The sequence below is a fragment of the Gordonia sp. 34D genome, from assembly GCF_056682775.1.
In genome coordinates this window covers 2,987,380-3,448,752 of record NZ_CM155293.1, presented here as the reverse complement: position 1 = coordinate 3,448,752, position 461,373 = coordinate 2,987,380, and the positions used below count along the sequence as shown (strand labels likewise).

Below are 461,373 nucleotides of genomic sequence, written 5' to 3'. Positions count from 1 at the left end.
GAGCACGCGCGCCACTGACCGCCGCCGTGGTCGTCGACCGAATCAAGCGCGATCTTGCCGGTACACAGCCAGCCATCACCGCCCACGACACCTTCGCCGCCGAGGTCGGACGTCTGGAAGGAATCGATGCGCTTAACATCGCCAACTTCAACCTCACCGGCGAAAGCGAATACGACACACTGGTAGCCCAGATTGACGAAGGATGCACCGTACCGGTGGCCGCGACAGCGGCCCTGGCGCAGTGGGGAACGACCGACACCGATCGGTGGTGGCTGCCCCTCATCGAGCAATGGGCACACGTCACCCGGGCGAGCGGCCACACCATCGCGCTCGAATTGCCAACACTCGTCGCCACTCGTCTGGTCTACGCTGCCGGGCTCGGCGCGGTCGCCTCAAACCGTTACGACACCCTTGTGCAGATCTTCACCGTGCCAACCGTCGACGACCGACCTGACAGGGCATTGCTCGCAATCACGGACTGGGCGCGGCAGAACGGCAATGCAAGCGACAGTCTGCGCCAGCCGATGCGAGACCGCTTCGCCGGGACAGTACGTGAAGCGCTCGGTCTCAGCCAGGCACGGTGCGACGCAGTGTGGCAGGAATTCGAAGTGCTCCGTATGACCGCACAAATCTTGACAGCACCCGATTTTCACAAATACCACACTCAGGCCGAGGAATCCCTGAAGGCTGAGCATGATGCACGTCTCCGCGAGGCGGACAGCGATCTTCACCGGCAACGGATCAACGAACTCGACGATGCGCTGCGCCCTCTGGCCGCTATGGCCACCAGCTACCGTCCGCACATCGAAATGCTCGACACCATGACACGTTCGGGTGGAAGGGAACGCTGGATCAGTCCGGTCGCTCAACGCCTCATTGAGCGCACCGACCGCAGCCTCATCGGAGCCTTTGGCAACCTCGTGGAACTTGCGGGCCTCGACGAGCTAGCCTCAATCACATCGGCGGACAGCAGCGGGTCAGCAGTCAACAGATCAGCTGCCTCGGACGTATCTCAACATATCCGCAGATCGGCAGTCGCAGTCGCGCTGCGCGCAACGGTGCGGCATCTGGACCAGCTCGCCGATCAGGCGAGCCACCGCCTACTCTACGGATCACCTGGCGGCGTTATGTTCCTCCCGAACGAGATATGGCTGGACGATGAGGCCCGAACATAATCGTCTCCGCACCCAACCTCACCGGTTGGTCCAACAAGCATGCAAGTTTGGTCGGCGCCGACAACGCGGCTCCGTTGTCCCAAGTGGTGCAGGCACCCACCCTATCTGGCAGATCCCCTTCGTCAGTTCAGCTACGGGTCCCGCTACGTTGCCATCCGATACTTGCCTCCGCGCTAACGAACTTCCCGGTGAATCACGAAGGGCCGCAACGGTGCCATACCGTTGCGGCCCACCACCGTTAGTGCGATGAACTAGCAGACCTGACACCTCGTCCAGAAGACGCACGACCTCGCCGTCGAGCTCGCAAACCACCGCTCGTCGCCTCGCACATTCTCTGCGAACCGGAATACCCAGTGGGCCGCTGATGTTGACTCAGCTGGATCGGTCGCGTTCCGTGTCCCCCGGGCTCAACCCATTGCCTTCGCGGAGTTCCGTTCGGCTGGAGCCGCGTTGCGCCTTTCGCCGTGAGGCGACCGAACGCGGCCGGTCCCCTACTTCCCCCCTACCCCAAGCACCGCCCGCAACACCCCAGCGAACTCCTCCGCATCCCGACCACCAAGTCGCGAGTAGTTCAGCACCAACCCCGGCACCGGATACCGTTCCGACTGGCTACTCAGGGACCGCGTACGCCAACCGGCTTCCTCAAGAGCGGTAACCACAGTGGCGTCGTCGTATCCCGGCAGCAACACGCACAAGTGCAGGCCGGCCTCAACGCCGGTCACCGCGAGGTTGGGGCATTCGCGTTTGAGCGCGGCCACCAACCGGCTCCGACGATCGCTATAGACGCGGGCGGCGCGAGCCAAATGACGGTCCATCGCCCCCGAACCAATGAAGTGGCCCAACGCATCCGCCGGCAACGACGACGGCCCGCGACGATGCACCGCCAACCACCGCTCCACCGACCGCCGCATCGCCTTCGGCGGCACACACCACGCAACCCGGAGGTCCGGTGCCAACGACTTCGACGACGTCCCGACATACGCCACCGACTCGGCGGCACCCGGCAACGTCACCAACGCGGGCAGCGGCGCGACGCCGTAGCGGAACTCACCGTCGTAGTCGTCCTCGATCACCAACGACCCCGTACGACGCGCCCACTCCACCAGCGCAACCCGCCGATCAACGCTCATTCGATGGCCCAGCGGATACTGGTGCGCCGGGGTCGTGAACACGATCGCGGGCTGGTCACCGAGATTGGCCACATCGATACCGTCGGGATGAACATGGTGGAACCGCACCTGCAGCCCCTGCTCACGAGCCATCAGCACTGCGCCGCGATACCCCGGATCTTCGGTATGAAATACGACGTCCCCCACCTCTGCGACGAACGCCGCACACAGCGCCGCAATGGCCGAACGCGAACTGTCGAACAGCATCGGGTCGGCAGCCCCCATACCGCGGTGCCGTCGTAGGTGTCCGGACAACTCGGTACGCAACCGCGGACTGGGCTCCTCCCAAGGGTTCAGCCCGGCCAGCCCTTCCGCCGCCGCTTTCCGCACGGCACTGCGCCACGCGCGTTCGTCCACCAACGTCGCATCGGGGATGCCGGGGCGTAGGTCGCGCAACGGTCGGCCCTGCCGCGGCACAAACGCGGTCGCCGACGCCGGGTCTTGAACTTCGCGAGTCCGTGCCCCGGCTCGCGCAGCTTGGCCGGCCCCGTCGCTTATCCGTGTCGCCGAACCGTGCACGGCGACAATGAAACCCGCGGCCGCGAGCTCATCGAACGCCCGCACGACTGTCCCCCGAGACACCCCCAACTGTTCGGCAAGCGCACGACTCGACGGCAACCGGTCACCGTCGGAGAGTGCTCCGTCGGCAATTCGGTCGACGATGGCCCCCACCAGATCGGCAGCCCCCGAGACGTCCCCGAGGACGAGGGAACCCGGACCAACAGTGCGCGCCATACGACCACCCTAAGTGGTCCCCCAAAATTGTGGGAAATGGACCTTCCAGCGCCGCCACTTTCCGGGTGGAATGACGACATGAAGGTTTTCCGCCAGTCCGACCGTCTCCGCAACGTCCGCTACGACGTCCGCGGTCCCATCCTCACCGAGGCCATGCGCCTGGAAGCCGAGGGCCACGACGTACTCCGACTCAACCTGGGCAACATGCGCCCGTTTGGGCTCGACGCGCGACCGGAAATCGTCGACGCCGTTGCCGCGAGTCTCGGTTCGGCTCAGGCATACTCCGATTCCCGCGGAATCCTGCCCGCCCGCGAGGCCGTCGCCAATCACTACCAGCGGTGCAACGTACCCAACGTGTCGCCCGACGACGTGTTCCTCGGCAACGGCGTCAGCGAACTCATCACCCTGACCTTGCAAGCGCTCGTGAACCCCGGCGACGAGATCTTGGTGCCCGCCCCCGACTACCCCACGTGGACAGGTGCGGTGAACCTCACCGGCGGCGTGCCCGTGCACTATTTGGCCGACGAGGAGAACGGTTGGAATCCGTCGCTCGCCGACATCGAGTCGAAGGTGACCCCGCGGACCACAGCGTTGGTGATGATCAATCCGAACAATCCCACCGGCGCCGTCTACAGCGCGGAGACTGTTCGCGGCATGGCCGACATCGCCCGCAGACACGGCCTGGTGCTGCTCAGCGACGAGATCTACGAGGACCTCGTCTTCGGCGATGCACGCCATCACCATGCCGCGCTCGCCGCTGGCGACGATGTTCTTTGTCTGACGTTCGGCGGTCTGTCGAAATCGTTCCGCGTCTGCGGCTACCGCGCCGGTTGGGTTGTCGCGACCGGTCCGGTGGAGAACGCCCGCGACCTCCTCGAGGGCATCACCCTGCTCTCCAACATGCGCGTCTGCCCCAATGTGGTTGGCCAGCACGCGATTCCAGTGGCTCTGAACGCCGGAACCGCCAATTCGACGATGCCTGCGGGGATCATCGATCCGGGCGGCCGCCTGGAGCAGCAGCTTGCCCTAACGTCCGACGCCCTCAACGCCATCCCCGGGGTGAGCTGCGTTCCGCCGCGCGGCGCCCTCTACTGCTTCCCGAAGGTCGACAGGGAACTGTTCGGCATCGACAGCGACGAAGAATTTGTCCTCGACCTCCTCCGCTCCGAACACATCCTGGTAACCCACGGCACCGGATTCAACTGGCCCGAGCCCGACCACTTCCGCATCGTCTGCCTACCCGAAGGCGCGGTGCTGGAGCGAGCAGTGTCGTCGATCGCCGGATACCTGGAACGTCGCAGCCAGCGAGGCTGACGTTCGCGTAGTTCGTTGGTCTTCGCTCCGTCCCAGACGGAGCGGAAGCCGAGGAAGTACGCGAACGCGTCGGTAGATCCACCTCGACATCCCTCCACTGCCGTCGAGCGGAAGGGAGAGGCAAATCTCAAACCGCAGGTGATTCCCAGGCCCCGGGTGAGAAAGAACTCGAGAACCGTGTCTCCCAGCGGTGCCGCCGCGCTGACGACATTGATCGCCTCATCGAGTCCCCGGCTCGCGCGCAACCCAGCAAAGGCGACGCGTCGGCCAGTGCGTCGGCTTAATGCAGGAATCCAACGCGACGAAGACTGTGGTTAACGACATCGAGGAGTTCGTCGACACGCTGGGGAAGCTAACCGAACTCACCCGTTAAGGCGTTGCCGCGGTCCGTTCGGGGATGCGATAAACCACCGCCGTGATGCCGGAACTCCTGCGATCCCCGCGTCCGTGGTGTGTGATGAGTTCACCCGCCGAGCACGTCTGAAAGGACTACCAATGTCCAGATCACAGCGTCTCCAGAACTTCCGTGAGCGGCGTGGCGTGCGTTCCGCCCAACGCCTCGCATTCCTGGCCTTGCTAACAGTCGGCATACTCTCCCTCACTGGACTCCCGGCCGCGCATGCGGCACCGTCATCGACCACCGGTTTCGCGCTCCCATTCTCCGGTGCCCCGGCTTTCGAATACGTCGCGCCGACCAAGCTGACCAGGCCCGGGCAGCTCAATCAGCCGCTCGGCCAGAAGGCCGCGGACGCAATCGCCGCCAGGATCGGCCTGCACCGCAACGATGCACTGTCGGAGAAACAGTCCCGCGACCTGGTGAGCGGTCGCGGGGTTGGCGGCAACCGTCAGGCCGCCAAGACCATCGACGCCTCCATCCTCATCCTCACCAACACCGTCGGACGCCCCATGCTGTCCAAGATCGACGGCCAGATCACGAAGTCAGTGCTCGGCAGCTACGGCGTCTACGTGAACACGCGGGGACAGTTGCAGAGCCCCGCCAACGCCGACGCGCCAACTCGCCAGGTCAATACGCTGATCGCACCCGGCGGGTATGTGGGCCAGTGGTTGCGTGCCAATGGCGCCACGCACACCCTGGCCGCGCTTTACCGATCGGCGTACACGGTAGAAGTGCCGTTTGGCTTTGTCGCGCAGCAGATCTCGGGCACAGCACAGTTGGTGACCAACACCAAGGGCGGCGTCAAGTCGACGGTCGGCATGTCGATGGCTCCCCCGCTGTGGATCGTGAACTTTGCGCTCATCTACATCGTCAGTCCCCGGCTCGCTGCGGCGATGCCTGCCTACTGGACGCCGATCCCGCCGGTCGTCGCGCGGGCTATCGAAGCCAGCCCCACGGGCCAGGTACCCTACGCCCGCTACCAGAAGTACTTCCGTTGACGGGACAATCGCTCAATACTGCGAGTGATCGGGCGGATCGAGGTTGACCATCATCTGCCGGTAAGTGGCAAGATCTGCGGGCCGTGGGTCGCGCAGTTCTACCGAACTACGGAACGACGAGTAGGTGTCCGGGTCGAGGCGCACCGCGATTTTCGGTGTTGGTGCCGAGATTGCCGTCAGCGTCGGTCTGCCGCCGCTCCGACCCCCTACGCCCCAGTGCTCGGGAATGCCTGGCTCCCGGACCGGCAAACCTGATCGATGCGGCGGAACGGCTGGTCGGAGCCTACCCGGTCGCTGTTAGGTGCGATCTGGCCCAGCACTTCTTCATCACCGGCGAGAGTCACGTCGCCAACGCGAAACTACCCACCGTTACCCAGCCGAACTACGCGAATGCCCCACGCGACTATCCTTGGTGCCAAGTGCCACCGGCCCGTGGCACCAGAAACACAAGACTGTGGAAACACCATCGTCGACAACCGGAGGACGGCAATCATGCGCGAGAAGACCCGACTGAACTGCCCGTGCGGCGTGGCACTCAAGGGCGAGAACGAGGACGACATCGTCAAGAAGGCCCAGGAGCACCTTGCCGAAGACCACCCCGGTAAGGACTACTCCCGCAACGAGATCCTCTTCATGGCTCACTAGGGATCTTGTCGCCGCCGACCGCATCGCGCGCGGCCTTCATCAGCCGCATGCCGTGGTAGACGAGCAGCGCGGCCACGGAGCCGAGTGAGATCCCGGTGAACGTGAGATCGCCGATCTGCCAGGTGAAGTCGGCGATGCCGATGATCAGCGGGATGGCTGCGGTCATTTGATTAATCGGCTGGGAGAAGTCGACGTGATTGGTAAGCCAGATCCGGACACCAAGGATGCCGACGAGCCCGTACAGCACGACCGTCGCGCCGCCCAGCACACCCGGTGGGGTGGCCGAGATAATCGCGCCGACTTTCGGGCACAGTGACAGCACAATCGCGACCGCCGCCGCGACCCAATATGCGGCGGTGGAGTAAACGCGCGTGGCCGCCATGACGCCAATGTTCTCGGCGTAGGTGGTGGTCGCGGTACCGCCGCCAGCACCGGCAATCATCGTGGCGAGGCCATCGCCGATCAGGGCGCGGCCGGTCACCGGATCAAGATCGTGACCGGTCATCTGCGCAACCGACTTGACGTGTCCAATATTCTCCGCGACCAGCGCGATCACAGCGGGAAGGAACAGCGGCAGAACGGCCAGGTGAAACGTCGGGGTCTCGAAATCTGGCAGGCCAATCCACGGGGCAGCTGCAATCGCGGACGTATCAACATCGCCCATCGCCAATGCCAGCAGATAGCCCGCAATCACCGCAACAAAAATCGCCAGCCGGCCGATCAGGCCACGGAAGAACGCCAGAATCGCCACCATCAGCACCAAGGTGACGATGCCGACGATGGGCCCTTTCTCGAAGTTATCCTTGGCGGCCGGAGCGAGGTTGAACCCAATGAGCGCCACAACGGCACCGGTGACGATCGGCGGAAGCACCACGTCGATCCAGTGCGTGCCGACCAAATGAACCACGACGCCGATAGCCACCAGCACCGCACCTAAGACGACGAGCCCGCCCAGCGCGCTTCCGGTGCCGTGCGATCCGACCGCCGCGAGCACCGGGGCAATCACCGCGAAGCTCGACCCCAGATAGCTGGGCACCCGATTCCCGGTGATGAGCAGGAAAACGACGGTGCCGATGCCGGAGAACAGCAGGGTTGTCGCTGGCGGGAATCCGGTCAGAACCGGGACCAGGAACGTCGCGCCGAACATCGCGACAACGTGCTGCGCGCCAATGCCGATGGTTCGCGGCCACGACAGTCGTTCATCAGGTGCAACGACGTCAGCATCCGACGGCACCGGCTTCCACGTGAGCATGCGTCGCAGATTATCCGGAAGTGTCGCTTCCAGAAGGGGTGTCCGCGTAATGCGCACTCACATGCCCGACCCTCGACGACGCGTCCGCGTAGTTAAACGGCGTTCGCGTTGTCGGTCACGACGCGAACGCCGTTTAAGTACGCGAACATGGCTTGATTGAGCCGCCGGCTACCGCCCATCCATAACCACGCCGCGGTGCAACGCAACCAGTCGATCCACCCAGTCATCGGCAATAGCGCCCGTGCGCCCATATTCGGCGAGGAGGGCGCCGACGATGGAATCGACCATCGTCTCAATGTCGCCGTGCAGGCGGAGGGAACCATCTGCGACGCCAGCCTCGAGTTCTTCGGCCAACGCTCGACGGTGCACCTGAAGCACGGTCCGGAAAGTGGCCGAGAAGGCCGGATCGGCATTCGAGAGCAGCGCCGCGAAACCGCCGAAGCCGATGCCGTCGAGGATCATTGCCGAAGCATGCTCAACCACCCACCGGAGCCGCCCCTCCCCGGAAATGTCGTGCTCCTCGGGCCCCGGCGGATCAGCGAGTTCCTTCAGGGCGTCGGTCAGCATCTCGTCACGGTCGGCAAATCGTCGATACACGGTGGTCCGTGCGACGCCCGCCTGCGCGGCAACCCGCTCGATCGTCACCGCCGACGGCCCCTTGGTCCTCAGGAGCTCACGCGCAGCATCGGCAATCTTGGCCGAGCCAGCGGAGCGCGGTGTCGCCATTGGAACCCCCACCGTCGAGTGATCAGAAACATACGATTCGACGCTACACCAACTGTATCGCTACGCTACATGTAGCGTTTCAACCGGAGCGTCTGACATTCTTTCACCCAGGAGGCCTCCACATGTCTTCGACCCAACGCGACGCGAAGGTCATCCCGCTATTCATCGGCTACGTGCTGATGCTGGCGCAGTTCATCTTGCTCTGCCTGTTCCTCATGAGCCTGGCCTTCGACATGTCCACCTCCATGAAGGTGGGAACTGCCATCGCCTGGGCCGTTCTCCTCGTCGCATCGCTCATCGCCATGGCAAACCAGGCAACGGTGAACCGCCGCCTCGAAGCCAAAGGCGCATACCCAAGCCCGCACCTACTGGTGCCAACCGAGCGACCAGCCCGCGTCTCGGAGTACATGAACCTGTACCGCAACGACAACCCCGCTCGCGAACTCATCGACAAGTAGGTACGCGGAGGCGCGATTGGTCGGATTGAGGTAACCTTCGTTACTGACGGGTAATTTAGTGACGGGTTCGCTACCTTTACCCCGATATTCCCGAAGCTTCGGGCCGCCGCAAACTTGACGACCCAAAGTCCCGAGAACGCCTGGCGCGCTCCGATGCCTGATTTCCCGGAGCAGCCCATGTCAACCGTGCAGCCACCGAGCACCGCGCAACCACTGCCAAAGATGCAAAGGTCGCGGCTCGTCCGCTTGATCATTGCCCTTCTGGTCACCATCCCCCTGGTCCTAGCGGCCGTCTATATGTGGGTTCTGTGGGATCCGACCAAGAAGGTCGACCAGATGCCCGTCGCGATCGTCAACAGCGACACCGGCTTCGTCAAAGACGGCGAGAAGATTGAAGCGGGCGATAGCGTCACCGCGAGCTTGATGAAGTCGAAGCCGCTCGGCTTCGAGATCGTCAGCCCGCAGAAGGCCTCCCAGGGCTTGCGCGACGGCAGCTTCTATTTTGTCCTCCAAATCCCGGAGAACTTCAGCGAAACGCTCGGCACTATCGCGACCGTCGCTGATGCACCCGCACTGATCACGGTCACGTTCAACGACTACAACACGTTGAAGGCTTCCCAGATCGGTGGCGCCGCAATGGAGAAGATCCAGCAGTCGGTCCTCAAGGGTGTCGCAACCACCACGGTTGGCGGGCTCGTAGACGGCGTGCAGTCGCTCGGCGACGGTCTCCGGACTGCGGCAGACGGATCGGTTCAGCTCTCTGACGGAACCAAGACCCTGTCCGACGGCATCAACAACGAACTGCAGCCGGGTGCAGCCGCGGCCGCGGCCGGCGGAGCCAAGCTCGCCGCTGGCGCAGGCACGCTGTCCGCAGGTCTCGTGACCCTGCAGGCTGGAACTGACAAGCTCGGCGACGGCGCAACCCAGATCGCCGACGGCATCGAACGCCTTGCTGGCAACATCCCGCTCGCCGAGGTTGAGGCGCTCCTCAAGCAGGCGCAGGCCGCAGTCCCGAACTCTGCACAGTTGTCGAAGGTCACCGAACTGATCGAAGGCCTCAAGGCGCTGCAGGCCGGTAGCCGCCAGGTCGCGAACGAACTCACCGATCCGAACGCTCAGTACCGCGGTGGCGTCAACAAGCTCGTCGACGGTGGAGCACAGTTGGCCTCCGGCTCGGCTGAACTCTCCGCTGGTCTGACGAAGCTCGAGGCCGGTGTCGCGAAGGTCGGCGACGGCGCCAACAAGCTCAACGCCGGTGCCACCAAGCTCAGCACCGGATTGGTCGCGGGCTCGGAGAAGGCACCCGACTTCGGCGACGAAGCTGCCCGCGTTTCGCTGGCCCAGCTGATCTCGACGCCGGTCGCCAAGGAAACAAAGCACATTGCCCAGGCACAGTTCTTCGGTCCGGGCGGCGCGACGATCATCCTGATCATCGCGACGATGCTAATCCCGATCATCGCGTTCATGAGCTTCCGCGGATGGCGCTTCGTTAACGAGGACGAGACGCCCCGCAACTTCCGCGCCACAGCCCGCCGAGGCCTGCTCGTTAGCGCGATCAGCTTGGCTGGTGTTTTGGTTGTCGGCATCGGTGCGTGGTTGGCACTGAGCCCGGCGCCCGATCCGGTGCACCTGTGGCAAGTGATCCTAATTTCCATCGCGGCGACGCTAATGAACGTGGCTCTGATCTCAGTGCTGTTTACCCTGTTCGGCTATGTGGTTGGAGCCTTGAGTTCATTGTCGTGGATGATGCTGCAACTGTTCTCGTACGGCGGTATCTGGATGGTCCAAACCGTCCCGGCGCCGTTCCAGTGGCTGCATTGGATCTCCCCGATGACGCTGGTCCAGCACGGATACATCGCAGCCTTCAACGGCGTGTCCGGCTTCTGGCCGACCTTCGTGAGCTTGCTGTTGATCGCCGTAGTTGGTGCCGTCGCAACCTTCGCGGCAACCCGCTACCAGCGGCGGAAGTTCGTGGAGTCAACCGACGGTCAGACCACCGACGACAGCCCGACGCAGGTCTTGGCCCCGGCCTAGCACTCTTGCCTCACAGCTGCGCCCCGTCTCCAACTCGGAGACGGGGCGCAGTTGCGTTTGCGGCAAGCGTCACCCGGATGGGCGCACGACGAATCCCCCGACCGGCCGGGGTGTCCGGCTGGTCGGGCGGGTTACGCCCCCAACAGGTGCTCGAGGTGGGCCTCGAGCCGAGAATCCTCCGGAGCCGGCGGCCCGTGCGGGCCGTTCACCGGCAACAACTCCGCGTGGTGGGTCGGGTTGACCCGCCACGCGGCACGCCTGCCGGGGGTGCGGGGCCGCCAAGCGACCCGGCCCCGGGCGGGGCCGTCCACAACAAGTTTGGTTTCCCACGCCCCGACGTTCTTGCCCACGCTGCGGTTGTGCCGCCCGCACGCGGCACCCAAATGGTCCACATCGGTGGGACCACCATCGACCCAATCCGGGAAATGGTGCGCCTCGGTCCGGGCGAACGGGGCATTGCACCGGTGTGCGGTGCACCCGCGGTCGCGGGCGAAAAGCATCAGCCGTTGGGGCTTGTTGGCCAACCGCGACCCCCGACCCAAGTACAGGGGCTGGCCCGTGGCGTCGGCGAAGACCGCCAAATGCGGGATGGCATCCGCGGCCAGCTCGACGAGCTCGCCCACCGGAACGCGGGTGCCGGTCGCGGTCAGCGCGACTCCGGCCTGCTCGGCCAACTCCCGGTCAGTCACCGTGACGACCAACTCGCTGGAGAGCGCCCGGCCGGCGCCGGGCCGCAGGGCTTGCTCGGCCTCCAGCAGCGCCAGCAGGGCGTCGTGCTGGCGTTGGCCGATCGAACGGTCATCGCGTTCGGCCGCCGCAGCCAGGGCGGCCGGATCAGCAGCCTCAGCAGCCCCGCGTGGGGAGGCTGGGTCGGCCGGGTTGTTCATCCCGGGCTTGGCCCAGGAGTCGAACATGACCTCGAACCGGGCCCGAAGTTCGGGGGTGAGGTAGCCCCGAACTTTGCTCATCAGGCGTTGGTCTTGCCCGCCGAGCCCGAACTGGCGGAGCCGTTTGCGGTCCCGCTCGTCGGTGAGCGCCCCGTCCGGGTCGAGGTGGGCCAACAATCGGTGCCCGGCCGTGCGGACCCCCGCCGGAGTGAGGTCCCGGGCGACCTCGGCCAACTGGGCCTCAGCCCCGGCCTGCACCTGCGGGTCGACCGCACTGGGGATCTTGCGCATCACCTCGTCGATCACCACCACGTGGTCGGCGCCGATAGCGCCGTCGGCGACCGCCTGCGCGGTGGCCGGAAACACCGGCGGAAGAGTCTCACCCTGCAAATTGGCCAGGCGGGCGATGCCTGCACCGGTGATCCGGCGGCGCTTGGCCTCCCCATCACCGAGACGCAAACCCCCAGCAAGATAAGCATGCAAGGACAGGAACCCGGCCTTGCGGTAGGCACTGCGATCGGAGATCTCGGCCAGCAAAGCCGAGGTGGCGCCGTCGAACTGGCGGTTGGCCCGCTCGAGGATCTCGGCGGTTTCGAGGAGTTGGCCCTCGGTGGAGGCGGTGAACACCGAGCCCGCCAGGTGGGTGGCGACCGTGCTGGCCAGGGTGGCAAGCTCAGCCGGGGCGAGCTCGGCAACTGCTTGGGTTAGGTCCATCGGGGTCACCTCCTCGCACTGTTCGTAAACTAGTTGGTGGACTAGTTCACTCTTTATTCGCTTGTATGTGTGAAGACTATCGCGAGGGTCTGACAATTTTCGTCGACCGATTGCAGCGAGGGAGAGCATCGAGGAGCCGCTGACCCCCCAACCCCAACAACTGCGCCCCGCCCCCAGGTTGGGGACGAGGCGCAGTCGCACTTAGAGCCGCTATCCGAGGCCGACGTCACCGCCTGAACTGGTGTCGCCAGCTCCCGCACTGACAAGGTCTCCACCACCGACGTCCGCGGTACTGACCGGATCGCTGGGTGCCTCACTGACGGATGGCAGTTCAGCAGGAGGTGCCGGAACCTCCGGGACTTCGACTGCGGCCGGGGCATCGTCGACGATGGCTTCCGGAGCGGCCGTTGCAGCAGGAACATCCGGAGCGTCCACAACGGGTGCTGCATCAGGAAGCGTCACGGCCACCGTGTTCGCGGCGGACTCCCCGGTGTCCAGGGAGAACGCACCGGCGGTCACAGCCGACCGGCCTGCGGGAGCGCCGAGAACGCCAGCAATCAAGTCCCGCGCGCCGATGATCGCCTTGATAATGCCACCGTCGGTGAGCAGGCCAGGAATACCTTCTTCGAGCGACCCGTTCAGCATTCCGTTGGCAAATACTGCTGGCGCAACAACAAGTGCTTGGAGGGCGGCCATTGGGTCGGCCGCCTTGAGTGCGTCAATGATCGGCTGCACTGAATTGCCCGTGCTGTACACGGTGCCGATACCCATGGAGATTGCTCCCAAGCCCATCGTGACCCCCAACATGGTGGCCGACTTGCTGAGGCCCAGGAGGTTGGTCAACGGCTGCTGAACGGCGTTGCCCAGCGGCCCGATCAGGCCGATCATCGGGAACAGGCCGGTCATAACCACACCGTTGAAGACCTTAACAAGCGCCTCATCGACCTGACCGGCAGCAAGGGCTTCCGCCGCCTCGATAAGGTTGGGGATCGCGAAGTTGGTCAGCATCTGGGTCATGGTGGCTGCCACCTGAGTACCACCGCTAGCCAGAGCCGTGATGGTCTCGATCTGGTTGGCGACCAATTGCTCAAGGATCGGCATCCCCGGGCCGATAGCGTCGCCGATCAGCGGCCCCAAGTTCGTGAACACACCTTGCAGGAGTCCGGTGTACTCACCGAGTGGGCTCAACAGGACACCGAGCCCAGCAGAGATCGGGCTTTCGGGTTCTGCGGCAAAGGCTGGCGCGGTGTTGGCCAGCGGAGTGAGTGCGATTGCGCCTGCGCCAATGAGCGCGACGCCCGTCGTCACGCATTTGCGTGTGGGTGTGGTTGTGACTCGCAACGAACGGTCCCTTCGTGAGGTTTGCCCCGTCGTCAGCCAGGTGGATGGCTGTCGCCGACAGGTTATCGACCAAACGATCACCCAGTGTGATGCGTCACGTTTATTGCCAGTGGTGATGTTTGTCACTCCTTATTGCGGTCATTTCGGTCATGCGATTCGCACGAACCCGGTATATCACCCGCGCGCGATACGCCAAGGCTGAACCTCCCGGCCGCTTTCGCAGTTAACGACCGAGCAAGCCGCCATTAAGTGCGCTCACCCAACCACTCGGAAATGGGCGTACCTCCCGCGAGGTGCTGATCTACGACCGCCGCGACGCGGTCGGCCGTGAGCCCCGAATACCAGGCGTTATCCGGATACACGACGACCACCGGAGCCTGCGCGCACGGGAAAAGGCAACCCGTCACAGTGACGAGAACGTCGTCGTCGCCCAGGCCGCGCGCCTCGAGTTCGGCGTCGAGAACACGCGCTGACTCGCCCGACCCCTGCGCCGAACAGCGCGGCCCCCGGCACACCAGGACGTGCCGACCGAACCCAGGCACCTTCTCCCACGCAGGCGAAACCAGCGGCGCGACAGTCGTTTTCGCAGGCTCACCACCGTCGTCGAGCGCCGACTCCAGCACGTCAGCGTAGGCGTCACCGTCACAGAGCGACCGCCCGATACGAACGTCGGGCACATGCTGGGACTCGGTTCGCGTCCGGAGCCAATGCCCAATCACCCGGCGGAACCAGGCATCCATCTTGCGGTCGACGACCGTCTGCCCGGACACCACCAGCACCCGTCGCGCACAGGCGGCAGCGGCGCGATCGAGTTCCTCGGTGATCGTCGACGCGGTGCCGCCAAGAACCGCGACGCGAAACTCCACACCCGGCCGACGCTCGCGCAGCACGCGTAGCCCCGACTGAACCTCGGCGGCCGGATCGTTGCCGCGATCGGTGGGTGCGGTGACGATCACCCAATCAACGCCAGTCATACGCCCGCCCTTCGCGCATGCTGTTCGGCGGCACCGCACACCACCACCAGCGGAGCGCCCGTGCGCGGATGCTCAATCACCTCGGCATCAATCCCGTAAACCTGCGCTAACAGTGTGGGAGTGAGGACCTCCGTCGGTGTGCCGATCGCCTGCACCACCCCCTGATCGAGGACCACCAGTCGGTCGCAGAACATCGCTGCCAGATGCAAGTCGTGGATCGCTGCGACCACCGTCAGTTCTAATTCTCGTACCGCACTGAGCAACTGGACGCCCGCAGAAACATCGAGATGATTGGTGGGTTCGTCGAGCACCAACACTTCGGGACGCTGAGCAAGCGCACGCGCCACCTGAACTTTCTGCCGCTCACCGCCCGAAAGGGTGTGCCACGCCCGCCGACGCAGTGGTCGAAGGCCCAGGGCATCGAGGGCCCGCTCCACATCCTGCGACGCCTCCCCCAGCGGACGCCCCCAACCCGCACCGTGCGGGATGGTGCCAAGTTCGACGATCTGCTCCACCGACAAATCCAGCACCGTCGCCGAATGCTGTTCCACCTCGGCGACGGTCCGGGCAAACTCGCGGCGTCGAATAGTCTGCACGTCGCGGCCACCCAGAAAGACGCGGCCAGTGTCGGGCTTCTGCCACCGCATCAGCAACGACAGCAGCGTGGACTTACCCGAACCATTGGGCCCGATGATCCCGGTGAACTCCCCGGCGCGCGCACTGCACGTCACGTCGCTCAAGATCGGGTTGCCGTCCCGGATCACGCTGGCGCTGTACACGTCGAAGTTCATTCGGTGCCCTTCTGTCGTAGCAGCCAGATAAAGGCGGGCACCCCGATCGCCGAGGTGACGAGGCCGAGCGGCAGTTCGCGGGCGGGCAGCAGACTGCGTGCCACGATGTCCGACCACACCACGATCAACGCCCCCATCACGATCGCGAGCGGCAGCACCCGCGCGTGCAACGGGCCGACGAGGAAACGCACAGCGTGTGGAATCACCAGGCCGACAAAGCCGATGATCCCGGACATCGCCACCAGCACTGCGGTGCATAGCGACACCAGCGCATACAGAATCCATCGCGTCCGAGAAATGTCCGTACCGAGACCGGCGGCAGCCCGCTCACCGAAGGCGAAGGTGTCGAGCGGCCGGGCATGAAACAGCACCACAACCACCGTCACACCCGTCACCGCCGCACTCAGCGCGAGCGTGTTCCACCGAACCCCCGCGACCGACCCCAGCGACCAAAACATCACCCGCTCGGCCGTCCCGTGCGGACCAAAATAGATCAGCCCCGAACTGAGGGCGGCCGCCAACTGTCCCACAGCCACGCCCGCCAGGATCAGTCGGCCGGGCAGTAGGGCCCCGCCGCGGGTCACCGCGATCGCGAACACCAACAGCAGCGCCGCCATGGCCCCGATAAACGCCGCAACAGAAACAACCGGCCCGCCGGACATGATCCCCAAGCCAAGACCGGTGCTAAGCACCACCGATGCACCCAAGGCCGCGCCGCCCGACATCCCGAGAATGTACGGATCAGCCAACTGATTGCCCGTCAACGACTGCAACACTGCACCGCACACCGCCAAACCCGCACCCACCACCGCTGCCCCAACCACCCGCGGCAGTCGTAGGTCGACGACGATGTGCTCGTCGAGCACGTTGACCCCCGAGCCGCTTCCGAGGCGACCGAGGATGGCGTCGAACACCGTCCTCAGCGATAGATCTGCCGACCCGATCACCACGCCAAAAGCCATGCTGACCAGGAGCGCAGCCAACAGTCCCCCGGTCCAGAGCATAAAGCTCGGGGCCGGATGGACTCGTTCGCGCAACATCGCTTACCCCGCGAGCGCGCCCGACAGTCGGACCGCCCCGTCGATCAGACGAGCACCCGGTGTGCTTTCGGAGAACGGAACCACCACGTACGAGGCCCTCTTTACCGCGGAAAGATCCCGCAGCGCGGGGTCGGATTCGAGGTAGGCGCGTTTGGCAGCGGCCGGGTCCCAGCTGGCGTCGATAAGAACAATGACGTCGGGATCCGCCTTCAGCACGGCCTCCCAACTGGTGTCGGCCCAGTTGCCCGAAAGCTGACCGAACACATTGGTCGCGCCGACCGCATCCATCACCAGCTGTGGTCCGCCGCCCCGCCCGCCTACGGATGGGCTGTCGGTTTTGGCGTCCCACCACATGATCGTTTTTCCTGCCCCGGCATGCTTCGCCTTAAGCTCAGCGAGGGTGGCGCGCATCGCGTCGTTGACTTTGTCGGCTTGCTCAGTTCGGCCGAAGAGCGTGCCGTAATCGCTGGTCTCGCCGGCGACAGCCGCCCACGACGGCGCCGGCCGCGCGGACTTGTCGGCACACCCAAACGGCGAGACGTAGGCCGCAATTCCCAGGTCGGCCAACGACTGTTCGCTACCGAGCGCCTTATCGGTGAAGGCCGACGCGTACGACGCCGCCACCAGATCGGGCCGCTTCTCCAGCAGCGCCTCACGTTCGGGGTACTTGTCCGAGAGCACGTCGATCCGACCGTAGGCATCCGCCCATTTCGGCGAGATGGCGTCGTCAAGATAGGCCGTCGCAACAAGCTGTTGCGCTGCGCCGATGGCGAGCGCGGATTCCGTCGCGCCCTGATTGACGGTGATGGCCGACGTTGCAGGCTTGGCCAGCGTTACCGTCCGACCACAGTTCGCCAGCCGGATGGCCGCACCTGCATCGGTGGAACTCTCCGCTGTGGTGCAGGCACTCAGCGCCAGCACCACCGACAGACCAACAGCGGCGCTCGGGCCGAACTTCCAAAGGGTACGCAAAGCGACCCCCTTTCCAATACTCGTGGAACTACGGGGTACGCCGCGGCCGGTCTCCTGGCTTAGCAGGGCTCCCGACGTCGTACCTTCCCGGATGCGCAAACACCCAGTGGCCGGAGATTTTCACTCCAAACGACTGTCGGACCTGCTCACAGTGGCGAGTCCGCGCCGGATTTTCACCGGACTTCCCGAACACCGTGACGTATGCGATGAGTGTATCGGCAGCCGATTTGAGTAGGATTCCGGATCTGCGAGCACTTGACCCGATACGGTCAGAGCACGATCGGCCGAGGACCGCGGGCCGAGACAACGGGGGAGTTTCATGGGCCGCACCACCACCACGCGCACCGCGCTATCCGCCGTTCTCGCCTCCACCTTTCTTGCGGCCGGTATCGGTTTGGGTTCGGCAGAGGTATCGGCACGACCATCGCCCCAACCGCTGGGTTGCGTTCCGTTCATCAGCACCTTCCAGCTGGTTCCCCCGCTGCCCGGGTTGTTTACGCCGCTACCCAGCATCAAGGGCCCGTCTGAGTTCGACGGTCTTCCGCCCGCACCGCGGCAGGAGAAGCTGCCAGCGAAGGTCGAATTCCGCGACAACACGCAGGGTTTCAACTCGAGGACCGAAGCCGTCCTGCACAACGGTCACCTGTATGCGCGGGCCCGGCATTCGTCGAAGCCGTGGCGCAAGGTCGCCACCCCCGGTTGCCTTGACGGCGAAATAGTCGCAATTTCAGTCAACAACAACATGCTGGTGGCCCTGGACAAGAACGGTTTCATCTACTCCCTCGATAACCTCCTGTCCGGACCGATGCTGTGGAATTGGACGCGCATGTTCGGCGGCCCAATCTGGTTGTGGCCAGGCATGCAGGTGCCCAACAAAGCCGCGAAGCAACCCGTCGCCAACAAGTGGTCGATCAGTCACCGGATCTCGACGAGCTTCAAAGACCCCAAGGGCGTCACCCATCCCACCACTGCCGGACTGGTTGAGTTGGTGAGCTTGGCCGACGACGGTTCGCGGATCATCTATCAGGACCCGTGGCTGCCCGCCGACTTCAGCTACGAGATCGGCGGTCCCGAGCAGGGCCGATTCCAGGCGAATGCGATCTCCACATCCGGGTCGGTGACGCTGGTGCAAAACAAGTACGGCGACATGTTTACCCGTCTCTACGACCTCGACACCGCAGGTGCCAACCACATTCCGGGCCGCTATTCTTGGCAGCCGCAACCCAAGAAGCCTTCTGCGCCAAACCAATTGGCTGAACGATTCAACCCCGGCTATGCGGCGATCGACCTGCCCGGCGAGGATTGGAAGCCTCAACCGAAGATCCCGGGGACGGTTACCTCCCGGATCACTATCCACGATTCTGGCGCTACCGCCGAAGACCGCGAACTTCGAGTGGAGGGTATGAGCGGCGGCACCACCGGCTACTGGCACAAGCCAATCACGGCGTCGACGTGGGCGTTTACCCCGACGGGCCAGCCACTGCGGGGGCAGGTGTTGCACGGCGACCCGAGCACCAACCAGACGGCCCTGACCCTCGCCCCGAAGAACAAGGTGAACTTCCGTGGCAAGCTGCCCGACGGCTGGACCATGACCACCGAAAACTTCGAGTGGGCCCAAACGAAGCATCCCGTCACCCTGACGTTGCCGACCGGCCGCACGTTCAACGTCGAGCTGTACACCACCGACGGCCTGCGCCTTCTCCCCCGCGGTCCCGGCCTCGACAACAATCCCCGCACCCTGGAGGGTGCCATCGACTTCCGCAGCGCCGCGCCCTGGCGGCCCGAGAATGCGGAACTCAATCGCCTAATCCGCAAACAGTTCAACGGTGCCCACGTCTACGAAACGAACATCCAGGCAACTAAGAACTCCCTGGCCTTCGACCGCCCCGGAGTGGTGCTTGTAAGGAAGTAGCGGACCGGCCCCGAGGCCGAAGCGGGCGAACTCGTGACCTCCATCCCAATCAGCACTATCGTCAGAGCATGGCTACCGACTCCACCGGCAACAATCCCGACATCAAGCCCCGTAGCCGCGATGTGACCGACGGTCTGGAGCGAACTGCCGCGCGCGGCATGCTCCGGGCGGTCGGCATGGGCGACGACGACTGGGGGAAACCACAGATCGGGGTCGGCTCGTCGTGGAACGAGATCACACCCTGCAACCTCTCGCTCGACCGCCTCGCTAAGGCCGTTAAAGAGGGAGTCCACGAGGGCGGCGGGTTTCCGATGGAGTTCGGAACCATCTCCGTTTCCGACGGCATCTCCATGGGCCACGAGGGAATGCACTTCTCGCTGGTGTCACGCGAGGTGATTGCCGACAGCGTCGAAACTGTGATGAGCGCTGAACGCCTCGACGGGTCCGTTCTGTTGGCTGGCTGCGACAAGTCGCTGCCCGGAATGCTCATGGCCGCGGCGCGACTCGATCTCGCGTCGGTCTTTCTCTATGCCGGTTCAACCCTGCCCGGATACGCGAAACTCTCGGACGGATCCGAGCATCAAGTCACCATTATCGATGCCTTCGAAGCCGTCGGTGCCTGTGCGCGCGGACTCATGAAACGCGAAGACGTCGACACTATCGAACGCGCCATTTGCCCCGGCGAAGGCGCGTGCGGCGGCATGTACACCGCCAACACCATGGCCAGCGCCGCCGAAGCACTCGGCATGTCTCTGCCCGGAAGCGCCGCACCGCCGGCCCCCGACCGGCGCCGCGATGGCTTTGCCCGCGAATCGGGGAAGGCGGTCGTCGAAATGCTGCGCCGCGGAATCACCGCGCGCGACATCATGACGAAGGAAGCATTCGAGAACGCGATCGCCGTGGTGATGGCATTCGGCGGGTCCACCAACGCCGTGCTGCATCTGCTGGCGATCGCCTACGAAGCCCATGTTGAACTCTCGCTCGACGACTTCAAACGCGTCGGCGCCCGGGTTCCACATCTGGCTGACGTCAAGCCCTTCGGCCAGCACGTCATGACCGACGTCGACCGCATCGGCGGCGTCCCTGTGATTATGAAAGCACTGTTCGACGCTGGTCTCCTCCACGGCGACTGCCTCACCGTGACGGGCAAGACCGTCGCTGAGAATCTCGCCGACATCGCCCCACCCGACCCCGACGGCCTCGTTCTGCACGCGATGAAGAACCCCATCCACCCAACCGGCGGCATCACCATTTTGAACGGAACACTGGCCCCGGGCGGCGCGGTCGTGAAGTCAGCGGGCTTCGATTCCGACGTCTTTGAGGGCGTCGCCAGAGTCTTCGACCGGGAACGCGCAGCCATGGATGCCCTCGAGGACGGCACCATCACGGCGGGCGACGTCGTTGTGATCCGCTACGAAGGCCCCAAGGGCGGGCCTGGCATGCGCGAAATGTTGGCGATCACCGGCGCCATCAAGGGCGCGGGCCTCGGCAAAGATGTATTGCTGCTGACCGACGGGCGCTTTTCCGGCGGAACCACCGGACTGTGCGTGGGCCACGTGGCTCCGGAAGCCGTCGATCGCGGGCCGATTTCAGTGGTCGAAGATGGCGACCGAATCCGGCTCGACGTGGCGCAGGGAACGCTCGACATCCTGGTCGACGAGGCGGTACTGGCTGAGCGAGCGAAGAGCTTTGTTCCGCTTCCGCCCCGCTACACGCGCGGGGTCCTTGCGAAGTACTCAAAGCTGGTGACGTCGGCGTCTAATGGTGCAATCTGCGAGTAATAGTTTGGCCTTGCGCCGGTGGCGGATGCTCCCCCCAGGATTTCACCCGCCACCAGCAGACAAGCCGCATGTGATGGCGCAATGCGTTCAGTCACCCGAACACTCCAGTTACCTTATAGCAATCTCGCCAATGACCCCAAGGTAAGTTGCGTCACACCCCAGCATAACTATGTTTATGCAGGCCAATTGCGCCATGGCGAATTTACATCATCGCGGTGAAAATCAAATTCTGCGAGCTGAGGTGATCGCCGGGATACTTAACGGCTATCGAAGGTTGCTAGAATTGCCGATGAGTTAACCGACCCAGCGAAGTCATGCCAACTTCGTCATCCGCGTCACAGTAAAGGCGCTGGCTTCAGGGCTTCGGGATAGGCTCAATGGGTTAAAACCGACTAATCCCCGACCGAGACGGCAAATAGACACGAGAAGGCACGATGGACGAAGGTTTTGCAGGGCGGCTCAATAAGCTGTTCGAAACGGTGCACCCGCCTGGCCGCAGGCCGCATACCAATGCGGAAGTCGCGGCCACCTTGTCGTCGGAAGGCCACCGGATCTCCAAGCCGTACCTCTCCCAGTTGCGCAACGGCCACCGTACAAATCCGTCGCCGGACACCATCGCCGCGCTCGCCCGTTTCTTCAAGGTGAAGCCCGACTACTTCTACGACGACGTCTACGCCGCCCGCATCGACCACGACCTCGAATTGCTTTCGCAATTGCGCGGGCACGGCCTGCGTCGACTTTCGAGCCGCGCGTTCGATCTGTCCGCCGAGTCTCAGGAAATGCTCGCGACCATGGCCGAAAAGCTGCGCCGCGGCGAAGGACTCCCGGAAAGCCCCGAGTAGTTGCCACGTAGACCCCTGCGTGGTGCACCTTCGCGTACCGCGCGCACCCTCGGTGCGGCCGCCATTGCGCTCGGCACCCTCTCTGCGTCGTTGGTGTTGACCTCGACGGTGTCCGCCGCACCGGCATGCGGCTTGGCGTGTGCAGACGACGGCGGCGACACCGCACGCCACCACCCCACGCATACGACACACCCGACCCATCCAACTCATCCGACGCACACCCACACCACACGTCCGGAAACAACCGCAACCGATCCCACTACAACGGATCCCACGGCGACGGACACCACGACCGACACGACCGACACCACGCCGACGGACACTTCACCGACGGACTCCACCCCGACCGACACCACACCAACCGATCCCACAACGACGGATCCCACAGTGCCGGACACGACGTCAACCACCACTAGCCCCACAGGCCCAACCACGCAGCCCAGCACAGGCGGAGGCATCACCGGCGGTGGCGCTATCGGGGGTGGCACTACCGGGGGTTCCCAACCCAACCTCGGCGGCGGTGGAGGTGGCAGCGGATCGCCCTATCCGACCATCGAAGTTCCGGTGGCCCCCAACCTGCCCCAGGCACCAACTTCGCCCGGATCCCCCAATGCTCCCGGCACCCCAAACGCTCCCGGCAACCCGAGTTCTCCGGGGTCGCCAGCGCAGAACCAGGCCCCGAAACAAGCGCAGCGACCAAACTCCGCTGCGAACCCTGTACCGGCCAATCCCGCTAACCCCGCAAATCCGGCCCCGAACTCCGCCAACGCTGTTCGCGATAGCGCCCAAGAGTCGTCGAACACCGAGACACAGCAGGCCGTCGCAGCCGCCGCGTCTAACGGCCCCACCGCCGGTCAGCTCGGCGCCGCCGCGGGTGGCGTCGCCGGGATGCTGTTGGTCGGAACCGCTTCTGGCGCAGTAACTCTCCGCAGCGCCAGGGCAGCTCGAGTCCGCGTCAATGCCGCGCGTGCCGAGTTCCTGAGCCCGACGGAGCGTTAATCCCAATGGCCACACAGAATCGCTCGAACACGCCACGTCGCTCACATCGACGAGTCCACGCCGCAGTCGATGCCGTTCTCGACGTGGCCTCGCAGAAACACGCGAACTCCCTCGAAGAGATCGTCTACGCGGTCGGCGAAAGTCGGCGCCGAGACATCAAGGTGACAGTCGACGACCTCGCCCCCGGCGTGTGGGGGCAACGCCGCGAATACGACAGTTACGACGAGATAATTCTTGCCAAGTCACTACCCAGCGAAGCCCGAACGCTGGCCCACGAGTTGGGGCACATCGTCTTTCGTCACCCTGGCAACAGCACCGACTCGGCGACAGAGGCCGCCGAAGACGATCTGATCGCCTACATGCTCGGCCTCACGTCCAGTGACTCCGACACCGAACCACTATCGGCTTCCGAGTTAGCCCTGCAGGAGTGGGAAGCCGAAGCGTTCGCCGCGCAACTCCTCCAACGACTCAGCCACCTGGACCGAAGCAACACTTGGCGGCCAATGCTGCGGTACGACGAGGCCCTCGGTTGACCGGCCTCACCTGGGTAATCGCCGCCCTGTGCGCCGCGGCAGTCGGGGCCCGGCTCGGCCGACTGACGATCCGACCGCCGTCGTTGGCCCGCAGTTCCGTCGCGGTAGCCGCAATCGCCATGACCGCTGCAGCCGCAGTCCGTACGCCCACCGTCGCCGTCGTGATTTCGCCGAACGACGGCAGCCTGGCGACCCGCGTTTTCATCGGCTGTTGGGTGGTGGTGTCCGCAGCAACCGCGCTCATTGCCGCCGCCGCGTGGCCGCGCGTGAGCCGTCGCACGCTCACGATCGCCACCGTGCTCATTCCGCTGGCAGCAGTCGCCGATCTGATCGCGATCACCGTGACCGACAACATCGCCGTCGGATCGTGGTTTATCGTGGCGGTCGGCGTCTTTGCCCTGGTGGTAGGCCTGCGCTATATCGCCTGGAATCCACTGGGCCGCGCCATCGCCGGCTACCTGGCTGGCCTATTGGTGGTGGTCGCGATCCTCCTGGCAAACCCGTCCAGCACCGATCCGACAAACCCGTGGTGGGCCATCGCAATCATCATCTTGAGCCTCGCTTGCTGCTCGGTGATGATCGAATCCTGGTTCAGCGCGTCCGCAGTACTCCGCCAAACCAGTGCACTGTGGAACACACTCCTCGCCTCACACCCGGAGTTGGTCGAAGCCGATTATCAGTCGACAGTCACCGTGTTGAAGGCCGACGATCGCGTCTCACAGATCCTCGACGGCCTGTATCTGCACGCCGGAGCGGGACTGGTCCCCATGGGAAACATTGATACCGAGCTCAGCCCCCAGGCCCGCGCCCAGACGATTGCCGGCTGGCTACGCGGACCCGAAGGAACGCCGGTGGAGAGTGATCTACTGACGACGCCGCCCGGCCTCTCCGATCGTCGCTGGGTGCGAATGATCGCGAGCGAATACGACCGAGCGGCGTCGACGACGACCTAGGTGGTAGCGCTTGCCGGTACTGCTGCGCGACGCTCTGCCGAGGCGACTCCACGCCGCGGCGGCCGCTCGGTGACGAGCCCGTACATGGGACGGCCTTCCCACTCCCTGGTGTCGAAGACCATCGCGCCCCAACCGCGCACAAACCAGTCCCGCACGTGCGACGACCCCGTCCAGCAGTAGAACGGGCGATCGTTCTCGTGGCAGAAGTCCTCGACCTTTACGGTCATGTCGTAAAGCATCGGGCCGCCGCGATACTTAGGTTCGACGACGCTGAGAACGCAGCAAACCGCGTCTTCTACCGGAAGCGGGAGCGGCTGGGTGGTCCACAGGTTGGCCAGGCGCTCGCGGAGCCCCGGAGTTTGCGCGGCGACAGCTACATCGGCCGGGGTGATCGGCGGTTGCCCATCTGGCGACAAGTTGACGTCGTGGGGCTGCCACACGAGGACGCCAACCAGGCGCCCTTCCTCGCGGGCCCCGACTACACAGCCGACGCGCTGCAATGGACGCAGGAGTAGTTCCGCCAACCACTCGCACTTTTCCTCGTCGTCGACGTGTTCGCCGAGCAACCACTGGTAGAGGGGAATTTCAGCGACGCCTCTGGCGATGAGCTTCACCGCGGCATCCACGTTTGCGTCGTCGAGGGTAAAGATTTCAGGCATGGAAAGCCTCCTAAGGGGAGGTGGGAGGGTTTGCAACACAAATGAGTTTGGGCCGCCTCCGAAGTACGGAGACGGCCCAACTCAGTCTTTAACGACTGCGACTAATCGCTCGAGCCGCCGGTCAGTGCGTCGATGATCGGTCCGAGGAAGTCGATTTCCAAGCGGATGGGACCGTCAGCCATGATGTGCTTCTTTCTCTAAGGGGAGGGTACTGCGAACAAGTAGTAGAGATTTTGTTCGCACGAACAAACGAACCTTGTCGCTTGAACGCACTACTCATATTGCTCGAAGATGTAGCCCGGGTCACACCTGGGCGTTACCTAACCGTTATGTTCTAAACGTCCGATTCTGACTGTTTTGCAATGTGTCCTGTCGCTCGAAAATTACCGACACACAGGACATTTCGACCCGGAGTGGCCCGTTTGGTGTCACCCAAACTGGGGCCCTGTCGAATGAGCCGCAACCCGCGTTATCGGGACATGGGACATATCGGACAGCATGATTTAGATGTTTGCAGAGCTCGCACCAACCAGACCACCGAGGCCGGGCGCACTGTGAGTACCAGACGAGAAGCACGTCACACGACAGACGACTACTAAACTTCAGCCATGGCTTCTGAACTACCCATCGGCACGCATCTCGATTCCGACAGTCCCGCCAATCTGCGCGCGGAAAAACTCAACCGCCATACCTTCTGGTGCGGCCAGAGTGGTTCCGGCAAGACCTATTCACTAGGCGTGATGCTGGAACAGATCCTCCTCAACACGAAACTGCCGATCGTGGTTTTCGACCCCAACTCCGACTTTGTGCGTCTCGGCGAGATCCGGGACGACGCGACGCCGGCGGCGGCCGCCGAGCTCGCCCAACGGTCCGTTCACGTACTGCACTCCAAGCCCGGCGATGGCCAGCAATTGCGGGTGAGGTTCGTCGACATGGACATCCGGTCGCGGGCCGCAGTGCTCAAACTCGACCCGATCCACGACGCCGCCGAATACAACACCATGCTTCGCGTCCGCGACATTGAACTACCCGCCCGGGGGGAACCCCTGGTCGACCTCCTACGGAACAGCGACGATCCGGCCTTCCATTCCATCGCCCGTCGAATTGAGAACCTCGGCGTCGTCGAGTGGGATATGTGGGCGTACGACGACCAGGACGTCACGGCCGTGGTGCATTCCCGACCGGATGCGACGATCGTCGACCTCGGCTCGTTTGAAGTGAAAGAACAGATGCAGACCGCGGCCCTGGCCGTGCTGGACGACCTGTGGGCGCATCGGCACGACCGCATCGGACGGCTCATCGTGATCGATGAGGCCCACAATCTGTGTTCCCCCAGCCCGGGCACACCGTTGGAGCACTTGCTGACCGACCGGATCGTCCAGATTGCCGCCGAGGGCCGCAAGTACGGGCTGTGGTTGCTGCTTTCGACGCAACGACCGTCAAAGGTGCATCCGAATGCCCTTTCACAGTGCGACAACCTCGCCCTGATGCGGATGAGTTCGGCGCACGACCTCGAAGACCTCGCCCGGACCTTCGGCTACGCCCCCAGTGAACTCCTCGACCGGGCGATGACGTTTGGCCAAGGGCAGGCGTTGTTCGCTGGCGGTTTCACGGCAGAACCACAGTTAGTGCAGGTTGGCACCCGCCTGACGCACGAGGGCGGCTCGGACGTCGCGGTGCCGCTGCGCTAACGGGAGTACGGTCGACGCCATGGCTGACATCATTATTTTTGGCGGTCACGGCAAGGTCGCTCTACTGCTGGCACCGCTCATGATTGAGCGAGGCGACACCGTCACGTCCGTGATCCGAAACCCCGCCCACGCTGATGAGGTCGCCGCCACGGGCGCGACCCCGCTTGTCCTCGACGTCGAAACGGCCACCCAGCAGCAACTGGCGGCAGCCATCGCGGGCTTCGATGCCGTGGTCTTTAGTGCGGGGGCCGGGGGCGGCAATCCCGCACGCACCTATGCCGTCGACCGAGATGCGGCCATCAGGTCGATGCGGGCGACGCTCGACGCTGGCGTCCGCCGGTACCTCATGGTGTCGTACCTGGGCGCTGGACCAGATCACGGAGTCCCCGACGACAATTCGTTCTTCGCCTATGCCGAAGCCAAGGCCGCAGCCGATACCGCGCTGCGGGCGACCGACCTCGACTGGACCATCCTGATGCCGGGGGCGCTGACCCTAGACGAGCCGTCGGGACTCATCGATCCGACAGCTCAACGCGCCCCGGGCAATGCTGGCACGTCCCGAGCCAACGTCGCCTTGGTTGCCGCGGCGGCACTCCATGCCCCCGCGACAATCCACACCGATATCCCCTTTACCGACGGGTCGGTCCCGATCGCCGACGTTGTGAAGTAGAGAATGTGGTGAGGCAAAAACAACGCTCGACCCGCGGCGCGGGTCGAGCGTTGTTTTTTCGTTGCGCTGCTACGCAGCGCGCCAGGTCGAGACCGCCCAGATGATGATGACGTCGATAGCGATGATCAGGATCGACCACCACGGGTAGTACGGCAGCCAGAGGAAGTTCGCGATGATCGAAATCGATGCGATGACGATCGCCGCGACCCGTGCCCAAGTTGCCCCGGCAATCATTCCGCATGCAATCGCGATGGCGATGGCACCGATGATGATGTGAATCCAGCCCCAGCCGGTTAGGTCCACCGAGAACACGTAGTTCAGTGTGGGAACAAACAACTCGTCTTTGGCTACGGCCGAGATGCCCTGGAGTACTCCAAGGATGCCGCCGACAAACAGCAGCATTGCCGCCGCGAAGGTGGCGCCGCCAGCGATTCCCTGCTTGACAGGGCTTAGCTCACGGTTGTCGGGAGAGGACATGACGTGCTCCGATCAGTGAGATGAACATGGTCGCCTACTATCTTCCCCTTGTGTCACTCCAGTATCGCCCGCTTCGAGTGATTTGCTCCCAAAATCTTCACTCCACCGCGGCAGCTAAGCCGACAACATTAGCCGAGGAGCTTAGCTTTTGCCGCCGCGAATTCTTCAGCGGTCAGCAGCCCCTGCGTGTGCAGTTCGCCGAGCTTCGACAATTCCGCAATCAGGTCCGACGAGCCGCCAGCCGCCGACTGCGGTGCCGGCTGCTGCTGTGCGAACTGTTGTTGCTGGGCTTGCTGTTGCGCGTACTGCTGCTCGGCAATGTACTGCTGCTGCGCTTGTTGCTGAGCCTGCTCTTGCCGACGGTTCATCTGTCGGTTTTGCACAGCCCCGGCGGTGCCGGTGACAACAGCGGTCCGGGCCGCTAGTCCAATAAGGCCAGGTCGACCATTTCTTCTAATCACGATCATTTCCCTTCAGCGACGACAATTGTCGTCGACGGCTCTTTCAGAACGGTGAGCGGTACAACCGCAGTTATTCTCCGGTCTGAAGCTCGGCTTCGTCCATCGCCACAATTTCATTCACGATGGTGGCTGGAATACGTTCGACGGCAACAACTTCCGCACCGCTTGCGGCAAGCCGATGAGCGAGGTCGCGGGCCCACACCAATTCGAACGCCACGATAGCGGCAGCGGCACCGGGTTCCAGATCCGCCGCCAGGAGGTCGATGTCCTCGTTGCTGGTGAGGCCCGGAACCACGAGTTCCACGTTGAGATCTTCAAGACCGCCCGCGTCGAGTTCGAGTTCTTGAATCTCAACAACACCGGAGTCGGTCTTCTTGACCGTCACGAAGTCGACCACCCGGATTACGCCAGCGCGCACTTGCTGCACCAATGCCGCGATCACGTCGGGTGCTGCCGCCCCGTCTGGCAGCGTGACGAGATTCAACTCGACCGGCCCCAACGTGCCCGAACCGGCAACAGACTTCTCGACCATGCTGCGTTCCCCTCGTCGTACAGAGTTTCTGTGCCACTTACACTATGACACCGAACTCCGACATTTCTGTGTCGGCGCGGAATCAACTATGAGTCCGCAGCAGAGCGCTGGCCACTAGGATTGGCCCGATGGCTTCCACCACTGCACCGCGACAGCGCGCCGAGCATCTCGGCCCGGAACGTCGTCGACCCCAAATTCTCGACGCCGCACTGGATATCGCTGTGTCAGAAGGGGTTTCGGCAGTTACTGTCGCCTCCGTCGCCGAGCGGCTGAACGTTACCAGGCCCGTCATCTATACGTGCTTCGCAAACCGTGTCGAGATGATCGCCGAGTTAGTGAAGCGCGAGGAGAACCGACTCAAATTATCGGTGATGGCCGTCTTGCATAACCGCGCCGCCGACGCCGACGCCTCGGTCTTCATCGACGGATTCCGCGCACTGTTGGAGACCGTCGCCGATCAGCCAAACACGTGGCGGCTGGTGTACGGCTCCCCAGATTCGGAGGTCGCCGAATTCTTTGGCCGCGGCCGCGCCGCCGCTTTTGAACGCTGCATGAAGCTACTGCGCCCGACCCTCGTCGCCTGGGGAATGTCCGACGAAGACGTCAACAAGAAGCTGTATCCCCTCGTGGAATTGTGGGTTTCGGCCAGCGAGGCCGCCGTCCGCACCCTTCTGTCCGGCCCCGAGTGGACGCCAGACGACCTCGCCGAATTCCTCGGCAACAGCGTGTACCAGGCGTTGCGGACGGCGATTTAGCGCCGCAGGGCTTTTGTGGCGTCGAACTGCTCTTCGCGCTGGCCCATGTGCCAGGCGTGCCAACGACGCCAGCGCCGCATGGACCCGCGCTGCCACCACTCGTCGACGGCGGGGCTGACGCGGCGTGCAAGTTCGACGCCCACAATAAACGGGGTGCGCAGGAACAGAATGGCCAGTCCCGGAAGTCCGCTCGGGAGGCGGTAGTCGCGGCGATTCCACGGGAGCATAAAGAGTCGCGTGTACCCGGCCTGCAGGTGCAGATGAAACTTGGCGCGCAGGCGCGCGACGCCGCGAACGCTCGGCGCTGGCTCAAACGAGGGCACAAACGATTCGACGAGTTCGGCACCGAGCGAGCCGGAATCGTGCTTGCGGGTCGCGTCGAAGTAGTAGAGCAACCGCAAGCCGTCGCGGTAGGTGGTCGGATACATGTCGTCGACGCTGCAGCCCACCAGGTGTCCGAGGTAGCGGTTGTAGTGCAGAACGGCGCGGACCTCGGCGGGGCTGGTGAGGAAACCCAGTCCCATCAGCCCGAATGCCGGTCCCACACTGCCGCCGAGGAGGGTCAGCATCATTTCGCTTTGGCTGATCGGCAGTCCGTGCGCTTTCGCATCCCATTCCGGATGGGAGGCCACCCGCGCGCGAACCGACACGTGCATCACGCGGACCTTCAGCGACAGTTCACGCGCCTTGGACCCCGGTGTTAGGACGGCGCCGGGCTGGCACACTTCCAGCCACCACTTGCTGGTCTCGAGGTAGCGGTTCAGTGCACTGCTTCCGGCGTAACCGCCAGCCAACGACAGCGGGACGGCAAGGGACCCTTCGGTGTAGGTGTCCATGGTTCCGGCGTTGCCGACCGCGCCCATGTTGTAGCCCCACCGGCGCCAGACTGCCGCCCCCTGCTCAATGAGGTCGGGATCGAGCCAGTCGGGGATGGTTTCAAATTCGTTGAACAGGGCGCGCATGGATTCGGGGGCGTCGGGCACCTTGTCGATCCCGACGCGGAGCGCTTCGTCGAGCATTGCCGCTGCTGCCGCACCCCCCATCTCGCCGTGGTAGGTCTCGGCGACAAACGCTTCGGCGGTCGGATCACCGGCGGTCTGTCCCGCCTGGAACGCTGCGCGGACGTCGTCCGTCGGAAACAATTCGACGCGCGTGGCCCGCTTAACTCGATCCCGCAGCCGCTGATGCCCCGGCGATACCGTCAGTTCCATTGCCCGCTCCCCTCATCTCCCCTGAGACTACTTGACAAGATCGTCTCACTCCGCCCTTCCACGAAACCCGTCCCGGCTGTTCTCGCATGATGCGTCGATTCCCGCACTATGTCGGACATAGTGCGGGAATCGACGCATCATGCGAGAACGGGAGGAGCGGAGCGACGAACCCGGGGTTAGTCGCGGGCGGCGAAGCGGGCGAGGGCGCGACGACGGCCCGCGACGATCAGGGTGTCGCTCGCGCGAATCACGTGATCAAGGCCGACGAAAGTGAACTCGTCGTCGCCGTGTTTCGCGGCAACAATCGTGACCTCGTGATCGGTGCGCACATTGCTATCCCGAAGGTTGACGCCAACGAGGTTCTGCGGCGCAGGGACCTTGGCCATCGCGAAGTGCTCGTCGAACTCCACATAGTCGAGCATGTGGCGGTCCATCACCAAGTGCGCGACGCGCTCACCCATCTCGTGTTCGGGAAGCACCACATGGTGGGCGCCAAGCCGCTCCAAGATCCGCGCATGCTGTCGAGACGTGGCCTTGACCCACACGTCGGTGCACCCGGCGTCGAGCAGAGCCGACGTTGTCAGGACACTGGCCTCCAGATAGGTGCCAATTCCGACGACGACGTGATCGAAGGTTTCCACACTGAGTTGCGCCAACGCACGCGCATCTGTGGAGTCAACCACCGCCGCGCTCGACAAATCGTCGGCATAGCGCTGGACAAGCGCAGGGTCGGAATCCATACCCAACACCTCGACGCCTTGCTTCACCAACTCGGCCGCCAGGGAAGCCCCAAACCGCCCCAGTCCAATCACAGCAACCCGCTGTTCGTCGCGGCGTGCGCCTTTTCTAGTCAACCGACTTCTCCTAACCAACGATCGGCCGCTCTTCTGGTCGTTCAAAACGTCGGACGCGCTCGCGCAGTGCCAGCGCTGACGCCAGCGTAATTGGCCCTAATCGACCAAGAAGCATCAATGCCACCAACAACAGTTGCCCCGATGCCGGGATGCTGGCAGTAATGCCCGTCGACAGTCCGACCGTCGCGAACGCGGAGACCGTTTCAACGAGGATCTGGTCGAGGCTAAAAGGCGTGAGGGCCTGCAGCAGCAAGGTCACCGACATGACGGCTCCGACGCCAAGCAGTGCGACGGTGACCGCCTGCCGTTGCACGTCGGGGGCAATCCGCCGCTTCATCGCGTGCACGCTGGGTTCACCGCGAATCTCGCTGAGAATCACGTAGCCGAGGATCGCGAAAGTCGTGACCTTGATGCCACCGGCGGTGCCGCCGCTGCCGCCACCGATAAACATGAGGATGTCGGTCACCAAGAGCGATCCCGGCGTCATGGCACCCACGTCAATACTGTTGAAGCCTGCGGTCCTGGGTGAGAGTCCGGCGAACATTCCGCCGAGCAGTTTGTCCGAGATCGACAGCGGACCAAGGGTTCCCGCGTTGTTCCACTCCGACGCCGTGAGCACCACAATTCCGATGACGGCGAGGGCCGCGTACACGATGAGCGTCATCCGGACGTGCAGCGAAAACCACGGTCTGGCGGGTGCGGCGGAGGTCCGATCGGTCACCCTCAGTCGGGCACGACGCCAGGCCCGACGAAGTTCGTAGAGGACGGGGAAACCGAGACCGCCGATCACTAATCCGGCAGCGAGCGGCACGATAATCCACGGGTCACCGACGAAACCCATCACGTTGTCGCTGAAGAGCGCGAAACCGGCATTGTTGAACGCCGAAACGGCATGGAACACCCCGAGATACGCCGCACGACCGGGACTGTCGGAGTAGCCAACCCAGAATCGGATCGCGAGCACCACGGCAATCACTGCCTCCACGACGAGGCTCGTGCCGATCACCCGCAAGATGACTTTGCGGCCGTCACCGAACTCGACGGACTTTGTTTCGACCTGCGCTGCCATCTGCATCCGCAACCCCACCTTGCGTACCACCAGCAAGCCGAGCAGGGTCGCCAGCGTCATTACGCCGAGACCGCCGATCTGAATCAGTAGCAGGATCACCACTTCGCCGAACGTTGACCAGTGTGTTGCCGTGTCGACCACGGTCAAGCCGGTCACGCAGGTCGCCGAGGTAGCGGTGAAAAGTGCCGCCACGAATTCGGTTCGGGTGCCGTCGGCCGAGGCGACCGGCAACGACAGCAGCACCGTCCCGACCAGGATGACGACGATGAATCCCATCGCGATGAGCCGTGGCGGTCGTAGCGCCGGACGGCGGCCTCTGGCTCGCAACATTCCTAGACACTACGACAGCTATTGTCGCTACATGCGATTCGGCGTTTGTCTTCTTCCCGACATGTCTTGGCCGACCGCGCGCCCCCTGTGGCAACGTGCGGAGGAGATGGGGTTCCACCACGCCTGGACCTACGACCACCTCGTGTGGGGCGGCCTCCCTAACTCGCGGTGGTTCTCGTGTATTCCGACGTTGACGGCGGCGGCATGTGCGACGTCGACGATTGCCCTTGGCACCTACGTGATTTCGCCGAACTTCCGGTCGCCGGTCGCGTTCTCGCGGGAGGTCCAGACGCTCGTCGACATTTCCAATGGCCGGCTGATTCTGGGGTTGGGGGTGGGCGGCAGTCCCGACGACCGGATTCTCGGCAGCCCGCAATTGTCTGCCGGGCAGCGCGTCGACCGGTTCCAGGAGTTCACCACCTTGCTCGACCTCACGCTGCGTGCGGATCACGTCGACGCCGACGGCCCCTTTTTCGCCGCGAACGACATGCGCTTGGTCGGCGGCGAGGTCCGCTCACGCGTCCCATTTGTGTTGGCGGGCAACGGCCCTCGCTCTGTGCGGTTTGCCGCACGCCACGGCGACGGGTGGCTCACCATGGGCCCGCAAACCGATTCGCTCGACGAGTGGTTCGACGTGATCGGACGCAATCATGCGCTGCTGGCGGCGACTGCGGAGTCCGCTGGTCGCCCAACCCCGGACTCGTATCTGAACTTGAACTCCTCGCCCGTCAACCCGCTCGAGTCAGTCGGCCGGTACGACGACATGTGCGGCCGCGCTGAACAATTGGGCTTCACCGATGCGATCGTGCACTGGCCGCGCGACACCGAACCGTATCGGGGCGACGTCACCGTCTTGGATCAGATCGCCGAACGCCGGTGAGTACTCACTGATTCTCACGGCACGACGATGTTGAACGCCGGGTCGCCAGCCACAACCAAGCCCATGAGACGCGGCAACGTGGCGGTATCACCGGCCACGTCGATTCCCGGTGAGGTCCCATCGCCTGCCAGCCTCGCGAGCAGCCTCGCCTTGGTGGTGGTGACGGTGGCGTCAGCCGGTCCGTCCTTTTCAATCCGCACCCGATGCACCAGCACACCGTTGCGCAAGACCAGGCGATAAGTCTCGTCTAATTCGGTGAACACCACGTCGATCGCGAGTCGTTCATCCCAGGCGCGGGGCCCGTCGATCGAGATGGCGATTGAGTCGAAGATCTGTGCGGGCGTCAACTGGGCCATCACCTCGGGGGAACTGGTAGCCGTCGGAGTTCCGAAGTTTCGGCCCCGCAGTTCCGTCGCGCCCGACAGGAAGAAGTTGCGCCAGGTGCCGTTCTCAATGCCGTACGCCATCTGGTCTAGCGTGTTCGCGTAGAGAACTCGAGCAGCCTCGTGGTTGGCGTCGACAAAGACCGCGTGGTCGAGCAGCGTTGCCGCCCAACGGTAGTCCCCGTCGTCGTACGCTTGCTGCGCCAAGTCGACGACGCGATCGAGTCCGCCCATCGCCGCCACGTAGCGCGTCGCCTCGTTCGCTGGCGTATGCGGCCACAGTCGGGCCGGGTTGCCGTCGAACCAACCCATGTACCGCTGGTAGATGGCCTTCACGTTGTGGCTGACCGAGCCGTAGTAGCCGCGGACGTACCAAGCATTCTCAAGTTCGGGCGGCAGTTGAATTTGCTCGGCGATCTCCGTCCCCGTGTAGCCAGCGTTGATCATCCGCACTGTCTGATCGTGCAGGTAGGCGTACATGTCGCGCTGCACGTTGAGGAACTCGGTGATGTTGTCACCTCCCCATGTGGGCCAATGGTGCGGGGAAAAGATGACGTCGGTGCGGTCGGCAAAAGTGTCGATGGCCTCGGTCAAGTAGCCAGCCCACGCGTGCGGGTCGCGGACCACTGCGCCGCGCAGGGTCAGCAGATTGTGCAGGGTGTGGCAGGCGTTCTCGGCGATGCAGAGTGCTTTGTATCGGGGGAAGTAGATGTGCATTTCGGCCGGAGCCTCGGTGCCCGGGGCCATCTGGAATTCCATCTCCACGCCGTCGACGGTCACCGTCTGGCCGGTGGTGGTGATGTCGATGGTCGGAGGGATGAGCCCCGCCACGCCGAGTGAAGGAGATTGGCCGAGACCGGCACCTACGTGCCCGGTCTCACCTGGCTCGAGGGCGGCACCGTACATGTAGCCAGCGCGCCGGGCCATTGCCGTTCCGGCATAAACGTTTTCGGCAATGGCGTGCTCCAGAAAGCCCTCCGGCGCAATGACCGGGACATCTCCCGCATCCACGGCGGCCTGATCCACCACACCGAGCACGCCACCGAAATGGTCGACGTGGCAGTGCGTGTAGATGACGGCCTTCACCGGACGGTCGCCGCGGTGCTCGCGGTACAGGTTCAACGCCGCTGCTGCCGGTTCACGCGTGGTGAGCGTGTCGAGAATGATGACGCCCTGGTCCCCCTCAATGAAGGTCATATTTGACAGGTCCAGACCGCGTACCTGGTACAGACCCGGAACTACCTCATACAGGCCCTGCATCGATGCCAGCCGCGATTGACGCCACAGGCTTGGATGAACGGTCTCCGGCGCGGCCTCCTTGTCGAGGAACGCGTAGGCGTCGATATTCCAAACAACTTTGCCGTCGGCGTTGCGCACCACGCCAGGTTCCAGCTTCGCAATCAGCCCGCGCGCGGCATCGTCGAAGTCCCGAGTGTCGTCGAACGGCATCGACTCGAGCGCACTCCGATGAGCAGCCTGGACGTATTCGCTTGCCTCAGGTTGGTTCATGTCTCACTCCTCTGGCCTGTGACAGTGTTACAGGGGACTTTTCACTATCTCCCCTTCACGGCAAACGTTTTTCGAACAATTCACGGACGCTTTTGGTAACCCGACTAGGCTGAGCAACAACCAATTCCGAAAGGCCGGACCATGTTTGACGCAAACGGGCTCGTGATTCTCGCCGTCGGCGCGTTCCTCTGTTTTTACGGGGTGCGGTCGGTGAATCTTGGCGTCATCGCCGCCGGCTTCGGGCTCGGGTGGATGATCACCAGCCTGTTCAATGCGAGCGCACTAACCATGTTGTTGTTCGGCCTCGTCGGTGCCGTCGTTTCGTGGGTGGTGTGCTCGCTGATTTTCCGGTCGGCGGCATTCGTCGTTGGCGGCCTAACCGGTGCCGTCGCGGGCGCTCGCCTCGCCGACCTGGTGCAACCCGGCCAAAGTTCGTGGGCGGCCAGTGCCATCATCATCGTCGCCATTGCCGTGGCCACCGCGTTTATCGCCGACAAGTACCGGGCCCGCGCCCTGCTGTGGCTCACCTCCATCGGCGGCGCCAGCATGATGTTGGTCGGCATCGGGCGGACGTTCGAAGCTCTCAACTGGATCGACAACCCCGATTCGACGCCAGCCACCATTACCTCCAACGCGATCTGGGTGGCTCTAGCCGTAGCCGGATGGATTCTGCAGCGACGCCTGTTTGCCGATCGTCTCGGCATCAAGCCACGCGAGCGCGCAGCGGCCTAGTATCAGAAACTGCGGGGATCAACCGCCAGCCTCAAGCACAGGAGCATTCCCATGCAGATCAGTGTCGTCTGGACCATCAACGCCCGCACCGCCTCCGTCGATCGAGCCATCGAAAATCTGGCGGAGATCGCCGAAGAAGGCTTCACCCGCGTGTGGTGCACACAGATGCCGAATGAGCCCGACGCCCTGACCATGCTGACCGTGGCAGGTTGGGAGGTGCCGGAGATCGAGTTCGGCACCAGCGTTCTCCCCATGCAGGTGCAGCACCCAATGCTGTTGGCCCAGCGCGCGTTAACCACCAACGCAGTGATCGGCCCGCGCCTGCATCTGGGGTTGGGCCTCAGTCACCAGGTGGTCACCGAGGGCATGTGGGGCGTCTCGTACAAAAAGCCCATCCAGCGCACCAACGAATACCTCGACGGCCTGCTCCCCCTACTGCGCGGCGAAAAGGTCAACAGCGGCGGTGACCTCATCACCACTCGCGGATCACTCACCATGGACGATATCGATGTCCCACCCGTCTATCTGGCAGCGCTCGGGCCAAAAATGCTGGGGATCGCAGGCAGCCGGACGTCGGGCACTGTCACCTGGATGACCGGCCCAAAGACGTTGCGCGACCACATTGTTCCGACGTTGCGGGCGGCGGCGGTCGGTGCTGGGCGCGCCGAGTCCGACGTTCGGACCGTCGCCATGCTGCCGGTTTCCGTGACCGACAACGTCGACGGTGCCCGCGCCGCCGCGGGCGAGCAATTCGCGATGTACGACAACTTGCCGTCGTACAAGGCGATGCTCGACCGCGAAGGCTTCACCGGTCCCGCCGACGCCGCCATCATCGGCGACGAGGCGACGGTGGCCGAGCAGATTCGTCAGCTTGGCGAGTTCGGTGTGGACGAGTTTGTCGGCATCCTCTTCGACCGCGACGCCGAGGTCCGCGCCCGCACGCGCGCACTGCTGCGCACCCTACATCCCTAACCAAGCCTCCTCTTACCTTGGTTAGGTAAGGCTACGTTATGCTTCACGGATGAAGTTGCCGATGAAGTCTCTGCTATCCCTTCTCGCCGGGCTGATGGTCGTAGTGTTTGCCGCTACCGCGTGCAGTCCGCCCGCCGAGGAAGAAGCCTCCGGCGGACCGATCCAGGTCAACACCGCGAACGGGCCGGTGACCATCGATGGAACACCAAAACGGATCGTCACCTTGGGTGCACAATGGATCGACACCGCCCTCGCGTTCGGCGTGAAGCCCGTCGCCTACCTCGACAACATTGCGATCCTCACCGGCAAGCCATCACCGTGGGTCGACAATCAACTCGACGGTTCGACGGCCCTCGACCCCGAGAACTTGGTCGCCGAAATCGCCAAGGCCGACCCGGACCTCATCTTGGCAGAGGGCTACATGCCGACGTCACAGCCGGAGAATTTCGAAAAGATCCGCAAGATCGCCCCGACCATCCCCGGCGTCACCGGCAAGCAAGTAGATCCGTGGCAAGACCTGTCACTTTGATGGGCACCCTGGTGCGCCAACCAGAGAAGGCCACTGAAATCACCGACGGCGTGAACGCCAAGATCGCCAAGGTCAAGAAGGATCTCCCGGGACTCGCGGGCAAGACCTACGCGATGGCCTACCTGTACTCGTCCGACCAGATTCAGGTGATGGCCGATCCCAACGATGGTGCCGCCTACCTGTTCAACGAGCTCGGCATGAAGGTGGCGCCGAAACTGCTCGCGCAGTTTGAGAAGACGAAGAACCCGCGGTTCCCGATCTCCACCGAGAACGTTCCGATGCTCGAGAGCAACCTCCTCATCGTCACCGCAACCACGCCCGCACTCTCGAAAGCGCTACCCAAACTGCCTGGCTACAGCGACTTGTCGGCGGTCAAGAGTGGTGCGGTCGCGCAACTGTCCGTCGCCGACATCAGCGGACTCAATCAACCGTCCGCGCTGGCGATTCCGTACTTGCTCGACGAGTTGGCACCGCAATTCGAGAAGGCGGCAAAATAATCCGCACCCGCTACTCGTGGACGCCGGGGGCCAACGCCATTCTGGGTGCCCCCGGCCACGCGACCATCCTCCCCGGCAAGCAGCAACTGACCGGCCTGGTACCGATGCAGGGCGGACTCCTGAAGGCACTCAACGCCGGGCCGGTTACGGTGGACGCTTCCGCACCCCCACCTGCGACTGAACTGCTTTCCCGATTGCTAACCTCCGGCGCCTTGCAACTGACGGTGATGCGCGACGACGTCGAACTGTATTCGTTGCGTCCCTTCCGGGCCGCGTCGTCACCTCAACCCGACGCTGGTCCCGGCACCGGCGTGCTGTCCCGGTTCACGATCCTGCGCCGCGATGGCGATGACTTCGTCGCCGAGAATCCGCTCTCTTGGTGCGATGTGGTGGTGCACGATCCGCGGGTCGCCGCCGCCATCTCCGGGCATGAGGCCAGCTCAGACTTTGCCTCCCACTTGTGGTCGGACCTGTTGTGGACCGGTCACGCGGTGGCCGACGCCCGTAGCGAATCCGACGAGTTCACCACGGCCTCATGGAGTCCGCACGAGCTGTGGTTCCATCGTCGGAGCACCGTTGGTGATCGCGGCACCAGCTGGGCGCACTTCGGCCCAACACGGTGGGCCGACGGTAAGTTCCCACCTATCCCGGCGGTACCCGAACTGTTCCCCGCAGCGGCGGTCGAACTGCCGTCTCCCGATCTTGACCGCCTCTCATTGTCGGATGTCCCGCTGAGCCAGGTAATGGAGTCGCGGGTGTCGACGCGTCATTTCGACGACGCCTCGCCGATCACCGCCACCGAACTTGGCGAGCTTCTCTACCGTTGCGCGCGCACGCGCGAAGTCCGGACCATTGAAAAGCCCGGGACCGCCCTCACCGAACTGCCCTCGCGTCCCTACCCTTCGGGCGGCTCGATCTATGAGCTCGAGGTGTATCCGGTGATCCGGAATGCCGACGGCATCCCGGCGGGGATGTACCACTACGACTCCATCGAGCATGCCTTGCGGTTGGTGGCCGATCGCGATGATCCCGCCGTACAACGACTCTTGGCCCCCGCCGCCCTGACGTTGGCCGACGGCGAACTGCCGCAAGTGATGCTGGTTCTCGCGGCCCGCGTCGGACGGATTATGTGGACGTACGAGCAGATGCCGTTCGCCGTTATTTTGAAGCATGTCGGCGTACTCACCCAGTCGCTGTACCTGACCGCGACGGCAATGGGCCTCGGAGGTGTGGCACAGGGCTACGGCGACACCGCCGCCTTCGCCGCCGCCACCGGCCGGAACGAACTCACCGAATGCAATGTCGGAACGTTTGTGGTGGGTCGGCCGCGCGCTACCGCGTAAACACGTAAGTGTCATTCACGAACCCGCTGGCAGAGCCGGAGAATGCGACGCCGGAAGCTGTTCGGCTCCCCAGCACCTGGTGCAGGAGCGTTCCCTTTTCGACGGTGAGCACACCGGTACCGGCCGCTGGCGTACCAATTCGCAGGTTCGAGTTGGTGGTGACGACATACTTACCGTCGGAGTTCTTGGCCCACAGCTGGTAGACGACACCGGGATTCGGGACATCGACCCCCGGCGGCAGCAAGAACGGCGTGGTCTCGGCGCGCACCGATGTGGGCGCGAGGTTGCCACTTGCTGACGCCCACATCACGCGCGGTACCGCAGACGACTTACCCCGGTCGAGGCTGATGTCGGTCAGTTCGGTCGGGTATCCGGCGCCAGCTTTCAGCTCCGACAGCACGCGGCTGGTGTCGAGTTGCGACAGCATGAAGATGTTCTCGGTGACGATGTTCGGCAGTTGCCGCGACTGCGCCTTGCGCGGCGGCACAATCGACAACGCAGCCTCCGACAACTTGAATCGTCCGATGTTGCGGCCGTTGACCTTTGCCCCCGCGCATTGCGCTGTCTCCACCAGCAGCGTCGGGCTGTCGGTTAGTCGGAATCCGCTGGGCAGGACCGCCTGCGCGCGAGCCTTCTGCGCTGGCGTCAGGGTAATCGTGAGCCCAAGATTCTCGCAGTGGTGCGAGGCGACGGTCGCGATCTTCTTCGCGGCTGGCGCGGCCTCGGCCACCGCGGCGCCGCTCGTCGAGATTGCTACGGCGGCAATGGCAGCGCCGATCGCCATGGTTGTGCGTCGCACTGCGTCCCCTGACCGATTGAAGATGTTTAACCGAGTTGGCCTGGCGAGATCGTATCCCGGGCGGGGTGCGGCGCTGCCACGGGGTTGACCGCCAACGTTGTCGACATCATGCCCGGAAAATCAGCTAAATGTAGGCAACGTTGTGGGCCGGCTACCCCTGGTTCAGGGCAACTGCGGCCTGGATCAGCGACGTGAACGCATCCGCGTCGAGGCGATCGTTTTCCTCGGTGTCGATAGCGCGGCGCACGCCCTTACCGCCGGTGTCGATAAACAGGCCTTGCGGGTCGGGCAGGGCCCCGCCCTTCGCGAACGTGACCTTGACCTTCGCCTTGTAGGTCTCGACCGTGCAGATCAGGCCGTCGAGTGAAAACGTCGGAACCCCATCGGGATTCGACGCCTTCTTCCACTTCGCTTCTTCGACGACGCCGGGCGCGGCCTGGTTGATCAGCGACCGGATCTCGTCGACGCGTGCCACGCGCCAATCAGTACTCATGGGGTCATGCTAGTCGTCTGCCACCATCGTGTTCTGGCCTAGCGACGACCGAGGGCCGAGACCGCCCGGGACCACAATTGCGACAGGCGCGCGATGTCGGCAGGCGACAAGACCGTGGAGCAGTAGCGCCAGTTCGTGACCAACTGGGGGCCAGCCGGCGTTGCCCGCACCACCGCGACAATGTCGAGGGCGTAACGAAGGGGGAGGTCCGGTTCCGGATCGGTCGGCAGAAATTCGTTGAGTTCCAAATCCACCACCGGCCGCCACGGCTCGGGATCGTCGTTGGCGACACCGAGGTCAAAACGGCCGAGGTAGTTGAACTCGATCTGCGGTTCGATCCCGGCAACCAGGTCCGGGTCTTGCACGCCATAGCGCAGGAGCCCGTAGTCGAGACCCCGGTTGGGAATCGAATCCAGCTCCGCCGCAACCACTTCCAAAAGCTGGCGACCGGAGTCGGGTTCGGCCTCCAAGTGATCCACTGTCACCGCTTTACCGGCGGCCAGTCGGACGGGGAAGACCGTGGTGAACCAGCCGAGTGTGCGCGAAGTATCAATCCCCTCTCCGACGGTCGCGTCCTCGCGACCATGCCCTTCAAGCGCGATCAACGCCCCAGCGGTCGCATCCTGACCGCGCTCAGCCCGCCACGACGCCAAGGTCGCGGCCACCGCCGTCAGCAAAAACTCCCGCATCCCCACCCGCTGGTCGATACCCGCCAGAATCTGCGCCGTCACGTCTACAGCGGTCAACACCGGAGCCGACCGCAACGACGCCCACGTGTCCCGGCCGATCGCGGTGACCCGCTCCCCAACTACCGGATCCTCGGCGGCAACCTGACTGCGCCAGTAGTCCCGCTGCGAACGGGCAGCGTCGGAGTCGACGCGGGCCAGCAGCGCGGTACTCCACGCCCGGTAGTCGGTGAACTCCGGCTGAATCTGCCATGCCGCACCACTGGCGATCGCGGCACCCGCCTCGGCGAAATCACCGAACAGGATCTGCCAGCTCACCGCATCAACGGCCAAGTGATGGACCGCGAACAACAGCAGGTCCTGCTCGTCACTCACGATTCGGACTGCGGCCAGCATGTTGCCGCGATCAGGGTCGACGGCGTCGTTGGCCTCCCGCGCGGCGACGGCCACCAGATCTCCAAGCGACTTATCGTGCTCCGGGCCAACGGCCCAGAAACGGCTTGCCGCGTCGACCACGCCAGGTTCCCGCGTCACCAGGACGCCGCCCTCGCGCGTCGACCGCAGCATGTCGTGACCGTCGATCACCGCCTGCAGCACCGAAACAACCTCGGTGTCGGCAACACCCGCCGGAAGGCGGAACAAAACTGTTTGGGTGAAGCGTCGCCAGTGGCCGCCCTCGTACATCCACTCCACCACCGGCAGCGCCGGGACGTCCCCGTACTCGCGGTCGGCGACGGCCCGGGCCAGCGTCTCACCTCGTCGTACGGCGGCAGCGAGGTCGCGAATGTTGGGAAACGCCATCACGTCTCGGGCCGCGATCTGGTCGCCTCCGGTCCGCAACGCGGTCACCAAGGCCATTGCGACAATGCTGTCCATCCCGAGATCAAAGAAGTCATCGTCGAGCGCGGGCCGGCTACCGAGCACCCCGGTCACCGCGGCGGCGACGCGTTCCTCCACGTCGTCGAACACCTCATCAGCAGTCCCGCCACCAGCTAGCGCGGCCTTGGCCGACGCCGCGAGGACCCCGCTGTCGAGTTTGCCGTTCGCGTTGACCGGGAACATCTCGAGCACGACAACCCGCGTCGGAATCATGTGCGACGGCAGGCGCAGCGCCAACGTACCGCGCACCTCGCCCGCGTCGAGCCCGGAGCCCGCGACAAACCCCACGAGCGCTGCTCCGATCGGCCGGTCGACGACGATCACCGCCGCGTCACGGACACCGGGCACGTGACGCAAGGCCGCCTCAACCTCGCCGACCTCAATCCGGTAGCCCCGAATCTTCACCTGAGCATCGCCACGTCCCACGAAGACAATGTCGCCAGCAGCGTTGCGGCGCACCAGATCTCCCGTCCGATACAGGCGGGCACCGGGCACTTCGGGATCGGCCACAAACGTTGCCGCCGTCTGCCCGGGTCGGCCAATGTATCCGCGCGTCACCTGGCTGCCGGTCAGGTACAACTCCCCGATCACGCCGTCGGCGACGGGCCGCAACCGCGAGTCGAGGACACGCGCCGTCATGCGGTCGGTGGGCCCGGCGATCGTCGGGACGGGCGACGACGACACGCGCGCCACCATCGCTTCGACCGTCGTCTCCGTGGGTCCGTAGCAGTTGAAGACGGCCGTCCGCGGCAGGCTACCGAGCCGCTCCCACAGGGCGGGACCGATCGCTTCACCACCCAGGGCGAGGACGGTCAGCGTGGGATGTCCCGGTTCTCCGGACACGAGGCCTGCCGCATCGAGTTGACCAAACATCGACGGCGTGGTGTCGATCATGTCGATATCTCGGTCGCCAAGAGCGGCGACGAGCCGTGCCGCATCACGCGTTTCGGCTTCGGAGAAGAGATGAACTTCGTGGCCGTCGAGCAGCGCGGCAAGCGGCTGCCACGAGGCGTCGAAGGAGAAGGTCCACGCATGCGCCACCCGCAACGGCCGTTTTAGTTGCTCGCGGCCAACGTTCAGTACCCGGTCGCGGTGATCGCGCGCGTAGCTGGCGAGTGCGCCCTGGGTGCCGACGACTCCCTTCGGTTCGCCGGTGGAGCCGGAGGTGAAGATCACGTAGGCGGCATCGGTCGGGGAAACCTGCGGCGGCGCGAAGGCATCCGATTGGCGCACAGTCCAATCGGTCAACACTGTGCGATCGTCGAAGGCCTCGTGCGGCCGGTCGGCCAGCACGACCGTCACGCCCGATTGGTCGAGGAGGTTGCGGATGCGGGTCTCGGGTTGGGCCACGTCGATCGGCACGTATGCCGCACCGGCCAGCATGGTCGCGAGAATGCCTGCGACGCTGCGCCCCGAGCGGACGGGCGCGAGCCCGACGACCGAACCGCGCCCCACCCCCGCGGCACGCAGATCCGTCGCGATGCTGACCGCCCAGTTGTGCAGGTCGCGGTACGTCCAGCGGCCGTCATCGGCGACCAGGGCAATCGCCTCGGGAGTGGCCCGCACTTGCTCGACAAACAGTCCGACCGCCGTCGTCCCAGCGGGGAGCGACGGACCACCGGCGGTTTTCGCCACCCACTCCTTCTCGTGTTCCAGCAGGACATCGAGGGTGGCTACCGGTTTGTCGGCAGCCGCGGGCAGCTGCTGCAGCACGGAGATGATCCGGTCGATGACCCGGCCGGGGTCAATCGGGCCGAGGGCGTCGTCGACCGACTCGGTCATGATCACCAGTTCGCCGTCGAGTTCGTAGGCAACCACCGTCAGCGGGTAGTGCGACAGCGATTCCATCGCCAGCGGCAAGAAGCGGGTGCCGTCGGCGGCGGTGACGGCGTCGGTGGCCGACCCGATGGGGGCGTTCTCGTAGACAAAGAGCGTGTCGAAGAGGTTGGCCGTTCCCGCTGCCCTGGCGATGTCGGCGAGCCCGAGGAAACCGCGATCGCGCATCTGCGCCGAGGTTCGCTGCGCAGCGACGCATGCCTCGAGAATCGTTGCCCGCGTTCCCAAGTCGATGCGGACCGGCACCGTGTTGATGAACAATCCCACCATGTCGGACGCGCCGGGCAGGCTCTGCGGTCGCCCCGAAATCGTGGTGCCGAAGACGACGTCGTCGCGGTCGCTGAGGCGCCCCAGCACCACCGACCACGCGAACTGGGTGACGGTGGCGGGCGTGAGTCCGTGCTTGCGTGCCCACCCCAGGATGCGGGCCGTCGCGTCGGCATCGACAGTGCGCCGCCGCCGCTGCGGTTCGGTGGCGGGGGTCCCGGGCGCGCCGATCAGGAGCGGCAGGCAATCACGCAGGTAGGCGGCCCACGCCTCAAGGGTGGTCGCGGAGTCCTGCTGCGCTAGCCAGGCGATGTAGTTGCGGTAGGGCTTCACCGGCGGCAATGCGGCCGCGCTCCCGCCCGCACCGTAGATGGCGAGGAGTTCGCGGAAGAATAGCGCGACGGCCCACCCGTCCATCAGGATGTGGTGGGCGGTGACGATGAGCCGGTACCGATCAGTGGTCCCGTCTGGCCGAAGTAGGCCCGCCAGCACCACCCGCATCGCCGGCCCCTGGCGAAGGTCGAAGGGGCGGGTGCGTTCGGTGCGCGCGAGGTCGTCGAATGCTGTGGCGTCGATGGCGACTTCGCGCCATGGCACCACCACTTCCGTCGGCACAATCTGGACCGGATGCGGAACCCCTTGATCCCACAGGCTGACCCGCAGATTGGGATGCCGAGCCAAGATGGCCGCAACACTGGCCCGCAGGGTCTCCGCGTTGAGCGGCCCACTGATCTCGACCACAAACTGCATCGAGTAGACGTCGAGCCCGTCGCCCGCCATCTCCGACAGCGAGAACAATCCGGCTTGCAGCGGCGAGAGGGCGAGGACGTCGTCGATCCCGGTTGGTGCCGTCATTTCTGGGTCCCCCATGCTGATCCGAGCGCCGACAGCATGTCGGCGGACAGTCCCGATGCCGACATTGGTGCCGCCTCCACCATCGGTTCCGGTTCTTCGACGACGGCCGCCGTCTGGGCGGCGTCGATGGCTTCGGCGAGTTCGGCGATGGAGTAGTAGTCGAAGATCTGTTGCGGGTCGAGCGCGATGCCCGATGCCGCGGCGCCCGCCGACCACTGGATCGAGATCACGCTGTCGCCACCGACCGCGAAGAAGTTGTCATCGCGTCCAATTCCCTTGACCGACAACAGTTCTTCGAGCATCGCGACCAGTGCGCGTTCGGTGGCGGTCTGCGTCCCACCGCCCGCGGTGTAAACCTCTGCGGCTGGCGTCGAGGCGGGAGCGGTGGCGTAATTGTCGATGACCACCGACCCCGGCGACAATGCGCGCAATGTCTCGGGCAAGGCAACGGCTGCGCCGGGCCCGTCGACGATCCAGGTCGCGACCGACGCGCAATGGGTCAGGCCCGCGTGCGGCAGGCCCGCCAAAGTCGACGGTCGGGCCTGGACCCGACGAGGCGAGCCCGCGGCGATCAGTTCGGCCAACGCGGCGGGGTCCTCAGCGTGGACGGACCGGTCGAGGGTCGCCGCAAGCGAGGGCCCGGCGATGTCGGCGAGGGGACGCTGCGGGTCGTCGGCGAGCGCCGTGCATAGCGACACAAATCGTTCGGCAATTCCGTGGGCGGTGTCCTCGTCGTACAGGTCGGCGCTGACGACCAGGCGACCGGTCAGCGAACCGGAATCGGTGGTCGAGACGATGAGATTGAGGTCGAGATACGAGGTGTCCATTTCCATCGGGAGCAAGCGCATGCGGGTGCCGTCGACCAGCGGGATCGGCGCATCGCCTGCCCCATCGCGGAAGTGAATCATGGTTTGGAACAGTGGATTTCGGGCTCGCGTGCGCCGGGGATTGAGGGCTTCGACGAGTCGCTCGATCGGCACGTCCTGATGGGCGAAGCCGTCGAGGACCGCGTCACGCGAGCGATGCAACACCTCGCTCAGCGTCGGTGTGCCGGACAGATCGTTACGGAGCACCACCATGTTGGCGAGTAGTCCGACGATGCCCTCGGTTTCCGGCGTGCGCCCGGCCGCGGGAGTGCCGACTGCGATGTCGGGTCCAGCACCGAGCGAAGCGAGGGTGGCCGCCCAAAGTCCGTTGACTGCCATGAAATCGCTAACGCCGCTGGCGGCAAACACCGTCTTGAGAGTCCGATAACAAGCAGCCGGAACCGTGAAATCGACGAGGTGCCCGCGCTGGCTCAAGCCGTCCGGACGCGGGCGGTCGGCGGCCACCAGGATCTCGTCGGGCAGACCGTCCAGACGTTCGCGCCAGAAGTCGACCTGTTTGCGGCCAAATCGGGCGGCTTCACCGTCGGCCTCGAGACCAAACACCCGATGTTGCCACGCGACGACGTCGCTGTACTCGGCGCCCGAGGGTGGAGGCGGTGGCACCTGCCCTCGCAAGCGGAAGCGATAGGCGTCCGCCAGGTCGCCGAGGATCAACTGCGTGCTCGCGTGGTCGACCACCATGTGATGAATGGCCAAAACCAAGCGCACACCGTCGATCAGGGTGGCGCGGAGGAGTGGCGCCGACGCCAAATCGAATGCCGCCGTTGCTGATTCGTCAGTGCCATCAACGTCGAGAGGCACCTCAACCTGATCGGCGACGACGGCCGTCGGCAACCCGTCGACCTCCGCAAACGAGGTCCGCAGCGACGCATGCCTTGCCACCACGTCGTCGAGCGCCGACTGCAGGGCGTCGTGGTCGACGGGTCCATCAATTGCCAAGGTCAGCACGATGTTGTCGGCCGCGCTGCCGCCACTGAACCGGTGGTTGAACCACATCGCCAACTGCGAGAACGACAGCTGGGACCGCACCGACGGCTCACCGACCACCAGCGGTGGTCGTGCCGCGGTGGGCTCGCTGGCCCAGTCGGTACTCGCCCAATCGTCGTTCGCCCAATCGTCGTTCGCCCAATCATCCTGCGCACCATCGGCATCGAGGTCGACGCCCAGTTCGGCGCGAGCGCGTTCCACCAGGAGCGCGGCGAGGCCGGAGACAGTCGGATTCTCGAACGGATCGCGCACATCCACGTCCAGACCGAACTCCGACGACAGCGCCGTCACCAGGCGGGCCGCCAGCAGCGAATGGCCGCCGAGGTCGAAGAAGGAGTCGTGTGCACCAACCGCGCGATCGGCAAACAGTTCCGAGAACACCGCTGCCACACGGCGCTGCGTGCGCGTCTCCGGTTCCACAAACACCGCGTGCGTCAGGTCCGGGATGGGCAGCGCGTCGCGATCGAGCTTGCCGTGCACCGTGATTGGCACGTCGTCGATCACCACCACTGCGTCCGGAACCATATGCGAGGGGACGCTTTTCGCGACAAGGTCACGCAGCGACTCGGGACTGCACACCGCGCCATCAGCGGCAATCACGTACGCGAGGAGACGATCGTCGACGACGGTCACCAACGCCCGCTGAACCACGTCATCGGCGGCGAGGATTGCTTCAATCTCCCCCGGTTCGATGCGGAAACCGCGGACCTTCAGTTGATCGTCGGATCGGCCAACAAAGTGCAGTTCACCGACTTCATCACGACGTGCGAGATCGCCGGTGCGGTACAAACGCTCGCCCACCCCGCAATCTTCCCGCCCAAACGGATTGGCAATAAACCGGCTGGCCGTGAGGCCGCTGCGGCGCAGGTAGCCGCGCGCCAACTGCCGCCCACCGAGATAGAGTTCGCCGACCATTCCGACCGGCACCGGCTGCAATCCCGCATCTAACAGGTGCGCGGTAACACCCGGGTTTGGCCGACCGATCGGCACCACTGCCCCACCGCGCGGTCCGTCGATTCGATGATGCGTTGCGGCCACCACCCCTTCGGTGGGCCCGTAGTTGTTGCTGAGGTTGGCGGTGAACGCCGTGGTGAAGGCATCGGCGACCTCACCGGGCAGCGCCTCGCCGCCAACCGGGACGGTGCGCAGCGTGGTCCACTGCTTAACTTCCGGAATCAACAACAGCGTCGACAACATGCTCGGCACCATGTGCATCACCGTTACCTGCTCACGAACCAGCAGCTCAGCGAGATACGGGATATCCGTGAGGGCCCCACGCTTACCGATCACTAGCGTCGCGCCCGCTGTCAGCGTCGCGAAAATCTCGAAGATCGAAGCATCGAAGCTGACCGACGAAGTCTGGAGCAAACGGTCATCGGGACCAACGATCCGCGCGCCGTCGAAGGCCCGTAAATGCTCGGCGATCGCGCGGTGCTCCACCGCCACACCCTTGGGAGTGCCCGTGGAACCCGAGGTGTAAATCAGGTAGGCAAGCGACGACGGTCGTGCCCGACCCGGGATCGCGAAACCATCGGTGGGTGCCGCACGGAGGCGCGCGACGTCGGCGGCATCGAGGGTCACCGCGGGGCGCGCATCCTCAAGTAGAAACTTGACGCGGTCGGCCGGATAGTCCGGATCCACCGGAACATACGCGGCACCCGCCTTTCCGACGGCCAATGCCGCGACCACAAAGTCGGCACTCGCCGCCATACGGAGTGCGACGACCGGGTCGCTCGTGCCATCGGCTTCCGCAATCGCCTCGGCGAGATGGCAGCTCAGATGATCTGCCGCAGCATCAAGTTCAGCGTAGGTGAGCGTGCGATCGTCGGTCACGATCGCCGGATGGTCGGGTCGGACGGCCGCGACGGCCTCAAACATTCCAACCAGGGTGTCCGGAACGTCGTCCATCGCAGGCCCCGTCGCAGTCGACAGAACGGCGTCGCGGGTGGCCGCATCGAGCAGTCGTGCATCACGGATCGGGGCGTCAGGCCGAGCCACCGCATTAGCCAGGAAGGTCGAATAGGCCGACAAGATGGCATGCGCATGCGCGTCGCCGAATCGGCTGGCCTGGTACTGAAGTTCAAGCACCGGCCGCACCCCCAAGACGACCGCGAACTCCAGTGGCAGCTGCGCCTTCGGCGCGTGAAACTCGTCGAGGTGCGCTATCGCCACCCCCTCCAGGTCCAGACCCGCGAGGTCGTGCCGCAGGGAGAGACTCGTCGACACCAGCCCCGCCAAGCCGGCGCGGCGGTCGTCGGAGACTTCAGCGACCACCAGGTCGATCGGCGTACGGCACGCGTTAAGAGCCGCCGCCAGCGAATCACTAGCTGCGCCAACGAGTTCGGTGAAAGTTGACGACGCCGAGATAGGCCCGCGCAATAGGATCGTGTTGCCGAAATAGCCGATGAGATCGTCGGCACCGGCCGGTCGCACGGTAGTGGGGACAGCGAGCGCGGCGTCGCTCATCACGCCACCCCCGTAGGCACGATGCAGAAAGGCTCTGGTGGCCGCAATGAATACGGCGAACGGCGTGGTGTTGAGCGACCGTGCGAGGTCGGTGACGGCGGCTTCCAGCGACGCATCCAGCGGGAGGTGGACGCGTCCACTGCCTGCTTCCAAGCGAGCGGGCGGCAAGTCGAGCATCTCGGGTGCGGGCCGCAGGGTGCTGTGCCAATACGCCAGATCCGCCGCCATCTGCTGCTCGGAAGGATCCGGGATGTCGGCATACGCCCGACGTGGCACGTCGACCGCTTCGCCACGGTAGGCGCGGGCCAGATCGCGGAACAGGACTGCCCAACTGTCGTCGTCCCACGCGATGTGGTGAACGGTCAAAAGGAGGATGTAACGGTCGGAGGCGAGGGTCGCGAGGGTGACTCGCAGCGGCGCCTCCTCGGCGAGCCGGAAAGGCGTCCGGGCTTCCCGCGCGGCAAGCACTTGCACTCGTCGTTGCGCCGCGGTGTCGCTGAGGTCGGAGAGATCGATTTGGGTCCAGGCAATTTCGTCGCCGATGCGATGCTCCATCACTGGCTCGCCCGCATCGTCGGCGAGATATCGCGCGCGCAGTGGCTCGTGTTGCGCCACTACGCTGCGGAAAGCCGTCCCGAACCTGGTCTCGTCGAGCACCCCGTGGAGACCGAACGCCACCGAAACGTTGAGCGAGGTGTCGGCGGCGTCGCGGTGACCGACGAACCACAGGCGGCGCGCCGCAAGTGGCAGGTTGGTGCGATCGCGGTGGGCCCGCGGCGGATCGTCGTTTGTCGATGCATCGTCTGACTGATGCGCCAGCCCGCTGGCCTCCAACCGCTTGCGAAGGAGCTCTCGTCGCCGTCCAGCCAGATCAACCGTCATTCATCTATCTTAGCGTAGCCTTACCTAACCGCCGCACCCGGACCCTTCTCGCATGATGCGTCGATTCCCGCACTACGTCAGACATAGTGCGGGAATCGACGCATCATGCGAGAACGGGAGGAGCGGAGCGACGACGACTAGAGATTGCAGGGAATGGAGGCGTAGGAGCCGAGGTCGCAGACGGAGGCGTTGGTGAGCTTCCAACGGCCGTCTTGCCACACCCACTTGAGGGTCATGTAAGTCGGGTCGTAGCCGGGAGACGCGAGCTTCATGCGCGCCGACGCCGTATTGCCGTTCACGGTAACCGGGTCGACGATCCGGTACGTCAGACCCATCGCCTTGAACCGTTTAGCGAGACCAAGAATGCCCTGCGCCTGATTCACCGCGCGAGACCCACCCTCAAGCCGCTGCGCCTTCTGTGCGCCCGAGGCACCCGAACCGAGAAAATCCAGATCCGCCTGCAACTGCGCAGCGGTCGGCGTAGTGGGGCCACTCGCCTGCGCGGCAGTCGGCTGCGCGGCAGTGGTGGCCTCAGGGACCGGCGCGGGGGCCGGGACATCGGCCGGAACCTCCGCAACCGGAGCAGGTGCCACATCCGACGACGGCGCTGCCGCGGGTGCCGCGGGCGCACCCGGCGCTTGCTGCTGCGCCCCCAGATTCACGACAGTCGCTGGTGCCTCCGCCACGGCCGCCTTGGTAGTCACACCGCTAACCATGAGCCCGGCCATACCGATCGCCAGCACAATCGCCGAAATCATCGCGGCAATACCCGCGGACATCATCACCGTCGGCCAGTTGACCTTCGAGCCGGATTCGTTGGCCGCAGCCTTCGATTGTTCCTCGACCACGTATCGCTCGTCCTCATACATGCGGCAATTCAACCAAACATAAGGAAGGTAAGTCTAGCCTTAGTAAGGTTGCCCTGGTCACGGTCATGCGGCGTCCAGAATTTCGACGACATCGGCCAAGCTCGCGCCGCCGAGGATTGCTTCCACCGGCAGGTCGCGTGATAGCCGACCCTGGACGCGTTTGCGGAAGTCCAACGCCTGCAAGGAATCCACCCCCAACGCCACCAACGGGGTCGTCAGGTCAATATCACTCGCCGCCAGCCCCATCGCCACGGCTAGCTCCTCAACCAGGCCTGCGGTCAAATCCTCCGACGGGACATCTGAAGACGGAATGCCCGCCAGCGGGATGTCAGTCGACAGCGTCATCGGAATCGCTTCAGCGGCAACACTCTCCGGGGATGGCTCAGGCTGGCCAACTTCGGGCACCGACACCCGCAGGTCCGGAACTTCGGCGATCAACGACGACATTCCCAGCACCGAGAGCAGATCCCGCAGATCCGGCCAGGTGGCGGCAAGAACCTGCGCATCCTCGGTGACGCGGAGTCCAACGTCAAGGGCGGCAGTCGGCGCCATCGGCACCACCCCCGTTGAGGTGACCCGCTCCACGCCGTCAGCGTCGAGTGGCCCTTGCACCGCCCACAGGCCCCACCCGATCGCGACGGCGTCGATCCCGTTGGCTCGGAGGTGCGCCGCCTCAACTTCCAAGAGTCGGTTGGCCGCGGCATACAGCGCTTGGTCGCGTCCGCCGATCGTCGCCGCCAGCGACGAGCAGATCAGCACCCGCCCACCGCCATCTTTCCCAAATCCGTTCAGTGCCGCCATGATTCGCGACAGCCCATCAACTTTCGCGCCGAAAGCTCGGGCCACATCGGCCGGGGTGAACGACGTCAGCGGTCCGGCCACGTAGTCGAGTGCGGCGTGCACCAGCAGATCTACCTTGCCAAGGTCACCGACGGCCGCGACCACAGACGTCTCGTCGGTGAGGTCGCAGCGCCGCAGGTCGACGACGACGCCGAATCGATGAGCAATCCGCCGCGCCGTTCGCCGCGCCTCCTTGTTGCCACCAGACCGGCTGAGCAGGATGATACGCCGGGCACCGTCGTGCGCGATCCGCTCGGCCATCGCCAATCCGACCCGACCGGTACCGCCGGTGATGACGGCGTGCGTCACCGCTGGCACCTGTTGATCCGAAACATCAACTGGGACAAGTCGTTTGACCAACGTCGCACCGTCACGAAGCACCACGGCCGACTCCCCACCGACGTGGATCGCCGACAAAATGTCGTCTGCCGATGCCCCGCCGATGGGCAGATCGAGCTGAGCGATACGCAATCCTGGCCGTTCGGCCGCCAAGCACCGAAGCCCAGCCATCACGGCCGCATGCCCGGCATCGGCAATCTCCGTCGGCGCCACCGTTTCGGCGCCGGTCGTCGCAACCCACAGCATCGCCGGGAGTTCGACGAGGTCGAGTTCGGTGAGGACGTCGCTCAGCAAGCCGACGCCCCGCCCGACAGGAAGCAACAGGAGCGCGGCATCGGCTCCCGCGCCGGATCCCTGCCACGCGCGAGCTCCGTGATCCGGGGCGCGCAGACAGATCTCCTCGGCCGCACGATGATCAGCATCGTCCATCGTCAGGAGTGCAATCTTTTGGGGTGCAACGAGCTTACGACTGGCCGGACGCTCCCACGCCGTTCGCAATGCGCGCACGTCATGGTCCACCCCCGGTGATGCCCAACCGGGCTGGTTCGCTGCATCGTCGATCCCGTCGATGAACGGTGCCCAGTGGTGGACGCGGCGCATCGGCGAGTTGGGAAATCCCTCGAGTGGGAGCGCGCGGGCCGGTGACGCACCGGAGTCCTCGGTGGCCCATGCGGTCCAGTGAAACCGTTGATCGCTGACGGCCACGGTCAGCACGTTTCGGGTGAAGAGTTCCAGGTCGGTGCATTCTCGACGGCGCGTTGCGATGATCTCGGTGTTCGGGTGATCGGCGAGGGTTTCCGACATTGCCAATACCAGCGTCGGATGCTCGGCAATCTCAATGAATCGGTCGGCACCGGAGTCGACGGCGGTGGTGATGGCGCGGTCGAATCGCACTCGATTGCGCAGGTTCCAGAACCAGTAGTCGCGGATCGGCATCGTCTCGGCGATGGCCTCACCCAAGGTGGCACCGACGCACGGGATCTTGGCCGGGCCGAACAGTTCGCCCAGCCCGTACCGGTCAAAGTTGGGTGCCAGTTCATCGCGGAACTTACTGACAATGCTGGTGTGTGCGGGATAGGCGACGCGAATCTCCTTGGCGAACTTGCCTTCTGCCGTCAACGACTCCACCAGCGAGACGACGGCATCGCGTTCACCCGACACGCACAGGATGTGCGCGGAGTTCACCACCGACAGTTCCATCCACCCGGAGTTTCGCGCCAGGAGGGCCTCGGCCTCGTCGATATCAATACCGAGGACGGCCATCGTGTAGCCACGCGGGGCCACCGCATCGACAGCCCGCGCACGCACCGTGACCACGACTAACCCGTCGCGGAGGGTGGCGATTCCACTGCGTACCGCGGCGGCGATCTCGCCCTGCGAGTGTCCGACGGTCATCTCCGGGCGCACGCCGGCGTCGTCCCACATGGCGGTGAGACCCAACATGTGCATGAATAGCGCCGGTTGCACCACGCGCACGTCGTCGGTTTGAGTGGTGCCGCGGCGACCCAAAACGTAGTCGATTGGCGAGGTACCGAACAGCGCCATGGACTCGGCATGGCATTCGTCGACGGCCGCGCGATAGGCCGCCGAGTGCGCATAGTCGACGGCACCCATTCCGGGGCGCTGGCCACCCTGGCCGGGGTAGACGTAGGCAAACCTGTGCGACGACGCGGTGCCCCGAACCACGCACGGGTACGACCGTCCGTCGGTCAGGGCGTCGAGTGCTTCCAAAAGTTCCGTGCGATCGGACACCGCAGCGATCGCCCGATGACGACGCACCGGCCGGGCATCGAGGAGGTAGTCGGCGACGCGCTGAGCGTCGAGGCCCGGATTCGCGCGCAGGAAGGTGGCGATTGCGGCGGCGAAACGCCCCACGCCCGCTTCTGCATCGGCGGAGATGACGACGGGGATACGACCGTCGGGCAGCACATACTTGTGCGCAGAATGGTGGTTCAAGGTGGGCTCAGGCACGGTTGGCCTCCGGCATGTCGACGATCAGGTGGGTGTTGGTTCCGGAGACACCGAAACTGGAGACGGCCGCCAGTCGGTGACCGTGACGCGCAGGCCACTCCTGTGTTACTGACGGGATGCGCAATCCAGCTGTGTCCCAGTCAATGTCGGTGGTGGGTTCGTCGGCGAACCGACTGGCGACGATCTGTCCGTTGCGTCCGCACTGCAGCACTTTGATGAGGCCGAGGACGCCCGACGCGGCCTGGGCGTGCCCCGCGTTCGACTTCACCGACCCGACCGCGGCCGGAGTCGCCGCACCGCTGGCCGCGCCGTAGGTGGCGGCGAGGGCTTCCAGTTCGAACGCATCCCCGAGGGTTCCGGTCCCGTGCCCTTCAATCAGGTCGACGTCGGCGGCGTCGACCCGCGAGATCCGCAAGGTGGCTTCGATGACCTGACGCTGCGCTTGCGCGCTCGGCACCACGATCGGGGCACCCGCTCCGTTGTGATTGACCCGCGATCCGGCGATGGCACCGTAGATGCGATGCCCGGCGGCGCGTGCTGTGGCCGCCGTTTCGAGGATCACCGCACCCGCACCTTCGCCCCACGCGGTGCCGTCGGCTTTCGCCGAATACGACCGGCAGCGTCCATCTGCGGCGAGTGCATTGTTTCGGGAGAACTCGAAGAACGCCCCGGGTGAACCCATCACGCACACACCACCGGCGATCGCGCTGTCGCATTCACCCGCGCGGATGGCGGCGGCAGCCTGGTGGATGGCCGTCAGTGAGGAGGCGCATGCGGTGTCGATCGTCATCGATGGACCGGCGATGCCGAGGGTGTGCGAGATGCGGCCGGATACCGATCCCATTGCGGCACCGGCGATCCGGTGCCCCGAGTAGCTGTTGACGCTTGCCGCCCGGGGCCCATACTCCATTGCCGATGCCCCGAAGTAGACGCCCATCTCGGCGCCGGTGAGGCTGTCGGGCCGTACCCCGGCGTTTTCCAAGGCCCGCCACGCCACACGCATCGCGACTCGCTGCTGCGGATCCATTGCCGTCGCCTCGCGGGGGCTCAGTCCAAAGAACTGCGGGTCGAATTCCGCGGCCCCGTCCAGGAAACCGCCAGCATCGGGGACCGCGCCCCACCCGGGGAGCGCTCCCAGCGCCAGGATCTGGTCGATGGGCCAGTCACGATCGCGGGGCAGCGGCCCGATCAGGTCAGCACCGGCGGCGAGAGCGTCGAAGAAGTCCTCGGGTGTCTCAATCCCACCCGGTGCTTCCACGCCCATCCCGACGATAACGATGGCATCGTCCGGGATCATCGCGCTGCCCCGGCCAGGAGAAGGTCGACCAACGTTTCGGGATGCTCGTTGAGATAGAAGTGCCCGCCGTCGACGATCCGGACATCGACATCGTCGGCATGGCGGGTCCACGAATGCAGCCGAAACGGTGCGATCACCGGGTCGTCGGCGCCGCCAATCACCTGGATCGGCACCGACACCCGAGCATCAGTGGGACAGTCGTAGGCGTCGAACGCCCGGTAGTCGGCGCGTAGCGCGGGCAACGCCATCCGCATAACGGCATCGTTGGACATCACTTGGCCCCCGGTGCCCTGTAGCCCCGACAGATGCGCCAGAAGTTCCTCATCGGAATCGGGGTGTTTAGGCAGATCCGCCACTTGGCTGGGTGCTGTCGCGGCCGAAACCACCAACCGCGCCGGCGGCCCTCCGGCGGACTCAAGCAGCCTGGTGAATTCGAAAGCGACGATGGCGCCCATGCTGTGACCAAACACCACCGTTGGGCGGCCAGCGAGGTTGTCGTCGGCGGCCACCGACGCAAAGGCCTCGGCGGCGAGTTCGGTCAGCGAGGTGGCTGCGGCTTCGCGGGCACGGTCTTGCCTGCCCGGGTACTGCATTACCCGGACCTCGTACTGTGCCGAAAGTTGTTGCGACAGTTCCCGGTACGAAGACGCTCCGCCACCGGCGTGGGGAAACACGAGCAGAAGTGGCGAGTTCTCGTGAACCGGTTTGTGGAAGGCGCGGAGAGCGGGGGCGGTGCGGGCTTGTGTCATCAGTCAACATCCAAACTCGTGGGGGCGGTCAGGGTGGGTGCAACGGGGCGGTCCAGCAGGTGCAGCGCAACGCGACGGTCCGGGCGGACTTGAAACTCTCCGACGTCGCTCCACCCACGCTTCGTGAGGGCACGCCGGATGGGGGCATTCGACGACGCCGGTTCCGCGACGATGCGACGGCAAGCGGGGTCTGCCGCAAGCAGCGCGTCGGCCAGCTCGCGCAGCATCCCGGAAATCAGGCCGCGGCCGAGGAGCGCACGATCGGCAGTCGCGATGTGAAAGCCGAGGTCGTGTGGGTCCACCGGGTAGAGCCTGGCGATCTCGTCGCGTGCCACCCGATAGATCTCCAGGTATCCGACGTCCACACCGTTGCGGGCAAAGATCACCGGGCGCGAATAGTCACCCGACAGCCGATAGCGGGCGTCGGCGCTCCAGCGTTCGCTGGACCATTCCTGCTCCCAAGTACTCGCCAGATGTTCGCGCGCGAACCATTCCTGCAGCATGGCCGCATCGGCGTCCGGATCTACCGGGCGCAGGGCAAACTCCCCCGCTGCGGTCGGCACCGGCGGTGGTCCAGCCGCCCGCACGTCGTCATCAACGCCGATGATTTCCCGGGCGATTCGGTAGTCGTTGGTCATCGGCCCAACCCACTTCGGGTAGCCGCGCGGTCGACGGCACTTCTCAGCACCCGGTTCGAGAGTTCGCCCAGGCAACTGAGATTGGGGAAGCCGGGGCCTTGTGCAAAGCCCGCGAGATTCGGAAGATACAGCGGTTGGCTCAGGCCGGTGACGGCGAGGTCGTGCCCGATCGCCGCTTCCACAACCCCCAGCTCCGGCCGGTTGCCGAGCGCCAGTTCAAGCTCGTCGAGCGTCTCGTCGTCGAACAGATCGAGGAACCACAACGGGCGGCCACCTGTCGCGTCGACGACCAGATCGAAGGAGTGATCGGTCGCCATGGCCCCCGGGTTGTCGAGCGTCAGGGTCACCGAATCGCCCACCCGTCTCGCGCCGGTAACGCGGCCCCGCAGGTGGTGGATGCGGTCGTCAGTCAGCAGGTTTTCTTGGACGCTGACGGAGAACACTCCGCGGTCGGTCCGGCGAATCACGTCGCGCCGCTCCGTTGCGGGCAGCGCCGACCAACCGGTGGGGTCGGAAAACACCGAGTTCTCGAAATAGCTTTCGCCGCGCGTATAGATGGTCGGTGCCGGTGAGATCACCGAGATCGACATCATCTCGTGGCGCACCAATTCGTCGAGGGCCGACGCCGCCGTCTCCCCGCCGCCGACCACCGCGGCGCGTGACGCCACCGGAATATCTTTGCGTGAGATGGCATTCCAAAACTTCGACACCGAGTAGACGCGCGGATCGTCAAGGAGCGGCTCATCACTCGACCCCGGGCCGGTCACCAGGAGTCCGTCGCCGCTGACCGTTTCGACAGCGCCATCCGCGGTCACATAGTCGAGTCGCCAGCCGTCGTCTTCCAGATGCACTCGGTTTACCGTTCCGAGGCGTAAGTCGGTCCCCGACCGCCTGGCCACCCAATCGAGGTAGCGCGCCCAAACGTGATGGTGCGGGTTTGGTCGGCCGCGGTCGACCCATTCGGTGTAGGTCTGATGCGCCACCAGGAACGCCATCCAACTGAACTCGAGCATTCCCGCGTTAATCTCCGCGGCGTGCATGCGATGCGGTGCGCCGCGATACGGGAATCCGACGTCTTTCTCCGGACTGGTTCCCAGCCGATGCCGACCGTCCGTCCAGCCGCCCATCGGCAACCAGTTGCCGCCGACCCCGTACCGGTCGACGATCACCACGCGCGGTGCGGGCAAGCCAAGATCGGCGAGGACCTTGGCTTTCGCTGCCACAGCAAGTGATTTCGGGCCCGCGCCGATGCACAGGAGGGTGGTGGTTTGGCTCATTGGGCAATCAACTCTTCGTCATCCATGGCGGCGATCTCCAGATAGAAGCCCGCGATTTGTTCCAGTCGGCCGGGCACCTGATCGGTCTCGGCGAGCCGGGTTGCCAGCTGCGCGATACTTCGGGCCGCAAAAATATCGGCGACCCCCGCTTGCGGCGCGTCGAGCAGGTCGCGGACGCGAGCAATCACCGTCGTGGCCAGCACGGAGTCGCCGCCGGCCGCAAAAAAGTCGTCGTCGACGCCAAGCCGCTGACCGTGCATCACATCGGAGACAATGGCCAGGAGCGCCCGTTCCAGATCGGTGGCGGGTTCGCGGCTGGTACTCACTGAGCCGCTCGCAGCACCGAGGAGTGCGGTGAGCGCGACTCGATCAAACTTGCCGTTGCCGGTCAGCGGGAGCTCGTCGCGCACGTCCAACACCGCGGGCACCATGTACGACGGCAGATGATTCGCGAGCTGCGCCAGCACGTCGTCGCCTTCCAGCGTCACGCCCGGCTCCGGTGTCACCGCCGACGCCAGAACAGCCGGGCCGTCGCCGGTCAGGAGGATGGCGACCGCGTGACGTACGCCGGGCAGGCTCCGCAGCACACCTTCGATCTCGCCGAGTTCCACCCGGTAGCCGCGGATCTTGACCTGATTGTCGGCGCGACCAACAAACTCAACGGTGCCGTCGGGCCAGTAGCGAGCGAGGTCGCCGGTGCGGTACCAGCGGCTACCGGCGTATTCGACAAACCGTTCCGCCGTGCGTTGCGGCTCGTTGCGGTAGCCGCAAGCCACCCCGTCACCGCCGACCCACAGCTCGCCGGTCACCCAATCGGGGCAGTCGGTGCCGAGTTCGCTAACTACGCGGCACACCACATTGTTCAGCGGCGTACCGAACGGCACCGCCGTCCAATCGGCGGGCGGCTGCGAGGTTTCGCAGACCGTGCCGTGAATGGCGATCTCGGTGGCACCGCCGAGGCCCGCGAACCGGGTACTCGGCGAAAGTGCAGCCAGGCGCACCGGTAGGTCGACGCCCACCCAGTCGCCGCCAATGAGGACCGCCCGCAGGCTGTTCCCCAGATCTTTGGTGGTGGTCTCAGCATCGGTCAGTAACATATCGAGTGCGCTCGGGACGCAGGTCAGGATGCTGGCCCCGTGCGCGACGAGTTGCTGCCGCCACGCCGCCGGATCTTTCGCGTCGTCGGCACCGATGGCGATGACCGCACCGCCCGCACTGTAGAGGCCGAAGATGTCGTAGACGGAGATATCGAATTCCAAAGCTGCGACAGTGATTGACCGGTCCGCCGGGCCAACAGCAAAGCGGCCGTTGATGTCGTCGATGGTGTTCATGGCCGCACGATGCGGTACCTCGACCCCCTTCGGGGTGCCCGTGGATCCGGAGGTAAACAGCACGTAGGCAACGTCTTCCGGATCGGGCAGGTGTGGTCCCGACAGTGGTGGCGCCGTCAGCGCATCGGATAGTTCCACAACCGGCAGGTCGAGCGTGTCCGCCGCGACAGCGTCGTCGGTCAGCAGTACCCGCGCTTCGCCAGTTCGCAGAATGGCGGCTCGACGCGAAGTGGGTTGGTCGTAGGAGACGGGCACCCACACCGCACCGGCGGCGTACACACCGAGTGTCGCGATCACCTGCCGATAGCCCTTGCGGAGCGCAACGCCAACGGCGTCGCCCGGCCGCACCCCGACCGCACGGAGGCCCGAGGCCACCGCCAGGGCTTGCTGCGCGAGTTCACCGTAGGTGAGTTCAGAGCTGCCAGATTCACTGTCATCAGCCCAGATCAGCGCGGAGCGCCCCGGGTCGGTGGCCGCGACGTCGAAGAATCCCTGGTGCAGCACTCGACCACTGGCCGGCGCATTCGTTGCGTTAACGGCGCCGCGAACCGTCCGCTGGTCAACGGGCAATTGCGGGAGTGCCTCCGCCAGCCAACCGGCTTCGCCCGGAGCGGCCAGCCGATCGAGAGCCGCAGCAAAGTGCGCGAACATCGCCTCGACCACCCCATCCGGGAACTGGTCGATCCGCACGTCCCAGTTCACCAGGAGACCGCCGCCGAACTCGGTGACCTGGGCATCGAGTAGGACCTGTGGGCCTTGCGAGACCAGATGCACCGGTTTGCCGAAACGACCGAGAACCTCGTCGGCAAACAGTTCGCCAAGACCCAGCGCACTGGTGAAAACCACTGGGGCCAAGATTGTTTCGCCGCGACGACGGCTGAGGTCGCGAAGCACATCCAGAGCACCGTAGGCGCTGTGGGCACCGGCCTCGTGCATGCGACGCTGCAGATCGCGAGCAAGATCAACAACGCAGTCGCGGCCGGGCTCGGTCAGGACGGTGAGATCGACGTCGACCAGAATTGACGAACTGAAGTCGCCCGACACCAACTCGATTTCCGGGTGCATCGGTGCGCGATTGAAGAGCGGAACGTTCAGCAGAAAACGTGGGCTGGCCGACCACGCGCCAACACTGGCGGCATAGACGGCACCGACAACCGCTGCTGGCGTCAGACTGCGGGCGCGGGCTGCGGCGAACAGGGTGTCGCGGGCCTCACCGCTGAGCCAGTGATTCATCCGAAGCACCTGCGGCCGAGCGTGCGCGCTCTGACCCGCTGGACGCGACGGGAGTTCCGGTCCGCCGGGAAGGTCGTCGAGCCGCTCGGCCCACCATTGCCGATCGGCATCGCGCGCCGAATCTGGATGTTGCGCACGGTCTTTCAGGTAGTCCCGATAGGAAACGGCGATCGGAGCGGGAGTTCTGCCGTCGTAGAGGGCGACGAGATCGCTCAGCAGCATCCGATAGCTCATGGCGTCCGCCGCGAGCATGTCGATGTCGAAGTGCAGCCGATGCTGGCCGCCGGGGAGCAAGGTCAGGGTGAGATCAAAGACCTCGCCGCTCGCGACGTCGAGCACCTGGTGACTTTTGCCGGATCGGCGATCCGCGAGCAGCGTGGCCAACTCATCGGCGGCTGCACCGCGTTGATCGTCAACCACCAGTGCCGGGCGACGCAGGCTCGGATCGATGATCTGCCTACCGTCTGCGGTGAAGCGAGCGCGCAGCATGTGATGGCGTTGAGCCAGTGTCTCGGCGGCCGCAGCGAGGCGCTCAGCATCCAGGTTCGCACCATCGAACTCCACGTACAGGTGCGCGGCCACCCCGCCAAGTTCCGTGCTGCCGGTTCGACCAACCCAGTACGCGTGCTGCATCGGGGCGAGCGGGAAATCGTCTCCCTGCCAGTCGGTTTCGTCCCAGGTGATGGGCGCGGGTGCGTCGGGAGTGCTTGTCGGCGCCAGGAGCGCGGCCCACGCGGCGACCGTCGGGGTAGCTGCCAGATCGGCGAAGCTGATGTCGTGCCCGCGCTTGCGCCACCCACCGGCGAGCCGCATCATTCGGATGGAATCGAGCCCGACGCCGATCAGATCGTCGGCATCGTCGATCGTCGCGGCGTCGATCCCGAGAAGCGCCGCGATATCGTCACGGATCGCTTTGGGGTTGATTGCTTCGGGTTTGATTGCTGTTGGATTCATCGAGCGGCCCGCACGACAAACGGGGCCACACTGGCGAGCTTCTCACAGGTTTCTTCAAACTCCCGGTCGGGGCGCGACTGCCCCACGATGCCAGCGCCAGCGCGAATCCAGGCGCGGTCGCCCTCGGCGAAGATGCTCCGCAGGGCGAGGGCAGCCTCTAGAGCGCCACCGGAATCGGCCATCAGGACCGCACCGGAATAGAGTTCGCGACGCTGCGGCTCCAATCGATAGATCGCTTCCAACGCAGGCGCTTTCGGAATCCCGGACGCTGTGATTGACGGAAATAGCACGCCGAGCGCGCGCCACGGCCCCGCTTCCGGATCCAACCGTCCGGACACCGTGGAAGCGAGATGCTGAACGCTACCGCGTTCACGGACCACCATGAACTCGTCGACGGCGGTGGTCCCCGGGAGCGCCACCGACTCGATCTCCGTGAAGCATGCACGTACCGACATGGCGTGCTCGGCGATCTCCTTCTCGTCCGACAGCAGATCCTCGCGGGCCGCCAAGTCGATATCCGGTGACCGCCCAAAGGCTCGAGTACCCGCCAGCGGTTCGGTCACAACTGTCCCGAAACCGTCTGCCGCCACCACCAGTTCGGGGCTAAAGCCCGCCGCCGCCAAACCCCCGAGTCGCAGCAGGTACGACCGCGCCGGGTTGTTTCCCGCGCGGCCGCGGACATAAGTCGCCGGGATGTCGACGTCGTAGTCGATATCGACGGCGCGCGAGAGAATCACCTTCTGGTAGCGGCCGTCGTTGATTTCCCGGACCGCGGTCGCGACGCGCCCGCGGTAATTGTCATGATCGACGGTCACATTGATCTCGTCCCCGCTGCCGGGCACCATCGGGTGTTCGGCCAACTCCCGCAGGCGAGCGAGTGTTTCTTCGTCGGCATTTTCCATGCCGATGCCCGCTTCATCAATGAAGGCTTCAAGCCCCGGAACAATAAATTGAGCGAGAACCACGTCGTCGGGAACGTGATCTAACAGTCCGTGATGCGGTGCGCAGTAGTCGAATCCGACCCAACCGTAGAGCCGCCAGTTCGGCTGGCTCAATCCGGCGAAAGCTTCTCGAAGGGCATCGGCGGGTTGGCCCTGCCAGCCGAAGTCGAGATGCTGGCCGTCGTGCTGGTCGACGATCACCCGATTCTTCGTGAGGACGATTCGGGCCTGCGGGCGAGCGGCAAAAACCCAACGCCCGTCACGTTCGTAGACGACATAATCACCGAACTCTCCCGACGCCGCCCAGGTGCCGCAGACTGCCGCGGCATGGGCGGCGAAGTCGTCATTCGGGTGGGTGTCCACTGCTTCGGAAGCTGGTGCCAGCGCCATTCGTATGTCCCATCATCGACTGCTAAGAAATTAGGTGAGGCTAATCTACATCAGCCACCGGAGTAGGTTAGGCTGCCCTAGCCTCACCTAGTCAAGGACTCGCGTATGACCTCCACCCCCAACACCCTCGCCACCGGCTTCGTCGCACACCGCACAGAACTCGCCGACTGCTACCGAGAAGCAAAGCTTTTCGCAGGCCAGCCACTCTGGCAGCCACTCGCCGACCAAACCGCCACCACGCCCGACGCCCCCGCCGTCACAGACGCCGCCACCGGCACCACACTCACCTACGCCGAACTACTCCACGCAGCCGACAGTCGTGCCGCCGGATTCATCGCGGCCGGACTCGCGACCGGCGATCGGATTGTGCTGCAGCTCAACAACTCTGCCGAGTTCGCCATCACCTTCTACGGCTTGCTGCGCGCCGGGCTGGTCCCGGTAATGACCTTGCCCGCCCACCGCATCAGCGAGATCTCGCACCTTGCCGTCGGGTCGGGAGCCCGCGGCTACGTGTGCGACGCCGTCGCCGACGGGTACGACTACCGAATCCTGGCCAGCGAACTCCGCAAGCAAGTACCCGCCATCCACCACGTTTTCGTCGCCGGGGAGGCTGGCGAATTTGCGACACTCCCCGAATCCGAACTTCCGTGGACGCCGCCGATCATCGACCCCGACTTGCCCGCCCTATTCCTCGTTTCCGGCGGCACCACCGGGCTACCGAAACTGATCCCGCGAACCCACAACGACTACGCGTTCAACGCGGCAAGCTCCGCAGACATCGCCCACCTCACCGCCGACGACGTCTACCTGGCGGCGCTGCCCGCCGCCCACAACTTTCCGCTGTGCTGCCCGGGACTACTCGGCACCGTCGCCGTCGGCGGACACACCGTCTTCACCGGCAACCCCAGTCCAGAGTCCGCGTTCGACGCAATCGAAAAGTATCGCGTCACCGTCACGGCACTGGTTCCGGCATTGGCCCAACTCTGGTGTGCGGCAACCGAATGGGAGCCCGCAAACATTTCGACCCTGCGACTGCTGCAAGTCGGCGGGTCCAAGTTGGCCGAACCCGACGCCGCCGCAATCGACGCCGCAATGGGCCCCGTGGTGCAGCAGGTATTCGGCATGGCCGAGGGGCTCATTTGCTACACCCGCATCGACGATCCGCGTGAACTCGTCCACGCCAGCCAAGGATCACCGATGAGCCCCCACGACGAGATTCGGGTCGTCGACACCGACGGACACGAAGTCCCCGCAGGCACCGAAGGTGAACTCCTGGTCCGCGGCCCCTACACGTTGCGCGGCTACTACCGGGCACCCGAACACAACGCCCGAGCCTTCACCCCCGACGGTTTCTACCGGTCCGGCGACCTCGTCCGCCAAACCCGGTCCGGACACCTCGCGGTGACCGGCCGGATCAAAGACACCATCGTGCGCGCCGGAGAAAACGTCGCCGCCGACGACGTCGAAGAACACCTCCTGGCACACCCGGCGATCGCACACACCGCGGTGGTCGGACTAGCTGACGATGCCCTCGGCGAGCTGATCTGCGCGGTCGTCGTGCCTGTGCGCGAAGCTGCGGCCCCGACGTTGCGGGAAGTTCGAGCCTTCCTCACCGCACGGGGCCTCGCCGCTTTCAAACTCCCCGACCAGATCCATGCGGCCACATCGCTGCCGGTGACGTCGGTTGGCAAGATCGACAAGGCCGTGCTGCGCGGGTCTATTCGCTCGCAGGTTGGGCCCTGACACTCAGCACCGGCTTGCTCGCATTGTCCTCGCCCCCGAGCTGCTCCCACATCGAGTCGACCAGTGGCTGCAGAAAGAGTTCGCCCACCTGTCGGACCATCAGCGCGACCGTCTGCTCGGCAACGCTGCTGCGGGTAGACGCGATGCCAGCTTCGCGAAGGCCCACGACCTCCGTGCGTGACAGTTCCGTAAGGCGAGCAAGCATGGTTCCACCGCCGGAGGCTGGCTCCAACAAAACCCGGCGCATGTAGTTCACCACCGAGGGATGGTCGGCCAGCATTTGTCGCACAGCTTCGTCACGGGCTGCGGCGATCTCGCCCGGGGTGCCCTCGGCTGCGGCCGAGGCAATGGCCGCCTTGTGATAGTCGATGATCAGCTGCTCCACGGCGCTGCGCAGGCCATCTTTGGTGGTGAAGTGATGCTGCACCAGGCTCACCGTTACCCCTGCCGCAGCTGCGACGGCCCGCATCGAAGCGCCATCCTCGCCCCGCTCGGCATACAAGTCGAGTGCGGCGTTCCGAATCTTGGCCTTGGCCGTGAGATCAGCGTTGCGCGGATCGTCCATGGTTCTCTCCAACCTCCCGGAAAGCACTCTATCGATCCCCGACGCCCGCAACGTCGTCAACGCGTCGGCTTCGGCGTCGGCCAACCTCACCGACAATCACGTCACTTACTCCCCCAACGGCAACGAAAATCCGATCCTCGCTCCGCCCGCCTCGGCGTCAGCGACGATCATGGTGCCGTCGTGGGCGCGAACAATCTCGGAAACAATCGCCAAGCCCAACCCGGCACCGCCGACGGTGCGGGTACGCGCGGAATCGAGGCGGACGAAGCGCTGCAAGATACGGTCTTTGTCGTCGTCGGAGACGCCGGGGCCGTCGTCGGACACCGTGATCTGGACATGCTCGTCGTCGGTGGCCATGTCGATGGAAATGTGGCTGGCCGCATGGCGCATCGCATTGTCGGTGAGGTTGCGGAGGGCGCGGCCGAGCTTCTCACCGTCGCCGTCCACCTGGATTGGCAGAATGGTGGCGCTGATCTGAAAGTCGCTGAGGGCGGTGAGTCGCCGAACTTCGGACTCCACCAGGTCGTCGAGGTCCACTGAGCCGAACCGCAACGCTACGCCGCTCTCGTCGGCGCGTGCCAGGAGCAGCATGTCGGCCACCATGTATTGCAGGCGACGCGCCTCCGGTGCCATCACGTCGCGGGCCGTCTCCCGGTCAATGCCTTCACCTTTCAGTTCGGCGAGATCGAACAGGCCGACGAGCGTCGTCAGCGGGCTATTGAGTTCGTGAGAGGCATCGCCGACAAACCGCAGTTCGCGGCTGCGGGCCTCCTCGAGGCGGTCGAGCATCTGGTTCATCGTGACAGCCAAAGTGCCGATCTCGTCTCGGGTCGCGGGCACGGGCACCCGCTGGTTGAGGTCGCCGACGGAAATCTCGTCGACCTGGCGTCGAATGGCTTCGACGGGTTCCAGCGCGCGGCCAACAAAGTAGTAGGTCAGAACCCCGATCAATACCACTATCAGCGGGAACGTCAGGCCGCATAGCAGCGCGATGACCGCGATCAGCCAGTGCAGCGGCTTCTCTGACGTCCCGACGACGACCGTCACCTTCCCGTGGTCGGGGGAGATGACGCCGACAAAGCTGGCCCGGAATTCGGGGGCGTCGGCGGCGGGGGTGACGTCGTCGTTGACGGTTTCCGAGCCGGGGGCAAGCGACGGTCCGAGAGGTTTTGTGCTCCCGTGAAAGGTGGAGATGAGGAGTGTGCCCGCGGGGTCGTAGATCTGGATGATGTCGACGTACTGGTTCAGGTTGAGCAGCGCTTTGTCGAGGCCGTCGACGCCATCGAGGGCAACTTCGGTCGCGATTTCGTTGGCACGCGTCGACGTCGCCTGATCCGCCGCGCCGTACAGCAGGTTCCGCGCGACGAGAACCATCACGCCCCCAGCGACCAGCAGCGCCACCAACACCAGTGCTGTAGCGATCAACGTCAGCCGCATCCGCACCGGCCCAATCAGGCGCTGCACCCTAGAAACCATAAGTCGACGGTAGTTGAGCGCGGGTCTCGCCCACCGCCCGAACGCGTTCTCGCATGATGCGTCGATTCCCGCACTATGTCTGACATAGTGCGGGAATCGACGCATCATGCGAGAACGGGAGGAGCGGAGCGACGGAGCGCTACTCGCCGCCGTCGGGGTCTAGGCGGTAGCCGACGCCGCGGACGGTTTGGATGGACTGGCAGCCGAAAGGGGTGTCGATTCGTTTGCGGAGGTAGCTGATGTACACCTCGACGACGTTTTCGTCGCCGGAATAGTTGACGTCCCACACCGAGTCGACGATCTGAGTCTTCGACATCGCCTGGCCCTTGTGTCGCATCAAAAATTCCAACAACGCGAACTCGCGGCGCGTCAAGGTCAGTACGGTGTCGCCGCGCTTAGCGATGTGCGCCGACGGGTCGAGAGACAGGGAACCGGCCGTCATGACCGTTGGACGCTCGGGCGCGCCACGTCGAACCAAGGCCCGCAGACGCGCCACCAGCACGACCGCCGAATACGGTTTCGTCAGGTAATCGTCGGCACCGAAATCGAAGGCGTCAGCTTGGTCGTATTCACCATCTTTCGCGGTCAACATCAGGACCGGCGTCCACACGTCAGCCTTGCGGAGGTCGCGCACCGCTTCGTAGCCGTTGCGGCCCGGCATCATGATGTCGAGGACAATCACATCGAACGGCTCGGTCAACGCCCGTTCCAGGCCGACGACGCCATCGGCGGCCGTGTCGACCACCCAGCCCTCTGCGACCAGCGTCCGTCGGACGGTCTCGGTAATGCCGGGATCGTCGTCGACCACCAGCACCCGCACTAGCCGACCTCCACCGGGCGGTCGACGTCGTTGGACCACTGCGAGTACGACCCCGGAAACAGCGTTGCCGGGATCCCGGCGGCGGCGAGGGCTGCGACGTCGTGAGCTGCGGTGACGCCCGACCCGCAGTAGACCACCACTTCGCGGGCGGTGGCACCCAATGACTCATAGTGTTCGCGCAGCTCGGCGACGGGGCGGAACATACCGTCGCCGGTCACATTGGCTCCCGTCGGTGCGTTCACGGCGCCGGGAATGCGGCCTGGCCGGGGGTCAACGGGTTCGGACTCGCCGGAGAACCGTTCCGGCGCACGCGCATCCAGCAGCAATGTTGCGGAGGTGTCGAGGCGTGCCACAGCATCAATGTCGATCGTCGGCATGTGCCCGGCAGTCAGGGTTACGTTCCCGACGCGCGGCGTGGCATTGCCGGTCGAGACGCGCATGCCCGCAGCCTTCCACGCTCCGAGGCCACCGTCGAGGATCCGGACGTCGGCCACGCCAGCCCACTTCAGCAGCCACCAGGCGCGGGCCGCAGCTTTGCCTTCCCAATCGTCGTAGACCACCACGGGCGCACCAAAGTAGACGCCCCACTTGCGGGCCGCGGCCTGCAAGTCTTCGATCGCGGGCAGCGGATGACGCCCCGCTTCCGGCGACGCAGGTGCGGCCAGTTCGGTGTCGAGGTCGACGTACACCGACCCGGGCAGATGCCCTTCGCGGTAGTGCACGAGCCCGTCCGGATCGCCAAGTTGCCACCGCACGTCGAGCAACACCGGCGGGTGCGACGACAGCATCGCCTCAACTAACTCATCGACGCTGGTAAACACCGTTGATTCCGAAGCCATCTGAGCCTTACCCCTTCATTTCATGAAGCCGAACGCACCGCAATCTTCCCACTCGCACGGCTCTCACCCATTCGCTCCCCCGCCACAACTGTCCACCGTACGAACGAACACCTCAGGTTTCACAAGGACGCACGTGGGACAATCAACACATGTCTGTGCCGCCTGCACCCTCACCGACCGTTGATCCGTTGCGCGCGAGATTCCTCGATGCGGGCTTGCGAGTCCTCGCCAACGACGGATTCGGCGGATTCAAACAGTCAACGGTCTGCGCCGAAACAGGGCTCACGACTGGCGGGTTCTATCACTCGTTCAAGAATTGGAAAGACTTCGAAACCGCGCTGATCGAACACTGGCAGACGGAAGCGACCGCCAACGTCGTCGCCCAATTGCGCACCATTGGCAGTCCGATCGAGCGGCTTCGCGCCCTCCACGATGCCACCCTGAACCTCAACCACGAGACCGAACGTGCCATCCGCACCTGGTCAGCGACGGACGCCATGATCGCGGAAGCTGTCGTCCACGTCGACGAAACCCGACGCGATGCCGTCACCGAGTTCGTGACGGACGTGATCGGCGACGCCCAAATGGCCTCACTGATCGCCGCGCAATCGTTGATGGTGCTGATCGGCTACCAATGCTCGGGTGTCTCCAACGAGGAACTTTCGTGGTCCATCGACCAGATTTTCAACTACACGGTGTCGCTGCCAACGGCTCAGGCGTCGGAGTAGTCCGCGACCTGCCCCTTGCCCTTGGCCTGACGCAGTCCATTCAGCATTTTCGGGACGCGCTTGAGAGGCATCGGTGACGGCCAGTCTTTAGTCCGCAGCAGCGCTTCGGTACCACCGTCGACGGTCACGACCGATCCCACCATGAAATCGGCGGCGGGCGACAGCATCACCATCACCCACTGAGCGAGCTGTTCCGGGGTGCCATGTTCACGGACCGGTACCGGGAGCGAACGCACCTGATTGCCAGAGGCCCCTTCGAGTTGCGCCTTGAGGAGCGGAGTCAAGACAGGTCCGGGGGCGATGATGTTGACGCGGACGCCCGCACCCGCGAATTCAGGCGATGCTGCCGCCCGCCGCACCCACCGACTCAAGGCCAGCTTCGACGCCGCATAGGCCGCCGGCCCCGACAGCGGTCCGCGGCGACGCAGGATCTTGGTGGCCCGCTCTGTATTGCCGTCGTCGAGGAGGCTAATCGCGCGGCGCGGCACAAACGGGGTCGACGTCGTCGAATTGGAGCCGAAAACAACGACCTTCGCGTTGCCTGCGGCCGCCAGCTTGGGTCGCAGCGCGGTGAGGAGCTCGGTGGTTCCGAGAACATTCACTTCGACGGTGGTGCGTTCGTTGCCGCGGCGTGGGCCAACGCCCGCCGCAAACACGGCCCCGTCGAGGACACCGTCGAGGGCGGCCAGAAGTTCTCGGATCGCCCGTGCACGACCATCCGCTGTCGATAGATCGGCCGTGACGTCGGCGTCCTTGAGGTCGACGCCGATGACGTCGTGCCCTTCTGCGCGGAGTTTGTCGGCCACTGCCAGTCCCATGCCTGATGCGGAACCGGTCACCACGTATTTACCCATCCTGCAATTCTAGAACACGTTCTAGAATTGGGTGGGTTTACCCCAATCGATAGACGCGTTGCGCGTTGCCAGCGAAGAGTTGCCGCAGCAAATAGTCACCACGACCACCGAGGACGTCAAGGATGGCACCGACCGTCATGTCGATCGACGAGTTGGGGCGGTCGACGGGCGAATCCGACCCGAAGATCACCCGGTCGGGCCCAAAGTGCTCGACGACGTGCACCAGCAGCGGCCCAATCATGTCGGCGAGCACCGCGCGTGAGCCGATACTGCCCGCGGTCCCTATTCCGTAGCCGAGGACCGACAGTCCCACTCCGGACACTTTCACCACCACGTTGGGGCGCAGCGCAATCATCGCCATCCGCTCCCGCCACAGGTTCAAGATTTCCGCCCGCGCCGACGCCGTCATCCCGGTTTCGACTCCGGCCGGACCAAAGACGCCGACGGGGACCCCAAGGTGCTCGATGGCGATGGTGGTCTCGGGGAATTCCCGCGCCAGCGCGTCGAGGTAGCCCAGTTGGTGCGAATACGAGAATGAAACAAAGGCAAGGTTGTGCCGCGCGATCTGCTCGAAGCCGCGCAGGAAATCTCTTGAGGCGACGGTGTCGGATTGGTGCCGCCAGTCGAAGATTGCGGGATCGGGATGGTGTGCCCACTTGAAGCGGATGCCTCGCAGATGCTCGGCGGTGGCGACAAGCCGGTCGAGGTGCGCACCGAAGCCTTCCACTCGGGGATCGGCGGCGGCGACGATGGCCCCGTTCGATGGTGCGGCGGCACCGTCGGGCAGCGACTCCAAGTAAGCCACTTCGGTCAGCGACGATTCCATCAGTTCGGCGGGACTCTTCGCCGGACGCCAATGCGATTCCACCGCAACAATATTCGTGATGCCCACGCCAGCGACCCTGGCGAGTGTGGCGGTATCTGCGGTGTACTGGGCGGGCTCGTAGGGCTTGGCCATGATGCTCGGATCGATGCGGTAGCGACGGTCTTCGACGGCCCCCACCTTCGCGGCCAACCGCAGCACCGGAGCGGGCGCAAAGCGCGCAGGGCCCTGAGCTAACCGCGCGAACCGCTGCAGCGCCCACGCCGATCGTGTCGGATGAAAGTAGTGGACGTGCGCGTCGACGATCCCCGGCAGGATTCCCTCCAACGTCACCACATGGCCAGCGTGCCATATTTTCGGTTCGACGCGCCGCACATTTCTGGCGACGTCGGCCACTCCGACTAGAGTGGGGTTGCCTGAATGACCGTTGCGTCCGCTGCCGTCGCCGACGCGGAAAGTGAGCGAATCGCGTGCCTGTGCCCGAGCAGCCGATCCTGGCCTACGCCCGAGCCTTGGTGACGAGCGATCCGGACCGCTTTGGGCGCAGCGTCTTTGCCCGCATGTTTGCCATGGAGCCGGCCGTGCGCGAATTGTTTCCCGCTGAGATGGCCGGGCTGCGAACGTCTTTCACCGATGTGCTGGTGCACGTGCTCGACGCGATTCCGGCTCCCGACGGGCACGACGAACTCATTGAGTTTCTGGCCCAGTTGGGCCGCGACCACCGCAAGTACGGGGTCACCAGCGAGCACTACTGGCTGATCTACGAGGCGCTGCTGTCGGAGTTCGCGTTTGCGTTTGGGCCGCGCTGGACCACCGCCGCCCAAGAAGCGGTCAGCCAGGCCATGATGCTGACGACGGGCGTGATGCGCGGGGCGGCCGAGAGCGCCCACGACCCCGCGCTCTGGCAGGCCAGCGTGGTCGAAAAGTTCAGGATTACCCGTGAACGCGCGGTCGTCCGGCTCATTGTTACCGGGCCGCGCCCCAATTTCGCGGCGGGCCAGTATTTGGAGACGCAGATCCCGCAGTGGCCGCGGACGTGGCGCAATTTGTCGCCATCGATCCCGCCTAACGAGCGCGGGGAGCTGGAGTTCCACGTGCGTGCCGTCCCGGGCGGCCGCGTGAGTCGGTCGATCGTGAACGACACCGAGGTCGGCGACGTGTGGACCTTTGCGCAGCGGCACGGTGCGATGCGGATTGATCCGACCCGACCGGCCCTCCTGGTGGCTGGCGGTACCGGATTGGCACCGCTGCGCGCCTTGCTGATCGACTTGTCGCGGTACGTGGACGCCAAACCAGTCCATCTGTTCTACGGTGCCCAATACCCCGGCGAGCTGTACGAACTCGGGGTGCTGAAACAGCTTTCGGCCACGAACCCGTGGCTGCGCGTCACGGCTGTCGTCGAGAGAACCGAAGACCCCTGGTGGCTTACCGGTGCCACCGACCCCCGACAGTGGGGCCTGGAAGTACGCACGGGCAAGGTGGGTGAAGTGGCTGCCGCTTACGCCGACTGGTCCGACCGCCAGGTGCTCCTGTCGGGCCCGGCCCCGATGGTGTTCCACACCTCGTTGCGACTCCGCGCTGCGGGCGTGGATCCGGACGCGATCATCCACGACCCGCTGAATTAGCACCGCGAAGAAACGCAAGCGTCCCCGTGAGAGGTCACCGCGGGCTATTTGTCCGCGGTGAGTGCTGTCGGGGACGCTTGCGACAATGCTCCGGAGCGGAGCGACCACCACAGACAAAACGGGCCCTTGCACTAGGCAAGGACCCGTTGTTGCTTAAAGGAGTCAGCGCTTCCCGGCACCTGCGGCGATGATCAGCAACCCGCCGAGGAGAGAGACATTCTTCAGGAACTGGACCTTCTGCATTTTGCGCTGCATGGGGTCGTCAATTTTCCAGAAGGGGTGGCCGGCTGCGGTGGTGGGGACCAGCGATGCGGCGATGAGACCGGCTCCGGCACGTGCACCCACACCCGAGGCAATCATGGCGCCGCCGACCGCCATCGCGGCACCGTTAGCGCGGACAATGGTCTCGTTGTCGAGGGGGATCGGCACCACGGCGCGCGCCTGATCAAGGAGCGGTGCCGCCTGGCCAACACGACCACCCGGCTCCGTCGCTGCGTCGTACCCCAGCATGATGTACGGGACGCCCGTCATGGCGCGGGTGGCGGCACGGAACAAACTCATAGAAACGATCCTTTCGGTATGTCTTGCGACCCTCAGCGTAATCACGTTTCCTGAGCGTTGCCGTCAGCGCGAACGCTTACTCCGCGGCTGCCACACCACCAGCGCGCTGGTCCTAGGGACCTGAACGAGTTCCCCGTGTCGGCGCGGGGCAGACTCGGCTTGGCGGGTCAGGTCGGCGACCCGTTGACGCAGTGCGTCCACTTCGTCGCTCAGCTCGATGATCCGTTTAATGCCCGCGAGGTTGACGCCTTCGTTTTGTGAGAGGCGTTGGATTTCGCGGAGCATCTCCACGTCCCGATTCGAGTACCGACGACCGCCGCCGCGCGTGCGCTGCGGGGTCACGAGGCCGAGACGGTCGTAGGTGCGGAGCGTCTGGGCGTGCATGCCGGCCAGTTCTGCCGCCACGGAAATCATGAATGTGGCGGCGTCACTGAACTCGTCACGCGCAGGCTTGTCGTTTCGTGGGTTGTTGTCGCCTGCCATGGGTCATCACCTTCCCCAACCGGCGCGGGGGTCAAAGCCGCTGGCCTTTTCGGCCTCCGCGTACTGTTTCATCGCTTCGACGGCAGCGTCGTCGAGCTTGGTCGGCACCGACACCTTCACGGTGACGAGCAGATCGCCCGAGCCACCCGACCGCTTCGGGACGCCGCGGCCCTTGAGCCGCAATGTCCGACCGTCCGAGGTGCCCGACGGGATCTTGACTCCGACGCTACCGTCGAGCGTCGGAACAGACACGGTGGCACCGAGGACAAGTTCGGAGATCGAGACCGGCAACTGCACTTTGAGGTCGTTGCCGTTGCGGGTGAAGACCTTGTCGGCGCTCACGTGCACGGTCACGTATAGATCGCCGGACGGCGCACCGCGCATCCCGGCTTCGCCTTGTCCGGCGAGTCGGATCCGTTGGCCGTCTTCCACACCTTGCGGGACGCGAACGTTGATGGTTCGCGGTCGCACGGTGATGCCGGAGCCTTGGCAGTCGGGGCACGGGTCGTCGATCTTGGTACCGGTGCCCTGGCAGTCGGGGCACGGTTCGGAGAAGCCGAAGTGTCCCTGGTTCCGCGTGACGAACGCCGACCCGTTGCAGGTGGGGCAGGTGCGCGGGCTGGTGCCCGGCTTGGCTCCACTGCCGTGGCACTTGGTACACGGCGACGGGCTGGTGACCCGCAGCGTGACCGTGGTGCCTTGGACGGCGTCGCGGAAGGCGAGCGTCGTTTCGGTTTCGAGGTCGTTGCCACGACGTTGGCGTGCTCCGCCAGTGCTGCCGCCCGCACGACCTCCGCGGTTCCCGAGAAGGTCACCGAAGATATCGCCGAAGCCGCCTCCGCCGCCGCTGCCGCCACCGCCGAAGAGGTCGCCGATGTCGAAGCCGCCAGCACCGCCGCCACTGAATCCGCCGCCGTTGCCGCCGCGGAAGCGACCGGACGACATCAGGGTGCGGGCTTCGTCGTATTCCTTGCGTTTGGTGTCGTCGGACAGCACGCTGTGCGCCTCGGAGACCTTTTTGAATCGTTCCTCGGCCGCTTTGTCGCCCGGATTGGCATCCGGGTGCAACTCTCGAGCGAGTTTCCGGTAGGCCTTCTTAATCTGGTCGGCAGTGGCGTCGGAAGAAACGCCGAGGTCTGCATAGAAGTCCCGTTCGAGCCATTCACGCTGTGGTGCCATCAGGCGTCACCTCCTAAAAGTCTGTGTGTGCAAAGTATGTGTGTGCAGCGGGTCGCGGGGGCGGCGCCGGGAGAACCCGTTGCGTCGCCCCCGCGCCCACATGCTGCGTTATTCGCTCGGTGCCGGATCAGTGACCGTCACCATTGCGTGGCGAATCACCTTGTCGCCCAGACGGTATCCCGTCCGGAAGACGTTGCCGATCACCTGTGCGTCGCCGCTGCTGTCGTCCTGGATTGCTTCGTGCAGTTCCGGGTCGAAGGCTTCGCCGGGCGCGGCGAAGGGGGCGAGCTTTTCGCTGGTCAGGATGTCGCCGAGTTTGTCGGCGAAGGCCCGCAGCGGTCCTTCTTCGAGGTCGCCGTGCTCGCGGGCACGGTCGAAGTCGTCGAGGATGGGCAGCAGTTTCTCGACGAGCAACTGCTTGCCGCGGTCGACGGACAGCAGGGCCTCTTCGGCACTGCGGCGACGGAAGTTGGCGAATTGTGCCCGCTCCCGCTGCAGTGCTTCGGTAAGTTCGGCAACCTGCGGGTCGGCCGGGGCCGCCTCGTCGCCGGTCGGCTGGGCCGCTGCTTCTTCGGCAGCGGCACCAGCCTGATCGGTGTCCGTATCGGTCACCGTGACCGGTTCGTCGGCGTTGTTACCGGCCGTCACTTGTTCTCGCCGTCGGCTGGGTCGTCCACAACCTCAGCGTCGACAACATCGTCGGCACCGGCGTCGCCTGCAGCGCCAGCGGCTTCACCTTCGGCCTGGGCGCTCGCGTAGATTGCCTGGCCCATGGCCTGCGACTCCTCCGAGAGCTTCTCGATGGCCGCACGGATCGCTGCCGTGTCGGTGCCCTTGAGCGCTTCGTTGGCTTCGCTGATGGCCGCGGTGACCTTGTCCTTGACGTCGGCGGGGACCTTGTCCTCGTTGTCCTTCAGGAACTTGTCGGTCTGGTGGACCAGCGACTCGGCCTGGTTGCGGGTCTCGGCCTCTTCACGACGGACACGGTCTTCCTCAGCGTGAGCTTCGGCGTCCTTGACCATGCGGTCGATCTCTTCCTTCGACAGACCCGATCCGTCCTGGATGCGGATGCTGTTTTCGGTGCCGGTGCCCTTGTCCTTGGCGGTGACGTGCACGATGCCGTTGGCGTCGATGTCGAAGGTCACCTCGATCTGCGGGACACCCTGCGGGGCCGGGGCGATGCCGCCGAGCTCGAACGAGCCGAGCAGCTTGTTGTGCGAGGCGATCTCGCGCTCACCCTGGTACACCTGGATCTGCACGGACGGCTGGCTATCTTCGGCCGTCGTGTAGGTCTCCGAGCGCTTGGTCGGGATGGTGGTGTTGCGCTCGATCAGCTTGTGCATGACGCCACCCTTGGTTTCGATACCGAGGGACAGCGGGGTCACGTCGAGCAGCAGCACGTCCTTGACCTCGCCGCGCAGCACGCCAGCCTGGAGTGCGGCACCAACGGCGACAACCTCATCAGGGTTGACGCCCTTGTTGGGCTCCTGGCCACCGGTGAGTTCCTTGACCAGTTCGGTCACGGAAGGCATACGGGTGGAGCCACCGACGAGCACCACATGGTCGATGTCGCCGACGGGGATTCCGGCGTCCTTGATGACGGCCTGGAACGGTGCGCGGGTGCGCTCGAGCAGGTCGTTGGTGATCTTCTGGAATTCGCTACGTGAGAGCTGCTCGTCCAGGAAGAGCGGGTTCTTGTCGGCGTCCACCGTGATGTACGGCAGGTTGATGGACGTGCTCTGCGAAGCGGAAAGCTCAATCTTGGCCTTCTCGGCAGCTTCGCGGAGACGCTGCATCGCCATCTTGTCCTTGGTCAGGTCGATACCGGCGCTGGCCTTGAACTTGTCGACGAGCCATTCGACGATGCGCTCGTCCCAGTCGTCGCCACCGAGGTTGTTGTCGCCCGACGTGGCGCGGACCTCGACGACGCCGTCGCCGATTTCCAGCAGCGAGACGTCGAACGTGCCGCCACCGAGGTCGAAGACCAGGATGGTCTGCTCTTTTTCGCCCTTGTCGAGGCCGTATGCGAGTGCGGCTGCGGTGGGCTCGTTGACGATGCGCAGGACTTCGAGGCCGGCGATCTGGCCGGCTTCCTTGGTGGCCTGACGCTGTGCGTCGTTGAAGTAGGCGGGGACGGTGATGACCGCTTCGGTGACGTCCTCACCCAGGTAGGCCTCGGCGTCGCGCTTGAGCTTCATGAGCGTGCGGGCGCTGATTTCCTGCGGGGTGTACTTCTTGCCGTCGATTTCGACGGACCAGTTCGGGTCGCCCATGTGGCGCTTCACCGAACGGATGGTGCGGTCGACGTTGGTGACGGCCTGGTTCTTGGCGGGCTGGCCGACCAATACTTCACCGTTGCGCGCAAAGGCGACGACAGACGGGGTGGTACGCGAACCTTCTGCGTTGGCGATGACGGCAGCTTCGCCGCCTTCGAGCACCGACACAACGGAGTTGGTGGTGCCGAGGTCGATTCCGACAGCACGTGACATGTGTGTTCCTCCTAGATCCGGCAGTTGGTTGAGCGCCGGTTAGTTCTTGGGGCCGCTTAGGCCTGTTTGGTCTCGCTGATCTTGAAACCTCAGCGCCTGCGACTCAGGTTTAATCGACTTTTCGGTCGCCGTCAACCTTGTTGAGTCTTAGTCACTCAAGTTTCTCGATCGGTTCAACTGCGGTAGGCCCGAGAACATTCCGGAAAATTGCGTTTATGCCGCTCAAAGCCATGTGAGCCTGCTCACGAAACCCTTTTACGGCGTGTTTTAGGCCAACGGCACGCGCTTGCGCACGGATTCGGCGCTAATCATGTGACCTGTCACGTTCACCCGAACGATTGGTGGCGGCTGTCACGTATGTCCAATTTCAGACTATCGAGATTGTCAGTTTGTGCTGGCAGCCCTACAAAAACGATGGCGTTACAGGTTTCTAGTCCGCAGGCCGGGTACGGCACAAAACCCAACTTTGGGCATCAAAGTGCGTTCTGGGCGTATACCTCACAACTGACCGGCCACCCATCATTTGGGCATGGCTAATACCGCACGAATGATTTCCACTGCACGACGCGCAGCCGTCGTCGCTGCCGCCGGCGCTGCTGCGGTTGCGATGGCCGGCATCGGTACCGGAGCTGCTAACGCGGCTGTGGGCGACGACCTCAACGATTCCTGCATGAGCTTCTCGCAGGACGGTGGCGCAACCTGGGGCGACCAGGATTCCCTCCGGTACGACAACACCATCAACCCGATCCCGGGCAAGTTCGCACTCAACTCCGAGTTCCAGGTGAAGAACACCTGCGACGCCCCGGCCAAGTTCCGCGTGCTGACCGCATTCTGGAAGGTGACTGGCAACGGCACAGCGCAGTTGCGCGCAGACATCGATGGCAAGACCGGCTCGCCCGTCTCCATCACTGGAACCTCGTTGTCAGTCGATGACGCCAAGCTGGTCGCCGAGTCGGGCCGCCTCACCAAGGGCAAGCCCGTGTCGGTGAAGCTCCTGATCGGGTTGCCCTCGAACGAGACCAATCAGGGCTTCGACATCAACCCCGGTTGGGGCATGTTCCTCCAGGAAGTCGCTGGCACCGGCGGTGGCGGAAACGGCGGCGGTACCGGAGGCGGCAGCCTGGACGGTGTCTTCGGCAGCCTCGGCGGATCGGGCAGCCTCGGCGGTCTGATTCCGAGCAGCTTCAACACGTCGGCAACTGTCGTCGCAAACCAGTAGCGCTCAGGCATCTCAACCCGGCCGGCGCGTCGCGTCAGCCAACCACAAACTTCGGTCACCTTGGATTATCGGCCGCAGAAGGTCATTACGACCACCCGCGCAATTCCGCGCGACCCCTCCCTTTGAGCCGGAACACTTCCGGCACCTTCCCTGAACAGGAAACAGGAACACATGAACAAGGCAACCAAGGGCGCTCTCGCCGCAGCCGCAGCCGCAGCCATCCTCGCCGGTGGCGCAGGCACCATGGCCGCGTGGAACTCGACCGCACCCGGAACCGGCGGCGGCACCATCACCGCAGGTTCGATGACGGTTACCCAGCAGCCGGACACCGGCGGCTGGGCTTGGGCTGACGGCACTCCGATCGCCGACATCACCACCATCAAGATCGTTCCGGGCCAGTCAGTCAAGTACACCGCGATCTACAACGTCGAACTCATCGGTACCAATCTGAAGGCAGACCTGGTGCCGACCCTCGGCGGCGTCACCGGCGAACTCGCAGCCCTGCTCACCGTGACCAACACCGGTGGCGGCTCTACAGAAGTCACTGCGAGCGGCCCTCACACCGTCAGCACCACCATCCTTTTCGATCCGGCCAAGGCTGGCGACGACCTCGGCATGAATAAGACCGCAACCCTCGCCGGTGCCACGGTCACGTTGACCCAGAAGTAATCCACCTCCACTAAAGGTCTTCATGAAGCCCCAAATCAAGTGGGCGCTCGCAGCCGCGGCGGTTCTGTTGGTGGGATTCTTTTCCCTCCAGCAGACCGGCGCACTGTGGAGCTCCAACGCATCCAGTAATGGTGGTGGCACCATCACCGCAGGCAAACTCGATATCTCTGCAGGTCAGGGTGGCGTCAAGCAGTTCACCCTTGATGGCATGGAAAAATCCAATGCCGGCCGCGGCGACAGCGTGCAGAAGGCACTGCCAGTCATTAACTCCGGCAACGTGACGATGCAGTACAAGCTAAACGGCATCCAGGTCAATGGCACCGCGCCGCTCACCTTCAGGATCGCCAAGGTTGCAAACGAAGCGGCCTGTACTCCCACCGGCGATGTCGGCACTGAGCTCTACAACGGTGCAGGCAACTCCGCGAGCTTCGCCGCTCAAAAGGTCGCTGCTGGCACCACTGAGGTGCTTTGCTTGCGGGTCACCATCGCCAGTAACGCACAGACGTCGCAGAGCTCGAATGCAACGTTCACGTTCGGTGCAAATTCGGTAGCGGGCGCATGATTTCCAGTCGCGGGACACACCACACCGACGAGACCCAGGTTCTACCGGGTCCCGGCGAGGCAACGACGGTAGCCGCCGACGTGGACGATGAGAAGACTCCACCAATCTGGTGGATCAAGACCATCGCCTCGTACACGCTGCTTGCTGTCGCTGTAGCACTGCTTGCAGTGCTTGTGGTGATCCCGCGACTTACCGGTTCCACCGCTTACACGGTGCTGACCGGTTCCATGCAACCCACATACCCGCCGGGAACGCTGATCGTCGTCAAACCGACTCCGGGAGAAAATCTCGAAGCCGGCGACGTCATCACGTTCCAGCCGAAGTCGGGCGATCCGTCCGTCGTCACTCACCGCATCGTCAGCATCGTCTACGACGCAAAGGGCGTTCAAAAGTTCATCACCAAGGGTGACGCCAACAACGTCACCGATGAGACTCAACTCGTCGCGGAACAAATTCGCGGCAGGCTCATCTACTCGGTGCCATACCTCGGTCGCCTCAACTCGGTCCTTTCAGGATCGACGCGAAGCGTTCTGCTCTTCCTCGCCGCCGGCGCACTCGGTGTTTATGCCCTGTGGATGTGGATCAGCAGTCTCCGTGACCGCAAGAACGGCACAGGTTCCGGCGATCAACCTGATTCCGACGACGAACCGGATGGCGATCCCTCGCCACCGACCGTCGACCCGATGATGGAGGCGATTCAGAACCTCGCCGTACCCGAACAGTTCGTTCCCGCCCAACCGACGTGCCACGCCTGCGGGACACCGCAAGTCGGCAGTAGTCAGTTGGCATATTCGGCTGTTCCCGAACTGCCAAGGCAATACCAATCACCACCGGTCCACGACGGCCCCAGCCAAGTGACCACCCGGCCGATACCGGTCGTCCGCTAAATGTCCCTCACCGACATCTTCCCAACTGACAAGGCAGCAATTATGTCTTCACCCCACGAATCCGGCGACACCGCACGGTCGGGACTGCGTCGACGTCTCGGCGAAACCGGCTGGACGCGCGCTCGCGCCATCGCTTCGCTCGGTATGGTCCTCGGCCTCGGTGCCGTCGGCACCATGGCCGCGTGGTCGGATACCGCATCGGCCACCACCGGGCAGTTCTCCACCGCGTCGGTCGACGTCAAGATCGCACTCGACAGCAAGCGCCCGACCCTCGGCTTCACGTCGCTGAATAAGATCAACCTTGGCAAGGGCGACAGCACCGCCGCGATGTTGCCTGTCAACAACCTCGGCGCGAGCAACTTCACGTACACGATGAAGGCTGTCGCAGCCGACGCCGGAACGTTTGTTCCGCCAGCCAACGTGATGCCCGCAGGTACCGTTCCGTCGGCCAGCGACTTCGCCTCGAACCTCACGGTGACGGTGTACGCCGGAGGGTCCGCAAGTGGCGGCAGCTGCACCGGCGGCACTCAGATCGGCACCGGCACAATGGCTCTCGGCTCACCGGTTAACCTTGTGACCACTGCGCGCCCTGTCAACGTGGCGGCCACCGAGAACCTCTGCATCCAGGCCACACTGAGCTCGGGCGCACCAGTAACGGCACGCATGTCAGCGGTTTCGATCGACTTCCAGTTCGTGGCCACTCAGGCGTGATGCAGCGATGAGTCAGCAAAACGATCAGCCGCAGCGCCGCTCCCGACATGAGCTCGCGCTCAACGTCGGCGCGGTGCTGGGACTGACCTGCATCGTCGTAGCCATCGCTTCCATGCTGTTTGGTATCACACCGCTGGTGTTCCGATCCGGTTCTATGTCCCCGGACATTCCGACCGGTTCGCTCGCCATCGCGCACAGCGTCGACGCGCAAGATCTCAAGGTCGGCGATGTCGTGAGTGTTTACAACGACGCAGGCACCCGCATCAGCCACCGCATCGTGGGCATCAACCCCGGTGTGGATGGCGGTGTCTCGCTGACTCTGAAGGGCGACGCGAACCGCGTTGTCGACCCCGAGCCCTACAACGTGACGGCAGCCGACCACATCATCGCCAGCGTTCCGCTGCTCGGCTATGTCGCGGCGTGGCTGTCGAGCAAGACTGCGATTTTCCTCGGCGGCATCGTCGCCGGAGCCCTGTTGATGCTGGCGTTTGGCCCCATCCGCCGACCCGGCAGCACCACCGCGTCCGACGACGCACCCCAGACCGAATCATCCGCCGAGCCCGCAGACAGTAGCGAGCCCGAGCTTCAGGAGGCCAACTGTGGCTAACATTCTTCAAACTATCCGCGGCAAGGTCCCGTCCAAGCGGGCCTTGTTCGCTATCGGAGGCACCGCCGCCATCGCACTCGGTGTGATGCAGACTGCCGACACCATGGCCGCCGGTACTGATGCTGCGAACGCCGATGCTTCGCAGATCGCGAGCCAGAACTTTGCGCCGGTTCCAATTATCAGTGGCCTGGCATGTAGTGGCCAGACTGGTACCAACAAGGTCGAACTGCGGTGGAACAACCTAGGGCCAGATTTCAAGTACGTCGTCGAAGTGTCGTCTAGCAGCGGCGGCTCCGCATACAAATCCAGCACTGTGACGAGCCCTAACTCCGGGAATCTGCAGATCAACGGAGGAACCTTTAAGGGCAAGGTTTACTCGTACGCGCGCGTACGAACACAGAACATCTCGACTGGCGAAATCTCCGAAGGCTTCAGTGAGTGGTTTGTCCTGAATTGGGAAGCAACTACCTATTGCACCGGCCAAAGCACAGGTTTCAACGGCAACAAGGATATTGCGGATTGGCAGCAACAAGCGGATTGGAATCCCGGCACTCCCGCCCATCGGACTAGCAACGGCGCCTCCCGTACCGCACCTCCTGGTTCAAGCGATGCAGCGAGCCCATCGACTCCGTCCCCTAGTTCCTCGACACCTTCGGCCGCACCGTCTGAGACTCCGTCGTCAACGCCGCCCTCAGCACCAAGCACGCCGTCGTCCGCCCCGAGCACCCCGTCGTCTGAGGCACCGGCAACCACCGAGCCCTCCACTCCGGCACCCGAGCCGAAGATCACCGTCAGCGTCGGTGTTGCTGGCGAAGCTGCAGGCTTCACCATTTACAAGGACGGCGTTGAGTCGTGTTCCGCTGACAAGGCTCCGAGCGACAAGGTCAATGTCGGAGGCAACGAAGTCACCATCACCACTGCTGACGGCGCAGTGAAGAAGGTCAACCCGGACACCTGCGCAGTCTCGTAGCGCGCGTCAAACAAAACTAGCGATGGACGTTTGGCCGATTACCGGCCGAGCGTCCATCGCTATTTTGTTTGCGGAAGCGGATGACTCAGCCCTCGCAGCCCGCTTCCCTATCGCCCCACCGCTTCTCGGGACCAGCCGCCAATTAAGCGTGTACCTTTCCGCCATATAGCGCCAAAAAGGTACACGCCTAAGCTTCGTCGGCCGGGCGGCTACTTGGGCGTCGCGCCCAGCGCTTGGCTGACCGTTTGGTTGGGGTCCGTCGAGCACATCAGCTTGGCGAGCGTTCCGGCGATGCCCTGATTGTTCGGATGAATCTTCGTCTTACCGCCAGCGATGATCGCACCGCCAACAGCCGTTTGGGTTGCCTCGTCGAGCGTCATGAACTCGGCGCACGTCATAGTCAACGCATTCGCGGGAGCGTTCGCTGGCGGCGGGATCGGCGTGAACGTCGGATCCGGAACAGTGGTCGACGACGACGTCGAAGACGAAGTCGTGGTCGACGTGGTGGAAGCACTCCCATCGGCCTTCACCGGCGAACCGTCATTCGACGAGCAGCCAGTCAACGACACAGCCCCCAAGACCACCGCGCAAGCAGCTACCGCAAAACGTTGCTTTGCCATGTCGAGGAGCTTAGATGAGGCGGCAGCGGGTACTTGAGTTTTGCCATTCGGATGGATGGGTGCGCTGTCGGCCTGTGGCACGGCGGGTAGCGGTCGAGACTCGGTATCCACCGTGGGTGGCAAAGCCCGACAGAGCGCCATCCGGCGAGACAGAAGGGGCACAGCTTCGCTCGCCGCCAGATCCCCCGGCGTCTCTCAACTAGATCCCTCCGGACCGGACCCGGCGATTGAAGCGCTCACCGAAACGCTCCCCGACTCCCATCCCGACAGCGCCCGTAGTCGGCTTTTAGGGCGATCGCGGGCGCACGCACCCTTCCGCAATGTCCGAATTGCGGCGTGTATTTATCCGGACCGGATAAATCTTTCACACCCCTGACCTGCACAGACGATACAGTTTCACGACCTTAATGTTGCTAGGAGTTTGCTGTGGGTATCGAATGGGGCACGAGAGCAACTCGCTCTCAAACAGTCCGATCCGCAACAGGCATGCGTGGTCGGGGGGAACTGTTACAAAACGCCACCAACAGCACTGTGTGGCAACACAAACAAGACAGGGGGGATCGTCGTGCCACGACACATCACCAAAGGATTGCTACTCGCGATAGTCACGATCTGCGGGTTAGCTACAGCGTTGCTAGCTGGACCAGCCGATGCCAAGACCAACCACACCCGCGAGGGTGTGGACATCACCTTGACCGCATCGAAACTGCACGCGCAGAAGATCCCGGCGTTGGATTCCTCGCCCATGTCAGGGGAAGCGCTGCTGTCCTCGGATGTGCATGCCGCGGTCGCCAACATCGACGGCAAGACCGTGCGGGCCACCGTCGAGGTCGGCTATCAGATCGGGTACCCGGTCTCGGTGGCCCCGAGCGGGGTCAAGGTCACCGCGCACACACCGGAACTAAAGCTCTCCGGAGGCGTCAACGCCAAGGTCGCCCCCGAGGTCACCATCTCCGGCTCCGGCGGTGGCGGCAAGCTCGGTGAGGTCGGCGGCGAACTCGGTGCCGACGCGACCGTGATCCCGTCCGCAGACCTGGAGTTCGAGGTCGGCGCCGGCAAAATCACGACCGTCACCCTCGCCGAGATTGCGTTGACTAAGCCCACGGCCGACATTGTGCTGTCTGGGATTGAACTCAATACCACCAACGCTCTCGGCCCGATCAGCGTACGGCCCTTCGCCAAGATCTCCGTCACCACCGAGACCGGCGTCTACGTCTACTACGACCACGGCCCCACCAGCCGCATCTGAAAAGGGCCGAGAAAATGTTGAACACAAATTCCATTCGGGCCGACAACGAGCGCGGTTCTCTAAGAGTTGCCTTCGCCGGCTTCCTTGCGATCGTCGTCGCCTTGGTCTTGGCGTTGTCGCTGGCCCCGGCAGCATCAGCGGAGACCCCGGCTCAACGCTGCCAACGCGAAACCAACGCCTACAACAACGCTTGGAAGGCTGTCGGCCAGAAGCCTCCGGCTCCATACCGCTGCGGAAGCAACAACGCACCGCCACCGACCCTCTCGCCATCAACACCGGAATCGATTCCTGATGAGGCACTAGAGCCCACGGCTTCTGCACAGGAAGACTCTGGTGACGGGCCAAATATCAATGCGCCCACTGAACGTCGCCAGATCGAGCATCCAGGGGCAGGGCAGAAGCCGATTGGCGAAAACCCCTCGCGATCGACCACTACGACCACGTCGCATCCAGAGTTGCAAACCACGTCTGTCGCGCGTCCCGATCCTGTGCGCCCGACCGCGGCAAACAAACCACGGAGTCCGGACTTCACTTCCAGTACTCTGCGTTCGGTCCTTGATATCAACGACTACAAGAAGGATGTGTCGGGAACTGGTTGCATCCCGGGTGAAGATGCCGGTTGCGATGGAGGACCAGGTCGAGGCCGCAGCATGTGCCTAGGCAAGGTTGGCTTCGGATGTCATGACTACCGATTCGAGACCGAGTACATCAAGACCGACCGGACGGTCGACTACTCGAAGGTGGTCGCGTCCTGCGGATCTAATGTAGCGATGCAGTCGTTCTGCGACCCCACCCTCACTAAGGAATACTCCGTTACTGTCGAAACTAAGTGGGAAATGGGCGAAGGCCCAATCAAGGCCGAGGTTGGACTGTCGGCCTCATCGACGACGACCGTTCAGATCAACTGCGGAAATCCACTAAATCCCGAACTCTATTCTCGCGTCGACGTCTACCCCTCGAAGGTAGTCCCGGAATATTCCCTCGCCATGTTCAACAGAGACAACAACGACCTCATCGAAAGGTCCGGCCCCCACCACGGCTCCGAAACCGTCTCACACATGTGCAACTACGTGCTCAAGTAGAGGATCGAGAAACTGATGAAAATCGCTGCCAGAAACGACATCCGAGATTTAATGGCTATCGCCCTTGGCCCTATTGCAATGGTTCTCCTCCTCACGTCCTGCTCAGAGGATGCGTCCGCGAATGACGCTAAATCGCCGTCGTCCTCCTCAACCGCTTCCACCATGACTGATCGCAAGGTCATCGATTGGAAGGAAGTTCCCGCGCAAGCTCTCATTGGGGGAGACGCAAGGGAAGTAGCCGGATCGCTAACACCGTTTGACGCCAAGTACGACGGCGAGAAGGGACAGTCGATCGGTGGCGGTGTCCCCTATCAACTGGGTGGCCGGACCATCGCAACGACGTTCATGAACGCCACCGAAGCTGCGATCGGAAAGACGTCGGAGGTGGCAGGAGACAGCGTGATCATCGGGGCCTGCGTACACGCTGAAAAGTCGAGGTACAACATCGTCCTCAACGTTGTCTCACGCGAGAACGCGACAACCGACGTGGTCATGAGAGGCAAGCAGGGAAAGTTCCCTCCTGAAAAGAACGACTGCAACCCTCACGCCGAAGTCCCTTTCCCTGTCCTGGAGAAACCCGCTGAGTAAGGAAATCAGTATCATATGAGGATTGCATTCGCCATCCTGGAACGGCGACGGACCACCGGGCAAACCTGACAAGGGCCAGAGAAACCTCTGAGCACAGCTATATCGAAGCCGACCACAGTTCTAGTTCGATTAGCCTCGATCTGTCATTGGTTAGGGTTCATGTCCGGTGTGGTCTCCACCAAGATTCAGTCAGAGGACTCCGACTCATCCGCTTCCTTAGCCTTGCGTCGCTGCGACTCGGCGCGTTCGCGGGCCTGGCGTTGGAACTCTTCGACGTCGCGTCGTACCTGTTCCGGAGTCTGATTTGGCCGTTCGTATTCCGGGAATCCGGCTGTCGGACGCGATCCGCGAGGCGACGCCACAGACCCCGGCCCCTCGGGGCGTCCCACCAGAAACCAGATCACCGAACCGACCAACGGCAAGAAGATCACGATCAGCACCCACGCGACCTTCGGCAGATGTCGCACCCGATATTCCTCGGCCACAATCACGTCGATGAGCGCGATCACCCACATCGCCAACACCAGCAAGCTCACTAACGGCATGGTTCCCCCACTGTCGCCGACAACGAATACCCGAGCATAGTGCCCACAACCCGAACTACCCGGCATTGCCGATAGCCTCCTACCCATGAGCAACATCAGCTACGAAGTCCGCGACAACGTCGCCCACGTCCGACTCGACCGCCCCGAAAAGCACAACGGACTCACCCTCGACATGCTCGACGACCTCACCGCGGCCGCCGACCGCGTCGCCAAAGACAGGTCCGTGCGGGCCGTTGTCTTGGCGGGCGAAGGTGAATCCTTTTCTTCCGGACTCGATTTCGCGTCGGCCGGTAAGGAACAGAAGCGCATCATGCGGAACCTGATTCCCAAGCGCGCCTCGGCCGCCAATAATTTCCAGGCCGCCGGTTGGGCATGGCGCAGCGTGCCCGTCCCAGTCATCGCCGTCGTCACCGGGCACTGCTTCGGCGGCGGCCTGCAGATCGCGCTCGGCGCCGACTTCCGCTACTCCACCCCGGACGCCGACTACTCGATCATGGAAGCCAAGTGGGGCCTCATCCCCGACATGTCCCTGTCGGCGAGCATCGCCCAACTCACCAGCATCGACGTCGCCAAGCGTCTTACCATGACGGGCGAAAAGTTCAGCGCCCAGCAGGCGCTCGACTGGGGTTTGGTCAGCGAGATCCACGACGACCCGTTCGCCGCGGCCGACGCCTTCATTGACGTCATCAAAGACCGTTCACCCGACGCCGTCGCCTCGTCGAAATCGTTGTTTGAGAACACTTGGTACAACGGGTCGCGACTGTCGTTCCCCGTGGAACAAGCGCTGCAGGTCCGGCTCCTGCGCGGAAAGAACGCGGCGATCGCCCGCAAGGCAGGCATCGCCAAGGAGAAGCCCGAGTTCGTCGAACGACAGGTATGACCCAGTAAATAAGGCCCAGCGGGGCCGTCAGCCGACCGCCCGCTCCAGCCTCTGCAGTTCTCGGGAGAGACCCTGCGCGCCCTGGTCCAGCAGCCGCCGGACGGCAATCTTGAGCACCGGCTCGGCGATCGCGAGGACACCCTTGAAGTCGAAGGCCACCGCGTAGGTGACGGCGGTGCGCGCGGTCCCCTCAACAATCGTGATGGTGTCGACGGCGGTGATCGACTTCTTCTGGCCGCGCAGCCGAATCAAGTTGTGCGGTTCCAGGTCGGTGACCCGATAGTCGAGCTCGGTACTGCGGCCAGCGAACATGCTCTCAACGCGGTACTCGGTGCCCACTCCGCCGTCGCCGGAGAGCCGATGCACCGAGACTGCGTTGGGGTCCCAGTCCTCGGCGTTGCCGAAGTCGGCGAGGTAGGTAAAGACGGCCTCGGCCGGTGCCTCGGTATACACGGTGCGCTGCAACTCGATCATGCGATGCCTTTCTAGGAGTGATCATCTGGCGTGGCCGCGGCCTCGCCGGTAATGTTGCGGGCCATCCCGCTGAAGATGGCGTTGTGAAAGGGAACGATCGATGCCCAGTAGAGGTGCCCGGCCAGACCGTTCGGCCGGAACAGCGCCCGTTGACGGTAGGTGGTGCCGCCGTCGTCGTTCGGAATCACCGAAAGCTCCAGCCAGGCATCGCCCGGCACCTTCATCTCGGCGCGCAGGCGCAGTAGTCGCGGACGGTCGAGTTCCTCCACCCGCCACCAGTCCAGGGCCTCCCCGACCCGCAGCCGTCGCGGGTCGCGCCGTCCGCGCCGCAGGCCGACTCCGCCGGTGACGCGATCGATCCAGCCGCGCACCGACCACGCCAGCGGGAACGAGTACCAGCCGGTCTCGCCGCCAATCGCCTCGATCACGTCCCACAGCGCCTCCGGGCTGGCCGACGTCGTGGTCTCCCGCTCGTCCTTGTAGAGGGTGCCGCCGGACCACGAGGGATCGGACGGCAGGGGGTCGGACGGCGCGGGCGAGGAATCAGCGTCCGACCATCGAGTCGGCACATCGAGGTCCTTGATTCGGGTGAGGGCCAACTCCACCGCGCGCTCGTACCCGATGGCACCTTCGGGCGGATCCGGGATGTACTCCGCGATGTCGTGCTCGCGGCACACCACCTCGTGGATCAGCGATTCCATCAGCGGCACGGCGATCGACCGCGGCACCGGCGTCACCAGGTTCACCCATTGAGCCGAGAGCCACGGCGTCAGCACCGGGACCGGTACGACGACGCGTCGCGGCAGCCCGGCGATCACCGCATACTTGCGCATCATGGTCAGGTAGGTGAAGACGTCCGGTCCGCCGATGTCGAAGCTGCGGTTCACCTCGGCGGGCAGGCTCGCGGCACCGACCAAGTAGTAGAGGACGTCACGGACGGCGATCGGCTGAATGCGGTTCTTGACCCACCGCGGCGTGATCATCGCTGGCAGTCGTTCGGACAGGTAGCGCAGCATCTCGAAGCTCGCCGATCCCGACCCCAGGATCACCGCGGCCCGGAGTTCGGCCGTAGGCACGCCACTGGCGCGCAGCGTCTCCCCGACCTCGGCGCGCGACGCCAGATGCGGCGAGAGCTCCTCCGACTCCGGCACCAGCCCGCCCAGATAGACGATCCGTTGCAGGCCGGCAGCGTGGGCCGCTTCGCCGACCAGGTGGGCGGCGCGACGGTCGACGTCGACGAAGTCTCTCTGCACCAGCGAATGCACCAGGTAGGAGAGCACCTGTCGGCCGGCCAGCGCCGCGGCGACCGACTGGAGGTCGGTCACGTCGCCGGGCACCACCTCGACGTCGTCGCGCCACGGGACGTCGTCGAGCTTGCTGGGCGTGCGCGCCATCACCCGCACCTGGTGGCCGGCGCGCAACAGTTCGGGCACCAGACGTCCGCCGATGTATCCGGTGGCGCCGAAGACCACCACCTTCATCGTTCCGCACCATTCGCGTCGAGGGCGGCAGCCTTGCGCACCTGCTCCCAGATCAGCCGACGGTCGTGCTCGCTGAACCGCGTCCTCGGCAGATAGTGCTCCGGGCGAGGTTCGCGGTCGTGCCAGAAGAGACCGGTGTTCGGACGGGGCCGGGTGGCGGCCAGCCACACCGCGGTGTCGGCACCCTGGTCGGCGCTGCGCAGCAGCGGTGCCGCGACCTTCTTGAAGCCCGGCAGCGAATCGGCGACGCCGGGCGTGTCGACCCATCCCGGATGCATCCCCGCCACCAGCACCCCGGCCGCCTGCCAGCGGTCGGCCAGGATCGGCAGCAGCGCGGTCTGCACGCGCTTGCTCCGTGCATAGGCGCGAGCGCCGCGATAGTCGCCGGCGCGGTACTCGAGATCGTCCACCGGGAGTTCTGCGGTGTACATCCCGCCCGACGACATGAAGATCACCCGCGCGTCCGGACTGTCGGTCAGCGTGGGCTCCAGCAGTTCGGTGAGCAGGATCGGTCCCAGCACATGCGCGGCCAGCGAGAGCTCGTGGCCTTGCGCAGACTCGGTCCGCTGCGGCGGCATCACGCCTGCGTTGTGGATGATGATGTCGACCCCGGCGGCGGCGAGCCGCGTCGCCAGACCACGCACCTGATCGAGGTCCGAGATGTCGCACAGTTCCACACGCACGGTCGCACTCGGGTGACGGTGGATGATCTCCGCGCGGACGGCGTCGGCCTTGTCCTGACTGCGGCCGATCAAGATCGGGTGTCCGCCCAGCGCGGCGATGCGACCGGCCGTGGCGGCGCCGATGCCGGACGTGCCGCCGGTGACCGCCACGGTGCGATTGGCCAGCGAACCCACCGCGGGATCGTCGGCGTCCCAGCCACGTGCACGCAGCCCGAATCCCAGTCGCGAATAGCCGCCGATCACCGATCGGTCGAGCGCGTTATCTACCAGGCCTATCATCGCTCCTCCTTCGTCGATCTGACTTGGACAGCGGATCTCAACTCCCAACATTACACAGATCAAAGCATTTGTCGAAGGTTATGATTTGGCATGATCAACCGGAAGTACCGAACGTGAGATCGGAGGACGCCATGAGCGAGGGGCTGCGGATTGGCGATGTGGCTCGTCTGGTGGGAATCTCCACCACCACGCTCCGCGCCTGGGAGCAGCGCTACCAGGTGGTGACGCCCACCCGATCGGCGCAGTCGGGCTATCGGCACTACGCGGAGGCCGATGTGGAACGTCTGCGGCACATGCGCGCGCTGGTGCAGTCGGGGATCGCCCCCAGCCGCGCCGCGACCATCGCCCGAAGCACCCTCCGACCGCCGTCGGACTCGCTCCCGGGCACTGCCCCCTCACTTCTCGACGATCGCAGCGCGCTGGTGCACGCGGGCGTCTACTACGACGGCCCGCAACTGCAGGCGTTGCTCGACGCTGTCTTCGACGCCGCTGATCCCGAGGAGGCCATCGAGCGATGGTTGCTGCCTAATCTCGTCGAGGTCGGGACGGCGTGGGAGCACGGGCGGCTGAGCGAGGTGGCCGAGCACTTCGTGGCCGCCGCGGTGATGCGCAAGCTTGGCTCCCTCTTCGACTCGCTCACCGCGACCGGCCGACGCGTCGTGGTGGGACTGCCGCCTCACGGCCGTCACGAGATCTCCGCGCTAGCCTTCTCCATATGTTTGCGGCGGCGCGGCCTGGACGTCCTCTACGCGGGTGCCGACGTGCCGCTGACCAGTTGGCGGCACTTCGCGGCCGATTGGGCACCGCAGACTGTGGTGCTGACCGCGACCATGGCCGAGGACGTCCCGCCCGCCGAGGAGACTGCGGCGGCACTGACGGAGCAAGGGGTCCCGAAGGTGTTCGTCGGCGGCCAGCACGCCGAGAGCGTGCGGGGGGCCATCGCCCTTCCGGAATCGCTGCCGCTGGCCGCCGATGTGGTGGCCCGAGCGACGGAGAAACGATGAGGGGATGGCTGTGAGCCGCCCGCCGCGCAGCACCGGAATTGCCGCCGACCCCGCCGCCATGTGGCGCGGGCTCGACGACGACGATCCCGTCGGCCCCATGTGGCGGGCGGCCCAAATCTTCCGGGCCGTCAGCTTTATCTACGCGCTCGGATTCATGGTCGCCATCAACGGCGACCTGCAACGTCCCACCATCGCGTGGGTGCTGTTCGGGGTGTTGACGGCCGCCAATGTTTGGTGGACCGTCGGCTACCTCACCGGCTTTGGGCGACGCTGGTGGTTCGTCGGCGTTGAGGTCGCGCTGTCGATGGCGATGATGCTGTCGACCGAGTTCGTCGCCACCCGCGACTGGATTGCCGACAATCAGACCTGGCCCACCACGTTGTGGATGGCGAACGCCGCCCTGTCTGCGGCGATGATCGGCGGCGCGCGCTGGGGACTCGTCGGAGCCGTCGCGATCAGCGCGGCCAACTATTACGTCAAGGGCGAGGTGATGCTGAACTTTGGTCGCAACGCCACCGCCATCCTCCTGATCGCCGCTGCCATGGCCGTGGGGATGGCCGCCTCCCGTGCACGACTGTCACACGCGCGCCTCGTCGCCGCCATCAGCTTTGCCGCGCAGTCGGCCGAACGGGAACGCCTGGCCCGCGAGGTGCACGACGGCGTCTTGCAGGTGCTGGCCCTGATCTCTCGACGTGGCCGCGAAATCGGCGGTCCCACAGCCGAACTCGCGACCCTCGCCGCCGAGCAGGAACGCGTGTTGCGGCAACTGATCTCCGACGGTGCCCCGCCCCCGACCGACACCGACGACCGCGACCTCGGCCCCGCCCTCCGCGCCCTCGCCGGCGACCGAGTGCACGTCAGCACCCCCGCCGAACCGGTAACGCTTGATGCGACCGTCGTCGCCGAAGTGATGTCGGCGGTGACCAACATTCTCGACAACGTCGAACGCCATGCGGGCACCGACGCCCAAGCGTTTGTGCTGTTGGAAGACCTCGACGACGAGATCGTGGTCAGTGTCCGCGACGACGGCGTCGGCATTGAGCCGGGGCGTCTCACGCAGGCCGCCAACGAAGGTCGTATGGGGATTACGCGCTCGGTGATTGGGCGCATTGAAGGGCTTGGCGGCACGGCGCGGTTGGAGTCCGCGCCCGATGCCGGAACAGAATGGGAGCTGACCGTTCCGGTCGGCGAGCGAAAGGCAGACCTGCAGTGACGCAAACACCCACCGATCGGCCGTTGCGCATCATGGTGGTCGACGACCATCCGATTTGGCGCGAAGGCGTGGCCCGCGACCTCGCCGAAGAGGGCTTCGACGTGGTCGCCACCGCCGACGGTTGTGCCAGTGCCGCCGCCCGCGCCGCCGCGGTCCTCCCCGACGTGGTCCTGATGGACATGCAGATGCAAGACGGCACCGGCGCCGACGCGACCGCCGCCGTATTGGAAGTCCACCCCGGCGCGCACGTGCTGGTGCTGTCGGCGTCGGACGAACGCGACGACGTCCTCGAGGCCATCAAAGCGGGTGCGCTGGGATATTTGGTGAAGAGCGCGCAACGGTCGGAGTTGGTGGCGGCCGTCCGCGCGACGGGCGACGGTCAGGCCGTCTTCACTCCCGGCCTCGCAGGTTTGGTGCTGGGCGAGTACCGCCGCATCGCCCGCTCCCCCGAACCCAACACCCCTACGCTGACCCAACGCGAAACCGAGGTGCTGCGTCATGTGGCGAAGGGACTGTCGTCCCGGCAGATCGCGACCCGCCTGAGCATCAGCCCGAGGACCGTCGAAAACCACGTCGGCGCCGCCCTCCGGAAACTGCAGTTGGGAAACCGAGTTGAGTTGGCGCGCTACGCGATTGAGCACGGGTTGGACGCGGAGTAGCGGAGTTCCCGGCTTCCCCAGCCCCCGATCAACCTTTCCCTCCCGCTCTTTCCCGGTCTCCATTGCCCCGCTGCTCCGCCTTCCGATCTCCGAGTAAGGGTGCGAGCGCAGCGAGCATCCGCATCGAGGAGCACGTACTCAAGGCTTCCCCAGCCCCAGCACAATCTCACGGACTCTTCGATGCGCTCCCTCGCTACGCTCAGTCGCTTACTCAGAGATCGGGAAGCGGGCCGGAAGGCCATGGGGAGTTCATTTCCTCAGAGATCGGGAGGCGCGGCGAAAGGTAACCAGAACTTCTGTCGAACCAGGGGCCTTCGAGGGCAATTTTTGCCGTCGGAGGCCTCTGGTTTTACAGAAGTTCTGGGTCATTCTCCGAGACGGGTCTCCGCCGCTGAAACGCGGGTTAGCTCGAGGACGAGATCGGCAGCCAACTGGGCCACCACGGCGGTCGCCCGCTCGGGCAATCCGGGGTATGACCTGGGACGTCCATGTAAAGCACGGCCAGGTAAATCACGAGGGCAGTCACCAGGAGGCTGAACACCATCGGCACCCATGGTCGACGACGCCCCAACGCGAACGCGGTGATTGCATAAGCCGCCGGGATCACCAGGAATGAAACAACGGTGAGGCCCGGCCCCAACAAGAAGAGGATGTACCACCCCTCGCCTGGACCACTGTCTGCTCCGGGGAACGGTTCGCACGCGGCAATCAGTTTCGTCCGGAGCCCAAGGCTCACGAAGACCGCGACAAGACTCAGGATTGGGCAGATAACTAGCCCCACCAGGATCAGCCATTCCCGTTTGGGCTTTTCTCGCGCTGCCGCCTCCGTCACGTAGGTGAGTATGCCGGTGCGGGTAGCTCGCCCCCGCCGCCTGAATGACGAGGGGCCGAAAAGGGCGGTGTTCTACTCGCCCTTCGCCACGAAGATCAGCGTGTTCTGCTCCGGCAGCATGAAGACTTTTGTCCACCAGCCTGCGCCAGCAAAGTCGCGGTCCAAGGCGTCAGACGCCAAGAACGGACCAGCCGGGACCTGATCTCGCAGTTCCGCAACAACGTCCGGCACCCGATTTTGAGTGACCGGCGAATAGGTCTTCATAATCTGTTCGACGTCGGCCGGCGAGAGCTTCACGACACCGTCGATCCAATACGTTGACGGTCCCGGCGCGCGATCACTATCGCCAATAGTTCCCGAGCTCCACTTTGCCGATAGCGCCGACCCAAGAAGCAGGAACCTGGACTGCAATGGGGCTAGATCAGTCCGCACCTCATGCGAGCCGGTCTTCACCGGATCTTGCGATGTTTGCAATTCGTTGCCACGTTCCTGTGTAGACGGCGTCGAGCAGGCCGTTGCGGATAGAACTATCAAGAAAGACAATGCGCCGACAATTGTCCGGCGAATCATTTGACATTGCATTTTAACGATCCTCACCGCCGCGGTTTTCTTCAGGACTGCCTTCGTCGCTGATGGTTAGCGAATCCGGGTCGCCAATCTTCCAGCTGACGGTTCGAGTGATTTCCCCGCTGGAGTCAAAGGGCTTTGCCCAGCCAATTTCAGTGAACCTGCCGTTATCATCATCAGGGGCTCCCGACGCGATGTCGTGCTGTCCCGGGCTGAAATCGTAGCGGTCGACCGCATGGACCGTCACTGTCATTGTGACAGTGTCCCCGTCAACCACCACATCACCACTACTCCACTGCTGGTAGCAGCCGATTGCTTTCTGCCAGTTCTCAGTTGTCGGATATTCGCTGTTGCCCCGAGCTTCGGTGCTCGTGAACGAAAATTCAGTCTGGCCCTGTTGAATCATCTCTTCGACGCCACGTTGAGTGTTGCGAATTTCGTCGTCGACAGACTTCTTAACGCCCTCGTCTTCGCGGTAAGCTTCTTCATAATCGAATTCCACCGGCTCGCCATTGTTGTCCCAATAGTGCGCGTACATCGCAGTCGCGTCATCCATATCGGGCTTACCAAGTTGCGCAGCTTTAAGTATCCCCAACCACTTGGCCTTTTTAGCAAAGTCAGCGAGATTACTGTCTTTACTGTTGTACTCATAGGTTTCATCCCACACGATGGGCGGAGCACTCTTATCCCCGAACTTATAACCCACAACGGAGACCGAATCCCCGGACGGAGCCCCCGCATCGATATCCGGTTCCGGCGAGTTTAATTCCGAGTCCCTGCCCGCCAGCTTAACCATAAGAGCCGGAGGCAAGTCCCTGGCCGCAATGTTCCTCGAATACCGCGATGGCGACTTACCCTGAGCGAGAGCCGTCGGTGCCCCTTTGCCAGCTTTCGGAGCGGCCGCATTTCCAACGGGTGCAATATCCGAGCTAGCGAAATTTGTTTGCGTGACGGTAGGGGCCTGCTTCGTTTGTGGGGCCGATCCCGCCGAAATTACTCCGCCGTTTGCCAAGTGAGTTTCTCCAAGAGTCTTCAACACATGGGCACGCAAGTTCCGAAAACTTAGCAGCCAATACACAAGGCCAACAAACCGGGCATCTCACCCAGGGTTGGCGGTCCCGCGATCAAGCGCGCACGCGCAAGTCCCCACGCCTTCTGCGTAGTTCTACTCGTGTCTGCCGCACCCTGTTCCACCAGGCTTAATGGCATGAACAACAACAGTGATCCAGCAGTCGCGGCCGCCCGCCTCGGCGACCAGCTGTCGAGTATTGCGGGCAGGATGTCGACCCTCTCGTCCGACTTCGCCGAACTCTCCGCCAGCCTCGGCAAGCCGGTCACCGTGACGGCACCCCAGCCCCAACCTCGGCCAAATCCGCAACCCCAACTCCAGTACGCGACGGCGACCCCGTTCGGTCGGCCTCCGGTGCAGCCCTACAACCCGCAGACCGTCTACCCCCAGACCGCCGCCCCACAGCAGCACGTCGGCTACCCGCAGCATCCAGGTGCTCGCCAGTTTGTGCCGCCGCAGCCGCCGGCCCCGAAGCGCAGTTTCAGCGAGCGGATCTCGGACGCTGCCGAGCGCGGTCTCGTCGGTCGCATCCTCGCAGCTGTCGGCGTTGGCATCACTCTGATCGGCGTCATTCTGCTGCTGGTTCTGGCCGCGCAGGCCGGACTCTTGCGCCCCGAAGTCCGCGTTGCGGGCGGCGCTCTGTTTGCCGCGGCCCTCGTCGGTATCGGCGTGCGGATCGGTCGTCGGGAGGAAAAGCGTTCCGGCGCAGTCGCACTCGTCGCTACCGGCGTCGCGGCCGCCCTGTTCGACGTCCTCGCCGCGACCACCATCTACCACTGGCTTCCCGAGATCGCCGCGATCGTGCTCGGCGCTGCCATCGGCGCTGCCGGGCTCGCGGTGGCGCATCGCTGGAACAGTCAGACCCTCGGTCTCATGGTCTCCATCCCGCTCCTGACCTTTGCTCCCGTCGCTGCGGGCGGCGTCGACGAAGTCCTCGTTAGCTTCATGCTCGCCTACGCCGCGTCGACCCTGTGGTTGCAAATGGGCCGCGACTGGACCGCACTGTTTGTGGTCAACACCGTCGCCGCAACGCTTCCGCTGTTCGCCTACCTCAACTCCAGCGAGCCGTTGGCTTGGTTCGCTGCCGTAGCCGCGCTCATCAACCTGGCGATGGCACTCGGTTCGACGATGCTGCTGGCACCGTCGAGCAGCCGCAGCACCCTGCTCGGCGTCACCGCCGTGTTTGCTGGACTCCCCGTGGCGATGCTCGGCAGCCTCGACTCGATCAGCCGCCACACGGGTGCCGCCATCGTTGCCATCGCCGCCGTCGCATTCATTGCGGCAGCACTCATTTCCCGCGGTCAGACCAAGATTTCGTATGGCTGCCGCGTTCTGTGGCTGAGCGCCGGCGCCCTGTTCCTGGCGCTCGCGATGGGTGCCGCGCTGGATGCGTCGATGATGCCGCTCGGCCTCCTGGTTGCTGCCATGGTGGTGCTCATCGCGGCTCGCTGGTCCGACGATCTTGAACTCCCCGTCCGCATTATCGGTACCGTGTTTGTCAGTATCGGGCTGCTGGCGTTGCTCGCGGTCGGCGGCGTTAACCAACTGCTGATCCCCGGCTCGCTCAACACCAGCCAGCAGGCCACGCTCCTCATCGGTGCGCTGGTGGGCCTGGCGACCGTCACCCTCGCGACCCGCGATTGGGGTGAGACGGCGTCGTCGAAGCAGCAGCTCTGGCTGGTTGGCGGCCTGATCGACCTGTGGCTGATCACCGAATTGTGCGTCAGCGTCGGCAATCTCGTCACCGGCGGCAGCGACGGCGGCTTCCGTGGCGGCCACCTCGCAGCCACCCTGGTGTGGTTCGGTTCAGCGGCAGCCGCCCTCCTGTGGGCACGCACTCTGGCCGGGAGCGCACGGTCGTTGACGCTCGCAACCGGGCTCGCCATCATCACCGCAGCGGTCGCGAAGCTCTTCCTCTTCGATCTCGCCGCCCTCTCCGGCATCTACCGCGTCATCGCGTTCATCGTCGCCGGCCTGGTGCTGCTGTCGCTGGGTGTGGCGTACGCGCAGCGTCTGACGTCCGACGAGCCCGCAGCCCAGTAGAAACAAGGCAGTAGAAACAAGACAGTGGCGGCCCTCCCCGAGTTGGGGAGGGCCGCCACTGTTTGATGTTGAGCCGCTACTTTCTGGCTTCGACAACCAGGAGCACTGCCACCACCGTGGTCACCGACCCGACGAGCGCGACAGCGCTGCCAACATGGGCACTGAACCCGTCGTTCGGGAAGAAGACGCACATCACGGCGGCGAGCGTCCCAAAGACGGCGAAGGCCTCCGCCGCATTCGCGCGCTTCCAGTCGAGGATGCCCATCAGCCGGAAGATCATCAGGATCAGGACGCCGATCGCACTGCCACCGGCGTACCAATGCCACGAGCTCCCCTGCGCGTCGAAGCCGTTCAGAGTGGTCGCCGGGTCGCCGGACACTTGGTACCAGGGCATCACGTACGAGACCAGTGTCAACACAGCCCCCGCCATAGCGACAACGGCGGCAGGCGAGAACCCGGTGTAGGTCTCGCGGTTTCGTGCCATCTCTTCTCCGACCGTCGTGCAGGCCCGTCGCTCCCCGATTGAGGTTGCGCTGTAATCGTTTTGGACCATACTCACGCAAAAGTGGCCGGTCGGTCATCAGAACGACAACCGACCGGCCACCCTAGTTTTACGCTGCCGCGTGCGCTTCGACAGCCTCCTCCAAAGCCTGCGCGACGATCACCGCAACGTCGGTCATCGGGCGCACGTCGAGCTTGTCGAGGACTTCGGCTGGCACGTCGTCGAGGTCGGCCTCGTTGCGCTGCGGGATGAAGATGGTCTTCAGCCCGTTGCGTTGCGCGGCCAGCAACTTCTGCTTGACGCCGCCGATCGGGAGGACCCGACCGTTCAGCGTGACCTCGCCGGTCATGCCGACATCGCTGCGGACGCGACGACCGGTCAGCATCGACACCAGCGCCGTCACCATCGTGACACCCGCCGACGGACCGTCCTTCGGGACCGCGCCCGCCGGGAAGTGGATGTGCACCGTCCCGTTCAGCGCGGCCGGATCGATCCCGAAGTCGGCAGCGTGGGCCTGAACGTAGCTCAGCGCAATCTGCGCCGACTCCTTCATCACGTCACCCAACTGTCCAGTCAGCTTCAGTTGCGGGCCGGTCGGCGCATCCTTGTCCGACGTTCCGGCAGCCTTGAGCGCCTCGATGAACAGCACGTCGCCGCCCATGCCCGTCACAGCCAAGCCGGTCGCGACGCCAGGCACCTCGGTGCGTTCGGCAGTCTCCGGCATGAACCGCGGACGGCCCAGGTAGTCGTTGAGATCGGCGACGTCGACGACGATGCGTTCGCCGTCGGCCTTCACCGCCACCTTGCGGGCCACCTTCGCGAGCATCCGCTCGAACTGTCGCACGCCCGGTTCGCGGGTGTAGTTGGCGGCAATTTCGCGGAGTGCAGCGTCGGTGACTTCAACGTCGTCGGACGTCAGTGCGGCACGTTCCATCTGACGCGGGACCAGGTAGTCCCGGGCGATGGCGACCTTGTCGTCCTCGGTGTAGCCGTCGATCGTGACCAATTCCATGCGGTCGATCAGGGCCGACGGAATGTTCTCGACAACGTTGGCGGTCGCGAGGAACACCACGTCCGACAAGTCGAGGTCCAGGTCCAGGTAGTGGTCGCGGAACGTGTGGTTCTGCGCTGGATCGAGCACCTCGAGCAAGGCAGCGGCGGGGTCGCCGCGGTAGTCGGAACCAACCTTGTCGATCTCGTCGAGCAGCACGACCGGGTTCATCGATCCCGCTTCACCGATAGCTCGCACAATACGGCCAGGCAAGGCACCGACGTAGGTGCGACGGTGACCGCGGATCTCGGCCTCATCGCGCACGCCACCAAGAGCAACGCGCACAAAGTTGCGGCCCAACGCCCGAGCCACCGACTCGCCGAGCGACGTCTTACCGACGCCGGGAGGTCCAGCCAGAAGCATCACGGCACCTGACCCACGACCGCCAACAACGGACAGTCCGCGCTCAGCACGCCGCGACCGGACAGCCAGGTATTCGACGATCCGGTCTTTCACATCGTCGAGGCCGTGATGGTCGGCGTCGAGGATTTCCCGAGCGCCAGCCAAGTCCGTTGCGTCGTCCGTCGTGACCGACCACGGCAGATCGAGGACAGTATCGAGCCAGGTGCGGATCCAACCCGTTTCCGGACTCTGGTCGCTGGCACGTTCCAGCTTCCCGACCTCCCGCAACGCCGCCTCGCGGACATTGTCGGGCAAGTCGGCCGCTTCCACCCGACCGCGGTAATCTTCGGCGCCGTCGGGCTCGTCTTCGCCGAGTTCCTTGCGGATGGCGTTGAGTTGCTGGCGCAGCAGGAATTCCTTCTGCGTCTTCTCCATGCCGTCGCGGACGTCGTTGGCGATCTTGTCGCTGACTTCCGTTTCGGCCAGATTGTCGCTGGTCCAAGAGATCAGTAGGCGCAGTCGTTCATCGACGTCCGGGGTTTCGAGGAGTTCACGCTTTTGGTTGTCGTTCATCCACGAGGCGTAGCCGGCGGTGTCGGCGAGGGCCGACGGTTCGGTGATCTTGTTGACGGCGTCGATCACCTGCCAGGCCTCACGACGCTGGAGCATCGCGAGGATCACCTTGCGGTACTCGGCGGCTAATGCCGCCGTGGCGTCGGTGGTGGCCGATTCGTCGACCGTCTCCACCTCCACCCAGAGCGCTGCGCCCGGCCCGGTGGTGCCGGTACCGATGTGGGCGCGTTGTTCGCCGCGGACCACCGCGACCGAGTTGTCCCGTCCGGGCATACGCCCGACCTGCATGATTGACGCGATGACGCCGTACGTCGGGTAGCGGTCGTCGAGGCGCGGAGCAATCAGCAGTTTGCCGTCGTCGCTGGCGCGGGCGGCGTCGACGGCCGCCTGCGCGGTGTCGTCGAGCGGGACCGGGACCACCATTCCGGGCAGCACCACCAGGTCGGGGACAAAGAGGACGGGAACTGAATAAGTGTCAGACATCAAACCTCCAAAGTTAAGCCTGTCCGACTCAACCCATGGGGGTTGCGGTTTGTTCCGGGGTGGTGTTCGCCGTCAGCGATCAGGCCCAAACAAACCCGTCCGGGTCGACGAAGCCCGGTCCGGCACCGCCGATCACCAGCCGATGCGATCCGCTTCCTTCCGGTGAAACGCCGGCGTCCTTCGCTGCAGCCTTGCGTCCGTAGAGCGCCAAGGTGACTGCGCCGTCGCCGCCGAACTCGACGTACTTGCGGCCGAAACTCTTCTCGACCGGCAGGCCTTGCTCTTCGTAGAACGACTTGCTGACGGAAATATCGCCGGTGCCGAGAAGGAGAACCATCGAGTCGATGGTCCGCGGTGGTGCTCCGGTGGGCTTCTTCGACGACGCCGCGACCTTCCAGATGGCGCCATCGGGCGCCTGCAGCACGCCGCCGTAACCCCAGAACGACTTTTTCGCCGGCTTGATCTCTCGGGCACCGGCAGCCAGAGCCGGTTCGATGAAGGAGTCGACGACCGTCGGATCAGCCACGACGAGCGAGGTGACGAAACCGCGGAAGCCGGACGAGGGTTCCGCACCTTCGACGAGTTGGAGACGGTCGGAGATTCCGAACGCGCTGTCGTAGAACTTTTGCGCCGACGCCACGTCGTTGACCTGAAGGGTGATTGCGTTGATTTTTGTCATGCCTTCGACGCTACGACCTGGCACGAGCGTGCGCTTCTTGAAAACTGATCGATGTCAGCACCCCCCACAACCACTTACTCCGTCGATTAGGCCCAAATACTGGGCCTAATCAACGGAGTAAGTGATCTGGTCAACCTAGAAGCGTGGGCCTACCAGTCGGACTCGTCGAAGACGACCATGCCGCGGATGTTGTTGCCTTCGAGCATGTCGTCGTAGGCGCGGTTGATGTCTTCCAGCTTGTAGGTCTGGGTCACGAGGTCCGAGAGGTTGAGCTGCCCTGCGCGGTACTCGTTAAGGAGCTTCGGAACCTGGGTGCGGGGGCCTGCGCCACCGAAAATGGCGCCCTGAAGGCGCTTCTGCAGCAGCGTCATCTCGAACAGGTTGAGGCTCACGTCCATGGCGGCGTAATCACCCATGCCGACAACAACCGCCTGGCCACCCTTGCCGGTCAACGCCATGGCGGGCGCAATGTATTCGCCCTTCATCTCGCCAATGGTGAGGACAACGGTGTTGGCCATGGTGCCCCACGTCATTTCGCCGACCGCCGGAATGGCGGCCTCCATGCTCTCGAACGTGTGGGTCGCGCCGAGCTTCTCGGCCATGTCGCGTTTGAACTTCACCGGGTCAACAGCCACGACGTGCCGTGCGCCAGCAGCCTTCGCACCCTGGATCGCGTTAATACCGACCCCGCCGATACCGACAACGACGACGGTGTCGCCGACGCGCGTGCCGCCAATCTCGGTGACCGAACCCCAACCGGTCGCGATACCGCAACCAAGGAGCGCCGCCTGCTGCAGCGGAATGTCGTCCTCGATCTTCACCAGCGACGCCTGGTTGACGGTGATGTACGGCGAGAACGTGCCAAGCAAGCACATCTGAGTAAGACCGACGTCGCCTTGGGTGACGCGGTGCGTCTTGTCCGAAATCGAAAGGCCAGTCAGCAGGCCGGCACCCTCGTCACAGATGTTCTGCGCGCCTCGCGAACACGGGCCACAAACGCCGCAAGCGGGGATGAACGCGGTGACGACGTGGTCGCCCTCGGCGAACCGGGTGACGCCTTCGCCCACCTTGACGACAACGCCCGCACCCTCGTGACCGCCGACCACCGGGAACGGTGCCGGACTCTGTCCGGTCCGGAGGTGGTGGTCGGAGTGGCACAAGCCGGTACTAGCCAGGCGCACCTGAACCTCGCCGGCAACCGGGTCGCCGAGCTCGACCTCCTCAATTTGCCACTCCTCGTTAACCCCATGCAGGACTGCGGCTTTCGTCTTCATCGCGATCACGCCTACTTTCCACTTGTGTGTCTGCCATCACAGATGACGGTCGTATCTCATCCTGGCCGTGAATCGGCAGTCGCGCAGGACTTAAGGGAAACGCAAGGAGCCGTCGGAACAATGGAGACGTGAAACCCGCGCGCAGGCACCCGCTACTCACCAGCGCCGCATCGACCTTTTTGGCGGCACTGGCAGTTGTGGCGCTTCTGATCCCGCAGGCCTCGGCTCGGCCAACCAATCGGGTCGTGAAGCCGACCGCGCAGCACTCCGTGACGTACGCGCCGACCGCCCGGATCCCGTACCGGGCCGTCAACGCCGATCCCACTCAGAATTACGCCGACCTCTTCCTTCCCGCCGACTACTCCAGTCGCACCAACATCCCGATCGCGGTGCTGATCCATGGCGGATCATGGGCTCGCGGGGTCACCGCCCGGAGCTTCAACCACCTCGCGCACGACCTCACCACCCGCGGAATCGCCGTCTACAACGTCGAATACCGTCGCGTCGGGACCGGCGGCGGCTGGCCGACCACCTTCACCGACGTCGGGACCGCACTCGATAATCTTCCACTCGTCGCGCAGAGATACCCGCAGATTGGCCTCGCAAACTCGGTCCTGGTCGGCCACAGTGCGGGTGCCCAACTGGCGGCGTGGGCTGGGCTTCGGACTGCCGCCGAACCGGCGCTGTCGCTGGGTGCCCCGCGTTGGATACCGTCGAGGATCGTCAGCATCTCCGGCCCACTCGACATGCGGATGGCTGCCCGGCACGGCGACAGCCGCATCGTTCGAGTACTCGGCGGCTCGCCGACCGCAGTCGCCAGCAGGTACCGCACTGTTGACCCGATGCAGGTCGCCAACCGCGCCGATGCCAGCGCCCCCACCTTCATCGCCATCCACGGCACTTCCGACCACGTGGTGTCTGACCTGAACTCTGTCCTCTTTATGTCCGAGTACCTGGCGCACGGAGGCCACGGGGAACTCCGACTACTCCCCGGCATCACCCACACCTCCATGTTTCGGGGAAAGTCGCCAACCTATGCATCGCTCGTCGAACTGATTGCGACCGCCGCCACCACAAACCCCGGCCCATCGGTCGGACGTCGCTCGGACGACGGACAACGCGCCGAACCGGCAGAATGGCAATTGACTACGCCACCCCAGTAGCATCCGCATGGTGATGTCTGTACGGAACGGTTCGGCGAAGCTCTCACCGCCTCGTCCCAATGAGGACGCCGCGACAGGCAACACATCCGGTTACCGTCTCGATCTGGACGGCCTTCGCGGTATCGCAATTTTCCTTGTCGCCGTCTTCCACGTGTGGTTTGGCCGCGTTTCGGGCGGCGTCGACGTCTTCCTCACGCTGTCCGGTTACTTCTTCGTCGCCTCACTGCTTAAGCATGTGGTGAAGACGCAGCCCACGAATGTGTCGTGGCGCGAAGCCGTGAATCCGTGGCCGCGGTTGTCGCGCCTGCTGCGCCGCCTGATTCCGGCGATGTTCTTGCTCCTGGCGCTCATCGCGGCGGGCGTGTGGTGGCTGATGCCGACCACCCGTTGGGGCCCGCTCGGCAAAGAGATCATCGCGTCGGCGCTCTATTACCAGAACTATCACCTGGCGTTTCTGTCGCAGGATTACGGCGCAGCCAACTCGGCCGTCAGTCCCATGCAGCACCTGTGGTCAATGTCGATGCAGGGGCAGTTCTTTGTCCTCACCCTGCTGACGGCCCTTGCCCTCGGCGGCCTCCTCAAGTGGGGCGGCAAGCGCTGGGAAGTCCTGACCAGGTACAACGTAATCCGCGGGATCGTTGGCGGGGCCCTTCTCGCCGTCACCGTCGTATCGTTCGCATGGGCCAACTACCGCCACGGCATCAACCAACCGTTCAACTACTACGACACCGTCGCCCGCATGTGGGAACCAATGGCTGGCGGACTGCTCGCCATCTGGATGCCGCGCCTGGCGATAGCGAACTGGCTCCGGAACCTGCTGACCGTCTTCGCGGTCACAATGATCGCCACGTCGGGCATTTGGATCGCAGGCGTCCAGGAGTACCCGGGTCTGCTCGCCTTGGTGCCGGTCGGTTCCACCCTCTTGCTGATTTGGATCGGCTCGTCGGCCACCGCGCCCCGCCCGGTTCCCGGCAACGACCTCAGCTTCGCCGGCCGCGTGTTAGCCCATCCGTGGATCGTGTGGCTCGGTTCCATCGCATACTCGCTGTACCTCATCCACTGGCCGCTGCTGGTGTTCTACCTGAGTTGGCGGGGCATCGACCACGCCACCTTCGTCGAAGGCACCGCGATTTTGCTGATCTCGGTGCTCGCCGCGTGGGTGATGACGCGATACCTCGAGGCTCCGCTCCGAGCAGGTCGCGGCGGCGGCTTCTCGCAGCGGTACCGGCGGATCCTCACAATCGGCTTGGTCATCGCGTCGCTGTTCGCGTTCACCAGCGCCGGATATTGGCAGTATCGGCAGAGCAAACTGATCATCGATACCGCCAACCTCGACGCCCGCCAGTACCCCGGTGCCCGCGCCCTACTCGATGGCGCGCCTGTGCCCGCAGTCCCCGTCGCACCATCGCCGGAAGCGGCCGCCAACGATTGGCCGCTCAGCCACGGCCCCAACTTCTCCAACTTCGGCGACCCAGCCATCAAGGTCGGCGTGTACGGCGATCCCGCCGGTACCCACACCATGGCGGTCGTCGGCGGATCGCACTCCGAACATTGGATGACGGCCCTCGACGAGATCGGCAAAGAGCGCGGCTTCCGTGTCACCACTTACATGAAGGCCGGTTGCGCACTGTCGACCGAGGCCGAAGTCGAAATCGACGGTCGTACGTTGACCGAGTGCAACGACTGGACGCGCCGCGTGATGGATAAGCTCGCCGTCGACAAGCCCGATGTGGTGTTCACGACGGCCACGCGGCCAGCGGACGACCGAGCGAAAGGCGACGTGGTCCCCAAGGGGTATATCGACATCTTCGACGAGTTCCGCGAACGCGGGCAGAAGGTCGTTGCCGTCCGCGACACCCCGTGGCCGCGGGGCGCAAAGTCGCCGCCGGACTGCCTGGCGTCGGGCAACCTGCCGCGTGTGTGCGGCGTGTCACGAGCCCGCGCACTGTCGCCGGTGAATCCGGCGGATGCGTTGATCCCCGACTACCCGAACATGTCGTTCCTCGACTACAGCGATGGTTTCTGCACGGCCGACTACTGTTCGGCGGTTGTCGGCAACATCCTCGTCTGGCACGACCGTCACCACGTCTCGACGGCGTTTATGCGGAGCCTGGTGCCATTCCTGGATCGCGACCTGCAGAAGGCCACCGGTTGGTGGTAGTCGGGCGAAATATCCGACCCTCCAAGTAAAATCGGCATGCCCGATGCGACTTTTCGCCGGGCTAGCGAATCGAGAGGGAAACACATGACTGACACCTGGCTCACCAGCCTCACCACGAAGACTCCGCAAGAGGGTTTCGAACTCGCGATCACGCTGAGCCGACGTGGCGTTAAGTACACCCAGCCAGACGGCGAAGTGCTCCACAAGCTTCGCCCCAACTATGCAGAAGATGCCGACTCGCTGATCGCTGGCTCGCAGGTGGTGGCACTTAATTTCCAGACAGTCGCCGCCGCCAACAACTACTGGCGCTAACGAACGCCCGCTAATGGGTGCCCGCTAATGGACGGGAGAGCGGCCGCCGAAGTGACACACCACGGCGGCGGCCCGCCCCCGCGCAGCAGCCGTCACCAGCACCACTTCCCGAAACCCGTCGGTCCTGGCTTTCAGTAGCCCGCCGATCGCCGTGGCCGCAGGTTGCAGACTGCGCCCCTCGGGAAGCACGGCGACAATCGGAGCAGCACTGTCGACGGTGGCCAGGACATGTTCCACGGCGACCCGCGATGCACCCGTCGATGCTTCAGTTCCAGCTAGCACCAGTGCCGCACCATCTGCGACGACGAGAACCACCCCGCCGCGCTGTGCCAGCACCGATGAGCCAACCGCGATCGAGGACGGCACCCCACAGCCGTCCTCGACCACGTCCAATGCGGTGACGGATTGCCCCCGTACGCGCAAACCTGCGCACACTCCGGCCGCAGATTGCGATGGCCTGTCACCCCAGTGCGACGGTGCCACGTAGATGACACACGACAGTTCTTCGACGTCACGTCCGGCGTCGTCAAACGCGTCACGGGCAGACTGGAGTTCGTCGTGCTCGTGAACCGCAATCCCGGTCACCACGACAGCACGGTTCATCCGGTCGCGGGGGTCGTCAGCCATTCCCCCACGCTACGGCCGCAGGCACCCCTAATCAGCCGTCCGAATGACCGGCGCGCAGCGCGTCGATGACGGCGCGCGGCCGGGACAGCAGCGCCTCACGAAATTGGTTGCGAATCAGGCTGAGGGTTGAGCATTGATTGCACGGCGCGATCACACCGGTGGCATCGATTCCCCACGCCTGGCACAGCGTCACCGCTCTCGCGATGTGGAAGTTCTGGGTCACGATCGTGGCCGAGTCGATGCCGTAGATCGCGGCCGCACGACGACATGTCGCATTGGTGTTGAGACCGAGACGGTCGTCGGTGATGGCCGTCGACGGTACGCCAGCGGCCTCGAGATAGTTCCGCATCACCGTAACTTCGTTACCTGCGGAGTCGGAATCGTTGCCGGAGTTTAGGATTCGATCGATACGACCATCCCGATAGGCCGCAATGGCAACGTCGAGGCGGGCTCCGACGTAGTCGCCGACCTGGCCGTCGCGGACCTTGGCGCCAAGCACAATCATGGTGCGCGGCGCATCCTCAGCGATTGCCGCGGCGTCGACCACGCGTCCGCGCGACCCGAGCCACACCCACAGCGACGCAATCGTCACGAGGACTTCCACCGCGAGCACTGCGGCGGTCAGGAATCGAATGCGCACGCGATCACGGTAGAGGACGCGACGTCAGCCCTCCAACGGCAGTTCTGTCCACGTCACTTCGGCGGTGTCGAGGGACACGAGGACCTTCTCGTAGAAGCAATCGACGACGTAACCCAGCGACTCAGCCACATCCTGGCCGCCGGAAGAGAAGACCATATCGGCACCCCCATCTCCGGCGGCCAGAAGTTCGACGCTGCACCCACCGCCAGAGAAGACATTGCTGCCCTCTTCTCGCGAGAGGCTAGCCAACCAGTCGTTCAGCAATGCATCCAACTGCGCGGGATCCGCGCCGCGCAGCATCATCGCGAGGCTGGCCTTCTTCCTGAGGCCCGGATTATCTGGGCCCCAGATCCAGTCCATGTTCATGGTGTAGCGCAGGTTCGCCTCGCTCATGAGTTCTCAACTTTCCGGCGTTTAGAAAGCCCGCCCCGTGCGAGTGCTCGGGGCGGGCTTTGGAGAATCTTCAGGCTAGGCCATGCCGCTTGTCATCAAGGCCACCGTTGCACCCACAGCGAAGTAGCTCGTCACCTGTTTGCGAATTCGAGCCCAAACGGTCATCGTCGGTCCTCTCTGAATCACTTGGTCAGCTTTTGCTTGACCCCAACATAAGCTCAAGTGACACGTATCACATACAGATTCCCCAATTCCGATTATTCGGTCACGAGACTGCTGTCGTCAGCGGCCGGTGCGGCAGCTTCCTCAACAACCGGCTCGACGACGGGTGCGTCAACAACCGGGTCAGCAACCGACTCCACGACGGGCTCTACGACAGTCGGCTCCGGGGCAGGCTCCACGACGGGCTCGACGACGGTCGGCTCCGGGGCAGGCGCTGCGGCAATCTCCGGCGCCAAGACGGTCGATTCGGCAACGGGAGTCACGTCGGCCGGTGCGGGCACTTGTTGCTGGGCTTGGGTCTGCCCGAAGAGGTCAGTACCCAACTTCGGGCCGTCGTCGGTCATCGTCACGCGCAGAAGGTCGCTCGTGAAGGACGGAATTACCTTTCCGGTCAGAATGTCGGTGACCGACGCCGGGAAAGGTGCCGCGATGCCCAGGGCAGCGACAGTATCGAGCAGGTCGTTCAGCGGCGCCAACGGCGCGGCGAAGGTCAGCGAGAACGGATTCTTGATCGCATATACGACGGGCCCGTCCCCCTGCTGCGACTTCTGGAAGATGAATGCCACGCTGGTGCACGAGGAGAAATTCTCGCCGGTCACACCGTCCGACACTTGCGCCGATCCGTAGGCCGCAGTACAGATGGCCGACGACAGCTTGGGGTCGGACGCGCCGGATGCGGCATCGAGGACGCCGACCGCCGAGGCAAAACCACCGAGCGCGGTGGCCGAAGCATTCTCGCCCATACCCAGCGCAATCGCGATGCCAGCAGGCAGTGCCAGCACTGAAGTCTTAGACATGCCCGTTGCGATCGAGAGTCCAAGTCCTCCGATTGCACGCGAGTCGGCCACTCCGCCGAGTGACCCCACCGAGATCGCGGCCGAGGCGATCGCGTGGGCGTTCGCGTTTGCGGTACCCGCGACGGAGATTGCCGATGCGAGGCCCGAACCAGTGATGGTCGCCGACCCTGCATCGACGAAATCGCCGAGGATCGGCTTCAGGCTGATTGCCGTTGCCGAGTTGAGGTCGGACAGATTGATTCCGGCGTCCGGCAGGATCAGCCCGAGGAGACCGTCACCCAGTTTGGCAATGATGGCCGGTGCCGCTTTGCGGCAGTTCGCGGTGTCGCCGAACTCGGTCGCTGCCGCGTCGCCCGGTTGGCAGACCACAACGGGGAGGTCCGGTGCTGCCTGGGCTGGCGCCGGGGCGATACCGGTTGCCAAGAGTGCGGAGGAGGCGGCCAGCGCCGTCACCCCCGCGAGCATTCTGGGGGTGCGACGCCTGGTGCGCGGCCGGTCGTTAAGCAAGGTCACGTGGGACTTCTTTCGGTAGTGATGGAGAGAAAAGCCAAAGTTTGCGCGCGCCCCCGAAAGTCCAAATAGACCCGCTTGCGAACTTCTACTGAAGAGTAACTTTGGTGTGACGTGCCACACCTTCAATCGTTCAGCTGACACAAATCGGCGGCACAAAATTGACGTTGCGCGTCAGATGAACGTGACGCAGCATGCACCCAACCAACTAGACCCACTTATTACTCGTGGGTAACATGAGTCCACGCAGACCGTGAACAGGAATCTCCCCGCCAACTTAGGTAATCCTTTGCAGCGCTGAGCAGGGTTGACCAATTACGGTTACCAGGAATAAAGGTTCGGTACGACCTGGAAAGAAAGGCCGGTACTTCCAGTGACAACCACTACCGCTGTGATCGGAACCATCGCAGCGCTGATCAGTCTCGTCTGTTGGGCGCTCTTTTTACGCGGTGTCTTCACGATGGTGCGCTCGATCGCACAAGGACAGAAGGTCGAATCCGAGCGATTCGCCTACCCGCTTAAACGCCTCGGGACGATGCTCAAAGAGTTCGTCGCCCACACCCGTATGACCAAGTTCCGCACCGTCGGATGGGCTCACTGGCTGGTGATGTTCGGCTTCCTGCTGGGCGCGATCTTCTGGTTTGAGGCGTACGGCCAGATCTACGATCCCGCCTTCCACTGGCCGATCATCGGCAGCTGGAACATCTACATCTTTGCTGACGAAATCCTCGGCCTCGGAACGGTAATCGGCATCGTTACGCTGATCATCCTTCGCCAGCTGAACCACCCCCGCCTGCCCAAGCGCCTCTCGCGCTTCTCCGGTTCGCGTTTCGGTGCCGCCTACTTTGTTGAGCTGGTTGTGCTCATCGAAGGCCTCGGCATGATCTTCGTGAAGACCTTCAAGATTTCCTCGGGCCTCGAAGATCCGCCAATGTGGACCTCATTCTTCACCAAGAACTTTGCGCAGCTGTTCGACGGAAGCTCTGTCTACTGGGTTACCGCCGCTGCCGTCGTGAAGCTGATGAGCGGCATGATCTGGCTGGCCGTGGTTGGTCTCAACATCGACTGGGGTGTCGCTTGGCACCGCTTCTCGGCATTCCCCAACATCCTGTTCAAGCGCGAATCTGACGGCGGCGTCGCACTGGGTGCAGCCAAGCCGATGATGAGCCAGGGCAAGGTCCTCGACATGGAGACCGCCGACCCCGACGTCGACGCGTTCGGCGCAGGCAAGATCGAAGACTTCAGCTGGAAGGGCTGGCTCGACTTCACCACCTGTACCGAGTGTGGTCGTTGCCAGAGCCAGTGCCCCGCATGGAACACCGGTAAGCCGCTGTCGCCGAAGCTGATGATGATGTCGCTGCGCGACCATGGTCAGGCCAAGGCCCCGTACCTGTTCGCCGGTGGCCGCAAGGACATGGGTGGCGACGAAGTCGGCATCGTCGACAAGGACGGAAACGTCGACGAAGCACGTCTAGCGAAGGTCCCCGAGGCTGCCCGCCTCGAAGCCGGGCGCAAGCTGGTCGGCGAATCCGAAGGCACCACCGGCGCCGTCATCGACGCCGAAGCGCTGTGGAGCTGCACCATGTGTGGCGCCTGCGTGGAACAGTGCCCCGTCGACATCGAGCACGTCGACCACTTCATCGACATGCGCCGCTACCAGGTGCTGATCGAGTCGGACTTCCCGTCCGAGCTGGCTGGCATGTTCAAGAATCTCGAGAACAAGGGCAACCCGTGGGGCCAGAACGCCTCACAGCGCACCGCCTGGATCGACGAGATGGACATCAACATTCCGGTGTACGGCAAGGACACCGACTCATTTGAGGGCTACGAGTACCTCTTCTGGGTTGGTTGTGCCGGCGCCTACGAGGACCGCGCCAAGCGCACCACAAAGGCCGTCGCCGAACTGCTCGATATCGCGGCCGTCGACTTCATGGTGCTGGGTGAGGGCGAAACCTGTAACGGTGACTCCGCTCGTCGTGCAGGTAACGAGTTCCTGTTCCAGATGCTGGCGCAGCAGAACATCGAAACCTTCAACGAACTGTTTGCGACCGCTCCCGAGCAGCGCAAGAAGATCGTCGTGACCTGTGCCCACTGCTTCAATGCCATCGGCAACGAATACCCGCAGCTGGGCGGCAAGTACGAGGTTGTCCACCACACGCAGCTGCTGAACCGCTTGGTCCGCGAGAAGCGTTTGGTTCCGGTGGCTCCGCCGGCCGGTGAGCAGATCACCTACCACGACCCGTGCTACCTGGGCCGTCACAACCAGATCTACGATGCGCCTCGCGAACTCGTGGAGTCGTCCGGATCGACCCTCACCGAGATGCCTCGCCACGGCGAGCGTTCCATGTGCTGTGGTGCCGGTGGTGCCCGCATGTGGATGGAGGAGCAGACCGGTAAGCGCATCAACATCGACCGTGCCGATGAGGCGCTGAACACGCTGAATTCGCGTCCCAAGGCTGCCGACGGCAGCAAGTCGGTCCGCAAGGTGGCGACGGGTTGCCCGTTCTGCCGCGTGATGCTGACCGACGGTGTCACAGCGCAGACCGCTGGCACCGAGGACGAGGGTCAGGTCGAGGTTGTTGACGTCGCGCAGATCATCCTGGACGGCGTGCTTCGCGGTCGTCAGCAGGTTGAGCGTGGCGGAAAGTTCCTGGGACCAATCCAGACCGAGCGGGCCCCCGAACCCGAACCGGTTGCGGCTGCACCGAAGGCTGCCGCGGCTGCCCCGGCTGCTGCGCCCGCCGCGGCAAAGCCCGCAGTTGGTTTGGCACCGAAGAGTGGCGGACTGAAAAAGCCGGGCGGCTTGAAGAAGCCCGGTGGCGCAGCACCTGCCGCTGCAGCTCCGGCGGCTCCCGCAGCCGAGGCCGCACCCGCAAAGGGTCTGGCCATGGGCGGCGGACTCAAGAAGCCCGGCGGCTTGAAGAAGCCGGGCGGCGCAAAGCCCGCAGCAGCACCGGCAGCTGAGGTCCCGGCAACCGAAGCTCCGGCAACCGAGGCAACCACTGCCAGCACCACCGGCGCAGCCAAGGGCTTCGGCATGGCAGGAGGCTTGAAGAAGCCCGGTGCCAAGAAGCCCGGTGCGGCTAAGCCTGCCGCAGCAGCTCCCGCCGCTGAGGCAACCCCGGTTGCTGAAGCTCCGGCCGCTGAGACTGCTCCGGTTGCTGAAGCACCCGCAGTCACCGAGGGCACCAAAGGTGCAGCGAAGGGCTTCGGCATGGCAGGAGGCTTGAAGAAGCCGGGTGCCAAGAAGCCCGGTGCAGCTAAGCCTGCTGCAGCAGCTCCCGCCGCTGAGGCAACTCCGGTTGCTGAGGCTGCTCCGGCTGCCGAGCCCGAAGCTCCCACCACCGAGGCCGGTCCGGCCAAGGCCAAGGGATTCGGCATGGCTCCCGGCAAGAAGCGCCCCGGAGGCAAGTAAGCACTAAGCAAAAATGCCCGGCTGCACATAGGTGCAGCCGGGCTTTTTTGTTGGCGTTCAACGTTGCCTACATTTTCCTGATTTTCCGGGCACGATGTCGACAACGTTTGCGGGAGCTACTGCCGTCGGGCATTCACCGCATCGGCAACCTCCCGCATGGTTGCGTGCGTGTGGCGCGTCATCATTTCCCACGTGTAGATCAGCGGTAGCCAGCCAGCACCGCCGATCACATTGGTTTTGTGCTGGTCCCGCTGCCACTGCCTGTTGTCGCGGTGAAACTTCCAGCCATGGATCTCGATAGCGATGCGCTCGGAAACCCACGCGAAATCGAGGCGCATACCGCAGAACGGGAATTGCTGGGTCCATCCGGTGATCCCGTATTCGCGTAGGAGCTTCGCGAATAGTCGTTCGGCCGCCGACTCAGAAACATCTTCAGCTGCGGCGAGGAGTCTGCGCGCCTGCCGCATGCCGTGCGCTCCCGAGTTACGACTGAGGCTGGCGCGAAGCTCGGTCAGACCCACTAGATGAATTTGCAGCGCGCGATCCATCATGGAGATGCCTTCCTCAAGCTCGGCCGAAGCGGCGAGAACTGTCAGCGGAAGCCCGGTCACGGAAATCCCCCGAACCACGGCGACGTCCTCCGCTGGGAAGGTTCGGCTTTTCATCTCGACCTCGACCGAACACACCACCTGCTTTCTCGCGGTCCTCGGTATCGAAACGGTGATGGGACTTGGCAACTCCGGAATGAGTCCGTGCCACCACGCTGCCGCCGTCCTGTCGAGCACTCCCCTGTGTGCAGCCACTGCGATCCGGACTCTCGCCGCTGGCGAAAGCTGATGCTCAGCAGAAAGATAAACACCGCTCGCCTCTGCGGTCCACAGTCCCGAATCAAGACGACCTTGGATCCGGTTTCGCGACATTCCCAGGGCAGCTGCCTGCGCCTTCGTAATCACGCCGTCGTGGTCGGCAAGGTGCTGCGCAACAGCCAACGCCGACTGGTTCAGGACCGATGTTTTCTCCCCCATGCGTCTTTAGACGCATTTGCCGCGCGTTCGGTTCCCTCGACACGCAACGTTGCCCACATTTTTCCTGGTTTTCCGGGCACGATGTCGACAACGTTCGCGACTCAACTGCGCTCGTACCCCACGACCACCGGCGCGTGGTCCGACAGCCGCTCGTCCGGGCTGGTCTCCTTGTCCACTTGCACCCATCGGGCGCGTTTGGCGAGGCCCGGCGTGGCGAGTTGGTGATCGATACGCCAGCCGACGTCTTTGGTGAACGACTCGCCCGCCCAACTCCACCAGCTCAGTGGCCCGGGGCGATCGCCGTGTAACTGTCGGACCACATCGACGAGTTTCCGCGGCGAAAGTTGGTCACCGAGCCAGGCGCGCTCTTCGGGGAGGAAGCCTTCCATCTTGTGGGCGGGCCGCCAGTTGGTGACATCGTGTTGGAGGTGCGCGATGTTGAGGTCGCCGATAAGGAGGAACTCGCGACCGGCCCGTTTGGCCGCCAGTCGGTTTCGGTCGAGTTCGCGGGCAAAGCCGTCGAGGAAGGTCATCTTGCGCTGGTGCTTGGCACCTCCGTCGGGCTTCTCTCGAATATTTCCCGGGCGTTGCAGGTTGGCGGGGAGCCCGCCTTTCGGTAGGTAAAGGCAAGCCACCGTGAGGGGTTCCTCACCCAAATCCACTTCGATGTACCGACCGTGATGGGCGTACGGCGCCAGCCCCCGCGCTTTGGGCGGATGCGTCACCCAGGTGCGGTGCGCCAGCGGCGGCACGCGCGTGGCAATCGCGACGCCATTGCGCCCGGGAATCGAGCCGGAATCAAAACACACGGTGTATCCAGGGAATTCGCCGACCAACTCGGCGGGGCTGCGTAGTTCTTGGATGCCAATCACGTCGGGTTGCCTGCGGGCGAGCCACTCGTCGAATCCGCGCCTGCGAGCGGCGCGAATACCGTTGACGTTAAATGAAGCGATCTTCAGCTCGCGGGTTGTCACGCTCACAACTATGCCCGTGCGATGCAATTCGGTTGCGCCGGGCTGACAGAATAAGTCCATGAGCCGACCTCGCGTATCGCACCCCAACGTTCATCTGCGGCCACTCGAGCAGTCTGAGAAGCTGCAGAATGTCTGCTACGAGATCCGCGGCCCCGTGCACGAGCATGCGGCGCGACTCGAATCCGAGGGTCATCGGATCATGAAGCTGAACATCGGCAACCCCGCGTTGTTCGGGTTTGAAGCACCCGACGTGATCATGCGCGACATGATCCACGCGCTCCCCTTCTCTCAGGGTTATTCGGAGTCGGCCGGCGTGCTATCGGCCCGTCGGGCAGTGGTCACGCGCTACGAACTGATCCCCGACTTTCCGTACTTCGACGTCGACGACGTGCTGTTGGGCAACGGTGTTTCCGAGCTCATCACCATGACGATGCAGGCCCTGCTGAACACCGGCGACGAGGTGCTCATCCCGTCACCGGACTACCCGCTGTGGACTGCGATGACGGCGCTTTCGGGCGGCACCCCTGTGCACTATCAGTGCGACGAGAACAACGGCTGGAATCCCAGCATCGAGGACATCGAAGCCAAGATCACGCCGAACACCAAGGCGATCGTGGTGATCAACCCGAATAACCCGACGGGCGCGGTGTATTCGCGCGAGGTGCTGCAGCGCTTGGTAGACCTCGCCCGCAAGCATTCGCTGCTGATTTTGGCCGACGAGATTTACGACAAGATCCTCTACGACGATGCCGAGCACATCAACATCGCGTCGTTGGCTCCGGACTTGTTGGTGTTGACGTTCAACGGATTGTCGAAGGCGTATCGCGTGTGCGGTTACCGCGCGGGCTGGGTGGTTCGGACGGGTCCGAAAGATCACGCCAAGGGCTTTATCGAGGGTATGGGCGTGCTGGCGTCGACGCGACTGTGTGCCAATGTGCCCGCACAGCACGCGATTCAGGTGGCGTTGGGCGGCTACCAGTCCATCGATGCACTAACCGCACCGGGCGGACGGCTGTACGAACAGCGCAATGTGACTTGGCAGAAGCTGAACGAGATTCCCGGAGTGAGCTGTGTGAAACCCATGGGCGCGCTGTACGCCTTCCCTCGGCTCGATCCCGATGTCTACGACATCCGCGACGACGAGCAGCTGGTGCAGGATTTGCTGTTGCAGGAGAAAATTCTGGTTGTGCAGGGGTCCGGTTTCAACCTGTCTGATACCCACCATTTCCGGATTGTGACGCTGCCGTGGGCACAGGATTTGTCAGAGGCCATTGAGCGGATCGGCAACTTCCTGGTGTCGTACCGCCAGTAACTTCGCCCAAACTTAGCCCCGCATCTGCGTATACTCGCAGGTGCGGGGCTTTTTTCTGGTTGTGCTAACAAGTGCTAGCAGTTGTTTGTAACTGGTGGTAACGTCTAACGAAATCCATGATTGAGGGAGACACGGCATGGCCGACTGGCACAGCTTTAACGTCACCGGAGACGGTTTCGACCTGGCAGCATTCTCATACGGCAGCGCTGGCAAAGACACCGCCGACAAGCCCGTGGTCCTACTCATTCACGGATGGCCCGACACCCACCACCTCTGGGACAACGTGGCACCGCAGCTCGCCGAAAAGTACCGCGTCTACGCCTACGACACACGCGGATTCGGCGAAAGCGACCGGCCGACCGCCGTCGCCGACTACCGGCTCGACACCCTCGCGCAAGACATGCTGGCCGTGGCCCGCGCCGTCAATCCCGATGGCAAGACGCACATCGTCGCGCACGATTGGGGTTCTGTGCAGGCCTGGGAAACGGTGACGACCCCGGGCGCCGAGGATCTGATCGCGTCGTTCACCTCGGTGTCTGGCCCCAACCTCGACTTCCTCGGCAAGTGGGCGCACGACAAGGTCTCGAACCCCACGCCGCGCAATATTCGTCAGGCGCTCTCGCAGGTTGCCTCGTCCGCCTACACCGGATTCTTCCAGGTGCCCGGTGCCTCGGACCTGTTCTTCCGCACCTTCGGCTCCGACAAGGTCTGGACCGAGTTCTTGCATTTCGTCGAAGGCACGCCCCGAGAGAACGCCACGTTTGCGCCGACTCTGCGCGAGGACATGATTAGCGGCCTCAAGCTGTACCGCGCCAACATTCGCGGCAAGTTGGCGAAGCCGAACCCGCGCACGACCGCTATCCCGGTTTTGGAGATCGTCAACGACCGCGACGTCGCCCTGCGCCCCGCCATCTACGACGGCACGTCCGACTACGCGGGCAAGCTCTGGCGCAAGCGCAGCACCACCGGGCACTGGTTGCCGTACACCAATCCCGACTACTTGGCGGCGTCTGCCAGCGAGTTCATTGACCTCGTGGAGCGTGGCGCTTCTGCGGCGCCGAACACGATCGTCCGCGCTCATGTGGTCGGCAAGGCACCGGAACTGATCGGCAAGCTCGCCGTCGTTACCGGCGCAGGCAGCGGCATCGGCCGCGAAACCGCGTTCGCGCTCGCCGACCTCGGTGCCGAGTTGGTGCTCGCCGACATCGACGTTGACTCCGCAGAAGAAACAGCGACGCAGTGCAAGGCCAAGGGTGTCTTGACCACCGTCTACCGACTCGACGTCTCCGATTCGGCAGCCGTCACCGTGTTCGCCGACACCGTTCGCGAAGCCCACGGTGTCGCCGACATCGTGATCAACAATGCTGGCATCGCCCTCGCCGGTTCGGCATTGGCCGCCAGCGACGAGCAGGTGGATCGTCTCCTCGCGATCAACCTTCGCGGCGTCATCAGCGGCAGTCGTGCCTTCGGCAAGCAGATGGTGGAACGCGGCACGGGCGGGCATATCGTGAACCTCGCCTCGGCTGCCGCGTTCACTCCGTCGCGCGACCTCGGCCTGTACGCCGCCAGCAAGGCCGGTGTTTTGATGTTCTCCGAGTCGCTGCGTGCTGAGCTGGCCGAGCACCGCATTGGGGTGTCGGCAATTTGCCCGGGCATCGTGCACACCAACATCACGTCGAAAACTGAGTTTGCCGGGGCCGACGACGAAGATGCCCTCCGCAAGAAGGTCGACGGCTTCTACGAGAAGCGCAACTTCACTCCCGACCGTGTCGCCAGCCAGATTGTTGCGTCCATCCGCAGCAACAAGGCCGTTGTACCGGTGACGCCGGAGGCCGAGGTTGGCTACCGCATTTACCGATTCTTCCCGTGGGCTTCGCGTATCGGTGCCCGCCAGCAAGTCGCCAAGTAAGCACCCCTGGAGGCCCAGATGACTACCGCACCAACGCATTCCGATACCGCTACCGACCCCGGCAAGGTGGAGTTGCACGCCCGCAACGTGGTTTTTGACCTTTCGGGTGCACCGCTGCATTGGATTCCCAATCATCCGATGTCGTCGAACATGATCTCGGTGTTGAACCTGCTGCTCCCCGAGGGCGAGCGCTGGTTTGTCGAGACATTTAACGAAGCGCTGCCGATGATCAAGGACGACGCCCTCGCCGCCGACATTCGTGGTTTTGTGGGCCAGGAGGCCATGCACGCCGAGGTTCACGATCGTGCCGTGAAGGACTGGATGCTCGATCAGGGTGTCGATCCGACCGCGTACTTGCAACAGATGGAGTGGATTTTCCGCCGTGTGCTGGGACCACGCGAGAACCGGTCGGCCAAACAGAAGCAGAAGGACCTCATCGAGCGGTTGTGGCTCATCGCCGCCATCGAGCACTACACGGCACTGCTCGGCGATTTTGCACTGAACTGTTCGTGGGCTGAGAAGGGCGGCCATCCGGGGATGGTCGACATGTTCACCTGGCACGGTGCCGAGGAAGTTGAGCACCGGGCGGTGGCGCACGAGGCGGCAGCCTATTTCGCCGACAGCCCTCTGCGTCGCGCTCGATCGATGAGCTTGGCCCTGCCGTTCTTGGCGTGGCTGCTGCTCCGCGGTTTCCGGTTCATCAACAGCCAGGATCCGTCGGTGTCGCATTTGAGCCCGTTGGCGAAGTCGAAGCTGGCGGTAACGAGCTACTTCCGGGATTCGCGCCAGGGCGTGTTCCCAAAAATCTCGGGTCTCGCGGTCGCGACGCTCAGCTATTTCAAGCCGGGTTTCACGCCGACCGACATCGGCGATACTGCGCAGGCTGTGGCCTTCCTCGCCACGTCACCGGGAGCTCGACGGGCGGCGTGATCGTGGTTCCAAACGAAGAGCGGGCACCGCGCCAGATCGACTTGTCGGCGGAGCCCCCACATTTGTACGGCAGGTTCCGGCGGGACCCGCTGATGCGGCTCATCACGGGTATCGGCAAGGTGTGGTTCCCCCTGTGGGCACCGATGTCGCCGCTGCGGGATCGGGCTGCCATCGATCACATTCAGACGCTCGACATTGTTGACCGTGAAGTGGTGGCGGTCGACGACAACGTGATCGCGTTGACCTTTGCCGCACCCGACCGGTCGATTCTTCCGCAGTGGCATCCGGGTGCCCATCTGGATTTGTTGTTGCCGTCGGGCAAGATGCGCGAGTATTCGCTGTGTGGCGATCCGGGCGACCGCACCACCTACCGGATTGCGGTGCGCCGCATCCCGGACGGCGGCGGCGGTTCCATCGAGGTACACGACAGCCTGCGGGTGGGCGATTCGGTGCAGATCAAGGGTCCGCGGAATGCGTTCCCCTTGGTGTTGCCCGGTCACGGTTCGCCGACGACGAAGCTGCGGTTTGTGGCTGCGGGTATTGGTATCACCCCGATCATGCCGATGCTGGCGATGGCTGACCGGTATGGCTTGGACTGGTCGATGGTGTACGCGGGACGGTCGGCGGATTCGATTCCGTTCCTTGACGAACTTGCCCGCTACGGCAGCAAGGTGACCGTCCGGACCGACGACGTAGACGGGTTGCCATCGATGGCCGACCTTGTTGGGCCCGTTCCTGATTCAGATGCTGGTCTGTCGGTGTATTGCTGCGGTCCGGTGCCGATGCTGGAGGGGTTGCGGGTGTTCCTGGCCGAGCGGAGTGACATTGAACTGCACTTTGAGCGGTTCTCGCCGCCCCCAATTCTCGACGGTACCGAGTTCGATGTGGTCATCGGTTCGACGGGCCACACCGAGACGGTCGCAGCGGATGAGTCGGTCTTGACGGCGTTGCGCCGGGTAAATCCGGCTCAGCCGTACTCCTGCCAGCAGGGGTTCTGCGGGACCTGCCGGATGAAGACAATTTCGGGCGACGTCGACCACCGCGACGGCTTGCTGACGCAGTCAGAACGCGACGAAGGTTGGTTCCTCCCCTGCGTGTCCCGGTGCAACGACGACACGTTGAAGGTCGACATGTGAGTGGCAGCCGACGTCTGTTTGGGACAATGGTTGCCATGACCGAGTACCGAATCGACGATCTGGCTCGCGCGGCGGGCACTACGACGCGGAACGTGCGTGGTTATCAGGACCGGGGATTAATTCCTCGACCGCTGCGGCGGGGGCGGATCGCGATCTACGGCGACGAGCATTTGGCGAAATTGCGGGTGATCAACGACCTGCTGTCGCGGGGTTTCACGATGACCCACATCGGCGACTTCTTTAAGCGCGTCCAGACCGGCGACGACATTGCCGAGTCGCTGGGCTTGCGGGAGACAGTGTCGCAGCCGTGGTCGCAGACGCCGACGGAAGTGGTTTCGCCCGAAGCCTTGCACGTGAAGCTCAATACGAGCGATCCGTTGCTGCTGGCCCAGCTCCAAGATTTTGGGCTCATTGAGCCAGTCGGCGACGACGACCCGCCGAAGCAGTACCGCATCAACGACGTCGACACGATCGAGGCCTACCAGCGACTGATGCAGATCGGTATTCCGCTCACCTATATTTTGGGGATGCAGCGGCAGCTCGACGAGGACATGGATCGGGCAGCGAAAACGCTGATCAGCGCGGGCCGTCGCGCTATCACCGAGGGCCGCTTTGACGGGTGGATCCCGTCGCGCGGTGTCGAAGCTGATTGGGCGTCGAAGTTCCTCGGCGAGCTCCGCACCACCGGACGGGTCGCGGCCCACAACACCCTGTATCGGGCACTCGATCGCGAGTTGGCACGCCAGCTCGACGATTACCTCGCGGTCGCCCGAGAGCGACGCGAGCACCTATCCGACGACGATGGGCGGTAGTCCCGGGATCGGATTCGGGATGGTTCGCTTCGGGCGGTTTTGCGGCGGTCCCGGCGGCAGTGGCCCCGGTGCCGGTCGCGCTTGGGTCGACCGCGGCTGACTCGTCGACTTGGGCGGCGGTGGCGGCGTGGTGTACTTCAGCACGGGTACCCGGGCGGCCGACATGTCTGCCGGGTCGACGGAATTGTTGACCCGTTCGGGTTCCGGCGTTGACGGTCTACTGCCCGACGGTGTCGACGTCGTCGAACTGTGGGTGGCCCCGATTCCCGGGTTCGACTGTTCGTCGGCGTTCATGGCAATGGCGACTCCGCCTCCGCCGACGGCAAGGAGCACCACGCCACCGAGTGCCACCAACCGCCCGCGCATGCCGGCCTCACGTTCGGGTTCGGCGCCCGCGTAAGTCTCATTGCTGTCGGCGTAGACGTCGGGGACGGCATTGCCGAAGCGGTCGAGCCCGTAATCCGCGGGATCGACGAGCACCAAGTTCTGGTCACTGTGTTCCCAGGCACGAACCTCTTGGGGTGCCTGTACGGCTTCGAGGAGAGCGGTGGCCTCGTTGTCACCGCCGAAGGTCGCCGGGAACGGATCGCCGGGGGAGATGGGCGTGAAGCCACGTTCGGTGAGGGCCCGCGGAAGTCCTGGCCAATCGTCAAGCCCCGGCCCGAGGAGGATGGCGTCGACCGGGCTAAGTCCGGCGAGTTCCATGACCATGCCGTGCGCCCGATTGGTTTCGGGGACGGTCGCTTCGATCGCGTCGTCGATGGAAAAGCTGATCGGGGCCAAGGCGGCACCGCCCATCACGACGGTCGTATCGCGGTCGATCAACGACCGTCGTGCCCGGCGCGCCAGGGAAATCAGTTCGTCGAAGAGTTCATCGGTGGGGGCTGAAGCTTTTCCGGTGTCGCGCAGGTAGGTGGCGATTCGGGCGTCGAGGACTTCCGGGTGGATGCGGGTTTCGGTGGTGCTTTCGACCGCGGCAAAGGTTCCCGCCTCACCGCGTTCCATGCGGGCGGCCCACAGTCCGTCCGGGCTGAAGTCGAGGGCAATAACGGCGCCGGTGGGTAACGCAGGCAAGTCGAAGCCGGTCAACCACGATGGCTGCCGACTAAATGGACCCGTCATTTCGACCCCCTCCCCTAGTGGTCTTGTGTGCGGCCGATGCCTCTTATTTGAATTTGCTCTTGAGTGATTGGCCCGTCACTTCTGGAAGTTCAGGTATGCCTTCGATGGTGTCGGCCCCCGCTGACCCTGGTACTTCGATCCCACTGCCGCACTGCCGTACGGGTTCTCTGCCGGGCTGGTGAGGCGGAACAGGCAAAGCTGCCCGATCTTCATGCCGGGCCACAGCGTGATGGGCAGGTTCGCGACATTCGACAGTTCCAGCGTGATGTGGCCGGAGAATCCGGGGTCAATAAAACCGGCCGTCGAATGGGTGAGGAGGCCGAGGCGCCCCAGCGAGGACTTGCCTTCGAGCCGACCGGCGAGATCGTCGGGCAGCGAGCACACTTCGAGAGTAGAGCCGAGCACAAATTCGCCCGGGTGCAGCACAAATGGCTCGTCTGCGGCGGGTTCCACCAGGGTGGTCAGTTCGTCTTGCCGCTTGGCGGGATCGATGTGCGTGTACTTGGTGTTATTGAAAACCCGGAATAGCGAGTCGAGTCGAACGTCGACGCTGGACGGTTGCACCAAGGCCGGATCGTACGGATCGATGCCGAGCCTGCCGGATTCAATCTCGGCACGAATGTCGCGGTCTGATAGCAGCACGTGGCTAAGAGTAGTCGACTCGTGCTAGCGGACCTTAATTCTCGTTCCGGTACCGGTGCAGCTTTTCTACACTTGGGATGCGGTTTTGGATGACGACATTGACGAAGCGCAGCCCGAGTCCGACGAGGGCGAGAGTGCTCGCCATTTGAATCGAGACGGCGATCCGTGCGGGCTGCGAGACTGCGGCAATGTCGCCAAACCCGGTCGTGGTGAAAACGGTCAGGCAGAAGTACAGGGCGTCGACCCTGGTGAGCGGCTGCGTAAACGACGCGAGGTGATGGTCGCCGAGGAGAAAGTACGCGGACGAGAACGTGACAATGTAAAAGCACATCACCGCCGCAAGCATTTCGATCGCGGTCGCGACGGGCCGATCTGAGCGGAGGAAGTGTCGGACTTCCCACGCGCAGAATGCGGCCAGCAGGACTACACCCACAATGAGTCCAACGAACTGCCATTTGCTGTCGCCGCCGATCGGCAGCAAGAAGTAGCCGGCCAGCAAAATGATCGTCGCTCCGAGCGGTCTTAGCAGGGCATACCGCACGGAGACGCCGCGCTGGTCACTATGGTCGTCCATCTGTTCCGTCATAACGCCACGAAGAAGATGTAGATGATGGCCGCGACGAACACTCGAAAGTGGTACTGCCCCGGCAGAGATTGCAAGGTGCGGGTGATTGCCACCCCCTCCCTCAGGTGCGGGCGACCGCCCAGCGTTCCGAGGTAGATCGACGTGGGCGGTACGGAGTGCATGGCACCTCCATGATGGTCGAGCAATCGTTTTATCCCACTGCGTGGCACATACCAGGTATTTCTGCCGCAATAAAGATTAACGTCTTGAGACGTGGCCCGAACTAAAACTTACGATCACCTTCTCGCTCCCGGCCGGATCGGCCCGATGAAGCTCAGCAACCGCGTCATCTTGTCCGCGATGGACATGAACGTGTGCAACGACGGCGAGATAGAGACCGGCGACCTCGTGCACTATGGGGCGCGCGCCGCGGGCGGCACCGGGCTGGTGATTACCGGTGCGTCGGCCATTGCCTATCCGATCGGCGCTACCAGCAATAAGGAGCCGGGACTGTCGGACGACCGGTTCATCCCCGGTCTGAAGGCGTTGGCCGATACTGTGCACGCCGCGGGCAGCAAGCTGTGTGTGCAGAGCACGCATCACGGGAAAGTCGCCCGCATCGACACCCTGAACGACCGGCCCATGCTGGTGCCGTCGACGCCGGACTTCAAGTACGACATGAGTGCGCTCGCCGATAGCACCATGGATGAGCTGATGAAGATGGGGGCGGTGACCGGCGGAAAGCAGGGCAGCTTCCACGAGGCCACCAAGGAAGACTTGGTCTGGCTGGTCGAATCGTGGACTTCGGCAGCACGCCGCTGCCAGGAGGCTGGCGTCGACGCCATCGAAATCCACTGCGCGCATGGCTACGTCTTGGGCGGTTTCCTGGCGAGCGCCGACAACAAGCGCACCGACGAATACGGCGGCAGCTTGGAGAACCGGGCCCGGCTGGCGTGCGAGGTGATCGCCTCGGTGAAGGCTGCGGTTGGCGCCACCATGGCCGTGCTGGTTCGCGTCGCGGGCGCGGAATTCGGCCAGGAAGGTGGCCTCACCAACGAGGAAGCGTGCGAAGCTGCGGTCCTGTTCGAGAAGGCTGGGGCCGATGCCATCGACGTGACGGGCTGGGGCCGGAATCCCTTCTCCAACTTCACCGACGGGCCCCTGCCGAACAAGGTTGGCGCGTACGTCGACCTTGCGACGGAGGTCAAGAAGCGCGTCAGCATCCCGGTGATCGCTGTCGGACGTATGCTGCCCGACCTCGCCGAAGAAGCCATTGCGGAGGGCCGCATCGATTTCGCCGCAATGGGACGGCAACTACTTGCCGATCCGGAGTTGGTCAACAAACTGAAGGCTGGCACGCCGGAACAGGTGCGCCCGTGCATCAACTGCTACGTGTGCGTGCAGGAAAATTTCTGGGACGACACCCCGATCTGCGCGGTCAACCCGGCTCTCGGTCACGAAGACCTGTTGCCGTTGACCCCGACCGATACCCGCAAGCACGTGCTGATTGTTGGCGCGGGACCGTCGGGCTTGGAGACCGCTCGCCTGTTGACGCTGCGCGGGCATCGCGTGACAGTGGTCGATAAGTCGGACCGACTGGGCGGAACGCTGTGGTTCTCGACGCTCACCACTCCCGACAACGAACGTCTCCTGAATTGGCTGTCTAACGAGATGAAACGTCTCGACATCGACGTCCGGTTGAATACCGAGGCGACGCCGGAGGTGGTGCGACTGTTTGCCCCGGATCATGTGGTGGTGGCGACCGGCGCGGTGCGCCCGCGGCCGAGCATCCCGGGCGGCGACCTCCCGCACGTTCACACCGGCGACAGCCTGCGTAACCTTCTGCTCGGCAGCGCCGAGGCCGAAGACGGATCGGCATTCCTGCGGACCATCGGCAAGCTGGGCAAGCTCTCCGGCATCACTAAGAGCCCCAATGCGATTCGCAAACTGACGCACGCCTTCCTGCCGATGGGCAAGGACGTGGTGGTAATCGGCGGTTCGCTGGTGGGGTTGGAGTTGGCGGAGTGGCTGGCCGACCGCGGTCGTCGCGTCACGCTGCTTGAAGAAGGCAAGCCACTAGGGTTGCCAATGGCGATGCCGCGTCGATGGACCGCGGTCCGCACGGCAAAGGAACTGGGCGTCAAGATCCACCGGGAGGCGACCGTCTCGCGTATTACGCCTACCGAAGTTGTGTACTCGGTGAACGGCGAGGAGCAGTCCGCGCCCGCGTCGATGGTGATTTACGCGGCCGATACCGCAGCGGATGCCCCGTTGGCGCAGGCACTCGAGTCCTCCGGCGTGAGCGTCGAAGTGGTTGGTGACGCAGGCAAGGTCGACTACATCGAGGGCGCCATCCATTCGGCGTGGAAGTTCGCAACCGCGTACTAGCCGCGCCACCGATCAGAATGGCGGCGGCTCAGCGGAGTCGTACTGCGCCGTAGCAGCAGCCTTGGCGCAGGCCATCGCATAGCGACGCTGCGAGCGGATTTGCATCCGCTGCGCATGCTTGGCCTGCGTCCGGGTCCGCTTTCGTTCCGGCTCGGTGGCGGCATCGATAACCCCTGGCGCAACTGGCCGCCCATGCTTGCACGGTATGAGGCCAAGTTGCGGCAGGAGCCACTGGTTGCGGGCCCGCGAGCGCACGGTATGCCCGCTCGGGGTGGTGAGCTCGGTCCAGATCACCCCGTTGGCGTCGACGACCTGGTCGTCGATCCAGCCTTCGCCGTAGGTCTTGAGCAGGTGATGGAAGCGGCACTTCGGGTTCAGATTGCACTGGCAGGTGGCGCCTCCGGCGGCGGGGTCCTCGTGGTTGTACTCGCAAACGTGGTCGAGGTCGCAACCCCACGCCGGGCGCTTGCATCCGGGAAATACGCAGGTGCCGTGTACGCCGCGCATCGCGACGTCGGTCCCGGCTGTTGGACGGTAGTGATTACCGAGCTGAAACGGGCAGTCGGCAACGGCGTCAAGATCGAGCGGCCGGATTAGCGTGCCCGGGCGGGAAGCGATTTCGCGAGCGTGATGGGCATCGATGACGCCGAAACCGTCGAACCAGGCGGCCTTGCTGCTATCGCCGTTGAGGGTGGACTCGTGGGCGATGACGTGCACGACGATCTTGGCAAACTCTTCGGCGATCTCGCTGTCAGTGGCGCGTACTGCGCAGTTGTCGCTGCCGCAGTCGCAGCCGAACTTGTTGCCAGTGAGGGCTGCGAGCGCAGCATCGGCGCGACGAGCACCACAGCTACGACTGTCGTTTTTGCAGACGCGGGCGGCACGAGCGTCGATTGCCTTGGAGGCGAGGGCAATTTCCTCAACGCTTGCGGCGATGGTGAGCGTAGCGTCATCGACGTCGTTGCTGACGGTGACACCCTTGCTGTGTGCACGACGACGCTCACGGAGGGCGTCGGCGTCGAATTCAGCGACCATGCGGCGGGCGACGTTGCTGGCGTCGCCGTAGCTAACGCCACCAATCTCACGGAGTTCCTGTGCGATGGCTGCATCGACGGCAGCAATCGCGTCACCGTCGGTGACGCCAGTGGTCTGCAGAACAATCTCGCGGAAGCACGGCAGCGAGATGACCCCATCACGCAGCAAACGCGCGCTCTGCGGCAAACGATCGCGTGCTTCGACCGCCAGCGCGACGTGACGTTCCGCAGTGGAGCGGGCAACTCGCATGCCGACGGCCACTTCGCTGGCAATGTTTGCCTCGAGGTCGATCATGCGGCGGGCGCAGTCGCCAGCGTCGGCCCCGAGTGCGGCCATGCCAGCCGCGAGCATCTCGATGATGACGACCAGCCGACGCCACGCGAGGAAACTCTCGCCCGAGGCGAGAGCTTCAATCACTGCCGCACCTGCCGGGCCGGTGGCACCAACCTCGTCGAGGTTGACCTCGTTCCACCTGGTGTTCGTCATCTGAAACCTCCTCGAATCGAACTGTTGTTCTAATCATAGATAGCGTCAGTGTGTTATGCAACACATTTCTCGAACCTATTCTCGATTTTGTTTTCCGGTTCGCATCGCACGATCACCGCCACGTTTCCGGACGTAAACACCGTGTACCAGCTTGCTCACCTGCTGATATTGGTGTGCCGTAAGGACTTTGGTGCGTGCATGATCATTGCCATCAACGCCCACGTTTGAGGAGTTCGCCTTGTCCACGACCCCTGCCCGCGAAATGACACTTCGCTTCCTTGCCGCCCCCACCGATGCGACGACCCTCGGCGGTGATGTGCGCGGCGGGCGCCTGCTGTCGTGGATCGATAAGGCCGCGTACGCCTGCGCTGCGGCGTGGTCGGGCGGCTACACGGTGACTGCCTACTTCGGGAACATCACGTTCACGCGCGGTATCGAGCCGGGCGACATCGTCGAAGTGACTGCCACCCTGATTCACACGGGCACGTCAAGCATGCATATTCGGTGCACGGTCTCGTCGGCCGCGCCACACAGCGGCGTCTTCACCGTCGCGAGCGAATGCCTGGTCATCTTTGTCGCCGTCGGAGAGGACCGTCGTCCCCGGCCCGTGCGGCAATGGGTACCGGACACCGAGACCGACGTCGCCGCCGAGCGCTTTGCGACCGCCCGCATTCCAGTCCGGCGGAAAATCGAGGACGCGATGGCCTCCGTCACCTACTCCGACGCCGGTTCCGCGCCGCGGTCGGCGACCCGCTTCCTCGCCGCCCCGACCGACGTGAACTGGGGCGGCAACGCGCACGGCGGTCGGGTGATGGAATGGATGGACGAGTCCGCCTACCTCAACGCCGCGCGCTGGAGCGGCGGTCGGTGCGTATCCGCGTACGTGGGCGGCATTCGGTTCTACGCCCCGATACACATCGGTGACGTCGTCGAACTGGATGCGCGACTGATCCATACCGGCAAGCAGACGATGCACGTCTCGGTGCATGTTCGGGCAGGCGATCCTCGTTCCGGAGAGTTGAAGCACTGTGCGCACAGCTTGACGATCGTCGCGGCGGTCGACGCCGATGGCGATGCCACGACCGTCCGCCGGTGGACGCCCGTAACCGCCGAAGATATCGAGCTCGACAACCACGCCCGCGAGTTGATGGCGATTCGGGCATCTCTCCCATCCTGGTCGGATGCCGGACCGGTGCCAACATTGTTGTAAACACTTGTGGAAATGTGTCTACCGGCTTACGTTCAGCTGTGGCGGGGATCACTCGCTCACAGCTACGACGGAGGACGCATGGGATTCCTGCAACCGGTGGAACCGAAAGTCGACACCGATGAACTGGGCCGCAGCACCCGGCCCGTTCAGATGCGCCTGCTTTCCGAGAACTTCCTGTCTCAGGGCTTCGGGACACCCGACGTGATCTACGTCGGCTACCTCCTCAAGATCGCGCTGTTCATCCTCGGCGGCGCACTGTTCGCGATCACCACCCCCGGCGTCAGCGGCCTGTTCGACGTCGCCGACTGGTGGGCACTGCCAGTGGTCTGGGAAAAAGTCGTGCTGTGGTGCATCCTGTTCGAGGTCACCGGATTCGGCTGCGGCTTTGGTCCGCTGAATCTGCGGTTCCTGCCCCCGCTGGGGTCGTTCCTGTACTGGCTCCGCCCCGGAACCATCCGGCTGCCCCCGTTCTCGGGGAAGATTCCGCTGACCCGCGGCACCCACCGAAGCTTGGTCGACGTGGTGCTCTATGCCGCGCTGCTCGTTTCACTGGTCGTGGCGCTACTGTCGTCGACCGCCCCCGACAGTGAGCAATTGCCGTGGCAGCGAGTGGCTGCGGTACTGGTGATCTTGGTTTTGATCGGCCTGCGCGACCAGACAATCTTCCTGGCCGCCCGCGCCGAGGTGTACGGGGCAATCGCGTTGACCTTCCTGGTCCCGTTCCCCGATTCGATGTCGGTCGCGAAGCTGGTGCTGTTGTGCATCTGGTTGGGCGCGGCGGTTTCGAAGATCAACCAGCACTTCCCGTCGGTGGTGCAGGTGATGGAAACCAACAGTCCCATCTGGCGGGGTGCGCGACTCAAGCACATGTTCACGAAGTCGTACCCGGAGGACCTGCGTCCGTCGGCGTTGTCGAAACTGCTCGCACATGGCGGCACGGTGATCGAGTTCGCGGTTCCGATGGTGCTGTTCTTCTCAAACGGCGGCCCCGTCACCTATGTGGCGGCCACCGTGATGATCTTGTTCCACCTGCACATCATCGTGACGATCCCGATGGGGACCCCGCTCGAGTGGAACGTCTTCATGATTTTTGCGGTCCTGGTGTTGTTCGTAAACCACGCAGACCTGGGCGTCAGCAACCTCACGTATCCCGTTGCCCTGCTGATTCCGGCGATGAGTCTCGTGCTGATTGTTTTGGGAAATCTGTTCCCGCGGAAGATTTCGTTCCTGCCCGGCATGCGCTATTACGCGGGCAACTGGGACACCACGGTGTGGATGTTGTCGCCGAGCGGTGAAGAGAAGCTGACCAGCAACACGCTGCGCTCGGCGATGCTGCCGCACCGACAGTTGGAAAAGATTTATGGCGGCGAGGACGAAGCCCGCGTCACCCGGCTCACCGGTTTCGCGTTCCGCGCCATCCACACCCACGGTCGGGCTCAGGCTGCGCTGATCCCACGGCTCGTCGGCGACCAGCCCGACGTCGACTATGTGGAACTCGACGGTGAGACGGTCGCTGGCGTGGTGCTCGGCTGGAACTTCGGCGACGGCCACCTGCACTCGGAACAGCTCGTCAACGCGCTGCAAGAACGCTGCCACTTCGAGCCCGGCGAGCTGCGAGTGCTGGTCCTCGATGGGCAGCCGATCCAACGACAGACGCAGGACTACCGACTACTCGACGCCGCAACCGGCGAGTTTGAGCACGGCCACGTGCGGGTGTCGGACATGGTGAACCGCCAGCCGTGGGATGCGGACATGCCGGTGTATGTCGCGAACGACAATCAGGTGTAACTACTTTCCAGTATCGTGCCGATCGGCCCATCCGTGTGGATCGATCGGAGTACAGATGAATCGACGGATCGCAGTGTGCGCGACAATCGTCAGCCTGCTGGTGGCGTCGGTGGGATTCGTTTGTCCCGCCCACGCCGCACCGGCCAACAGCGCTGGCACCCGGCAGTACCAGGTCTATTCGCCTAAGGGGCTGCGCGCTGGCAGTCCGATGATTGTGTGGCTTCATGGCGCAAGCAAGGTGAAGGGTGGCGACCGACAGGAACTCTCACCGTCGAGCACGCTGTTGTCGGAGGCAAATCGGCGCGGGTATTCGGTGGTGGCACCGATGCAGTCGTTGAAGGTCGACCCGACCGGGACGTGGCAGTTATTCAATCCCGCCAATGTTGTTCGCGGCCAAGGCGAGACGTCGATTATCGCTGACATCATCAAGCGGTCAACTCGCGATCTGCGGGCCGACCCGAAGCGCGTCTACCTCACTGGCCACTCGGCTGGTGGGGGCATCGTCAGTGATGTCTCGGCCCTGTATCCGGAGCTGTTTGCGGCGATCTCGGTGAGCGCCGGATTCCCGTACCTCGCCGATCCGACCGGCACCGCACTCCGGGCTGCCCGACGCGGACGCCCGGTGCCGACGTACGTGATCCACGGCGACGCCGACAGCGTCGCGCCCTTCCTCCTGGGCCAGTCGTCGGCCAGCGCGGCCCGAATCGCCAACGGTTTACCGATCACCGCGCCAGCCCGCACGACGATCGTGCCCGCGTCGGCCACCGATCGGTACCGGACAGTGGTGCGGTCGTACGGGTCCGGGCAACGCGAGGTCCGATTTGCCGAAGTCAACGGCGCTGATCATCCATCGGGCCCGGGCGGACTCACTGTGAATGGGCCGAACCTGGATCGTCAGGTGATCGACTTCCTACTATCTAAGCGGCGGGGCTAGCTACTCATCCGAATGCGATCCGCTCCAGGGCCTCGGCCACAAAGTCGGTGAATTCGGTGGCACTCCAATGGGATTGGATCACCAACTCATCGTAGAAGCCGGGTGCCGCGTAGGCGCGGAACACCGTCTGGAGACGCTCGACGGGGATGGTCGAATCGCCATCGGCGCCGTCGCGCAGCGACGCGATCATCATGTCCATCACCTGATTGCGTCCGGCGAGTTTGGCGCGCAGCAATTCGCGAGTCTCGGCATCGGAGTCCATCGCCGCATCAAGGATCAGTACGACGTCGAACCCGGCGCTGTACAGGTTGGTGAGCCAGCCTGCGGCGGCGCGGAGCCGCTGTCGGGGAATGGGTTCGGCAAGCACGGCACCGGCGAGTTCGCGGGCCCCGGCATCAGCAAGCCAGCGTTCGCAGATCGCCGAAATGATCTCCCGCTTAGTGCCGTACGCAGCGTAAACAGTACGGACTGCCACGCCCGCCTCGGACGCGATCGCGGCGATGCTTGTCGCGTTGTAGCCGTCGGTGCCGAACAGTCTGCGGGCCGCGTCCGCGATGCGGGCACGGGTCTGCGCCGCTTGCTGCTGCCGGTAACTTTCGGTCTTGACATCTGCATCCATCAAGGATCACACTAACAGTGCATTGATTGCAGTACCACTGCATCGACTGCACAATCACTGTATAGGAGGCAATGATGTCCTCAATAGAGACGGGCCGCGACGGTAGCCACTCTCCTATCTCGAGTGAGCCAACTGCGTCGGGCGCGCATGTCACCAAAATTCCGCCACCCTTGTACTTCGTTGTCGCATTCCTCGTTGGCATCGGACTGGACGCCGTCGCCGAGTGGAACAAGGATTCCGGCGGCTGGTATCGATGGGTCGGCATCGCCCTGATCGTCGCCGGTGCGGCCATGGTTCTCGCTGCGGTCGCCGCGTTCAGGAGCCACCACACGACGATCATCCCGCACCGCCCAGTCAGCCAGATGGTGACGACCGGTGTGTATCGACTCTCGCGCAATCCGATGTACACGGGCATTGCGATCATCTATCTCGGGATCGTCGGCGTCACCCCCAGTTGGTGGCCGCTGGTCACCTTGCCGTTTGCGTTGCTCGCTGTGCGGTTCCTGGTGATCCGCCCGGAGGAGACGTACCTGAGTCTGCGCGCGCCCGCCGAGTTCGAGGCCTATTCCAGTCGTGTGCGCCGCTGGTTGTGAGCCGTTCCGTGCCAAATCCCTTCTCGACCTGGCTGGTTACGCGAGAATTCCGACTTTCTCGGTCACACTGAACGCGATATGTCAGCGGCCGGATTCCCGGCGAATTTTCTCAGGAGCGCCTTCGTGCAAGATTCGGCACTGATCACCGTCGGTTTACCGATCGCGCTGGCGATCATCATGTTTGGCCTCGGCCTCTCACTCACGACGGGCGACTTCGCCCGCGTGGCTCGCTCGCCCAAAGCTGTTGTCGGTGCCTTGATCTTGCAGATCCTGGTGCTGCCTGCGGTGGCATTCGGCCTGATCGTCCTCTTCGATCTTCCACCCCTGCTGGCCGTGGGCGTCATGCTGCTGGCGGCGTCGCCCGGCGGCACGACCGCGAACCTGTTCAGCCACCTATTCCGCGGCGACGTGGCCCTCAACATTTCGCTGACCGCCATCAACTCGGTCTTCGCGGCGTTCAGCATTCCGTTGATCACCAACCTCGCGATCAACTACTTCGACCTCGGCGACACCCTGGGCCTGCAGTTCGGGAAGATCGCCCAAGTTGTGACGCTGGTGCTGGTGCCGGTTCTGTTGGGCATGCTCGTCCGGGCCCGCAACCCTCAGTTCGCCCGCAAGGCCGACCGCCCGGTGCGAATCTTCTCCATCGTCGTTCTCGTGGCCATCACCATCGGCGCCATCATCGGCGAGCGCGAGAACGTGCTCACCTACCTGAAGCAGGTCGGTCTGGTGACCGCACTGTTCTGCCTGATCAGCCTCTCTGCCGGGTATGCCCTGGCACGCATGCTGCGCCTGAACAAGCCGCAGGCGATCGCGACCTCCATGGAGGTCGGCATCCACAACACCACCATCGCCCTGACCATCGCGCTCAGTGTTCTCAACAGCACCGAGATCGCCATCCCCGCCGCCGTCTACTCGATCCTGATGTACATCATCGCGCCGGCCTTCGGCTTCCTGCTGAGCCGCGGGTTGTCGGACGACGAGGCGGTCGAAGACGACGACTTGGCGTCGGAGACGACGAGTGCGACCGCTTAGACGTCTCGCCGAGACCCATTTGTAGCCACACGACCAGGTATAGAAGATCGACCGTCGGGGATTAACTCACAGTCGGACGCTCGATGCACAGATGGATTCTTTGATTAAGGCACCTACACGGCCACTCACCAACGGCCCGCGCGGGCTGCCGCGAAAGTCGGTCCGCTAGAACACGGCCCCGCGGCGCCCGGGGCTGACGACGAATCCCCCGACCAATAACACTCTGGCCAGGGGGTTTCGTGGAGCCGGTGACGAGAATCGAACTCGCAATTTCACCTTGGGAAGGTGACGTGTTGCCACTACACCACACCGGCATTGCGAGCCTTGGCTCGCGGAACCAACACTAGCAAAAGGCGGGTTAGCCCACGGTCATCAGGGCCGCGCCGGGCTTCCCAAAGGTAAGCGGATAGCCGTTCACACCCTTAGCGATCGGTGTTCCCGGTTGGACGGCGAAGCTACCCTGCGGGGTTACCGTCGAGCCGGCAAAGCGGGTGCCGGTGGTTGCGTAGATCGACGGTGCGGTCAACTGTTGAACGCTGGCCGACGAACTGTCCACGCCAACCACCTTGACGGTGACCTTGCCGCGGAAGTTCTTGTCGAGGTTGGTGACGATGACCTTGACCTGGCCGTCGCTCATGCGGACGGCGTGCGCAGTGACGCCTGCCCTGCCCGTGGTGGCGGTCGGCAGCACACGACCGCCGGCCATCTTCGAAACCATCAGCGTCGCATAGTAGTTCGGGTTAACGATCGCCATGTCGGACTGTTTGGCCGCGGCGTTCGGGAAGCAGAACAGCGGATAGCTCTGGCAGTCGTCGACCTGATTATGCAGGTTAAACCCGGCAACCCCGGCGCGCGCCGCAGTCATCAAATAGTCGACGGTCCACAGGGCCGCGCCGAACGAGTTTGTGACACCTTCTCGACCCTCCTTGGCGACAGAGTTCGTCTCCGTCAGGTGTGCCTTCAGGCCCGCCTTGTGCGCGGTGGACGCGAACGTCCGCAGAAACTTATCCTGCTTGGCGCGGGTCGCGGGATCGAGCAGTCGGTCAATCGTCGGCAACGCTCCGACCGGATCGGCGACGCCCGCGGGCACACCGACGCGTGTCACGTTCAGTACGGGTAATAGTGCTGGGTCAAGAACCGACTTTCCGAGGCGAAGGCCGCCGTATAAGCGTCGAGCCACGGCTGCACGATCGTCGGCCACATCCCGGGATCAACCGCCGCCACACCAATCGACGCGCCGATCGTGTCCGGACCTTCGATCCGAACTCCCGGTGCCTGCGCCCGTATCGCATTCCGGTACACCTTGGAATCGTGCACATACGACCGCGGGTTGTAGATCTTCCGGTCGCCGGAGGCGATATTCAACGCGTAGGCGTTGGGTTCGTTGCCGATCTGGATCGACCGTAGGCTGCTACCAATCCGCGCCTGCGCGGCCGCAGCCTGATTCGCGGCTGCGGCCGGATCAAAGTGCCCAAAGTTCACGCCGAGGTCGACGCTCCAACCGATCGCGCGCGCCAAATCGCCGACTCGCGAAAGGTCGGCGGGTTCGACCCGTTGTCCATCCTTGGCCCACGACGGCGTCGGCTTCGACGGGTCGGGCATCCAGGCCGTGTTGTCGACCTGGTTGGCGCTGAACCGCAGATTGCCCGGCCCGAGGTTCGCCAGGAGCGCCGCCACGTTCCCCCGGTTCGGGTCGGTCCACGTGCGGTGCATCTGGTTGGCCTCGAACGACAGCCCCACAAAATCGGCGGGGATCTGAAAGCCCGGCTTCGACGCGTCGACGGTCACGGTAAGACCTGCGGGGGCCGCCCCGGCCGGACCGATGCCCACCATTCCGAAGGGAACCGCAACGCTAAGGGCAATAGTCACTACCCGTTTTCCAGCAGTGCGGATGCTTTGGCTCAGCGGGAAGGGGTTCACAACTGCGACGGTAACAATCGCATTCACGCAGGCTATGGCATTTTGTGAATCCTCGGCCCGCATTTGTCCCCACGGTGAGCTCAGACGTTCAGCGACCCTTAACTTCAGAAGTCCCGCCCCTCTCACCGATAGGCGTTAGCGTGAGCGCTATGCACGGATTGATTGCTCGCACGGCAGTCTCTTTGCTTTCTGCCGCGTTCGCGCTCCCCCTCATGGCCGGAACCGCCAGCGCACAACCAAGCACCGGCCTCCCATCGAACTTCCTTTGGGGCGTCGCATCGTCGGGCTTCCAGGCCGAAGGCGGTTCACCGGACAGCAACTGGACCCGATACATCGAACAAGGCAAGACCGACGATCACGTCGGCACGTCTGTCGATTTCCGCAACCGCTACCTGTCCGACATTGCCCTCGCCAAACATCTCGGTGCCAAGGTCTATCGAGTCGGCATCGAGTGGGCCCGCGTGGAACCCGCCCCGGGACAACTCGCCGCGAAAGAACTCAATTACTACGACGCGATGATCAAAGCAATCGTCGACTCGGGGATGCGGCCGATGATCACGCTCGACCACTGGGTATACCCGGGTTGGATTGCCGAGCGCGGCGGCTGGGCCGATGCCAAAACGCTGCCCGCATGGCTTCGGCACAACCGGATCATGGTCGACCGTTACGCCAGGTATCACCCGCTGTGGATCACCGTTAACGAACCAACGACGTACGTTATGAAGGAAGTTCAGTTCGGCGGGCTCCCCGCGCAGTCCACCACGTTGATGTTCGACCGTCTGGTCCAGGCCCACCGCACCATCTACAAGTACATCCACCGCAAGGATCCCGGCGCGCAAGTCAGCTCCAACGTCGCCTACATCCCGACCGTCGAACCGGGACTCGACGCACTGTTCCTCGACCGGGTCCGCGACTCCCTGGACTACGTGGGCCTCGACTATTACTACTCGGTGTCGCCAACCGATACGACGGCGTCGTTCGCCGCGAACGGTGAGTTCTGGAAGGCCACGGTCGCCGCCGACGGCATCTATTACGCCCTCCGCGACATGGGTCGCCGCTTCCCGGGCAAACCGCTCTACGTGGTGGAGGCGGGCATGGCCACCAAGAACGGCCAGCGCCGCCCCGACCACTATCGCCGCGCCGACCATCTCCGCGACCTCGTCTACTGGGTACAACGGGCGCGCAGCGACGGTCTACCGGTGATGGGCCTGAACTACTGGAGTCTCACCGACAACTACGAATGGGGCAGCTATACCCCGCGATTCGGCCTGTACACGGTGAACGTAAAAACCGATCCGACGCTGCGACGCATCCCGACCGACGGCGTTGGCGCCTACCGGAAGATCACGGCGAACAACGGCGTGGGCCGCGGATACCGGCCGACGCGGCCGGCGACACTGTGCTCACTGGTCGCCGCACCCGGCAGTTGCCTGGAGTCCGCCGCTATTTCGGTTCTCGGCCGACCTGTCTCAGCGCCAGCCGCAACGCGAACTCCAACTGGCCGTTGACGCTACGAAGGTCGTCAGCTGCCCACTTGGCGATTGCCTCGTGGACGTCCGGGTCCAGGCGAAGCAACACCTTTTTGGGTTCACGCTTGGCACGGGTCACGCGTACAGGCTGCCCGCGTTTACGACCGGCTGGGTAGCGCGATCACCACACAGCACCACCAACAGGTTCGACACCATGGCGGCGCGGCGTTCGTCGTTCAGTTCCACGACGCCTTCCTCGGCGAGACGGTCGAGCGCGAGCCGGACCATCCCGACGGCACCTTCGACGATCTGCTGTCGTGCGGCAACCACCTGCGCGGCCTGCTGGCGCACCAGCATGGCTTGGGCGATTTCCGGCGCGTAGGCCAGGTGGGTGATGCGGGCTTCGATGATCTCGATGCCTGCCAGCTTGGTGCGTTCGCGCAGCTCGACGGTCATTTCTTCGGCGACGGTCGCGCCGTCGCGCAGGCTCACCACGTCGGTGATGTGCGAGTCGTAGGGATGCGTTGTCGCCAGGTGCCGGACCGCAGCCTCAGACTGGATCGCGACGTACTCTTCGTAGTCGTCGACCGCGAAGGCCGCCTTGAAGCTGTCGACGACCCGGTAGACCACGACGGCCGCGATCTCGACGGGGTTACCGTCTGCGTCGTTGACCTTGAGCTTTTGGGTCTCAAAGTTTCGGATACGAAGCGAGATGGCGCGACGCTCGCTGAGCGGGGTGACGAGATAGAAGCCCGCGTCGCTGACCGAGCCGATGTACCGGCCGAAGAACTGCACGACGCGTGCCTCGTTGGGGTTCACCGTCGTGAGGCCAGTCAGGGTGAGGAGCGCGGCGATTCCGACGATCACCGCGAGCACGGTAATGACCGCTAGCGCCGGGGACGATCCGCCGGAGATCGCCGCAATGGTGCCGATCACCGCCGCCGCACAAACAAGCAGCACGACGAGCGCGCCGATCAGTCCGAGGAATCCGTTGGTACGCCACGCCTGCCTGAAGTTCATAGCCTAATGATATCACTCTGATAGCGTCCGGCGACGTTCAGAAAGTTCGCCTGCGCGGCTACGACCGTGGACCGGCAGCCTTGCTTAACCGGCGCGTGCCCGAGCGAACCTTCCACGATTGCGAGTAGTACTCGCCGGTGTTGCGGTCGGCGCGGTCGCGGACGGAGTACCAATCCATTTGAGCGGCAGCGGAATCGACGGTCAGGACGGCATAGCCGTGCGCGTCGGTGTCGATCCACTGGGTGTGCCGGTTGGCGGCCTTGATGGCGTCGCCAGCAACACTGCCGATCGTGTGCTCGGGCGCTCCGACCATGTCGTCGAGGTTATTACTGGTCACCGACGTCACCACAAACTCGGTACCGAAGGTGCCCGCGCCCGGATAGTTGGCTGGCTCGCGCGGAATGTCGTTGGCCCACGACATGTGGATGTCGCCGGTAAGGAAGACGACGTTCTTTTTCCCGGCCTTGTCGACCGCATTGAGCAGTCGTGCCCGGTCTTTGGTGTAGCCGTCCCACACGTCGGCGTTGAACGGAATGCCGTTCTCCGGAATGCCGGTCAGTTCGGTCAGCGGGCCAGTGGTCTTGGGATCGAGCGGCGGCAACAGGAACGGTGAAATCAACACCGGATTGCCGACGAGCTGCCACTTGGTGGTCGACGTGGTGATGCCACCGGTCACCCACTTCATCTGGGCCTTGCCGGTGATGGTGGCGGTGTTGCTGTCGGTCTTGTTGCTGAACTGCGAGACTTCCTGGTCACGGTAGGTACGCAGGTCGAGCATCGACAGCTCCAGCAGATTGCCGTAGCGCAGCCGACGGTAAATCTGGCGGTTGTTGGCCGAGACGACCGGGCGGATCGGCATCCACTCGAAGTACGCCTTGTCGGCGTTCGCCTTGCGTGCTGCCCAACTGCCCTGCGTGCGTGGGTTGTGGTTCTCAGCACCGGCCCGCCAGGAGTTGTCGGCGGTCTCGTGATCGTCCCACGTTGTGATGAACGGATACTCGGCGTGGAGCTTCATCAGATCGGGGTCAGTCTTGTACTGGGCGTGCCGGATCCGGTAGTCGGCGAGCGAGACGATGTCATGTGCAGGTTCGTGCTTGCGGACCGTCCCATATTTGCCGCCGTAGCCACCAACGCCGTACTCGTAGATGTAGTCGCCGAGGTGAATGATCGCGTCAAGGTTCGACTTGTTCGCCAGGTGACGGTAGGCCGAGAAATAGCCGGCTTCCCAGTTGGCGCAGCTGACAACACCGAATCGGACCTTGCTGACATCAGCATCGGTCGCGGGCGCAGTCTTGGTTCGACCGGTCGGCGACACAGCGCCAGCGGCAGGACCACCGGTGACACGGAAGCGGTACCAGTAGTGCGTCGCGGGAGCGAGGCCGCTCACGTCGACCTTCACCGTGTGGTCGCGTGAGGCATCAGTCGAGACCGAACCCGAGGCCGCAATGGAACCAAATCCCTGGTTAGAGGATATTTCCCAGGTCAGGGTCGAGCCCGCGCCGCGGCCCGATCCCGGCTTGGCATCGGCCGACGGAGTTACGCGCGTCCAGAGAATGATGCCGCCGGGAAGCGGGTCACCGGAGGCGACACCGTGCCGGAATGCGCCACTGGAAGCGGGCTTCGCGGAAGCAATTCCCGCAGGCATCGCGACGGCGAGGGCACCCGCGCCCGCGGCACCCATAAAGGTGCGGCGCGATACACGGGACTGAGTAACTGGGAGGGAGTCATCTTCTGCATACATCGCGTGTCAGTCTGACAGATGCCGGCTACTAAAACGTGAACTTGAAACTGCGCCAAGTTGGCTGACGAAGCTTCCCCGAGCCCTGCGCCGTTAACCTCGGCATGGCAGCATCGATGCCCATGACCATCGATCGTCGTTCCTTCCTTGCCGGTGCCGCAGCCACCGGCGTCGCAGCCGCAGGCCTTGGCACTCTCGGGACCGGTGTCGCGTCGGCCGTCAACCGGTACCCGCTCCCCACTGGAAGCAGCGCACTCCGTGTCCTCGTGACCGGAGACGCAGGCACCGGCGAGAAGCCGCAGTATGCCGTCACCGATGCGGCGCGGAAGCTGCACGCGGCCAAGCCCTTCGACGTCGCGCTCGGTCTAGGCGACAACATCTACGAGACCGGACCCGACGGCCCCGACGACAAGCAGTTCCAGAACAAGTTCGAGAAGCCGAATGCCGGGCTGGATTTCCCGTGGTTGATGACGCTTGGCAACCACGACAACACGGCGATCTTCCCCGGCGACGGCGGCTGGCTGCTCCGCGGAAACACCGAGGTGGAGTACCACAAGCGATCGCGTCGCTGGTACATGCCGGAGCGCTACTACTCGGTGTCGCTCGGTGTTGTTGACTTTTTCATCGTCGACTTGAACCCGCTCGCCGCCTACATCCCGCCGTTCCTGTCCCCGGAGTGGAATCCCGACGGCCACTACATGACCGCGCAGGGCAAGTGGCTCGACAAGTCGTTGGCTGCCTCAAAGGCACCGTGGAAGATTGTCTGCACCCACCACGCCTACGTCAGTAATGGCTCGCACGGCCCAGCCGGCGACTACGACGGCCTGCCCGCCCCGATGAACGGCATTGAAGCGAAGCGCTTCATCGAGAAGCACATTGCCGGGCGCGCCAACTTCCTGTTCTCCGGCCACGACCACAGCCAGCAGGTCTTCGAGAACGTTGCGGGCCTCAAAGGCACGCGACAGATCGTCTCGGGTGCCGCCGCAAAGTCGACGAGCAAGCCGTCGACCAAGCGATTCCGCTCCAAGTATGAGAACCACCAAGACCGCGGGTTCATGACCCTCGACGTCGACAGTTCGTCGCTGAAGCTGTCCGCTTACGAAGTGAAGGCGAACGCACCGGGCGCGCGCGAGGCGTTTACGACGACGTTCCGCCGCTGACCTGGCTGGGGCGCGGCCGCCATCGCGTGATCGACGCGCCCCAGAAGATCAGCCAGATACTCATGCCGCCGACCTGAATCCGCTGCGCCAACCCCAACCGGTAGTCGCCGCTAAGCCGGTCGGCGGCCAGCATCCACACGGTAGCCAGCACGACGACCGCGAACACCAGTCCGCCGCCATATCGCAGGGTGTCCCAGTCGCGGGTGCGCCAGGCGGCCAGGGATGCGGCAATCATCGCAACGAAGATGGCGATCACTGCCAACGACGATGTCAGGGCATGAATGTGCTCCAGTTGCGGCAGCAGACCTCGCGACTGGTCCGGGCAACCTACGTCGCGGCCAGCCAGGCAGTCGATCGGCATGAGCGCATCGGCGATGGTCGAGGCACCGAACGCGGCAATGGCGATGGCTGCCGTGACGGAGAACTTATTGCGCACCAGGCTCGGCGGAAACAGGAGACCGATGGCGGCCAGAATCGAGAAGATCCCCGTTAGAACGTCGCCCACCGTGTAGACGTGCCGGTGCGGCATGTGCCGGCTATCGAGTTCCGACAGGAACGACCGCAGGGGGTCGAGTCCGGAGTGGAAAAAGTAGTCGAGAACCCACGACGAATAGCAGATTCCGGCCAATGCCAGCATCAGCCCGATGACGATGTATCGGGCTCGTGAGTCGCGCACAAAACCTGACTCTACCGACATGGCGAGGCCTCAGTCGTCGAGATTCTCTTCACCTGCGACGTAGCCAGAGCCCCCAAGACTCTCTATAATTGAAGGAATTCGTCTTTAGTAGGGAGAGTGACATGTCCACAGGTACAAATTCGTCCAATCCCATCGTGATCGTCGGGGGTGGGCTCGCGGGCGCGAAGACCGCCGAAGGCCTGCGCGAGAAGGGGTTCACCGGACCGGTCACCTTCATCGCCGCCGAGAGCGTTGCACCCTACGAACGCCCACCACTGTCGAAAGAGTTCCTCGCCTCCACCAAGGCGCTGCCGGACTTCACCGTGCACGACGAAGCCTGGTACCGCGACAACAACATCGACCTTCGCCTCGGCGTCCGCGCCACCACCCTCGACACCGCCGCCCACTCCGTCGAGCTCGACGACGGGTCATCGGTTCGGTACTCCTCACTCGTTTTGGCGACCGGATCTACCTCCGCGCGCCCACCCATCCCCGGGTCGGACGCCGACGGCGTCTACTACCTGCGGACTGTCGCCGAAGCCGACGCCCTGCTGCAGACTTTCGGTGAGGGCAAGCGCCTGGCCATCATCGGCGGCGGCTGGATCGGTCTCGAAGTGGCCGCCGGGGCACGCAATGCGGGCACCGAGGTGACCGTTGTCGAAGCCGCCGACCAGCCCTTACAAGCGGCGCTGGGCACCGAAATCGGGGCAGCATTCGCCGAACTGCATCGCGCCCACGGCGTCGACCTGAAAACTAATTGCAAGGTCGCCGCCATCACCGTCGCGGACGAGAAGGCCACCGGAATCAAACTCGAGAACGGTGAGACGATCGCCGCCGATGCCGTCCTCGTGGCGGTGGGGGCCCGGCCGGAAACTGCGGTCGCGGAGAACGGTGGCCTCGAAATTGTCGACGGTGGCGTCGCTACCGATGCGGGTCTGCGGACCAGCGCACCCGACGTGTATGCGGTCGGCGACATTGCCGCCGCAGAACACCCTGTCCTCGGTATGCGTGTCCGAACCGAGCATTGGGCAAACGCGCTCAACCAGCCAGCGACCGCGGTCGCCAACATTCTCGGCGGCAACGACGAGTACTCGCGGATGCCGTACTTCTTCACCGACCAGTACGACCTCGGCATGGAATACCGTGGCCACACCGCGGGCGAGACCAGCGTCGTTACCCGCGGTGATGTGCCAGGCCGGGAGTTCCTCGCCTTCTGGGTCACCAGCGACGGTATTGTCCAGGCGGGAATGAACGTCAATATTTGGGATGCTGGCGATGACATCGCCGCCCTCCTTGCGGCGCGAAATCCCGTCGATCCGGCGAAACTCGCCGACTCGAGCGTGCCGCTCGCCGATCTCGTTTAGCCAGTAAAGAAGGGCCATCCGTGGACGCCACGATCTACTACAACCCCAGCTGCAGCAAGTCCCGCACCGCCCTCGACGCGCTGCGGCAAGCTGGGGCCGACGTCACCGTCGTCGAGTACCTCACCGACACCCCCGACCGTGCCGAACTTAAACAGTTGATCGCCTCGGCCGGGCTGTCGGTCCGCGACGCGATCCGGTCGGGCGAACCCGTGTACGCGACCCTAGATCTCGACGACGCCGACGATGACGCCCTGCTTGATGCGATGGTCGCGAATCCGTCGCTGATCCAGCGCCCACTGGTGGTCGCCGAGGGCGAGACCGTGATGGCCCGGTCGCCACAGAGTTTGCAGCAAATCATCGACCGCCTGGCCGCCGCGCAATCGTGACCGAGCGTCAACTCATCACGACCGCGTCCGACACCGCCATCGCGGCAACGCGCATCGGCGACGGCCCCACCGTGCTGCTCAGCGGCGGACTCGGGATGCCTTCTGGCGTATGGCAATTCACTGGAATCCCCAACGACCTCGTTAAAGCCGGGTTCTCAGTGATCACCTATTCCGCGCGGGGCGTGACCCCGTCTTCGGCACCGCCAGCACCATACTCGGTGCCCGAAATGGCCGACGACGCCGCTGCCGTGCTGAACCATTTCGAAGTCGACGACGCGATTCTCGCTGGATATTCCATGGGCTGCTACGTGACGCAGGCCTTGGCATCGGCATGGCCCGGCCACGTGAGGGGTGTTGCCATGTTGGCGGGTCTACGCTCATCGGCCATCGGGGAAATCGTCAACGACATGGAGTTGGGACTCCTCGATCGACTCGGCGAAATCCCCGAGCACGTCGCCATCTTTGAACAGTTAATGACCACCCTCAGCCCGACCACCCTGTCGAACGACGCGGCCGTCCGCTCATGGCGGGAGATCTTGAGTTCCGGCGATCCGGTGTGGTCGGCGCCCGATGGTCTGAAGGGGCAACTGTCGGCGTCGCGGAGTTGGATGCTCGCCAAGGAGCCCACCGATGACCGTCTCGCCGGGATCACCGCGCCGGCGTTGGTCATCGCCTTCGAGAACGACCTCTTTTTCCCGCCCGCGGGCGGTCGGGAGGCCGCAAGTCACCTGCCGAACGCCGAATTCCATGAAATCGGTGGCCAAGCCCACGGCGGCGTGATGCTCGACCCCGAACGCCGCGCCGCAGGCCTGCTGGTCGACTTCTGTTCGCGACTGCGCACCAGCCCCTAGGAGTTTAATCCAACCCTTGGATTTGGTGGCCGTCCCACTCGTGGTCGTGCATGAACGCCTCGGCAAGGCCGACTTTGTACTTGTAACCGTGGGTCAGAATCGCGGCGTAGGCGGGGATCAGCATCACCGCGGGCATCTTGTCTTGCGGGTCGTAGATGACGTCACTCGCCGCGCGGAAGTCGCGCAAGAAGGTGCGGAACTTATTGTTCGGCAACGACGATTTCCGCCAGCCGTACAGCGCCATGCCAACCCCGATCATCCGGACGTTCCCGGTCGGAGGGCTGAGGACCTCGGTGTTTTGTCCAAAGAAGGCGCGGTCGAGACCGCATTCCCGGGTAAACATCATGATGCCGCTGGTTCCCCGCGGATTGCATTCGATCGTGTAGAGGCCGCGGTCCGGATGGTCGATAAAGTCCAGACCCATGTGCCCGGTGAAATTGACCGACTTCGCGAACCGCTGCACCCATTCGAGGATCCCCGGATGGTCGACCTGCTCAAAGGTCAGGCACGAACTCCCGTCGATCGCATACCGAACCGGGTACGTGGCGTGAGCGAAGACTTCGCCATCGCGGCACACCGAGTACGTGCAGTAGCGGTCGCCCTCCAACCATTCCTGGGCAATCCAGGGATTGTCGGGATCGTAGGTCAAGAAGTCGAGAGACTGCCCCGGTTGCACCTTGTAAACCTGCTGCGAGCCTCGCGAATAGGTCTGCTTCACGGCGAAGGGCGTAGTGAAGTCAAGATCCTTGACGTCGTCGGGCGACGCCAGCTTCGCAAACTTCAACGTCGGAAAACCCCGCTCGACAAGAGCCTCCTGGTACGACAACTTATTGTGCAGCATCTCTTCGACCTCGAAGGGCGACAGGAACAGATCGCACGTCGGAGGGAAGAGGCCCTGCATCATCGCCAGAATGTCGGTCTCTTCGTGAATGGGGATCACCATGTCGATGCCCTCGGACCGCACAATCTCGGCAACATCGCGGCAGTATTCCTGCGGCTTGAACTTCGGCGGGCTCACCCGATGAAACTTCGACACCGCGTTTGAATACCTGCTCACCGCAATCGGCAAACTGTCGCAGGTCGAGACCTTGTATCCGCCCGCAGCGAGGAGCCTCGCCAGGTTCAAGGTCAGAAATGACCTGCCGAAGGTAATCAATATATGTTTGCGCGCACCAGAGTCCACGGGTACAGCCTAGACAAGAACCAAACAATGAGAACGCCCGGGAACATGCTGGCCGTGTAGCGTGTTCTTACCAAGTACTCAGAATCGCCTCAGTACTCAATAAGATCAGTACTCCAGAAGACCAGCTCGACCACATCAACGCAGGGGATTGTCTACTTGTTTGTCATCGGGATCATTGCGGCGTCGATGGCCGCGGTGGCCTATGGCGTCTCGACCGTGCTCCGTGCACTGGGCGCCCGACGGGTCGCCGTAGAGCAACGCGAAGACGGCAAAGCCGGAATCGATGGTAGCTCTTCGCCATCCGTCGAATCGACGTTCTCGACAATCGCCGACCCCGCATTCATTTTCGGCACCGTGATGGTGGTGGTCGGATTTGCTGGCGGAGCCGTAGCCGCCCGCTTTCTTCCGCTCTTCCTCGCGCAATCGATCGTGTCGGCAAACCTGGTGGTCACAGCCCTGCTCGGTACGTTGCTGCTCGGCATTACGCTGCACACCCGCGACTGGGTCGCGATCTGGCTGGTGGTGCTTTCGCTGTTTATGCTCGGCGTTTCGTCATCGCCCGGCGCCAACGACAACGCCTCGATGGCATTCCACTGGGGATTGTTCATCGCGACCCTCGCGCTGTGCACCATCTCGCTGGTGGGCGTCTACCGCGGCGGCAAGTTCGCGGCACCCATCGGCGGCGCGTGCGCCGGTCTGCTGTTCGGCGTCATTGCATGCGCCGTCCGCGTTCTGCACGGGCTCGAACCGTTCCACCTGGTAACCCTGCTGACTGATCCGGCCGCGTGGTCGATCGCGATCGCGGGGGCGATCGGCTTCTATGTCCAAACCGTTGCCCTGCAGGTGGGTGCGGTCAGTGGCGTCACCGCCATGCTGGTGGTTGGCGAAACGGCTGGCCCCAGCATCATTGGCGTCGCATTCCTCGGCGACTCAGCGCGCGTCGGCCTCGGCTGGCTAGCCGTCGTCGGTTTCATCGGCGCGGTGGTCGGTGCGGTCCTTGTGGCTTGGTATGGCACCGGCGAACCCGACCACTTCGGTGAAGCACCGCCGGAGAAGGGCGGTTGGCACCGCGGACGCGAAGACGCCGAAGCCTAAGCCACCGTTCCTACCCTCGGGCCGGGGACGACGCCTGCGCCCAGAAGCGTTTCGGAATACGCCCGGCCCTGGCCGCCAAATAGCCGCCGATCACCGCATGCTTCATCGCTGCGCCCATCACTTCCGGATCGTCGGCGCGCGTCACGGCAGAGGCGAGAAGCACTGCGTCGCAACCGAGTTCCATCGCGAGGGCGGCGTCGCTCGCCGTCCCAATGCCTGCGTCCAAAACGACGGGCACCCCGGCGCGCGCCACGATCATCTCAATGTTGTGCGGATTTGAAATGCCCAGTCCGGTACCGATCGGGGACCCGAGCGGCATCACCGCCGCAACCCCGGCGTCCTCGAGCCGGAGCGCCAGGACGGGGTCGTCGTTGGTGTATGCCAGCACATCGAATCCGTCGGCGACCAGCGCCAGCGCGGCGTCGACCAGCTCGAGCGGATCCGGGAGCAGCGTGCGGTCGTCGGCGACCACCTCCAGTTTCACCAGGTTGGTTTCGCACGCCTCGCGCCCCAGTTGCGCGGTCAAAACGGCCTCGGCTGTCGTATGGCATCCCGCCGTGTTCGGCAGCAGCGCGATCCCCAGGCGGCGGAGGAGGTCGAGCAAGCCGGTCCCCGACTCCGGGCTGATCCGGCGCATCGCGACGGTCGTCAACTCGGTTCCGGACGCCACCAGCGCGCGTTCCAGAATCGCCAGGTTGCTGGCTCCGCCGGTTCCGGTGATGAGCCGCGACCCGAACTCACGCTCGGCAATGCGGAGCGGTTCGATTCCCGGGCTAGCCACCTTGCACAGCCGTCAGAATGTCGAGTTCGGCGAACGGCAGCAAGACCTGGTCCCACTCGCTCTTAGGTCGCACAATCCCGTTGACGGCCACCGCGACCCCCGTTTCGGGCAGGTCGAGGTGGGTCAACAACTGCGCGACGGTCGGCGCTTCATCGAGGGTGACGGTGTCACCGTTCACGGTCAATTCCATGGTGGACTCCCCTATCTTCGGTCGAGGTGTGTGTTGAGTGTTGTGCCAGTACCGCGAGGACCTGCTGCGCCGTCCAGGGTGCCAGCGCGATCCCGTTACGGCCATGTCCGGCGGCTACCGTCACCCGCTCATCGACGCGTTCGATGAGCGGTACGCCGTCCGCCGACGACGGTCGGATGCCTGCGCTGACCTCGGTGAGTTCGTAAGTTCGCAGGCCCGGCATCAATTCATCGGCGTCGCCCAGCAGGTCCGCGACGCCCCCGGCCAGTGGGGCGCGGTCGGTGTCGTCGTAGGCCTCGTATTGGGTGGCACCCAGAACAATGCCGTCTTCGCGTGGCACGAGATACACCGGCCGGCCGTGCCAGCGCGCGCGAATCACATTGCGCGGCGGAGCAACTGACCATCGAGTGCGGCGCAGTCGGAGGATTTCCCCCTTCTCACCGCGGAGGTCGACGTCGGGGAGAAGTCGTCGAGTGTCGAGTCCGGCGGCCACCAGAATCTGCTCGCCGGGCACGTCGGCGAGGTTGTCGATCTCGGCACGCACCTGCATTACGCCCGCCGCGTCGAGCGCCGCACGCAAAGCGGCGAGGAGCTTACGGTTGTCGACCGCGCCCTCCCCGACCGCTTGGAATCCGCCCGCCACATTTCGGGCAAGGGCCGGTTCCAGGGTTCGTAGTTCGCGGGCCGACGCCGACGGGATCCGGTGTGTGTCGTCGGGCAGTTCCGACCGCAGAAACCGCATCTGCGTTTCCAGCGCGGCAACATCCGACGGTGTGGCCCCGACCAGGAGACTGTCGGTCGCGGTCAGAATGTCAGGGCAACTGAGACGATTCAGCAACCCCGGCCACAGGGACGTCGACTCGCGGGAAATGGCCAGGAGCCGGTCTTCACCGGGGTGCCCTTCGGCGAGGCAACCGAGCATGCCACCCGCCACATCGGAGGCTCGGCGGTCGGGTCCGGCGTCGAATACCGTGACGCGCCAACCGCTATCGACGGCGGCGAGAGCGCACGTCAAGCCGACGACGCCACCACCGACGACCGCTAGTTCACCGAGCATGAGAGCCTTCCTACGCCGGCATTATCCGGATCAGGTGTGACGGTCAGCGTCGGCGCGACGCCCTCTCAGCCCGACGAACCTCCGAGCTCCCGTGTGAGGAATACGCCCCGAGTTTACCGCGCCGGGCACACCACTAAGGTGGCGGTCATGAACGCGCGCACCCGCCTCGAAGATGCCAGCTTGTACCTGTGTACCGACGCACGACGCGAACGCGGTGACCTCGTCGACTTTGTCCGCGCGGCCCTCGACGGTGGCGTCGACATAGTTCAGTTGCGCGATAAGGGGTCCCCCGGCGAGCGCGAGTTCGGTGAGCTGACGACCCTGCAGCAGATCGACCTGTTGGGGCAGATCGCTGAACTCACGAAGGCCTATCGGGCGCTGCTTGCCGTGAACGACCGCGCCGACCTGGCGGCGGCCGTCGGTGCCGACGTGCTGCACCTCGGCCAGGACGACCTGCCACCGGCGGCGGCACGGGAAATTGTGGGGCCGGACATGGTGATTGGCCGTTCCACCCACCGCATTGACGAGGCCATCGACGCCATCACCGATCCCGATATCGACTACTTCTGCACCGGCCCCTGCTGGACCACGCCAACCAAGCCGGGCCGCGCAGCGACGGGCCTGGACTTCGTCTCCGACGTCGCCGCACGCCACCCCAATAAGCCGTGGTTCGCGATCGGCGGGATCGACCTCGAACGTCTCGATGAGGTGAAAGCTGCTGGCGCACAGCGGATTGTGGTGGTCCGCGCGATTACCGGCGCCACTGATCCGACGACAGCTGCGCGAGCCCTCAAAATCGGGTAGGCTGCCCGACATCATGTTGTGGAACCTTCTCGTAACCCGCCGCAGCGGGGTCTGATCTCGACCGACCCCCCGCTGCGGGTTTGTCGTCTCCACACCCTGGAGCTAGTCGGTCATCAAAGATTCGACCGAAATGAAGTTTCCAGATGCCTTACATTCAATTCCCCCAGCCATCCTCTGCAGACATGAGCGCGGCAGCTTTCATCACCTTGCAAACTCTGTCCATTGAGCCCGCGCGGGCCGACACGGTCGTCGCGCGCGCCCACATCACTCTCGGCAGGGACGCCCACGACATTTCGGCGACCGCCACCGGCACCATCGCCGCCATGACCGAAATCCTGTACGCCCTCGGCGCGGGCATCGAAATCGTCCGGCTGTCGCAGCAGCGCGACGGCGACGAAACCGTCACCTACCTTCTGTGCGAACGCGACTCTCGACAGGGATGGTCGTCGGGCCGTGGCCGGGACGGCGACGAAGCGACAGTCAATGCGCTGATCGCCGGGGCAAACCAGCTTGCCGCTTAGCGTTTCTGAAGTCCGGAGTCACCGACAGCTAAACCAGCAGTTTCGGTAGCAGGTCGGCCCAGGAGGCGGCCAGACCCGGGTGAAGGGGCAGGTTGGCGACTTCGTCGGCCGGGACCCAGCGCAGTTCGGCGGACTCGCCGTTGCCGACGGTCACCACCGGCTTCTCGGCCTCGGCGAGGACCGTCGTGTACGTCCAGCCACCGGATGCGGTGTGGGTGACAATCGATTCGACCACGGTGAGGTCAGCTTCGATGATCCCGGCTTCTTCGTTGGCCTCACGGACGGCGGCCTGCTCAACAGTCTCGTGGGAATCGCGGGCACCGCCCGGCAGCCCCCAAGTTCCGCCCTGGTGCGACCAAATCGCCCGGTGCTGCAACAGCACGACCACCGTTCCTTCGGCGTCGGGCGCAAACAGCAGCAGACCGGCCGCACCGTGCCGCCCCCAGTACCGCCCGCCTGCGCCGTCGAACACCCAGCCGTCACCGTCTCCACGCACTGCGTTGCCTCCAGCAAAGGGATTTTCCGATATCTGAAGAATCACCGTACCGGCCTGGCAGCGCGAGCGCAGTCGCGCCGACTAGGGTTGGACACAGTTCATTCGAAGGGAACAACGTGGCCGGCCAGGTTTACCGAGTGCGCTCTGCACTCACCCACGCGGGCCGAAGCGTGCTGCCCGAGCGCGGGTCGGCGAACCCCACCCTTCGGCAGGTTATCGCCGACCGCCGCGAGATCTCGGCGATTACCCGCGAACGCGTCTCGTCTCCGCTGCTCACACTGCGGTTTTATGCCACGACGACGCCCGGCAAGTTGCTGATGATCATGATCACGATGACGCTCGCGTGCGGCCTCACCGGCTTCTACTCGTCGGCTTCGCTGAACAATCGCAGTCAGACCCTCGAAGCGCTGGTCAGCCGGGCCGAACCGCAAGCCGAGGCGGCCGAAGTCCTGTACAGCTCACTGTCGGTTGCTGACGCCGCCGCCAACTCCGCCTTCATTTCCGGGGGGCGCGAATCCCCCGAATTGCGGTCGGAGTACACCGATTCCATCGCCACGGCGGCCACAGCGCTCGTCGCCGCTGCCGACGGTGTGGCGAACGGCGACGACCTGACCGACAGTCAGCGGGCCGCCCGCAACGACCTCAACACGCTCTCGACCAGCATCCCGGTGTACACCGGGCTGATCGAAACTGCCCGCACCAACAATCGGCTCGCCAACCCGGTCGGCTCGGCCTACTTGAGCGAAGCGTCGACCCTGATGCTTGGCACGATTCTGCCTGCGGCACAGCGCCTTTACGAGGACCGGTCGGCGGCAATCTCCGATCCTCAGCGCACTCTGACCGTGCCCCCGTGGGGGGTGTACGTGGCCTTGCTGATCATTATTTTGATGCTGCTCGCGACCGGCCGATACTTGGCCAGACGCACGCGCAGGCACTTCAATCTCGGGTTGATCGGGGCGCTGGCCGCCCTCGGGATCGGCACGGTTTGGCTGTTGGTGTCGGGACTATTGTCGGTGGCTGCGGCCAACACGGCTAAGACCGCGGGTGCCGAACCACTCCACACGCTGACGACGATGCGCATCCTGACCCAGCAAGCCCGGTCAGCGGAAACTCTGTCGCTGGTGCGCCGCACCGATCCCGGCGAACTCGACGTCGGCTTTGTGCAAGACCTGGAACAGATCAGCGCAGACGCCGACCGACTCGCGAACGATCCATCTCACGCCGAGAACCCCGGGCTCACCCAGCCGATCAGCGATGCCCAAGCCGCGCTCGAAAGGTGGCGTGGCGCCCACGAAGAAGTGGGTCGACGGCTCGCCGGAGGCGACTTCACCGCCGCGCGTGCCCTGACTATCGGTAACGGCAAAATCAGTACGGCCACCGGCTACAACGAAGTCAATGACGCCCTGGTGAAGGCGATCGCGGACGCCCGCACCACCTTCCGGGACAACATCAGTACCGCTCAGACGCTTCTCGGGTATACCGGCACCGGCATCGGCCTGGTGTGCGTGTTGGCCGCCTTCGCGGTGATTTTCGGCCTCATCCCACGCATTCGGGAGTACCGATGACGAGATCCCGCTCAGCCCGCCTCGCTGTCGCAGCGGCAGCCATCATGATCGCGATGACCGGTTGCACCACCGAAGCCGACAGTGCCAATCCGCCTCCCTCGGCCACCGCGCAGGCCCCGTGGCCGCCGGAGGTGACCGTTGGTGCCCCACCCGACGCACCGGCGTCGAACGACACCTGCGATGCCACCGTCGGACTCCGCCCGACTCCGCTGCCGGAACCCCGGAGCATGCCCGCCAAGTCGACGATGGAACGGATCTTCCAGCGTGGTCGCCTCATTGTCGGCACCGACCTCGGCAGCAACCCGTTGAGCTTCCGCGATCCCATCAGCGGTGACGTCCAAGGCTTCGACATCGACGTCGCGCATTGGATTGCCGACGCGATTTTCGGCGACCCCAACCTGATCGAATACCGAATGCTGTCGAACGAGAACCGCATGAAAGCCCTCGAGGACGGCACCGTCGACATCGTGGTGAAAACCATGTCGATCACGTGCGATCGGCTCAAGTCGGTGAGTTTCTCTGTCCCCTACTACGCCGCCTCGCAGCAGATCCTGGTGTATCGAAATTCGGGAATCTCGACCGTGTCGGACCTCGCGGGGAAGAACGTGTGCGCCACGCGCGCATCCACCTCGATCGCACGGGTGCAAGAACGGGTGCCCGACGTCAAGTTCATCACCACGTCGAGTTGGGCCGACTGCCTGGTGCTGATGCAGCAGGGACAGGTTGATGCCGTCACCTCCGACGACCCCATCCTCGCCGGTCTCGCCAGCCAGGATCCGTGGGTGCACGTGACCGGTGCCAGCCTCGGTACCGAAAATTACGGTGTCGGCATCCCCAAAAACCAGAACGACATGGTTCGCTTCGTCAACGCGGTCCTTGCCGCACGCAGCGCCGACGGCAGCTGGCAACGGTCGTACAACCAGTACCTCGCCATTTTGGGGCCGGGTTCGCCACCGCCGACCAGATATCGAGATTGACCCACCATGAGTGACGAAAAAAAGGTTGAGCCCGTCGAAACGCAGGCGGGCACCATGCCAGCCGGCACCGTAGAGACTGTCGGGACGGCCGGGACAGTGGGGACAGTCGGGGCTGGTGGCGCATTCGCCACCCCGATTACGCAGTCGACCCAGGTCCGACGCATTCTCGACGACATCGCCGCCTCCCGCCGCAAGAGTCGCAAGGCCGCCCACATTCACGACCGCCGCCTCGGCAGCGAACTGGTGCCGCTCCCCGAGATCACCGATATCGACCCGGCCGACGCCGTGCTGTCCGATCCGGTGATCGTGGAAAGCAAACGCAAGTGCTGGAAGTGCGGGGAACCCGTCGGGCGTTCGTCTGGTCGCGGCGAGGGGCCGCTCTCCGGCGACTGTTGGAATTGCGGTTCGCGCTACTCATTTGTGCCCGGGCTTAAGCGCGGCACCATCGTCGCCGATCAGTACGAGATCGCCGGCGCTATCGCCCACGGCGGTATGGGTTGGATTTACCTGGCCGTGGACCACAACGTGTCCGATCGCCCGGTCGTTCTCAAGGGCCTGCTGAACTCGTCCGACTCCCAAGCTCAGGCTGTCGCAATCTCGGAGCGACAGTTCTTGGCGTCGGTCAATGACCCCGGCATCGTCAAGATTTTCAACTTTGTCGAGTGGGTCACCGACGATGGTCGCCCGGTCGGCTACATCGTGATGGAGTACGTCGGCGGTCACACGCTGAAGCAACTCACCACATCGGATCGTGGCGAGCCGACATTGATGCCGATCGAACACGCCATGGCGTACATCTTGGAAGTGCTTTCGGCCGTCGGGTATCTGCATTCGGTCGGTTTGGTTTACAACGACGTGAAGCCCGACAACATCATGATCACCAGCGATGAGGTGAAACTCATTGATATGGGTGCGGTTTCGGCGATTAACGGCACCGGCCACCTGTACGGAACGCCCGGTTTTCAGGCACCGGAGATTGTTCAAACCGGACCGCAGATCGTCACCGATATTTACAGCATCGGGCGCACTCTGGCCGTATTGACTGTCGATATGCCCATGGTCGACGGCCGCTACCTGGATGGTCTGCCCGATCCGGAAACCACCCCGCTGTTCAGGGAAAACCCGTCGTTCTACTTCTTGCTACACCGCGCGACATCGGAGGATCCGAACGAGCGTTTTTCCTCGGCTGAGGAAATGACGACGCAGGTCCTCAACGTGCTCCGCGAGACGGTGGCGTTGCACACCGGTGTGCCACGCCCGTCGATGTCGACGGTGTTTACCCCGCAGCGGTCGACCTTCGGGACCGACTTGCTGCTGGCACCGGTCGACGGGTTCTTCGACCCCAAGGATGCCGCGCTCCACGACCCGGCAGACATTGCCCGCGCCCTTCCGGTTCCCCTCGTCGACCCGGCGGATCCGGCTGCCGGAATCTTGACCTCGGCGGCGCTGTCGTATCCGAGGCAGACGTTGGACACGATCCGCGCGGCCCGCGCCGAGGGATTCAAGGCGATGCTGGCGAACGTTGATGCCAGCGACAATATCGATCCGCTGCACCCGTCGTTGGAACTCGATCTTGCCGAGGCCCGCGCCCATCTGGAGTTGGGAAACCTCGATACGGCACTGCAGTTGCTGCGTGAAGTGGCCGTGCACCACGGGGATTCGTGGCGACTGCACTGGTATCTCGGAATTTGTTCACTCCTGAATGCGGAACCGGAGTTGGCGTTCGAACGCTTCCACGAGGTCCTCGAGGCGATGCCCGGTGAGGTTGCGCCGAAGCTTGCGGTCGCGGGTACGGCCGAGTTGATCGGGTATTGGTTGTCGGCGCAGGATTCGACCTCCAATAACCAACTGTCCCAGGTGGAGCGCTGGTACGACATTGCTCGCCAGAACTATCACGACCTATGGCTCACCGACCACGGCATCGTCTCCGCGGCGTTTGGTTTGGCCCGGATGATTCTGGCCGAGGGGAGTTTTGACGAGGCGATTGAACCCCTTGACGAAGTCCCCACCACGTCGCGGCACTACGGCACCGCCCAGCTATCGGCGATCGTCACCCTGGTGCACGGCCGCAATCCGAGCGAAGTGGCTCGGTGGGAATTGTTCGAGGCGGCTGAACGGTTTGAGGAGATCAGCTGGGACGACCCCCGCCGCGGCCGACTACAGCTCATCATTCTGGGGACGGCCCTCGGCTGGATCGACAGCCATCTCGACGAGGATTTCCCGGCCGATGACTTCCTCGGTTTCCCGTTCAACGAGCATGGCCTGCGCGCCGGTACCGAACGCTCCCTCCGCGAACTGGCACGAGCCACCCGCGATAACCGCGCCCACCGCTTCCTCCTCGTGGACCTCGCGAACCTGATTCGTCCGGCGACCCTCCTCTAAGACGACGCTGCGGTAGTCACGAGCGTCAGCTCAGCAAGTCCTCGTAGCGGTATTCGGTCGGAATCATTTCGCCCGCCGTCGAGGCCGACGACTCACGTTGCTGCAGTTCCACGCGACGGATCTTGCCCGAGATTGTCTTCGGCAACTCAAAGAACTCCACCCGGCGCACCTTCAGGTACGGCGCGAGATGGTCGCGGGCGTACTCCATGATCGCCTTCGCGGTGTCGGCAGTCGGTTCCCACCCCTCGGCAAGGGTCACGTAGGCCTTCGGAACGGCCAACCGCGTCTCGTCGGGCTGCGGCACCACGGCCGCTTCGACGACCGCTGGATGCTCGATGAGCACGCTCTCCAGCTCGAATGGCGACACCTTGTAGTCAGAGGATTTGAAAACGTCGTCGGTGCGCCCCACGTAGGTGATGTAGCCGTCCTCGTCACGGGAGGCGACGTCACCGGTGTGGTAGTAGCCGCCAGCCATGACCGCCTGATTTCGCTCCGGATCCCCGAGATAGCCGGTCATCAGGTTCACGGGCCGCACACTCAAGTCGAGACAAATTTCGCCTTCATCGGCGAGCTCACCGGTCAACGGGTCCACCAACACCACGGGGACGCCCGGCATGGGACGGCCCATGGAGCCAGCCTTCAGCGGCTGCCCCGGAGTGTTGCCGACCTGCAGGGTAGTTTCCGTCTGACCAAAACCATCTCGGATGGTCAGGCCCCACGACTGCTCGACGCGACGGATCACGTCCGGGTTTAGCGGCTCGCCCGCACCGAGAAGTTCACGCAGCCCGGCGGGCTTGTCGCCGAGGTCGGCTTGGATCAGCATCCGCCACACGGTCGGCGGCGCACAGAAGGTATTCACACCCGCGCGCTGCAGTTGTCCCATCAGGGCTGCGGCGTCGAAGCGGGAGTAGTTGTAAACGAAGATCGTCGCCTCGGCGATCCACGGCGCAAAGAACAGGCTCCACGCATGTTTGGCCCAGCCGGGCGAGCTGATCGTCAGGTGCACGTCGCCGGGTTTAACACCAATCCACGCCATCGTGGTGAAGTGGCCGACGGCATAGCTGACCTGCGAATGCTCCACCAACTTCGGCTTGCTGGTGGTGCCGGAAGTGAAGTAGATGAGCATCGGGTCGTCGACCAGGGTGTCGGTCTCGAACGGTCCGGCCGACTCCGTCTCGGCGCTGGCCGAGTACGAGGTCCACCCGTCCGCGTCACCGCCGACCACGATGCGGCGGTAGTCGCCGGGAACGTCGTCGAACTTGCCCGTGTCGCCGACATTGGCGATGACGGTGCCCGCGCCGCCACGCTCAATGCGGTCGGTGAGGTCGGCGGAACCGAGCGCCGACGTCGTCGGCATCACGATGGCACCGAGCTTCATAATGCCCAGCATGAGCTCCCACAACTCCACCTGGTTGCCGAGCATCAGAATCACGCGGTCACCCTTACCGAGGCCCAGGTCCTTCAGCCAGGTGGCAACGCGATCGGAGTTCTCGGCCATCTCGTCGAACGTCACCTTGACCTCGGATCCGTCCTCCTCGGTAATCCAGAGGGCGACGCGATCGTTGCCGCGGGCAAAGGCGTCGAACCAGTCGATTGCCCAGTTGAACTTTCCGGTGATGTGGGGCCAGCGGAACTGCTCAACAGCCCGGCCGTAGTCGCCCATCAGGTCGATCATCTGGTCACGGCTGCGTCGGTAGAGCTCTGTATTCGTGGTCATGATCACATGATCCACGTCACATGAGGGTTGGGCTACCCCCGAAAGGGGGTACCGAAACCTACTCCGTTGCGGCGACGACCTCGATCGCCTGGCGGGCAATGGCCAGTTCTTCGTTAGTCGGCACCACCATGATGGTGACGGCGGAAGTGTCGGTGGAAATGACGCGCGGGCCCTTGCCGCGGACGGCATTGCGCTCCGCATCGACCTCGATGCCGAAATTCTCCAGCCCGGCCAGCGAGTCGGCACGAACGGGGCTGGCATTCTCGCCGACGCCGGCGGTGAACACGATGACGTCGACCCGACCCAACTCAATCAAGTACGCGCCGATGTAGCGCCGCAGGCGATGTAAGTAGACGTCGTACGCCAGACGCGCAGAATCATCGCCAGCATCGACGCGTTCGAGGACTGCACGGAAGTCGTTCTCCCCGCACAAGCCTTTGAGGCCGGAATTCTTGTTGAACAGGACGTCGATGTCGTCGATTGACATTCCGGCCACCCGAGCGAGCTGGAAGACGATGCCCGCATCGATATCACCGGTGCGGGTACCCATGACGAGACCTTCCAGCGGCGTCATGCCCATCGTCGTATCGATGGCCTTGCCCCCGGCCACCGCCGACATGGAAGCGCCGTTCCCGAGGTGCAGGACGATCTGATTAATGTCGCCGTAGTCGCGCCCGAGCGTCTCCGCGACCTTGCGTGAGACGTACTCGTGGCTGGTCCCGTGAAACCCGTAGCGGCGGATCGCGTACTGCTTGGCGACCTCCGCGTCGAGCGCATAGGTGGCCGCGGCGTCGGGGAGGTCATGGAAAAAGGCAGTGTCGAAGACGGCGACGGCCGGCACATCGGGCAGCAGGGCCGACACCGCGTCGATACCGACGAGATTGGCCGGATTGTGTAGCGGTGCCAGCGGAGAGATCCGCTCGATCTCCGAGCGCACCGTCGCGTCGATCAAGGTGGGCGCAAAGAAGCTGCGGCCGCCGTGCACCACGCGATGCCCCACGGCGGCGAGTCCGGAACCAGCCAGGTCGACACCGTCGGCCTCGAAGAGTTCCATCACCTTCGCGATCGCCGCATTATGGTCCACCAGAGTTCCCTCAACGAGAACCTCATTGCCGCGGTAGTCGTGCCTGATGCGTGAACTCGACTCGCCGATCTGCTCGGCCAGCCCGTCCGCGATCACCGCTTCGGTTGCCGGATTAAGCACCTGATACTTCAACGACGACGAACCCGCATTCACTACGAGAACCAGGTCGTCGCTCACGCTGTCGCTCATGCCTGTGCTTTCCCTGCGTTCTGGGCCTTCTTGTTGTTCTGCGCCTGGATCGCGGTAATCGCCACCGTGTTGACGATGTCGGTGACAAGTGCCCCGCGCGACAGGTCGTTCATCGGCTTGTTCAAGCCCTGCAGCACCGGGCCAATCGCGATGGCTCCGGCACTGCGTTGCACCGCCTTGTACGTGTTGTTCCCGGTGTTGAGATCCGGGAAAATGAGGACCGTGGCACGGCCAGCCACCGGCGAGTCCGGCATCTTTGCCGTCGCCACCGACGGTTCGACGGCGGCGTCGTACTGAATTGGGCCCTCTACCAACAGTTCCGGCGCGCGTTCCCGAACCAACTCGGTCGCCTGGATTACCTTGTCGACGTCGGCCCCCGCCCCCGAGGCACCCGTCGAATACGACAGCATCGCCACCCGCTGCTCAATGCCGAAGGCCGCGGCCGTCTGTGCCGAAGAGATCGCAATGTCGGCCAGTTCGGTGGCGGTCGGATCGGGAACGATGGCGCAGTCACCGTAGGTGAGGACTTTGTCGGCCAGCAGCATAAAGAAGACGCTGGACACCGTGGAGACCCCGGGCACTGTCTTAATGATCTCGAATGCGGGCCGGATGGTCTGCGCCGTGGTGTGCACCGCCCCCGACACCATGCCGTCGACGCGGCCGGTGTGCAGCAGCATGGTCCCGAAGTACGACTCGTCGCGGACCACTTCCGCAGCCCGCTCCAAAGTCATGCCCTTATGCTTGCGCAGTTCCATGTAGATGGGTGCGAACTCCTCGGCCAGCGGCGATGTCGCCGGATCGATGATCTCGACGTGCGCGAGATCAATACCGAGTTCGTTGCCGCGTCGACGCACCGCATCGGGGTCGCCGAGCAGGGTAATCCGCACCATGCCGCGTCGCAGCAAACGGTCGGTGGCCCGCAAGATACGGTCGTCGTTGCCCTCCGGCAGCACGATGTGTTGCGGGTCGGCTTTCGCCTGCGAAATCAGTTGGTACTCAAACATCTGCGGCGTCACCACATCGGGTTCGTGCAGGTCGAGTTCGGCGATTAACTCATTTGGTGCCACATACCGTTCCATTACGCTCATCGCGGCGTCGATCTTGCGGACCGAATCGGTGAGCATGCGTCCGCGAGTGTGGGCGGCAATGCGCGCCGTCTCGTAGGTGCCGTGCTCGCACGCGACAATGGGAAGGGTTGGACGCAACCCCTTCACGAGGGCGTCGATCATCGGATGCGGATGCAGGCCACCGTTAATGACGATGCCCGCCAAACGCGGAAACCCTTCGGCCGCATTGGCATTGACCAATGCCAGCAGCACGTCAGAGCGATCGGCCGGGGCAATCACCACCATCGATTCACTGAGGCGTTCCAGGATATGTTCGACGGTCATGCCACCGACCATCATGTCCATCGCCTCGTGGTCGAGGAGATCAGCGTCGCCCGAGTACAGGGTGCCACCGAGCGCATCGCGCAACTCACCCATGGTGGGGGCCACCAGGATTGGCTCCTCCGGCAACGCCCACGACCGGATGCCGATCGGTTGCAATGCCTCGGCCACCGCCTTGCGTTGGTCGGGATCGCAGCGATTGGCGACAATCGCGACCGCCGTCGCGTGCTCGGAACGAATCTCGGCCAGCAGCAGATCGGTGATCGCCTTGACTTCGCTCGGCTCCTGCTCAAAGGCCTTGACCACCAAGATGATTGGTGCCGAAAGGTTAGCCGCGATCCGCGCATTGAAACTCAGCTCCGACGGAGCCGCGACGTCGGTGTAGTCGGAGCCGATCACCAACACGTTGTCGCACTGTTTAGCGACCGTGTGATAGCGGTCGACGATGTCGGCGATCGCCGCATCGGGGTCGGCGTGCACATCGTCGTAGGTGACGCCAATGCACTGCTCGTAAGGGATATCGACCGACGCATACGAGTGCATGAGGTCGAGCACGTAATCACGCTCGCCCGCGGCAGCGCGAGAGATTGGCCGGAACACCCCCACGCGACCCCCAGCGGCAGTCAACACCGCAAGCACACCGAGCGCGATGGTCGATTTTCCGGTATCGCCTTCCGCCGATGCGATGAAAATACTGCGTGCTCCCGTGCCGTTTTTGGCGGTGCCAGTCATAGAAACGAGCGTACTGGGTGGAACCCGATCACCGAACGACGGCGCGCACCACCAGGTCGGCGATCTCGTCGTCGGTCATCGACGACTCCGGAACCAGCATGCAGGAGTAGACGATTCGGACCATGAACTCGCTACCGCCGCGCACGCTCGGGTACAGCACGGCCGCTTCGTCATCGCGGACATCCGGGACCGCCGTATCCGTGATCATCCCAATCAACGACCGGTGCGAGGCCTTATCCGAGGCTTCCGGTGCCGGGCTGATCAGCGCCCGCACCACTTCCTCGGGCTCGTTACGCAGTACGTACTGCAACGCTTCGTGTTCACGGATGTAGGCGAGCGATCCCTTGACACGTTCGCGGATCCGCATTGCCGGGTCGGGCTGGTCGGCCCCCCACTGCAGCATCTGCTGGCGCAGTTGTTCCATTTCGCGGGACATGATGGCGTCGACCAGCGCATCGCGGCCACCAAACATCCGGTAGGCGGTGGCCCGCGCTACCCCGGCCTGCCGTGCCACCGAGGTCAAGCTCAGTGCCTTCGCACCGAAACGCGAGACCAACGCGACACCCACATCAACTAAACGATCGCGATCCATATTTGCTAGTTACTCATCTCCGATGACGTGCATGGCCGCTTCTTCGGCAGACGCGCCCGCACCGTCGATTCCCGCGTCCGTCGCCAACAGTTGATTGTCGACGTCGGGACCAAATCCTTCATCCGGCGCAACCAGGCGCCCCGCGCGAACGCGACCGACCTCGTCACTCTCGGGAAAGTCGGGGTCTTCGTCGTCGTCGACCGCCACGTCGGGAATCTCACCCGCAAGTCGCTGATCGAGGTCCTCGTGCTCGGGATGCGCTGCGGGCTCGTAATCGGGCGGCGAGAAGCCGCGGTCGAGCACGTCGCCCAGTTCTGTGTCGTCCAGGGTGTCTTCCGGCTGCAGTTGGTCGGAGTCGTCCTGCTCGTACTCGCTCATGACTTCAAGGCTAATACGTGCGAGCGTCAGGATGTCGCAAAGGCGACGGGTCCCGCTAGCGTCGCCACGATTCGTAACTCCGCGGATCCTCAATCGGTTCCAGATGAATGGTGGGAACCACATCTTCGATCTGCGCGTGCAATTGGCCCTCGACCTTCTCGAGGAGGTCGTGGCCTTCCTGCACACTCCACGCGCCCGGAACCAGCATGTGAAGTTGGACGAATCGGATGTGGCCAGCCTCGCGGGTCCGAACATCGTGGAAGTCGACGCCATCGGTCCGGAAGCTATCGAGGACAGCGTCGACCTTGGCACGCTCTTCCTCGGGGATGGCCGCATCCATCAAGCCCATCGTCGACCGTTTAATCAGCCGGTAGCCGACAAACACGATGTTGATGGCAACGACGATGGCAATCACCGGGTCGAGGACGATCCATCCGGTCAACGCCACCAGTGCCACCCCGGCGATGACCCCCGCCGTGGTCCACACATCGGTCATCAGGTGCTTGCCGTCAGCTTCCAACGTGAGGGAACGGAAACGGCGACCAACCCGAATCAACTGCCAGGCAACCGCCGCGTTGACGATGGAGGCAACAACCGAGACGGCCAAACCGATCCCCACCGATTCCAGCTCCCGCGGGTTGATGAGTCGTTCCACCGCAACGGCAATGATGACGATGGCAGCGACCACAATCATGACGCCCTCAATGACCGCCGAGAAGTACTCGCTCTTGACGTGCCCGAAGTTGTGATCGTCGTCGGCCGGTTTCGCCGCAATTCGCAAAGCAAAGAAGGCCACCACGGCAGCCACCAGGTTCACGACTGACTCGGCGGCGTCGGAGAGCAAACCCACCGAACCGGTCAACTGCCAGGCCGCCACCTTGAGCGCGATCACCACGATCGACGCGACAATACTCAGCAGCGCCCACTTGCTTAGGTCCCGAGTCTGTTGTGCCACAACAGCAATCATAACGAAAGCCCCATTACGCTGCGGAAATCGACTAATCCGGGGACCATTGGGGCATGCTCGACGAGTTGAACGACCAAGCCCACGCCGACTACGACGCCGGCGATTTCACGAGCGCACTCGCCAGCTTCTCGGTCTTGCGCGAAATCCGGTCGCGCCGCGAAGGTCCCTACTCGGTGAAATACCTCGACGCCGTTCACAACAGCGTCCGATGCATGTCGAAGTTGGAACTGTGGAGCGACTCCACCCTGCTGTGCAGTGAACTCCACAGCAAGTACGTCCGCACCCTGGGTCGCGGTCAGGCCACCACCGTCGATGTCGCCAAGCATTGGGCGTGGGCAATGATGCACCTGCGCGACCTGAGTTCGGCTATCAACCTGTATCTCACCACCGCCGACGCCATGTGGGACTCCGATGCTGCCGGTGCACGTCGACTGATTGGTGCGGCCGCTGCCGTTCCCGCCGTCCGGCCCGCCGCCCTCGTGTGGAAGGGCATCGTCGACGGCGTCACCCTCCGCCACACCGATGAACTGTTGAACGTTCTCGGGTCGTGGACGGACCGACTGTCGGACAAGCAGAATTCCGAACCGACCATCACCCTCGACGGCTTGGCGATGACCGCCTAGGTCGCACCGGGCGAGCTATCGGCCCTCGGCCAACTTCGTCACTTTCTTCGGGACGGTGACGAGGGTAATGACGCTGACGACGATCAGTAGAACCGCCAGGATCCACAGGATGGTTCCCAGAGTTGCCACCGCGGGTAGAACGATCATCGCGATACCGGCGAGAATCCACAGCACGCCAGCCGCAATCACCATCCAGCGTGGGGTCACGGTCACCGTCAACGGGGCCCCGAACAGATCCTGAAAACCAGTGACGATCCAGCCGATGCCGATAAACACACCGAGCAGAACCAGCGACCCCGACGGATTGATGGTGGCGAGGACACCGGCCGCCAAGATGACGGCACCGAAGACACCCAGCAGGAGCCGCAGCGACGACGGTGCCCGCGTCAACGCGAACGCGGCAAACAAGCGCATCACCCCGGCCACAATCAGCGCGATTCCGAACAGCACGCCCACCACCATCAGCGACGCCTTCGGCCACACCAGGGCCGCGATTCCCAGGGCGATGCCGACGAGAGCACTGAAGATAATGAACGTGCGAACCGCGTCGACCGCGTCATTCGGCAATCGAGACGGCGATGCGGGTGATGTCGTGGCGTCTGAGGTCATGCTCGCAGCGTAGCGTGAGCCGGTATGTCAGATAAGAGCTTCTTCACGGTAGGTGACGACGGTCGATATGACCCAACGCCCTACGCTCTCGGCCTGTGGGGCCCCGACACCCTGAACGGCCCCGCTATTTGCGCCATCGCCGCCTATGCGGCCGAGAACTTTGGCAGCCGTGAGGGATTCGCCCCGGCTCGATTCACCATCGAATTGTTCAAGAGCGCACATCGTCTCCCCACGGCAACCACCACCACGATGCTGCGCGACGGTAATCGCATCCGCGTGGTCCAAGTTTCGGTGCTGCAATACGACGTCGACGACAACGAGATTCTGGTCGCGCAAGGCAATGTCGTTTTCCTGAAGCAAGGGACCAATCCGCCCGGCGGCCGATGGGTTCGACCCGAGGGAACCGATGTGTTCACTCCCCCGGATGAGGATGAGGACGACAGGGAAAGCTACCGCGCGTGGTTCCAGTCGGGCGATCGCGAGTGGTCGCGCTCGATGTCCGACTCGCAGAACACCGATCGGCTGCGGATCTTCAATCGCCCGTTCAATCCGGTCGAGGACGTCGCCCCCACCCCGTTCCAGCGGGCAGTCATACTTGCCGAATCGACCAGCCTCGTCACCAACAGCGGCGACGGCGGGATCGGCTTCATCAACTGCGATCTGACGGTCGCCATCGCCCGTCTCCCGGAAGGTCTTCGCCTCGGTCTCGAAGCCGATTCGCACATCGAAGATTCGGGCCTGTCGGTCGGGACCGCGAACCTGTACGACGAGCACGGCAAGTTTGGCATCGGCCTCGTGACCGCTATCGACAACACGGCCGCGATGATCGACTTCACGAAGGTGAACCCGCACTCGCTGCGGACCACAGAGATGAGCTAAGAGCCGGAGAATTTCCCCCTTTTCTGTCACAGAACCGGGGATCGAATCTGCACAACCGTCACCAAAAGGGACGATTGGTGTCAGTTTGGTCGTTTCGTGACAGAAATGCGGGACGGGCGGAGGCCCCGAATTAGCGGTGCGGCGGGCCGTCGCACAGTAGTGTTCGGGCTGATGGGGGTTACTTTCCGGAGGCAGCCGTGACGAACAGATATCTCAGGTACGGGGACCGACGTTTCATCATCACCCGAGAAACACAGGCGCGCTTAGATCGCGCCCTGACGAATGTTTACGCCAGTGGTAGCAGCGGCCATGAATGGTTAAGCCTGTACCCGGGCAGCGAGGCGGAAACTCGCCTGCTGATCGCCGCGGGCGTGCCGATCACGATTGAGACTGAGCCTCAGTTCGACCGGTTGGGTTAGCGGCCAGTTCGCGCTCGGCGGCCTTCCGCGCGTTCCGCGGCAATACGATGCGGGCGTCGATCAGCCGGTATGCGGTGTACACCGCGCCAGCCAACGCCCAACCCAAAATGATGTCGAAAACGTAGTGCTCGGCGGTATAGACGAGAGCGAACGCCATCGCGAACGCGTAGCCGGTGAAGATGGTCTTGCCCAGCCATCTGCTGCGCGGCCACATGAACAGGGCCAACAGCATCGTCAAACCGGCATGCAACGAGGGGATGGCGGCGACGAGATTCGATTTTGACTGCCCCAAGGTCACGGCCCGCAGCACCAGGTCGAGGCCGATCACCCGCCAACCGCGGTCGGAGATTCGTTCCACATACGGCGCGGCACCCGGGTGGTGCGGTTCCACTTCCCCGAGCAGGTTCCCCTCGACGGGGCCGGCTGGCTGGTACATGCACGGCGGGTCGTGCGGACCGTCGGCCACCTGGGCCACCGTGCATTTTGCGGCAGCCCACGGCGGCGCAGCGGGCACCAGCGTGTACCCGATCAACCCTAAAAACGACACCGCGATAAAGCAGACGGCGAAGCGTCGCCACACCGCTCGGTCGCGGACCCACAGGACGGCCGCGGTGGCGTACGGGACGATGAAATACGACATGTAGACGACGCTGACGATCACTTCCCACCACGGCGGGGACGCTTCCTTCAGGTGCGACTGCAGCCAGACTGTCGGATTGACGCCGAACATCCATTTATCGACGTCGGGGGCCAACAGCCAGTGGGTCCGCATTCCCAACCAAACCGCCACATTGCGAGTCCAGTCGTACAGCATCAGGATCAGCACAAACGGCAACCAGTCGATCAGAATGGTGCTGACGCGGCGTCGCCCCACCGTGGCTGCGGCCATACCGAAGGCGAGGAAGAAGATCAGGCTGGTGCGGTCAGCGGCAATTCCCGCCACCCAAAAGTAAATGACCAGGGCCGTTGCCCACAGGGTCAGCAAAACTCGGCGGATCAGTGCGTAGTTCCGGACACGCTCCTCGATGACCGGAATCGGCTGCTGCTCCACAATGCCGCACTCTATAGAACGTTTGTCAGACATTCATCCACCTGACATCCGCCTTCATCAACCTGACACAAGTAGGCTGGATCCATGCGTGTCGGAGCCCATCTTCGCCAGGACGAGAATCCCGTCGCCACCGCCGAGGCCCTCGGTATCGACATCTTTCAGATGTTCGTCACCGATCCGCAGGGGTGGAAGAAGCCCGTCCCCCATCCACATGCGGAAGAGATCAAAGCCTCACCGATCGACGTGGTCGTGCATTCCAGCTACATGATTAACGTCGCGAGCCTCAATAACCGGTTGCGCATGCCTTCCCGGAAGGCCGTTGAGCAGCAGGCAGCGGCGGCGGTGGAACTCGGTGCGATTGGACTCGTGGTGCACGGCGGACACCTCAAAGACGGCGAAGATGCGGCTGAGGGATTTGCGAACTGGCGCAAGCTCTTTGAGCGTCAAGCAGACAAGGGCGGTTTCGGTCTTCCGATCCTCATCGAGAACACTGCTGGCGGCGATCACGCCATGGCGCGAACACTCGAGTCGATTGAGCGGCTGTGGGATGCGGTGGGCGATTTTGCCGAGGCCGGATTCTGCCTCGACACCTGCCACGCCTGGGCCGGCGGCGAAGACCTCGTCGGACTCACCGAGCGGATCAAGGCCATTACCGGCCGCATTGACCTCATTCACCTGAATAATTCGCGCGACGAATTCGATTCCGGACGGGATCGTCACGCCAACCTGGAGTCCGGCCAGATCGACACGGAGGTACTCGCCGAACTAATGAAGACGGCTGGAGCACCGGGGGTGTTGGAGACACCAGCCGAGGGGATCGCCGCCGACCTGGAGTACCTGCGGTCACACTGACATTGCGCTTGCAGTTGTTAGCGGAACCACATTCTCCGATGTTGTACCCACGAGTTGACGACGGTATCGTGTCAAGGGTTACCGGCAAGTAACTTAGCCGGACGACCACTTAGAACTGCGAGTTAGGAAAATCATGGGCCATTACAAGTCCAACCTGCGCGACCTGCACTTCAACCTCTTCGAGATGTACGAGCTCGACAAGGTGCTCGCGTCCGGCGAGTTCGGCGACCTCGATCACGACACCGCCGTCGACATGCTGCGCGAAGTGAAGAACCTCTCCGAAGGCGTGATCGCGGATTCGTTCGCGGACGCCGACCGCAATCCGCCGGTCTTCGACGCCGACGCTCACACCGTCACCATCCCCGAGTCGTTCGCGAAGAGCTACCACGCCTTCATCGACGGCGGCTGGGACAAGGTTGGCATCGACGAAGAACTCGGTGGCCTCCCCGCACCGCGCTCGCTGTACTGGGCAATGGGCGAAATGGTCCTCGGCGCCAACCCGCCCGTCTTCATGTACGCCGCGGGCTCTGGCTTCGCGAACATCTTCTACGACAACGGCACCGACGAGCAGAAGAAGTGGGCTGCCATCTGCGCCGAGCGCGGCTGGGGCGCCACCATGGTGCTGACCGAACCCGACGCCGGTTCGGACGTTGGCGCAGGCACCACCAAGGCCGTCAAGCAGGAAGACGGCACCTGGCACATCGAGGGTGTGAAGCGCTTCATCACCTCGGCCGACCAGGACATGACCGAGAACATCTTCCACCTCGTTCTCGCTCGCCCCGAAGGTGCTGGCCCCGGCACCAAGGGACTGTCGTTGTTCTTCGTCCCGAAGTTCCACTTCGATCACGAGACCGGCGAACTCGGCGACCGCAACGGCGCATTCGTCACCAACGTCGAGCACAAGATGGGCATCAAGGCGTCGTCGACCTGCGAAGTCAGCTTCGGCATCCACGGCACCCCGGCCGTCGGCTGGCTCGTCGGCGAGGTCCACTCGGGCATCGGCCAGATGTTTGACGTCATCGAGCACGCTCGCATGATGGTTGGCACCAAAGCCATCTCGACGCTGTCGACCGGCTACCTGAACGCCCTTGAGTACGCCAAGGAGCGTGTCCAGGGTGCTGATATGACCCAGATGACGGACAAGGCCGCCCCGCGCGTCACCATCACGCACCACCCGGACGTTCGTCGCGCACTGATGACCCAGAAGGTGTATGCAGAAGGTCTGCGTGCGGTGTACCTGTACACCGCGTCGCACCAGGACCCGGTGTCCGCGAACATCGTTTCGGGCGCCGACGCCGAGATGGCACACAAGGTCAACGACCTGCTGCTCCCGATCGTCAAGGGTGTTGGTTCCGAGCGCGCCTACGAGAAGCTGACCGAGTCGCTCCAGACCTTCGGTGGGTCGGGATTCCTGCAGGATTACCCGATCGAGCAGTACATCCGCGACTCGAAGATCGACTCGCTGTACGAGGGCACCACTGCCATCCAGGCGCAGGACTTCTTCTTCCGCAAGATCATTCGCGACAAGGGCGCTGCGCTGGGTCACATCGCCGGCCAGATCCAGGACTTCATCGACAACGGCCAGGGCTTTGACGCTGAGCGCGCGCTGCTGAAGACCGCCAACGAGGATGTTCAGGCAATGGCCGCCAAGCTGACCGGCTGGCTAATGTCCGCGCAGGAAGACCCGAAGAAGCTCTACCTCATCGGAACCGCCTCGGTGCGCTTCCTGATGGCCGTCGGCGACCTCCTGATCGGCTGGCTGCTGCTTCGCCAGGCTTCCGTCGCCCAGGCTGCGCTGAACGCTGGCGCTTCCGGTGACGACAAGGCCTTCTACGAGGGCAAGGTTGCCTCGGGCGTCTTCTTCGCGAAGAACATGCTCCCGCTGCTGACCTCGGTTCGCCAGGTCATCGACCACAACGTCGACAACGACATCATGGAACTCGACGTCGCCGCATTCTGATCGAAGTGATTCAGCGCCCCACCGCATCGCGGTGGGGCGCTGTACCGTTTGAAGGGTGCGACCTCGCCGCCTTGCGCACGCTTCATCCTGTCTCGCTGTTTCGACGGCGAGCTGATTATCTCGGAAGCTGACATGGCACACCCCCTCCAGGGCGGCAGGACCAACTCCAACTATGAGATCCGCGGCAGAAGTCGGCCCGGGTGATCGACGTCACCCAGACAGTTAGCACTCGTCGTGCTAACTTGTTAACGTAAGCGCGGATCACCCGAACCGCACCTTCCAACCAAGGAGAACACCATGGCCGCACAGAGCGCCGCAAACAAGGTCACCGACGCCATCGACACCTCCACCAAGCAGGTCGAAGAAGTTCAGGCCGCACTTCTGACCACTGCCAAGCAGAGCGCACTCGCATCGATCGACATCTACGAGAAGTCGGTCGGCACCGTTCTCGAGTTCCAGAACAAGTTCGTGGGCAGCACCGGCTTCGCCGCCATCGACGATTTCGTCGCCGCGCAGACCAAGCTGATCGGCGACCTCAACGCCACCGGCGTCACCGCCGCCCGCTCGGTCCTCGCGTAACAGCACCGAGCTTCGACGTCGCGACGTCGCACACACCGAACGGCGCGCACCCACCACGGGTGCGCGCCGTTCGCGTTCAGATCGACGTCAGTCGTCGACCTTCGCCGACCCGCGTCGCCGATTGGCGATGGTGAGTTCGGCGAAGGTCTCGTACATCTCTTCCAAGGCGTCACGCTGAGCACGCGTGAGATCCGGATCCCGCCGAATCGCGGAGACCACCTCCGACCGCCCCTCTTGATCCGACTTCCGGGTCGACGCCGCCACCGAATCCGCCGATAGGTGCAGCTTATCGGCGATGGCTTCGAGCACCCGGTCGCTGGGCTCGCGAAGGTTCCGCTCGATCTGGGACAGGTACGGATTCGAGATCCCGACCATCTCGGCGAGCTTGCGCATAGGCATCGCCGTCAGCTCGCGCTGAGTCCTGATGAGCTCACCCAGCGACAGCGGCTGGAAGTCCCTGTCGTTCATGGGCCAATGATATCGAGGCGCGGCAACCCGTGGCCTAACGCACCACAGACAGTCGGACTTCAGTCGTCCGCGATACCCAGATCCACCAGCAGCTCCTCGGCGATGCGCTCGAGGTCCGCACGGATCGCCGCGGCGTCGACATCCGGCGGAATCAGCACCTCCATCTGTGCCTCGAAGAGCATCCCTCCGGCCATCGGGGCCTCGCGCGTCCCGGTGGTCATCTTCTCGATCGAGACACCGCTCGCACTGAGCGCAGCGGACAGCTCGTGAACGATGCCCGGCCGATCGTTGCCCAACACCCCGATCGCGAGCGAGGTCCACTCGCCCGCACGGACCGCCGCATTGCCGGCGGAATGCACATCGACTTCGAGGAGTCCCTCGAGATTGGTGACGGCGGCGATGAGCGCCCCGGATCGATCCTGCGGCACAGTGACCACCACGATCCCGGCGAACTTTCCGGCGAGCTGGGCCAGCTGACTACGTTCCCAGTTACCCCCGTTCGCCGCGATGGCGTCGGCCAACGCCGAGACCAGTCCGGGACGATCGTCACCGATCACCGACATCACTAGGTTTCGCATGGATGAAGCGTATCCCGACCGACCGATGATCCGCATCGGTCGGCGAATTCGTGCGTCGCACAGCACTTTTCGCGACTCTCCCTAATCGCAATTGAAAGCGCTCGATTAAAAGGAAAGAAATTACGAGACTTTCTCTAGAGAACCCTACTTGCGAGTACCTATAGATCTACTCGCGAGTAGGACGCTAGGTGTGCCGCAATTGGCGCACACGCCCCACATATCTGACCCGTGAGCAGCGCAGATGACGATCTGATTTCATCAGTCAGATACCTCACATAACCTGGCGCCCGGCATTTAAATCACCTAGATTGAATTCATCAGGTCGAGTATTCGTCGAATATTCCAAGCCCCCCGGAAGGGCAGTCGGAAGCATATTTTCGCCGACCTGAATTCCATTCGCGCACATATGCGAATAGTCGATATCTGTCGGATCTTTAATGTTAGGACAATGTGACCAACTCAGGCGACAACCTCACTCCCACCGCGAATCGGAAGCTCCGTATCGACGAACTCCCGTCACTGACAGGTCAGGAACTCGGTACGTCGAAGCGCATCCGCATCACTCAGGAGCAGGTGAATGCATTCGCCGACGCCACCGGCGATCACCAGTGGATTCATGTCGACCCAGAGCGGGCAAAGGACGGCCCGTTCGGGACCACCATCGCGCACGGATACCTCACGCTGTCGCTGACCGTCCCGCTGTTCTGGGACCTCCTCGACGTCGGCGACGCCGCTCAGGTCATCAACTACGGGCTCAACAAGGTGCGCTTCCCCGCCCCCGTTCCAGTCGGTTCTGAAGTGAGCGCCTCGGCGCGAGTCCTCAGCGTCGACGAGGTGCCCGGAGGGTGGCAGCTCACCGCCGCGCTGACGTTCACCGCCGAGGGTGTGGAACGACCGGTGTGCGTTGCCGAGATGATCATGCGCTACCTCGGCGACATCGGCTGACCACACGCCTCCGACGCCCTCCCCGTACATCCGCGAACCACTACCAGCGAAGCAGGAAATGAAGAACTCTCTCGTTAACCGACTCAGCGCCGAGATCGATCCCGTCGGATTTCTGGAGGCGACTATCCGCACCGTCGGCGCGTCGGCCAAGAACCCGCAAGGCATCGCCCGTGTCACCGGCGAGTTCGCCTCACGTGTGAGCCGGATCCCCGGCGCCGCGACGCGCGTGACTTTCGGACTCGGCGACGCTCCCCGATGCCCGGAATCGGCGCGCGACCGACGATTCTCCGATGCCGTATGGCACGAGAACCCCGCGTATTACACGATCGTCGAGAGCTACTTCGCCGCCCGCAGCTATGCTCTCGATCTCATCGACCTCGCTGGCGACGACGCCGCGACTACCGCCAAGGCCCGGGCGTTCGTCGAGATGGTGTGGGATGCGTGGTCTCCCTACAACTCACCCTTCACGAATCCGAATGTCCTGATCAAGGCCATCACTACCGGCGGCAAGTCGCTGGTCCGCGGCGCACAGCACGCACTGTCCGATGTGGCTACCCGCAACGGAAAGCCGCTCCGCGTCGACATGGACGCCTTCACCGTGGGCGAGAACATGGCCTGCACCCCGGGCCAGGTGGTCTACCGGAACGAGTTGATGGAGCTCATCCAGTACGCGCCGCAGACCGACGAGGTTCACGCGGTGCCGATGCTGGCCAGCCCACCCTGGATCAACAAGTACTACGTGATGGATCTGGCTCCGGGGCGGAGCCTCATCGAGTGGGCCGTCCAGCACGGACGCACGGTGTTCGCGATCTCGTACCGCAACCCCGACGCGAGCATGAGTTCGGTGAGCTTCGACGACTACCTCGAGCTCGGCATCCGATCTGCCCTCGACGTGATTCAAGAGATCACCGGAGCCCCCAAAGTAGATCTGACGGCGGTCTGCCTCGGTGGCGCGATGTCGGCGATCGCAGCCGGCACCGGCGACGAGCGCATTGGTGACCTGACGTTGATCAACACCCTCCTTGACTACTCCGATCCCGGTCAGCTCGGCCTGATGACTGATCCGGACACCCTCGACAAACTCGAGACGCTGATGGCCAAACGCGGTTATCTGCCCGGGTCGTCGATGGCCGACACCTTCGACATCCTGCGCGCCAACGACCTGATCTTCGACTATTGGGTGTCACGCTGGATGCTCGGCGAGGAGCCACCGGCATTCGATCTGCTCGCGTGGAACGAAGATGCGACCAACATGCCCGCAACGATGCACATCCAATACCTGCGCCAGCTGTACGCGGAGAATCTGCTCGCCAAGGGCGAGTTCGAGATCTGTGGCGAGCCCGTCGATCTCCGCGCGTTCTCGGGCGAGGTCTACGTGGTCGGCGCGATCAACGATCATGTGGTCCCGTGGACATCGTCGTATGCTGGCGCCCGATTGTTCGGTGACGGCGTCCGCTATGTTCAGTCGAACGGCGGGCACATCGCCGGGATCGTGAACCCACCCAACAAGCGGAGCTGGACGGCAGCCGTGGGCGATCCCGAGTCGCCGAAGCAGGAGGTCATGCCTGCCGATCCCAACGCGTGGCGCGAGGCCGCGACCGTCCAGGAGAACTCCTGGTGGGAGGACTGGGTCCGCTGGTACACCCCGCGCGCCGGTGAGCTGCAGGCGCCGCCGACGATGGGCAGCGCGGCCAATCCGCCGCTGACAGCCGCTCCCGGCACCTACGTTCTGAGCTGAGCGAGAACTGCCCCACCGCAGACGAAACGGCGCGAACCTCCGAGAGGTTCGCGCCGTTCGATTCTGTCTGCGGTTCCGATCCGCTACTTCGGTGGCATCCGGATGCCGCCGTCGACGCGGACGACCTCGGCGTTCATGTAAGAGTTCGTGATGAGCTCCTCGACCATCGATGCCAGCTCGTCCGGCACGCCGAGGCGCTTCGGGAACAGGACCGACTCGCCCAGCTTGGCCTTGAAGGCCTCCGACTCGGGGCCCGAACCGTAGATCGGGGTGTCGATGAGTCCGGGTGCGATGCAGTTGACGCGAATGCCGGAAGCTGACAGGTCACGTGCGACGGGCAGGGTCATGCCGACAACGCCGCCCTTCGACGACGAGTACGCAGCCTGGCCGATCTGGCCGTCGAAGGCCGCGACCGAAGCGAGGTTGACGATCGCACCGCGTTCGCCGTTCTCGTTGGGCTCATTGCGGCTCATGGCGGTGGCCGACAGGCGAACGCTATCGAAGGTGCCGATCAGGTTGATCGCGATGACCTTCTTGTACAGGTCCAGGTTGTGCGCCGAAGCGAACTCGCCATCCTTGCCGATGGTGCGCTGTGCCCAGCCGATACCGGCCGAGTTGACGACGGCCTTCAGCGGGCCAAGCTCGACAGCCTTGGCGATGGCTGCCTCAATCTGGGCGGTGTCGGTGACGTCGACGGCAACGAAAGCGCCACCGATCTCCTTGGCCAGGGCTTCGCCGTCTTCGGCCTTGAGGTCGGCGATGACGACCTTGGCACCGCGGGCTGCGAGCCGGCGTGCCGAAGCCGCACCGATACCCGACGCACCGCCGGTCACAATTGCACTTGCTCCATTAATATCCATGACCGCGAGCTTATCGCGGGGTGACAGCGAGCACAGCAGGGGGTTCCCTACCGGCAGCGGACAATCGGCTCAGCCGCATACTTCACCGTGCGGGTATGCCGGTACGTCTCTCGACCGGTCTTAATACTGCGGATAATTCGCGTATCCGACGCGGTAAATCCGCCCTGTCCGCTGCTGGGAACGCAGTTGTCAGAAGCGGCGACGTCGACTGTCGTTGGTGATGTGGGATCGGTCCGCGCCCCGGTCACGGACTCGACTTCCACCGTCTTGGTGCTCCACATGCGGACGGTCACCTCCGACGGACTCCACGACGTATCAATGACGATCCCGTACGGGGTGTTGTTCTTGAACTGCAGGTCAATCAGTCCTTCAAAGACCGTCGCCTCTCGAGCCTCCGGATACCGGGAGATGTAGTAGGCGTGCTCGGTGTGCGCCACGTCTTCCAAGCCCGCGAAGTACGCCGCGTTGTAGAGGGTCGTGGCGAACTGCGAGATACCGCCGCCAACGGCCTTCGAGGGCCGCCCGTGGTCGATAATCCCGGACTCCACGTAACCCTGAGCAGATCCCCGCGGGCCGGTGTACCCGTTGAGCGAGAACGTCTGACCTGGCAATACCAGCGCCCCGTTGACCTGTTGGGCGACAAGGCGAATGTTCTCGCCAGACGGACCGCTGAAGCCGCCGGTGGTGAATTCGGAAACAACCTCGTTGACGCCCAACTTCTTCGCCCGCTTGGTGTCGACCTTCGGTTTGGTGACGGTGTATGCCACCTCGCCCGACCGCTTGTCGGGTGCCACGGAAAGTGCGGCAATTGAGTCGGCCGTCGCCGCCCAGTTCACTGACGCACCTTCGGTGGATCCAATAACCGTGGGCTTTCCGCCGGTCAGCCTGAACGAGGCATTAACCGGCGCCGATTCGGTTTTTGCGGCGCGATCCCCCAGCAGGGCCTTGGCATTCTTCGGATCGACATGCGGTTTCAGCCCGCCCTTGCCGTCCGGAACAAAGCTGACCAGGGCGCCAGCCTCGCGGGCCGAAACGATGACTCGAGAACCGCGCCCGGCGAGCGGAATCGGCGATGCGGTGACGTGCTGCGCCGGTCCGTCGAGCACCGCTTGAACCGTCTCCGCGGAAACAGTGGGCGAGAACGGTTCCATCTCCAGGGTGATGGGGTGCCCACTGAGCCAGCTGTCGGCGATGGTCTGCTTCGCGGCCTCACGCTGAATCCGCAAGCCCTTCGACGGGAAGTCGCCGACTGCTGTGAGACCGTCGTAATGGACGCCTCCTTCGACGGCCGCCTTCTCCAGTTCTGACCGGTTGGCGTCGAGAGCGGCGTTGAACTTGGCGTCGTCGAGGACAACAACCGGAGCCACCGCGCGTTTGATCCCGACCATCCCGAGGAGCCTGTCCCACGGATTACGCGGCTGATCCAACAGCCGCTCAAGCGTCCCGTCGACATCAAAAGCCGCACCGAGTTGATCCGGGTCGATACGTACGGAGCCGGAATTCGTCTGCACCAGCACAGGTGCGTGCGAGGCGACGGTGAGGGCTTGGAGCTTCGCGCGCGCTTGATCCTTGTCGAGGTTTCCGAGATCGAACTCGGCGATCTGCGCGCCGCGCGCGGTATGACCGTTGGTCATGATCGCGTCGATTCCGAAGACGACACCGACGAATAAGACAGCGCCGAGGAGACCGCGAACGATCCACCTGCGCACGTCGGAACGATCGTCGGGAGGGGTCACAACTATTTAATCCTAGCGGGAATGAATCGCTCCAGCTGTACCGCCGGGTCGGGGGTCTGGCGGTTCAGCTGGAGCTACTCGGTATATAGGTGAGACCGTAACTGGCGTTACACATCTTGTGAAATCTTTTTGAGAATTCTCGCCAGATCCACAAAAGCCCCGGTCAGCGCTATTAATCAGCAGCATTGACCGGGGCTTTTGGATGCGGTGAGCTAGCCTTCGACGATCGCGGTGACGCCCTGGCCGCCCGCGGCACAAATCGAAACAAGGGCACGACCGCCACCGTTAGCCTGAATTTGCTTAGCGGCCTGCGCAATGATGCGGCCACCGGTCGCAGCGAACGGGTGACCTGCCGCCAGCGACGAGCCGTTGACGTTGAGCTTCGCGCGGTCGATGGAACCCAGCGCCCCCTTCAAGCCGAGACGCTCGGTGCAGTACTCTTCCGACTCCCACGCCTGCAGCGTGCAGAGCACCACCGAAGCGAAGGCCTCGTGGATCTCGTAGAAGTCGAAGTCCTGCAGGGTCAGGCCGTTGCGCTCGAGCAGTCGGGGCACCGCGTAGGTGGGAGCCATCAGCAGGCCATCGGGCCCGTTCACGTAGTCGACGGCTGCGGTCTCGGTGTCGCGGAGGTAGGCCAGGACAGGCAGTTTATGCTCGGCGGCCCACTCGTCGGTCGACAGCAGAACGGTCGACGCACCGTCGGTCAGCGGCGTTGAGTTGCCCGCGGTCATGGTGGCGTCGCCAAGCCCAACGCCGAAGACCGGCTTGAGGGTGGCGAGCTTTTCGACCGAGGAGTTGGGGCGCAGGTTCTCGTCGCGGGTGAGGCCCATGAACGGGGTGATGAGGTCGTCGAAGAAGCCGCGCTCGTAGGCAGCACCCATTTTCTGGTGGCTGGCGGCAGCCAGTTCGTCCTGGTCGGCGCGGGCGATGCCAAATTCCTTGGCGGTAATGGCGGCGTGATCGCCCATCGACATGCCGGTGCGTGGCTCACCGTTGCGGGGGATCTCGATACCCAGCTTCGACACCAGGCCGAGGGCGGCCTTGATGCGCTCGGGTGTCGACTTCGCGCGGTTCACTTCGAGCATCTGGCGACGCATGGCCTCGGAGACACCGATCGGTGCATCGGATGTGGTGTCGACGCCGCCGCCGACTGCCGAGTCGTAGCGACCGTTGGCAATGCCATCGGCAACGATCTGGATGGCCTGCAGGCCGGTACCGCACGCCTGCTGCACGTCCATGGCGGGCGTGTAATGCGACAGCGATGAGCCGAGCACCGACTCGCGGATCAGGTTGAAGTCACGCGAGTGCTTCAGGACGGCACCGCCGGCGACCATGCCGAGCTGCTCACCCTGAAGGTTGAAACGACTCACCAGGCCCTGCAGGGCTGCGGTGAACATGTCCTGATTGCTGGCGCTGGCGTATGCGCGGTCCTGGCGAGCAAACGGGATGCGGTTGCCACCGAGGATGGCGACCGGACGCTGCTGGCGGGTTTCCGGCTTGCGGGGCGTGTACGAGGCCACGAGCTACTCCTGGAATTTGATTATGTCGAGTGACCGACATTTCTTACATGTCGACAGGATCGACCTTGAGAGTATTCTTACTCACGAGTAAGTTCATTGTCGACCCCTGAGGCCTGCGGCACTTGTCACAGTCGCGCGGACTACAAAACCGCAGCGGCTCGCGCTTAAGGTCTCAGGCAGGACCGGTAGCTTCGCGGCACCGGAAGCACGTTTTCAATCGACCACACAAGGAGACTGTCGTGGCAGGCAACACCGATCTGTATTCGTCCATCGTCAACAGCGGCCCCGGCGCGTTCATCGCCTCGCGCGTTGGCCTCCCGCAGCCCCCGACCCTGCGGCGCTACTCGGCTAGCCAGCCCGCCCTGGGCGGCCCGGTAATCCTCGGCGGCAGCGGCCGCCTCGTCGAACCGATCCGCGAAATCCTCACTGCCGGTGACGATTACACACTTGTCGAGAACAACGCTGGCAGTCGCGGCGCGGACAAGCTGGGTGCCGTGGTCTTCGACGCGACGGGCATCACCTCGCCCGCCGAACTCGAACAGCTCTTCGAGTTCTTCGGTCCGCAGATGCGTTCGGCAGGCAACTCGGCACGCTTTGTGGTGCTGGGCACCACGCCCGAATTGACCAAAGACCCCAACGAGCACGTCGCCCAGCGCGCCCTCGAAGGTTTCACTCGCTCGCTCGGCAAGGAACTCCGCAACGGAGCAACCGCGCAGCTGGTCTACGTTTCCCCCAAGGCCAAGGCTGGCCTGTCCGGCCTGGAGTCGACCCTGCGTTTCCTACTCTCGGCGAAGTCGACGTATGTCGACGCCCAGGTGATTCGCGTCGGCGACGCCGAGGCTGCCGCCGTGGAGAGCTGGGACAAGCCCCTCGCGGGCAAGGTTGCCCTCGTCACCGGTGCCGCTCGCGGCATCGGTGCCACCATTGCTGAGGTTTTGGCACGCGATGGTGCCCACGTCATCGTCGCCGACATCCCGGCCGCCGGCGAAGCCCTCAGCGAGACCGCAAACAAGGTCGGGGGTACCGCGCTTCCCCTCGACGTGACCGCTGAAGACGCAGGCACCAAGGTTGCCGACCACGTTCTGGAACGCCACGGCGGCCTCGACATCATCGTCAACAACGCAGGCATTACGCGCGACAAGCTGCTCGCCAACATGGACGACGCCCGCTGGAACTCGGTCATCGCCGTGAACTTGATCGCACCGCAGACGCTGGTCAACGTGCTCATCGAGCGCAAGGCACTCCGCAAGGGCGGCTCGGTTATCGACGTCTCGTCGATCGCCGGTATCGCCGGTAACCGCGGCCAAACCAACTACGGCACCTCGAAGGCTGGCGTCATCGGCCTCGTTGATACGTACGCCCCGATCCTCGCCAAGTCGGGCATCACCATTAACGCCGTCGCCCCCGGTTTCATTGAGACCGCAATGACCGCTGCAATCCCTCTCGCCACCCGCGAGGTTGGTCGCCGGATGAACTCGCTGCAGCAGGGTGGCCAGACCATCGACGTTGCCGAGACCGTTGCGTACTTTGCGAGCCCGGCGAGCAACGCGGTGACCGGCAACGTTGTCCGCGTCTGCGGTCAGAGCCTCCTGGGTGCGTGATGAGTAAGACCATCACCCTGAAGTCGCTGCCGTCGTCGGGCCAGCTGTATCCGAAGATCGTGAGCGCCATGCTCCCGGTCATCGGTAAGCCCGCCACCATCAGCGCCGACGCCAAGATTCCAGACACGGTTTTCCGGATCGAGAACTTGCGCGTGGACCCGGCACAGTTGAAGGACTACTGCCGGGCCACCGGCATGCAGTTCGGGACGCAAGTACCGTTGACGTACCTGTTTGTGTTGCAGTTCCCACTGGTGATGAGCGTGTTGGCTGCGTCGGACTTCCCGATGGGTGCCATCGGCTCGGTGCACGTCGAGAACAAGATCGAGCGGTTCCGCGAGATCGGCGTCGACGAGCCGTTGACGATCTCAACGCACGCGGAAAACCTGCGCGAGCACCGCAAGGGCATGTTTGTCGACCTGATTTCGGAGTTTCACGTTGGCCGCGAGCTCGTCGCTCGTCAAACGTGCACGTTCCTTAAGCAGCAGCGCACCAGCCTGTCGGGCGGCGAACGCGGCCCAGCCCCGAAGGACGTGACGCCTCCACCCCCCGACCGGGTGGTTCGCGTCGACTTGGGTTTGATTCGCCAGTACGCTGCGGCGTCCGGCGACCGCAATCCGATCCACATGGCCGATCTGACCGCGAAGGCCTTTGGCTTCAACGCGGCTATCGCCCACGGCATGTGGAGTGCCGCGGCAGTCTTGGCAAACGTGGAAGCCCAGCTTCCCGCCGCCGTCGACTACTCGGTCCGGTTCGGCAAGCCCATCCTGCTGCCCGCCACGTTGAACATGTACACCACGAAGGTCGACGGTGGTTCGGGTGACTTCAGCGGATTCGACCTGTCGATCCTCAACCGCCGCAAGGGCTACCCGCACCTGACGGCAACGCTGCGCCCCATCAAGTAGGCGTCGCGAACGCAAGCGCGCTGTCCCGCAAGGGGCAGCGCGCTTTTGTTATTCGTACGCGGCATTCGGCCATTCCAGATCGCCTCTACACTCTCTCCATGACCGAAACGCCGCACACGTCGTTCCAGCAGCTGTTGCACGATCAGATCAGCAACGAATTCTCCGCCTCCCAGCAGTACATTGCCGTCGCCGTCTACTACGACAGCCACGACATGCCGCAGCTCGCGAAGCATTTCTACCGTCAGTCAGTGGAAGAGCGTAACCACGCGATGATGATTACCCAGTACTTTTTGGACCGCGATCTGGCAGTTGAAATCTCGGCGGCGAGCGCCCCCACAACCACGTTCGCCGATTTCCGGGAGCCCATCAAACTGGCCCTCGCCCAGGAAAAGCAGGTCACCGAGCAGATCGTCGCATTGGCGAAGGCGGCCCGCGACAGCGGCGATTACTTGGGTGAGCAGTTTATGCAGTGGTTCCTGAAAGAGCAGGTTGAGGAAGTCGCAACCATCACCACGTTGCAGACCATTGCCGAACGCTCCAACGGCAACATTTTCGACCTCGAAGCGTTCGTCGAACGCGAGGTCAATTCGGCAGCGGGCAACGTCGATCCCAACGAACCAGCTGCGGCGGGCGGCAACCTGTAGCGATCGCCGCCAGCCGCAACTGTAGAACGCAAAGCTCGATTCGCTAACGCAGCGTGACTTGCCGCCCGGTGATACCGGCGCGCGAGCCACGCTGCGTTGCTGTCAGATCCGAGGTATCGGCCAGCGCTTCGGCTAGGTGCCCATCTAGCGTCTCGACGGCGGCGTGCCACTCTTCATGGTGTGCTTCCGGGTCGACGTCGAACACGGGAACGATGAGTCCGTGTGTCCGGAACGACCCGGCAAATTTCGACCCCTCCCCCAACGTCAGGTGGCCTGCGGCATGGACGCGGGCCAGGGCGTTCATCAGATCGTCCTCGTCCTCCGGGCGCACCCAACGCAGGTGGGCACGATCGCCGGCGTTGACCCACCACGGGGCGCCGACACCGCTGGAGGGGAACAGTCGTGCCGTCGGCATGATGGAGTCGTTGGCGCGCTCCAACATCTCCGCCAGTTCATTCCGCGCCGCATTGTCGTCGGCGAACCACCAGTCAAAATTCTCGTAGACGACGATCTCGAGATCAGCATCCGGGTCGATGATCTGTCCGAGACTGAATTCGGCGGGCTCCCCGGTGTACTTGTCGCCTTCCTTCGCTGCGGCTGCCCAGGTGAGCGCTGCGGTGAGGGATCCAACGAGATCGCTCGGCTCGGGGTTGGTCTGCAGGGCCACCAGGCCCTGCGTCACCATCCCGTCGGAATCGCCTGCGACGGCACCCTTTTCACCCATGACGGCGGCCTTGCGACGGCGGACATCCGCTGGCACAGCGCCCGGCAGAATGGTTACCAGGTCGGCTTCGTGCGCGGCGTCGAAGCCCTTCGCAAAGGGCACCTGGGCGGTCGCCGAAGCAATGAACGAACGCATCGCCACTAGATCGCATTCGGATTTCAGTCCCCGGAAGGGGCGAACAGGTGCCGCCAACGAGGTGGCTTGGCGAATCTTGCGTGCCGCTACTCGCTCAGCACGGTTGCTTCCCGGACGCGGGCCGCTGCCCCGCTTGCTCTTCTTTGCCATGGGACTAGCTTCTCATCTGAGAGCCCCACAACGTCAGTCAACGGTCACGAGCCAGTCGCGAACTTTGGCCGGATAGTTGGTCGCCAACCAACGGACTCCCAGGTCGGCGCACAGTTGGACGTCTTCCTGACTGTCGACTGTCCAGACGTATGTGACACGCCCGGCGGCGGCCGCTCGATCTACCAAATCGGGGTGCAGCCGCAGCGTCTCGATCGACGGTCCGACGCCGGTGGCACCGACGGCGGTCGCCGCCGTGCCGCCAATGAGGCGGGCCGTATCACCGAGCAGAATGGTCGGCAGCATCGGCGCCGTGCGTCGTACGCGCCACACTCCGGCGGCCGAGAACGAGATTACGACGGCCCGCGAATGATCGGCAGACGGCGGCGATCCGACCCCGAACTCCCGCAGGAGTTCCATCAACTTCAATTCGACGAGGCTGCCGACGCGCACCGGGTGCTTGGTCTCAATGAACAGTCGGACCGGCCGATGCCAGTCCAGAGTCATCGTCAATAGCTCGCGCAGCGTCAGGACAGATGCCGGCTTGCCGCTGGAATGCCACGACCCGAAGTCGTGTTCCTGCAACTGCGACAGCGTCATCTCGCTGACCACACCAACCCCGTCCGAGGTTCGGTCGATGGTGCGATCGTGGACACACACGAGTTCTTCGTCGGCGGTCAGACGAACATCGCATTCCAGACCGTCGGCCCCCTGCGAGAGCGCAAGGTCGTAGGCGGCCAGGGTGTGCTCGGCGAGTTCACCCGACGCGCCACGGTGGGCGACGACGGCTGGCTTGCCGGAACGGGAAATTCCACTCGGGCTCACGCGATCACCATTCGTCGTTCGGGGCGGCTATTGCGGGTGGAGCCGTCGAAGATCGTCACCAGGCGTGGTGCCACCCAGTGCGCGAAGACGGCAGAGACAGCGAGCGACAAGGTGGTGATGGCGAGGCCGTCCGCGCTCACCTGTACGGAGTCACTGAACAACGAGCCGATCCGGTAGGCGAGTGCGAGGAGCGCCAAGAAATTCACAACCGCCCAAGCGAGGGCGATCCGCTTGATCCGTTCAACCGACTTCAGCGTTTCACCGGCACCCGCGGATTCGCCATCACACATCGCTGCTTCGGTTAGCAGCAGCGGCGCGCCAACGACGTTCACCAGCGGGATTGCCGACAGCAGCACTTGCCCGCGCGTCGAGCGTGGATCGAGGCGGTTGGCGGTCGCGAAAGTCTGCGCCCGCTCAGCCAGCAGCCAGCGAACAAAGGCGTAGAGCGCAAACAGCATGCCGACGACGGCGCACACTCCGAAGACGAGCACTGCGGCCCCGGTTAAGAGGTCGAGCCACATCGGAATCGGCGTCGAGCGGTTGACGACGGCAACGATGTACCGGATCAGATGCGCTACGGCCGCCCCACCCAGCATGTACGTCGTGAGCGCGAAAGCCCGCGTTAAGGCCGCCTTAGGCTCGGTCGTCGGACTTTGTGGGCCTTCTGCCGCGGCGGGAACCGAATCGGACAGCCCCCAGCGGGGCACCGTCCGGTACGACGGCGTCGGTAATGCCGCCGTCTTGCGCGCTGGGCGCGGCGACGGTCGTGCTTCGGCGGGCCGGTCGGCGATCCATCGGAGGTTGGGGCGGGGCGCGAGTCGGCGCGCTTGCTGCTGGTGCGACTGGCCACGTTGTGGCGGTACCGCTGTGGGAGCGAGAGCCCGGCCCGCCTGATCAACAACCTGCAGCGGTCCGCCGCAGCGCGGGCAGGCGGCCCGGCCGGGGCGGTGCGGTGCCTGGATTCGGCAGGACGGACACACGTCGAGCATCAGGCGCCGTCGCTCCCGTACATGCCTTCGGTTCCGGTATCGAACGGCTTGTCGGCCAACTGCCACGACACCATTCCACCGCGAACCACCGTGACTGCGATACCGCGCATGGCGAGGTACTGGGCGAGGCGGAACGACCGACCGCTGGTGCGGCAAATGACGAGGAGTTCGGCGTCCAGATCAATTTCGTCGATCCGCGCTGGTACGTCGTCGAGCGGAATGTGGAGGGCACCGCGAACGTGGGCTTCCTGCCATTCGTCATTCTCTCGAACGTCCAGAAGCACCTGGTCGACGATTCCCTTGAAGTCGTCGGGAAGGTCGGCAACATCTACCGTTTCGATTCCGTCCATGCTCATCGGTTCCATAGTCCCACAACCCCCGAATCGGCACAGGATTCCCATCTCGGGTTTCCGGGTTGCGTGAGGTTTGCTCGGAGCGGTTTGCGCTACCACAGCGGCGGTCGCCACAACACCCGGTACTCACTATGTAAGTATGCATACTTTTATGCACAGCTGGTGAGATGACATTCAATCCACAGTTACCCACAGCTCGAGCAAGCCCTGTGGACAGTCCTGTGGATTTGTGGATAAGCAGAGGAAAACGCGCAAATTTGTGTGTCGGGCGTCTCAATTGGGGTTCCCGTTGTCCTGATTTTTACCCTTAGTCCGCACTACCGAAGGGTAAATGTCAGGAAATCTATCCCCATCCCATCTGTGGACAACCTGGGGACAACACGCCTATAAAACTCTCAAGTACTACTTGCGAGTTGGTTCTCGGCGGCTCACAACGCTCTAGTATCGATGGAGTGCACGTGCGCTGGATCACCGCCTATTTCGACCTGCCCGCCGCCAGTTTTGGTGAGGAGGTCACGTTCTGGCGTGCGATCTCCGGAAGCACGGTCTCCCCGCCCCGCGGTGAGCACCTGGAGTTCGCGACTCTCGAACCCTTCCATGGCGACCCCTACCTGCGAGTGCAACGGGTCAACGATGGCCCCGGCGGTATGCACCTGGACTTGCACGTCGATTCCCCGGAGGATGCCGCACTCGAAGCGCAGACACTGGGTGCGACTCTTCTCCGCCGTGCACCCGAAGGCTTCGTGACCCTACAGTCGCCAGCAGGCGGTGTCTTTTGCTTGGTTCCTTGGGCTGGCGAATCAGAACGTGCGCGGCCTATCCGTTGGCCGGACGGCGGCATCAGCATCGTTGATCAACTGCGATTCGAGGTTCCGCACGAAGTCTTCGAAGCGGAGGTGACCTTCTGGGCCAAGCTCACGGCCCGGACTCTCGACGATTTGGGCGGCGCTGACGAACTCGCCATCAATCACAGTCCGCGACTGTCGCTGCAGGTGGTGATCGGGCGGAGCGACAGCGACACCACCCGCGCCCTGCCATCGATTGCCGCAACTGATGTCGCTCACGAACTTTCGCGCCACAAAGACTGGGGTGCCGTGGCCACCCACGGCAGCGAGGGCAACGACGACATCCATGTCGGCTTCGGTGAAGACGAGGTACCGGACACGGTCGAAATGACGGACCCGGCGGGCCGCCCCTATTCGATTACCGCACGTAATCCGCGCACCGGCGTCTAGTACTTACGCGCCGAAGAGTTACGCGCCGAAGGCTGCCATTAAGTTGGCTTCACGTTCGCATTCGCGGCGCTGCGCCGGTTGCAGGTCGACCAGTTCAGTGAGTTCGATGCCGCCCCCGGCACCGTCGGCTTTTCCGCTTATCCGCCACGTGCCCGCCAGCCGCCCGTCGACCAGAATGAATCCGGGCGACTTCCCATTCGGAGTCAGCGTCTTCGAGTAGACGTCGGCGTCGGCGACGCGGATGCGGTCCGCTTGCGAGAAGACGACGTTGTCGAACGGCGCGATAAACCTCACCGGAACTGTCGCCTCGGGCTCCGACAGCCCGAGGCCGTCGAGATCGTACAGTTTTTCCTCGTTGGGCCCGACAAAAGATTCGACTTCCCAGTCGACTTCCATAGCCTCGAGAATCGGGCGCAGGCCACGCAGCCCCGACCATGCTTGAATGCCCGCGACAGTCGATGGCCCAAAGCCGCGCAGGTACATCCGGATCAGGTCGCGGACCGATTCGGTGTCGGCGCTGGCTCTATCGGCAGCATCGGCGTCCGGACGGTTTGGCGCTGACCGGTCTGCGCTGACGCCGAGCCACTCGTCGAGCATCGCAAAGGCGGGGGCCCCCGATTGCCGCCACAGCCCGCGCGGCGGTGTCTGAACCAATGGAAGACACCCTCTCACCACGGCCATCATCGCGTCGCCGGGTTCGTTGGGCCAGCGATCGAGCAATCCCTGCCGGAGTGCGGCACCCGATACCGGTGCCTCCGCGGAACTGACCAATTCGGTTGCCGCCGAAGCCAACTCATTTGCGGTCACCCGCACAAATCGACGCACGTGACTGCGCGTTCCGGCGTCGAGTACCGGTTGCAGTACCTCGCGCATCCACCTCGAATCCAGCCCATCCATCAGAAAGACGGTCCCGCGTTGCAGCGGTAGTCGTACTACTTCGCGTTCGACGAGCAGGTCGTCGAGTTCGGCCGGGTCGAAACCTTCGATGCGGGAGGCGAGGGCGTAGAAAGCTGCCTGTGGATCCTGCGACTGCAGTCCGACGCATCGATCGATCACATCGATCGCGTCCTCGTCGGCGCGCTCGTCCAAGTACTGGCGATGCAGGAGCGTGCGGTTCCACTGCTGCATGCTGATGCGTGCCACCACGGTGGGCGGCCTACTGCTCGGCTGGAGAGGTGGACTCCGTTGGGAATTTCAGGTCAGTCGTTGCGTGGCACCGGTACCCGTTCGGGTTCGTGAACAAGTACTGCTGGTGGTAGTCCTCGGCGTAATAGAAGGTGCCGTCGCCCGCCTCCGACATGAGCGAGATCTCACTGGTTACCGGTCCGTAGCCTGCCTCGGCGAGCACTGGCTCAAAGCGGCGGGCGAGTTCGGCCGCGCGGTCAGCTTCGGCTTCGTCGAAGGTGAAGACGGCCGACCGGTACTGGGTACCAATGTCGTTGCCCTGGCGCATTTCTTGCGTCGGATCGTGGGCGGTGTAGAAGATTTCGAGAAGCTTGTCGAAGGGCAGTACTTCCGGGTCGTAGACCACGAGGACGGCTTCGGTGTGCCCGGTCTGCGCGGTGCACACTTCTTCATACGTGGGGTTGGGCGTGTAGCCGCCCGCATAGCCGACGGCAGTCGTGTAGACGCCGGGCTCCTGCCAGAAGATCTCTTCAAACCCCCAGAAGCATCCGCCGGCCAGAATCACTGCGCGCAGACCAGCGTCAAAGGCTCCGATTCCCGCTGGCCGGTATTGGCCAGAACTGTCGGCAGTTCCGCGCAGCGGATGACCGAGAACTCGGTGCTCGTCGCGTACCGGCAGTGGCGTAGCGCGGCCGGGCAGGGCGTGGCCGGGTTCGACCATGACCCGCTTGACGTCGGCAGCAGCAATAATCCGATCGAAGAGGCTCATGCTTCCACAGTACGTCGCTCCGTAAGTTTGCCGCGGCGGTCGTGATCGTAAAGTCCGCCATTGTTGCAAACGGCGCTGGTCTACGGAAATGTAGAAAGTGGACCCGGGTACGGATCTTTCAACTTCTTTGACATGAGAGGACCATCGTGGCTGACTACACTTTGCCCGAGCTGGACTATGACTATGGCGCTCTGGAGCCGCACATCTCCGGCAAGATCATGGAGCTCCACCACAGCAAGCACCATCAGGCGTATGTGAATGGCGCGAACACCGCGTTGGAGAAGCTCGCTGAGGCACGCGAAGACGGCACCATCGCAGGCAAGGTCTTCGGACTGTCGGCGAACCTGTCGTTCCACCTCGGTGGACACACCAACCACTCCATCTTCTGGAAGAACCTGTCGCCCAACGGTGGCGACAAGCCGGTGGGCGACCTCGCTGACGCGATCGCCAACGACTTCGGCAGCTTCGACAAGTTCCAGGCTCACTTCACCGCCGCGGCTACCACGTTGCAGGGCAGCGGCTGGGCCATCCTCGGCTGGGACACCATCGGCCAGCGCCTCGTGATCGAGCAGCTGACCGACCAGAGCGGCAACACTTCCGCCGCCCTGATCCCCGTCGTCATGCTCGACATGTGGGAGCACGCCTTCTACCTCGACTACCAGAACGTGAAGCCCGAGTACGTCAAGGCATGGTGGAACATCGTGAACTGGGCTGACGCTGGCGAGCGTTTCGACCGCGCACGCACCCAGGGTGCAGGCCTGATCGTTCCGGCCTAATCTTCCTGACGGCCTGATCTTCCAGGCCTGATCCGTACGACGCGACGGCGGCTACCTCTTCGAGGTGGTCGCCGTTTGCGTTGTCGCGGGTTACCCGGAAGTCGGACACCAACCGGCAGCAGAACTGCATATTTATACACCCAGTCGTTTCATGTGAAACCATATAGCCCCGGCATCACACCAGGTGTCACCTAACCTGGTGACACCTGCAACGGATTTACTCCCTTTGGGCGATAGAAGATTATGCAGATTGCAGAATAATATCAGCAACGTCACATTCCCGACTTCCATTGGAGACGTTGAACTGATGAAATCTCTTCCCACTCGTTTAGCCATCGGACTGGCAGTCGCCGGAGGTGCCGCGGGCATGCTCCTCGCACCCGCCGTCGCAAATGCTGACGGCACCAAGGACCCCAAGTACCAGCAGCCGCCGACAGCACAGAAGCAACAGCCCAAGCAGAAGCAACAGCCCAAGAGCAACGACGACGACGGTGCCGCACCGCTCAACAACAAGCGCGCGCCGTTGGAACGATGCCCAGGCGGCGTCGCCTCGGGTGGCTATAACGTCCAACCGTCGTACTACCCGTTCGAACTCGGCAAGTCCGGGTCGTCGTTCCTCTTCGAGTACAACGCGTATCAGGTTCCCGACAAGTTCGACATCCTGTATCAGGGCAAAGTCATCGCCTCTACCGGGTGGCGCGGATTGCAGAATGAGAACAAGAACAACCACCCGCTCACGGGAATCGGCCAAGATTCGATGATGGTTTCCGTCCCCAAGGGCAAGTCCACTCAAATCGAGGTCCGTGTCACCACCGACATTGACGGCACCGAGTGGAATTTCAAGGTCAACTGCCCCCGCTAGGGGAGCCTTTAGTGCCCCGCTAACGGCTACCCTCGCGCTCGGACTACCCGATACCGGCCAATCAGAAATGCCCTATTCTGTGCGGTTTCGAGGAGTTCGAAGTCGAAGGCACCGTCGAAGAGGGGGCGTCCGGCACCCAAGGTAACCGGCGCATACGAGACGACCATCTCGTCGAGCATCCCGTCGGCGGCGAAAGCCGCGGCCAATCCGCCTCCACCGACAACCCACACACCGAGGTCTCCCGCGGCTTTTTCCAGGAGCTCTCGGTTGGCGGCGGGTTGGCCTGACACCACTGTGATTGACGGATGCACCTTCTCGAATTTGCGGTGGGAGAAGACAAAGGTCTGCTGCTCCGGATACGGCCACGGTTCGCCGGGCGTGTGGTCAAGCACCCACTGGTAGGTAGTCGCTCCCATGACAATGGCACCGGTCTTCGCCATGAGGTCAGAGATCGGGAACGGCCCTGACTCATCGATCGGTTGAGTGAGTAGCCAATCAAGGGAGTCGTTGGAATCGGCGAGGAACCCGTCCATCGTCGAAGCCGTGTAGTAGACGTATTGGGTATGTGCTGGTGAGGTCATTGTGGGGCTCCTCCGGTGTGGCGTCGATGCCACATGATGGGATCGGGGTCGAGGGCTGGTGAAGTGATGTCGACGCCGGCGTCTTGCAGCATCCAGCGGGCCAGCAGTCGACGGTGGGCAGAGAAGGGCCCACGCGCCGCGGCGCTCGATGTCACGCAACATTGCCAACCACCGTGCCGCTGTCGCGACGTGACGCTCCCGCAGTCCGTGCGAATCGGCTTGCGGTGTGAGGTCGGGCATCTGCTCGCCAGAAATTGTCGCCAGCCAGGGCTCTTTACTGACGACCAGATGCCACATCACGTCGGCAATCGACTCGTCGGGGCCATCCCAGGCACGCGGTTGGCTTCTCGGCAATCGCGTCTTCCCGAACTCCGCAGACGACATTCCGTCAACCGCGCTCAGCAGGACGTCAATATCGGCCAGGTCGTGGCGCGACATCAGGGTCATCACGTCACCGGCCGACTCGACCTGCTGGTCGGCCGTTCCGTCGACGTACAGCGCGGTCGGCGAGTGGAAATGGATGCCGTTCGGCGCGGGCAGCCAGTGGCCTGCTCTGTCCGGTGCGGGGAGTGCAGACGGCGAATGCCCATACGCTCGAGAAAAGGCCCGACTGAAACCTTCGACCGAGTCGTACCCGGCTGCGAAGGCGGCATCAGTGACCGATGTACCACGCTGGATCTGCCACGCCGCACGTTCCAGGAGAACCCTGCGGCGCAACATCATTGGCGATTCCCGGCTACCCGCACGGACCTGTCGCGAAAAGTGAAACGGCGAGGTGAAGGCCCCATCGGCCATCTCGCCAACACTGTTGTTGGCATCGTCGAGGACGGCGTCGAGAAGTCGTCGAAGTGGATCTGATGGAGCCATGCAACGAGTATTCCCCGCGGCGGCAGCCTCGCGCTTGATCGTTATTGCTAAAGATCTGTTGGGCGCGAACCGCTAGTCCTGCCCCCGGGAATCTGACCTACAGATACATGACACTCACGGTGATGGCGCCCGCGCACGCGATGGCGAACACCGTCAAAACGATTGCGTCAATGCGGCCCGGCCGCGACGGGTACGCCGCGAGACGGCCGGTGCCACCGCGAGCGGTAATGGCTTCGGCCATCTCCGAACTGCGCCGCATGGCCGACGACATCGCCGCGACAATAATGTCGAGAATCGACATCTCTGCCGAAGGATGCCCGGAATCGGCACGCGACTTGGGACGCATCCGATGCGCTGCCCACAGCAGACGCATCTCTTCAACCAGCAGCGGAAGGCCGCGCAGAGCCAGCGCAATGGTGACCGCCCATTCGTCAACCGGGAGTCGGAGGATCCGCAGCGGCGCCATCAGTCTCGCCAGTGCAGGCGCCAATTCCGCCATCGGCGTCGTCCAAATCACCAGCACCGACATCGCCAACACAAGCAAGCCCAGCAGCACGCCGCGTAACGCGGTGATGCCGCCGTCGCTGCCTCGCGCCACCCACGACCACGCCACCGTCACGGCCATCAGCAGCCAGAACCACCACGGCGGACGAGGCAGCGCCCCCAGCGGAATCTTTGCGACCACGACAAAAATGATCAGGCAGATTGCGACGAATCCCAGGCCCGGCCACGACGGCAACACCCACGTCATGAGGCCGAGCGCCAGGATGATGAGCAATTTGCTACCAGCCCACAGGCGGTGCACGGGTGAGTCACCGGGAATCTCGCGAAGCATCGGAATCTGCATCACAGGCCGCCTTCCAGCACGCCGTCGACCAGTTCCAGTCGACGGTTACACACCCGATCGAGAGCTTCGAGATCGTGAGAAATGATGATGATGGTCGCGCCCTGCTCGCGTAGTCCGGCAAGTACGCCGATCACTTCTTCACGGGCCTGCGGATCGAGTCCGGCGAGCGGTTCGTCGAGGACCAGCAGATCCGGGTCGGAGGCAATCAACGAGGCTAGGACCACGCGTCGCATCTGACCGCCGGAGAGTGCGTCGACCCGGCGGGCCGCAATCTCGCGAGGCAATGCCACCAGGTCCAACACTCGGCCCACCTCGGTGGTCCCGACTTCGATGCCGCCGACCGCCATGATCTCGTCGGCGACGGTCGCCTTCTGTAGTTGGAGTCGTGCGTGCTGGAAACCGAGGCCCACGTCGCCGACGTGATCGTAAGTGGGTTCGCCCTTCAGCAGGACACTGCCGCTGGTGGGTTTCGTCAGGCCCGCAAGAATCCAGGCGAGCGTCGACTTGCCCGATCCGTTGCCGCCGACGATGAGCAAACCATCACCCTCGTTGACCTGCATGTTCACCGATTTGAGGCCGGTGACTTCCCACGGCGACCCTTCCAAGTACACGTGGTGCAGGTCGCGCACCACCAGCAATGCTCGACCGTCTTCGTCGTGTAGTTGCCGGAGCGGTGCACTGCCCGCTTCGGGGCGCATCCATTCTGGGTGGTGTTCCACCACGCGCCCAGCCTCAAGGTGAATCACCCGGTCGGCGGCACGTGCTTCCGAATCGCGATGCGTAATGAGCACCACGGTGATGGCCCGACGGCGCGGGAGTTCGGCCAGAATGCTGATGAGTTCGGCGCGCCCCACTGGGTCGACCATCGAGGTCACTTCGTCGGCGATCAGCAGTTGTGGGTCGCGCGCCAGTGCGGCGGCCACGGCCAGTCGTTGCTGCTGTCCGCCGGACAGGTCGGTGGTTTCGCGGTCGCCGAGGCCCGCGAGTCCAACCTCCTCGAGGAGCCCGTCTACGTCTACTTCGGTACCGACGGGGAGGCCCCACACGAGGTCGTCGGCGACGCGCGCACCAAGCATCTGCGCTTCCGGACGCTGCAGGACCAGCGCCGTACCGCCTTGCTTGCCGAGACCTGGGGCACCGGGACGGTCGACGATGCCGATGGTCGGTTCCACGCCAGAGAGAAGCTTCGACAACGTCGACTTGCCGGATCCGTTAGCACCAACGATCGCGACAAACTCGCCCGACGACAGTGTCAGGTCGATGCCGAACAGCACCTGCCGGTCGATCCCCGGATAGGTGTAGCCAACACCAGCCATCCGCAGTGGAAGCGGAGCGACGGGCAGATCACCATCGACAATGCCCGCTACTTCGAGAGTGTCTTCGAGGGGAACTTCGTCGAGGCGGTCGAGCACCTTGCTCAGCAGCCACGCGGCTATCCACAACGCGATCAACGAGCCGACGATGCCGGGAATCCACATCCACAGCCACCAGTTTTCGACCACATTGCGCGCGAGCGCGTCCATCGCGTCGCCGACCGCGTCGAGCTTCACCGCGCGGGCCGTCTTCGCAATGCCGGTCAGGACGTTGTCGAGGATCTCCAACGCCAGTTTCCGCAGCGGCACCAGCACCCACATGAGGACCACCGAGAGGCCCGCGAGGATGGGTGCGGCAATCAGCGACATGACGAACATCGCGACCCCACGACCGCCGCGGCGATGCACTTCGCCAACCAGGCCACCCATGACGACCGACGCCAGCACGCCGAACGCGGCACCGAGGCCCGCGATGACGAAGGTGACGCTGACCGTCGTGACGATCGCGGCGGTGACCGCGCGCAGTCGGGTTCTCGCGGCGAGTAGGGCGACGGGAACCGGCGTCATGAAGCCCAGCGCCGCCGCGAGCGGGACCACGGTGACGATGACGGCCGGGACCACCGTCAGACCGCTGAGAATCGCGATTGCGGCGATTTCACGGGCGCGCAGTTTTCCTGTCGGCACCGTCGGGGCGTCGATTGCTTTGCTGACCACTTGTCCATTGTGCCCGGTCGGCATTCCGCACTCCGATTCACCGGCCACCCGCGCGAGATAGTTGAGGGTCCCCGAATCCCCTGATTTGGCCCACCTACCTGCAGTTTTCCGAACTTCGGAGGTGTTGCATGTGGCTTGCGCCTCGTCCTAGCGTGGAGCAATGTTCTCTGCACTGATGCTCAGCATGGGCATCATTTTCGTCGCTGAGTTGGGCGATAAGTCCCAGCTAATGGCGATGACCTATGCCCTCCGGTACCGCTGGTGGGTGGTCTTGAGCGCCATCTTGGCCGCGACCACCCTGGTTCACGCGATCTCGGTGTTCTTCGGGCATTTCTTGGGCTTGTCGATTCCGACGGACTTAATGTCGGTGCTCGCCGGCTTGTCGATGCTGGTCTTTGGGCTCTGGACGCTACGCGGCGACGAACTCGACGACGAGGAAGCCGGTCGTGCCGCGCGAGTCGGCAGGTCGGTGTTCTTGGCGGTGATGAGTTCGTTCATGCTCGCCGAGCTTGGCGACAAGACAATGCTCGCCACCATTACCCTCGCGACCGACCACGACTGGGTCGGTGTGTGGATTGGCTCCACCATCGGCATGGTGGCCGCCGATGCTCTGGCAATCGTGGTTGGCCGTGTCTTGGGTAAGCACCTCCCCGAACGCACAATTGCGATCGGTGCCGCATGCTTGTTCTTCGCATTCGCCGTGTGGCTACTGGTGGAGGGACTCTCCGGTGCGTCCGCCACGCTGGTCGCGGTCACTGTTCCGGTCGCCGCCCTCATCACGGCCGCAGGCGTGGTGTGGATCAACACGACGCACCGCCGTCGACGGCGCGAACTCGCCGCACGCAAGGCTTGTGCGCCGGACGTCCACCAGGTCGGCTAGCCGGGCAGGTTTTCGGCCAGCAAGTCGGGCGCAAACGGCAGTGCGAGCACATCGTCGGACGCCATCCATTCGCGCAGCACCTTGGTGGCCTGCACGTCGTCCTCGTTGTACATGAGGAGACGATCGCGCTGGGTTTCGTCCCGCGCGGCACCGTCGAGCGCGACGGCCGCCGCGTACCACTCCATCGATGCCTCGCCGCTTGCCTCGCTGTCCCGCCAGCCGAACCCGGCGACCGGCGCAATCCGCTTGAGGCCCTTACCCTTCGGGCAGATGAAGTTAGAGCCGACGGCCTCGAAGATGTCGACCCACTCGCGCGAAGCGATGAAAGTGTCGATCGTCTGACGTGAGGGAATGCCCGGCATCCCCGCGAATCGATCAGCGCTCCCACGCAGCCAACGGTTCTCTGCGTGTTGCGAGTAGCAGTAGGCGGCGAAAGTTTTGCCCGCAGCGTGCGCCGCGGCGCGCTCGTCCATCAGCCACGACCAGAACTCCGCAAACGAACGACCTTCGTCGGTGGTCGGCAAAGGTTCCCAGGTCACGAAGGGACGGTAAACCACCGGTCGCGCCGCATCCGTGTTGTCGGTCAGGAGGGTGCCCCACATGTACGCACCGCGCTCGGAATAGCTCTCCATGTCGACGTCGACCTCGATGTCGGCGCGCTGCACACGCGGACGCTCCAGGCGGCGAACCAGTGGAATGTCACGAACCCAACATTTGGCGGAGACGATGGTGTCGTTGAACGCGATGGCACCGGTCCAATCGACCGGTGCCAGGCCCCGGTAGTTGGCGAGTTGATCAACGGTCGTGATCCCCGCATCTCGGAGGACCGCCCCCTGGTTACCACCGACCACGAGTGAGACGTCGCGGCGCTCAATGAGTTCGGCTTCGCAGCGCGGCCACCAGTGGCAGCTGCGACATTCGCTGACCTTGCGCGACTGCGTGGGAATTTGCCCCTTCGCGATAGCGAGGCGGCGGGCGAAACTTTCGTCGTAGTCTTCGGTGCCCTCACCCAACGGCACCACCACCATGCAGTCGGCGTCGAGGCCGATGAGACCGCCCACACATTCCTCGCGTGGCACGTTGAGTTGGCCGAGGTCGTCGAGCATCGCCGCCAGGTGCGCCAACCGCATGACGTCGCGACGTTGACTGCGAAACGCCCTGGTGGCGTCCGGTTCGGGATGCCAGCCGAACATCGGGCTGGTTTGCAGCGTCGGAATTTCACCTTCGCGCGGTTGGGCGACGGTGGTGGTGACGCGATGGTTCACGACGATGATCGGCAGGTAGCCGTCGCCGACGCGCAGGAGCACCTCGGAGTGACCCCGACGACCGCGGTCGTAGTCGGTGGGCAGCGTCGCGTTCAAAATCCATTCCACACCGGCGGACATCGCTTCTTGAGTCGCGGCGACTCGTCCGCGATGGTCTGGCGCTTCAATCACGACGGCCGCGCCGGCGCGGCCACTCTGAAATCCGCGGAGGCGGTCGATGACGGCCCGGCGGTGTGCCTGCGCCGCTTCGATGCGACGATTCGCCTCCGCCGTCTCCGCGGCGTCACGTTCTTGCTCGACCGTGAAGTCGAGAGCCAACCGGTGTTCACAGCCGGTGAGGTTCCGCGCTCCCAAAATCGCAGATCTCACGTGATCGGCCTCCGCTCATACTTCTCGGCTACACCCGCCACCCGTTGATTCCTCTTGGGGGCCGAGTTGTTCATTACCCATTGAGACTATGCAAAGCTTGTGACATCTGATCGAAGCAGTCGATTTATCCGACGGAAAGGTCGTCATGGGGTTGCTCTCATCAAAGGGTTCCACGCGGGCTACGCGCAAGGCCGACAAAAAGGTTCGCAAAGCTGAAGCCAAGGCGATTCATGCTCGCGCCAAAGTGCAGGCCAAGGCCGAATCGAGCGCTGATCGCGCCGTCAAGAAGCAGCAACTCAAGGACGAGCACAAGTTCCACAAGCGGTCGCAGAAGCAAGAACGGAAAACGGCCAAGAGCAGCGGCAAGGCTCAGCAAAAGGTTGCCAAGGCCGAGGCCAAAACGATTGCCGAGCAGGCGAAGGCCGACGCGGCAGCCGCCATGTTTACCCCCGCCAAACTGAAGCGGTACCTGACGGTGGCGCGCATGGTCGCGCCGATCGTGGTGCCGATTGCGTACCGCGCCGCCATTGGTGCGCGCGGTCAGGTGACGGCCCTGCAGGCCCGTCGCGCTGGCGTTCCGGCGTCCTTGCTCACGCAATACGGTGGACCGAGCGCACCATTGCGCGCCCGCATTGCCTCGAGCCGAGCCACCGCCGACGAGGTCGCGGCTCTGCAAAAGTCGGCCGAGGGGCAGACTTTCGTCGCCGCAATGGCCGACCGGTTAGACAACTTGCAGGTTGCCGTCGACGCCGCCGACACGATGCCTTCGGCGCAGCGTCGCAATGCGCAACGTGCCATCGACAACGAACTGACTGCCATCGACAACGATCTCCTGGCGCGCCTCCACGTCAACACGTCAGATGTAGGCTGACCGGATGATGCGTCGCATTCTGGTTGTCCTGTCGTGCCTCTTCGTTGCTGTTGCGGGCCTCATCGCCGGCAGTTCGACGACGGGAGGCACCCCCGCGGGCGCTGCACCGGGGAAGTGCGCCGACGTACACGTCCTGTTTGCGCGTGGCACCGCCGAGACCGCCCCGCCGCTCGGCGTCACCGGAATCGCCTTCGGTAATTCGCTGGAGAAGCGCCTGCCGGGCAAGTCGGTCCGCGTCGAAGCGGTGAACTACGCGGCGAGTGCTGACTTCAGCGAGAAGCTGAAGTTTGCCGAGTCGTTTGTGGAAGGCATGAGGACCGCACAGCGCCGCATCAAGGCAATCGCGGCCGCGTGCCCGGACACCAAGATCGTCCTCGGCGGCTACTCGCAGGGCGCCGCCCTGATCGGTTACACGATCAGTTCGGAGTTCAAGATCCCCGCGAAGTACAAGCAGTACGACCGTTACGTGCCCGCACCGCTGCCAGCCGAGCTGGCGTCGCACATTGCGGCTGTCGTTCAGTTCGGCACGCCGTCGGCCCGCTTTATCCGCGATGCCGGCGCCCCACCGATCGAGCCGCAGTCGGTGTACCGCAACCGGACAGTCCGTTACTGCATCGCTGGTGACACCATCTGCAACGGCGCTCCCCTCGGCGGCCCCAACGGCCTCCACCTGCTGTACCCGGTCAACGGCATGACCGACCAGGCCGCGAACTTCGTCGCCCGGCACCTGTAAGCACCTTCAGCATTAACCCGGCTAGCTCAACGCGATCAACGACAGCGGGTCCGACAGCACGTCGGCGACGGTGGCGAGGAAGCGGGAGCCCTCTTCGCCATCGACGAGGCGGTGGTCGAACGACAGGCTCAGTGTTGTGACCTGACGCAAAGCAATCTCGCCTTCCCATTCCCACGGGCGGCGTCGAACGGCACCGAAGCACAGGATCGCTGCCTCTCCGGGGTTGAGGATCGGGGTACCCGAATCGATCCCGAAGACGCCAATGTTGGTGATCGTGATGGTGCCGCCAACCAAATCCGACGGCGGCGTGGTGCCTTCCTTCGCGACCGCCGTCAACTCCGACAGCGCGCTCGCCAACTGCCGCAAGCTCAGTCGATCGGCATCCTTAATGTTCGGGACCATAAGTCCGCGCGGGGTCGCGGCGGCAATCCCCAAGTTCACGTAATGCTTGGTGACGATTTCCTGGGCTTGCTCATCCCACGTGGAATTCAGCGACTCATTTGTCCTCAGCGCGACGAGGAGCGCTTTCGCGACCATCGTCAACGGCGTCAGACGGACCCCGGCAAAGCGTGGATGCGAAGCGAGTTTGTCGAGCAGATCCATCATCGGGGTCACGTCGACGTCGACAAACTCGGTGACATGCGGCGCGGTAAACGCACTCTGCACCATCGCCTCGGCCGTGTGCTTGCGGACCCCGCGAATCGGCGTGCGTTCCTCGGCGCCATTATCGAGCTCAGCGGGAGCAGTCGGTTCTTCAACGCGGCCCAGATGCGCATCGAGATCGTCACGCGTCACCTGCCCCGACGAGCCAGTCGCGACCACCGCCGCGAGATCCACCCCTGCCTCACGGGCGAGCTTGCGCACCGGCGGCGACGCCAACGCGGATCGCTTCTTCCGCCGACTCCCCTCCTCCTGCGCCACCCCATACCCAACGAGGACCGGAGTGCGCTCAGCGGCAGGTTCAGGTTCCGATACCGGCTCGACGGCCGCGGCCTCCCCCTCCATCTCAACGTCGATAAACGGGCTTCCAACTTCGACGGTGTCACCCGGTTCGGCATGCAGTTTCACGACGGTGCCCGCATACGGGGACGGCAATTCGACTGCGGCCTTGGCCGTTTCAACTTCGGCTATCACCTGGTTGAGTTCAATGGTGTCGCCGACGGCGACCTCCCATCGCACCAGGTCGGCATCGGTGAGACCCTCCCCGAGATCCGGCAGATTGAACGTGGAGATGACAGACATGCCGCCTCCTCAGGCGTCTAGCGAGCGGTCGACGGCGTCGAGGATGCGATCGACGTCGGGTAGAAAATGCTTCTCCAACTTGGCCGGCGGGTACGGCATCGCGAAGCCACCAACCCGTTCGACGGGGGCTTCCAGCGAGTAGAAGCACTCGGTCATGATGCGCGACGCGAGTTCGGCGCCTACCCCCATAAAGACAGGTGCCTCATGTGCGATGACCAAGCGTCCGGTCTTGCGAACCGACTCGGCCACGGTGTCGGTGTCGAGCGGCGAAATCGATCGCAGGTCGATCACCTCAATGGACCTGCCTTCCTCTTCGGCGACGGTCGCCGCCTGCAAGCCGGTCGTCACGAGCGGGCCGTAGACCACCAGCGTCAGATCTGTCCCTGGCCGAACCACGCGCGCCTTGTGGAGCGGGAATCCGTCGGCAGCCTTCGCCGCCAGATCGACGTCGCCCTTCTCCCAGTAGCGGCGCTTCGGTTCAAAAAACAGGACGGGATCGTCGGAGGCGATCGCCTGCTGAATCATCGTGTGCGCATCGGCCGCATTACTGCAGGTCACCACCCGTAATCCGGCGGTCGCCGCGAAGTAGCCTTCGGGCGATTCGGAGTGATGCTCGACGGCCCCGATCCCGCCGCCGTACGGAACGCGGATGGTGATCGGCATCGACACATGGCCTGCCGTCCGATAGTGAAGCTTGGCCACCTGGGCGACGATCTGGTCGAAAGCCGGGTAGATGAAGCCATCGAACTGGATCTCACAGACGGGTCGATAGCCGCGGAATGCGAGGCCCACCGCCGAGCCAATGATTCCCGACTCAGCGAGCGGGGTGTCGATGACGCGGTTGGTGCCGAACTCGGCTTGCAGCCCGTCGGTGATACGGAAGACGCCGCCGAGTTTGCCGATGTCCTCGCCCATCAGTACCACTTTGGGGTCGTCGGTGAGGGCTTGTCGCAGGCCCGCCGTGATGGCTTTCCCCAGTGGCATCTGGACGGGTCCGGCCGTGGCCGGGGCAGTCATCACGCCTCCAAAGTCTGCAGGTAGGCCTCGTAGTCGCGTCGTTCGGCGTCGACTAGCGGATGCGGGGCGGAGTACACGTTGTCGAACATCGACAGGGCTGGCGGATCGGCCAAGGCCAGGCAGCCGCGCCGCAGCTCAGCGGCCGCTTGGTCGGCGTGCTCGGAGATCGCCGCGATGTCGGCCTCCGACAAGGACCCGGCCGCTTCCAGGAACAATCGAATCCGCTCAATGGGGTCGCGGCGGATCCACTCGGCATCGTCGTCAGCGGTGCGATAGCGGGTGGGATCGTCGGACGTGGTGTGCGGTCCACGGCGGTACGTGACGGCCTCAATCAACGTGGGGCCACCGCCTTCACGCGCGAGTTCGAGTGCCGCGCGGGTGACGGCGAGGACGGCGAGGACGTCGTTGCCGTCGACCCGGACGGTCGGCATCCCGTAGCCGTGGCCGCGGCGCGCGATCGGCACCTTGGTCTGCACTCCGACCGGCTCGGAGATGGCCCACTGGTTGTTCTGGCAGAAGAAGACGACGGGCGCGGCGAAGCTAGCGGCGAAACCCATCGCCTCGGCGACGTCGCCCTGGCTGGTGGCGCCGTCACCGAAGTAAGTGATCACGGCAGTGTTCGCAGCGTCGGGTTCGTTGGCGGCATCAAGATTGATGCCCATTCCGTATCCCGCAGCGTGCAGCGTTTGCGCGCCGATGATGATGGCGGGCGTCGCCATGTTGTAGCGGTAAGGATCCCAGCCGGACAGCGACGTCCCCCGCCAGAACGGCATCAGTTCTTTCAGTTCCACGCCACGGCAGTAGGCGACGCCGTGTTCGCGGTAGCTGGGAAACACGAAGTCGTCGGCTTCGAGCGCGCGGGCCGAACCGATCTGCGCGGCTTCTTGCCCGAGCAGCGGGGCCCACAGACCGAGTTGGCCCTGCCGTTGCAGGGCGGTCGCTTCGGCGTCGATGCGCCGCACAACCACCATGTCCTCGTACAGTTTGCGCAGTTCACCGGTGCCGATATCTTCGACGTAGGTGGAGAAGTCGGGATGGATGTGGCGTTCGCCAGCGATCGTGATGAGTTGGACGGTGTCGTCTAGGTCAGACATATCAGCCTCCTGATGAGAACATCCGCGTGGATCGCACTCGGACTGCCTCGAATACCTGTGGCAAGCGTCTCAATTCACCGCAGCTTGCACAAGGACGCTTTCTTAGATTGATCAAAGTGCCCAATATTTGCCACGCTGGACGGGCCATACTGTGCTGTATGGCCACCATCGATCGGACCGACGCGCGCATCCTCCGAGCCCTCTGTGAGTTCCCGCGAGCTTCCGGCGTACAACTCGCCGGGCTCGTTGCCATGGCCCGCAATACCGTCCAGGCACGGCTGGGCAGGTGGGAAACCGAGGGGCTGCTGGCCCCGTTCGATCGCCGGGTGCGACCCCGCGACCTGGGCTTCCCGCTGCGCGCCTACATTGCGGTGGTCGTCGATCAGCATCGCCTTGAGGAAGTCGTCGATCAACTCGATGGGATTCCCGAAGTCCTGGAGGCTGTCGGCATTTCTGGTATTGCCGATCTGCAATTGCTCGTCGCCGCCGCCGACGCCGACGACCTCTATCGAATCGCCGGCTACATCCTGGCCGTGCCCGGCGTGGAGCGCACCACGGTCTCGGTCGTGATGCACGAGGCTATCCCCTATCGGATGTTGCCGCTGATCGACCGCCTCGCCGGTCAGAACGAGCCGGGCTAGCCTGGGATTTAGGAGCACTTCGTCGCATCACCGTGAACCATGACCGGGTCGAGGGGAGTCCAGGTGAACAGTAGTTTCGACGTCATCGTGATTGGCGGTGGAATCGCCGGGGTTTCCATCGCCTATGAGCTGGCCGAACATCGCAGCGTGGCGATAGTTGAACGGGAGTCGACGCTGGCCTACCACACGACTGGTCGGTCTGCCGCCACCTTTTTGGAGAGTTACGGCAATTCGACGGTCCGCGCGATCACTCGCGCGAGCCGCGATTTCTTCCTTTCGCCGCCCGACTTTGTGGACGGCCCACTGATTGCCGACCTGCCGCTGCTGATCGTCGCGAACGACTCCGAGGTTCCCGGTTTGCGGGAGCAATATCGGACGGTGCACGGACCGGCGGCGTCGACGATCGAACTGGTCGACGGTGCCAGCGCGGAGGCGCTCAATCCGATGTTGCGGCCGGGCTACACCGCACTCGCGATGGTCGACTACGGGTCACTGGAGCTGGACGTTCACGGTCTTCATCAGGGATATCTGCGTGGACTGCGACAGCGCGGCGGGGTGGTGAAGCGGTCGGCGGGCGTTGTCGCTGCACGACGCGAAGGGTCGTTGTGGGTGCTGACGGACGCTGCTGGCAACGAACACCGCGCCTGCACCGTGGTGAACGCTGCGGGCGCGTGGTGCGACGAGGTCGCGACAACGTTCGGTGCCGCCCCGATTGGGATTGCACCCCTGCGGCGGACCGCCTTTATGGTTCCGGCACCGCGTGATTTGCCGACGGCCGCGGTGAACCGCACGATGACCGCGGTGAACCGCACCATGACAATGTCGGCGAGTGAGGATTTTTATTTCAAGCCGGATGGTGCCGGTTTTCTGTGTTCCCCGGCGGATGAGACGTTGACTATGCCGTCGGATGCGAAGCCGGACGACTTGGAGATTGCGCGCGCTATTGAACGCCTCCATGAGGCGACTCTCCTTGCGGTGCGGAGTGTTTCGGCATCGTGGGCGGGGCTGCGGTCGTTCACTGTTGACCGCAGCCCTGCCGTCGGCCCCGATCCGACCGTCGATGGCTTGTTCTGGTTCGCTGGCCAGGGCGGGTACGGGATCCAGATGGCTCCGGCGTTGGCCCGTGCGGGCGCATCCCTGCTTGCTGCGGGAGACCTGCCCGACAACTTGCTCGCCACCGGCGTCACCGCCGCCGGGTTGGCCCCGGACCGGTCAGCATTGGCCGCTTAACGGCCACCAAAGCAACAACTTCTGTCGGCGCCGGACTACCGTCCCGGCAGGAACTTCAGGGACTTGATGAGCGCTGGCGTCACCTTGAGGTAGACGCTCTGCGGGATGCCGCGGATACCGTCGAGGCCGATGAAACGCTGGGTCGCGATGGTCTTCGACTCGCAGTACTTCAACAGGCCCTCTTCACCGTGGCGACGGCCCATGCCGGAGATGCCCATGCCGCCCATCGGTGCGGCAGTGGAGCCCCATGCGGCGGCGTAGCCCTCATTGATGTTGACGGTGCCGGCATTGATCTGGTCCGCGATCTTCTGCGCTTCAGCGTCGCTACCGGCAAAGATGCTGGCGTTGAGACCGTAGTCGGTGTCGTTGGCGAGCTTGATGGCTTCGTCGGTGGAGTCGACCGGGTAGAGCGACACCAGCGGACCGAAGGTCTCGTCGCCGAAGCATTCCATCTGGTCGGTGACGTCGGCAAGGACGGTCGGTTCATAGAAGAAGGGCCCAAGGTCCGCCCGACGACGACCACCGGCGAGCACCTTGGCACCCTTGGCTACGGCGTCGGTGACGTGGGCGTCGATCGCCTCGACCTGCTGAGCCGAGACGAGCGAGCCCATGTCGGCGGAGAAGTCGTAGGTGGCGGCGAGCGTCATGTCCTTGACGTGCTGCGCGAACTTGGCGGTGAACTCGTCGGAGATCGCGCGATCAACGTAGATGCGTTCGATTGAGATGCACAATTGCCCCGAGTTCGAGTAGCAAGCGCGGGCGGCACCGGCGACAGCCTTGTCGATGTCGGCGTTGCGGGTGATGATCATCGGGTTTTTGCCGCCGAGTTCAGCGGAGAAGCCGATGAGGCGTGCACCCGCCTGGCTGGCGAGGGTGGCACCGGTGGCCGACGACCCGGTGAACATGACGTAGTCGGTGGTGGCGACAATCGCCTGACCAACGACCGATCCGGCACCGGGAACCACGGCATACAGTTCGCGCGGCAGGCCAGCCTGGTAGAGCAATTCGGCGAGCGCCAGCGCGCAGTACGGGGTGTTGCTGTCGGGTTTGATGACCACACCGTTGCCCGCGAGAAGTGCGGCGACAGCGTCGGAAACGGCAAGCGTCAGCGGGTAGTTCCACGGGCTGATAACGCCAACAACGCCCTTGGGCTGGTAGGTGACACGTACGTCAGTCGCTCCGGGAAGCATGCCGGGGACCTTGCGGTCGGCGAGCATCTTGGGACCGTTCTGTGCGTAGAACCGGGCGGTCATCGCAACGTCGAGCACTTCTTCTTGCGCGTAGATGCGGGCCTTGCCGGTCTCGGCCTGCGCGATATCCATGAGGGAGTCGGCATTGATGTGGACCAACTCAGCGAACGTGTTGAGAACCTTGGCGCGCTCGGCGACGGGTCGATCACCCCAGGCGCCCTGAGCGGCGCGGGCCCGCGCGACGGCAAGTTCGAGATCTTCCGCGGTCCCGACCGGGATGGTCGCCATTTCCGCGCCGCTGTACGACTCCAGGATTGGACGGGTCGGACGCGATGCCGCGTCGTCGATGGCGACCAAAGCGCCGAGACGCTTGAAGTAAGACGGTGAAGGCTTCGGCATGGGTTCTCCTAAAGGGTTGAGCGGAGGAAGAAGATCTAGGCAGAAGGCGCGACGAGGACAATGCCGTCGTCGTCGGAGTAGGCGAGATCGCCGGGATTGAAGGTGACGCCGCCGAGTTCGATCGGCACGTCGCGCTCGCCCGCACCGGTCTTGGTGGACTTGCGGGGGTTGGTGCCGAAGGCTTTGACGCCGATCGCCATTTCGCCGATCATCTTGGAGTCGCGGATGGCACCGTTGGCGATAATGCCGACCCAGCCGTTGGAGCGTCCGAGTTCGGCGATGATGTCGCCGACAAGCGCGGTGTGCACCGAGCCGCCGCCGTCAATCACCAGCACTCCACCGGGATTCGATTCGGAGAGAATCGACTTCAGCAGCGCATTGTCTTCGAAGCAGCGGACGGTCGTGACGGTACCGACAAATTCGCGATTGCCGCCGTACTGGGTGAACTGGGCATCGCAACTGCGAACATCGGAACCGATCTCATCGACGAGGTCGGCAGTGGGCGTGAAGTTCGGCGTACTCATGAGTATCAATTCTAGGCGAGTCGCAAGTTATCCGTAACCGTCGGTTACGACAGGTAGCATTCCATCGGCGCCAGCGGAACAGCGGAAGGCGGTGATTGTGCCCAAAATCAGTGCAGCCTCAGTGGTCGAACATCGCGAGGCCGTGCTCGCCGCCCTGGTCAACGGCACCAAGGCCATCCTCCTCAGCGACGGCGACCGGAAACTGACTGCGGCTTCCGTCGCTGCCGAAGCAGGAATCGCCCGCAACAGCATTTATCGATACGTGTCCTCCGTCGACGATCTAGTCGATATGGTCGTCGCTCGTGGATTCACCGAGTGGGCACAGCGCGTGGCCGCCGATGTTGAGGCCGCGCCCGATGCCCGCGCGGCGGTCGTGGCGTATGTGCGGAGCAATCTGGAACTAGCCGCCAGTGGCGAGCACACCCTGCAGAGTTCTCTGAGCGGAGCGAAAATCTCCGAGTCGGCCCGGGACCGCATTGTGGAACTGCATCAGCAGATCTCGGCCGTCTTGCACGATGCCGTCGGCCAACTCGATTCCCGCCAACCCGAGTTGATCGTGTCGGCGATTGAATCGTTGGTCGGCGCGAGTCTCAATAAAGTGGGGCCCGACCAGTCATCCGACCAGGTCATCGAGTTTATGTGCCGTGCGACCGAGGCTATCGTCGACGCGGGCTAAACAATTTTGAGACACCCCGTCGCCGTCCTGTACCGTTCTTCGCGACAGGGTGTCTCAAAGATGGGTGTGGAAATTGTTCATCGCAATGCGCGAACTGCGAGCCGCCTGGGGGCGGTTCGCGATGATAGGCCTGGTGGTTGCGCTAGTCGCCGCTCTGGTCGGCATGGTCTCCGGCTTCACCATTGGCCTCGGCAACGACACGGTGTCCGCCCTGCGGGCAATGAACGCCAAGTCGGTGGCCTTCGCCGACGGCGCGACCGACTTCAATCGCAGCACCATTGCCGAATCGGACGTGCAGGCGTGGGCCGCGCTGCCCGACGTCGACTCCACCCCCATCGGCATCTCGCTGACACACGGTGAGGCGAACCGGAACACCGCGCTCGATATGGCCGTCATCGGGATCGATCCGAACAGCCCGCTCAATCCCGGCAACAAGACCGGCGAGAAACTCACGACCGGCCCGAATGAGGTCATCGTTTCCGCAAAGCTGCTCGACGACGGCGTCGCCATCGGTGACCAGATCACCGTCGACAACACCGACATCGTGCTGCGTGTGGTTGGGACCGTCGACACGATCTCGTACGGCCACGTGCCTGCCGCGTACACCTCGCTCGACACTTGGCGAACCATTCGTTACGGCACCACCGACTTGAACGACCGCCAGCGCGGCACGGCCGCCGCCATCGTCGTTCTGGGTGGCGATGCGCCCGCACAGCTCGGCAATACGACACTCAGTTCCGAAGAGGCCATGCTTGAGGCCGCGCCCGGGTACTCGGGCGAGCGGCTGACAATGAACTCCATCCTGGCGTTCCTCTATGTGATTGCTCCGCTGATTGTCGCCGCGTTTTTCGCGGTCTGGGTGCTGCAGCGACAGGGCGTGTACGCCTTGCAGCGGGCCCTCGGGGTCTCGCGGTGGTCGTTGATCGGCACCACCCTCGCCCAGGCGGCGATCGTGGTGGGCCTGGCGACCATCCTCGGATCGGCCGTCGCGTACGGCCTCGGCCTGCTGTTTGGCGATGCCGTCCCGTTTGACCTTCCGTTCTCGTCCCTCGCAACGACGACCTTCGCGGTGATCGCGGCCTCGCTGGTCGGTTCTGCCGTCACCCTCCGCTGGGTCGTGACCGCCGATCCTTTGACCATGCTGGGAGCTTCCCGATGAGCCTCGACCTTCGCAATATCAACGTCGAATACCGTTCCGGCGAGGAACGCCTAGTAATCCTCGATAAGTTCAACGAGTCATTTGAGCCGAGTGTCGTCACGACGATTGTCGGTCCGTCCGGGTCGGGTAAGTCGACCTTGTTGGGCGTGTGCGGCGTGTTGCGTCAGCCAACCGAGGGCACCGTGATGCTCGACGGCACCGACGTGACCTCGCAGTCCGTCCGCGAGCGTGACCGATTGCGCCGCACCCAGATTGGTTACGTCTTCCAGTCGGGTAACTTGCTTCCCGGCCTGACAGTTCTGGACCAGGTGCTCGCGATGGCGACCATTGCTGGCGAGCGTCCGTCGAAGGCGCGTGCGCGTGCGGTGGAACTGCTCGACGAGGTCGGCCTGTCCGGGCATCTCAAGGCCCGACCGGAGAGTTTGTCCGGCGGTCAGCGGCAGCGAGTGGCGATTGCCCGCGCCATCGTCCACCGCCCACGGCTCCTCTTGGTCGACGAGCCGACGGCCGCCGTCGACCGCAGTCAGGCTGGCCAGATCACCGAGCTCATCAAGCGGGTCACCGCCGAATCGGGTTGCATTACGGTGATCGCCACCCATGACCCCGAGGTGATGGACGCAGCCGATCGCGTCATCGCGCTGGCTGCGGTGTAGGGAGGCAGTTCCCCAACCGCCGTGCTGCTACCGCCGTGCTGCTACTGCCTGCGGGACCGGAAACCGCGGAGACGCAGACTGTTCGCGACGACGAAGACCGACGAGAACGCCATCGCGAGGCCAGCCATCATGGGGTTCAGCAGCGCCGCTGCCGCCAGCGGAAGGGCTGCCACGTTGTAGGCGAAAGCCCAGAACAGATTCCCCTTGATGGTGCCAAGCGTCTTGCGTGCCAGCGCAATCGCATCAACGACGGCCCACAGATCGCCGCTGACGACCGTCAGGTCGCCCGCCTCGATCGCGACGTCGGTACCGGTTCCCATGGCGATACCTAGATCGGCCGAGGCCAGCGCTGCCGCATCGTTGACGCCGTCTCCGACCATCGCGACCACGCGACCTTCGGCATGCAGGCGGGCGATGGCGTCGACCTTGCCGTCCGGGGTCACATCGGCGATGACTTCGTCGATGCCTACCTGGGCGGCGACATGTGCGGCAGCACCGGCATTGTCGCCGGTCAGCAGCACTGGCCGCAGCCCCATGCGCTTGAGCTCGGCGATGGCAGCAGCCGACGTCGGTTTCACCGTGTCGGCCACGACAATCACGCCTGCGATGCTGTCGAGGTAGGTCACGACAACGGGTGTCGCGCCGCGCGCTGATGCCTCAGCGACCACTTGGCCCATCCGATCGTCGAGCGGGACCGGCACATCGCGCGGCCCCGTAACGGTGACGCGCAAGCCGTCGATGACGGCGGTTACGCCGGCACCGGCCAGGTTGCGGAAGTCCGCGGTGTTGGGGAGGTCTAGTCCCCGGACAGTCGCGCGGTCGACGACGGCACGGCCGATCGGGTGCTCCGAGTTCGCTTCGACGGCCGCGGCCCGTGCCAGCATGTCGTCGGCATCCACACCGTCGGCGGCGATGACGTCGTGCACGGTCATCTCGCCGGTGGTGACGGTTCCGGTCTTATCGAGCGCCACCGTATCGACAGCGCGAGTGGACTCGAGAACTTCCGGGCCCTTCAGCAGGATGCCAAGTTGCGCGCCGCGACCTGTACCGACCATCAATGCGGTCGGCGTTGCCAAGCCGAGGGCGCACGGGCAGGCGATCACCAGCACCGAAACCGCAGCGGTCATGGCGAGGGTCAGTCCCCCGCCGACGCCGAGCCAGAAGCCGAGGACACCTGCGGCGATGGCGATGACGACCGGCACGAAGTAGGCGGAGATCCGGTCGGCGAGCCTCTGCACCTGCGCTTTTCCCGCCTGCGCATCGGCGACCATTTTGGCCATCTGCGCCAGCGCGGTATCGGCACCGACCGCGTTTGCCTCAACTTCAAGGCGACCGTGCGCGTTGACGGTTCCGCCGACCACCTTGTCATCGACGGACACCTCGACGGGCATGGACTCACCGGTCAGCATCGACTGGTCGACCGCCGATGCACCGGCGACCACAACACCGTCGGTCGCGATCTTTTCACCGGGCCGCACCACAAAGCGTTCCCCGACGGCGAGTTCACCAATCGGAATTGTCACCTCGCGTCCGGCACGCAGCACCGTCACGTCTTTAGCGCCGACTTCGGCGAGGGCGCGCAGAGCGTCGCCAGCGCGGAGCTTCGATCGCTTCTCGAAATAGCGGCCGGCCAGTAAGAAGGTGGTGACACCGGCGGCGGCCTCGAGGTAGATATTTGACGATCCGTCGCCCCGGGAGGCGATGAGGTCGAAGCCGTGGGTCATTCCGGGAACCCCGGCGTCGCCCCAGAACAGGGCGTAGATGGACCACCCGAACGCGGCAAGCGTACCCACCGACACCAAGGTGTCCATCGTGGTGGTTCCGTGGCGGGCGCTCGCGAACGCAGCGCGGTGGAAGGGCAACGCGCCCCACACCACGACCGGTGCGGCGAGCGTCAACGACAACCACTGCCAGTTCGTAAACTGCCAGGCGGGAACCATGGCGAGGACGATGACCGGCAGTGACAGGATGGCCGAGACGATCAGCCGCTGACGCAGCGAGGCGAGCTCGGTCTCGGCCCGTGTCGCCACCGGCTCACCGTCGGCGTCGGAGGTATCAGTGGTGACCGATGGCGGAACTACCTTCTGCGCGTCATAACCTGCGGACCGGACGGCCTCGATGAGGTCATCGGGTGTCAAGGCCTCGGCAAATTCGACGTGTGCCTGTTCGGTCGCGTAGTTCACGGTGGCGGTTACGCCGTCGAGCTTGTTGAGTTTGCGTTCGATGCGGTTGGCGCATGACGCGCAGGTCATTCCGATGAGTTCGAGGTCCACTTCGCGATCAGCGGCTGCTGCCCGAGTCATGGGTGAGTCCCTTCCTCTTGGTGGTCGACCATTTGGCTATGCGAGGGCTGCTGATCGCTGTCCCAAGGCCCGACGGCCTTGCCGACACCGAAGGCCGCCCCGAAAACGATCGCGAGCCCGGCGGCGAATGCGACGATCCGCGCAACCGGGCTCGACAGCTCGGTCACTGGATCTGGTAGCCGGCTTCGACGACGGCAGCGTCGACGACGGCCGGATCGAGCGGCGAGTCACTGGTGATGTCGACACGACCACTGTCTACGTCGACATCGACCCGCTGGACGCCCGGAATTTCGGAAATCTCTTCGCGTACCGAGGCCGCACAGTGGCCGCAGGTCATGCCGGTGACAGTGACGGTGGTGGTTTCGCTCATGATTTCTTCTCCTCGATGTTGCTCAGTTACAGGTATGTACGTGGGTGTTGGCTTACGCCGCTGCGGTCGTGGGCCCGCTCTTTGCCTGCCTAGGACTTAACGAGGCGAGTGATGGCCTTCATGGCTTCCTCAACCTTGGCCGCGGCGGCTTCGTCGGATTCACGGGCGGCTTCGACCACACAGTGATCCATGTGGGCGTGCAGGAGTCCAAGCCCGACCGATTCCAAGGCCTTGGTCATTGCCGAGACCTGCGTCAAGATGTCGATGCAGTAGGCCTCTTCGTCGACCATGCGTTGCAGTCCACGCGCCTGACCTTCGATCAGCTTGAGCCGACGGACGAACTTTTCCTTTTCCGGAATGTAGCCGTGATGTTCGTGCTCATCCTGATGCTTGGCGGCGTGCGTATCGGTGGCCATTTCCACTCCGTACTCCTGCATTCGGATACCCCCTGTAGGTATCACCAATTCAGTTGTACGCCTGAATTTGACACTTGTCTACCCCTAGGGGGTATCAGAAGCAGTGCTCCGCGTCAGCGCGGCTTCAGGGCATCGGCGAGGCGCCCGAGCGAGGCGGCAACATCGTGCAGCGCCAGCGAGACTTCGCGTCGCGCGCCATATTGCGGATCGGTTCGCATCTGAGCCGCGACTTCCTGAACCACCGCGGCAATCGACGCAATGTCAGCATCGCGAGGCAACGAGTGCCTTGCGGTCGGTACGCCCATGCGGACCGGATCCATGCCCGACGAGACCACCTCAACGAGGGGCGTCGTCAGCACCGTCGACGTGGCCTGACGGATCTGCAGCATTTCCGACCTCGCCTCCGGCTCGGCAGCCCGGGGAGGTTCGGGAATGCGATGGCGACTACGAGCGCCTGCCCCATCGATCTCGACGGGTTCCACGTCGATGATGGTTTCGGCCGGGTAGAACCGGTCGGGACCAGACACGACGGGCTCGGCTACGACGGGTTGAGCCACGTGATGTTCGGCGACATACGTACCGCGCGCCGTTGGCCAGGCAGGGGCGGGCTGGCGGAAGCTCTCCTCGGGAAACGCCAGAATGTCCGTGTGCGGGAGATCCTTCAGACTCGGCATACCCGCAAACAACTCGTCGAGCGCACTCGCGCTACGTGCGGCCGCCGCAGGTGCCGGTGCTATCGGCTCGGTGTATCCCGCACGACGCGCCCATTCCGGTGGCTGAGGCGCAGGCGCCCGGGGTGCTGGCGGTTGGGGTGCTGGCGGTTGGGATACGGGCGGCTGGGGTCGAGCTGGAGCCTGACGCGGCAGCGGCTGACTCGGGGCAGGCGCGGGCGGGACCTGTGCAAGAGGTTCCGGAAAATCGCGACCAACCGGCGCCGCATAGCGGTGTTGGCCGCCGTGTCCGGCGAAAAAGAGGCATGGCGCACCGTCGAGGGCCCGCGACGGACACTCAAACTCGTCAGAGAGATTCTGCGAACCGCGGGCATAGTCACCCCACAGCAGCCACTTGCGGCGGCCGGAGTGCATTTGCTCGCCGTCGGACCCGTGCGGACCGACATGCCCCGCCGGGAGGTCACAACCCACCAGCCACTCGTGAGTGGGGGTCAATCGAAGGGCAACTCGCTCGTGCGGGGCCGCAACGATCGCCGACCAGCAGCCTGAACCGCGCATTGCACATCACTTTCTCGTGGAGTCCCCCGGGAGAACCTACAGATCAAAGCTTACGGAGCACCCCTGACAGTAGCTATTTGCGAAGCGAATCAGGCGCGAAATGTCCGGCCCGAATTACGTCTGCGTCAACCTCGACAAACGCCTGGTCGGCTAAAACAAACATATACGACGCTGCGACGGTGCTGGTTTCGGGAAAATCGGCGCGATAATGACAGCCACGGGACTCCTCGCGGATTCGCGCAGCCGCGATCACCGCTCGCGCGGTCAACGTCAGATTCGCGTCTTCGGCATCAGTCACCGAGTCGAGTTTGCGCAGGGGTGCCGCCTCAAGCAGCTGTGCCAACCGATCCAAGCCTTCCGCGCTGCGATCGAGCGCCACGCTCGACGACATCGCGTCTTGCAGTGCTGTGCGGTCGTAGGCGGGGAGCTCAGCCGGCGAAGCGGCAGCCCACGTCGCCCCCTGATCCGTCGTCGATCCTTCTGCCGTCGAGCCCTCTGCGCCCAACTCCCCTGCGCTCAACTCCTCTGCTGTGCGAGCAACCGCGCGGCCCATCACCAGCCCCTCGAGCAGGCTGTTGGACGCGAGCCGGTTGGCACCGTGGAGCCCGGTGCGGGCAACTTCACCCGCGGCGAGCAGGCCCGGAACGTTAGTCCGGCCGCCGCCATCGACCACCACTCCGCCGCACAGATAGTGCGCACCCGGAACCACCGGAAGCCGATTCCCCGTCAGATCCAATCCGGAAGCGCGTACACCGGCTGTCACCGTCGGGAATCGCTCTTCGAAGTTGTCGATAGCCGAGATGTCGAGCCACACGTGCGGTTGCCCGGTACGCGCCATCGCCGCCGTCACCGCGCGCGCCACCACGTCGCGGGGCGCGAGATCACCCATCGGGTGCACACCGGCAGTCACCGAATCGCCGTTCACATCGACGAGGACGCCCCCTTCGCCTCGCACCGCTTCGCTGACCAGCGTGCGCCGACCGCGTGCGCCGGGTACGTACAGCATCGTCGGGTGAAACTGCACAAACTCCAGGTCGGCAACGCACGCTCCCGCCCGGAGCGCGAGCGCAATGCCGTCGCCGGTGGAACCGGACGGATTCGTAGTCGCCGAATACAGATGGCCGAGTCCCCCGGTGGCGATCAGGACCGCGGGGGCCCGGACGATGTGTCGGCCCGAGTCGTCGGCATATTCCAATCCCACGGCACGACCATCGTCGATCAGCACTTGCGTGGCGCACGCATGATGCAGCACCCGAACGGGTGCCTTCGCGACCGCCGTTGCGAGGGCCTGCTGAACCCGCGCACCGGTGGCATCCCCACCGGCATGGATTATTCGCCGAACGCTGTGACCGCCTTCGCGAGTCCGACGAAAGCGGCCGTCGGCGTCGAGATCGAATTGCGCACCCCAGTCGACGAGCTGAGTAACGGCGTCGAAACCATCGGCCAGAATTGGCTCCGACGACTCCGCATCGGTAAGGCCGGCACCCGCCGCCAGCGTGTCGGCCAGGTGCAGTGCCACCGAGTCTTCGGGGTTGTCCGGTTCGACGACGGCGATCCCTCCCTGCGCGTAGAAGGTCGCTGTCGACTGCTCGTGACCGGAGTTCTCCCAGGCTTTGCCTTTGGTGAGCACCGCAACGGACAGCCCACGGCGTGCGGCCACCAGCGCGGCCGTCAGCCCGGCGACACCTGCGCCGACAACCACCAGATCGGCCCGAAACTCTTCACTCATGTGCGCTCCCATACCGGTTATCGACCATTGATCGAAAACTGTCGACGAGTGTACGCCCGGTCACGTCGGAAGCGGTCGCCACCGCAGTTTGCACCCGACCGACGGCGATAATGTCCACTACACTCGAGGAACTGTGATAACCAATGAGACCGATCCGAGTGCGCCTGCGCGCAACCGGCTTCCCCGCGTGTCGGCGGTCACCGAGGTCACGCGATTTGCCACCACCGCAGGTCAGGCCGCTTTTGGCGTGGGACGCCTGGTCACGGGCTCGGTCACCGGCATCATCCGGGGACATCGACCGAGCACCCAGTCCGTCGCGCACGAAGTCCGCTGCACCTTCGAGCGCCTCGGCCCCGCATACGTGAAGTTGGGGCAACTTATCGCTTCGAGCCCCGGAGTCTTCGGCAACACGCTGTCTTCTGAGTTCGACACGCTGCTCGACAAAGTCGCGCCCGCCAACCCCGACGAGATTCGCCGCGTATTCATTGACGACTTTGGCTCCACTCCCGAAGAGGTGTTCGCAGACTTCGACATGGACCCGATCGCGTCGGCGTCAATCGCACAGGTCCACACGGCGACGTTGAAGACCGGCGAGGAAGTTGTCGTCAAAATTCAGCGACCCGGAATTGCCGGTCGCCTCGCCCCCGACGTAGCGATCATGGAGCGCCTGGCTGGCCTGCTTGAGATTTCCGAATACGGGCGCATGCTCAGCGCCAAACACGTCGTCGAAGATTTTTCCGACGGCCTCGACTCCGAACTCGACTTCCGCAATGAAGCCGCCACCATGGTCGAGTGGTTTAACTGCCTGCAGCCCGGACCGTTTGGCGACCGCGTTCGGGTCCCAAAGGTGTACGACGAGCTCACCACGTCTCGGGTCATGACGATGGAGCGTATCTACGCCACCCGCATCGACGACATCCGCGGGGTCCGCGCCGCAGGCCACGACGGCGAGGCCCTGTGCCGCAACCTCCTGCTGTCGCTGCTCGACTCGGCATTCCACGGGGGCCTTTTCCACGGCGACCTCCACGCGGGAAATGTGTTGGTCGACGCCGACGGCAAGCTGGTGATGCTCGACTTCGGGATCGTCGGACGGTTCAATCCCCGCACCCGGCGCGTGCTGCGACAACTCGTTGTCGATCTGATTGTGAAACGGGACTTTGACGCCGCTGGCCGCGCAATATTCCTTCTCGGAGCCGTCCGCAATCCCGGCTCCACCGAGCAGGGCGGTGCCGATTTGCAGGCCCTCACGTCCCCGCTGTCGACCACCGAGATGGCCGACCTGTCTTACACAGACCTCGGCCGACAGCTCGCGGTGATCGCCAAAGCACACGACGCGCGGCTGCCTCGGGAGTTGGTGCTCGTCGGAAAACAACTGTTGTATGTAGAGAAGTACATGAAGCTGTTGGCCCCGCGGTGGAAAGCCATTTCCGATCGCGAGATCTACGGTTACATGGCTGGAATCATGAAGGAAGCGCAGCGCGACCGCCGAGCACGCTAACCCCCCGCCACACTGAACAACCTTTAGGAGACGAGAAGGATATGAAACGTGCCGCGCTGGCGTTGTTGGCCTTCCTTTCAGTCGCGTGCATCGGCGCGGCCATCGCTATCCCCACCTACCTCGTGCCGAAGCTGAAGGTGGTGCCGCTCGATCTCGACATCACGTCGATCGCGACCACCGTTCCGCTGGACGGAGATGCGGGCAACCGGTTCCCGGCCACGATTTTCGACCGCTGCTCCATCACCAAGCCCAAAGCCGCGCAGTTCACAGCGCATCTGACGCAGCAGCGGCGTTCGGTGATCGTCGACCCGTCGGACGCGAATCAGGCCACCCTGCAGTCTGGCCAGACAGTGCAGATTGATCGGACTCGAGATGCTTCGGGCAAAGAACGCGATTTGACGATGGCGTCGAGCAACGATGACCGGACCTGCGACGATGCCCTCCTCACTGCGACCGTCGACCGCGTGTCCGTCGACCGCAAGTCGTCGGCCCCGAACGGTGTGGTCAGTTCCCTTCAGCTCGAGCCAGTTCCCGAAGGCGGCAATGTCGCCGATGCCTCGGTGCAGCTCGACGACCGCAAGGGCTTCCAGTACAAGTTCGGGTTTGACGTCCAGAAGCGCGATTACTACTACTACGACACCAACACGCGTCAGGACGCGACGGCCAAGTTCGTCGACGAGAAGGAGATCGACGGCGTCAAGACGTACCACTTCGTCGCCGAGGTTCCCGAAACCGACCTGTCGAACCTTCCCGACCCGCAGGGCGAGGCCTCACTCGGCACCATGCTCGATATGCCAGCCAAGTGGTGGGGCATTAGGGGCAAGGGCGTGAAGAGCAAAGACATCATCACGATGCACCGCTTCGCCAAGGCGACCCGCCACGTGTATGTGGAACCGGTGACCGGCACCATCCTGTACGGCATGGAGGATCAGGAACAGTACTTCCGGGCGCCGGACGACGACACCGCCCCGAAAGCCGTTCAGGACTTCCGGATGGATGCGCTGAAGGCGCGGTTCGAGTGGAGCAAAGAGACGGTCGCTCAGCAGGCCGACCGCGCCAAGGGCTACGTGAACCAGCTCCGCTGGGGCGGCACCATTGTCCCGATCATTCTCGGAGTTTTGGGTGCGCTGGGCCTGCTCACGTGGGCATTCCTGATGTGGCGCGGTCGACGCGACGATACCGGCCCGGACAATCCCGATGGTGGATCGGCGATCGACGATGGGCCGCAGCCGGACGGTCCCGAGGAACACTTTGGGACCCACGAGCAAGCGCCGGATCCGCAGACAACGATTCTGCCGACGCAGATCCCGCCGACGTCCGAAGCGAATGCTAACGCCGCCGCTCCGACCGAGATGTTTGCCCAACCGGGATATGAGCAGCCGGGATATGAGCAGCCGGGTTACGCGACGAGTCCGGCCGACATGACCGATACGGAGATCTTCCGTCGACCCACTGGCGACGACGGTTTCTCCCCGTATCCCATGGCCGACCCGACGCGTCCCATGCCCGACGTCAACCGCTACGCATCACCGCCGGAGGACGACGCTCCCGGCCGCCACGAGCGGTAACGTCACTCCGGGCAGGCGGGATCAGGCTCGTTTCTGCCGCGCGACAGCACGACCCGCGGCGCGACCGGAAAAGATGCAGCCGCCAAGGAACGTGCCTTCAAGGGCGTTGTAGCCGTGAACGCCTCCGCCACCGAAGCCAGCAACCTCACCGGCGGCGTACAGGCCGTCAAAGGCGGTGCCGTCCGGGTGCATCACCTGGGAGTCGAGGTTGGTTTCCAAGCCGCCCAATGTCTTTCGGGTCAGGATGTTGAGACGAACGGCAATCAGCGGGCCCTGAGCCGGGTCGAGCAGCTTGTGCGGCTTCGCGACGCGAACGATCTTGTCGCCGATAAAACTGCGCGCATTGTGGATCGCCATCATCTGGGCATCCTTGGTGTACGAGTTGTCGATCTGGGAGTCACGAGCCGAAATGATGCGTTCCAGCGACTGCAGGTCGATATGTCCGCCGCGACCGATCTCATTCATTCCCTCGACCAGTTCGGCGAGATTGTCGCGGACCACAAAGTCGACGCCGTGCTCGGTGAACGCTGCCACCGGGCCCGGCATCCCCTTCGCGAGGCGACTCTTGGCCGCCGTGCGCAACGATTTCTCTGTGATGTCCGGGTTCTGCTCCGAGCCGGACAGGGCGAATTCCTTCTCGATGATCGACTTCGTCAACACGAACCACGAATAGTCGTAGCCGGTGTCGAGGATCGCTTTCATGCTGGCATTGGTATCGAATCCCGGAAAGTTGGGTGCGGGCAAACGGTTGCCGTCGGCGTCGAGCCACAGGGACGACGGTCCCGGGATGATGCGGATGGCGTGGTCGGACCAGATGGGATCCCAATTCTGGATGCCTTCGGTGTAGTGCCACATGCGGTCGCGGTTGACGATGTTGCCACCTGCGGCTTCGGTGATCGCCAGCATGCGGCCATCGACGTAGTCGGGGACGCCGGCGATCATGAATTTCGGGGCCGGACCAAGCCGGTCGACCGGCCAGTTTTCGCGAACCAGATCGTGGTTGTGGCCGATGCCGCCGGAGGTGACGATGACGGCCGGGGCGCGGAGTTCAAAATCGCCCGTTTCGACACGCGAACTGGGAACTCCGCGTTCGGTGGTTGACGGCTCGAGTTCACGGCCACGAACGCCGACGACCGCGCCGTCCTCAGTAATCAGTTCATCGACGCGGTGGCGAAAGGCGAACGTCACGAGTCCGCGTTTCTCGGCTTCGAGCACCGGTTCCGCGAAGACCCGGACTACCTCGGGGCCGGTGCCCCACGTCAGGTGAAAGCGCGGCACAGAATTACCGTGACCATCGGCAAAACCGCCCCCGCGTTCGGCCCACCCGACGACCGGGGTGAATCGGAGCCCCAAATCGTGGAGGTACTGACGCTTGATGGTGGACGCGAACTCGACGTACGCCCGCGCCCATTGACGCGGCCAATAGTCTTCATCTTCGCGGTCGAATCCGGCAGAACCCATCCAATCTTGGAGAGCCAGATCCGGGGAATCCTTGATTCCCATACGACGCTGCTCAGGGCTATCAACCAGGAACAATCCGCCCAGTGACCAGAAAGCCTGACCGCCAAGGTTGGCCCGGTTCTCCTGATCGACGACGATCACCTTGCGACCGGCTTGCGTCAGCTCGTATGTGGCTACCAGACCGGCTAGTCCGCCACCGACGACGATTGCGTCAGCCGCATTTTTACCGGCTCCATCTACTTGTGCGCTCACTAACCCCGACCTCTTCTAAAGATGCTGTTCGACTGTGACCGAGACTACCCCGGGGGTCGTTGTGCCCTTTGCTGGCGGAGTGCCCGAAATCTCTTAGTTGCATAGGGTAAGCAACTGGTTCTACTGTGGCCTTCTCTCATTTTGAAAGGAGTGCCCGTGATCAACGCCGATGAAGCCCGCCCGCTCGTCTCGGAAATGCTCGACATCGTCCGCGCGTTTCAAGCGGCCCGGCACCGCAATCAATCACGCGGCATCGTCAGCACCAAGTTCCGCGCCCTGAAATTGCTCCGGACCGGCGACCGTCGCACTACCGAACTCGCCGACCACCTAGCCATCTCACTGCCGGTCGCTTCGCGCACGGTTGCCGCTCTTGAAGAGGATGGCTTCGTCATCCGGCGACCCGATCCCACCGATGCGCGCGCCAGCCTGCTGTCGATCACCGATGCGGGACGCGAGCGTGCGGCCGCGCGCGACGACCAAATCACCCAACTTTTCGCCGACTCGATGAAGGACTGGGATCCGGAGCGAGCCGCGAAGGCAGCGGAGGTCTTGCGCGACCTCCACGAACACGTGATCTCCGTGATCGATGCTCTAGCCGAAACCACCGAACCCACCCCGATTGCACGAAGGGACCGCGCATGAGCACAACCGCTCCCGCTTCAGCGGCGCCGAAAACGTATTCCCATAGCGAAGTCCTTAGCGTGATGACCGGCCTGCTGGCCGCGCTCTTCACGGCAATGATCTCGACGACCATCGTGTCGACGGCACTGCCGACCATCATGGCGTCGTTGAACGGCACGCAGCGCCAATACACGTGGGTTATTACGGCCAGCTTGCTGGCCATGACCGTCAGCACCCCTATTTGGGGCAAGCTATCGGACCTCTTCAATAAGAAGGTCCTCACTCAGCTCGCGATCATCATGTTTGTCGCGGGATCGATCGCCGCGGGCTTCGCGCACGAAGTTTGGCTGATGATGGTTGCACGCGCCGTGCAGGGCCTCGCCATGGGTGGACTCATCGCCACGACGCAGTCGGTGATGGGTTCGATCGTCTCGCCTCGCGAGCGCGGCCGATACTCCGGCTACATGGGTGCCGTGATGGCCGTCGCCACCGTGTCCGGCCCGCTGCTTGGCGGCGTGATCACCGATAACTTGGGCTGGCGCTGGACCTTCTTTGTCTGCGTACCGCTGGCCATCGTCGCACTCGTGCTGCTGCAGTGGAAGCTCGACTTGCCGACCATTCGGCGCGACAACGTACGCATTGACTACCTGGGTGCCGTACTGCTGTCGATCGCAGCCGCGTTGCCAATGCTGTGGGTCACCTTCGCAGGCAGCTCCTACGACTGGCTCTCGTGGCAGACCGCTGCATTCGCCGTGGCGTTCGCCATTGCCGCGTCGTTGACGGTGTTCGTCGAACTGCGGGTCCCGGAGCCAATGCTGCCGTTGCGGGTGTTGAACAACCGCACCACGATTCTGATGATCATCGCGAGCCTCGCCGTCGGCGTCGCAATGTTCGGTCCGGGTGTCTTCCTGACGCAGTATTTCCAGCTTGGCGGCGGCTACTCGCCGACCATCGCCGGACTGATGACGTTCCCGATGATCATTTCGCAGATGCTGAGCGCCACGATCGGCGGTCAGATCGTCAGCCGCACCGGCCGGTGGAAGCCGATCATGGTGTTCGGTGCCACCGCCCTCCTGGTCGGGCTCGGCGGACTCGGCACCATCAGCCATACAACGCCCTACTGGCAGGTGGCGATCTTTATGGCGATCGCTGGCATCGGCGTCGGCGCGCTGATCCAGAACATCGTGCTTGCCGTTCAGAACACTGTGGACGTCACCGAAATTGGCGCTACGTCGGCCGCCGTCTCGTTCTTCCGGTCACTCGGCGGCGCGGTTGGCGTTTCGGTTCTCGGTGCCGTGCTCACCAACTTGGTGTTCGGGAACTTGAAAGACGCGTTGCGTGCGATGAATATCCCCGACAGCGCGATGGGGTCTGGCGGAGACACCAACCTCGACATCACAAAGCTCCCCGCGGCCATCCAGGAGGCGTTCCACCACGCCTACTCCGATGCCTTCGGTCCGGTCTTCGCGATATCGGCCGCCGTTGCGATCATCACGTTTATCGCCGTGCTGCTGACCAAGGAAGTCCCACTGCGTCTGACGATCGCGAAGGAGACCGAGCCGGTCAAGATTGTGCAGGGCACCGCAGAAGATGCCGTCGAAATCCCCGTTGGCAACGCCACTCGGTAGCTGAACGCACGAAAAGCGCCCCGCGCGAACGGGATTCCTCCAATACTTGGGCCAACCCAAGTATTGGAGGAATCTTCGTGAATGCCGCGACCACGTCCCAACCCAGCCCTATCACTTGGCGCAGCTTGGTGAAGGGGGTGGGCGGTCTGCTGCGGGATGTGCCGGTGCTGGCCAAGCAGCAGCGGTCGATGTTGACGATCAACCCGAACCGGCGATGGAGCATCGGTAAGACGTTCGCTGAATCGGCCGCCAAACATCCCGACAGCCCATTCCTGCGGACCGGGCCCACCATCTATTCGTACGGTGAGTGCAATCGTCGGGCCAACCGGTGGGCTGCGGTACTCACTGAGCGGGGCGTGCAGCGCGGCGACGCGGTGGCGATCATGGCTCACAACAGTCCCGAATGCGTCATCGCGATGCTGGCGGTGGTGAAGCTCGGTGCCGTGGCCGCGATGATCAACTACAACCAGCCGGGCGACGCCCTCAACCACAGTTTCGCTGTTCTCGTCGAAGCCAACAAGAGCACTGCCCCACTGCAAGTGCTGCACGACCCCGAATGCGGTGAATTGCTGCCCGGCATCGACACCGCGATCGCTCCCATCGAGTTCGACAGTCTCGACTCAAAGGGTGCCGCCCTCGCGAAGTCGGATCCCCGCGCCGAAGCTAACCCGGCTGCCGCGTCGCAGATTCAGGCCAACGAGCCCGCCTATTATATCTTCACGTCGGGAACCACGGGCTGGCCCAAGGCCAGCGTCATGAGCCACGGTCGCTGGCAGGTCGCGATGAATGGGTTCTCGATTGGTCTGCGCTTGCGGCCCGACGACGTCATGTTCGTGACGCTGCCCTTCTATCACAACAATGCGCTCACCATCTGCGTGTCGACGGCCATCGCGGCCGGCTCATGCCTAGCTGTGAGCCCCAAGTTCTCGGCTTCCAAATTCTGGGACCAGGCGATCGAGAACGAGGCAACCGCGTTCTGCTACATCGGCGAACTCTGCCGATACCTGTTGGCACAACCCGCCAAGCCGACCGACCGCACCCACACCATCCGACTAGCCGCGGGCAACGGTCTTCGACCAGAGATCTGGGACGAATTTGTCGATCGCTTCGGGGTGGACCGGGTTGTCGAATTTTATGCCGCCAGCGAATCGAATATCGGTTTCGTCAACGTCCTCGACCAACGGCAGACCGTCGGATTTTGCCCACTCCCGTACGCGATCGTGGCCGCCGACGAAGACACCGGGCTCCCCATCCGCGACGCGCAGGGACGTGCCGTCAAAGTGCCCAGGGGTACCCCGGGTCTGCTGCTCGGCAAGATCACCCCGATGGCCCGCATCGACGGCTACACCGATCCCGCGGCGACGGAGAAGAAGATCCTGCGCGACGCCTTCAAAAAGGGCGACGCCTACTTCAACACCGGCGACATGGTGCTCGACCAGGGCTTCCGGCATATTGCCTTCGTCGACCGCCTCGGCGACACATTCCGGTGGAAAGGCGAGAATGTCGCGACCACCGAGGTGGAAGCCGCACTCAACGCCATCGACGGCATTGACGAATCCGTCGTCTACGGGGTCACGGTGCCCGGGGCGGACGGTCGTGCCGGAATGGCCGCCCTGGTGGTCCAGGAGGGCTTCGACCCGTCACTCCTAGCCGCTGAACTCCGCAGCCGCCTTCCCGAGTACGCCGTACCGCTATATCTGCGGGTAGTGCCCGAGTTGGCGCGCACATCTACCTTCAAGAACCAACGGGTGTCCCTCCGCAACGAGGGCTACGGCGACGTTGGCCCCGACCCGGTCTACGAGCTGACTCCCAACGGATATGTGAAGTTGGCGTAGCTCCAACTACAACGCAACCGAGATAGCGAGATAAGTCACATCATTGAATGACGGTTATCAATTCGTAACTTGACCGCTGGTTTGTCCCCCAGAAACAAGTAACGACCAGCGCCAAGACTGCTCGAACCCTTTGCGGAGGCGTCCCAAGTCCGTTAACGTGACCAGTCGTGCGGGGGCACACCTGGGCCTTAAGGCCCACGCGTCGTCGACCCGATCAAAGTGCGGCGCTGGCTTCACGATGCAGCGGACGCGTGCCGCGATGAACAGACCGAAGGATTTATATGCTCAAGAGCGTTGGCAAACGCCTGACGATCGTGGCCGCCTCGCTGGCGACCCTCGTCGGAACCGCAGTCGCAGTCGCACCTCAAGCCGAGGCAGCGCCCTCGTTCGAGAACGTGTACTCGCGTGCAATGCACAAGAACGTCAAGGTGCACATCGTTTCCGGTGGCGGCGCCAACAAGCCGACCCTGTACTTGCTTGACGGTCTGCGTGCCCCGAACAACACCAGCGGTTGGCTGCAGAACACCCGCGTTGCCCAGTTCATGGCCAACAAGGGTGTCAATGTGGCGATCCCGTTCGGTGGCGGCGGCAGCTTCTACACCGACTGGGAGCAGCGCGACCCGGCTCTGGGCCTCAACAAGTGGGAAACCTTCCTGACCAAGGAACTCCCCCGCTACATGAAGACCAGGCACGGCAGCGACAACCGTCGTAACGGCATCGCCGGTCTGTCGATGTCGGGTACCGCGGCGCTGAACCTCGCTTCGCGCCACCCCCGCTTCTACGACGCTGTCGCGTCTTACAGCGGCTACCCGACCGTCACCATGCCCGGCTTCACGCAGGGCATCCAGGCTTCGGTTGCGGAAATGGGCGGCAACCCCAACAACATGTGGGGCTTCTACCCGGCTGGCGATTGGTTCGCCAACGATCCCTTCCTTTCGGCTAACAACCTCGCCGGCAAGCGCGTCTACGTCTCGTCGGGCACCGGTGTCGGCAGCAAGTACGACTCGAGCCTGACCCCCGGCAGCGGCAACTTCAACCCCACGAAGTTCGCTCAGATGGTTCCGCTCGAGGTCGCCGCATCGACCAGCTCGAACCTGTACATCGGTCGCCTGGCCACCGTGCCCGGCGTTCGCCTGACCACCCACATCTCGCCCGACGGTGCGCACTGGTGGGACTACTGGCAGGAACGTTTCCAGGAGTCTTGGTACAAGACCTTCCGTCCCGCGTTCTTCTGATCTGCAGTTTCCGCTGATCTGAACTAACCGACAATGGCCGGCACCCGAGAGGGTTGTCGGCCATTGTTGCGTTCGGAGAGCTTTAGACCAGCGTTCCCACCGGGCGTCGAGTTCACTGAAGAGCCCGGTTCGGGGCACAAACCGGGGAGTTTCCGATCTCGGGCTAGGGTGGAATCATGCCAAATTCGCAGACCATCCTCACCCGCAAGACGTCGTCCGCCGTTTTTCTCGTGTTGACGATCAACGATGGCGGCGAAGAAACGGTCCGCGACGGGCTGTCTGATCTCGTCGGCCTGGTCTCGTCAGTGGGATCCCGAGTACCCGATGCTGCCCTCACCGCGATCGTCGGCGTCGGGTCCGCCGCCTGGGACCGACTGTTCTCGGGCCCGCGCCCCAAGTCGCTGCGGCCGTTCACCGAATTGACCGGCTCCGTGCACACCGCACCCGCCACTCCCGGCGATCTCCTGCTGCACGTGAAAGCCGACCGGATGGACCTGTGCTTCGAGATCGGCCAACGCTGGACCGAGCGTCTCGGAAGTGCCGTCACCACGGTCGAAGAGGTTCACGGCTTCCGCTACTTCGACATGCGCGACCTCATCGGCTTCGTCGACGGCACTGAGAACCCAGTCGGCGACGAGGCCATCGCCGCCATCACCGTCGGCGACGAGGACCCCGACTTTGCGGGTGGCAGCTACGTCGTCACGCAGCGCTACGTCACCGATTTCGGCGCCTGGAACGCCCTCAAGGTTGAGGACCAGGAAGACGCAATAGGCCGTACCAAGCTCGAGAACATCGAGATGGACGACGACACCAAGCCCGCCAACTCCCACATCGCCCTCAACGTCGTCACCGACGACGACGGCAACGAGATCGACGTGGTCCGCGACAACATGCCTTATGGCGACATCGCCGGTAGTGGCGACAAGGGTACTTTCTACATCGCCTACTCGAGTGCGCCCGACGTCAGCGAAAAGATGCTCCACAAAATGTTCATCGGCGAACCCGAAGGCAACTACGACCGTCTCCTGGACTTCACGACCGCCGTCAGCGGCGCCCAGTTCTTTGCCCCGACCGCCGACTTCTTGGAAGACCCCCCGGCCGCGCCAGCAGCCGCCTCCGACACGTTCAACTCGGTGCCCGACGGCTCGCTCGGCATCGGCGCACTCCGGTAATCCGGCACAATTTCACCAACACCCTCGAGTTAGGAATCACGATGAATAATCTGCACCGCGAACTCGCCCCCATCTCCAGCGCCGCCTGGGCCGAAATCGAGGAAGAAGCGTCGCGCTCGTTTAAGCGCAATATCGCTGGTCGTCGCCTGGTCGACGTGAAGGGCCCGCTCGGTCTCGACGTCGATTCGGTGACCCGCGGCCGTCGCACCAAGATTGATTCGCCTGCCGACGGCATCCAAGCATTTATCCGCCACACCCAGCCTCTCGTGGAACTGAAGGTGCCATTCACGGTGACCCGCGAGGCCATCGACAACGTCGACCGCGGTGCATCCGACTCCGACTGGGATCCGGTGGTCCGCGCCGCCGCAGAGTTGGCCTTGGCCGAGGACCGAGCGATCTTCGCTGGCTACCAGGCCGCCCAGATCACCGGTATCGCCGAAGAATCCGGGGTCGGTGCCGTTTCCCTGCCCGACGACGTCCGCGACTACCCGGAAGCCATCAGCCAGGCCATCAGCAAGCTTCGACTGTCGTCGGTCGACGGCCCGTACTCCCTGGCGCTTTCGGCCGAGCTGTACACCCAGGTCAACGAGACGTCCGACCACGGCAACCCGGTCCGCGATCACCTGCGCCGGATCCTCGTCGACGGTGACATCGTTTGGGCCCCGGCCATTACCGGCGGCTTCCTGCTCAGCACACGCGGCGGCGACTTCGAGCTAACCATCGGGCAAGACGTCTCCATCGGCTACGACTCGCACGACGCCGACACCGTGAACCTGTACTTCTTCGAGTCGTTCACGTACCTCACGTACAGCGCAGAGGCGGCCGTCGCACTGACCTAGGTAGGCAGGGTCGCCCTGACCTAAAAATCGAGAGGGCACAAGTGCCCGACCGCACGTAGGGTGGAATCCGTGCTGATACGCCTACTGCGGACTTATGTGCTCCGCTATCGCGGCCACGTCATCGCGGTGGTTTGCTTCCAGTTGGTTGCAACCATCGCGATGCTGTACTTGCCGACCCTGAACGCCGACATCATCGACTACGGCGTGGCCCGCGGCGACACCGGTTACATCCTGTCGACCGGCGGTTGGATGCTGCTGATCTCGTTCGCGCAAATCATCTGCTCGGTCGCCGCGATGTATTTCGGATCGCAGGCTGCGCTCGGTGGTGGCCGCGATATGCGGCACGACCTGTTGCACCGCGTGAACGGGTTCTCGACCCGCGAGGTTGGCCGCTTCGGGGCACCGTCGCTCATCACTCGCACCACCAACGACGTCCAGCAGGTTCAGTTGCTGGCCGTGATGGCGATGTCGATCGTGGTGACTGCGCCAATCATGGGCATCGGCGGCATCATCATGGGCATCAAGGTGGCCGCACCCATCTCGTGGGTGCTGGTGGTTGCCGTCCCGATCCTCGGGATCGTGATGGGCCTGATCATCGCGCGCATGGTTCCCGGTTTCCGCGCCATGCAGTCGCGCATCGACGACGTGAACCGGGTGATGCGCGAGCAGATTACCGGCATTCGCGTGGTCCGCGCCTTTGTTCGGGAACGGCACGAGGCCGAACGCTTCGAGGTCGCGAATACCTCGCTTGCCGATGCGACGCTCCGCGTTGGTCGCATGATGGCGCTGATGTTCCCGATGGTCATGTTGATTACCAACGTGACGCTGGTGGCTGTCCTGTGGTTCGGTTCGCACGCGGTCAGCGACGGCACCGTCGAAATTGGTGCCCTGACCGCGATGATCACCTACGTCATGCAGATCATGATGTCGGTGATGATGGCGTCGTTCCTGACGATGATGGCCCCGCGCGCCAGCATTTGCGCCGACCGCATCTGCGAGGTCCTCGATACCGAAACCTCCGTTACCGCCCCCGAAAATCCGCAGCCGATTGCCGGCGACCCAGCGGTTCTCGCACTCACCGACGTTGAGTTCGCGTATCCGGGTGCTGCCGAACCGGTGCTGTCGGACATCACGTTCACCACCGCGCCCGGCACCACAACCGCCATCGTCGGATCCACCGGTTCCGGTAAGACGACCCTGATCAACATGTTGCCCCGCATGCTCGACGTGACCGGCGGTGCCATCACGCTCGGCGGCACCGACTTGCGCGACGCCGACCCCGACGCGCTGCGGAAAAACTTCGGGCTCGTCCCGCAGCGCCCCTATCTGTTCTCCGGCACCGTCGAAAGCAACCTTCGCACCGGCAAGCCCAACGCCACCGAGGACGAAATGTGGGAGGCCCTAACGATTGCGCAGGCCGCCGACTTCGTTCGCGCCATGCCCGACGGCCTCCAAACTGAGATCGCGCAGGGCGGCACCACCGTTTCCGGTGGTCAGCGGCAGCGTTTGGCGATTGCCCGTGCGCTAATCCGGAGACCGTCGGTGTACCTGTTCGACGATTCGTTCTCAGCGCTCGATCTGCAAACCGATGCGCGCCTGCGTGAGGCACTGATCCCGGCGACCCGCGACGCGGCGGTCATCATCGTCGCGCAACGAATTTCCACCATCACTTCGGCCGACCAAATCATCGTCCTCGACCGCGGCACCATCACCGGCCTCGGAACGCACGAGGAGTTACTGAAGTCGTGTCCCACCTACGCTGAGATCGCCGAATCGCAGCTGGCGATCGGAGCCGGAGCATGACGCGCGGAGGCCCGCCGGGTGCAACACCAGCCTTGGAGAAGGCGAAGTCGTTCAAGCCGTCACTGAAGCGGCTGGTCGCGCAACTCGGTGACCACCGCGGCAAGATGATCGTCATTCTCGGCTCGATGATCGGGTCTGTCGCCCTGACCGCGTACGCACCGCGCGTCCTTGGCGACGCGACCGATGAACTGTTCTCCGGTGTCATTGGCTCGCGGCTCCCCGCCGGAATCAGTAAGGAGCAGGCCGTCGACGCATTGCGCGCCAAAGGCCAGGGCACCTTCGCCGACATGGTGTCGTCGATGGACCTCGTCCCCGGACAGGGCGTCGATTTTGGTGCCATCAGTCGAATCCTGCTCACCGTTCTCGCGCTGTACGTCGGGTCCGCAATCCTCGGCTGGCTCGGTGCGTACCTGCTGAACATTGTGGTTGTCAGCACTGTTACCAAGCTTCGTTCGCAGGTGGAGGCGAAAATCCACCGGCTGCCGCTGTCGTTCTACGATGCGTCGGCCCGTGGCGACCTCCTGAGCCGCGTCACCAACGACCTCGACAACCTGTCGCAGTCGTTGCAGCAGACCATCAGCCAATTGGTGAACTCGCTGATCATGGTGATCGCCATCCTGGCGATGATGCTGACGATTTCGCCGCTGCTGTCGTTGATCGCCCTCGCGACGATTCCGCTCGCCGGAGTTGCGACCGCACTGATCGCGAAACGCTCGAAGCCGCATTTCATCAATCAGTGGAAGACCACCGGCACGCTGAACGCGCAGATCGAAGAGGCGTTCACCGGGCATGAACTGGTGACGGCATTCGGTCGGCGCTCCGAGGTGGAGGGCGTTTTCGACGAACAGAACGAGAAGCTGTACACGTCGTCGTGGCGGGCCCAGTTCATCTCGGGCATCGTGATGCCGACGATCATGTTCCTCGGCAACCTGAACTATGTGGCCGTTGCCGTTGTCGGTGGTTTGCGCGTCGCTTCGGGCCAGTTGAGCTTGGGCGAAGTCCAGGCGTTCATCCAGTACTCGCGGCAATTCACCCAACCGCTGACCCAGATCGGGTCGATGTTCAACCTGATGCAGAGCGGTGTCGCCTCGGCCGAGCGCATCTTTGATGTACTCGACGAGGACGAGGAACGTCCCGACCCTGACCATCCGATGACACCTGCCGCCGACACTGGACACATCCGTTTCGACGACGTGTCGTTCCGCTACGTTGACGACCGTCCCCTGATTGAGCATCTGTCCCTCGAGGCCAACCCGGGCGACATGATTGCGATCGTGGGACCGACCGGTGCGGGCAAGACCACGCTGGTAAACCTGATCATGCGGTTCTATGAGCTCGATAGCGGTGCCATCTTTGTCGACGGCGTCGATGCTGCCGAGATGACCCGAGATGATCTGCGTGAACGCACCGGCATGGTGCTGCAAGATTCGTGGCTGTTCGGCGGCACGATTTACGAGAACATCGCCTACGGCGATCCGACGGCGAGCCGCGAGGATGTGCTTGCCGCAGCGCGCATCAGTCACGTCGACCACTTCGTTCGAACGCTACCGGACGGTTACGACACGATCATCGACGATGAGGGCGGCGGGGTGAGTGCTGGCGAGCGTCAGCTCATCACGATCGCGCGTGCATTCCTCGCCAAGCCGACCATCCTGATCCTCGACGAGGCCACGAGTTCGGTCGATACCCGCACCGAACTGCTGATCAGTAAGGCGATGGCGAATCTCAGCGCCGGTCGGACCAGCTTTGTTATTGCGCACCGCCTGTCGACCATTCGCAACGCCGATCTGATTGTCGTGATGGAAGACGGTCACATTGTGGAGCAGGGAACCCACGACAGCCTCCTGATGGAGAAGGGCGCCTACTTCCGCCTCTACAACGCCCAGTTCACCGCCCCCGCGGAGGACATCGACGCCCCGGTGTAGTGGCTGGGGCGATCGCGTTGAATTTGCTACCGCGAATGTGCCAAATTCAACGCGCTGCGGTCCCGTGAATGCACGTCAGCAGGCCAACTCCACCAGCTTGGCCGACGTGCGCAGGTTGCGGCCCGTGCCGGTAACCCCCAGCGCCTTGGCGATGCGGGCCGGCGTCAGCTTCGTGGTGCCTGCACCGTCGGGATAGTTGATGTGCAGGTTGTTGCCGATTATCTGTAACTGTTCACCGCCGCCAAAGTCGGTGGCGCAGAAAGCTTCTGCCGCCGCGGGGTCGGGGGTGCCGGCCAAGAAGTACAGGTGCCCGTGCGGGGCGTCGCCGAACGGGTAGTCGTTCAGGGCCTGTGCGATCTCCGCTGGAGTCCGGCTGATCGCCTCGCGGACATAACCGAATTCGTCGGTGAGCGCTTGTTCTAGTGCACGGTCGAAGGCGTCGGGATTGCCCGGCGGCGTGCACAGCAGGTTCCCGGACGCGATGTAGGTGCTGACATCGACGGCACCGAGTTCGGCTGCGATCTCGCGAAGCCGAGCCATCGGCAGCTTGGCACCGCCAACATTCACGGCGCGGATCAGGATGATGCGGGCAGCAGACAAGGTTCAAACTCCCTACCGGTAGCGTTGACCGTCATGAGTGACGCCGGAACCCCTTCGAAGATAGTGGAGATCTCAACCGACGGCGCCTGCCTGGGCAATCCCGGTCCCGGAGGTTGGGGTGCCGTGCTGCGCTACGGGGAAATCGAAAAGGAAATCTCTGGCAGCGAACCCAATTCCACCAACAACCGGATGGAGCTGACCGCCGCGATCGAGGCCCTGAAGCTCCTGACGCGACCATCGACCGTCGTGCTTTATACCGATTCCAGCTACGTGAAAAACGGCATCACCCAGTGGGTCGCCGGATGGCAGCGCAACGGCTGGAAGACCGCAAACAAGAAGCCGGTAAAGAACGCCGACCTGTGGCAAGAACTCGTTGCTGCCGAAGATCGACACACCGTGGAATGGCGGTGGGTCAAGGGTCACGCGGGCGACAAGTACAACGAGATCGCCGATACCCTCGCCACAACGGCTGCCAAGGAACTCCGCGACCGTTGAGGCCTGCGTAATATCCCGAGGGACGATATTCGTCGCCCGAATGGAGATGACACGTGGCAGAGCGCTGGCCGAAATGGGTTTACGGCGTGGGCGAAGAACCCGATGCCCGATTCTCGATGGCGAACGAGCGCACCCTGCTCGCCGCTTTGCGCACCGCCCTCGCTTTCATGGCTGCGGGCGTGGCCCTGCACATTGCCACCGAGTCCACGGGTGAGCGAATCTGGTCGTACATTGCGATGGGCGTGGTCCTGGTCGGTCTGCTAGCCGCGGGGGCGGCCTTCCCCCGCTGGGCGAAGTCCGAGCGGGCGCTCCGCACCAATCAACCGCTACCTCCCGCTTCACCGGCACTGTTGCTGGCGGTAGGCCTGGTGGTCGCAGGCATCGTGGTACTGGTCGGGGTAGCGCTCGTTGCCTGATACCAAGGACTTCCTGTTCGACGAAGGCGCGCAAAACGAGCGCACTCGTCTCGCCTGGACGCGGATGGCATTGGCTTTCATGGCTGGCTCAGCCCTACTCTTCCGGGCTGTTCCGACCGCTCCGAATCCGACACTCGCCGCCCTACCCGCAGCGATATGTCTGACGCTGGGAGCAATTCTCTTCTTCGCCAGCTTCCACCGCTACAACCGGAACCAACGCGCCCTCAAACACCACGAGCACCCCATGCCGGATGGTGTGATGGCCGGTATCGCCTGTGCGGTATCCGTCGGCGGCGGGATCATCGCGACCGTGCTCGTCGTGATCTCGTAGCAGTCGATTTACCCAGGTCAGCCAGTCTTCACCTCGATTCACGCAGCAGTGAGCATAATTGTCAGACCCCGAAACTAGTATCGAACGTACATTCGATTTAGTGATTCGAAGGGAACAATCTGATGACCACTCGCACCACCGCCGGCCGGCCAGCTTCAACGGTTACCGTGCGCGACGATCAGATCGTTATCCGCATCGCCCGCCCCACCCCGGCCGCGACCGGTGAGGGGTTCGGCGGCCGCCTCTGGGGTGGTGCGCGATAACCGTGCGGATCGGTTAGCGTTTGCTGCGCGGGTGGATTCTTTTGCCGGGGTGGTGATGTGGCATCGCTACGCCGAGATCTACTCGCTGCTGCAAGAGCAGTGCGCCGTGGCCGAGGCCGATCCGGCTTCGGATGTGTTTGGTCGGGTTTACGATCCGCTGTGCAAGGTCGCGGCCTCGTACGCGGCGGCTGCCGGGGTGCGCCAGTGCACCGCTGAGCGGTTTGTGGAGCGCGCAGTGGCGTGCGCTGAGCGGATTCCGGCCGTGGGTGGTTTGCTGCGCGACGGCTTGATCCCGGATGCGTGGTTTGCGCGTGTGGTGGAGCAAACCTCATTGGTCGATGATCTTGGGCTGTTGGCGTTGATTGATGCTGAGATTGCTTACCGGTTGGCGCATGTGGGTGGGTTGTCGGCGGCGCGGGTGGAGGCGGTGGTGGCTGCGGTGGTCGCCGAACACGACCCGGATGCGGTCACCCTGACTCGTGAGCAGGTGCGGGCGTACAAGAAGGTGATGGTTAACCCGCTTAACGAGGGGATGTCGGAGTTGATTGTCACGGCCTCGGCCGAGGATGTGCGGTTGGCGAAACAAACCCTGGATGCGGTGATTGCTGGGGTGTGCCCGAAAGACCCCCGGACCAAGCAGGTTCGGCGTTCGGATGCGGCGATGGCCCGCCTGAACGGCACCGCGTTCACTTGCCAGTGCGGGAGTGATGATTGCGCCGCTGAACTGTCGGCGGAGCAGATCGGGGCCCGGTGTGCTCGGGTGGTGCTGCATGTGGTGGTGCGGGAGGAAACCCTTGACGGCACCGCCGACACCCCGGCCGTGCTCGATGGGTTCGGCCCGATCTCGGCCGAGCACGTCCGCGAAATCGCCGACCGCCCCGACACCGTCGCCCGTGACCTGGATTTGGGCGATCTGCTCGATCACCAGGCCCAGCCGGGCAACCAGTACCGCCCCACCGCCACCCTCGACACGGTTCTGCGTGCCCTGTTTGGGACCTGCACCTGGCCCGGCTGCACCGAACCGGCATTTGCTACCGACCTGGACCATGTGTGCGAATACAACCACGACGATCCGGCCGCCGGTGGCCCGACGTGCTTGTGCAACCTCAACCCCAAGTGCCGTTTTCATCACGGGTTGAAGACCTGCGCCGAAGGCTGGATCGATGATCAGATCGTTGACGCCCACGGCGTGATCTGGACCGAAGTGAGCACCCCGGAAGGGTTCACCGTGCGCCAGCAGGCCCTCAACACGTGGCTGCTGCCCGAAGCGGGGTTGATCCCATGCCAGCACGCCCCGATCGGCGCCGGGGCGACACGCCCGGAATCCGGACACGCCGAGAACAACCCTCGACGCGCGAAGTCCCGCACCGAAGCTAAGCACGCTTACCGCATGGCCCGCCGGGCAGCGAACCGCCGCATCCGCGAGCAGGAGGCAGCCCGGACGTCGCCACAGGAAGGCACTCCGCCGTTCTGACCATGCCCCGACGACACGCCGAACAAGCCGACACGCCGTGGTCGACCCGAATCTCAGCAGAAGTCCGGCGCCGCGACCGTCCGATCACACTTCGATCGGCGGGAACAACTGGTCCATTCGGTATTGCCGGTTTCGTCTCGCCGCCCAGGAACTAATCGCGATCGAGGCTGCGGCTATCGCGGCCAGCACCGCGACCGCCACCCACAGGCGTTCATCGACGCCGCCGCTCACTAGCTGCCGCAGGCCGGTTACCGAGTAGCTCATCGGATCGTAGGGGTGGAACCACTGGGCCGGTTTCGCGGTCGTTTCCACCGGGTAGATGCCTCCGGAGGCGACAATCTGCACCATGAGGAACGCCAACGACAGCACGCGGCCCACGGCCGGGCCAAGCAGTGCGTTGAACATTTGGACGATCGCGAGGAATGTCCCCGCAACCAACAACATAAACGCGATCATCCCTATCGGATGGGCCGCGTTGAGCCCGACGGCAAAGTGTGCGACGACAAACATGACGACTACCTGCGCGACCGTAATTAGCACCGCAGGCCAGTACGATGCCAAGACCGAACGAAGGCCACCGAGCCCCCCGATCACCGGTCGCATCTGCAGCGGCTTCAGCATCATCCAAATGATGACGACACCAATGAACATCGCCAACGACAGGAAGAACGGGGCGAATCCGGTACCAAAATTGGGGGCGGCATTCTGGTTGAAGGTACTGAGGGCCACAGGCTGAGAAAGGTTCGCGGCCGTCTGCTGCCGCTGACTTTCACCACCAAAATTCGGGATTTGCTTCACTCCGTCGGTGAGACCGGTAGCGAGTTTGTCCGCACCAGCCGACAGTTCGGGAGTGCCGGCGGCGAGTTGCCCCGCCCCCGTCGCCAACCGCTGACTGCCGTCGGTGAGTTGCACCAGCCCGTCATGAAGTTCCGCGGCACCGTTCTGCAGTTGATTCGCTCCATCACGCAACTGCCCCACCTGGTCGGCGAGGCCACCGTTCTCGAGCATCACCAGCGTGTTTCGGAGGGACGAATTCTTGTCACCCAACTGGGCAGACAGAGCCGCCGACTGAGTCGCAAGACTGTTGGCTTTGGCGGTGGTCGCCGGATCGACACCCTGCGTCCGGAGAAAACTCTGAACCGGAGCCAACGAATCGGCGAGGGCCCGCATCGCCGGATCACCACTGGCTCGCATCCGCGAAACCGCCTGCGACAGCGCCTGATCCGCCTGCGACTGTCCGGCACCGGCGGCAGTGACGACGCCGAGAACGTCGGAAAGGTTCGCAGTCAGGGCGGCCACGTCGTTCGCATACTGCGAAGGTTTGACGCCCGACGACTGCACGCTGTTGAGCACACCCATCAACGGCCCGGTGGCGGTGTTGATACCGGAGGCCAACTGCGCGGTGCCGTCGGCCAACTGGGCTGATCCGTCGCGGGCGGTCACCATGTTGTCGGCCAACTCCTTCGAGCCCGCCGCCAACTGCTGGGCACCGTTGTCGACCTGGTGAACACCGGCGGCAAGCTGGTTCGAACCGTCGGCGGCCTGCTTGAGTCCGTCGCCCGCCGAGACGAGGCCAACCAAAACTTGATCGACGGCCTGCTGCCCGATGGAGTTGTTGAGCGCATCGGTGACACGCGACGCGGCAGTCTGACCGATGATGCCCGCGAGATAGTTATTCGCATCGTTGAAGGCGAACTCGATCTTCGCCTTGTGTGGGTCGGATCCGGTCGCCGAGGCAATCGACGAACTGAAGTCCTTCGGGATGGTGATTGTGAAGTAGTACTTGCCGTGGGCGAGCCCGTCTGCCGCTTCGGCGGCCGAGGTCTCATGCAAATCAAGTTCACCCGCGCCGAGCAGTTCCGCGTTCACCCGCTCGCCGGCATTGAGTGTTTGTCCGTTGGCCTGCACCGCCTGGTCTTGGTTGACGATCGCCACCGGAACTTTCGAGACCTCGTCGAAGGGGTTCCAGAACACCCACAGGTACATGGCGCCGTACAGCAGCGGCATCAGTACGACCGTCAAGATCGCGATGCGGGGCATCGCGCCTTTGGAATAGCGTTTCAGCTCGGTACCGAGCGACATTCCGGCCAGCATCTACTTCTCCTCGGATCCAGCATCGACCGTGCTGGTAAGCATGGATGGGACGTCGATGAGGGTGCGGTACCCGAGCGCGGCGTCGACGTGGTTGACCGTGGTTGTCACGACCGTCTGCGACTGTCCCAGCGCAACAAGGCGATTCACCAGGAAGCGGTGGTCGTCGTGGCTGGCAACCTGGTCAATGCTGCCGACGACGAGCAGTGGTCGCGGCTGCGAGTTCGCGAGAGCCACGCGCAGGAGCAGGCCATCGAGTTCAGGAAGTTCTTCGACGTAGGTTCCCAAGTCCGGTAGCGGTCGATCACCAAAAACGGGGTGGCAGATACGTTCCAAGTCGGTCTGCGTGGCCTTGCGAATGACGCGGTACCACCGGGCATCCCAGCGAATCTTTTCAGTCAAAAGGTCGACAACGCGAACCGAGGCATACACATCGTCGAGGTCGGGCACGCCCGCAAGGGACGCGCAGTCGAAGATCGCGCGGGCGTTGGTTCGGCCAAAGACATCAATGGTCCCGGTCTTCGCTTTCATGCGCCCGGAAAGCGTCATCACCAGCGCGGTGCGCGGCGGACCGGCCTCAGCGCGCAGAATGGTGAGTCCGCTGGCGGGAATGTCGAGGTCGAGTGGCCCAAACACCGGACCCCACGGACCTGTTTGGGTGATTCCGCGAGCGACGACGGCGAGCGGCTGTGCCGCTGGGACAAGACTGTCGGTCATGAAATAGGAGAGTAGACCCGGAGGGCAGCAGAATTCAGGCCCCACCCCCGCATTGAGATAACGTCTGTTATCAGATCGGTTTGTGACAGCACCCACTGCGGAGGTCAGCGAATTACCCCGTCCACATGCAGTTTGGTGCGCTCTGTCCGATTAGGACCGATATCGACCTACATCAGCAAGTCGCCGAGATAGTAAGTCAAAGTCAGCATGCCGATGCCCATGCAGAGGCCCCGAACGATCGCGAAGGGCACCCGATAGTGGCCGCGCACCGAGAAAGCGATCGCAGTGATGGTCAGCGAGATCCCCGCGATGGTCATCGTCAACCAAATCCGGAAGTCCAAGGGCACGAAGTACTGCATCGCAATCGGCAGTGCGGCACCGAGGAGAAAAGTCAGGCCCGCGACGAGCGCGCCGCTCACCACTTGGCGCGGGGTCACCGGATCCTCAATGCCATATTCCAGCGCGAGTTGGATATCGAGGGCCTCGTCGTCAGAGAGTTCCGCTGACATCTGGCGTGCCGTGTCCGGGGATACTCCTTTATCTTCAAACCACTCGATCAATTCCTGGACCTGACCGGCGCGGTCGGTCATCAGCAGGCGCTCCTCACGGGCCACGGCATCCTGCTCCTGCTCGTAACCGTTCCACTCTTGGTTCAGTTGCACCGACAGTGTCGAGAGGGTGCCGACCGCCGCGGTAATCACGAGGACCGTGTACGACGTTTGGACACCAATCTCGGCACCAGCCAAACCGAGACTCGTGCCGGCGATCGTCAGAATCCCATCGTTGGCGTCGGAGAGCCGGTCCCGGATATCCGCGGGTTCGTACCTCCGCAGCCAGCGGCGAACCGGATTGCGCCTTGCGGCGTGCGCCCAAAAGCTGGTCCCCTCTTGCCCCATGAATGCAGATTAATGCAGTCCACCCCGGGCGACCGGGAGGCCCGAGGGAGCGCTCAGCCGACGATCCCCTGTCCGCGTAGCCTTTCAAGTTCGGCCGAATCAAGCCCCAGCACCGATGCCAATACCGCGTCAGTGTGCTGACCCAATTTCGCGGCGGCCTCAGTCCCCGAGTAGGCCGAGTCGTAGCGGGCCGGTGCACTCGCCGAAATCACCGAACCAATCCCCGGCTGGTCAAGGCCAGCGAGTACCGGCTGGGCATCCGGTTCCCGGGCAAAACTCGCAGCGACGTCAGCGGTCGTTTGGTATGGCCCCCACAGGACGCCCGCCGCCGAAAGTTGCGCGCGCACCTCGTCACCGCTCCGCGCGGCAAACCACGGTCGCACAACGGCCGCGATGACCTCACGATGGGCGTACCGATCTTCGTCGGTGGTGAAGTCGGCACCGAGGGACGTCTCCAATGCCGCGAACACGGCGGTCGTCCCCGTGGCTTCACCGATCGCATTCCATTGCCTGGGCGTCAGCGCGACGACCATCACGCGCGAGCCGTCGGCAGCGGCGAAGTCGGTCCCGAACGAACCGTAAAGGTGATTGCCGTGGCGAGGTCGGGCACCGCGTTCAGCGGCTTCGGAGAACCAGCCGAGGTTGGCAACGGCAGCCATCGCGACGTCGGCCAGCGCGATCTGGACGTGAGCCCCCTGACCGGTGCGGTCGCGGCGACGCAGGGCGGCAAGCACCGCGGTGACGACTTCTTGGCCACACAGCAGGTCCCATGCGGGAAGGACATGGTTGACGGGGGCCTCGGAGTCTGCGGGACCGGTCATTGATGCGATGCCCGCAGCACCGTTGACGGTGTAGTCGACGGCCGCGGAACCGTCAGCACGACCTTCCACACGGACGGCGATCACGTCCGACCGCCGCGCCGATAACGCCTCGTACGAGAACCAGGGGCGCCCGACGGCGTTGTCGATCACGATTCCGGCGTCCGCGCCGGGTGCGGTAGCCAGGGCTAACAGCAGCTCGCGCCCCTCGGGTGTGCGCAGGTTAAGCTGCACGGACTTTTTGCCGCGATTCAACGAGTTCCAGTACAGACTTTCACCGGTGCGATCCGACAGCGGCCACCGCCGGTAGTCGACGTTGCCACCAATCGGGTCGACGCGAATCACTTCGGCCCCGAGTTGGGCGAGGGCCATGCCTGAACTTGGTCCGGCGACGAAGCTGGCGAATTCGACGATGCGGACCCCGTCGAGGGGCCGATCTCCCGGTGCACGCGAATCGCTCATGGTTGGGCCGCCTCGTCGGTACTGAAAATCCCTTGCTCACCGAGGCGGTCGATCAAGTCGTCGACACCACTCATGATGTGCTCGTGCATCAGGTGTCCGGCTTCGTCAGCATCACCGGCGCGGAGTGCCTTCACCAGCGCATCGTGAGCGCTGTCGATCTCGTCGTGCCCTTCGACGTCGGCATAGAAGCTGCTGGGGAGTCGGCGGGAAATCTGATCGAGGACGATCGTGAGGCGTGGCGACCGGGCCGCCAGGTTGATGCCGCGATGAACGTCGTGCCCGCTCTTGACCATGCGGTTACTGTCACCAGATCGGCCCGCAGCGATGCGTTCGCTGTTGAGTGCTTCGAGCTCGTCGAGTTCTTCCGTCGTGATGAGCGCTGCGGCCCGCGAGGCGAGTTGGGCGGCGAGCGTCGCCTGCACCCAGAACAGGTCGCGTACGTCTTGCGCGGTGAATGCGGAGACGGCGAACCCGCGCCGCGGCACCTGGTGCACAAAGCCTTCGCCCTGCAGGTGCAGGAGTCCTTCGCGGACCGGGGTGTTGCTGATGCCGAGGGCCTGGGCGATCGGTTCGGTGCGCAGAAACTCGCCCGGTTTCACCTGGCCGGACACGATGAGTTCCCGCACATAAGCGGCGACATCGTCGGAGAGTTGGGGACGCGGTCTCATTGGCTCAGACTGCCTCAACTGTGGCGGCCATGCCCTGACCGCCACCGATGCACATGGTCGCAAGTCCGCGGCCACCTCCGCGACGACGCAGCTCGTGCAGCAACGTCGTGACCATCCGGACACCGGTAGCTCCGACAGGGTGCCCCAGGGAGATACCCGAACCGTTGACGTTGATGCGGTCTTGCTCGCGCCAATCCCAACCCTCCAACACCGCCAGAACCTGCGCGGCAAAGGCCTCGTTGAGTTCGACAACATCCATCGAGTCGAGAAGTTCGGTCACGCTAATCCCCGCGCGGTCGGCGAGTTTGGCCGTGGCCGGGACCGGCCCGAAGCCCATCCGAGACGGGTCGCACCCGGCGGCGGCCCAACCGGTCAGGAATCCAATCGGTTCCAGACCCAGTGCGTCGAGTTGGTCTTCGGCGACGATGAGGCAGGCTGCGGCAGCGTCGTTCTGCTGGCTCGCGTTGCCCGCGGTCACCGTGCCGTCCGGCATCACGGTTCGCAAGCTGGCGAGCGATTCGGGAGTGGAGTCCGGCCGGATGCCTTCGTCCCGGGTGAAGGGCACCGGCTCACCCTTGCGTTGCGGAACGTTTACCGGCACCACTTCGGCGTCGAACTTTCCGGCCTCCCACGCGGCGTGCGCCCGCTGATGGCTGCGGGCAGCGTACTGATCGGCCGCTTCGCGGGTAATTCCGTAGTCGTTCGCCAAGTTTTCGGCGGTCTCAATCATCCCGGAGATTTTCCCGAACCGGTGCTCGGGCTGACTGCGTTCACGTCCCCGGTCGAGGCGGTCGTAGAGGATGGAGTTACCAGCCCGCGCGCCAAAGCGATTGGTGGTCGAGTAGTACTCAGCGCGGCTCATTGACTCAATCCCGCCGGCCAGGACCGCGTCGGCCGCGCCGGTCTGCACCATCATCGCCGCGGTAACAAGGGCTTGCAGGCCACCGCCGCAGCGGCGATCGAGTTGCATGCCGGGCACCTCAATCGGCAGGCCAGCGTTCAGGGCGAGCCAGCGACCCACACACGGCACCTCGGAGTTGGCGTAACTCTGGGAGAAGACGACATCGTCGATGCGCGCCGGATCCATGCCCGACCGCTGGACGACGGCGTTGATCAGGTCGGCACCGAGATCTTCAACCGGGACGTCCTTGAGGCTCCCGCCGAAGGTTCCGACGGGGGTGCGCAACGGGTTGACGATGGCCGCGCGCCGCAGTGTTTGTGCTGACACAGTTCTGTCCTCCTTGGGTAGCGGGCCTAGATTTTGTTGCGCGCAATATGTTGCGCGGCAATCACATTGCGCTGAATCTCGTTGGTGCCCTCACCGACGATCATCAGCGGCGCGTCGCGGAAGTAGCGCTCGACGTCGTACTCCTTGGAGTATCCGTACCCGCCGTGGACGCGAATCGAGTCGAGCGCTATCGCCATGGCCGTCTCGGAGGCGAAAAGCTTAGCCATACCGGCTTCAAGGTCAGCGCGTTCACCGCGGTCGAGCTTCTGCGCGGCATCGATCGTGAGTAGTCGCGCCGCCTGCTGCTTGGTCGCCATGTCGGCGATCAGGTTGCCGACGCTCTGATGCTTCCAGATTGGCTGGCCGAACGATTCGCGTTCCTGCGCATACCTGGTTGCCGCTTCCAGGGATGCCTGTCCGACGCCAAGCGCTCGCGATGCCACCTGAATGCGCCCGACTTCTAGGCCGCGCATCATCTGTCCCCAGCCCTTGTTGGGATCGCCGCCCAAGACGGCATCGGCGGGAACCAGCATGTTGTCGAAGACAAGTTCACAAGCCTCGACGCCCCGATAGCCCAGCTTGGGGAGCTTCTTGGAGACGGCGAAACCCTCCCCCGGTTCGACGAGGAGCACGCTCATCCCGCGGTGAGTGGGATTGGCGTCGCGGTCGGTGATGCACAGCAATCCGAAGAGGTCCGAATGCGCGGCATTGGAAATCCAGGTCTTGGTGCCGTTGATGCGGTAGCCAGCTCCATCGGCCGCTGCGACGGGGTCGGCATGCGTGCGCATCGCCTGCAAGTCACTGCCGCCGCTCGGTTCGGTGAGCGCCATCGTCGCACGGATGGTGCCCTCGGCCATGGCGGGCAGGTACTTGTCCTGTTGCGCCCGAGTGCCGAAGGTTTTGATGAGGTAGGTAATCACCGAATGTCCGCCGATGGCTCCGGCCAGGCTCATCCATCCGCGGGCGAGTTCTTCGCAGACTCGCGCGAAGCACTCCATGCTGACGTCGACGCCGCCATGCTCGGCCGGGGCGAGGAGCCCGAAGAAGCCCAGGGATTTCATTTCCTCAATGAATTCTTCGGGATAGATGTCGTCAGCTTCGAACTCGCGGACTCGCGAGGCCACCCGCTGGTCGATGAAGTCGCGGACTAGCGAGACCATCTGCTGTTCGTCTGTTGTCAGGGCCATCGGTGGTGCGCCTCTCGTTCCAATCATCGTCCTCTTATGGATAATATATTATCCGTAATCACAGTTGGTTCGTTCCTCAAGGCCCGAAAGGCGGCCCGCATGCCAGAAGTGAGTCCCGCTGAAGTGAGTCCCGAGGACTTCGCCCAGATCCTGGAGTCGGTTCGTGATTTCGTGCGCACGCGGGTTATCCCTCGCGAGCAGGAAATCGCCGATGCTGACCGCATCCCCGACGACCTCCGCCAAGCCTGCAAAGACATGGGCCTCTTCGGATTTGCGATCCCCCAGGAGTGGGGAGGTCTCGGCCTCAACCTGGCCCAAGACGTCGAACTGGCGATGGAACTCGGCTACACCACCTTGGCCCTGCGCTCGATGTTCGGCACCAACAACGGCATTGCCGGGCAAGTCTTGGTCGGATTCGGTACCGACGAGCAGAAGTCGACGTGGCTGGAAAAGATCGCCTCGGGCGAGATCGTCGCTTCTTTCGCGCTCACCGAACCCGGTGCCGGATCGAATCCCGCCGGATTGCGCACCAAGGCCGTGCAGCAGGACGACGGCGACTGGATCATCGACGGCAGCAAATGCTTCATCACCAATGCGCCGACCGCGAACCTGTTCGTCACCTTCGCTCGGACCCGTCCCGCCGATGCCAACGGTGCGGGCATCGCCGTGTTCCTGGTGCCCGGCGATGCCCCCGGACTGTCGGTCGCCGAGCATGATCGCAAGATGGGCCAAGACGGTTCCTGGACCGCCGACGTGCGCTTCGACAGTGTGCGTGTTCCAGCATCAGCCCTGGTCGGCGGCTCCGAAGACGTCGGCTATCGGGCGGCGATGACGTCGCTGGCACGCGGCCGCGTCCATATTTCCGGACTGGCTGTCGGTGCCGCACAGCGAGCCCTCGACGAATCGCTACGTCATGCTGCCGTCACCACACAGGGCGGGACGCCCATCGGCGACTTCCAACTTGTCCAAGCACACCTGGCCGATATGGCGACCGGCATCATGGCAGGCCGTGCCCTGGCCCGCGATGCCGCCGCCAAATGGGTGTCGGAAGAGGACCGGCGAATCGCGCCGTCGGTGGCGAAACTGTTCTGCACCGAAATGGTCGGCGACGTCGCCGACCGCGCCGTCCAGGTGCACGGCGGCAGCGGCTACATGCGGGACATGCCCGTCGAACGGATCTACCGCGATGTCCGCCTATTGCGCCTCTACGAGGGCACCAGCGAAATCCAGCGCTTGATCATCGGCGGCGGTCTGGTGAAACAGGCCAAGCGAGAAGCGAAATAATGGTTGGTATGACCCCCTCAACCACCGCCCTGCGCGCCACCACCATTCTGTTTGTTCCGGGCGACCGCCCCGAACGCTTCGAGAAGGCCGCCGCCGCAGGTGCCGATCTCGTCGTAATTGACCTCGAAGATGCCGTTCCCCACGAGAACAAAGCGGTTGCGCGCGCCAATGCCGCCGAGTGGGCAGTGACCGGCAACCCCTGTGGCATCCGGATTAACGCTGCCGATACCGGCTACTTCCAGGACGATCTTGCCGCCATCACCGGGACCGGTGCCGTGGTGATGCTGGCGAAGGCCGAGACTCCCGACCTCGTGCAGGCCGTTGCCGAAGTTAGTGGATCCGGGGTAATTCCGCTGATCGAGACGGCGCGCGGCATCCTCGCCGCCGCCGATATCGCCGCCGTCCCCGGAGTCGTACGGCTCGCGGTCGGCACCTTCGACCTCGCCGCCCAACTCGGTGCCGACCCCGCCGACCGAGAAGCCCTGGCCACCAGCCGCAGCATGCTGGTCCTAGCTTCCGCCGCCGCCGGCCTGGCCGGACCACTCGAAGGAGTGACGGCCGCGATCGACAACGCCGATCGCATTGCATCCGACGCGGCCTACGCACGACGCCTCGGCTTCGCGGGCAAGCTCTGCATTCACCCCAAGCAGCTCGGACCGGCGATCGCCGCGTTCGCCCCCACCGAAGAAGAGATCGCGTGGGCGCACAAAATCATCGACTCACTCGACACCGATGGCGTGTGGACCATCGACGGCGAGATGGTCGATCAACCCGTCGTCGACCGGGCCCAACACATCCTCGACAAACTGAAGCACTAGCCAAACTGAAGCACTAGGAGCACACCCGTGACCGGACTACTCGCAGGCAAGACGGCCGTCATCACCGGCGGCGCGCAAGGCATCGGCTACGCGATCGCCGAGCGTTTTATCGCCGAAGGCGCCCGCGTGGTGCTCGGTGACATGAATGCCGAACAGGTAACCCGAGCGGCCAGTGACCTCGGCGGCGACACCGTCGCGCGCGGCGTGGCCTGCAACGTCACCTCGTCCGACGATGTCGACAACCTCATCAGCTCGGCGATCGACGCCTTCGGGGCAGTCGACATCATGGTTAATAACGCGGGCATCACGCGCGATGCCACCATGCGCAAGATGAGCGAAGAGAGCTTCGACCAGGTCATCGACGTGCACCTGAAGGGCACCTGGCTCGGCACTCGGGCCGCTGCCGCCCACATGCGCGAACGCGGTAGCGGCGCCATCGTCAACCTGTCATCGATTTCCGGCAAGGTCGGCTTCGTCGGACAGACCAACTACTCGGCAGCCAAGGCCGGGATCGTCGGACTGTCGAAGGCGGCAGCCAAGGAGGTCGCCCACGCGGGCGTCCGCGTCAACGCGATTCAGCCGGGCCTGATCCGCACCGCCATGACCGAAGCGATGCCCGAACGCATCTGGGATCAGAAAATGTCGGAGATCCCGATGGGCCGCGCGGGCGAGCCGTCGGAGATCGCCTCGGTCGCGGTGTTCCTCGCGTCGGACCTGTCGTCGTACATGACCGGAACAGTGCTTGAGGTGACCGGCGGGCGACTGATGTGACCGGCGTGCCCGGCTCATTCGAGGACTGGGAACCGCACACCGTCGTCTCCGAGGAATACCTCGATCCGGCGGCGGTGCGAGCCCTGGCCACCCTCTTCGACGACGGCCTTCCCGTCCCCGACGTCGGCGATGTGCTGCCGCCGCTGTGGCATTGGGTGGCGCTCCCCCGATGGTCACCATCGAGCGAACTCAGCATCGACGGGCATCCGTTCCGTGGATCATTCCTCCCACCAATCACGTTGCCGCGCCGCATGTTTGCCGGCGGCAGTGTGAGCTTTCCGGGCGACCTCCGCGTCGCCGATACCGTGCGGCGCGAGTCGACGGTGGAGTCAGTCACCGAGAAGAACGGCCGCAGCGGGGCCCTCACGGTGGTCGTCGTGGCGACGACGCTGTTCGGTACCGACGGCAACCCAGCGGTGATTGAGAAGCAGAATCTGATCTATCGGGAGGCTGCAGCGGTCTCGCACCCTGAGCCTGCCGACGCGGCTGGACCCGCCGCGATGGCGCCGGTCGGCCCGCCGATCGTGCCCGTGGGCGAAGGCCGTTGGGATTTCCGTACAGACCCGACGTTGTTGATGCGGTTCTCTGCGGCTACGGCCAACGCTCACCGCATCCACTACGACTGGCCGTATGCGACAGGCGTCGAAGGCTATCCGGGCTTGGTGGTGCACGGGCCCTTGATGACATTGTCGTTAGCCGAAACGCAGCGACTCGCCTCGACGAGCAGTCGGATCGGCGAGCTGTCGCACCGCAACTCCAGACCCCTGTTTTGCGGTGACGGAGCCCAGTTGGTTTCGACGCCCAACGAGGGCGGTACCCGCGTCGAACTGGTGAGTTCAGCAGGTACCCACACGAGCGTTGAGCTGATTCTCCGATGACCCGGTCCGCACTATTCGCTCTGACCGACTCCGGCACGCTACGCCCCTTGGCTCGGGCCGTCAGCGGCTGGGGAGCCGACCACATGCGCGGTATGGCCGTAGCCGGGGCCCTTGCCCGAGCCGTCGAATCGAAGGCGACAGAACTCGGCGAGAACCTAGTCCCCGGCCGCTTCACCCTCGACCTGTTCCGGCCGGTGCGGATGACCGACCTGTCGACCGAGGTGACGGTGGTGCGCAACGGCCGCCGTCTTTGCTTGCTCGACGCGCTGTTACTTCAGAATGGCGAGGTGATGGCCCGTGCCAGCGCCAGTTTCGTCGCACCGTCCGATAGCAGTGGTTCGTCAGCGTGGCCGGGTACTCCGGATCTGATTCCGAAACTGCCGCGGGTTGATCTCGCATCACTGCCCGATGAGTCCGAACGGATCTACGGGACCGACAGTCGTGGGTGGATGCCACTGGACGAAGTGCCTTACGACGCCGATCGCAAATGGGTATGGATGGTTCCGGCACCGGTGGTCGAAGGCGAAGTGCCCACCGGATTCCAAGCGGCGGCCTCATGTGCCGACGTAGTGAGTGTGGTCGCAAACCTTGATGAGCACGGGCTCGGTTTCATTAACACTGACCTCACCATGACTTTGGCGAGACAGCCGGTTGGCGCGTTCATCGGGCTGGTCGCAAACTCGCGCACCGAAGCCGCAGGCGTATCTGCGGCGTCTGCGGCGATGTTCGACGCCGAGGGAGCCTGCGGCCTGGTCTCCGCAACGTCCCTCTCCGCCGCGCCCATTATGCTGACGCCCCCAATGAAACTGCGGTACGAACGCTAGGCCCTAACCCCCTGAGCCCCGGGCAATCCGCGCGAAGACCTCCGGATCCAATCGTGGGCCGCCGAGCGTGTCGGCTCCGTACTTGTCGATCTCCGCGCGCAGGTCCAGGGGTCGGGTTGGCGGAACGCCGGGAACCAGTTCGGCAGCGACCAATTCGTCGGGCACCAGCCAGGTCACTTCAAATTCGATGCCGTCGGGGTCGCGGCCGTATAGGGCTTTGGTCGCAGCATGGTTCGCAGCACCGGTCAGTGCGTCGACGGCAGCCATGCGTTCGCCGACAGCGGCCATATCGGAGAGAGTCGCCACCTCCCAGGCCAGGTGATAGAGCCCAACAGCCCGATCCGGCGGCCGCGGAACGTTGGTCTGGAACAGCCCCAGGTCGTGGTCGTTGGCAGAGTTCACGCCGCGCAAGAAGGCCGCGCCGGGGAAGTCGACAGGAAGCTTCTCGAACCCGAGCACCGACGTGTAAAACTCGACACTTCGCTGAACGTCGGACACGTACAGCACCGCGTGATTAAGTCCTCGAATCGACATGTCGACCTTCCGTTCTGCCCGCTGCTCGGGCCTCATGAAAGGCTACCCAGGTGATTCTTCAGACTGCGAACGCCCGCCTCGACCTGTCGCTGGACGGCGGCGTCGTCGAACGGCTCCGCGTCGGGGACCTGGACCTACTGACCGTCGGGCCCGGGAAGGGTTCGTTCCCCATGGTTCCCTGGTGCGGGCGTCTCGACCGCGGCATCCTGACGACGGCAAGCGGAGTGCACCACCTACCGCGCAACGCGGAACCCCACGCGATCCATGGCACCGCACGCGACGAGTCTTGGCGACTGGTCGAATCGACCGCCACCACTGCGACCATCGCCCAATCCCTCTCAGCACCATGGCCATTCGCTGGTACCACCACCGCGTCGTTCACGCTCGACGACGACGCACTCACCATGTCCCTCGAGGTTGCATCCGATTCCGAGTCATTTCCCGCGCAGGCCGGCTGGCACCCGTGGTTCCGCCGCACGTTGCGCACGGGAACCGCTCCGGTGGAACTGTCCTTCGATGCTGACTGGCAAGAGCTTCGCGGCGATGATTATCTGCCGTCCGGTACGCGGATCACACCGCTTCCAGGCCCCTGGGATGACTGTTTTGGCATGCCCGGCGGCGTTGACGTGAAGCTCCTGTGGCCGGGCATCGCGACGTTGCGCATACAAAGCCCCGAACAGTGGGTCGTCGTTTACGACCTCGAGGACGATTCGGTCTGCATCGAGCCGCAGTCAGGCCCGCCAAATGGTGTCAACACCATGCCCCGCACGGTGACGCCATCGTCGCCGTTGCTGGTCCAAACCCGGTGGTCGTGGGAAACCTTGTAAGCACGGCGCGCTATTGCCCGTCTCGAGAAGACAAGCCTTTCAAGCAAGCGCATCGCCCCCGCCGAGTTGTCGGCGGGGGCGATGAGGTTTCTCGTGCGCGAAGTACTACTTGGTAGCGACAACCTTGTCGTTGACGGTGACGACGACCTTGTCAGCGCTCTGATCGAAGGTGATCTTGCCGTGCTCGAAGGTCGAGACCTTCAGCGCGCCCTCTTCGGTTTCGTCGCTGGTGGCTGCGCCAAGTGGGCCGTTAGAGCCGCCCTTGCCGTCGGCTGCGGGCTCACCTGAACTGTCGCGCTTGACGTTCCACGCGTCGCGAATCTTGCCCCACGTGATGTAGGCGGGCTTGCCCGGCTGAGCCGTGATGACGCCACCGTCGAACTGCTGGAAGACGACGCCGCTGTCGCTGGTGCCCGAAGCGTCGGCACCGGTCAGGACCTTACCGAGGTCGGCCTTCTGCTTATCGGTTGCTGCCTCGTACTTGACGGCGATAGGGCCCTTGAGTTCAACCTTGGTGCCGTCGGCTGCGGTGAGCTCAACGGTCTTATTGGCATCCATACCGGGCACCGACACCGAAGGTACCGACACGGACACCGAAGGCGTGAGCGTTGCGGCGGTGCCCTCGGTGGTGTCGGTAGTGGTGCTGGTGCAAGCGGCCACAGACGCGGTCAATGCCAAAGCTGCCGCAACCCCCGCGGTCTTACGCACGATTTGCTTCATTAAAGATCCCCTCTTCTCTCGACATTTCGTCGATGAACAAACTCGTTGGAGCTAACACCAGGTGGTAATTGCCCGATCGGACAGTAACAGAATTGTGCCGTCTCAGCCCGTCTTTACCGGTTTTCAAAACACGACGAAAACACCCTCTCCGCAGGCCCCACCAGCAATGCTGACTGGTTGCCGTGTCGAGATAGGGCCCTGCAACATGCACAATGTTGTTTGCTGTATGGTAACTGCTTGTTCGGGTAACCGGACAAGCCACCATGTTCAGGTTTGACGCCGGTCTTATCACCCCGACGATATCGGCGCCCTGCATGTTGGGCATCTCGCGTACCCACATGCGCGAGATCAACGAGGGCGGGCGGTCATTGCGATCGCCCGCCCTTGCTGTTGGCCTCAGAACTTTTAGCCCCGAATTGTTGGCCCCGAAGTGCTGGTTATGCCGCCCGGTGCCGCCGTATCCGGAATTGATTGACGACGAGTGCGAGAAAGACGATTGTCCCTCCGACGGCCGCAGCCCCCAGCGATATCCGAATCCCGTTTGAGCCGGGATTGGCGACCAAGATGGCTCCGACCACCGCGCTACCGAGTGCACCACCGACCGTGCGAAGAACCTGGTTGAAGCTAACGGCACTGCCGACCTCGAATATCGCGACGTTGCGCGCGATGAGCGTCGGCATCGCCGCGTATGCCGCGCCCATGCCAATACCGAACAGTGCCATGCCGATCAGGATTTCCCAGAGTTGGTCGCTGGTGAACCACAGCATGAGTGCCGCTACTGCCATGAGCCCGGAGCCAGCTGGCAGCATCGCCGTCATCGACTCTTGTCCAAGCCGTCGAACCAGTCGGTTACCGGCGAGGCTTCCCACCGACAGCGGCAGCATCACGAATCCGGCCCAGAACAGGGGAAGCCCAATGCCGTAGCCGGTTGACGTTGGCGCCTGCGCGATGATGCTGGCGACCGAAAGGCTCATGTACATCGTTGCGCCGAGACCGATTGCGGTGGCGTTCGCGAGAAACACGTCGGGCGTGCGGAAAACTCGGAGGTTGATCAGCGGGTCGCGACTGCGCAACTCCACCACAATCCAGGCCGCGAAAGCCACCCCGGCGCCAACGATGACAAGGACGGTCGCTGACGAGCCCCAACCCCAAGTCGGCCCTTGACTCACCGCCGTCAACATTCCGGCAAGCCCCAGACTCAGCAAGGCAGTGCCGGGAACATCGAACGGTCGCGTGACGGCGTCGCCCGGAGTTGACGGCACCAGCCGCCACACCACGACACCAGCGGTCGCGACGAAGGCTGCGGCGAACCAGAATGCGATCCGGTAGTCGAGCAGGCTGGCGAGCGCGCCCGTCAACGGATAGCCGATCCCGAGGCCGGTCGCCACCGTCACCGACAGCGTCGAAATAGCCGGGTCGATCTGCGGTTTCGCAAGGTGACGCCGGGCCATCACGATGGTGACGGGAACAATGCCGTACGACAGTCCCTGCAGCGCGCGTCCCACCAGGAACAGCGTGAAGTTGGGTGCGGCCGCCGCGACGACGGAACCAACGAAGATGATGCCCAGTGAAATCAGAAGCAGCCGGTGCGTCCAGGGGCCATCGCTGAGGCGACCCATCACGGGGGTCACGATGGCGCCGACCATCAGGTTGACGGTGAGCATCCATTGCGCCGAACCAACCGAGACGCCCAGTTCCGCAGAGATCGACGGAACCAGGAGCATGCCGAGGGAACTCACGATCGACGTCGTCAGTGCGGCGTAGACGAGGGCGGGAAGTAAGCGGTGAGTTCCGGACATTAGAAACACCCTATCGCCGGGCAGAAATGGTCGACCCGCCCAATGCCCGGCAACTTTTATTTGCCAGTCCCCGGTGCGGCGTCCCCTGATCGGATGGCACCGATTTCTGCGCGCCTAGCCTTGCTGCCTCCCGGTGGCTGCGATTGCTGTTGCCCCCTTTCGACCGTGTCAGGGTTCGGCGCCACGACCGTCGCTGAAACCGCATGGCGTACGGCGGGCAGGTTCCGCTTCGATTCACCGAGAATCCCGCTCCCGACCGGGCCCCTGTTGGTCAAATTTCCAACTCCGATGCAGGCGTTGAGTTCCGGGAAAGACGTCCCAGATCTAGTGACACAGAGGCTGGTTTGCGCCAACAAAAGTTGAGCCAATCGTCAATCTGGGCAAACTGGGCATTCCGCATTCACCCGTTGTCGGGAGGTGAAGATTTGCGCCCTGAACTGGTTCGATCGTCATTTCCGTGTCACTTCGAGGGTGACGTATTACCGCAGACGTAACGCGCTATGGCTTGATGCTTATGGCGATGACAACACGGCGACTCCCCCGTGTGGCGATAGACCAGAAGACACCTACTGTGAGTACCCCTCGTACGCGTGCGCGTTCACGTGCGATCCGCATCGGAATCTCGTTCCTCACGTGTGCCGTGCTTGTCACCGGCACCACCGAGAGCTCCGTCAGCCTCCCAGTAACTAACACCGTCGCGTCGTTGGAAACGCCGCAATCAGACTCGCAGGCAACAGAATCATCGTTGGGTTCGAGCGACCTTTCGTCTGTACTGTCCGACATCCTGAAGCCCGACAGTTCCGAGGGCAAACAGCCGCCAGCGATCACCAAGCTAATCCCGAAGCTCAAAGAACCGGCGGACGGGAAGACTTGCGTTGGTCCCGAGTTCGCAACCCTCGGTGCCATCTTCAGTGCGATCTTCGATTCGTTTACGCCGCTGATCCCGCCAGCGCAGCGCGGACCCGTGCTCGACGCTCGGTCGCGGGTGCTTGGCGATCTGCACGAGCTGCAGATCTCGTCGCTCGCCGTCACCAACAGTCCCGGCGGATTGGGTGCGTCGAAGGATGCGCCGATGAACAAGTACCGCGATCCCCTGTCACAGTGGGTCGTCACGCAGTTGATGAACGTGAAGGCCGGTACGGCCGCGCAGCCGATTCGCGCCGACAACCTGACGGTGATGCAGGCCGTCGAGAGCGCTTGGCTGTACTTTTACCTCACGGCTGTCGTGCCGTTGACGCTGGTGAAGTCGATGCTTCCCGCGGATTACTCGCTGGGGCCGGTAAGCGTCGGAACGCTGCTCACGCTGCCGATGACCATCGGCGCTAGCGGCATGAAGCTGTTCTACAAGGCAATGAGCGTGACGCTCATCAGCAATTGCCTCGCTCGCATGACGCCCGACGAAAAGGCGCGGGCTGGCAAGCCTGACCCCGATCTGAGTTTCGACGCGCAGGTTCCCGAGATCTTGACCAAGGTCGCCGGGGAGTTGGCGATTGCTGAACCCGGATCGTGCCCCTCGATTGCCGATATGACGCTGAGCCAGTTGGTCGGGCGGACGTCGTCGTTCCTGCAGAAGCAGGTCTCCGATCCGGAGGATGCGAAACAGATCGAGCTGCTGACCAAGGGTCTGCAGCTGTTTATGAAGTACGCGCCGGTGCCCGGGAACCTGATTCCGGCGGACCCGGTCGACGACGACACCGTCGAAGAGTTGATGGACCGCGGTCTCGGCGTTGCCGCTGCACCCGAGGTCACCGTCGAAACGATCCGCGCCAGCCTTACCGACGACGAGACCAAGCGCGCCTCTCTGGCGGAGATGACACCGCTTGGCGAGTTGACGGTCACGAAGACGCTGACCGCTGCGTTCTACGCGTACTCGCTGACCACGCTGCTCGTCGGGCACCTTAACGATGCGGCCGCCGCGGCCTTGGCCATCGAGATGGGCGGCGTCGACCTGATGCCGCGCATCAGTGGCCTCTACGACGCACCCAAGACGTACGGTCTCGTCGTCTTCCACAACACGCTGCGGTCGGTGTGCTTCACCCCCGATGGAAGCGGCGCGCCCGCAACGAGTCCCGCGCCCAGCACGAGCGTCGCGCCCACGACGAGTGCGACTCCCGGCTCGAGCACCACGCCCAAGCCGCGCACAAGCACGACCCCTCGCTCGAGCACCGCACCCAGCACGAGCACCACTCCTAAGCCCAGCTCTTCGACCAGTTCGAGCCCCGCGCCGAGTTCAAGCACCGCTCCCGCGCCCACCCCAAGCAGCACCCCTGACTCGGGCACGGAGATCGGCTCGTCCGGCGGGACCGTGACTGCGGGGTAGATCCCGCACTTCGTCCCTCCACTGTCTCCGAGTAAACGAGGGAGCTCCGTTCTCCGCTTCGCCCCCGTTCGGTGTCCGATCACACACTCCGTCTTGCATACCCCCGGGGGTATGCTGGTCGTGCCGGTCGATCGCCGGAACCCCACGGGACACCCTCCCCCAATGAATGAGTGAGCGAAATGAAGAGCCTTCCCCGACACCAAGGTTGGACCGTCGAACGAGTCGTGCCGCTGATGGCCGGCGTGATCGTTCTCCTGAGCATCGCGCTGGTGCTCGCATTCTCCCCGTGGTGGCTGTTCCTCACCGGCTTCGTAGGTGCCAACCTCGTCTTCTACGCGGCAGTCGGATGGTGCCCGGCCAGCCTGATCATGGAAAAGGTCGGACTTGAGCGAGCTAGTTGCCGAGTTCGGGTTTAGGGGCGAGTAACGCAGTCATTCGGCTGTGACTGCGCTGGCGGTCGTGTCCTGGCCGAGCCTAGCGAAGCGACAATGACTAGTCGTTGGGCACACTCATCGCTCGGCTCAGGACATCGGCCGGTAGTGCTTCCCCTGCATCCAAGCCAGCACATCCAGCACGCGCAGCGCCGGGATGGACTCATCGAGGCCAGCTTGATCGCGCAGATCAAGGAGACGTCGGTGCAGCGCGCCATCGTCTGCCCGCAATGCCTGGCGGATCGGTTCAAAGTGAGCGGCTTTGGTGCCGAGTTCTCGTCCGACCACCTCGTCGTAGATCGGAAACAGCCGCGGCCGCTTCCTCGCGATGAGCTTCGAAGCGATGGTCCGGCCAATGCCGTGGACGGCCCAGAGCGCTGTTTCCAACTCCCATGCCGGAGACGTCGAAGTCATCGGTTCCGACTCCTCGACAAGGTCCCGGTCAGGCCCGATCTTCTGGAGGAGTTCGGTCATCGGTTCGCGCAGTTCGCCGAGGAGCAGCCAGGCAGCATGCGCGGGAACCTGCACTGACAGGAACGTCACCGCTACGAGGTCATCAGCGGTAAAGCGGTTCGCGTCCGCAGTTCGCTGCCCGCTCGGATCCCAGTTGTCCCAGTGGGCGCCGGACCTGAGGTACCCGGTCTTGACGACCGGACGAGTGAAGTACTCCTGCAACGTATCGATCGCTCCAGCATCGTCCTGCTCACGAAGGACTTTCGGGAGTCGGATGTGCGATCCTCCCCCAAATGCGTTCTCAGACATACTCCTCGTTCCGCTCAAGGCTCTCTATCGGAGCCTTCGTCGAGTTCTCGACGCAATGCATGGTTCCGCGCGTCGACTCACTGAATTCGTCCCGTTCCCCACATCCATACAAGGATGTCGAACACCCTGATCGTGCTGATATCCTCACCGATCTCGGCGGAGGTGCGGACATGCTCAAGATGAGTGACCAGTTGCCGACCGTCGGCATTCATAACGGTCCGAAGATTCCGATAGAAACTGTGGCGAGCAGGCACGTGACCCACAGTCTTGATCACCACCGAATCGATGACGGGAAGGAGGTGCGGACGCTTGCGTGCGAGCAGTTTGCTTGTCTTTGTCCGTCCGACCCGACGGTTGTCACGCACCATCGACCAGATTTCTTCCGCGATACTCAGGTGGTCATCGCTGGCGTCTACCAGCGCCACGTCAGTCGGCAATTGGCTGAGGAGGTCGCTCAACCGACGGGAATACCCAGGCTCTTGGTCGCCAAGAAGCCGTAGTGCCGCCGGCCCCGGGATGTCGACGCTCAGGAGTGTCACTGCGACGAGGTCCTCGGAGGTGAAGTGGTCAGCCACCTCGGCACGATCGCCGCCTCCGGCGAACCGTTCGAATCTGGAACCGCTATAGGCCGGAACCTCGCCTTCGTGCGCGAAGTAGCGGCGTAACGCCTCTACTGCCGCAGCAGTTCGGTCGATACTGAGGATCGGAGGAAGCATCATGCCGTCAACGTTCATACAGGGACTGTAGTTAAGAGCTGGTGCGGCGGACCTGAATGACACAAAGCATCCAGCGCCCCATGCTGGCCTAGGCGACGGGTCTGAACATTCCGGGTCATTCCCCCGTCAAGGCCGACGAGCGACTCCCCAAAGGTTCTATCTACAGCCGCGATGATGGTCAGGAGAGATGTGTGTGCCTATCCCCGAGCCATATCCACAAACCGCGACAAATGCAGCTGGTGAGCCACAGTGATCGTCGCCGTCGGACCGTTACGGTGCTTACCGACGATGATGTCGGCTTCGCCAGCGCGGGGGTCGTCGCGCTCGATGGAGTCGGGGCGGTGCAGCAGGATAACCATGTCGGCGTCCTGCTCCAATGAGCCCGATTCACGCAGGTCCGAGACCTGTGGACGCTTGTCAGTTCGCTGTTCCGGGCCACGGTTCAGCTGGCTGATCGCGACCACGGGAACTTCGAGTTCCTTGGCGAGCAGCTTGATCGAACGCGAGAACTCCGAGACTTCCTGCTGACGCGATTCGACCTTCTTGCCCGACGTCATCAGCTGCATGTAGTCGATGACGACGAGTTTGAGGTCGTGCTTCTGCTTTAGCCGACGGGCCTTGGCGCGGATCTCCATCATCGTCAGGTTCGGCGAATCGTCGATGAACAGCGGCGCATCGGTGATCTCACCCATGCGACGAGCCAGACGACTCCAGTCGTCGTCACTCATGTTGCCCGAACGCATGTCGCCGAGCTTCACCTTCGCCTCGGCCGATAGCAGTCGCATGACGATCTCGGTCTTGTTCATTTCCAACGAGAACATCGCCGAAGTGAGGCCGTTGTGGATCGACGCCGATCGCAACCAGTCCATCGCGAGTGTGGAGTTGTGCGTCGGCACCATCGCCTCGCCAGCGAGGTAGAGGTGACTCATGTTGTCGACCTCCACGCAGCGCACGGGCACGCTTGGGATCGACCGCACCGACACCACCCGCCGCGACCGGACCGTGCCGCGCAATTCCTTATGCCGTTGAGCCTTCTCGAAAACAGTGAAAACATCTTCGGGCGCATTCAGGCGGATCCACCCGCTGCTGGCACGACGGAAGCTGTATCCGAGACCGGCGGCAAGGTCGCCCACCACGGACGACATGTGGTTGGTCGCGGCCGGAACCGTGATCCAGCCGTCGTCGTCGACGCGGGCCCGCGAATCTAGGATCCCGGCCAGGAGCGCACGACGCTGCGGCACCGAACCACGCAGGTACTCGTGCGGAATCTGACCGCCGAGGTCCGTCATCAACGTCATCACATCAACAGGGCCCTCCGCGTCGATGCGTGCACCGATCTCCGGGTCGTCGTAGGCCATGCCAGCCAACGCACCGACCGTGTACGGGCCGTACGCGAGTGGGCGATACGGGAGTTGCAGTGGTGCGGTGTTGTCGATGCTCGCACGACCGCAGATCAATTCCAGTTCATCGGTGGTGACGATGCGCTTGGCTCCGTCAACCTCAACTGCCCACTGGTGCTGCTCGTCCGCCACGATCACCGCGCCGTCGTCCAACTCCACCTCAAAGCAGTGGCGACGGGTCATCACTTCGGTCGCGGCAACGACCGTCGTCGCACGCCCATCGGGGCCCATCAATTGATCGCCCTTCGCGACGCGACCCATGGTGGTCCAGCCGGTTGGCGTCGGGAGCGGCGTGTCCAACGACAGCGCCTTTCCCACACCGGGACGGGCGGCAACGATGATCATCTGACCCGGGTGCAGACCGTTAGTCAGTTTGTCGAGGTCGGCAAAGCCGGTCGGCACACCCAACGACAGCCCACCGCGCGAGGCGATGGAATCGAGCTCATCGAGCGTGGGCTGCAAAAGTTCTTCCAGTGCCACATAGTCTTCGGTGGTGCGACGCTCGGTGACCTCGTAAATCTCGGCCTGAGCACGGTCGACGACCTCAGCCACATCCTGCCCGTCGGCACCGGCGTAGCCATACTGCACGATGCGGGTGCCAGCTTCGACGAGGCGACGCAGGATCGACTTCTCTCCAACGATCTCCGCGTAGTAGCCAGCATTCGCGGCGGTCGGAACAGTCGAAATCAGCGTGTGCAGATACGGCGCGCCGCCGACTTTGCGCAGCTCGCCCTTCCGCTCTAGCTCAGCGGCAACGGTGATTGCGTCGGCCGGCTCGCCGCGGCCGTACAGCTCCAGGATCGCGTCGTAAACAGCTTGGTGCGCAGGCTTGTAGAAGTCGCCGGGGCGAATGCGCTCGAGGACGTCCGCGATCGCGTCCTTGCTGAGCAGCATGCCGCCGAGAACAGACTGTTCGGCTTGCGTGTCTTGCGGTGGCTGGCGACCGAACTCTTCAGTTGGCGGCTCCGGCGGAAGATCGGGCTCACGCCCCAGATCGGCCTCAATAGCCACTCGCCTTACCCCCGATGATGTAGATCCTGAACAATTCCCGCGAACCACAGCGGCCGTGAACCAAAGGCCGTGAACGAAACGTTGACGACTAACCACTGCGATCAACCTAGGTTTCCGCTGAGGAAACCCGACCCATCTGAAAGGTTAGGACCAGGATGCCGCCAGTACCAAACACGTCCTGTGGATAGATCTGTTGATGCCATGTGGACAATTCTGAAAATTGCAGGAGCCACTGTGCACAACCCTGTGTACGACCTGGGGAATTCTGGCCGGGTTGCGCACATAACGCCTGTTCAGCATCACTTTTTGAAATCCACAGTGAACTATCCGGACAGCGTCGGCGTGTTGCCTTTCGCCACGCCGGGACGGGCGCAAGTCACACGCTCGTAAGCACTCGTGTGAGCATCTATCCCCAGGGCACCGCGGGCGTGAAGTGAAGCAGGTCACCGCAACCGGCACCACTGGTCCCCGCACCGTGGTGGAATGGCCAGGTGCGACCTTCAAACCCGGCACGAGTGGCCGCCAAAGCAACCGCCGTCCTCCTCATGCTGCTCGTCGCAGCAGTGCTGCCAGGCGTGGCCAACGCAGCCCCGTCAGCAAAATCGGCCGCCACCGCATTCGACCTCTCCCATTACAAACCCGTCAACACCGGCCCGTACCTGTCGATGTCGTACGCGAATGGCGGAGCGCACTTCTTCAAATCCGGACGCTGGCTGTGCCGACTCGGCCCCGCCGCCAACGCCGTCTCATGTCAAGGCAAACCGGGGTCAGCACCTCCCGGCACCCTTGGTGTTGCCATCGCAGGCGAAAGCCAAGGCCCGTACTGGGTGCGCCCGGGAACCAGTTTCCGGCCCGGCACCACAACACCGTTCCACGCTCCGACACTCCCCATCGGCAGTCGCATCAACGTCGCGAACGTAACCTGCGCGGTCCCCAGCGCGGGAAGCGTCGTCTGCCGGAACTGGAACCGCGGTTTCAAACTCACCCGCTACAGCCACCGTTTCCTGTACCCCAAAGGCGACACCGCGCACAGCGCCAACCCCCGCCGCTAACCACTTCGACCTGCCCGTTTTACAGCGGCAAATCTGAGCATCGCCCCTTGTCCAGGCAATACGACAAAACGTACCTTGACCAGTTGTGACCGACACAACACCCATGTCCGGCTGGTACCGGACCCGTCTCCGCCGCCTCTTCTTGGCGTTGGTCGTCGTCGTGCCACTCGTGTTCTCGGCCGTCTACATGTGGTTCATCTGGGACCCGACTGACACCGTCGACAAGATGCCGGTCGCGATCGTCAACAACGACCAGCCGTTCGGCACCGGCGCCGACCGTCTCGCCGCGGGCGAAGGCGTCCAAAAAGAACTCGTCGATTCGCAGGCACTCGACTTCTCCGTCGTCGATGCCGCGACCGCCGAAGCTGGACTCAAGCACGGTGACTACTACTTCATCATTGAAATCCCGCAGGATTTCAGCGCAGATCTGAGCCAGATTGGGTCGGCCACCACCGCCCCCGCGCTGATCAACGTCACCTACAACGACAACAACACCCTGATGGCGTCGAACATCGGCGGACAGGCCATGGCCAGCATCAACCAGGCCGTCCTCGAGGGTGTTTCGGCCACCACGGTGGGGACGCTGCTCGACGGCGTCAACAGCCTGTCGTCGGGCCTGAAAGAGGCATCGGACGGTTCAGCCCAGCTCTACGGCGGAACATCGGAACTGTCGGCCGGTGCCACGCAGCTGTCGGACGGCCTCAACAATGAACTGCTTCCGGGCATGACCGAGGCCGCCAACGGTGGCCACGAGCTCGCCAACGGTGCCGGTCAACTCGCTTCCGGAGCCGGCGAACTGCAAGCGGGCACCGCCGAACTGGGGGCCGGGGCCACCGAGCTGGCCGACGGCATCGGAAGCCTCACCGACACCATCGACATCGCCTCGTTGAAAGCCACCCTGGACCGTCTCCAAAAGACTCCGGGCATCGGGAGTGAGCTCGGCGAGATCACTGCAATTGTTCAAGGCCTCAGCGACCTGAAGTCCGGCAGCCGTGAACTCGCGCGCCAGCTCAGCGACCCGAACGCGGAGTACCGCTCGGGAGTCGACCAGCTAACAGCCGGGGCGGGCGAATTGTCCGCAGGCAGCAATGAGCTCGCCTCGGGGCTCGATCAACTGCAGAGCGGCACCGCCGAAGCAGGCTCCGGCGCCAAGGAACTCGCGGCCGGTGCCAAGCAACTAGACGATGGTGCCAAGCAACTCTCCGACGGCCTCGGAGCCGGCGCCAAGGAAGCACCCGACCTGAGCGATGCCACGCAGCGCACCAGCCTGGCCGCTCTCCTCAGCACACCGGTCACCTCGGAGGCCAGCAACGTCGCACAAGCACAGGGCTTCGGCCCCGGTGCCGCACCGGTGATCCTGGCAATCTTGCCCGCCATCATCGCGCTCGCCGTGTTGATGACCATCCGCGTGCGCGGCCGTGACGTGACCACCGGCAATCGTCGTTCCGCACGCATGTGGTGGCGTCGAGCGTCGAAGGTCGTGGCGTTCAGCATAATTGCACTCGCCGTCCTCATACCGATCCTGTGGCTGCTCCTGACGCCGAGCCCGTCGCCCGCTTCACTACTGCAAGTCGTGGTGATCGTCGTGGCGGCCACCATCATGAATGCGTCGATGATCGCGTTGCTATTCACCTGGCTGGGATACACGGCAGGTGCGGTGGCGACCTTGGCGTGGACCATGCTCCAGTTGTTCGCCTACGGCGGCGTCTGGATGGTCGAGACGGTGCCGACGCCGCTGCAGTGGCTGCATCCCATTGCGCCGATGACCTACATTCGTGAGGGATTGATTGCCGGATTCAACGGCGCTTCCGGATTCTGGTCGTCGTTGATGGTCCTGCTGGTGATCACGGCAATCACGACCGCCCTGACACTCTGGATCCGCAGCCGGGGCAGCGCACGCTACCCGGTCGCCCCGATACCCGGCGGCGCAGGTGTCGAGCCCATGCTCGACGACCCCGACCTCGGTCGCGCCGACACCGATCTCATCCCGGTCGTCACCTAGCCGGAACTTCGGACCGCCGCCTAGGCCTCCGGATCTGCCCTTTTCTGTCACATCTACGCCCAAACCGACAACCAGACCGTCGCCGATCGCAGGATTCGGTGACGGTCTGGTCGTTTTGTGACAGAAAAGGGAAAGGCGGAGGCCGAGAAAACGGCCTGGAGACAAGACAACAGTGCCGGTCACCCGCGAGGGGTGACCGGCACTGTTGGTACGAGCGCGTGTTAGCTGACGACGGCGAGGCTCAGCTTGGCCTCGACCTTCGGGTGCAGCTTGACGACGACCGGGTACTCGCCGAGAGCCTTGATGTGGCCCTTCGGGAGCTCCACGGAACGCTTGTCGACGGTGGGCCCGCCAGCGGCGCGGATAGCACCGGCAACGTCGGCGGTCGAGACCGAACCGAACAGCTTGCCCGAGTCGTGGGTCTTCACGGTCAGCGAGACACCGGCGAGACCCTCAATGGTCTGCTTGAGCTCGTTGGCGTGATCGAGGTCGCGCACAGCGCGCGCTTCCTGCGAACGACGGATTCCTTCAACCTGCTTGGTAGCACCGCGGGTGGCGACAATCGCCAGGCCGCGGGGCAGCAGGTAGTTGCGGCCGTAGCCATCGCGAACCTCAACGGTGTCGCCAGCTTCGCCGAGTTTGTCGACTGCAGCAGTCAGGATCAGTTTCATTATGTGGTCCTTCCCGCTCAGCGTCCGGTCGACGTGAACGGCAGCAGAGCCACCTCACGCGAGTTCTTCACGGCCACAGCAACGTCGCGCTGGTGCTGTACGCAGTTACCCGTGACGCGACGCGAGCGGATCTTGCCGCGGTCCGAGAGGAAGCGACGCAGAAGCGCGGTGTCCTTGTAGTCGATCTCGACCTTCTTGTTCTTCTTTGTGTCCTTGCAGAAGGTGCAGGCCTTAGCCTTCGTAACCTTCTCCACGCGGGGCTTGCGGCCCTTTTGTTTTGCCATGAATTGCTCCAGTTAATGGTCTCCGGGTAGCTCGCCCGGATCAGAAAGGTGGTTCGTCGTCCCCGCCACCGAAGCCGCCGCCCGCTGCGGGCGCACTGCCCCACGGGTCGTCGGCTGGCGCGTTAGCCGGCTGCTGGGGGCGTCCCTGCGACTGCTGGTTGTTGTAACCGCCGCCGGAGTTTCCGCCACCCTGATTGCCGCTGTTGTACCCGCCGCCACCGCCGCCGCCACCGCGCTGAGTGCGCGTGACATTGGCAGTCGCATAACGGAGCGAAGGACCGATCTCGTCCACTTCGAGCTCCACAACAGTGCGACGCTCACCCTCGCGGGTGTCGTACGACCGTTGCTTGAGCTTGCCTTGCACGATTACGCGAGTGCCCTTCTTGAGGGACTCGGTCACATTCTCTGCGACGTCGCGCCAGATACTGCAGCGGAGGAACAGCGCTTCGCCGTCTTTCCACTCGTTGGTCTGGCGGTCGAAGGTCCGCGGAGTTGAAGCCACCGTGAAGTTGGCGACCGGAGCACCGGAAGCGGTAAACCGCAGTTCCGGGTCGGCCGTCAGGTTTCCGACGACTGTAATGACCGTGTCCGTCATGAGACTCCCCTAATCGTGTTCGAGGAACGCTGCTGGGCGCGCACCTGATGAAGTTGCCTCCACCTTAAAGGTGCCCACCGACAATCCGCAGGCCCTCCTCGAGGCTGTGGATTACTTGCGCAGGACCTTGGTCCGAAGCACCGATTCGTTCAGCTTCAGCTGACGATCGAGCTCGGTCACGGTCGCGGGAGTCGCATTAAGCTGCACGACGGCGTAAATGCCTTCGCTGTGCTTGGCGATCTCGTAGGCAAAGCGGCGCTTGCCCCAGATCTCGACTTCGTCCACCTTGCCGCCATCGTTGCGAACAACGTTGAGGAAAGTATCTAGGGATGGGGCGACGGTGCGTTCGTCCAAGCTCGGATCGAGGATCACCATCAGTTCGTAATGACGCATAAGACCACATCACCTCCTATGGGCTTTCGGCCACGGACGGTCCGTGGCAGGAGGGTCGCCTGCGTCGGCAACCTTTCAAAGGTACATGAGAAGTGACTGACCTGCGAAATCACGACAACCGGGAAGCAATGTCCCGTCAGAAATATCTCAGGGTTACTGCACTAGGCTCTTCGCATGCCTTCGGTCCGCCCCGCCTTCGCCCGCAATCGAATTCACTTCGGGGAGACCGCCCTGATTTTGGTGACTGCAATGCTGCTCACGGTCGCATCTGGCGCCCTATCGTTTGCCAGCAAGACTGGCTGCACTACGCCGAAGGGCGGAGGAAGCCGCGAATGGCTCTTCGCGGGCCCGCACCAGGTGATGTCCTGCTACTCGGATCTGTTCACCATGTGGCACGAGCGCGGGCTATCCGAGCACCTGTTCCCGTACGTGCATGGCGGCATCACGCCTGACGGGCATCTGTTTGGCGGCGTTGTGGAGTACCCGGTCCTGTCGGGGCTCATCATGTGGTTCAGCGGCATCGGCGCCGACAACGACTACGAGTTCCTATGGCACAGTCTCCTGATCTTGATGCCGTTCGCGTTCATCGTGACGATCCTTTTGGCGCTGATGACCCGCTGGTGGGTCATGCTCTGGGCGGCGACGCCACCGCTGGCCCTGTACGCCCTGCACAACTGGGAGTTGCCGGTTGTGTGCGCCGCCGTAGTGGGGATCGCAGTCGTGGCGTGGGGTTGTTCAGCCAGTCCGACAACCGGCCTTCGACGGTGGTCGGTCCGCGCCACCGCGATTGTTGCGGCGATCCCGTTCGCGATCGGGTTTTCGTTAAAGATCTATCCCGGCCTGTTTGTGCTGCCGCTCATGCTCTATGTCCTGACGCGCGGGGAAAAGACCAGGGACCGTCGATCGGGCCTCGACTGGCTCGGTGCCAGCTACGTGGCCCTGTCAGCAATCGTCACCGTGTTGGTGACGCAGGTGCCGTTCATGATTGCCGGGTACGACGGCTGGAAGGCCGCGATCGACTACCAGACCCTGCGACCGGTGGGGCTCTCAACCAACTCCATTTGGTACTGGGGCCTACGACCGCTGCTCGGCGGAATCACCCCGGCCTACACCTCCATCGTCGACACCGCATCACCGCTGTTGATTGTCGCGGCGTTTGCGTTCGCGTGTTTCCTGGGCTGGCGGTCGTACATGCGCGACGGCACCTTCCCGTGGCTGGGCGTCAGTGCGGCGATGCTCGCCGGATTCATGCTGTTCCACAAGGTGCACTCACCGCAGTACACGCTGTGGATCTTGCCGTTCTTCGTGCTACTCCGGGTGCGCTGGTGGCTGATTGCGCTATATCTGCTCGGCGATCTCCTTCTGGACATCACCGTCTTCCACCTGATGATGGAACAGTCCTCGCTGACGAAAACATGGGTCACCGTCGGCCTTAACGTCGCCGTCTGGTCGCACGCAATCATCCTGGCGATCCTCGTCGTGCAGTTTGTGGACGCGCGGCCGCGCGAGCCGCTCGCCTCCTACTTGCGGGCGACGGTGCCGCCAAACGGAGCTCTTACTCGGCTGGCGGCGGCCGATTGGCGGGCAGCGCGCTCCTGGCTCGGTGCCCCCACCCTGGCCAATGAGCATGTCACTCTGCGACCGTTGGCCCTGTCGGACGGGGCGGAGCTCGCGAAAGTCCCGGGCGATCCCGCCCTCTACCGGTGGACTCCGCCGCTGCCGCGGACCACCGAGGCAGCAATCGAGTGGATTCGGCAGGCACTCGCCGATGAGGCGCGCGTACCGTTTGCCGTCATCGACCGTTCGGGCAAACTCGTCGGCACCACGAGCTTCTACGACGTCAACGAGGCCGACTTAACCTTGGCCGTTGGATACACCTACTACTCGCCGGATGCGATGGGCACCACCGTCAATCCGGCGGCCAAACTCCTCCTGTGCGAATACGCGTTCACCACGCGCGGTGCGGTGCGCGTCGTTTGGCATACCCATTCACAAAACGCCCAATCGCGGGCCGCGATCGCCAAGCTCGGTGCCGTTCCCGAAGGTGAACTGCGCAAGCACCGGCGTTTCGGCGACGGATGGCGAACCACCGCCCAGTTCGCGATTGTCGATGACGCGTGGCCCGCCTCTCGGGAGCGTTTGCGCGAGCGTCTGACCGCACTGGCGGCACGCTAACCGGCTGTAGCCCTGGCAGGCGAACGCATCAGGTGGTCGGCCACCGGTTGGTTCTCGTCGGGTTTCACCAACTGCCAGATGACGACGGCGCACAGTCCTACCAGGACCGCCCCCCGCAAAGTGTTGACGACGTAGAAAGCTTCGGGCGGCAACCATTTTCGGTCCGCGTCGAGGAATAGACCCATCCGCGGGATCCAAACGAGAGCGTCGAAGGTCATCCACGCTAGGACCACCCCCGGATAGGGGACGGCGAGGACCGCCAACGGCACCAGCCACAGCGACGACTGCGGCGTCCATTCCTTACCGAACAGCAGGAAGCCAGCGACCAGCAGGAACATCAACTGCGCAACCGTCGGCTCGGTGGAGGCGCGTAGGCCCACGTAGACGACCGTCGCGACCACCGCGATCATCAGCAGGAGCACCAAGCCGGTGATGAGTGCGGATGACGGATTCCATCCGGTGGCCAGGGAGATGAGCCGGTACAGGGTGTCCGGTTCGACACCGCGATTAAGCCACACCCGGTAGGTGGCCATAAACCCGGATGGGTAGGCGATGATGAACGGCACGTTGACGAGCAGCCATGCACCGAAGGCTCCCAGCACGACAGTCGTGAATTGGTACAGGGTTCTCCGTCGGACGCAGAGGACCGCGATTGCTGGCAGCAGCAGTAGCGGATAGACGGCGGCCGCCGCCCCCAGGCCGATGAAGATGCCCGACCACCCCGGTTTGCCGCGGGTCCAGAAGAGGATCGCCAGCGACAACATCGCAATCGCGAGGATGTCGGTTGAGGTGAAAGCGTGGAACAGAAGTAGCGGCGACAGCGCCATCAGCGCACCCAGCCACATGCGCCGCCGGTCCGTCATCATGGTGGCCCAAACGGCGAGCAGCCAGAACAACGACAGCAGCAGTGCCGTGATGTTGAAGTAGTTCACGACATCGAGGTTTTTCGGGAGTCCGACGGCCTCGGCGAACACCCCCCAACCGCGGGCCGCTTGCGCGCTCACATACATGAACATGCCGGTCAGAGCTGGTTCGGTGAGGTAGGTCTTCACCTTTTCGCCGTCAGCACCAGACTGCATCCAAAACGTGCGGTACGGGAATGCCCCACCCGCAAGGTCGTTCGGGGTGAGTTTGTTTTCCTCGTACGACGCGACAATGTCGGAGTAGCACAGGCCGACGAACTGACGTTGGTTGTCCCAGTTGAGGCGCACCTGGCCCGGCGAGTTCTCGACCGGAGCCTGCTGGATGCAGCCCGCTTTGCCAAACCAACTCAACGACAGTCCGACGAGGGCCAGCAGCAGCACCACCCGCAGCGGTGTCCACAGACGGCCGCGTCCGACGGCCGCGTGCAAGCCGACGGGCCCGCCGATCATGCCGCTAGCGGCACCGACCTGCTTGCTCGACCACGACGGCAACATGCGGCCGGTCTCCACCCGAAGATCGTCGGAGAGCGGTTCCGGTGACTCCTGCGCCCGCGGTGAGGTCACTACGTCGTTGGCACCGGTGCCGATGGTGCGAGGGTCGGCTCATCGCTTGGGTTTCGGAAGTTGTTGCCGTTTCCATTCCCGCGGTTGCCGTTACCGCCGGTACCGTCGCCACCGGTACCGTCGCCCCCGTTTCCATTGCCCCCGTTTCCGTTGCCACCGTTGCCGGGTTCACGAGTCGGCGTGTTGTTGTTGCCGCCTTCGTCGCCACCTATCGGAACGGTGATTCCGGGGGCAATCACAATGTCGCCGTTTTCATTGGTACCGGGCAATCGGGGACGCGACGTCTCACGGGTCGACTGGGGTTGGGTCGGCGTGTACGTCACGGGCGGAGGCTCGTACGGGACACCGGCCTGGCCGCCAACGGCTTCCGGAGTCGGGAATTGTTCGATCGGTTCGCCTTCCAGCGCACCGTCCATAGCGGCTTTCCAGATCTGCGCTGGCAGGCCACTGCCGTACACGGAGCCACCGGAGTAGGTCTTCAGCGGCACGCCCTTGTCGGTACCGACCCAAGTCGCAGTCGACAGCTGCGGCGTGTAGCCGGCCATCCATGCGTCCTTGTTGTAGCCGGTGTCGCCGAGCTGAGCGGTGCCGGTCTTCGCAGCCGATGGTCGTGCACCGTAGGTCGAGTCGTACAGCGAGTTGCCGTTGGAGTAACCGGCGATCGGGATCATTGCCGACGTCACGTTGTCTGCGACGGCAGCGGAAATGACCCGCTTGCCCTCGTTCTTTTCACGTTCGTACAGCACCTCGCCGGTCGAGGTCTCAACCTTTTGGATGAAGAACGGGGCGCGGTAGATGCCCGACGCGGCGAGTGTCGCGTACGCCGAAGCCATGTCGAGGACACGCGAGGGGTACTGACCGAGGACGACGCCGCCTTCGGCGTGACCGTTCTTTTCCTGCAGCGTCTTCTCGATGTCACCGAAGCTTTCCGCGATGCCCAGGCGATGGGCGGTATCGGCGACAGCGTCGGCCTGTCCGTTGAGGTCCATCATCAGGCGGTAGAACACCGTGTTGAGGGACATCTTCAGCGCGGTTGCAAGGTTGCATGTGCCGCAGGACTCGCCGTCGGAGTTCTCCACGACGAGGCCGCCGGGTGCCTGGTAGGGCGACGAACTGTAGCGCTGCGACAGCGGGATGTCCTGCTCAAGAGCGGCCACGAGGGCGAAGACCTTGAAGATCGAACCGGTCTGCAAGCCTGCGGAGGCGTAATCCCAGCCGGTACCGTCTTCGCCGCCGTAGTACCCGACAACACCGCCGGTAGCGGGGTCAACGGATACCGAAGCGGTCCGCAGGTTGCTGGGCTCGCCTTCGAGTTTGCTCCGCGAGGCCGACACGAGTGACTTCTGAACCTGGGGATCGATCGAGGTGGTGATCTTGAGCCCGGAGGTCTGCAGTTGCTGTTCGGTAATTCCCACCTTGGGGAGTTCAGCGACCACCTGCCGACGGATCAGCCCGTTGGGGCCTTCTTTGTCGACGCTGGTGTCGTTCTTGGGCTTGACGACCTTCGGGAACTTCTGGGCATCCCGGTCGGCCTTACTGATGGCACCGGTATCGACCATGCCGTTGAGCACGTAGTTCCAGCGCTCGACGGCGAGATCGGGGTTGTCAGCGGGGTCGTAAAGGGACGGCCCGCGGATCACGCCTGCCAGCAATGCCGACTGGGAAACGGTCAGCGACTTGAGCGGCCGGTTGAAGTAGGCCCGTGCTGCGGCGTCGACGCCATAGGCGCCACGGCCGAAGTAGATGGTGTTGAGGTAGGCCGCCATGATGTCTTCTTTGGTCCACTGCCGGGACATCTTGGTGGCGATGGCGAGTTCTTTGAACTTGCGCTGGTAGCTGACTTCGTCGCCGACGATCGCATTCTTGACGTACTGCTGGGTGATCGTCGAACCGCCACCGGCACCGGCACGGTTGAAGACCTTGCCGAGGACAGCGCGGGAGAAGCCGGACGTTGAGAAGCCCGCATTGGAATCGAAGTCCCGGTCTTCTGCGGCCTTGACGGCGTCGATCATCGACTGCGGGATGTCTTCGTATTTGACGTCGGTGCGGTTGCCCTGCGGGGGCACGATCTTCGCGATCGTTCCGCCCTTGCTGTCGGTGATGAGCGCGACCTGGTTTTGCTTGATGTCACCGGGTGACGGCACGTCGACTGTCAGATAGGTGAACAGGAATGCCGTCACTACGCCGATGGCGACCAGCGGTACTGCCCCAGCGAGAAGCCCCAGCACCCATGCCGCGACCTTCGTTGTCGTCGATCTGCCCGACGTCGCAGCACCTTTACTGCTGGTCATCGCTCACCTACTTCTCTGCGTTCGCACGCGGACGAATTATCGTTCTAACTGTGACGCATGGCTGCCCCGCAGCCAACTCTTGTCACTTTCTACTTTGCAACCCGCCGGCTGCGCCTTCGTGCGCCTTCGGGCAATCCGGCAACGTACGACTCGACGAGATAGTTCCATCGACAGGTTCGGCACACTTCGACGATGTGGACCGTGAACTCACCGGCACTGGCGTCGAGGGTATCGATCTCGGCCGCCGAACGCGCTGAGCCACTGACTCGACCCAAATGCTCACCAAACACCCAGGAAACCCTGGTGACCTGCTCTTTTCGGCAGACAGGGCACACTTCCTCGGCGGGAATTCCGTGGAACTTCGCGGCCCGCAGCAGATACGGATCTGCATCGCAGACTTCACTGAGTGCCGTTGACCCGGTCCGGACGCGCGCCAGGCACTCGCGTCGCGCGAGTGCATAGTTCACGATCTGCCGGTGCACGCCCCTCAGCCTAGACGTGCCGCCTGAGGACAGGCCGTGTGATGCAAATCAACCCGCTTCATTACCGACAAGTTCGAAGCAGGTTATATCGATGCGATACATTGGATGCTGCATCAGCAAGTCATAACGGATTCAGATTGGAGGTCGCAGCATGCTTGAAATGGCAATTCTCGGCCTTCTGCTCGAATCACCCATGCACGGCTACGAATTACGCAAGCGACTCACCGGTCTGCTCGGTGCGTTCCGCGCGTTTTCGTACGGCAGCCTGTATCCGACGCTGCGTCGCATGCAGGCCGATGGCTTGATCGTCGAGGATGAGCCGGAAACGCTCACCGGCGCGAAGGTCCGGCGGGCGCGGCGCGTCTACCGACTGACGCCTGCCGGACTCGACCGCTTCTCCGAGTTGGTGGCCGACACCGGTCCGCAAAATTACACGGACGACGGCTTCGGGGTGCACCTCGCGTTTTTCAGCCGCACGCCCGCCGTGGCACGGATGCGGATTCTGGAAGGACGACGCCGCCAGGTGGAGGAACGCCGCGAAGGCCTACGCGAACTGTTGGGTCGCGCGACCCGCAGCAACGACCACTACACCCGGCAGATGCACGAGCTCAGCTTGGAGACCTCCGAACGCGAGGTCCAGTGGCTCAACAAATTGATTGCCGACGAAGCTTCCGGCTCAGTCGGCACCCCAGATTTTCATCCCGCGGAGCCGACCTCGGTCACGCGTGATGAAGCAAGTAAGAACTCGGCGGCACAGCAATCCGCCGTACCGCTGCAACAAGAAGGAGATCCCGACCATGGGTGACACCAACAAAGTGCGCGTGGCCATCGTTGGCGTGGGTAACTGCGCCTCATCCTTGGTTCAGGGCGTTCAGTACTACCAAGATGCCGATGAGAACGCACACGTCCCCGGCCTGATGCACGTCAAGTTCGGCCAGTACCACGTCCGCGACGTCGAGTTCGTCGCTGCATTCGACGTTGACGCCAAGAAGGTCGGCTTCGACCTGTCCGAGGCGATCAACAACAGCGAGAACAACACCATCAAGATCGCTGATGTTCCCCCGCTGAACGTTCCTGTCCAGCGCGGCCACACGCTCGACGGCCTCGGCAAGTACTACCGCGAGACCATCGTCGAGGCTGACGGCGACGGCGTTGACGTCGTCAAGACCCTCAAGGACAACCAGGTTGACGTCCTCGTCAGCTACCTGCCGGTTGGTTCGGAGCAGGCTGACAAGTTCTACGCTCAGTGCGCTATCGACGCCGGTGTCGCGTTCGTCAACGCTCTGCCCGTCTTCATCGCCTCGGACCCCGTGTGGGCCAAGAAGTTCGCCGATGCTGGCGTCCCGATCGTCGGCGACGACATCAAGAGCCAGGTTGGCGCCACCATCACGCACCGCGTCATGGCGAAGCTGTTTGAGGATCGCGGCGTCGAACTGGACCGCACCTACCAGCTCAACGTCGGCGGCAACATGGACTTCAAGAACATGCTTGAGCGCGAGCGCCTCGAGTCCAAGAAGGTCTCCAAGACGCAGGCCGTCACCTCGATCCTGGACGGTCCGCTGTCCGGCAAGGTGTACGACAAGAACGTCCACATCGGCCCGTCGGACTACGTCCAGTGGCTCGATGACCGCAAGTGGGCTTACGTCCGCCTCGAAGGTCGTGCGTTTGGCGACGTGCCGTTGAACCTGGAATACAAGCTTGAGGTTTGGGACTCCCCGAACTCGGCAGGCATCATCATCGACGCTGTTCGCGCTGCGAAGATCGCCCTGGACCGCGGCCTCGGTGGCCCGATCCTCCCGGCCTCGGCTTACCTGATGAAGAGCCCGCCGGAGCAGATCGCCGACGACATCGCTCGTCAGCAGCTCGAAGCCTTCATCATCGGTGCCGACTAGTCGTCACTGCTTGAGCCAATAACGCCCGCCCCGGCTTTCCGGGGCGGGCGTTATTTGTCTTCGACTCTCACCGATTGGTGGCCAGCGGCTGCGGTGGCGGCACAAACTGCGCACCGCTGCCGCGCACTTCGTCCTGAAGTCCGACGATGGTCTGCCAGGTGGCGAGCGCAAAGATCAGCCCGAGGACCACTGCGGGCAGGTAAAGGCCCGGCCCCACCCCCAGCGACAGGTCACTGGGGTCCAGCGATTCGGTCGGCGCCGACGGGGTATCGAACTCGCCGGATCCGCTTATCGCCATTGACGGGTTCAGCGCGGTGAATGTCAACGCGACGAGCGCACCGAGGCTGAGCAGCGATAGGAAGGCCATCACCCGGGTATCCACACGGCGCCAGGCTTGCATGGCACCAATGGCGATGGCGAGAGCAAGCGTGATCGGGAGCAGTCCCGCCGCGAAGTACGACGACCCGATGAAGTCAAAAACATTCAGCGAGACTTCGGCACCACCACCGCCCGGGCAATACTCCCGGTACTCCTCGCACATGTGCTTCCAATGCTCGGCAGGCGACTCCCCGTCCGCTTCCACCAGCATCCGAAAGAAGTAGCGGCCGCTCATGATCGTCAGCATTCGTTCACTGACAGTGATGGTGATCCATGGGAGAAAGCTCAGGCCCAGCCCGATCGCTCCCAAGGCGGCGACTGCGGCCGAGATGATCCGTCCGCGGTTCACGATTGTCCCGGGTATCCGCCCGGAGCGCCGGGACCGGCCGACGGCGCGCCCGGACGGGACGTTCCTAGCTGTGTCTGGTCAAAAGCGTCCGGGCCAGCGGACGGGATGAAAGCGGTCGGGGCCGTGAACTGGCCACCCTGCGGCGGCATCGGCACAAACCCGGACTGCGGCCCCTGCGGCGGGATCGGCGCCCTCATCGGGTGCGCGAGACCCGGAGCAGCGGCCGTGCTGCGCAGGTAGATGAAGCCTGCCGCGGCCGAGGCAATGAAGCCAAAGACAACGGCAATAATCAGGCCGGCACCGGGGCCGATGTTGACGACGCGATCGACGAGTTGATTGACCGACGACACGTCCAAGTCGTCCAAGTCGCGCTGTGCTTCACGCCTGAGGTCGCCGGTCAGTTCGACGCCGGGCAACGGATTCGCAAACATCAACACCAGGCCGAGCAGCGTTGCGGCAATCGCACTGATCGCCGAAACAAGGGTGCCTTGCCGACGCCCCAGCAATCCGGGAACTGCGGTCAAGGCCGCAACGAGCATCAGGATCGGCACGGCCAAGGCAACCACCGGCGCATTAAACGGCACCACCGAGTAAAAGCCGATGCCGACGTTGACGGTGCCGTCAACACTGTCGTCGACCTTGCCCGGGTCGACGGTGACCGAGTACAGGTCGAGCAGCGAACAGAACAGCACAACGATTCCCGCAACCACCGTGATGGCCGATGCGATCCGACCAAGGTCCAGCGGTGTCGCGGGCTGCGCGAACGCCGGAGGCGGACCTGCTGGCGCAAACCCCGGCTGTGGGCCGGGACCCATCGGACCTACCCCGGGCGGCGGCTGCATTGGCCCGCTCGGCTGTTGGTTGTACGGATTCATCCTTGCCTACCCCAGTTCTTTCACGTTCGGTTTTGACCCCCGTTGGGCCCCACGCTCGCTGCCGGTAATCGTGACATCGAAAGGTGCGCGATCAGGCTATGTCACGCTGTGTTGCCATGCCGCCTGCACCTCCCAAGTTCATTCGTGCGGATGGATTCACAGGTGTTGGCGATTTGCGAACTTTCCACAATGGTGTCGTCTAGCCTTCGCCTCATGGCAAATGAGAACACGTTCCGGTCCATCCCCGTTGTTGTCTGGGGAACCGGGAATGTGGGGCGGGCATCGATTCGGGCGGTGGCGGCTCATCCTCAATTGACTCTGTCGTCGGTGATCGTGCACGATCCCGCCAAGGTGGGTCGAGATGCGGGCGACCTCGCCGACCTGGGGCGACCGCTCGGCATCAACGCCACCGACGATATCGACGCAGCCCTGGCTACTCTCAGCGGCAGCGGTGCCGTCGCCTACGCCGCGTCCGGGGAACTGCGGCCAGACGATGCCGTAGCCGACATCGCCCGGGCACTGGCGCTAGGTGCCGTCGTGGTGACGCCGTCGGTCTACGCGCTCTACGACCATCGCAGTGCACCCGCCGAGATGCGCGCCCCAATCGAGAAGGCCTGCGCCACGGGCGAGAGCGCGCTTTTCGTCAGCGGAATTGACCCGGGGTGGGGCAACGACCTGCTTCCGGCACTGGTCAGCGGCCTCGCATCGGAGATCGACCAGGTGCGCTGCCAGGAAATTTTCGACTACTCCACCTACGACGCCGAGGACTCGGTTCGCTACATCGTGGGCATGGGCCAGCCCATGGACTACGCCCCGCCGATGGTCGCCGAGGGTGTCCCCTCCATGGTGTGGGGTGGCCAGATCCGGCTCATCGCCCGCGCGCTCGGGGTGGAGCTCGACGAGGTGCGCGAAACGTCGCAGCGACGGCCACTCGACGCGACGGTCACCACCGCGCTTGGCGATTTCGAAGCTGGCACCCAAGGTGCCCTGCGCTTTGAGGTTCAGGGCATCGTCGACGGCGAGCCCAAGATCGTCGCCGAACACGTCACGCGAATCAGCGCCGACTGCGCCGTCGACTGGCCAATGCCACCGGACGGCGGCGACGGTGCCCACCGCGTCATCATTGAGGGCCGCCCGCGCATCGAGATCAACGTTGAGGCCACGGACGAGGGAGGCAACCGCTCGGCTGGCGGCAATGCGACGGCAGCCAACCGGCTCGTCAACGCCATCCCGTGGCTCCGCAACGCGGATCCTGGAATGTACGACGGCCTCGAGGTGCCCCTCCTACCGTCCACTTACCTAAGCAATAAGGAGGCGTGATGTTCCTCGACATCCCCGATGGCAAAGATCCCATTCAATACGTGTGGGGTGAGATGGTTCCCGGCATCGGCCCCGCCGCGGCCAAACTCTCGCTCAGCGTGTACTCGGACAGCACCCTCGGACTCCGCGAATTTGAGGCAGCCCGCCTGCGCATTGCCCAAATCAACGGTTGCCTCTTCTGCCAGGACTGGCGCACCGAGCGAGAGGGTCAGAAGGTCGAGGACACCTTCCACACCGCGGTCGAACAATGGCGAACCACCGCGGACCTCGACGATCGGGCTCGCCTGGCCGCCGAGTACGCCGAACTGTACGCGACCGACCACCACAGCATCGACGACGCATTTTGGGAACGCATGCGGCGCCATTACACCGACAAGGAGATCGTCGAACTCTCGATGTGCCTCGGTTCGTGGCTTGCTTTCGGCCGCCTAAACCGCGTGCTCGGCCTCGACTCGGTCTGCGTGTTGCCGAGTCACATGGGTCAGGGCTGACACCCCGCTCACCACGCAGCCACCTGCGGGGCATTCGCGAGGTGATCGCCAATTCGTGGATCGAGACTCGCGGCCATTTCGCGTTGTCGCGCCAGAATTACTCTGCCGTCCCCGCCGACCAGGATGGGAGGCGGAGACAATGGCAGAACCGCACTGCCGAGCAAAGTCGCGGCACCGCCTAGGGATTCGGCGAGATCGCCCGACCGGTCGGTGGCCGACGGCTGCGAAACCGACGTCGGATCGAATGGCACAAAGTCATCGACGCCGCCATCCGAGCTTCCATAAACGCCGACGTTAATCGCCGACTCAATCAAGTCAGCCATCAGCACCTTGGACCCCAGCTTGTAGGCGGTGAGAAAAGTCCATGTCAGCCGATGGTCCAGCTTTTGAGTCCACTCTGCCCGACGTCGCGCGTCGACATATTGAAAGCGCTGATAGTCAGCGGCGATCAACGCCGAGATTGCGGTATCGACGGCTTCTGCGGCCAGGGTCGGTTGTGCCGCGGGTTCAGCGGTCGCTTGCAGGAAAAGTCGCTTCACCCGATTCCACTGCAGGTTCGCCAATTGGTGAAACTGCCCGCTGTCGTACAACCCTTTCGCCGCGCTCTTAAAGGCGTCGTCGGACGCACCGAATGCACCTCGCAACGAATACGAAAACGCCAGGTTGTAGTCGCAGGCGGCCGCCTTCTCGGGATGACCACCCTCGAGGAAGCGCGACCGAGCCTCCTTCATCAAGGCCTCGCCACGATCAGCCTGACCGGAGTAGATCAGAACCAAACCCAGGTTCATCCGCGATTCGAGAGCCTCGTCAACCGACCCATACTGTTCGGCATCGCGAAGCGACCGCTCCAACAACGGCAACGCCAGGTGCGGCCGGCCGGTTTCGACATACAGCCCAGCCAGCGACTGATCGCACGATCGCTTTCCCAGGCTGCCCGCCCCGTGCGCGCCTACCCCCGTCGCTCCGGCACTCTCTGTGACGGCACTTTCTGCGACGAACCATGCGGAAAGTTCCTTCAATTGCTTCTCGGCGAGCTCCGGACGGCCAGACATGCGGTAAACATTCGACAGATTGACCATTGCTTCTGCGGCTTCGTTTGGCTGTGCCCGGTCTCGATAGACGTCGATCGCATCGCCCAGCGCGTCTTCGGCGGCCGCGTACTCCCCCAGCTGCAGGGCCAGCGCTCCAAAAGTGTTAGCCGCGTCGGCGAATTGTTCCATCTCCCGCAGTTCGAGGAATTCCTCGGCGGCGACGCTAAACGCGTCGAACGCCGTGTCCAAGTCGCTGGCCTGGTAGGCGACCGTGCCGATCGACACAGCGCACTTAGCTGCCTCCGCAGCATCAAACTCCTCGTAGGCTTCTCGTGCGGTCAGCAGGATGTCGATGACGACTTCACTGTCCACAATCCCGGCAATGTGCTCGGCCAAGGCCCAATGAGCATCGGCGATCTGGCGTGGATCACCCGATTCGACGGTCGCCACAGCCCGCGCGTCAAGCTCATCGAGGGTATTGCTCCAGGCCTCGACTTCGCGGTCCTCCTCATCCTCAGTCATCGCTGTCTCCTGCTCCTTGTGGTCGGTGCAGCGGACGCGGTGGACAGGCGTGGCACGCCATCGCCGCCCACGTCAGCGGTGATGTTGCGGGCCCCGGATCCAACTGCCACTGTGCGAACTTCGATCGCTGCCAGTCGTTGAGCGCACGGACCGGATCCGCGGCCCGGTGGGTCGCGTCGACACCGAGGGCGAGTTCGGTGGTGGGGCCGGGCGCACTATCGAGGCCGCAGTAAACACGGAAGGCTTCGTCCGACGGCAGCATCCATCGCGACGTGGTGACGATCTCTGCGCCAGCATTGAAGATGGCCATCACCAGCCCGAAGGTTTCCGAGCTTCGGTAATCGGCACCGCCCTCACAGGCGATCAGCGCCACGCGCGGCGGCATCGGCCAGAGGCTGCGTCCGGTGCGATTGGGTTCGACGGGGCTTCGGTCTGCCGGCCCAAGTTCCGGTGACGCAGTACCCAGCAGAAGATCCAGCGCAGAGAACGGCAAATGGGCGCTATTCATCACGGTTGCATAGCCCCACTCGGCCGCGTCGTCGGTGAGATGCATTGCCGCCGAACCCGGTTCGTCGAGTGTCGAGGAAATGTGACCGACGTACAGCAGCCTGCTCGGCTTGGCTACGAGATCGTCGCTCAGTTCCCACCGGCCGACGATCCGGCCGACACCGGAGTTCGCCGTATGCGGAAGCCCCGCAATATGTTTGCTGAGCACCGCCGCGTTGACAGCGCCTGGACGCTGCCAATCGAGGACCTGTCCCAAACCCGAACCAGCTGGCAGTCGTGGGTCGACGATGTAGGCGACGGGACGCGAAGCGACCGCGTCGGTCCACGCCTCGGGAATCCGGGCCCGCCCGGCATGAATTGCGGCGGGTGGCTCGTAGCTGATGTCCGCGAATTCGATCAGTCGTCGAGAATCTCCAATGACCGCCAGTTCCAAGGGCATTCGTGCCAGAGTGCGGCTCGGCGTGATCCGAACCGTTACCGAACCCCGCCGTGAACGCTCAACGATCGCGGTGCGGACGACGGCCGGGAACACGGCTCGGCCAATCGCCTCGTTCAGCGCGTACTCGCTGAGTTTCCGAGTGAACGGCCCGGTTAGTGCGCTGGCGATCGCCAGCGATCCATCGCCACTTTCACTGCCCGGCAAAGCCCTGTCCAACTGCGCCACGAGTCGCCTAAGCTCGACATCTCGAATCGCGTGCACTTCCGGATGCTGGGGATCGTCGAGCCATCGGAACGAGATATACGTCGCGGGTTCGGTGTCAACAGCGCGGATCAGCAGCACGGAATGGGCGGTTGGTTCCGGCATTCGCATGAGCTAGGTGTCTCCTGCCAGGACAAGTTCGGCAAGGGTCGGGGCAAACGGCCCCACGATCACTGGCGGCGCCCCGGTCGTGTCAGCGAATCTGACCAGGGCGTCGAGATACGCCGCGAGGTCATTGGCGTTAGCTGACCCCCGAGATCGGCGGACCAACTGACGGGTCAGCGCGACCGCCGATTCGGCAGCATCGCGCGCCTCCCGGTGCGCGGCGTCGGCACGTTCCTGGGTTTCGGTCAGGAACACATCACGACTGCTTATCCCGGTGTTGGCCTGCAGCGCGCCCGCCACGCGACGCTGCGTCCACGCGTATCGGCAATACCGATCGATGCGGGTCAGGGCCGCGCCAACCGGGTCTAGGCGCAGGGCCTCCAGGTTGGTTCCGGAGCCGACCAGCGAGCAGCGCAGCGAGTCGATTGGCGCGTCGCCGACGTCTAGTTCCGCGACGATCCGACCATCGACGACAGTCGTGGGTGCGTACGCAAGGAGATCGCCGGTACTTGCCTCGGCCGCGACCGCGAATACGCTCAGCGTCTCGACCGAATCGGTGTTGGCGTCGTCGCGGATGTCGGCGGCCACTTCGATTACTGCGGGTTTGATGGTCTCCACCTGCAATTCCGGCACCTCGACGCCGACGAACTTAAGCAGTCGCGGTGGAAGAACCCGCAGATCAACGGGGAAAGCCAGCCGGACCTCAGCTAAACCCAGGTGCAGCGAATCAATCGTGTTGTAGAAGAGGTTGGACCCCTGCTCGGCCCCTAGTATCTGTACCCACTCCGCATCATGCCGCGAAAGGAGCGGAGTGAGGTCTCGAGTAATCCGCTGTCGCGTCGCGTCCGATATCGATCCCGGCGGTGCCGCCGCGACAATTTCGGCGAGACGCTCGACGGGCGGGCCCGTGATGCTCTCAAGGGTGAATTGTTCGACGAGCCGTTCGGCGACCGCGCTCGAGAGCGCATAGAGCTCGGTTGCCGACTCCGCATCTCCTGCCGCTAACGCGCCACCGGCATGGTCGAGGAGAACCACTCCTTCGTCGAGATCGCCGAGGTGAATAGCGTCGACAACGCGCACCCCCGCAGCTACCGAGAGTGCCTCCGCCAGTACGGGAGTCGAGATGATATCGCCGTCGGCCGCGGCGGCCAGCTGGGAAATCACCGTCGGGTCAGCGAACCATTGCGCTGTCGCGGCGAGAGCCGTCGAACTCGGCGCGGCGAGGTCGACGACAACGTCGGGAAAGGCCCCGTCGACCGTCAGCAAAACCCCGTTTACCTCAAAGGGAACGGGGCCCAGCACCACGGCGGTATCGGCACGCCAGGAGATGCTGCCATCCGCGCGCACGCTCACGACACCGCTCATGACCGCATCGCCCGGTTGGTCGCGGTTCGCAACAGGAGCATGACATCCATTGCAGCTTGTGCAGCCGCGACTGACCGGCCATGGGTCGGTCGGCGCTCACGCCAAGCCTTCTCGATGTAGGCGGTCACTTCGTCGACGTTCTCCAATTCGAGCGCCTTCCCCGACAGGAGTTCAATCGCCATCGCGGCCTCCCACGACAGTTGGTTGTTCAGCTCCTGCCGCGGATCTGTGTTGATCAGTTCGATCGTGCGCGTCACCAGATCGTCGAGACCAGCTGGATCTGCATCAGGCGGAAGGTCCATCCGGTCATCGGAGTGTCCAGCACCGTCCTGGTTCATAACAAACGGTGACTCTCTTTTCCGTTTGGCTTGTTGGCTGCGCCATTCGTCGATCCGAACGGCAGTGAGCCGCAACCGCAGAAAGTGTTCGGTGCCATCGAGTTGCCTGCCGCTGGCGAGGCGATTGAGATAGGTCCGGAGAACACTCTCGTAAGCCTGCGACAGGTACTTCTGCTGGTAGCGATGTTGTTTGACGAGGTCGTTGAGGACCGGATCTAAGAATGCAACGGCCTGCTGCCGGTTGGCTTCGCGCTGTTCGTCCGTCAACGCGATCCTTTGCGCTGCGCCGTACTCTTCGATGGCTCGACGCTGCTGGCAGCGCATCAGCTCAGTCTGATCGTCGGAGCCTGATCCCTGGGGCCGATTCCCGGCGCGAAGAATTGTCTCCCCCAGTTTGCTGACGAACCCATCGAGCGCGGTTTGCTGATCGCACCGGTGGCGTGTTTGTGGCCGGCGGAGGAAGTCGTCAGCCGATGCGGCGGACCGTAAGACGGGGTCGTCACCGCGGGTCATTCCCACGCGAACGCGCGTTGCTCCGTAGCGCTGTGCTTCTCGGATTGCCGATGTGACCGGATTACTTAGGCCGCCGGGTCGGAAAACGGCGAGGCTCTTGACCCACCCAGCCGAGTACCGGCTCAGCGGCTCCACCAATTCGCCGCACACGATTTCCGCCTCGTCGATGATCCGATAGTCGGCGACGACGACTTTCGGTTTAGCCAGCAGCGCACCCGCGGTCGGCGAATAGCGACGACTGAACCACTCCGCGCCGATTACTGCGGTCGACCATGCATTCATGTCGTTTGCTAGGCACTTGGAGTCCGGCTTGGGTAGTCGCATTTGGTCGCGCCAGCTCTTCAGGAAAGCCGCGCGGTCAATGCCGGACTCGGGTGCCACGATGGTCGGTCTGTCGTCGCTGGGTTCCGGAAGTACCGGTGGCACAAGCTGTTTCACCGGTCACTCCCTTTCGTCTGGCATCGATCGTAGGTCCCGCAACTGACGCGCCCACGGCGTTTGGAGTTCTTCACCAGTAACCTTCAGTCGCGCCAGCAAGGTTTCCATCTGCCCGTAGGCGGGTTCAACTTCGTAGGCGTCGAATACACCCCTCCGAGCCGATGCCGCCGCCAGAAGTGACTGACGCGCCGATTCGATCTCGCCGCAATCGTATTGGGCCTTAGCGAGATCGAACAGCAGCCGTGACTGCAGTCCGCCAAGCAACCGGCCGGGTACCAAACAGGCCGCTAGCACCTCGCGCCGTCGAATCGCGTCATCGATCCTTCGCGAGAGAATCCAGCCAACGACCGGCGGTAACCCCAATCCCAGGGTCCTGAGGTCGCAGTACTCTTCTGCAATGGCCTGCGCCCTCGCGCCCTCGCCGATTAGTTCGGCAACCAGCGCGAGAACCCACCCCGAATCCGATCCACCGTCGGGCCGCCGCGCGGGAAACTGCTCGGCGTCGTCGAACGCCGCCCGCGCGAGTTCGACGTCGTCGAGCATCAACCAATGTGCGGCGGCCAAGGCCAGCCTCTCCCGATCGGTGCAGTGCATGCCGGACACCTCCCGGTAGAGGGCCTTCACGGACTCGCGGGTGTTGGCGCCACAGGTTTCGACAAATGTTCCCGCAAGGTGAAAAGGTGATGCCGCCCGACCGACCGCCCAAATCGCTGCGTCTGTGTCCCCGGCGTTGAGTGCCGCGCTGGCCAACGTCTGGCAGCAGTAGTCACGGGTGGCCCGATCCACCGGGTCTGGCCATCGGTCCAGCATGCGGCGCATGGTTTCCGATGTCAGGAGCGACCCAGCAAAACTCCTGACTACCCCGTCGACCGCGCGGACCCAATCGTCTTCCGGCAGCGTTTCTAGGACGGCCACAAACTCACCGCGCCAGTGCTCAGACGTGCTCGCAGGGGTCCCGACCAGCAAGCTCTGGACGATGACCGCAACGGCGACCGTCGGATCCCACCCCTCAACGGGATCCGACGACGCGCATTGCCACAGCGACACCAGCGGGTGCTCACCGCCCTCGGCGGCGAGACCGTCCAAGATCGCTGAACCCGCCCCGTCCACAGAGCGAATCCCGTACGTCGCTTCACCGAACGAGACGTCGCCGGAGGCCATATCCGCGCGAGCCCGGAGCAGACGTGCTGAGAGCATCCTCATCACGGAACCGGGACTGTCCATCAGACCGCTACTACTCCTCGGCCAGATGCCCGAGCTTCCCGTCGAGCGTCACCCAGCCGTCGGCAACCATCGCCAGGAGCAGCTGAGCCTTGTTCGCGACGGGCCTGCCAACTTCGTCGTACCGTCGGGTGACGCGCCGGTAGTGAGTGCGCACTGTGCATTCGGCGATGAAGTGCGTCGCAGCCGTCTCTTTGACGGTCTCACCGAGAACATAGGTGGCGAGCACTTCTTGCTCGCGGCGTGAGAGCGCCACTCGCGCACCTGGCGCTTTTCCGAGGATCTGCGCGAGGGCCCCTCTGATCTGATCGCTGGCGTTCGGAAAGTTCAGGATCACCGGGGCTTCCGCTGTCGCTGTTGCCGTATCGGCACCGTCGACAAGAGCGATGATCTGCGTCCACTGCCGAGCTGCCATGGGCAGTTGTGCCAATGTTTGTGCGCCGTGGACCACCAACACTTTCGGCAGCGCCCGCCTCACGGCAAGGCCAACGACTTCCATGGTCGTCGCGTCGTAGCCGAGCGATCGGATCCACGCCGCCGTGGTCTCGCCAACGAAGGTGTTCGGCGAAACGACCCCCACCGCATCGACAAGTTGGACGCAGGGTCCGCCGAGCCCCCGCGTGTGCGTTCGACTGAAGGGCCCCGAAGCCGGAGACTGTATGCCACCCCGGCGGTCGAGCACACTGACCGCGCTGTCAGTAATTGTCATGTGAGGTGTCCTCTTTCCTGGTGAGCCTCAGCTCGAAGCCGACATGAAGAATTCTGTCCAGGGCATTCATCCGAATCAGCGGGAGAATCCACCTTTCGACTGCCTTCCTGGGTGGTTCTGCGCATAATTTCGACAACCTCCATGCGCGATTGCGCATGATCTGACTATTACTAGTAGGATCTGACACGTGTCTACTGGCCTCCGCATCCTGATCGCCTCCCCACTCGGCCGGATTATTGCCGCACCGCTCGAGGCAAACTTCCCCGACGTCACCGTGACGGTGGCCGCCACCGAGGCCGAGTTCGACCGGGCAATCACCGGCCGGGTCCGCTATGACGTGGTCAGCGCCGATCTCATTTGGAATCAACCGCAGACCGAGTGGACATTCGACGGACTCGATGCAATCGACCGGCTCCGTGAAGTGGACCGATTGGCGCCAGTCATTTTGGCCACGCAGGGGCACAGTATGGAACGCGACCATCTCGACGAAGCCCTGCTCCGGGACGAGGTCTGGGGAGTGTTTCCCAAATCCGCAGGCCTTCACCCGTTGATGGACTCGATCAGGTCGGTGGCACTCGGCAACCGTCTGCCGACCGAAGCGCATCCGCGCTACCCCGAACCCCTGTACACCTACCTGCAGGGGCGGCGCGGTAGCACGGCCGGGCGGTTCGCTGGCGCTATCGCCGCTGGTCGGGCCAGCGACAATGCCACTCTTGCAGCAGCAACAAAGGTGGCTTCGAGCACGGCAAATAAGGTTACGAGCCACTACCTCGGGCCCATCATGATTGCCCGCGGTGAACACGATGAGTCGCAACCGCTGACCCAAGGATCGGTGTACCGGTGGTGCGGTCTGCATGCCCGCTATTTGGTCAGTTGGTGCCGCAGGAACGGGCACATCGACGTGCTGAACTAGCTTCGCCGACCGGGTGAGCAACTTTGTCACTGGCAGGTCCGCACATGGCGGCGACCGGACGGCATGTCCTCGCCCAAGACGATTCGCCTACCCACTGCGGCACCTACCGCACCAGCGAGCGTCGCCGCAGAACCCAGTTGAGGCCACGATGGAATCGTTCGACCCACCTCGGCTAGTGACATGCGCATCCGTTCGGTGACGCCATCTCCGACGATCGCCCCCGCGATCGCCACCTTGTTCGCCGGATCGTCGAGCACGTCGGCCCCCAGTTCGACGATGTCTCCAGCTCGACCGTGGAAAAGCGGATAGTCGCCGTCCAAGTCGTACCGTTCCACGTCGACGATCACATCGTCACCATCATCGGTCACCATCACCACGGGCAGCCGTGCTGCGCGCGCGGCGATCCGCAGTTCCACCTTCCGACGAAGGTCATCCATCTCCTCGAAGACGACCGCGGGAGGCGTCGCGCCGCCCAGGAATTCCGCGGCAACGGCATCGCTGTAGCCCGTCGGGAATGTTTCGACCTGCGCATACGGATCCAATTCCAGGAGTCGTCGGTGCGCCAGTTCTACCTTCGGTGCCCCGAGGTCGCACACCGACCCGGCAAGCCGATTCAGATTGCTGATCCCCAGCGTGTCAAGGTCGGCTACACGGAATCGCCGTGCACCCGTTAGCGCACAGGTATGAAGAACCGATCCACCGACGCTGAGTCCCGCCACCGCGATCGTCGCCGCCGACCACCGGTCCTGCTCATCGTCAGTGATGAGGAATCGGTTTCGTGTGGTTCGCAACAGGTGAAACAGATGCGGAGCCGGAAGCCTTACGATCGCCGCGCGCCACGGGAACACCACGTAGCGAACGTCGACGGTCTCGTCCGAAGTCAGGAGCTCACCACTGCCGGACAAGGCCAGAACCTGCTCGAGGTCGGTACGTGCCTCGCTCCAGGCGTCGATCAATCGCAGCCCCGATGACGGAGCAGTGAGCCTACTGATGTGGGCATCGTCGATCCCGGGAGTCAAGATGGTGATCATCGTGCACCCCCGACCCAGCGGTGCTTCACCTGGGCGTCCCCGGCGGCGAACGCGCCGTAACCGCAGAACTCGATGACCGGTAGCGCAGCGGGGCCGTGCGTGTCGAGCAGCGAACGGTATTCGCTGTTTCCGTTTGCCAATGCCGCGCTGCATGCCTGCACCAGGTGCGTTCGCAGGCACTCATCCGGGTCCGCACCGATTGCTAACTCGACACCGACCACCAGTTGTGGTGCGGCATCCGCACCGTCGGTAGAGGTGATGACGAATCGCCCGCTGACCCGCTGCGCCAGGGCCACGTCGTCGAAGACCGCGTGCAATGGTTGCGGATAGATGTTGGCCGAATAGAAGGTGGCTGCCACATCCGTGCGCCCAAAGAGCACCAAATACGCCGCGTGCGGAGGTACCGCACCCGCCAACTCATCGAAACCATTGGCACGCAAGATCTCTGCGAGCGCACCCGCGTCAAGGATGCGACCGGTGTCGTTGATGCGGTAGCGCACCAGCGGTGCCGCACCGTCGATAGTGAACAACAGGTAGCCGTCCCCACCGTCTGAGGTGTCAACCTCCACGTATCGGCGGTACGGGTCGTACTCGACGAAAGTCGGGGCGACCGATACCGCTGGACCGTAGAGGTCGTCAGCGAGCGGCGAACCGATGACGGCGAGGCGTCGAATCGTCTGGGTCAGCCGTGACTCGAATCCCATCACTCCGGCATCGGCAGTCCCGTACAGCAGGCAACTCTGCAACTCGGTATCGGCGCCCACCAACCGGTGCACACTGTCGCGCCACGCTTCGGTGATCGTTTCGCCCGCAAGCAGGATCTTGATGCCCTTCCGCAACGCCGGCGGCGATTCTTGCAGAACCTGCTTCACGAACGGCGGATAGCCAGCCAGCACCACCGAGTCGTACTGGTCACCGACCCCGGACAGCCAGGCCAGCACCGCGTCGACGTTCATACCAGGAGTGGCGACCGAAATCTGGTGGCCCAACTCGCGCAAACCTCGGACCCCCTCGTAGGTGTAGATGCCACCGACCCATTGGCCCATCGCGAAGGCATTCACCAGCAGCACTCGCTCATCGAGTGATCGGAAATGCTCGCTGAAGATCCGGTCAAAGAACTCGACCGAATCCGCGGTCGCCTGCTCATCCCTCGGCCAGAACGTCGGCATACCGCTGGAACCGGAACTCGCCGACCAGGTGGCGGCCACGGTCGGCTCACCGTGACGGAGTCGTTGCGCCGGGCTGTGCGCCGTAAGGTAATTGCCTTTCGTCATCTGCGGGAGCGCCTCGAATGAGGAGGAATCAATCCTTTCGCCGTCGGCGTGGTGAACTGCGAGCAACGCCCGATACGCGGGTACTTGCGCCGCGGCTTTACGCGCTACCGTCACTGCTTGTGCCAAGCCGGCTGGGGCGTGAAGTTGCTGTTGAGTCATGGTGGCCTCCTGATCGTGGTGTCAGGACGTACCCGTTTCCCCACGCGGCAGACGGGCGTCAACGGCCTCCGGCGTTTCGCGAGCCTCGCTCACCACCGGTACCGTTAGCTGCCATGAACACTCCGGGGCCCGCATGATTGTCCGCATCTTCGGGATCTCGGTCCTCGTCTCAATTGCCGCACTCGTGGCCGCCTACCTCTATGGCGGCACCACGGCACTGGTCTTGACCGCCATTCTCGGTATCCTCGAGGTTTCGCTGTCGTTCGACAATGCGGTCATCAACGCCACCATCCTGGCGCGGATGAGTGAGTTTTGGCAGCGGATGTTCCTGACGGTCGGCATTGTGATTGCCGTATTCGGGATGCGTCTGGCATTCCCGCTCGCTATCGTCTGGATTTCCGCGGGACTGAACCCCGTCGAAGCGCTCGAACTCGCGCTCAATCCGCCGACCGACGGTTCACCAACCTACGAGAGCATCATCACCGACGCACATACTCAGATCGCTGCGTTCGGCGGAATGTTCCTGATGATGCTGTTCCTCGGCTACTTCTTCGAACGACGCGAACTGACGTGGCTGTCGTGGATCGAGCGGCCGATGATGATGCTGGGCAGCGTCAAGTCCAGTGCGGCCGCGATCGCGCTCGCAATTCTGGTGGGCACCGCGACCTTCATCGCCCCCGATGGTGAGACCTCGACCGTGATGGTCGCGGGTGTGCTCGGCATGATCACCTACATCGTCGTTGACGGCCTCGGTTCGGCCTTCCACATCGAGGACAGCGAAGGGATCGACGAGGTTGCGGGCCAGCACACCTCCGCTGGCCCGTCGGCCTTCGCGAAAGCCACCGGCAAAGCCGGCTTCTTCCTCTTCCTGTACCTCGAGGTACTGGACGCGTCCTTCTCGTTCGACGGTGTGATCGGGGCCTTCGCCATCACCGCCAACCCCATCATCATTGCCCTCGGACTGGGCTTGATCGGTGCCATGTTCGTGCGTTCGATGACCGTCTTCCTCGTCCGTCACGGCACCCTGTCCGAGTACGTGTATTTGGAACACGGCGCGCATTGGGCCATCGGCGCGCTGGCGCTCATCCTCATGTACTCGATCGGTACGCCCGTCCCCGAGATTGTTACCGGCCTCGTCGGAATCGTGTTCATCGCCGCGGCTTTCATCAGCAGCCTCGCCTACCGCCGAAAGCACGCCACGCACAGCATCCACGTCTAGCTGCAGATTTCGGTCTAGCATCAGTGGGTGAACGACGCCACGAGAGCCCTCCTCGTCGTCCCCCTGCTTATCTTCGCCGCGCCGATTCTGGCGCGGCTCGTGGGCCGATGGATCAAGATTCCCGTCATTGTGTACGAGTTGATGCTGGGGATTCTTGCCGGTCCTGCCCTTCTCGGCTGGGTTGGCGAGTCCGCCTTCATAAGCCACCTGTCGAGTTTCGGCGTCACCTTGCTGTTCTTCATTGCGGGCACCGAGATCACCCGCTCCGCGATCCGCGGGCGCACCGCCAAACGGGCGTGGCTCGGCTGGTTCATCAGCATCGCAGTCGGTATTGGGGCCGGTTTCCTGGTGTCGCCCGGCTTAGGGGCGCTCATCATCGGCATTAGCTTGGCGTCGACGGCACTCGGCACGCTGCTGCCGATCCTCCGCGACGACGGTGACCTCGGCACTCCATTCGGGAATGCCATCGGCGCCATCGGTGCCGCGGGCGAATTCGGACCGATCCTGGCGATCTCCCTGTTCCTTGGCGGCCGGTCGTTCGGGACAGCGACGGTCGTGCTGGCAATCTTCGCGGTGGTTGCGTTGACCGCGCTCTATCAAGCTGGAAGGTCGCCGCATCGGCACCTACACCGGCTCGTCGAATCGACGCTGGAGACATCGGGGCAGTTCGCGATCCGCGCCATTCTGGCGATTCTCGCAGTGCTCGTCTGGCTTGCGCTGGAGTTGGGCATCGACACCCTGCTTGGGGCGTTCACCGCCGGTATCGTCTGGAAACTACTGATGCGCGACGCCAACGAGAAGACCCAGAAATCGGTCGAAGCGAAAGTCGACGGTGTCGCCTTCGGCTTCCTGATCCCGATCTTCTTCGTTTACACCGGCGTCAAATTCGACCTTGCGTCGTTGCTCGACGACCCGAAGACCTTCGCCGCCATCCCCGTCGTACTGGTTGCATTGCTGCTGATTCGTGGAGTCCCTTCCATGCTGGCTGCGCCCGAAGACGCGAGCCGCCGCGAACTACTGGCGACCGGTTTCCTCGGTGCGACGGCCCTCCCAATCATCGTCGTTGTGACCGAGATCGGGGTTCGCGAAGGGCTCCTCACCAGTACACATTCCGCCATTCTGGTGGGTGCGGGCGTCCTGTCGGTGCTGATATTCCCGCTGGTAGCCGGAGCGCTGCGAAAGCCGGAACTAGTCGCGGCTACCGGTGACAACTAGCGGTGCACGCTCGCCAAGGTCGAGGCGTTTCCATGACCGCCGACCGGCAGCAATAGCGCTGACCGCAGGTAAGCCGTCGCGTACCGTCACCCAGTGCACCTCGAGGTCCGCGTCGCCAAGCCCATCGTCAACCTTGTCCGTGAAAGCCCTGCGGTACAACGGGTTTCCCATCAGGCCACCGCAAAGCACCATGCGTGCGGTCCCCGTGATGTCACTTTGTCGGACCCCGCGGTCAACGAGTCGCGCAAGAGTTCCGGCCTGCTCGTCAATGATCGCGCGGGCAGTCTCGTCGCCAGCTGCCACCGCGCACACGCTCCCGGCGAAGCGGGCGATGTCGGCCTTCATTGTCGGCCCCGCCACGGCTAGGGAGCGGAACTGCGCCTGCACCTCGGCGTCAGTGACTCGGTAGGTCTCGCGAAACTGTTGTCTTAGGGGCGATTGAATGCCCTGTTCCAGATCGCGAGCCACGGCGCGAATACCGTCGAGTCCCACCCAGAATCCGGAGCCATCGTCGCTGGCGACCCAGTCGTGGCCGCCATGCTGGGCGACGGTTGCACCACTGCGGATCAACACATTCGACCCGGTCCCCGCGATCACCGCGCCGTCGGCTTGATGGCCGAGGATCAGGGCCACGCCGTCGTTGACGACCAAGATTTCCGAGACTGCGCCGTCGAACATCGTCGATACCGCCGCCTCCGCGGCTTCCCGGAACGTGGTACGCAGACTGTCGACGAAGCCGGCCGCCGCGATCACGACTCTCACCGGTAAACCCCGCAGGCCACCGGCACCACAGGCCTCTTCGATAGGCTCGAGGATCTGTCTCATCGTCGCGCCGATCAGGCCGGGATCGAGGTACCCCGACAGCGTGGCTGCGTTCGTAAATTGCGCTCGCGCAGCACTTTCTCCGTCCACTCGAAGTAGCGCCTTGCTGCTTGTACCGCCGCAGTCAACGGCAATCTGCACTTGAGTCACGGCAGTTCCCCTCTGGAATCGCGCTCGCGGAGTTGGCCGCGCACGCCACGACCATAGGCCAACTACGGGGCGGGCAGTCGCTCAAAACAAACAGCCCGAACCCTTTTCGGGTCCGGGCTGCTTGCACGCGTAAAAACTAGTCGACGCCCGAATCGATTGCGGCACGGTCGAGCGACTCCGACGCCGCGTCTTCCGGATGGCCACCGGCGATGGCCTCGGCACCGCCGGCGGACAGTTCACCGACGAGGTCGGCGGTTGCGCCGCCAACAATGCCGAGCTGTGCGTACTGCTCAAGGCGGGCACGCGAGTCGGCGATGTCGAGGTTGCGCATGGTGAGCTGACCGATGCGGTCCGACGGACCGAATGCGGCGTCGCCAACACGCTCCATCGACAGCTTGTCCGGGTGGTACGACAGTCCGGGGCCGGTGGTGTTGAGGAAGTGGTAGTCGTCGCCACGGCGGAGACGGACGGTCACTTCACCGGTGATGGCCGAAGCGACCCAGCGGACCAGTGCCTCGCGGAGCATCAGCGCCTGCGAGTCCATCCAGCGACCCTCGTACATGAGGCGACCCAGGCGACGACCCTCGTTGTGGTAGTTCGCGACGGTGTCTTCGTTGTGGATGGCGTTGACGAGCCGCTCGTAGCCGATGTGCAGCAGCGCCATGCCGGGGGCTTCGTAGATGCCGCGCGACTTGGCTTCGATGATGCGGTTCTCGATCTGGTCCGAAACGCCGAGGCCGTGGCGGCCGCCGATTTCGTTGGCTTTGAGGACCAGGTCGACGGGCGAGGCGAAGGTTTCGCCGTTGATGGCCACCGGGCGACCCTGCTCGAAGCGGATCGACACGTCTTCGGTGGCGACGGGCACGTCGTCGCGCCAGGCGGCAACACCCATGATCGGTTCGACGACGTCGAGGCCATGGTCGAGGTGCTCGAGGGTTTTCGCCTCGTGGGTGGCACCCCAGATGTTGGCGTCGGTGGAGTACGCCTTCTCCTGCGAGTCGCGGTACGGGAGCTTGCGCTCGATGAGCCACTGGCTCATTTCGTGGCGGCCGCCGAGTTCTTCGACGAACTGCGTGTCGAGCCACGGCTTGTAAATCCGCAGGTTGGGGTTGGCCATCAAGCCGTAGCGGTAGAACCGCTCGATGTCGTTGCCCTTGTAGGTGGAGCCATCGCCCCAGATGTCGACGTCGTCGTCTTTCATGGCGCGAACCAGCAGCATGCCGGTCACGACACGGCCGAGCGGCGTCGTGTTGAAGTACGTCTTGCCGGAGCTCCGAATGTGGAAGGCACCGCACTGCAGGGCGGCGAATCCTTCTTCGACGAGTGCGGCGCGGCAATCGACGAGGCGCGAGATCTCCGCACCGTACTGGCCGGCGCGACCGGGGACCGACGCAATGTCGGGCTCGTCGGCTTGGCCGAGGTCAGCGGTGTAAGTGCATGGGATAGCGCCCTTTTCGCGCATCCACGCAACAGCGACAGACGTATCCAGACCACCCGAGAACGCGATTCCGACGCGCTCTCCCTTCGGCAATGAGCTCAGCACTTTCGACATATGTCCAGCTTAAAGGCCACAGGATACTCGGGGCCAATCACCGCCCGATTACGTGACGAACTCACCCCGCCCCGCTGTTCCCGCATGATGCGTCGATTCCCGCACTATGTCAGACGTAGTGCGGGAATCGACGCATCATGCGGGAAGGGAAAACCGGGCGCTAGGCTTCGACCTCGCGGCGGTCGTCGCTCCAGAGGGTGTGGAAGGAGCCGGGCTTGTCGATGCGACGGTAGGTGTGGGCGCCGAAGTAGTCGCGCAAGCCCTGGGTCAGGGCTGCCGGGAGACGCTCGGCGCGCAGCGCGTCGTAGTACGACAGCGACGACGCGAACGCCGGGACGGGCACACCCATGCCGGTGGCGGTGATGATGACCCGACGCCAGCTCTCGACCGAATCCTCAACGGCGTCACGGAAATACGGCGCCAACAGCAGGGCAGGCAGTTCCGGGTTCTCGGCGTAAGCCTCGCGGATGCGGTCGAGGAACTTGGCGCGAATAATGCAGCCGCCGCGCCAAATGGTGGCGAGCTTGCCCGGATCCACATTCCAGCCGTACTCGGCGCTACCCGCGGCGATCTGGTCGAAGCCCTGCGAGTAGGCCACGACCTTCGACGCATAGAGCGCCTTGCGGATGTCTTCGACGAAGGCGGCCTTGTCGGCGGGCGCGGGCAGGTCCGCGGTTCCCGCGGCCAGTCCCTGCGCGTTCTTGCGCTGCTCGGTGGCGCTCGACAGGGCACGCGCGAACACGGCTTCGGCGATACCGGTGGTCGGGATACCAAGGTCGAGTGCCGACTTCACCGTCCACCGGCCGGTGCCCTTTTGGCCTGCGGCGTCGACGATGACGTCGACGAGCGGCTTGCCGGTTTCGGCGTCGACCTGCGACAGCACCTCGGCGGTAATTTCGACCAGGTAGCTGTCGAGGACGCCGGTGTTCCACTCGCGGAACACGTCGGCGATCTCGGCGACCTCCATGCCGAGCACGCCGCGCATGAGGTCGTAGGCCTCACCGATGAGCTGCATGTCGGCGTACTCGATGCCGTTGTGGACCATCTTGACGAAGTGACCGGAGCCGTCGGGACCAATGTGCGTGCAGCACGGGACGCCGTCGACCTGCGCGGAAATCGATTCCAGCAGCGGACCGAGCGACTCATACGACTCGGCGGGGCCGCCGGGCATGATCGACGGACCGTTGAGCGCGCCCTCTTCACCACCGGAGATGCCAGCGCCGACGAAGTTGAGCCCGCGAGCAGCCATGGCGGCCTCGCGGCGGATCGTGTCGGTGTACAGCGAGTTGCCGCCGTCGATGATGATGTCGCCAGGCTCCATCAGGTTGGCGAGGTCCTCGATGACGGAGTCGGTGGCGGCACCAGCCTGCACCATGATCAGGACGCGACGCGGCCGCTCCAGCGCCGCGACGAACTCCTCCATCGTCTCGGTGCGAATGAAATCGCCTTCGCTGCCGTGTTCGGCGATGAGTGCGTCCGTTTTCGCGATGCTGCGATTGTGCAGTGCGACGGTGTGCCCGTGATTGGCGAAGTTGCGGGCAATGTTTGAGCCCATCACCGCAAGTCCGGTGACGCCAATCTGCGCCAACCGCTGTCCTGTCTCGACCATCAAATTTCCTTCGCTGTCGTCAGGCCGCGCATTGGTCCGGCCCGCATACCCACAATCTTTAGTACTACCGTACGGGCTCGCACCCCGTTCGTTCTGCGCGCTGCCCAACAGTAGGGACTACGTAGAACGAACGGGGTGCGAGTACCCGAACTGCTGTTTAGTTGTGCGAGAAGCTGATCTTCGGCAGCACCTTCTGCAACCAAGCCGGCGTGTACCAGGCGGCCTTGCCCGTCAGGCGCAGCAAGACCGGCAGCAGGACCAAGCGCACCAGGAACGCGTCCAGCAGGACGGCAACACCCAAGATGATGCCCATTTCCTTCGGTGGCAGCGGCCCGGACAGCGCGAAGGTGAAGAACACCGCCACCATGACGCCGCCCGCGGCGAAGATGACGCGGCCCGTATGTGCCACGGCACCAACCATGGCCGCCTTCGGATCGCCTTCGGTTTCCCAGTGCTCCTTAGCTGAGGACAGCAGGAACACCGTGTAGTCCATCGCGATGGCGAAGATCATCGCGAAGAAGAACACCGGGGCCCAGGCATCGAGGAATCCCTGCGATTCGAAGCCGAACAGCGACGCGCCGATGCCTTCCTGGAAGATCAGTCGGGCCACACCGAATGCCGCCGCCGTCGACAGCAAACTGACCAGCGTGCCGAGCAACGAAATCAACGGCGCTTGCAAGGCAACCAGCAGCAGCAAGAAGCCCAGCAGCAAGATGACAGCCATGACGATCGGCGTCGAGGAGTCCAACTGCGCCTTCAGGTCCAGGTTCTCCACGGCTGCACCGCCGACGAGAGCATCGGAAGGCAAGTCGGCCCGCAACCGGTCGACGGTATCGCTCAGTGCCGGATCGGATGGGTCGACGGTCGGCAAGGCCTGGATCAGGCGCAGGTCAGCGCCATCGGCCGGAGTCATCGCGGGCATCGCAGCGACAATGCCCGGATCAGCGGTGAGCGCCTTTTCGGTCGCGGCGACGTCGTCGGTGGGGACGATGATCGACAGCATGCCGGGAGCGCCTTCGCCGAGTGCCTGCTGAACGTGGTCGTAGCCAACGCGGGCACTGGAGTCCGACGGCAGAACCTTGATCGACGGCATCGCGGTCTTCAAGCCGAACACCGGAACTGCCAGGGCCACCAGGATCAGCATCGCCGCTCCACCCCAACGCCACGGGTGACGCCAGAGTCGCTCGGCCCAGCTCTCGAACTTGGGCGAACGGTGTTCACCGCTCTTCGACCACGGCAGTGCGAGCTTGTTGATCCGACCGTCGAGTTTCGCCAAGACCAATGGCAGCAGTGTCAGGGTCGCGGCGAGAACGAACAGGACCGAGATCATGATTCCGCCGGCCATCGACCGGAAGGACGGGGACGGAACCAGCATGACGGCCGATAGGGAAATGATGACCGTCGCACCGGATAGCAGGACGGCTTTACCTGCGGTGTCCATGGTTTGCGCTATGGACGCTCGCATCGACAGTTTCTGCCCCATCCGGGCGGCGCGGAAGCGGACAACCAGGAACAGCGCGTAGTCGATACCGAGCGCCAGGGAGAACATCATCGCGAAGTTCATCGCCCAGATCGACACGGGGACAATCTCGTTGACGATCACCAGGACGCCAGCCGAGGCAATCAGCCCGGCCATGGTCAGCAGGAGCGGCAGTCCGGCGGCGACCAGCGCGCCGAATGCGAGCACCAGGATACCGAGGGTGACCGGCCAGGAGATCATCTCCGACTTCAGCATGGCGCTGAGGTTGGCTTTGTTGAAGTCCGACCACAGGACCGAGGCACCGGTGGGTGCCACGGCGACTTCAGCCGTCGACAGGTCCTTCAGTTTTGGTGTGAGATCGGTGGCCGCACGCACCATGTCATTGGTGTCGGCACCTGCCCCAGCGAGGACGATTGCCGTTTTACCGTCGGGCGAGAGGGTGGCACCCGGCATGGGTGCGACGACCTGATTGATCCGCGAATCGGCATTGAGTTCGTCGGTGACTTCCGCGATCACTCGCGGGCCGTCCCCTTCGGTGAGGGGCTGGTCGCCAACGATGACCACCTGAATGGCCGATGAGGCGTTGCCACCAAAATGCTCTACCGCAAGTTCGCGGACGGCGACGGAATCGGAACCGTCGGCCTGCCAGCCAGCTCCGGAGAGGTTCTTTTCGACGAAGGGCGCAAAGATGCCCAGGCCGATGACCAGCAGGATCCACACGGCGGTAACGATCTTGCCGTGCGCTGCCGCCCAGAGACCCAAACGGCCGAGTGGTCCCGGCCGATGACTTTCTGGTTCTTCAATAATCGCCGGCGACGCTGCGTCGTCGGTCTGAACGGACTCGCTCATTACACTCCTTCCATATCCCCCCAGGGGGTTATGAGAAGTGACGGTAGCATCCCCCCGGGGGGTTATGCAATAGTGGTGTTAGCCCGTTCCCGAACCACAGAAGGAAATCGCCATGCAGCTACCAGAGGAAGACCTCAAGCCCATACTCACTCGGCTGCGTCGCGCGAACGGGCACCTGGCCTCGGTTATTCGCATGCTCGAGGAGGGTTCCGAGTGCGAAGACGCGCTCACCCAACTCGCCGCCGTCAACAAGGCCATCGGACGTAGCGGCTACGCCCTCGTCTCCACCGGCCTCCGTCGCTGCATGATCGAAGAAGGCCCCGACAACGTCGATCAAGAACGCTTGGAAAAGCTGTTTCTCGCCTTGGCTTAACGGCCACGCGGTCCACAACAAAACGCACCCTTCCCGATGAACGGAAAGGGTGCGTTACTTTTGCCTGAATTGAACCGGCTAGAAGCCGCCGTCCAGGAACTCCGCGTAGGCGGGAAGGTCCAGCTGACCGTGACCGGACAGGCCGATCACGACGACCTCCTCCTTGTCGCTGTTGGCGACGTGCGCGGCACAAGCGGCAATCGCGTGCGTCGATTCCGGCGCGGGAACGATGCCCTGTGTGCGCGCGAACGTGATGCCAGCGGTGAAGGCATCGTGCTGGTCGATGGCGATGCCTTCGACGAGTCCGAGTTCAACGGTGTGGCTCAGCGCGGGCGCCATACCGTGGTAGCGCAGGCCACCGGCGTGAATCGGGTCCGGAACAAAGTCCATGCCAAGCGTATGCATCTTGAGCAGCGGCGTGAGGCCAGCGACGTCACCGTGGTCGTAGCGGTATTCGCCCTGGGTAATCGACGGGCAGGCTGTCGGCTCGGCGGCCACGATGCGCGGGTTGGAACGTCCGGCTAGCTTCTCGCGGATGAACGGGAACGACAGTCCGGCGAGGTTGGAACCGCCACCGGCGCAACCGAACACGACATCCGCGCCACCCGGTTCGACGGCGTAGAGCTGATCGACGGCTTCCTGGCCGATGACGCTCTGGTGCAGGACGACGTGGTTGAGCACGCTGCCGAGGGCGTAGCGGGTGTCGTCGTTCTTGGCGGCGACCTCGACGGCCTCCGAGACGGCCATGCCGAGGCTGCCGGTGGTATTCGGATCCTTGGCGAGCATCGCGCGACCGGACTCGGTGAGGTCGGAGGGGCTCGGATGCAGGGTGCCGCCGTAGGTGCGAATCAGGTAGCCGCGGTAGGGCTTGGAGTCGTACGACGCGCGGACCTGCCACACCTCGACGTCGATCCCGAACTGCGCGCCAGCGAACGACAGCGCACTGCCCCACTGACCGGCGCCGGTCTCGGTGGTGAGCTTCTTTACGCCGTCGATGCTGTTGTAATACGCCTGCGCGACAGCCGAATTGGTCTTGTGGCTACCGACGGGGCTCACGCCCTCGTACTTCACGTAGATGTGCGCCTTGGTGTTCAGCGCTTCCTCGAAACGGCGGGCGCGGAACAGCGGCGACGGCCGCCACATCTTGTAAATCTCGCGGACGGGTTCCGGGATCTCGATGTATGCCTCGGTGGAGACTTCCTGGGCAATCAGGCCAGCCGGGAACAGTGCGGCGAGGTCTTCCGGGCCAACCGGCTCCTTGGTGCCGGGGTGCAGGTGCGGCGGAATCGGCGTGTCGAGTTCGGCGGCGAGGTTGTACCAATGGGTCGGTACATCCACCGTCACCAGATCAGGGTTGGACGCATCAACAGTGCTTGTCATGCAGGTCACATTAGGGCATGTCCCGAAGCGCGCTGCACGAGGTCAGTACTGCGCGGTTGGAACGGTAGGCTCGCGGCCATGACTGGCATCAGGTGGGTCGCAGACGGATTCAATGGTTTGGCCGACTTCACGACCCTGCCGTGCGAGCCTAAAGCACCCGCGCACGGTGAAGTTACCGTCGCCATCCGCGCTGCGGGCGTGAACCCGGCTGACTTGAAACATGTTGCGCGCGAATCCGATCCGGCACTCCTGCCGATGCCGATCGGCTACGAGATAGCTGGCGTGGTGACCGCGGTGGGACCCGACACCGAGATCGCATCCGGACCGGTGGCGGTCGGCGACCGTGTCGCCGCGTTCCGCGTGCACGGTGGCTATGCGACTGCGATGACGATCCCCGCCGACAAGGCGTTGGCACTGGCCGATTCGGCGGACGACGCGCAGGCGGCCGGACTGCTACTCGCCGGATGCACCGCTGCCGAGATGCTCGACCGCTCCCAGGCCAAGTCGGGCGACGTCGTGCTGCTGCACGGCGCTTCCGGTGCCGTTGGTGCCACCTTCTTGCAATTGGCCCGCCGAGCGGGAATCACGGTGATCGGGACAGCGGGACTCGCGCAGTTCGATTCCGTTTCGCGGTTCGGCGGCATCCCCGTCGCCTACGGTCCCGGCCTTGTCCGCCGCATCCGAGAAGCAACAGAAGCTGCGACTGCTGGCGGTCCGATCGTGGCCGCGCTCGACGCTGCCGGCGGTGCATCGGCAACCAAGGCATCGCTGGAGTTGGTCGCAGATCGCAGCCGCATCATCACCGTCGTCGACCGCAAAGCGGCAGCTGAACACGGGTTTGCCGCCCTATCGGGTGGCGCTCCCGAGAGCGCCGCTTACCGCGACGGGGTCCGCGGACACCTGCTTGACCTGCTTGCCGCCGGCGAGCTGACGGTGCCGATTTCGCGGACCTTCCCCCTCGCGCAGGCGGTCGATGCACTGCGTCTCGTCACGTCGGGGCACGCGCACGGGAAAGTGATCCTCGCGGTTTAACCCCAGATTGCCCAGGTTACGGAACCAGAATCGGGAGCGCCTGCTGGCTCACCTCGACGGTCACCGGTGAGGTGCCGAGGAAATCGCCGTCGGAGTGCACCGGGAGAGGGCGGTCGATCGTGAGTTCCACTCGCTGACCAGTCAAGATCTCCACATCGTCACGATCGCCGTGCGCCCCGCTCTTCGCCTCGGCCATCAACTGGGCGAGCCGCAACTTGGAAGTCTTGCCATCGACGATGAAGACATCGAGATGTCCACTGTCGACCGCAGCGGTCGGCACCATCCGCAGTCCGTGCCCGTAGTCACCCGAGTTCGCGATCACCACGAAATGTGCTGATAGATCCCGTGATTGGCCGTCAACCGACAATGTCAGGCGCATCGGCTTCCACCGGATTGCCGTCAGCACCGGTGCCACCCGATATGCGAGCGGCCCCATCCAGCGGAGCTTGTTAATCAGTTCGGTGGCGACGGAGTCCAGCCCCACGTACACGTTGCCGACGGCGAGTGCGATGGAGCCATCCGCGCGCTTGACATTGAGAATGTCGATGCGCCGTTCTTGGCCGCCGACCAGCATGCGGGCGATGTCCACTGGATCTGAGGGCAGGCCCAGATGTCTGACGAGGTCGTTGCCGCGACCGGCTGCCGCGATACCCAGGCGAGCACCGTCGACGGTGAGGACCCCCTTGGCGACATCGCGCACATGGCCGTCACCGCCAACGGCGACGGTGATCGCGCCACTCGCAGCCGATTCCGCGGCCACCTGCGTTGCATGCTCGGACGACTGCGACTCGATGACGGTGACATTGTGGACGCCAAGGCGGTCCAGCTCGGCCGCGACAGCAGGCCACTGCTGGTGGGAGGCACCGCCACCGGAGATCGGGTTCACTACCGCCACAAACGACGGCGCGTCGGGAAGGTTTGTCACGGCAGCAAAATCCCTGGATTCAGCAGCCCCTTCGGGTCGAGGGCATCCTTGACCGCGCGCAGAGCGGCAGTTTGGACGTCGCCGATTTCCTCCAGGTACGTCCCTCGATGATCGGTGCCGACCGCGTGATGATGCGTGATGGACGCCCCTGCCGCGCGGATCGCAGCATTCGCGGCGCGCTTGGCCTGCATCCACTGTTCAAGGGGATTCTCCAGCGCCTTGGCAATCACCGTGAAGTACAGCGAAGCACCGGTCGGGTAGACGTGCGAGATGTGGCACATCACGACCGCCGGGGTGCCCTGATCGCCGAGTGCGCCGGTGACCGCGGCGGTGACATCGGCCTTGAGCTTGTCGAGATTCGACCAGAAGGTCACGGTCTCGAGGGTCTCCACGAGGGCGCCAGCGTCGAGCAACGGATCGCGCAGGTAGGGGCCGCGGAACCGGCCCTCACGCCAGTGCTCTCCGGGCTCGATGCCGAGTGCCGTGCCGCCAAGCTTCTCAAGCTGAGCGGTGACATAGGCGTCCCGGCAGGCGACATCGTCCTCGTCGCCTTCGAAGCCAACCACCATGAGGCAGCCGCCGGCCGGGCCGGCCGAAGCCTTGCCCGCGCTGGACGGATTGGCCAGGTTGAGGCCGGTTTCGGCTTCGTCCGACAGCCGCAAGACTGTCGGCTTCACATTGCTCTGCGCGAGCGTGCGCATGGCGGTGGCACCAGCAGCGAAATCGGGGAAGTGCCAGCCGTAGAACCGACGGACCGCCGGTACCGGGTGCACTCGAACGCGAACCGTGGTGACGACACCGAAAGCCCCTTCGCTGCCCAGCATCAGTTGGCGCAGATCAGGGCCCGCAGCCGACTTGGGCGCGGTGCCGATTTCAGCGAGGCCGATCGGGGTCGCGATCGTCAGTCCGACCACCATGTCGTCGAAGCGGCCGTAACCGATCGACGACTGACCGGCCGAGCGGGTGACGGCGCAACCACCGACGGTCGCACCTTCGTACGACTGCGGAAAGTGACCCAACTCGAAGCCACGCTCGCCCAGGAGACGTTCGGCGTCGGGGAGGCGCGTGCCTGCGGCGAAGGTCGCGATCTGGGAGATTTCGTCGAGTTCCACCAGGCCGGTGAGCTGACGGAGGTCGAGGCTGATGACCGGGCGTTCGCGGCCGGGCATCATGCCGCCGGTCACCGAGGTGCCGCCGGAGAATGGGTTGAGGCTGAGGTCGTGCTGGTCGGCGACGGCGAGAACCGCGGCCACTTGAGCCTGGCTGGTCGGTGCGACGACGGCATCGGGGGCGTCACTGCCGTCTCCAACACGGAACTTCAGCAGATCGGGAGTGGAGAAGCCACGCATCCGTGCGCGCCGGGTGGCAGCGTCGACGGCGACGTCGGCACCGGTCGTTTCGAGGGCGGCCAGCGCAGTCTCGGTGATTCGGCTGTCGCCAATCACGACGTCGACCGCTGCCGGTGCGGGCTCGTTAATTCCGAGCATGGTCAACGCACCAATCACCGAGTCGGACAGGTGCATCGGGTCGGCGGGATTGCCCCAGCGCCCGGGCTCGAAGTCGACGACGTCGACGGTGGTCTCGCTCTGAGTCATCTCTAGCCTTCCCATAGAACTTGCTGTTACAGTTTGACACATGGTGTCGCAGCAAATCAACGACGTGCCCGGACAGTCGCCCCGCCGCACAGCGGCGAATGCAATTCCGGAAGACGTCATCCTCGACGCTGCCACAGCCTTGATGACGAAAGTCGGAATCCGGCGCACCACCATGGCCGATATCGCTCGCGCGGCCGATGTCTCGCGCGCCACGCTCTATCGCCGGTTCCCCAACGTCGAGGCAATCGCCGCGCAGGTCACGACCCGGGAATTCGAGCGCGTGGTCGCGACCGCACCCCTTGCCGACGGCCCCACAGGGCGCGAATCACTCGTCGCCACCGTGGTGCACGTGGTCCGTGCGGCCCGCGCTCACCCACTCCTGCAGCGCATCATCGACCTCGACCCCGAATTCTTGATGCCCTATCTGCTGCATCGGTCCGGCCGAACCTCACGCGGACAGTTGGCCGTGATCGTCGGATTTCTTACCGCCGGGCAGGCCACCGGTGAGATCCGCGACGGCGACCCCGAACGCCTCGCAACCACCGTGCTCCAGATGGCGTGGTCGTTCGCTCTCACCGGACCGGTGTTTGTCGAGGCCCCCGAAACTCTCGATTCCGAACTCTCCGACCTGCTGGAAAGGTACTTGCGCCCATGACCTCAAATCCCCAAAACCCGAGCTACGCCGACATCATCGCCGCGCACCCCAGCGTTGCTGCCTCCTCGCTGCTGTCCGCAGCGCGTCGGGCCAATGATCTGCAGAACCTGGCCGCCTCCCCCTCCGTTGACCTGGTAGTCATCGGCGGCGGCGTCACCGGTGCCGGCGTGGCCCTCGATGCCACCTCCCGGGGCCTGCGGACGGTCTTGATCGAGCGCCGCGACCTCGGCTTCGGCACCAGCCGATGGTCGTCGAAGTTGGTGCACGGCGGCCTCCGCTACCTGGCATCCGGCGCGGTCGGCATCGCTTACGAGAGTGCCGTGGAGCGCGACGCCCTGATCTGCCGCATCGCACCCCACCTGGTACGACCGCTGCCGCAGGTGGTGCCGCTGCTCCCCGGCGTCAAGGCTGCCGACACCGCACTCACCCGCGTCGGCTTCCTTGCAGGCGACGCGCTGCGGATGGCCGCACGCACGCCGGCATCCACGCTGCATCGGTCGCGACGCATCGGTGCCGCCGAGGTCGCGGCCCTGGCACCAACAGTGGCGCGCGACGGCCTGCGCGGCGGTCTCCTCAACTGGGATGGCCAACTCAACGACGACGCGCGTCTCGTTGTCGACATTGCCCGCACCGCAGCGGGTCTCGGTGCCACCGTGCTGACTCACGCAAGTGCGACCAACGTGACGGGCACGTCGCTACGCGTCACCGACGAGCTCACCGGCGAAAGTTTTGACCTGTCAGCGAAGGCCGTCGTGAACGCCACCGGCGTGTGGGCCGCCGAGGTTGATTCCGACATCAGCCTGCGCCCCAGCCGCGGTACCCACCTGGTGATGAGTCAGGAAAGCTTCGGCGGATTGCGCGCCGGACTCACCGTCGCCGTTCCCGGGCACTTTGGCCGCTACGTTTTCGCGCTGCCGCAGCCCGACGGCCGGGTGTACGTGGGCCTCACCGACGAGGAAGCTTCGGGTGAGATCCCGGACGTCCCCCAGGCCGACGAGAGTGAGATCGACTTCCTCCTCGACACCATCAACCTGGCACTTGGCACGCCGCTGACGCGCGACGACGTCATCAGCACCTTCTCCGGTTTGCGCCCGCTGTTGAACTCCGGGGCAGGCGAAACCTCCGACGTCTCCCGCAAGCACGCGGTGCTGACGCGCGACGACGGTTTGGTGACCGTGGTTGGCGGCAAGCTGACCACGTACCGGCGGATGGCGGAGGATGCCGTCGACGCCGCGTTGGCCACCTCGGGCCAAACTGCCGGACCGTGCCAGACACGAACGTTGCCCCTGGTGGGAGCGCCGTCGGGTAAGAATCCGGCGGCTGCACTGACGCGGGTGGCCGCCCCCGATCGCCTTGTCGCGAAGTACGGTACCGAAGCTCCGGCCGTGGTGGCTCTGAGCGAAGCCGATCCGTCGTTGGCCGAGCCGATTGCCGAAGGAACCGAGATCACCGGTGCGGAATTGGTGTTCGGTGCGCTCGCCGAAGGTGCGGTCGACGTCGCCGATCTTCTTGAGCGTCGCACGCGATTGTCGTTGACGCCGCTGGTGGCCGAGGCAGCACGGCCGTTCGCCGATCGCGTCCTCGCGTAGCGCACGTCAGTCGGGAAGCATCGGAGTATCGGGCAGGGCGCGCCGCCCAACCAAGACTCCGCGCGTGACTGCGCCCTTTCCGTAGCGGTTGCGCAGCGAGTCGATCGCGACGTCGAGTTCGCCCGCGTGGTCGTCGCCGCCGAACGGAATGGCCAACTGCACGGCGCCGTGGTCGGACAGGTTGGTCAGCGACAGCCCGATCAGGGTGCAGCCACGATCCCGAATCAGCGGCATTGCTTCGTCGAGCAGGCCGCGCGCTACGGCGAGGATGGTTTCGGTCCCGTCGGTCGGTTCGAGCAGCGAGCGCGACCCCGTGACGCGCTCGAAGTCGTGAAAACGTAAGCGCAGCACCATGGTTCGCGTCAGGCGGTCGGCACCCCTCAGTCGTCGTCCCAAGGAGTCGACGATCCCGACGAGGGTGGCTTCAATGTCGGCTTCTGACTTGATCCGCCGCCCCAGGGCGCGTTGGGCACCGATGGAGGTGCGGCGGCGTCCGGTGCTGACTCGGCGTGGGTCGTGGGCCATGGCCAGCGAGTACAGGTGACGGCCCGTACCCGGTCCGAGCAGCGAGGCGAGGTGAGCTTCTCCCAGCGAGGCCATTTGGCCGACCGTTTCGATTCCGGCATCGTGTAGTCGCTGTTCGGTTTTGGCGCCGACGCCCCACAGGCGCCGGACGGGTAGTGGGTGGAGAAATTCGAGTTCAGCACCCGCGGGGATGTGCAGCAGGCCGTCGGGTTTACCCGCTGCGCTGGCGACTTTGGCAACGAATTTGCTCGTCGCGACGCCAACGGTGATCGGCAAACCGACGTCTTCGCGCACTCGGCGCCGCAGTTGTTCGGCGATCGCGACCGGCGTTCCGCTGATCTTGGCCAGCCCACCGACATCGAGGAAGGCTTCGTCGACCGAGATGCCCTCCACGAGCGGGGTGGTGCCGTTGAAGATCGCGAACACCGCGCGGCTGGCTTCGGTGTAGGCCTCAAAGCGGGGCCGCACCATCACCGCGCGCGGACACAGGGCTCGGGCCTCATGTCCGGGCATCGGGCAGCGCACGCCGAGAGCTTTGGCCTCGTAGCTCGCGGCAACCACTACCCCGCCCCCGACCAGCACCGGACGCCCGCGCAACGAAGGATCGTCGCGCTGCTCCACCGACGCGTAGAACGAGTCGAGATCGGCATGCAGGATAGACGCCTCGGCCCGGTTACCCGCCTCCACTCGCATGCCTGACCTCCACACCATTGCCATCGCTGGCCATCTCGAACTTACGTTCGATTCTAGTTCAGGGGTCTGACAATTTGCGAGGGTCAGCGGTGCCTTATTGACGAGTCGGAACAATCCGGCAATGACATCTGTCATGCGAGATCCGTGCAGAACCCACGTGAACTGATGATTGCGCGCACTACTGTGCGCCGCCCAACGCGACCAGAGTTGAGGGCATGAGAACCGCTGATCACTGCCCCGATACTCACTGGGTGGTCGGGACCCGCACCAAGTGGGCCACCCGATGAGCCCGGTCATCGCCGCCCGCGGACTGCATCGCTGGTACGGCCACGGCGACGACACGTACCACGCGGTGCGCGGGGTCGACCTCGAAGTCGAGCAGGGCGAGGTCTTCGCTCTCCTGGGCACCAACGGTGCGGGAAAGACCTCAACCCTCGACCTCCTAGAGGGCCTCGCCGCACCGGACGACGGTACCGTCCAGGTGTTCGGCATGGACCCGCTGCGCGACCGTCGGCAAGTGCGCCCGGAGGTCGGCATCATGCTGCAGTCGGGAGGTCTGCCCGCCGAGCTCACAGTCACCGAAACCCTCAAGATGTGGCAAGGCACGTGCACACATCCGACCACCGTCGATGAGGTCCTCGCCCAGGTACACCTGACGGATCGAGCCGATGTCCGCGTCGGCGCATTGTCGGGCGGCGAGAAGCGGCGAGTCGATCTGGCCTGCGCGCTGCTCGGCCAACCGCGCCTACTGTTCCTCGACGAGCCGACCACCGGCCTCGACCCGGAGAATCGGCGGGCCACCTGGCGATTGCTGTCGGAGTTGAAGCAATCGGGGGTGACGATAGTGCTTACCACCCATTACCTCGATGAGGCCGAAGCCCTCGCCGACCGCATCGCGATCATGCACGCCGGTCGCATCCATCGAAGCGGGACGCTGCGCGAAATAGTGTCCGACCACCCGGCGACCATCGCCTTCGACCATCCCGGCATCACCCTTCCGCAGATCTCGGCCACTCGGATCGACGCGGGCAGCCGAGTGGAGATCGAGACCCGCCACCTGCAGGATCATCTGCTCGAACTCCTGTCGTGGGCGCAGGCCAACCGCCTTCAGCTCATCGGCCTCACCGCCCGCGCCGCCTCTCTCGAGTCCGTTTTCCTCGACGTCGCCGATCGAGACACAACCGAGGACCCGCTCGACGCACCGATTGGAGCCCTCACGTGACCACCACCGGAACCACCACCCGTCGCCGTCCACTGGCCGCGTTGTCGGCGGCCGAGTTCACCCAGTTCCGTCGCAACAAGACGCTCGTCTTCACCGCGCTGGTGTTTCCGGTCGCAATGCCGCTGGGCGTGTTCCTGCTGGCCTCGCGCGAAGGGACCACCGCTGCGGTGGCCGGCGCAACCTTCGACATGTACGCGCTGTTCGCGCTGATGTTCGTGCAGTTCTACACCATGCTGTCGTTGGTGACGACCCGCCGGGGCGAAGGCGTTCTCAAACGCCTGCGCACCGGGGAAGCCGACGACTGGCAGATCCTCACGGCCCCGGCGATTCCGGGCATCGCCATCACCGTCGCGACGGCGACGGTGGTCGCCGCGGTCGTCTACGGCTTCGGTGCCCCCGCGCCGGTGAACCCGCTGTTGATGGTCCTGGGCCTCGCCGCAGGCTCCGTCCTGTTCGCCCTCCTCGCGCTCGCGACGAGCACCTTCACCAAGAACGCCGAAGCCGCCCAGATCACCTCGCTTCCGGTGATCGCCATGGCCATGATTGGGGCCGGGAACATCCGGGCCGCCTTGCCCGAACGGGCCGCCGAACTGCTCGGCTACACCCCGTTCGCCGCGGTCAGCGACCTGATCAATCTCGGTGCCGCGGGGAAAACTGCGGTTGCCGGGGCCGACACACCCGCAGCGAGTTTCGCCGGGTCGTTTAGCGAGATCGGGCAACCACTTGCCACACTGGCGGTATGGACCGTCGCCGCGATCGCACTCGTCTACAAGTGCTTCCGCTGGGACGATCGCGGGTGAACCTGGCACCGCGCCGGTGGCGACGACTGTCGGACCCGGCCAAATACCGGCTGTACACGAGGGTCACACTGCAGGCCGTGCTGCTGGCACTGGGCGTCGTCGGGGTTGTCCAAACCGGCGACGTTGCGGCCGGAGTTCTCAGCTTCCTCGCTTTGTTCGCTGGCGTCGCGTTTCTCCAGGTCCGCCCCGAACTCACCGGAATCGAGAGGCCAGTACACGGCAGGCGCATCCAGGTTGCCTGCGCGGCAGCGGTCGCGGTCGCCTGGGTGGGAGGTCTCATTCTCATCCGCGCTGGCGACCATCGGATGGTCGGCACCGTCGGGATGATCACGGTCGTCACCCTGGCGCTCGCGATGCTGCCGTTCTTCCGATACCACTGGATCGCTCTCCTCGCGATCTCGGTGGCCACCATCGTCGGGTACGGCTACGACCGCAATCCGCTCCTTGGGATCGCGATCTTAACCGCAATCGGCGCCTTCATGGTCGTCACCACCCGCGCCTCCCTGTGGACGCTCCGCATCGTCGATGACCTCGACAATGCGCGGCGCACAGAGGCTCAGCTGAAAGTCGCCGAGGAACGACTCCGGTTCGCACGCGACCTCCACGACGTCGTCGGTCGCTCGTTCTCGGCAATTGCGGTCAAAAGCGAACTGGCCTCGCGTTTAGCCCGCACGCCCGGCAATGCCGACCGCGCCGCCGTCGAGATGGATCAGGTGAAGACGCTCGCAGTGGAGTCGATGGAAGAGATGCGGTCGCTGGTGCGAAGCTACCGGAGCATCGACCTGCCCGTCGAGGTGGCCGGGGCAAAGTCGCTGCTTGAAGCTGCGGGCTGTCACCTCACGATCGAAGGCAGTCCCGAAGCGGTGCCCGCCCAATTCCACGAAGCCGCCGCGTGGGTGGTTCGCGAAGGGACCACCAACATCGTGCGACACTCGTCGGGCACCACGGCGGCCCTTACTCTCGGCGTCACCGGGCTCACCTTGAGCAATAACGGCGCGGCCGCGTCAGCTGGCGATCGATCCGGTCTCGCTGGCCTGGCCGAACGCCTGCGCGCCGTCGGTGGCACCCTCGACGCCGACTCCACCGGCGGCGTATTCACTCTCCGAGTCCGCTGGGAGGACGCATGATTCCGATCTTGATGGCCGACGATGAGACGCTGATCCGCTCGGCGCTCGCCACCATGCTGTCGCTGGAAGACGACCTCGAAGTGATCGCGGATGTCGGGACCGGCGAGGAACTCCTCGCGATCTGGGCGGAGCGAACCGCTGCTGGCGTACCCGTCGCCGTGGCCGTGCTCGACCTCCAGATGCCGGGTATCGACGGCATCGAAACTGCGGTGCGTCTGTTGAAACTCTCCCCGGAGGCTGGCGTCCTCCTCGTCACCAGCCACGGTCGGCCCGGCTATCTCAAACGCGCGCTCGCGAGCGGTGTGCGCGGGTTTCTGCCGAAGACGGCGTCATCGAGCACCTTGGCGACCGTCATCCGTACCGTGCACGCCGGTGGTCGATACGTGGATCCCGAGCTCGCCGCGGAAGCCATCAGCACCGGCGACTCGGCGCTCACCGCCCGTGAAGCGGACGTTCTGGAGTTCGCCCTCGACGGCGCGTCCGTGGACGAGATCGCCGCGCGGGCACATCTCTCCCCCGGCACCACCAGGAACTACCTGTCGGCCGCGATGTCGAAACTCGGCGTCGGGAACCGCTATGAGGCAGCGGTCAAAGCCCGCGATCTGGGATGGATCTAGCCGCGCCCAACCTTCACGCGACGGCTAGTTCCGCACCATCCGCAGCACCACGTCGTTCACGTGATGACCGCCGCCAGCCGGGATGCCTCGCTCACGGTTGTCGTTGGTGACGACCGTCCAACCGTCGCCGAGCATCCGGACCATGTCGTCGGCCCAAATGAAGCCCTCCGGATCGCGGCCGTGCGCGCGCATCCCTTCGGGATCGTGCATCACCACTAGAAGAGTTCCGCCCGGGGCCACCGCATCGGCGAGCTTGTGGAACGTCGCCTCGTCGTCACTGGCGATATGGAAATAGCTGGCCGTAACCAGGTCGTACTGACGGTCGAACGAGTCAGCCGTGACGTCGAACGCAGTCCAAGCGATTGTTCCACGTGAATCAATCGCCCGAGCTCGATCGAGGGCCACCTCAGAGATATCGGCACCGACTACCGACCAGCCTTGCGCGGCCAGCCAGCGCGCGTCGGCACCCTCGCCACAACCGAGGTCGAACGCCGAACCCGGTGTCACACCGGTAATTTCGGCGATAATGGCCGGGTTTACGTTATCGGTCCAGAGGCGGTCGGCGGTGCTGTAGAGCTCGTCCCATTCGCTCGCGGTAACGGGATGCGCGGGGGCTTGCTGATCGTCGTGGTTGTGGTGGTGTTCGCTCATGCCTTTGACGCTGCCACAGTTCTATCCCCTATGTCATTGCCGGGCACGGCGACGTAATCACCGGCACACTGGGAGTCATGACTTTTCCCGTTCGCGTCGGTGTCCAACTTCAACCTCAGCACGCCCCGGACTACGGGCTGATCCGCGATGCGGTTCGACGCGCGGAGGACGCCGGGGTCGACATCGTCTTCAATTGGGACCACTTCTTTCCGCTGTACGGCGAGCCCGACGGCGCACATTTTGAGTGCTGGACCATGCTGGGCGCGTGGGCCGAGCAAACTTCGAACGTCGAGATCGGTGCCCTCGTCACCTGCAACGCCTACCGCAACCCCGAGTTGCTTGCCGACATGGCGCGGACCGTCGATCAAATCAGCGGCGGTCGACTGATCCTCGGCCTCGGCAGCGGCTGGTTTCAGCGTGACTTCGACGAGTACGGCTACGACTTCGGTACCAAGGGCAGCCGGCTCGACAATCTCGGCGAGTCACTCCCCCGCATTGCGAACCGACTGTCGCAGCTCAATCCGCAACCGCTGCGCGAGATTCCACTGCTCATCGGCGGTAGCGGGGAAAGAAAGACGCTCCGCCATATCGCTACCCACGGCAATATTTGGCATGCCTTCGTGGGCGTTGACTCCTACCGCCACAAATCGGCCGTGCTCGCCCAGCACTGCGCCGATGTCGGCCGCGACCCGGCAGAGATCGAACGCTCGGCCGAGATCCGGTTCGACGGCGACGTTGCCGCGATGTTGAAGTTCGCCGATGACATCACCGCTGAAGGCGTGACCCTGCTGACCGTGGCGACGGGCGGACCGGACTACGACCTGACTGCCGTCGAGGCTCTCATCAAGTGGCGGGACGCCCGCGCGGGCTGACGCCGTCAGTTCCGCTGAGGCAGCGTCGCGGGTGCCGATATAGTCCGATTTCATGACTACCCGCAGGTTCCTCACCCGCACGGCCGCTGCCACCCTTGCCGCGGTTACCTCCCTCAGTCTGCTGGCTGCACCTGCCGCCCAGGCCGGACCGGCGTCGTGCGTACCGTTCGGGACCGCGCAGATCCCGCCGGGCATTCCGTCATCGGGCAACCAAACCGGCCTGAGTAACTTCGGTAGGTACAGCGGTAAGCAGGCACCAAAGCGCGTAGACCTGCGCACCGAGAAGACCCAGTTCAACAAGTACTGGGAGTTCGCACTGGTGTCGGGTCAGCTGATCACGCGGCCACGGCACAGCACCTCGTGGCGCGTGGTGCCGCTGCCGTCGTGCTTGACGGGCAAGCTGGTCGCCATTTCGCTCGACGACGACGAACTCGTCGGCGTCGATCGCGCAGGCTGGATCTACACGATGGACAACGTGAATCAGTCACCGCTGCTGTGGAATTGGACCTCCAGATGGGGCTCCATGCTGTGGATGGGACCGGGCCGCACCCTGCCCGACAATCGCACCGGGGGCTGGGCACTAAGCGTCACGTCCCCGTGGGACAACCGCGTGTACGCCGACGGTGCGGGCCGGATCCACCCGTCCGGGCAGGCCAAGATGACGATGATCCCAGCGCTAACCGGCGACGGCAGTCGGATCACGTACGCCGACCCGTGGCTCCCCAACGACGACAGTTACGAAATCGGCAGCCCGCTCGGCGGCCGGTTCCAGTCGGTCGCGTTGTCCGCGGCGGCGTCGACCACCTTTGTGATGAACCGCTACGGCGATATGTTCACGCGCACCTTCGACTTCGACTCGTCGGGCTCAGATTCGGTCTTTTTCCGGTACAGCTGGGAAAGTCAGGCCGGTAAGCCCAGCGCCACCAACCTGTCGCAGGAAATGGTCGACCGCAACACGGCGGCCGTGCGGCTCCCCGCACCCGACTGGACCAGGCAGCCCAAGATTCCAGGCGAGGTGACCTCGGCGATCACGGTGGTTTCCACCGGACCGGGTGTCGAGAAACGCGAGCTCCGCGTGGAAGGTCGCCGCGACGGCCAGAATGGTTTCTGGCACAAGGATATTCACGCCAAGAACTGGGCATTCACCGCCACCGGGTCGCCGTTGCAGCGCAAGCTGCTGGAGAACTCTGCCGCCGACCGTTCCAGCGAAACCATAGCGCCGCCGAAGCCGTGGAATCTCTACACGACTCTGCCGTCCCGGAGCGCATCGGTCGACGGTCAAACGCTGATCGATATCGGCTTGCCGTACAGCGTCATCGATCCCCGACTGCTCGCCCAAGTTGGCCTCACCGCGGAGCCGTCGTCGTACCGCATCTCGGTCGACAACTTCGATCCTGCGGTCACCACTCGTCAGGCGACGGTAACCACGCGCGACGGCACCAAGATCCCGGTACTCCTGCATACCGCAGACGGCATGCGCATGAGCCCCGGTCACGTTGGCCTCACCAAGACGCCCCGCCATCTCATTGGTGCCATTGAGATCCCGGCGAGCGCCTACCGCGACCGCAACAGCAATCCCGCGCTCAAGGAGTTTGTGAGGACGTGGATGCGGGGGAAGTCGATCGCCGCCATCACCCTGAGCGCCACCAACCACGACCTGGTTATCCGCTGACGTCGGCCAGCGCGGCCTGGGCCGCCCGATACCCGCTCATGCCGTGGACCCCACCGCCCGGCGCGGTGGCCGCCGAGCACAGGTACACGCCGGGGACCGGGGTCGTGTGCGGCCGCAGTGACGGCACGGGCCGCGCCAGCAGTTGGCGCAGACTCGCGGCACCGCAGTTGATGTCGCCACCCACATTGTTTGGGTTGTACGCCGCGAAGTCGACGGCGGTAGCAACCCGCTGATCGACGATAAGGTCGCTGAATCCCGGTGCGCACCTTTCGATTTCGCTGACGATGCGATCGGAGACGTCTACCTCGCAGTTCGCTGGAACATGGCAGTACGCCCACGCCAGATGAACGCCGGCCGGTGCCCGAGACGGATCGAGCCGCGTCGGTTCACCGCCGAGGACCCACGGCCGCTCCGGTAGTTTCCCGGCGGCAACAGCCGCCTCAGTCGCTCGGATCTGAGCCCGGTCGGAGGCAATGTGGAAGGTTCCGGTGGTGCTCAGCGCCGCTGCGGCACGACCGGTCCACGGGATCGGCTCGCGAAGCAGGAAGTCGACTTTGCACACGCCACCGCCGTATCGGAACCGTTCCAGCCGACCGGCATAACGGCGCGGTAGCCGCTCTCCCATGATCGTGGCCAAGGCTCGTGGCGAAACGTCGAACAGCACCTGCCGCGCGGTCGGCAGTTCGCCGAACTCTTTGACATGCCAGTCGGTTTCGAGGCGCCCACCGTGTTCGACGATGATTGCTGCCAGACCATCGGATATCGCCCGTGAGCCCCCGGCCACGACGGGCCATCCCGATTCGATGAGCAGTCCCAGCAAGAGACCGGGCGCGCTCGACCCCGCCGACGTGGTCGGTCGCCCGGCGTGCGCGGCAATCGCCGAGAATGCGGTCCGAGTCCGTTCGTCACGAAACACCGTCCGCACCAGGGCGTCGACCGGAGCCAGTGCCGCCGCACCGAAGCGGGCCATAGTAATTGGATCGGTGGGCCACCCCGGCATCGCCAAGACGTCAGCCGCGACATCGGCCCCGAGACCAACCGTCCGCAGCCAGGCCTTCCCATCAGCGCCGAGTTCGGTCGCCAGTCGGCTTCGATCACGGTGCAGCCCCAGGCCGTCAGCTGCCGAGAAGGCATGTGCGACAGAAACTTCCGGCACCAGCCACGTCAGGCGGTCGGTGAGCCCCAAATCTGTGAAGGCCGCTGACACGTAACCAGTGGGATGCACGGCCGAACAGACATCACGGGCAATCCCCGGCCCGAAGGCGTGATCAGTCCGGGTACCGCCGCCGATCACCGGTGCCGCTTCCACCACCAGCACCGATCGGCCCGCCCGTGCCAACGTCGCGGCGGCAGTGAGTCCGTTGGGACCCGCGCCAACAACGATCGCGTCCCATTCGTTACCCACCGGTCCCCGATCGTCGGCCCAATACTGTCCCGGCCTCAGGCTAAGTTAGGTCCATGATCTTTGCGAGCCTCCGCCGTGGGCTGCCGGCCCGATTCCTCGTTAGTACCGTGGCCGCGTTCGGGATGTTCATCGCCGTCATTTTGGCCGGGGGCGGCTCAGCTCAAGCCCAGGCACCGCTGCGCATGCCCGATCAAGTCGTCGACACCGCGGGCGTTTTTAGCTCCACCGATCACGACAACATCGTGGCTGCCGTCGACAGCCTCTACGACTCCCGCACCGCCCAGATGTGGGTGGTGTACGTCGATTCCTTCGACGGCATGTCCGCCGAGGACTGGACCCTCAAGACCGAGCAACTGAGCGGCCTCGGTAACGGCGACATCATCTTGGCAGTGGCAACCAAAGACCGCGCCTACCAGTTAACCAGCGCCAAGCCGATCGACGGCCTCACCCAGGCCGAACTGGAGGAAATCGGTACCAACACCTTGGAACCGAAGCTGATCAAGGGGCAGTGGGCGGCATCGGCGGTCGACACCGTCCGTGCCATCGAAGCGGCCGCCGGACCGGAGTCCTCGCAGACTGGCGCGATTGTGGCCGGTGCCGTCGGTGGCGTCGCCGTCATCGGTGGCGGCGCTTACCTCGTCAGCCGACGCCGCAAGCGCAAGGCCGAGTCCGCACATCTGGATGCACTCCGGGAAAGTAGCGATTCCCTCAGCGTCGACCAACTGTCCGAACAGCCCCTCGATGTCTTGCACGCGTGGTCGCGAGAGATCCTCACCGACACCGACAATGCCATCAAGACCAGCGCCGACGAGTTGACCCTCGCCATCGACGAGTTCGGTGAGGCCGAGGCCGCCCCATTCACGTCCGCGATGAACACTGCCCAGCAGGCGCTGTCTGAGTCGTTCGCGCTTCGGCAGCGCCTCGACGATGCGATTCCGGAAACTCCCGACGAACAGCGTTCCATGCTGGTGCAGATCATTACCTCGTGCACGGATGCCGATTCGCTCCTCGACGAGCAGGTCGAAGCGTTCGACACGCTGCGCGATCTGCTGATCAACGCCGACGGTCGGCTCAGCGAGCTCACGCGCCGGGTTGTCGAGATCACCTCGCGGCTCCCCCAGTCCGAAGCGCAGCTCAGCGCCCTTACCGACAAGCACGGCGGGGCGGTTATCGCCTCCATCTCGGGAAACCTCGAATTGGCGCGCGAGCAGATCCACTTCGCCGAGGCCAGCATTGATCAGGGTCGCGAGGCAATCGCCCTCCCCGCCGGTCAGCAGGGACCCGTCGTCGCCGACATCCGGTCGGCCGAGGCGGCGCTGGAGGCTGCGGCCAAACTGCTCGACGCCATCGACTCCGCCGACGCGACCATCTCGCGAGCCCGCGGAGGGCTGGCATCCCTGATCAACGAAGTGACCGCAGAAATCACCGAGGCACTCTCGCTCGGAGATCAAGAACTCAACCACCCGGTCCTCGATGTGGCGACCGTGATCGAGAAGGCGAAGGCCGCGGTGGCAGCCGCGACCGCCGATGGCGAGACCGATCCGCTGAGCACCTTCGCGAAGCTGTCGGACTCCGATGCCGAGCTCGATCAGATCCTCGACTTGGCCCGGAAGGCCAGCGAGGAACGTTCCCGCAAGGCCCAGCTCGTCACCAATGCGTTGGAGACTGCCGAGGCAAAGACCCAAGCGGCAGCGGACTTCATCGACACGCGGCGTGGCGGGATCGGCGCGGAGGCCCGCACGCGCCTCGCGCGGGCCCAGCAGCTGGGTTCGGAGGCCGTCGAACTCGCCGACACCAATCCCGATCAGGCCCTCGAAAAGGCCCGCCTTGCGGCCAAGCACGCCGACGAAGCGCTGATGGCTGCGCAGTCTGACGTGGTGAACTGGCAGGCACAGCAGCAGCGCACCAACTCCAACTTCGGTACGTCCATGGGTAACCCCAATGCGGCCATCCTGACCGGCGTTCTGGTCGACAGCGTGTTGCGCGGTGGTATGCGGGGCGGCAGCTTTGGCGGCGGGGGCTTTGGCGGCGGGGGTCTTGGCAGCGGCCGCGGTCGCGGCTACAGCACCGGCGGTCGGAGCCCCGGATCGTTCGGTGGATCGTCGAGTTCCGGTCGTATCGGGACCGGTGGACGCTTCTAACCGACGTGATCCGCGTCATGTTTTAGCGCTAAATTGCCTGTTCGATAGGCCGTGTCCCATTCATCCCCTTTTTATTTAGGTTATCGAAGTATTAGCGTTACGAACTGTGACCGATGACCTTAACGCCGACCTGGTTTCGGGGCTGCGCCATACCGTGACGCGGCTGTACCTGACACTGCGACGGAACGCCCCCGTCAACACACTCAGTGCCGCCCAGTCCTCCGCGCTCGCCGTCCTGATTGATCACGGACCAATGCGGATGGGCGAACTCGCCGAACGTGAATCCATTCGGATGCCGACCGCCACCGCTCTCGTTGACGGCCTACTTCGCGAAGGTTTGGTGTCCCGCGAACCCGATCCGGCCGACCGCCGGGCGGTGGTCGTCAGTCCCTCCGCCAAAGCCGCCCGGATCGTCGACGAAATTCGCTCCAGCCGCGACGACGTCGTTACCCAGGCCATGGCATCGCTCTCCCCCGACCACCGCGCCGCGCTCGCTGCCGCATTGCCCGCGCTACGCGAACTTCAAACTCGAATGGAACTGTCATGAGCACTGAAAACCACTCCCTGATTGGGGTGTTTAAAGGACAACCTCGGACCGTGTGGGTCACCGCGTTCGCGGCTGTCATCGCCTTCATGGGCATCGGCCTGGTTGACCCAATTCTCAACACCATCCGCATCGCCCTCGGCGCTCCCGAAACCAAGCTGACGCAACTGTTCGGTGTTTACATGGGCGTGCAGGTCTTCGCCATGTTGCTCACCGGGTGGGCCGCCTACAAGTTTGGCCCCAAGCGCACCCTGACCACCGGCCTCGTCTGCATCGTCGTAGCGGCGGGAGTCTCGGCGTTCGCCACCAACATCGACCAGCTGATCGCGCTGCGCGTGATCTGGGGTCTGGGTAACGCCCTCTTCATCGCGACCGCGTTGGCGTTCATCGTCGGACAAGCCACCGGCGGTCAGCAAGGCGCAATCTTGCTGTACGAGGCCGCACTGGGTGTGGGCTTGGCCGTCGGCCCCCTGTTGGGTGCCGTCCTTGGTGAATGGACTTGGCGAGCACCGTTCGCGGGCACCGCTCTCCTGATGCTGGCTGGTGCAATCCTTTGTGCCGCAATGCTTCCCGCTGATGGTCCGCGTTCCGAACGGAAGCCGGTGAAACTTCTCGATCCCATCAAGGCCCTCAAGAACCGCGTCCTGCTCATCAACTCGATCGGCGCGGCCTTCTACACCGGTGCGCTGTTTACCGTCATCGCGTGGTCACCGCTCGCCATGGGCTTGCGGCCAATCTATGCGGGCATCATTTTCTTCGGCTGGGGTCTGCTGACTGCCCTGTCGGGTGTGTTCGTCGGGCCACGACTGGCCGAAGCCATCGGCGAACGCTCCGGCGTGATCGTGGCAATTCTCGCCTACCTGGTCACGATGGCTGTCGCCGCCATCGGAGTGATGGACGATCAGGTCTGGATGATCGGTTTGGCCGTCGTTATTTCGGGCATCCCGTCCGGCGTCCTCAATACCCTGTTCACCGGAGTCGCCATGTCTGCGGCCGACGAGTCCACTCCCCGGTCGGTGGCCAGCGCTGGCTACAGCTTTCTTCGCTGGATGGGTGCCGCAGCGTCGGCCATCATGGTCGCCTACATCGCGCAATGGTTTGGCATGGCCGCCCCCTTCTGGTTCGCTGCGGGCTACTGCGCCATCGCTGTCAGCGCCCTGATCCTCGCTGGCAACGGACCCAAGCTCAACGAGCACGAGGTGCCGGCTGAGGCCGCTCTCGTCGGTGCCGAAGAGTTCTAAAGAATCACCCGCGGCGGCACCTGATTCTTAGGCCCAGATTGTCGATTCAAACCCGCCACCGACCCGCTTCGACTTACCCTCGCCCCAAAGGTAAGCGAGCGTTTAGTCGGGAGTGCTGATGAGTGTCAACGGGACCATTGAGCCAAGGTTCGCCCGGCTACGGGAAGCCTTCGAAGAGGAGCTTTCCACCGGGAATGAACTCGGCGGCGCGATCGCGGTCGATGTCGACGGAGACCTGGTCGTCGACCTGTGGGGCGGGTATCGGGACGCAACCAAGCGCCTCCCGTGGGAGCGGGACACCATCGTCAACGTGTGGTCGACCACGAAAGAAGTCACCGCCCTCGCGGTACTGCTGCTGGTAGATCGCGGATTGATCGACCTCGACGCTCCCGTGGCCCACTATTGGCCCGAGTTCGCCGAGAACGGCAAGGACGCCGTCCTGGTGCGGCACCTGATGTCGCACACCTCCGGAGTGAGCGGTTGGGACCGCCCGTGGGAAGTCGAGGACATGTACGACTGGGACAAGTCCATCGCGCAGTTAGCTCGACAAGCCCCGTGGTGGGAGCCCGGAACCGCGTCCGGCTACCACGCCAACAACCAAGGCCATTTGCTTGGCGAGGTGGTCCGGCGCGTTTCGGGCATGCCGTTGAAGGTGTTTGTTGCCGCGGAGATCGCCGGACCGCTGGGGATTGACCTGCAGATCGGTGCCACCGAGGCCGACGATCACCGCATCGCCGAGATCGTCTTTAAGCCGACTCGGCCCATCGACCCCGACAAGGTCGACATGACATCGATAACCATGCGCACCTTCACCGGACCGATTGCCGACGCCGGCTCGGCCAACACCGCGGCCTGGCGGCGCGCCGACATGGGTGCCCTCAACGGACACACCACGGCCCGGGCCCTCGCCCGGGCACTCTCGGTCATCTCTCGGGGGTCCGTTGATGGAGTGTCGTTGTCCCCCAACACCATTGACCGGATCTTCGAGGAGCAGGCAAGCGGCGTCGATCTGGTGCTCGGGGCCCCGCTGCGCTGGGGTATCGGCTATGGCCTGCCCGAACCCGCGACAATCCCCTACCTGCCGACCGACGAGCGCGTGTGTTTCTGGGGTGGCTGGGGCGGATCGCTCACGGCGATGTTCCCCGATCGCGGAGTCACCATCTCCTACGTGATGAACCGAATGGGTCGCGGCGTCATTGGGTCAGATCGGTCGGAACGCTACTACCGCGCAATCCTTGAAGGTCTTGAAAGCCTCAACCGATAGCGTCCCGGCATAGACTCACAGCATGCCTACCGCGTTAATTACTGGAGCCAGTCGTGGCGTGGGTGCGCAGATCGCACGCGCGCTCGCGCCCACCCACGACCTTCTGCTCGGCGGCCGGGGTTCCGTCGAACTGGATGAACTAGCAATGGAATTGGACGGCGCGGTGACCTTCCCGGTCGACCTCACCGACTACGACGCCGTCGAAGCGGCGATGGAAACCATCGGCCCACTCGACGTCCTGGTGCACAGCGCAGGCGTCGCCAGTAGCTTGGAGGCCGTCGCCGATACCCCCGTCGAGGAGTGGCGGTACCTGATGGATATCAACGTGATTGCCGCGGCCGAACTGACGCGGCTTTTGCTGCCGGGTTTGCGTGCCGCGGGCGGGCACGTCGTCTTTCTCAACTCCGGTGCCGGCATGAATGTCCGCCCCAACTGGACGCCTTACGCGGCAAGTAAGTTCGCGCTGCGAGCGCTCGCTGACGGACTCCGTGCCGAGGAACCCGAACTGCGGGTCACCTCGATTTTCCCCGGCCGCATCGACACCGACATGCAACGGGACATCGTGGCACGCGAAGGGACGCAGTACAACCCGGCGAATTACCTGCGGTCGGAGACTGTCGCGGCCGCTGTTGCCACCGCAGTCAATACTCCAGCCGACGCTCATCCCACCGAGATCGTTCTGCGTCCCCGCGTGTCGCGCAATACCTAGCCGTCGGGCGTCGGAACTACTAGACCTGCTTGAGGTCGGTGGGTGCCCAGACGGCGCGCATGCTCTTGATCTTGCCTTCTTCATTGAAGACCATGATGTCGACGGGCGTGATCTCGAACTTCATGCCGCCGGTGCCGGTGACCAGGGAGAACTCGAAGACGGCGGTATCGCCAGCGATCTTGGTCCACTTAAGGTCCGCGTCGCGGCTGTCGAGATTGGTGATGATGCCGTAGAACTCGATCAGCTCTTCGCGGGTGCCGCGGATCGGTGCGCCGATCGGGTCTTCGACGGTCGCGCCTTCGGCGAACAGATTGGCCATATCCTCGGCTGTTCCGCCGTTGAGGCCATCGATGTACGCCTGGACGGTGGCGGCAATCTTGTCCGACAAACCGGTTTCCTGCTGCTCAGCAGTCATTTCTACTCCCTTAATTGGAACACGTTCTAGGCGTGAGAGTAGCAGCCGTCACACCGACGCGCGATGGCGTGGCACGAAGGCGCAGGTGGCAAGATCGACACCATGTCGATTACCCGGTCGCTCCTGTTGTTCGTGCTTGCCGCGTTCGCCGAGATTGGCGGCGCATGGCTCATCTGGCAGGGAGTACGCGAGCATCGCGGGTGGTTGTGGATCGGTGCCGGCGTTGCCGCGCTCGGCATCTACGGCTTCGTCGCCACCCTGCAGCCGGACGCCAACTTTGCGCGCATCCTGGCAGCGTACGGCGGGATATTTATCGCCGGATCGCTGCTCTGGGGAATGGTGGCCGACGGCTACCGCCCCGACAAGTGGGACGTGACGGGCGCCTTGATCAGCCTCGTTGGAGTGGCCGTCATCATGTACATGCCGCGGGCACTGGACGCCTGACGAGAAATAGGCGAGAAGGGGACTACTTCAGTTCTGCGCTGCTCTTCCCCAGTACGCGACGAGCAATAATCAGCTGCTGAATCTGTTGGGTGCCCTCAAAAATGTCGAGGATCTTGGAGTCGCGTGCCCACTTCTCTAGCAGTTCGGTCTCCGAGAACGCCGCCGTTGCACCGATCTCAACGGTTTTGTTGGTCAATTCGTTCACCATGCGTCCGGCCTTGGCCTTCGACATCGACGCCTCGGCCGAGTTCGGCTCCCGGTTGTCGGCCATCCACGCAGCGCGCAGGGTCAGCAGCCACGACGACTCCCAGTCCGATTCCAATCGGATGAACTCCGATACGGCGGCGTGCTGGGCGGCTGCGGGCTTGTCGTAGTCGACCTCGTGGCCAGCGGCCTCCAGCATGCTGCGGAACTCTTCGAGAGCGGCGCGACCAAGGCCCACAGCCATCGCTGCAACCACGGGACGGGTGTTGTCGAAGGTCTGCATGACCCCGCCAAAACCCTTCTTGACCTCGATATCCGGGGTACCCAACAGGTTTTCTGCAGGTACACGGGCGTTCTCGAACAGCACCACTGCGGTGTCCGACGACTTGAGGCCGAGCTTCTCTTCGAGGCGAGCGACGGTGACGCCCTTGGTGTTCATCGGGACCACAAAACTCTTGATTGCGGCGCGACCGATGTTCTTGTCGAGCGTGGCCCACACGACGACGTGGTCGGCACGACTACCGGCGGTCACGAAGATCTTTTCACCGCTGATGACGTACTCGTCGCCGTCGAGGGTGGCGGTGGTGGTGACCGCAGCCGAGTCGGAACCGAAGCTCGGCTCGGTGATCGCCATAGCAGCCCAAACATCGGCGAAGCGCTCGAGCTGCTCGTCGTTGGCGACGGCGGCGATCGCTGCATTGCCCAAACCCTGGAAGGGGATCGACAGCATGAGGCCGACGTCGCCCCAGCTCAGCTCGCGTGCGTTGAGCACCGAGCGCAGGTTGGCTCCGTTGACGGTGTCTTCCCCGCTTGCGGCTCTCTTGTCGGTATCGCGGTCGCCCTTGCGGGATTCCTTGGCAATCTTGCCGAGCTCGTCGAGCTCGGTGGGGTATTCGTGCTCGGCTTTGTCGTACTTGCGGGAGATGGGTCGGAAGATGTGTTCGGCAGCCAGGTGGGCGCGCTCGACCGTGGAATCCAACTTCTCCGGGAGCTCAAGGTTGATAGCCATGTCGGCCACCTTACTACTGAGTAAGTTAAGTTGCCAAGCTCCAGTTTCTACGGTTCACAGCTTTGCTTCGAGGCCATTCGCACGCTCGACTATGGTCGATGGCGATGAATACCCCGGCATCCTCCCGCGCCCCGATCTTCCCTCCGGCCTCCACCGAGCCGCCCAGATCACTCGTTTCGAATGGCCGCTACAACTTCGGCACCTACAACCGGTCCATACCCGAGATCAATTCGCTCGACGCCGCCGGTTCCGGACCGCTGGCCTTCGCCCGCCGCGCAGCCCGCAACACCGCGCTCAAGGAGTGGGAAGCCTTCCAACTCGGCGACGACAACTGGTTCGTTCTCGGTGCGGTCTATAGCGCGAAAAGCCTTGGGCTGCTTCAGGTTCTCGCCGTCAACAAGCACGACGCGACCATCACCCGATGGGAGAGCAAGCTGCCGTCGCCGATGCTCAGCGTCGCGCGGGGACTCGACGACACGGTCTCGCACGGCGAGTTCGGCGGCGTCAAGATCGAGATCGGCAACAACCTGCCCGACGGCGTCTTGACCGTCGACGCCGAGGCCCGCGGCACGGCACGCCGCCCGGAAATGGGTTTGCACGTGACCGGCGACTGCTCCGCCGACAACGCTGGCCACCTGGTCGTGGTGCACCCGTTTGCCAAGAACAAGGCGCTGTACTCGCACAAAGCGATGATGCCCGCGTCGGGTTCGCTCATCATCGACGACAATCGAGTTGGCCTCACCGACGACCGCGGCTACCTCATCCTCGATGACCACCACGGCGACTACCCGCGCCCCATGAAATACGACTGGGTCACCGGAATCCGCCGCAACGATGCCGGTCAGGTCGAAGGTTTCAACCTGACCCACAACCAGATGCTCGATCCTGGCGTCTACAACGAGAACGCCATCTGGATCGGCAACCGGGTGCACCGCTTGCCGGAAATCACGGTGACGCGGCCCGACGGCCCATGGGGCAAGTGGTTTATCCGTGACACGGCCGGTGCCGTCGATGTCACCTTCACGCCGACCGTGCAGTCGACAATGCACGTCGGCCCGCGCAAGGTGCTCGCCGAGTACTACGCGCCTTACGGCTGGTACGAAGGCAACATCCACGCCGAAGACGCGACGTTAAACGTCGACGGCTTCTTCGGCGTGGGGGAGCAGAAGCGGATCACGGTGTAGATCGCGGCGCCCCGACCTGCCGCTCTGCCCTGCTGTCCCGCCCGCCCGCGCATCGAGGAGCCCGTCATCGACCGGGGCATTGTGGCTACAGACGAATAGAAGGCGACCCCGGTCGTTGAGGGCGATTAACAACGTCCGGGGTCCTTCAACTACCAAACACCGACACTAAGAGCCGTGTGAACCCTAGTCTCGGGCGGCTAAGGAACAACACCACAGCGCGCAGCACATTGCGCTCTCCTTAATGCCTATCGGAGCGATGGCGGACGAACACTAATCCACGGCGTAAGTTGCCCTAACGTCGCGGCATCACATTTGTGCGCCGCCATATATCGATAGGAAACTTGTACACGATCGCTTATTAGCGATTTTCGATCTTCACTGCTCAAATCTGATGGATCCGCTACCGCAAGAGTGAGGAAGTTGCGGCCAGCTAATTCCATCCTGCTGCAATATCCAACCACGATCATTCTGCCGACTGGAGGCGTTCCCGCAGACGCCTGGTCAACAATAACTTTGAGGCCGCCCTCGTTCTCGGGAGCTAGCGTGTTGTCCACTGCGGGAGTTCCAAGAGTTCGCTTCGCCTCATCAATCGAACGCCCGATCAGGTCAACAAGATTGACGAGTTCCCATCCCTCGTATTTATCCCCGATTCGCGTCCCAGTCTGCGACTCTTCGCTTGTACTGTGGGAAATAATTCCCATGAGTCTACCAAACACTGTGATCAGTAGAATATATACGAATACCAGCGCAACCACAGTCAGTCCAATCACCCGGACTCGCCTAGTTAGCCGAGAAACATTTGATTGTTGGCTACGTGTGTCGTCAGTCATTCTCATCCCCTCCATTCCAAGTTTGACCCGACTGGTCCGCGGACGGGAATTACGCTGGCAGTAGGAACCCACTGATATGCGGCGTATCTCGAATAGTTTCCCTCACGTTCGGAGACCACATCATAGGTCCACAATTCCCAAACCTGGTAATATGGGAGGATATTCGAGTCTGGAGTACAACATGCTGCTCGGCAAGGTCTCTTCGGATGAAGGCGAGCTGAACAAGCTTCGCCACAATGAAGAATACAAAGCGCTCTTCAAAAAGGGCAGTGATGGAAATTGGACATTGAAGCCCTATGAGGACCTTTCTCCCGCGGCCAAGAAGACTTTGCCGAATAAGGTTCGAAACTTGTATCCCGATAACTACCTGGCAGACATTGAGGCGAAGAGCCGAAAGGGTAAGATCCCAAATTGGGATGACAATCAATAGAATTGGACGCTGATGATACCAGTGCGATACTTGAAAATTATCCTGAGTACCCTATCTGCCCTTCTGGTATCGGTGATGTTGGCGTCATGTGGGAATCAGACGCCAGTTGGTCCTGGTCAGTCGGCCGCCGGTGGAAATCATACAAGGGCGATGAGCTTTGTGTGGGATGATTCGTCAATTCTTCCACTTGGATCTGCAGAGTCAACGTTTACCAGAGCGTTCTTCGAGTCGTCATCTCGAATTATGTTTCCCGTGTCACAGGAGGTGGCGACTTATCCGGGATTTGAGGCGGCCACTGATAACTCGTTCTCATCGGATAGATCGCAGAATGGTCCCCGGATTATGTTGCGGCCAGTCTCCGATACGGGCTTCTCTGGGACGATCTACTTCAAGGTCATCTCTTATGTATCGGAGCAGACGTCGGGACGTGTTGGTGTTTGCCTGCTCGCACAAGGGCTGGGGCAACGCAAGAATGACGCGTTCGCCCGCAACTTTGAACGTGGTGGCGTCCCGTATGAGTTGACTTTTAACCGGGAAGGCCAGACGCCTCAGGTGGATGTAACTGGTGTTGAGAATAGTCCGCTGCGAAACTTCTTTGGAGGATGGCGAGCGATCGACCTTAGAATGAGCGTTTCAAATTCTCACGAGGGAGAGCGCTGTGAATCTGAATACATCGCTCCAGGAATCGACCCGATGGCCGATGATTCTGGCGTGACCTATCAAACTGCTGCCCCGAAAGTTGTGATGCCGTTTCCGGGTTGGCCTCGGGTTTGAACTTGGGTGAATAATTCGGATTAGAACCCCGGGGTCCCCGAGGGCCACCTCGAGACGTGCCGCGATCCTGTTGATTATCGACCCACCAGGACATCGAACTCAGTGAACTCAACTGCGGTCCAACCCAACTCTGTGAACAACAGCGAGCAGCCTGAGAGAGCCACCCATCCGGTTGCACGGCACCCAGGCGCCGCAGCAATTCCTTGCGAGATTAGGGACGGGTAAATCTAACAGCCGCTCCCCTACGGGACGACGTTGACCATTTTGCCGGGGACGAAGATGACCTTCCGGGGCTCGCCGTCGAGTAGGGCGGCGACCTTCTCCTCGGCCAAGGCCGCAGCTACGACCGTCGCCTCGTCGGCGTCGGCAGCAACGGTCAGGCGAGCGCGAACCTTACCCTTGACCTGCACCGGAATCTCGATCGTGTCCTCGACCAGCCAACGCTCGTCGACCTCCGGGAACGGCCCGTGCGCCAGGGAACCCTCGCCGCCGAGACGGCTCCACAGTTCCTCCGCGATGTGCGGGGCCAGGGGAGCGAGCATCAGAATCAACTGCCGTACCGTCTCGCGGGGAGCGCCCTGCGGGTAATTCTTCGTCAGGAAGTTGGTCAGCTCAATGAGCTTGGTACCTGCGGTGTTGGTCCGGAGATTCGCCAGATCGTCGCGGACGCCAGCGATGGCCTTGTGCAGGGCCTTGTTCGCGGCGTCGGACGGTGCCTCATCGGTGACTCGGACGCCGCCGGTCTCTTCGTCGACCACCAAACGCCAGACGCGCTGCAAAAAGCGTTGCGCACCGACGACATCCTTCGTCGCCCACGGGCGTGACTGATCCAGCGGGCCCATCGACATTTCGTAAACACGCAGCGTATCGGCACCGTAGTCCCGGCAAATGTCGTCGGGAGCGACGGAATTCTTGAGCGACTTGCCCATCTTTCCGTACTCCTGCGACACCTCCTGGTCCTGGTACCAGAACTTGCCATCACGCTCGACGACCTCTTCGGCAGGCACGTAGACGCCGCGCGAATCGGTGTAAGCGTAGGCCTGGATCATGCCCTGGTTAAACAGGCGACGGTACGGTTCGCTGCTGGTGACATAGCCGAGGTCAAACAGGACCTTGTGCCAGAAACGCGAGTACAGCAGGTGCAACACGGCGTGCTCGACGCCGCCGATGTACAGGTCGAGGCCGCCGGGGTCGTTCGCGCCGTGAAGCTCGGGGCGCGGTCCCATCCAGTACGCCTCGTTTTCCTTGGCGCACAGGGTTTCTTCGTTCGTCGGATCGATGTAGCGAAGCTGGTACCAGGAGCTACCTGCCCACTGCGGCATCACGTTGGTGTCGCGGGTATAGGTCTGCAGACCGTTGCCCAGGTCGAGCTCGACGTTCACCCAGTCCGTTGCCTTCGCCAGCGGGGGAGAAGGCTCACTGTCGGCGTCGTCCGGGTCGAAGGCGACGGGCTGGTAGTCGGCGACCTCGGGGAGGGCGACGGGCAGCATCGACTCGGGCAGCGCGTGCGGCGCACCGGAGGCGTCGTACACGATCGGGAACGGCTCGCCCCAGTACCGCTGACGGGCGAAGAGCCAGTCGCGGAGCTTGAACTGCACCGTTCCGGTACCGCTGCCGTCCGCCTCGAGGCGTTCGATCATCGCGGCCTTGGCCTCTTCGACGGCGAGGCCGTTGAGGAAGTCGGAGTTGATCAGCGGGCCGTCGCCGGTGAAAGCGGCTTCGGCGATGCCCTCGTCGGAGCCGATGACCTCGATGAGCGGCAGGCCGAACGAGGTGGCGAACTCGTAGTCGCGGGTGTCGTGGGCGGGCACGGCCATGATGGCACCGGTGCCGTAGCCGATGAGCACGTAGTCGGCAATGAACACCGGGACGGGCTGGCCGTTCACCGGGTTGGTCGCGTAGGCACCGGTGAAGACACCGGTCTTTTCCTTATTTTCCTGGCGTTCCAGGTCGCTCTTGGCGGCAATCCCGGCGCGGTAGGCGGCGACGGCTTCCACCGGCGTGGCGGCTCCGCCGGTCCAGCGCTCATCGACGCCTTCGGGCCAGGCCGCGGCGACGATCTCATCAACCAGATCGTGCTCGGGAGCCAGGACCATGTAGCTGGCACCAAACAGGGTGTCGGGTCGGGTGGTGAAGACCTCAATCGGGTCGCTGGCCATACCGCCGTCGACGCCGGGAACCGGGAACTTCACCTGCGCACCGCGCGAGCGCCCAATCCAGTTGCGCTGCATGGTCTTGACCTTCTCGGGCCAATCCAGCAGTTCCAGATCGTCAAGCAGACGGTCTGAGTAGGCGGTAATCCGCATCATCCACTGCCGCAGGTTCTTACGGAACACGGGGAAGTTGCCGCGCTCGCTACGACCATCGGCCGTAACTTCCTCATTGGCCAGCACGGTGCCCAGACCGGGGCACCAGTTGACGAGTGAATTGCTCAGGTACACGAGGCGGTAGTCGTCGAGCACGCCGCGGCGCTCGGCAGCGCTCAGCGCCACCCAGTCACGACCGTCTTCGAGTTCGCGCGTGCCCGCTTCCAACTCTTCAATCAACTCGTCGATCGGGCGGGCCTTGCCCTGCTCGACGTCGAACCACGAGTTGTAGATCTGCAGGAAGATCCACTGCGTCCACCGGTAGAACTCGATATCCGTGGTCGCCACGCGGCGACGTTCGTCGTGTCCCAAACCAAGTCGCCGGATCTGCTCCAGGTAGCGCTCAATGTTGGCTTCGGTGGTGGTCCGGGGATGGGTGCCCGTCTGGACGGCGTACTGCTCGGCGGGCAGGCCGAACGAGTCGAACCCCATCGTGTGCAGGACGTTCTTGCCGATCATCCGCTGATAGCGGGCAAACACGTCGCTCGCGATAAAGCCGAGCGGGTGCCCAACATGGAGACCGGCACCCGACGGGTACGGGAACATGTCCTGCACAAACAACTTGTCTTCTGCGTCTGCCTGCGGACCCGAGAAACCGGTAAAGTCGCCAGCGAGGGGACCGACCGGATTCGGCGCGGAGAACGTTTCATTCTGCGTCCAGAACTCCTGCCAGCGCGCCTCAAGCTCGCCAGCGGTCGCCGCGGTGTAGCGATGGGCAGCCGGATCGGATCCAGAAGGATCGGTCCCGGCGTTCGTCGAATCAACAGAAGTCACTCAACCAGCGTAAATCGTTTACTCGTACCACCCAAAAACCGACCGGGGCCAGAAACCGTTTCGACCTACCGCAATGGGCGTCGTACCATGGCTTTCATGTCTATCGTCTCGGCCGTCGTTGCAGTTCTCACACTCGTGCTCGCCGCGGTGTGGCTCGGTGTCGGAGTTGCCGGTCTGGCCGGGGCGTTGCGTCGCAACCGCTGGGTCGGCGTTCGTTCTGCCGAGACCCTGCGATCGGAAGAGACCTTCGCAGTGGCCAACAAGGTCGCCGCCCCCGGCTTCCTCGGTGCCGCCGCCATCCTCGCCGTCACCGGCGGTATTGCGCTGGCCATCGGGTCGTGGGGAGTGCTGGTCGCGGTGTTCGGCGTCGTCGTCGCCGTCGGCGTGGTGTCGGTCGTAGGCGGAATGGCCTTGCAGGCAGCCAAGGCGGTGCCCGAACCAGCAGGTTGCGGCACCGACGGTGGCTGCTGCTCGCCGGCACCCGCCGGGGATGCGGCCGGCCACGACGAAGCCGCCGCCGCTGCCGACTGCGGCGAGTCCAGCTGCGGCTCGTGCGCCCTGAGCGGCATGTGCCTGTCGTCCGACGACGAGCCGGGCCACGCACCCGCGCAGCACGCGTCTTAGTCGCCGCCATGCGCAAAATTCTCGATCGGTCACCGATCGACGGCTTCGTGCTGTCGATCCTGCTGGCGGTCGTCGTGGCGGCTATCTTCCCTGCCAAAGGCTCCTTTGCCGACATTATGGACTGGGTCGTCGTCGGCCTGATCGCCCTGCTCTTCTTCCTGTACGGTGCCCGTCTGCACCCGCGCGAAGCCCTCGAAGGACTCACGCACTGGCGGCTGCATCTGACGATCTTGGCGTTCACATTTATCGCTTTCCCGCTGGTCGGGCTGGTTTTGAAGCCCGCATTGACGCCCATCATTGGCGAACAGTTGGCTGCGGGCATGCTGTATCTGACGCTGGTTCCATCGACGGTCCAGTCGTCGATCGCCTTCACCTCGATAGCCCGCGGCAACGTGCCGGGCGCCATTGTCAGCGCCTCCGCGTCCAACCTGATCGGGGTTTTCCTCACGCCGGTGCTGGTGGTTTTGCTGATGGGGTCGGAGGCCGGGGTGCACATCACCGGATCGTCGGTCCTGAAGATTGTGCTCGAGATTTTGGTGCCGTTCATCGTCGGACAGTTGTGCCGCCCGCTGATCTCCGGATTCCTGTCGAAGTACGCCGCCCCAACAAAGTACGTGGACCGCAGTTCTATCGTAGTGGTCGTCTACGTCGCGTTCAGTGCAGGCGTGGTCTCCGGGATGTGGTCCATCGTCAGCGCGTGGGATGTAGTGCTGGTCGGGGTGATCTCCACGGCAGTCGTCATCGGCATGCTGGCGTTGACTCAGTGGGTACCGCAGCGGTGGGGATTCAATCGTGCCGACGTGATCGCCATTCAGTTCTGCGGTAGTAAGAAGTCCCTCGCGACCGGGCTTCCGCTCGCATCGGTGATGTTTGCTGCCTCCACGGTGGGCTTCATTGTGCTGCCGCTGATGATCTTCCATCAGATCCAATTGATCCTGTGCTCCATGCTCGCCAGCCGTTACGAGAAGCGGGCCATCGCCGACGGCATCACCTAAGGCCGGACCGAGCCGCCTGATTCTCCGGCCGCTCGGCGTGTTGTGGAACCAGTTCGGGCGGCGCTGCGTCCTAAAGGTATGGATCCCGTCATTGCTTATGTGTTCGGCACCGGCGACGGTGCGCTGTCCCACTGGACCTCACCGGCCGACCTCGACCTGAATGGCGACGGTATCCCCGATGCCGTCGCCCTCGACTTCGACGGCGACGGCCTCCTCGACGACGCCATGTGGGATTCCGACGGCAACGGGACCGCCGACCTGGCCCTCCTCGACCTCGACGACGACGGTCACCGGGAAGCGCAGTTCCGCGACGGTGGCCGCGGGCTGTGGGAAGTCGAGGACCCTGCCGAACACCGTCCGTCCGACCACCGCCGACCGGGCAGCGGGCCGTTCCGGGAGACCTCGCTCGATACCGACGGCGACGGAGTCGACGATCTTGTTCTCGTCGATGCCGATGGAGACGGGTATGCCGACTCTTACCGGGAGAGCACTTCGATGGGATGAAGTTCGGGTTGGGCCGGGCCTTCCACGTGCTCGCCCGATCCCCAGATAGCCCACCCGGCCAGAGCGTAGAGCGCCGATCCCACGATGATGAGCGGCACGCTGAAGCCGGTCGGCGGAATCACGGTCGCAGCGAGGAAGATCGCGGCCACAAAGACGGTGTTGAAAACGGCGTCTTGCACCGCGAACACTTGGCCGCGGAACGAATCGTCAATGTCGCATTGCATCGCGACGTCACCGCAGAGCTTCACTGTCTGCCCGGCGATCCCGATTAGTACGGCGGCAATCAAAACGGGGGCGGCTTTGTTTGTCAGCAGCATGAACTCGGCAACCGCACCCAGCGCCAGCGCCGACGTGATGGTCCCACGACGACCGGCCATCCGGACGAGCACCGGCGTGGTGCCCGCAGCGACGAAGGCACCGATCGCGACCGATGTCCCGATGAGGGTGATGGCGCGAACGTCGGCACCGAGCGAGTCGCCGAGTTCGGTATGGCGGACCAGCAGCAAAAACATCAGGGTGTTGAAGCCGAAGATGAGGCGGTGCGTACCAAGCGCCCCGAGCACAATCGCCACGCTGGGAACGTTCGCAACGGCGCGGACGCCGTGCGCCAACCCCCGGACCACCGCGTATCCGATGGTGTGGCCTTCGCCATCGGGCCGGTCGGGACCAAGTTCTCGGGTGCGGAAACTCGCCGCGATCAGCGCCGCGCCAACGGCGAATACGGCACCGGCCAGCAGCGTTGCCCCCGATCCGCCGTTGTCGGCACCAAAAATCACCCGCAAGACCGCCGACACTCCCGCACCCACTGCGAGCATTCCGGCACCGACCGTGGTGAAGACCGAGTTGATCTCCACGATCAATCGGGGCGGCGCCACGTGGGGAAGACTTGCCGATAGCCCAGACGCCACCAGACGGCTGCACCCGGTAACCAGCAAGGCGCAAAGCAACACCACAAAGTCCGGGCTGTTGGTGCCCATCGCTACCGCCACCAGAATCACCGCCACGGCCCGCAGCAGGTTGACCCACAGCAGCACCCGTCGGCGGTCCCAGTGGTCCAGCAATGCGCCGGCGAACGGGCCTAGCAGCGAATAGGGGAGCAGCAGAACCGCGAAGCCGCCGGCTATCGCCATCGGATCGGTATGTCGATCGGGGTTGAACAAGATCGAGAAGGCCAATGCGGCTTGAAACGCGCCGTCGCTCATCTGGCTCAGCAACCGTACGGACAGCAATCGCATCAGCCCGGGGGCGTGCATCACCGACCGCAAACTGTTCACTCATCGAGTTTACGGCTCATCGAGACTCGGGTGAGGGCGACCGAGCCTCACAGGTGACATGATTAAGGGGTGTCCGGTCCCGATTTTGTGACGAATCAACCTCCCGTGCGTGCGGGCGCGCTGCTCATTGCGTCCACCGCCATGTCGGGCCCGACGTTTGCACGCACCGTGATCTACATAATCGAGCACGACGAGCAAGGCACCCTCGGGGTGGTCTTGAACCGCATGTCCGACGCCGCCGTCTACAACGTGCTCCCCGCGTGGGCGGGATTGGCGGCCAGCCCGCCCGCAGTCTTTGTCGGCGGCCCGGTGTCCACCTCGTCGGCCCTGTGCCTTGGAGTCGCGAAGACCGGGGTCGACATGAGCCAGCAGCCGAAACTGCACCAGGTAGTCGGACCGGTCGCGATGGTCGACCTCGATGCCGATCCCGACGAAATGGCTCACGTGCTCAATGGCATCCGCATTTTTGCCGGCTATGCCGGATGGGATGCGGGGCAACTGGACGATGAGATCGCCGAGGGCAGTTGGATTGTGGCCCCGGGTCTACCTTCGGACCTGCTGTCGGCGCCGGCGGTCGACGTCTGGCAACGAGTGTTGCGTCGACAACCGTGGCCCCTGCCCTTGCTCTCGACCTATCCGCTGCACCCGGAAGAGAACTAGCTGCTCGCGCGTCGCTCCCGTACGCGGCGGAACACCAAAAAGCCGAAGGCGACCGCTCCCACGCTGATCCCGACGATCAGCGCCACGTTGGCCCCCAGGGTGGCGCCAACACCGTAGGAAATCAGCAGGATGGTCGCCGTCCAACTGATACCGCCGATCGCTGTCGCACAAAGAAAGCGGGTGAACGGCATCCGCCGGGCGCCCGCCAGGAGGGGAGTCACGCTGCGAACGTAGGCGACCCAACGAGCTGAAGCGATCGCCGCGATGGCCGCGCCCGGCGGTGGCGGTTGGTAGCCCGACCGTACGGCGCGTCGAGCCATCCGCCGACCAAATTGGGTACGGGAAAGCCGCGGTCCCGCCAAGCGACCGAATGCGTAACCGGTAGTGTCGCCCGCAACCGCCGCCACCGCGCAGCCAAGAACCAGTACCACAATGGACGGCTTTCCGACCGCGGCAACCACCCCTGCCGCGATCAGCACGGCTTCGCTCGGCACCACCAAACCGACGAGCACCATCGCGGTCTCGAAGTAGACGATGCTGAAAGCCACCAGGTACACGGCCCACGCCGGTGCTGAGCCGACCAACTCGGTCAGCCGATCTGACAATGAACCCATGTGCCGTCAACTCAGCGGGTTTGTCCGCTGTCAGTAACCCATCGTTCGGATCGCCTTGGCCAGTTCATCGAGTTGCTCGGTGCGCGCATCCAAATGCGGACTGATGCGCAGCAACGAGGTGTCGCCAGCCAGGGGAGCGCGCCACGAATCGGCGGCAGTCACCAGGAGACCCAGTTCGCGGAGTCGGTCGCGGGCCGCCACCACATCCGCGGGCCCCCAACCGGGCGGCGGAGCCAGGGTGACCAGCGCCGACCGCTCATCAAGTGGTTCAACCACTTCCCAGCTACCAATCCCGTGGAGTCGTTCACGAGCGATGCGGCCAATCGCGGCCAATTCGTCGAACACCTTCTGCTCGCCGAGGTCAACCAATTCGGCCACCGCCTGCGACAGCGCCAACTGTCCGGCGATGAACGCATCCGAGGGCAGCAGTTCAACGTCGATGACCGAATCCGAACGCACAGCCACGAAGCCGACGCCACGCGGACCGGTCAACCATTTCCGAGAGGTGCCGTATACGACGTCGGCACCGGTCACGGTCGCCACATGGCCCACGGACTGCGCCATATCGACGACCACGGCGACGCCCGCATTGTGCGCGACCTCAACGATCTGCGCGACCGGCTGGACGATACCGCTCGTCGAGCCGATGTGGCAGACGTGAATAAAGTCTGGCTGCTCAAACTGCAGCATGTTCTCCAGCGAATCCACATCGACGCGCCCAAACACGTCGATCGTCGGCATGGTGCGGACGACGAAATCGCGCCGCTCAAATTCGGCGAGGTTGGGGCCGAACTCGTTGGTCGCCACCCACACCGTCGCCGAAAGGGGAAGCTTCATGCCATTGAGAACACTGCTCAGTGCCGCGCGTGCACTGTCACGGTACGACAGTTCGTCGGCGGCGTGGCCAAGCAGCGAGCCGAGTGTCTGTCGGCCAGCGTCCAACATGTCAGCCTGCGCATCGGCGGCGATATATGAGCCGTCCCTCGCCTCACGGATGAGATGTTGATGCAGGGTGTCGATGACGGCGTTCGACGAACGCCCGGCCGAAGCCGCATCCAGATGCCCAATTGAGGGCTCGACCCTTGCTGCACGCCACTGTTCACCGAGATCGCTGCAGTACATGTCTCAAATCTACCCTTGATCCTGTTGCTGCTGACGCCACCACTCGTGCAGAGCCGACTCGGCCTCCTCGGGCGACATCGGCCCGGACTCAAGGCGCAACTCTTTCAGATAGCGCCACGCCTGCCCAACCATGGGACCGGGAGGAAGGCCAAGCAGTTCCATGATGGCGTTTCCGTCCAGGTCTGGGCGGACGCGATCGAGGTCTTCGGCCTCCCGGAGCACGACAATCCGTTGCTCGAGCGAATCATAGGTTTCTTGAAGTTTGCGGGCGCGGCGGCGGTTACGAGTGGTGCAGTCGGCGCGCACCAATTTGTGTAGCCGCTCCAACAGCGGACCAGCGTCGTTGACGTACCGTCGGACCGCGGAATCGGTCCACTGGCCGTCGCCGTAACCGTGAAACCGCAGGTGCAGGAACACCAACTGGGCAACATCTTCGACGATGGCTTTCGGGTATTTCAGCGCTCGCATCCGCTTTCGCACCATCTTGGCGCCGACCACTTCGTGGTGATGGAAGCTCACGCCGCCGCCCTCCTCGTGCCGTCGAGTGGGTGGCTTGCCGATGTCGTGGAGCAGCGCGGCCCACCGCAACACCAGGTCGGGGTCGCCCGTTTCCAGGTCAATCGCCTGCTGCAGCACCGTCAGGGAATGCTGGTAAACATCCTTGTGCTGGTGGTGTTCGTCGATCGTGAGCTTCATGCCGGGGATCTCCGGGATGATCAGTTCGGCCAATCCCGTCTCGACCAGCAGATCTACCGCCTCGATGGGGTGCTCACCGCAAATCATCTTGTCGAGTTCCACCCGCACGCGTTCGACGGTGATCCGTTCGATCTGACCGGCCATCTCCGTCGTCGCGAGGAGCACTCGGTCGGCGAGGGCAAATCCCAACTGCGACACAAACCGCACGCCGCGCAGCATTCGCAGCGGATCGTCGTTGAACGAGAGTTCCGGTGCCGCCGGGGTATCGATGATGCCCGCCAGCAGATCACTCATCCCGTCGAGGGGGTCGACGAACTCCTGCTTGCCGTCCGCAAGCAGTTTCACGGCCATCGCGTTGATCCGAAAATCGCGGCGAACCAGATCGTCTTCCAACGTGTCGCCGAAAGTGACGACCGGATTGCGGCTTTGCTGGTCGTAGAGGTCGGACCGGAACGTGGTGATCTCGACCATTGTGGCCTCAGCACCGTCGGGGTCCCGTTTTGCAGCACTCACCGTCCCGAACTCGATACCGGTATCCCAGACGGCGTCGCCCCAGTTGCCCAAGATCTCGGCAATCACGTCGGGGCGGGCGTCGGTCGTGAAGTCGAGATCCCCGGCTAAGCGACCCAGCACGGCATCGCGGACAGACCCGCCCACCAGGTACAACTCGTGTCCGCGGGCAGCAAATTCGTTGGCGAGGGGAGTGAGCACGTCGCCCAGCGACGCAAGCGTTATCGCCGCCGACGCTAGGAGGCGAGTGCGGCGCTGCGAGCGTGCATCTTCGCTCGCCTGTCCCCGTGGCGCAGTGTCGGTCATGTGAAGAAACCCTACCGACTGCCGACCCACTCAACCTGTTCGGCTAACGGAGGGTTACAAGCGGCTAGCATCGGGGTGTGTCCGCTGAACCCTCGCTGCAGCGCCCGACCGCCGATTCCGGCGTGTCGGGAACCGATGCTGCGCCGGGTAAAAGCAGTGGCGGCAACACCCCGGCCGGAAGTGAGACCGGACGGACACGTCAGGGCCGACGCGGGCGCCGACGGCGGGGACGTCGCTCCGGGCGCGGCGGCCAGGCTCAACAGCAACAGCCATCGGCGACGCAGACAACGACGACCGACGCGCCTAGCACCTCGAATACGCCGCCGAAAAGCGCACCGAAACCCGGCAGCCACCGCCCGAACAGCCAAAAACCCGGCGGGCCGAAACCCCATGGCCAAAAACCCGGCAGCACGAAGTCCAATGGGGCTAAGTCGAGCGGGGCTAAATCCAATGGGGCCAAATCCAGCGGCCAAAAATCAGGTGGCCCCAAGCCGGGACCGAACAAGCCCGGCGGACAGAAGCCCGGAACGTCTCGCAAGGGCGGCGGGCAACGCGGATCCGGTGGCAAGGCCAACGGCAACCAGAAGCAGGTCGTCGGCACGACCGTCGAGCTCACCGCACCCGATGTCCAAGAAGCCAACTCACCGGCGTCCATGCCGCGCACCCGGCGCCGCACTACCCGTCGGTCAGAGGCTCCCGAAACCACCCCGCGACTGCACACGGTCCGCGAAACCTCAGCGGGCGGACTCGTGCTGTCGGACATCGATGCCCCGTTTTCGGAGCTCTCTGCGGCGCTAATTGGCCGGATCGACCGCCGCGGGCGAATGATGTGGTCGCTCCCCAAGGGACACATTGAGACCGGAGAGACGGCCGAACAGACCGCCATGCGCGAGGTCGCCGAGGAAACCGGTATTGAGGGCACCATCGTCGCGCCGCTCGGCAAAATCGACTACTGGTTCGTCAGCGAGGGTCGGCGCATCCACAAGACCGTCCACCACTACCTCTTGCGGTACACCGGCGGTGAACTGTCAGACGCCGACTACGAGGTAAGCGCCGTCGCGTGGGTCCCGTTGACTGAGTTGCCCCGCCGCCTCACGTATTCTGACGAACGGCGTCTGGCGCGGATGGCCGAATCAGTAATTGCCGACCTACAGAGCGACCCGGACCGGTTGGCGAAATCTGAAGCGAGCTGCCTCCGCACCGAGCCAAACGACTATGAGAAAGCCGCAGCCGCACGCAATCAGCGTCGAAACGAACCGCCGCCCGCGCCGAAACCCCGTCGACGCCGGCGGCGCCCGCGTCGCGCCGCATCCGGTGAAAGCTGACTCCACCGCGCGACGACGGTCGCTGCAGTTGCTGGTCGTGGCAACCGTGGCTTTCCTGCTGACCTTGACAGTCGGTGGAGTCCCGGACGCGCGCGCAGACCCAGCCACCCGTGCCTACGCCACCCTGGGCCTGTCGGATGTGACGCCGACGACCGTCACCGGCTCGACGGGCGACACGGTCACGGTCTCCGGACGGATCGTCAATACCGACAATCGGCCCATCAGTGACATAGGCGTGCGCCTGCAACGCGGCAATGCCATCACCGCGTCCTCGGAACTGCGTAGCTCACTCACGTTGCCCGCCAATAGTTTTGGGATCTCTAGCGGGCAGGCAAAGGTCATCAGAAGCCTGGCGCCCGGAAAATCGGTTGATTTCACGCTCACTGTCCCGATCACCGGATACGGCGGTCTGAATCTGATGCGGGCCGGTGTGTACCCGCTTCTGGTGAACGTGCTCGGTACACCAGCGGACGGCGGTGCCGTTTCCATCGCCGACTCGCGGACCCTTCTGCCGGTCCTGTCATTGCCACCAAACAGCGAACGTGCCCGGGAATACGTGGATCCCGCCGCCGGGGCAGCCAGCAATCCGCTGCTGGGCCGAGACGGATCCATCGCGGCCAATTCGACGAGCCCGTCCGCGTTCACCATGATTTGGCCGTTGGCAGCCCCGCCGCAGACCGCCGCCGGGACGCTCGGCGGCGAGACCGCCGAATTGCGACTGACCAGTGATGCGATGGCGAGTTCCCTGCAGGCAGACGGCCGACTCGGCCTGTCCCTCGCGGCCCTGGAGGAACTGGCGGGCATTGGCGCGGCTCCCACCCCGGGCACCGACGACGAGCAGTCAGCACCGGCCGACGAGCACAATCCCGTCCGCGACTCCATCTGCCTGGCGGTTGACCCCGACCTGCTAACCACGGTCTCGGAGATGGCCAGGGGCTATGTCATCACCATCGATCCGGCGAACCCCGATGCCGCCACCTATCCCGGTCAGGGTGCCAAAGCCGCCGCGAACTGGTTGACTCGCCTCAAGGCCGTCGCATCCCGAATGTGCGTGACCGCACTGCCGTTCGCGCAGGCCGGACTCGACTCGCTGTACACCATCAACGACGCCAACCTCAGTAAGAGCGCTGTTCTTGACCCCTACACCGTTGTTGACGAGATGCTGGGAGTGCAGACCGTCCGTGGCCTCACTCTGCCTGCTACCGGCACTTTGACGGACAACGGGCAAGAGTTGCTTTCCACCCTGGGGGTCGAGGCGGCAGCGATCGCTTCCACCTCGATGTCGCCGATCGGTGCCGACACAGCTCCCACCGCCGGCACCCCCTCGGGTCGCTACAAGCACGGCGAGCTTTCGCTGCAGACCTACGACGCTGCGATCACCGCGGCTCTCGGCGGTGCCGGGATCACCCCCGTTGTACCGGCGATCACCCCCAACTGGCAGCAGCCGACGCTGTCGCATGAGTCTGCGGCGAGCCGTAGGCAGTCAGCTGCGGCAGCATTGACCTTCCCGATGCTGAGCGGTCCCATCGCGCAAACCGACGATCAGCCCGCACCAGACCTTCCAGCGACCGGTCGGTCGGCCTTCATCATGCCGCCGACCTACTGGTCACCGACCCTGCAAGACGCCCGAACCTTCCGCGACACCGCAGCGCTAATGCTCTCGTCGGGTACCGCTCGTCCGGTGCCGCTGGCAACCCTTCTCGACGAGATGCCTGCGGTGAATGCCCGGGCTCGCCTCGAGGTTCCCGGCGATATTGAGCCAGATGCGGCCGCTGGCTACCCGATCACCCAGCACGATGCCGAAACCGTCCGACAACGGCTCGGCGCAATCGACCGCATGCAGTCGTCGCTCGTGGGCAACAACGACACGGTCACAACCCCCGTCGACTACATGCAACCCTTGCGCGACGACCTGATCCGGTCGGTGTCGAGCGCGTCAACAACCGACTCCGCAGCCACCCGCGAGCGGCGCGATCAGCGCTTGACCGCAGTCGGCAAGTCACTCAACAGCATGCAGCAGGCCGTTTCACTCCTGGACCCCAGCGGCCGATACACCCTGGCATCCGAACGCAGCCCACTGTTGTTGGTGGTACGGAACAACCTGGCCCTGCCGATTAAGGTGCGGCTCGACGTCGACGCGCCGCCCACCTTGGAAATTGCCGACCTTGGCACGTTTGAGATTCCGGCGGCGGGCACCCGCCAATTACAGATCCCAACGCACGCCTCAAGCTCCGAGCCAGCCACGGTTCACATTGGGCTCATCACGTCGAGCGACATCCCGCTCAGCACACCAATCGAGCTTTCCGTTTACGCAAACGCCTACGGCAAAGCACTCTTCTGGATCACCATCGGCGCGGCGATCATCCTCATCGCGCTGACTGCACGTCGACTGTGGCACCGTTTCAAGGGTGAACCAGACCCCGCCGATGAGGACCGGCCCGAACCGGACGCGGAAGACCTGGAACAAGCAACGCTGGGCTACCAGCGTCGCCTCGACCTGCAGGAAGCACCGGATGGGGACTCCGGGCCGAGAGACACCGGGGGAGTCTCGTGAGCAAACGTGAGAGCGACCGCAACGCCGAACCCGTGGCCGTGAAACCCGACGACTCCGATGCCGGAATCATGCGGACCGGCGGTTCCATCGCCATCGCCACCCTGATCAGTCGCATCACCGGCTTTATCCGAACCGTCCTGGTCTTGGCGATGCTGGGCGGTGCCATCGCATCCGCTTTCCAAGCCGCCTACGTGTTGCCGAGCATGATCGCCGAAGTGGTCCTCGGTGCCGTCCTGACCGCCATCGTGATCCCCGTCTTGGTGCGAGCCGAGAAGGAAGACGAAGACGGCGGCGTCGGCTTCATCAACCGCATCTTCACGATCACCGTGATGCTGCTCGGCGTTACCAGCGTCATCGCGGTCATCGCCGCACCGCTGCTCACGATGCTCAACGTCGGCGACGGCCAGGTGAACCGTCCACTGACCACTGCGCTCGCCTATCTGCTGCTGCCAGAAATTCTCTTCTACGGCCTGTCCGCCCTGTTCATCGCCATCCTGAACATGAAAGGCCTGTTCAAGCCCGGTGCCTGGGCGCCCGTTCTCAACAACGTCGTTCAAATCACCACCTTGGTCCTGTTCTGGGCGATGCCGGGAGACCTCACGCTGAACCCGGTAAAGATGTCGGACCCGAAGATCCTGGTCCTTGGCATCGGAACCACACTCGGCGTCGTCATGCAGATGGCCATCTTGGTGCCATACCTCCGCAAGGTCGGCGTCCACCTCAGGCTCGAGTGGGGCATCGACGCACGCCTGCGTCAGTTCGGCGGCATGGCCGTCGCGATCGTCGCCTACGTCCTCGTGCTGCAGGTCGGCCTGGTGATCACCTACCGCATCGCGGCGCACGCAACCGCCGACGGCATCTCGATCTACAACACCCACTGGCAGCTGCTGCAACTTCCCTACGGCGTCCTCGGCGTCACCATCCTGACGGCGATCATGCCGCGACTATCGCGCAATGCCGCCGACGACAACACTGACGCCGTCATCGACGACATGTCCCTGGCCACCCGCCTCACGATGATCGCCCTGGTCCCGACGGTCGCGTTCATGACCTTTTTCGGGCCGGCGATCGCCATCGCCATTTTCAACTTCGGCAAGTTTGACGCCGACACCGCCTCCCAACTCGGCTCCGTCTTGTCGTGGGGTGCGTTCACCCTGATCCCGTACGCCATGACGCTCGTCCAGCTACGTGTCTTCTATGCACGCGAAGACGCGTGGACACCGACGCTGATGGTCGTGGGCATTACCGCCGTCAAGGTAGCGTCGTCGTACCTCGGACCCGTCATGTTCGACGATCCCAATATGGTCATTCGCTGGCTGTCGCTGTCGAACGGTCTCGGCTATCTCGTCGGCGCGATTGTCGGACAGATGCTGCTGCACAAACGGCTCGGAGTCAGCCGAATGCACGGGGTCATGCGGACGACCGTCATCACGATTGCCGTCTCGGTGGTCGCGGCGGCCGCCGTGTGGCTGGTCGCCGACCTGACCGGGCTGTCGAACATGGCGACGGAGGCGGGCAAGATTGGCTCGATCGTCTACCTCGGCTTCACCGCGATTGTCGTTCTTGGCATCGTGTACCTGCTGTTGACCGCGCTGGAAATCCCCGAGATGGTCACCATTTCCGGGACCGTGATGCGTCTGCTCGGTCGATTCATTCCGGCCCTCGCACCCGCGCCGGAGCCAGGCGACGAACACCGCGATGCGCGCACCATGACAGTCCAGATTCCGCGCGTCACGTTCGAGGATTCTGTCCCGTACGCTGGTCAAGTAGATGTGCGTCGCCGGTTCGACAGGGGTACCGCGACGTGGCAGGAGTACTCGGTGCTGTCCGGCGGCGCGGTGGGCGACACCATGTTGATCCCGGTTGTTGGCCGTCCGATTCCCCCGCCCAGGCCACACCGACCACCACCACCCCAGCGAGGAGTTCCGCCGATGGACCGCAAGGGTGCCACCCCGACCGGCCCGTCCGACGAAAGGACCCGCATCATGGGCCCGCCTCGAGGACCCCGATTGGTACCGGGTGCCGGAATCGCGGGCGGCCGCTACCGACTCCTCGAAAAGGAGGGCGGCACCCGCGGTATCGAGTTCTGGCGCGCGCGGGATACCGGGCTGGACCGCGAAGTCGGCCTCACCTTTGTTGATCCCGAGCAAAAAGCACCGCCGTTCAACCCCGGAGAACGACCGGCCGACGACGGCCCGCAAGCCATCTTGAACCGCACCCGTCGCCTCGGCCAGCTCCATTCAGCGGGTGTCGCCACCGTCCTTGACGTAGTGCGCAGCGCTTCCGGCGGCGTCATTGTCACCGAGTGGGTGGCCGGCTCGTCCCTGAAGGACGTTGCGGCGACATCACCATCGGCGATGGGTGCCGCCCGTGCCGTGCGTGCCCTGGCAGCTGGTGCCGAAGCTGCACACCGTGCCGGTGCCACGCTCTCTATTGACCATCCCGATCGCATCCGAGTCAGCACGGACGGCGACGCCGTGCTCGCATTCCCGGCAGTGATGCCGGGCGATGATCGTTCCGGCGATGTCCGCGGTCTCGGCGCCGTCTTGTACGCACTGCTGTTGAACCGGTGGGCCCTCGATGCCGAGACCGGCTCACGCCTGGTTACCACCGCTTCGACCACCGAACCGATCGGCGGCATGGCGCCGGCGGACCCCGATCCCGAACACCCGGATCAGCCCATTCTGCCGCGCATCGTCAAACCGGACACACCCTTTGAAATCTCCGCGGTCGCCACTCGCGCCATGGAGGGCAACAGCGGCATCCGTACGGCGGCGACCGTTCAACACGTGCTCGACCAAGCAACGGTCGTCGACCTGAAGACCGACATGCTTCCGCGAGTCGAATCTCGACAGGCTCCCGTATCCGTTGCGCCACTGTCGCGGACACGCAAGGAACGCCTCATGGGCGAGGGAGAAAAGGGCAAACGCAATGTTGCGCTCCTCGCCGGTGGTGGCCTGTTCATCGTGTTCTTAGCGATCGCGCTGGTCGTGGCGTTGACCAATGTGTTCGGTGGGTCGTCCACCGACTCGGACATCGACTCGATTCTGCCGTCGGATTCAACGGCGTCCTCGGCTGAGTCATCGCCAGGCTCACCGTCGGCCGCCGGTCCGGTGGCCTTGCGATCGGTGACTTTGCTCGACGTCTCCGGTGACCCGACGGAGTCCTCGCCCAATATTGCCAACGTGATTTCGGGTGCGAGCCCGCCTTGGCGGACGGATGCCTACCGAGGGAATCCAGAGTTCGGCGGGCTCAAGTCGGGGCTGGGTCTCATCTTCACCGTCGACGGCAGCAAGACGGTCAGTTCGGTGAAGATTGAGACCTCAACGCCGGGGTTCGAGGTGCAATTGCGGACCTCTGAGCAGCGTCGACCCACTTCGTTGGATGCAACGACTCTCGTAGGGACCGGGTCGGTGAACTCAGCTTCGACCGGCCTCACCATCGACAAGACGTCTGCCGCACCGTATTTCATCGTGTGGCTCACCACGCTCCCGGTGGGCCCCACCGGTGACTACCAGGCCGTGATTTCGCGGATCAGCGTGAGCTAGCCGTTACGCACTTTGCGAAGCCTTCTCTGCGGGCGCAGGCACCGTCCCTGGCTCGGGAGTCCATCCGGGCGGACCAAAAATGTAGCCGAGTTTTGCCCGCAACGTTGGCGCCCGACGTACGTCATGTCCGATGGCCGCATACTCGAAGGTCTGCAGCTTCCAAATGTTGTACGTATCAACGGGTTTCGTGAGGCCATACCTCGGTCGCTGTACCTCTTTCTGGAACGACGAGAACATGCGATCCCAGATGATGAAGACCCCGCCGTAGTTGCGATCCAGGTATTCGGCGTCGCTTCCGTGATGCACGCGATGGTGCGACGGTGTATTCATCACGAATTCGAACGGCTTCCACATGGTCCCGATGTGTTCGGTGTGGATCCAGAATTGGTAAATCAGATTGAGCGAGTACACCGCAAACACGACCGCTGGCGGGACCCCCAACACGACGAGAGGTGCAAACATCACCATCGCCATACTGTTGTTCCACTTCTGCCGAAGTGCGGTCGCAAAGTTGAAGTATTCGCTCGAATGGTGAGCCTGGTGCGTCGCCCAGACAAGGCGTACGCGGTGCGAGATCCGATGGTCCCAATAAAAGAGGAAGTCGAGTACGACGAACCCGATGGCCCACGTGTACCACTGGTTGGCTGGCAGCTGCCACGGTGCCACGTACGCAAATAGGGCGACGTAGACAAAGAGCGCCAGGAACTTCCAAACAGCCGAGGTGCCGATCGAGACCAAGCCCATGTAGATGGAAGCCCGAGCATCGCGCCCCTCGTAGGCGCCGACAGAATGTGGTGCCGCAGGGTCAACTCCGTCAGGGTCGATGCCACCACTGGCCATTCCAGCGCCGCGTTCACTGCGTACCGCAGCAAAGATCTCGAGAAGCATCATCGTGACGAAGAACGGAATAGCGAGGACCGTTGGGTCTCGCATTGGCTCCGGCAGAAAGTCCAACATATCCGACTTCTTTCGCAATCGCGGTAGCTGTAACCCGCGTTAACTGACATATTAACGTGTCAGAGTCCTGATGCAAGGCCTCAGCCATTTTCGTCACGCGTAGAATAACGCCTAATGACTAGAGAAATGGGTGGGCGTACCTACGGGGGTGTCACTGCTGCAGATCGCCAGAAGCAACGACGATCTGCGCTGGTGGACGCCGGTTTAGAGCTGTTCGGCACCGAGGGATACCTCAACGTGTCAGTCAAGAAAATCTGCGACGAAGCTGGACTCACCCAGCGCTATTTCTATGAGTCGTTCCCGGATCGGGTAAACCTGCTCGCTGCCGTCTATGAGCACTGCGTTGACCTTGCGCGTGCCCAGGTTCTCGCGTCCATTACCGAGCTACTTCAACAAGCAGGAGTAGGCGAGGGCCCCATCCCCGGGGAGCTAATTCCGGAGATTGCCCGCCAGGGCCTCGGTGGTTTCATCGATTCGCTCGTCGACGATCCGCGACGGGCCCGCGTCATTCTCATTGAGGTCGTCGGGGTTTCTCCCGAGATCGAGAAGCTTCGGCTGGGCGCCATCCACGACTGGGCCGACCTCATCGTCGGATTTGCGGTGGCTGGCGATCAAGTCACCACCAGACAGAAGCTGGGCGCGATCGCACTCGTCGGTGCCATCACGCAGCTGCTGGTGGACTGGCAGATGGCAATCAGCGATCCCATCAGCGATCACGCCGGCCCGGAGATGTTCCAGGTCGAAACCATCCACGAGGTGGTTTCGGAAATGTACGCGGCCACCTATACCAGCTTGTTTGCTGGCTAGTCGCTACTTGCCGACTGCGAGGCGACTGCTGATCTGCTCGGTGGCGTCAGCCAATTCGGGCATCACGAACAACCATTCGGAGCCATCCCCGAGCGTGATGCACAAGCGTTCCCGCTTGCCGCCGGACAGGAACTTCCCGGTGCCCGGAGCCCTTCCGACAGCTGCCACAAATGTCAGCGCCACGGAGAAACGGGCTCCTGCCGCGCGCGCCGACTTCGGCTCGAATACGACGTGCGTCTTCGTCAACTGCAACTGGCCCGGGACCGCCAGCTTGCCCATCGATCGGCCAGCCTGCCACGTCGCCAGCGGCTTGTCGTCACTCATGCCGCCATCGTAGTAGCGGGGTAGGCGACGGTTACCACCCCACCCGCGCGCGACGCCAACGGGCAGCGCCTTCCGTTCGCAGATATTCGCGACCTCTGCCTACTGGATTGTGCAGGTTAGGGGGACGCCTACCGTCGTTATCCACAGGTCTGACAAATCAATCCACAAACTGGACGGAAACGCTAAAACGGACACCATTTGCCCCTAATCTCATCGACATGACTCGGGGGATTATCAGCCAAACAGCCGACACGGAACTCCTGCGCGCACATCTCGCAGGCGACCGAGAGGCCTTCCGCGAACTCTACGAACGGCATCGCAACCACCTGTGGGCCATCGCCCTGCGCACCACAGGAAATCCAGACGATGCCGCCGACGCCATCCAAGATGCTTGGGTGTCGATTCACACGTCGGCGACGTCGTACCGAGCAGATGCATCGGTCGCGAGCTGGCTTCACAAAATTGTCGTGAACTCATGCTTGGACCGCATACGACGCTGCCGCAGCCATGACACCGTCCCACTCTTCGAATTCGCAACCATGATCGCCGATGACCACGACTACACCGAGGACATCGACGTGTCACTGTCCATCGGACGTGCATTGGACGTGCTCACACCAGACCAGCGAGCAGCCATCATTTTGGTCGATCTGAACGGGTACTCGATCAGCGATGCGGCGGCCGCCCTACAAGTGCCGTTTGGAACTGTTAAGAGCCGCTGTTCGCGCGGCCGCGAAAAGCTGGCGCTAGTGTTGAACTACTTGCGAGAAGAAATCTGATGGCCATCGTTCAATCCGCCGATACACCGACGCCATCTCAGTAGTGTTGGGTGGCACCAACACCAGACGGGCGGTCTTCGAAACATCATGGGTCCTTCAGATGCGCGAGGCTCGGAGTTTTCGCTGCCCAAGTCCCCGTTGCCAGAACCCCCGTTTTCTACTCGGCTGCTTGCCGACTTCCATGCTGATGCCCTCGACCCAGCCACCGATGCACATGTTCGCGCCCGCCTCGCCGCAGATCCGAATGCACCAAGGGTTCTGGATGCTCTCAATCGCGTGCAGTCCGACCTCCGCGCCTACGGACAAACTGCGCCACCGATGCCCAACGACGTCGCCGCCCGCATCGACAAAGTCATCGACGATCTCACCTGATCGCGACTTCGGGAACATTGGGCCATATTCTGTTGTTGACTAATGCGTCTGCGCCCACAGCGACAACGAAGTGCTGGGCAGACTTCGCGACAACGGAGGATTGATGACCGACACCGATAACCAGATCCACGACCTCATCATCGTCGGATCGGGTCCTGCCGGTTATACGGCGGCTATCTACGCTGCCCGCGCTGAACTCTCACCCCTCGTATTCGAAGGCATGTCTTTCGGTGGCGCGCTCATGACCACCACCGAAGTAGAGAACTTCCCCGGCTTTCAGAAGGGCATCCAAGGTCCCGACCTGATGGACGAGATGCGCGAGCAAGCCCTCCGATTCGGCGCGGACCTGCGCATGGAAGACGTCGATGCCATCCGCCTCGATGGTGACATCAAAGAAGTTGAGGTCGCGGGGGAGGTGCACCGCGCCCGCGCCGTGATCCTCGCGATGGGTGCCGCCGCTCGGTACCTGAATGTCCCCGGCGAGCAGGAACTCCTCGGCCGCGGCGTCTCCGCCTGCGCCACCTGCGACGGCTTCTTCTTCAAGGAGCAGGACATCGTCGTTGTCGGCGGTGGCGACTCGGCCATGGAAGAAGCGATCTTCCTGACCAAGTTCGCTCGCAAGGTCAGCCTCATCCACCGTCGCGAAGAGTTCCGCGCGTCCAAGATCATGCTTGAACGCGCCCGTGACAACGACAAGATCGAATTCATCCTCAACGCCACCGTGTCCGCGGTTAAGGGAGAGAACTCGGTCACCGAACTTGAGCTCACCGACACCATCACCGGCGAAACACGTCCGCTCGAAGCAACCGGCATGTTCGTCGCCATTGGCCACGATCCGCGCAGCGACCTCGTCAAGGGCCAGGTGCAGCTCGACAGCGACGGCTACGTCGAGGTCGAGGGCCGCACCACGTACACCAACATCCCCGGCGTCTTTGCGTGCGGCGACCTCGTCGACCACACGTACCGCCAGGCCATTACCGCCGCAGGTAGCGGCTGTTCGGCAGCAATCGACGCCGAACGCTGGCTTGCCGACCAGGCATAACCAACCTCAGTTGAGTTGATCTCAACTGAACCACCAGGAGGAACCATGTCCGAGCACACCACCGCCGCAACCGATGCCACCTTCGCCGACGACGTCATCATGGGGTCGGCAGACAAGCCCGTCCTCGTCGACTTCTGGGCCACGTGGTGCGGACCGTGCAAAATGGTCGCTCCCGTGCTCGAGGAAATCGCCCGCGACAACGCCGACAAGCTTGCCGTCGTGAAGGTCGACATCGACGCCAACCCGAACGTGGCGCGCGATTACCAAATCATGAGCATCCCCACCATGATGCTGTTCTCCGGTGGCAAGCCCGTCAAGACCATCATGGGCGCCAAGCCAAAAGCCGCGCTGCTGCGCGAATTGTCCGACGTCCTCAAGTAGTCCGTCGTACCGCTGACTCCGCACCCGCTGTATCACCATCGACCATAGGCTCATCCCAAATTCAACGGGGGTGGGTCTATGGTCACAGATGGGGGACATCGGTTTGTCGGTGCACGTCTCGCCTGAGAGAATAAACCAGAACTATGTCCGGCAGAGCAAGGCCTGTTCTGCTGCGCGGGTAGTCGCGCCGAGAAAGTGGGATTTACGTATGCAGGTGTTGCGTCTGGGAGACCACGGATCCGCTGTCGCGGAGATCCGGGCCATTTTGGCCAATCGTGGTCTGCTGCCGGCATCCCTGCCTAGCCCCGCCACCACCGGCACACCTTGGTCGCCACCCGAAGCCGTTTTTGACGAAACCTGTGACCGTGCAGTCCGCGCGTTCCAACAGGAACGCGGTCTCATCGTCGACGGCCTCGTTGGTCGTGCCACGTACACCGCACTCCGCGAAGCGTCCTACCAACTGGGTGCCCGCGTTCTGCTTTACCGCCTGTCCGCACCAATGAGCGGCGACGACGTAGCAACGCTGCAGTCTCGGCTCCAGAACCTCGGTTACTACCACGGGCTCGTCGACGGCGTGTTCGGCGAAGTAACTCACAATGCCGTTGGCCTGTACCAAACCGAGTACGGTCTTTCTGCCGATGGCATCTGCGGCCCCTCGACACTCCGCTCGCTCGAACGACTCGGAACCCGCGTTACCGGCGGCTCACCCCACGCGATCCGCGAAGAAGAGCATGTCCGTAAGTCCGGTCCGCAATTGACCGGAAAGCGGATCCTGATCGATCCGGGCTCGGACGAACCCATCGGAGACGAGAATGTCCTCCTCTGGGATCTCGCCTCCCGACTCGACGGTCGGATGTCTGCCGCAGGAATGGAAACGTTCCTCTCACACGAGGCCAAGGCTGCGACGTCCGACGACGAGCGGATCCGGGTTGCCAACCTCGCCGACGTCGATCTCATGATCTCGTTGCGCACCGGGCATTACCACAATCCCAAGGCCAACGGTGTCTCCAGTTTCTATTTCGGTAACTCGCACGGCTCGTACTCCACGATTGGCCGCAGTCTCGCTGGCTACATCCAGCGTGAAATCGCCGCTCGCACAGAGTTTTTGGATTGTCGGACGCATGCGCGCACGTGGAACATTCTCCGCTCCACGCGGATGCCGATCGTGCTAATCGAAGCTGGCTACATCACCAACGAACACGACGCCGCCTGCCTGGCCCGCCCCGAAGTACGCGACACCGTCGCCGAGGCGATCCTCGTGGCCGTCAAGCGCCTTTATCTGCTTGGCGAGAATGATCGGCCCACCGGCACCTACACCTTTGCGGAATTACTTGCCGCAGAACGGGTTACGGGCTAACCAGCCGTCCGCTCCCGAGTTATAGGGGCACTCTTTCCGCTTCTGCACTCGACAGCGCAGGCAGGTGGATCGGCTCGACAAGCTTTTTCAATGCCCGCTCCACCTGACTCTTCCATCCCAAGCCCTCGTTGAGCTCAAGACGTAGTCGGGGCAGATACGGGTCGTCGGCTACCACTTCGAACCCAAAATCAAGCAGCGCCTCGGTCGAGAGAATGCAGCGCTGACAGACATCGCCAGCGAATCCGCTTCCGAGCAAAAGTGTCACCAGGTCCATCGCAAGCGATTCGTCGTCTCCACTAAATCCGAAAGCTTCGATGGCGCGCACGCCGCGACGGATCAGATCGGCGACCACCGCGTCGAGGACGACCGCGGCGTCACTTTCAAATCCCGGTTCCATCCGGATGCTCGTCAACAAAATTGCGTCGACACCCACCGGGGCAGTGGGGAAGTGCTGTGCCCGCGGCACCCGACCCGGTGGCGAGTAGAACGCCGCGCCGACCACACGTTCGGTGGTCGGCTCGATTGCCACCTGACAGCACACACCCCATTCCAGGAGGAGTCCTGACAACCACGCCTCTTTGTCGAACTCGCTTTCCGGACCGGCCGTCTCGCCCGGGGCGGTCGTTGTTGCCATCATCGAATCGACCGCTGACGATTCTCCAGACCGATCCACTTCCCAGAACACGCAGCGGCGGGAATGAAGCGGAAGGGTCTCGAAGTCGCTGAGATCCAGCGGTACTACGGCGATGGCCATTGCCGTCCCTCTTCTCCTTCTTATCGCTTCGATTCGACTCGAAATTGCCTCCGACACAACCTGTCACAGTGACAAAACGGCTGCGTCTACGCGTATGGCCGATTTACATCGCTATTTTTCGGTGTTCTCGGCGATGACGTTGACGATGCGTTCGAGGTCGTCAACCGACCCGAACTCGATCAAAACCTTGCCCTTGCGCTTGCCCAGGCTCACCGTCACCTTGGTATCGAGACGGTCCGACAGCCGATTCGCCACATCCTTCAGGCCTGGCATCTCGATGGGTCGACGCTTCTTCGCCTCCGGTTTGGCATCCGGGCCGTCGTGATTCGCCAAAGTGACGGCTTCTTCTGTCGCTCGGACCGACAACCCTTCACGGACGATGCGCGCGGCGAGCGCCTCTTGGGCATCGCTGCCAGCGTCGAGTGCGAGAAGCGCACGTGCATGGCCGGCCGACAGCACACCCGCAGCGACGCGTCGTTGCACGGGAATCGGCAACTTCAACAGGCGGATCATGTTGGTGATCACCGGCCGCGAACGGCCGAGACGATTCGCGAGTTCCTCGTGAGTCACGTCGAACTCCTCGAGCAACTGCTGATACGCGGCCGCTTCTTCGAGCGGATTCAACTGTGCGCGGTGGATGTTCTCCAACAGTGCGTCACGCAACATGTCGCCGTCAGCGGTCTCACGAACGATCGCCGGGATCGTAGCAAGGCCAACGTTGGTGCTGGCCCGCCACCGACGCTCACCCATAATGAGTTGATAGCGCACCCCATTGGCCCTGGGGGAGGGGAGTTCCCGGACCACGATCGGCTGCATCAGACCAAACTCGCGGATCGAGTGCTCGAGTTCAGCGAGGGCTTCCTCGTCGAAAACTGTTCGCGGCTGCATCGGGTTCGCTTCGATTTCCGACGGCACGATCTCGCGGTACACGGCACCGACGTCACTAGCCTGCTCGTCGTTACCAGCCGTGGGAGCCAGCAAGTCGGTCGAAGGCTTAGCGGTTGGTCGAACCGCGTTGCCGCCGCCAATCACGACGTCTGCTGCCGCCGATCCCATCCGCGGAGTATTGAGACGGTGGTCGTCTTCCGGCGGACCCGTCGGGATGAGTGCGGCCAGGCCGCGTCCCAGACCGCCACGACGCTGCGTGTCACGTTGATTCATCGAAGTGCCCCTTCAGCCGCTCCGCGGTTCGCCAATTCCCGAGCCGCGTCCAGATAACTCATTGATCCACGTGAACCCGGATCGTATTCAATGATCGTCATGCCAAATCCAGGCGCTTCGGAAACCTTCACGCTGCGCGGAATGATTGTCGTGAGGACCTTGTCGCCGAAGTGGTTGCGAACCTCCGCGGCAACCTGGTCTGCCAACTTGGTACGACCGTCGTACATCGTCAACAAAATTGTCGAGACGTGCAGTTCCTTGTTCAGGTGTGCTTGCACTAGCTCGATGTTCCGAAGCAACTGACCAACGCCCTCGAGTGCGTAATACTCGCACTGAATCGGAATCAGCACCTCTCGAGCCGCAACCATCGCGTTCACCGTCAGGAGCCCTAGCGACGGTGGGCAGTCGATCAGAACGTAGTCAATGTTTAATTCGACGAGGAGGTCCTCATCGAGCGCATTCCGGAGTCGGCTCTCCCGAGCAACAACCGAGACCAACTCAATTTCGGCACCCGCCAGATCCAAGGTGGACGGTACGCAGTACAGGTTTTCGCTCGCGGGTGACTGCTGGATCGCCTCGCGCAGTGACACATCATCGAGCAGCATCTCGTACACCGATGCGATACCGGGTTGACGGTGATCGATCCCGAGTGCGGTACTTGCGTTGCCCTGCGGATCCAAGTCGATGACCAGTACCCCAAGTCCATGAAGCGCAAGACCAGCTGCCAGGTTGACCGCCGACGTCGTTTTTCCGACACCGCCCTTCTGGTTGGCAATCGTCATGATGCGCGGCCGCGGCGGGCGGGGGAGGCGCCCAGCCCCACCGGGGGTCAAGACCTGGCTGGCGTGTGCCGCCGCCGTCGCGATCGGGGTGTCGTCAAATGTGGGCATCTGTGGAACGGGCGGCGTTTCACGTGAAACGCGCGGCTCCTGGGTCGATCTATGTGCGCTGTCGGGCACCCCGGGACTCCTTTGGTCAGTGCTTTCATTCTGCGCCCTGCGGCGAAATGACACCAATTGAATCTCTTTCCTCAGCCTCGGCGTCCGGCACGACGCGCCTTGCGCGCATCCTTGGCACTCTCAATACGTCGACCCGTGATCAACGTGGTGGGTGTTTCTAACATTGTCCCGCACTCTTCGACCGTCAGGTCACGGATACCGAAGCCCGACACCTTTTCCCGATCACGCGCAATCTCGTCGGCTGCCGACCGCCCCTTTAGCGCAACCAATCGGCCCCCACCACGAATGAGGGGAGCGGACCACTTCGCGAGACGCTCAAGCGGTGCCACCGCACGCGACGTCACGACGTCCGCCGGCTGGACTGCCTTCAGGACTGCCTTTTCCTCGGCCCTTCCACGGACAACGGTGACGTTCTTAAGACCGAGTTCCGTAACGACCTCATCGAGAAATGTTGTTCGTCGCAGCAGTGGCTCTATCAGCGTGATGGCCAGATCTGGTCGCGCGATAGCCAGCGGAATGCCTGGTAAGCCTGCACCCGAACCGATATCGATGACGGTCAAGTCTTCATCGATCGCCTCCGACAGGACAGCGCAATTCAGCAGGTGCCGAGTCCACAGTTGGGGAAGCTCTCTGGGTCCGATGAGCCCCCGCAAGACACCTTCCTCACTAAGGATGCTGGCGTACCTTTCTGCCAGATCCAGACGCTCTCCAAAGATCGCTGCCGCGATCGGAGGTGTCGGCTCGGTTTCGGTATTCGATCCTGGACCGCTCTCGGGTTCGCCCGCCATCACTCTGTCATCCTTCGTCGTTTCACGTGAAACTCACCTCGGTATAGGAACGCTGCGTTTCACGTGAAACGCAGCATCGCACATTAGATGGTCATGGATCATCCATCAGGGGAACAGCAGCGTCGTTGCCGATCTCCCGCGCGACTTCGTTCGGGGCCTGCCGCAGTCACGATCGATTCCGAAGATCTCGGATGACTGCCTTTCGTTTAGTTTAGTCCCTAAAGCGCTTGGCTCTGACCGCCACTGTGCGATCCTTCTCTGGCTCAACTTCCTGTAGGCAGCAACAGCAAGTGAGGCGAGCGCGATGACCTCTCGCATTTGAACTACGTCCTGCAATCTTCTTCGCCAGGCAATGCTGCAATTGGTGACGTCGAGTTTCACGTGGAACGAGATCACGTAGATACCTCGGTACCCAGCTGAGCCAAACGCTGACGGCGACCATCACGCCACCGCGCGACTTCGAGCATCAACCGACACTCCGATCACCATCGACATCAAGATCAATATCGCCATCGAAGTCGAGGATGTCGAGAAACTGCTCAAGATGGCCCGCCGCAACTTCACCTTCTTCAACGAGCCCCACATGCACGGGGGAGGGGAGCAGGTTCGCACCTGAACTATAGGCATGTGATTATCTTCGCCGAGCAGTTGGCGCCATCGGTGACGACGTCCACGTTTCACGTGGAACGAGATCGCCGTCGACCTCGACGTGTCGACCTCGACGCTGTACAACTGGCGCCGACCGACGGGAATAGCCCAGGACATAGTCGAAGGACCCATCCGTGCCACGGATCCCGGCGGGCGTGGGCGGCGTTCCGGTTCGACGAGCACGCGTGAACCGTTGCTGCACATCGTGGAGCGGTCGGGGAACGCCGTGGAACGGCGGCTACATCGAGTCGTTCAACAACCACCTGCGACCGGAGGTGCCTGAACCGCAACCAGTGCACGAACCAGATCGAGGCCCGCGTCGTCCTCGGCGACTTCAAGCACGAACACAACACGCGGCATCGTCATTCAGGCCTGGGCTACTGACCTCGGTCGAGTACGCATGCCCGACGCAGCCACCGGCATCATCCAGTGGCCTGCGAGATCAACAGGGGGCGGAGTCGGTCACTCCTTGGTAGTCCACAGCAACTTCACCTTCTTCAACGAGCCCCACATATGCACGGGGGAGGGGAGCAGGTTCGCACCCGAACTACAGGCATGTGATTATCCTCGCCGAGCAGTTGGCGCCATCGGTGACGACGTCCACGTTTCACGTGGAACGAGATCGCCGTCGACCTCGACGCTGTACAACTGGCACCGACCCACGGGAATAGCCAAGGACATACTCGAAGGACCCATCCGTGCACGAACCTGATCGAGGCCCGCGTCGTCATCGGCGATTTCAAGCACGAACACAACACGCGGCATCGTCATTCGGGCCTGGGCTACTGACCTCGGTCGAGTACGCATGCCCGACGCAGCCACCGGCATCATCCGCTGGCCTGCGAGATCAACAGGGTGGAGTCGGTCACTCCTTGGTAGTCCATAGCAACTTCACCTTCAACGAGTCCCACATGCACGGGGGAGGGGAGCAGGTTCGCACGGGGAAGGGGAGCTACTTCGCGCCTGAACTACAGACGTGTGATTATCTTCGCCAAGCAATGACGCCATCGGTGGCGTCCACGTTCCACGTGGAACAAGATCACCCATTCAGACAGCCGTAAATCCAGCAGGCGCATCCTGGGAGCCAAAAGGTCACTGTGTCGAAATCTCGAACACCCCCCAAAACGGGTGAAGCCCCGACCCGAAGGTCGAGGCTTCACGGAAAACGGGAGGCGGTCACTCCTTGATGACAACCACCCGACGCTTGGGCTCAACGCCCTCACTCTCGCTGTAGACACCGGCGACAGCCGCAACGGCATCGTGCACGATCTTGCGCTCAAACGGAGTCATCGGGTCAAGGACTTCACGCTCACCTGAATCCCGAACACGTTCAGAGACCTCGGTACCCAGCTGAGCCAAACGCTGACGACGACCATCACGCCACCGCGCGACGTCGAGCATCAACCGACTCCGATCACCGGTTGACTGCTGCACAGCCAAACGCGTCAATTCCTGCAGAGCATCGAGAATCTCGCCGTTCCGGCCGACGAGCTTATTCAGATCCTTGCCGCCATCAATGCTGACAATCGCACGATCACCATCGACATCAAGATCAATATCGCCATCGAAGTCGAGGATGTCGAGAAGCTGCTCAAGATAGTCCGCGGCGACTTCACCTTCTTCAACGAGTTTGTCTTCCTCGTCGTCGTCCTCGTCGCTGTCGTCGCTGTCGTCGTTGTCGTCGTCCTGATCATTGTCGTCATCGAGAACATCGGCGTCAGGTGTCGCCTCTGCTTCGTCAACCGCAACGGCGCTGCCTTGGGCCTCTTGTTCGACGACTTCCACCGATTCGTCGGTCACGGTGTCATCGGACGACACAGTCTGGTCAGTCATGAATGTGTTCCTTACTCAATTGAAATACGTCTGGGGAAGGGTTCGCAGTGCCGTTACCGGCGGCCCTTCTTTTTGTTGCGCTTGTTGCCGGCCTGCCGTGCACCGCCGGGTTTGGTCTGTCGCTGACCGGGCGAAGTCTTCTTTGGCTGCGTCGCCTTCGAGGCCGTGCCCTGAGCCTTAGCCGGTGTGGCCTTCTTCGAGACATCTACCTTCGTGGCATCGGCGTCGTCGTCCTCAACGGCACCATCAACAACGGCGACGCTGCTTTCGCGTTTTGTCTTATCCGGTCGTGCGCCGGGCTTCGGTGCAGCGGCTTTAAGTCGCTCTTCCTTCGCGAGCTTGGCTTCTTCTTCTTCCTTGGCGATACGGCCAAAGACGATGTGCTGCTGTGCGTACGTCCAACCATTGTTGGCCACCCAGTAGAGCAGGATGGCGACGGGGAAGAACACACCCGTGACGAGGATGCCGAGCGGGAACACCCAGAGTGCAAGGTTGTTCATGATGCGGGTCTGCGGATTCGCCTCTGCGGCCGCAGTCTGACGCGACACCGATGCACGCGAGTTCATGTGCGTGGCGAACGAAGCGATCAGCATCAGCGGGACGATCACGGCGGCGATCTGCCAGCGAGTGAAGTCAACGTCAGCTACTTTGCCCGACGACACAAACGCCGCCCACTGCTGTTCCGGTTGCGTTAGGAACGACGACAGCGGGACACCAAAGAATCGGGCGTCGAGGAAGTTCTGTACCTGCTCCGGGCTGAACGCGTAGTTGCCCGTCATCCGGTTGGCTTCCAACGACAGGCTCGGACCGGTATGCGGAACGCCGAAGCCGCCGCCGCCTTCGGGGATGTAGCGGTTGAACGACCGCAGCACGTGGAACAGACCGATGAACACCGGAATCTGCATGAACATTGGCAAGCAACCGAGCAGCGGGTTAAAGCCGTGCTCCTTCTGGAGCTTCTGCATCTCCTCGGTCATCTTGACGCGGTCGTTGGCGTACTTCTTTCGAATCGCCTGCATCTGCGGATTGATTTCCTGCATCTGCTTCGTCGTGCGGATCTGCTTGACGAACGGCTTGTACAAGATGGCGCGCAACGAGAACACCAGGAAAACCACCGACAGTGCCCACGCAAGACCGTCCCAGCCCGGTGAGTTCGGCAAGATATTGTCGAACAACCAGTGCCAGAGCCACATGATCCATGACACCGGGTAGTAGATGAAGTTGAGCACGGCTCACTTACCCCTATCTGAAGGTGATGCTTTCGCATCACTGTTGGAAGTCTTGTTGCGGAGCCACTCCACGGGTCCCAACTCCGGGACCGGGTCGTAGCCCGGTTTATGCCACGGCCCGCATTTCAGCAGCCGCCAGGTGGCGAGAACCGATCCCCACACGAAGCCGTGCTTCGACAACGCCTCAACGGCGTAACCACTGCATGTGGGTTCAAAACGGCACGTCGGCATGCGGGTCGGGGAAACCCAGGTCCGATAGAGCTCAATCACGAAGATGAGACTGGTTCGCGGAAGGCGGTACAGCTTTTCCAGCATGTTTCTCAGCCCTTCCCGTGCGTCGAATTGTCGCTGCTTAACCCAGCGCACGCGGCCAGAACTTTACGGTGCGCAAACGCGGCACGAAGGACTTCGGTGAGTTCGGCACTGGATTTATCGACGATCCCCGGATATGCGCGGACCACCACATACGTTTCGGTGGGCAACGTCCCGACCGCGGCCGCAGCGAAGGCACGACGAAGGCGCCGCGCGGTCCGATGCCGAACCACCGCGTTACCAACCTTTTTGGAGATGACAAGACCGAGCCACGGGCCGCCGTGCAAGGCAACGTCCGGTCTCAGCCCGCTGGCATCAGGCCAGTCGGTACCGACAGGTGCTACTTGAACTGACAGATCACGCGCCGAAACCCGCACACCCTTGGTGAGTGTGCGGGTGAAGTCGGACTTCTTCGAAATCCGCGCCGCGTCGGCCGACACCGATTTGACCGGGCCGGATTCGCGACTAAGCGGTGAGCTTGGCGCGGCCCTTGGAACGACGACCGTTCACGATGGCGCGACCGGCGCGGGTCCGCATACGCAGACGGAAGCCGTGCACTCGTGAGCGACGACGGTTGTTCGGCTGGAAAGTGCGCTTCCCCTTGGCCACTGGAAACTCCTCGTGTTGGTACTACAGGCGGTTTAACGGGCCCACTCATGGATCGACCGGGGCCGACTCGCGAGCGAGCGCGTATTCCGCAGTCCATGTACAGGCGACCTTTCGAGGGTACTGGGCACAGGAATCCAAATCAAACGACGGGTTACCTGCGGATATCGCGGACACCGAATTACATCGGTGGAATTTATTAACAGATCCATCCACAGGTGTGGACAACTTTGTGGACAACTCGCGCGGAGAGCCTCGTTCGTGGCACTCTCAATCACTGAAAGCATCCGATCGACCGCACTAAAGGGGGGCACGTGGCCGGGGACCGAGACTCGTTCAGCGACGTATGGAAGGCCGTAGTCGCGGACCTCTCGAACGGGACTGGACCGTCAGACGTCGAATCTCTCACGCACCAGCAAAAAGCCTGGCTATCGCTGGTTCGCCCGTTGACGATGACCGAAGGTTTCGCGCTTCTCGCCGTACCGTCGTCGGTCGTCCAGGAGCAGATTGAACGCAACTTGCGCGAGGCCGTGCGGATTACGTTGAGTCGGCATTTGGGTCATAACGTCGACATCGCCGTTCGTGTGGACGAAGCTGCCGCTGGCGGGTCGATGACTGTCGATGAACCGAATGATTTTGTGGATACCCATCCACACCCTTCAGCCCCAACTGCAACAAGCATCACATCTTCGGGCTCACTTTCTGGGTCGCCGTACACCGGGAGCGGCATGCAGTCGGATGAGATTCCGACCCCGACCTACCCCGCAAGCCCCGCTATCCCCTCCGATGAGCAGCTCGCCGCTCTGACCTATCAGCAGTCGCAGCGCCGGCCCGTCGAACCGCGTGAGTGGTCGACCTACTTTGAACAGCGCGAGACCACGGCCCCTGACAACGGGACTACCTCGCTGCATCCCAAGTACACCTTCGACACCTTCGTTATCGGCGCATCCAACCGCTTTGCACACGCCTCGGCCGTCGCCGTCGCCGAGAACCCGGCCCGCGCCTACAACCCGATGTTCATCTGGGGTGAATCCGGACTCGGCAAGACGCATCTCCTGCACGCCGCAGGGCACTACGCCCAACGACTGTTCCCCGGCATGCGCGTGAAGTACGTCTCGACCGAAGAGTTCACGAACGACTTCATCAACTCGCTGCGCGATGACCGTCGCGTCGCCTTCAAGCGCCGCTACCGCGACATCGACATGCTCCTGATCGACGACATCCAGTTCCTCGAGGGTAAAGAAGGTATCCAGGAGGAGTTCTTCCATACCTTCAATACGCTGCACAACGCGAACAAGCAGATCGTCGTCTCGTCGGACCGCCCGCCGAAACAGCTCGCGACGCTGGAAGATCGTCTCCGCACTCGCTTCGAGTGGGGGCTGATCACCGACGTGCAGCCACCCGACCTGGAGACTCGCATCGCGATCCTTCGGAAGAAGGCGCAGATGGATCGGCTCGCTGCACCAGATGACGTGCTGGAACTCATCGCATCGAAAATCGAACGCAATATTCGTGAGCTCGAAGGTGCCTTGATCCGCGTCACCGCGTTCGCCTCGCTCAACAACACCGAACTCGATACCGGCCTGGCCGAGGTCGTCCTGAAAGCCCTAATCCCGGATTCGGGACCGATGGATATCAGTGCGGCGAGCATCGTCGCCCAGACATCTGACTTCTACGATCTGCCGGTCGAGGACCTGACCGGTCCGAGCAAGGTCCGCGCGTTGACGTTGCCGCGCCAGATCGCGATGTACCTGTGCCGCGAGCTGACCGACCTATCGCTGCCGAAGATTGGTGAGACGTTCGATCGCGACCACACCACGGTGATGCACGCGGACAAGAAGATCCGCAAGCAAATGCATGAGAACCGCAACATCTACGACCAAGTGCAGGAACTGACCGCGCGCATCAAACAGCGAGCGAACCGCTAGCCGGGCCGTCAGCTTCAACTCCGACGCAATAACCCTCAAGGGTGGCCGCAGACTCAAAAGAGTTTGTGGCCACCTTTTTTGATCGCTCAACCCAACTTTGACCGCGTGCGTGCGAGGTAAAGGCCCAGGACAACGTCTACGGCAAGCCTGTGGACATCATGGTGACAACGGGGCAAATTCTGGGGACAACACTGGGATGGCTGTTGATCGTCTCAGTTGCTCCACAGCCGAGACGATCCATCCACCGATCTCATCCACTGGTCCTGCACAACGGGCCGAGCATCCTGACCTGCAGAAAGAATCAGTTGTCCACAGAACTCACAGGACCTATTACTAAGAAGATTTATTCTTTAAAGAACATCTTTTAAAAGAAGGTGTGTGGATACACACCCTGCCGAACCGCTCGCGCCATCGCGCTCGCGGCCGCCTGCGCTTCGCAACCATCGGATCTGGCCCGAGTTGTCCAAAGAATCGCTGCGCGCTCTACAGTGGGATTCGGCGAGCAACCATCGCCGGACCCGTTGCACGCCGTAACGGACCTGGCACGTCGAGAAGGGGTTACACCACCGATGAAGTTTCGTGTCGTGCGCGACGAATTCGCTGATTCCGTCGCGTGGGTTGCTCGCAGCCTGCCCTCACGTCCTCCGGTGCCGGTTCTCGGGTGCGTGGTTCTGACCGCAGACGACGCTGGCCTCCAGGTCGCAGGCTTCGATTACGAAGTCTCAACCCTTCAGGTGATTTCCGCCGAGGTGGCCGAAAGTGGCAAGGCTTTGGTCTCCGGGCGTCTGCTCGCTGAAATTACGAAGTCGCTGCCCAACAAGCCGGTCGATGTCACCATCGACGGTGCGCGCGTCGCTATCAGCTGTGGCAGCGCTAAATTCTCGCTCCCGACGATGCCTGTCGAGGACTACCCGGAATTGCCAGCGATCCCGGAAAACACCGGTTCTGTTCCGGCAAACCTGTTCTCCGAAGCAGTTGCCCAGGTGGCACTCGCTGCTGGTCGTGACGACACACTGCCCATGCTGACCGGTGTCCGCGTTGAGATCGAGGGCGACAAAGTGGTCCTCGCTGCGACCGACCGTTTCCGCCTTGCGGTTCGTGAAATGCAGTGGTTGCCAACAGATCCCAGTGCATCCGGTGCCGCTTTGGTGCCCGCGAAGACGCTCTCCGAAGCAGCTAAATCGGCCGGTGCCGACGGGACCGGAAATGTGGACTTGGCCTTCGGTGCCGTGCACGCGATCGGTTCCGAAGGCATGCTCGGAATCACGAACGGTGCCAAGAAAACCACCACGCGCCTGCTCGACGCCGAGTTTCCCAAGTTTCGCCAGCTGTTCCCGGCCAATCACAGCTCGATCGCCATTGTTGAAAGCGCTCCGCTGATCGAAGCGATTAAGCGCGTTTCGCTCGTCGCCGAGCGGGGTGCCCAGGTGCGCCTCGATTTCAGCAGCGACTCGGTTCTCTTGACGGCCGGAGGCGACGAAGCGGGCAAGGCCGAAGAAGAGTTGCCGGTGCAGTTCTACGGCGAATCGATCCTTATCGCGTTCAACCCGCACTACCTGCTCGACGGCTTGGCTGCGATCGGCACCGATACTGTCGAATTCGGTTTCACCAATCCGGAACCGGATGGCTCCGGCCAGCGTCGTGCGGCAATCCGCCCGGCGGTGCTCCGACCGTCGACCGGAGAAGAACCGCAAACCGACGAGAGCGGTGCCTTCGCCGCGGCCGTCAGCGACTTCAGCTACCTGCTGATGCCGGTTCGTCTACCTGGCTGACCTGCGCCTAAAGTGACTTAATCGCTTTCTCGCCAAAGGAGTCGCAATGCAGCTCGGTCTCGTGGGTCTCGGCAAAATGGGTGCCAACATGCGCACCCGCATCGTCGCCGCAGGTCACGAAGTGGTCGGCTACGACCCCCGGCCCGAGGTGTCCGACGTCGCCAGCTTGGAAGCGATGGTCGACGCACTGAGCACACCTCGAGTGGTGTGGCTGATGGTGCCAGCCGGTGACATCACCCGCGACTCGGTGGCTGCGCTCGCCGATCTGCTGGACTCCGGCGACATCGTCATCGACGGTGGTAACTCCCACTTTTCGGATGACCGTCCACATGCGGACCTCTTGGCAGCTCAGGGAATCGGCTACCTGGATTGCGGAGTTTCCGGCGGCGTGTGGGGGTTGGAGAACGGCTACGGCTTGATGGTTGGCGGCGCAGACTCCGATGTTGCGATCGCCATGCCCATCTTCGACGCTCTGCGACCGCCGGGCGAACGCGCCGACGGCTTTGTTCACGTTGGTCCCGTCGGCGCAGGTCACTACGCAAAAATGGTCCATAACGGTGTCGAGTACGGGCTGATGCACGCCTACGCCGAAGGTTACGAACTGCTGCAGGCTGAACCGCTGATCGAAGACGTCACCGGCACACTACGGGCCTGGACTCAGGGGACAGTCGTGCGGTCGTGGCTGCTGGAACTGCTGGTCCGCGCGCTGGAAGAAGACCCGGGTCTGGCCGACATCTCCGACTACACGACCGATTCCGGTGAAGGTCGTTGGACTGTGGAGGAGGCGATTCGGCATGCGGTGCCGGCGAATGTTATTTCCGCGGCGCTCTTCGCACGGTTCGCCTCCCGCCAAGAAGCCTCACCGGCATTGAAGGCAGTGTCGGCGCTTCGGAATCAGTTCGGCGGTCACGCGGTCGTCGACAACTCGGGTAAGTCCGTCGGCGAGACGGCAACTCCGGCACCCTAGCCCGCCGTGTTTGTTCGCCAACTTGCGTTGCACGACTTCCGTTCGTGGCCGCACGCCGAATTCACCCTGACTCCGGGTACCACGATTTTTGTGGGCCGCAACGGATTCGGGAAGACCAACCTTTTGGAATCGCTCTTCTACGTGGCGACCCTGCGCAGTCATCGCGTGTCATCGGATGCGCCGCTGGTCAGGAGTGGTGCCGATGCTGCCCGCATTACCGCGACCGTGGAGAACGATGGTCGCGAATTGACCGTTGACCTGACAATTCCGTCGCAGGGGGCCAACAAGGCTGCGATCAACACGCGACCGGTGCGCCGCACCAGAGAAGTCCTTGGCATCCTTCGCGCGGTGCTGTTTGCACCCGAGGATCTTTCGCTTGTTCGCGGCGATCCGGGGGAGCGACGACGCTTCATCGACGAACTCGTCGCTCAGTTGCGGCCGATGGCCGCTGGCGCAAAAGCCGACTACGACCGCGTGCTCCGGCAGCGAACCGCACTCTTGAAAACTGCCGGTGCGGCGCTGCGGCGCGGCGGCGATCAGGCCGAGTCCGTGCTCAGCACCCTTGATGTGTGGGACAGCCAGCTGGCTGAATTGGGCGCGCAGGTCACCGCCTCGCGCCTGGCGTTGGTCCGGCAGCTCGCCCCGTTCGTGAGCGATTCGTATGCGTCAATCGCACCGCATTCGCGTCCGGCGTTTATTGAATACCGGTCCGCCGCTGGCGAGGAGATCGACAAAAGTCCAGGTGGAGACGACGAGATCGACGTGATCCGCGAGGTTATCGCCGCGCGCCTCATCGAGGTTCGATCGAAGGAGATCGACCGCGGGATGTGTCTGGTGGGCCCCCACCGAGACGACCTCTTCCTCGGACTCGGAGACGAGCCGGCTAAAGGCTTTGCCAGTCATGGCGAAAGTTGGTCTTTCGCCCTCTCGTTGCGACTGGCGAGCGTCGGTCTACTCCGAGACGATGGCGTGGAACCGATCATCATGCTCGACGACGTGTTCGCCGAACTCGATGTCGCCCGTCGAAACATGCTCGCCGAGTTCACCGCCGACGCCGATCAATTGCTGATCACGGCCGCCGTCGCCGACGACATTCCTGAGTCCATCGTCGGCCGACGAATTTCTGTCGGAGTCTCGGAGCAAGATGGCGTCAGGAAGTCGGTCGTGATCGGTGACGAGAGGATCGGGGACAAGAAGATCGGGGACAAGAAAATGGGGGAGCCCGCTACCGACGAGGCACTGGGGCAGGGGAGTCAGCACAATGCCTGAGGAAAACCCGTCAGAGGCCATGTCCGGCTACGACCTCGCGCGCGCCGCATTGGAAGAGGCCAAGGCGGTCGCCAAAGCGCAGGGTAAGTCCGTCGGCATGGGGCGTGCCGCGCCGCTGCGGAAAAAGCGTCGCAGCGAAGACCGGTCGCGTCGTCGCTGGTCGGGGTCGGGACCGGATGCTCGAGATCCACAACCGTTCGGCAGCATGGTCGGCAAAGTCGTCAAGCAGCACGGCTGGGAGCCGCGCATTTCTGAAGGCACCCTGTTCGGAATGTGGCCGTCGATTGTCGGCGAAGACATCGCCTCGCACGCTGAGCCAACCCAATTGCAGGGGACGGTTCTGCACGTGAGTGCCGAATCTACCGCCTGGGCCACCCAACTTCGGTACATGCAGAGCTCCATTTTGGCGAAGATTGCCAAGGTCATCGGGCATGGAATGGTTACCAGTTTGCGCATCACGGGGCCCCAAGCACCGTCGTGGCGGAAGGGGCCGCGCCACATTTCCGGCCGTGGCCCGCGCGATACCTACGGCTAATCGAGCGGCGTGTGGCCGATTTCGTCGCGTGAGCGAGAAAACTAGCCAAACGCATGATCGGTCCCACCGGAGGCGAAATTCGTCGTTCTCCGTCCCTTTTAGGGCGTGGTAAGCGACGTTGTGAGTTCCCTACCCAGTACACTGAACGGTAACTGTCCTCTACCAGAATGGGAGTTGACCCTCCGTGACAGACACCAGCGGCAACGCACCTAAAAAGTCAGGCAAATCGAAGCCAGCCGAATACGGTGCCGATTCGATCAGCATTCTCGAGGGTCTGGAAGCAGTTCGTAAGCGTCCCGGCATGTACATCGGTTCCACCGGTGAACGAGGACTGCATCACCTGATCTGGGAAGTCGTCGATAACTCTGTCGATGAGGCAATGGCCGGCTACGCCACCCGCGTCGACGTCACCCTGTTGGCAGACGGCGGCATCGAGGTCGTCGACGACGGCCGAGGCATGCCGGTCGGCATGCACGCCACCGGTGTACCGGCCGTCGAGGTCATCATGACCCAGCTGCACGCCGGCGGTAAGTTCGACTCGGACTCGTACGCGGTTTCCGGTGGCCTGCACGGAGTCGGTATTTCCGTCGTCAACGCGCTCTCGACCAAGGTCGAACTCGTCATCGACCGCAACGGCAGCGAATGGTTCCAGAAGTACGACTACGCGAAGCCCGGCCCGCTGTCGGAGGTGGGTCCCAGTGACCGCACGGGTACGACAGTCCGTTTCTGGTCGGACCCGGAAATCTTCGAGACCGTCGAATACAACATCGAGACGATCGCGCGTCGCCTGCAGGAAATGGCCTTCCTGAATAAGGGCCTGACCATCACGCTGACTGACGAACGCATCCAGGAAGCTGATCTCGAAGCCGAGGTCGAAGGCGCGGAAGACGACGCCTCGATCCGGTCTGAGGAAGAGATCAAGAAGGCCGTCGCCAAGGTCAAGACCCGGACGTATCACTACCCGGACGGTCTCGTCGACTACATCAAGCACCTGAACTCGCGTGCCAAGTCGCCGATTCACAAGACGGTCATCGGATTCACTGCGAAGGGCACCGGCCACGAGGTCGAGATCGCGATGCAGTGGAATGAGGGTTATGCCGAGTCCGTGCACACCTTCGCCAACACGATCAACACCGCCGAGGGTGGCACCCACGAAGAAGGCTTCCGCGCTGCTTTGACCAGCACCGTCAACCGCTATGCGCTCGATAAGAAGCTGCTCAAGGAGAAGGACGGCAAGCTTTCCGGTGACGATATCCGCGAAGGGTTGGCAGCGGTCATCTCGGTGAAGGTCGCCGACCCGCAGTTCGAGGGGCAGACCAAGACCAAGCTCGGAAACACTGAGGTCAAGAGCTTCGTGCAGAAGGCATGCAACGAGCACTTGGCGATGTGGTTCGACGCCAACCCGGCCGAAGCGAAGACCATCATTCGCAAGGCCGCCGACTCGCAGCAGGCACGTTTGGCCGCCCGTCGCGCTCGTGAACTGGTGCGTCGCAAGACGGCAACCGACATCGGTGGCCTGCCAGGCAAGCTCGCCGACTGCCGCTCTAACGATCCGGTCAAGTGCGAGGTCTACATCGTGGAGGGCGACTCGGCAGGCGGCTCCGCCAAATCGGGCCGAGACTCCATGTACCAGGCGATCTTGCCGCTGCGAGGCAAGATCATCAACGTCGAGAAGGCACGTATTGACCGCGTGCTGAAGAACGCCGAAGTTCAGTCGATCATCACGGCGTTCGGTACCGGTATCCACGACGAGTTCGACATCAGCAAGCTGCGATACCACAAGATCGTGCTCATGGCCGACGCCGACGTCGACGGTCAGCACATTGCCACGCTGCTGCTCACGCTGCTGTTCCGCTTCATGCGGCCGCTGATTGAGCAGGGGCACGTTTTCATGGCTATGCCGCCGCTGTACAAGCTCAAGTGGCAGAAGGGTGCCGAGCCCGAGTTCGCCTACAGCGACCGTGAGCGCGATGTTCTGCTGCAGGCGGGCAAGGACGCAGGCAAGAAGATCAACATGGATGACGGCATCCAGCGTTACAAGGGCCTCGGCGAGATGAACGCCAGCGAACTGTGGGAAACCACCATGGATCCGGACGTGCGCATCCTCAAGCAGGTCACCCTCGACGACGCCGCCGGTGCCGACGAACTTTTCTCGATCCTGATGGGCGAAGACGTGCCTGCACGTCGTTCGTTTATCGCGCGCAATGCCAAGGACGTTCGTTTCCTCGACGTGTAATTCCGGCCAAGCCAGCTGCGGCGTGTGCCGCAAGACCCTTCAGATTTCGCGGCATCGCCGCAGGAAGTGATTCATGAGCGACGAAACTGATCTGCCAGATGAGAACACTGATGGCGATCGCATCGAGCCTGTAGATCTCGGGCAGGAGATGCAGAACAGCTACATCGACTACGCGATGAGCGTGATCGTCGGACGTGCGCTGCCGGAGGTTCGCGATGGCCTCAAGCCGGTGCACCGTCGTCTGCTGTACGCATCGTTCGACGCCGGATTCCGTCCCGAGCGCGGCTATGTGAAGTCTGCGCGCCCGGTCTCGGAGACCATGGGTAATTACCACCCCCACGGCGATTCCTCGATTTACGATGCGCTGGTTCGCTTGGCGCAGCCGTGGTCGATGCGATACCCGCTGGTCGATGGCCAGGGTAACTTCGGTTCCCGCGGTAATGACGGCGCAGCCGCCATGCGTTACACCGAAGCCCGCCTGACGCCGATGGCGATGGAAATGCTCCGGGATATCACCGAAGAGACCGTCGACTTTGTTCCGAACTACGACGGCAAGGCGCAGGAGCCGACGGTCCTACCGGCGCGCATCCCCAACCTGCTGATCAATGGTTCCAGCGGTATTGCCGTTGGTATGGCGACGAACATTCCGCCGCACAATCTCGGTGAGGTCGCCGACGCGGTGTTCTGGGCATTGGAGAACCCGGATGCCGACCAGGAAACCACCCTCGCCGCCTGCATGGAAGCGGTGAAGGGCCCGGACTTCCCGACGGCCGCGCTGATTGTTGGCAGCCAGGGTATTCGCGACGCCTACATGACCGGTCGCGGCAGCATCCGCATGCGCAGTGTCGTGGAAATCGAAGAGGTCAAGGGCACCACGCAGCTTGTCGTCACGGAACTCCCGTTCCAGGTGAACCCCGACAACCTGATCTCGTCGATCGCCGAGCAGGTCAACGACGGTCGCCTCAAGGGCATCAGCAAGATCGAAGACCAGTCGTCCGACCGAGTCGGCCTGAGAATTGTGGTGACGCTGCGTCGCGACGGCGTGGCTCGCGTGGTGCTGAATAACCTCTACAAGCACAGCCAGCTGCAGACCAACTTCGGCGCCAACATGCTGTCGATCGTCGACGGTGTGCCGCGCACCCTGCGCCTGGATCAGATGATCCGCTACTACGTGGCGCACCAGATCGAGGTCATCGTGCGCCGGACGCGCTACCGGTTGCGCAAGGCGGAAGAGCGCGCGCACATTCTGCGCGGTTTGGTGAAGGCGCTCGACGCGCTTGACGAAGTGATTGCCCTGATCCGCGGGTCGGCGACCGTCGACATCGCCCGTACCGGGTTGATGGACCTGCTCGACGTCGACGAGCTTCAGGCCGACGCGATTCTGGCGATGCAGCTGCGCCGACTGGCCGCCCTGGAACGTCAGAAGATCGTTGACGAACTGGAAGAAATTGAAGTCCAGATCGCTGACTACAACGACATCTTGAACAGCCCGGAGCGCCAGCGTTCGATTGTGCGCGACGAGCTGAAGGAAGTTGTCGACAAGTTTGGCGACGATCGTCGTACCCGGATCATCCCCGCCGAGGGCGATGTCACCGACGAAGATCTCATCGCCCGCGAAAACGTAGTCGTGACCATCACCGAAACCGGCTACGCCAAGCGCACCAAGACCGACCTGTACCGCAGCCAAAAGCGCGGCGGCAAGGGTGTGCAGGGGGCCGGATTGAAGCAGGACGACATCGTCGCCCACTTCTTCGTATCCAGTACGCACGACTGGTTGCTGTTCTTCACAACCAAGGGCCGCGTGTACCGCGCCAAGGCGTACGAGCTTCCCGAAGCGAACCGCACCGCACGCGGCCAGCACGTCGCGAACCTGTTGGCCTTCCAGCCAGAAGAGCGGATCGCGCAGGTCATCCGCATTTCCGGTTACGAGGATGCGCCGTACCTGGTGCTCGCAACGCGCAACGGTCTGGTCAAAAAGTCGCGTCTGGACGCCTTCGACTCCAACCGTGCCGGTGGCATCGCCGCGATCAACCTTCGCGGCGACGATGAGCTTGTCGGTGCTCGCCTCTGCTCGGCCGAGGACGATCTGCTGCTGGTGTCGAAGAAGGGTCAGTCGATCCGCTTCACCGCCGACGACGAGACATTGCGCCCCATGGGACGTCAGACCTCGGGCGTGCAGGGTATGCGTTTCAATCAGGACGACGAGCTGCTCAGCCTGACGGTGGTGCGCCCCGACACCTTCCTGATCGTCGCGACGTCGGGCGGCTACGCCAAGCGGACCGACATCGAGGAGTACTCGGCTCAGGGCCGCGGCGGGAAGGGCGTGCTGACCATTCAGCACGACCCGAAGCGCGGCGATCTCGTCGGTGCACTCGTCGTCGATCTCGACAGTGAGATCTACGCGATCACGTCCGGTGGCGGTGTTATTCGCACCAAGGCCAAGCAGGTCCGCAAGGCCGGTCGTCAGACCAAGGGCGTGCGCCTGATGAATCTGTCGGATGGCGACGAGCTGATCGCGATCGCACGTAACGCAGATGAGCCCGATGAGGACGAGATTGATGTCGTGGAGGGCGACATTGTCGATGACAATGTTGATGGCGACGAGGGCGCGGCTGACGAGAAGTAGGTCGACCAACAGTTAGAGTTGGCCAGTATCCGTTCAGTGAGGAATTGCCTGTGAGCACACCGAAGCAGCCGGACGACAAGAATGTCGAACGCGGGACCGTGGTCCCGCCGTGGAAACGGTCGGAAAAATCGGCCGCGACCGGGCTGACTGCTGGCGAAATGGCTAAGGCCGCCGGCGTGTTGAATGAAGAACGCGCCGGTGGTCCGCCACCCCGCGGTGTGGTTTCGGGTGACCCGAACAGGTCAGATTCGTCGATGGGGACCGAATCCGATTCGCGGCCAACGACTGCCCCGACAACCAAAATGGCGGCTCAGAAACCCACTGGGCCATCATCACCGCCGTCGGGTCCCATACCTGTCCAGAAGCCTGTGTCGCCGGTAAAGCCGGAGCCCACAGCTAAGCCTGAAGCTGTCGCCCCGCCGGTACCGGTCTCACCGCCGCTACCGATGGCCAAACCCGCACAGTTCGTGGAGTCCGACACGCGCAACATTCCGCGCGAGCAACTCGCGAAGAAGGACCAACTGCCCGACCTGGACTCGATCCACCACACCGAGCAGGCGAGGGAACAAGCAGCGGCGCGTGCGTCGAGCCAAACCATCCCTGCCCGATCGGTGGGAGTGCCGTTGCGGGCGGCCGTTCAAATCCGACGCGTGGACCCCTGGTCGGTGTTCAAGGTCGTCGGCGTGCTGTCGATTGTCGGCTTCTTCGTCTGGATGATTGCCGTTGCAATTCTGTACGGCGTACTGGGTGGCATGGGCATCTGGGATCAGATCAATTCCTCGTTCGGCACCATCGTGAACGGCGACGGCAGCACCAGCGGGCAGGACTTGATCAGCGGCGGCCAAGTGTTCATGTTTAGCGCACTCTTCGGGGTTGTCGCCGCAGTGCTCCTGACAGCCCTCACCACCATCTCGGCTTACGTTTACAACGTCTGTGCTGATATGGTTGGCGGCGTCGAGGTTACTCTCGCTGATCTCGATTAAGGGCTTCTGACCAGCCGTTTTGTAGATGCTGCAGAGTTCGGGTAATCTTCAATTTCGGTTCAGGGCCTATAGCTCAGGCGGTTAGAGCGCTTCGCTGATAACGAAGAGGTCGGAGGTTCAAGTCCTCCTAGGCCCACCAAAATTTCATAACCGGTAACCCGGTCTCGGGGCCTTAGCTCAGTTGGTAGAGCGCTGCCTTTGCAAGGCAGATGTCAGGAGTTCGAATCTCCTAGGCTCCACAAGTTGCAGAACCCGGTAGGCGAGAGATCGCCTACCGGGTTCTGTTGTAGCGCCAGCAATATCGGTCCCCAACTCGGTAAAGGAATCAGCAATCGTGAACACCCCAATCCGCATCGGCATCGTCGGCTACGGGAATCTTGGCCGAGGAGTTGAGACCGCGATCGGCCTCAACCCGGACATGACGTTGGTTGGTGTGTTCACTCGCCGCGATCCCGCGAGCGTCGAAACCGTCGGCGACCAGACTTCGGTGTTCCCGATGGCAGACCTCGACCGCGACCGCGACGACATCGACGTCCTCATTCTGTGTGGCGGCTCGCGCAGCGACCTCCCGGAGCAGAGCCCGGCTCAGGCGGCCCGATGCTCCATCGTCGACAGCTACGACAATCACGCACGCATCCCCGAGCACTTTGCAGCGGTCGACGCCGCAGCAAAGGCCGCGGGCACCACCGCCATCATCTCGACAGGCTGGGATCCGGGCCTGTTCTCGCTGAATCGAGTCTTCGGCGAAGCGATCGTCCCGCAAGGCAACACCTACACCTTCTGGGGCCGCGGCCTCAGCCAGGGCCACTCGGACGCCGTGCGTCGTGTCCCCGGCGTCGCGGCGGGCGTGCAGTACACGCTGCCGTCGGAGCCAGCGATCGAGCGTGTCCGGGCCGGGGAGAACCCCGAGCTCTCGACCCGCGAACGACACACCCGCGAATGCTTCGTGGTCCTCGAAGACGGCGCCGACGCCGACGCCGTACGCACGGCGATCGTCACCATGCCCGACTACTTCGAGCCCTACGACACCACCGTCAACTTCATTTCCGCCGAGGAACTCGCCCGGGACCACCGGGGCATGCCGCACGGGGGCTTCGTGATTCGTAGCGGCACCACCTCCCAAGGCGCCAAGCAAGTCATCGAATACAGCCTGACCCTCGACTCCAATCCGGAGTTCACCGCCAGCGTGCTGGTGGCGTATGCGCGCGCCGCCGCCCGAATGAACCAGTCCGGCCAGGTGGGTGCCAAGACCGTCTACGACGTCGCTCCCGGATTGCTGTCGCCGCTCTCGGCAGAAGAACTACGCGCCGGCTACCTGTAGCGAGACTGCTGCCGCCTGTGACAGGAGGCACCGGGACCAAGGTCCTCGACTTCCCGCGGGATCCATCCGGCGCACCGAAAGTCTGGAAGCGTTGCCGGTGAGAACGTATTCGGAAGGATGAGGCAGATGACGAGTAATTCACCGGTGTCAGTGGCGGTAGACGGATCGGGTCACGCACTCGAAGCCGTGCGCTGGGCGGCAAAAGCGGCGCAGCGGTTCGGCCGACAGCTAGACGTGGTCACCGTGCTTTCGTCGGCCTCGCCCGCGTTTGGGCGGCTGTCGATGCAGTCGGACAAGACGGCGTTGGCTGCAGCGCGAGAGGCGGCGGAGGCGACGGCTTCGGCCGCCGAAGAGCTCGCTCTGAGCGTCGCGGACGTGACGGTCACCAAGCGGGTCGTCGAAGGTAAGCCGAGCCTGGTGCTGCGCGACGTGTCGACGCGCTCGCATCTGCTGGTCCTCGGTCGCCGCGGCCTGGGCGGTGTGCGCGGGCTGCTGCTGGGGTCGGTGAGTACTGATCTGGCGGCGCACTCCGAGTGCCCCGTCGTCGTGGTATCGACAGGCGCGTTCAGTGACAGCGGACCCGTGGTTGTCGGGGTCGACGGTTCGGTGGACTCGACCGGGGCCTTGGATCAGGCGTTCGCCGCGGCAGCATCGATGAAAGCTCCGCTGCGGGTGGTTCATTCCTTCGGTGGTTTCACCGACGAGGTAGTCCAGGGCTACTCCGGACAGATTCTGGAGAATCTACGGGTCAACGCCCAGGTCGTGATCGAATCCCAGGTGGCCGACGCCGCCGAGAGTCACCCAGAGGTGGCGGTCGACATCGATCTCACCACTGATGCACCGGCGGAGTACATCAGCGGACTGTCCGAGACGGCACGACTGATCGTGGTCGGCACGCGGGGACACGGTGGCTTCCGCGGCCTCGCGCTGGGCTCCACCAGCCAGGCCATTCTGCACGTGGCGCAGTGCCCGGTGATGGTGGTCCAGAACCACTGATCCTCCCGATTCGCGAAACGCCCGCAACGCGAAATACTTGCAACGCTAAGGAGCGCAACGCCGTCACGGCGTTGCGCTCCTTCGCATTTGTGCTGTTGACCTACGACTACGCGCCGTACCCGAGAAGCGATTTCACCTCAAGGAACTCGTCGAAGGCGTAATCACCCCACTCGCGGCCGTTGCCACTTCGCTTATAGCCGCCGAACGGGACAGCCGGGTCGGGCCCCGCGGAATTCAGGGCCACGGAACCGGCACGAAGCTTGGAACCGATTCGACGGACCTCTTCGATGTCCTCACCGGAGACGTAACCAGCCAGGCCGTACTCGGTGTCATTGCCGATCTTGATGGCCTCATCGACCGAGTCGTAGCCAATCACCACCAGCACGGGACCGAAAACCTCGGTCTGTGCGATCTCCATGTCGTTGGTGACATTGGTGAACACCGTGGGACGCACGTAGTAGCCAGCGTCGAGACCCTCGGGACGGCCCGGACCACCCACGATGGGATTTGCCCCGTCGGCGATAGCGCGCTCGATGAGGCCCTGAATCTTGGTGAACTGGGGTTCGGAGACCACCGGTCCGAGCGTAACTCGGGTGGTCGGATCGCCGACGGTGATAGCCGATGCCGCTTCGGTGGCCGCCGCCGTCACTTCGTCGAGCCGGTGCGATGGCACGATCATGCGACTGGGTGCGTTGCACGACTGTCCCGAGTTCACCATCATCGATGCCACACCCGCGGCGACGTTAGCGGCGAGGGAATCGTCGTCGAGCAGGATATTGGGGCTCTTGCCACCCAATTCCTGTGCGACACGTTTGACGGTCGGCGCGGCGCTCTTGGCAACCTCGATGCCAGCGCGGGTGGAGCCGGTGAACGAGATCAGGTCGATGTCCGGGTGCGACGACAGGGCCGCGCCGACGCCGGGGCCATCACCGTTGATGAGGTTGAACACCCCGGCGGGAACGCCAGCGGAGTCGAAAATTTCCGCGACAATGGCCGCCGAGAACGGGGCTACCTCACTCGGCTTGAGGACCATGGTGCAGCCGGTGGCGAGAGCGGGTGCCACCTTGCACATCACCTGGTTCAGCGGCCAATTCCAGGGGGTAATGAAACCGCAGACGCCAATCGGCTCCTTGACGACACGTGACGAACCGCGGTCTTCGGAGAAGGAGAACGTCTTGAGGGCTTCAGCAGCAGTAGCCAGGTGCGCCATGCCGATGGGGACCTGTGCCGCGGCGGAAAGCCCCGCTGGGGCACCCATCTCCTCGGTGACTGCGGCGGCAAGCTCCGGAGCCCGCCTCTGGTACTCGGCGAGGATTGCGCCGATGAGGGCAATGCGGTCATCGACGCTTGAGGTGGACCAGCCTTCAAATGCGTGGCGCGCGGCAATGACCGCGGCGTCGACGTCGGCGGCGGAGCCGAGCGCGACTGTGCCTGCGACCTGTTCATTCGCTGGGTTGATGACGTCGAGCATGGTGGGCGTGCCCACGGGATCGACCCACTGTCCATTGATGTAAAACTTCGTCAAGTCCGTCATTGGCCAACTCACTTCTGTCGATGCGTGGCGATCGAGGACAGCGCCAAATGCAGGCGATGTTGATCGCTCGGGACGTGGCTCCCGCTGGGCGGAACACCCTGCCTGTGACAGTACCTGCGTCTGACATGGTGTGAGAGAAATCTCTCGTCACTGAAGTCTCGGAAGGACCACTACATTGGCTGAACCAACTCGTACCGAGGGGCCAACACCTGTCGAGGGGAGCGGTGTCCGGCCCATCCCGGTCGCGCAGATCGACGAATGGGCCGATGAGGCCGACGTGGTTGTTGCTGGCTTCGGCGTGGCTGGTGCAGCCGCGGCGGTCGGCGCGGCCCAAGCGGGAGCCGACGTCCTGGTGCTTGAGCGGACCGGCGGGTGGGGCGGTGCGGCTGCGATGGCGGGCGGCTTCATCTATATGGGCGGCGGTACGCCGCTGCAGCAAGCCTGCGGTTTCGACGACACCGTCGATGCCATGAAGGCGTTCATGAAGGCGGCGTTGGGGCCGGGCACCGATGAGGCGAAGATCGACGCCTACTGCGAAGGAAGCGTCGCTCACTACCACTGGCTGACCGACGAATGCGGTGTGCCGTTCAAAATGAGCTTTTGGGGCGAGCCGGGCTGGGAACCGCCATACGACGACGGCCTGCAGTACACCGGTGGCGAGAACGCCGCGCCCTTCCACGACACCATTCCAGCGGCCCCGCGCGGGCACGTGCCGCAGATGCAAGACAAGCACACCAGTTCCGAACGTGGCGGCGGATACATGCTGATGAAGCCCTTGACCGATACTGCGGCACGGCTCGGTGTGCGGTCGGCGTACGACATGCGCGTGCAATCCCTCATCGTCGACGGTGAGCGCGTCGTCGGAGTGCTTGCGAAACAGTTTGGGAAGCTGGTTGCCGTGCGCGCCAAGCGGGGCGTAGTCCTGGCCACCGGCAGCTTCGCCTACAACAACACCATGTTGGAGGCGTACGCGCCGAAGATGGTGAACCGGCCCGCGGCGTCGATCGAGGAGCACGACGGTCGTGCCATACAGATGGCGCAGGCGATCGGCGCGGATCTGGCGCACATGGACGCAGCCGAAGTGGCGTACTTCTGCGACCCGCAGTTGTTCATTCGCGGGATTCTGGTGAACGGGCGCGGCCAACGCTTCATTAACGAAGACACATACCCGGGACGGATTGGGCAGGCAGCCCTGTACGAGAACGCGGCGCAGAGCTACCTGATCATTGACGAGGCCGCGTACGAGGAAGGCCTCACGCGACCGACCTCGACCCCGATGCTGCGGCACCGTCCGAAATGGGTGGCCGAAACGGTGGAAGAACTCGAATCGGAGATGGGCCTGCCCGAAGGTGCCCTGGTCGGGACGGTGGATTTGTACAACCGGCATGCCGAGCGTGGTGCCGATCCAATGTTTGGGAAGAAGCAAGAGTGGGTCAAACCGATCGGCTCGCCGGTTGCGGCGATCGACCTGCGGGGCATGGTCGGTGGCTTCACCTTGGGTGGGCTGCGCACCGGCGTCGACGGCGAGGTGATGCACGTTTCGGGTGAGCCGATCGCCGGTCTCTACGCGGCTGGCCGGTGCACATCGGGTGTGTGTGCGGGTGGCTACGCCTCCGGTGCTTCGCTCGGTGACGGAAGCTTCTTTGGGCGGCGCGCTGGCCAGGCCGCGGCCCGCAAGTGAAGGGCTTCATTCCCGAGTAGTACTGGCCGATTAGTCCGAACCCGGTGTCCTTCGAACGGTGTCGCCCTAGTGTCGAGTTCGGAGTGGTGGAGTGTGGACACAAGTGGTCGGGACCGGAGGGCGACATGGTGAAGCCGGGGCAGATTGGACGCGGCGCGATGGCCGCTTTGACGGTCATCGCGTGCGCGTTGACCGGTGTCGTAGGTGCAGGTCCGAGTACCGCCGCACCGGTGAATGCACCGGGCGCAGTGATCGGGGTGTTTGACCGTCCCGCGGGGTGGCGCGGCCTCGAGAACGGACGGTCGTTCGACTACTGGACCCGCGACGGGCAAGGCAAGGCCGTACCGACGAGTGGTGCGCTCTTTGTACCGACGGGCACCGCACCCAAAGGCGGGTGGCCGGTTGTCGCCTACGACCATGGCACCTCCGGCTACGGCACCGGTTGCGGGGGCGAGAGCGCCCCGGATGCGGCACCGAACGAATTTATTACGCGACTGGTGAGGTCGGGGTACGCGGTGGCCGCCACCGACTATGTGGGATTGGGTCGATTCAATACTGGGGTTCACCCGTATCTGAATACGAGCAGTGAAGCGACCGCCACCATCGACGCGGTGCGGGCCGCTCGGACAATTGAGCCGACGTTGTCCAAACGGTGGGCTGTGATGGGACCGTCGCAGGGCGGGCAGGCTGCACTGGCAACCGGACATCGGCAGGCATACGAGCACCTGGGCCTCGACTTCCGCGGCACCGTCGCCGTCGACCCGGAATCGGATGTCGAGAAGTTGATGCCGTTCCTTGGCCCGTACATTCCAGCGATTCCTGCGCCGTTGAACAAGACCTACGGCTTCTTGCTCGCCACTTTGGCTGGGCTCCGCCAGACGGACCCGCAGGCGCAGGTCAATAGCTATTTGACGCCGTTGGGCCGAAAGTTGGTCGACGGTGTCGGCAACGGTACGTGCGGTGCTCCCAACGATCCAACGATGGCCTTCGGTGATGTCTTCACGAAACCACTCGGTGTTGGCCCACTGCCGGCGCGACTCAACAGATACATGGCGGTCCCGGTCACCGGCTACGACGCACCAATCCTGCTGCTGCTCAACGCCCGCGATGTCACCGTGCCATCGCCGCTGCACGCCAAGTTGGTGGCCGACTTCGCGCTAAACCGGGTGGACTATCGGGTGGTGCTGGGGCAGGGTTCCCACACCGAAATGAACGCTGAACAGTGGGCGGCCTTTGACGCCTTCTTTGCCCGGGCGTTTAGGTAAACGGTGAATAGCGAGAGCGGTTAGATCAAAATCCACAGGTAGGCGAGCAAACCGAGCACGACGAACGCGACCCACAGCCAGCCGATGATGATGGCGGCGGTGGCGAACTCCCGTCCCAACTGGCCCTTACTGGCGTCGATTATGCGGCGGGTGCGGTAACCGAGCCAGATTCCGACTGGTGAGAGCAAGCCGATTGCCGAGAGGAAGAATGCGACCACGGCGGTCCAATTCATTTCGCCGTCGACGGGGCGGGCTGCGGTGGACGATGCGGTCACCGGCTTTTCTTCCTTCTTAGCGGCGGGAGTAACGGCTGGTTTCGAGACCGGTTTGGGAGCAACCGGTGCCGCGGGGGTAGAAATCGGCTTCTGCTCATCGTGCACGGCAGAGTACGCCAGCGTCCTGTCCGGTTCTGGCTTGGTCACTGATACGCCGGGAGCCGGCGAACCACTCCGCTGCGGGTTCGGTGTGGGCCGGTTGGGCATCGGGCGGTTAGCGGCAGGCTGCTGCGGGCCCGGGTTGCCTTGCGGGGGACGATTCGGCCCGGGTGCTACCGGGTTCGGGGCGCCCGGTGCGGGGCGTTGGGCCGGATGAGGGCCACTCGCAGGTCGCCCCGGATTGGGACGCCCAGGGGAATTCGAGACCGGCGGCATCGAAGCGGGGGGATTCGCGCCAGCTGGCGGTCGGCCGGTTGGTGCCGACGCTGACCTTTCCCACGGAGCGGCAGGTCGGCCCGGTTGCTGCGCGGGGCGCGGCGCACCCTGGCTCGGGGTGCCGCTGGGGCTCTGGCTGCGCGGATCGTCGGAAGTCACTTCTACAAATTACCTGTTGGCGATCAACTGGCGCTGTTGCCGCGCACGTCTTCGATGCGCGGCACGGTCGCAGACACCGGCGGATGCTCGGTTCGCGAGCGTCGCAGGACCATCACAATTGCGGTGACGAGGACGGCCAACATCGACGCGAGAACGACCAAGATTTTGTTCGGCATCATTCCAGCGTGCCAGGTGGCACCCCCACATCGCCACCGACAAACACGCGCTGGCTGGCCGGTGACGCCGCCGTCGTCGGCAAGATCATGGTTTCATGGAGGGTGTGAGCGAGCAGAAGAAGACCGCGACCCTGCACACCAATCGCGGCGACATCGTCATTGAACTCTTCCCAAACCATGCGCCTGTCACCGTCGAGAACTTCGTCGGCCTGGCCGAAGGCACCAAGGATTACTCGACCAAGAATGCAAAGGGCGAGTCGAGTGGCCCGTTCTACGACGGCGCCGTGTTCCACCGCGTCATCGACGGCTTCATGCTGCAGGGCGGCGACCCGACCGGCACCGGCCGCGGCGGCCCCGGCTACCAGTTCAAGGACGAGTTCCACCCGGAACTCCAGTTCGACCGTCCTTACCTGTTGGCCATGGCAAACGCCGGCCCCGGCACCAACGGTTCGCAGTTCTTCATCACCGTTGGCCCCACCCCGCACCTGAACCGTCGCCACACCATTTTTGGTGAGGTCAAGGATCCGGCTTCGCAGGCAGTCGTCGACGCCATCGGCAAGACGGCAACCGACCGCAGCGACCGTCCGCTCGAAGAAGTTGTTATCGAGAGCGTCGAGCTCAGCTGACCTTGAACCAAACCTGTTACCGGCATCCCGACCGCCCGACCGCGCTGTCTTGCACGCGCTGCGGGCGGTCGGCTTGTCCGGAGTGCTTGCGTCCGGCCGCGGTTGGCCAGCACTGCGTCGACTGTGTGAATGAGGGCCGTTCGGAGACTCGCGTAAACGCGAAGGCCCCAACCCTCAACACCGGTGCCGCACACCGCGTCCCCTACGTCACCTACGGTCTGATCGCCGTTAACGTCGCCATCTTCGTCCTGTGCGTGCTGCAGGCGGGCAGCGTCAGCAATTTGCAGGCTTCGACGATCATGCGCGAGGGTGCATTGGTCAGCGGCGCCGGTTTCGAAAACGAATACTGGCGACTGGTGACCTCCGGTTTCCTGCACTGGTCAGTGATTCACGTCGCCGTCAACATGCTGTCGTTGTACTTCGTCGGTGCCGACCTCGAGCGGGTTTTCGGTTCGGCGCGCTACCTTGCCGTGTACATGGTTGGTTTGCTCGGTGGCAGCGCCGCGGTGATGGCTTTCCAGACCGGCCCCACCCTGACCGCTGGAGCCTCCGGTGCCATCTACGGCTTGCTCGGGGCGCTCCTGGTGGTGGTCTTGCGCTTGAAACTGCCTGCGACAACGGTGATTGCCGTGATCGTCTTGAACGTGGTGATGTCGGTGAGCATCCCCGGCATCTCGCTGCTCGGGCACTTGGGTGGCTTGGTCTTCGGTGCCGCAAGCGCCATGGCGATCTTGTGGCTACCGATTAAGGTGTTGCCGCCAGAGAAGCAGACCTACCAGCGTGTGACGCGTATCGGCTGGTACGGACTGGCGGCGCTTGCCGTCATCGCCTTAATTATCGGCACTTCGTTCGCGGTTGAGGCCAGCATCGCCTAGGGCTCGCCGCAGCCGGCCATGATCAACCGGCTATTTCAACGGGAAGTCCCGCCAGCTGGAGTCGCTCGACGACGGCGGCGGGACTTTCGCCTAGATCCCAGCGCCCAAACACGAGAAGCCGATCGTCGTGCAGGTCGATCACCAGTTGGTCACTGCTTCCCACGATGCGTCGCGAGCGCAGGACGGAGATCCGCTCCACGTCGCCGACTCCCAGGGTCCGCTTGCCGCGAATCGTACTAACAACCAGCGTCGGGCCGTCGAGCAAGGCTAGCCGCGGGCGTCGCACCAGTGATACGACGCCAGCCACGATCAGCGCGATACTGGCAATACCGATAAACACCATTGCCGCGGGATCGGTGTACGACGCGGCAGCGGCCACCGCGAGCATGAGTCCAGCGCCAACGAGGGCGATCGCTCCGGGAAGCGGCGTCGCCCATTCTTTATGCACAGCTAAGTCATTTCTATCCACAGGACTTATCCACAGTGGGGATGAATTACACACATGTTGTTTCCGTCGTGTGGATAGCTCACCAGGGCTTTTCTTCCGAAGAGGATGTCAGCGCCAGCCCATAGTCATCAACAGGCCGACCACCATGAAGCCGAAACCAATCAACATATTCCAGGGACCGAGGTTGGTCATCCAGTCGAGGGCTGCGTACTTACTGGTCGATGCGCCGAGGTAGTAGACGATGAGCCAAACCAGGCCGAGCAGCATGAGGCCGAACATCACCGACTGGTACCAGATCCCCGACGGACCAGCCTTCACCTTCACCGGGGTGCGGCTGGCGGGGTTGATCGTGTAGTCGGTCTTCTTCCGGACTTTTGACTTAGGCATGCCTCTACGTTATCTGAGTCGATGCCCAGGTGGGGAACCCGTTAACCTGGAAGACGTGCGCATCCTCGTCATCGACAACTACGACAGCTTCGTCTACAACCTGGTTCAGTACCTGGGCCAACTGGGAGTCGAGGCGGTCGTCTGGCGCAACGACGACGAGAAACTCACCGATCTGGAGTCGGTGGTCGCAGAATTCGACGGTATCCTCCTGAGCCCCGGACCCGGCACGCCAGACCGTGCCGGAGCGACCGTCCCAATTGTGTCGGTTGCGGCCAAGGCAGGCACGCCATTGTTGGGCGTGTGCCTCGGGCACCAGGCAATCGGCGAGGCCTTCGGTGCCGATGTGGTCCGGGCACCGGAATTGCTACACGGCAAAACCTCACTCGTTAACCACGATGGCACGGGCGTACTGAGTGGACTACCGCAGCCATTCACGGCCACGCGATATCACTCGCTGACCATCGAGCCGGGTTCGGTGCCCGCCGAACTAGAAGTCACCGGGCGAACCGAATCCGGGATCATTATGTCGATGCGGCACCGGGATCTGCCGATCCACGGTGTGCAGTTCCACCCGGAGAGCGTCCTCACTGAAGGCGGTCACCGGATGCTCGCCAACTGGCTCCGCGTGTGCGGCCTCGAAGTCCCAGAGCCGACGATCGCAGAACTCGAGTCGCAGATGGCTCGAGCCCTGGCGAACGACAACTGATACCGGGTTAGCCCGGAATCAGGCTGGCTCGACCCACGACCACCGACACCGACGCATTCTTTTTCAACCGGCTGCCAGCAGCTGGTGTTTGCGCCACGATCTTGCCGTCGTCCTTACTGGCGAGACCAACACCGCGTTCGCTTGAGTTCAGGGTGTTCGGCTGCCAGCCCGCGCTTTCCAGCGACTTCTGGGCGTCGTCGAGGGTCATGCCTTTGAGATCGGGAACGATAAACATGTTGCCGCGGGAAATCTGCACCTGAATCACGGAGCCCACTTCTACGGTGGTCCCCGGGTTAGGTGAAGTACTGACAACTTGCCCGGCGGGAAGCTCAGAATCCACCTGGACCGGTGTCATCTCCAAGTTCAACTGCTCAAGTGCGGTACGGGCCGCATCCTGCGTCTGACCTTGCAGATCCGGGAGGGTCACCTCGCGTGGCCCGGTGCCGATGTACAAGATGACGGGCGCATTGACCGCGGCCGGAATTCCCACACGCGGGTTGGTACGAACTACCTTGCCCTTGAGGTTGGCGGTGGAATCGGTGTCTTGGGTGCGGACTTCGTCGAAGCCCAACACCTTCAGGGCGTCCTTCGCCTCCGTTGGAGTCTTACCGCGCAGGTCCGGGATTTCCGATCGCTGGGCACCGGACGAGATATAGAGCGTCACTTCCGAACCCTTGGGGGTCGGAACATCGTCGCCCGGCACCGACCTGGTCGCTAAGCCCGCTGCCATGTCGGAGCTGGGTTCCTCGACGCGCTTCACCGTGAATCCAGCTTGCTCGAGGTTGGCTTGGGCGGCGTCGGCGGTGAGGCCAGCAACAGTCGGCACAGCGATCATTGGCTCGGAACCCGACCACGGCGACCACGCGAAAAGGCCGACGAGCAGGAGCGCGATGGCAGCTATCGCGACCACCGCACGCGTCCGACGCTTACGGAAGGGTCCGCTTTCATCACCCTCGGATTCTTCCGTGTCGCCGACAATCGCGGAGATACGACGGCGACTAGGCAGCGACTCGTTACGGACAGTGAGCCGCGGCGACTCGATGAGCGCGGTCTGTTCTTCGTCGGTCAGCAACATGGGTGCTGACGGCTTACCGCCTGCGAGCACCTTGATGAGGTCGGCGCGGAACTCACCGGCGGTTTGGTAGCGGTTCGCCGGGTTTTTGCTCATCGCCATCATGATCACCGAATCGAGTTCGGGTGTGATCTCCGACCGGATCGACGACGGCCGTCGCGGATCTTCGTGAACGTGCTGGTGGGCGACGGCAATAGGCGAGTCACCGGTGAATGGGGGCTCGCCGGTGACCAGTTCAAATAGGACGCAGCCCATCGAATAGATGTCGCTGCGTGGGTCGACCTTGATACCGCGGGCCTGCTCGGGCGACAGGTACTGCGCCGTGCCCATGACAGCCGACGTCTGGGTCATGGTGGCAGAGGTGTCGTCCATTGCGCGGGCAATACCGAAGTCCATCACCTTGACCGCGCCGGTGTGATCGATCATCACGTTGGCAGGCTTCATGTCGCGGTGCACGATGGCGTTGCGGTGCGAAAAATCCATCGCGGCCGCGACGTCGGCCATCCACGTCATGGCCTGCTTCTGGCCGATATGTCCGGCGGCGCGGAGCAGATCGCGAAGGGTGTCGCCCTCCACGTACTCCATCACGATGAACGGGACCGGACCCTCGTCGGTTTCCGCTTCGCCAGTGTCGAAAACCTGCACGATGCTCGGATGGTTGAGCTTGGCGGCGTTCTGCGCTTCGCGTCGGAACCGAAGGTAGAACATGGGATCGCGTGCCAGGTCCGGGCGCAGCACTTTGATGGCGACGTCGCGATGGAGCAGCAGGTCGCGCGCAAACTGGACTTCGGACATGCCGCCGAAGCCCAGCGTCTCGCCGAGTTCGTACCGCTCCGAGAGGTAGTGGGGATCGTTCATGTCAGGTCACCGGCCGATGCCCGGGATGGTCGGAAGGTTGATGGACGGCAACTGGGGCAGTCGAGGAGGTGTCGTCTCCGAGGTAGTTGGCTCCTCGGATGTTGTCGGACGCTCGGAGGTTGTCGACGGGGATTCCGATGGTGTCGACTCCTCCGTCGAAGTGGTCGTGGAGGACGGTCGGTCCCGCGACGTGGTCTCCGGTTCTTGCGTAACAGTCGTGGTGTGAGAGGTCGCCGGTGCCGCGGGCGGCGTGGGGCTGGAAGTGATCCAGTAACCCACGAGCGCGATGGCCGACAGCAGCAGGAGCGCAGCGACGGCGGTAAGCACCTTGTGCGTGGTGCTCCAGCCTTCGTCGGCGACCGGGGTCGGTGCCGTCCTCGGCTGCGGCCGCGATGCTGGCGCGGGCGTTGGCGAGGTCATTGCGCGGGTTCCGCCGACGGGTGCCGGCGCGATGACTGCGGTCGCTGCCGTACGTGGCGTCGGCGGTCGATTACCCGCTCGGATGGCCGCGACAGCGTCGGCAAATTCGCCACCCGTCGCATACCGGCGCAGCGGATCCTTCGACAGCGTGATGTCGATAAGTTCGCGAACCGGTGCCGGGATGGACTGCGGCAGGGGCGGCGGAGGCTCCTGGATGTGCTTCATCGCGACGGTGATGGCACCGTCGCCCAAGAACGGTCGTCGACCCGTCAGGGCCTCATAGCCAACCACGCCGAGTGAGTACACGTCCGATGCGGCGGTTGCCTCGCCACCGGTCGCCTGCTCGGGTGAAATGTACTGAGCGGTGCCCATCACCATGCCGGTCTGGGTGACGGGGGCAGCATCGACGGCCTTGGCGATGCCAAAGTCGGTGATCTTGACCTGGCCGGTCGGCGTGATCAGGATGTTCCCCGGCTTCACGTCGCGGTGCACGAGGCCCGCGGTGTGCGCAGCCTGTAGCGCACGACCGGTCTGCTCCAACATGTCGAGGGTGTGGGTCAGCGACAGCGAGCCCATGCGGGTGATCACCGAGTTGAGCGGCTCACCGTCGACGAGTTCCATCACCAGGTAGGCGAGTGGGTCGCCGCCGTTACGGTCGGGCGTTTCGCCGTAGTCGAAGACGTTGGCGATGCCGGGATCATTCAGGCGTGCGGTGGTTTGCGCTTCGGTGCGGAACCGTCGCAGGAATTCTGAATCGTTTGAGTACTCGGCCTTGAGGACCTTGACCGCGACACGACGGCCCAGCCGCGTGTCGAGGGCTTCCCACACCTGACCCATGCCGCCCGTGGCGATCAACCGGACCAGTCGGTACCGGTCGGCGATGATGGTGCCGTTCTGTAGGCTCATCGAGCACCTCCCGCGTAAGCGTTGATGACAGCGCGCCCGATTGGTGCCGCGACAACGCCACCGTACGAGTTCTGTCCCCTATTTCCATTTTCAATGATGACTGCGACCGCAATTCGTGCGTTTGATCTCGGTGAGAAGGCGATGTACCAGGCGTACGGGGTTTCGCCGCCTTCGGTCACGCTGGAGTGTTCTGCCGTTCCGGTCTTGGAGGCAATCCCTGCCTGCGCGCCCGCCGTGTTCTGCTCCGATCGCACCATCATGTCAGTAATCTGGTCGGCCTGTTCGGCAGTCAGCGGACGCGATTGGGTCGACGGTGTCGTCGTCGAGATGGTGCGAAGGTCGGCAGTCTGCAGTTTCTCCACCAGATACGGGCTCATCCGGGCGCCACCGTTGGCCACCGACGCAGCAATCTGGGCGTTCTCAAGCACCGTCAAGCGCACGTCTCGCTGACCGATCGCGGATTGACCGAGCGCGGCGAAATCGTCACCGATGTCGCCGACGGTCGACTTAGCGACGGTCATGGGGACTCCTGGCGGATCCTCGCCGACACCGAAAAGCTTCGCAGTTGCGGTGAAGTCGGCGATTGCCGTGTCTTTCGGCATCTTCTCGGTCATCAGTTGGGCGAAGGCGGTATTGCACGAGTATTGGAATGCCTGGGTCAGGGAAACTGTGCCGTTGACCGCACCCGGGCAGGTGCTGCCGCTGTCGTTCGACAGGGTGGCGCTGCTGCCGGGCAGTGTGATCGTTGCCGCCGACGTCAATCGGGTCTGCGGGCCGAGCCCTGCTTTCAGGGCGGTCGCGGTAGTGACAACTTTGAATGTCGAACCGGGCGGGTACAGCGCGTTGAGGGCGCGGTTTGTCATGGGATCACCGTTGCCGTCGCTCGTGTATGTTTCCCACGCCTTTTCGGCCTGCTGGAAATCCTGCGAGGCGAGCTTGTTGGGGTTGTAGCTTGGCGTCGACGCGAGTGCGAGGATCTTTCCGGAACTTGGTTCCAGGGCGACCACTGCGCCGCGGCAGGGGCCTTCGCAGCCAGCGTTGGTGAGCTCGCGGTAGGCGACCTGCTGCAGTTTCGGGTCGATGGTTGTCACCACGTTGCCGCCACGCGGGTCACGACCGGAAAACATGTCCATGAAGCGCTGCGTGAACAGCCGATCGTCGTTGCCGTTCAAAACGGTGTCCTCGGCCTGCTCGATACCGCGGTCTGCGCGGTACACGAATGAGAAGTAGCCGGTGACCGGGGCAAACGCTGCTGGATCGGTAGGGTACCGGCGCAGGTACTTGTACCGGTTGTCGGTCGGGACCGATTCGGCGAGGACCGTGCCGTCGGCAGCGACAATCAGGCCGCGCTGGCGCGCGTACTCATCGAGCAGGACACGTGAGTTGCGGGTGTCCGACCGCAGTTCGTCGGCCTTGAACACCTGCACGTAGGTGGCGTTCGCAAGGAGCGCGACAACCATGATGATGACAAAGATCGCGACCTTCTGGATGGGACGATTCATGGTCGTCTCACCACCTGGGTCGACATCGCGTCGACGGGTGGCGCCTGCCTCGGCCGCGGGCTGTCGGGCTCGCGCGCAGCGTTCGAAATACGGAGCAGGAGCGCCAGCAGAATGTAGTTCGCCAACAGCGATGAACCGCCGTACGCGAGGAACGGCGTCGTCAAACCGGTCAGCGGAATGAGCTTCGAGACACCGCCGAACACGACGAACACTTGGAAGATGATGGTGAAGCTCAGGCCTGCGGCGAGGAGTTTCCCGAAACTGTCGCGCACCGCAACAGCCGTGCGCAGGCCGCGCATCGTAACGACCAAATACAGCATCAAGATGGCACCGAGGCCAACCAAGCCGAGCTCTTCGCCGAACGAAGTCAGGATGAAGTCAGTGTTCGCGAAGGGCACGATGTTGGGGCGTCCAGAGCCGAGACCGGTGCCGAACATACCGCCCGTCGCGAAGCCAAAGAGGCTTTGCGCGATCTGGTAGCCGTAGGTGTCGTACTGCGCGAACGGATCGTTCCAAATCGCGACGCGAATCCGCAGATGTTCAAAGAGTTGGTAGGCCACAGTGGCGCCGAGCGCGAACATGGTGACGCCAAGCATCAGCCAACTGACACGTGATGTTGCGATGTACAGCATCGTCAAGACGGTCGCGAAGATCAGCAGCGGCGTACCGAGGTCGTTCTCGAGGGCGAGGACTCCGATTGCGATGACCCACGCCGCCAGCAGCGGACCGAGGTCGCGGAGCCTCGGAAAATCGATGCCGGCGAACTGCTTACCTGCCGTCGTGAAGAGGTCGCGCCGCGAGACGAGGAAGGCCGCGGTGAAGATGATGATCAAGATCTTCGCGAACTCGCCGGGCTGGATGCTGAAGCCGGGTAGGCGGATCCAGTTGCGGGAGCCGTTAACCTCGGCCATCGACGCGGGCAGGATCGCCGGGATCGCCAGGAAAATGATGCCGCTGATGCCGAGTGTGTATGCGTACCGCGACAGGGTGCGGTGGTCGCGGATGAATGCCAAGGTTAGGCAAAACGCGATGATTCCGAGGAAGGCCCAGAGGAGTTGTTGATCTGCGTTGTGGGTCACGGAGTCGGACTTGACGAGTTCATCGCTGCGTGAGGAACCCAGATCCAGCCGGTGAATCATCACCAAGCCCAGCCCGTTCAATAGAGCTACGCACGGCAGTAAAATCGGATCGGCAAAGGGCGCGAATAGTCGCACAGCCACGTGGGCAACGCCGAACAGCGCGATGAAGGCGGCCAGGTACTTGGCCAGATCCCAACTTAGCGTCTGGCCTTGCGCGGCCTGAACAATGAGCAGCGCGGCGAAGACGACGAAGACGGCGAAGGAGAGCAGGACCGCTTCAGTTTTGCGACCTGCACTCTTCGGCGGTGCCGCCGGTGGAGCGTGAACGGGTGGGGCGGACGTCATCCAGCATCCCGGCAAATTGGATACCCGTCGGCGCCGGTCGACGGTGCATTGGCGGTGGTGGAGGCTTCGATGCGGGCAGTTTCCGAGCGCTCAACTTCGCTGGGAGCGGTCGTCGGCTCAGGCTTCTGGCTCGAGGTTTGCGGCTTCGGCTCGGGCTTGGTGTCAGTGACGGGTGCCGGAGGCGTGCACTTCGGGAGGAACTGCAGCGCCCGAACGCGATCCTGGGTGGACTGCAGGGAGTCGTTCTTGATGCTGTTTCCGACCACCGCGCTGCGGCTCGCCTGCGTCAGGTCTTTCAGGTTCATCGGCGTGCACGATTCGGCGGAATCGAACTCGGTGAAGAACACTGTCGGCGTATCGACCGTCAGGTCATCGACACAGACCTTCTGGTTTGGCTTCTCGACGTTGAAGAACAGCAAGGTGTCGGGTGTGCCGGAGTAAATTTCAACGTTGTTGTTCACCGATGTGACAAAAGTGCTGGCCAGCGCTTTCGACCGCACGATAAAAGCCGCAGCCACGAGAACACCGATGATCGCCAGCACGGCGATGATGACTAGTGGCCAGCGCCAGCTAGCTTTCTTTTCCGGTTCCGGCGGCTGGTGAATGGTCGGGCGGGTTACGGCGGGTGCCGGATCGCGTAGGGCAGCGGCACGGCCGGCGGCGGTCGACGGATTCGGGACATAACCGGCGGCGTCGTCGTCTCCTGCGGCCCCTCCGAGGATGGGCGTTGAATCGCCGTACTGAGTGTCGATGACGTCGGCGACTACGACGGTCACGTTGTCGGGGCCACCGCTGCGGAGGGCGAGTTCAATTAGGCGGTCGGCGCAAGCCTTGTGGTCTTCGACGGATCCGAGGGTGTCAGCGAGGGTTTCTTCGCTGACGACGTCGGATAGACCGTCGCTGCACAGAAGGTAGCGGTCGCCGGCACGAGCCTCACGCATAATCAGTGTCGGCTCAACCTCCTGACCGGTGAGTGCCTTCATGATGAGTGAGCGTTGCGGATGCGTGTGCGCCTGCTCGGCGGTGATGCGGCCTTCGTCGACCAAACTTTGGACGAATGTGTCGTCGCGCGTGATCTGCGTCAGCTGGCCGTCGCGATACAGGTAGCCGCGGGAGTCACCAACGTGGCACAACCCGAGACGACTGCCAGCGAACAGGATCGCGGTCAGCGTGGTGCCCATGCCGTCGAGTTCCGGCTGCTTGGCTACCTGTTCCGCGATCGCCGCATTGCCTGCGGCCGTCGCACTTTCCAGGGCGGAAAGGAGGTCGCCGCCGGGCTCGTCGTTGTCGAGGGGACGAAGGGCCTGAATCATCAACTGGCTGGCGACCTCGCCGGCCGCGTGACCGCCCATGCCGTCGGCCAACGCCAACAGACGCGCACCGGCGTAGACGGAGTCCTCATTATTGGAGCGGACCAGGCCGCGGTCACTTCGCGCGATATAGCGCAGGACAAGGGTCACGGGCGTAACTCAATCACGGTTTTGCCGACCCGGATTGGGGTGTTGATCGGCGCGCGGACGGCGGTGGTCACTTTGGAACGATCAAGGTAGGTCCCATTCGTGGATCCAAGATCTTCGACGTACCAATCATCGCCACGAGGTGAGAGACGAGCATGGCGTTCGGAGGCGTAGTCGTCAGTGAGGACGAGCGTGGAATCGTCGGCCCGGCCAATCAAGACCGGTTGCGTTCCGAGGGTGATGCGTGTGTTCGCCAAAGCACCGGCCGTCACTACTAGATAACGGGCGGCTCCACGGGTGCGTGCCGCGCGCTCCTTTCGATCTGACCGGATCGATCCGCGAGGGATGTGAGTGCCTGCGGCGCCCGCAAGATCCGCGCGCATCGCCCGAATAATTGCGTACACGAAAAGCCAAAGCAGGATGAGGAATCCGAACCGGATCACCTGCAGCAGGATGCCCTGCATCTACCCCCATCACCTCCCTCACACACTCAAATTCCGATTCGCGGTTGCAAACGGATGCACTAAGCGTTCGGGTGACGAGGTGTCACCCGACTCGCAATCTTATTGCCTCGGTCGACTACTGGAACCGGACGGTGATGTCGGAATGGCCCAACCGGATGCGATCACTGTCGGCGAGTTCCCAGCTGCTGACCTGAAGATCGTTGACAGTGGTGCCGTTCGTCGAGTTCAGGTCGGTCAGCATTGCCGTCTGACCGTCCCAACGAATTTCGACATGCCGACGTGACACGCCGGTGTCGGGAAGGCGGAACTGTGCATCCTGTCCGCGACCGATCACGTTGGAACCCTGGCGGAGCGAGAATGTGCGGTTGCTGCCGTCCTCCAAAACGAGGGTGATCGCCGACGGCGCGTAACCGGCTGCCTGACCGTACGCGGGCTGTGCGTAGCCCTGGTCATAGGCGGGCTGCTGACCGTACTGCTGGTCGTACCCGGGCTGCGCGTACTGCTGCTGGCCTTGGTCGTAGCCCTGCTGCTCGTAGCCGGGCTGCTGTGCGTAGCCCTGGTCGTACCCGGGCTGCTGTGCGTACTGCTGGTCGTAGCCCTGCTGGCCGTACTGCTGGTCGTAGGCGGCGGGCTGCTGACCGTACTGCTGGTCGTACGCGGGCTGCTCGTACCCTGGCTGCGCGTACTGCTGCTGACCTTGGTCATAGCCCTGCTGGGAGTAACCCTGCTGGTCCTGCTGGCCGTAGTCGTACTGTTGCTGGCCGTAGGCCTGGTCGGCGGGCTGTGCGTAGGGCTGGCCCTGTTGGTCGTACGCGGGCTGCTGGCCGTACTGCTGGTCGTACGCCTGCTGACCCTGGTCGTAGCCCTGCTGGTTGTAGTCGTACTGGGGCTGGTTGGGATCGCCTTGGGGGGCGTAACCGTAGTTTTGGCCGCCCTGGTCGTTTCCGGGGGGATTGGTCATGGCTTGGGCTCCTCGGTCGTGACTTTCGGGTCGGTATGTCTTCTTTTGGTCTTCTTGCACCCTAGGTGGTGCCACCGGCTTCGGTGAGGCGTCTGGATTGACGACCCCGCGAGTACGGAATTGTCCGGTGTGTAAAGACGGTGCTGGTTCGAACTCTACGACCACGGACCCATAAGTCTGCCACCCATTGTCTCGAATGAAGTCAGCTAAGTGGCGCGAGAAGATTTTCCTGTTCAGTTCATACTCGGTCCCGACCTGGTCAAGATCCGAGTCACTGAGTGTCACCGTGTAGCTGTTGGCGACCAGGGTTGCGCCGTCTCCGAGGTCCTCCATGGAGGTCTCGGCTTCACGCTGCAGAGCGTTCTCGATCTCCTGTGGTGCGACCTTTCCGCCGAAGACGCGGGCGAACCCACCGTCGACGGCAGACTCGAGCTTGCGCTCGACGCGGTCAAAAAAACTCACGGGATCACGGGCCTTTCTGTGGTGGGCGTGTCGGCGTGCATACCTTGTAGAATCATGTTACCGGCGATAACGCCATGTTGGAGACCGACAAACGACTCCTGTACCGCGTGTCACATTGGTAACAGAGGGTTGGGTGTCTCGCGATCGGACAAAAGTGGCAGGTCAGTGCAGATTTACCAGCGACGTTTTTCGTTTGCGCCTGCATGCGTGCTATCTTTTTCAAGTCCTTGCGGACACCAGTCGTTTAAACGACTAGCCACGGGCGAGTGGCGGAATGGCAGACGCGCTGGCTTCAGGTGCCAGTGTCCTTCGGGACGTGGGGGTTCAAGTCCCCCTTCGCCCACCAAGAGCGGTTCAGGATGGATCGCATGAAGAGGTCAGGTTGCAGAAATGCGGTCTGACCTCTTTGTTTTGTTTGGCCGTGGTTGTTGTTCGGCGCATGGGTCGGATTTGGGGATCTGAGTCTCGGGGTCCCCGAATGCTGGCCGTTGTTCAGGATTCTCCGTTTTGTGGCGGTCGGGCCAGTGGTTGGGGAACCTCACTCGGGCGGTGATTTTAGGTCGCGAGGGTTGCTGCGGCGGCGATGAGCAGACGGTGCGTGGCGGAGTGGGGCGGCTGTCGAAGGATTAGTTTCTCGGTGTCGCCAGGTCGTGAATCTGGTTGGTATGGAAGAAAGTTCGGGCGTCGGAGAACCGTATCTGCCAGCGTGGTGTGATCTATCCCATATTCGCTAGTGGTTTGCTGTCGATATTTTCTGTGGTTGCATTTTGGTGTAACGGTAGTCACAAACGGGAATTTGGCGGCTCTACCTTCGCTGCTGGTGCGGTTCGTTGTCGGCGTCAGGGCGGGGTGGTCGGGGTTTCGTCGTCTTGCGTTGGGGGGATCTTCATATGCGCGTGTTTCGTGCTGTTTCGGTGGTGGCTGCCGCGGTAGCCATGCTGGTTGTTGGTAGCGGTGTGGCGGGGGCGGCGCCGGGTGGCGCGTTTGCTGATCAGTCGATTGTGCGGACTTCTGATGACGGTTGGTCGGTGCGTCTGGGGAAGTTTGCTGAGCGTGTGCATTCGGTTCCGGCTTTGAGTCAGGGGCACGGTTCCTATGAAGCGTTTCTGGATTTGCGGGGGACTGCCGAGATCGGTGGTCACGGCTCGGTGCCGGTTGATGCGGCGGTGTTGACCACCGGGTTCCAGGTCGCCTGTCAGTGGCAGATGGACGGTGTGCAGGTGGGTGTGACGGGTGGGCCAACTGCTCAGATGTCGATCTCGTACCCGCCGGCGGTTGTCTTGGGCGCGCAGGTGATGCCAAGTATTTCCACCACGTTGCGCAATGGAACGTCGACGGATGTGAAGTTCGCGACCAAGGCGTTGCGGGGCCCGAAGGCTGGGGCTCGGATGGAGGGTGTCCGGATTGAGATTTCTGGGTGTGTGGGTCTGGCTAAGCCTGCGGTCCGTGCGTATGTGCGGGTGGCGATGACCACGGCGGTCAATGACAACACGTTCAGTCTTTATGGCCGCCCGCATCACCTGTAGTCCCACTGGCAGGCCGCGGTGATCACCACTTGTTGATTGTTCTAAAAAACTCTTGAGGGGGAAGTTGTGAGTACCGGAAGTGATGTCACTGCTCGTCATTCGCGTGCTGGTGCCGGCGATCGGGCACGGGGTACTAGTGCGGTGAAGGCCGCAGATGTGGCACCAGCACCAGCAGCGGAGGCTCCAGCGCGGGGGTCGGAGGCGGGGGCGGGTTCGGTGCCGGTGTGGACGGTGGTGTTGTTTGTTGCCGGGTGCGTGTTGTTGGTGGTGGCGGCAATGAATTTGACGAATTTGGGTCCGTGGGCTGCCGAGCACGGTCAGGTGTTGGTGTTTTTGGGGTTCTTTTTGGTGATGTCGATCGCCGGGCGTTGGTTTTGGTCTGGGGTCGACGGCATTGTCGGTGCGGTCCGCGGCAACAAGAACACCGAATAGGGGCGCCAGCGCGATGAGGGGGAAAGCAATGTTTATGGGGGAACAACGTCGCCGTCGTGGGGCGGCGGTGATCGCCGGGTTTGGGATGGTGGCGGTGTCGGCGGGGATCGCGTTGGCTGCGTTAACCGGTTCTGGTGGCGTGGTTGGTGCCGCGGGGGCTGATGCATTGTGTGATCAGATGCGGGCTCAGTATGGGCCGAGTTGGCCGTGTATCAGTGTGCCGACCTATACGCCGCCGCCGACGATGGATGCCCCGCCGGCCCCGGGTGCTCCGGGGGTCCCGTCGCAGGGTGGTCCGGTCATTGGTGGCGATGCCGGTCCCGGTCCTGGTGAGGGTGACGGTAACCCCATTGTGGGTGGCCCGAGCACCGGTCATCGACAGGCTCCGGTGGTGCCGGGGCGCACTTCTGCGCCGGGCACTGTTGATCGGGGTACCCCGCAGAGGTCGTCCCCACAGACCCCACAGCCACCGTCGCGGTCGGGGGCGTCGCAGGGGCCGGCGTCGCCGGGTCCGGTGAAGGCTGGTGAGCAGTCGCCGTCTGATACTGCGTATGTGGGTCCGGCCAGTGATGGTGGTGATGGTGTGATTCCGTTGCCGTTCTGGTTGTTGGCTGCTGTTGCTGCGGTGGGGGCGGCGAGTCCTCGGGCGCGGTCGTTGTTTTCTCGTGGTGGCTCGACTCGGGCGACGGTGGGGCCTTCGCGGTTGGTGTTGATTCATGATGAGTCTTCGCCGACGACGTATCGGTTTGCGATGAATGTTCCTGATGGTGGGTACACAAAAGTTAATCCGGATGGGTCGGCGACTGTGTTTGACAAGGACGGGAACGCGGTTCGTCAGGTGGGGCGTCCGTGGGCTTTTGATGCTGCGGGTCGTCCGCAGAAGACGTGGTACACCGTTGATGAGAATGGTGATCTGGTTCAGCATGTGGAGCCGGCAGATAATGCGTTGTACCCCATCCTCGCCGACCCGATGGAACTGCCGCCCACTGCAGGTGACGAAGGTCCGGTAGTTCAGCCTGCACATCAGCCGCAGGCAGAGGGAAGCCCGATGGTGCTACCGCCCGAACCACCAGCACCGGCACCGGCGGATGACAATCCAGGTCTGAGCAGGTTGATGACGGCACCGTTCGATGACTCGTCTGAGCCGGAACCTACCTTCAACCCGTACAACCCCCTCACATACCCCGAGGACGCTCCGGCACCTGCTGACGACAACCCAGGTCTGACGCGAATGATGAACGCACCCTTCGATGACTCGTCTGAGCCGGAACCTACCTTTAATCCGTACAACCCCCTGACTTACCCCGAACCCGAGCCCGCACCGGCTCCGGAGCCGACGGATGATTGGACCCGTCTCATCACCGGCCCGGTAAATGGGGTCCCCGTCGATCCAGATCCCGGACCTGAAGTGGATCCGTACAGTCCGTTCGCCTCGGACCCGACGTACTCGCCTTGGACGGATCTGCTGGATCCGTCGTTCAGCAAGGAGCCGCTACCGCAGGGCCAGGCCGATCGGCCGGCGGCTGGGCAGGATCTGACATATCCGGAGTGGGTTGCCTCGACGATCGGGAATGAGCGGCTGGAAGGTCGTGTTCACGAGCGGATCGGAACCGATGGCGGCCTGAGCTACTACCTGCTCGAGCGCAACGAGAATGGTGAACTCGTCGAGCGCCCGGTCGTGAATGCGGGACGGGCACTCGAGAATGAAATGGTCTATGAGTTCGCAGATGGAACGGGCCTTACGGGATCAGGGCAACCTGCGGCCCAGGATGACGCGGGCAATTGGTGGGTCCTCAGTACAGATCAAGCCGGCAATGCTGTGCGCACTGCAGTGATTGACGGCCGAAGAATCCAGGTGATTCCGGGTCAACAGTTTCCCGATGGCTCGTACACACAAACAGTTTCCGGTGATCAGTTGCCGACCACCGTCCAAAAGTATGACCGCGACGGCGTGCTCTTGAAAGAGTGGGTCCTTGACTCCGGTAGCGTGGTCGACGACGGCATGCTCGGCCAACTGGCACTCTCCGTGATTCCAGGGGGCTGGATCGGACGGGGAGGTAAAGCACTTTGGGGACTTTTTCGTAACCGAGGTAAGGATTCTCCTGGAAAGACCACACCGCGCAGCAATAATAAGTTACCTGAAACGCGTGGACTCAATGAACGGCATAGGAGCGTTCGCGAGAAGCGTCCCGAATACGGGACAACCGGACCAGAAGTCGTGGCGCGAGGAGCGGGTGGGCTTAAGAAGGAATTGGATAGCATATCAAAAATCGGAAATGGCTTGGCCCGATCAAATGAAAAAGGAAGCGGAACTATTCAGCCGGTCCCTGGTCCCAGTATGGGTGCGCCCGCGCCCTCAGGTATTGCCTACGGTGATGTGGTTGTCGGTATCGCACTAGTGGCCGCTGCGATCATGAAGGCACTCTCTCGATTATTTCGTTTTACAAAGGGGATTAAATGATTCGGCCAGGTAGGTTGGAGGATCTACGTGAGCTCTCGAAGTATCTCAGCAGGGGCGAGGGTGATCTAACTGATCCGCTGAAAGTCATGCTGTCCGATCCGGATTGGTCGGAAACTCATATTGGCATGGGCGTCATCGCACACAGGTTAATCAGTGAGGCGGTGAGTCCGTCTACTGACTACGCTACCCTAGCTGTATTTGTTGCATCAATCTATCCAGCCATCAATAGGTTTGTTCCAATGTCGCTAGAGGAGCTGCTATTTCGGGTCGATTCGATGCTCGAATTTGACTCAGCGCCTCCGGCCAGTATCAAGGATGAAACGGAAGATGAGCGACTCTACGGGACCGCTGTTGCGGGAATATGCTTGTTCCTGCTCGGGGTTGACCCGTGGGTCGAAAGTTCATGGAGTCGAGTTATTGAGGTCTTAGATGAGGCAAATGAAATTTGGAAGAAGCTCTAAGGCGCGGAGGGAGAACTGCATCTACTTTCGTGACTTAGTAAATCAGTCATGGAGCGAGATTCAGGACTCGGGCGACGGCACTAAGGTCCTAGATGACTTCACTCGTCATGTGATGCAGACAGTGGCGGGAATGAAGCTTATCGAGCCGGCATTCGTGGTCCTTCTTATCCGAGTGAATCAAATAGTTAACGTTGGGCTAACCTATGTACCTGAATCTCAACGCACAGAGTTCCTAACATCTAAAACAACCGTGCAAGCCATTTTGGCGGGAATCGAAGGGCGGCTGCATGCCATTGATGAGGATATTAATGTGGCTTGGATTCGTATGTTTCTCGAGGAGTTCTTAGATCAGCGTGTCGAGATTTCAAATTCTGACTTCAACAATGGTAACGATCGGAATCTTTCGGCGCTAATTCTGGCTCTAACTTTCGGATACTCCGACGATGATCCGCTTTGGCAAAGTCTTATTGCAATAATGAACGACCGTCGGTGGCGGAATAGATTGAAGCGAGTTATTCGTTCGGAGTCGAGTGTGCCCTTTAGTATCTGACACTAGCTCTATCTTAGGAGTCTGGGCTGTTCACCTCGAAATTTCATCTGGGTGGGGTCCTGGCCTGTGCGGTTTCGGATTGATGGCTGTACGGCTAATCATGCCTGTCGGGTACGACATTGATGATGATTGGTAGTTCCGTGGTTGGTCGTGACTCTGGGTACGACTGACGCCCTGCTGGGTTGTCTGCCAATTGATCTGTCCGGCCACCGCGGAACGTTCGAATGCTCACGAGCTGCGGTGGCCATGGGGACTGCCCAGGCTTTGCTTGATACCTGGCCTGTGAGGATTTCCTCGCTGGGAGGATGTTGACCATGCCCAAGCCCTACCCCCAGGAGTTTCGCGACGACGTTGTGGCCGTGGCCCGTAAGGGCGGCGCTCCGTTGAAGCAGATCGCGAAGGACTTCGGGATTTCCGAAGGCTGCCTGTCGACCTGGTTGAAGAAGGCCGACGTCGAGGACGGGAACCGTCCCGGCGTCACCGATCAGCAGGCGGCAGAGCTTCGTGAGCTAAAGAAGCGCAACCGGCTGCTGGAGCAGGAGAACGAGGTCCTGCGCCGGGCAGCGGCGTATCTGTCGCAGGCAAATCTGCCGGGGAAATAGTCTTCCCGCTCGTCCGTGAGATGGCCGCGACCGGCGCCCGCATCAGGGTGTGGTCGCGGTGACGTGCAGGGTGCTGAAAATCAGCAGACAGGCGTACTACCAGTGGCTCGCCGAGCCGTTCAGTCAGCGTGATTGGGATGACGCGCACGCGATCAACGCCTTGCGTGAGCTTCATGAGGGCGACCCCACATTGGGCTATCGGTTCTTGACCGATGAGCTCGCTGACGTGGGCATCACGGTCTCAGAGAATCGAGGCTGGCGCATGTCGGTCGACGAACGCGAGTAGATCATCGTGCACCGGTGGCCCGGGCTTGCGGGACTGTGCACGGCGTCGGTGGTGGGAGGCGAACACCCCCGCCATCGAGCATAGGCGGGCCGATGACCCGTACGTCGATCCCACCGTCGCCGCCTCGACCGTCGACAACGTCGACTCTGCGACCCTTGTTTGCTCTCCGGAGCAGAAGCTCGATAACGCTATCGAACTGAGGCTGATCCAGCTTTCTCCACTCAATCATCGCTGCTCCTATTTCCTGACCAGGCTTTCGTTGCGCACAAGGTCGAGACGTTTGCTTCGTCAGTATGAGTCGCTATCGAAGCCCGGGTGATCGCGCAACGAGGCTCGAGTGGTCGTGTCCTGCTGACCTGCCTCCGTGCGGCGCGGCCTCACCGCGTCAGGAGGGCCTGGCGCTCGAGTGAGCCCTGGGTAACGAACCACTGTGGTTCTTCTCAGCTCGGGAACTGACGGTCGTCAGAGGGCTCTCCACCGTAGCGTGCTAAGAGCCAGGAGACGTGGGCGCGCTGTTGCTGCAGGTGGATGCCGATCTTGCTTCGCGCGGAGGTCTGTTCTAGGCCGTCGTCAATGAGATTCAAATCGGCGATGAGCTGATTGCGTTGGGCTGAGTAGCGTTTCGCGCAGCGCGATGAGCAGAACAAGGGGCGCCGCCCCTGAGCTTGGCTCGGGTACGAGCACTGGTTGCCGCATTCTGGATTTAGGCACGCGGCCGCGGACAGGGGACGTCGTCGAGCGTCGAGCTGAGCGACGACATCAGCAAGTGATGGCATGACGTCTGTATACCTATCGCCGCTGACACTCAGAGGTCAGTCGACTGGGTTGTGTGGCTTCGAATAGTTCCTCGAGTCTAGCGGTACCGCGAAGGAAACAACAGATCGGAACAGGGAAAGCGACGCGTAGCGCATTCATTCATGCAGGTAACTGCTGTTCCTGCCCCGGTACTGGCAGGTGGATATTTGGAATGAATTGACAATCGGAGGTGTTCCTGAAACGATCGTCCCGACCCATAAATCTGAGGGCGGGAGCAACGCCGCGCCAACGGCGCCGCCCCCTGACGGGTCCTTGACACTGAAAGGAGCCCGCTGTGGCTCAGTCTACTTTGCTGCGCGTGTCGCCAGGTGCTGCCGATCGCAGGGTCTTGGTTCCCTGGGTGCAGCCCACGGGCATTCCGCCGCCAGCCTCACTCAACCACCGCGAAAAAGGTAGTTGAGCTGCAAATTCTTCGCGGGAGATTTCCTACCGGCGTCACTGTCGTGGTGTCGGAGTGCCGTGGAGACCGGCGGACACCGGCCCCCACGGAGCGACCTACGAGGTCGCCACCTATTCCGTCCAGCTAAGAGGAGGCCTAGGCCATGTCTATTTCATCGTGTCTGCGACACGAATGCAACGCACCCCGCCGATCAGTGGATCGGGGGTGGTTGTGATGGGGCGAACTCGTGGCGGCCCCGCGCCGCGGGCTGTGATTCCGACGCTCGAGGACTCACGGGATACGCCGATCGTGTCTCTCGACGGGGCGCATGTTGTCCCGATCAGCCTAGACGGTCTTGATCGGGCGCGACTGGAATCGATGAGGCAGGCCGGGCTGCGGCTACGGCAGCCCGCCATTGGTGAACTGGTCCGGGAGGCAGCGGCGCGCTCACAAGCCTGCGTCCCGTTCGTTTCAGAGACGACCGACATCGAGTGCTTCAGGGCAATTGTCCGACTGTTCGTGGCCCACTATTACCGGACTGGGCATGTCGATGCGCGTCGGGCTCTGCGGCGGGCGAGCATCGATCAGTTCCTGACTGACAACAATCTGACGAGCCGGCGGACGGTGCGGTGGCAGCTCTACGGTGCAGGTCGGATGTTCTACCCGGGGGAGTTTCCAAGAGCGAATGTTATTGAGGCACCACGGGAACAGGCGACGGCTCCCAGTACCGAGCAAGAGGTCGCTGCGCTCTACACGATCGCCCGCACGCTCAATCCCAAATGGCGGAGGGCATTGACGAGCCTGGTTGATTTCACTGCCGGCGTTGGCGCGCGTTCGACGGAATTGCACCACTTGCGTCGGGGTGATGTCCGCATCGAGACGATCAACGGACGGCAATGGACCCTCGTCACCCTGCAGCGTCCGTCCACGCCGCCGCGGACTGTGCCGGTCCGGGATCAGCGGCTCGCGACTCGGATTCAGGACCACGCCGAACACGCCTGTCATGACCTAATCATGGCGTTCGGGCGAAACCCTTCGGTTGAAGGTAATGGCATTAACCGTGTCAACGACAGGCTCCGCGAATTGGAGTACGAGGAGCGGTTTGACGCGAAGGCACTCCGGAATTTCTGGCTGGTGCAGACGGCAAATGTCCTGCCGATGCTGCCCTTCATGCAGCTTGCGGGGTTCAGTAACTTCCCACGCCTGTCGGATATGGGACTGGCCGTGCCTGGCCCCGGCGACCTGCAGTCCGTGGTCGCCTCGCTGGAGGCGGCCGAGGCGGTCGCGTCATGACAGTGCACCCGCGTATCGACGAACCCGCCGTTGTCTGCAGCGACGAGCTGTTCGCGAAGGCGCTGACCCTGGTGGAACGCTCCCAGGCGGCTGCCCTGATCGATCAATGGCGGACCGAGTGCACCACCCCAACGGTGCGATCAAATACGTTGCCGTACAACGTATTTGCTGTACTCGTGGCGCTGGCCTGCGTCATGTTTCGCCGGTCCGAGCCGACCGTCGCGACCCTCTTTCGCACGATGCTGGATTTCACGCCTGGTCAGTGTGCCAGTGTGGGCCTCGATCCAGATGCGCTGACAGTGATGCGGGAGGCTCCGCGCCGAGCCTTACCGAGCTTCCGTGATTGGCTGAACCGTGCGCTTGCTTGCCTGGACTCCGCACCCGACCAGCCCGCACGTCTCACCCCGATCGCCGAACACAATCGAATCATCGCTCGCCGAACACCCGAACAGGTCGCCGCCTACGCGTTGGCTGGAGAACGCCTGTCGATCGTGGTCAATCGTCTCGTGGCAGGCTCGATCGATCCGAAATACACTGATGTCGGTGTCGGCGATCTCGTCGTTGACGAAACGATCATCGACACTTCCTCTGCTGACCAGGTGTTTGGCGGCGGCGAGCGGTGTCGTGGGTCGGTCTACACCGGCGGACTGTACCGGCGAGATCTGGCCAACGTGGTTCAGACCGCATCGGCGAGGAATCCGAAGGATGGTGCGGTCAAGAAGAGAGGGTGGGGTCTCGGTGTTACTGCGGTGAGTTCGGTTGGTCCGCCCGATGCACTTCACAATCGACCAATTCTGTTCACTGGCATAGCGATTCACTCTCCAACTGCTGGCTCGCTGGACGGGCTTGATGAAGCTGTGCACCATCACCGACTGAACGGATTCGACAGTCGAGCCACGGGCAAACGGGCTCGATGGCCGATGATCACCTTCGACATGGGCTACCTCCGCAAGGGTTTGTTCGAGTGGCAGATGGCGAACCAGTACGCCGCTGTTCACACGTATCCGGTGCACTGGAACACCGACTACTGGGCCGTCGACGCCAACGGCGAGCGACTCGGACCCGTCCAGGTATCAGGAAACTGGTACTGCCCGTCAACGGCCGCGATCTCACCAGGACGCAAGTTTGTAGTCCGCATGCGGGACCTCCTGGCCAACGATGACTGGCAGGCACGCGACCTCCGACTGCGCGAACTGCTACCGCGGCTGATGGGCGTCGACCGCAAGCCGATGATGAAGCGTTCCGGGCGAGGTCGACCAGATGTATCCGAGGACGAGTCGGCACTCGTTCCGAAAATGGTGCTGACCTGTCCAGCGGCATTGGGCAATATTCGATGCACGAGATGGCAGAACGCGGACACGGCAGGACGTCTCGACCTGCCACTGGTGGATCCGCCGGCGTCGGAGCCGATCTACAAGTGCTGTACGCAACCGACGGTGACTGTGACCTTGACGGCAGACCAGCAGCGCATGCAACAACTCAGTCACTATGCCCCTGGGTCATTCGATCATGCGATCTATTGTGAGGCGGCACGTGCTCTGACCGAACAGCGTTTTAGCCTGGTCAAACGGCGGAGTGTCGGAGGACTTCAGGACCTCAAGTACGGTGCCCGCCGCGAACCGTTGATCAAACTGATCTTTGGGATGGCCTTCGCGGTCGTCAACGTCACCGAGATCACGCGCTTTGAATCCGTCGACCGCCGCAAGACCGAATCCGTCCGAGCGAACTGGAACCGTCTGGACCGCGACCTCGGCAAACCAGCCATAAGAATGCCGAACAGGACATAGCGCATACAGACAACGAGCGCCGCTTGAAGCCCGGCAGGGGCGATCAAGCGGCGCTCGTCTTCGCGCAAAACACTCGGAAATCAGAACCGATGACCACGACCAATCGGCTCCTTGGCCACCATGAGCGGCGCAGTCCCACTAGTGCCGCAACCGCGAAACCTCCAAGATCGACCGATTCCAGCGGATGCCGGGCCTGCAGCGTGCGCCTTTGCTCGCACCCTTGACCTCCGAAAATTGGTCGGAAACGCGACCGCAATTGATCGGAACGGTAGGTGGGAACAGGCTCCTGGCCTCCTTGCCTGAACCGCTCACCAAGAGCGGTTCAGGACGAATCGCACCAAGAGGTCAGGTTGCAGAAATGTGGCCTGACCTCTTTGTTTTGCCTGGCGATGTTTGTTGTTCGGCGTATGGGTCGGATTTGGGGATCTGAGTCCTGGCGTCCCCGATTGCCGACCGTCATTCACGCTTCTTCATTCTTTGCGGTGGGGCGAGCAGTTGGGAGAATTTTCGCGCTCGCCGGTGCGCTTAGGTTGCGAGTGTCGCGGCGGCGGCGATCAGTAAGTGGTCCGTGGTGGCGGTGGGGTTCTCGAGGATGGCGCGTGCTGGTGCACGTTCTGCGAGTCTGGGGTTGCGTCCTTGGAACCAGGCCTGGATTACGCGTGGCGAGGCCCCAAGCTGCTGCTGCAATGCTGCGAAGTTGTAGGCCAGGTGTAGGTGGCCGTGGATCTTTGCGGGCACCGGTACTGCGCCGGTGGCGTAGTCGTTGACGATGGTGGTGCTTGAGGCGCCAGCCAAATATGCCACGAGCCGGGATCCAAGGAGATCACGAAGTTCCTCGACCAGCACAGCATCGTCGAGGTCGTTGCTGCGCGTTGCGATCTTGTTGTAGGCGGTATTGAGAGACGGGATTTCGGGAGCCACGTTTCAATCGTCACACGCGGTTATGACACTCGCGTGGCGGTGCTGACAATCGGCATTGTGCGGCACCCGGGGACGGGGTCGCCAACCTCGGGCACGGCACCTGGAAGAACGAGTCGTGGGGCTAGATTTCGCGTTCACGCCTGGGGGTCGGTGGCCGACGAAAGTGCCGCTACTTTCGGATGCTGCAATCTGGCTTCTAGCTTCTTGTATTTGAACAGGCCTACGTGCATGAGCCTTCTGTGGCGAATTGTGTTGCTAGAGAAGAGATCTCATTAGTTGAGGCGCCTCATCTCCTAAGGGGTTCGAATGACGGATGGGTTGCTGGTGGTTTGCTGTCGATGGTTTGTGTGGTTGCATGTCTCGGTATAGCGATAGTCGCAGGGGGAAGTTCAGGGGCGTTGCTTCGTAGCTGACGAGGTGTGTTGGTGCGGGGTTCGGGGTGTCTGGGGTTCTCCTGGTTGTTCGAGGGGGATTTTGTTTATGCGCGTTGTGCGTGTTGTTTCGGTGTTGGCTGCTGTGGTGGCGTTGCTGCTCGGTGGTGGTGTGGCGGGGGCGGCACCGGGTGGTTCGTTTGCTGATCGGTCGATTGTGCGGACTTCTGATGATGGTTGGAAGGTGCACTTGGGCAAGTTTGGTGAGCGGGTGCATTCGGTGCCGGCACTAAGTAGTGGCCATGGTTCCTACGAGGCGTTCTTGGATTTGCGGGGGACCGCCGAGATCACCGGTCGCGGGTCTTCGCCGGTCGATGCTGCTGTGTTGACCACAGGTTTCCAGGTCGCGTGTCAGTGGCAGATGGATGGCGTTCAGGTCGGTGTAACGGGTGGTCCGACAGCGCAGATGTCGATCTCGTACCCGCCGGCAATGGTTATTGGCGCGCAGGTCATGCCAAGTATCTCCACGACGTTGCGGAATGGGACGTCGACGGATGTGAAGTTTGCGACCAAGCAGTTGCGGGGTCCGAAGGCTGGTGCCCGGATGGAGGGTGTGCGGGTGGAGATCTCCGGTTGTGTGGGTCTGGCTAAGCCCGCAGTCCGCGCGTATGTGCGGGTGGCGATGAGCACGGCGGTCAACGACAACACCTTCAGCCTGTACGGCAAGCCGCATCACCTCTAACCTGCCAGGGTTGATCGACCAGGTCTTTTGTTCAAATTTTATGACGTCTTCAGGGGGAATTCTGTGAGTACGGGAACTGATGTGGGTGCTCGACACTCGGGGGAGAGTGTTGATGGTCAGGCCGCTGGGGAGGGGTCGGGGTCGGTGCCGGTGTGGACTGTTGTGTTGTTTGTTGCTGCGTGTGTGTTGTTGGTGTTGGCGGCGATGAATCTGACGAATCTGGGTCCGTGGGCTGCTGAGCACGGTCAGGTGTTGGTGTTTTTGGGGTTCTTTTTGGTGATGTCGATCGCTGGGCGTTGGTTCTGGTCCGGCGTCGACAGCATTGTCGGTGCGGTCCGCGGCAACAAGAACACCGAATAGGGGCGCCAGCGCGATGAGGGGGAAAGCAATGTTTGTGAGGGAACAACGTCGCCGCCGGGGTGCGGCGGTGATTGCTGGGTTGGGGACTCTGGTGGTTTCGGCCGGGATTGCGGTAGCTGCCTTGACCGGTACCAGCGGCAGTGCTGGTGTGGCTGGGGCTGATGCTTTGTGTGATCAGATGCGGGCTCAGTATGGGTCGGGTTGGCCGTGTATTAGCGTGCCGACTTATACGCCTCCGCCGACGATGCAGGCCCCGCCGGAGGCGGGTGCTCCGGGTGCCCCGTCGCAGGGTGGTCCGGTGATTGGTGGTGATGCTGGTCCGGGTCCTGGTGAAGGGAACGGGACCCCGATCGTGGGTGGCCCGACCCCGGAACGGGGTAACCGACCGCCGGCGACCACGGGGCCGGGGAGGACTCCGGCTCCGGCCACCGTCGAGCGCGGCACCGATCAGGGGCAGCCTGGTCGGCCAGGAACCCCCGAACCGACTGTGGTGCCTGCACCGGTGACGGTTGGTGAGCGGCAGGCTCCGGCCGAGACGGCTTTTGTGAGTCCACCTGGCGGTGGCGATGGTGGTGTGATTCCGTTGCCGTTCTGGTTGTTGGCTGCTGTTGCGGCGGTGGGTGCTGCCAGTCCTCGGGCACGGTCGTTGCTTTCTCGTGGTGGATCGACTCGGGCGACGGTGGGGCCCTCGCGGATGGTGCTTATCCATGATGAGTCTTCGCCGAAGACGTATCGGTTTGCGATGAATGTTCCCGACGGCGGTCGCACGGCGGTTAATCCTGATGGTTCGGCGACTGTGTATGACAAGGACGGCAACGCGGTTCGTCAGGTGGCTCGCCCGTGGGCTTTTGATGCTGCTGGCCGGCCGCAGAAGACGTGGTACACCGTCGATGAGAACGGCGACCTCATCCAACACGTCGAACCTTCAGACAATGCCCTGTACCCAATCCTCGCGGACCCGACCGAGGAGGACATGGCTTCGTTGCAGGAGGCGTCTGAGAGGCAGAGCAGCGGTGATTATCTCGCCGCGCCTCCATTTGTTGCGGGTCCTCTGACGCAAGAGCAGCAGCAAGCGAGAAGTCGCACCGAAGCCCGCGATCAAGGGCTAGCGGTTGCACAAGGAACGACAGACGATGGCGCACCGGCGACCATAGTTGGCGATCCAGAAACGATGAACGTCTCTATGGTCCAAACGGCACCATCTCCGAGCATGATCGAAGATATCCCCGAACTCCAAAGGCAGTCAGATTTGGCCGAGTCTATGGATAAGGTTACTGCCGTTATTCAGGGGCCGGGACTGGAAGAAGACCGAGCTGGGGCCGCGCATCGATCGCAATTGCGAGAAAATGGGTACATAGTATTTAGCCAAGCTGATGAAAACGGTGTAGAAATCAACGTCGTAATTAATCCGCAAACGGGGACCGAGACACTGCTCCGGCCTGGGGATAGGATATTTATTGATCCGGCTACTGGGCAAGAGCGGGTGCTAGATAAAGCCGCGGCTTCTGCTTATCGTAGTTGGCTCAGTGATAATGACCGTGATCAAACACTCAATTGGTCGGGACGCTCAGCGGGAGCCTTGGGTGACGGGCTAGATGTAGTCGCAAAGGGTAGCGAGGCCGGGAGCCGTGAACGATCCTTTTATAAGAACTCTGGAAAATTTGCTCGACGGTTTGGGTTGGGTGCCACGATTCTGCTGGAAGTCAACTCGGTTTACTCCGAAGACAAAACTGTTATGGATGGACTGAAAGACGCTGGAGGAGTTACTGCATTCAGTATGGCCGGTGCGGGTATTGGAGCAGCAATAGGTGGTCCCGCAGCCCCGGTGACTGCTGCGATTGGATCTATCATTGGAGGTCTCGCCTGGGACCTAGGTAAAGGGCGGGGGTGGTGGTAGGAATGACAATAGTTCTCGGGATATTGGCTGCGGCTATTTTATTCACGACTAGGATTGCTTTATTCCTTTATCCATCGGTGGCAGCACGAGGTGCACACATCCGCGTTGTCTATAATTCAACTTTGGCCATCTCTCTCGCTATCGTGCTTGCTATAGGGGTAGCGCTGATCTTTTTTGGGAACCCAATTCTGTCCGGCTCCGTAATTGGACTCACGATTTATATGTTCTTCAGTAGCATTGGTGTTCTTGTGAACGGAAGCGCTTCCTCCGAAGGGCGGCAATAGTCTCGTTTCGAAGGGTTCTGTGATGGTTATTGTAATATTAGGTTTCGGTGCGATCTTCATTGGCTTTTCGATTGCGCAAAACCTTGCATCAAGAGGGCGGTTTCGCTGGGGTCTTGGAATTTGTGCAATTTCGGTTCTCCCGATAGCAATATTTGGGGTATTGCCCGAGTCTGGAGGGATTTCGGCAGTCGTGTCTTGGGTCGTTATTACCGTAATAATTTGGCTGCGAGCCTGGATGACTTGGGATGGACTAACCATTTCCGGATTGCGTGAAATGTGCCGGTCTATCCTATTTGGCGAACCTCCTTATCGGAAATAGCGGTTCTTAAAGGCTGCGGCTGAGATAAGCGCAGCGAGTCCGTATGGAGAAGAGGATGTCATATTCGATCTCTCCCGAGGTTTCGGGAGGCCTAGGGGATGGAACTGAGTGTGAGCAATCTGGTCGACCCCGCCGAGTTAAGAAATTAGACTACGTCGCGTGTCGCTCTGCGGATCGCGATCAGTCCAGTCATAAACCCAGAACTGCTTTCGAAAAACCCGGCTTCCATCGGGCTGACGCTCAACCACCGTACGAAGATTTGAAGAGTACCGGCCGAGTGCGTAGATATGGTCAGGTTGACTACCTGCGTAAACCTTCCATCCGCTGTCTGCTTCGTATGTGCTGGCGTGCGGGTGCGTTCGGAAGTAGATTTCCGAATCCTTCAAAGCTTCTGCCTTGGCCGAGGCGAGGTCATCAGGAAGAGACCTCACGTCGGGGCCGTAACCTCCGTCGTAGGCGTCGCGTCCTAGGCCGTCGACTTCATCCTCGGTGAGATTGTAGGTGTCGCCGACTGCTTCGCCCTCGCCGGTGGGGTCGAGGTAGTGATCGAGGATGTTGGCTGACATTTCCCAGCCATTGGCCTAAAAGATGGTGCTGACCCCGACGGAATATTTCGACCTCTTGCGTGGTCAGGGAATACCAACTCCCCCTTTCGCCCATCTGACATTTCCCGAGTTCATCCGAATTCTGCCACAGTAGTCGATCGAATCTTTCGAAGGAGTTTCCGAAAAATGAAGTTTGACCATCTGTCAGGATCTGGAACATTAGCGTCTGACGAACTTGAACTGGAATCAGTATCCAGCCGGATTGTCAATTTGTTCGAAGGCCTCCATCAAATTGCGCCAGAGACGTTTCCAGAGGAATGGTATGACACATTCCAATACGTCGGAAGCAGTGGGAAAATCCCGGAGCAGCTAATCGATCTGTCTAACGTAGCCAACGCAAGAAGTTTGGCAGAACGAGGCCAAATGGACGTGGACAAAGGTGTGCAAATCAGCACCACATCTTCGATAAGGCTGAGGACGCCCGGCGATATACCGTTCCAGGTTGACGGCAAGATCGGAGGATTCGCCGGAACTGTTAATAGTTTTCTACTGATAGTAAACCCTGCTCGCTACTCGCTCGCCCGAGACCGAGACTATCTCATCCTCAGCAAACATGAGATTCGCGAGGCTGTCATCCATATCGCTCGCGTTTTGCGGTTTGATGAAATCTTGTACTTTGCTTCTGGTGGGCAGCCGAACCCACAAGTGAATCTTCCCCCTATAGGCGACAGGGCCGCACGCAGAAAGGCTAGTGGCCCGCGCTGGAGAGGTCAATTGGGGTGGTTCACCTACCTCGACACAAGTGTTTGGGAAATGGACATTGATGAATCCGCTTTGCCCCCGAATGTTCTGATCGAGCCAGTCCTCAACGGCGTGACCATCCAACTCGGCGACGACCACACTAATGTTCCCGATCTTTTGCTCGCTCAGGCCCGCCGTGCGATCGGATGGGAGTACCGGCGGGACGTATTGTCGAAATAAGGACTGTTCGCTTTCGACGAGCTTTCCTGGCAGGGGGCAGGGGGCTCGTACGAGGCTCTCTTGGATTTGCGTGGGACCGCTGAGATCACTGGTTGCGGATCCTCACCGGTCGATGCTGCTGTGTTGACCACAGGTTTCCAGGTCGCTTGTCAGTGGCAGATGGATGGCGTTCAGCTTGGTGTTACTGGTGGGCCGACGGCGCAGATGTCGATCTCGTACCCGCCGGCAATGGTTATTGGTGGGCAGGTCATGCCGAGTATTTCCACGACGTTGCGGAATGGGACGTCGACGGATGTGAAGTTTGCGACTAAGCAGTTGCGGGGTCCGAAGGCTGGTGCCCGGATGGATGAGGGGGAAAGCAATGTTTGTGGGGGAACAGGGTCGCCGTCGTGGTGCGCCCAACCCCAGATACGGTGCCTAAGGATCTGGAGCCTTCGGCGAGGGGTGAACACCTGGGATTCCACCCGGGGGAATGGGTCGAGCTGTCCTCCTGGGACATGCTTTGGCATCGGCCCAGGGAGTGGACTGCTCGAGGTTATCCATCGCCTCCTGCCCCAGCGGGAGTGGATCGTGGAAAGGTTGGGAAATTCATCACATCATCCCTTTGGAGTATAGGGGCGGACATACATTTGAAAATATGATCCCTTTACCTAAAGAAATCCATGCGCTATTTAGTGATTGGTTCCGATTTTATGGATAACGAAATCCTTGCAATCCTCGACTCGTTCCCACCAGTGGAATCGTCGAGTGGTGATTTTAAATTTACTGCGAGTACGGTCTATCAACCGCCCGCCTCAATGCAGGAAATAAAGGACTGGGAGGAACGCTCATCGTGTCGAGCTGGAGTATTGAATGACTTGTGGAGCGTGACGAGAACGACTCGTCTCTATTACTCCAACGGCGGAAGTGGCCTGACATTACTTAGTCCAGAAGATAGTGCTCTTGCATCGGTGTTGGGTTACGAGTTAGATGAGGACGGATTTCATGAACGCGACGTCGTGATTGGTAAATTCGAGGTGATTCCGGATTCAATCATCTATAGTCCTGAGGAAGACGTTATCCTCTGGGCTGGAGTTATCGATAGTCGTGACGACTGGGATCGGTTTGAGAGTGTCGCAAACTTTTTGGGCGAGTACAAGAACTATCCCAATTTGTGATTTCCGATTGAGTCCTGGTGGACGGGTGGTGTCACAGAGGGTCTCGGAAAGTCATTCATCATAAAGTTGGGACGATGCGCGAAGTGTCGGTGACATGTTGACGATCACGGATTCTTCGCCACTAAGTACCCTTAGTCGGACCAGGTGCGGAGACCCTGGGCGCTGCCGGGCACTGTCCGATTGCGTTCCGGCCTTATGCAGATGACCCGATCGGCGCCGAACTCCCATAGGCATAGGCTGTGGCGATGCGAGTGAAGTTCCACGGTGGCCACTTCGACGGACGAGAACACCACGTTGAACCCGGGGCCACCGAGGCCAGGCTGCCGCACCTCATCGATCACGGCGACGGCACCTCGCCAGACCTTGTCGACGAGCGCAAATCTCTGCTCCCGCGAGATGCGCTCATTGAGCGTGTTCCCCAATGTCCGGACGTGGCCGAATCATTGAGCTACTGAGGCAGTACACCACAGATTTGCCCTGTGCCCGGCAACTCCATCAGGGTTGCCGGGCACGATTTCTGCGTCGACGCTGACCACCGCGAACGTCAGTTCACGTGTGAGTCAACCTCCCCTTGAGCCGAACCCTGTTAATGGCGGGGGACGCTTTTGATGGTCCTTCGTTCTTAAGCACGAATGGACACCTGCTCGAATTGGACCGCACCTAACCTCGAAATTTCATCGGGGTGACGTCCTGGCCTGTGCGGTTTCGGATTGATGGTTGTGAGCTGATTGTGCCTGTCGGGTACGACAAGGCCGCCGATCGTCGGATACGTCCGGGTTCCACATCACCGGAAGAGCAGGTTCTTTCATCTCGTAAGGTCAGGGCTCGGCTACCGAGTCAGCCGGGTGCCGGGTAGGCGGCCAGCCGCTCGAGGCCGGCAGCGAGCAGACCACTCCACGGATGATGCCGGTCGTACCGAAGCCGGAGTCGGCGGGCGTGACGAGTCAGGCGGGCCGCGGTCGCAAACAGTCGCATGCGCAGCTTCTTGGGTTCCCACAGGCGCGCTGCGGTACCGGCCAAAGCCAGCATCTGGGTCCAGGCGAGCAGATCGCACGCCACCTCGACCACGGCGAGCCAGATCTGATTCTGCGCGAACCCTTTGAGTGGAAAGTTCGTCAGGCCAGTGTCTTTCGCGATCCTGATACGGTCTTCGCAGCGGGCCCTCCGCCGATGCCGGACCTCGAGATCGGCGAGCTGGCCGCCGGTGGTGTTGGTGGCGAACGCGATCAGGCGCCACCCATTGCGGTCGGTGATCCGCAGCTGGGCGCCCGGATGCGGCTTCTCACGGCGGACGATGACCCGCATCCCGGCCGGCCACCCCGAGAGGTCCAGGACTCCGGTCAGTTCGGCAACGTCAGCATTCTTGCGGGGTTCACCGTCCGGGTCGTAGGCCGGGGTCCACGCCTTCTTCGGCAACCGGTCGATGAGGTCACCGATCGTCTCGTTCAACGGAAACCCGACCGAATACGACAGGCGTCGGCGGGCGAGGAAATCGATGAAGTCGTGGGTGCCGCCGGCCGAGTCGGTGCGTATCAGGATCGACTTACCGAGCCGAGACCCGATGCCGGGAACCTGCTGAAGGATCTTCTGCGTCAACGTGATGTGGTCGGCGGCGGTGTTGGAACCGGCGTTGCCGGGCCGCAGGATCGCCGCAGCGGCCTCCCCGGTCCCGTCTGGCCCGTGGTCGATGAACGCCATCAACGGATGAAAACCGAAGCCCCGCTTATAGGTTGGCTTCGCCTGCTCCTTCTCCGAGTGGGCGGTCACCAACGTCGCATCGATGTCAATGATCAGCGGCTTCTTCGCCGACCGACCATGATCGGGAGCCTGATCGGCGGCCAGGGACCACACCCGCTGGCGGGCGGCGGCGCGAGCGGCCCGGATCGCGTTCACAGCCCGCTCGGGATCGGCGGCCAGGGTGGCGATCAGGCGTGAGACCGTCGGATCGGAGGCCACCAGACCGAACACGTCGGGACGACCGCGGACCATGCTGATGTCGGCCAGGCAGTCACCGCCGACGATCAGGCTCGTGGCCAAATCGAGGAGGATCTTCGCTGGATCGTGGGTCGCGAGGGGTTTGCGCCACGGCGCGAGCGCGGTCCGTAGCGCGTCGGTGAGGCCGGAGAGTTCGGCGGTACGGGTGGCCAGGACGGTGCCGCCGTGGGTGATGATGCCGCCGCCGTCGGCGGTGGCCTGAATCTGCGGGTAAAACACGGTAGAGTTCTTCACCAGAAAGGTGCTCCTTGCCCTGCTTGTGATTGTCGTTTCGCAACAACAATTATTGCAGCTCAGAGCACCTTTCTTCATGAAAACGGCAGGTCAGGCGAATTCAGCGATGAAAGCCCGAGGCTAACGTCGTTGAGTCTGGACATGCTCGTCGAGGAACTGCTGTGTCATCTCGGCAATCGCTGCGGCGTGGGCATGAAAAAGGTAGTGGTGGCCGTCCATGATGGTGACCTGCTGAATAGCCGAGTTGCTTATCGCCGCGCGGTGGGAGGACTCCCATTCCGGGTCAGCTTGGAGCGATGAAGATGCAAGGATCGACATCGCGGGCATGGACGCGGGGAATATGGCTCCCTTGATTTCGCGCACGTTTTCGGCTTCGTGGGCGGTCTCGTCCAGCATGGTCGGGTTCAACACCCACGAGTACCCGCGTAGGTACAGGTCCTGCTGGTCCTTGGTGTACTCGGCCGCGTCGCCCAGGCTCTCCTGGTAGTCAGCCACCAGCCCCAGGTAGTTGGTTCCCTTGTCCAAGGCGATCAGGTCTCGTACGCCGCCGACCGCGGTGACGGCGGACATCCAGCCCGGCCACGCAGGAGCGCTCCCGGCAAGATCTGTCGTATAGCGCTCATCGTCCAGCCCCACAACCGCGGCGACCTCGTCGGAGTGCCGGGTGGCCCACCACATCGCGTACAGACCCGAGATCGAGTGGGGCATCAGGACGTAGGGGCCTCCGAGCCCCAGTTCTCGAAGCGCGGCCCGGGTCTCGTCGACGATCGCCTCGCTGGTGCGCGGGACGTCGGTGCCATCGCTGAGGCCCAGCCCGAATGGCTCGACGGTGACGACCGTGTTCTGCGCGGCCAGGCGCTGGGCCAGCGGGTTGAAGCTGATAATCGGTTCCGGCGTGCCCAGGCCGGGCATCAGGACGATGGTCCGCGGTCCCGAGCCCTGGACGGCTACGCTCATCCGGTGCCCGTCCACCTCGACGTAGCGGTGGACGGAGCCGATCTCGTTTTCAATGGCCGCCTTGTCGCGGGGTGTCTGCCACCAGTGGAAACCCGCCGAAATCGCAACGGCAACAACGATTACCGAGACCAGGCTGACAAGAATCCGTCGCACCACCCGAAGTAGTCGGTGCCGTGGGTTCCGGGGCGTCGGATCCGCTAGTCCACTCAGCCGAGCGTCATCAGTCAGCCCTCCCGATTCCGATTCCACGTCGACGGGAATCGGGTCTGTCGCCCCTGTAGTTCCCATGCAGCCAACGTAGCCGATGTCAACGACGCAGCCGAGGAATTTACTACACTGCGTAGTAGGCGATCTGTTCGAGTTATGTCCGAGGCTGACGCTTAATAGTTTCCGCAGCTGTTCGTATGTGATCGCTACGGAACCTGTTGATGGCGGGGGCGCGGGGTCGCGAAATTCGGTGGACCGGGCGGGTACCCAACTGCGACACTCGGCCGATGGAACCTGTGGTTACGTTGACCGCCGCTGACGCTGGAGAAGTCCTTACCCTGCAGCGCGCTGCGTATGTCACCGAGGCACAGGCTCACGATGACGTCGAGTTGCCGCCACTCACGCAGTCGCTCGACGAACTGGTCACCGAACTTGCCTCGCCCGATGTGATCGCAATTGGCCTGCGAAGTGAGGTGGGGCGCCTGGTCGGTGCTGTCCGCGTGCAACTGTCACCGGACTCTGTCGCCGAACTGGGCCGGCTCGTCGTCGTACCGGACTTGCAAGGGCAAGGCCTCGGTAGTCGACTGCTGCAGCTCGCCGAGGAACGACTACCGGAGCAAGTCAGCCACCTCACGCTCTTCACCGGCGAGCGCAGTGCTGCGAATCTGCGGCTCTACGAACGGTTCGGTTATCGCGAGACGCACCGAACCCCAACGCCCGCCGGCTACGCGTTGGTTCACCTCAGCAAATCAATTCGACGCTAGCGACCTGTCCCGGAAAACGGGCATTCGATAGGTTCGGTACATGGGCGATGTCGAGTATCTTGCAGTGTCGGTACGTGGTGCAGCCATTCAGTTCGAAGGCGTCCCAGGCGACGTCGACGAGAATCTGCGACGACTGCGCGCGCTAATCACCGAGGCCATCGACCGCGGCGCGACGTTGATTGCCATCCCCGAGTTCGCGACCTCTCCGCTGCCGCTTATGGCTGAAGTACATCGAAGCGTGATGCCGCCGTCGAATGCGGCGGTCGACATGCTGGCCGACATCTCGCGCCGCGAGTCGGTACGTATCGGCGGTTCCATGCTGATCGCCGACGGCGACGAGATCTACAACCGCTACCACCTGTTTGAGCCCGACGGCAGCGTCCACCTCCACGACAAAGACCTCCCCACCATGTGGGAGAACGCCTTCTACGGACCCGGCAACGACGATGGAGTTTTCGAGACCGGGCTCGGCCGCATGGGGGCGGCAGTGTGCTGGGAACTGATTCGATCGCAGACTGCCCGACGCCTGGCCGGAGTCGACGTCGTGATGACCGGAACGCACTGGTGGACGGTGCCAAGCAACTGGGGCCCGATCGTCAACCGAGCCTTTGGCCCGCTGGCCCAGTACAACCGCTACCTGTCCGAGCAAGCTCCGGTGGAATTCGCTCGCCGCGTGGGGGCGCCGGTGCTGCAGGCGTCGCACTCTGGGCGATTCCGGACCGACTTCCTGTTGGCACCGGGGACCAGCACGGCAGTCGGATATGAGACGTCGTATGTCGGTGCCACGCAGATCGTCGCAGCTGACGGCACTGTTCTGGCTTCCCGGAACACGGCCGAGGGGCCGGGCGTGGTGGTGGCCGAGGTTCAGCTTGGCGCGCGCCAGCCACTCGTCCCCGTCGAAGAGAGCTTCTGGATCCCGAAGCTGCCCGCTGCACTTCGGGCGTACTGGCATCAGCAGAATCTGGCGGCAAAGTCGTACTACCGCCGCCAAGGACGCGACGCCGGCCTGGCAGCGGCGGCGAACTGCGACTAAGTCAGTCCAGTTCGACTGAACCGCGGACGACGGTGTTCGTCGCGCCGCCGACCCATGTTCGGCCCTCGTCGAATCTGACGTGCACGCGACCTCGGCAGCCCAGCACCGTTCCCTGAGAAGCGACGTACGACGACGGGAGTTGACCTCCGGGAATTAGCCACTGCGCGATCCCCGCATTGAGTGAGCCGGTGACCGGATCCTCAAAACCCTGCGAGCCCCCGACGAAACCGCGAACTTCGACGTCGCAGTCGGACCCGGCGGGGTAGCGCCCGACGATGCCGATCTCTAAGCCATCCATCGCGGCGAAGTCAGGCTCAACGCCGAGGACCGTGTCGGCATCTTTAAGGAGAGCCGCCACCCATTTGGGGCCGTTCACCACCCAATACGCAGACTGGATCTCCGCGGGCGGGAGCCGGAGGGCGGCGGCGATCCGGGCAATGCTGTCAGCGTCGGCCGGCTCGTGTCTCTGCAGGGGCGGAGCCTCGAACGCGAGAACCTCACTGCGCCGCACCCGAACAAGTCCGGCAGCACACTCTTGGACGACGGAGTCCTCGTTCTGTGGTGATCCGCCAGCTTCGAGCCATGCATGCGCGCTACCCAAAGTGGGGTGACCGGCAAACGGAAGCTCTTCGGTCGGGGTAAAGATTCGCACGCGATAGTCGGCCGCGGGGTCGGTAGGCGGCAGCAGAAACGTCGTCTCGCTGAGATTCGTCCAGCGGGCAAATGCCGCCATCTGGTGGTCCGTCAACGACGCCGAATCATGAACGACGGCAACGGGATTGCCGTACAGCCGGTCGGTCGAAAATACGTCGACCTGGTTGAAGGGGAGCGCGCCTCGGGTGTGCTGCTGACCTGGGACAAGGGATGCATCCGTCATGACGATATTGTGTCAAATTCTTCGTATCGAACACTTGTGCTAATCAGATAGAGAGAGTAACGTATATCACATCAACTACTCGACTTTGTTCGAGCGGCTGGTGTTCTTTGAAAACTTAAAAGCGCGTCGCGGCACACGGCGACACCAACTGCTTCCACGGCATTGCCGAGGAAGTAAGGGTGAGTGCTGCGACGGCACATGGGTGGTACCGCTGGCCTGGCGGCATGGGGCTGTCGGGCGCGTTTACTGCCTGCTCGACGGCCCTTTCGGTGGGTCGATTAGTTGCTGCGCCAGCTCAGTGGCTCCCGGTGATCCCGGGCTCGGCCGGGTGCGTTGGTGGGCCGAATATTTCGTTTCTTGAAAGAGGGGAATGTCATGAGCGTTTCTGAAGTGGTCAGGGAGTTCGCCGATCGGCTCTCCGATGAGCTCTCCGGGGTGGAGGGGCGAACCAGCGATGGTTCGGGCGGTGGTTCGTTGGCGGGGTTGCTCGCCAATGCTTCGCCTGCCGGGATCGATGACGGTGAAGTCCTTGCGGTGTTGGTCGAGGGCGTGCGATTGCTGAATGTGGCGAATGTGCTTCTGGCGCAGACGGTGCAGAGTGCGGTGCGTGTGGGGGTTCCGATGCGGAAACGGTTAAAAACCGGGGCCGACTTGTTGTTGGGGTTGGGAGTTCCGCCGGCGGTGGCGTATCGGCTGGCTCGCGTGGGGAAGGCTTTTGAGTCGGTGGAAGCCCTAGCCGGGTTAGCGGGTCAGGCCCTGGTCGGTGGGGTAGCGATTGAGCACGCGGACGCGGTGGGTGAGGGCCTGACCTTTGTCGGGAAGCGGGTTGAACTCGATCCCGAGGCCGAGGTGCAGGTGGCGCGTCGGTTGATCGTGCAGGAGCGTCCCGGTGATGTTCGGGCTCGGGCGCGGGAGATCGCGATCGAGTTGGCGCCGACCGCGGCGGAAGTGGATCCGGAGGTGGTTCCGGTAGCCGAGAACGCCGAGCTCAATGAGATGAGTGTGGTGGTCGGGGCTGATGGTCGCACGAGTGTGGAGCTGGACGTGGATGTGGTGTTGGGGGAGGAGCTGTGGCAGGCGCTCGACCCGTTGTGCCGACCGGTGTTGGCACCCGATGGGAGTCGGGATCCGCGGAATGTGGGGCAGCGTCGGGCGGACGCGTTCGGGCAGATCGTGCGAACGTACCTGGCCGGAAGTGACCGGCCCACGAATGGTGGGGTTCTGCCGCACGTGAGTTTGTTGGTTCCGGTGGTGGCCGAATCTGGTTCGGGGAGTTCAGGCTCGGCCACGGGGGTGGCGCAGCGAGGTTCTGTTGGGTCGGGGCGGGTCGCATCGCTCGGGTTTACCGGGCCAGTGTCGGACCGGACGGTGGGTCTGGTGTTGTGTGATTCGGCGTTGCGTCGCATCGGGGTAGACGGGCAGGGTGCGGTGTTGGATGTGGGGCGTGAGCATCGGACGGTGACCGTTCCGATTCGCAAGGCATTGGAGGCCCGCGACCGCGGTTGCGCTGCTCCGGGGTGTGGACGTCCGGTTGGGTGGACTGATGCGCACCATATTGTTCCGTGGTCGCAGGGTGGGGAAACCAGCGTGGAGAATTCGGTGCTGCTGTGCCGGATGCACCACACGATGGTTCACCACGGCGGTTGGGAAGTATTCCTGGGCACCGACCATCACCCGTGGTTCGTCGTGCCAGCCAACCCGGCACGCCCGGGCGGTCAGCGTCGGATAGTGCGCTCGCACGCACGACGCACCCTTACGCTCGCCGAGGACGCGGCAGCCTAGCGGCGGCAACCTCCGACAGGCATAGCTGGGCGACGGCGCAGCTACGCAGTGCGAACACGTTTGGTTAACGGCAAACCGAGGAAGGCGAGCGCGGCAAACACTGCTGCGGCAATAACGGTGGCTGTCACCAAGCCGAGTGGGTGGGCGATCAGGCCAGTCGCGATCGACGGGATCGAAATCGACAGATAGCCCACGACGAAGTAGCTCGTCGTGACGTTGGCACGCTGCTCTGGTGGCGTCACCGCCGTCAAGGCTCGCATACCCGCCATGAATGCCAAACCCTGCCCGAAACCGGTCACCACTATGGCCGCGATGAACAGTGGCAAGTTGATCGCTAACAGGGCCCCGATCAGCATCAGGGAACTGACAACAATGCCGATCAGGCCAACCACCATCAGCATGCGATCCGGCAAGGACCGGAACACGATCTGCGCAGCCGCCGAAACCAAGAAGAAGAGGGCCAACACAATGCCGATCACCGCCGACGAACTCGCACCCAGATCCGTCGTGAGCAGGTTGGGAGCCACTGCCGAATACACGCCAGCGAGCGAGAAGCCGGCAACCGCACCCGGCACCGCCGCGAGAAACACGGCTCGTGACTCTTCCGGAAGTCCCGGGAGCTGAAGGGAAATGCCCTTCCGCGTCGGCGGAGTTTCATGCACCCAGTACAGGGCAAATCCGGCGATCACCAGGAGGACGAGGTGAATGAGGAACGGATCGAACAGTGGATCCGGCACCACTGGCGCAATAGTCCCGGCCATCAAAATGCCCAGCCCAAGACCGCCCATGTTGGCTGCCGTCGCAACAGTTGAGGCCAAGCCCAGACGACCCCGCGGCGCATTGCCGATCACCGTGACAGTTCCCGTCGCAGTGAAGACTCCGGCGGCCAGGCCGGAAAGGATGCGCCCCAAATACAAGATCCACAGGGCACCGCCGACAAGGAAAGCCACCGCCGACACCGCGGACAGCACCAAACCCAACAAGAGGATCGGCTTGCGCCCAACACTGTCGGACATGCGGCCGAAAATGATCAGGCCAGCGATCACGCCAGCCGCGTAGACGGCAAACAAGATGGTGGTGATGGCGGCACCGAAACCGTATTCCAACTGGAACCGCGGGTATAGCGGCGTCGGTAGCGTCGTGCCCATCATGACGACCGCAAAGACATACGCGGCGAGGAACATCGGCACCAACGTGGTCGGTTCCTTGACGTCGGACTTCACGATTTCGTGCCTCCTGGAATGCCGCGGTCTAGTCGAGTACGACCATCCCGCCGCCTCATCTATTCCATAGGTATCAATAGGCAGGTATCGATCGCCTCAGGCACAGTGGAGTTGTGAGGACAGCAATTTCGACGTTCCGTGCGTCGCCGAAACTCGTCGCCGAGGCCATCCGCGAAGCGAGCGGCCGTCAACTTCTGGTGGCGACCGTCGTTTCGCTCGGGGTACTCGCGGTGATGGGTATCGGTACCGTGATGATCCCAAACACCCTGTTTAGTCGTGAGATTGCGCCGACTATGTGGAGCTATCCCGTCTGGATCGTCACTGCGATTCTGTCCGGACTACTGGCAGCGACGTATGTGGCGCCAGCCGATCAGATGCCAGCGGGGGAAAGCCCCCGCGAAGGTCGCTGGGGAGTCATCGGCACCCTGCTGACCTGGTTCGCGATCGGATGCCCGGTCTGCAACAAGATCGCGCTAATCGCGCTCGGATCATCGGGTGCGATCGCCTACTTCGCGCCCATCCAACCGGTTCTCGCCGTCATTGCCATCGCTCTACTGTGGTTCGCGTTGGCACGCAGACTTGAAGGTGCCAAGGCCTGCGCCGTCCCGCTAGCGGTGTAGCCGCGCCACGCCGTTGGCCACCAACTGCTCGATACCCTGCGGATCAACACCAGCCTCGGCCAGCAGTTCAGCCGTGTGCTGCCCCAATGCGGGAACATCGCCCATGCGGGCCTCGACGTCGTCGAACGTCACCGGCGGCAATAGCGCGCTGATTGGGGAAAACTCGGTCCCGACCGTGCGCCACCGATTGCGGGCAGCCAATTGCGGATGCGCCGCCACATCTTTCAATTCGTTGATCTGGGCGGCGGGGACACCGGCTTCGGCGAGCTTTGCGTCCAGGTCGGCCGTCAACCAACCGCGGGTCCGATCGGCGACAGCAGCGTCGCACGCGGCGCGATTCTCAACGCGCGCCATATTCGTCTGGAATCGCGGGTCGGTCGCCAACTCCGGAACCCCGAGCACCGCAGTCAGCGCAATCCAGCCGCCATCGCTTTGCACGCCAATCAAAATCTCGCCGTCGGCAGTCGGGTACGAGTCGTACGGGGCGATCGTCACATGGCTGACGCCCATCCGGGCAGGCTGTTGCCCGGTGTAGAGCTGCGTATAGAGCGAATGCCCCATCCATTCGACGGTCGACTCCAGCATCGAAACCTCGATCGCCGCACCGACGCCGGTCCGGTAGCGCCGCAACAGCGCGGCGAGGATTGCCTCAACGCAGTACATCCCCGACGCGATGTCGGCCGTCGGGATTCCGGTCTTCACCGCATCGCCGGGCGTCCCAGTGATAGAGATCAGGCCGCTCTCCGCCTGAATCAGCATGTCGTAGGCTTTGCGCTGCTCGAAAGGTCCACCTCGGCCATAGCCGGACAGATCGACAGTCACGAGTTCGGGATGGGCGGCGCGAAGGTCGCTGGCACCGAAGCCGAGGCGCTCCGCGGCCCCGGGTGCGAGATTCTGCAGGAACACGTCGGCCTGCCGGATCAACGAATGCACTGCTTCGCGCCCGCTCGGGGCTTTCAAGTCGACGGCAATGGACTCCTTGCCACGGTTGAGCCACACGAAATGGGCTCCCGAGCCGTGGACGGCGGCGTCGTAGGCCCGGGCGAAGTCGCCTCCGTCCGGACGTTCCACCTTGATCACCCGCGCACCCAAGTCGGCGAGGTGTCGCGAGGCAAGGGGTGCCGCCACCGCCTGCTCAATACTTACGACCGTGACGCCGTCGAGGGGGAGCGAAGAAGACATGGCAATCACTATTGCACGGCAGTCAATGTGGCACCGAGACCGACGAAGCAGCGATGTGATGGGCAAACTCTGTGACCTCAGCGTGATCTTGCACTCCCTGGCGGAACTCAAAATTCGACATATATGTAGGAACTAGCAGGCGGTTGACCTGGGAGAATCATGAGAAAGTGGTGAGACGAAAGTCAACTCCCGTCTAATCCGGGAATTTTGGTTAGCAAACGTGCCGATGTTCTACTGCCGAGTATGAGTCGACGACGAGTATTTTCGGGTAGCCGTTCGGTGGCTGCCCTGGGCGTTGCTGTGGTCAGCATCGCGGCGTTGGTTATGGGGTCGATCGCAGCGCCACCGGCGCACGCGGTGAGCGAACTTGAGCGCTACCTAAACTTGCCGATGGTTAATCGGGACGCCAGCCAGGGACCCGGGGGAGTCAATCCGAAACTTCCCACCGACCCCAAGGTCCTGAAGGGACTTGTCGAAGAGGCGCGTGAGCGAGGGGTCGCACCGACTTCGTACCAAGCTCTACTACTTCAGTATCGACTCGCCGATACGACCGCCGCTGCGGGCATTGACCTCAAGTCGTGGAATCCGCGCGCAGGTGTCAGCGCCAATCGCGTGAACCTGGAACGGTCGTACACGTTCTACAAGAACCTGCAGCTCTCGCATCGCGAATTGCAGTGGGCTGGCATGGCCGGGCTGGTCGGTGCCGATTTTGGCGGCGGTCTCCTCGACTTCGAGCTCGCTACCAACGTCTACGACTTTGCGCGCCTGGCACCCGTTGCGCACGCCATCGTCGCCGAAACGAATCGCTCGCTGGGGCCGGTGTTCGTGGACAAGCTCCCCGAGGGACTTCGTGCCCTCGCCCGCGTCGGCGCCAAGATCACCGCTGCTGACCTGCGGCACGTGCAGGGCGCAATTCTGGTGATGCAAAAGAACATTTTCAGTGACCTCATGCCCATGCACCGCGCCTATGTCACGGAGGGGCTGCCTGCACTCCGTGAGATGCGCGACGCCGGACTCTTCCCCGACGAGATCATGAACGCTTGGGAAAACATCGCTACCAAGACTCCGGACGGCATCGCTGCTGGTAACGCGCGACTGCTCATGCGTGAGCAGGGTGAGATCATCAACAAGCAGTGGGACGCGGTGCGCGCCTACCGTGGCGACGTCGGCATGGCCATGACCTACGCCAGCACCCTGGCTGGATCGCCGTCAGTGGCGGGCGTCCCGCCGCTGCGGTCGTACAAGCCTCTCCAGTTGAATGGCACTGCGGTCGATGGCCGCAAGGTCACGATTACCGTTCCGCTCCCGTCGTGGAACTGGTCGGTCTTCGACGAACGCTGGGACTACATCACCACAGAACTTCTGCCGAAGTACCGACTGCAGATCGAAAACCGTTGGCCGGCACTCAAGCGCGAGCTACAAGCCCCCGAAAGTGCCCAGATGGAACAGCACCGCCCGATTTTCAACATCCTCCCCACACTTCAGTCGGCGTTGGAGACCTTGAAGGTTGAGGTCAAGTGAAGCCCGCCGCGCGCTTAGTCGCGCTCGCATCGGCGGTCGTCATCGGCCTCTCGGCCCTTGTGCCACTGACCGCGGGTTCGGCATCGGCCGCACCGCCAAACCGGACGCCCGGCCTGAACGAAATCTTCAACGGTTTCGTCATCGGCACCTTCCAGTCCGGCAAGATGGGCAGTCCCGATGAGATCCTCAAGCCGCTCACCTCGACCGACCCCTTCTATCGGGAACCGGCCCTGAACGGCAGCGAAAAGCCCGGCACGCTGCTGAAGTCGAAAAAGGTGGCCGTCCAGTTCGTCGGCTTCCAGCCGGGCAATGTCGACGCGTACAAAATCATGTTTGTCACCACCGCGCTCGACGGCAAGGCAGACATCAGTACCGGGCTGATCATGATCCCGCGCGATGGCCGGAGCAACGCCAACCGCAAGATCGTCAGCTACCAGATGGCCAACGACAGCGTCGGCGCCAACTGCCACCCGTCCGCCATGTGGACCGGGTCGGACCCGATGGATGGTGCATCGTGGTCGGCGCTCGGGCCGCTGGCCCAGATGTTCGGCAAGGGCTACGCCGTTGTGATGTCCGACGTGGGCAACAATGGCGACCCGAAGCCGCATGGCGTGTTCGCGGGCAAGTACAACGCCCGCAGTAACCTTGACGCCACCCGCGCCGCTCTGACGCTGGGCGAAGCAGGGCTGTCGAAGACGTCACCGATCGGCATGTTCGGCATTGCCGGTGGTGGCGTGGGCACCGGTCATGCAATTGAGCTGAAGGACCAGTACGCACCGGAACTTAATGTGAAGGCTGCCGTCATCGAGGGCATGGTCCCGAACTACCGCAACTTCATCGAGACCGCAGATGGATCGGTTGGCTCAGGCTTTGCGATGGCAACCCTGCTGGGCTTGGAGCCGCACTACCCGGACATGCGCGTCAACGATCATCTGAATGACGCCGGCCGCAAGGTCGCGGACTACTACCGCACCCAGTGTCAGACCCCCGGCTATTTCACGCTGCCAATGGTGCCGCTGAACACCTTGTTCAAGGGTGGGCAGTCGCCTGCGCGAATCCCCGCGTTCCAGCGTGCCTACCGCGACAACAACCTGGGCGAAGGCACCCCCGCCAAGGGCGTCCGCGTGCTGATCGGCTCGTGCCGAGCCGACGACTCCCCGATGTCGCTGGTGCCCGCAGCTGACTCGCGTAAGTTGGCGAAGGCCTGGCGCAGCCGCGGCGGCAAGGTCGACTACCAGCCGACCGACTGCAGCATGGTCAACGCCATCGTCAACATCTACGGCTGGGGAACCGATCTGTTCGGCATGCAGACCCTCGACTGGCTGGCTGCACGACTAGATTAGTAGCGTTTCGACGCGAATTTCTCCGGTCCGGAAAACCCGCAGACCCCCCATACGCTGGGGGTTTGCGGGTTTTCTCGTTGCTGATAGTTGGTGCGTGCCGTTTCGGAGCCAAGACTTGAAGTACCGGCACCGCAGCGAAAGCGGCGGCACAACCAAGGGGGAAACAATGGCTCAGGCAACATGCGTAGATGCCGTGAGAGGGCTAGGGGACAGGCAGGTGGAACGCACGGGGGCGCGGAACGGCAGCTTTGAGAGCTACATGAGAAGGGTCTTCGTCGTCCTCAACTCGGTGTTGCTGATTCTGGTTGCGGGAGCGTTCCTGGGGCTAGCTCTCGTCATCCCATTTGCCTTCGTCTTGTCGACGATGGCCCTCATGGTGCTTTTGGTTTTCTTCCTCGCTGGGATTCGACTGCCCGCCCCGAACTGGGTCCTCGGGGTCACGGCAGCGATTCTGCTCGCCGGCACTGCCGCAGGTTTCGTCGTGAGCGTATTCCTGGGGCAGTGACGGCAGTCGGCAGTCGCGGCAGTGGGAAGTGGCGGATGAGGCAGGACCGACAGGGCTTGGTCCCGACAGGGGCTAGCCTTTCCGCTTTGTCCCGGGGAGCACACCGGCGTCTAAAACGAGTTTCACCAGCGGGCGGGTGCGGTCGATGAGGTCGTTGAAGCTTGGATCGAAACTCGCCCCGGTCACCGCGTCTGTATGCGCTTCGATCTGTTGATAGAGCGCGAATCCTTCATCGGTGAGACGCTGCTTGTCGCCATCGACTGTCACGAGGCCGCGAGCGACGAGCCGCCCCACTGAGCCTTCCCAGTCGTCGTCGGTCAGTCCGCGTGTCAGTTGGATCATGCGACGACCCATGACGCGCCGCTGCACGGTGGGATCGGGGAGTTCCGCTTCGTGGAAGACCGCCGCATCGGCACCCGGCAGTTGGTGGGTGACGAGCTGGGCGATGTGGTTGTCGCCACGCCACTCCCGCAAGATCGTCAAGTAACGCCACAGGGCAAGGTGGGGTGCCTCGGGGGACGGAGTTGCCGCCCATGCCGCCGCTAACGGTCGCCCCGAAAGGGGGAGCGCCGACACGATTGCTTCGTAGTCGGCAAGCAGGGGAGCTACCTGGTCGATCGCATCCCCGAGAATCGTCCGGTACTGCTCGTCGAGCATGGCGTAGCGGCGCTCATCGATCGCGTCCAGCCCGATCTCCGTGGCACGTGCCCATGCGGAATCGATGAGGGCAGGGGAAAAGTTGTAGAACGTTGCCGCGACGACGCCACCGCTGGTCTCACCGAGAGGTGCGGCACGACCGCCGACGTAGAAGGCGTGCCCGTCGATCCCCAGGTCGTCCAACGCCGCGCCTACGCCGGGGTTGAAGTAGGCGAGAACGTGGTACGGCTCGAGGGATTCGTAGGCGCGCCGCGCAATCGCGGCAGTGTCGAGGTCAGGTTGGTTAGAGGTCATCGCTTCACCATGCCACTTCGCTCCGACGTGCGGCCGGTGAGTTCGCCGATCTCGTCCCACCGCGAGCTCGCGGCACCTACCGTGACAGATCGCGTGCGGCCTCCACCGGGTCATCGACCTTGGCGTCGAGCCGGGTACCTTGCGGAATCGTGAAGTAGACCGCGGCGGCGACGCCGAGCATGATGAGACCGCCGGTGAGGCTGGTGAGCTGCATCGACTCGGTAAAGGCAACGCCCGCTTCCTTACCCAACTGCGGTAGCTGCAATTCCTCGGCTACGCCCGCGGCCGAACCGATCGATTCGCGCACGGCGTCTTGCAAGTCGGACGGAAGGGCGGCGAGCTGGTCGGAGCCGTTGAGTCGTCCGCGGTACAGGACGGCGGCGATGCTGCCGAGCAGGGCGACGCCGATGACATTGCCCAATTCGTACGACGTCTCCTCCATCGCAGCGGCATTGCCTGCGCGGTTCTCCGGACTGCCACTCATGATTAGTGCCGAACCGATTGCCAGGGCACCCATGCCAATTCCGACGAGGCACAGGGGTGCGAGGATCGTCGCATAGTGAAGCTCTCCAGGGGTCGCGTACACGAGGATCATCCCGATGCCTGCGGCCGCGATGCCGCCAGCGATGACAAGGCGGGGACCAATACGATCAGCAACCCACGGGGCAGCCAGCGAGGCGATCGCCGCCGCGGCGGCGAGCGGGATCAACTCGACTCCGGCTTGAAGTGGGGAACTTCCTTCCACTGCCTGGAGCCACTGAGCCAGCAGGAGCAGCGCGGCACCCATGGCAAACATGGAACCGAGAGCGGCGACGATGCCGCCGGTGAAGACGCGACTGCCAAACAGGCCAAAGTCGAGCATCGGTCGTTCCTGGCGGACGCTGCGGCGGAAGAACAGGTACAGCAGCGTGAGGCCGCCGACGAACGCCGCCCAACCCTCGGGCAACAGCAGGCTCGACTCTGCGCCGAAGTGCTTAACCGACCACATCAGGGCGACCATGCCGGAGAACGACAGCGCGATGCCGAACCAATCCCAGACGCCGGGGTCGTCGGACTTCGACTCGGGCAGCAGGAAGGCGCCAGCAATCACGGCGAGCGCCATGAGAGGCACATTTACCAGGAAGGCTGACTGCCACGAGAAGTGTTCGACGAGGAAGCCGCCGATTAGGGGGCCGATGGCGGCGCCCAACCCGGCGACCGACGCCCATACGGCGAGTGCGCGGGCTCGTTCGCGGGGATCGGAGAATAGCGTGCGGATCATCGACAGCGTGGCCGGCATGATGAATGCGCCGCCGATACCGAGGAGCGCGCGGATACCGATGACGGCGGTGGGTGATTCGCTGACCAAGATCAGCAGGGATGCCGCGCCGAAGATCGCGTAACCGGCCATCAGCATGCGTTTGCGTCCCCACCGGTCGGCCAGCGATGCTGCGGGCACCAGAAGGCCAGCCAGGACCAGCGAGTAAACGTCGACGATCCACAGCAACTCGTTGGCGGTGGGATGGAGGTCGTTCGACATCGCGGGCAGCGCGATGTTGAGAATCGTCATGTCCATGACGATGACGAGGAGGCTGGCACTCAGGACCGTCGTAGCAATCCAGGCGCGGCGCGTGGTGACGTCGGCACTCATCTGGTGGGTCCCATTTCATTCGGGGTGGGTGGTTTGCTGTCGGCGCCCATGAAGGGCGCGACGATCGCGCGCAGCGTCGCTTTGGGTAGCGGGGCGTCGTGCTGGACGGCGTGGATGGTGACGCCGTCGGCGAGGATCGCCAAGGCATGTGCATTGGTTGGTCCGACGTATGCGGTAAGGATGTCGATCAGGTTGTTTTGCCAGCGCAGCGAAAGTTCGCGCAGGTCGGCGTCGAACGCGGCGGCCGACATCAGAGAGACATCGGCGGCGAGGTTCCGGTGATTGCGCAGGTAGTCGTGCAGATCGTCGACGAGGGCATCGATGGACCCGTTTGACGTGGCGAGGCTTTCGCGCACGGCTTCCAGGTCGTCGTCGATCTCGGCGGCTAGTCGCTCAAGGGCGCGGGTGCGTAACTCGTCAATGGACTTGAAGTACTGGGTGGTGGAACCGAGCGGTACGCCAGCGCGTTCGGCGACGCGTCGATGCGTCAGGCGTTCGGGGCCCAGTTCGACGACGAGGTCGGCTGCCGCCGTAATGATGGCGGTCCGACGTGCTTCCGGGTCTCGCTTGGACACGGCACCTCCCCCATTTCTGTACAAACGTACATGTACATTTGTACACGAGGGCTGCCGTTGATTGTCGGAACTGCGATCAGCCCCACATCTGGCGCGTGTGCTCGGCGAGGGCGTCGAGGGGTTCCAGCGACCGTGTCGCGCGGGCGGTAATGATGGCCCCTTCCATCGAGGAGACCAGCACGTTGCCGGTGCGTTGGGCCGTGTCTGCGGGCATTCCGCCGCGTTCGAGTGCGGTGGCGAGTTGGTCGGCCATGGCGGTAAACGCTGCCGCGGCGTGTGCGGCCGCATCCGGGTACTCGGCGGAGGCGATGGACGCCGAAACCAATGGGCACCCGAACTCGTAATTGGTCCGTGTCAGGACCCGCTTCCATTGATTGATTACCTCGCAGAAGCCGTCGACCGCGGGCTGGGTGGCGAGTGCGGCTGCCAGGCGGCCGGATGCGAACTGACCGGCGGCGACGGTCGCCTCTGCCAGCAACTGAGCCTTCCCGTCGGGGAAGTGCAAGTACATCGACCGGCGCGCGACGCCACTGTGCGCCATGAGCTCGGTGATCCCGAAGCCGTCGGCCCCCTTGCTCCGCAGCAAGATGGTGGCCGAGTTGAGTAGTCGTTCCCGGACGGGAGGGGTGTCCATGCCCACACTCTACTCGCAAGTAGAACGACCGTTCTGCTAACGTCGCGGCATGACTCACGCTTTTGACGAGGCAATCACCCTCACGACCGTCGGCACGGAACGCAATCGGGTCGTCCGCGCCACGACCCACCCGGCCTACAACAACATGGTCGGACCCTACGGCGGCATCACTGCGGCGGCAGTGGTCAAGGCGATCACTCAGCATCCTGATGTTCTCGGCGACCCGCTGTCGATGACCATCAACTTTGCCGCGCCGATCGCCGAGGGCGAGTGGGATCTGGAACTGCAGTCCGCGCGCACCAACCGCACCAACCAGCACTGGATCTTTACCATCCGGCAGGCCGAACAGATTGTCTCGACCGGCACCGCCGTGTTCGGTGCCGTCCGCGACACATGGGCCGACACGGAACTCTCGCCGCCGCAGGCACCGCCCGTCGATCAGGTGGAGCCGAGCAGCTTCGGTGACTTCATCGCGTGGGCCAAGAACTACGACAAACGCTTCGTTACGGGTGCCCTCGTGGAGGGTGTCGTGGATAAGAGTGATGATTCGACGTCGACCCTGTGGCTCCGCGATCACCCTGAGCGGCCAATCGACTACCCGGCCCTGATGGCGATGAGCGACGTCTTCTACCCTCGGATCTTCTTGCGCCACGGTGCCTACATGCCAGCGGGCACCATTTCGCTCACCACGTACTTCCATGCCACCCGCGAAGAACTGGAAGCTCAGGGGTCCAAGCACGTCTTGGCGACGGCGCGTGCAGGTCGGTTTGGGCACGGCCACTACGATCAATCAGGCGAGATCTGGTCGGGCAACACGCTTCTTGCCACCACCCACCAGCTGGTGTACTTCAAGGACCCAAGCTAGACGGGTCTTGCATGAGCGGGAACTAAAGGCAGAGGGAGAGACGATGACTGGCAGGGCAACGCGCATCTCGGGTGTGGTTCTGGCGGCAGCTACGGTCGCTGTGCTGGGGGCGGGATGTTCTGGGAGCGATACAGCAGCGCCGGCTGATGCCCTGCATCCGACGAATGTTGTTCTCTCGCAGGATGATTTGCCCGGCAACCTGAAGACGGTCAAGCTCGATAAAGACACGCTCCGGCAGTTGGCCGACCAACTGCACGATGCCACCAAGAAGACGACGGTGACGCCGGCGAACTGTGCGGGCATCGGATCGATGCCCGACTCCATAAACCCCAAAGCGGACGGCCTTATGGCTGCTCGCAACGATGCGGTTTCGGTCAGTGAAGCTGTTGAAGTTGCGGCGATCGTGCCCGGTGGAGTCGATCTGGCCGCAGCAAAGGCGAGGGTCACCGGCGCGTGCAGCACCGTCAAGGTCGCGGTAAGTTCCGGCCCGATCAAGGATGCGGTCATCACCATCGACAACACGGTGCTCAACGTGGCGCAGGGAGCCGCCGAGCAAGTGCTCGTAGTTGAAAGCGCTAGTCGCACCGTTCGCGGTAGCAAGGCAGCGTCCGAGAAACTGCTGGTGGGCCGCGCCGTCGTGAAGGGCTACGCGATTACTGTCCAAATGTCGTCGCTGACTAACTCGGGTGACCTCGACCGCCAGCTATTCAACGAAGTCTTTGCAAACGCGATCGCTAAAGCCGCGCGCCCGTAATTGCGCAAGATATGTACTGCTGCTGCCGCATCAGTCAGGATTGTCTGGTTGTGCACAAAGTGGGCAGTTCTGAAGGGATAAATTGACAATGGCGTTGACCAAGAAGGTCGTCGTGGCTGTGGCCGCCTCTATCGCGGCGGTTTTGGTGGTGGCGGGTTGCTCGTCGGATGACAATGCTGACTCGTCCCAAGCGTCGTCGGCTCCGTCCTCCGACGCAGCGAAGGCAGCGGGCCTGGTTTTGACGCAGGCGGAACTGCCTGCCGGATACCAGGTGCTGCCAGTCCCGAAAGATCAGATCCAGAAGGTCTCCGACTCGATGTTGAGTGCGACGCGTTCGGCGAAGGTGACCCCAAAGTGCATGCAACTCAGCGCAGTCCCGGCCAAGATCAACACGGACGAGATGGGCTTCGTCGTTGCGATGAAGGGTGTTTCGGCACTCGCACAGACGGTCATTGTCTCCGACCGCACCATCGCCGACTTCCGCGCGGCAGTCACCGGGAAGTGCGCCAAGCAGAAGGTTGAGATCACCGAGGGTCAGGCGATCGGTGCCAAGGGCACGGTGACGTCGAAGGTTATCGACTCGTCGAACCTCAAGGTGAAGGATGCGATCGTCGTCAAGCAGGAGTCGGTGATGAAACTCAACGGCACCACCGTTAACTCGAGTGCGCTTCTTGGATTCGCGGTGGTCGACGGCTACTTGGTGAGCCTGCAATCGAACGCCATGGGCGACGGCGCTTCCCCCGACCTGAAGGCTTTCAACGCGACATTCCCCAAGGCGATTGCCAAGGTCAAAGAACACAATTCGTGATGGCGGGCTGGGCCGTTCAGAAGCTGCAGCAGAGCTCCTCGCCACCGCTGTAGCAAGCCCACAACGTAGTTCCAGAAGACCGCAATACAAAACATCCGCTCACTCCCCGGAGGGAATGAGCGGATGTTGTTGTTGGTGTGAGGACTAGATGACGCCCAGGGCGTTCATCGCGTCGGCAACCTTGACGAAGCCTGCGACGTTGGCACCCACGATGTAGTTGCCGGGGGCGTCGTACTTGTCGGCGGTGGTCAGGCAGTTGTGGTGCAGCGTGCGCATGATGGAGCTCAGGCGCTCTTCGGCGTAGTCGAAGCTCCACGAGTCGCGCGACGCGTTCTGCTGCATTTCCAGTGCGGAGGTGGCGACACCGCCGGCGTTGGCGGCCTTGCCGGGCGCGAAGCCCACGTTCGCAGCCTGAAGGACCTTGATGGCCTCCGGAGTGGTCGGCATGTTGGCACCCTCGGCGACGATCTTGCAGCCATTGCGGACCAGCGCTGCGGCGTCGTCCTCGTCGAGTTCGTTCTGCGTGGCGCAGGGGAGCGCGATGTCGGCAGGGACCTGCCACAACGTGCCCTCGGTGACCAGGCGGGTGCCATTGTTGCGGAGCGCGACGTACTCGCCCAAACGTGCGCGGCGGACCTGCTTGACCTCTTTGAGGATCTCCAGGTCGATGCCCTCTTCGTCGACGATGTAACCCGACGAATCCGAGCAGGCGATAACCGTGCCGCCGAGCTGGTGGATCTTCTCAATCGCGTAGGTGGCGACGTTGCCCGAACCCGAGACGAGGACCTTCTTGCCGTCGAAGCTGTCGCCGGTAGCCTTCAGCATCTCGTCGACGAAGAACACGGCACCGTAGCCGGTGGCCTCGGGACGCACCTGCGAGCCACCCCACGACAGGCCCTTGCCCGTGAGGACCCCCGACTCGTAGCGGTTGGTGATGCGCTTGTACTGGCCGAACAGGTAGCCAATTTCGCGGCCGCCGACGCCGATGTCACCGGCGGGTACGTCGGTGTACTCACCGATGTGGCGGTACAGCTCGGTCATGAACGACTGGCAGAAGCGCATCACTTCGCGGTCGGAGCGACCCTTGGGGTCGAAGTCCGAGCCACCCTTGCCGCCGCCGATGGGCAGGCCGGTGAGGGCGTTCTTGAAGATCTGCTCGAAGCCGAGGAACTTGACGATCGACAGGTTCACCGACGGGTGGAAGCGCAGGCCGCCTTTGTAGGGGCCGAGGGCCGAGTTGAACTCGACACGGAAACCGCGGTTGATCTGTACACGGCCAGCGTCGTCGGTCCACGGCACGCGGAAGATGATCTGACGTTCCGGCTCGCACATGCGGGTGAGCACGTCCTGGTACTCCGGGTGGCGCGCCATCACCGGGCTCAGGGACTCGAAGACTTCCTGAACTGCCTGGTGGAACTCCGGCTCACCGGGGTTGCGGTTGATAACCGTGTCATAGCAACCCTGCAGGTCGCTGTCCCATGCGGTCATTCTGGTGTTCTCCCAACTGGTGCGCCGCACGAGCTGGGCTCTGCGCGCACCGCAAAAAAGATTTCGGTCCACTGGGCCAATTCCGTAGTTACTCTATCGGCGCGCCCTCTGGCTTATGAAACTGGATTGCCCATTTGTGCGTTTAAACACCGGTGTAGCGGGCCTGATGCACGCGCATCAGGCCCGCTACCGGGCAGTGAAATTAGATTCGGCTGGTGCGGCTGTGAGCGTAGTAGACATACACGCCGGTTTCAGTGGTCACCGAAATCTTGGCAAAGGGACGGACGGAGACCGGGCCGACCGCATTGCTGACATTGAGCTCAACACCCGACAAGACGATGTCGGCGACCGGCTTGGTGAGGGCAATCTTGGCGAGCGTGACGGTCGTGATCTTTCCTGCGTCAACGGTGAATTCGAGTTCGGTGGACGGGATGATGTTCGACGACGCGCCGAGTTCGGTTCCGACCTCGCCGAGGGTGAGCCCGCCGCCGGTCCCGGAAACGGTGCCTTCGGGAGCGAACTTGGCATTGACCCCACCTGACAGGGTCAGATCCGGAGTCTTGGTTTTGATGTTGACGCCACCGGGAGCGAGCGAGACCGGGTATCCGATTTGATAGCCGAGTTCGAGGGTGGCGCTGACCTTCTTGCCAGTGATCCCGGTAAGCGCCGTGTGGACGTCTGATGACAAAAGCGCTTCAGCGGTCATGGGCGAACTGTCGAGTGGCGGCAGTTTTTGTACCGATACCTGATTGGTGCTGAGCACCGTGGTGACACCCTCGCGCGTGGTGTAGGTAGCGGCCGATGCGGTTGAAGGGAGGAGGGCTGCGGTGGCAACGAAGGCGGTCGCGACGGCAGTGAGGGCTTTCAGACGCTTGGTCATGGTGATCAGTTATCCCGACGATTTGGAAGGAGTGCTTGCCTGATTGGCCAGCAGCAACCACGCTATGGACGCGGCGGCGTCGAATCGAAAAGGGACTCCGCAAATTCGATCATCTATGCAGGTAGAAGGATCAAAGAATTTATCCGGTCCGGAGAATCTGGGTCCGATTCATTCGATTCTGTCGCCGGAAGCCCCGCCGCGGGAGCGTGCAAGGGCTAAAACCGACTGGGTCCGATAGCCTTAGCGCGGTGACCGCCATGCCGCCGGAAAGCGAGTTCGGTCCGGCGCTCGCGAGGTTGTTCCGCCAGGCCGGCAAGCCGACGCTGCGTGTTGCGTCGGAGGCCTTGGCACGGTCGCGGCGGGCCGATGCGCCGACACCGCAGCGCATCAGCGACTGGCGCAACGGGCGACATATTCCGCGCGATTTCAACGACGTCCTTCCGCTCATCCTGTGGCTCAATCAACGTGCCGTCGATGCGGGTGCCACCGGTTTGGTCAGCGTCCGCGACTGGGAACGGCTGTGGCGACTGCATCATGAGAGCCGCGGCAAAGCCGAACTGGACGACCCGTTTCCTGGCCTCGCATCGATGCGAGCGAGCGACCGCGACCGCTATTTCGGTCGCGACGCAACCATCGCCGAACTCACCGACGTGCTGTTCCGGGCACGAGAAAGTGCGGAGAACCGTGTCGTCATTGTGACGGGTGTTTCGGGTGCCGGAAAGTCGTCATTGCTCGGTGCCGGACTCGCCCGGGCGCAGACTCCGTGGAACGCCCCGGTGGCGCTGCGCGTGGGAAGCGACGTGCTGATCGGAGACGAAGCCCCGGCAGGCAGTCCACTCGTTGTCGTCGACCAATTTGAAGAGGTCTTTGGCCTGGCCGAGACCGACCAGCAAGCAATTTTCGACGCGGTGGCCGCACATTCTGATGCCGGGAGCGTCGTAGTTCTCGGTATCCGCGCCGACTTCTTTGGGCAGACAGTCGAGGTGCCAATGCTTGCCAAGGCATGGCAGGACCGGTCGATAATCGTCTCAGAAATGTCGGACGACGAGCTTCGTCGAGTCATCACCGAACCGGTTCGGTTGGCGGCGGGCAAAATCGACGACGGCCTCGTCGACCTAATTTTGGACGACCTGCACCGGGCGACCTCGGTCGGCGACCGCGCCGGGCGACTGCCGCTCCTAGCCCACGCACTGCAGGTGATGTGGTCGCAGCGCAAAGGTAACCGCCTCACGATTAGCGCTTACCGCGAGACCGGGGGCATTACCTCCGCGCTGGCTGAGACCGCCGAGGAGACGTGGGCGGCGCTCGACCCGGCAGATTCCGACGAGGCGCGGGCGGTGCTGCTGGCGCTGATGCAATTCGGGCCAAACCGAACGCCGATGCGTCATGCGGTGTCGCCAGCCGAACTACGTTCTCGCTTCTCGGCTTCGGCCGGAGGCATTATTGACGCCTTCTCTGATGCTCGACTGATCACCGTGAGCGCCGATGCGGTGACCTTCATTCACGACGCAGTGTTGTCGGCGTGGCCTCGGATGGCCGGATGGATTGCCGAGGATGCAGACCTGATTCAGTGGCGGCAGCAGGTTTCCGATGATGCCAAAGCCTGGGCCGAGAATGGCCGACGCGACGACTACCTGTACAGCGGGGCACGCTTGGGTACGTCGTTGGAGAATCGCGCCGAACTCGGCGAGCACCGACAGGTGCTGCTCTCGACGGGTGCCACCGAGTTTCTTGCGGCTGCCGACCAGAAACGAGTGGCTGCTCGCCGCCTGCGCTTGGGTGCGGTCGCCCTGGTAGTGGTACTGGCGCTGGTCTCGGTGATCGCGGCGCTTGTCGCGATCAACCAGACGGCCGATGTGGCCAATCAACGCAATGAAGCAGAGCACGCGGCGGTGATGTCGAGCATCGACGGGCTGGTCGGCACCGATCCGTCATTGGCGGCACGACTGTTGGCCGTCGCAGATCAGACCTACCCGAACGATGGCGAGGCGCGAAGCGGACTCCTCGCCGCGTCGACATCACCGTTGGCGCGTTCCCTGCAGGGACATTCCGGTCCGGTGTACGACGTGGTGTTCTCCGGCGACGGAAACCTCCTCGCGTCGGCGAGCAACGACCGTACGGTCCGACTGTTTCAGCGTGGATCGGCGGTAAACGGATCGACTCAGGCGGGATTCAAGGAGGTTGCGACGCTGGCGGGGTTTGGCGATTTCGTTACTTCGGTGACTTTCGACAATTCAGCGAAGCTGCTGGCTGCTGCCAGCGGCGACGGCACGGTGCGGGTGTGGAACATCGCTGATCCGGCAAGGCCGAAGCAAACGGGAATCCTCCGGCCCAATGCGGGAGTGCTGTATTTGACGCGCTTCTCGCCGAGTGGCAAGCATCTGGTGACGTCGGCCGACGACGGCACGGTTCGCGTCTATCGGGTCGATGGGGATCGACCTCCGGAGCAGACCGCCGTGTTGCGCGGGCACACCGCGTCGGTGCGGACGGTGGCGTTCAATTCGACGGGCTCGATTCTTGCGTCCGGCGGCGAAGACCAAACCGTCCGACTGTGGAAGGACGCGGACTCCGACACTCCCACGCCGGTGGGTGTGCCGCTGGACGGTTTCCCGAGCATCACCCATGCGCTGGCGTTCTTGCCCGGTGACGCAGTGCTGGCGGTGACCGGTGACAGCGCCAACGCCCAACTGTGGAATGTGGCGAACCCCGATCAGCCACGACCCAACGACGAAGATCTGCCGGGCGTCGCTGGCGGCTCATGGTCGATGAGTGCCAATTCGACGCAGCCGCTGCTGGCTCGCGCTGGAACCGACGGGGTGGTGCGAGTCTGGAATACGGTGTCGCCGGAGAATCCGTTGCCGCTGTGGGAATTGCAGCGATCGGCCGCCCCGGGTGCGGTCGGTATGCTCAGCGCTTCGTTTAGCCCCGACGGTCAAGAGTTGGTAGTCGGGCGTACTGACGGAACGATTGATTTGTGGACCTTGCCGCCGGATATGCTCATCGACCGCGGTTCGCTGATCAGTGGGGTCGACCTCGATGCCGAGCGCAATCGGTTGGTGACCGTCGGCGAGGATGCCCGCCTCAATGTGTGGGCGAACACCGACGGTAAATGGCGGAAGCGCTCGAGCATTGGTATCCAGAGCAAGGCGAATAATCGGCCGCGGGTCGCCGTCACCACGGATGGTTCGCTTGTGGCGACAGCCAACAACAACGGCGAACTTGTCGAACTTTGGGACATTGTTGACGTGGACCACCCGCGGCGGGTTGGCGAACTCCGGGTTCATACCCGCTTTACCAATGCGATTGCGTTTGCCCCTGGTACCCGGCAATTGGCTACGGGTGCCGATGATCGTCGGATCCAGCGGTGGGATGTCACCGATCCGGCAGCTCCCCGCGCCGTGGGGGAACCCCTCGCAGGCCCGGAAGACTTGATCCGGAGCGTGGCGTACTCGGTAGACGGGAAGCAGTTGGCCGTCGGGGCCGACGATGGCAATGCTTACGTCTACCGCCTCAATCAGTCAGATGGCGCACCGCTGGTGGTGCCGATGGGGGAGCAGGTCACCGCCGTCGTCTTCGCCAGTGATGGTCGCTTCCTGGTTGTGGCCGCCCGCGACCTCGCGGTGTGGAATGTCGCTGGGACGGAGGCCGACCAGGTGAGCCGGGTGCTCGACGTGCATGCGGTTGCCATTGGCAGGGCCGGGAAGCATTTGCTCGTGGGGACCGAGACGAGGGAAATTACGGACTTCGCCATCGGCTCGGACGGAGCCCTCGGTGAAGGTGCCGTGATTTCTCCGGTACTTGGCGGTCTGCGGAACGTGTCGCGATGGGTGCTGCCAGCCGATGCCGGGCCGGGGCCCCAATACCCGACAGCCGGTGACGGCACCGGTGTCGTCTACTTGCAGACCACCGATAGCGGAGCTGCCCGCGAGTGGATATGTGCGACCACCGGGCCGCTGTCGCCAGATGAACGCGACCGCTACCTGGGGCGGGTTGACGCGAACGACGGCTGCTGAGCGCCAGTCGGATCCCGCTATCTCATCTTGGGTTCCCGGAGTGCGGCGTATGGCGCGACAAAGGTGTGCAATAGTTCGCACTCTTCGGAGACCAGATAGGTGGGATCGGGAATTCCCCACACCTCTCGGAAGGCAAACTGTGCGGCCATCGCGGCGGCGTCGACGCTGCGGCTGTTGAACTCGCGAATACAAGTTTCGTCGCGCAGTGACCGCCATTCCTGCGCCTCGAGGAGTTCGATGCGGGCGTCGATTTCGGGCTGATACGGGTACAGGCTGCGTTCTTCGATCGTGAGACGCAGCCGGTTATTGCCGGTCAGCGTAAACCTGACATCGGGCTGCGGACCAAACATTTCGGTCCAGAGCGAATACACCTTGATGGGGTCGCGGGCCCGCATCCGGTCGAGTTGGTCGGCGAGTTCACACCGAAAGGTAAGCCACGCCCTGTCAATCGCTGCGTCGAACGCAGTCTCAAAGAAGGTGTTGTCGCCGTCTTTAAAGGCGGAACTGTCTTTGAATTCGGGACCGCTGACCATGGTGACCTCCCTGCAAAGGTTGGCCCCACGGTAACAGCGTCTACCGACAGTTTTGTGGACTCCGGGCGGAGCGGTTAGACCCGAGCTTTGGTGCGGGCATCCGGTGTGCGGACTTCGCTCGCGGCTTTTCGGGTAGAGATGGCCATCGAGATGGCGCCGCAGGCCGTGATCAGGAAGATGATTCCGGAGACGATGGCCGGGGCCCAGAAGTTCACCGAGATTGAGGCGAACGTATCGGTGCCAGCAATTACGCCGAGAATCACCGTGGCGATGGCGGCAATTGCCGCAGTGATCGCGAGAATCTGACCGAAACGCGACGCGCGTTCGTCGAGTCGCTCACCGATGAATCCGGCGGGTCGGTCACCGGTGTAGGTGCGTCGCCACAGGTGGAAATCGAGGGCATTCCCGACGTGTTCCCAGCCTTCTTGCTCGCGGAACCGGAAGTAGTCGACGGGAGCGGGAACTGCTCGGCGCTCCACGGCGTATCGGACTTGGGCCGGGGCGGAATCGACAAACGTCATCCGTACGGGGCTGAGACGGTCGTAGCCGGTCAGGATCTGACCGCTGGCTGCCTTGTTCTCGAGCCAAAGTTCGAGATCGGCCGGTGCCGGATGACGCAGTGCTGCGAACCACGAAACACTCACGGGAACCTCCTGGGTTGAGCATCGTGTGTCGGCCCGATGTGTTCTGTTCGATAGCAGGGTTCTGTTCGATAGCTGCGGGCCGAGTTGTAACTCCACTGTTCCGCGCGCGCGGAACACCCGTCAAGCAATTTGAGACAGGTATCACGATGCGTCTCTCTTTGCCGCTAAGACATATTAAGGGCCCGTACGCAATTGCGTACGGGCCCTTAAGATCTTTCGGCTAGCTGGTGCTCTGCCAGCTAGCAGAAGTGACAGTGAGTGACTCGCCGGAGGCCGTGCTCACCGTCCACACCTGATCAGAATCGGTAGCGGAACTGACCGCAGACGACTGCAGGGACGATGCGGAGAACTCGCGGCTCGTGCCATCGGAACAGGTTGCCGACACCGTTGATGAGTCGATCGTCGACGGGATCGTGCACGTGACCGACGCGCCGCCCGAAGTGAACGTCAACGAGCCGATCGTGTCGCCTGATCCACTGAAGGACGTCGGCGTTGCCGTTGGTGTCGATTCGGTGGTGGCAGGGGCCGTCGTCGTTGTCGGTGGCGCGGCGCTCGGGGTGGTCACCGAAGGCTCCGGGACGAGTGGAACGGAGGTGGTCGGCGGTGCCACACCGGGTGTCACACCTTCGGAGGAAGGTGCTGGCACGTTGGGCACACCCGAGGTTTCCGACGCGTCCGGTGCTCCCGGTGCTCCCGGAACTGGGGCATTGGCGTCGCTGGAGACGGTTGACTCCGGTTGGCCGGAAATACCTGGTAGCACGATCGGCGGGACACCGTTGTTGGCGGCATTGCGCTCGACCATCGCCGGTGCTGGCTGATCCGTACCGGGCTCGAGGCCCTGGCGCTCGGCATCGGCAGCGTCGGCAAACGTCGGTGCCGCGTTGCTGGCGAACGGATCGGGCAACTCGACCTCAGGGGGTGGCGGCGGTAGCTCCAAGGTGCCGCCGACCGACACCGAGTCCAGCACGCCGGTGACAATGTTGATCAGTTGCAGCGGGGCGTTGGGAGCGGGGGCTGGCGCCGGATTGTTGATGATCGTGGTCGTGTTGTTCACGTTCGTCACGTACCGGTTATTCGTGGTGATCCGGGTGACGTTCTGGGTGTTGTAGGTGTTCCATGGATGCCCCGTCACTCGGTATCCACCGACTGGGGCAGCTGATGGCGGGCGCAGAGGGTTGCCGCAGGCGCACACCGCGCGGGGAACGCCCGCCGCGTCAACATAAACGGGGGTTCCGGCTTGCAGCACCGACTGGAAGGGGGATGCGGTGCCACTGCGGAAGGCGTAGTTGGTGACCCACGTGTCTGCGGTGAGGACGACGGGCGTCAGGGTGTTCAAGTACCAGGGGATGTCACTGGCGTTGATACCGAAAACGCTGGCCCAGGCCCGTCCCGCTGCCGGGTTGGCAGCGAGGTCGTTGCCGAGTTTGGCGGTGTCGCAGATGGCCTCGCCGGTATTGGCGTACAGGCCCGGCGCAGTCCCGTTCACCAGGCGAACGCCCAACTCCGATGCTGTGGGCACCTGGTTCTGCATGGGTACGGTCCGGTTGGTCAAGGCAACCGACGGGGTAAATGGGTCGGGGCCAGCGTCGTCAGCCGACCGCAGAGTCAGTGTGGGGAAGAGGTCCTTGCCGGTCTTGTCGCTGTACAGCTTCAATGCGCCGAGCCCGACGATGAGCGCGAGCACCGCAACGATCGCGGACAGGATGAGCGTCAACCGCCTCTTGCTGCGGCGTGCTGCCGCCGCCGCAGCGGGATTTGGCTGTGCTGGACCGCCGAAGCCTGGATACATCGGACCGCCCGGAGGTGGATAGGTCATCGTCTCTCCTCAAAGTTTGCGACGTATCCGATCGTGAGTTTGGTTTGTTCGTCGCCCCTGTTGTAACAATCGAGGACCGCCGTTCAAACGTCACAGGCCAAGAGTGGTTTAAGGCGTTCGGAGGAACGGAATCATCTAATCGGCTGTCACTAGTGCCGGGACGGTGCCGGGCACCGGACGTAGACTCACAATCGTGAGGCCGGACCGGGGAGGGCGAGCCAGGTGATTCAAAATGTGACAGCTGAGGGCACTAGCGCCACGGGTGAAACCCGGATTATCGCCGCGGAAGCCGTCATTGCTGGCGACACGGTGCACCGCCCGGGGTGGCTCGCGGAACTCGGCGGCGTGATCAGCGGAATCGGCGCTGGTGAACCCCCGAGGAAGCCGGATCTCAACTATCCAGACGGAATTGCCGCCCCTGGCTTCGTTGACATGCACGTCCATGGCGGCGGAGGGTCGTCGTACACCGACGGCGATGCCGCCGAAGTGCGCGCTGCGGCTGCCTTTCATCGCGAACACGGAACCACCACCACTATCACCAGCACGGTCAGTGCCGGACCGGACCAGTTGCGCGCCACAGTCGAACGACTTCGCGACCTGGTGCACGCTGGCGTCAGTGCGGGCATCCATCTGGAAGGCCCGTGGATTAGCGAGTCTCGTTGCGGTGCACACGATCCCGAGGTCTTGCGGAACCCCGACCGTAAGGAAATCGCGGACCTCCTTGAAGTTGCCGACGGAACCATAGCCATGGTGACGCTGGCACCGGAACTACCCGGTGCTTTCGATGCGATTGACCAATTTGTTGATGCGGGAGTCGTCGTCGCGGTTGGGCATACCAATTCCACCTACGACCAAGCACGCGAGGCGCTTCGCCGTGGCGCGCGCGTGGCAACCCACCTCTTCAACACCATGCCGCCGCTGGGGCATCGCGAACCCGGTCCAGTGCTGGCACTGATGGAAGACCCTCGCGTGGTGGTCGAATTGATTGGCGACGGGGTCCACCTGCACCCGGCGCTGGTGCGCGATGTACAACGGGCGGTCGGCTTTGATCGGGTAGCCCTCGTTACCGACGCGATGGTGGCTGCCGGGAAGCCCGATGGCGCATACCAATTGGGTTCCCTCGACGTAACCGTCGCGAACGGAATTGCCAGGATAAGCGCGACCGGAGCGATAGCGGGCAGCACAGCCACCATGGGCGGACTATTCGCTCGCAGTGCGCATGGGCTGTCCGACGGTGCCCCGAACGCCAGCGATGAAGTGCTAATCGCTTGTGCCGCAATGACTTCTGGAAACCCGGCCCGAGTTCTGGGTCGCGCCGATGTGGGTGCGCTAACGGTCGGACGTCGCGCGCACGTGGTGATTCTGGATCAGGATCTGCGTGTCAATCATGTTCTCGCAGGCGAATAGCGGGCGCAAACTCAGGGTAAAAGCGATAACCGCGAGTCGCTTCGTCCGAATTTGACACAGTAAGGTCACAATTGAGCCGGTCGGGCACACCGACACCGACCAGAAACTTTTGGAGGTATACCGCGATGAGTGGGAAAAAGAGTCTGATCAAGCGCCTGGAAAAGGAAGTCCGACGGCTTTCCGCCGAGGTTGTTGCGATGCGCGACGCCATGCTGACCCGCTACCCCCTGACCGCAGGCCTCGTCCCGAAGAAGGACGACGCGCCGGAACTCGCACCGGCACCCAAGCCGGAACCGAAGCCAGCCCCCGCCAAGCCTGCCGCAGCCGCACCTAAGCCCGCTGCTGCCAAGCCTGCTGCCGCGAAACCCGCTGCCAAGCCTGCTGCTGCGAAACCCGCGGCTGCCAAGCCTGCTGCTGCCAAGCCTGCTGCTGCCAAGCCTGCTGCTGCGAAACCTGCTGCTGCCAAGCCCGCTGCTGCCAAGCCCGCTGCTGCCAAGCCTGTTGCCGCCAAGCCCGCTGCCGCCAAGCCCGCTGCTGCCAAGCCTGCCGCTGCACCTAAGCCTGCCGCTGCTGCACCCAAGCCTGCTGCACCCAAGCCTGCCGCTGCCAAGCCTGCCGCACCGAAGTCGTCGCGCGCGTCGAAGACCGTCGCAGAATTGCGAGCCGAGGCCAAGGACGCGGGAATCAAGGGATACTCGACGATGAAGAAGGCCGAACTACTCACTGCGCTCGGCTAACCGTCGAAGAGGAGAATCGTTGTCCACCGTCGTTAAGGGAGTTATCTCCCGAGTCAAGAACGCGCCGACCGAACTAGTCGACATTGTGATTCCCGACCCCGGGCCCAACGACGTGGTGGTGAAAATCAATACCTGCGGCGTGTGCCATACCGACCTCGCGTATGCCACCGGCGGTATCAACGATGAGTACCCATTCCTGCTCGGTCATGAGGCGGCAGGCATCGTCGAATCCATCGGTGAAGCTGTCACGCACGTTGAGGTCGGCGATCCCGTCATCCTCAACTGGCGTGCCGTGTGTGGGGAATGTCGGGCATGCAAACGCGGGCGCCCATGGTTGTGCTTCGACACCTTTAACGCAAGCAAGCCGATGACCTTGGTTGACGGCACCGAACTGAGTCCGGCATTGGGAATCGGCGCTTTCGCCGAGAAGACCCTCGTTCACGAGGGCCAGTGCACCAAGTTCGACGACGCCGCCGACCCGGCCGTGGCTTGCCTGCTCGGCTGCGGCGTCATGGCGGGCCTTGGCGCGGCCATGAACACCGGTGAAGTGGGCCGGGGCGACTCCGTAGCTGTCATCGGTTGCGGCGGTGTCGGCGATGCCGCGATTGCCGGCGCTCGCCTGGCCGGTGCCACCACAATCGTTGCCGTCGACCGCGATGCGCGAAAGCTGGAGTGGGCCAAAGACCTTGGCGCAACGCACACCGTCGACGCGTCGACGGTCGAGAATGTCGCGGAGGCCGTCAAGGAGCTCACCGGTGGTTTCGGCGCCGATGTGGTGATCGACGCCGTCGGACGTCCGGAAACCTACGAGACCGCCTTTTACGCGCGTGACCTTGCAGGCACCGTGGTGCTGGTGGGTGTTCCGACACCCGAGATGCGGTTGGAGATGCCGCTCGTCGACTTCTTCAGCCACGGCGGCGCACTCAAGTCGTCTTGGTACGGAGACTGCCTGCCCGAACGGGATTTCCCGATGCTGATCGATCTGTTCCTGCAGGGACGCCTTCCCCTCGACAAGTTTGTTACCGAGCGGATCGGCATCGACGGCATCGACGCCGCTTTCCACGCTATGGAGCAGGGCAATGTGTTGCGTTCGGTGGTGGAGCTGTGAGTCTCGACATCAAGCGCGTCGTCACTTCCGGAACGTTCTCGCTTGACGGCGGAACCTGGGATGTCGACAACAATGTTTGGGTCATCGGCGATGAAGCTGAGGCCGTCATCATCGATGCCGCGCACAGTGCGGCCCCGATCCTGGAGGCCGTCGGCGACCGCAAGGTGGTCGCTATTGTTCTGACGCATGCCCATAACGATCACATCGGTGTTGCACCCGAACTTGCCGAAGCCACCGGCGCGCCAGTGCTGCTGCATGCTGCCGACGAAATGCTTTGGGAGCAAACCTTTCCCGGCGCACCTCACGGTGAGCTGACCGACGGTCAGCAGATCGCCGTCGGCGGAGAAACTCTCGAGATCATCAACACGCCAGGCCACTCGCCGGGGTCGTGCGTAGTGTGGGCACCGTCGGAGCGCGTGCTGTTCAGCGGCGACACCCTGTTCCAGGGCGGGCCGGGCGCGACGGGACGGTCGTTCTCGAGTTTCGACGACATCATCGCCTCCATCCGCGACCGCATCCTCGTGCTGGACCCGGCAACCCGCGTGTGCACGGGCCACGGAGATGAAACGACCATCGGGGCCGAGGCAGGAGACCTCGACGAGTGGATTCGTCGAGGCCACTGACCAATTCGGCAATGACGCTAATCCAGTGATCGAGGGGCCGCCACGGTGATGGGTACGCGAGGACTGCCGCCCGCACTGCGCGGATATCAGCGCGGTTGGTTGCGGCCGGACATCCTCGCGGGCCTGTCCCTGGCGGCCGTCGCAATCCCGGAGGCGATGGGCTACGCGTCGATCGCCCAGGTCCCGCTCGGTGCGGGCCTGTATTCGTTGATCGTGCCGGCAATCGTGTTTGCACTTGTGGGCGCGTCGCGGCTGCTGGTTGTCGGAGCCGACTCGGCAACAGCGGCGCTGCTCGCATCGGGAATCGCCGGGTTGGGCATGGCTGGCGTATTACCCGGCAGCGGCGAATGGTTGGCGTGGGCGGGCCTGATTGCGGCGGTCACGGGCGTGATGCTGCTGATCGCTTGGACACTCCGCCTCGGTTTTCTCGGTGATTTTCTGTCGACGTCGGTGCTGGTCGGGTTTCTAGCGGGCGTCGGGGTCCTCGTTGTCACCGAACAGATTCCCGGAATGCTAGGCGAACCGAAACAGCCAGCTGACGGTGTCATTGGCAAGTGGATGGCCGTCATTGCCAATCTTGACCAAGCGCGCTGGCAGTCGGTGGCCTTCGCTGCGGCAACGTTGGTTGGTTTGGTGTTGGTGCGACGGTTTCGGCCGTCACTACCGATGCCGATCCTGGTCGTCATCGGTTCAATCGTCGCTGTGATGGTGTTTGGCCTCGGCGACTCGGTGCCGACGATCGGGAACGTTGATGCGGGCGTGCCGTCGGTTCGGTTCCCGCCACTCGACAGCGTCATCGCGAATATTCCGACGATCTTGACGATCTCGTTCGGTTGCCTGCTGGTGATTCTGGCGCAAAGCGCGGCGACCGCCCGGAGTTTCGCTCAGCGACACGGCGACCCGGTTGATGTGAACCGAGACATCCTCGGCTTGGCTGCCGCCAACGTCTCCGCAGCGTTGAGCGGGTCGTTTGTGGTTAACGGTAGTCCCACCAAGACGGCGATCCTCGATCAGCAGCGGGGGCGGACGCAGGTGGCAAATCTTGCCATGGCTGCGGTGGCGCTTGCGGTGGTCATTTTTGCGGCGGGCCCGCTCGGCAATCTCCCGGAGGCTGTTCTGGCTGCCATCGTGTTCGTAGTCGGTGCCGAACTGATCAACTGGTCGGGCTTCGCGCGGATCTGGAAGATCCGCCGCGTCGAATTCGCGATCGCCGTCCTCACTACCGTTACCGTCATCGGGTTTGGCGTCCTGACCGGCATTGTCGTGGCGATGGTTGCATCACTGGTCCAGATCATTCACCGGCAGTACCGGCCGGAACGATTCGTCGTCGGGGTCAGCGCGGACGGAGAGCGCCGCTATGAGAGTGCCCGTCCCGGGCATCAAAGCCTGCCCGGACTCATTGTCTTTCGGTATGACGCCGACCTGTTTTATGCGAACGTCGGTCGCTTCACCGACTCGGTGACCGCGTTGATTAAGGGGGCACCCGACCCCGTGCGGTGGCTCGTACTTGATTGTTCGGCGATCTCCGACGTCGACTATTCGGCGGCCACAGCGCTCAGCGACCTCATCGGTTACGTGCATTCGGTGAACGCCCGCTTTATTCTCGCAGGGGTAACGCCAGAACTGCGGGAGTCCCTTGAGACCGCGCAAATCATGGCAGATCTGGCCCCGGACAGCGTGTACCCGGGAGTTGGCGCAGCGGTCCGGGCGTTCCGGAAACTCGACGCCCCAGAGTCATAGCCGGCTAACTAACTACGACCGCGAACCCCGACGACTGCCGGGGTTAGTAGCTGCCCTGGTATACCTGCTGGGGATTGTCGGTTGACACAATTTGGGCTCCCAGCGGCATCAGCGAGATGGGAATCATCTTGAAGCTGGCAATGCCGAGCGGGATGCCAATGATCGTGAGGCACATGGCAATTCCGGTCGTCAGATGCCCAATCGCGAGCCAGATTCCGGCGACGATAATCCAGATCACGTTGCCGATTGTCGACATGGCACCCGACTCCGGCTTGCGAACCACGGTGCGTCCAAATGGCCACAGGGCATAGTTGGCCATCCGGAACGACGCGATCCCGAACGGGATGGTGATGATCAAAATGCAGCAGATGATGCCAGCCACCACATAGCCGATGGCCATCCACAATCCGCTGAGCACAAGCCAGATGATGTTCAGGATCGTTTTCATAGTCCTATTGTGCCGCTTCCAGTGGTGCGGCGACGATTAGAACTGGACCTGCGGAGGTAGTTCCTGTCCGGCCGGTGCCTGGTAGAACTCGCGGGCGCGGACGTTGGCCATGCCCGCGAACAGCATCCACGGGATCGTCTGAACCAACTGATTGAGGCGCGAGACCGCGTCGTTGTAGTACTGGCGGGCGAACGACAGTTTGTTCTCGGTCTCGGCGAGTTCGGTTTGCAAGGCCATGAAGTTGGGTGCTGCTTGCAACTGCGGGTAGTTCTCGGCGACGGCAAACAGGCGTCCGAGTGCGCCGCTCATCTGTGCTTCGGCGGCAGCTTTATCGGCCACCGAGGACCCCTGCGCAGCCTGCTGCATGTGTGCGCGGGCCGCGGTCACGGCTTCAAGGACGCCCGACTCGTGAGATGCATAGCCCTTCACGGTGTTCACAAGGTTGGGGATGAGGTCGGCGCGTCGCGTCAGTTGGACGTCGATACCGCCGAGCGCTTCCTGCGCCGTGATGTCGGCTTTCCGGAGTTTGTTGAATCCGGTCATTCCGAAAAGTACAGCGAGAACGATTAGAACGACGATGATGATCAGGGCAATGACCATGGGTGTGCCTCTTTCTTCAGGGGGCCTCGGATTAAGCTTTTCATGTTGTGGGACTTGATGTGTGCTGTGTTAGCCAGTTCCTGGAATCCGGTCAATTGCCGGGAATCCCGATCTACCAGGAACTCGCTTCACCAGGAACCGCCTCCGCCGCCTCCGCCGCCTCCGCCGCTGAAGCCGCCACCGAAGCCGCCGCCGCCACTGCTCGACGAAGCCTGCGAAGCGGTGTAGGCCGAGATCGACGACGACAGACTCGATTCGAAGCTGTCGAGACCGGTGCTGGTTCCCATGAAGCCGTGCGGAGTTGCCACGTAGAAGCCGGGGAACCACACGGGGTCGGGTGGCGGTTGGCCGGTCGCATACTGGTACTTGGCGGCCCAAGCGTCGGCGCAGTTGAAGGCCATGGCGTACGGAATGTAGCTGGTGAACAGGTCTTTGCGGGCCGAGAAGTCGAGTCGTTCCTGGTTCGACGTTGTCGACAGGAGACGCTCGAACCCGCCTGAGCGCGACCACACTTCCCGACCGAGCCTGGTCCGTCGGGTGCCGACACCTGCCACGTAGAGGCCAGCACCGCCGATGACGAACGCAGCGATCGGGAGCGCCATGATTGACGCGGGCAGGATCTGCATGATGAACAGGATTGCGGCAAGGGCCAGTGCCAACGCGACGAGAGCTTTGCCGAGCGATTCAAATCCGCTGCGTTGAACCGATCCGCTGCTCGAACCCCATCCGCGAGTCGCGGCCTCGATTTCACGGGTCGCGGTCGAGAGCTTGAGTCCGGCGCTCTTGGAGCCGTCGGCGCTGAAGGTGGAACCGCCGGTTGCTAACCCGAGAGAGTTGATCAGGGCGGTATCGACGCCGCTCAGCGTCGCGTAGCGAGCCGGGGTTAGCTGCGATGTGACAGTCCAACTATCGGTGGCCGTACGGTCGAGGCGCACGTGGCCTTGCTCGGCAAGATGAAACAGGGTCGCCGTTAACGCCTTCTTGGGGACGGACTCGTAGTTGACGAAATAGCATTCGGCCGGACCAAGGCGCTTCGAGGTATCGATCGGGTTGGCGGGCGGCTCAAACATGACGGGCATCAAGGGCGCGGACTCGTTGCTGCGGCGCACCCAGAAAAACCCGAGGGCCAGCGGGATGAGCGAGAGTAGGCCGAAGATGATCGGTGTCTTGACGGAGGTGCCGAGGACACGGTCTAGGTTGATGGGCCACGGAAGTTCGTCGCGGCCTGGGCCAGCGAACGGCATATCGGCCTTCACGGCTACGCCGGTGGCGGGTTTGAGGACGCCGGTGGTCACTACGCGCGTGGTGGCATCGGGCTCCGTTATTGTGCAGGGCGTTCCATCGTTGGTGGTGCAGTCAAACGACGTCGGTGCCTCGGGGAAATGGATGGTGTTGGTCGATTGAAGGATCTGCATCTTCCAGCCATTTGCGACGACGCGCCAAATGAACTTGCCGGGGTCACCGTCGGCGATGGTCCCGCTCACGCGGTACGAGATTTGATACTTGTGTGAACCCGGCGTCACTGTCCGGTCGGGGTCGCCGATCTGGGCAACCTCAAATTGGCCTGCGCCTTCCGAGTGGAACTGGACGGGAACGGACTGGCCGTCCATCGTCACTCGAATACCTTCGGGACGGTACCGCACGCCGGATTTGTTGGTGTCACCGTCGGCCTGATCCCAGAAACGGAAGATCCCGTGCCTGCCCGCCGGAAACTCGGTGGTGAGGGTTTCGGTGGCGGTGAGGCCACCGTCGCGCGCGAGGGTGTACTCGGACGAATAGTCGGTGACGACAACCGGATCAAGGCTGGCGCTGTCCGATCCCGTGTTGAAGTCGATCGCTGGCCAAAACAATCCGATTGCGGTGACGACTGCAGCGACCAAGGTCAGCAGGATCCGTTGCATGAGATGAGCCTATGCGGTCAATGCGGTGCCGTCGGTCATATGAAGGGGATGAAACGCGACTGCCGGCAGCACTCGGGAGAGAGTCTGCTGCCGGCAGCCGCGTTCTAAGCGCTTAAGCGACTACTTCCCGCCGCTGAGGATCGAACCCAGCACGCTACCGAGGCCGCCGCCGCCTTGGCCGCCGCCGAGCGCCGAACCCAGCACGCTACCCAGGTCAATGCCGCCCTGGCTGCCGCCACCGCCGCCAAGGAGACCACCGAGCAGATCGCCGAGGCCGCCGCCCGCTCCGGCGTCGGCATTGGTTGCCTGCCCGGCACCGCCGCCCTGGCCAAGCTGCTTCATGACGAAGCTCATGACGATCGGTGCCAACAGCGGGAGCAACTTCTTGACTAGGCCGCCACTGACACCAGCGACCGGAACCGCGGTGCCGACGGCATCGGCAACATTGTCGATTTCGTCGCCGAATAGGTTGTTGACGATCTTGGAACCGTCATCGGGATCGACCTCGCCGAGCTTGATATCTCCAGACGCCAGATCGTTGTCGTGCTTGGCAAGTTTGTCGAGTAGTCCGGCGTCTGAACTCTGTGCTGACAGTCCAGCAACCAACGTGGGCACCGCCTGCGCGGCCGCAGCGCGCACGTCGTCGGGGCTGGCCCCAAGTTGCGCTGCGAGATCATCAATCGGCAGGCGGGCGATGAGGTCGTTCAGGTCAGCCATGTGGTGCTCATTTCCGCTGGAAGTTACTAGTGAATCCGACTATAACGGGCAATGAAGTCACCGGCCGAGGATACGGCGCGATGCGATTCCGGAGTGAAGTACGGGAACATTTGGAATACGTGCCCCTGGCCTGGCCACTCCTGCAATTGTGAGCGGCCGCCCGCATCCAAAATTCGACCATGAATTGCGCGCGCGTCGTCGGCCATAACCTCCCGATCGCCAACCTGAATTAGCGTCGGCGGCAAGTCCATGTCGGCCGTTAAGACGACACGCATCCGAGGGTCGTTCGGGTCGGCGTTTCCGGTGTAGAGGCCCAACATTTTCTGCGCCCCGGACACGTCGATAATGGGATCGCGGACACCGCGTGACTCCAACTTGCGCGCCATCTGGAACGACGGGTCGTAGAGCGGCGAGAACAATGCCATCGCCGCCGGTTGTCCGACGCCGTCGCGGTGGTTCGCGGCCAATAAGTCCAATGCGAGATGCCCGCCAGCCGAGTCGCCAGCGACGATGATCTGCTTCGGATCGAAGCCCCGCGACAGCAGCCAGCGGTAGCCGCGAATGGCGTCGTCGCCCCCGGCGGGCCAGCGATACTCGGGGCCGAGGCGATAGTCGAGGCTGAAGGTGCCGATGCCCGACCGCCGCGTCAATCGCGACACCAGGCCGCGGTGGGTCCGCGGCGAGCAGATCACGTACCCGCTGCCGTGCAGGTAGTACATGATCGAGGTGCCCGACGATGGGTTGGGCACCCCACTGGCAACTCCACTAACTCCGAGGCCGCTGCGCTGGTGAACCCATTCGCCACGAACCTGGCCGGTGGTCGTGTGTTCCCGAACGAGGGAAGTGCGCGTTCCTTTCGGGACTGGACTCAACAACGACAGCCCGCTATTGATCCCGGGGCGGGTCGCCGTGAGCAGGAGAGGACCGCCGAGTGCGCCGCGTCCGACCGCCGCCATCAATGGCCGCGAGGCCACAGTCGACTTTGCGAACGCCCGCGCGCGCAGTGACGGCGTGTGCGGTGGGGCACCGACCTTTTGGAATCCGGACACTTCATCTGCCGGTGATCTGGGCTTCACAACCGCACTGTAACGCCACTTTTTGCCTCATTGGCTGCGAAGTGGAATACTGAAATCACTGCGCTTGTGTCCAGGGGATTTCTCCTGCGGCTTGAGCGGGCCAGCAATGAAGCTGAATTCCCCGGGCGGTGCGCTGGTTCGCATCGACTTCTGATCCGGGACTCTCCAGTACGTTTTAGTACGCAACGTCGCGTGCGGAGTAGGCAGATTCATGAAGCACTTGCCGGGGCCCGTTGGGCTCTACGATCCGGCTAACGAACACGACGCATGTGGCGTTGCCTTTGTTGTCGACATGCATGGCCGTCGCAGCCGCGACATCGTCGAAAAGGCCATTACCGCTCTGGTGAACCTCGAGCATCGCGGTGCCGCCGGTGCCGAACCCAACACGGGTGACGGCGCGGGCATCATGATTCAGGTTCCCGACAGCTTCCTCCGCCAGGTGGTCGATTTCGAGCTCCCCGCCGAAGGTGCCTACGTCACCGGAATCGCATTCCTCCCGCAAGCCTCAAGCGAAGTGGCCGGCGCGGTCGCCGGGGTTGAAGCGATCGTCGAGTCCGAAGGCCTCACGGTGCTCGGCTGGCGCGATGTGCCGGTCGACGAGTCGTCGCTCGGTGCTCTGTCCCGCGATGCGATGCCGACGTTCCGGCAAATCTTCATCGGCTCCGGCGCTGCAGCCGGTCACGTTCCCACCGCCGACGAGGTTGCTGCGATCGAACGCAAGGCATACGTGATCCGCAAGCGTGTCCAGGCCGAGCTGGGTGAAAAGGGTGCAGGTCAGGACGGCCCTGGCCGCGAAACCGTGTACTTCCCGAGCCTGTCGGGGCAGACCTTTGTTTACAAGGGCATGCTGACGACCCCGCAGCTGCGCGACTTTTACCTGGACCTGCAGGACGAGCGTGTGGAGAGCGCGCTCGGCATGGTCCACAGCCGCTTCTCGACCAACACCTTCCCGTCGTGGCCGCTCGCGCACCCGTTCCGCCGTGTCGCCCACAACGGTGAAATCAACACCGTCACCGGTAACGAAAACTGGATGCGTGCCCGCGAAGCGCTGCTCCGCGGCCGCGACAACGGTTTCAGCACCGAAGACCTCGAGAAGGTCTTCCCCGTCTGCACGCCGGGTGCATCGGACACCGCACGATTCGACGAGGTCCTCGAACTACTGCACCTCGGTGGCCGCAGCCTGCCGCACGCCATGCTGATGATGGTCCCGGAAGCCTGGGAACGCAGCGAAGATATGAAGCCTGAACACCGCGCCTTCTACGAGTACCACTCGGCGCTCATGGAAGCGTGGGACGGACCCGCGTCGGTGTGCTTCACCGATGGCACCGTGATTGGTGCCGTGCTGGACCGCAACGGTCTGCGCCCGTCGCGCATCTGGGTCACCAAGGACGGCCTCGTTGTCCTGGGCTCGGAGGTGGGTGTCCTCGATATCGATCCGGCCGACGTCATCATCAAGTCGCGCCTGCGTCCGGGCAAGATGTTCCTGGTCGACACCGCTCAGGGACGGATCGTCGCCGACGAGGAAATCAAGGACTCCCTCGCCAGCGAGTACCCGTACCAGGAGTGGCTCGACGCCAACCAGGTGGCGCTCGCCGATCTGCCCGGTCCGCCGCTCGAATTCATGGCGCACGACCGTGTGAGCCTGCGTCAGCAGATGTTCGGCTACACCACCGAAGATCTCAAGATGCTGATTGCGCCGATGGCGCTTACCGGTGGAGAGGGCCTCGGCTCGATGGGTACCGATACGCCGGTCGCGGTTCTTTCGAATCGGCCGCGGATGCTGTTCGACTACTTCCAGCAGATGTTTGCCCAGGTCACGAACCCGCCGCTCGACGCGATCCGCGAAGAGGTTGTGACCAGCCTCGGCATCCGCATTGGTGGCGAGCGCGACCTGCTGAACCCGGGTGCCGATTCGGCTAAGCAAATTGTCTTGAGTCAGCCTGTGCTCGACAACGTCGATCTCGCTCGCTTGGTCGAGATTGATGGCCCGGCAACCGGCTTCCCGTCCGTCCACATTCACGGCCTGTACCCGATCGCTGAAGGTGGCGACGGACTGCGCCGCGCGCTCGACGGTGTCCGCAGCAAGGTCTCGGCGGCTATCGCCGACGGTGCGCGGATCATCGTGTTGTCGGACCGCGAGTCCGACGAGACTTTCGCGCCAATCCCGTCGCTGCTGTTGACCGCGGCTGTTCACCATCACTTGGTGCGCGAACGCACGCGTACCCGCGCCAGCCTGATCATCGAGTCCGGCGACGCCCGCGAGGTGCACCACATGGCACTCCTGGTGGGCTTCGGTGCCAGCGGCATCAACCCGTACATGGCGTTCGAGACCATCGACGACATGCTCGAGTCGGGTGCCCTGGAACTCCCGGGCGGCGATGACATGACGCGCGTGGAGCGGTTCACCAAGGCTCGCAACAACTACATCAAGGCCGCCGGTAAGGGCGTGCTGAAGGTGATGAGCAAGATGGGCATCTCGACCGTCCCGTCGTACAACGGTGCCCAGTTGTTCCAGGTCATCGGCCTCGGCCAGGACATTGTCGACGAGTTCTTCACCGGCCTCAACAGCCAGCTCGACGGTATCGGCCTCGACGAGATCGCCAGCGAGGTTGCCGCGCGGCACGCGCTGGCCTTCACCGACCGGCCATCCGAACGCGCGCACCGAGAACTTGAGGTGGGCGGCGAGTACCAGTGGCGGCGCGAAGGCGAACTGCACCTGTTTAACCCGGACACGGTCTTCAAGTTGCAGCACGCCACCCGCACCGGTCAGTACTCGGTATTCAAGGAGTACACCAAGCTCGTCGACGATCAGTCGACGCGTCTAGGTACCCTCCGTGGCCTCTTCGACTTCAACTTCGGTGACCGTGATCCGATCCCGATCGACAAGGTGGAGCCAGCCAGCGAGATCGTCAAGCGCTTCTCGACCGGTGCGATGAGCTACGGCTCCATTTCGGCCGAAGCCCACGAGACTCTCGCGGTTGCGATGAATCGCCTCGGTGCGCGATCGAACTCGGGTGAGGGCGGCGAGGATCCGTTGCGGTACAGCCGCGACGAGAACGGCGACTGGCGTCGCAGCGCCATCAAGCAGGTCGCGTCGGGACGTTTCGGCGTCACCAGCCACTACCTCAGCAACTGCACCGACATCCAGATCAAGATGGCGCAGGGTGCCAAGCCGGGCGAGGGTGGCCAGCTGCCTCCGCACAAGGTGTACCCGTGGATCGCCGAGGTGCGCGGTAGCACGCCGGGCGTCGGCCTCATTTCGCCGCCGCCGCACCACGACATCTACTCGATCGAGGATCTCGCACAGCTGATCCACGACCTGAAGAACGCAAATCCGCAGGCTCGGATTCACGTGAAACTTGTCTCCGAGCTGGGTGTCGGCACGGTGGCCGCCGGTGTGTCGAAGGCACACGCCGACGTCGTCCTGATTTCCGGGCACGACGGCGGTACCGGTGCCAGCCCGCTGACCTCGCTGAAGCATGCGGGTGGACCCTGGGAAATCGGTCTCGCCGAAACCCAGCAGACGCTGCTGCTCAACGGGCTCCGCGACCGCATCGTGGTGCAGGTCGACGGCCAGCTGAAGACTGGTCGCGACGTGATGATCGCTGCTCTCCTCGGCGGTGAAGAGTTCGGTTTCGCCACCGCTCCGCTGGTGGTTTCCGGCTGCATCATGATGCGCGTGTGCCACCTCGACACCTGCCCCGTTGGTGTCGCAACGCAGAATCCGCTGCTGCGCGAACGCTTCACCGGCAAGCCCGAGTTTGTCGAGAACTTCATGCTGTACATCGCCGAAGAGGTCCGTGAACTTCTCGCCCGCCTCGGCTTCCGGACTCTGCAGGATGCCGTCGGCCACTTCGAAGCCCTCGACACCACCAAGGCGCTGAAGCACTGGGGCAGTCACAAGGCGGGCATGCTCGACCTGTCGCCGATTCTGACGGTTCCCGAATCGCCATTCATGAACCAGGACCTGTACTGCTCTGGCAAGCAGGACCACGGTTTGGAGAAGGCCCTCGACAACGAACTGATCGAAAAGGCCCGCGCGGCAATCGAATCCGGGACTCGCGTCACGCTGTCGTCGCCGATCAGCAACCGGAACCGCACCGTCGGCACCATGCTTGGTCACAACGTGACCAAGGTGTACGGCGCCGAAGGGCTTCCGGAAGGCACCATCTCGATCGACTTCACCGGGTCGGCCGGCAACAGCTTTGGGGCATTTGTGCCTCGCGGTATCACCATGCGCATCGAGGGCGACGCCAACGACTTCGTCGGTAAGGGACTTTCCGGCGGCAAGCTGGTGGTCCGACCGCCGGCCTCGGCACCTGTCGAGTTTGTTGCCGAAGAGAACATCATTGGCGGCAACGTGATTGGCTTCGGCGGCACGGCGGGCAAGATCTTCTTGCGCGGTGTGGTCGGCGAACGCTTCTGCGTCCGCAACTCGGGTGTCCAGGCCGTCGTCGAAGGTGTCGGCGACCATGGCTGCGAGTACATGACCGGCGGTACGGCCGTGATCCTCGGCAAGACGGGCCGCAACTTCGCGGCCGGTATGTCGGGCGGCGTCGCCTACGTGTACGACCCGAACAACGAGTTTGAGGCCAACCTCAATACCGAATTGGTGGACCTCGAGAAGCTCGACGACGAAGACGTCGCCGTGCTGGCCGGTCTGCTGACCGAGCATCGCGACGAGACCGGTTCGACGGTCGCCGCCGGGATTCTCAATGACTGGGCCGTCGCCCAGGGGCACTTCGTGAAAGTGATGCCCCGCGACTACAAGAGAGTGCTCGTCGCCATCGACGTTGCCGAGCGCTCGGGACGAGATGTGAACGACGCAATCATGGAGGCGGCACGTGGCTGATCCAAGGGGTTTTCTTAAGCACACCGAACGGGAAACGCCGGTTCGCCGGCCCGTCGAACTGCGCCTGCTCGACTGGAAAGAGGTCTACAAGGACTTCGATAAGCCGACGCTCGAGACGCAGGCCAGCCGCTGTATGGATTGCGGAGTTCCGTTCTGCCACAACGGTTGCCCGCTGGGGAACCTGATTCCCGAGTGGAACGACCTCGTGTACCGCAAGCAGTGGGATGCGGGCATGGACCGGTTGCACGCCACCAACAACTTCCCGGAGTTCACCGGGCGGTTGTGCCCGGCGCCCTGCGAGGCCGCCTGCGTCCTCGGCATCAACCAGCCTGCGGTCACCATCAAGCAGGTCGAACGCGAGTTGATCGAAGACGCGTGGGGCGAGGGGACCGTTGTCCCGATCATGCCGTCGATCAAGACTGGCAAGAAGGTGGCGATCGTGGGTTCGGGTCCGGCGGGTCTGGCGGCCGCGCAGCAGTTGACGCGCGCCGGCCACGACGTGACGGTATTTGAACGTGCCGACCGCATCGGTGGCCTGATGCGTTATGGCATTCCCGAGTTCAAGATGGAAAAGAACATCATTGATCGTCGTCTCGCGCAGATGGCTGCCGAAGGCACCGTTTTCCGGGCTGGCGTCAATGTCGGGGTCGATGTGACTGTTGAACAATTGCGTGGCGACTTCGACGCCGTCATCCTGTGCAACGGGTCGACGATCGGTCGCGACCTACCGATCCCGGGCCGTGAATTCGACGGCATCCACCAGGCGATGGAGTACTTGCCGCAGGCCAACCGTGCGGCGTCCGGCGAGGTCGTCGAGGGTCAGATCACGGCTGAAGGCAAGCATGTTGTCATCATCGGCGGCGGCGACACCGGTGCGGACTGCCTGGGTACCGCCTTGCGGCAGGGTGCCGAGCAAGTGCACCAGTTCGAGATCATGCCCCGTCCGCCCGTCACGCGCGCTGAGTCGACCCCGTGGCCGACTTACCCGCTGATGTACCGTGTCTCGTCGGCCCACGAAGAGGGCGGCGAGCGTGTCTTCAGCGTCAACACCGAGGAGTTCACCGGTGAAAACGGCAAGGTCACCACGTTGAAGGCCAGCGAGGTGATGATGAAGGGCGGGCGTTTCGAGAAGGTCGAAGGCAGTGATTTTGAGCTGAAGGCCGACCTGGTCCTCCTCGCGATGGGCTTTGTTGGCCCGGAGCGCGGCGATCTCCTCGACGAACTCGGCGCCACTTACGACGCCCGCGGCAACGTGGCTCGCGGCGACGACTTCGGGGCCGACGGCCTGCCGGGGGTATTCGTCGCCGGCGACGCAGGCCGCGGCCAGTCGCTGATCGTGTGGGCGATCGCCGAAGGGCGCGCGGCCGCAGCGGGTGCCGACGCCTACCTGATGGGTTCCACCCAACTCCCGAGTCCGATCACGCCGACCACCGTCGCTCAGCGCTGATACGGAAGTTTCCCCCGGTACGGTGGCTCCCACTGAGCCGCCGTACCGGGGGAACTCTTCTATTTGCTAGGAGTTTGCTGGGCTGGTCACAGTGGTCGCAATCCTGTGAAACCGAACTCTTTGTGCCGGGTTGGCTAACGTTTACCCGCCTCCCGACCGACAATAGAAATAGATACAAGACTGGGCCGGGGGGCTTTGGTCCGCACCAAGCTATTTAGGGGTAGGAAAGATGGCGATTTACATGCACCGCCGGAACACGTCTCGCTGGACGCTCGCACGCTTCGTCGGCGGTTTCAAACGCACCCAGAGAGATCTCGCCGAACAGCGCGAGCGCCTCGTCACGCAGCAAGAAATTACTGAGTTGCGACTCGCACGCTAACTCCACCAAGCTCCACAACGTCGCCTACCACGAGCTGACGTCCGCGCCTGGTTTCTTCTTCTCCATTCACGGCCACCATGCCGTCAGCGATCACTGCTTTTGCATCGGCACCTGACTCGATCAAATTGGCGAGTTTCAGGAACTGGCCGAGCCGGATGCTTTGGTCCGAGATTTCGATTTCATCCACGCCCTCATTGTGTCAGGGTCGCACCTTCGGCGCCCTTGCCCATCACGCCCTTGCCCATCACAGCGTTCCTTAGGTTCGGCGGGGTTAGGTTGAACGCATGGAACAGCAAGCGACCGCCGTTGTGGTGCAGCCAGCTGGCACGGTGACTGAAGCAAATCGTCAGGCCACAGCCAATAGGCGATCGTCGGCGGCTATCAAACGCATCGCTAATCCCAGCGGTATCGGCCGCCGAGTCCCGCACATCGCAGGCACCGTCGTCGGCATCTTGGCGCTCATCTCGTTCCTGTCGGCGGTGCTGCCGCCGTTTCGTCGGCTCATCCACTCGCCGCGGATGTTCGTGGACGACTTTTTGTTCCCGATGCCAAGTACCAGCCTCGCTTGGGCGTTGGTCCTGGGCTTGCTCGCGGTGTCATTGTCGCTACGCAAGCGCGTCGCCTGGTGGATCACCGTCGCCTACCTCACCGTCTACGCCGCCCTGAACCTGCTGGTGGTGCTAGTCGCTGCCTCGGATCCGGGATGGGTTGATGAATGGCGTGAAACGGTAATCGGTCTAACGGTCAATGTCGTTATCCTGGTGATCCTGATTGTGAGCTACCGGCAATTCAATACTCGCGTCCGACGCGGTGCGCTCCTGGCCGCATCCGGAGTCCTCCTCGGCGGGTTGGCGGTCGGCACCCTCGCTGGCTGGGCCTTGGTCAGCGTTGCTCCGGGCACGCTGTCGCCTCATGAACGACTGCCCTATGCGTTCAACCACGTCGTTGCCTTCGCCGATCTTGACGTCCGGTCGATCATTACCGGGCACGCGTCGTGGACCGTGAACTGGCTACTGGGCCTATTTGGTGCGCTGGCGCTGATCGCCGCAGCTGGGGTGCTGTTCCGGTCGCAGCGACTGCGGTCGCTCATGACGGCTGACGACGAGCGGGTGGTTCGGGCGCTCCTGGATGCCTACGGAGAAGACGATTCGCTCGGCTACTTTTCGACGCGCCGCGATAAGGCTGTCGTGTTTTCGCCCGAGGGGCGCGCGGCGATCACCTATCGGGTAGAGATGTCGACGGCCGTCGCGGGCGGTGACCCGATTGGCGACCGGGATTCGTGGACCGATGCGATTGCCGAGTTTGTTGCTCAGTGTGAGACGTACGGTTGGCATCCGGCGGTTCTCGGTGCCAGCACCGAGGGGGCGGAAGCGTTTGCCGCAGCGGGCTTCAAAGCCATGAACATTGGCGACGAGGCGTTGCTCGACGTTGCCGACTACACCCTCTCGGGACCCAGTATGAAGGGCGTCCGCGGTTCGGTTTCGCGCGTGAAGCGACTCGGGGTGTCGGTGCGGATGCGGCGGATGAGTGAACTGTCCCCCGCTGAAGTCGACGGCGTTATCCAGCGGGCCGACGATTGGCGCGACACCGACGAGGAACGCGGTTTCGCGATGGCCTTGGGCCGTATCGGTGACGCCGCCGACGGTGACTGCCTGGTGGTGGAAGCCGTTGAGAACGAGGGTGCGGCCAATGAGAAGGTGATTGGCCTGCTGTCGTTTGTGCCGTGGGGCCGCGGCGGTGTCTCCCTCGACGTGATGCGCCGCGACCGCAGCGGCCCGAACGGGGTGGTCGAGACGATGATTTCGGAAATGGCGTGCAACGCCGAAAGTATTGGCATCACTAGGGTTTCGTTGAACTTCGCGATGTTCCGCGATGTCTTTGAGCAAGGCCCTCAAGTCGGCGCTCGACCGGTCATGAAGTTCGTCTACTCGTTCCTGCGGTTCTTCTCGAAGTTCTTCCAAATGGAGTCGCTGTACAAGTCGAACGCCAAATATCAGCCGGTGTGGAAGCCGCGCTACGTCTGTTACGAAGACAGCACGGCGATGCCGCGCGTGGCCTTTGCCCTGATGATTGCCGAAGGCTTTGTGCAACTGCCCGGAAAGCGGTGGCGAGCAAAGCATTACCGGGAGGGCGCGCCGTCGATCCCGGATGGCGTCGACGTCGACGAGTTGATCACCGAACTGGAGATCGTGGCACGCAGCAGCGTGGTGCACACGGTCCGCCGCCCCGAGCAGGTTCGGGTGCGGCTACAAAAACTCGAGCGTCTGGCCGAGGCGGGAGTCGACGCGTATCCGGTGGCGCAGGTGCCGACGCACACCGTCACGCAGGCGCGGGCCGCGGAGCAGGGCACTCGCGTTCGCATTGCCGGTCGGGTTACCACCAAACGTGACTTTGGCAAGGTGACTTTTGCCGACCTGCACGACCAGACCGGTGAAATCCAGGTGCTCGTCGAAGCCAAATCGCTGGTCCCGCAGGCGATGGAATTCGGGTCGACCATCGACCTCGGTGACCTGGTGGAGGTAACCGGCACGGTGGGCACTAGCCGCAAAGGCGAGCTCTCGGTGTTGGCGACCGACTGGCGGCTCAACGGTAAGTGTCTGCACCCGTTGCCCGACAAATGGAGTGGCCTCACCGATCCCGAAGCGCGGGTCCGACAACGGTACGTGGACTTGGCGATCAACGAACGCAGTCGCGAACTCCTAATCACCCGCAGCGCGGTGCTGCGTGCGCTCCGCGATCACCTTGGGGCCCAAGGTTTCCTCGAAGTCGAGACGCCGATCCTTCAGCAAATTCACGGTGGTGCCAACGCGACACCATTCCGGACGCACATCAACGCGTACAACCTGGATCTATACCTGCGGATTGCACCGGAACTGTACTTGAAGCGGCTTTGTGTCGGCGGTATTGAGAAGGTCTTCGAGATGGGGCGCAACTTTCGCAACGAGGGTGTGGACTTCTCCCACAATCCCGAGTTCACGAGCCTGGAAGCCTATGCGGCGCACCATGATTACGAATCGATGATGACGTTGACGCGCGAAATGATCATCGCGGCCGCGACCGCAGCGAATGGTCGAGCGGTGATTGAACGAATTAGCGACGACGGCAGCCGCGAACGGCTGGATATCTCGGGGGAGTGGCCGGTGAAATCGGTGCATGCCGCAGTCTCAGAGGCTGCCGGGGTCGAGGTGACTCCGGACAGTGGCGTCGATGAGCTTCGCGATCTGTGCCGCGGGTTGGGGATCGCTTATCGTCCCGACTGGGACGCCGGACATTTGGTGTTGGAACTGTACGAACACCTGGTGGAAGGCGCGACGACGTTCCCGACGTTCTACAAGGACTTCCCGACGTCCACCTCGCCCCTGACACGCGGGCACCGGAGCATCGATGGCGTTGCCGAACGGTGGGACCTCGTGGCGTGGGGTGTTGAGCTTGGCACGGCGTACACCGAACTCACCGACCCCGTGGAACAGCGAAAACGACTCACCGAGCAGTCGTTGTTGGCGGCGGGTGGTGATTCGGAGGCGATGGAGTTGGACGAAGACTTCCTTAACGCCCTCGAATACGCCATGCCGCCAACCGGTGGCCTTGGTTTGGGTGTCGACCGCATTGTCATGCTGATCACCGGCCAGTCAATCCGCGAATCGTTGGCCTTCCCGCTGGCGAAGCCGCAGGCAACGTAACCGACCTCAGGTACGTGAGGGGCAACCCCGCGTCGTTAGGTATCCCGTACCTCACAAGAGGTTGGACACCCTTTCCTTGCTGGTCAGAGTTCATCTATCCGCCTACCGTTGAGTTATGCGGCGTGGCCCGTTTCGGGTCCGTCGATCCACATCACTGGTAGGGGAGCAGTTATGAAGATGAACGACGAGTTGGAATTCGAGTTTGGTCGCCAGGTCACCCGGGAGTTCAGTTCGGCCCTGCTGTACCGCCAGCTGGCAGTCGACCTCGACCTGCGCGATCTGCCGGGAATGGCCTCGTGGATGCGGACGCACGCAGATGAAGAAGTGGCCCACGCGGACCGTCTGATTGCCCACCTGAACAGTCGTGGCAATCGCGCGGTGATCGGCGAGATCACAGTTCCGTCGGTCAAGGCCGACACGGTGACCGAGATCTTCGAGATCGCCCTCGACGGCGAACGGGAAATCTCCGCGGCGATCCGCGAGTTGTACCGTCTGTCGCAGGAGCAGGGCGATATCGATTCGCGGCCGGTCATCGACTGGTTTGTTGCCGAACAGATTGAGGAAGAAGCCACGGTCTCCGGGATTATCGGCCAACTCAAAATGGTCAACGAAGACGGCGCGGGCCTGCTCCGCATGGATGCCACCTTGGGTTCGGGGGCGTAGGGGTTCAGGGGCGTAGGGGGCTCGAGAGCATAGGCAACGGGGGATAGTCGGCCTGCCTAGTTCAACGATCTCGTGACAGCCTGGACCAATGTCTAGAACACGTTCTAGTTCTGGTCTAGGCTGTCACCCATGAGTGGACTGGACCTCCCCGAAATCGTCAAAGCTAGCGAAATCACCGAATACACCGACACGGTCGACGTACTGGTCGTCGGAGCGGGGATCGGTGGCTGCTGTGCGGCCGTCGAAGCCGCTGAGGCGGGCGCCTCGGTCCTTGTCTTGGAACGTTCTGCCGCAGCCGGTGCCACGACCTGCATGGCAGGCGGTCACTTCTACCTCGGTGGTGGTACCGCCGTGCAGCAGGCCACCGGTCACACCGACACCGCTGAAGAGATGGCCAAGTACATCACCGCGGTTTCTCTCGAACCGGAACCAGCCAAGATCAAAGCCTACTGCGACGACAGCGTCGACCACTTCAACTGGCTCGAAGCACTCGGCTTCCAGTTTGAGCGCTCCTACTACCCGGAGAAAGCTGTCATCCAGCCGCAGACCCAGGGCTTGATGTACACGGGTAATGAAAAGGTGTGGCCCTTTAAGGAGCAGGCCGTGCCCGCTCCTCGCGGCCACAAAGTTCCGCGCCCCGGTGATACCGGCGGTGCTGGCATGGTGATCGAACTCCTGGTGAAGCGCCTGGGCGAACAGGGCGTGCCAATCCGCTACGAAGTCGGCGCCCGCAAACTCATCGTCAACGAAGACGGTTCGGTTGGCGGCGTTTATTGGAAGGCCGGCACCGAAGAGGGCTTCATTAAGGCGTCGTCGGTCATCATTGCCGCTGGTGGATTTGTGATGAACCCCGACATGGTCGCCAAGTACGTACCGCAGCTTGCCGAGAAGCCCTTCACTCTTGGCAACACCTACGACGACGGTCTCGGAATCCGGATGGGCGCGTCGGTTGGCGCTGACCTGAAGCACATGGAGCAGGCCTTCATTACGGCGCCGGTGTACCCGCCGTCGATTCTGCTTTCCGGTCTGGTCGTCAATAAGGAGGGCAAGCGGTTCGTCGCCGAGGATTCGTACCACTCGCGAACATCCGGATTCGTGATGGATCAGACCGATCACGCCGCCTACCTCATCGTCGACGAAGCGCACATGGAACGCCCGGATTTCCCGCTGTGCCCGTTTATTGACGGCTGGGAGACTGTGGAAGAGATGGCGGACGGGCTTGGCCTGGATCGCGAAACTCTCAAGGCCACCCTCGACCGCTACAACGAGTACGCGGCCAAGGGCGAAGATCCGGACTTTCACAAGAGCCAGGAGTTCCTCGCAGCTCAAGACACCGGCCCGTGGGCGGCATTCGATATGACCCTCGGAAAAGCGCTGTACGCCGGGTTTACCGTTGGTGGCATGGCTACTTCGGTAGACGGTGAAGTACTCAAGGCTGACGGCGCGGCGATTGGTGGGCTGTATGCGGCCGGTGCCTGCGCGGCGAATCTCGCGCAAGACGGCAAGGGTTACGCCAGCGGTACCCAGTTGGGCGAGGGTTCGTACTTCGGTCGTCGCGCCGGTCGGCACGCCGCGAACGGCAGCGCATAATATCGGACATTACCGGTGAGTAAGTGACCTATCTAACCGGGCCGGGTTGCGTGTTGTGGCGCGTGATAAGTTCATGCCACGTTTTCCATCCCCGCAGGCCTGGTCCACAAGACCGCCTGCAGCGTGTCGCGCGAGTTCGATGAAGCACTGGCCGACTCAGTCGAGAAGTCCGCGCGTTTGCGCGGACTGCTGCCTGACGTCATTCAGCGTACCGTCAGATCGATCGTGCGTCGCGATTCCGTGAGACAAACAAGGTGAGACTGAGTATGAGTGTGGGAGAGGCAGTGACATGCTGATCGGTATCCCCCGGGAATCCAAGGCGGGCGAGACACTCGCCGCTGCGACCGGCAAGACGGTCGCGCAACTGCAGCAACTGGGCTACGACGTGGTCGTAGAGAGCGGTGCAGGAAATCTGGCTGAGCAGCCCGACACGGCATTTGCCGATGCCGGTGCTCGCGTCGGGACGGCCGACGAGGTGTGGGCCGCGGACGTAGTGGTCAAGGTCAACGCCCCGACTGACGAAGAAATCGCGCGGATGCGCCGCGGTGCCGTCCTCATTTCGATGATGGCCCCCGCACGCAACCCCGAACTCGTCGAGAAGTTGACGGCCGCTGGCGTTACCGCCCTCGCGATGGACGCCGTACCGCGTATTTCCCGTGCCCAGTCGATGGACGTGCTGTCGTCGATGGCCAACGTCGCTGGCTACCGCGCCGTCGTTGAGGCCGCGCACGAGTTCGGCCGCATGTTTACCGGCCAGGTGACCGCCGCGGGCAAGATCCCGCCCGCCCGCGTGTTCGTGGTCGGTGCAGGTGTTGCCGGATTGGCTGCGATTGGTGCCGCATCGGCGATGGGTGCGGTTGTTCGCGCTTTTGACGTGCGTCCCGAAGTGGCCGAGCAGGTCGAGTCCATGGGCGCCGAGTTCGTCAACGTCGATTTCGAGGCGGAGAAGTCTGAGGACGGCTACGCCAAGGAAATGACGGCCGAGCAGGAAGCCGCGACCGCGTCGATGTACGACGAGGAAGCACGCGCTGCCGACATCGTCATCACAACCGCGCTGATCCCCGGCCGCCCGGCACCGAAGTTGCTGAGCGCCGAGACCGTCGCCGGAATGAAGCACGGCAGCGTCATCGTCGATATGGCCGCCGCTAACGGCGGTAACGCCACCGGCACCGTCACCGACGAAAAGGTCGTCACCGATGGCGGCGTGACCATCCTCGGTTACACCGATCTCGCCGGTCGCCTCGCCGCGCAGACCTCGCAGTTGTACGGCACCAACATCGTGAACCTGCTGAAACTGCTGACGCCGGGCAAGGATGGCGAGCTCACGCTCGACATGGACGACGTCGTCCAGCGCGGTATCACCGTGACCCGCAATGGCGAGGGCATGTGGCCCCCGCCGCCGGTTCAGGTATCGGCCGCTCCCAAGGCGGCCGCAGCTGCGCCAGCACCGGTCGCTGAGCCCAAGGTGCCGATGTCGGCTGGCAAGAAGGTCGGCCTCGTCCTCCTTGGCGCGCTGGCATTCTTCCTGGTCAACGCGTTCGCGCCCGGAGACATCCCGCGGCACTTCACTGTCCTGATGTTGGCAATCGTCATCGGCTACTACGTGATCGGCAATGTGGCGCATGCCCTGCACACGCCGCTGATGTCGGTCACCAACGCCATCTCGGGCGTCGTGGTGGTTGGTGCGATCTTGCAGTTGGCAACCACCAACGTCACCGTTCTGGTGCTGTCGACCATCGCGATCCTGGTCGCATCCATCAACGTCTTCGGTGGCTTTGCGGTCACCCGTCGCATGCTGGCGATGTTCAGCAAGGGGGCCTGACGCACCATGACTATTGAATCCATGACTTTTGCGGCGTACATCGTCGCCTCGCTGCTCTTCATCCTGTCGCTGGCTGGTCTGAGCAAGCATGAGTCCGCCAAAAGCGGTCTCACCTACGGCATGGTCGGTATGGCCATCGCGTTGGCCGCGACCATCACCATGATGGTCAAGGACCTCGATCACCTCGAGTTCGCGGGTGCCTCGTTCAACAAGTGGCTGCCTATCGGACTGCTGATCGGTGCCATCGTGGTCGGCGCACTGATCGGTTTCTGGCGTGCCAAGGTCGTCGAGATGACGGGTATGCCCGAGCTCATCGCGCTCCTGCACTCGTTCGTCGGTTTCGCCGCAGTGTTGATCGGCTGGAACGGTGCCATCACCGGCGTCCACGCTGCCCCCAGCGATCCTGACTACGGCGCCCTGGTCGGTATTCATGCCGCAGAGGTCGCAATCGGCATCTTCATCGGTGCGGTGACGCTGACCGGTTCGATCGTCGCCAACCTGAAGTTGTCGGCCAAGATGAAGTCCGCGCCGCTCATGCTGCCGGGTAAGAACTTCATCAACGTCGGCTCGCTGGTGGTCTTCGTAGTCTTGACCGCGTTCTACGTCGCTCGCGACGTGAAGGATGACACCGCCGGATACGTCCTCCTCGGTGTTATTACCGCGCTGGCGCTGTTCCTTGGCTGGCACCTCGTCGCCTCCATCGGCGGCGGCGATATGCCCGTGGTCATCTCGATGCTGAACTCGTACTCCGGTTGGGCCGCGGCCGCATCGGGCTTCCTGCTCGGCAACGACCTCCTCATCGTTACCGGCGCACTGGTCGGCTCCTCGGGTGCTTACCTGAGCTACATCATGTGCAAGGCCATGAACCGGTCGTTCATTTCGGTGATTGCCGGTGGCTTCGGCATCGTCGCCGGACCGGCCGACGACACCGACTACGGTGAGCACCGCGAGGTCCAGGCCGACGTCGCAGCCGAGTTGCTGTCGAACGCAAAGAGCGTCGTCATCACCCCGGGTTACGGCATGGCCGTCGCCCAGGCTCAGTACCCGGTGGCCGATCTGACCGCCAAGTTGCGTGCCAAGGGCGTCGAAGTTCGCTTCGGTATCCACCCGGTCGCCGGTCGTCTGCCCGGCCACATGAACGTGCTCCTGGCCGAGGCCAAGGTCCCGTACGACATTGTGTTGGAACTTGACGAGATCAACGACGACTTCGCGGAGACGGACGTCGTCTTGGTGATCGGTGCTAACGACACGGTTAACCCGGCTGCCGCTGAGGATCCGTCGTCGCCGATCGCGGGCATGCCGGTCCTTGAGGTCTGGAACGCCAAGGACGTCATCGTCTTCAAGCGTTCGATGGCCGCCGGTTACGCCGGCGTCCAGAACCCGCTGTTCTTCCGTGAGAACACGCAGATGCTGTTCGGTGACGCGAAGGACCGCGTCGAGGACATCATCGCGGCGCTGTAATTTCGTACCGCTCCAACGCCCCGCAAGCCGAAAGGTTTGCGGGGCGTTTTGGGTTCCGGCAGATGCGTTCCGACAGCACGGACTGGGTGCGCGCCGGAACGCACGCAGCAGTGAGCACAATTGTCAGACCCCGAATCTAGTATCGAACGTACATTCGATTTAGTGATTCGAAGGGAACAATCTGATGACCACTCGCACCACCGCCACCACCGCCGGCCGGCCAGCTTCAACGGTTACCGTGCGCGACGATCAGATTGTTATCCGCATCGCCCGCCCCACCCCGGCCGCGACCGGTGGGGGTTCGGCGGCCGCCTCTGGGGTGGTGCGCGATAGCCGTGCGGATCGGTTGGCGTTTGCTGCGCGGGTGGATTCTTTTGCCGGGGTGGTGATGTGGCATCGCTACGCCGAGATCTACTCGCTGCTGCAGGAGCAGTGTGCCGTGGCCGAGGCGGATCCGGCTTCGGATGTGTTTGGTCGGGTTTACGATCCGCTGTGCAAGGTCGCGGCCTCGTACGCGGCGGCTGCCGGGGTGCGCCAGTGCACCGCTGAGCGGTTTGTGGAGCGCGCGGTGGCGTGTGCTGAGCGGATTCCGGCCGTGGGTGGTTTGCTGCGCGACGGCCTGATCCCGGATGCGTGGTTTGCGCGTGTGGTGGAGCAAACCTCACTGGTCGATGATCTTGGGCTGTTGGCGTTGATTGATGCCGAGATTGCTTACCGGTTGGCGCATGTGGGTGGGTTGTCGGCGGCGCGGGTGGAGGCGGTGGTGGCTGCGGTGGTCGCCGAACACGACCCGGATGCGGTCACTCTCACTCGTGAGCAGGTGCGGGCGTACAAGAAGGTGATCGTTAACCCGCTTAACGAGGGGATGTCGGAGTTGATCATTACGGCCTCGGCCGAGGATGTGCGGTTGGCGAAACAAACCCTGGATGCGGTGATTGCTGGGGTGTGCCCGAAAGACCCCCGGACCAAGCAGGTTCGGCGTTCGGATGCGGCGATGGCCCGCCTGAACGGCACCGCGTTCACCTGCCAGTGCGGTAGCGATGATTGCGCCGCTGAACTGTCGGCGGAGCAGATCGGGGCCCGGTGTGCGCGGGTGGTGCTGCATGTGGTGGTGCGGGAGGAAACCCTTGACGGCACCGCCGACACCCCGGCCGTGCTCGATGGGTTCGGCCCGATCTCGGCCGAGCACGTCCGCGAAATCGCTGGCCGTTCGGA

Annotated in this window: 409 protein-coding genes, 4 tRNA genes, 4 pseudogenes and 2 riboswitches (2 of these 419 cut by a window edge); of the genes and pseudogenes, 210 read left to right on the top strand and 207 right to left on the bottom strand. The window is 63.4% G+C overall.

Annotated elements, in window-relative coordinates; translation table 11 throughout:
- On the top strand, positions 1-1,175 hold the 3' portion of the coding sequence (locus tag AC1L34_RS15970) for an SIR2 family protein (RefSeq protein ID WP_480034918.1). 886 nt of this gene lie to the left of the window's left edge; 1,175 of the gene's 2,061 nt are visible here — the last part of the coding sequence; the start codon falls outside the window, past its left edge; it ends in the stop codon at positions 1,173-1,175.
- A 491-nt stretch (positions 1,176-1,666) separates the two neighbouring features.
- On the opposite strand, the gene AC1L34_RS15965 is transcribed toward AC1L34_RS15970, so the two are convergent.
- Positions 1,667-3,079 carry an aminotransferase-like domain-containing protein gene (locus AC1L34_RS15965; RefSeq protein ID WP_480034917.1) on the bottom strand — a complete coding sequence of 471 codons (1,413 nt, stop codon included), beginning with the start codon at positions 3,077-3,079 and terminating at the stop codon, positions 1,667-1,669.
- Positions 3,080-3,115: 36 nt separating this feature from the next.
- On the opposite strand from AC1L34_RS15965, the gene AC1L34_RS15960 reads away from it, so the two are divergent.
- From AC1L34_RS15960 to AC1L34_RS15950, 3 genes are all read left to right on the top strand, one after another.
- A complete protein-coding gene (locus tag AC1L34_RS15960) occupies positions 3,116-4,393 on the top strand; it encodes a pyridoxal phosphate-dependent aminotransferase (protein ID WP_480034916.1) in 1,278 nt (425 codons plus the stop codon).
- Positions 4,394-4,888: 495 nt separating this feature from the next.
- On the top strand, positions 4,889-5,788 hold the full coding sequence (locus tag AC1L34_RS15955) for a hypothetical protein (RefSeq protein WP_480034915.1): 900 nt from the start codon (positions 4,889-4,891) through the stop codon (positions 5,786-5,788).
- A gap of 492 nt (positions 5,789-6,280) precedes the next feature.
- Entirely contained in the window at positions 6,281-6,433 is a 153-nt protein-coding gene (locus AC1L34_RS15950; RefSeq protein WP_424294513.1) for a DUF1059 domain-containing protein, read from the top strand.
- Here the strand turns inward: AC1L34_RS15950 and AC1L34_RS15945 are convergent.
- Positions 6,420-7,685 carry a uracil-xanthine permease family protein gene (locus AC1L34_RS15945; RefSeq protein ID WP_480034914.1) on the bottom strand — a complete coding sequence of 422 codons (1,266 nt, stop codon included), beginning with the start codon at positions 7,683-7,685 and terminating at the stop codon, positions 6,420-6,422. The two genes, AC1L34_RS15950 and AC1L34_RS15945, sit on opposite strands and share 14 nt — an antisense overlap.
- A 168-nt stretch (positions 7,686-7,853) precedes the next feature.
- Positions 7,854-8,411 carry a TetR/AcrR family transcriptional regulator gene (locus AC1L34_RS15940; RefSeq protein WP_480034913.1) on the bottom strand — a complete coding sequence of 186 codons (558 nt, stop codon included), beginning with the start codon at positions 8,409-8,411 and terminating at the stop codon, positions 7,854-7,856.
- 122 nt (positions 8,412-8,533) lie between these two features.
- On the opposite strand from AC1L34_RS15940, the gene AC1L34_RS15935 reads away from it, so the two are divergent.
- Positions 8,534-8,869 carry a hypothetical protein gene (locus AC1L34_RS15935; RefSeq protein ID WP_424294510.1) on the top strand — a complete coding sequence of 112 codons (336 nt, stop codon included), beginning with the start codon at positions 8,534-8,536 and terminating at the stop codon, positions 8,867-8,869.
- Positions 8,870-9,046: 177 nt separating this feature from the next.
- Positions 9,047-10,903 carry a YhgE/Pip family protein gene (locus tag AC1L34_RS15930; RefSeq protein ID WP_424294509.1) on the top strand — a complete coding sequence of 619 codons (1,857 nt, stop codon included), beginning with the start codon at positions 9,047-9,049 and terminating at the stop codon, positions 10,901-10,903.
- A gap of 131 nt (positions 10,904-11,034) precedes the next feature.
- Here the strand turns inward: AC1L34_RS15930 and AC1L34_RS15925 are convergent, their stop codons facing one another.
- The 6 genes from AC1L34_RS15925 to AC1L34_RS15900 all read right to left on the bottom strand — a co-directional run bounded on the left by AC1L34_RS15925 (position 11,035) and on the right by AC1L34_RS15900 (position 17,622).
- On the bottom strand, positions 11,035-12,504 hold the full coding sequence (locus AC1L34_RS15925) for an HNH endonuclease signature motif containing protein (RefSeq protein ID WP_480034912.1): 1,470 nt from the start codon (positions 12,502-12,504) through the stop codon (positions 11,035-11,037).
- A 210-nt stretch (positions 12,505-12,714) separates the two neighbouring features.
- Complete coding sequence (locus tag AC1L34_RS15920) at positions 12,715-13,812, bottom strand: hypothetical protein (RefSeq protein ID WP_480034911.1); 1,098 nt, start codon at positions 13,810-13,812, stop codon at positions 12,715-12,717.
- 278 nt (positions 13,813-14,090) lie between these two features.
- On the bottom strand, positions 14,091-14,819 hold the full coding sequence (locus tag AC1L34_RS15915) for a (2Fe-2S) ferredoxin domain-containing protein (protein WP_480034910.1): 729 nt from the start codon (positions 14,817-14,819) through the stop codon (positions 14,091-14,093).
- Positions 14,816-15,610, bottom strand: a complete 795-nt coding sequence (locus tag AC1L34_RS15910; protein ID WP_480034909.1) for an ABC transporter ATP-binding protein — start codon at positions 15,608-15,610, stop codon at positions 14,816-14,818. The genes AC1L34_RS15915 and AC1L34_RS15910 overlap by 4 nt, the downstream gene beginning before the upstream one ends.
- On the bottom strand, positions 15,607-16,650 hold the full coding sequence (locus tag AC1L34_RS15905; protein ID WP_480034908.1) for a FecCD family ABC transporter permease: 1,044 nt from the start codon (positions 16,648-16,650) through the stop codon (positions 15,607-15,609). Before AC1L34_RS15905 ends, AC1L34_RS15910 begins: the two co-directional genes overlap by 4 nt.
- A gap of 3 nt (positions 16,651-16,653) precedes the next feature.
- Positions 16,654-17,622 (bottom strand): ABC transporter substrate-binding protein, encoded by a 969-nt coding sequence (locus tag AC1L34_RS15900; protein ID WP_480034907.1) that lies wholly within the window; start codon positions 17,620-17,622, stop codon positions 16,654-16,656.
- Positions 17,623-17,649: 27 nt separating this feature from the next.
- A riboswitch (cobalamin riboswitch) is annotated at positions 17,650-17,834 on the bottom strand.
- 107 nt (positions 17,835-17,941) lie between these two features.
- Here AC1L34_RS15900 and AC1L34_RS15895 point away from each other — a divergent pair.
- The 6 genes from AC1L34_RS15895 to AC1L34_RS15870 all read left to right on the top strand — a co-directional run bounded on the left by AC1L34_RS15895 (position 17,942) and on the right by AC1L34_RS15870 (position 24,642).
- The gene (locus tag AC1L34_RS15895; RefSeq protein WP_424296938.1) at positions 17,942-19,534 is read left to right on the top strand and encodes a hypothetical protein; all 1,593 of its coding nucleotides are present in this window, start codon (positions 17,942-17,944) and stop codon (positions 19,532-19,534) included.
- Positions 19,535-19,602: 68 nt separating this feature from the next.
- Positions 19,603-21,315: a dihydroxy-acid dehydratase gene (ilvD, locus tag AC1L34_RS15890; protein ID WP_480034906.1), complete on the top strand. Its 1,713-nt coding sequence runs from the start codon at positions 19,603-19,605 to the stop codon at positions 21,313-21,315.
- Between the two features lie 434 nt (positions 21,316-21,749).
- The gene (locus AC1L34_RS15885; RefSeq protein ID WP_424296935.1) at positions 21,750-22,157 is read left to right on the top strand and encodes a helix-turn-helix domain-containing protein; all 408 of its coding nucleotides are present in this window, start codon (positions 21,750-21,752) and stop codon (positions 22,155-22,157) included.
- Positions 22,158-23,156, top strand: coding sequence for a hypothetical protein (locus AC1L34_RS15880; protein WP_480034905.1), 999 nt, complete (start codon positions 22,158-22,160; stop codon positions 23,154-23,156). It begins immediately after the preceding gene.
- A 5-nt stretch (positions 23,157-23,161) separates the two neighbouring features.
- Positions 23,162-23,689 carry an ImmA/IrrE family metallo-endopeptidase gene (locus AC1L34_RS15875; RefSeq protein WP_480034904.1) on the top strand — a complete coding sequence of 176 codons (528 nt, stop codon included), beginning with the start codon at positions 23,162-23,164 and terminating at the stop codon, positions 23,687-23,689.
- Positions 23,686-24,642, top strand: a complete 957-nt coding sequence (locus AC1L34_RS15870; RefSeq protein WP_480034903.1) for a hypothetical protein — start codon at positions 23,686-23,688, stop codon at positions 24,640-24,642. Before AC1L34_RS15875 ends, AC1L34_RS15870 begins: the two co-directional genes overlap by 4 nt.
- Here the strand turns inward: AC1L34_RS15870 and AC1L34_RS15865 are convergent.
- Complete coding sequence (locus AC1L34_RS15865) at positions 24,639-25,301, bottom strand: hypothetical protein (protein ID WP_424296928.1); 663 nt, start codon at positions 25,299-25,301, stop codon at positions 24,639-24,641. The genes AC1L34_RS15870 and AC1L34_RS15865 overlap by 4 nt on opposite strands.
- Before the next feature lie 608 nt (positions 25,302-25,909).
- On the opposite strand from AC1L34_RS15865, the gene AC1L34_RS15860 reads away from it, so the two are divergent.
- The gene (locus AC1L34_RS15860; protein ID WP_424296926.1) at positions 25,910-26,992 is read left to right on the top strand and encodes an ATP-binding protein; all 1,083 of its coding nucleotides are present in this window, start codon (positions 25,910-25,912) and stop codon (positions 26,990-26,992) included.
- 19 nt (positions 26,993-27,011) lie between these two features.
- Positions 27,012-27,662: an NAD(P)H-binding protein gene (locus AC1L34_RS15855; protein ID WP_424296924.1), complete on the top strand. Its 651-nt coding sequence runs from the start codon at positions 27,012-27,014 to the stop codon at positions 27,660-27,662.
- A 69-nt stretch (positions 27,663-27,731) separates the two neighbouring features.
- Here AC1L34_RS15855 and AC1L34_RS15850 read toward each other — a convergent pair whose 3' ends face one another.
- From AC1L34_RS15850 to AC1L34_RS15840, 3 genes are all read right to left on the bottom strand, one after another.
- On the bottom strand, positions 27,732-28,139 hold the full coding sequence (locus AC1L34_RS15850; RefSeq protein WP_424296922.1) for a DUF7144 family membrane protein: 408 nt from the start codon (positions 28,137-28,139) through the stop codon (positions 27,732-27,734).
- Between the two features lie 128 nt (positions 28,140-28,267).
- On the bottom strand, positions 28,268-28,507 hold the full coding sequence (locus AC1L34_RS15845) for an SHOCT domain-containing protein (RefSeq protein ID WP_424321814.1): 240 nt from the start codon (positions 28,505-28,507) through the stop codon (positions 28,268-28,270).
- A gap of 163 nt (positions 28,508-28,670) precedes the next feature.
- Positions 28,671-29,132 (bottom strand): DUF6325 family protein, encoded by a 462-nt coding sequence (locus AC1L34_RS15840; RefSeq protein ID WP_424294082.1) that lies wholly within the window; start codon positions 29,130-29,132, stop codon positions 28,671-28,673.
- Between the two features lie 128 nt (positions 29,133-29,260).
- On the opposite strand from AC1L34_RS15840, the gene AC1L34_RS15835 reads away from it, so the two are divergent.
- Entirely contained in the window at positions 29,261-29,887 is a 627-nt protein-coding gene (locus AC1L34_RS15835; protein ID WP_424294083.1) for a TetR/AcrR family transcriptional regulator, read from the top strand.
- Here AC1L34_RS15835 and AC1L34_RS15830 read toward each other — a convergent pair.
- The 3 genes from AC1L34_RS15830 to AC1L34_RS15820 form a co-directional block, all read right to left on the bottom strand.
- Positions 29,884-31,098, bottom strand: a complete 1,215-nt coding sequence (locus AC1L34_RS15830) for an oxygenase MpaB family protein (RefSeq protein ID WP_424321816.1) — start codon at positions 31,096-31,098, stop codon at positions 29,884-29,886. The two genes, AC1L34_RS15835 and AC1L34_RS15830, sit on opposite strands and share 4 nt — an antisense overlap.
- A 176-nt stretch (positions 31,099-31,274) precedes the next feature.
- A complete protein-coding gene (locus AC1L34_RS15825) occupies positions 31,275-31,952 on the bottom strand; it encodes a potassium channel family protein (RefSeq protein WP_480034902.1) in 678 nt (225 codons plus the stop codon).
- A 10-nt stretch (positions 31,953-31,962) separates the two neighbouring features.
- Positions 31,963-33,351, bottom strand: a complete 1,389-nt coding sequence (locus AC1L34_RS15820) for a TrkH family potassium uptake protein (RefSeq protein ID WP_480034901.1) — start codon at positions 33,349-33,351, stop codon at positions 31,963-31,965.
- A gap of 31 nt (positions 33,352-33,382) precedes the next feature.
- Here AC1L34_RS15820 and AC1L34_RS15815 point away from each other — a divergent pair, with 31 nt between their 5' ends.
- Positions 33,383-34,231, top strand: a complete 849-nt coding sequence (locus AC1L34_RS15815; RefSeq protein WP_480034900.1) for an LLM class flavin-dependent oxidoreductase — start codon at positions 33,383-33,385, stop codon at positions 34,229-34,231.
- A 14-nt stretch (positions 34,232-34,245) separates the two neighbouring features.
- On the opposite strand, the gene AC1L34_RS15810 is transcribed toward AC1L34_RS15815, so the two are convergent.
- Entirely contained in the window at positions 34,246-36,123 is a 1,878-nt protein-coding gene (locus tag AC1L34_RS15810) for an alkyl/aryl-sulfatase (protein WP_480034899.1), read from the bottom strand.
- Between the two features lie 141 nt (positions 36,124-36,264).
- Here AC1L34_RS15810 and AC1L34_RS15805 point away from each other — a divergent pair, with 141 nt between their 5' ends.
- The 5 genes from AC1L34_RS15805 to AC1L34_RS15785 all read left to right on the top strand — a co-directional run bounded on the left by AC1L34_RS15805 (position 36,265) and on the right by AC1L34_RS15785 (position 40,196).
- A complete protein-coding gene (locus AC1L34_RS15805) occupies positions 36,265-36,855 on the top strand; it encodes a DUF4203 domain-containing protein (RefSeq protein ID WP_424296228.1) in 591 nt (196 codons plus the stop codon).
- 51 nt (positions 36,856-36,906) lie between these two features.
- On the top strand, positions 36,907-37,827 hold the full coding sequence (locus AC1L34_RS15800; protein ID WP_424296230.1) for a TIGR03564 family F420-dependent LLM class oxidoreductase: 921 nt from the start codon (positions 36,907-36,909) through the stop codon (positions 37,825-37,827).
- 61 nt (positions 37,828-37,888) lie between these two features.
- Entirely contained in the window at positions 37,889-38,356 is a 468-nt protein-coding gene (locus AC1L34_RS15795; protein WP_480034898.1) for an ABC transporter substrate-binding protein, read from the top strand.
- Positions 38,335-38,853, top strand: a complete 519-nt coding sequence (locus tag AC1L34_RS15790; protein WP_480034897.1) for an ABC transporter substrate-binding protein — start codon at positions 38,335-38,337, stop codon at positions 38,851-38,853. The genes AC1L34_RS15795 and AC1L34_RS15790 overlap by 22 nt, the downstream gene beginning before the upstream one ends.
- Positions 38,854-38,957: 104 nt before the next feature.
- Positions 38,958-40,196, top strand: a complete 1,239-nt coding sequence (locus tag AC1L34_RS15785; protein WP_480034896.1) for a SagB family peptide dehydrogenase — start codon at positions 38,958-38,960, stop codon at positions 40,194-40,196.
- Here the strand turns inward: AC1L34_RS15785 and AC1L34_RS15780 are convergent.
- From AC1L34_RS15780 to AC1L34_RS15725, 12 genes are all read right to left on the bottom strand, one after another.
- A complete protein-coding gene (locus AC1L34_RS15780) occupies positions 40,186-40,995 on the bottom strand; it encodes a hypothetical protein (RefSeq protein ID WP_424296236.1) in 810 nt (269 codons plus the stop codon). The genes AC1L34_RS15785 and AC1L34_RS15780 overlap by 11 nt on opposite strands.
- A 151-nt stretch (positions 40,996-41,146) precedes the next feature.
- Positions 41,147-41,488 carry a DUF1801 domain-containing protein gene (locus AC1L34_RS15775; protein ID WP_424296238.1) on the bottom strand — a complete coding sequence of 114 codons (342 nt, stop codon included), beginning with the start codon at positions 41,486-41,488 and terminating at the stop codon, positions 41,147-41,149.
- A gap of 38 nt (positions 41,489-41,526) precedes the next feature.
- Positions 41,527-46,011: an amino acid adenylation domain-containing protein gene (locus tag AC1L34_RS15770; RefSeq protein WP_480034895.1), complete on the bottom strand. Its 4,485-nt coding sequence runs from the start codon at positions 46,009-46,011 to the stop codon at positions 41,527-41,529.
- Positions 46,008-51,233, bottom strand: a complete 5,226-nt coding sequence (locus tag AC1L34_RS15765; protein WP_480034894.1) for an amino acid adenylation domain-containing protein — start codon at positions 51,231-51,233, stop codon at positions 46,008-46,010. The genes AC1L34_RS15770 and AC1L34_RS15765 overlap by 4 nt, the downstream gene beginning before the upstream one ends.
- A gap of 137 nt (positions 51,234-51,370) precedes the next feature.
- Positions 51,371-52,102, bottom strand: a complete 732-nt coding sequence (locus tag AC1L34_RS15760) for an MTB12 C-terminal domain-containing protein (protein WP_424321785.1) — start codon at positions 52,100-52,102, stop codon at positions 51,371-51,373.
- Positions 52,103-52,165: 63 nt separating this feature from the next.
- On the bottom strand, positions 52,166-55,252 hold the full coding sequence (locus AC1L34_RS15755) for an SDR family NAD(P)-dependent oxidoreductase (protein WP_480034893.1): 3,087 nt from the start codon (positions 55,250-55,252) through the stop codon (positions 52,166-52,168).
- Entirely contained in the window at positions 55,245-56,549 is a 1,305-nt protein-coding gene (locus tag AC1L34_RS15750) for a beta-ketoacyl [acyl carrier protein] synthase domain-containing protein (protein ID WP_424296958.1), read from the bottom strand. The genes AC1L34_RS15755 and AC1L34_RS15750 overlap by 8 nt, the downstream gene beginning before the upstream one ends.
- Positions 56,546-57,298, bottom strand: a complete 753-nt coding sequence (locus tag AC1L34_RS15745) for a thioesterase II family protein (protein WP_424296960.1) — start codon at positions 57,296-57,298, stop codon at positions 56,546-56,548. Before AC1L34_RS15745 ends, AC1L34_RS15750 begins: the two co-directional genes overlap by 4 nt.
- Complete coding sequence (locus AC1L34_RS15740) at positions 57,298-57,936, bottom strand: GNAT family N-acetyltransferase (RefSeq protein ID WP_424296962.1); 639 nt, start codon at positions 57,934-57,936, stop codon at positions 57,298-57,300. The genes AC1L34_RS15745 and AC1L34_RS15740 overlap by 1 nt, the downstream gene beginning before the upstream one ends.
- Positions 57,933-59,213 (bottom strand): SidA/IucD/PvdA family monooxygenase, encoded by a 1,281-nt coding sequence (locus AC1L34_RS15735; RefSeq protein ID WP_424296964.1) that lies wholly within the window; start codon positions 59,211-59,213, stop codon positions 57,933-57,935. The genes AC1L34_RS15740 and AC1L34_RS15735 overlap by 4 nt, the downstream gene beginning before the upstream one ends.
- Positions 59,210-62,731, bottom strand: coding sequence for a non-ribosomal peptide synthetase (locus AC1L34_RS15730; protein WP_424296966.1), 3,522 nt, complete (start codon positions 62,729-62,731; stop codon positions 59,210-59,212). Before AC1L34_RS15730 ends, AC1L34_RS15735 begins: the two co-directional genes overlap by 4 nt.
- Entirely contained in the window at positions 62,728-64,062 is a 1,335-nt protein-coding gene (locus tag AC1L34_RS15725) for a salicylate synthase (RefSeq protein ID WP_424296968.1), read from the bottom strand. Before AC1L34_RS15725 ends, AC1L34_RS15730 begins: the two co-directional genes overlap by 4 nt.
- Positions 64,063-64,167: 105 nt before the next feature.
- On the opposite strand from AC1L34_RS15725, the gene AC1L34_RS15720 reads away from it, so the two are divergent.
- A complete protein-coding gene (locus AC1L34_RS15720; protein WP_424296970.1) occupies positions 64,168-65,805 on the top strand; it encodes a (2,3-dihydroxybenzoyl)adenylate synthase in 1,638 nt (545 codons plus the stop codon).
- Here AC1L34_RS15720 and AC1L34_RS15715 read toward each other — a convergent pair.
- The 4 genes from AC1L34_RS15715 to AC1L34_RS15700 form a co-directional block, all read right to left on the bottom strand.
- Complete coding sequence (locus AC1L34_RS15715; protein ID WP_424296971.1) at positions 65,780-66,370, bottom strand: TetR/AcrR family transcriptional regulator; 591 nt, start codon at positions 66,368-66,370, stop codon at positions 65,780-65,782. The genes AC1L34_RS15720 and AC1L34_RS15715 overlap by 26 nt on opposite strands.
- 105 nt (positions 66,371-66,475) lie before the next feature.
- Complete coding sequence (locus tag AC1L34_RS15710) at positions 66,476-67,846, bottom strand: sensor histidine kinase (RefSeq protein ID WP_424296972.1); 1,371 nt, start codon at positions 67,844-67,846, stop codon at positions 66,476-66,478.
- A gap of 139 nt (positions 67,847-67,985) precedes the next feature.
- A complete protein-coding gene (locus tag AC1L34_RS15705; RefSeq protein WP_480034892.1) occupies positions 67,986-68,666 on the bottom strand; it encodes a response regulator transcription factor in 681 nt (226 codons plus the stop codon).
- On the bottom strand, positions 68,666-69,505 hold the full coding sequence (locus AC1L34_RS15700; RefSeq protein ID WP_480034891.1) for a sulfurtransferase: 840 nt from the start codon (positions 69,503-69,505) through the stop codon (positions 68,666-68,668). The genes AC1L34_RS15705 and AC1L34_RS15700 overlap by 1 nt, the downstream gene beginning before the upstream one ends.
- A 149-nt stretch (positions 69,506-69,654) precedes the next feature.
- Between AC1L34_RS15700 and AC1L34_RS15695 the strand changes: the two genes are divergently transcribed.
- Positions 69,655-70,233: a TetR/AcrR family transcriptional regulator gene (locus tag AC1L34_RS15695; RefSeq protein WP_480034890.1), complete on the top strand. Its 579-nt coding sequence runs from the start codon at positions 69,655-69,657 to the stop codon at positions 70,231-70,233.
- Here AC1L34_RS15695 and AC1L34_RS15690 read toward each other — a convergent pair.
- Together AC1L34_RS15690 and AC1L34_RS15685 are read right to left on the bottom strand one after the other, a co-directional pair.
- Positions 70,218-71,087 (bottom strand): SDR family oxidoreductase, encoded by an 870-nt coding sequence (locus AC1L34_RS15690; RefSeq protein WP_480034889.1) that lies wholly within the window; start codon positions 71,085-71,087, stop codon positions 70,218-70,220. The genes AC1L34_RS15695 and AC1L34_RS15690 overlap by 16 nt on opposite strands.
- A 37-nt stretch (positions 71,088-71,124) precedes the next feature.
- A complete protein-coding gene (locus AC1L34_RS15685; RefSeq protein ID WP_480034888.1) occupies positions 71,125-72,306 on the bottom strand; it encodes an amidohydrolase family protein in 1,182 nt (393 codons plus the stop codon).
- Positions 72,307-72,380: 74 nt separating this feature from the next.
- Between AC1L34_RS15685 and AC1L34_RS15680 the strand changes: the two genes are divergently transcribed.
- Positions 72,381-73,535 carry an FAD-binding oxidoreductase gene (locus tag AC1L34_RS15680; protein WP_424293414.1) on the top strand — a complete coding sequence of 385 codons (1,155 nt, stop codon included), beginning with the start codon at positions 72,381-72,383 and terminating at the stop codon, positions 73,533-73,535.
- Between the two features lie 162 nt (positions 73,536-73,697).
- On the opposite strand, the gene AC1L34_RS15675 is transcribed toward AC1L34_RS15680, so the two are convergent.
- The 5 genes from AC1L34_RS15675 to dnaK form a co-directional block, all read right to left on the bottom strand.
- Positions 73,698-74,096 (bottom strand): DoxX family protein, encoded by a 399-nt coding sequence (locus AC1L34_RS15675; RefSeq protein WP_424295066.1) that lies wholly within the window; start codon positions 74,094-74,096, stop codon positions 73,698-73,700.
- A gap of 63 nt (positions 74,097-74,159) precedes the next feature.
- On the bottom strand, positions 74,160-74,579 hold the full coding sequence (locus tag AC1L34_RS15670) for a heat shock protein transcriptional repressor HspR (protein ID WP_424295064.1): 420 nt from the start codon (positions 74,577-74,579) through the stop codon (positions 74,160-74,162).
- A gap of 6 nt (positions 74,580-74,585) precedes the next feature.
- On the bottom strand, positions 74,586-75,758 hold the full coding sequence (dnaJ, locus tag AC1L34_RS15665) for a molecular chaperone DnaJ (protein ID WP_424295062.1): 1,173 nt from the start codon (positions 75,756-75,758) through the stop codon (positions 74,586-74,588).
- Positions 75,759-75,866: 108 nt separating this feature from the next.
- Positions 75,867-76,406 carry a nucleotide exchange factor GrpE gene (gene grpE, locus AC1L34_RS15660; protein WP_424296320.1) on the bottom strand — a complete coding sequence of 180 codons (540 nt, stop codon included), beginning with the start codon at positions 76,404-76,406 and terminating at the stop codon, positions 75,867-75,869.
- Positions 76,403-78,247 (bottom strand): molecular chaperone DnaK, encoded by a 1,845-nt coding sequence (dnaK, locus tag AC1L34_RS15655; RefSeq protein WP_424296318.1) that lies wholly within the window; start codon positions 78,245-78,247, stop codon positions 76,403-76,405. Before dnaK ends, grpE begins: the two co-directional genes overlap by 4 nt.
- Before the next feature lie 529 nt (positions 78,248-78,776).
- On the opposite strand from dnaK, the gene AC1L34_RS15650 reads away from it, so the two are divergent.
- From AC1L34_RS15650 to AC1L34_RS15620, 7 genes are all read left to right on the top strand, one after another.
- Positions 78,777-79,466 carry a hypothetical protein gene (locus AC1L34_RS15650; RefSeq protein ID WP_424322042.1) on the top strand — a complete coding sequence of 230 codons (690 nt, stop codon included), beginning with the start codon at positions 78,777-78,779 and terminating at the stop codon, positions 79,464-79,466.
- Positions 79,467-79,637: 171 nt separating this feature from the next.
- The gene (locus AC1L34_RS15645; protein ID WP_424322041.1) at positions 79,638-80,135 is read left to right on the top strand and encodes an alternate-type signal peptide domain-containing protein; all 498 of its coding nucleotides are present in this window, start codon (positions 79,638-79,640) and stop codon (positions 80,133-80,135) included.
- Positions 80,136-80,157: 22 nt separating this feature from the next.
- Positions 80,158-80,697: a hypothetical protein gene (locus AC1L34_RS15640; RefSeq protein ID WP_424322040.1), complete on the top strand. Its 540-nt coding sequence runs from the start codon at positions 80,158-80,160 to the stop codon at positions 80,695-80,697.
- Entirely contained in the window at positions 80,694-81,584 is an 891-nt protein-coding gene (locus AC1L34_RS15635; RefSeq protein ID WP_424322039.1) for a signal peptidase I, read from the top strand. Before AC1L34_RS15640 ends, AC1L34_RS15635 begins: the two co-directional genes overlap by 4 nt.
- A 42-nt stretch (positions 81,585-81,626) precedes the next feature.
- Positions 81,627-82,295 carry a SipW-dependent-type signal peptide-containing protein gene (locus tag AC1L34_RS15630; RefSeq protein WP_424322038.1) on the top strand — a complete coding sequence of 223 codons (669 nt, stop codon included), beginning with the start codon at positions 81,627-81,629 and terminating at the stop codon, positions 82,293-82,295.
- Between the two features lie 7 nt (positions 82,296-82,302).
- Positions 82,303-82,902 (top strand): signal peptidase I, encoded by a 600-nt coding sequence (locus AC1L34_RS15625; protein ID WP_424322037.1) that lies wholly within the window; start codon positions 82,303-82,305, stop codon positions 82,900-82,902.
- The gene (locus AC1L34_RS15620) at positions 82,895-83,872 is read left to right on the top strand and encodes a hypothetical protein (protein WP_424322036.1); all 978 of its coding nucleotides are present in this window, start codon (positions 82,895-82,897) and stop codon (positions 83,870-83,872) included. Before AC1L34_RS15625 ends, AC1L34_RS15620 begins: the two co-directional genes overlap by 8 nt.
- Positions 83,873-84,081: 209 nt before the next feature.
- Here the strand turns inward: AC1L34_RS15620 and AC1L34_RS15615 are convergent, their stop codons facing one another.
- Positions 84,082-84,492, bottom strand: coding sequence for a hypothetical protein (locus AC1L34_RS15615; RefSeq protein WP_424294356.1), 411 nt, complete (start codon positions 84,490-84,492; stop codon positions 84,082-84,084).
- Between the two features lie 565 nt (positions 84,493-85,057).
- Between AC1L34_RS15615 and AC1L34_RS15610 the strand changes: the two genes are divergently transcribed.
- The 3 genes from AC1L34_RS15610 (at position 85,058) to AC1L34_RS15600 (ending at position 87,411) form a co-directional block, all read left to right on the top strand.
- Entirely contained in the window at positions 85,058-85,741 is a 684-nt protein-coding gene (locus AC1L34_RS15610) for an MspA family porin (protein ID WP_424294357.1), read from the top strand.
- A gap of 14 nt (positions 85,742-85,755) precedes the next feature.
- A complete protein-coding gene (locus AC1L34_RS15605) occupies positions 85,756-86,823 on the top strand; it encodes a hypothetical protein (protein WP_424294358.1) in 1,068 nt (355 codons plus the stop codon).
- Positions 86,824-86,985: 162 nt separating this feature from the next.
- A complete protein-coding gene (locus tag AC1L34_RS15600; RefSeq protein ID WP_424294359.1) occupies positions 86,986-87,411 on the top strand; it encodes a hypothetical protein in 426 nt (141 codons plus the stop codon).
- A gap of 185 nt (positions 87,412-87,596) precedes the next feature.
- Here AC1L34_RS15600 and AC1L34_RS15595 read toward each other — a convergent pair whose 3' ends face one another.
- A complete protein-coding gene (locus AC1L34_RS15595; protein ID WP_424294363.1) occupies positions 87,597-87,956 on the bottom strand; it encodes a PLD nuclease N-terminal domain-containing protein in 360 nt (119 codons plus the stop codon).
- Positions 87,957-88,041: 85 nt separating this feature from the next.
- Between AC1L34_RS15595 and AC1L34_RS15590 the strand changes: the two genes are divergently transcribed.
- On the top strand, positions 88,042-88,836 hold the full coding sequence (locus AC1L34_RS15590) for a crotonase/enoyl-CoA hydratase family protein (RefSeq protein WP_424294360.1): 795 nt from the start codon (positions 88,042-88,044) through the stop codon (positions 88,834-88,836).
- A 27-nt stretch (positions 88,837-88,863) separates the two neighbouring features.
- On the opposite strand, the gene AC1L34_RS15585 is transcribed toward AC1L34_RS15590, so the two are convergent.
- Genes AC1L34_RS15585 through AC1L34_RS15575 form a run of 3 tightly spaced genes read right to left on the bottom strand, consistent with a single transcriptional unit; the run spans position 88,864 to position 91,753 of the window.
- Positions 88,864-89,310 carry an SRPBCC family protein gene (locus AC1L34_RS15585; protein WP_480034887.1) on the bottom strand — a complete coding sequence of 149 codons (447 nt, stop codon included), beginning with the start codon at positions 89,308-89,310 and terminating at the stop codon, positions 88,864-88,866.
- A gap of 11 nt (positions 89,311-89,321) precedes the next feature.
- On the bottom strand, positions 89,322-90,791 hold the full coding sequence (locus AC1L34_RS15580; protein WP_480034886.1) for an SDR family oxidoreductase: 1,470 nt from the start codon (positions 90,789-90,791) through the stop codon (positions 89,322-89,324).
- Positions 90,788-91,753 carry an SDR family NAD(P)-dependent oxidoreductase gene (locus AC1L34_RS15575; protein WP_424324915.1) on the bottom strand — a complete coding sequence of 322 codons (966 nt, stop codon included), beginning with the start codon at positions 91,751-91,753 and terminating at the stop codon, positions 90,788-90,790. Before AC1L34_RS15575 ends, AC1L34_RS15580 begins: the two co-directional genes overlap by 4 nt.
- Before the next feature lie 131 nt (positions 91,754-91,884).
- Here AC1L34_RS15575 and AC1L34_RS15570 point away from each other — a divergent pair, with 131 nt between their 5' ends.
- The 3 genes from AC1L34_RS15570 to AC1L34_RS15560 are packed head-to-tail and all read left to right on the top strand — an operon-like array spanning position 91,885 to position 94,629.
- Positions 91,885-92,757, top strand: coding sequence for a MerR family transcriptional regulator (locus AC1L34_RS15570; protein WP_424323644.1), 873 nt, complete (start codon positions 91,885-91,887; stop codon positions 92,755-92,757).
- A gap of 4 nt (positions 92,758-92,761) precedes the next feature.
- Positions 92,762-93,970, top strand: coding sequence for a MacS family sensor histidine kinase (gene macS, locus AC1L34_RS15565; protein WP_424323645.1), 1,209 nt, complete (start codon positions 92,762-92,764; stop codon positions 93,968-93,970).
- Between the two features lie 32 nt (positions 93,971-94,002).
- Entirely contained in the window at positions 94,003-94,629 is a 627-nt protein-coding gene (locus AC1L34_RS15560; RefSeq protein ID WP_424293346.1) for a response regulator, read from the top strand.
- 403 nt (positions 94,630-95,032) lie between these two features.
- On the opposite strand, the gene AC1L34_RS15555 is transcribed toward AC1L34_RS15560, so the two are convergent.
- The 3 genes from AC1L34_RS15555 to AC1L34_RS15545 form a co-directional block, all read right to left on the bottom strand.
- A complete protein-coding gene (locus tag AC1L34_RS15555) occupies positions 95,033-95,461 on the bottom strand; it encodes a hypothetical protein (protein ID WP_424293342.1) in 429 nt (142 codons plus the stop codon).
- A 72-nt stretch (positions 95,462-95,533) separates the two neighbouring features.
- Positions 95,534-95,758, bottom strand: a complete 225-nt coding sequence (locus AC1L34_RS15550; protein ID WP_424293343.1) for a hypothetical protein — start codon at positions 95,756-95,758, stop codon at positions 95,534-95,536.
- Between the two features lie 286 nt (positions 95,759-96,044).
- Positions 96,045-96,734 carry a hypothetical protein gene (locus AC1L34_RS15545; RefSeq protein WP_424293344.1) on the bottom strand — a complete coding sequence of 230 codons (690 nt, stop codon included), beginning with the start codon at positions 96,732-96,734 and terminating at the stop codon, positions 96,045-96,047.
- 501 nt (positions 96,735-97,235) lie between these two features.
- Here AC1L34_RS15545 and AC1L34_RS15540 point away from each other — a divergent pair.
- Positions 97,236-99,140 (top strand): DUF2339 domain-containing protein, encoded by a 1,905-nt coding sequence (locus AC1L34_RS15540; protein ID WP_424293345.1) that lies wholly within the window; start codon positions 97,236-97,238, stop codon positions 99,138-99,140.
- 76 nt (positions 99,141-99,216) lie between these two features.
- Here the strand turns inward: AC1L34_RS15540 and AC1L34_RS15535 are convergent, their stop codons facing one another.
- From AC1L34_RS15535 to AC1L34_RS15520, 4 genes are all read right to left on the bottom strand, one after another.
- Complete coding sequence (locus tag AC1L34_RS15535) at positions 99,217-99,624, bottom strand: hypothetical protein (protein ID WP_424322283.1); 408 nt, start codon at positions 99,622-99,624, stop codon at positions 99,217-99,219.
- Positions 99,625-99,751: 127 nt separating this feature from the next.
- Complete coding sequence (gene lon, locus AC1L34_RS15530) at positions 99,752-102,091, bottom strand: endopeptidase La (RefSeq protein ID WP_424296100.1); 2,340 nt, start codon at positions 102,089-102,091, stop codon at positions 99,752-99,754.
- Positions 102,092-102,170: 79 nt separating this feature from the next.
- The gene (locus AC1L34_RS15525; protein ID WP_424296098.1) at positions 102,171-102,770 is read right to left on the bottom strand and encodes a glyoxalase; all 600 of its coding nucleotides are present in this window, start codon (positions 102,768-102,770) and stop codon (positions 102,171-102,173) included.
- Between the two features lie 149 nt (positions 102,771-102,919).
- On the bottom strand, positions 102,920-104,044 hold the full coding sequence (locus tag AC1L34_RS15520) for an NDMA-dependent alcohol dehydrogenase (RefSeq protein ID WP_424322284.1): 1,125 nt from the start codon (positions 104,042-104,044) through the stop codon (positions 102,920-102,922).
- A gap of 128 nt (positions 104,045-104,172) precedes the next feature.
- Between AC1L34_RS15520 and AC1L34_RS15515 the strand changes: the two genes are divergently transcribed.
- The 3 genes from AC1L34_RS15515 to AC1L34_RS15505 all read left to right on the top strand — a co-directional run bounded on the left by AC1L34_RS15515 (position 104,173) and on the right by AC1L34_RS15505 (position 107,680).
- Complete coding sequence (locus AC1L34_RS15515; protein ID WP_480034885.1) at positions 104,173-105,207, top strand: alpha/beta hydrolase; 1,035 nt, start codon at positions 104,173-104,175, stop codon at positions 105,205-105,207.
- Between the two features lie 13 nt (positions 105,208-105,220).
- On the top strand, positions 105,221-107,368 hold the full coding sequence (locus AC1L34_RS15510) for an acyltransferase family protein (protein ID WP_424322285.1): 2,148 nt from the start codon (positions 105,221-105,223) through the stop codon (positions 107,366-107,368).
- 84 nt (positions 107,369-107,452) lie between these two features.
- Complete coding sequence (locus AC1L34_RS15505) at positions 107,453-107,680, top strand: hexameric tyrosine-coordinated heme protein (protein WP_424293264.1); 228 nt, start codon at positions 107,453-107,455, stop codon at positions 107,678-107,680.
- A gap of 24 nt (positions 107,681-107,704) precedes the next feature.
- On the opposite strand, the gene AC1L34_RS15500 is transcribed toward AC1L34_RS15505, so the two are convergent.
- The 4 genes from AC1L34_RS15500 to AC1L34_RS15485 all read right to left on the bottom strand — a co-directional run bounded on the left by AC1L34_RS15500 (position 107,705) and on the right by AC1L34_RS15485 (position 110,872).
- Positions 107,705-108,307: a hypothetical protein gene (locus tag AC1L34_RS15500; RefSeq protein WP_424322286.1), complete on the bottom strand. Its 603-nt coding sequence runs from the start codon at positions 108,305-108,307 to the stop codon at positions 107,705-107,707.
- Between the two features lie 31 nt (positions 108,308-108,338).
- On the bottom strand, positions 108,339-108,947 hold the full coding sequence (locus tag AC1L34_RS15495; protein ID WP_424293266.1) for a SanA/YdcF family protein: 609 nt from the start codon (positions 108,945-108,947) through the stop codon (positions 108,339-108,341).
- 24 nt (positions 108,948-108,971) lie between these two features.
- Positions 108,972-109,340 (bottom strand): hypothetical protein, encoded by a 369-nt coding sequence (locus AC1L34_RS15490; RefSeq protein WP_424293267.1) that lies wholly within the window; start codon positions 109,338-109,340, stop codon positions 108,972-108,974.
- Between the two features lie 257 nt (positions 109,341-109,597).
- Entirely contained in the window at positions 109,598-110,872 is a 1,275-nt protein-coding gene (locus tag AC1L34_RS15485) for a hypothetical protein (RefSeq protein WP_424293268.1), read from the bottom strand.
- A 370-nt stretch (positions 110,873-111,242) separates the two neighbouring features.
- On the opposite strand from AC1L34_RS15485, the gene AC1L34_RS15480 reads away from it, so the two are divergent.
- Complete coding sequence (locus AC1L34_RS15480) at positions 111,243-114,284, top strand: (Fe-S)-binding protein (RefSeq protein ID WP_480034884.1); 3,042 nt, start codon at positions 111,243-111,245, stop codon at positions 114,282-114,284.
- Between the two features lie 116 nt (positions 114,285-114,400).
- Here the strand turns inward: AC1L34_RS15480 and AC1L34_RS15475 are convergent, their stop codons facing one another.
- Positions 114,401-115,309, bottom strand: a complete 909-nt coding sequence (locus AC1L34_RS15475; RefSeq protein WP_424293270.1) for a hypothetical protein — start codon at positions 115,307-115,309, stop codon at positions 114,401-114,403.
- 101 nt (positions 115,310-115,410) lie between these two features.
- The gene (locus AC1L34_RS15470; RefSeq protein ID WP_480034883.1) at positions 115,411-116,283 is read right to left on the bottom strand and encodes an exodeoxyribonuclease III; all 873 of its coding nucleotides are present in this window, start codon (positions 116,281-116,283) and stop codon (positions 115,411-115,413) included.
- A 58-nt stretch (positions 116,284-116,341) separates the two neighbouring features.
- Here AC1L34_RS15470 and AC1L34_RS15465 point away from each other — a divergent pair, with 58 nt between their 5' ends.
- From AC1L34_RS15465 to AC1L34_RS15445, 5 genes are all read left to right on the top strand, one after another.
- The gene (locus AC1L34_RS15465; RefSeq protein ID WP_424293272.1) at positions 116,342-117,595 is read left to right on the top strand and encodes a pyridoxal phosphate-dependent aminotransferase; all 1,254 of its coding nucleotides are present in this window, start codon (positions 116,342-116,344) and stop codon (positions 117,593-117,595) included.
- A gap of 136 nt (positions 117,596-117,731) precedes the next feature.
- A complete protein-coding gene (locus AC1L34_RS15460; protein WP_480034882.1) occupies positions 117,732-119,504 on the top strand; it encodes an SDR family oxidoreductase in 1,773 nt (590 codons plus the stop codon).
- Between the two features lie 18 nt (positions 119,505-119,522).
- Positions 119,523-120,434, top strand: a complete 912-nt coding sequence (locus AC1L34_RS15455) for a metal-dependent hydrolase (RefSeq protein WP_424293274.1) — start codon at positions 119,523-119,525, stop codon at positions 120,432-120,434.
- On the top strand, positions 120,434-121,570 hold the full coding sequence (locus tag AC1L34_RS15450; RefSeq protein ID WP_424293282.1) for a PDR/VanB family oxidoreductase: 1,137 nt from the start codon (positions 120,434-120,436) through the stop codon (positions 121,568-121,570). The genes AC1L34_RS15455 and AC1L34_RS15450 overlap by 1 nt, the downstream gene beginning before the upstream one ends.
- Positions 121,571-121,605: 35 nt before the next feature.
- A complete protein-coding gene (locus tag AC1L34_RS15445; RefSeq protein ID WP_424293275.1) occupies positions 121,606-122,382 on the top strand; it encodes a MerR family transcriptional regulator in 777 nt (258 codons plus the stop codon).
- On the opposite strand, the gene AC1L34_RS15440 is transcribed toward AC1L34_RS15445, so the two are convergent.
- The 4 genes from AC1L34_RS15440 to AC1L34_RS15425 form a co-directional block, all read right to left on the bottom strand.
- Positions 122,359-123,504, bottom strand: a complete 1,146-nt coding sequence (locus AC1L34_RS15440; RefSeq protein ID WP_424293276.1) for a hypothetical protein — start codon at positions 123,502-123,504, stop codon at positions 122,359-122,361. The two genes, AC1L34_RS15445 and AC1L34_RS15440, sit on opposite strands and share 24 nt — an antisense overlap.
- Before the next feature lie 75 nt (positions 123,505-123,579).
- Complete coding sequence (gene dcd / locus AC1L34_RS15435; RefSeq protein WP_424293277.1) at positions 123,580-124,146, bottom strand: dCTP deaminase; 567 nt, start codon at positions 124,144-124,146, stop codon at positions 123,580-123,582.
- A 34-nt stretch (positions 124,147-124,180) separates the two neighbouring features.
- Entirely contained in the window at positions 124,181-124,720 is a 540-nt protein-coding gene (locus tag AC1L34_RS15430; protein WP_424323656.1) for a potassium channel family protein, read from the bottom strand.
- 8 nt (positions 124,721-124,728) lie between these two features.
- Complete coding sequence (locus tag AC1L34_RS15425) at positions 124,729-124,893, bottom strand: hypothetical protein (protein ID WP_424325498.1); 165 nt, start codon at positions 124,891-124,893, stop codon at positions 124,729-124,731.
- A 145-nt stretch (positions 124,894-125,038) separates the two neighbouring features.
- On the opposite strand from AC1L34_RS15425, the gene AC1L34_RS15420 reads away from it, so the two are divergent.
- The gene (locus tag AC1L34_RS15420; RefSeq protein ID WP_480035338.1) at positions 125,039-127,099 is read left to right on the top strand and encodes an FAD-dependent oxidoreductase; all 2,061 of its coding nucleotides are present in this window, start codon (positions 125,039-125,041) and stop codon (positions 127,097-127,099) included.
- Positions 127,100-127,111: 12 nt separating this feature from the next.
- Here the strand turns inward: AC1L34_RS15420 and AC1L34_RS15415 are convergent, their stop codons facing one another.
- Positions 127,112-128,620, bottom strand: coding sequence for an HNH endonuclease signature motif containing protein (locus AC1L34_RS15415; RefSeq protein WP_424323657.1), 1,509 nt, complete (start codon positions 128,618-128,620; stop codon positions 127,112-127,114).
- Between the two features lie 262 nt (positions 128,621-128,882).
- Here AC1L34_RS15415 and AC1L34_RS15410 point away from each other — a divergent pair, with 262 nt between their 5' ends.
- From AC1L34_RS15410 to AC1L34_RS15400, 3 genes are all read left to right on the top strand, one after another.
- The gene (locus tag AC1L34_RS15410) at positions 128,883-129,830 is read left to right on the top strand and encodes an acyl-CoA thioesterase (protein ID WP_424295358.1); all 948 of its coding nucleotides are present in this window, start codon (positions 128,883-128,885) and stop codon (positions 129,828-129,830) included.
- Between the two features lie 78 nt (positions 129,831-129,908).
- A complete protein-coding gene (locus tag AC1L34_RS15405) occupies positions 129,909-131,618 on the top strand; it encodes a DUF3556 domain-containing protein (protein ID WP_424295342.1) in 1,710 nt (569 codons plus the stop codon).
- A 55-nt stretch (positions 131,619-131,673) separates the two neighbouring features.
- Entirely contained in the window at positions 131,674-132,552 is an 879-nt protein-coding gene (locus AC1L34_RS15400) for a CE1 family esterase (protein ID WP_424295343.1), read from the top strand.
- Positions 132,553-132,556: 4 nt separating this feature from the next.
- On the opposite strand, the gene AC1L34_RS15395 is transcribed toward AC1L34_RS15400, so the two are convergent.
- Positions 132,557-133,171, bottom strand: coding sequence for a TetR/AcrR family transcriptional regulator (locus tag AC1L34_RS15395; RefSeq protein ID WP_424295345.1), 615 nt, complete (start codon positions 133,169-133,171; stop codon positions 132,557-132,559).
- 71 nt (positions 133,172-133,242) lie between these two features.
- On the opposite strand from AC1L34_RS15395, the gene AC1L34_RS15390 reads away from it, so the two are divergent.
- Positions 133,243-133,764 carry a methyltransferase family protein gene (locus tag AC1L34_RS15390; protein WP_424295347.1) on the top strand — a complete coding sequence of 174 codons (522 nt, stop codon included), beginning with the start codon at positions 133,243-133,245 and terminating at the stop codon, positions 133,762-133,764.
- A gap of 123 nt (positions 133,765-133,887) precedes the next feature.
- Positions 133,888-134,799, top strand: coding sequence for a bile acid:sodium symporter family protein (locus AC1L34_RS15385; RefSeq protein ID WP_424295349.1), 912 nt, complete (start codon positions 133,888-133,890; stop codon positions 134,797-134,799).
- A gap of 240 nt (positions 134,800-135,039) precedes the next feature.
- On the opposite strand, the gene AC1L34_RS15380 is transcribed toward AC1L34_RS15385, so the two are convergent.
- The 3 genes from AC1L34_RS15380 to AC1L34_RS15370 form a co-directional block, all read right to left on the bottom strand.
- A tRNA-Gly gene (locus AC1L34_RS15380) sits at positions 135,040-135,113 on the bottom strand.
- Between the two features lie 44 nt (positions 135,114-135,157).
- A complete protein-coding gene (locus AC1L34_RS15375; protein WP_424322294.1) occupies positions 135,158-135,904 on the bottom strand; it encodes a hypothetical protein in 747 nt (248 codons plus the stop codon).
- A gap of 2 nt (positions 135,905-135,906) precedes the next feature.
- Positions 135,907-136,668 carry a hypothetical protein gene (locus tag AC1L34_RS15370; protein ID WP_424322295.1) on the bottom strand — a complete coding sequence of 254 codons (762 nt, stop codon included), beginning with the start codon at positions 136,666-136,668 and terminating at the stop codon, positions 135,907-135,909.
- A 200-nt stretch (positions 136,669-136,868) separates the two neighbouring features.
- On the opposite strand from AC1L34_RS15370, the gene AC1L34_RS15365 reads away from it, so the two are divergent.
- Positions 136,869-138,227, top strand: a complete 1,359-nt coding sequence (locus tag AC1L34_RS15365) for a family 1 glycosylhydrolase (protein ID WP_424322307.1) — start codon at positions 136,869-136,871, stop codon at positions 138,225-138,227.
- Here AC1L34_RS15365 and AC1L34_RS15360 read toward each other — a convergent pair.
- Genes AC1L34_RS15360 through AC1L34_RS15350 form a run of 3 tightly spaced genes read right to left on the bottom strand, consistent with a single transcriptional unit; the run spans position 138,163 to position 140,949 of the window.
- Complete coding sequence (locus AC1L34_RS15360; RefSeq protein WP_480034881.1) at positions 138,163-138,327, bottom strand: type II toxin-antitoxin system antitoxin; 165 nt, start codon at positions 138,325-138,327, stop codon at positions 138,163-138,165. The genes AC1L34_RS15365 and AC1L34_RS15360 overlap by 65 nt on opposite strands.
- Positions 138,324-139,208: an SPFH domain-containing protein gene (locus tag AC1L34_RS15355; protein WP_424295351.1), complete on the bottom strand. Its 885-nt coding sequence runs from the start codon at positions 139,206-139,208 to the stop codon at positions 138,324-138,326. Before AC1L34_RS15355 ends, AC1L34_RS15360 begins: the two co-directional genes overlap by 4 nt.
- Before the next feature lie 58 nt (positions 139,209-139,266).
- Positions 139,267-140,949 carry an alkaline phosphatase D family protein gene (locus AC1L34_RS15350; RefSeq protein WP_424322296.1) on the bottom strand — a complete coding sequence of 561 codons (1,683 nt, stop codon included), beginning with the start codon at positions 140,947-140,949 and terminating at the stop codon, positions 139,267-139,269.
- A 101-nt stretch (positions 140,950-141,050) separates the two neighbouring features.
- On the opposite strand from AC1L34_RS15350, the gene AC1L34_RS15345 reads away from it, so the two are divergent.
- Positions 141,051-142,106, top strand: coding sequence for a metallophosphoesterase (locus tag AC1L34_RS15345; RefSeq protein WP_424324782.1), 1,056 nt, complete (start codon positions 141,051-141,053; stop codon positions 142,104-142,106).
- On the opposite strand, the gene AC1L34_RS15340 is transcribed toward AC1L34_RS15345, so the two are convergent.
- Positions 142,084-142,743 carry a DUF998 domain-containing protein gene (locus AC1L34_RS15340; RefSeq protein WP_424295362.1) on the bottom strand — a complete coding sequence of 220 codons (660 nt, stop codon included), beginning with the start codon at positions 142,741-142,743 and terminating at the stop codon, positions 142,084-142,086. The two genes, AC1L34_RS15345 and AC1L34_RS15340, sit on opposite strands and share 23 nt — an antisense overlap.
- A 161-nt stretch (positions 142,744-142,904) precedes the next feature.
- On the opposite strand from AC1L34_RS15340, the gene AC1L34_RS15335 reads away from it, so the two are divergent.
- Genes AC1L34_RS15335 through AC1L34_RS15325 form a run of 3 tightly spaced genes read left to right on the top strand, consistent with a single transcriptional unit; the run spans position 142,905 to position 145,383 of the window.
- Complete coding sequence (locus AC1L34_RS15335; RefSeq protein WP_424322297.1) at positions 142,905-144,146, top strand: NAD(P)/FAD-dependent oxidoreductase; 1,242 nt, start codon at positions 142,905-142,907, stop codon at positions 144,144-144,146.
- Positions 144,147-144,166: 20 nt separating this feature from the next.
- Entirely contained in the window at positions 144,167-144,532 is a 366-nt protein-coding gene (gene arsC, locus AC1L34_RS15330; RefSeq protein ID WP_424322298.1) for an arsenate reductase (glutaredoxin), read from the top strand.
- Complete coding sequence (locus AC1L34_RS15325; RefSeq protein ID WP_424322299.1) at positions 144,529-145,383, top strand: alpha/beta fold hydrolase; 855 nt, start codon at positions 144,529-144,531, stop codon at positions 145,381-145,383. The genes arsC and AC1L34_RS15325 overlap by 4 nt, the downstream gene beginning before the upstream one ends.
- A gap of 4 nt (positions 145,384-145,387) precedes the next feature.
- Here AC1L34_RS15325 and AC1L34_RS15320 read toward each other — a convergent pair whose 3' ends face one another.
- Positions 145,388-146,566, bottom strand: a complete 1,179-nt coding sequence (locus tag AC1L34_RS15320) for an ATP-grasp domain-containing protein (protein ID WP_424322300.1) — start codon at positions 146,564-146,566, stop codon at positions 145,388-145,390.
- A gap of 156 nt (positions 146,567-146,722) precedes the next feature.
- On the opposite strand from AC1L34_RS15320, the gene AC1L34_RS15315 reads away from it, so the two are divergent.
- Positions 146,723-147,661, top strand: coding sequence for an EamA/RhaT family transporter (locus tag AC1L34_RS15315; protein ID WP_424293151.1), 939 nt, complete (start codon positions 146,723-146,725; stop codon positions 147,659-147,661).
- A 10-nt stretch (positions 147,662-147,671) separates the two neighbouring features.
- On the opposite strand, the gene thiG is transcribed toward AC1L34_RS15315, so the two are convergent.
- From thiG to AC1L34_RS15300, 3 genes are all read right to left on the bottom strand, one after another.
- On the bottom strand, positions 147,672-148,442 hold the full coding sequence (gene thiG, locus AC1L34_RS15310) for a thiazole synthase (RefSeq protein WP_424293150.1): 771 nt from the start codon (positions 148,440-148,442) through the stop codon (positions 147,672-147,674).
- A complete protein-coding gene (gene thiS, locus AC1L34_RS15305; RefSeq protein WP_424293149.1) occupies positions 148,435-148,632 on the bottom strand; it encodes a sulfur carrier protein ThiS in 198 nt (65 codons plus the stop codon). The genes thiG and thiS overlap by 8 nt, the downstream gene beginning before the upstream one ends.
- Positions 148,610-149,689 (bottom strand): FAD-dependent oxidoreductase, encoded by a 1,080-nt coding sequence (locus tag AC1L34_RS15300; protein ID WP_424293148.1) that lies wholly within the window; start codon positions 149,687-149,689, stop codon positions 148,610-148,612. Before AC1L34_RS15300 ends, thiS begins: the two co-directional genes overlap by 23 nt.
- Positions 149,680-149,783, bottom strand: a riboswitch (TPP riboswitch). (Overlaps the previous gene by 10 nt.)
- Before the next feature lie 53 nt (positions 149,784-149,836).
- Between AC1L34_RS15300 and thiE the strand changes: the two genes are divergently transcribed.
- Both thiE and AC1L34_RS15290 read left to right on the top strand, forming a co-directional pair.
- Positions 149,837-150,493, top strand: a complete 657-nt coding sequence (gene thiE / locus AC1L34_RS15295) for a thiamine phosphate synthase (protein ID WP_424322301.1) — start codon at positions 149,837-149,839, stop codon at positions 150,491-150,493.
- A 182-nt stretch (positions 150,494-150,675) separates the two neighbouring features.
- Complete coding sequence (locus tag AC1L34_RS15290) at positions 150,676-151,014, top strand: hypothetical protein (protein ID WP_424293378.1); 339 nt, start codon at positions 150,676-150,678, stop codon at positions 151,012-151,014.
- Between the two features lie 28 nt (positions 151,015-151,042).
- Here AC1L34_RS15290 and AC1L34_RS15285 read toward each other — a convergent pair whose 3' ends face one another.
- A complete protein-coding gene (locus AC1L34_RS15285; protein WP_424293377.1) occupies positions 151,043-151,510 on the bottom strand; it encodes an NUDIX hydrolase in 468 nt (155 codons plus the stop codon).
- A 116-nt stretch (positions 151,511-151,626) separates the two neighbouring features.
- On the opposite strand from AC1L34_RS15285, the gene AC1L34_RS15280 reads away from it, so the two are divergent.
- From AC1L34_RS15280 to AC1L34_RS15270, 3 genes are read left to right on the top strand one after another with little or no spacing between them, the layout of a single operon-like run.
- On the top strand, positions 151,627-153,075 hold the full coding sequence (locus tag AC1L34_RS15280) for a hypothetical protein (RefSeq protein WP_424293376.1): 1,449 nt from the start codon (positions 151,627-151,629) through the stop codon (positions 153,073-153,075).
- The gene (locus tag AC1L34_RS15275; RefSeq protein ID WP_424293375.1) at positions 153,072-154,052 is read left to right on the top strand and encodes a glutamate ABC transporter substrate-binding protein; all 981 of its coding nucleotides are present in this window, start codon (positions 153,072-153,074) and stop codon (positions 154,050-154,052) included. Before AC1L34_RS15280 ends, AC1L34_RS15275 begins: the two co-directional genes overlap by 4 nt.
- A gap of 6 nt (positions 154,053-154,058) precedes the next feature.
- Complete coding sequence (locus tag AC1L34_RS15270; protein WP_424322302.1) at positions 154,059-156,434, top strand: serine/threonine-protein kinase; 2,376 nt, start codon at positions 154,059-154,061, stop codon at positions 156,432-156,434.
- A 25-nt stretch (positions 156,435-156,459) separates the two neighbouring features.
- Here AC1L34_RS15270 and AC1L34_RS15265 read toward each other — a convergent pair whose 3' ends face one another.
- The 6 genes from AC1L34_RS15265 to AC1L34_RS15240 are packed head-to-tail and all read right to left on the bottom strand — an operon-like array spanning position 156,460 to position 163,469.
- The gene (locus tag AC1L34_RS15265; RefSeq protein WP_424322303.1) at positions 156,460-158,151 is read right to left on the bottom strand and encodes an AMP-binding protein; all 1,692 of its coding nucleotides are present in this window, start codon (positions 158,149-158,151) and stop codon (positions 156,460-156,462) included.
- A gap of 58 nt (positions 158,152-158,209) precedes the next feature.
- A complete protein-coding gene (locus tag AC1L34_RS15260) occupies positions 158,210-159,424 on the bottom strand; it encodes an acetate kinase (protein ID WP_424293372.1) in 1,215 nt (404 codons plus the stop codon).
- Entirely contained in the window at positions 159,421-161,544 is a 2,124-nt protein-coding gene (gene pta / locus AC1L34_RS15255; protein WP_424322304.1) for a phosphate acetyltransferase, read from the bottom strand. Before pta ends, AC1L34_RS15260 begins: the two co-directional genes overlap by 4 nt.
- A gap of 28 nt (positions 161,545-161,572) precedes the next feature.
- Complete coding sequence (locus tag AC1L34_RS15250; RefSeq protein ID WP_424293370.1) at positions 161,573-162,136, bottom strand: TetR/AcrR family transcriptional regulator; 564 nt, start codon at positions 162,134-162,136, stop codon at positions 161,573-161,575.
- A 9-nt stretch (positions 162,137-162,145) separates the two neighbouring features.
- Positions 162,146-162,514: a DUF5709 domain-containing protein gene (locus AC1L34_RS15245; protein WP_424293369.1), complete on the bottom strand. Its 369-nt coding sequence runs from the start codon at positions 162,512-162,514 to the stop codon at positions 162,146-162,148.
- 55 nt (positions 162,515-162,569) lie between these two features.
- Positions 162,570-163,469, bottom strand: a complete 900-nt coding sequence (locus AC1L34_RS15240; protein WP_424293368.1) for a cation diffusion facilitator family transporter — start codon at positions 163,467-163,469, stop codon at positions 162,570-162,572.
- 65 nt (positions 163,470-163,534) lie between these two features.
- Between AC1L34_RS15240 and AC1L34_RS15235 the strand changes: the two genes are divergently transcribed.
- Positions 163,535-164,104, top strand: coding sequence for a hypothetical protein (locus tag AC1L34_RS15235; RefSeq protein ID WP_424293367.1), 570 nt, complete (start codon positions 163,535-163,537; stop codon positions 164,102-164,104).
- 15 nt (positions 164,105-164,119) lie between these two features.
- Here the strand turns inward: AC1L34_RS15235 and AC1L34_RS15230 are convergent, their stop codons facing one another.
- Entirely contained in the window at positions 164,120-164,713 is a 594-nt protein-coding gene (locus AC1L34_RS15230; RefSeq protein ID WP_424322305.1) for an HdeD family acid-resistance protein, read from the bottom strand.
- Positions 164,714-164,737: 24 nt separating this feature from the next.
- Between AC1L34_RS15230 and AC1L34_RS15225 the strand changes: the two genes are divergently transcribed.
- Entirely contained in the window at positions 164,738-165,592 is an 855-nt protein-coding gene (locus AC1L34_RS15225; protein WP_424293365.1) for an acyl-CoA thioesterase domain-containing protein, read from the top strand.
- Positions 165,593-165,789: 197 nt separating this feature from the next.
- Entirely contained in the window at positions 165,790-166,011 is a 222-nt protein-coding gene (locus AC1L34_RS15220; RefSeq protein ID WP_424293364.1) for a hypothetical protein, read from the top strand.
- Here the strand turns inward: AC1L34_RS15220 and AC1L34_RS15215 are convergent.
- Positions 165,971-167,095: a phosphatase PAP2 family protein gene (locus AC1L34_RS15215; protein ID WP_424293363.1), complete on the bottom strand. Its 1,125-nt coding sequence runs from the start codon at positions 167,093-167,095 to the stop codon at positions 165,971-165,973. The genes AC1L34_RS15220 and AC1L34_RS15215 overlap by 41 nt on opposite strands.
- Before the next feature lie 51 nt (positions 167,096-167,146).
- Between AC1L34_RS15215 and AC1L34_RS15210 the strand changes: the two genes are divergently transcribed.
- The 3 genes from AC1L34_RS15210 (at position 167,147) to AC1L34_RS15200 (ending at position 170,453) form a co-directional block, all read left to right on the top strand.
- The gene (locus tag AC1L34_RS15210) at positions 167,147-167,914 is read left to right on the top strand and encodes a deoxyribonuclease IV (RefSeq protein WP_424293362.1); all 768 of its coding nucleotides are present in this window, start codon (positions 167,147-167,149) and stop codon (positions 167,912-167,914) included.
- Between the two features lie 133 nt (positions 167,915-168,047).
- A complete protein-coding gene (locus AC1L34_RS15205) occupies positions 168,048-169,874 on the top strand; it encodes an acyl-CoA dehydrogenase (protein WP_424293361.1) in 1,827 nt (608 codons plus the stop codon).
- Positions 169,875-170,171: 297 nt separating this feature from the next.
- Complete coding sequence (locus AC1L34_RS15200) at positions 170,172-170,453, top strand: hypothetical protein (RefSeq protein WP_424322306.1); 282 nt, start codon at positions 170,172-170,174, stop codon at positions 170,451-170,453.
- Between the two features lie 87 nt (positions 170,454-170,540).
- Here the strand turns inward: AC1L34_RS15200 and AC1L34_RS15195 are convergent, their stop codons facing one another.
- Together AC1L34_RS15195 and AC1L34_RS15190 are read right to left on the bottom strand one after the other, a co-directional pair.
- Complete coding sequence (locus tag AC1L34_RS15195; RefSeq protein ID WP_480034880.1) at positions 170,541-170,921, bottom strand: helix-turn-helix domain-containing protein; 381 nt, start codon at positions 170,919-170,921, stop codon at positions 170,541-170,543.
- Between the two features lie 59 nt (positions 170,922-170,980).
- On the bottom strand, positions 170,981-171,499 hold the full coding sequence (locus AC1L34_RS15190; protein ID WP_480034879.1) for a glycine cleavage system transcriptional repressor: 519 nt from the start codon (positions 171,497-171,499) through the stop codon (positions 170,981-170,983).
- Between the two features lie 450 nt (positions 171,500-171,949).
- Between AC1L34_RS15190 and AC1L34_RS15185 the strand changes: the two genes are divergently transcribed.
- Together AC1L34_RS15185 and AC1L34_RS15180 are read left to right on the top strand one after the other, a co-directional pair.
- Positions 171,950-172,444 (top strand): MaoC family dehydratase, encoded by a 495-nt coding sequence (locus AC1L34_RS15185; protein WP_424323381.1) that lies wholly within the window; start codon positions 171,950-171,952, stop codon positions 172,442-172,444.
- Positions 172,445-172,502: 58 nt separating this feature from the next.
- Positions 172,503-174,182: a PHA/PHB synthase family protein gene (locus AC1L34_RS15180; RefSeq protein ID WP_480034878.1), complete on the top strand. Its 1,680-nt coding sequence runs from the start codon at positions 172,503-172,505 to the stop codon at positions 174,180-174,182.
- An 83-nt stretch (positions 174,183-174,265) separates the two neighbouring features.
- Here AC1L34_RS15180 and AC1L34_RS15175 read toward each other — a convergent pair whose 3' ends face one another.
- From AC1L34_RS15175 to AC1L34_RS15165, 3 genes are all read right to left on the bottom strand, one after another.
- Positions 174,266-175,042 carry an SDR family NAD(P)-dependent oxidoreductase gene (locus AC1L34_RS15175; protein WP_424294324.1) on the bottom strand — a complete coding sequence of 259 codons (777 nt, stop codon included), beginning with the start codon at positions 175,040-175,042 and terminating at the stop codon, positions 174,266-174,268.
- Positions 175,043-175,089: 47 nt separating this feature from the next.
- Entirely contained in the window at positions 175,090-176,778 is a 1,689-nt protein-coding gene (locus AC1L34_RS15170) for a VanW family protein (RefSeq protein ID WP_424294325.1), read from the bottom strand.
- A gap of 212 nt (positions 176,779-176,990) precedes the next feature.
- The gene (locus AC1L34_RS15165) at positions 176,991-178,298 is read right to left on the bottom strand and encodes an acetyl-CoA C-acetyltransferase (RefSeq protein WP_424294326.1); all 1,308 of its coding nucleotides are present in this window, start codon (positions 178,296-178,298) and stop codon (positions 176,991-176,993) included.
- A gap of 239 nt (positions 178,299-178,537) precedes the next feature.
- Between AC1L34_RS15165 and AC1L34_RS15160 the strand changes: the two genes are divergently transcribed.
- The 3 genes from AC1L34_RS15160 (at position 178,538) to AC1L34_RS15150 (ending at position 181,445) form a co-directional block, all read left to right on the top strand.
- Positions 178,538-179,899, top strand: coding sequence for a 3-oxoacyl-ACP reductase (locus tag AC1L34_RS15160; RefSeq protein WP_424294327.1), 1,362 nt, complete (start codon positions 178,538-178,540; stop codon positions 179,897-179,899).
- On the top strand, positions 179,899-180,801 hold the full coding sequence (locus tag AC1L34_RS15155; RefSeq protein ID WP_424294328.1) for a MaoC/PaaZ C-terminal domain-containing protein: 903 nt from the start codon (positions 179,899-179,901) through the stop codon (positions 180,799-180,801). The genes AC1L34_RS15160 and AC1L34_RS15155 overlap by 1 nt, the downstream gene beginning before the upstream one ends.
- 98 nt (positions 180,802-180,899) lie before the next feature.
- Positions 180,900-181,445 carry a ferritin gene (locus tag AC1L34_RS15150; protein WP_424294329.1) on the top strand — a complete coding sequence of 182 codons (546 nt, stop codon included), beginning with the start codon at positions 180,900-180,902 and terminating at the stop codon, positions 181,443-181,445.
- A gap of 43 nt (positions 181,446-181,488) precedes the next feature.
- Here AC1L34_RS15150 and AC1L34_RS15145 read toward each other — a convergent pair whose 3' ends face one another.
- The 4 genes from AC1L34_RS15145 to AC1L34_RS15130 are packed head-to-tail and all read right to left on the bottom strand — an operon-like array spanning position 181,489 to position 184,615.
- Positions 181,489-182,454, bottom strand: a complete 966-nt coding sequence (locus tag AC1L34_RS15145) for a DUF5926 family protein (protein ID WP_424294330.1) — start codon at positions 182,452-182,454, stop codon at positions 181,489-181,491.
- A gap of 33 nt (positions 182,455-182,487) precedes the next feature.
- Positions 182,488-183,276 (bottom strand): glycerophosphodiester phosphodiesterase, encoded by a 789-nt coding sequence (locus AC1L34_RS15140; protein WP_424321968.1) that lies wholly within the window; start codon positions 183,274-183,276, stop codon positions 182,488-182,490.
- Entirely contained in the window at positions 183,273-184,265 is a 993-nt protein-coding gene (locus AC1L34_RS15135) for a DUF4328 domain-containing protein (protein WP_424294476.1), read from the bottom strand. The genes AC1L34_RS15140 and AC1L34_RS15135 overlap by 4 nt, the downstream gene beginning before the upstream one ends.
- The gene (locus tag AC1L34_RS15130) at positions 184,265-184,615 is read right to left on the bottom strand and encodes a rhodanese-like domain-containing protein (RefSeq protein WP_424294478.1); all 351 of its coding nucleotides are present in this window, start codon (positions 184,613-184,615) and stop codon (positions 184,265-184,267) included. The genes AC1L34_RS15135 and AC1L34_RS15130 overlap by 1 nt, the downstream gene beginning before the upstream one ends.
- Before the next feature lie 455 nt (positions 184,616-185,070).
- On the opposite strand from AC1L34_RS15130, the gene AC1L34_RS15125 reads away from it, so the two are divergent.
- Complete coding sequence (locus AC1L34_RS15125) at positions 185,071-185,853, top strand: VOC family protein (protein ID WP_424325493.1); 783 nt, start codon at positions 185,071-185,073, stop codon at positions 185,851-185,853.
- Between the two features lie 18 nt (positions 185,854-185,871).
- On the opposite strand, the gene AC1L34_RS15120 is transcribed toward AC1L34_RS15125, so the two are convergent.
- Together AC1L34_RS15120 and msrA are read right to left on the bottom strand one after the other, a co-directional pair.
- Positions 185,872-186,996 (bottom strand): winged helix DNA-binding domain-containing protein, encoded by a 1,125-nt coding sequence (locus tag AC1L34_RS15120; RefSeq protein WP_480034877.1) that lies wholly within the window; start codon positions 186,994-186,996, stop codon positions 185,872-185,874.
- Between the two features lie 13 nt (positions 186,997-187,009).
- The gene (gene msrA / locus AC1L34_RS15115; RefSeq protein ID WP_480034876.1) at positions 187,010-187,747 is read right to left on the bottom strand and encodes a peptide-methionine (S)-S-oxide reductase MsrA; all 738 of its coding nucleotides are present in this window, start codon (positions 187,745-187,747) and stop codon (positions 187,010-187,012) included.
- Between the two features lie 146 nt (positions 187,748-187,893).
- Between msrA and AC1L34_RS15110 the strand changes: the two genes are divergently transcribed.
- Positions 187,894-188,523, top strand: coding sequence for a superoxide dismutase (locus tag AC1L34_RS15110; protein WP_424294472.1), 630 nt, complete (start codon positions 187,894-187,896; stop codon positions 188,521-188,523).
- A 307-nt stretch (positions 188,524-188,830) separates the two neighbouring features.
- Positions 188,831-189,385, top strand: coding sequence for a hypothetical protein (locus AC1L34_RS15105; protein WP_424294471.1), 555 nt, complete (start codon positions 188,831-188,833; stop codon positions 189,383-189,385).
- A 26-nt stretch (positions 189,386-189,411) separates the two neighbouring features.
- Here AC1L34_RS15105 and AC1L34_RS15100 read toward each other — a convergent pair.
- From AC1L34_RS15100 to AC1L34_RS15085, 4 genes and pseudogenes are all read right to left on the bottom strand, one after another.
- Positions 189,412-189,870, bottom strand: a pseudogene (locus AC1L34_RS15100) (dihydrofolate reductase family protein); the annotation flags it as partial.
- Between the two features lie 92 nt (positions 189,871-189,962).
- Positions 189,963-190,833, bottom strand: a pseudogene (locus AC1L34_RS15095) (helix-turn-helix domain-containing protein).
- Between the two features lie 97 nt (positions 190,834-190,930).
- Positions 190,931-191,680 carry an energy-coupling factor transporter transmembrane component T family protein gene (locus AC1L34_RS15090; RefSeq protein WP_424321974.1) on the bottom strand — a complete coding sequence of 250 codons (750 nt, stop codon included), beginning with the start codon at positions 191,678-191,680 and terminating at the stop codon, positions 190,931-190,933.
- A complete protein-coding gene (locus AC1L34_RS15085) occupies positions 191,680-193,707 on the bottom strand; it encodes an ABC transporter ATP-binding protein (RefSeq protein ID WP_480034875.1) in 2,028 nt (675 codons plus the stop codon). The genes AC1L34_RS15090 and AC1L34_RS15085 overlap by 1 nt, the downstream gene beginning before the upstream one ends.
- 160 nt (positions 193,708-193,867) lie before the next feature.
- On the opposite strand from AC1L34_RS15085, the gene AC1L34_RS15080 reads away from it, so the two are divergent.
- On the top strand, positions 193,868-194,587 hold the full coding sequence (locus AC1L34_RS15080; protein ID WP_424295506.1) for a TMEM165/GDT1 family protein: 720 nt from the start codon (positions 193,868-193,870) through the stop codon (positions 194,585-194,587).
- Here AC1L34_RS15080 and AC1L34_RS15075 read toward each other — a convergent pair.
- Positions 194,584-196,221, bottom strand: coding sequence for a TM0106 family RecB-like putative nuclease (locus AC1L34_RS15075; RefSeq protein WP_424324787.1), 1,638 nt, complete (start codon positions 196,219-196,221; stop codon positions 194,584-194,586). The genes AC1L34_RS15080 and AC1L34_RS15075 overlap by 4 nt on opposite strands.
- Positions 196,222-196,366: 145 nt before the next feature.
- Here AC1L34_RS15075 and AC1L34_RS15070 point away from each other — a divergent pair, with 145 nt between their 5' ends.
- Together AC1L34_RS15070 and AC1L34_RS15065 are read left to right on the top strand one after the other, a co-directional pair.
- Positions 196,367-197,092 carry a DUF6474 family protein gene (locus AC1L34_RS15070; protein WP_424296767.1) on the top strand — a complete coding sequence of 242 codons (726 nt, stop codon included), beginning with the start codon at positions 196,367-196,369 and terminating at the stop codon, positions 197,090-197,092.
- A 4-nt stretch (positions 197,093-197,096) separates the two neighbouring features.
- On the top strand, positions 197,097-197,825 hold the full coding sequence (locus AC1L34_RS15065) for a cutinase family protein (protein ID WP_424296765.1): 729 nt from the start codon (positions 197,097-197,099) through the stop codon (positions 197,823-197,825).
- Positions 197,826-197,846: 21 nt separating this feature from the next.
- Here the strand turns inward: AC1L34_RS15065 and AC1L34_RS15060 are convergent, their stop codons facing one another.
- From AC1L34_RS15060 to pdhA, 3 genes are read right to left on the bottom strand one after another with little or no spacing between them, the layout of a single operon-like run.
- On the bottom strand, positions 197,847-199,067 hold the full coding sequence (locus AC1L34_RS15060; protein WP_424296763.1) for a dihydrolipoamide acetyltransferase family protein: 1,221 nt from the start codon (positions 199,065-199,067) through the stop codon (positions 197,847-197,849).
- Between the two features lie 9 nt (positions 199,068-199,076).
- On the bottom strand, positions 199,077-200,084 hold the full coding sequence (locus AC1L34_RS15055; protein WP_424296761.1) for an alpha-ketoacid dehydrogenase subunit beta: 1,008 nt from the start codon (positions 200,082-200,084) through the stop codon (positions 199,077-199,079).
- A complete protein-coding gene (pdhA, locus tag AC1L34_RS15050) occupies positions 200,084-201,178 on the bottom strand; it encodes a pyruvate dehydrogenase (acetyl-transferring) E1 component subunit alpha (protein ID WP_424296760.1) in 1,095 nt (364 codons plus the stop codon). Before pdhA ends, AC1L34_RS15055 begins: the two co-directional genes overlap by 1 nt.
- 158 nt (positions 201,179-201,336) lie before the next feature.
- Here pdhA and AC1L34_RS15045 point away from each other — a divergent pair, with 158 nt between their 5' ends.
- Both AC1L34_RS15045 and AC1L34_RS15040 read left to right on the top strand, forming a co-directional pair.
- Complete coding sequence (locus AC1L34_RS15045; protein WP_424296758.1) at positions 201,337-201,819, top strand: Lrp/AsnC family transcriptional regulator; 483 nt, start codon at positions 201,337-201,339, stop codon at positions 201,817-201,819.
- Between the two features lie 39 nt (positions 201,820-201,858).
- Positions 201,859-203,049: an NAD(P)/FAD-dependent oxidoreductase gene (locus tag AC1L34_RS15040; RefSeq protein WP_480034874.1), complete on the top strand. Its 1,191-nt coding sequence runs from the start codon at positions 201,859-201,861 to the stop codon at positions 203,047-203,049.
- Positions 203,050-203,084: 35 nt separating this feature from the next.
- Here AC1L34_RS15040 and AC1L34_RS15035 read toward each other — a convergent pair whose 3' ends face one another.
- On the bottom strand, positions 203,085-204,638 hold the full coding sequence (locus tag AC1L34_RS15035) for a succinic semialdehyde dehydrogenase (RefSeq protein ID WP_424323294.1): 1,554 nt from the start codon (positions 204,636-204,638) through the stop codon (positions 203,085-203,087).
- 35 nt (positions 204,639-204,673) lie between these two features.
- Positions 204,674-205,162 (bottom strand): ribonuclease E activity regulator RraA, encoded by a 489-nt coding sequence (rraA, locus tag AC1L34_RS15030; RefSeq protein WP_424294796.1) that lies wholly within the window; start codon positions 205,160-205,162, stop codon positions 204,674-204,676.
- A 97-nt stretch (positions 205,163-205,259) separates the two neighbouring features.
- Between rraA and AC1L34_RS15025 the strand changes: the two genes are divergently transcribed.
- From AC1L34_RS15025 to AC1L34_RS15015, 3 genes are all read left to right on the top strand, one after another.
- Entirely contained in the window at positions 205,260-205,838 is a 579-nt protein-coding gene (locus tag AC1L34_RS15025) for a TetR/AcrR family transcriptional regulator (protein WP_424323293.1), read from the top strand.
- A gap of 85 nt (positions 205,839-205,923) precedes the next feature.
- A complete protein-coding gene (locus AC1L34_RS15020; protein ID WP_424294800.1) occupies positions 205,924-206,997 on the top strand; it encodes an ABC transporter permease in 1,074 nt (357 codons plus the stop codon).
- Positions 206,994-207,650: an ABC transporter ATP-binding protein gene (locus AC1L34_RS15015; RefSeq protein ID WP_424321980.1), complete on the top strand. Its 657-nt coding sequence runs from the start codon at positions 206,994-206,996 to the stop codon at positions 207,648-207,650. Before AC1L34_RS15020 ends, AC1L34_RS15015 begins: the two co-directional genes overlap by 4 nt.
- A gap of 41 nt (positions 207,651-207,691) precedes the next feature.
- Here AC1L34_RS15015 and AC1L34_RS15010 read toward each other — a convergent pair whose 3' ends face one another.
- Positions 207,692-209,953, bottom strand: a complete 2,262-nt coding sequence (locus AC1L34_RS15010) for a heavy metal translocating P-type ATPase (RefSeq protein ID WP_480034873.1) — start codon at positions 209,951-209,953, stop codon at positions 207,692-207,694.
- A gap of 2 nt (positions 209,954-209,955) precedes the next feature.
- Here AC1L34_RS15010 and AC1L34_RS15005 point away from each other — a divergent pair, with 2 nt between their 5' ends.
- On the top strand, positions 209,956-210,132 hold the full coding sequence (locus AC1L34_RS15005) for a hypothetical protein (protein WP_480034872.1): 177 nt from the start codon (positions 209,956-209,958) through the stop codon (positions 210,130-210,132).
- Here AC1L34_RS15005 and AC1L34_RS15000 read toward each other — a convergent pair.
- The 4 genes from AC1L34_RS15000 to nadB form a co-directional block, all read right to left on the bottom strand.
- A complete protein-coding gene (locus AC1L34_RS15000) occupies positions 210,117-210,323 on the bottom strand; it encodes a heavy-metal-associated domain-containing protein (RefSeq protein ID WP_480034871.1) in 207 nt (68 codons plus the stop codon). The two genes, AC1L34_RS15005 and AC1L34_RS15000, sit on opposite strands and share 16 nt — an antisense overlap.
- Before the next feature lie 89 nt (positions 210,324-210,412).
- Positions 210,413-210,760 (bottom strand): metal-sensitive transcriptional regulator, encoded by a 348-nt coding sequence (locus AC1L34_RS14995; protein ID WP_424294809.1) that lies wholly within the window; start codon positions 210,758-210,760, stop codon positions 210,413-210,415.
- Between the two features lie 92 nt (positions 210,761-210,852).
- Positions 210,853-211,968 carry a hypothetical protein gene (locus tag AC1L34_RS14990; protein ID WP_480034870.1) on the bottom strand — a complete coding sequence of 372 codons (1,116 nt, stop codon included), beginning with the start codon at positions 211,966-211,968 and terminating at the stop codon, positions 210,853-210,855.
- Positions 211,969-212,041: 73 nt separating this feature from the next.
- Positions 212,042-213,697 carry an L-aspartate oxidase gene (nadB, locus tag AC1L34_RS14985; protein ID WP_424294812.1) on the bottom strand — a complete coding sequence of 552 codons (1,656 nt, stop codon included), beginning with the start codon at positions 213,695-213,697 and terminating at the stop codon, positions 212,042-212,044.
- A 136-nt stretch (positions 213,698-213,833) separates the two neighbouring features.
- Between nadB and AC1L34_RS14980 the strand changes: the two genes are divergently transcribed.
- Positions 213,834-215,195, top strand: a complete 1,362-nt coding sequence (locus AC1L34_RS14980) for an ABC1 kinase family protein (protein ID WP_424294834.1) — start codon at positions 213,834-213,836, stop codon at positions 215,193-215,195.
- Positions 215,196-215,236: 41 nt separating this feature from the next.
- On the top strand, positions 215,237-216,763 hold the full coding sequence (gene pgfA / locus AC1L34_RS14975) for a cell envelope lipid trafficking protein PgfA (protein WP_424294814.1): 1,527 nt from the start codon (positions 215,237-215,239) through the stop codon (positions 216,761-216,763).
- A gap of 21 nt (positions 216,764-216,784) precedes the next feature.
- On the opposite strand, the gene AC1L34_RS14970 is transcribed toward pgfA, so the two are convergent.
- A complete protein-coding gene (locus AC1L34_RS14970) occupies positions 216,785-218,476 on the bottom strand; it encodes an FAD-binding dehydrogenase (RefSeq protein WP_424294816.1) in 1,692 nt (563 codons plus the stop codon).
- Between the two features lie 156 nt (positions 218,477-218,632).
- Here AC1L34_RS14970 and AC1L34_RS14965 point away from each other — a divergent pair, with 156 nt between their 5' ends.
- The 8 genes from AC1L34_RS14965 to AC1L34_RS14930 all read left to right on the top strand — a co-directional run bounded on the left by AC1L34_RS14965 (position 218,633) and on the right by AC1L34_RS14930 (position 229,534).
- The gene (locus AC1L34_RS14965; RefSeq protein ID WP_424321984.1) at positions 218,633-219,118 is read left to right on the top strand and encodes a MarR family winged helix-turn-helix transcriptional regulator; all 486 of its coding nucleotides are present in this window, start codon (positions 218,633-218,635) and stop codon (positions 219,116-219,118) included.
- Entirely contained in the window at positions 219,115-220,725 is a 1,611-nt protein-coding gene (locus tag AC1L34_RS14960; protein ID WP_424294820.1) for an MDR family MFS transporter, read from the top strand. Before AC1L34_RS14965 ends, AC1L34_RS14960 begins: the two co-directional genes overlap by 4 nt.
- A 77-nt stretch (positions 220,726-220,802) precedes the next feature.
- Positions 220,803-222,560: a long-chain-acyl-CoA synthetase gene (locus AC1L34_RS14955; RefSeq protein ID WP_424294821.1), complete on the top strand. Its 1,758-nt coding sequence runs from the start codon at positions 220,803-220,805 to the stop codon at positions 222,558-222,560.
- A gap of 281 nt (positions 222,561-222,841) precedes the next feature.
- A complete protein-coding gene (locus AC1L34_RS14950) occupies positions 222,842-223,795 on the top strand; it encodes an alpha/beta hydrolase (RefSeq protein WP_424321986.1) in 954 nt (317 codons plus the stop codon).
- Between the two features lie 176 nt (positions 223,796-223,971).
- Positions 223,972-224,967 (top strand): Dyp-type peroxidase, encoded by a 996-nt coding sequence (locus tag AC1L34_RS14945; RefSeq protein ID WP_424294828.1) that lies wholly within the window; start codon positions 223,972-223,974, stop codon positions 224,965-224,967.
- A gap of 41 nt (positions 224,968-225,008) precedes the next feature.
- A complete protein-coding gene (locus AC1L34_RS14940; RefSeq protein WP_424321987.1) occupies positions 225,009-225,806 on the top strand; it encodes a family 1 encapsulin nanocompartment shell protein in 798 nt (265 codons plus the stop codon).
- Between the two features lie 69 nt (positions 225,807-225,875).
- On the top strand, positions 225,876-227,609 hold the full coding sequence (locus AC1L34_RS14935; protein WP_424321988.1) for an ABC transporter ATP-binding protein: 1,734 nt from the start codon (positions 225,876-225,878) through the stop codon (positions 227,607-227,609).
- Positions 227,606-229,534 carry an ABC transporter ATP-binding protein gene (locus AC1L34_RS14930; RefSeq protein ID WP_424321989.1) on the top strand — a complete coding sequence of 643 codons (1,929 nt, stop codon included), beginning with the start codon at positions 227,606-227,608 and terminating at the stop codon, positions 229,532-229,534. Before AC1L34_RS14935 ends, AC1L34_RS14930 begins: the two co-directional genes overlap by 4 nt.
- Before the next feature lie 75 nt (positions 229,535-229,609).
- Here AC1L34_RS14930 and AC1L34_RS14925 read toward each other — a convergent pair whose 3' ends face one another.
- Positions 229,610-230,074 carry a DUF1697 domain-containing protein gene (locus AC1L34_RS14925; protein ID WP_480035337.1) on the bottom strand — a complete coding sequence of 155 codons (465 nt, stop codon included), beginning with the start codon at positions 230,072-230,074 and terminating at the stop codon, positions 229,610-229,612.
- 93 nt (positions 230,075-230,167) lie between these two features.
- Between AC1L34_RS14925 and rnhA the strand changes: the two genes are divergently transcribed.
- The 5 genes from rnhA to AC1L34_RS14900 all read left to right on the top strand — a co-directional run bounded on the left by rnhA (position 230,168) and on the right by AC1L34_RS14900 (position 233,113).
- On the top strand, positions 230,168-230,629 hold the full coding sequence (gene rnhA / locus AC1L34_RS14920) for a ribonuclease HI (protein WP_424296123.1): 462 nt from the start codon (positions 230,168-230,170) through the stop codon (positions 230,627-230,629).
- Between the two features lie 53 nt (positions 230,630-230,682).
- Positions 230,683-231,045, top strand: coding sequence for a YidH family protein (locus AC1L34_RS14915; protein WP_424296126.1), 363 nt, complete (start codon positions 230,683-230,685; stop codon positions 231,043-231,045).
- A complete protein-coding gene (locus tag AC1L34_RS14910; protein WP_424296127.1) occupies positions 231,038-231,376 on the top strand; it encodes a YidH family protein in 339 nt (112 codons plus the stop codon). Before AC1L34_RS14915 ends, AC1L34_RS14910 begins: the two co-directional genes overlap by 8 nt.
- Before the next feature lie 122 nt (positions 231,377-231,498).
- A complete protein-coding gene (locus AC1L34_RS14905) occupies positions 231,499-231,639 on the top strand; it encodes a hypothetical protein (protein WP_480034869.1) in 141 nt (46 codons plus the stop codon).
- A complete protein-coding gene (locus AC1L34_RS14900; RefSeq protein WP_480034868.1) occupies positions 231,629-233,113 on the top strand; it encodes an HNH endonuclease signature motif containing protein in 1,485 nt (494 codons plus the stop codon). Before AC1L34_RS14905 ends, AC1L34_RS14900 begins: the two co-directional genes overlap by 11 nt.
- An 84-nt stretch (positions 233,114-233,197) precedes the next feature.
- Here the strand turns inward: AC1L34_RS14900 and AC1L34_RS14895 are convergent, their stop codons facing one another.
- The 7 genes from AC1L34_RS14895 to AC1L34_RS14865 form a co-directional block, all read right to left on the bottom strand.
- Complete coding sequence (locus AC1L34_RS14895) at positions 233,198-235,207, bottom strand: YhgE/Pip family protein (protein ID WP_424323437.1); 2,010 nt, start codon at positions 235,205-235,207, stop codon at positions 233,198-233,200.
- Complete coding sequence (locus AC1L34_RS14890) at positions 235,208-235,921, bottom strand: hypothetical protein (protein WP_424294262.1); 714 nt, start codon at positions 235,919-235,921, stop codon at positions 235,208-235,210.
- Positions 235,922-236,088: 167 nt separating this feature from the next.
- Positions 236,089-236,817, bottom strand: coding sequence for a VIT1/CCC1 transporter family protein (locus tag AC1L34_RS14885; protein WP_424294263.1), 729 nt, complete (start codon positions 236,815-236,817; stop codon positions 236,089-236,091).
- Positions 236,818-236,870: 53 nt separating this feature from the next.
- Positions 236,871-238,097, bottom strand: coding sequence for a CoA transferase (locus tag AC1L34_RS14880; RefSeq protein ID WP_424294264.1), 1,227 nt, complete (start codon positions 238,095-238,097; stop codon positions 236,871-236,873).
- Positions 238,094-238,765, bottom strand: a complete 672-nt coding sequence (locus AC1L34_RS14875) for a GntR family transcriptional regulator (RefSeq protein ID WP_424322339.1) — start codon at positions 238,763-238,765, stop codon at positions 238,094-238,096. The genes AC1L34_RS14880 and AC1L34_RS14875 overlap by 4 nt, the downstream gene beginning before the upstream one ends.
- A gap of 4 nt (positions 238,766-238,769) precedes the next feature.
- Complete coding sequence (locus AC1L34_RS14870; protein ID WP_424294266.1) at positions 238,770-239,993, bottom strand: acetyl-CoA C-acetyltransferase; 1,224 nt, start codon at positions 239,991-239,993, stop codon at positions 238,770-238,772.
- 26 nt (positions 239,994-240,019) lie between these two features.
- Positions 240,020-241,180 carry an acyl-CoA dehydrogenase family protein gene (locus tag AC1L34_RS14865; RefSeq protein ID WP_424294267.1) on the bottom strand — a complete coding sequence of 387 codons (1,161 nt, stop codon included), beginning with the start codon at positions 241,178-241,180 and terminating at the stop codon, positions 240,020-240,022.
- 99 nt (positions 241,181-241,279) lie between these two features.
- Here AC1L34_RS14865 and AC1L34_RS14860 point away from each other — a divergent pair, with 99 nt between their 5' ends.
- Genes AC1L34_RS14860 through AC1L34_RS14840 form a run of 5 tightly spaced genes read left to right on the top strand, consistent with a single transcriptional unit; the run spans position 241,280 to position 245,755 of the window.
- The gene (locus AC1L34_RS14860; RefSeq protein ID WP_424322338.1) at positions 241,280-242,464 is read left to right on the top strand and encodes an acyl-CoA dehydrogenase family protein; all 1,185 of its coding nucleotides are present in this window, start codon (positions 241,280-241,282) and stop codon (positions 242,462-242,464) included.
- A gap of 8 nt (positions 242,465-242,472) precedes the next feature.
- Positions 242,473-243,282 carry an HpcH/HpaI aldolase/citrate lyase family protein gene (locus AC1L34_RS14855; protein ID WP_424322337.1) on the top strand — a complete coding sequence of 270 codons (810 nt, stop codon included), beginning with the start codon at positions 242,473-242,475 and terminating at the stop codon, positions 243,280-243,282.
- 27 nt (positions 243,283-243,309) lie between these two features.
- Positions 243,310-244,053: a 3-oxoacyl-ACP reductase FabG gene (gene fabG / locus AC1L34_RS14850; protein WP_480034867.1), complete on the top strand. Its 744-nt coding sequence runs from the start codon at positions 243,310-243,312 to the stop codon at positions 244,051-244,053.
- Positions 244,054-244,058: 5 nt separating this feature from the next.
- Positions 244,059-244,931 carry an HTD2 family dehydratase gene (locus AC1L34_RS14845; protein WP_424294094.1) on the top strand — a complete coding sequence of 291 codons (873 nt, stop codon included), beginning with the start codon at positions 244,059-244,061 and terminating at the stop codon, positions 244,929-244,931.
- Positions 244,928-245,755 (top strand): acyl-CoA thioesterase domain-containing protein, encoded by an 828-nt coding sequence (locus AC1L34_RS14840; RefSeq protein WP_424294095.1) that lies wholly within the window; start codon positions 244,928-244,930, stop codon positions 245,753-245,755. The genes AC1L34_RS14845 and AC1L34_RS14840 overlap by 4 nt, the downstream gene beginning before the upstream one ends.
- A 3-nt stretch (positions 245,756-245,758) precedes the next feature.
- On the opposite strand, the gene AC1L34_RS14835 is transcribed toward AC1L34_RS14840, so the two are convergent.
- On the bottom strand, positions 245,759-246,289 hold the full coding sequence (locus AC1L34_RS14835) for a VOC family protein (RefSeq protein ID WP_424294096.1): 531 nt from the start codon (positions 246,287-246,289) through the stop codon (positions 245,759-245,761).
- Positions 246,290-246,339: 50 nt separating this feature from the next.
- Here AC1L34_RS14835 and AC1L34_RS14830 point away from each other — a divergent pair, with 50 nt between their 5' ends.
- Positions 246,340-247,116, top strand: a complete 777-nt coding sequence (locus AC1L34_RS14830) for an aldose epimerase family protein (protein WP_424294097.1) — start codon at positions 246,340-246,342, stop codon at positions 247,114-247,116.
- Between the two features lie 105 nt (positions 247,117-247,221).
- On the opposite strand, the gene AC1L34_RS14825 is transcribed toward AC1L34_RS14830, so the two are convergent.
- The gene (locus tag AC1L34_RS14825) at positions 247,222-247,836 is read right to left on the bottom strand and encodes an LGFP repeat-containing protein (RefSeq protein WP_424323435.1); all 615 of its coding nucleotides are present in this window, start codon (positions 247,834-247,836) and stop codon (positions 247,222-247,224) included.
- Positions 247,837-248,273: 437 nt separating this feature from the next.
- The gene (locus AC1L34_RS14820) at positions 248,274-249,635 is read right to left on the bottom strand and encodes an MFS transporter (protein WP_480034866.1); all 1,362 of its coding nucleotides are present in this window, start codon (positions 249,633-249,635) and stop codon (positions 248,274-248,276) included.
- A gap of 571 nt (positions 249,636-250,206) precedes the next feature.
- Here AC1L34_RS14820 and AC1L34_RS14815 point away from each other — a divergent pair.
- Together AC1L34_RS14815 and AC1L34_RS14810 are read left to right on the top strand one after the other, a co-directional pair.
- Entirely contained in the window at positions 250,207-251,955 is a 1,749-nt protein-coding gene (locus AC1L34_RS14815; RefSeq protein ID WP_480034865.1) for a hypothetical protein, read from the top strand.
- Positions 251,956-252,134: 179 nt separating this feature from the next.
- A complete protein-coding gene (locus AC1L34_RS14810) occupies positions 252,135-252,371 on the top strand; it encodes a YgaP family membrane protein (RefSeq protein WP_424294102.1) in 237 nt (78 codons plus the stop codon).
- Between the two features lie 105 nt (positions 252,372-252,476).
- Here AC1L34_RS14810 and AC1L34_RS14805 read toward each other — a convergent pair whose 3' ends face one another.
- The 3 genes from AC1L34_RS14805 to dnaB all read right to left on the bottom strand — a co-directional run bounded on the left by AC1L34_RS14805 (position 252,477) and on the right by dnaB (position 256,275).
- Positions 252,477-253,148: a DUF6308 family protein gene (locus AC1L34_RS14805; protein WP_424322333.1), complete on the bottom strand. Its 672-nt coding sequence runs from the start codon at positions 253,146-253,148 to the stop codon at positions 252,477-252,479.
- 77 nt (positions 253,149-253,225) lie between these two features.
- Positions 253,226-253,882: a DUF6308 family protein gene (locus AC1L34_RS14800; protein WP_424322332.1), complete on the bottom strand. Its 657-nt coding sequence runs from the start codon at positions 253,880-253,882 to the stop codon at positions 253,226-253,228.
- A 179-nt stretch (positions 253,883-254,061) separates the two neighbouring features.
- A complete protein-coding gene (gene dnaB / locus AC1L34_RS14795; protein WP_424293106.1) occupies positions 254,062-256,275 on the bottom strand; it encodes a replicative DNA helicase in 2,214 nt (737 codons plus the stop codon).
- A 491-nt stretch (positions 256,276-256,766) separates the two neighbouring features.
- Between dnaB and AC1L34_RS14790 the strand changes: the two genes are divergently transcribed.
- Positions 256,767-257,327 (top strand): hypothetical protein, encoded by a 561-nt coding sequence (locus tag AC1L34_RS14790; protein ID WP_424323002.1) that lies wholly within the window; start codon positions 256,767-256,769, stop codon positions 257,325-257,327.
- A gap of 85 nt (positions 257,328-257,412) precedes the next feature.
- On the top strand, positions 257,413-259,329 hold the full coding sequence (locus tag AC1L34_RS14785) for a YhgE/Pip family protein (protein ID WP_424323003.1): 1,917 nt from the start codon (positions 257,413-257,415) through the stop codon (positions 259,327-259,329).
- Positions 259,330-259,550: 221 nt separating this feature from the next.
- Here the strand turns inward: AC1L34_RS14785 and rplI are convergent, their stop codons facing one another.
- The 4 genes from rplI to rpsF form a co-directional block, all read right to left on the bottom strand.
- On the bottom strand, positions 259,551-260,000 hold the full coding sequence (gene rplI, locus AC1L34_RS14780; protein WP_424293103.1) for a 50S ribosomal protein L9: 450 nt from the start codon (positions 259,998-260,000) through the stop codon (positions 259,551-259,553).
- 17 nt (positions 260,001-260,017) lie between these two features.
- Positions 260,018-260,284 (bottom strand): 30S ribosomal protein S18, encoded by a 267-nt coding sequence (gene rpsR / locus AC1L34_RS14775; RefSeq protein WP_290851906.1) that lies wholly within the window; start codon positions 260,282-260,284, stop codon positions 260,018-260,020.
- A 40-nt stretch (positions 260,285-260,324) separates the two neighbouring features.
- Positions 260,325-260,879, bottom strand: coding sequence for a single-stranded DNA-binding protein (locus tag AC1L34_RS14770; RefSeq protein WP_424323004.1), 555 nt, complete (start codon positions 260,877-260,879; stop codon positions 260,325-260,327).
- Positions 260,880-260,990: 111 nt separating this feature from the next.
- A complete protein-coding gene (gene rpsF / locus AC1L34_RS14765; RefSeq protein ID WP_424293188.1) occupies positions 260,991-261,272 on the bottom strand; it encodes a 30S ribosomal protein S6 in 282 nt (93 codons plus the stop codon).
- A 174-nt stretch (positions 261,273-261,446) separates the two neighbouring features.
- On the opposite strand from rpsF, the gene AC1L34_RS14760 reads away from it, so the two are divergent.
- Entirely contained in the window at positions 261,447-263,447 is a 2,001-nt protein-coding gene (locus AC1L34_RS14760) for a GNAT family N-acetyltransferase (protein WP_424323005.1), read from the top strand.
- On the opposite strand, the gene AC1L34_RS14755 is transcribed toward AC1L34_RS14760, so the two are convergent.
- The 3 genes from AC1L34_RS14755 to AC1L34_RS14745 form a co-directional block, all read right to left on the bottom strand.
- Complete coding sequence (locus AC1L34_RS14755; RefSeq protein ID WP_424323006.1) at positions 263,444-264,934, bottom strand: glycosyltransferase family 87 protein; 1,491 nt, start codon at positions 264,932-264,934, stop codon at positions 263,444-263,446. The genes AC1L34_RS14760 and AC1L34_RS14755 overlap by 4 nt on opposite strands.
- Positions 264,934-267,225 carry a transglycosylase domain-containing protein gene (locus tag AC1L34_RS14750; protein WP_424323007.1) on the bottom strand — a complete coding sequence of 764 codons (2,292 nt, stop codon included), beginning with the start codon at positions 267,223-267,225 and terminating at the stop codon, positions 264,934-264,936. The genes AC1L34_RS14755 and AC1L34_RS14750 overlap by 1 nt, the downstream gene beginning before the upstream one ends.
- Positions 267,226-267,314: 89 nt before the next feature.
- Positions 267,315-267,707: a DUF5318 family protein gene (locus AC1L34_RS14745; protein ID WP_424293184.1), complete on the bottom strand. Its 393-nt coding sequence runs from the start codon at positions 267,705-267,707 to the stop codon at positions 267,315-267,317.
- Positions 267,708-267,858: 151 nt separating this feature from the next.
- Here AC1L34_RS14745 and AC1L34_RS14740 point away from each other — a divergent pair, with 151 nt between their 5' ends.
- Together AC1L34_RS14740 and AC1L34_RS14735 are read left to right on the top strand one after the other, a co-directional pair.
- On the top strand, positions 267,859-268,512 hold the full coding sequence (locus AC1L34_RS14740; RefSeq protein ID WP_424293183.1) for a PadR family transcriptional regulator: 654 nt from the start codon (positions 267,859-267,861) through the stop codon (positions 268,510-268,512).
- On the top strand, positions 268,505-269,599 hold the full coding sequence (locus AC1L34_RS14735; RefSeq protein ID WP_424323008.1) for an inositol-3-phosphate synthase: 1,095 nt from the start codon (positions 268,505-268,507) through the stop codon (positions 269,597-269,599). Before AC1L34_RS14740 ends, AC1L34_RS14735 begins: the two co-directional genes overlap by 8 nt.
- A 67-nt stretch (positions 269,600-269,666) precedes the next feature.
- On the opposite strand, the gene AC1L34_RS14730 is transcribed toward AC1L34_RS14735, so the two are convergent.
- Positions 269,667-270,326 (bottom strand): hypothetical protein, encoded by a 660-nt coding sequence (locus AC1L34_RS14730; protein ID WP_480034864.1) that lies wholly within the window; start codon positions 270,324-270,326, stop codon positions 269,667-269,669.
- On the bottom strand, positions 270,323-271,141 hold the full coding sequence (locus tag AC1L34_RS14725) for a hypothetical protein (protein ID WP_424325761.1): 819 nt from the start codon (positions 271,139-271,141) through the stop codon (positions 270,323-270,325). The genes AC1L34_RS14730 and AC1L34_RS14725 overlap by 4 nt, the downstream gene beginning before the upstream one ends.
- 273 nt (positions 271,142-271,414) lie before the next feature.
- On the opposite strand from AC1L34_RS14725, the gene AC1L34_RS14720 reads away from it, so the two are divergent.
- Both AC1L34_RS14720 and AC1L34_RS14715 read left to right on the top strand, forming a co-directional pair.
- A complete protein-coding gene (locus AC1L34_RS14720) occupies positions 271,415-272,521 on the top strand; it encodes an NAD(P)H-dependent amine dehydrogenase family protein (RefSeq protein ID WP_424323009.1) in 1,107 nt (368 codons plus the stop codon).
- On the top strand, positions 272,521-273,012 hold the full coding sequence (locus AC1L34_RS14715; RefSeq protein ID WP_480035336.1) for a carboxymuconolactone decarboxylase family protein: 492 nt from the start codon (positions 272,521-272,523) through the stop codon (positions 273,010-273,012). Before AC1L34_RS14720 ends, AC1L34_RS14715 begins: the two co-directional genes overlap by 1 nt.
- A gap of 8 nt (positions 273,013-273,020) precedes the next feature.
- Here the strand turns inward: AC1L34_RS14715 and AC1L34_RS14710 are convergent, their stop codons facing one another.
- Genes AC1L34_RS14710 through AC1L34_RS14685 form a run of 6 tightly spaced genes read right to left on the bottom strand, consistent with a single transcriptional unit; the run spans position 273,021 to position 280,461 of the window.
- Positions 273,021-274,565, bottom strand: a complete 1,545-nt coding sequence (locus AC1L34_RS14710; protein WP_480034863.1) for a tetratricopeptide repeat protein — start codon at positions 274,563-274,565, stop codon at positions 273,021-273,023.
- Positions 274,558-275,883 carry a hypothetical protein gene (locus AC1L34_RS14705; protein WP_480034862.1) on the bottom strand — a complete coding sequence of 442 codons (1,326 nt, stop codon included), beginning with the start codon at positions 275,881-275,883 and terminating at the stop codon, positions 274,558-274,560. The genes AC1L34_RS14710 and AC1L34_RS14705 overlap by 8 nt, the downstream gene beginning before the upstream one ends.
- Positions 275,884-275,886: 3 nt before the next feature.
- Entirely contained in the window at positions 275,887-277,242 is a 1,356-nt protein-coding gene (locus AC1L34_RS14700) for a hypothetical protein (RefSeq protein ID WP_424294848.1), read from the bottom strand.
- Complete coding sequence (locus tag AC1L34_RS14695) at positions 277,239-278,531, bottom strand: hypothetical protein (protein ID WP_480034861.1); 1,293 nt, start codon at positions 278,529-278,531, stop codon at positions 277,239-277,241. Before AC1L34_RS14695 ends, AC1L34_RS14700 begins: the two co-directional genes overlap by 4 nt.
- 3 nt (positions 278,532-278,534) lie before the next feature.
- Positions 278,535-279,728 (bottom strand): hypothetical protein, encoded by a 1,194-nt coding sequence (locus AC1L34_RS14690; protein ID WP_480034860.1) that lies wholly within the window; start codon positions 279,726-279,728, stop codon positions 278,535-278,537.
- Positions 279,729-279,765: 37 nt separating this feature from the next.
- Positions 279,766-280,461, bottom strand: a complete 696-nt coding sequence (locus AC1L34_RS14685) for a LuxR C-terminal-related transcriptional regulator (RefSeq protein WP_424294843.1) — start codon at positions 280,459-280,461, stop codon at positions 279,766-279,768.
- 187 nt (positions 280,462-280,648) lie between these two features.
- Between AC1L34_RS14685 and AC1L34_RS14680 the strand changes: the two genes are divergently transcribed.
- Positions 280,649-281,374: an MSMEG_1198 family transcriptional regulator gene (locus AC1L34_RS14680; RefSeq protein ID WP_424294842.1), complete on the top strand. Its 726-nt coding sequence runs from the start codon at positions 280,649-280,651 to the stop codon at positions 281,372-281,374.
- 26 nt (positions 281,375-281,400) lie between these two features.
- On the opposite strand, the gene AC1L34_RS14675 is transcribed toward AC1L34_RS14680, so the two are convergent.
- Together AC1L34_RS14675 and AC1L34_RS14670 are read right to left on the bottom strand one after the other, a co-directional pair.
- On the bottom strand, positions 281,401-282,405 hold the full coding sequence (locus AC1L34_RS14675; RefSeq protein ID WP_480034859.1) for a ThiF family adenylyltransferase: 1,005 nt from the start codon (positions 282,403-282,405) through the stop codon (positions 281,401-281,403).
- Positions 282,402-283,838 carry a phenylacetate--CoA ligase family protein gene (locus AC1L34_RS14670; RefSeq protein WP_424323017.1) on the bottom strand — a complete coding sequence of 479 codons (1,437 nt, stop codon included), beginning with the start codon at positions 283,836-283,838 and terminating at the stop codon, positions 282,402-282,404. The genes AC1L34_RS14675 and AC1L34_RS14670 overlap by 4 nt, the downstream gene beginning before the upstream one ends.
- A gap of 133 nt (positions 283,839-283,971) precedes the next feature.
- On the opposite strand from AC1L34_RS14670, the gene AC1L34_RS14665 reads away from it, so the two are divergent.
- Positions 283,972-285,057, top strand: coding sequence for a DUF475 domain-containing protein (locus AC1L34_RS14665; RefSeq protein ID WP_424324537.1), 1,086 nt, complete (start codon positions 283,972-283,974; stop codon positions 285,055-285,057).
- 27 nt (positions 285,058-285,084) lie between these two features.
- On the top strand, positions 285,085-286,272 hold the full coding sequence (locus AC1L34_RS14660; RefSeq protein WP_424294836.1) for a cation:proton antiporter: 1,188 nt from the start codon (positions 285,085-285,087) through the stop codon (positions 286,270-286,272).
- On the opposite strand, the gene AC1L34_RS14655 is transcribed toward AC1L34_RS14660, so the two are convergent.
- The 4 genes from AC1L34_RS14655 to AC1L34_RS14640 form a co-directional block, all read right to left on the bottom strand.
- Positions 286,246-287,244, bottom strand: coding sequence for a BadF/BadG/BcrA/BcrD ATPase family protein (locus AC1L34_RS14655; protein ID WP_424323019.1), 999 nt, complete (start codon positions 287,242-287,244; stop codon positions 286,246-286,248). The two genes, AC1L34_RS14660 and AC1L34_RS14655, sit on opposite strands and share 27 nt — an antisense overlap.
- A gap of 136 nt (positions 287,245-287,380) precedes the next feature.
- Positions 287,381-288,796, bottom strand: a complete 1,416-nt coding sequence (argG, locus tag AC1L34_RS14650) for an argininosuccinate synthase (protein ID WP_424294072.1) — start codon at positions 288,794-288,796, stop codon at positions 287,381-287,383.
- Positions 288,797-288,956: 160 nt separating this feature from the next.
- Positions 288,957-290,405, bottom strand: a complete 1,449-nt coding sequence (gndA, locus tag AC1L34_RS14645; protein WP_424295899.1) for an NADP-dependent phosphogluconate dehydrogenase — start codon at positions 290,403-290,405, stop codon at positions 288,957-288,959.
- A gap of 157 nt (positions 290,406-290,562) precedes the next feature.
- Positions 290,563-292,734, bottom strand: coding sequence for an MMPL family transporter (locus AC1L34_RS14640; protein ID WP_424295901.1), 2,172 nt, complete (start codon positions 292,732-292,734; stop codon positions 290,563-290,565).
- A 112-nt stretch (positions 292,735-292,846) separates the two neighbouring features.
- Between AC1L34_RS14640 and AC1L34_RS14635 the strand changes: the two genes are divergently transcribed.
- Entirely contained in the window at positions 292,847-293,107 is a 261-nt protein-coding gene (locus AC1L34_RS14635) for a metal-sensitive transcriptional regulator (protein ID WP_424295903.1), read from the top strand.
- A gap of 78 nt (positions 293,108-293,185) precedes the next feature.
- On the opposite strand, the gene AC1L34_RS14630 is transcribed toward AC1L34_RS14635, so the two are convergent.
- Positions 293,186-294,487 (bottom strand): TrpB-like pyridoxal phosphate-dependent enzyme, encoded by a 1,302-nt coding sequence (locus AC1L34_RS14630; RefSeq protein ID WP_424295905.1) that lies wholly within the window; start codon positions 294,485-294,487, stop codon positions 293,186-293,188.
- 78 nt (positions 294,488-294,565) lie between these two features.
- Between AC1L34_RS14630 and AC1L34_RS14625 the strand changes: the two genes are divergently transcribed.
- Positions 294,566-295,519, top strand: a complete 954-nt coding sequence (locus AC1L34_RS14625; protein ID WP_424295907.1) for a quinone oxidoreductase family protein — start codon at positions 294,566-294,568, stop codon at positions 295,517-295,519.
- Positions 295,520-295,535: 16 nt separating this feature from the next.
- Here the strand turns inward: AC1L34_RS14625 and AC1L34_RS14620 are convergent, their stop codons facing one another.
- Positions 295,536-296,444, bottom strand: coding sequence for a diacylglycerol/lipid kinase family protein (locus AC1L34_RS14620; RefSeq protein ID WP_424295909.1), 909 nt, complete (start codon positions 296,442-296,444; stop codon positions 295,536-295,538).
- The gene (locus tag AC1L34_RS14615) at positions 296,441-298,039 is read right to left on the bottom strand and encodes an FAD-binding oxidoreductase (protein ID WP_424295911.1); all 1,599 of its coding nucleotides are present in this window, start codon (positions 298,037-298,039) and stop codon (positions 296,441-296,443) included. Before AC1L34_RS14615 ends, AC1L34_RS14620 begins: the two co-directional genes overlap by 4 nt.
- 40 nt (positions 298,040-298,079) lie before the next feature.
- Here AC1L34_RS14615 and AC1L34_RS14610 point away from each other — a divergent pair, with 40 nt between their 5' ends.
- Together AC1L34_RS14610 and AC1L34_RS14605 are read left to right on the top strand one after the other, a co-directional pair.
- Positions 298,080-298,694 (top strand): TetR/AcrR family transcriptional regulator, encoded by a 615-nt coding sequence (locus tag AC1L34_RS14610; protein ID WP_424322957.1) that lies wholly within the window; start codon positions 298,080-298,082, stop codon positions 298,692-298,694.
- Entirely contained in the window at positions 298,691-300,283 is a 1,593-nt protein-coding gene (locus AC1L34_RS14605; protein WP_424322958.1) for a glycerol-3-phosphate dehydrogenase/oxidase, read from the top strand. Before AC1L34_RS14610 ends, AC1L34_RS14605 begins: the two co-directional genes overlap by 4 nt.
- Before the next feature lie 6 nt (positions 300,284-300,289).
- Here the strand turns inward: AC1L34_RS14605 and dinB are convergent, their stop codons facing one another.
- Positions 300,290-301,501 carry a DNA polymerase IV gene (gene dinB, locus AC1L34_RS14600; protein WP_424322959.1) on the bottom strand — a complete coding sequence of 404 codons (1,212 nt, stop codon included), beginning with the start codon at positions 301,499-301,501 and terminating at the stop codon, positions 300,290-300,292.
- Positions 301,502-301,784: 283 nt separating this feature from the next.
- Between dinB and AC1L34_RS14595 the strand changes: the two genes are divergently transcribed.
- Genes AC1L34_RS14595 through AC1L34_RS14580 form a run of 4 tightly spaced genes read left to right on the top strand, consistent with a single transcriptional unit; the run spans position 301,785 to position 305,267 of the window.
- On the top strand, positions 301,785-302,723 hold the full coding sequence (locus AC1L34_RS14595; RefSeq protein WP_424322960.1) for an ABC transporter ATP-binding protein: 939 nt from the start codon (positions 301,785-301,787) through the stop codon (positions 302,721-302,723).
- Positions 302,720-303,523 (top strand): ABC transporter permease, encoded by an 804-nt coding sequence (locus tag AC1L34_RS14590; RefSeq protein ID WP_424322961.1) that lies wholly within the window; start codon positions 302,720-302,722, stop codon positions 303,521-303,523. The genes AC1L34_RS14595 and AC1L34_RS14590 overlap by 4 nt, the downstream gene beginning before the upstream one ends.
- Positions 303,463-304,650 carry a sensor histidine kinase gene (locus tag AC1L34_RS14585; protein WP_424295921.1) on the top strand — a complete coding sequence of 396 codons (1,188 nt, stop codon included), beginning with the start codon at positions 303,463-303,465 and terminating at the stop codon, positions 304,648-304,650. The genes AC1L34_RS14590 and AC1L34_RS14585 overlap by 61 nt, the downstream gene beginning before the upstream one ends.
- Positions 304,647-305,267 carry a response regulator gene (locus AC1L34_RS14580; RefSeq protein ID WP_424295923.1) on the top strand — a complete coding sequence of 207 codons (621 nt, stop codon included), beginning with the start codon at positions 304,647-304,649 and terminating at the stop codon, positions 305,265-305,267. Before AC1L34_RS14585 ends, AC1L34_RS14580 begins: the two co-directional genes overlap by 4 nt.
- Positions 305,268-305,291: 24 nt before the next feature.
- Here the strand turns inward: AC1L34_RS14580 and AC1L34_RS14575 are convergent, their stop codons facing one another.
- Positions 305,292-305,918 carry a class I SAM-dependent methyltransferase gene (locus AC1L34_RS14575; RefSeq protein ID WP_424295925.1) on the bottom strand — a complete coding sequence of 209 codons (627 nt, stop codon included), beginning with the start codon at positions 305,916-305,918 and terminating at the stop codon, positions 305,292-305,294.
- Between the two features lie 77 nt (positions 305,919-305,995).
- Between AC1L34_RS14575 and AC1L34_RS14570 the strand changes: the two genes are divergently transcribed.
- Positions 305,996-306,790, top strand: a complete 795-nt coding sequence (locus AC1L34_RS14570) for an LLM class F420-dependent oxidoreductase (protein WP_424322962.1) — start codon at positions 305,996-305,998, stop codon at positions 306,788-306,790.
- Positions 306,791-306,842: 52 nt separating this feature from the next.
- Positions 306,843-308,462, top strand: a complete 1,620-nt coding sequence (locus tag AC1L34_RS14565; protein WP_424322963.1) for a hypothetical protein — start codon at positions 306,843-306,845, stop codon at positions 308,460-308,462.
- On the opposite strand, the gene AC1L34_RS14560 is transcribed toward AC1L34_RS14565, so the two are convergent.
- Positions 308,452-309,867, bottom strand: a complete 1,416-nt coding sequence (locus tag AC1L34_RS14560) for a phytoene desaturase family protein (protein ID WP_424295931.1) — start codon at positions 309,865-309,867, stop codon at positions 308,452-308,454. The genes AC1L34_RS14565 and AC1L34_RS14560 overlap by 11 nt on opposite strands.
- Before the next feature lie 53 nt (positions 309,868-309,920).
- Here AC1L34_RS14560 and AC1L34_RS14555 point away from each other — a divergent pair, with 53 nt between their 5' ends.
- From AC1L34_RS14555 to AC1L34_RS14535, 5 genes are all read left to right on the top strand, one after another.
- Positions 309,921-312,008 (top strand): TPM domain-containing protein, encoded by a 2,088-nt coding sequence (locus AC1L34_RS14555; RefSeq protein ID WP_424322964.1) that lies wholly within the window; start codon positions 309,921-309,923, stop codon positions 312,006-312,008.
- A 106-nt stretch (positions 312,009-312,114) separates the two neighbouring features.
- Positions 312,115-312,555 carry a MarR family winged helix-turn-helix transcriptional regulator gene (locus AC1L34_RS14550; RefSeq protein WP_424295935.1) on the top strand — a complete coding sequence of 147 codons (441 nt, stop codon included), beginning with the start codon at positions 312,115-312,117 and terminating at the stop codon, positions 312,553-312,555.
- Positions 312,552-313,793: an MFS transporter gene (locus AC1L34_RS14545; RefSeq protein WP_424322965.1), complete on the top strand. Its 1,242-nt coding sequence runs from the start codon at positions 312,552-312,554 to the stop codon at positions 313,791-313,793. The genes AC1L34_RS14550 and AC1L34_RS14545 overlap by 4 nt, the downstream gene beginning before the upstream one ends.
- A 118-nt stretch (positions 313,794-313,911) precedes the next feature.
- Entirely contained in the window at positions 313,912-315,057 is a 1,146-nt protein-coding gene (locus AC1L34_RS14540; protein WP_424322966.1) for a serine hydrolase domain-containing protein, read from the top strand.
- A gap of 22 nt (positions 315,058-315,079) precedes the next feature.
- Positions 315,080-315,766: an SDR family oxidoreductase gene (locus AC1L34_RS14535; protein WP_424297181.1), complete on the top strand. Its 687-nt coding sequence runs from the start codon at positions 315,080-315,082 to the stop codon at positions 315,764-315,766.
- Between the two features lie 19 nt (positions 315,767-315,785).
- Here the strand turns inward: AC1L34_RS14535 and AC1L34_RS14530 are convergent, their stop codons facing one another.
- Positions 315,786-316,181 carry a nuclear transport factor 2 family protein gene (locus AC1L34_RS14530; protein WP_424297183.1) on the bottom strand — a complete coding sequence of 132 codons (396 nt, stop codon included), beginning with the start codon at positions 316,179-316,181 and terminating at the stop codon, positions 315,786-315,788.
- 102 nt (positions 316,182-316,283) lie between these two features.
- Here AC1L34_RS14530 and AC1L34_RS14525 point away from each other — a divergent pair, with 102 nt between their 5' ends.
- A complete protein-coding gene (locus AC1L34_RS14525; RefSeq protein WP_424297187.1) occupies positions 316,284-316,625 on the top strand; it encodes a YnfA family protein in 342 nt (113 codons plus the stop codon).
- A 22-nt stretch (positions 316,626-316,647) separates the two neighbouring features.
- On the opposite strand, the gene AC1L34_RS14520 is transcribed toward AC1L34_RS14525, so the two are convergent.
- The gene (locus tag AC1L34_RS14520; RefSeq protein WP_424322967.1) at positions 316,648-317,838 is read right to left on the bottom strand and encodes an acyl-CoA dehydrogenase family protein; all 1,191 of its coding nucleotides are present in this window, start codon (positions 317,836-317,838) and stop codon (positions 316,648-316,650) included.
- Between the two features lie 98 nt (positions 317,839-317,936).
- Here AC1L34_RS14520 and AC1L34_RS14515 point away from each other — a divergent pair, with 98 nt between their 5' ends.
- Entirely contained in the window at positions 317,937-319,022 is a 1,086-nt protein-coding gene (locus AC1L34_RS14515; protein ID WP_480034858.1) for a DUF2804 family protein, read from the top strand.
- A gap of 245 nt (positions 319,023-319,267) precedes the next feature.
- Here AC1L34_RS14515 and AC1L34_RS14510 read toward each other — a convergent pair whose 3' ends face one another.
- Positions 319,268-319,852 (bottom strand): hypothetical protein, encoded by a 585-nt coding sequence (locus AC1L34_RS14510; RefSeq protein WP_424322968.1) that lies wholly within the window; start codon positions 319,850-319,852, stop codon positions 319,268-319,270.
- A 181-nt stretch (positions 319,853-320,033) separates the two neighbouring features.
- Here AC1L34_RS14510 and AC1L34_RS14505 point away from each other — a divergent pair, with 181 nt between their 5' ends.
- Both AC1L34_RS14505 and AC1L34_RS14500 read left to right on the top strand, forming a co-directional pair.
- A complete protein-coding gene (locus AC1L34_RS14505) occupies positions 320,034-320,282 on the top strand; it encodes a hypothetical protein (protein WP_424322969.1) in 249 nt (82 codons plus the stop codon).
- A 150-nt stretch (positions 320,283-320,432) separates the two neighbouring features.
- Entirely contained in the window at positions 320,433-321,056 is a 624-nt protein-coding gene (locus AC1L34_RS14500) for a hypothetical protein (RefSeq protein ID WP_424322970.1), read from the top strand.
- 242 nt (positions 321,057-321,298) lie between these two features.
- On the opposite strand, the gene leuS is transcribed toward AC1L34_RS14500, so the two are convergent.
- Positions 321,299-324,196, bottom strand: a complete 2,898-nt coding sequence (leuS, locus tag AC1L34_RS14495) for a leucine--tRNA ligase (RefSeq protein ID WP_424322971.1) — start codon at positions 324,194-324,196, stop codon at positions 321,299-321,301.
- Between the two features lie 96 nt (positions 324,197-324,292).
- Here leuS and AC1L34_RS14490 point away from each other — a divergent pair, with 96 nt between their 5' ends.
- From AC1L34_RS14490 to AC1L34_RS14480, 3 genes are all read left to right on the top strand, one after another.
- A complete protein-coding gene (locus AC1L34_RS14490) occupies positions 324,293-324,820 on the top strand; it encodes an SdpI family protein (RefSeq protein ID WP_424322972.1) in 528 nt (175 codons plus the stop codon).
- Between the two features lie 8 nt (positions 324,821-324,828).
- The gene (locus AC1L34_RS14485) at positions 324,829-325,815 is read left to right on the top strand and encodes a bile acid:sodium symporter family protein (protein WP_424293814.1); all 987 of its coding nucleotides are present in this window, start codon (positions 324,829-324,831) and stop codon (positions 325,813-325,815) included.
- 78 nt (positions 325,816-325,893) lie between these two features.
- Positions 325,894-326,319 (top strand): hypothetical protein, encoded by a 426-nt coding sequence (locus AC1L34_RS14480; protein ID WP_424293815.1) that lies wholly within the window; start codon positions 325,894-325,896, stop codon positions 326,317-326,319.
- On the opposite strand, the gene AC1L34_RS14475 is transcribed toward AC1L34_RS14480, so the two are convergent.
- The gene (locus tag AC1L34_RS14475) at positions 326,292-327,593 is read right to left on the bottom strand and encodes an MFS transporter (protein WP_424293816.1); all 1,302 of its coding nucleotides are present in this window, start codon (positions 327,591-327,593) and stop codon (positions 326,292-326,294) included. The two genes, AC1L34_RS14480 and AC1L34_RS14475, sit on opposite strands and share 28 nt — an antisense overlap.
- Positions 327,594-327,662: 69 nt before the next feature.
- Between AC1L34_RS14475 and AC1L34_RS14470 the strand changes: the two genes are divergently transcribed.
- Positions 327,663-328,253, top strand: coding sequence for a YqgE/AlgH family protein (locus AC1L34_RS14470; RefSeq protein WP_424293817.1), 591 nt, complete (start codon positions 327,663-327,665; stop codon positions 328,251-328,253).
- On the opposite strand, the gene AC1L34_RS14465 is transcribed toward AC1L34_RS14470, so the two are convergent.
- From AC1L34_RS14465 to AC1L34_RS14455, 3 genes are read right to left on the bottom strand one after another with little or no spacing between them, the layout of a single operon-like run.
- Positions 328,250-328,867 carry a DedA family protein gene (locus AC1L34_RS14465; RefSeq protein WP_424293818.1) on the bottom strand — a complete coding sequence of 206 codons (618 nt, stop codon included), beginning with the start codon at positions 328,865-328,867 and terminating at the stop codon, positions 328,250-328,252. The two genes, AC1L34_RS14470 and AC1L34_RS14465, sit on opposite strands and share 4 nt — an antisense overlap.
- Before the next feature lie 30 nt (positions 328,868-328,897).
- The gene (locus tag AC1L34_RS14460) at positions 328,898-329,989 is read right to left on the bottom strand and encodes an aminotransferase class V-fold PLP-dependent enzyme (RefSeq protein ID WP_424322973.1); all 1,092 of its coding nucleotides are present in this window, start codon (positions 329,987-329,989) and stop codon (positions 328,898-328,900) included.
- 9 nt (positions 329,990-329,998) lie between these two features.
- The gene (locus tag AC1L34_RS14455) at positions 329,999-331,501 is read right to left on the bottom strand and encodes a CCA tRNA nucleotidyltransferase (protein ID WP_424322974.1); all 1,503 of its coding nucleotides are present in this window, start codon (positions 331,499-331,501) and stop codon (positions 329,999-330,001) included.
- A gap of 77 nt (positions 331,502-331,578) precedes the next feature.
- Here AC1L34_RS14455 and AC1L34_RS14450 point away from each other — a divergent pair, with 77 nt between their 5' ends.
- The 3 genes from AC1L34_RS14450 (at position 331,579) to murJ (ending at position 338,928) form a co-directional block, all read left to right on the top strand.
- Positions 331,579-332,826 carry an NUDIX hydrolase gene (locus tag AC1L34_RS14450; protein ID WP_424322975.1) on the top strand — a complete coding sequence of 416 codons (1,248 nt, stop codon included), beginning with the start codon at positions 331,579-331,581 and terminating at the stop codon, positions 332,824-332,826.
- Positions 332,717-335,380 (top strand): DUF6049 family protein, encoded by a 2,664-nt coding sequence (locus tag AC1L34_RS14445; protein ID WP_480034857.1) that lies wholly within the window; start codon positions 332,717-332,719, stop codon positions 335,378-335,380. The genes AC1L34_RS14450 and AC1L34_RS14445 overlap by 110 nt, the downstream gene beginning before the upstream one ends.
- A gap of 68 nt (positions 335,381-335,448) precedes the next feature.
- On the top strand, positions 335,449-338,928 hold the full coding sequence (gene murJ, locus AC1L34_RS14440) for a murein biosynthesis integral membrane protein MurJ (protein WP_480035335.1): 3,480 nt from the start codon (positions 335,449-335,451) through the stop codon (positions 338,926-338,928).
- Between the two features lie 3 nt (positions 338,929-338,931).
- Here murJ and AC1L34_RS14435 read toward each other — a convergent pair whose 3' ends face one another.
- Positions 338,932-339,885: a sterol desaturase family protein gene (locus tag AC1L34_RS14435; protein ID WP_424324645.1), complete on the bottom strand. Its 954-nt coding sequence runs from the start codon at positions 339,883-339,885 to the stop codon at positions 338,932-338,934.
- Positions 339,886-339,999: 114 nt separating this feature from the next.
- Between AC1L34_RS14435 and AC1L34_RS14430 the strand changes: the two genes are divergently transcribed.
- A complete protein-coding gene (locus AC1L34_RS14430) occupies positions 340,000-340,692 on the top strand; it encodes a TetR/AcrR family transcriptional regulator (RefSeq protein WP_424294180.1) in 693 nt (230 codons plus the stop codon).
- 3 nt (positions 340,693-340,695) lie between these two features.
- Here the strand turns inward: AC1L34_RS14430 and AC1L34_RS14425 are convergent, their stop codons facing one another.
- Positions 340,696-341,016: a hypothetical protein gene (locus tag AC1L34_RS14425; protein WP_424294179.1), complete on the bottom strand. Its 321-nt coding sequence runs from the start codon at positions 341,014-341,016 to the stop codon at positions 340,696-340,698.
- A 218-nt stretch (positions 341,017-341,234) separates the two neighbouring features.
- Here AC1L34_RS14425 and sigM point away from each other — a divergent pair, with 218 nt between their 5' ends.
- The 5 genes from sigM to AC1L34_RS14400 all read left to right on the top strand — a co-directional run bounded on the left by sigM (position 341,235) and on the right by AC1L34_RS14400 (position 344,947).
- Positions 341,235-341,795 carry an RNA polymerase sigma factor SigM gene (sigM, locus tag AC1L34_RS14420; protein ID WP_424294178.1) on the top strand — a complete coding sequence of 187 codons (561 nt, stop codon included), beginning with the start codon at positions 341,235-341,237 and terminating at the stop codon, positions 341,793-341,795.
- Between the two features lie 87 nt (positions 341,796-341,882).
- Positions 341,883-342,167, top strand: coding sequence for a hypothetical protein (locus AC1L34_RS14415; RefSeq protein WP_424294177.1), 285 nt, complete (start codon positions 341,883-341,885; stop codon positions 342,165-342,167).
- Positions 342,168-342,270: 103 nt separating this feature from the next.
- Positions 342,271-343,209 carry a thioredoxin-disulfide reductase gene (gene trxB / locus AC1L34_RS14410; protein ID WP_424294176.1) on the top strand — a complete coding sequence of 313 codons (939 nt, stop codon included), beginning with the start codon at positions 342,271-342,273 and terminating at the stop codon, positions 343,207-343,209.
- Between the two features lie 45 nt (positions 343,210-343,254).
- Positions 343,255-343,590, top strand: coding sequence for a thioredoxin (trxA, locus tag AC1L34_RS14405; RefSeq protein WP_424294175.1), 336 nt, complete (start codon positions 343,255-343,257; stop codon positions 343,588-343,590).
- 208 nt (positions 343,591-343,798) lie between these two features.
- Positions 343,799-344,947, top strand: coding sequence for an N-acetylmuramoyl-L-alanine amidase (locus AC1L34_RS14400; RefSeq protein ID WP_424294174.1), 1,149 nt, complete (start codon positions 343,799-343,801; stop codon positions 344,945-344,947).
- A 19-nt stretch (positions 344,948-344,966) separates the two neighbouring features.
- Here the strand turns inward: AC1L34_RS14400 and AC1L34_RS14395 are convergent, their stop codons facing one another.
- The 10 genes and pseudogenes from AC1L34_RS14395 to rpmH all read right to left on the bottom strand — a co-directional run bounded on the left by AC1L34_RS14395 (position 344,967) and on the right by rpmH (position 353,240).
- Positions 344,967-345,701, bottom strand: coding sequence for a hypothetical protein (locus tag AC1L34_RS14395; protein WP_424294173.1), 735 nt, complete (start codon positions 345,699-345,701; stop codon positions 344,967-344,969).
- A 111-nt stretch (positions 345,702-345,812) separates the two neighbouring features.
- Complete coding sequence (locus AC1L34_RS14390; RefSeq protein ID WP_424294172.1) at positions 345,813-346,862, bottom strand: ParB/RepB/Spo0J family partition protein; 1,050 nt, start codon at positions 346,860-346,862, stop codon at positions 345,813-345,815.
- Positions 346,859-347,752: a ParA family protein gene (locus AC1L34_RS14385; RefSeq protein ID WP_424324206.1), complete on the bottom strand. Its 894-nt coding sequence runs from the start codon at positions 347,750-347,752 to the stop codon at positions 346,859-346,861. Before AC1L34_RS14385 ends, AC1L34_RS14390 begins: the two co-directional genes overlap by 4 nt.
- A gap of 140 nt (positions 347,753-347,892) precedes the next feature.
- Positions 347,893-348,609 carry a 16S rRNA (guanine(527)-N(7))-methyltransferase RsmG gene (gene rsmG, locus AC1L34_RS14380; protein ID WP_480034856.1) on the bottom strand — a complete coding sequence of 239 codons (717 nt, stop codon included), beginning with the start codon at positions 348,607-348,609 and terminating at the stop codon, positions 347,893-347,895.
- A 398-nt stretch (positions 348,610-349,007) separates the two neighbouring features.
- Positions 349,008-349,186: pseudogene (locus AC1L34_RS14375) on the bottom strand (single-stranded DNA-binding protein); the annotation flags it as partial.
- Positions 349,187-350,433: 1,247 nt separating this feature from the next.
- Complete coding sequence (locus AC1L34_RS14370; protein ID WP_424293080.1) at positions 350,434-351,090, bottom strand: Jag family protein; 657 nt, start codon at positions 351,088-351,090, stop codon at positions 350,434-350,436.
- Between the two features lie 53 nt (positions 351,091-351,143).
- Entirely contained in the window at positions 351,144-352,319 is a 1,176-nt protein-coding gene (gene yidC / locus AC1L34_RS14365; protein ID WP_424322977.1) for a membrane protein insertase YidC, read from the bottom strand.
- 3 nt (positions 352,320-352,322) lie between these two features.
- Positions 352,323-352,634 (bottom strand): membrane protein insertion efficiency factor YidD, encoded by a 312-nt coding sequence (yidD, locus tag AC1L34_RS14360; RefSeq protein ID WP_424322978.1) that lies wholly within the window; start codon positions 352,632-352,634, stop codon positions 352,323-352,325.
- Between the two features lie 5 nt (positions 352,635-352,639).
- Complete coding sequence (gene rnpA / locus AC1L34_RS14355) at positions 352,640-353,071, bottom strand: ribonuclease P protein component (protein WP_424322979.1); 432 nt, start codon at positions 353,069-353,071, stop codon at positions 352,640-352,642.
- A gap of 25 nt (positions 353,072-353,096) precedes the next feature.
- Positions 353,097-353,240, bottom strand: a complete 144-nt coding sequence (gene rpmH, locus AC1L34_RS14350; protein WP_124709456.1) for a 50S ribosomal protein L34 — start codon at positions 353,238-353,240, stop codon at positions 353,097-353,099.
- A 311-nt stretch (positions 353,241-353,551) separates the two neighbouring features.
- Here rpmH and dnaA point away from each other — a divergent pair, with 311 nt between their 5' ends.
- The 12 genes from dnaA (at position 353,552) to AC1L34_RS14290 (ending at position 367,870) form a co-directional block, all read left to right on the top strand.
- On the top strand, positions 353,552-355,165 hold the full coding sequence (gene dnaA / locus AC1L34_RS14345; RefSeq protein WP_424323477.1) for a chromosomal replication initiator protein DnaA: 1,614 nt from the start codon (positions 353,552-353,554) through the stop codon (positions 355,163-355,165).
- 569 nt (positions 355,166-355,734) lie between these two features.
- Positions 355,735-356,937, top strand: coding sequence for a DNA polymerase III subunit beta (gene dnaN, locus AC1L34_RS14340; RefSeq protein ID WP_424297348.1), 1,203 nt, complete (start codon positions 355,735-355,737; stop codon positions 356,935-356,937).
- Between the two features lie 46 nt (positions 356,938-356,983).
- Entirely contained in the window at positions 356,984-357,904 is a 921-nt protein-coding gene (gene gnd / locus AC1L34_RS14335) for a phosphogluconate dehydrogenase (NAD(+)-dependent, decarboxylating) (protein WP_424297349.1), read from the top strand.
- Positions 357,905-357,910: 6 nt separating this feature from the next.
- Complete coding sequence (gene recF / locus AC1L34_RS14330; RefSeq protein WP_424297351.1) at positions 357,911-359,173, top strand: DNA replication/repair protein RecF; 1,263 nt, start codon at positions 357,911-357,913, stop codon at positions 359,171-359,173.
- Positions 359,166-359,708 (top strand): DUF721 family protein, encoded by a 543-nt coding sequence (locus tag AC1L34_RS14325; RefSeq protein ID WP_424297353.1) that lies wholly within the window; start codon positions 359,166-359,168, stop codon positions 359,706-359,708. The genes recF and AC1L34_RS14325 overlap by 8 nt, the downstream gene beginning before the upstream one ends.
- A 184-nt stretch (positions 359,709-359,892) precedes the next feature.
- Entirely contained in the window at positions 359,893-361,944 is a 2,052-nt protein-coding gene (gene gyrB / locus AC1L34_RS14320) for a DNA topoisomerase (ATP-hydrolyzing) subunit B (protein ID WP_424297355.1), read from the top strand.
- Positions 361,945-362,017: 73 nt separating this feature from the next.
- The gene (gyrA, locus tag AC1L34_RS14315; RefSeq protein WP_424297357.1) at positions 362,018-364,570 is read left to right on the top strand and encodes a DNA gyrase subunit A; all 2,553 of its coding nucleotides are present in this window, start codon (positions 362,018-362,020) and stop codon (positions 364,568-364,570) included.
- Between the two features lie 50 nt (positions 364,571-364,620).
- Entirely contained in the window at positions 364,621-365,553 is a 933-nt protein-coding gene (locus AC1L34_RS14310; RefSeq protein ID WP_424297359.1) for a DUF3566 domain-containing protein, read from the top strand.
- A gap of 62 nt (positions 365,554-365,615) precedes the next feature.
- Positions 365,616-365,692: transfer RNA gene (locus AC1L34_RS14305), tRNA-Ile, on the top strand.
- Positions 365,693-365,719: 27 nt separating this feature from the next.
- A tRNA-Ala gene (locus AC1L34_RS14300) sits at positions 365,720-365,792 on the top strand.
- Positions 365,793-365,887: 95 nt separating this feature from the next.
- Positions 365,888-366,874: a diaminopimelate dehydrogenase gene (locus AC1L34_RS14295; protein WP_424293655.1), complete on the top strand. Its 987-nt coding sequence runs from the start codon at positions 365,888-365,890 to the stop codon at positions 366,872-366,874.
- A gap of 126 nt (positions 366,875-367,000) precedes the next feature.
- On the top strand, positions 367,001-367,870 hold the full coding sequence (locus AC1L34_RS14290; protein WP_480034855.1) for a universal stress protein: 870 nt from the start codon (positions 367,001-367,003) through the stop codon (positions 367,868-367,870).
- Between the two features lie 106 nt (positions 367,871-367,976).
- Here the strand turns inward: AC1L34_RS14290 and AC1L34_RS14285 are convergent, their stop codons facing one another.
- A complete protein-coding gene (locus tag AC1L34_RS14285) occupies positions 367,977-369,404 on the bottom strand; it encodes an aldehyde dehydrogenase family protein (protein ID WP_424293501.1) in 1,428 nt (475 codons plus the stop codon).
- A gap of 235 nt (positions 369,405-369,639) precedes the next feature.
- Between AC1L34_RS14285 and AC1L34_RS14280 the strand changes: the two genes are divergently transcribed.
- The gene (locus tag AC1L34_RS14280) at positions 369,640-371,085 is read left to right on the top strand and encodes an FAD-dependent oxidoreductase (RefSeq protein WP_424322995.1); all 1,446 of its coding nucleotides are present in this window, start codon (positions 369,640-369,642) and stop codon (positions 371,083-371,085) included.
- 125 nt (positions 371,086-371,210) lie between these two features.
- Positions 371,211-372,350, top strand: coding sequence for an alpha/beta hydrolase family protein (locus AC1L34_RS14275; protein WP_480034854.1), 1,140 nt, complete (start codon positions 371,211-371,213; stop codon positions 372,348-372,350).
- Positions 372,351-372,370: 20 nt separating this feature from the next.
- Here the strand turns inward: AC1L34_RS14275 and AC1L34_RS14270 are convergent, their stop codons facing one another.
- Positions 372,371-372,772, bottom strand: coding sequence for a DUF4190 domain-containing protein (locus AC1L34_RS14270; protein WP_424293504.1), 402 nt, complete (start codon positions 372,770-372,772; stop codon positions 372,371-372,373).
- A 410-nt stretch (positions 372,773-373,182) separates the two neighbouring features.
- Positions 373,183-373,335 carry a hypothetical protein gene (locus tag AC1L34_RS14265; RefSeq protein ID WP_424293505.1) on the bottom strand — a complete coding sequence of 51 codons (153 nt, stop codon included), beginning with the start codon at positions 373,333-373,335 and terminating at the stop codon, positions 373,183-373,185.
- Between the two features lie 95 nt (positions 373,336-373,430).
- Here AC1L34_RS14265 and AC1L34_RS14260 point away from each other — a divergent pair, with 95 nt between their 5' ends.
- Together AC1L34_RS14260 and AC1L34_RS14255 are read left to right on the top strand one after the other, a co-directional pair.
- Positions 373,431-373,961: a peptidylprolyl isomerase gene (locus tag AC1L34_RS14260; RefSeq protein ID WP_424293506.1), complete on the top strand. Its 531-nt coding sequence runs from the start codon at positions 373,431-373,433 to the stop codon at positions 373,959-373,961.
- Between the two features lie 125 nt (positions 373,962-374,086).
- Positions 374,087-374,836 carry a rhomboid family intramembrane serine protease gene (locus AC1L34_RS14255; RefSeq protein WP_424293507.1) on the top strand — a complete coding sequence of 250 codons (750 nt, stop codon included), beginning with the start codon at positions 374,087-374,089 and terminating at the stop codon, positions 374,834-374,836.
- Between the two features lie 22 nt (positions 374,837-374,858).
- Here the strand turns inward: AC1L34_RS14255 and AC1L34_RS14250 are convergent, their stop codons facing one another.
- Positions 374,859-375,284, bottom strand: coding sequence for a PH domain-containing protein (locus tag AC1L34_RS14250; RefSeq protein ID WP_424322985.1), 426 nt, complete (start codon positions 375,282-375,284; stop codon positions 374,859-374,861).
- Positions 375,285-375,392: 108 nt separating this feature from the next.
- Positions 375,393-375,671 carry a cell division protein CrgA gene (gene crgA, locus AC1L34_RS14245; RefSeq protein ID WP_424293509.1) on the bottom strand — a complete coding sequence of 93 codons (279 nt, stop codon included), beginning with the start codon at positions 375,669-375,671 and terminating at the stop codon, positions 375,393-375,395.
- A 55-nt stretch (positions 375,672-375,726) separates the two neighbouring features.
- Between crgA and AC1L34_RS14240 the strand changes: the two genes are divergently transcribed.
- Positions 375,727-376,377: an aminodeoxychorismate/anthranilate synthase component II gene (locus AC1L34_RS14240; protein ID WP_424293510.1), complete on the top strand. Its 651-nt coding sequence runs from the start codon at positions 375,727-375,729 to the stop codon at positions 376,375-376,377.
- Positions 376,378-376,384: 7 nt separating this feature from the next.
- On the opposite strand, the gene pknB is transcribed toward AC1L34_RS14240, so the two are convergent.
- The 7 genes from pknB to AC1L34_RS14205 all read right to left on the bottom strand — a co-directional run bounded on the left by pknB (position 376,385) and on the right by AC1L34_RS14205 (position 385,903).
- Positions 376,385-378,307 (bottom strand): Stk1 family PASTA domain-containing Ser/Thr kinase, encoded by a 1,923-nt coding sequence (pknB, locus tag AC1L34_RS14235; protein ID WP_424293511.1) that lies wholly within the window; start codon positions 378,305-378,307, stop codon positions 376,385-376,387.
- A 6-nt stretch (positions 378,308-378,313) separates the two neighbouring features.
- The gene (locus AC1L34_RS14230; protein ID WP_424293512.1) at positions 378,314-379,633 is read right to left on the bottom strand and encodes a protein kinase domain-containing protein; all 1,320 of its coding nucleotides are present in this window, start codon (positions 379,631-379,633) and stop codon (positions 378,314-378,316) included.
- Entirely contained in the window at positions 379,630-381,135 is a 1,506-nt protein-coding gene (locus AC1L34_RS14225; protein ID WP_424293513.1) for a peptidoglycan D,D-transpeptidase FtsI family protein, read from the bottom strand. Before AC1L34_RS14225 ends, AC1L34_RS14230 begins: the two co-directional genes overlap by 4 nt.
- A complete protein-coding gene (locus tag AC1L34_RS14220) occupies positions 381,132-382,559 on the bottom strand; it encodes an FtsW/RodA/SpoVE family cell cycle protein (RefSeq protein WP_424293514.1) in 1,428 nt (475 codons plus the stop codon). The genes AC1L34_RS14225 and AC1L34_RS14220 overlap by 4 nt, the downstream gene beginning before the upstream one ends.
- Positions 382,556-384,019 (bottom strand): PP2C family protein-serine/threonine phosphatase, encoded by a 1,464-nt coding sequence (locus AC1L34_RS14215; protein ID WP_424293515.1) that lies wholly within the window; start codon positions 384,017-384,019, stop codon positions 382,556-382,558. The genes AC1L34_RS14220 and AC1L34_RS14215 overlap by 4 nt, the downstream gene beginning before the upstream one ends.
- The gene (locus tag AC1L34_RS14210) at positions 384,016-384,480 is read right to left on the bottom strand and encodes an FHA domain-containing protein FhaB/FipA (protein WP_424293516.1); all 465 of its coding nucleotides are present in this window, start codon (positions 384,478-384,480) and stop codon (positions 384,016-384,018) included. The genes AC1L34_RS14215 and AC1L34_RS14210 overlap by 4 nt, the downstream gene beginning before the upstream one ends.
- A gap of 115 nt (positions 384,481-384,595) precedes the next feature.
- The gene (locus AC1L34_RS14205; RefSeq protein WP_424293517.1) at positions 384,596-385,903 is read right to left on the bottom strand and encodes a DUF3662 and FHA domain-containing protein; all 1,308 of its coding nucleotides are present in this window, start codon (positions 385,901-385,903) and stop codon (positions 384,596-384,598) included.
- A gap of 260 nt (positions 385,904-386,163) precedes the next feature.
- Here AC1L34_RS14205 and AC1L34_RS14200 point away from each other — a divergent pair.
- From AC1L34_RS14200 to AC1L34_RS14170, 7 genes and pseudogenes are all read left to right on the top strand, one after another.
- Positions 386,164-386,249: transfer RNA gene (locus AC1L34_RS14200), tRNA-Leu, on the top strand.
- 544 nt (positions 386,250-386,793) lie between these two features.
- Positions 386,794-387,429, top strand: coding sequence for an MspA family porin (locus AC1L34_RS14195; RefSeq protein ID WP_480034853.1), 636 nt, complete (start codon positions 386,794-386,796; stop codon positions 387,427-387,429).
- A gap of 156 nt (positions 387,430-387,585) precedes the next feature.
- Complete coding sequence (locus AC1L34_RS14190; RefSeq protein WP_480034852.1) at positions 387,586-387,861, top strand: hypothetical protein; 276 nt, start codon at positions 387,586-387,588, stop codon at positions 387,859-387,861.
- A 553-nt stretch (positions 387,862-388,414) separates the two neighbouring features.
- A complete protein-coding gene (locus AC1L34_RS14185; RefSeq protein ID WP_480034851.1) occupies positions 388,415-390,322 on the top strand; it encodes a hypothetical protein in 1,908 nt (635 codons plus the stop codon).
- A gap of 86 nt (positions 390,323-390,408) precedes the next feature.
- Positions 390,409-390,783, top strand: coding sequence for a hypothetical protein (locus tag AC1L34_RS14180; protein WP_480034850.1), 375 nt, complete (start codon positions 390,409-390,411; stop codon positions 390,781-390,783).
- Between the two features lie 109 nt (positions 390,784-390,892).
- Positions 390,893-391,333, top strand: coding sequence for a hypothetical protein (locus tag AC1L34_RS14175; protein WP_480034849.1), 441 nt, complete (start codon positions 390,893-390,895; stop codon positions 391,331-391,333).
- Between the two features lie 314 nt (positions 391,334-391,647).
- Positions 391,648-392,215 (top strand): annotated as a pseudogene (locus AC1L34_RS14170) (transposase); the annotation flags it as partial.
- 446 nt (positions 392,216-392,661) lie between these two features.
- Here AC1L34_RS14170 and AC1L34_RS14165 read toward each other — a convergent pair.
- A complete protein-coding gene (locus AC1L34_RS14165; protein ID WP_480034848.1) occupies positions 392,662-392,997 on the bottom strand; it encodes a hypothetical protein in 336 nt (111 codons plus the stop codon).
- A gap of 653 nt (positions 392,998-393,650) precedes the next feature.
- Between AC1L34_RS14165 and AC1L34_RS14160 the strand changes: the two genes are divergently transcribed.
- Positions 393,651-394,709 (top strand): hypothetical protein, encoded by a 1,059-nt coding sequence (locus tag AC1L34_RS14160; RefSeq protein ID WP_480034847.1) that lies wholly within the window; start codon positions 393,651-393,653, stop codon positions 394,707-394,709.
- Complete coding sequence (locus AC1L34_RS14155) at positions 394,706-396,496, top strand: hypothetical protein (RefSeq protein WP_480034846.1); 1,791 nt, start codon at positions 394,706-394,708, stop codon at positions 396,494-396,496. Before AC1L34_RS14160 ends, AC1L34_RS14155 begins: the two co-directional genes overlap by 4 nt.
- A 525-nt stretch (positions 396,497-397,021) precedes the next feature.
- Here the strand turns inward: AC1L34_RS14155 and AC1L34_RS14150 are convergent.
- On the bottom strand, positions 397,022-397,417 hold the full coding sequence (locus AC1L34_RS14150; RefSeq protein ID WP_424293134.1) for a hypothetical protein: 396 nt from the start codon (positions 397,415-397,417) through the stop codon (positions 397,022-397,024).
- Positions 397,418-397,897: 480 nt separating this feature from the next.
- Here AC1L34_RS14150 and AC1L34_RS14145 point away from each other — a divergent pair, with 480 nt between their 5' ends.
- The 3 genes from AC1L34_RS14145 to AC1L34_RS14135 all read left to right on the top strand — a co-directional run bounded on the left by AC1L34_RS14145 (position 397,898) and on the right by AC1L34_RS14135 (position 400,787).
- Entirely contained in the window at positions 397,898-398,530 is a 633-nt protein-coding gene (locus AC1L34_RS14145) for an MspA family porin (protein WP_424293135.1), read from the top strand.
- Positions 398,531-398,593: 63 nt separating this feature from the next.
- Positions 398,594-398,890 carry a hypothetical protein gene (locus tag AC1L34_RS14140; RefSeq protein WP_424293136.1) on the top strand — a complete coding sequence of 99 codons (297 nt, stop codon included), beginning with the start codon at positions 398,594-398,596 and terminating at the stop codon, positions 398,888-398,890.
- A gap of 490 nt (positions 398,891-399,380) precedes the next feature.
- Entirely contained in the window at positions 399,381-400,787 is a 1,407-nt protein-coding gene (locus AC1L34_RS14135; protein ID WP_424324329.1) for a hypothetical protein, read from the top strand.
- A gap of 740 nt (positions 400,788-401,527) precedes the next feature.
- Here AC1L34_RS14135 and AC1L34_RS14130 read toward each other — a convergent pair.
- Positions 401,528-401,956 carry a hypothetical protein gene (locus tag AC1L34_RS14130; protein ID WP_424293138.1) on the bottom strand — a complete coding sequence of 143 codons (429 nt, stop codon included), beginning with the start codon at positions 401,954-401,956 and terminating at the stop codon, positions 401,528-401,530.
- Positions 401,957-402,121: 165 nt separating this feature from the next.
- On the opposite strand from AC1L34_RS14130, the gene AC1L34_RS14125 reads away from it, so the two are divergent.
- The 4 genes from AC1L34_RS14125 (at position 402,122) to AC1L34_RS14110 (ending at position 404,528) form a co-directional block, all read left to right on the top strand.
- Positions 402,122-402,916, top strand: coding sequence for a hypothetical protein (locus AC1L34_RS14125; RefSeq protein ID WP_424293139.1), 795 nt, complete (start codon positions 402,122-402,124; stop codon positions 402,914-402,916).
- Between the two features lie 60 nt (positions 402,917-402,976).
- Entirely contained in the window at positions 402,977-403,531 is a 555-nt protein-coding gene (locus AC1L34_RS14120; RefSeq protein WP_480034845.1) for an MspA family porin, read from the top strand.
- A gap of 47 nt (positions 403,532-403,578) precedes the next feature.
- Positions 403,579-404,073, top strand: coding sequence for a hypothetical protein (locus AC1L34_RS14115; protein WP_424293140.1), 495 nt, complete (start codon positions 403,579-403,581; stop codon positions 404,071-404,073).
- A gap of 245 nt (positions 404,074-404,318) precedes the next feature.
- Complete coding sequence (locus AC1L34_RS14110; protein ID WP_424293141.1) at positions 404,319-404,528, top strand: hypothetical protein; 210 nt, start codon at positions 404,319-404,321, stop codon at positions 404,526-404,528.
- Between the two features lie 382 nt (positions 404,529-404,910).
- On the opposite strand, the gene AC1L34_RS14105 is transcribed toward AC1L34_RS14110, so the two are convergent.
- Positions 404,911-406,302 carry an IS1380 family transposase gene (locus tag AC1L34_RS14105; protein ID WP_480034773.1) on the bottom strand — a complete coding sequence of 464 codons (1,392 nt, stop codon included), beginning with the start codon at positions 406,300-406,302 and terminating at the stop codon, positions 404,911-404,913.
- A 120-nt stretch (positions 406,303-406,422) separates the two neighbouring features.
- Entirely contained in the window at positions 406,423-407,547 is a 1,125-nt protein-coding gene (locus AC1L34_RS14100; protein WP_424293142.1) for an alpha/beta fold hydrolase, read from the bottom strand.
- A 206-nt stretch (positions 407,548-407,753) separates the two neighbouring features.
- On the opposite strand from AC1L34_RS14100, the gene AC1L34_RS14095 reads away from it, so the two are divergent.
- Both AC1L34_RS14095 and AC1L34_RS14090 read left to right on the top strand, forming a co-directional pair.
- Entirely contained in the window at positions 407,754-408,230 is a 477-nt protein-coding gene (locus tag AC1L34_RS14095) for a GNAT family N-acetyltransferase (RefSeq protein ID WP_424293143.1), read from the top strand.
- 40 nt (positions 408,231-408,270) lie between these two features.
- A complete protein-coding gene (locus AC1L34_RS14090) occupies positions 408,271-409,263 on the top strand; it encodes a carbon-nitrogen hydrolase family protein (RefSeq protein ID WP_424324630.1) in 993 nt (330 codons plus the stop codon).
- 1 nt (position 409,264) lies between these two features.
- On the opposite strand, the gene AC1L34_RS14085 is transcribed toward AC1L34_RS14090, so the two are convergent.
- Positions 409,265-410,140 (bottom strand): PhzF family phenazine biosynthesis protein, encoded by an 876-nt coding sequence (locus AC1L34_RS14085; protein WP_424293145.1) that lies wholly within the window; start codon positions 410,138-410,140, stop codon positions 409,265-409,267.
- A gap of 375 nt (positions 410,141-410,515) precedes the next feature.
- On the opposite strand from AC1L34_RS14085, the gene AC1L34_RS14080 reads away from it, so the two are divergent.
- Entirely contained in the window at positions 410,516-411,922 is a 1,407-nt protein-coding gene (locus AC1L34_RS14080) for an HNH endonuclease signature motif containing protein (RefSeq protein ID WP_424293020.1), read from the top strand.
- Positions 411,923-411,963: 41 nt separating this feature from the next.
- Here the strand turns inward: AC1L34_RS14080 and AC1L34_RS14075 are convergent, their stop codons facing one another.
- Positions 411,964-413,145 (bottom strand): MFS transporter, encoded by a 1,182-nt coding sequence (locus AC1L34_RS14075; protein WP_480034844.1) that lies wholly within the window; start codon positions 413,143-413,145, stop codon positions 411,964-411,966.
- Positions 413,146-413,258: 113 nt separating this feature from the next.
- On the opposite strand from AC1L34_RS14075, the gene AC1L34_RS14070 reads away from it, so the two are divergent.
- Positions 413,259-413,765, top strand: a complete 507-nt coding sequence (locus AC1L34_RS14070) for a hypothetical protein (RefSeq protein WP_424293023.1) — start codon at positions 413,259-413,261, stop codon at positions 413,763-413,765.
- On the opposite strand, the gene AC1L34_RS14065 is transcribed toward AC1L34_RS14070, so the two are convergent.
- On the bottom strand, positions 413,754-414,947 hold the full coding sequence (locus tag AC1L34_RS14065; RefSeq protein WP_424293024.1) for a CaiB/BaiF CoA transferase family protein: 1,194 nt from the start codon (positions 414,945-414,947) through the stop codon (positions 413,754-413,756). The two genes, AC1L34_RS14070 and AC1L34_RS14065, sit on opposite strands and share 12 nt — an antisense overlap.
- 243 nt (positions 414,948-415,190) lie before the next feature.
- Here AC1L34_RS14065 and AC1L34_RS14060 point away from each other — a divergent pair, with 243 nt between their 5' ends.
- The 3 genes from AC1L34_RS14060 to AC1L34_RS14050 all read left to right on the top strand — a co-directional run bounded on the left by AC1L34_RS14060 (position 415,191) and on the right by AC1L34_RS14050 (position 418,316).
- Positions 415,191-416,468 carry a hypothetical protein gene (locus AC1L34_RS14060; protein ID WP_424322992.1) on the top strand — a complete coding sequence of 426 codons (1,278 nt, stop codon included), beginning with the start codon at positions 415,191-415,193 and terminating at the stop codon, positions 416,466-416,468.
- The gene (locus AC1L34_RS14055) at positions 416,465-417,811 is read left to right on the top strand and encodes a lipase family protein (RefSeq protein WP_424294855.1); all 1,347 of its coding nucleotides are present in this window, start codon (positions 416,465-416,467) and stop codon (positions 417,809-417,811) included. Before AC1L34_RS14060 ends, AC1L34_RS14055 begins: the two co-directional genes overlap by 4 nt.
- 217 nt (positions 417,812-418,028) lie before the next feature.
- On the top strand, positions 418,029-418,316 hold the full coding sequence (locus tag AC1L34_RS14050; protein ID WP_424294857.1) for a hypothetical protein: 288 nt from the start codon (positions 418,029-418,031) through the stop codon (positions 418,314-418,316).
- 72 nt (positions 418,317-418,388) lie between these two features.
- Here the strand turns inward: AC1L34_RS14050 and AC1L34_RS14045 are convergent, their stop codons facing one another.
- The 4 genes from AC1L34_RS14045 to AC1L34_RS14030 form a co-directional block, all read right to left on the bottom strand.
- A complete protein-coding gene (locus tag AC1L34_RS14045) occupies positions 418,389-419,267 on the bottom strand; it encodes an SCO6745 family protein (protein ID WP_424294859.1) in 879 nt (292 codons plus the stop codon).
- 76 nt (positions 419,268-419,343) lie between these two features.
- A complete protein-coding gene (locus AC1L34_RS14040; protein WP_424294861.1) occupies positions 419,344-420,897 on the bottom strand; it encodes an MFS transporter in 1,554 nt (517 codons plus the stop codon).
- A complete protein-coding gene (locus AC1L34_RS14035) occupies positions 420,894-421,472 on the bottom strand; it encodes a TetR/AcrR family transcriptional regulator (RefSeq protein WP_424294863.1) in 579 nt (192 codons plus the stop codon). Before AC1L34_RS14035 ends, AC1L34_RS14040 begins: the two co-directional genes overlap by 4 nt.
- Before the next feature lie 76 nt (positions 421,473-421,548).
- A complete protein-coding gene (locus AC1L34_RS14030; protein ID WP_424294865.1) occupies positions 421,549-422,106 on the bottom strand; it encodes a TetR/AcrR family transcriptional regulator in 558 nt (185 codons plus the stop codon).
- Positions 422,107-422,155: 49 nt separating this feature from the next.
- Here AC1L34_RS14030 and AC1L34_RS14025 point away from each other — a divergent pair, with 49 nt between their 5' ends.
- The 3 genes from AC1L34_RS14025 (at position 422,156) to AC1L34_RS14015 (ending at position 424,533) form a co-directional block, all read left to right on the top strand.
- Entirely contained in the window at positions 422,156-422,971 is an 816-nt protein-coding gene (locus AC1L34_RS14025) for an acyl-CoA thioesterase (RefSeq protein WP_424294867.1), read from the top strand.
- Between the two features lie 43 nt (positions 422,972-423,014).
- Positions 423,015-423,725 carry a hypothetical protein gene (locus tag AC1L34_RS14020; protein ID WP_424325826.1) on the top strand — a complete coding sequence of 237 codons (711 nt, stop codon included), beginning with the start codon at positions 423,015-423,017 and terminating at the stop codon, positions 423,723-423,725.
- An 88-nt stretch (positions 423,726-423,813) separates the two neighbouring features.
- The gene (locus AC1L34_RS14015; protein WP_424294871.1) at positions 423,814-424,533 is read left to right on the top strand and encodes a hypothetical protein; all 720 of its coding nucleotides are present in this window, start codon (positions 423,814-423,816) and stop codon (positions 424,531-424,533) included.
- Between the two features lie 144 nt (positions 424,534-424,677).
- Here AC1L34_RS14015 and gdhA read toward each other — a convergent pair whose 3' ends face one another.
- Both gdhA and AC1L34_RS14005 read right to left on the bottom strand, forming a co-directional pair.
- The gene (gene gdhA / locus AC1L34_RS14010; protein WP_424294872.1) at positions 424,678-426,021 is read right to left on the bottom strand and encodes an NADP-specific glutamate dehydrogenase; all 1,344 of its coding nucleotides are present in this window, start codon (positions 426,019-426,021) and stop codon (positions 424,678-424,680) included.
- Positions 426,022-426,223: 202 nt separating this feature from the next.
- On the bottom strand, positions 426,224-426,901 hold the full coding sequence (locus AC1L34_RS14005) for an MspA family porin (protein ID WP_424296870.1): 678 nt from the start codon (positions 426,899-426,901) through the stop codon (positions 426,224-426,226).
- Positions 426,902-427,158: 257 nt separating this feature from the next.
- Between AC1L34_RS14005 and AC1L34_RS14000 the strand changes: the two genes are divergently transcribed.
- The gene (locus AC1L34_RS14000; protein WP_424322468.1) at positions 427,159-430,914 is read left to right on the top strand and encodes an nSTAND1 domain-containing NTPase; all 3,756 of its coding nucleotides are present in this window, start codon (positions 427,159-427,161) and stop codon (positions 430,912-430,914) included.
- Positions 430,915-430,931: 17 nt separating this feature from the next.
- On the opposite strand, the gene AC1L34_RS13995 is transcribed toward AC1L34_RS14000, so the two are convergent.
- From AC1L34_RS13995 to AC1L34_RS13985, 3 genes are all read right to left on the bottom strand, one after another.
- Positions 430,932-431,447, bottom strand: coding sequence for a TY-Chap domain-containing protein (locus tag AC1L34_RS13995; RefSeq protein WP_424296872.1), 516 nt, complete (start codon positions 431,445-431,447; stop codon positions 430,932-430,934).
- 74 nt (positions 431,448-431,521) lie between these two features.
- Complete coding sequence (locus tag AC1L34_RS13990; protein ID WP_424296873.1) at positions 431,522-432,091, bottom strand: DUF2812 domain-containing protein; 570 nt, start codon at positions 432,089-432,091, stop codon at positions 431,522-431,524.
- 220 nt (positions 432,092-432,311) lie between these two features.
- On the bottom strand, positions 432,312-433,907 hold the full coding sequence (locus AC1L34_RS13985) for a DUF6777 domain-containing protein (RefSeq protein WP_424295113.1): 1,596 nt from the start codon (positions 433,905-433,907) through the stop codon (positions 432,312-432,314).
- A 222-nt stretch (positions 433,908-434,129) separates the two neighbouring features.
- Between AC1L34_RS13985 and nagA the strand changes: the two genes are divergently transcribed.
- The 5 genes from nagA (at position 434,130) to AC1L34_RS13960 (ending at position 439,522) form a co-directional block, all read left to right on the top strand.
- Positions 434,130-435,314, top strand: coding sequence for an N-acetylglucosamine-6-phosphate deacetylase (nagA, locus tag AC1L34_RS13980; protein ID WP_424322462.1), 1,185 nt, complete (start codon positions 434,130-434,132; stop codon positions 435,312-435,314).
- Between the two features lie 125 nt (positions 435,315-435,439).
- Positions 435,440-436,051, top strand: a complete 612-nt coding sequence (locus AC1L34_RS13975; RefSeq protein WP_424294120.1) for a Rho termination factor N-terminal domain-containing protein — start codon at positions 435,440-435,442, stop codon at positions 436,049-436,051.
- A 19-nt stretch (positions 436,052-436,070) separates the two neighbouring features.
- Positions 436,071-437,159, top strand: coding sequence for an S-(hydroxymethyl)mycothiol dehydrogenase (locus tag AC1L34_RS13970; RefSeq protein ID WP_424294119.1), 1,089 nt, complete (start codon positions 436,071-436,073; stop codon positions 437,157-437,159).
- Entirely contained in the window at positions 437,156-437,782 is a 627-nt protein-coding gene (locus AC1L34_RS13965; protein WP_424294118.1) for an MBL fold metallo-hydrolase, read from the top strand. Before AC1L34_RS13970 ends, AC1L34_RS13965 begins: the two co-directional genes overlap by 4 nt.
- 48 nt (positions 437,783-437,830) lie before the next feature.
- Positions 437,831-439,522 carry a SulP family inorganic anion transporter gene (locus tag AC1L34_RS13960; RefSeq protein ID WP_424294117.1) on the top strand — a complete coding sequence of 564 codons (1,692 nt, stop codon included), beginning with the start codon at positions 437,831-437,833 and terminating at the stop codon, positions 439,520-439,522.
- Between the two features lie 43 nt (positions 439,523-439,565).
- Here the strand turns inward: AC1L34_RS13960 and AC1L34_RS13955 are convergent, their stop codons facing one another.
- The 5 genes from AC1L34_RS13955 to AC1L34_RS13935 all read right to left on the bottom strand — a co-directional run bounded on the left by AC1L34_RS13955 (position 439,566) and on the right by AC1L34_RS13935 (position 444,264).
- Positions 439,566-439,970 (bottom strand): YccF domain-containing protein, encoded by a 405-nt coding sequence (locus AC1L34_RS13955; RefSeq protein WP_424294116.1) that lies wholly within the window; start codon positions 439,968-439,970, stop codon positions 439,566-439,568.
- A gap of 36 nt (positions 439,971-440,006) precedes the next feature.
- Positions 440,007-440,570, bottom strand: a complete 564-nt coding sequence (locus AC1L34_RS13950; protein ID WP_424294115.1) for a LemA family protein — start codon at positions 440,568-440,570, stop codon at positions 440,007-440,009.
- Between the two features lie 128 nt (positions 440,571-440,698).
- Positions 440,699-442,471: a DUF2207 family protein gene (locus AC1L34_RS13945; protein ID WP_424322464.1), complete on the bottom strand. Its 1,773-nt coding sequence runs from the start codon at positions 442,469-442,471 to the stop codon at positions 440,699-440,701.
- A gap of 120 nt (positions 442,472-442,591) precedes the next feature.
- Positions 442,592-443,188: a DUF937 domain-containing protein gene (locus AC1L34_RS13940; RefSeq protein WP_424294113.1), complete on the bottom strand. Its 597-nt coding sequence runs from the start codon at positions 443,186-443,188 to the stop codon at positions 442,592-442,594.
- 26 nt (positions 443,189-443,214) lie between these two features.
- A complete protein-coding gene (locus AC1L34_RS13935) occupies positions 443,215-444,264 on the bottom strand; it encodes an alpha/beta hydrolase (RefSeq protein ID WP_424294112.1) in 1,050 nt (349 codons plus the stop codon).
- A gap of 211 nt (positions 444,265-444,475) precedes the next feature.
- Here AC1L34_RS13935 and gltB point away from each other — a divergent pair, with 211 nt between their 5' ends.
- Positions 444,476-449,116: a glutamate synthase large subunit gene (gltB, locus tag AC1L34_RS13930; protein ID WP_424322465.1), complete on the top strand. Its 4,641-nt coding sequence runs from the start codon at positions 444,476-444,478 to the stop codon at positions 449,114-449,116.
- Positions 449,109-450,563, top strand: coding sequence for a glutamate synthase subunit beta (locus AC1L34_RS13925; RefSeq protein WP_424295059.1), 1,455 nt, complete (start codon positions 449,109-449,111; stop codon positions 450,561-450,563). The genes gltB and AC1L34_RS13925 overlap by 8 nt, the downstream gene beginning before the upstream one ends.
- A 353-nt stretch (positions 450,564-450,916) precedes the next feature.
- On the opposite strand, the gene AC1L34_RS13920 is transcribed toward AC1L34_RS13925, so the two are convergent.
- On the bottom strand, positions 450,917-451,129 hold the full coding sequence (locus tag AC1L34_RS13920) for an RNA-binding S4 domain-containing protein (RefSeq protein WP_424295058.1): 213 nt from the start codon (positions 451,127-451,129) through the stop codon (positions 450,917-450,919).
- Positions 451,130-451,226: 97 nt separating this feature from the next.
- On the opposite strand from AC1L34_RS13920, the gene lysX reads away from it, so the two are divergent.
- From lysX to AC1L34_RS13890, 6 genes are all read left to right on the top strand, one after another.
- Positions 451,227-454,622: a bifunctional lysylphosphatidylglycerol synthetase/lysine--tRNA ligase LysX gene (gene lysX / locus AC1L34_RS13915; protein ID WP_424322466.1), complete on the top strand. Its 3,396-nt coding sequence runs from the start codon at positions 451,227-451,229 to the stop codon at positions 454,620-454,622.
- Positions 454,623-454,793: 171 nt separating this feature from the next.
- A complete protein-coding gene (locus tag AC1L34_RS13910) occupies positions 454,794-455,285 on the top strand; it encodes a ferritin (protein ID WP_424295054.1) in 492 nt (163 codons plus the stop codon).
- Positions 455,286-455,414: 129 nt separating this feature from the next.
- On the top strand, positions 455,415-456,875 hold the full coding sequence (locus AC1L34_RS13905) for an FAD-binding protein (RefSeq protein ID WP_424295052.1): 1,461 nt from the start codon (positions 455,415-455,417) through the stop codon (positions 456,873-456,875).
- A 289-nt stretch (positions 456,876-457,164) separates the two neighbouring features.
- On the top strand, positions 457,165-458,697 hold the full coding sequence (locus tag AC1L34_RS13900) for a Re/Si-specific NAD(P)(+) transhydrogenase subunit alpha (RefSeq protein WP_424322467.1): 1,533 nt from the start codon (positions 457,165-457,167) through the stop codon (positions 458,695-458,697).
- 6 nt (positions 458,698-458,703) lie between these two features.
- The gene (pntB, locus tag AC1L34_RS13895; RefSeq protein ID WP_424295049.1) at positions 458,704-460,158 is read left to right on the top strand and encodes a Re/Si-specific NAD(P)(+) transhydrogenase subunit beta; all 1,455 of its coding nucleotides are present in this window, start codon (positions 458,704-458,706) and stop codon (positions 460,156-460,158) included.
- 184 nt (positions 460,159-460,342) lie between these two features.
- On the top strand, positions 460,343-461,373 hold the 5' portion of the coding sequence (locus AC1L34_RS13890) for a DUF222 domain-containing protein (protein ID WP_480034843.1). The gene runs 163 nt beyond the window's last position; only the first 1,031 of its 1,194 coding nucleotides appear in the window; its start codon is at positions 460,343-460,345; its stop codon lies off the right edge, out of view.

Coding starts and splice junctions, on each gene's coding strand:
- AC1L34_RS15020 (WP_424294800.1), top strand. CDS start 205,924: ATGCGCGAACTGCGAGCCGCCTGGGGGCGGTTCGCGATGATAGGCCTG.
- AC1L34_RS15430 (WP_424323656.1), bottom strand. CDS start 124,720: ATGGACGACCATAGTGACCAGCGCGGCGTCTCCGTGCGGTATGCCCTG.
- AC1L34_RS15860 (WP_424296926.1), top strand. CDS start 25,910: ATGGCTTCTGAACTACCCATCGGCACGCATCTCGATTCCGACAGTCCC.
- AC1L34_RS14275 (WP_480034854.1), top strand. CDS start 371,211: ATGGTGAAGCCGGGGCAGATTGGACGCGGCGCGATGGCCGCTTTGACG.
- rnhA (WP_424296123.1), top strand. CDS start 230,168: ATGAGTGACGCCGGAACCCCTTCGAAGATAGTGGAGATCTCAACCGAC.
- AC1L34_RS14665 (WP_424324537.1), top strand. CDS start 283,972: ATGATTGTCCGCATCTTCGGGATCTCGGTCCTCGTCTCAATTGCCGCA.
- AC1L34_RS15585 (WP_480034887.1), bottom strand. CDS start 89,310: ATGATCGAGTTGCAGCGCACCGTGTATACCGAGGCACCGGCCGAGGCC.
- AC1L34_RS14555 (WP_424322964.1), top strand. CDS start 309,921: ATGATCTTTGCGAGCCTCCGCCGTGGGCTGCCGGCCCGATTCCTCGTT.
- AC1L34_RS14100 (WP_424293142.1), bottom strand. CDS start 407,547: ATGGGAACTACAGGGGCGACAGACCCGATTCCCGTCGACGTGGAATCG.
- AC1L34_RS15765 (WP_480034894.1), bottom strand. CDS start 51,233: ATGACGGTTGATCTGGCTGGACGGCGACGAGAGCTCCTTCGCAAGCGG.
- AC1L34_RS15200 (WP_424322306.1), top strand. CDS start 170,172: ATGGCCGCACAGAGCGCCGCAAACAAGGTCACCGACGCCATCGACACC.
- dnaN (WP_424297348.1), top strand. CDS start 355,735: ATGAAGTTTCGTGTCGTGCGCGACGAATTCGCTGATTCCGTCGCGTGG.
- AC1L34_RS15640 (WP_424322040.1), top strand. CDS start 80,158: ATGAAGCCCCAAATCAAGTGGGCGCTCGCAGCCGCGGCGGTTCTGTTG.
- nadB (WP_424294812.1), bottom strand. CDS start 213,697: ATGAGTGAAGAGTTTCGGGCCGATCTGGTGGTTGTCGGCGCAGGTGTC.
- AC1L34_RS15250 (WP_424293370.1), bottom strand. CDS start 162,136: ATGGATCGCGATCGTTTAGTTGATGTGGGTGTCGCGTTGGTCTCGCGT.
- AC1L34_RS15575 (WP_424324915.1), bottom strand. CDS start 91,753: ATGATAGGCCTGGTAGATAACGCGCTCGACCGATCGGTGATCGGCGGC.
- AC1L34_RS15725 (WP_424296968.1), bottom strand. CDS start 64,062: ATGGCGCTGGCACCAGCTTCCGAAGCAGTGGACACCCACCCGAATGAC.
- AC1L34_RS14990 (WP_480034870.1), bottom strand. CDS start 211,968: ATGCGCGGTTCAGGCTGCTGGTCGGCGATCGTTGCGGCCCCGCACGAG.
- AC1L34_RS15525 (WP_424296098.1), bottom strand. CDS start 102,770: ATGACAAAAATCAACGCAATCACCCTTCAGGTCAACGACGTGGCGTCG.
- AC1L34_RS14465 (WP_424293818.1), bottom strand. CDS start 328,867: ATGGGTTCATTGTCAGATCGGCTGACCGAGTTGGTCGGCTCAGCACCG.
- AC1L34_RS15950 (WP_424294513.1), top strand. CDS start 6,281: ATGCGCGAGAAGACCCGACTGAACTGCCCGTGCGGCGTGGCACTCAAG.
- sigM (WP_424294178.1), top strand. CDS start 341,235: ATGACTCGGGGGATTATCAGCCAAACAGCCGACACGGAACTCCTGCGC.
- AC1L34_RS15230 (WP_424322305.1), bottom strand. CDS start 164,713: ATGACCTCAGACGCCACGACATCACCCGCATCGCCGTCTCGATTGCCG.
- AC1L34_RS15700 (WP_480034891.1), bottom strand. CDS start 69,505: ATGGCTTCGGAATCAACGGTGTTTACCAGCGTCGATGAGTTAGTTGAG.
- AC1L34_RS15235 (WP_424293367.1), top strand. CDS start 163,535: ATGCTCGACGAGTTGAACGACCAAGCCCACGCCGACTACGACGCCGGC.
- AC1L34_RS15350 (WP_424322296.1), bottom strand. CDS start 140,949: ATGTATGCAGAAGATGACTCCCTCCCAGTTACTCAGTCCCGTGTATCG.
- thiS (WP_424293149.1), bottom strand. CDS start 148,632: ATGGAATTGACCGTGAACGGTGACACCGTCACCCTCGATGAAGCGCCG.
- AC1L34_RS15635 (WP_424322039.1), top strand. CDS start 80,694: ATGATTTCCAGTCGCGGGACACACCACACCGACGAGACCCAGGTTCTA.
- AC1L34_RS13975 (WP_424294120.1), top strand. CDS start 435,440: ATGAGTGGGAAAAAGAGTCTGATCAAGCGCCTGGAAAAGGAAGTCCGA.
- AC1L34_RS15455 (WP_424293274.1), top strand. CDS start 119,523: ATGACTACCGCACCAACGCATTCCGATACCGCTACCGACCCCGGCAAG.
- AC1L34_RS15425 (WP_424325498.1), bottom strand. CDS start 124,893: ATGCACTCCGTACCGCCCACGTCGATCTACCTCGGAACGCTGGGCGGT.
- AC1L34_RS15745 (WP_424296960.1), bottom strand. CDS start 57,298: ATGACACAAGCCCGCACCGCCCCCGCTCTCCGCGCCTTCCACAAACCG.
- AC1L34_RS14040 (WP_424294861.1), bottom strand. CDS start 420,897: ATGAGTGCCGACGTCACCACGCGCCGCGCCTGGATTGCTACGACGGTC.
- AC1L34_RS14515 (WP_480034858.1), top strand. CDS start 317,937: ATGGCGATGAATACCCCGGCATCCTCCCGCGCCCCGATCTTCCCTCCG.
- AC1L34_RS14715 (WP_480035336.1), top strand. CDS start 272,521: ATGTTCCTCGACATCCCCGATGGCAAAGATCCCATTCAATACGTGTGG.
- AC1L34_RS13950 (WP_424294115.1), bottom strand. CDS start 440,570: ATGGTCATTGCCCTGATCATCATCGTCGTTCTAATCGTTCTCGCTGTA.
- gdhA (WP_424294872.1), bottom strand. CDS start 426,021: ATGACCGCATGGGACAGCGACCTGCAGGGTTGCTATGACACGGTTATC.
- AC1L34_RS15560 (WP_424293346.1), top strand. CDS start 94,003: ATGGTGGTCGACGACCATCCGATTTGGCGCGAAGGCGTGGCCCGCGAC.
- AC1L34_RS14575 (WP_424295925.1), bottom strand. CDS start 305,918: ATGAGCGAACACCACCACAACCACGACGATCAGCAAGCCCCCGCGCAT.
- AC1L34_RS14370 (WP_424293080.1), bottom strand. CDS start 351,090: ATGACTGACCAGACTGTGTCGTCCGATGACACCGTGACCGACGAATCG.
- AC1L34_RS15405 (WP_424295342.1), top strand. CDS start 129,909: ATGGGATTCCTGCAACCGGTGGAACCGAAAGTCGACACCGATGAACTG.
- AC1L34_RS15505 (WP_424293264.1), top strand. CDS start 107,453: ATGACTGACACCTGGCTCACCAGCCTCACCACGAAGACTCCGCAAGAG.
- AC1L34_RS15150 (WP_424294329.1), top strand. CDS start 180,900: ATGACCGAAACGCCGCACACGTCGTTCCAGCAGCTGTTGCACGATCAG.
- AC1L34_RS14610 (WP_424322957.1), top strand. CDS start 298,080: ATGGTGTCGCAGCAAATCAACGACGTGCCCGGACAGTCGCCCCGCCGC.
- AC1L34_RS15595 (WP_424294363.1), bottom strand. CDS start 87,956: ATGCCGTTAGTGAGCTTGCTGGTGTTGGCGATGTGGGTGATCGCGCTC.
- AC1L34_RS15670 (WP_424295064.1), bottom strand. CDS start 74,579: ATGGCAGGCGACAACAACCCACGAAACGACAAGCCTGCGCGTGACGAG.
- AC1L34_RS14750 (WP_424323007.1), bottom strand. CDS start 267,225: ATGACCAGCAGTAAAGGTGCTGCGACGTCGGGCAGATCGACGACAACG.
- AC1L34_RS14565 (WP_424322963.1), top strand. CDS start 306,843: ATGACTACCCGCAGGTTCCTCACCCGCACGGCCGCTGCCACCCTTGCC.
- AC1L34_RS14635 (WP_424295903.1), top strand. CDS start 292,847: ATGCAGCTACCAGAGGAAGACCTCAAGCCCATACTCACTCGGCTGCGT.
- lon (WP_424296100.1), bottom strand. CDS start 102,091: ATGTCTGACACTTATTCAGTTCCCGTCCTCTTTGTCCCCGACCTGGTG.
- AC1L34_RS15730 (WP_424296966.1), bottom strand. CDS start 62,731: ATGAATCCAACAGCAATCAAACCCGAAGCAATCAACCCCAAAGCGATC.
- pntB (WP_424295049.1), top strand. CDS start 458,704: ATGACTATTGAATCCATGACTTTTGCGGCGTACATCGTCGCCTCGCTG.
- AC1L34_RS13995 (WP_424296872.1), bottom strand. CDS start 431,447: ATGGTCAGCGGTCCCGAATTCAAAGACAGTTCCGCCTTTAAAGACGGC.
- AC1L34_RS14230 (WP_424293512.1), bottom strand. CDS start 379,633: ATGAGCCTACAGAACGGCACCATCATCGCCGACCGGTACCGACTGGTC.
- AC1L34_RS15135 (WP_424294476.1), bottom strand. CDS start 184,265: ATGCTCGACGTGTGTCCGTCCTGCCGAATCCAGGCACCGCACCGCCCC.
- AC1L34_RS15260 (WP_424293372.1), bottom strand. CDS start 159,424: ATGAGCGACAGCGTGAGCGACGACCTGGTTCTCGTAGTGAATGCGGGT.
- AC1L34_RS14460 (WP_424322973.1), bottom strand. CDS start 329,989: ATGTACTGCAGCGATCTCGGTGAACAGTGGCGTGCAGCAAGGGTCGAG.
- AC1L34_RS14940 (WP_424321987.1), top strand. CDS start 225,009: ATGAATAATCTGCACCGCGAACTCGCCCCCATCTCCAGCGCCGCCTGG.
- AC1L34_RS15885 (WP_424296935.1), top strand. CDS start 21,750: ATGGACGAAGGTTTTGCAGGGCGGCTCAATAAGCTGTTCGAAACGGTG.
- AC1L34_RS15580 (WP_480034886.1), bottom strand. CDS start 90,791: ATGAAGGTGGTGGTCTTCGGCGCCACCGGATACATCGGCGGACGTCTG.
- AC1L34_RS13900 (WP_424322467.1), top strand. CDS start 457,165: ATGCTGATCGGTATCCCCCGGGAATCCAAGGCGGGCGAGACACTCGCC.
- AC1L34_RS15850 (WP_424296922.1), bottom strand. CDS start 28,139: ATGTCCTCTCCCGACAACCGTGAGCTAAGCCCTGTCAAGCAGGGAATC.
- AC1L34_RS14875 (WP_424322339.1), bottom strand. CDS start 238,765: ATGAGACCGCGTCCCCAACTCTCCGACGATGTCGCCGCTTATGTGCGG.
- AC1L34_RS15650 (WP_424322042.1), top strand. CDS start 78,777: ATGGCTAATACCGCACGAATGATTTCCACTGCACGACGCGCAGCCGTC.
- AC1L34_RS14865 (WP_424294267.1), bottom strand. CDS start 241,180: ATGGCCCTGACAACAGACGAACAGCAGATGGTCTCGCTAGTCCGCGAC.
- AC1L34_RS14425 (WP_424294179.1), bottom strand. CDS start 341,016: ATGAGTGACGACAAGCCGCTGGCGACGTGGCAGGCTGGCCGATCGATG.
- AC1L34_RS14325 (WP_424297353.1), top strand. CDS start 359,166: ATGCCTGAGGAAAACCCGTCAGAGGCCATGTCCGGCTACGACCTCGCG.
- AC1L34_RS14220 (WP_424293514.1), bottom strand. CDS start 382,559: ATGACGTCCGCCCCACCCGTTCACGCTCCACCGGCGGCACCGCCGAAG.
- AC1L34_RS14835 (WP_424294096.1), bottom strand. CDS start 246,289: ATGTCGATTCGAGGACTTAATCACGCGGTGCTGTACGTGTCCGACGTT.
- AC1L34_RS14265 (WP_424293505.1), bottom strand. CDS start 373,335: ATGCCGAACAAAATCTTGGTCGTTCTCGCGTCGATGTTGGCCGTCCTC.
- AC1L34_RS14145 (WP_424293135.1), top strand. CDS start 397,898: ATGCGCGTTGTGCGTGTTGTTTCGGTGTTGGCTGCTGTGGTGGCGTTG.
- AC1L34_RS14480 (WP_424293815.1), top strand. CDS start 325,894: ATGGATCCCGTCATTGCTTATGTGTTCGGCACCGGCGACGGTGCGCTG.
- AC1L34_RS14385 (WP_424324206.1), bottom strand. CDS start 347,752: ATGCCCACATTTGACGACACCCCGATCGCGACGGCGGCGGCACACGCC.
- pgfA (WP_424294814.1), top strand. CDS start 215,237: ATGAAACGTGCCGCGCTGGCGTTGTTGGCCTTCCTTTCAGTCGCGTGC.
- AC1L34_RS15465 (WP_424293272.1), top strand. CDS start 116,342: ATGAGCCGACCTCGCGTATCGCACCCCAACGTTCATCTGCGGCCACTC.
- AC1L34_RS14395 (WP_424294173.1), bottom strand. CDS start 345,701: ATGGCCATCGCCGTAGTACCGCTGGATCTCAGCGACTTCGAGACCCTT.
- AC1L34_RS15770 (WP_480034895.1), bottom strand. CDS start 46,011: ATGACGGCACCAACCGGGATCGACGACGTCCTCGCCCTCTCGCCGCTG.
- AC1L34_RS15750 (WP_424296958.1), bottom strand. CDS start 56,549: ATGATCCCGGACGATGCCATCGTTATCGTCGGGATGGGCGTGGAAGCA.
- rpsR (WP_290851906.1), bottom strand. CDS start 260,284: ATGGCAAAACAAAAGGGCCGCAAGCCCCGCGTGGAGAAGGTTACGAAG.
- AC1L34_RS14020 (WP_424325826.1), top strand. CDS start 423,015: ATGACTGGCAGGGCAACGCGCATCTCGGGTGTGGTTCTGGCGGCAGCT.
- AC1L34_RS15270 (WP_424322302.1), top strand. CDS start 154,059: ATGAGTGACGAAAAAAAGGTTGAGCCCGTCGAAACGCAGGCGGGCACC.
- AC1L34_RS14725 (WP_424325761.1), bottom strand. CDS start 271,141: ATGGGTCCCGGCCCACAGCCGGGGTTTGCGCCAGCAGGTCCGCCTCCG.
- AC1L34_RS15695 (WP_480034890.1), top strand. CDS start 69,655: ATGTCTGTGCCGCCTGCACCCTCACCGACCGTTGATCCGTTGCGCGCG.
- AC1L34_RS15210 (WP_424293362.1), top strand. CDS start 167,147: ATGCGTGTCGGAGCCCATCTTCGCCAGGACGAGAATCCCGTCGCCACC.
- AC1L34_RS15420 (WP_480035338.1), top strand. CDS start 125,039: ATGAAGCTCAGCAACCGCGTCATCTTGTCCGCGATGGACATGAACGTG.
- AC1L34_RS14740 (WP_424293183.1), top strand. CDS start 267,859: ATGCTTGAAATGGCAATTCTCGGCCTTCTGCTCGAATCACCCATGCAC.
- msrA (WP_480034876.1), bottom strand. CDS start 187,747: ATGAGCCTCTTCGATCGGATTATTGCTGCTGCCGACGTCAAGCGGGTC.
- AC1L34_RS14825 (WP_424323435.1), bottom strand. CDS start 247,836: ATGAAGCAAATCGTGCGTAAGACCGCGGGGGTTGCGGCAGCTTTGGCA.
- AC1L34_RS14400 (WP_424294174.1), top strand. CDS start 343,799: ATGCAGGTGTTGCGTCTGGGAGACCACGGATCCGCTGTCGCGGAGATC.
- AC1L34_RS15815 (WP_480034900.1), top strand. CDS start 33,383: ATGCGATTCGGCGTTTGTCTTCTTCCCGACATGTCTTGGCCGACCGCG.
- AC1L34_RS15225 (WP_424293365.1), top strand. CDS start 164,738: ATGTCAGATAAGAGCTTCTTCACGGTAGGTGACGACGGTCGATATGAC.
- AC1L34_RS15690 (WP_480034889.1), bottom strand. CDS start 71,087: ATGGGTAAATACGTGGTGACCGGTTCCGCATCAGGCATGGGACTGGCA.
- AC1L34_RS15955 (WP_480034915.1), top strand. CDS start 4,889: ATGTCCAGATCACAGCGTCTCCAGAACTTCCGTGAGCGGCGTGGCGTG.
- AC1L34_RS14855 (WP_424322337.1), top strand. CDS start 242,473: ATGACCCCCTCAACCACCGCCCTGCGCGCCACCACCATTCTGTTTGTT.
- AC1L34_RS15445 (WP_424293275.1), top strand. CDS start 121,606: ATGACCGAGTACCGAATCGACGATCTGGCTCGCGCGGCGGGCACTACG.
- AC1L34_RS15845 (WP_424321814.1), bottom strand. CDS start 28,507: ATGAACCGTCGGCAAGAGCAGGCTCAGCAACAAGCGCAGCAGCAGTAC.
- AC1L34_RS14210 (WP_424293516.1), bottom strand. CDS start 384,480: ATGCAGGGCATCCTGCTGCAGGTGATCCGGTTCGGATTCCTCATCCTG.
- rpsF (WP_424293188.1), bottom strand. CDS start 261,272: ATGCGTCATTACGAACTGATGGTGATCCTCGATCCGAGCTTGGACGAA.
- AC1L34_RS14415 (WP_424294177.1), top strand. CDS start 341,883: ATGGGTCCTTCAGATGCGCGAGGCTCGGAGTTTTCGCTGCCCAAGTCC.
- AC1L34_RS14605 (WP_424322958.1), top strand. CDS start 298,691: ATGACCTCAAATCCCCAAAACCCGAGCTACGCCGACATCATCGCCGCG.
- AC1L34_RS15795 (WP_480034898.1), top strand. CDS start 37,889: ATGAAGTCTCTGCTATCCCTTCTCGCCGGGCTGATGGTCGTAGTGTTT.
- AC1L34_RS14085 (WP_424293145.1), bottom strand. CDS start 410,140: ATGACGGATGCATCCCTTGTCCCAGGTCAGCAGCACACCCGAGGCGCG.
- AC1L34_RS14510 (WP_424322968.1), bottom strand. CDS start 319,852: ATGACTGACGACACACGTAGCCAACAATCAAATGTTTCTCGGCTAACT.
- AC1L34_RS14770 (WP_424323004.1), bottom strand. CDS start 260,879: ATGACGGACACGGTCATTACAGTCGTCGGAAACCTGACGGCCGACCCG.
- AC1L34_RS15600 (WP_424294359.1), top strand. CDS start 86,986: ATGACTGATCGCAAGGTCATCGATTGGAAGGAAGTTCCCGCGCAAGCT.
- AC1L34_RS15905 (WP_480034908.1), bottom strand. CDS start 16,650: ATGTTGCGCGAACGAGTCCATCCGGCCCCGAGCTTTATGCTCTGGACC.
- AC1L34_RS14030 (WP_424294865.1), bottom strand. CDS start 422,106: ATGGACACCCCTCCCGTCCGGGAACGACTACTCAACTCGGCCACCATC.
- AC1L34_RS15090 (WP_424321974.1), bottom strand. CDS start 191,680: ATGCAGATTCCGATGCTTCGCGAGATTCCCGGTGACTCACCCGTGCAC.
- AC1L34_RS15615 (WP_424294356.1), bottom strand. CDS start 84,492: ATGGCAAAGCAACGTTTTGCGGTAGCTGCTTGCGCGGTGGTCTTGGGG.
- AC1L34_RS15960 (WP_480034916.1), top strand. CDS start 3,116: ATGGACCTTCCAGCGCCGCCACTTTCCGGGTGGAATGACGACATGAAG.
- pknB (WP_424293511.1), bottom strand. CDS start 378,307: ATGAACGATCCCCACTACCTCTCGGAGCGGTACGAACTCGGCGAGACG.
- AC1L34_RS14585 (WP_424295921.1), top strand. CDS start 303,463: ATGGACCGTCGCCGCGATCGCACTCGTCTACAAGTGCTTCCGCTGGGA.
- AC1L34_RS15915 (WP_480034910.1), bottom strand. CDS start 14,819: ATGACTGGCGTTGATTGGGTGATCGTCACCGCACCCACCGATCGCGGC.
- AC1L34_RS14595 (WP_424322960.1), top strand. CDS start 301,785: ATGAGCCCGGTCATCGCCGCCCGCGGACTGCATCGCTGGTACGGCCAC.
- argG (WP_424294072.1), bottom strand. CDS start 288,796: ATGTCGAAAGTGCTGAGCTCATTGCCGAAGGGAGAGCGCGTCGGAATC.
- pdhA (WP_424296760.1), bottom strand. CDS start 201,178: ATGTCTGACCTAGACGACACCGTCCAACTCATCACGATCGCTGGCGAA.
- AC1L34_RS15735 (WP_424296964.1), bottom strand. CDS start 59,213: ATGAGCCAAACCACCACCCTCCTGTGCATCGGCGCGGGCCCGAAATCA.
- AC1L34_RS14800 (WP_424322332.1), bottom strand. CDS start 253,882: ATGAACGTTGACGGCATGATGCTTCCTCCGATCCTCAGTATCGACCGA.
- AC1L34_RS14195 (WP_480034853.1), top strand. CDS start 386,794: ATGCGCGTGTTTCGTGCTGTTTCGGTGGTGGCTGCCGCGGTAGCCATG.
- AC1L34_RS14490 (WP_424322972.1), top strand. CDS start 324,293: ATGTCTATCGTCTCGGCCGTCGTTGCAGTTCTCACACTCGTGCTCGCC.
- AC1L34_RS14160 (WP_480034847.1), top strand. CDS start 393,651: ATGGGGCGAACTCGTGGCGGCCCCGCGCCGCGGGCTGTGATTCCGACG.
- AC1L34_RS15475 (WP_424293270.1), bottom strand. CDS start 115,309: ATGGGGGAGAAAACATCGGTCCTGAACCAGTCGGCGTTGGCTGTTGCG.
- AC1L34_RS14060 (WP_424322992.1), top strand. CDS start 415,191: ATGAGTCGACGACGAGTATTTTCGGGTAGCCGTTCGGTGGCTGCCCTG.
- AC1L34_RS14840 (WP_424294095.1), top strand. CDS start 244,928: ATGACCCGGTCCGCACTATTCGCTCTGACCGACTCCGGCACGCTACGC.
- AC1L34_RS14880 (WP_424294264.1), bottom strand. CDS start 238,097: ATGAGCGATTCGCGTGCACCGGGAGATCGGCCCCTCGACGGGGTCCGC.
- AC1L34_RS15175 (WP_424294324.1), bottom strand. CDS start 175,042: ATGGATATTAATGGAGCAAGTGCAATTGTGACCGGCGGTGCGTCGGGT.
- AC1L34_RS14520 (WP_424322967.1), bottom strand. CDS start 317,838: ATGGCTATCAACCTTGAGCTCCCGGAGAAGTTGGATTCCACGGTCGAG.
- AC1L34_RS14390 (WP_424294172.1), bottom strand. CDS start 346,862: ATGAATCAACGTGACACGCAGCGTCGTGGCGGTCTGGGACGCGGCCTG.
- AC1L34_RS15645 (WP_424322041.1), top strand. CDS start 79,638: ATGAACAAGGCAACCAAGGGCGCTCTCGCCGCAGCCGCAGCCGCAGCC.
- AC1L34_RS13905 (WP_424295052.1), top strand. CDS start 455,415: ATGAGTGGACTGGACCTCCCCGAAATCGTCAAAGCTAGCGAAATCACC.
- yidD (WP_424322978.1), bottom strand. CDS start 352,634: ATGCTGGAAAAGCTGTACCGCCTTCCGCGAACCAGTCTCATCTTCGTG.
- AC1L34_RS14000 (WP_424322468.1), top strand. CDS start 427,159: ATGCCGCCGGAAAGCGAGTTCGGTCCGGCGCTCGCGAGGTTGTTCCGC.
- AC1L34_RS14045 (WP_424294859.1), bottom strand. CDS start 419,267: ATGACCTCTAACCAACCTGACCTCGACACTGCCGCGATTGCGCGGCGC.
- AC1L34_RS15710 (WP_424296972.1), bottom strand. CDS start 67,846: ATGGTTTCTAGGGTGCAGCGCCTGATTGGGCCGGTGCGGATGCGGCTG.
- AC1L34_RS15245 (WP_424293369.1), bottom strand. CDS start 162,514: ATGAGCGAGTACGAGCAGGACGACTCCGACCAACTGCAGCCGGAAGAC.
- AC1L34_RS15105 (WP_424294471.1), top strand. CDS start 188,831: ATGAAATCTCTTCCCACTCGTTTAGCCATCGGACTGGCAGTCGCCGGA.
- AC1L34_RS14675 (WP_480034859.1), bottom strand. CDS start 282,405: ATGATCACCATCTTGACTCCCGGGATCGACGATGCCCACATCAGTAGG.
- dnaK (WP_424296318.1), bottom strand. CDS start 78,247: ATGTCACGTGCTGTCGGAATCGACCTCGGCACCACCAACTCCGTTGTG.
- macS (WP_424323645.1), top strand. CDS start 92,762: ATGGCTGTGAGCCGCCCGCCGCGCAGCACCGGAATTGCCGCCGACCCC.
- AC1L34_RS14885 (WP_424294263.1), bottom strand. CDS start 236,817: ATGGGGCAAGAGGGGACCAGCTTTTGGGCGCACGCCGCAAGGCGCAAT.
- AC1L34_RS15410 (WP_424295358.1), top strand. CDS start 128,883: ATGACACTTCGCTTCCTTGCCGCCCCCACCGATGCGACGACCCTCGGC.
- AC1L34_RS14500 (WP_424322970.1), top strand. CDS start 320,433: ATGAGCTTTGTGTGGGATGATTCGTCAATTCTTCCACTTGGATCTGCA.
- AC1L34_RS15510 (WP_424322285.1), top strand. CDS start 105,221: ATGTCTGTACGGAACGGTTCGGCGAAGCTCTCACCGCCTCGTCCCAAT.
- AC1L34_RS13940 (WP_424294113.1), bottom strand. CDS start 443,188: ATGGCTGACCTGAACGACCTCATCGCCCGCCTGCCGATTGATGATCTC.
- trxA (WP_424294175.1), top strand. CDS start 343,255: ATGTCCGAGCACACCACCGCCGCAACCGATGCCACCTTCGCCGACGAC.
- rplI (WP_424293103.1), bottom strand. CDS start 260,000: ATGAAACTGATCCTGACTGCTGCAGTCGACAAACTCGGCGAAGCTGGC.
- AC1L34_RS14445 (WP_480034857.1), top strand. CDS start 332,717: ATGAGAAAGCCGCAGCCGCACGCAATCAGCGTCGAAACGAACCGCCGC.
- AC1L34_RS14530 (WP_424297183.1), bottom strand. CDS start 316,181: ATGACTGCTGAGCAGCAGGAAACCGGTTTGTCGGACAAGATTGCCGCC.
- AC1L34_RS14705 (WP_480034862.1), bottom strand. CDS start 275,883: ATGCGAATGCCGGAACCAACCGCCCATTCCGTGCTGCTGATCCGCGCT.
- AC1L34_RS15035 (WP_424323294.1), bottom strand. CDS start 204,638: ATGCCGAAGCCTTCACCGTCTTACTTCAAGCGTCTCGGCGCTTTGGTC.
- AC1L34_RS15040 (WP_480034874.1), top strand. CDS start 201,859: ATGACCGGGTCGAGGGGAGTCCAGGTGAACAGTAGTTTCGACGTCATC.
- crgA (WP_424293509.1), bottom strand. CDS start 375,671: ATGCCTAAGTCAAAAGTCCGGAAGAAGACCGACTACACGATCAACCCC.
- AC1L34_RS14810 (WP_424294102.1), top strand. CDS start 252,135: ATGAAGAGCCTTCCCCGACACCAAGGTTGGACCGTCGAACGAGTCGTG.
- AC1L34_RS15605 (WP_424294358.1), top strand. CDS start 85,756: ATGTTGAACACAAATTCCATTCGGGCCGACAACGAGCGCGGTTCTCTA.
- AC1L34_RS15805 (WP_424296228.1), top strand. CDS start 36,265: ATGTTTGACGCAAACGGGCTCGTGATTCTCGCCGTCGGCGCGTTCCTC.
- AC1L34_RS15400 (WP_424295343.1), top strand. CDS start 131,674: ATGAATCGACGGATCGCAGTGTGCGCGACAATCGTCAGCCTGCTGGTG.
- AC1L34_RS14700 (WP_424294848.1), bottom strand. CDS start 277,242: ATGAGCGGTGTCGTGAGCGTGCGCGCGGATGGCAGCATCTCCTGGCGT.
- AC1L34_RS14995 (WP_424294809.1), bottom strand. CDS start 210,760: ATGCAGGAGTACGGAGTGGAAATGGCCACCGATACGCACGCCGCCAAG.
- AC1L34_RS15440 (WP_424293276.1), bottom strand. CDS start 123,504: ATGACGGGTCCATTTAGTCGGCAGCCATCGTGGTTGACCGGCTTCGAC.
- AC1L34_RS15800 (WP_424296230.1), top strand. CDS start 36,907: ATGCAGATCAGTGTCGTCTGGACCATCAACGCCCGCACCGCCTCCGTC.
- AC1L34_RS14615 (WP_424295911.1), bottom strand. CDS start 298,039: ATGACTCAGAGCGAGACCACCGTCGACGTCGTCGACTTCGAGCCCGGG.
- AC1L34_RS15840 (WP_424294082.1), bottom strand. CDS start 29,132: ATGGTCGAGAAGTCTGTTGCCGGTTCGGGCACGTTGGGGCCGGTCGAG.
- AC1L34_RS15520 (WP_424322284.1), bottom strand. CDS start 104,044: ATGAAGACGAAAGCCGCAGTCCTGCATGGGGTTAACGAGGAGTGGCAA.
- AC1L34_RS14435 (WP_424324645.1), bottom strand. CDS start 339,885: ATGTTGGACTTTCTGCCGGAGCCAATGCGAGACCCAACGGTCCTCGCT.
- AC1L34_RS15775 (WP_424296238.1), bottom strand. CDS start 41,488: ATGAGTACTGATTGGCGCGTGGCACGCGTCGACGAGATCCGGTCGCTG.
- AC1L34_RS15760 (WP_424321785.1), bottom strand. CDS start 52,102: ATGTATGAGGACGAGCGATACGTGGTCGAGGAACAATCGAAGGCTGCG.
- AC1L34_RS15355 (WP_424295351.1), bottom strand. CDS start 139,208: ATGAACTTCAGGCAGGCGTGGCGTACCAACGGATTCCTCGGACTGATC.
- AC1L34_RS15190 (WP_480034879.1), bottom strand. CDS start 171,499: ATGCGAAACCTAGTGATGTCGGTGATCGGTGACGATCGTCCCGGACTG.
- AC1L34_RS15365 (WP_424322307.1), top strand. CDS start 136,869: ATGCACGGATTGATTGCTCGCACGGCAGTCTCTTTGCTTTCTGCCGCG.
- AC1L34_RS14115 (WP_424293140.1), top strand. CDS start 403,579: ATGCGCTATTTAGTGATTGGTTCCGATTTTATGGATAACGAAATCCTT.
- AC1L34_RS15300 (WP_424293148.1), bottom strand. CDS start 149,689: ATGCTCGGTGAACTAGCGGTCGTCGGTGGTGGCGTCGTCGGCTTGACG.
- rraA (WP_424294796.1), bottom strand. CDS start 205,162: ATGAGTACGCCGAACTTCACGCCCACTGCCGACCTCGTCGATGAGATC.
- AC1L34_RS15010 (WP_480034873.1), bottom strand. CDS start 209,953: ATGACTCGGGCAGCAGCCGCTGATCGCGAAGTGGACCTCGAACTCATC.
- AC1L34_RS15500 (WP_424322286.1), bottom strand. CDS start 108,307: ATGGCTGACGACCCCCGCGACCGGATGAACCGTGCTGTCGTGGTGACC.
- AC1L34_RS13985 (WP_424295113.1), bottom strand. CDS start 433,907: ATGACCTATCCACCTCCGGGCGGTCCGATGTATCCAGGCTTCGGCGGT.
- AC1L34_RS15540 (WP_424293345.1), top strand. CDS start 97,236: ATGAACAACAACAGTGATCCAGCAGTCGCGGCCGCCCGCCTCGGCGAC.
- AC1L34_RS15865 (WP_424296928.1), bottom strand. CDS start 25,301: ATGCCTGAAATCTTTACCCTCGACGACGCAAACGTGGATGCCGCGGTG.
- AC1L34_RS14640 (WP_424295901.1), bottom strand. CDS start 292,734: ATGAGCGAGTCCGTTCAGACCGACGACGCAGCGTCGCCGGCGATTATT.
- AC1L34_RS15195 (WP_480034880.1), bottom strand. CDS start 170,921: ATGAACGACAGGGACTTCCAGCCGCTGTCGCTGGGTGAGCTCATCAGG.
- AC1L34_RS14570 (WP_424322962.1), top strand. CDS start 305,996: ATGACTTTTCCCGTTCGCGTCGGTGTCCAACTTCAACCTCAGCACGCC.
- AC1L34_RS14820 (WP_480034866.1), bottom strand. CDS start 249,635: ATGTCCGGAACTCACCGCTTACTTCCCGCCCTCGTCTACGCCGCACTG.
- AC1L34_RS14065 (WP_424293024.1), bottom strand. CDS start 414,947: ATGTCTTCTTCGCTCCCCCTCGACGGCGTCACGGTCGTAAGTATTGAG.
- AC1L34_RS14080 (WP_424293020.1), top strand. CDS start 410,516: ATGAGCGTTTCTGAAGTGGTCAGGGAGTTCGCCGATCGGCTCTCCGAT.
- AC1L34_RS15000 (WP_480034871.1), bottom strand. CDS start 210,323: ATGAGCGAAACCACCACCGTCACTGTCACCGGCATGACCTGCGGCCAC.
- AC1L34_RS14960 (WP_424294820.1), top strand. CDS start 219,115: ATGAGCACAACCGCTCCCGCTTCAGCGGCGCCGAAAACGTATTCCCAT.
- AC1L34_RS14130 (WP_424293138.1), bottom strand. CDS start 401,956: ATGTCAGCCAACATCCTCGATCACTACCTCGACCCCACCGGCGAGGGC.
- AC1L34_RS15460 (WP_480034882.1), top strand. CDS start 117,732: ATGGCCGACTGGCACAGCTTTAACGTCACCGGAGACGGTTTCGACCTG.
- AC1L34_RS15930 (WP_424294509.1), top strand. CDS start 9,047: ATGTCAACCGTGCAGCCACCGAGCACCGCGCAACCACTGCCAAAGATG.
- AC1L34_RS15130 (WP_424294478.1), bottom strand. CDS start 184,615: ATGGACGGAATCGAAACGGTAGATGTTGCCGACCTTCCCGACGACTTC.
- AC1L34_RS15155 (WP_424294328.1), top strand. CDS start 179,899: ATGAGTAAGACCATCACCCTGAAGTCGCTGCCGTCGTCGGGCCAGCTG.
- AC1L34_RS13960 (WP_424294117.1), top strand. CDS start 437,831: ATGGGTACGCGAGGACTGCCGCCCGCACTGCGCGGATATCAGCGCGGT.
- AC1L34_RS15015 (WP_424321980.1), top strand. CDS start 206,994: ATGAGCCTCGACCTTCGCAATATCAACGTCGAATACCGTTCCGGCGAG.
- AC1L34_RS15060 (WP_424296763.1), bottom strand. CDS start 199,067: ATGTCTGTCATCTCCACGTTCAATCTGCCGGATCTCGGGGAGGGTCTC.
- AC1L34_RS15625 (WP_424322037.1), top strand. CDS start 82,303: ATGAGTCAGCAAAACGATCAGCCGCAGCGCCGCTCCCGACATGAGCTC.
- gnd (WP_424297349.1), top strand. CDS start 356,984: ATGCAGCTCGGTCTCGTGGGTCTCGGCAAAATGGGTGCCAACATGCGC.
- dinB (WP_424322959.1), bottom strand. CDS start 301,501: ATGCGAGTGGAGGCGGGTAACCGGGCCGAGGCGTCTATCCTGCATGCC.
- rsmG (WP_480034856.1), bottom strand. CDS start 348,609: ATGGCGGGCGAACCCGAGAGCGGTCCAGGATCGAATACCGAAACCGAG.
- AC1L34_RS15535 (WP_424322283.1), bottom strand. CDS start 99,624: ATGGCACGAAACCGCGAGACCTACACCGGGTTCTCGCCTGCCGCCGTT.
- AC1L34_RS15855 (WP_424296924.1), top strand. CDS start 27,012: ATGGCTGACATCATTATTTTTGGCGGTCACGGCAAGGTCGCTCTACTG.
- AC1L34_RS15925 (WP_480034912.1), bottom strand. CDS start 12,504: ATGGACCTAACCCAAGCAGTTGCCGAGCTCGCCCCGGCTGAGCTTGCC.
- lysX (WP_424322466.1), top strand. CDS start 451,227: ATGGAACAGCAAGCGACCGCCGTTGTGGTGCAGCCAGCTGGCACGGTG.
- AC1L34_RS14930 (WP_424321989.1), top strand. CDS start 227,606: ATGACGCGCGGAGGCCCGCCGGGTGCAACACCAGCCTTGGAGAAGGCG.
- AC1L34_RS14485 (WP_424293814.1), top strand. CDS start 324,829: ATGCGCAAAATTCTCGATCGGTCACCGATCGACGGCTTCGTGCTGTCG.
- AC1L34_RS15910 (WP_480034909.1), bottom strand. CDS start 15,610: ATGAACTTCGACGTGTACAGCGCCAGCGTGATCCGGGACGGCAACCCG.
- AC1L34_RS14895 (WP_424323437.1), bottom strand. CDS start 235,207: ATGCTGGCCGGAATGTCGCTCGGTACCGAGCTGAAACGCTATTCCAAA.
- AC1L34_RS15720 (WP_424296970.1), top strand. CDS start 64,168: ATGACCTCCACCCCCAACACCCTCGCCACCGGCTTCGTCGCACACCGC.
- AC1L34_RS14125 (WP_424293139.1), top strand. CDS start 402,122: ATGAAGTTTGACCATCTGTCAGGATCTGGAACATTAGCGTCTGACGAA.
- AC1L34_RS15065 (WP_424296765.1), top strand. CDS start 197,097: ATGATGCGTCGCATTCTGGTTGTCCTGTCGTGCCTCTTCGTTGCTGTT.
- AC1L34_RS15490 (WP_424293267.1), bottom strand. CDS start 109,340: ATGAGCGAGGCGAACCTGCGCTACACCATGAACATGGACTGGATCTGG.
- AC1L34_RS14580 (WP_424295923.1), top strand. CDS start 304,647: ATGATTCCGATCTTGATGGCCGACGATGAGACGCTGATCCGCTCGGCG.
- AC1L34_RS13910 (WP_424295054.1), top strand. CDS start 454,794: ATGAAGATGAACGACGAGTTGGAATTCGAGTTTGGTCGCCAGGTCACC.
- AC1L34_RS13955 (WP_424294116.1), bottom strand. CDS start 439,970: ATGAAAACGATCCTGAACATCATCTGGCTTGTGCTCAGCGGATTGTGG.
- AC1L34_RS14625 (WP_424295907.1), top strand. CDS start 294,566: ATGACTGGCATCAGGTGGGTCGCAGACGGATTCAATGGTTTGGCCGAC.
- AC1L34_RS13945 (WP_424322464.1), bottom strand. CDS start 442,471: ATGCAACGGATCCTGCTGACCTTGGTCGCTGCAGTCGTCACCGCAATC.
- AC1L34_RS14225 (WP_424293513.1), bottom strand. CDS start 381,135: ATGAATCGTCCCATCCAGAAGGTCGCGATCTTTGTCATCATCATGGTT.
- AC1L34_RS14455 (WP_424322974.1), bottom strand. CDS start 331,501: ATGACCGACACTGCGCCACGGGGACAGGCGAGCGAAGATGCACGCTCG.
- AC1L34_RS15830 (WP_424321816.1), bottom strand. CDS start 31,098: ATGGAACTGACGGTATCGCCGGGGCATCAGCGGCTGCGGGATCGAGTT.
- AC1L34_RS15390 (WP_424295347.1), top strand. CDS start 133,243: ATGATGTCCTCAATAGAGACGGGCCGCGACGGTAGCCACTCTCCTATC.
- AC1L34_RS15335 (WP_424322297.1), top strand. CDS start 142,905: ATGTCCACAGGTACAAATTCGTCCAATCCCATCGTGATCGTCGGGGGT.
- murJ (WP_480035335.1), top strand. CDS start 335,449: ATGCGGACCGGCGGTTCCATCGCCATCGCCACCCTGATCAGTCGCATC.
- AC1L34_RS14905 (WP_480034869.1), top strand. CDS start 231,499: ATGACCACTCGCACCACCGCCGGCCGGCCAGCTTCAACGGTTACCGTG.
- dnaJ (WP_424295062.1), bottom strand. CDS start 75,758: ATGGCACCACAGCGTGAATGGCTCGAACGGGACTTCTATGCAGACCTC.
- trxB (WP_424294176.1), top strand. CDS start 342,271: ATGACCGACACCGATAACCAGATCCACGACCTCATCATCGTCGGATCG.
- AC1L34_RS15630 (WP_424322038.1), top strand. CDS start 81,627: ATGTCTTCACCCCACGAATCCGGCGACACCGCACGGTCGGGACTGCGT.
- AC1L34_RS15965 (WP_480034917.1), bottom strand. CDS start 3,079: ATGGCGCGCACTGTTGGTCCGGGTTCCCTCGTCCTCGGGGACGTCTCG.
- gyrA (WP_424297357.1), top strand. CDS start 362,018: ATGAGCGACGAAACTGATCTGCCAGATGAGAACACTGATGGCGATCGC.
- AC1L34_RS15895 (WP_424296938.1), top strand. CDS start 17,942: ATGGGCCGCACCACCACCACGCGCACCGCGCTATCCGCCGTTCTCGCC.
- AC1L34_RS15215 (WP_424293363.1), bottom strand. CDS start 167,095: ATGTCTGACAAACGTTCTATAGAGTGCGGCATTGTGGAGCAGCAGCCG.
- pta (WP_424322304.1), bottom strand. CDS start 161,544: ATGACTGGCACCGCCAAAAACGGCACGGGAGCACGCAGTATTTTCATC.
- AC1L34_RS14165 (WP_480034848.1), bottom strand. CDS start 392,997: ATGCCATCACTTGCTGATGTCGTCGCTCAGCTCGACGCTCGACGACGT.
- AC1L34_RS15290 (WP_424293378.1), top strand. CDS start 150,676: ATGAGCGCGGCAGCTTTCATCACCTTGCAAACTCTGTCCATTGAGCCC.
- AC1L34_RS15740 (WP_424296962.1), bottom strand. CDS start 57,936: ATGACCAACGACTACCGAATCGCCCGGGAAATCATCGGCGTTGATGAC.
- AC1L34_RS15345 (WP_424324782.1), top strand. CDS start 141,051: ATGGCAGCATCGATGCCCATGACCATCGATCGTCGTTCCTTCCTTGCC.
- AC1L34_RS14890 (WP_424294262.1), bottom strand. CDS start 235,921: ATGACCGACAGTCTTGTCCCAGCGGCACAGCCGCTCGCCGTCGTCGCT.
- AC1L34_RS14860 (WP_424322338.1), top strand. CDS start 241,280: ATGCCAGAAGTGAGTCCCGCTGAAGTGAGTCCCGAGGACTTCGCCCAG.
- gndA (WP_424295899.1), bottom strand. CDS start 290,405: ATGGTCGAGACAGGACAGCGGTTGGCGCAGATTGGCGTCACCGGACTT.
- AC1L34_RS14285 (WP_424293501.1), bottom strand. CDS start 369,404: ATGACGGACTTGACGAAGTTTTACATCAATGGACAGTGGGTCGATCCC.
- AC1L34_RS14005 (WP_424296870.1), bottom strand. CDS start 426,901: ATGACCAAGCGTCTGAAAGCCCTCACTGCCGTCGCGACCGCCTTCGTT.
- AC1L34_RS14735 (WP_424323008.1), top strand. CDS start 268,505: ATGGGTGACACCAACAAAGTGCGCGTGGCCATCGTTGGCGTGGGTAAC.
- AC1L34_RS15835 (WP_424294083.1), top strand. CDS start 29,261: ATGGCTTCCACCACTGCACCGCGACAGCGCGCCGAGCATCTCGGCCCG.
- ilvD (WP_480034906.1), top strand. CDS start 19,603: ATGGCTACCGACTCCACCGGCAACAATCCCGACATCAAGCCCCGTAGC.
- AC1L34_RS15080 (WP_424295506.1), top strand. CDS start 193,868: ATGTTCTCTGCACTGATGCTCAGCATGGGCATCATTTTCGTCGCTGAG.
- gltB (WP_424322465.1), top strand. CDS start 444,476: ATGAAGCACTTGCCGGGGCCCGTTGGGCTCTACGATCCGGCTAACGAA.
- AC1L34_RS14535 (WP_424297181.1), top strand. CDS start 315,080: ATGCCTACCGCGTTAATTACTGGAGCCAGTCGTGGCGTGGGTGCGCAG.
- AC1L34_RS15045 (WP_424296758.1), top strand. CDS start 201,337: ATGGCCACCATCGATCGGACCGACGCGCGCATCCTCCGAGCCCTCTGT.
- AC1L34_RS14950 (WP_424321986.1), top strand. CDS start 222,842: ATGCTCAAGAGCGTTGGCAAACGCCTGACGATCGTGGCCGCCTCGCTG.
- AC1L34_RS15340 (WP_424295362.1), bottom strand. CDS start 142,743: ATGCTGGCATTGGCCGGAATCTGCTATTCGTCGTGGGTTCTCGACTAC.
- AC1L34_RS14945 (WP_424294828.1), top strand. CDS start 223,972: ATGCCAAATTCGCAGACCATCCTCACCCGCAAGACGTCGTCCGCCGTT.
- AC1L34_RS14260 (WP_424293506.1), top strand. CDS start 373,431: ATGGAGGGTGTGAGCGAGCAGAAGAAGACCGCGACCCTGCACACCAAT.
- AC1L34_RS15590 (WP_424294360.1), top strand. CDS start 88,042: ATGAGCAACATCAGCTACGAAGTCCGCGACAACGTCGCCCACGTCCGA.
- AC1L34_RS15875 (WP_480034904.1), top strand. CDS start 23,162: ATGGCCACACAGAATCGCTCGAACACGCCACGTCGCTCACATCGACGA.
- AC1L34_RS15055 (WP_424296761.1), bottom strand. CDS start 200,084: ATGACTGCCCCGGCCACGGCCGGACCCGTCCAGATGCCACTGGGGAAA.
- AC1L34_RS15675 (WP_424295066.1), bottom strand. CDS start 74,096: ATGAGTTTGTTCCGTGCCGCCACCCGCGCCATGACGGGCGTCCCGTAC.
- AC1L34_RS14095 (WP_424293143.1), top strand. CDS start 407,754: ATGGAACCTGTGGTTACGTTGACCGCCGCTGACGCTGGAGAAGTCCTT.
- AC1L34_RS14540 (WP_424322966.1), top strand. CDS start 313,912: ATGAGTGTCAACGGGACCATTGAGCCAAGGTTCGCCCGGCTACGGGAA.
- AC1L34_RS15785 (WP_480034896.1), top strand. CDS start 38,958: ATGCAGGGCGGACTCCTGAAGGCACTCAACGCCGGGCCGGTTACGGTG.
- AC1L34_RS15275 (WP_424293375.1), top strand. CDS start 153,072: ATGACGAGATCCCGCTCAGCCCGCCTCGCTGTCGCAGCGGCAGCCATC.
- AC1L34_RS14090 (WP_424324630.1), top strand. CDS start 408,271: ATGGGCGATGTCGAGTATCTTGCAGTGTCGGTACGTGGTGCAGCCATT.
- AC1L34_RS14025 (WP_424294867.1), top strand. CDS start 422,156: ATGACTCACGCTTTTGACGAGGCAATCACCCTCACGACCGTCGGCACG.
- AC1L34_RS15180 (WP_480034878.1), top strand. CDS start 172,503: ATGAAGAACTCTCTCGTTAACCGACTCAGCGCCGAGATCGATCCCGTC.
- AC1L34_RS14760 (WP_424323005.1), top strand. CDS start 261,447: ATGCCTTCGGTCCGCCCCGCCTTCGCCCGCAATCGAATTCACTTCGGG.
- AC1L34_RS14690 (WP_480034860.1), bottom strand. CDS start 279,728: ATGCTCTCAGCACGTCTGCTCCGGGCTCGCGCGGATATGGCCTCCGGC.
- AC1L34_RS15145 (WP_424294330.1), bottom strand. CDS start 182,454: ATGGCAAAGAAGAGCAAGCGGGGCAGCGGCCCGCGTCCGGGAAGCAAC.
- AC1L34_RS15415 (WP_424323657.1), bottom strand. CDS start 128,620: ATGACGAACACCAGGTGGAACGAGGTCAACCTCGACGAGGTTGGTGCC.
- AC1L34_RS15715 (WP_424296971.1), bottom strand. CDS start 66,370: ATGGACGATCCGCGCAACGCTGATCTCACGGCCAAGGCCAAGATTCGG.
- AC1L34_RS14430 (WP_424294180.1), top strand. CDS start 340,000: ATGACTAGAGAAATGGGTGGGCGTACCTACGGGGGTGTCACTGCTGCA.
- AC1L34_RS15570 (WP_424323644.1), top strand. CDS start 91,885: ATGAGCGAGGGGCTGCGGATTGGCGATGTGGCTCGTCTGGTGGGAATC.
- AC1L34_RS14925 (WP_480035337.1), bottom strand. CDS start 230,074: ATGGCTCGGCTTCGCGAGATCGCAGCCGAACTCGGTGCCGTCGATGTC.
- AC1L34_RS14110 (WP_424293141.1), top strand. CDS start 404,319: ATGCGAGTGAAGTTCCACGGTGGCCACTTCGACGGACGAGAACACCAC.
- AC1L34_RS14670 (WP_424323017.1), bottom strand. CDS start 283,838: ATGACTCAACAGCAACTTCACGCCCCAGCCGGCTTGGCACAAGCAGTG.
- AC1L34_RS14290 (WP_480034855.1), top strand. CDS start 367,001: ATGACGAGTAATTCACCGGTGTCAGTGGCGGTAGACGGATCGGGTCAC.
- AC1L34_RS14630 (WP_424295905.1), bottom strand. CDS start 294,487: ATGACAAGCACTGTTGATGCGTCCAACCCTGATCTGGTGACGGTGGAT.
- AC1L34_RS15395 (WP_424295345.1), bottom strand. CDS start 133,171: ATGGATGCAGATGTCAAGACCGAAAGTTACCGGCAGCAGCAAGCGGCG.
- AC1L34_RS15205 (WP_424293361.1), top strand. CDS start 168,048: ATGGGCCATTACAAGTCCAACCTGCGCGACCTGCACTTCAACCTCTTC.
- AC1L34_RS14525 (WP_424297187.1), top strand. CDS start 316,284: ATGTCGATTACCCGGTCGCTCCTGTTGTTCGTGCTTGCCGCGTTCGCC.
- AC1L34_RS15265 (WP_424322303.1), bottom strand. CDS start 158,151: ATGACCACGAATACAGAGCTCTACCGACGCAGCCGTGACCAGATGATC.
- AC1L34_RS14505 (WP_424322969.1), top strand. CDS start 320,034: ATGCTGCTCGGCAAGGTCTCTTCGGATGAAGGCGAGCTGAACAAGCTT.
- AC1L34_RS15945 (WP_480034914.1), bottom strand. CDS start 7,685: ATGCTCACGTGGAAGCCGGTGCCGTCGGATGCTGACGTCGTTGCACCT.
- AC1L34_RS15940 (WP_480034913.1), bottom strand. CDS start 8,411: ATGGCGACACCGCGCTCCGCTGGCTCGGCCAAGATTGCCGATGCTGCG.
- AC1L34_RS15935 (WP_424294510.1), top strand. CDS start 8,534: ATGTCTTCGACCCAACGCGACGCGAAGGTCATCCCGCTATTCATCGGC.
- AC1L34_RS14685 (WP_424294843.1), bottom strand. CDS start 280,461: ATGACAATTACTGACAGCGCGGTCAGTGTGCTCGACCGCCGGGGTGGC.
- AC1L34_RS14015 (WP_424294871.1), top strand. CDS start 423,814: ATGGCGTTGACCAAGAAGGTCGTCGTGGCTGTGGCCGCCTCTATCGCG.
- AC1L34_RS14155 (WP_480034846.1), top strand. CDS start 394,706: ATGACAGTGCACCCGCGTATCGACGAACCCGCCGTTGTCTGCAGCGAC.
- AC1L34_RS14805 (WP_424322333.1), bottom strand. CDS start 253,148: ATGTCTGAGAACGCATTTGGGGGAGGATCGCACATCCGACTCCCGAAA.
- AC1L34_RS15820 (WP_480034901.1), bottom strand. CDS start 33,351: ATGTTGCGAGCCAGAGGCCGCCGTCCGGCGCTACGACCGCCACGGCTC.
- AC1L34_RS15070 (WP_424296767.1), top strand. CDS start 196,367: ATGGGGTTGCTCTCATCAAAGGGTTCCACGCGGGCTACGCGCAAGGCC.
- thiE (WP_424322301.1), top strand. CDS start 149,837: ATGAACGCGCGCACCCGCCTCGAAGATGCCAGCTTGTACCTGTGTACC.
- AC1L34_RS14545 (WP_424322965.1), top strand. CDS start 312,552: ATGAGCACTGAAAACCACTCCCTGATTGGGGTGTTTAAAGGACAACCT.
- AC1L34_RS14180 (WP_480034850.1), top strand. CDS start 390,409: ATGCTGTCCGATCCGGATTGGTCGGAAACTCATATTGGCATGGGCGTC.
- AC1L34_RS14720 (WP_424323009.1), top strand. CDS start 271,415: ATGGCAAATGAGAACACGTTCCGGTCCATCCCCGTTGTTGTCTGGGGA.
- AC1L34_RS15810 (WP_480034899.1), bottom strand. CDS start 36,123: ATGAACCAACCTGAGGCAAGCGAATACGTCCAGGCTGCTCATCGGAGT.
- AC1L34_RS14710 (WP_480034863.1), bottom strand. CDS start 274,565: ATGACTGAGGATGAGGAGGACCGCGAAGTCGAGGCCTGGAGCAATACC.